We start from the raw sequence: 337582 nt of genomic DNA on the forward strand, positions 1-337582 counted from the left end.
TTTCATAGGAAGATGAAGCTGATTCAAAGACGTGCTTATGGATTTAGAAATTTTGAAAATTATAGGTTAAGGGTTAAAGTTTTGTGTTCTTGATTAGTGCCCCCTGATTTGGGGAAGAGCCAAAAATCCGCCAAAATCTTTCAGATTGGCAGCATTCGGAAATGCCTATTCAATACCGCGATACGAAGCAGAAGCTTATACGTGAGATAGAAAAACGCGTTAATGAATTGGAAGTGCCGATATCAGATAAAAGTAGTGATCATATTCATCAGTCGCTTTTAGATGTGCATAAAAATACTAACAAAGCCCAATTGCTCAGTAAAGCTGTAATTATGACTTATAATCAAACTAAAGATGAAAAGATTGATCCTAAAGCAGTACTAAACACAGCTACAGATTCCATTAGAATAGCATGGAATTTGGCTACTGGATTTGCTTTTGATGACTCCAAGTCGTTGAAAGAAAAAGCAATAGGCTTTGCAAAGGCATGCATTCAAGGAACTATGGGCATGTGTCAAGGAGCATTAAAGGGATATGAAGAAGGCAAAGGTTTTTTTGACACGGTCACCAAAATGGTAGCAGGAAGCTTTGACCAAGGTATGAAGGGATATAACCGATCACTTGCCACGAGTAGTTTGGATGATAGGAATAGAGCTGAGCAAATTATATCGGATATTAGAGCAGAACATGCAAAAGTTCGGAATGATCCCGATCAGAGTTCTATAACAGAAGCGCGAAAAATGATCAACGAGGAAGAAGAAAACTATATAAAAGAACTGGAGGGAAAATTAACACCCACCATCTCTAAAGAAGAACTTTCAAAAACAGTACGTTCCTTAGAATTACTACAATTGAGTAATGCTGCTACTTCCTTACAAAGCACCGGTTTATCATTCATGCATCGCGCACTTCTTGGAGAACAAAAAAATGTTTCCTCTCAAGTTTTAGAACAATTAGGAAAAGATACTTTAAATGTCACCAAAAATTTGAATCAACTACTTGATGATGACAAACAAAATCTACCATCAAAATTATGGACCATGACCAAAGCTTATGCTGATGCGGCACAAGAAGGTATAAAATCATTCTTTCAAGGCTTCAAAGGGGGTGATTTAAAAGAAAAAACGGTCAATGCTTTGGTCAGTGGCTTTTCCAGTTTTATGAGTAAATTTTCTGAAGCTCTTGAGAATAGTAATGCCAAAAAAGAATCACTTGAGAAAAGTAATACAGAAACGAAATCGTTCCCATTGGAGGATGATGAAAATATAGCGTTGACTACCCTGTCTCCGACCAATGGAAGTCAGCTCCAAAAGATACCAGAATTTTCAAGTGACCCAAAACCTTCATCGGGTGAAAATGGTGTAAAAGAAGATAATCTAAGTCCGAGTACCCCTCATAACTAGAACCATCCTATGACTTAGGGAGTTACTGAGCGCATGATGGGATTTTGTAATGAGATCAATGTCTCTGTTGATTGTATTTCCTCAATAAGCTGAATTTTATTGACTAATAGTTGCTGTAATGTGTCTATTGATTGACACATTACTTTAATAAAGATATTAAAATGATGGCCAATAGTATAATAAGCTTCAATCACTTCTTCTAAGTTTTCCAGTTTTTTTAAGACTGCCTGATAATCTTTTGCATGATTCAGCGTAATTCCAATGAAACAACAGACATCATATCCTAATCGTTTCGGGTTAATATGCACATGCACCCCTTCAATAATCCCTGCCTGGCGCATCTTTTCTACACGTACATGAATCGTAGCAGGACTTACAGCATACGTTTTAGCTAATTCTGCATAAGCGGTACGTGCATTTTTTATTAAAGAATTAAGTATTTTTTTGTCAAGATCATCGATTTGATAATTTTCAAGGTCTTTCATTGATTTTATTTAAATATAATCTAATAAGAATTATATTTTACTGAATATAATTTATCTTATCTATTTTTATTTTAAATTTGTGATAAAAATATTCAAAAAAAGAAATATAATGTCAACTTAAATTATTTTTGAGGTAAAATTATGAAGCAGGCATTCATTGAAAAACAAAAGCAAATAAGTTCTGTCAAGGCTTTTTTTTCGCGCGAATTGGAACAAAAATTAAGTCTTATTGAGGTGCAAGGGCCATTATTGACTAGTGTAGGGGATGGCGTACAAGATAACTTGTCAGGTACCGAACAAGCGGTCTCGGTTAAGGTTAAAGCCATACCAGAACGTACTTTTGAGATTGTTCATTCTTTAGCGAAATGGAAAAGAAAGTTACTCGCAGAATTTGCTTTTCAAGCAGAAGAAGGTATTTATACTCATATGAGTGCTTTAAGACCTGATGAGGAAGTTTTAAGTGCCACTCATTCAGTTTTTGTAGATCAATGGGATTGGGAGCGGGTCATCGATGATAAAGATCGCTCTTTAAGCTATTTGAAAAAAACAGTTATTGAACTTTATGACGCAATAAAGAAAACGGAAAAAATGGTTAGTGATCTATATAGTTTAAAACCATTTCTACCAGAGTATATTCATTTTATTTATTCTGAAGAATTACTTGCCCTATATCCTCATCTATCGCCAAAAGACCGAGAGCGGGCTATTACCAAAAAATATGGAGCCGTTTTTTTAATTGGAATTGGTGGCGCACTATCCGATGGAAAACCTCATGATTTGCGCGCCCCTGATTATGACGATTGGAGCACCGTCAATGAAGTGGGATTAACCGGGCTAAATGGTGATATTTTGGTTTGGAACCCGGTACTTTCTGATGTTTTTGAAATTTCTTCGATGGGTATTCGAGTAAATGAAGCCATATTAAAATACCAACTGGCATTGACAGGTTGCCAGCATCGTTTGAATTTTGATTGGCACCAGAAATTAATATCCGGATTTTTACCGCAAACGATTGGGGGCGGAATTGGCCAGTCTCGTTTAGCAATGCTTTTGTTACAGAAAAAACATATTGGGCAAGTTCAATGTGGTGTTTGGCCCGAAGCTACAGAAATTTGATAACAATGAAGAGCAATCACCATAATCCAAGGTACTACGGTACACTTGGATTACGATATAAGTCTTATCAGGGAAACACAATTTATTTCGCAAAATATACTTATTTGTGATGTTGGCGTTCGTTTAATCAACTATAATTTTTAATCATAAAGCTCGCATTTTAATGGATAAGCAAATGCAAAAAGAATGGATTTCATTTTCATTCGGCAGTGTTGGCAGGATTATATTCATACTTCTTAATCTTGCTCAGACATCATTTGCACAAGAACCCTCAACGAGCAGTCAACCATCCATTAAGATCGGAAGTAGTACGGCCTTAGAGGGACCAGCACAAACTCTGGGACAACGTATGACCCTGGGTGAACAGATATATTTTGATAAAATAAACGCTTCCGGGGGTATCAATGGTAAAAAAGTAACATTGATTGTACATAATGATTCATATGAACCTTCGCTTACTGCGCCTAACATGCGCAAATTAATTACGCAGGAGCAGGTACTTGCTGTCATAGGTAATGTAGGATCTCCTACTGCTGCAGTTTCAGTCCCAATTGCCCAAGAATTGAAGACATTGCTCTACGGTTGCTATGCTGGGGCACAAGTACTCCATAAAAAGCCACCTGATCGATACATTTTTAATTTTCGTGCAAGCTATGCAGAGGAAACGGCTGCTATGGTAAAAGGTTTGTTGAGGGCGGGAGTTAAACCTGATGAGATAGCCTTTTTTACCCAAAATGATTTATTTGGAGACTCTGGGTATATGGGGGCTATAGCCGCATTAAAAAAAGCAGGTTATCAAGATCCAGAAAAATTAGCTCATGGTCGATTCACCAGAAATACATTAAATGTTGAAGAAGGGCTGTCAGAAATTCTGGATGCAAAAAAATTACCAAAAGCAATCATTATCGTTGCTCCTTATCAGCCCGCTGCTCAATTCATTAAGTTGGCAACTAAAGAGTTGCCTAATACCTTGTTTCTCAATGTTTCTTTTGTAGGAAGTGAAACCTTAGCAAAGGAACTTGAGTCAGTAGGAGAAAATCATGTGATAGTGACTCAGGTTGTTCCGAGTTATGATTCGGAGCTCCCCGCTGTTAAGGAGTATCGGGAAAGTCTAAAAAAATATGCAAAGGATGCCCAGCCTGGCTACGTTTCATTAGAAGGTTATCTCGCGACGAAGTTATTTACTCTGGGATTACAACGGGCTGCAGACGCGAAAAAATTGACCCGAGAAGGGATTGTTCAGGTCATGGAAAACATGCACGATGTGGATATCGGTATCGGCATTCCTATCAGTTATGATAAAAACAATCACCAGGCACTGCATATGGTTTGGCCTACTATATTAAGAAATGGGAAATTTACCTCTTTTGATTGGACTGAATTGAGTCCATTAGTCAAGGATAAATGGAAGGATCATTAATGTACAGGAAACTAAAATTATCATTGGTAAATGTGTTTCTGTTATTTTTTATTCTTACTATCATTTTTACGCTGATTCTTAGCTCGGCGGCGCTTTATTTTAACCATCAACTAATCCAAAATCAGAATCTCTTATTAACTGTTTTTTCAATCGAAAACGCGCGATTTAAAATGAGTAATGCACGAGCTTTATTTTTAGTGAGGCAACAAAGCATTTTAACAGCTCGAGAAGAAGATGAATTATCCAAATTGGAGTCTCGTGTACCTATAGAGTCGCGTTTTATTGAAGGCCAGGAAAAATTAGCCTCTGTTACCAGTGAAGTTCCCCCTGTCTCGCAAGCACTTCAAAAACTTAAAGTGACCTATCAGGACTTTTTAAAAATTGATGACAGATTATTGAGATTGACCCAAGCTTTTTTGAAAACGAAAAAAGAATTGGCCGATCAAAAACAGCTCATTGATAAAGAAGTTAAAACAATTCACAACCAGTCAGAAAATATCAGTGGTGTTTTAACTTATCAATATAAAAAAAACATACGCCAACTACGTGGTTATCTCCATGAGGGGAAACTTACGCAAAGCGACCAGCTTAAAACAACTTTAGATGATCTGATTTTTAATAATATTTCTGATGCATTCCGCGTTGATGAAAAAATTAATACTGAGCTGGCATTTCTCATGGGATTAATCGAGCAACTCGCGGAAGAAGAGAATTCAGATGAATTGAATAATTTAGAGAAGAATCAACTTCTACCGCTCATACCGTTAACACACTCTAAATTGCAACAACTAAACAATTTATTACAGGATAACCCACAACTGCATCAATCTGCACTGGATTTGAGTCGTCAATTTGATTTGGTTGCTAACCAATTAACTAAAGGCTCAGGAAGTATCATTTCTCTACGTAAAGAACTCAATAATCTCAAATTGCAATTACAAAAAAATCATATCGAGGTACAAAACAATCTAGTGAGTCTCTCGAAACAATTTGACAACTTGGATGCAATAACAAGAAAACTAAAGGGGCAATCATTACTGACTTTTCAACAACTTATTTCAACCAATCGTATGATTATGATCAGTTTGCCTATTGGGATACTGTCGTTAACTATCATTGTAGCGTACATTTTTTTACATGCTATTTCCAAATCATTGAATGCATTAACTATGGCAATGCAAAGGATTACCAAAAATAAGGTCAGCTTAAAACATCGTTTAGAGATGACTCCCTACAATGATTTGAACGAGGTCGTGACAAGTTTTAATACCATGTCTCAAAGTCTGCACTATACACAAGAGCATTTACACGAATTGGTTGAATCAAGAACCATGGAGCTGAAAAATGTAAATCAAAATCTGGAAAAGCTGGTGGTTCAATTAAACGAAGCCAAGAAAGATTCTGAAGTGGCAAATAAAGCCAAATCTGAATTTATTGCTAATACCAGCCACGAATTACGTACCCCACTTAATGCCATCATAGGGTACTGCGAATTATTGGAAGAAGAAATGGAAGATGCCGGCCATGAGAGTTATCTGGATGATCTCAAAAAAATAGAGTCTTCAGCAAAACATTTGTTGTCTCTTATCAACGATATATTGGATTTATCGAAGATGGAAGCGGGCAAGATGGATATTTTTCTGGAAGATGTCAATGTCCCCAATATGATTAAGGATCTGGAGGCTATAATTGTTCCCTTGGTAAATAAGAATATGAATTCATTCAAATACGAGATCGACCCCCAAGTGAGTATCATGCACACAGATCTCGTAAAAGTAAGGCAATGCCTGTTAAATTTAATCAGCAATGCGGCTAAATTTACTAAAGAAGGTACGATTATTTTATCTGTGAAGCCGATAATGAGTAACGATAAATCGTACATACAATTTGCAGTGAGTGATACAGGGATCGGCCTAACACGTGAGCAATTAGGTACATTGTTCAAAGCGTTTTCTCAGGCGGAGTCGTCAACAACACGTCGATTCGGTGGTACTGGATTGGGTCTTTATTTGACCAAAAGCTTTTCTAAAATACTGGGAGGAGATGTCACTATTGAGAGTGAATATGGTAAAGGTTCCACGTTCACCATCATGTTACCAATGATTAGCACCGTGGGTGTTGAGAAAATATCTCCGGAAAAACTACCACAACTGAATGCCAAAGAAAAAGCAGCAGTTAAAACAGTTCTCGTGGTTGATGATGATCCTGAAATTCATAAAATAATGGAGAAAAGCCTGAATGAATCAGGTATCCGAGTATTGCACGCGTTCCATGGGGAAGAATGCCTTTCTTTGGCAAGAAAATACCAACCTGACTTGATTACTCTTGATGTTATTATGCCCATGATGGATGGATGGGCCACTTTGTCGGCATTAAAAGCTGATGCCAATCTTGTGAATATTCCCGTGATTTTAGTTTCGATGCTGCTGGAAAAAGACCTGGGTTTTGCTTTAGGTGCTGTTGATTATCTCAATAAACCGATTGAGCCTAGGGCACTAATGGATAAAATTGAGCACATATTACCTAAGGATGCACTCAAGTCTGTATTAATTGTGGATGATGAAGCGGATTCACGGCAGATCATGGGAAGAGCCATCAAAAAATCCAAGTGGAACGTGCTGGAAGCTAAAAATGGCCGTGATGCGTTAGCTGTTTTAGCGGAGCAAACCCCTTCTCTTATCCTCCTGGATTTATTAATGCCAGAGATGGATGGTTTTGATGTTATACGCGAATTACAAAAGCATGAGAAGTGGGCTCAAATTCCCGTAATTATTGTAACTGCAAAAGAATTGACTCAGGAAGAACGCGATTTTCTAATGAATTCGAGCAAAGTTGTTTTACAAAAAAATTCTTATAATCGCCAACAACTTATTGCAACGATAACGGATCAGATTGGACAAATAATTAAAAATCGTTAGGAGATACTGCTATGGCGGTAAAAATCTTGATTGTGGAAGATAATGAATTGAATCTTGATATGTTATCAAGACGTTTGCAACGTAAAGGATATGGAGTGAGCTGCGCAGTGGATGGAGAAAAAGGAGTTATCATGGCAAGAGATGAACATCCTGATCTTATTTTAATGGACTTAAGCCTGCCTGTTTTAGATGGCTATGAAGCGACGCGACAACTCAAATCAGATCCAAATACCCAATCCATCCCTATTATTGCTTTAACAGCACATGCGATGGTGGGCGATCGGGAAAAAGCGGTAGCAGCAGGTTGCGATGAATACGAAGTGAAGCCTATTGAGCTTCCCCGCCTTCTTGAGAAGATCGAACGGTTAGTAAAAAAAGCTGCAGAGTAAAAGAGTATTTCACTCGATAAGGGAACAGAATTAATGAATCTCAATAAAAAAGCAAAGCCGAATCGTAACGTAACTCTAACACGTGAACGAGAAGCTTTATTTGCCAGCTTACGGAGTGAGTTTTCCACACCTCTTGATGTAATTGTTGGCTATGCTGAGATTTTACTTGATGAGCTTGCATTCTATCACCTTGACAGGTACGAGGATGATCTTGAAAAGATTTTACAATCAGGAAAACTCTTGCAACGCCGTGTCGATGAAGTTTTAAGCTTTGGCTCGATTGAGAGAAAACCAAAAGCGTTTAATTTGAAAACATTTAGTAGTGATTTGCAATTTAATTTACTTACACCACTCAATTCAGTGATTGGCTATTGTGAGTTGCTTTTGGATGAAGAATTCTCAATGGAGCAAGAACAGTTTATTTATGATATTGAAAAGATTCTTTTGGCTGCAAAATTGTTTATTGGATACATTGACGAAATCAATAAATTGGCCCAAGTGCAATGGAAGGGCTCTGATTTATTAGCGCAATTTAAAAAGTCGAACCTGGTAATTCGTGATGTGATTATCTCCATTCCTCCGCTTGACAAGAAAATTATATTTCAACCTAAAGCGTACAGAGGTTCTATTCTCGTTGTTGAAGATAATGAAATGGCAAGAGATTTAGTAATACGTCGACTCAAGCATTATGGGTTTAATGCAACACCTTGCGGAGATGCTTCCAAAGTGCTTGACGAAATAGACAGAGGCAATTTCGATTTAATACTTTTATCAATTATCACATCAGGGATAAGTGGTTTTGACGTTTTAAAAAGAATTAGGGGCCACAGCCTTTATTATTACCTTCCTGTGATTGTCATTTCTCCGCTCAAAGAAATTGATGCAGTTGTACGTTGTCTCGAAATGGGGGCTGATGATTATCTTCTTAAACCATTTAATCCTGTTATTTTTAAAGCACGCATCGAATCTTCCATAGAGAAAAAAATGCTGAGGGATAAAGAAAAACTCTATCTTGCCCAATTAAAAGAAGCAAAGAAAAAATCGGATGATCTATTGTTGAGTATTGTGCCAAGTGCTATTGCAGAACGTTTGAAACAGGGCGAACAAACAATTGTTGAGCGATTTTCTTCTGTCACAGCCATATTTATCGATATTGTCAATTTTTCGAAATTAGCAGACAAACTGACTCCAAGTGAGTTAATTGAGATGTTGAATATCATATTTTCGGCTATGGATGAACTTACAGATCAATTCGGTCTTGAAAAAATTAAAACGATAGGTGATTGCTATATGGCGGTGGCTGGTGCACCAATCAAAAATCGATCTCACGCTGAATGTGTTGCTGACTTTGCATGTAGTGTCCTTGAAAAGATAAAGATGGTGAATGAACAGTTTCTTTTTCCCATTCATCTTCGCATAGGGATTCATACTGGAGCTGTAGTGGGTGGTGTCATAGGAAAGAAAAAATTTGCTTATGATCTGTGGGGAAAAACGATCAATATCGCGAGCCGTATGGAGTCTCACGGTGAGCCGGATCGAATTCATGTGAGTGAAGAAACTTATCAACTGCTGAAAGCTCTTTTTGTATTTGAAAAAAGAGGGACTATTTTGGTTAAAGGAATAGGCAACATGCCAACCTATTTTTTAGTAAAGCGACTGGTTAAGTCCTGAATCCGTTATTTTTATAATTTCATGTAATTATAAATTAAAGTACTAAAATTAATTTATGCATATAAAATACTACTAATTATATGGACATAAATTACAAGCTCGCAAGAAGTTCAATTATTTTAAAAGAGTATGTGAACAAGTATGCTTATATAGGATTAAGCATTGCGATTTGTAGTATATTAATCGCTTCACTGGTTGTGTCTTATCAAATAACCGGTTTTGTCAATCTGAATGGCTTTATTAAAGCACAAACAACAAATCCCGCTATTTGGATTCTCGATCTAACCCCTTTTCTCTTTGCTTATTGGGGACAATCATTTTTTCATGGATTGGTGAATACTGCAGAATCACTGGTTGCAGATAAAACCGAGGCACTTCGATACAAAAGTAGCGATCTCGAATCAAAACTAAAATATAAAAGTGAGCATGATTATTTTACACAGCTGCCCAATGCTTTTCTGTTTAGCGAACAAATCAAACAAGCCATTAATAAAATTGAGGAATCGAATGAATTGGCGGTCATTATATTAAAGTTAAATGATTTTAAAGTCATTCACGACAATTTCGGTAATTTTAATGCCAACAGTGTTTTAATTCAGTTTGTTAAAAAATTAAAAGATATGTTAGTTAATCCTTTTATGTTACAGGCTACCATGGGAATAAATACTATTGCTCGCGTTGAAAGCGATGAATTTGCTTTATTATTACCAAGATTGAATGAACAAATTAATTACAATACCTTGTTGGAGGCCATTATTGATGCAACTAATCTTGATCTTATAGTAGATGGAATTCATGTAAATATCGGTACCACTGCTGGGGCTGTGATTTATCCTCGTGATGGAGAGGATGATGTTTCATTAATAAGTCATGCACGAACGGCAGTCTTTCATGCAAGGAAGAACAAAATACCTTTTGCTATTTATAATTCAAACATGGAAGAGGACTTTACTACCAATCGAATTGTGATGAATGCATTAAAGAAATCCATAGAAAATCAGGAGATGAAGCTCTATTATCAACCTTGTGTGGAGCTGAAAACCGGTAGAATTATTGGGGCTGAGGTCATGGTTCGTTTTGTACATGAACAGTATGGATTAATCAGTCTGGAAAAATTTATGCCGCTTATCGAGAGATCAAGTTTAACCCAGCAATTAACATCGTTCATGTTAATAAATGTTACAAAACAATTAGCGCTTTGGCACCAGGCTGGACATAAGATTTTTGCATCAGTCAATTTATCGGTTCAGGATGCAATTGATAAAAAATTACCTGAATTTGTAGAGAAATTACTTAATGAACATAAAATTGCCCCCGAGTATTTAACATTGGAATTCAATGAGCGCGCTTGTTTATCGGATCAGGAAAAATCAATAGAGGTGTTAAATCAATTGAGCCGTTTAGGTGTAAAGATATCAATACATGATTTTTGCAGTGGCTATTCTTCTTTTCTGTATTTGGAAAATCTCCCAATCAATGAAATAAAAATTGAGAAATCTCTTATTTTGAACATGACTAAAGACAAGAAGAAATCGAAAATGGTTGAAGCTATTGTTAAATTGGCACAAACCTTGGATTTAGAGGTTTTGGCTGATGGAGTAAAAAATAAGGAAATTAAAGATCAACTCAAACAATATGGTTGTAAATATGGACAAGGAACGTATTTCTCAAACCAACTAAGTCCTTATGAATTTATGGCTTTGTTGGATTCAGGTATAAGATGATAAGCGATTTGAACAGGACTTGCGAAAAACTCTAAGGTTGAGGCAAAAAATGTTTTTACTGAGGGAGTTAAGATATACTAAATGACCGAATTAAAAACATTTTTTAACGAAGAGATTGGAGTTTTTCGTAAGTTCTGTTGAAATGAAAGAGGAGGCTCTTTTACTCCTCCTCTAAGAGTTTTCATTCATTTAATTTAGTCGTAAATCCTGGCTTCTGGGGCTCATTTGTTGACGTTGTACTGGGTTCAGTACTTGGAGTATTAAAAATTCCAACTTTCCCTATGGCATTGCTTAAAGTATGAACGTCTTCATTAATACTGAGTTGAGCAAGTGCACTTGTTTCTGGTATTGGAACCGATACCTCTGCCTTGCTATTATTGTCATCTGAGGGTGGGTAAGTTTTAGATAGTGTTTCTTTGATTCCTGATTTGGTTTGCAAAATGACACCGGTCATTTCTATTTTATCTGCGAACTTTATCGCACTTTCTACATATTCGACATTGCCCGACTCTAAAATTAGCTGAACTTCTTTTCCAGCGAAAAATTTATTTAACGTCCCATCAAATAAAAAGGGCGCTAAATCATCCTTTTTGTGAGTGCATAGATTTAAATCGCCTCTATAGGTTACTTTATCAAAATCCCCACTATTCTTAATGGTTGTTAATAATTCAATGAGTTTCTTTTTTACATCGTTATTATCGTATTGTTCAGGAAGATCTCCTTCTAGTTTTTTTAAATCTCCTTGTTTTAAGCCGTCCTTTTTAATTAACGTAAAACCATTAAACGTGGATTGGAATTTCTCATGATAACTTGAAATCACGAGTTCTTTGTTTGGTGTGATTGCGTAAGAGATATAAATTTTTGGGGACATAATCATAACCTTCCGTATTGAATTAAATAAGGCTCACTATAATTATTTATAATATAGACTATTTGTTCTATTATGGTGCTAAAATTAGTCTGGCTGAGTCGGAATCCAGGGATGCTGCAATTGGCTGAGGTCATAGCTCGTTTTGTACATGCCCTAAGATTTCTCATTCATTTATTTTAGTGGTAAATCCTGCTCTCGGGGTCTCATTTGTCGACGTTGTACTGGGTTCAGTACTTGGAGTATTAAAAATTCCCACTTTACTCAAGGCATCACTTAAAGCGAGAGGGTCATTAATATTCACAGTAGATTGAGCAAGTTCACCAGTCTCTGGTGCTGGAACAGGTGTCTCAGACGAACTCTTATTGGCATTTGATGGTGGGTAAGTTTTAGATAGTACATCTTGGGATCCTGATTTGGTTTGCAAAATGACACCAGTCATTTCAATGTTATCCGCGAACTTTATAGCACCTTCTACATATTCGGTATTCGCTGACTCTAAAATTAACTGAACTTCTTTTCCAGCGAAAAATTTATTTAACGTCCCATCAAATAAAAAAGGTGCTAAATCATCCTTTTTGTGAGTGCATAAATTTAAATCGCCTCTATAAGTTACTTTATCAAAATCCCCACTATTCTTAATGGTTGTTAATAATTCAATCAGCTTCTTTTTTACATCGTCATTGTCGTATTGTTCAGGAAGCTCCCCCTCTAGTTTTTTTAAGTCTCCTGGTTTTAAACCATCTTTTTTAATTAAAGCAAAACCATTAATCATGGATTGGACTTTTTCATGATAACTTGAGATCACGAGTTCTTTGTTTGGGGTGATTGCGTAAGAGATATAAATTTTGGGGGACATAATCATAACCTCTCATATTTAATAAAATAAGGCTCAATGTAATTATTTATAATATAGACTATTTGTTCCATTAAAGTACGGAAATCAGTCTGGAGGAGTTGGAATCTTGGGGTGCTGGAATTGATTTCTTATAATATGCAATAAAAAAATCTTTAGCCTGCGATGGTGCTTCAAACCCCTTAGAATTACTACATTTAAGACCCACTCCGATACTTGCATTTTGTATGCTGTATTTGCTTTCGTTTAAAATTAATTCTGCGTAATCTAATGATTCTAAAACATGCTTATATTCAGCCTGGGCTTCTTCAAATTTGAAATTATTGAGTAACCACAAACAATAATGAGATAGCGCATCGGCCAAAACCATATAACCATAACTGCCATAATACGGAAGCATAAGTTTGCTATTGGCGATAAGTTCTTGGTAAAGGCTATAGGAATCTTCAGCACTAGCTTGTTGTAATTTATAGTAAATGTATTCGTTATAACGTTGAATCGCATGAACGGAACCGTGTCGAATTGCAATTTTGATTGATTCCATTTCAGAAAATCCAAAATCAGTTTTTATGTTTTTTCTTATTTCTTGCGAGAGATGAAAAAAATAAGCTCCTCGTACTAAATCAAATTGATTTAATTGTGGTTGTGAAAAAAACATTATTAAAGGTAGATTTTTTTGCTGGGCTAAAGCGACACCATAGGCACACCATATTTTCCCCCAATATTCTTTCAATTCTGAATGATTACAAAATATTTCAATGGATGGGTCGTGATAAGCAATTCGAGCAATTGTTTCAATTTTCAGGTTTTTAATTAGTTCAAGTTTTTTTTTATGATTTGCTTGATTAAATATATAGATAAATATCCTATCTTGTATTGTTAATTTTAACGACGTATTCAATGTCTTAAAATCAAAAAAACCATGCATATTTATTACCTTATTATCTACTTGCTAAGTTTTAGGGAATCGAAAATGCGTTCATCTCATGTCCCGTTTCCTCTATTGGACTCAATGGAGATAATATCATTTAAACTACATGGATCAAAACGGCGTTTTAATATGGCCATCTTATGACGCCATAAACACATTTTGGTATGAGATACGATGATGGGTGTAATTAGAGTCTCGAGATTATTTTTTTATATTATAAACCGGTAAATCAAACGGGGATTCAAAGATATTTTTACACGGCTCATAAACTCTTTGAAAATTATAATTTGCTGGGGCTCGGAGCATTTGCTCCGAGCAAACAATACTATTTTGCGGCAATTTCTTTCCACCAATTTGTTTTGGTTTCTGTTGCCCAGTGTCCTTCACGCATACGAGCAACAAAAGCCTCTGCTTTTTCAGGAGTTGATGATTTTTGATCTAATTTGATGCACCAATCCCATTCGCCTGTTGTAGTCCACATTTTTTCTACGCCATCCCATTTTGCCATTGCATTCATATCAGATATTGATTTGTTACTTTTTACAAAAATTACACTATTCCATGTATTCATTATTACGATCCTTATAAAAATTTGTTTAAGTAATCTACCAGAGTCGATGACTCAAGCTTATTAAGAATAGAATAATTCTAAAGTTCTTTCCAGGAATCCAGAAAATTTTTATTGCTTGATTTTTGTAGTTATTTTTCAAAACTTTTATAGATGTAAAAAAATCTGTATCGTGGGTACAGTAAAGAGAAATTCGCTATACTGCACCCAGATTGCATATTGAACATTTAAGTCAATTATATCCATCGTTTGTACAATTGGTTTTTTTTGTATCCATGCGCATTCTTTGTTATCATTCAGTCAAATTTTAATTTTGTCTAAAAAAGAATGCCTGATAAAAAATCTGAAATCCTCTCTTGTACCATCGAACAAGATCAAGTTGCTGTTGCTCAGCAATGGGCAAATACCTTTATCTATAATTCGAAGGATGATATAGCGGTTAATATGACGCAGTTATTGCTGTCCTGTTTAGCTTCTTGTGACTTCAAAGTGCGTCCTTATTTATCCAAATCGCCTGAATTACAAGCTCCTTCGGATCAATTAAGTATTGCTGATTATTTATCCCATGCCAGCCGTATTATTCTTGACTATCAAGGGTTAAGCGGAGACAGTAGAGAAGAATTATTAAGTTATTTTCCTGATCCGGATGAAAAAAAGAATAAGGTTTTTTCCCGCTCAGCCACTCATAATGTACGTCGCGATATGGAAGGGAACGTTGTCGAAGGGAAGGGATTTCTGTTGGGTTTAATAGGGCAATTACCCGGACTTATTAAGACTCCTCAAGATTTTGGTATTAATATCGCTATGGGGGGGGATGGGCAAGATAATTTTTATGGGAAAAAAATATCAGCCAATGGTTGCAGTGGCCATTTTTACTTTCACCGCAATGACAGTGATTGCTTGCTCATGCTTGGGCTTGAGCAAACAGCGCCAGCGGCTTCTGCATTTGAATTTTTGATGGGAGCCCAAAGGGATGCCAATAATGTACAACAAGATCATGATCAATTCGGTCAAGGGCATTCATTAAAAGGGGCTTCTGACACATATACAGCTGCCGGGTCTTTATATTTTAGTGATCCAGTGTATCAAGCAAAACTTTTATTGGAAAAAGGAGTTTTTCCACCGGATAAATATGGAGCAATGCAAGTCACGATTACCGATAAAAATTGGCCATATGTCAAAGAAACTTTAGAAAAACTGAGATCGCTCGCTGATGAAGAGCATAAAGAGGATCTATTAGCATTGCTGCTCACCAAACCAGCAACTGCTGTAGCGTTTAAAGATACTCCCTTAAGTTATATTGCACTTGATTTCGATAGTTATTTGAAACGTATCTATCAAGTGTTTATTATTGAGAGTCAAGTGGATGTTGAGAGTCAACGCCACCTCTCCAATTTACAGACTAATCTATTAATAACTATCAAAAAATTACAACAAGGCCACATTGATAGTTATGGGATGTTGGAACATCAAATTGCAGAAATTATTCAATTAAAAAATATTCCAGTTGCGTACCAGAAAGCTATTGTTCGTATTCAAGAGTTGTTTAAGTTACAGCTTGAGATTGATCCGAAATTGAATCAAACTCATCAGGAGCTTTTGCTAAAAAATCAATACGATGATTTACAGGAAGAAAGTAAAGTTATCCTGGAAAAATTATTGAGTATTCAAAAGCATTTTCAACATCAGTCTGTTACCAACGAGCAAGAAACGCTGCAATTCTTTCTTCAGCAGCTCGAGATCCAAATTCGAGCCCTGCAAAATCCATTCTCATCCTCTTTAGAAGAGAAGGCTGATTTAGGTACAAGCTGGGTATTGTGCGATTATCCGCTTTCAATCAGTATGGATTCTGTCGACAAGTTAAGACAAACAATAGAGCGGGCTAAAGTATTTACTCAGACTATCTCTTTGACACAGAGTGATGAAATCTCATTCCCTGAATTCATATTAGGATTACAAAAAAATTTCTTACCCTTTGCTCAAATCAATCTTATTGATTATACGAAACTAGACTTAAACGATCTGGCTAAGCAATTTAATCAGTATGTGGATATTTTAGCGCAAAACGCAGAAACTCTTAATCTTTGGGAACACACTTCTTCACAGATAACAAATATTCTCGTTGACTGCTCGAATAATAATGCCGAGCTTAGTCTTGGACATGCTTTTGTACCGCAGTATCGTGAAAGTACAATCCTAAGACGTTTGTTTACTGTTGATCTTAACGATCTTGGTACTTTGCGTTTTAAACCCTATGAAGGGCCTGCTGAGAAATATGCAAATAAGCATCCTGATTCTTATTGGTGCAACATCAGTAGACTTCTTACAGCGGGTTCTGATGTGATTTCCATGCTCCGAACTTTAAAAAAGCAACAGAATAATAACGCCTCATGGGAAGATTTGAGTGGTACAGTAAGTTTGTTTCAAGATGCTGTAGAACGATTTAAAGACGCGAGTGCAGTAATAACAAAAAAGCATCTTGATGCTATAGAAAAACCTTCTGATGAAGTTTTTGAAAGTCCTTTTTTCTATTTCATCAGTGATAAAGCACTAAAAGACATGAATGGCGTACAACTTGCTACTGTATGTTTGGAAGAGTTAAATGCAGAAAAGCCTAGTGCTTTGGTAAAACGCATCACGAATAGCAAAGAATTATGGCAACGTATGGATGAAGCACTTCATATTGAAGAGACTGAGTTCAAAAGGCGTAAAGATAATGTTGAGCAGAAAATTATTCAATTACGCACAATCCACCATTTTGGAGAGTTAGTCCGCCAGTTTAAAGAACATGCCGATCTGATAGACAAAGAGAAGTTTTTTTCCGAACTGCAAAAGTTATCGCAAGAATTTCCCTTCATTTTTGAAGCCAGTAAAGCCGTTGAAAATGCTCAGATTGAGCTCACAAAACTACGTGAGTTCCTAGGGCTTCTGCATGATTTTGCAAACACGAAAGATCAAGCTGTCACACTTAAGCTATTTAAGCTATTGGAACAAAAATATCTAATGCTTCCAGAACAAGAACAAATACACTATGCCTCTCAAATGAGAGAGTCCACAGCTCTTGTTTATAAGACGTATCTTGAAAAAATCAATGAATCGCAAATAATTGAAGAGAGAAGAATAAATTTTTGTGTTTTAAATCAATTAATTGGAACATTACCAGAAGAATCATTTCAGGTTGAACATAAAGTTAAACAAACAGAGGATAGTTTGTATCAATTATATTTTGACGTAAAAAATGCAACTTCTGTAAATGCCAAAAAGCGTATATTTGATAATCCATTATTTGCTTCGACGATAAAGAATTATGAGCAATTAAGTAGCGAGCTTACCTCTGAGTGCGCCAAAAAAATTCATAAGCAATTAACACGGACCAAAGTTATTTATGAAAAGCTTCTTCAGGCCAAAGTTATTTCACTTGAGTCTTCAAACAAATCCATAGATGCACTTTTAAATCAACTAGCACCAATACTTGATAGTATTAAAGAGCCTCTGCAAAGCCAATTAACAAAGGCAGTGTTACAGGATGAAGTTCTTAAGCGAACAATTCTAAGAAAAGGAACTGATAAAAAGTTCACCTCAGTTTTGCTCGAGGATCTGTTAACTCTAAAAGAGTTTCGAGAGCAAAAAATTGCTCTAAGCAAAGAGAAAAACTATGGCAGCGAATACGATCAATCAATCGATCGATTTTATGAAAGAGCCTTGGATATCCGTTTGTCAGATCTTCCCATAAAACAACAGGCTGATGACATAATTAGTGCTGCCCGCACTGAGTTTAAACATCGTCACGATGCTCGCCGCTTAATTGCCGATATAGCCATGATAGTTAGTGTCACTTTTTTTGGCTTAGGAATTTTTATAGGAATAGGGCGTTTAGCTGCAGGAAAAACTCTATTTTTCAGCCGGTTTCTCAATGAGGTTGAAACTGATAGAGAGGCAGATTTAAAAAATCATTGGCTTGCTAAGGAATTACCGAAAGAAGGAAGTGAAACTCGTTTACTGAACGCTCCTGCAGCTTGAGAAGCGGTCAGAGTAAACAAGGCAAGCACATTATAAATAGTAATTAAGTGCAAGAGCACCAGTTACGAATTTAGCTGCGTGTGGTCCTGTTACAGAAAACCAAACACCACCGATAATGCCGAAATTGGAGTTAAAATTATATTCGATGGCAGGAGCTAGCGATACTTGTTCGTTTGCTCTTCCCCCTATACCTGCAGTCCCGCCTGGAGTAAATCCTGGATTACCTTCAAAATTACTGCTAGGGTTATGCACATACAAAACTTCAAAAACAGGAACCCATTTTTGTGTTAACGTATATTCGAATGCCAAGTCAACGGAATAACTGTTATCAAGTTTTACCCTGCCTTCAGTCGTTGAAGTACCGCCAAAAACGTTTACTCCTTGTACTTTGACATCACTAAATTTGGCTCCAACCAGGCTCAAACGTGTACGTAAATAATGGTCATTCTTCAACTCGAACAATCTTTGGAAGTTAAAGCCAAGATATGTTTGATAAGAGCCTAAGCCCGTTTGATCGGTGCCCAATTTTTTTGGGTCCAGGTTATCAAAGCGTCCTGTAGGAAAGACCTCTTGTACTACCACGCGAAGATCAGGGAGCCATGAATCTTCTGTTTGTCGCAATACTTGAAATCCTGCAGCCAAGCTGTAATCTCCAACCCCATTTCCATGCTGCCCTTTATCCCAACTGTAATCATAAGGAAGAGAGGTTTGTAAATCTAAAAAACTAAAAACTCCAATGCTTAGGATGGGAACAACTTCGAAGTTTCTAAATCCCTGTGGATAACTGCTATAAAATGCATATGGTTCAAAATTTAGATGGCCTCTCGCTATTGTTTTTCCAGCCGGAGCAAGTAATGGTCCTGTGAACCATGGACTTGCAATCGCGGCATTAGCAAAGAAAAATAAAAATAGTAGTCTTAAACGCATGGTGAAGTAGTTCTTAATATTATTAGATGAAAGGTAGAATTTAAAACTTTTTTCATCTTAATGGAATCTATTTTTACTTACTTTCGCTACTTTTTCGTGAAAACCCTGTTGGCACTGACTTAGTCGTTAAAAATATTTCACAATTTGCATTTTTGAGTTCAGAGCATTCATTTCAGAAGATGGCAAATCAGCGGAAAAAGTAACACATTTAAGAGACCCGCTAAAATCATAACCAAGCAAGCAATTGCTCCTTCAGCATGTCCTATTTTATGAGCTTGTGCAGTCCCTGCTGCATGTGCTGCAGCACCGAATAGTGCGCCCCGAGCCAGGGTCGAGCGAAATGATAAATGTTTGAGAATGAGGTCGCCAATAATAGCGCCTGATATGCCTGTAATAATTACGAATATGGCCGTCAATTCAGGGATACCCCCAATGCCATGTGATGCTTCAAGCGCGAATGGCGTGCTGATAGACCGAGGTAGAAGACTTAACAGGATACTTTTATCAAGGCCAACAAGCATCGCTAATGCCCAGCTCGATGATATTGCGGTAAAACTGCCGACAAATACACCAATTAAAAGTACCAGCCAATGTTGACGAATAAGTGCGCGTTTCTCATAAATGGGAATTGCAAAAGCAACAGTCACCGGGCCTATTAATTGAATTAGCCATTTTGTTCCACGAAAATAATCTTGATAGCTCTGATGGAGTAAAAAAACAAAGCCGGCAATAAGTAAAGGTGTTAAAACCAGTGGCATTAACCACCAAAATGCCCACCGCCTATGTAATTTTTTGGCAATAAAATACATGCCAATCGTTATAAGTGACCAGAATAGTGTTTGCGTTATTGGATCAGAGGGAATGTGACTTGCCACGGTCACTTCTCCAATGATAACAAAAATCCACAACAGTTGCAGTGACTAACATCACACATAGCGTACTAAGTAAAATAACAAAAAGAATTTTAAGACCTAAGATGCCAATAAACTCATGATGCTTAAGTAGTGAAAGCACAGCTGGAATAAAAAAAAGGAGCATATCTGCAAGGATTAATTCAGCTCCATGTTTAATAAGGTTGAGCGTTAAGCGTTTTGTAGCTAAAAGCAATAAAACAACCCCCAGGCCAAAGATTCCGCCCGAAAAAGGGAGTTTGAAAAAGTGAACAATAAGTTCGCTAGCAAGCCAAAATAGGCATACTAGGCCAACTTGGAGCAGGGAGCATTGCTGAATTTTTGATGTTATATATCTGATCATTGTGACTATTCCTCTTTCAATGGATTTTACACTTTTATTCAATATGAATAAAATGAATTTATCGAATATAAATCATTCTAAAATGGAATAATTATGGAATTAAAACTGCTTCGTGCTTTCATTGAGGTAGTTCGTCAAGGTAGTTTTTCTAACGCTGCACAAACTCTTTTTGCTACTCAGTCGACAGTGAGTAAAGCAATAAAGCAGCTTGAGGAAGAGCTTGGTATTCCACTTATTGAACGATTTAAGAAGCGTAGTGTGCCAACTGCAGCGGGTGAAATTGTTTATCGCCGAGGTATTAAGCTCCTCGCAGATCGCGATGATCTCTTTAAGGAACTGGATGACATTCGTGGTTTGAAACAAGGACGATTACGTCTTGGAATAGCTCCAGTGGGTGCCAGCACTCTATTTGCTCCTCTTTTTGCTCGTTATAATCAACGCTATCCTGGTATTGAAGTAGAACTTATGGAACATGGAGGGGTTAAACTTGCGGAATGTTTACGAGCAGGTGAAATCGATTTTGCTGGAACATTATTAACTATTTCAGAAGAGTTCGATAGTCAATTAATCCGTAGTGAACCGTTAGTTGCTCTTTTGGCATCGAGTCATCCTTTGGCAAAACGACCTTCAATTTCTTTATTAGAGCTTAAAGATACACCATTTATTTTATTTGGCAGTGGTTTTGCCTTGCATCGAATAATACTGGATGCGAGTCATCGGGCAGGTTTCGAGCCCAAGGTAGTTGCCCAAAGCAGTCAGATTGATTTTATGTTGGAACTTGTTGCTGCGGGCCTGGGTGTTGCTTTTTTGCCAAGAATGATTGCTCGTGAAAAATCAAATCCTCAGATTTTCTTTCCTTTACTGGAAGGAGATGAGTTTCAGTGGAATATGGCGATGACCTGGAGACGTGATTCTTATCTCTCTGATGCTGCAAAGGCATGGTTAGCTCTAATACGCGAAGTAGATAGTACCCATTAGTTTTCTGCAAATTTTGTAATTAGTTAGTTCCATCTACATTAAAATAAATTTTAGGCGCCTAAAATTCTTATTCGTAAATAAATCCAGGTTGAATCTGAAATGACCCAACCTCATTGTTGGATTATTATGGAGTATACGCATGTGACAGTTCTGATAAAGATTGATCGAGTGTTTCAAGTATGAAATTGACTTGCTCTCGATTAATTGTCAAAGGTGGTGCTATTCGGAAGACATTACCATACTGTCCTCCTTTTCCAACTAATAGTCCTTTGTCCTTGCACAGATCCATTAATTGAAGTGCCTCATCTGATGCAGGTACTTTTGTTTGAGGATCTTTGACTAATTCAATTCCCAAAAGCAAACCGCGACCACGAACATCTCCAATGAGAGGGTGCTTCTTTTGTAATTCACAGAAACCGTCTTTTAGCAGGTCCCCCATGGCACGAGCATTTTCAACAAGCTGTTCTTCTTTAATAATTTCCAATGTAAGCTTGGATTGGATCATTTGAAGTGGGTCACCTGCAAACGTATTAAAATATGTTTTGCCAGTCATTGTTTCAGCAACGTCACTTTTCATAAGTATAGCGCCAACTGGAGCGCCATTTCCCAAGCCTTTAGCCATGGTTATCATATCTGCATCAATATCCAAGGTTTTTGTAAGTAAGAGATCACCGCCACCGCGGCCTGCTCCGGTCTGTACCTCATCACTGATGTATTTACCACCATAATTATGAACAATATGGGCAACCTCTCTAAAATAGTCATCGGGAGGGGTAATAAATCCACCTACACCCATCACCGGTTCAAGTATAAAAGCGGCTATCTTTCCATGCGTTGAATTCTGGATGGTTGTTTCAACATTTTTTGCACATGATAGATCGCAACTATCTGGTTTTTGTTTAAACGGACAGCGATAGCAGTAGGGCTCAAGCGCAGAGGTTACACCAGTGACTGGCTGCCCTTTGAATCGCCATATTGAATGACCACATGAAGCAAGTGCAGCAGAAGTTCCACCATGATATGAATGACGGACATTCACTACCATAGTTTCTCCCGTCGCATGGCGTGCTGCCATAATTGCCAATTCATTGGCTTCTGAACCGGAATTAGTAAACGATACTCTGTCCATGCCATAAGGTGCTTCTTCAAGCAAGCGCTCTGCAGTTTCGATGGGGGCCTGATTTAAGTACAAAAGGCTTGTGTGTTGAATCGCATCACTTTCAATTGCTTCAATCAGTGCTTTTTTGATTTTAGGATGATTATGTCCGGCTGAGATACAAACAATTCCGCCTATGGCATCAAGATAACGTTTTCCTTCAGAGTCCCATACATAAGTATCTTGTGCTTTGACGAGCTGAATTGGTTCTTTATGGTAAAATCCTGCAGTAGGTAAAAAATGTTTTTTTCTAAAATTAGTTAATTCTTCATTTGAGCGTAGTTGTATTGAATCGTTATGTCCATTCATGAGGGTTGCTTCCTTTTATGTTTATAAAGACTTGAACTTGTAAATAAAGAATTTTTGCAGACTCCTTTAACTTCAAATTCCTGTTGAGTTATTTTGAGATTTACATCTTTTCCCAATGTTTTTTGAACACTATATTCTCCTAAATCCATATCTTTATCCTTCTCCTAGGTCAATTTTCGCTTTAAAAAAATGAATATAAATTGGCTTGATTTATCTAAGAGATAGCGCAAAGCCGTTGGTTTTTAACTTGCATAAATGTCAAACAGTTGATAAGCGTTTGATATCATCTTGAATATGTAAGATAAATAGATGACATATTTCTTCAGGAATTAAAAGTGGTTTTGAGCAATTTAATTTTGGTTGTCCGAAAAGTGAGGTAATAAAGTAAAAATGAATAAAAAATATGCCCTATTTAATAAATGAAAAAAAAGGTGGTAGACATTAAGATTTCTTTGTCAAAAAGATGAAGATATTTCAGAAGATTAACCCAGAGAGAACTATCATCATAGTTGGATTATATTGGAATTCAATTTTTAGTTATCTTGCGATTTATACAGTAGAAAATCCACCGTCAGCTAAAATTATTTCTCCATTGATGTAATTTGACTTAATGATTGCTAGAACCAGTTCAGCAATATCTTCTGGTTTACCTACTCGTTTTATTGGTGTGTGGTTTTTAAATTTATTAACCGCTTCGCTAAAGTTTTCTGCACGAGGAGTCATGATTAACCCAGGGGCTATTGCATTGGCTCTTATTTCAGGGCCACAGTGTTTTGCTAAAAACTTGGTTAAATGATTAATTGCAGCTTTAGCAATGGAGTAGGGGATAGCGCTCGATGCTGATGCAGGATCAATTCCGGCACAAGAAGTTATATTAATAATATTTCCATCACCGGACTCTTTAAGATAGGGTAGGGCTTCACGGATGAGGCACCAGGTACCGACGACGTTGGTATTCAGGATTTGACTAAAATCATCATTGCTTATATCGAGTATGTCTCCATTATTACGCAGGGATTGTCCTGCATTATTGATTAATATATCAATTTGACCAAAATGACATGCTGTTTCAGTGATAATCCGCTTGCAATCTTCTTCGAGGGCTATATTCCCTTGAATGTATCGTGCATTACCTAATTCTTGTGCTAGTTTTTCCCCTTTTTCAATTGAGTTAACAGAGTTAATCACTGTTTTTGCGCCTGCAGCAGAGAGCATTTTAGCAATACCCTCTCCTATTCCGCTGGTAGAGCCAGTTATAATAGCAACTTTGTTTTTTAAATTGGACATGGAATTTTTTGCATGTGAAAAATTAGAAAGAGTACAAAACAAAATTTGTAAAATCAATTGGAGATGAGTTTTGTGTAAATTCAGGTTTTTAAAATTCATGCATTGATTTAATATTATTTTATTCTCTTTATGTAACCTTTGAGTTTCCAGAACTACATAATGCTTCTTCTGCAGAGGTGGGTTCATCGTGCTTATCAAAAAAAGTATGCTTTAAAAACGAAAGCATCGTGTTTGACGATGTCCTTGTTGTAGAGACCCGCGCAGGGGATGCATCAGAAGTGAATTGATGGGACGTTTTTAAACTATAAGATGCCAGCACATTCAGTGCTGCCTGATTATCGTGATTTTCTGCAATCTCATAAGCGGTTTCTCCATTGAGGTTCGTGAGCGCGATATTGGCTCCAGCGTCTAAAAGCAACCTAAATAGTGCAGGATTTTTTTGGGTATAATAAGATTTACAGGCCAGCATTAAGGGTGTCATTTCTTTGGTGTCCTTGATATTCACCTTAATATTTTTATCGCGTAGCAATAATTGCACCACGCTTTCATTTCCATACTCACAGGCAATACCAAGAGGCGAGCGACCCTTATTACAAGGAATGTTGATATCTATTTTTGGAATATTTCTCAGTTGATTCATAATATTCGAACGATTGCATGCTGCGGCATAAAAGAATGCATGCTCTAATTCGGATTGGCTGATTACAGGGGATTTATTATGTAATCTCAGTATTTTGGAGACCGTATTCCAGTCATCATTTTGAACTCCAATGGACAGTGCACCATAACCACGACAATTACTAATTTGAGTACACTCTAAATTGACCGGGTACAATTCATCAAGAGATTGTATTTTCTGGGTTAATTTTCTTTGCCCAGGTTTTGCAATGAAGGCGCAGTGAATTACTAATTGTTTACTGGTCTCAAAAAGAGAGTGATATAGAGCTGGGCAAAGTTCTTCGCTTGTTAAAAGTTGATAAGGATACTCCTCACTTTGTTCATATAATTGGTTGATATTCATGAATAGCCATACATTGTTTTTATGCTTTTTAAAGCCTACTGTATGCTCTTCGCTACTACATACTATTACGACATCATTTTTAATGAGGAGGATTTCATTGAGATTATTCAAAAATTTGTTGACGCCTTCAGGGGATGCAAAACTCATTGTTTTGCCAAATAATTTTTTAACTACATTTTGAGTTCTACAAAAATGAAGTTGGATCATTTTGTAGATCGCATCGATATTAGATTGTTGGAGTGATTGAGCATAGAATTCATAATAATCATCAGGAGACTGAGCCAGGCATATGGCTTCAAAAAAAGGTCTTATTTCATTTCGTTTTTGTTCCTTTTTAGAGAGAGTTTGACTTGATTTTATTTTTTCAGTAATGGCGTACAGGCTATTGGGTAAAGTCTGTTTTTCCCTTTTAATCAGATTTAGGCGATTATAAAATTGATGGTCTAATCCTAGCGCTGCTTCTTGAGCCCAGGTTAATGTAAAACCATGACATACACCATCATCGTGTTGATAATTAAATTTATCAAAAAGAGCCAACAAATCTTCGTGCTCCAAAGCATTATGTTTTGATGCATAAGAAGATAAAATCGGGATTATTCGATTCAATGATATAAAATGCTGATCCACTACAATTAGTAGAAAGATTAAAATAAGCACAGCGAGGGCGTAAATCATTTTACTAATTAGTTAATTCCTTTCTCAAATCAAATCATATTCTCTAAATGAAAGCAACTTGGATATAGGGGCATAAAAGCCTCAAAATGTATTCATAAGTTCTATAAAAATAAAAAAATATGGACAAAATGGAACATGGAACTACACTTAATGTATCTAAAGTCTCATGTTTAAATGGCGGAATAATGATGGAAGGACTCATTTCTTCCTTATAAAGAAAATTCCAAATAAGCTAAAAGTCACGGAGGACACTATGAGAATTTGGCAATCAAGTGTAGTTGGAATTTTACTGCTGCTTTCCTTAAGTCAGGCCGACGCTCAAACGAACACTATTCCTCTTACCCCTACTAACAATATCACTGATTTTCCGCAATTGGTGGCCGCGGTTGAGAGTGGTAATGATGTCCGAGCTATTGTTCATTTCGATAACTGTCAAGTGACAGGCTCCAAACTTCAGGAGCAATTAAGAAGTAAATTAGATGGAGCCACAACACGATTTAATTTTACCCAGTATTTTCATGGCAAAGAGAATGTTAATGATCGTTTAATCGATACTGTAACCACCTCCATGAAAATTTTTATAGAGAGTTCTTCGGGGGAGGTCTTAACGCTTTCTGGTCGATTAAGTGTTTTTGAGGACAATACTGCGATACTACATGTGGATTTCTTCGATCCCATTCTCCATCAACAAAAATTAGTGGTTGATTGGTCTTGCACTATCAGTAATGGTGAAGACAATAATGGCTTGGTGTTATTCAATTTCTCTTAGTGCATGAACACGTCAGACTCCATAAATGAATAGGTGATTGATAGAATTTTAAGATGGAAAACCTTCCTTTAAAAGAAGCACTCCATGAGGTTTGCAGTATGGCCTTAAGCAAATACTGCAAATTTTCTGCTGAATTAAACCTTATAAGCAATACGCCCATCCTCTTCGTCAAGCTGATATACCTCGGCCTTTTTTGCAAAACGTGTAATCTCTTTAATTAGTGTCTGGGTACGACTGGTCCCAATACTTGCAAAAATATCTTCGGAAGAATATTTTTGCATAATCATGTTGAGCTGTTCTTTATCAAAATAATTTTCGTTGAACAAATTTAATATATCTTTTAACACCCCCAATTTTTGCATCCGGGCATGAGCACGATAAAAACGAAATGGGCTATGCAAATCGCGGTCTAATTTAGCAATATGTTTTGTGATTAGCTGTTTTAGTTTACCTAGCTCTTGCGGTAGAATTATTTTTAGATGCCCTTGTTTTTTTCGAATAATCTCTTCTCTTGAGTGAATAGCCTCTTGCCCTTCTTTTAACCAGGATAAGTCATTACATTTACCTATAGTACCCTCATTTTGAAGCGCATTTACAGTTTTTAAACTTGATGCAAATGGAATGTAGTTTTTAGAAATAAAACGCTTCTCCAAACCGTAATGAGAAAAAGCAAAAGTATTTATTTTATCCTGTTTAATTGTATTACTATCAGAAAGTAAATATTGACTGAGCAACCCGTTTAATAATGCACCTGGTCCTGTGGTATAAACAACGCTACTTTTTAAAAGTTGCAGGCGTTGATTTTGACGTACTTTAGAGACTAATTCTTCATCATTTTTAATAGCGGCTAATTTTTTTAACTCCTGATAAATAGCCTTAGGGGTAATAAGCCAAACCAGCCAACTTGCCGCACTTTTTCTAATTTCCTGAGCACAGTCCACAACGTTGGTGCTTTTTTTCCTACAGAATGATTGATTATCCTTATATTGCTGTTCAATTTTAAATCTAAGCTCAGGCATGGAGTTAGTTGATGCTCTTAATTGGTCAAGTTCTTCACTTATCTGCAATTCATTTCCGGCTGACAGACTTAAGAACAGGCCCCCTACCTCATCACCCAATACACTATTGTAAAGCCTTCTTACTTGATCAAAATAGCTAGAAAATAAACGATGCTTGGTGGTTAAATTTTTAAGAATAGTGTCCTGGACCTTTTTTACATAAGGTAGGGCATCATTTGGGTCAACCACAGCAATAATATCATTATTGATTACCAGGCTTTCTGAAGAGGCGATTTTTATGCTACCCATGCTTAATAATAAAGGGTGCTCGACTTCGATTAGAGCCGGAAGACCTCGCGTATCTATCCGTGTATCAAAATCCGCATAAGTTCCAAGCTTATAAATATCCTCTATCCATCGCAAAATATCACTTGCAACTGCCAAATTTCCCCCCCGCCCCAAGCACTTAATTTCGTTTGAATAATGCTCCAACAATTGGTGCTCAGTTTCATTGTTCCCCTTTAAAGTGGCAACATCCATAGGAGTAATATGATGTTTATTACAAAACTGCTTTAGGTCTTCCTGAGCCTTGGGATTTAGCAAACGGGAGTCATATACAAAATGAATTTCATCATCAGGATTTAAATAACGCATTTTAATGAGGCGTTTTTGATTTTCTAAGTTTAAAAAACTATTTCTATCTTGACTAAGCCAAATTTTGACATGGCGATGGGGGTTAAATTGATATCGCATTAACTTCTCTCATTCAAATGAAAAATCACGGGATTTTATCTGAGAATGCTTAAGAAATTATTAATATGCTCATTTATTGATTTTTCCAAGCACAAATTTTTTTTTGTAAAAAATTTATTTGTTAATCAAGCCTTAAGCTTAAGTGTTTTACACTGATAAAAAGTCAAGAGGAGATTAACATGTCAAACAAAAAACTCACTGAACGTTTGAACTATGAGCTTGATGAGCTAGGTGTTCCAGCCTTAATGACCGAACGTGTTCAAGTATGTTCTAAACTATTTGAATTACCTAAATTTAAAATAGAGGCACTATTATATGGTGTTGCTCTGGATGCTCCTTCTATGCAGAAAATTGCTGATGAGCTTGAGGTGAGTTTTGATTGGCTATTAGGTCAAGCAATGGAAAAAACACGACACTAATCCCAGAACTCCCGTGTTAACAAAACTAATACGGGAGTTATTTCTTTCTCAATATTTTTATTAAAATTGGCTGTCTAAGTGAGCCTCTGGGCAGTTCCTGTTTGACCGATATGTTTTGTCATACTAATCTGTAATTATCTATTTTATTCAAGGGATACCATGGCATGGAATCGTTTCTTTAGCAGAGCGTGTTACTCTAGCAATGAATCATTCTTTAGCTCTGGAGTTTCTCGAAATAAATGTGTTCTAATTGTTCTTATCGGACTCTTGTTAACTTATACCACCATGGCGAGTGCCCTGAATGTAGAACTGAGCGAGACAAGCCCTGCATCACCTGCAGTATTGCATCAAGACGAATCGCTATATGTTCTTATTCATTATCAAAGCGAGGAGCCATTACGTTTCCAGGCAATAGGAAAATATCTTGGACAGGAAATCAAGACTAATATCCGTATGAATCCCTCCCAAGCCTACCCTGTAGGTGACGGTCAAGCTATTGCTTGGGTGTCTTATTTCAGGGAAACAAAGATCGATTCAATAATGGTCACTGTTTATAATGCCAATTGGCAGCCTCTGGAAACTCAGTCCATCTCGATTTCGGCTAAATGGGAGGAGGATAAGGATACAATATCGAATCCCAAGGCTTCTTGGGTCAATGAGTTGAATCAACAGCAGCAAGCTAGTGTGAAAATACCTCAAGAACCTCTTTCAACTTGGGATATTCTATTCGTGCAATTACTTTATTTTTCTATCCCCATATACTGGATTTTACAGCTTAGATTGTTATGGAAATGGTCGGGTAGCTGGCGGAAGCTTGCTTGCATTCCTTTATTAATTAGTCTTCCTTTACTGGTTTATACTGTTTTCGCATTGTTTGCAGGATCTAATTTGTGGCCATTGATGATGCTCTTTATTACACCTGTTACTTTATTAATGTTGTTAATCATTATGGGGTATAAAAAAATGAGGGCAAATAGTTGATGGTAGCATCTGCCCATTTACCTTAATTTTTATAAGTAAAACCCGCAATTGTATAAATAACATCTGAAAATTAAAATTACCCTTGATTTATAGTCGTTGGAATGTGCTATTTTTCAACAAAAAAGCTTTGCTTTGAATTGTTAATAATAAAGGAATATGACAATGTCAGAAAAAATAAAAGGAACAGTGAAATGGTTCAATGAACGCAAAGGTTTTGGATTTATTCAAAGCAATGGCCAGGAGTATTTTGTACATTTTAGCTCCATTCTAGGGAATGGTTTTAAAACACTTCGGGAAGGTGATGCGGTTTTTTTTAAACAAGGCAAAGGACAGAAAGGTCTTTTAGCGGAGGAAGTGCAAGTAGTTTAGTTTTTTTATGGCCATCTAAATATTGGCGAGCCAATTGATAATTGTTAGGACGTTGTAGATTTAAATAAGTTAATGAAACCCAATATTGAATTTCGCGGGCCCTGGCCCGCAATCCTTCCAGTAAAATCCATATTAATTCTGTTTCGATATTAATACATTGAAACAGAACAATGTATTATCACATGAATTGGTGCTTACGCCTCAATTTCTTCTGGCAAATCAGCATCAATCTTTGATGAGAATTCATTTTTCATTGCATATTTTTTCAAAAGATAAACCACGATTCCATCGATTTGATTGTCTATTTCTTCAAACGTCTCTATGTTTTTATTGTCCATAATGACTCCATTCTTTAGGTTACTCTAATGTATTAATCGAGCTACAGCGCAACTAAGCTTTTACATATGAAACATTGATATTAATACTGGCAAATCAGTAAGCCTGTTTGATGCTTGAATCGCCAAATAAAATTCGATTGAAAATCATTCTAGTCTATTCGTTTTCTGGAATAAAGTGTTTGTGAACTTCTTAATCAGCAATTGCTGCTATTTTAATTTCCATATACTTTTTTTAACAATCGTGGATCGTGCTTATAAAATTAAGGGAAACAGGTATGCATTGCATTCCTCTGGAAGGCAGCGTTGACTTGGTTACGATTAAGTTCAACGCTACAACGGCAGAATAATTTATCTTAAGCTTTTGTGACGTTCGTTTTCATATACATACCGGCTTCAAAATGACCCGGGATATTACAGGCGATGACAACGTCATGTTTCGAATTGGCTTTAAATTTCCAGGTCAATCTTTTGGTTTCGCCAGGGTTAACAGTAATTGTATTGCCATCTTCATGAACCATTCCTGGCATAGCACGCATCATTTTTTGGTGTGCTTTTTGTTCGTCTTCATCACCTATAGAAAACTCATGTGCTACCTTTCCCATATTTGTAACTTCAAATGTGATAATTTCGCCATCATGAAATTCGGGTTTTTGTGAAAAAGTAAAGCGCATATCATCCGATGCGGTCACTTTTATTATTTTGGTAGTTTTTGTTGCATGCGCGGGACTTCCAATTGAGCTTGTTTCATGGTGAGAATGGGCAAATGATGAATTAATAGAAATTCCTGAAAAGAAACCAGCTAAAATAATTATTCTTGAAAATGCTGTAGTCATATTTGAAATCCTGTAAACAATATTATGAATGATTCTAAAACCTCTTAGTGTATCATTTTCTTTCAAAAATAGATGCTCTATTATCCGAGCCCTTAAGGCTTTGGCAAAAATTGATTCCTATGCGACTATTTAGTATTTAGGGGATTTTGTAATTGAAAGCTAGGGTAAACCCTTAAGTCACCGAATGTATTTCATAATGGTTTCATTTTAAAAGAACTCATACAGTTTAATTTGAAAAAAGCAGTTGCAGTTATCAATAATGTACTGAATTGACAGTTTTTTTCAGATTTATACTTAGCCTTTACCTCGTTATCAATTACTCTATAAAACTTTATGCGACTTGTTTGTGCACTTGAAAAAAATCAAACAAGCCGCTAAAGCCCTCAAGAAAATGGAACAATAAGGGATGAATTTTGTCTAATAAAAATTTTGCTACAGGTGCTGTGGTGCCAAATAATATTATAGATTGCATGCCTTGAATCGAGTTTGGGTTTATTGAGTCAGTTATGGTAATTAAATGGTATAAAACTTAAGTAAATCAGGTTACACTGAAATAGTATTAGGGAATAAATAATTAAAGGTAAGGAATGCGCTACATTGGTTTTACCGTTATTTTAGTGATGAGCTTCACATGTTTTGAAGCGTTAGCGGTGGCTCCCCTTACATTCAAAGAAGCTTTAGAGATTGCCTATCGTAATAATCCTGAATTGCAAGCAGAAATGGATAAAGCACAGGCGATGCGAGGTTATTTTATCCAAAGCGGCCTTTATCCCAATCCTCAACTGACGTTAACTGCAGAAAATTTTGGTGGTTCAGGCAGCTATTCGGGTTATGAAGCAGCAGAAACTACGGCATCTGTGACCCAGCCCATTCCTTTGGGGCATCGCCTTGATTATCTTAAAAAAGCAACTTATGCAGATTATCTCGCATCTTTGGCTCAGATTAAGGTTCAGAAAGCGGCACTTTATATCCTTGTCGGCGTGACCTATGTTGACGCTTTGTATGCAGGACAATGGCATCAAGTAACTAAAAAGCTAATTCACTTGAATGAGCGGATTGTGGCTGCAATTGAGCGACGCGTTCAAGCTGGAGTAGGTACCGAATTGGATTTGCGATTAGCGCAAAGACGTTTAGGTGAGGCCCGCATCCAGGAAAAAAAAGCGATGCGTGATGCACTTTCTCAACGAGCAAAGCTTGCTCGTTTATTAGGGGATGGATTAAAAATTGACAAACCCTTGGTGGATAAAGGCTTGCCTGACGTAGTATTAGATTGGGCAGCTCTCTTAAAAAAATTGCCTCAAAGTCCGCAATTAATCCAAATGCAACTGCAACTTCGCGCTAAACGCGCAACCATTACCGCAGTTAAAAAATCAGTTTGGCCTAATTTAAATATACAATTAGGAGGTCGTCATTTTTCTGATGATGGGAGTAATGCCGCAGTAATTTCCGCGTTTGCAGAAGTGCCCGTTTTTGATCGAAATCAAGGAAAAATTCTGACGGCAGAAGCGCAATATACGCAAACTGCACATGCCTATCAAGGAACACGACTTGATGTGCGACAAAATATTTATAATGTTTTTTTGCAAGCGCAGCAGAGTCAGTACGAAGTGAATTTGGTCACTGAATCTCTATTGCCATTAGCTCATAAATCGATCAAACTGGCCAGAGATGGGTATCAAATGGGACGATATACCTATATCGAATTATCTACTGCATTAAATACGTTATACGAAGAGGAACGACATTATCAACAAGCCCATGCCGATTATCATAAAACATTAATTCAGCTTACGGGACTTTTAGGGCTCAATCCGACTAAGGAGAGTAAATGAAATTTCCAAAATCAGGAGGTTCTTATCTGTTATTGCTTGTTCTTTTACTAGGGTTAAGTTTGATTTTGTGGGGAGGTAAGAATACTCATGCAACGGATGAAGGAAGTCAACAAGAAACCTGGGAAAGGGGGCCACAGGGCGGTCGCTTATTTAAAGCAGGTGATTTGGCGTTGGAGCTTTTAATATTTGAACGCGGGATGCCGCCCCATTTTCGAGCATACATTTATAAGAATGGGAAAGTTATTGCCCCGGATAAAGTGCATTTAACTCTTTTATTAACCCGATTTAATGGTAAAAAAGGGAAGGTTTCCTTTATTCAGGCAAATCATTTTTTAGAAAGTAACGAAGTGATTCGCGAACCCCACTCTTTTGATGTCACGGTTCAATTAGAGTATTTAGGAACTAAGATGAATTGGAGTTATGCATCTTATGAAGGACGTGTAGCGATAGGAGCCGTAGTTCTTAAGGCAGCCGAGATCCAGACTGCGGTAGCGCAAAGTCATGAAATCAAAACTCAATTGAATGTAGTAGGAAAAATTCTCCCCAATCGTGATACATTGGCACCGATATATGCGCGCTATCCAGGGATTATTAAATCAATGGCTAAAAATCTTGGTGAGGAGGTCACAAAAGGGGACGTATTAGCCACTGTTGAAAGTAATGAAAGTTTACAAAACTACACTATTACAGCACCAATTACCGGTACTGTTGTGCAAAAAAATGCTACAAATGGGGAGTTAACTCAAAATACCAAACCGATTTATGAGGTAGCGAATTTAGCGAATGTATGGGCTGATTTCACTTTATATCGTAAAGATGCTCCTCTTGTGAAGCAAGGAATGGATGTTATTGTCACTGGAGATGAAGGAAAACCTAAAGCCTTGAGCACAATTTCCTATATCTCACCTTTAGGAATTGAAGACAGTCAAACGAATTTAGCGCGTGCTATTCTTCCCAATGAGGAGCGTGTCTGGTTGCCAGGAATGTACATTAATGGTGCGATTATCATCAATAAAAAAACAGTTCCAGTGGCTGTTCCTCTCTCTGCAATCCAGAAAATGAATGAAAAAGATGTGGTTTTTGTTCAGCAAGGAGATTATTTTGAGGCAACTCCTGTTCTTTTAGGAGAGGAAGATGGGCAATGGGCAGAGGTTCTTTCAGGTCTTGATGCTGGTCAACGCTATGTCAGTAAAAACAGTTTCTATATTAAAGCGGAATTAGGCAAGGAAGGTGCCAGTCATGAAGATTAAGGATACAAGATGCTTGAAAAAATTATACACTTCTCACTAAGACATCGTTGGTTCGTCCTTTTATTTACAATAATTATTGCGATTCTTGGTGTCTATAATTTCCAACGCCTTCCAATTGATGCCGTACCTGATATTACTAACGTCCAAGTACAAATTAATACCCAAGCCTCGGGTTATTCCCCGTTTGAAGTAGAGCAACGCATCACATTTCCTATTGAATTGGCGATGAGTGGTCTGCCTAATTTAGATTACACGCGTTCTTTATCGCGTTATGGGTTATCCCAAGTTACTGTGGTATTTAAAGATGGGACGAATATTTATTTTGCACGTCAGTTGATCAATGAACGTTTGCAAGAGGTTAAAGATAAACTTCCCGCAGAAGCAGAAACGACATTAGGTCCTATCTCTACAGGTTTGGGTGAGATATTTATGTACATTGTGAGGAATAAGTCTAATGTGCCTGAAGCCCAACGTTATAATTCTACAGAGCTTCGTACGATTCAAGATTGGCTCATTAAACCGCAGTTACGTAATGTGGAAGGCGTTGCAGAGGTTAATACAATTGGAGGTTATGAAAAGCAATTTCACATTACACCTGAACCGAGCAAACTGGTTCGTTATGGTTTGAGTTTAAATAGTGTGGTTGATGCGTTACAGCGTAATAATGCGAATGTAGGGGCAGGATATTTTGAGCGCAACGGTGAGCAGAATCTCATTCGAATTCCAGGGCAGGTGAAAAATATAGCTGATATTGAAAATATTGTAATCGCCAGTTTTGAGGGAACTCCTGTCCGCATCCGCGATGTGGCAAATGTCATTTTAGGGAAAGAGCTACGCACAGGTGCTGCAACCGAAAACAGCAAGGAAGTGGTGTTAGGCACGGTATTTATGTTGATGGGTGAAAACAGCCGCACAGTGTCGGAACGCGTGGCTGCCAAGATGAAGGAAATTAATAAATCACTTCCCGATGGAGTTGAGGCAGTTACTGTTTATAACCGAACCTCACTGGTTAACGCGACAATTAACACGGTCAAGAAAAATTTACTTGAAGGCGCTTTGCTGGTTTGTGTCATTTTATTTTTATTTTTGGGAAATATTCGCGCCGCATTGATCACTGCTATGGTTATTCCCTTATCGATGCTACTGACGATTACGGGGATGGTAAGCAATCAAATTAGTGCCAATCTGATGAGTTTAGGAGCCCTTGATTTTGGACTAATCGTTGATGGTGCCGTAATTATTGTTGAAAATTGCATGAAACATTTGGGGGAACAACAGCATCGACTTCAGCGTACTTTAAACCTTGAAGAGCGCCTAAAAGTGATCGCCTATGCGACTACTGAAGTCATCAGGCCCAGTATTTTTGGTGTATTTATTATTACTGTAGTTTATCTTCCTATCTTAACCCTAACGGGCGTTGAGGGAAAAATGTTTTTGCCTATGGCGGAAACAGTGATTATCGCATTAATGGCGTCGATGTTATTCGCCTTAACCTTTGTGCCAGCCGCGGTGGCTGTATTTCTAAAGGGACGCATTCAAGAGAAAGAAAATTGGTTGGTACACCGCATTTCATTAGGGTATGCACGAGTTTTGCGATATTGTTTTCATGCACGATATTGGCTAATTAGCGCGGCTGTCGTTTTGGTTGCCATTAGTCTTCTGATTGCTTTTCGCTTAGGTGGTGAATTTATTCCAAGCCTTGATGAAGGGGATATTGCCATGCATGCGATGCGTATTCCAGGTACGAGTTTAACCCAAGCTATTGCGATGCAAGATTTAGTCGAACAAAGGATCAAGCAGTTTCCCGAAGTACAGATTGTTTTTTCCAAATTGGGTACAGCCGAAGTCGCTACAGATCCAATGCCGCCTAACGTGGCTGATACGTTTATTATGCTAAAACCTCGTAAAGAATGGCCTGATCCAAAAAAAGCAAAACAAGATTTAGTGCAAGAAATTGAAGAGGCTCTGCAACGAATTCCAGGGAATAATTATGAATTTACCCAGCCGATTCAAATGCGCTTTAACGAACTAATTTCAGGTGTGCGAAGTGATGTAGCGGTGAAAGTATTTGGAGATGATATGAGTACTTTACGCGAAATTGCTGAATCAATTAGTTCGCAGCTTAAGAAAATACCCGGCGCTGCTGATGTGAAAGTAGAGCAGGTAAGTGGTTTACCGCTTCTCACTATTGAAATAAATCGAGATATACTGGCTCGTTATGGATTGCAGGCAGGTACAGTTCAAGATGCTATTGTCATTGCAACAGGTGGTAAGAAAGGGGGCGAGCTTTTTGAAGGAGATAAACGTTTTGATTTAATCGTACGCTTACCAGAACCCTTGCGTACAAGTTCTGAGGTATTAAGGCAAATTTTTGTTCCATTGCCACCAGCAAAAGATGGCGAGCTTCATTTTATACCTTTGAGTGAATTAGCTAAAACAGTACGTAGTGAAAGCCCTAATCAAATTAGCCGGGAGAGTGGTAAGCGGCGAGTGGTGGTTACGGCGAATGTCAGAAATCGCGATTTAAGTTCGTTTGTAAATGAAGCCAAACAACGTATTGAACGTAATGTCCAATTACCTAGTGGCTATTGGATTAATTGGGGAGGGCAGTTTGAACAATTGCAATCCGCGTCTCAACGTTTAAAGCTTGTGGTACCCGTTACATTATTAGGTATTTTTTTATTACTGTTTATGAGTTTCGGTAATGTCCGGAATGCACTATTAGTTTTTTCTGGTATTCCCCTTGCTCTAACTGGTGGAGTATTTGCTTTGTGTTTACGAGGTATTCCTTTGTCCATTTCTGCAGGGGTAGGGTTTATTGCCTTATCTGGGGTGGCTGTTTTAAATGGTCTTGTGATGATTACTTTTATTAACAAGTTGCGTGAGCAGAACAAATTCTATTTAAAAGATGCGGTATTGCAGGGTTCATTGGCAAGGCTTAGGCCAGTACTGATGACAGCACTGGTTGCTTCTTTGGGATTTGTACCCATGGCATTAGCAACAGGTACCGGTTCAGAAGTACAAAGGCCTTTAGCGACCGTGGTTATTGGCGGAATTATTTCTTCTACCTTTTTAACACTACTGGTTTTGCCTGGTTTATATTATGTGTTTCATCAACGCCATAAAAAGAATAAATGAATTTCGCTATTAAAAGTCAATCGCATTCTTTTTAGCGTGAATTGTGTTTGCAGTTCCTTTAAGGTAATTTATATTTATATACAAAATATTACCCATGGAAGGTACTATGGCCAATATGATTATTTTGGCAGCACGCAATCCTACATTGACTTTTTTTATTTTAGGTTTGTTATTTTCTCTTGCAGAATGGTTGATCCAATTCAAACTTATGGAAAAAGCCAAAATTATTGAAATTATATTTTCCTGGTTTTTGCTGTTTAATATTGGTCTGGCTTTTGTATTCAACTTTATAATGCATGTCTTCTTTGGCGATTTTACCGCACAGTTTATTGGCTGGCCACAAAGCCCGTTTCAAATGGAATTGGGATTTGTTAGTTTGGGAATTGGTGTAAATGGGATAATCAGCTTTAGAAGTAAAGTTGCGTTTCGTGCTGCAACAATTATAGTTCCTGCCGTATTCTTATGGGGAGCTGCTGGTGTGCATCTTTTTCAAATGTTTACTGCCCATAATTTCGAACCAGGTAATGCGGGTACTGTATTTTGGACTGATATTATAATGCCAGCTCTCGCTTTTCTATTACTCGGGCTGCAATATCGAAATCCGCTTATTCGATAAGCGGAGCCTCGAGCCTGAATCTTCTTCACATTGCTGAAAAACTAATTCTTCTCTGCATATGCTCTATTTTTAGTGTATTAGGTGCATTTGACAAAACTGATATATGTACCAGAATTTTATAAATGTCATAGATAATATGGAGGTGTGTCATGAGCAAGGTAACACAATTTAAAAAAGGGACCCCAAGCAAAGGTTCATCCAGCAAAGGATCCTCCATTCAAATTAATCGTTCACAAAATCCATTTTTAAGTCTTCAAAATGAAGTAGATCGATTATTTAGCGATTTTAACGATTTTTTTTCCCCATCTAGATTTAATTGGGGCCAATTTGAAAAAATGGATCTCGCTCCTTCAATGGACATTGTTGAAGATAAAGAGCATTTTTGTGTTCAATTAGAAATGCCTGGTATGGATGAAAAAGATATTAAAGTAGCTATATCTGATAATCTACTCACTATTAGTGGCGAAAAATCCAGTTCGAAAAAAAATGAGGGTAAAAAATATATTTCCCGAGAAATTAGCTATGGAAGATATGAGCGCTCTATCTCTTTACCTTCAAGCATTGATGTAGCTAAAGCGAAAGCAACCTTTAAAAAGGGAATGCTTTGGGTTGATTTACCTAAAAAATTAGAATCTAAAACAGGTTCTCGAGATATAAAGATTGAACAAGCCGAATAGTTTAATAATGCCCTATGGCTTAGCTATAGGGCGATACCTTAATTATTAAGATCCTCAGGCTTTTATCCAAAAAATACGAACTAAAACGTACAAGATCGTCATGCCTAGAATAGGGATAACGAGAAAGGCAAGGAAATTATAAAATCCTATTCTATTTTCCGCTGAGGCATTATAAAACTCTTTAAATTTTTTCCATAAAGACATTACAAAGTAGCTCCAATTCTTGATTAAATCTTATTTTCAGGACTTACGAAAAAAAACAATCTCACCGTTAAAAAATGTTTTTAATTCGCTCATTTAGTATATCTAAAATCCCTCATTAAAAGCATTTCGAAAGTCCTGATTTTATAAGATTATAGCTCCAGCATAAACCAATGACACTAAGTTAAGCTTATTCTCTCAGAGCCTACGTTGCGCTTAACCCAGGTTAGAATGATTAAAAATTATCATTTAACAAGTTGTGATTGACAGTTCAAAAAGTCAAAATCACCGAGGGCAGCGCCAAATTTTGCACTTGCTTGAACCAGAGTATCTGTAATCACTGCTTCAATAATGTCTGTAAGCGGTGTTTCTTTATAGCGTCTCATGGATTTAAGGCGTTTTTCCAAATTTTGTCCAGCAATTGTCTGCGGGTTGGTATGATTCAATTGAAATTGTCCTAGACCAATTTCACTGGTTATCTTATTCAATGCATCTTGATATGAAGCAGTCATACTGGATTTAATCGTTTGTACTAAAGATACAACAGTAGAACCTTGTTTTAGTAACTGAGCACATATATTTGCTAATTCATTGATCTCATTGAGATAACCTTGTTGGTTGCGTAACATTAATATCTTCATGGAAGAAATTGCTTTAGAACCAACCAGGTGTATATCTACAGTTTCTGCAGTTACCTCAAAAAGTTTTTCTAACGAGAATATGGATTGATTTGCTTCAGTTTTTCCTTGCACAGTAGACTCCAAAAAATAGGATTAAGATAAATGGATTGTTCGGTTGAAATAATAATGGGAAAACAAATAATTGCACATTATGTGGTGTATTTTGCGCATCTGCAAAGAATTTTTTTAAAGTCTAAATGCGCTATAATATGTATCTTTATTTTGACCTGTTTTTCATAGCGAGTAATTAAATTGATTACCAATCGTATGGAGCTTCGTTCCTATCATACTGAAAGTTGTAGTCATTCCCATGATTTTGCTCAATGGGTTCTACCTCTTTCTGGCTCTATGGAGTTAGAAGCAGGTTATTATTCGGGGGTTGTAGATAATCATGTTGGTGTATTTATTGCGCCTAATGAACGACATTGTTTTGCTGGGAGTCAGGAAAATCTTTTTTTAGTGATTGATGTGACTTCTCACCATCAGCTTTTTGAGGAGCGCAGGTCGCATGCGTTTAATTTAACAGCGAGCATTAAAAAACTTCTCTATTTTACACATCATTATTTGGCCGCTCATGAAGGAGATTTTTTTGCTGACTCTCTGATTAATCAATTACTCATTCATTTTGCTGCCAAATCTTTTTCACCTGAGTTGGACCAAATGGCGATCAAGGCAAAAAACTGGATTGATTTTCATTTCGTAGAGCCAGTTGATGTAAGTAAAGTGGCGCAGCACTGTCATCTGAGCGTAAGCCAATTGCAACGCCGATTCAAACTCGCTCTAGGTTGTAGTATGGCAGAGTATTGGCGATTTAAAAAATTGCACCATGCTCAGAAATTACTATCTTCTAAATGTTGTTCTATTGAAGCCATAGCATTTGCAGTAGGTTATGAAAATTTGTCTGCGTTTAGTCGACGATTCAGTAAAGTATTCGGTGAATCTCCTTCTCAATGGAGAATAAAGGCGTTATCAGCAAATAAAACGCGTGAAATGGATAATTCAAACTAAGTTTAAAATTGATAAGCTATGAATTCGTTTTCATGCTTTATTCAATCATCTAATTATTATGAACAAATCCAATGCTTCTTTTTTCCAGGGTATGCTTTTTCTTATCTTGGCTCAAATTATGGTAGGCATAAATATTGTATTTTCCAAATACGTGCTCTCTTCGATTCCAGTCTTGGTTATATTAACACTTCGTTTTACTTTGGCGGCCATCATTTTATTGCCTTTGCACTGGTTTACAGCGGCTAAAAATAAACCGATTAGTTATTATTTTTCACGTTTGAAGCACAGAGACTGGTTTTTTATTGGCGCTCAGGCCGTCTCTGCAGGAGTGTTGTTTAATTTCCTTATTTTATCGGGATTAAATTACACGGATGCTAATGTGGCCGGTATTATTACCAGCGTCTTGCCTGCAATCATTGCGATTATGTCTTGGATCATTCTTGGTGAAAAAATTTCAGGTAAGAACGCCATTTGTGTAGGGTTTGCCACACTTGGATTAATTGTTATTGCATGTGATAAGCTTGCTGGAATCCAAGTGAACCATTCTTTTTTGGGGGATGCACTTGTTTTAATTTCTCTCTTGCCCGAAGCAACCTATTATATTTTAAGTAAAATGCATGCTAATTCGCTGCCAGTATTTCTAATTTCTTCGTTACTCAATGCAATCAATGCTATTTTATTATTGCTTTGCTTGAGTTTTAGTTCTTGGGGCGATTTAACTATTCATCCATTAGATTGGCTTATTTTGATCATTTTAGGTTTAAGCTCAGGTCTTTTTTATGTTTTTTGGAATTTTGGGTGTCAGAAAGTAGATGGAGTAATGGCTTCATTATCTACTGCGGTGATGCCATTAGCTACAGTACTTATTGCCTGGATGCTGCTTGGTGAACGTTTGACTTTTGGACAGTCTATAGGAATGGGAATGGTTATTCTGTCTATTGCTGTATATGCAAAACGCTAAGGCAGATAATAGCGCTCTAATGGTGCAAAGAGTGGCTTTTAGGCAAGAGTAAGTCGATTTTATTTTGCAACATCTCCTCAAGCCACGTTATGATTTACAATGCCCTAAATTTTTTAGTTTTGATTACTATGCCTCATTTGATTTTGGAATTAAGCAATAATATTGATTCTCAGCATTTAAATCAGTTATTTGATAAGTTACACCAGATGCTTGCAGAAAAACTTCCTACTCAATTATCAAATTGCAGGAGCAGATGTGTCGTTCATCCCTTGTTTTATATCGGGGATCAGAGTCCAGCAAATGCTTTTGTACATTTAACTCTGAAAATGCTTCCTGGAAGAGATGATGCGAAGAAAAAAAGCATAGGTAAGGAGCTTTTTGATTTATTGGATAATTTTTTCAGAACAGGCCAAAATGAATTAAATATCATGTTATCTGTAGAAGTTTTAGATTTGGATAATCATTATTTTAAAGGCTAAAGTATTGTTTTCCTGAACTGGATTTCTAATTCAGGCTATTCTCAAATGATAAGAGCGGGATTCTAATGATTGCGCAAAAAAAATGGGAGCATTTCTCTCATGAATCAGATATAGGGGTGAGGGGGTATGGCTCTACTTTATCTGAAGCCTTTGCCATGGGGGCTTTAGCTCTGACCAATGTTATTACTAATTCACAATCAGTCCAACCTTCCAAGACATTGCATGTAAGGTGTGAGGCACCGAATCAGGAGATTTTATTTGTCGATTGGTTAAATGCCATTATTTATAACATGGCAGTTCACAACATGCTCTTTAGTCAGTTCGATGTTTCCATTAAAGATTTGCGGTTAACTGCTATAATTGCAGGAGAGCAAGTAGATATAAAGCGGCATCAACCCGCCGTAGAAGTCAAAGGTGCTACGTTCACAGAATTAAAGGTGTATCACAGCAATAACATTTGGGTGGCACAATGTGTTGTAGACGTGTAAGGCGTAAATTCATTCAATATGCTCTTGGGACTTAAGGTAGAAAATCAATGGACTTGAACCTGTTGGAAAAAATAAGTGACTTTGAATGGCGAATTCCCAAACATGGGAAAATGCGTGTGCCTGGGATTATTTTTGCCTCAGAAGAATTGATCCTCAATATGGATATGAAAGTCTATGAACAAGTCACTAATGTAGCAACTTTGCCAGGTATTGTTCAGGGATCCTATGCGATGCCTGATGCACATTGGGGATATGGATTCCCTATCGGTGGTGTTGCGGCATTTGATCCAGACAATGAAGGTGTTGTCTCTGCTGGTGGTGTTGGTTTTGATATTTCTTGTGGAGTAAGACTATTATCTACTGGGCTTAAACGTGAAGAATTTGAACCTTATAAGGAACAACTGGCAGACGCGCTTTTTGCGCATATTCCTGCGGGTGTAGGAAGTAAAAGTCGCATTAATCTAACGATGAAACAAATGGATGATATGTTGCATGGCGGTGCTGTTTGGGCTGTCAAGCAAGGATATGGTGAATGGGACGATTTGGAGCGAATTGAAGATAATGGTCGAGTAGAAGGCGCATTACCTGAGCATGTTTCTGAACATGCCAAAAAGCGACAAAAAAATGAAATGGGTACTTTAGGCTCTGGCAATCATTATTTGGAAATTCAAGAAGTACATACAGTATATTGTGAAAAAACCGCTGCCGCATTTGGTTTGGCTCAGGGGGATGTGGTTGTAAGTATCCATTGTGGTTCTCGGGGTTTAGGCCATCAAATAGGAACTGATTTCCTGCGTTCGATGTTAATTTATGCACAGCAGCATGGTATTCAACTTATTGATCGCGAATTAGCATGTGCGCCAATTCGCTCACCAATGGGGGAGCGTTATTTAGGTGCGATGCGTTCAGGAATTAATTGTGCTCTGGCAAATCGAGAAATCATTACTCATTTTATGCGTGACGTTTTTCAAAATGAGATGCCAGGAACCCAAATAAAACTCATCTATGATGTATCCCATAATACCTGCAAGGAAGAAACACATCAGGTAGAGGGCAAGACGATGCGTTTATATGTTCATCGCAAAGGAGCAACTCGAGCTTTTGGCCCGGGGCACCCTCAATTAACAAAAGCTTTTAGCCATGTAGGTCAACCGGTCATTATTGGCGGCAGCATGGGAACAGCGTCTTATGTTCTTGTAGGAGCAGCAAGTGCTGAAGATAAATCTTTTGGTTCTGCTTGTCATGGTGCAGGACGTGCGATGAGTCGACATCAAGCAACTAAACTATGGCGAGGTAGCGAAATCGTTGAGCGATTAGCACAACAAGGCATTTTAATTCGCAGTAGCTCCTATCGTGGTGTTGCAGAAGAAGCTCCCGAGGCCTATAAGAATGTTGATTTCGTTGTTGACTCGGCGCAAGCATCCGGGTTAACCCAAAAAGTCGCAAAGCTTAAGCCCATTGTATGTGTCAAAGGATAATCTAGCTATCCCATGGCAATTTGCATCGTGTATTAAAAGGATTAAGTACTATTTTCAATGAAAGAGCAGGTTAATGTGACATGAGCACCTCTGTTATCTTACATCCGGTTGCGCCATTTAAGTTGGATTATACTGTTTTTGCTTTGCGCAGGAGAAGTAAAAATAATGTTGATCTTTGGGATGGGCAACATTACACAAGACTATTGGTTATAGACAATGTGCCTGTCAAAGTGGTTCTTGAACAAAAAAAAGGAATTGATGAGCCCGAACTTTTGCTCTCTATAGAAAGCGAGCCTCATGAGTTATCTGCAACCCGAATCATTGATGAACTGGAGATGCTCCTGGGATTAAAGCGCAATCTGCATGATTTTTATCAAATCACACAACAAGACCCTCAACTAAATCCCCTTGTTTGCCAATTTATGGGCCTTAAACCACCACGATTTCCCTCTATTTTTGAAGCACTGGTTAATGCGATTTCCTGTCAGCAAATATCGCTGGATGCTGGATTGCAAATTCAAAATCGCTTGACTGAATTTCTAAGCATAAGACTAAAGGAAAAAGAGCAAGTGTTCTATGCATTTCCGCAAGCGGATGCAGTTGCCAATTGCACTGTTTCTGAATTGAAAAAAATAGGCTATAGCACCCATAAAAGTGAAACGCTGATCCGACTTGCGGCAGCGATCGTTGATGATAAATCAAGTTTTAGTTCTTTGGAAAATAAATCAAATGAGGAGGTAATTAGCTTTTTATGTCGCTTTAAAGGAATAGGGCGTTGGACTGCGGAGTATGTTTTATTACGCGGCTTGGGGCGAATCGATATTTTTCCAGGCGATGATATTGGCGCACAGAACAATTTACATCAATTACTCCATCTTGATAAGAAACCCGATTATAAAAAAATAGGGGAAATTACTGCAAAATGGCACCCCTATGCAGGACTAGTTTATTTCCATTTATTATTAAAAAAGTTACATGAAAAAAGAGCACTAAAATAATTGTTCAAGCTCAAAAATCAATTCGATAAAAGGCTTTGTTTTGTGATAATTCTTGTATAAAATTATGAGCTTAGTTTGTGAAACCTTTCACATAAGGAATGTGTCGAATGGATCATCTATCCTCAAATTCAAGTGCTGAACCTATAGCCTCGGATAAAGTCTCTAATGTATTAAAATGGATTCTGTTAATTACTGCAATCATCTGTTTTATGATCTTAATTTGGGGGACCTATAAAACCTATCAGCTTGTTCCTCCTTTACCGCAGCAATTTCAATCTGCTTCGGGACAGATCGTGATGACCGCCGATGATATAGTCGCAGGCAAAGCAGGGTTTCAACGTGCAGACCTCATGGATTATGGAAGTCTTTATGGTATGGGTTCTTATTTTGGAGAGGATTATACGGCAAAATATTTAGTAAGCCTTGGTCGAATTATAGAGGATAAAATAGCACAACAACGTTTCGGCAAAACTTTCCTGAATCTGGCAGAAGGAGAGCAATACGTTGTGCGCCAGGCAATGCAGCGAGATCTACAACAAACGGATCTGAGTCAACAAACCAGTATGTTGTCGCAACCAGTTGCTGATGCAATATTGCAACTGCGGAATCAAATTTCACAAACCCTGCTTAATCATGATGCCGAAGCAGGTTGGACCAAAGCGTACAGTTTGAATGAGCAAACTGCCTTACAAACCGCTGACTTTCTTATTTATTCTTCGCTCACTACGATTGCTCATAGACCAGGACAAAATAGTTCATATACCAATAATTGGCCCTATGAACCTACTATGGGTAATACGCCTACAGCGCATACTTTTTATTGGACTTGGGTATCGTTTTGTTTTGTATTTTTGGGTTTTGGCGCGGTACTTTATATTTATCATCGATATTTGAGTACTCCTGATGATTCATTTAAAACACCAGTGTTTTTGGGGTTTGAGCCACTGACACCAAGTCAGCGCAAGGTAGGGCAATATTTTGTTGTCGTTGCACTGGTTTTGCTAATTCAAATCGCTGTAGGTGCCATTATGGCGCATTATTACACAGAGCGTACTGGTTTTTATGGAATAAATATTAATGATTATTTACCCTTTAATTTCTTACGTGATGTACACATCCAAACACCTATAGTCTGGATCGCTCTTTCATGGGTGAGTGCTGCTGTTTTTATGGCACCGCTTATTAGTAAAAAAGAAGCGAAACGACAAGGTTTTTTTGTCGATCTGCTGTTTTGGGTCACTTTATTTATTGTTGGTGGAGCCATTGTCGGTAATTATTTGGGGATTATGGGGTATGTGAATGAATCCTGGTTTTGGATTGGCAATCAAGGTTTGTCTTACCTACAGCTTGGCCGATTATGGCAAATTGGATTTTGTGTAGGCCTTTTCCTTTGGAGCTTTATTGTTTTTCGTGGTATGTGGCCTACCTGGAGTGGCTTAAAAACGGCAACCATTGAGTTTTGGACTGGACGTATTCGTTTAGAGCATCTTTTTTGGGCAAGTACAATAAACGTTGCTGTACTGTATTGCTTTGGAATGATCCCATTAACCGGGATTGAAAAATCGTTCACAATCACAGATTTTTGGCGGTGGTGGGTAGTTCATCTTTGGGTAGAGCAGTCATTTGAGTTTTTTGCTGCATGCGCCACTGCTTATCTCTTAATGGGAACAGGATTAATTTCGCGTTCTTTGGCAGAACGAACCATGTATTTTGAAACAATTCTGGTATTTTTGGGAGGTATCATCGGTACAGGTCATCACTGGTATTGGACAGGCACTCCGGATTTATGGGTGCCCTTAGGATCTATGTTTTCATTTATTGAAGTATTGCCTTTAGTGCTCCTCATTATTGATGCTATTGAACATCATCAATTGATTAAGCGACAACGGGCGTTTACTTATAATCTGGCTTATCTCTATATCTTGGGCGCCTCCTTTTGGAATTTTGTTGGTGCAGGAGTTTTCGGTGGAGGCACACTCAATGCGCCACTTGTAAATTATTATGAGCATGGGACATTTCTTACTTTAAACCATGCACATACGGCATTATTTGGTGCATTTGGTTTGCTTGGCCTTGGTTTGATTTATTTTTGCCTACGCTATGCCGCCGGAGATCGTCACCCATGGAGTGATCGTTTAGGAATTTGGGCCTTTTGGTTATATAACCTGGGGCTTGTCTTATGGATCGTGTTGAATTTCTTTCCTGTTGGTTGGGCGCAGTTGATGGATGTGTATGAGCATGGTTTTGCTCATTCAAGAAGCCTTGAATTTTATAATACAACAGTACTCTGGCAATGGTTACGATTACCTGGAGATGTAATATTTGCTCTAGGTGCATTATTTATGGCCTATGATTTTATTAAAAAACTAGGTCCTTTTTTTCCACGTTGGGCTGGCGCGAAGAATTTAGAACAACAGCCTGTTCGTGATATTTAAGGAGTAATTTAATTTAGGGGGATGCCTGAGTTTTTACAATTGGTCATTCAACTTATCCTTTGCACGAGTTTCTTGAAATAGTTCAGGCACATCAAATGACTCATGATTTTGATGTGCGAACAATATCCTTTTGTGATGCGTCTTGATATCAAGTATTAAATGAGCTGGTAATACACTCCTTGCTCAAGTGACTCTCTAAGTCCAGCAAGGGCATTTGTTTTTTCTCCACATAATTTTTCAAGACGGTCCGGCAAGCAGCCCACCACCGGGTACCCCCGCGCGATCGCCCTCGCTGGGCGCGCTTCCCCGCCCACGCCATAATAACTATAACAAGCAAAATCGAAACCAAGACCAGAATCAATTTGTAAGGGGAACAATTTCTTTTCATTTAACAACTCAAACGTCCTGCTGAATGAACTCTCGTTATCTAATACGCTCTCTACACCCGAACAATGAATTTGGGCGTCATAACCGGTCATCTGCCGCTGCACATAACCAATCACTTTTTGCCAAAATAAGTCACGGTTGTCCCAATTATCCAAAGTATCAAAGTTATCGATGTAGGCCTGATACGCTGCGATTAAGTGCTGCAGATTAAAATGCTTGCCTTGCGTAATTTCCTTTTGGCAGGTTATTTCTTTTCTAAATCCTTCAATCACGGAGACACCATGGTCTTCATCATTGATAATGGCTAATGCAATGGCATTGTAATAGGCTTGTAGCTCTTCTGCAGAAACTTCATCCTCAATTCCCTTGGGAAACTGCTCATTAAACTGTCTTAAGGCTTCTCCTTGTTTTAAGTTCTCACAATAAGGAAGTATCATCTCCCACATGGGTTTGTCTCCGGCACCAAGTGCCGCTCGAAATGCTGTTCCTATAATGGTTCTTCCGGAGTAATCTACGGCTTTTGATTGAATCAAGAGCAATGATGGATTCGCTTTTATCATGACTTCTGCTTTATTTTGCTCACCCATAAGCACATAAGTTAAGAGTTGTTTTGCTGCTCGCTGAGTCAGCTCAGCTGATGCTACTTCGTTGAGTGTTTTTGAAGTTAATGAAAGAGTTGATAAATCTTTTTCCGTAAAAAAGGCGGGTTTAAATCCTTCTGAATAGATTTGCAAGCGAGCAAATACTTGTTCTGCTACAGAAAGCTCATTAATGCTTTCAATATCATCGACATAATCCTTGTTCGAATCGTTTTTTACTATTTGCTCTTCTTTTGAATGCATCATTTCACCTTGCGTGACTATTAAAGGTGGCATAGCATATCACAAAAGAATCGAAGTGGGCATTAATTGTACTTGGAAATGGCTATTTCGCGCCAGCGACTAAATAAAGGAATTGCAATTCCTTCATAACAAATAGACAACATAAACACGTTGATCTTAGCTATATCATATAGGCTCCTTTTTAGTCGAAGCAGATCATATAAAATATATTGTAAATCAGTGAGTTATCTCTAATTATTCTTGTTTGCATTCGTTTTTTGTCCGGCACAAAGTAATGAAAATTACAAAATCACTTATTTAATAAAATATTAAGGTTGATTATTTATAATTGATTTCAATTTTATTAAGCGGTTGTTAAAATGAACATTGCAAAAATATTTCAGTATATAAAGAATAATCTCGATAATCGTTTAAAAATTCCATATGTCTCACAAAGTTACACTGATGCTGCGAAAGAAGAGCTCTTTGCTGGAATCCTAATTGCTTTGCAAAATGCTGAAAAGGTACTAACAACAGCCCAAATTATTGATGTTTTCAATGCGATGAATCCAGCAAAACGCGCCAATATGAAATTCCCTACTCGAAAAGGTTCAGTCGCATTTCTTACAGATGATAGTAATATTAGTGAGCAGGGAATACTTGAGCTGCTTGAATGGGCTGAAAAAAACCATTCGGGTTATGGACCTCGATTTGAATTGGTTGATGTTAATACCCCTCCTAGACATTTCAAAACAGTTCAGGAAATGAGAGATAGTTTTAAATGTCAATCAAATAGTGATATGGCCAGGAGACTGTTTAATGAATTAAAAAATGCAAGATATAGACTTAGATATATTCCACCTTTTGATAGTATTAATCCATTTATTGATGCAGTAAAGCTTACTGAAAATGAACTTTCGGAACTTATTAGAATACAATACATCCTTGCTAGATATGAAGATTTTGATGCTATTCAGCCAAAATTCGAACACTTGGTGGCTGAATTTAATCAAATAAAGTCCCCCTCATTAGTCGATATTGCACGTTTTATCAAGTCAATGATTTTATTACATCCCTTTCCCGATGGTAATGGGAGAACCTTTACTTTAGGTATTCTTAATCAGCTGCTCTTGAAGAATAAATTGGGCATTTGTTTGGATTTAGATCCGCGGATTACTCTGTTGTCCTGTGAAGAGATCGCCAAAAAGATAAAAACGAATTTAATCAAGCTGAAACAATTTGAGCTGGAAGAATCATTAGACCCTAACAATGCAGAACTGAAGTCAGACATAGTAATAGATAACTTTAATCCACAGGAATTTGAAGATAAATTACTCAAGGAACGAGGTAGCAACAATCAAAAAGAGTGGCAAGCACTTCAAAAGTCCCTGGTGAACTATGTCAAAGAAAGTGAATCATTGTCAGACTTTCTAGCACGAGTAAAGCAATTAAAAAAAACGTTACAACTTCATTTTTATGTAACAACCAACTCCATAGGAGAAGAGATTTATGGCTCAGAAATGTATCGCTTCTTCCACTATTTTGATTCTTATAAATTTCCAAATTCCTGGGAAACACTCAGAAAATTTGGGCAAGATACTTATGGCATAGACATTAATACACAAGACGAGCAAAACGATGCGCTTCAACTTGTATAGGTAATAGGCTTTGTTGATTCAATATTAAGGATGTTGGGAGCCCTGAGTTCAATACTTTAAGCAAACTACTTAGTGACTTAAATATCAAGACTCCCCGGTACAAAAAGACAGGAAAAACCTTTAGTGGGTGTGCATGTACTAACCATGGATTTTACTGGAATCAATTTATTAAGACTAGGCTATACAGTGGATTCGTGAGTTATAAGCCAATATCACAATTCTAGCTTCCGCTGCGCTGCATCCTAAAGCTAAAATCTTATAATATTTGCGGACTCAATCATGTTATTATTGATTATATTATTAACTGAATCACGAACCAGCTTAGGAACATTGTCACTATAGACCGGATGTATGTCCTCTTTATTTTCTCCTGATACAGCTAATTGAATCATTTGTGGGGTACTGCCTAAAATATTTTTTTGATAGAGATATGAAGGACACCCTTCCACTTCTCCAAATCCTACTCCTTCATGAGTAAGCTGAAACCCTGCTTTTTTAAGAAAATATTCAATTTTTTCAAATTTCATTATTGGTACTCTTGTTAAAGTAAAGAGCAACATTATGGGTAATAACTATAAAAATTTCAATTTAATCATATTATTAGCATCATAATTTAAAGCTATAGCATAGCCCATTATGTTTTAGACAAAGCGCAAGCGAATGAGGCGAAGGAGTGTACATAATAGTACATACCAAACTATAAAAGGAGATTACCATCCACCTTGATAAGGTCTATGTTTCTTCATTTGGCTTTCATTTTCACCACGATGATAATGCAATTTCCAAACAGATTGATTGGTTTTTTTATCCCAAAAAGGATGATAGTCAATGGCAAAACAGCGTTTTAATTTGCCATTTTCCTGTTCCTTATAAATATTGAAACCAACGCCACCGCTTTTCTGATACAAAAGAAAAGCAGCTCTGTAATTGCCTTTGCGAAGCAAAGCATAAAGTGCTAAAGAACTGGTTACAAATCCCACCGTTTTATTTATTGTCTTTTGATTTTCCGGGGGTATTTTTTCATTTTTATTCATCATTTCGTATATTGTGCTCCAGTTGCAGAGACATTATTGGCTTGATTTTATACTATTTTCGACGCCCTTGCTCAAAATTTTAAAAAAACAAAAAAAATCAATAGGTTAGTTTAAATATTTCACAGGTCTAATGTTTTGGTATACTTTTTAATTAACCCCATATTAAATTGTTTCAAAATGTACATTAAATCCAGTCAATTAGTTTTTTCGCCATCGGATCTCACTCAGTTTATGGAAAGTCCTTTTGTATCCTGGATAGAACATCTTGCAGTGGTTCGCCCTGATTTATTACCCCCATCTGATAAAAAAGATGAATTAAATGATGTATTGCAGCATTTGGGCCATCAACATGAATTAGAACTTTTAGAATTTTTTGAAAAACAAGGATTATCCGTTGCAAATTTGCATCAACAAGCCAATTCATACGAGGCAACGTTAACGGCTATGAATAATGGCGTCGATGTGATTTATCAGGCTCATTTGCAATCGCCTCCATTTCAGGGGTATGCCGATTTTTTAATAAAAACAGCAGGCCAAAGTCGATTTGGTGAATACATTTATGAGGTTTGGGATACCAAACTTGCTCGTTCTGTGAAACCTGGTTTTCTGCTGCAATTATGTTGCTACGCGGAAATGCTCGAAGACATGCAGGGCTGTAGAACAGAATACATCACCGTCGTTTTAGGAAATAAGGAGCAAAGACGTTTTCGCACTGCAGATTATTTTTATTTTTATCAGAATTTGAAACAACAGTTTTTATTGGCGCAACAGAATTTTGATCCTGCTGCATGCCCTGATCCTGCGGCATCTAAAAGCTGGGGAAGATGGAGTACTTATGCTGAGGAGTTATTAGTCAATGCAGATCATTTGATTCAGGTTGCAACCATTACGACAGGACAAATCAAAAAGCTGTATCAGGCAGGTATTAAGACAATGACTGCATTAGCTCATGCAGATTGTTCCTGGGTCAAAGGAATTAAACCGGAGCGTTTTGCGCGTTTGCAAGCACAAGCTAAAATTCAAAAAAAAAGTAGCGGCAAGGATATTCCTTTATATCAAATGACAGCTCACGTCCCAGGACAAAAGCACGGTTTGGCGCTTTTACCTGCCGGATCATCACAGGATGTATTTTTTGATATTGAAGGTTTTCCCCTTGAAGAAGGGGGGTTGGAGTATCTTTGGGGGATTGCTTATTTTGATGAAAAAGGTCAACGCCAGTATAAAGATTTTTGGGCTCATAATTCGGCGCAAGAGAAAGAAAGTTTTCAAGCTTTTATAAAGTGGGTTTATCAGCGTTGGCAAGAAGATCCGAAAATGCATATTTATCATTATGCCAACTATGAAGTTTCTGCATGTCGACGACTCATGGGGCGATACGGCGTGTGCGAAGATGAGGTGGATCAGCTTTTACGTAATGAAGTATTTGTTGATTTATATAAAATCGTTAAAGCCTCTTTAATTATTGGCGAGCCGCGTTACTCCATTAAAAATATAGAGCATTTATATAGAGCTAAACGTGATACTGAAGTAGGATCTGGAGGTGATTCAGTCGTCGTTTACGAACATTGGCGAGAAAATCCAGACGGAGAAAATTGGCAAATGTCAAAAATATTAAATGATATTCGCGCTTATAATATTGATGATTGTAATTCCACTCAGGAACTGGTTGATTGGTTGAGAGTGCGGCAAAAAGAACAAGGTATTAGTTATTTAGGTAAAAAGGAACCTGTTGAACTTGAGGTAAAGGAAGAATTAAGTGAGCGTATTCAATTACGAGATCGATTACTGGCAAACGCCGAATGTTTAAAAGCAGAAGGTAACTTACAATTAGCCAAAATAAATTTGATTTTGGCATGGTCAATTGAGTTCCATAGACGTGAAGCCAAACCGGTGTTTTGGCGTATGTTTGAACGTCTGGGTTTAACTGGAGAAGAACTACTTGATGATATTGATTGTTTGGCCTATTGCCGACGAACCCCTAAGCCACCATATAAGCTTTCACCCAAGTCACGTAATATGGCTTATGAGTATTTTTTTGATCCGGAGCAGGAATTTAAAGGAGGAGCCAAGCAATATTTCATTTTAGGTCAGGAAACAGAAGAGGGTAAGACGCTCACCGCCAATTATTATGAAAAAGACAGTAATCTGGAACATGGGATTATTGTCTTGCAAATGAAAAATGAACCCGATGAGCCTATTACTTTGATTCCTAATGAATATGTCGATCCTCATTCGATTCCTGATGCAATTGCCAAGCAAGCTGCTTTATTTGAGCAAGGCTTACTAGAACATACTGCGATATTGGATTTTCTAAACAAGTCTTATCCGCGAATTAAAGATCATCCTCAAGGATTAGCTATAGCACCAAGTCATAATCCCCAAGAGCGATTAACTGAAATTATTCGTGCTGTTATCAATTTAAATAATAGTTATCTAACACTTCAAGGTCCTCCTGGTGCTGGAAAAACCTACACTGGGAAACATCTGATCGCCGAGCTCATTCAAAGAGGAAAAAAAATAGGCATCTCATCAAATAGTCATAAAGCAATCAATAACTTGTTATTGAGTACTGCGGATTACTGCCTTGAAAAAGGAATAAAAGGGCATTTTGCTTGCACACGTAATACAGATGAGGAAGTTGACACTTTAAATATTGCGGTTCTGGAGAATAAAGAAATTGTTGATTTTATTCAACCTGGGTGTGTTGTCGGTACTACGGCTTGGGGGTTTAGCAGAGAAGAATTAGCCGATGCTTTTGATTATCTTTTTATTGATGAGGCAGGACAGGTTAGTGTTGCAAATTTAATTGCCATGAGTCATGCAACTCACAATATTATATTAATGGGCGATCAAATGCAGTTGGGACAACCTTCCCAGGGAAGCCATCCTGAAGAAAGTGGTTTATCCATATTAGAGTACTTGTTACACACAACCCCAACAATTCCAGATTCTATGGGAGTTTTTCTGGGTACTACCTATAGAATGCATCCTGCGGTAAATCAATTTATCAGTGAAGCTATTTATGAGGGAAAATTGGAAACTGCCTCTGAAAATGAGCATCGATTAATAAGCATTCCCCAAGGATATCAGGGCGTGCTAAATAAGGAGGCGGGAATTATTCCTGTACCTGTCATTCATGAGGGAAATACCCAAGCCAGTGATGAGGAGGTCCAGCAGATTGTATTATTGACCAAGGAACTTTTGGGCAGAACATTTAAGGAAAAAAATGGTTCGCAAAAAGTAATCAGTTGGGAGGATATCCTGTTTGTTGCTCCATACAATCATCAGGTGAATAAATTGAAGATAGCACTCGGTGAACAGGCTAAAGTAGGAAGCGTTGATAAATTTCAAGGGCAGGAAGCACCAATTGTTTTTTTGAGCATGTGTGCGAGTAATGCGGATGAATCTCCTCGAGGACTTAATTTTCTTTTTGATAAAAACAGAATAAACGTTGCCATCTCGCGGGCTCAGTGTTTGGCAATTGTTGTCTATTCGCCTTTCTTGCTTGATGCGATTCCAACGAACATCGAGCAAATTGCGATGATGAATGTATTTTGTCAATTGGTAAGAAAATAGTAGGCGGTGGGAATGAATTGTAAACACGCCCTAATCAAATACAACTTCCGTCAATATTGCGACAAAGAAGTATACTTGTTCTGTTTTTTTGTTCTATTGAAACTTTTGTGCTATTAAATAAGTATGAATCAGGACTTCTAAATAACTTCAACTACCAAAAATCAATGGGTTAGGTTGAAGTTATTTAGAAGTCCTGTGAGCGTTATGATGCTCATTTTAAAGGCACTCTGTGAATAAATTTTTGAGCCAGGACGTTATTGTTTTCAGATGAAATAAAGATAGTGGGGATATGTTGAATCAGCATATAAAAGAAACTGATATTCATTAATAAACAAAATCAAAGTGTGTTTATCCTATCATGCAAAAATTCAGTGTCTTGTTATAAGTCCTTATTATTGCTATTTTTTATTTTTATTTTGTGTACTGCCCCTGGTGGTCATTGCCATTAAACTTAATGGTATTGTCTCTGGTGGTATGGGAGTATTTTAAAGTGGTGAAAAATAACCAGGAACATAATCTAATAGACATTCTTAATGAACCTCTTGCAATCATTGGAATGAATTGCCAATTTCCTGGTGTTGATTCGGATGTAGAAGATGTTGAGGCATTTTATGCGATGCTGCTCAAGGGGCTTTCGCCTATTAAAGAAATGCCAAGAGATCGTTGGGATGTTGATGAGTATTATGATCCTGATCGTGAGAAAGCCGATAAAATAATTGGTCGTAAAGGAGGTTTTCTTAATAATCCTCAGTTATTCGATGCATCTTTTTTTAAAATATCTGCAATCGAAGCCAAACAAATGGATCCCCAACATCGACTTTTTTTAGAAGTAGCGATTCGTGCTTTAAATCATGCCAACATTCCACTGGATTCATTAAATAATTCAAATGCAGCTGTATTCTGTGGTTGTTCAACTCAGGATTACAGCCAACTCAATTATAAAGACAATATTGAATTTAATGCGTATACCCAGATTGGTGCAGCCAGCAGTGCTGCAGCAGGAAGACTTTCGCACTTTCTCAATTTGAAAGGACCCAGCATCGCAGTGGATACAGCCTGTTCTTCTTCATTTTCTGCTCTTTACCTCGCGGCAAACTCATTGAGAATGAAGCAATGTTCTATAGCAATTGTCGGTGGAGTTCATCTTAATCTTTGCCCTGAAAATTTTATAGGTTTGACTAAAGCAAATATGTTATCTGCGCAGGATCAATGCCGCAGTTTTGATAAGAATGCGGATGGGTTTGTCCGAAGCGAAGGGTGTGGCGTTGTTATTGTAAAACGCTTAAGTGATGCGCGCAAAGATCAAGATACAATCCATGCGGTACTCAAAAGTATTGTCATGAATCAGGATGGTGATGATGGGACGATTCTGGTTGCTCCAAATATTAAGTCACAAATTGCCCTTCACCACGAAGTGATGGCACAAGCTCATTTAACTCCAAGTGATATTGATTATATTGAAGCGCATGGAACCGGTACAATCGTTGGTGATTCAGTTGAGTTTAATGCAATCCAACAGATCCATAAAGGGCATCATACTCAAGATAATCCTCTGATTGTTGGTGCAGTAAAAAGTAATATAGGTCACAGTATTGCATCATCAGGGGTTGCATCACTGATTAAGGCAATTGGCGCATTAAACCATGAAACAATTCCAGCCAATTTACATTACACGAAACCGAACAAAACCATAGATCCTGAGGGTATACCTGCACTTTTACCCGTAGAACCAATTGCTTTTAAGAAGCAAAAAAATAAAAAGAGGCATGTGCAGATCTCTAACTTCGGATTTAGTGGAACCAATGTCAGTGCCATCATTGAAGAAGCAACTCATGATTCCTTGCCATCCGCATCATTAGATGATGGGCAAGCAAAATGTTTTGTTGTGTCAGCAAAGAGTGAGTATTCATTAAGGCAAATGTTGGCACGTTATGCATTATATCTTCGAGAGACGCCGACGAGTTTGCACGATATTTGTTTTACACTCATCAACTGTCGCGATCATTTTAAATATCGTTGTGCCATTGTTACTCGAGATAAAGAAACCTTGATCCAAAAGATTGAGTCTGACAATTATGAATTACACAAGATCACTGTAAAAAAAGAGATACAAAAAATAGCTTCTGATGCATTTCAGATTCATGAGGCGTTTCTTGCAGGATTTAATATAAAAATCGATCCAGATAATGTTCCATTTAATAAAGCAGATTTACCGCTTTATTATTTTGATAGAAAGCCCTATTGGCATGAGCCCAGAAACAAGAATGGGTTAAATACTTTATGCCTGCAACCCAAAGAACTACAAATAGAAACGATTAAAGAGAAACTTGCCGCTCAAATACAATCTCTTTTAAAAAAAGAACACATTGAGGAACATCAGGATTTCGGCTTTTTAGGGTTCAACCAGGAGTCATTAACCGAACTCGAGCAGAGTGTTTATGAGCTTTTCTCCTATAAAATGTCAATTCCCGCTTTTCTAACTTTGGATAAGTTGGCCAGACACATACAACAAATCCGGATGCCAGAGCCAGTTTATCGACAACCCACTGTCAATGTACTCAGTAATGAACCTATTGCGATCATTGGAATGAGTTGCCGTTTTCCCAAAGCAGAAACTATCGATGCATTTTTAACCTTATTAGAGCGCGGCGAAAGTGGTATGGCTGATATTCCTTTAGAGCGATGGGATAATGAGAAATATTATGATCCGGATGTTAATGCTTTAGGTCGACTCTATATCAAACAACTGGGCTTAATTGAAAATATAAAAAATTTTGATGCGGATTTCTTTAATATCAGCCCACGTGAAGCCAAGCTCATGTCACCACAATTACGGGTGTTTCTGGAGACGAGCTATCATGCTTTGGAAGATGCAAACTTATCTCTAGCTGCGATTAAAGACAGTAAAACCGGAGTTTTTGTTGGTTGTGGTACGAATGAGTATCCACGATTATTAGCCGGTCTTGGTGTAGGTTTGGACGATCTAAACATTTATTTTGCAACTGGAAATGTTTTAAATGCGATACCTGGCCGGGTGGCTTATGCATTTGATTTCCATGGACCAATACAGGCAATTGATACCGCCTGTTCTTCATCGATGACCGCCATTCATGATGCATGTTTGAGTTTGCAAAATGGTGATTGTGATATGGCGCTTGCAGGTGGAGTGAATATCTTACTGGCTCCCGATTCCAATATTACCCTTTCAAAGGCCAGAATGTTATCCCCCGAAAGCCGCTGCAAGACATTCAGTGAGGATGCGGATGGTTATGCGCGTAGTGAGGGATGCGGTGTCATCGTTTTAAAACGGTTAAGCAACGCTCTTAAAGACAATGATAATATTCTTGCGGTAATCAAAGGAACTTCCATTAATAGTGATGGTAAGAGCGGGGGATTTACTGTTCCTAATGGTATTGCTCAAGAAGAGGTAATTCGCAGCGCCCTTGCGAAATCACAATTATCACCAAAAGATATTGATTACATTGAAGCACATGGTACGGGTACGCCATTGGCCGATCCAATCGAAGTGAATACCCTGACTAAAATTTTTAGTGAATTCCATAGCACAGAAAATCCCCTTTATATCAGCTCGGTAAAAACGAATATAGGCCATTCTGAAAGCGCTTCTGGAGTAGCTGGAGTGATTAAGGCTGTTTTAAGTCTACACGCTCATAAAATATTCAAACACCTCAACTTTAAAAAATTAAATCCTGAAATTGAGTTAAAAAATACTGTCATTCCATTGAATACAATGGATTGGGTTAAGGAAGATGGGTTGCGATGTGCCGGCGTGAGTTCATTTGGATTTAGCGGTGCGAACGCACATATCGTACTGCAAGAACCGCCTGTAAAAATAATAGAGGCACGTACACTGCCGCAAGAGTCCTTATTAGTGATTTCTGCTAAAAGTAAAACCGCGCTTGAATTACTTTTAGCAAGCTATCAAAAGTATTTGGCAAATACGCAAGAAGAGTTTGCGGATATATGCTTTACCGCAGCAATGTGTCGAAGTCATTTCTTATTTCGAGTCGCTATTAAAGCACGCACGGCGAAAGAAGCGGCTGCAATTATTGGAAAGAATGAATACACACTCTCTCAAATAAAAAAAGAAAAAAGCAATCCAGTATCCTTGCAACATCCAATCTCATTGGCGCAATTACAGGCTGCTTATCAAGCAGGTTATATTATTCATTGGGCCGATTTTTATCGGTCACTAAATATGCAGTTTATAAAAGTTAAACTCCCTTTATACGAATTTGCTCGAGAAGAACATTGGTTTGAAACAAAAGATAAACTAAAAGATACGCTTTTGCCTCAAGACTGGTGTTTTCAACTGCAATGGCAGCCTCAACCCTGTGCTCGGACTAATCGTAAAATGCAGGGGAATAATTGGCTTCTAATTGGCGCACAACAGCTGGCTCCACGTCTCATTGCTCAGGGTTTAGATATTCTGCTGGAGGAGGAGAATCCTCCATTGGAACAATTGGATGGGATTATTTTTGCCGTAGGTCTGGACGCTCCTTCAACAGCAGATATCGAGTCCAGTATCGATTTTCAAAAAAATACCATCAAAAAGCTCTTGGCGCTCGTTAAAGAGCTTGATAAAAAAGCCCTTAAATTGCAATTAATTGTGCTTACTACGAATGCAATTACCGAACTCGCAGCAGGCCCGCTGAATCTGGGGGATAGCCCACTGATTGGATTTTGCCGAACACTGGTGTTAGAGCTGCCACAATTAAATACTGTTTTGATTGATACGGAAAAAACAGAAGATGAAAATTACGCTGGGCAAATTGTAGATGAAATCAAGCATAATTTTGAAGAATGCTATGAACATATTGTCGCTTATCGCGAAGGGAAACGTTTTATAGCGCGATTGCAAAAAGCCAAATTGTTGGATAAGAAAAGATCGCTCTATGGAAAGGGGCGTTATCTAATTACCGGAGGTTGTGGCGGTTTAGGTCTGGTCACAGCGCAAGCTTTGCTTTCAGCAGGTGCAAGAGAGGTTATCCTTACTTCGCGAAATGTCGATAAACCTGCAGTAAAAGAAGCAATTAAAAAAATTCAATATAATTATACCAGTCGAATTATTCGTCCTGTAAGTTTGGATGTTAGTGACAAAGAACAAGTACGTCATTTACTTCTTGAGTTGAATGCAGATGGATTGTTAAAAGGTATTATTCATGCAGCAGGCGTAGCGGTTAAAGCTCCCTTATTGGAACATAATAGTGAGGATGTAGATTATTTATTTTCTGCCAAGGTGCAAGGCGGATGGTATTTGCATGAGTTAACTAAAAACTTCGATCTGGATTTCTTTGTTGTCTATTCTTCGATTTCCTCAGTATTTGGCAGCAATAAAGAGTCAGTTTACAGTGGTACTAATAGTTTCGTAGATGCTTTGATTGCAGAACGTCGGCGTTTGGGATTGGTAGGAACTGCAATTGATTGGGGGCCTTGGGGCGAGGTCGGTATGGCCCAAAAACGATCTCAAGACCAAGGGTTAAAACAGTCTTTGATAAGTAATGAGCAAGGACATACCTTTATTAAAACTTTGATTAATGATCAGTTAAGCCATGCAGTAATTATATCCCCTGATTATCTCAAATTTATGCTTGAGTTTGTTCCTAAGCCTGCGCCTGTTTTCCACAAACATTTAGCTGATACTCTGCATGCGGCAGAGCAATTTGCCAATAAGAATTTATCTTTATGGCTTAATGATTATTTGAAAATTAATGCAGAGAATCGATTCAAGACCTGTAAAGATTTGGTGTGTTCTATTTGTAAAGAAATCCTTGAGCTAACCGAAGTGGACGAGTTGGATGAAGATGAGGGATATTTTGAACTTGGTTTTGACTCATTGATGATTACTGAACTGGCAACCAAGCTTAAAGAAAAGCTAGCTCCTACCCTTAAAATAACTGCGACAATAGGTTTTGATTATCCATCAATTAATAAGCTGGCTCAGTTTATAGAGTCGGAATTGGGGAAACAATTAGTTATTAAACAAGCTCCCCAACCAGTGGTAGAAAAAACCGATGATGCAATTGCTATTATAGGCATGAGTTGTACCTTTCCTAGTGCTCCTGATCTTGATGCCTTTGAAACGTTACTTGAAGAAGGTAAAAGTGGGATAAATGATATACCCATGGAGCGTTGGGATAACCGAAAATATTATGATCCTGATATGGATGCACCAGGGAAATCTTATGTCAATAAACTAGGGTTAATTGAAAACATTAAATGTTTTGACGCAAATTTCTTTGGTATTAGTCCTCGTGAGGCAAAATTGATGGAGCCTCAACAACGAATCTTTTTAGAGTGCTCCTATAAGGCTATAGAAAATGCAAATTATTTGCCTGGGGCATTACGTGGCAGTTTAACGGGGGTTTTTGCAGGTGTCGGTCCAAATGAATACTATGCGCAACTGGAGAAGTCGGGTTTTTCTAACGAGGAACTTAGTGTTTATTCGATAACGGGCAATGTATCGAATCTGATTCCAGGACGCGTAGCATATACGTTTGATTTGAAAGGCCCATCAATCAGTGTGGATACGGCCTGTTCTTCATCATTAGTAGCGATTCATTATGCATGTCAAAGTTTAAAAAACAGGGAAATTGATTATGCGCTTGCTGGTGGTGTCAATGTGTTGCTATTGCCTGAAGCAAACATTACTTTATGCAAAGCCAAAGCTTTAGCTCCTGATGGTCAATGTAAAACTTTTGATGAACGTGCAGATGGATATGCAAGAGCAGAAGGCTGTGGCGTACTGTTATTGAAAAGGTTACCTGATGCGTTACGCGATAAAGATACCATTTTAGCGGTTATTAAAGCTTCAGCAGTAAATAGTGACGGACGCTCTGCCGGATTGACTGTTCCTAATGGCAAAAGCCAGGAAGAAGTCATGATAAAAGCTTTAAGTCAAACGGATTTATCCAGTGGTGACATCAGTTATATTGAAGCACATGGGACGGGCACCCCATTAGGAGATCCCATAGAAGTACATGCAATCAACCAGGTTTATGGAAAAGGACATACTCAGAATAATCCCTTATACCTTGGTGCAGTTAAAACGAATATTGGTCACCTTGAAAGTGCTGCTGGCGTGGCGAGTGTTATTAAAACAGTGATCAGTTTGCAAAAGAAGAAAATTTATAAGTTGCTTCATTTTAAAAAATTAAATCCACATATTCATCTTGGGGATATTCGTCTCCCTTTGCAACACATCGAATGGGAGGCGGACTCAAAGTTAAGAAGCGCAGGGGTCAGTGCATTTGGTTTTAGTGGAACTAATGCTCATCTTATTTTACAAGAGTTTCCTAAAACTGCAGAGCAGGGAGTACCTCAATCTGTTAAAACCGCTAAAGCCCAATTACTGGTCTTCTCGGCGAATTCGCAAACTGCTCTAAAGCATTTAGCCCGAAGTTATCAACGGTATTTAGCAAAAACATCAGATGATTTTAGCGATATTTGTTTTACAGCTGCGACCTGTCGTGAGCATTATACTTATCGATTGGCTTTAGTTGCTCATACAACTCAAGAGGCGAGCCAATTGTTGGAATTAGGTCAGTATGTTATGTCTCATGAAACAAGTAATGTTCTTGATGTGCAAAATGAGGCTGCACTCAATTCTGTTGTGACCAGTTACATGCAAGGGAAACAACTCGACTGGAATCTATACTATAAAAACAGTGGTCATGAGTTTAACAAAGTTAATTTACCTCATTATGTATTTGATGCGACTGAATTTTGGGTTGATAAAAAAATCTCGACTCAATCCCCCGCGGATGTTGTGCATCCTCTTTTAGGTCAAATGTTTTCGCTGCCTGGTAATGAGTTTTTATTTAGTAATAAGCTGGACTTAGAACATTTGACATACATCAATCAGAATTTTATTTTTGATAAAGTTGTTTTTCCCGCAACCGCTTTTATTGAGTCAGGTTTGGCAGCCGCCAAACTAGTATTGCAACGCAATGCTTTTTCTATTGAACAATTTCATATTGAACGTCCATTATACCCAAAGCAGGCTCAAGAGTTTCAGTTGCAAGTCAAGCCAAAAAGCGACGAACAATACAAAATCAATATTTTTGCGAAGCAAGATGATAATTGGCAACTGTTTTCTGAAATGGAAATCAATTCGCGAGCGCCGTCGCTTTCTGAATCGGTTGATATCAATGAGTTAAAATCATCTTTTGAGCGTCGCTTAGATTTATCGCAAATTTATGAGAATTTTAAAAAACATGCTTTGTCTTATCGAGATGAATTCCAGGTTCTGCACGAGAGTTACCTGCATCATGACAGCATTTTTTCCAAAATACTCCTGACCAAAAGCAGCCAAGGCTTTAACTATTATTATCCACCTATTTTGCTTGATGGGGTGATGCAAAGTATTTTATTACTCAGAATGAATGAATTTGAGCATTCCACTTATGTGCCTTATACGTTTGCGCGAATGACTACAACTCAGGAAGTACCTCGAAGTGTGTGGACCCGATTAACGCAAAGAGCTGCTGAGCATGATAATGAGCTTTGTTTTGATGTCAAATTTTATGATAATTCAGGTTTTCTGATTGGTGAAATTGAGAAGTTTAAACTAAGAAGAGTGACGCAAAGTCATTTTATTCCTTATGATTCTTATCTTCAGAATCTGTATCAAACTCGATGGAGTCCCTTCAAGTTCAATTTGCCGACCCAAAAGCAGACTTCCAGGTTGTTTGTGATATCAAATGAGCCGGAGAAGGCAAAAAAGCTATTGGGTGATCTGGATTATCAATTAATACATGGTCTAAATGAATTGGGGCCTATTGAGAATAAAGATATAGTGTTCTTATATAATCAAAGCCAATTCAATGATCTATTTCATTGTTGTCAAAAAATGTTTAAGTTGCGGCCTCATCGCTTCATATTGGTCACAGAAAATGCATATGCGATTCATGATACAGATAAGGTAAATCCCTACCATACTATGGCATGTGCTTTTTGGAAAACCTTTAGTAACGAACTTGAGCTTGTTAAAAATTATTCAATCGACTTGGATACCAAGAGTACCTTGCCAGAGATATTAAAGTATCTATTAGCTACCAACAGCGTTGAAAATCAGTTTGCAATCCGAGATACATTTTATATTCCCAGATTAAAGAAAGCGCAGATCTCAGCAAATCTTGTCCAACAAGAGTTTAAAAGTGATGCAACCTATCTGATTACGGGTGGGACTGGAGGCTTGGCAAAAACATTAATTGAGTACCTTATTCGCAGAGGGGCGCATTATATTGTCATTACCAGTAGATCGGAGTGTTCTGAGGATACCAAAACGCTGATCGAGCGTGCGCGCAAAAAGCAAGTATTTATTAAGCATTATCAGGCAGATGCCAGTAATTATCAGCAAATGGAACAGATCATTACTGATATTGAACAAAGTTCCAAACCCCTGCAAGGCGTATTTCATCTCGCCGGCATTGTGCAAGATGGCTTATTGGTTAATTTAAGTGACGATGAGATGCAAAATGTATTAAGTGCGAAAATGGATAGTGCGTTGATATTGCATCAGTTAACCAAAGATATTCCATTGGATCTATTTGTTTTGTTTTCCTCCTTAGCCTCTGTATTAGGTGCCAGAGGACAAGCAAATTATGTAGCGGCTAATGGATTTCTCGATGGATTGGCTTATTTACGGCAACAACAAGGATTACCTGCACTCTCGATTAATTGGGGGCCTTTTCACGCAACCGGAATGACTGCAAACCTGAGCCAGGCTATCCAACAACGTGGCTTTACCCTTATGGATAAGGACAGTATCGATGTTCTTGATGTTTTATTAAGTGCTCAATTGGCGCAAATTGCTGTATGTCCTATCAACTGGGATATTTATTTTAAATATTCACCGAAACAAGCATGGTTGGCTGAGCTTATGAAACATACTCATCCAGCCGATCGAAATTTCTTAAATTCTCTTCGCCAACATACCAAGGAAGAGTCGATTGCCATACTGAGTCAAGTTTTGCGCGAAATTACGGTGGATGTGTTAGGGTTAGACAATATCGAACAAATTGAAGTAGATGATGGTTTGTTCTCATTAGGTTTAGACTCGCTAATGGCTATAGAAATTCGCAATCGTATTCATGACAAATTGCAAAGTCCAACCCTGAACTTATCTATTGAATACTTTATTAATGAGCCAAGTATTAGCAAGATTGCTAAAAATATTGCGAATGAATTACAAAGTTTATTTAACTTTGATAATAGAGCGGCAGACCATACCGCTATAAACATCATTGGCGAAGAAGTACCGTTATGTGATTTTCAATACGTTTTTTGGGTACTTAACAGGCAAGGCTATTCTTATAATGTTGGAACGCAATTACAGATTCAAGGCAGGCTGAATAAGGATTATGTCGCTCAAGCATTTGATGCTGTTGTGAAACAAAATAGTAGTTTTTGGCTGAATTTCAATACTGAAGTGCCAATCCAGGTGTTAAATAAGAAAGGACAATTTGAATTAATCTACAAAGACATCTCTCTAGACAATGAGGAGACGTTACTCGATCAAGAATTCCAAAATAATATGAGGAGTGATATTCCGCTAACCCATCAACCGCTGATTCGAGTATTTCTTTATAAGATAAATAGTGATCTGCATGAATTACACATGGTGATCCCTCATATCATCGTTGATGGTCCTTCATGTGATCTTGTATTGGGTCAATTTAAAAAATACTATGAAATGTTGGTACAAGGACAGACGTTGATTCTGGAACCAGAAAAGGAGTCGTTTCTTAATTTCGTCAAAAAAAATAATCATCTTTATGAGACGAATTTAAAACATAAAATTAATTTTTGGCAGAATTATAATAAAGGGTTCAAAATGCTGTATCTTGGACATAAATACTTTATGCCTATAAGCAGCCAGAAAAAGTATTTATTCCATTATCCTATTGATTCGCATCAGGCAGAACAATTTATAGAGTGGCACCGAACTAAAAATATGAATGTCAGCACGGGATTAATTGCTGCATGCCATCTTGTTTTTTACAAGTTAAGTCGGCAAAAGAAAATTCCATTTATCCAGATTCATAGCGGCAGGGAAGGCAGTCAATATAATTCTGTTGTCGGTTTGTTTTCAGAATATAAACGATTAAATATCGCGGTACACGATCAATATACGTTCATTGATTTTATTAAGTCGATTGAGGATCAACAATTAAAAACTGCTTCTTTTCAAAAATGCTCGCATGTGATTAAAAACAGTGAATTTAAAGATTCTGGGTTAACAATAAGCCATTATTTATTTTATAGATGGAACAAACTCTGGTTAACCAAGCAATTTAAGAACAGTAAACTTCATTCGATGATTGTTGATTTTTATCTTAAGTATTTAAGTTGGGCCGAAGTAATTGGTTTTAATGCATCACTTAAAAGAAAAGTTAATAAATTATTTAAATTAAATATAACCCTGCAAAAACCAGAGCGATTAAGGATCCTGGTGAATATTACTCCTTCGTTTTTTAGCAAAGCAGCTCCAGAATCGAGTCATACAATTCTTAAATATCAATATGCGAACCATTTTGGAAGTGAGGATCGCCCTGTAACTAATCGGTCTTTGTGGGTTTTATTCTCAAAAAATCAGGAAGGTGAGTACTTAATTTCACTTAATGGGCCCATAACTACTCAATGTAAAGAGTTAATTGCCCATGAATTTAATCAGGTGATTGCTAAGGTAGTAGAAAGTGATGGGTATACAGTTGACGATTTAATTCGATGATACAGTAGTTGAAACCAATGCAATCAATCTGTATAATAATTATACATAAGATCTTTGTTTGAGTTAATTATTATGCCTAATTTTCTTATCAAAACAGCCGATACTTTATTACTTGATGTTCCTCGAGGTAAACGTTATGTAGGTGAGCCTGATATACTTAGAGCTCAACCTGCTCAAAAAGGAGGTACTTGTGCGCTCTATGCACTAAATCCGTTGCGCTTTCGTTTTGGGAAAAATGATAGGGATCCAGAGCATGGAAAAGAACGATTTATTGAGTTAGTTTTCTCAGAATATCGTCGGGGATTAAATAAAATTGAATTCGATAAAAACACTGCCAAATTGTTATCAGAAGAATTTGATGACTTTATTGCAGAACAAAAAGATAAGAATATTACCCAAGAGGTGATAAAAAACTTCATTAAAAAGTTGGAAGCGGATATGGAGGACCTTAAGTTCCTATCTATGGATACTTCTAAAATAAAACAACAGATAGAAACCTATATTGAATTTTGTAATGATTATATCAAAAAGTATAATCAATATGATGATTTTGAAGAATACCTCAATAAACGGGAATACGTTGATTGTGTCGCATTAGCAGAAAAAACGCTTGACCGTTTAAAACATATAACGGGTTTTGATGCCGAAATTGCAATACAAAATCATTTAGAGTTATGTATTAAATCAGTGGTAAAATCTCATGAAAATTATTGTGATAATATACAATTAAATAAAGATAACCCTGAGCTCATGGCTCCTTTCTACCATCAGGCAGTGGTTCGTCTGGCTGCATCATGCTATCAATTAGAGGGTTCAGAGTGGGATCCTTCAAAACCGATTGATGGACTCATGGAGATACTTCAAGAGTACGGTCCTATGGTAATTTATACAGCCCCTAGTGTCGTATTTATTCCTGGAATATGTACCATTGAGAGCAGTACTGATAAATATCAAATTCATACTAAGAAACAAGGCCCTCAAAAAACAATTGAAGGCAGCCATTCGCTTTTAATTGTTGGGGCAGAGCGCGGAAAAGAAACGGATTATGTCTATTTGATGGACCCTAATGTTCCAGCTCCATTAACTGGCCCATGCCAATTCTATAAAATTACTTACAAGGAACTTTTAGATAATCTTGTTAATATTTATGGGGTATCTATCAAAGAAGATGCTGATAAAATTATAGGACCTTTCGCTTTTCAAGCGAAGAAAGGGAATTTTGATAGAATATTTCAGTTTGTCGAGGGTTCAGTAAAGTATGAAAAATTAGCCAACACCAAGAAAACCTCTATTGATCTTTTTTTAGAGGAGATTGTTCAGCAAACGGAAGAAAAATTGGCTAAAAAAACATGATTGATTGAAGTGATGTATTGAGTTTCACCTAACAAAAATAGGGATAAGTCAATGATGCAACATGGACATTGTGATCACACACATCATCAAAAAAAAACATCAGAACCAATGAATGCACATCAGGGCTGTCACCGACATCATCAGATGCAAAGACAGCCAGATTATCCGGATAGTTATCGGACTGTGACCGGAATTTACACTTGTCCTATGCATCCAGAAATTCGTCAATCCGCGCCCGGAAATTGTCCCATTTGTGGCATGGCCCTAGAACCGGAAAGCGTTTCCGCAGAACAAGAAAATCCAGAATACAAGAGCATGAAGCATCGGTTTTGGTTAGCACTTATTCTGAGTATACCTGTATTTGTATTAGAAATGGGTGGACATGTGTTTCATGATTTTATCTTGGCAAATAGTTCTGCCTGGATTCAATTTGTATTCGCAACCCCCGTAGTTTTATGGTGTGGTTTTCCTTTTATCCAACGCGCGTTCATTTCACTGAAAACACGTCAACTGAACATGTTCACCCTTATTGCTATGGGGATAGGTGTTGCATGGGTTTACAGTACCATCGCCTTAGTATTACCCGGTTTATTTCCTGCTGCCTTACAGAATCAAGGTATGATCAACGTTTATTTTGAAGCAGCTGCAGTCATCACCACTTTGGTTCTGCTAGGTCAAGTGCTGGAATTAAAAGCACGAGAACAAACAGGAGGTGCTATTCGCGCTTTATTGAACCTGGTTCCTGAAAGTGCGCGTCGAATTGATCCAAAAGGTAATGAGGAGGAAGTAACCTTGGATCAAGTCCAGGTTGGGGATAAGCTCCGTGTTCGACCTGGAGAAAAAATACCCGTAGATGGTGAGGTGTTTGAAGGACGCAGCACTGTCGATGAGTCTATGGTTACTGGGGAATCGATGCCAATCAGTAAAAATGTGGGCTCAAAAGTGATTGGAGCCACAATAAACCAGAATGGCAGTTTTATAATGAAGGCAGAGCATGTTGGCAGCGATACCATGCTAGCACACATTGTACATATGGTCAGTGAAGCGCAACGCAGCCGAGCTCCTATTCAACGACTGGCCGATACAGTTTCTGGTTGGTTTGTGCCTGCGGTAATTTTGATTGCTGTAGTTGCTTTCATCGCTTGGTTCTTCCTGGGCCCGCAACCTGCGTTCAGCTATGGTTTACTTGCAGCGGTTTCAGTGCTGATTATTGCCTGTCCTTGTGCTCTAGGATTAGCCACCCCCATGTCCATTATGGTTGCTGTCGGCAAAGGTGCGCAGAATGGTGTATTAGTTAAAAATGCAGTGGCATTGGAACAAATGGAGCAAGTGAAAATTCTTGTTGTTGATAAAACGGGTACTCTGACCCTTGGTCACCCTAAATTAACCCAAATTATCACAGAAAAAGAGTTTGAAGCTGATGAAATACTCGCTCTAGCGGCTGCACTAGAACAGCAAAGTGAACATCCTCTTGCCAATGCAATTATGACTGCAGCAAAAGAGAAACAATTATCACTTGCAGCAGTATCAGATTTTGAAGCAGTTTCGGGAAAAGGAGTTATTGGCAAGATCGATGGTTTAAAAATTGCGCTTGGGAATCTGCAATTGATGCGAGAATATGGGACAAATAATCCCTCACTTATTGAGCGTGCAGATGAGTTACGTGCCGAAGGAGCAACCGTGATGTTTCTGGCTATCGCAGGTGAAACGGTGGCGCTTCTGTCAGTTGAGGATCCTATTAAATCGAGCACACCTGAAGCCATACTTGAGTTGCAAAAAAATGGGATTGAGGTCTATATGCTCACTGGAGACAGTCAAAAAACCGCAGAGTCAGTGGCGAGTCGGTTGGGTATCAATAATGTGATTGCTGAAATTATGCCCGAGGATAAGCGTCGCGTAGTTAGTGAGCTCAAAGAGAAAGGCTTTATTGTGGCAATGGCAGGGGATGGGGTGAATGATGCTCCAGCTTTGGCAATAGCGGATATTGGTATTGCAATGGGTACAGGTACTGATGTAGCAATTGAGAGTGCGGGTATTACTCTACTCCATGGTGATTTGAATGGAATCGTTAAAGCCTACCACCTGTCTCGGGCAACAATGAGTAACATACGCCAGAATTTATTCTTTGCCTTTATTTATAACGGATTAGGAGTTCCGCTGGCTGCAGGAGTATTGTATCCAGTAACCGGATTGCTGCTCAATCCTATTATCGCTGCAACTGCAATGGCATTAAGCTCTGTTTCGGTGATTATTAATGCCCTCAGATTACGAAGAGCCATGCTTTAAAATAGCCTTGTTTCAATACATTCTATAAACTATAGTCTGGTTATTGATGTGATTTAATTGATACAAAAATTTTTATGCCTAAAGTACTCATGAGCGCTTGTCTTCTTGGTCAAAAAGTTCGTTATGATGGGGGAGATTGCTTGCAAAGCCATCCACTTTTGCAGCAATGGTTTAAGGAAGGAAACATAATTACCATTTGTCCGGAAATGGCTGGTGGGCTACCTACACCAAGACCTCCTGCTGAGATTCAGGGTAAAAAATCGGGTGCTGATGTATTAAAGAAAAATGCTTTAGTCAAAACAAATAGCAATCAGGATGTGACTGATTTTTTTCTTCAAGGGGCGCAAAAAGCACTTGAGCTTGTAAAAAAATATCACATACGTGTTGCTATTTTAAAGGCGAGAAGCCCTTCTTGTGGGTTAAGTGAGATTTATGATGGAACTTTTACTCGCACATTAATAAAAGGTGCAGGTGTTACTGCCGCGCTATTAATGGAACACGGTGTTCAGGTATTTGATGAAAATCATATTGATGAGGCATTTCGTGTCGCAACTGCATTAGGGTAAACCTCAGGAATACAAGTTCATAATTTGTGTCTATATTGAAAGAAATTTATTTTCAAGGAGGAGTTGTAATGGAATACAAATGTCATAAATGTGGAATGGGCGTGAAAAACTTAACGTGCAGCAAATGTAATTCACCATTGGTTAACGATGTTGTCAAGACGAACGATGGTATGGTTCAAGTAGCGAAATGTCCTAATAGATGTGGGCAAATTAAATCACCAACATGTTGTGGTCACGATATGGTATGTTCTGATTAATTATTGGCTATGAATTGTGGCTGGGTGGGGCGTAGCAAAAACCGGGTTTATTCATACTTATATAGAAAATTTCTGAGTTCTGCTACCTTCTATTAAGTTATTAATCTTAGCCTACGCCCCGTGTTCTGACCCTGAGAGGGAGGCGCTTTTGGTGACCATCTCTCAGACCTAAAGCGCAATACGTAGAACATCTATTATTAAATAATAAGCTGCCTTTTATAGTTCAGGACTTACGAAAAACCCAATCTCTTCGTTAAAAACATTTTTTGCCTCGACCTTGGGGTTTTCGTAAGTCCTGTAGTTGTGTTATCTCAGTGATAACACAAGCAAGAAGGTATGGGATGTAGCAAGACACATGTTCATTAACTTATTTACGGCAAGCTTGCAAATAGATGGATTTGTAAATTAAGAATAAATCCATATTTCATACAATATTCTGCTGCATATTCGTGATTACGTTGATTTTTTTCCAGATCTAAAAGACCTGGCTCCCAAAAGCTGACCACTTCATTGATTTCAGAACGTTCTGCCAAAGTCAAATCCTGTCCTTTATCTCGAATGGCGCGAACACGTTGCGGTTCTTTTTGGTATCTATTCATGGGACTCACAAACACCTGTTTATTCGTTTTTTCAGCCCATTCATGTGCCCATGCCGGTACTTCGCTATAGGGTTTGTATTGATCTTCTTCGGGGGCTGACATGACAAACTTCAAATAATCAGCTCGTTCCAACATTTTTGCATTGGGTTCCAAGTATCGAATCGTTCGCCCATTTTTTTCCAGGCATTTGGGACTAACTACTAATATCGTGCTTTTTGGAAGGTCAGATAAAATAGAAATACCGTTCGATTCAATTTGAGTATATTGGAAATACGGTTGGGCTTCCTCTAAAAAGGCAGATAAATTTTGTTGTAATGAGGGTTCCCCACCAGTAATGACTAAAATTATTTTTTTTGCCAGACCCTGGGCCCAGGAGGGGGTAGAGAGACTCCGATTCTGAAAAAAAGCATCAATTAGGTTATCTGCTTCCTCCAATAAAGAGGAAAAACTTCTCCATTCACCAACGTCAAAGTAAGTATCACAAAAAGAACATGCTAAATTACATTTGGCTAGACGAATAAAATAGGCAGGATGACCACGAAAAGGCCCTTCTCCCTGTATGGTAAAAAAACGACTGGTAACAAAAAGTTCACCTGGATTTGCTGTTTTAAAAAAGGATTTTCCTACTTTTTCGTTCAGGCCGAACATTGATTTACCCTGGCGTGTATAAAATTTTTACATATTATACTCCATTGCATTTAAAATGTTAGCACTTGCTATTTATTTTTATTTTATAGTTGTATTGCGTGGTTACTTTTGGCTAGCTACTGATTGGATCAAGGAAAATCGTTTGATTAAATTGATGTTTTCTGAGGCCAATTGATAAATTCTTTCAATTGTTTGCTGGCTTATTTGATTGAAAGTGAGTCTTATTTCATTTTGTTGGGACTGTGGTATTGGTAAATATTCATGCGAGTGAAGAATTTTTTTCATTGAATTCAAATCAATAGCATCAAAAGCATAAAAATTATTGCGAGTATAAATTTCAAGGGGAAATGATGCCTTCTTTATTTCAGGATTAAAATTCAATTTACTAAAAGGTAGTTTATTATAGTTGGAGCAATTCAGATCTTTATATCGTTTTATGAAGTTTATTCGATTTAAATAGAAAAAATCTTGCGAAATGCCGCTTAGTTTTCTGTTTATAAAAGAGCAGTTAATTAAGGGGAGGCCCAGGCCTACATAATTGATAAAAAGCAATTCAAATACTCGTTCAATGTAGATTTCTATTTTATGTTCATGATGATTTATTAATGCTTCGTGAATAAATTGAAAGTCGAGTCCTTTCCATGGTGTTGTATCGAAATGTAAATACCAAAGAAGGTAGTAAACTCCATCCCATGGTTGTGCGTAATACTGCTCTGCTATTTTATTTTGCAACTTACGAATCTCATGAACGAGAGATGGGGTAATAATATAAGGAATTTTGGGCTTTAAACAAACCGCCATGCCATTTGTTTTATGATCACGAATGGCGAGTAACTCGATATTATGCACAGCAATCCTGATTAAAATAAAAAAAACAATATAAATAAGGGAAGAACATATAGAAGTGTAGTAAAGAAATCTGGATTTTTCAAAAAAACGCTTTTTTTATTGTTTATGGGCGTTAGAAACCAGTCGTACATCTATTATACTTGAAATGTGTCTTAATTGTTCACAAAGTTGGGTTAATGATTCTTTAGGTCCCGATATATCAATCAGGTTCACAGCAATTGCCCCACGTGATTTATTTTCCATTTGTTCAATGTTGTAGTTTAGTTTTGATATATTTTGGGTGATTTTCCCCATCGCTCCTGGGGCATTTTTGTTGATAATTAATATACGGTAACAATTCGGTACTTGAGTTGCTGAGAGGGATATATTAGGAAAATTAACAGAATATTCGATGATGCCATGTTCTAAATAATTACAAATATTGCGAATGACCATTTCTGCAGCGCTTTGTTCTGCTTCCTGAGTACTTGCTCCCAAATGGGGGAAGGACAAAACATTGGGATGACCGGCCAAATTAACTGTTGGGAAATCTGTAATATATCCCATGATTTGCTGGTTATTTAATTGTTGCAAAATCGCAGCTTCACTGACTATTTGTTCGCGCGAAAAATTGAGTAACAGCATATGGGGTTTAACCAAGGTAATATTTTCTTCATTAATTAAATGAGTTGTAGCTGAATTTAAAGGGATATGTAGGGTAATAATATCTGCATGAGCAAGTAATACATTCATTTCCATAACTTTTTCAACTCCAGGCATCAAAGCCAGAGCATTAGTCAAAGTCATATTCGTATCAAAACCCAATACCTTCATTCCTAAAGCCAGCCCAGCATTAGCTACTTTGACGCCTATATTACCTAAGCCTATGACCCCCAAAGTTTTACCTGAAATTTCATGGCCAATAAATTTCTTTTTTTTAGTTTCGATTTCTTGATTGAATAAATGCTCCTCCTCTTTTGACAGTTCAGTAATAAAGGAGCGGGTTTCATCTAAATGTCTATAACCCATTATCATGGCAGCCATCACCAATTCTTTTACTGCATTGGCATTTGCTCCGGGAGCATAAAATACCGGAATACCCATATTCGTAAGTACATCAACAGGGATATTATCAATACCGGTTCCGGCTCGTGCTACCGCCTTTAATCTTTTTGAAAATTGATGATTATGTAATTTATGGGAGCGCACAAGAATGGCATCAGGCTCAACTGGGTTAAGGCCTAGTTGATAAATGTCAGGATGAAACAAACTCAAGCCCTGTGGCGATATATTATCAAGAACTTGAATGATAAACATGGTCATCTCCCTTGATCAGAACAACAGAGTTATAAATTTCAGCAAGCCCCTGTTCATAATAAGCATAATATTGTGAAGGCAATTTTTTCAACTCATTCTGAGTTAGCCCTAAAGGGATTATCGGGTAAAAACTTGAATTGCTGATATAAAAATCAGAGTGATTTTTCACCCATTCCTTAGGATTTAGGCCTGCAAAACCAATAAATCGTGTTACTATTTCTCGAGCTTCCCAGTCACTTACGCCATCACCTATCAATAAAGAGCGTTCATCGGGTTTGAGTACTGAGGCAATTTCTATCGTTTTACCATTGCCTTGGGTCATATTGCTTTGTTCATCAAATCCTTGATAATTACCTTGCTCATCAAAATACACATCTACTGCGAGCACATTAGTTGCAGGAATTCCTAAAGTTTGGGCAAACTGAACCACTGCCAGTTTAATCCCAGCAGAAATAATATAGATTTTTTTATTCAAACTGTGTAATAGCTGAATGAGTTCTTGTGCTCCGGGAGCAATATGTTGTCTGTAGCATTCCGATAACTCTTCTATTTGTTTTCGAGTGGGTTGGACATAATCCAAGCGCTGGCGATAATCACTGGTAGTCATACCCGTTTTGCCCATACAGCGTGCAGTAATCTGATGTACTTGCTCTGCGACCCCGTTTATCGTTGCTAATTCATTAATGCCCTCAATAAGGGATAGGGTACCATCACAATCAAAGAAAAAAGTATTAATGGGGGTATTTATAGCCCAGGGATTCTGATGATGCATGTAATTGCCCCTATTTTTAAATTGAGATTCACAGAACTGGTGTTTCTGAGCTATGGTTATACGCCTCTTTGGCCATTAACCGGTGCAATTGTTCGGCAATTGTGTGCCAATAGTTTTTATCATAAATTATTCCTTGCCGTGGTTTATATTCATGGCGTTCTAACAGACGATTGAATTGTTCAAATAAATAAGTGGCAAAAGAGTGGTTTTCATAGCGGGTAGAAGGGTCCTCAAAAAATTGCTCCATCTGCTTCATAATTATATCAGTATTATCGCTAGCTTCTGCTTCATTGTTGATCTTTTCCGCTCTTATTTGTCCATCCTCGGTATGGCGCCACCAACTAAACCATCCATTAGGTTGGCGGGTGTTGATACCCAGTTTATAGTAATTACTATAAGCAATCCATGCACCCGATATGGTATTTTTCAACTCTTTAAGCCAGTCTACAGTTAAGTTTATATCTGTTGCACAACCTGTTATTTGCTCATTTTTTTTTAAAAAATCGTGCGATGATGCATTGAGTTTGCGCCGTGTCCGTGAAGGATTTTTATGCTTTATTTGGGGTCTTGATTTGGTAAGATGACTAAGTGGTTTCGTATGAGTATTATTTGTATCCGGATCAATGAATGTCACTGATGTTAATCTAGATTGTTCTCTGGCGGCAATTAATTGCGCCCTTCTTTGAGCAACTAATCCTGGAGGAATATCAAAATTGTTTTTTCCTGCAAATGAAGTTGACTGCTTATTCTTTTTGCCCATTATAATTCCTTATCCCTAAGTTATTCATTAGAGCTTCTGCATGTGCATTTTTTCATTTATTGCTGCGTTATCTCTGTTTCTGCACTGCTCATTTACTTCATGTAAAATCGGCTCCTCGAAACAAAAATGCCTTGTACTGAGGCAAAACCTACAGTTATGCAAGATCTCTATTTATTACATCAAATTGATATGATTCTAAGGCAACTTAATCATATAGGCTCTTTTTTTACTATGCAATAATCCTGATCCTAAATTCATCTTGCTTCAATTGTTAGAATAAGTTAAGGCTTAACGTCGTACCTCAAGAATAGGTCTATACTTGGAATATAATCGGTTCAGGAAAAGGAATGCCTATGAACGCTTATACTGTAGATATCCAACATCCAGTAACCATTCCCAGTAAAAATGTTTATCTCAACGGGTTTTTATTCATCCCTGAGGAGGCGAAGGGTATGGTGATTTTTGTACATGGAAGTGGAAGCAGTCGATTCAGCAATCGCAACCAATATGTAGCAAGCACCTTGAATGAAGGAAAATATGCAACGTTGCTTTTTGATCTACTTACCTCACAAGAAGATGTCATTGATAATGTCACTCGTGAATTTCGTTTTGATATTCATTTATTGGCCTCTCGACTTCTTGATGTAATTCATTGGTGTACCAAAGAATTTGCAGCATATCATTTTCCAATTGGTTTGTTTGGGGCTAGCACAGGAGGTGGTGCGGCACTTGTAGCAGCAGCACAGGGCCCTGATTTAGTCAAAGCGATTGTATCACGTGGTGGTAGACCAGATTTAGCCCGAAACTATTTACCTCAAGTCAAGAGCCCTACGTTACTTATTGTTGGTGGAGATGATGAGGTAGTTATTGGGCTTAATCAGCAGGCGATGTCTCAAATGAGCTGCATCACACAATTGGAACTGGTTCCCGGAGCAACTCATTTGTTTGAGGAGCCTGGAAAATTGGAGGAGGTTTCAAACTTAGCCAAAAAATGGTTTGACCAATATTGTATTGGATAAAGTTTGTGTCCGAGGAGGCTTTTATGAATAAGGATGCTTTGCAAAAGCTGGTCGATGAACTGAATGATACAATTGTCCCTTTGGGCGCCCAAGATGAAGATTATGATGCAGTGCTTGAGCAAATAGGCGATGCTCGTTTTGTAATGATTGGTGAAGCGTCCCATGGAACCCATGAGTTCTATCAGGCTCGTATTCAAATATCCCAACGTCTTATTAAAGAGTGCGGATTTATGGCAATTGCAATTGAAGGAGATTGGCCTGATGCTTATCGTGTCCATCGTTATTTACAGGGAGAAGGAACTATAGCTCATAGTGAGCAATCTTTGGATGCTTTTGAGCGATTTCCAACTTGGATGTGGCGTAATACGACGCTTCCTCCATTTCTTAATTGGTTACGTCTATATAATGACAGTTTGCCTGCAGCAAAAAAAATTGGATTTTATGGTCTTGATTTATATAGCTTAAATTCATCGATGCAAGCAGTAATTGATTTTCTAAATAAAATCGATCCTGAAGCGGCACTACGTGCCAAACAGCGATATGCGTGTTTTGATCATCTTAATCAAGATCCTCAAATGTACGGCTATCTAATTAGTGCCGGAATTAAAAAATCCTGTATTAATGAAGCAGTGGCTCAATTAGTTGAATTGCAACACCGTGCTTTTGAATACCTGCATCGTGATGGAATTGCTGTTGAAGATGAATATTTCTTTGCAACTCAAAATGCTCGATTGGTAAAAAATGCAGAAAATTATTATCGCTCCATGCTGGAAGGCAGGGTTTCAACATGGAATATCCGAGATACTCATATGGCAGAAACACTTAATGTCTTGGCTGATCATTTGGAAACACGCTTCAATAAGCCGGCTAAAATCATTATTTGGGCGCATAATTCACATGTTGGGGATTCGCGTGCGACTGAAATGGGTGAACGTGATGAATTTAATCTGGGGCAGTTGGTACGCGAGCAATATGGCATAAATTCTTATTCTCTTGGTTTCTCAACTTATGAGGGCACTGTTATGGCTGCATCTGATTGGGGAAGAGCAGGAGAGAAAAAGCACATAAGACCTGGTTTGCCAGGAAGCTATGAAGAACTCTTTCATCAGCTAAAATACAAGAATTTTTTCTTAAATTTACTCAATAATGAGAAATTGGAATACTATTTAAATATTCCTCGCTTGCAGCGGGCTATAGGAGTGGTCTATCTTCCAGAAAGCGAACGCTTCAGCCATTATTTTTTTACGCGACTTCCTTATCAATTCGATGGGTTAATTCATTTTGATAAAACGAGCGCTTTAAAGCCATTAAGTCAAAAACAGCTTATGACCAATCAATGATAACAAAAAAGGATACCTTTTGATGTATGTAAACTGGATGTAGCAGAGTGGAACTCGCGATTCTGGAATACTTCAATTACCCGGGTTTTGCTGTGAGTCCCCAGGCTACGATTATTATTTGATATGTAATGTGGCTAAATCTTCTTCATTCAGAGTTTCTTTTTTCAATAATAAAGTCGCGCCTTTTTCTAAAATTTTAATATGCTTTTTTATAATATTTACGGCATCATCAAATGCGGTTTGGATAATTTTGCGGACTGCTGCATCAATCTCACAAGCAGTTTCTTCACTAAACTCACGATCGTGAGGCGTCATAGGAGACTCCAGGAATGGTGAGTGTTCTTTCTGGTAGGTTACAGGTCCGAGTTCTTTGTCCATGCCGTAACGCATGACCATACTTCGTGCAATATCTGTTGCCTTGGCAAGATCATCGGCTGCTCCCGTTGAAAATCGACCAAATACAACAAATTCTGCTGCTCTTCCTCCGAGCAATACCATCATTTTATTTTTTAATTCTTCCTCAGTCATCAGATAGCGGTCTTCAGTGGGGCGTTGAATGGTATACCCCAAACTCCCTATGCCGCGTGGAATAATAGAAACTTTGTGCACCTGATCTACATTAGGTAAAGAAAGCGCGATCAAAGTGTGCCCCATTTCGTGATATGCCACTGCTTTTCGCTCTTCAGGATTGAGTAAGCGATTCTTTTTCTCCAAACCCGCTACAATTCGTTCAACAGCGTTGGTAAAGTCATCCATGCTTACAGATTCAGCATCATGACGCGTGGCAAGCAAAGCTGCCTCGTTGACGAGATTTGCCAAATCTGCACCAGAAAAACCCGGCGTTAAGGCTGCAATTGTTTCAGGATCAATATCGGAGGCTTTTTTTATTTTTTTCAGATGAACATTTAGAATTTCTACTCGGCCTTTTTTATCAGGTCGATCGACGAGTACATGGCGATCAAAACGTCCAGCACGCAATAATGCCGGATCAAGAATTTCTGGTCGATTCGTCGCGGCGAGTAAGATTAATCCCTCACTGGGGTCAAAGCCATCCATTTCAGAAAGTAACTGATTTAAAGTCTGTTCCTTCTCATCATGTCCACCGCCAAGAGGATATGCACCACGTGCTCTCCCCAAAGCATCAAGCTCATCAATAAAAATAATTGCCGGAGCTGTTTCCCGTGCATGGATAAAGAGATCTCGTACGCGTGCAGCCCCAACACCAACAAACATTTCTACGAATTCTGAACCATTAATTGAAAAAAATGGTACTCCTGCCTCTCCTGCCACCGCTCGTGCGAGTAATGTTTTACCTGTTCCAGGAGGACCAACTAAAAGTACTCCTTTAGGTATATGGGCTCCGATACGAGTATAATGCTGCGGATTCTTGAGGAACTCGACGACTTCCATAAGCTCAGCTTTTGCTTCATCTACTCCTGCAACATCTTGAAATGATACATGTGTTTCTTTTTCCATGTAGATTTTAGCTTTACTTTTCCCAACATCCAAAACTCCGCCAGCAGCTGAACCCATGCGCCTTATCAAAAAACTCCACAAAGCAAAAAAAAGTAATGCAGGAATAATCCAAGACAGTATCATGGTTAGCCATTTGTTTTCAGCTTGTCCATTAAATTGTACTTTTGCTGCTTCCAGAGTGGATACAAGAGAGGGATCATTAATACGGACTGTAGTAATCTGGGGTTCTTTGCCACCGTATTCTTTTATTTCTTTGAGTTTATCTTCTGGGAGTAATTCTGTTAAACCTTCAGGTTTTAAGTTTGCGGTAATATAGTCTTGAGTAAGTAAGACGTTATCTAACTTATCTGCTTTCAAAAGTTTTATAAAATCGCTATAAGCAATATCTACAGGATGTGATGCGAAAAAATAGTTCTGGAATAAGAGGATAATCCAGAAAATCATCAAAATATACCAGAGCGAAAACTGCCATTGTTTATTTTCCACCACTCCCCCTGATTTAAGATTTTTATCTTACTTAGTAGAGAAAACGAACTGGTTTTATACAGTATATACCAAACGATGAATGATCATGTCATCAGTATTAGCCAAATTTGATATTTTTTACGTGTAGATGTCATGCCATGATGCCTAATTGAGCAATACTAGCGCTCATTTTTTAAGTCGCAAATCGATAAATTTGGGTGTGCTAACTATTCCAGAAGATAATAAGAAAAGAAAAAGTGAGATATCTGAATCTGAATTATTTGAGGGGGGCGCAATATACCGCCAAAAAATCATCTTTGAATTAATATAGGGAACGAATATAAAAAATCATCAAAATACCAGCAAACTGCTGTTGGTTTCTACTACACTTTCAATTTAAGACTATTATTTTTTTAGTAGAAAAAATGAGCTGATTTTATCACTCCATGTTATAGGATAAATCATCATGTCCTCAGCCTTACTTCCATTCCATATTTTTTTATGCGGCGATGTCATGACTGGGAGAGGAATTGATCAAATTTTAACGCATCCTTGTGAACCACAACTCTATGAATCTTATGTTACAGATGCCCGTATTTATGTTTCCCTTGCCGAAAGAGCTAATGGTACGATTCCTCTTGGCAACAAAGGAGCATATGTGTGGGGGGATGGCTTAAATGAATTAAAGCTAAGGAAACCAGATTTTCGTTTAATTAATTTGGAAACAAGCATTACCAGCAGCAATACTCCATGGCCATCGAAGGGGATCAATTATCGCATGCATCCTGAGAATATAGATGCTATTACTTCAGCACATATTGATGTTTGTGCTTTGGCAAATAATCATGTATTGGATTGGGGTAGAGAAGGTTTTTTAGAAACACTATTGACTCTGGATAAGGCACGAATAGGTTATACTGGTGCTGGAAAAAACATTCAGGAAGCAACTGCACCAGCAATTCATTTTATTCCGGGTTTCAAGGGTAGAGTTCTCGTGTTCTCTATGGGGCTTAGTTCCAGTGGTATTTTCAAAGAATGGGGTGCTACCCAGGAACAGCCAGGAGTATGGTTGCTACCTGATCTGCAAGAAGATTCCATCAAGCAAATAAAGAACATAATTGAGAATTATAGAAAGTCAGAAGATTTATGTATTGTTAGCATTCATTGGGGGGGGAATTGGGGGTATGAGATCCCAGCCCAACATCAGCAATTTGCTCATAGACTTATTGATGAAGCAGGCGTTAACGTGATTCATGGTCACTCATCACATCATCCCATTGGTATTGAATGGTACCATCAAGGTTTAATTTTTTATGGTTGTGGCGATTTGATTAATGATTATGAGGGCATAAGTGGCTGGGAAGAGTTCAAAAGTGATTTGTCGGTGATGTATTTTCTCTCTTTTGATGCCCATTTACAGTTGTCACAATTGGAGTTGGTTCCAATGCTAAGAAAAAATTTCAAATTGCAGTATCCAAGTAACGATGCCTGTCAATGGATGGTGAAAAATCTTGCGAAATCTTCACAAGATTTTCAGACATCCTTTGAATTGAAAGACCATATCATTTATTGTTATAAATAGATTAGGGCAATTACTTAGGTTTCTAGTAATGATAAAACCAAATCACTGCAACCAGCTTCTTTAGGACTTTTTGCCTCGAATTAGAAGAATCGGCATCGACGCGTTGCGAATAACACCTTCTGCGACACTACCAAGCAATAAATGCTGATAGCCACGACGACCATGAGTTCCTAGGACAATCAAATCAGCAGGCCAATTTTTTGCTGCTTCAATGATTTTTTCAGCAACTTTTTCGGTAGAGGGATTCATTTCAAGAAGTTGTGCTTCACAGTCGGCATGCTGTTGAAGTGCTATGGTTTGCATCTTATTCAAAAATTGTTGACCATATTCTTTGAATGAAGCCTCAAGCTTCTCATAATCAACCCCGGTTCCAAGATAAGGAGCATAAAACTCATTTGTAATGTGCACAATTCGTAATTTTGCCTGATGCACTTTACTGAGCTTAATCGCTTCCTGGAAGGCTTGCATTGATGTATCGCTATCATCAATCGCAACTAAAATATTCTGATACATTTCTATTTCCTTATGAAAGTAATGGGTTCCACTGTTCAGCAATATCTTACCCTATAATCTAGAATGAAACATAGATAGAATGTTTTAATTAATTTTAGAAGAAATAAATGAATTAATTTTGAGTATGAATAACTGCATGAGGCAACTATGACTACGAACCATGAAATTTTATTTAGTCCTTTTAATTTAAGAGAGCTCACGCTAAAAAATCGCATTGTCATGGCTCCATTAACGCGAAATCGTTCAATCCATGGAATTGATACTCCTTCAGAACTTAACGCAGAATATTATGCGCAACGCGCGGATGCAGGCTTAATTATCGCCGAAGCAACGCAAATTTCGCCGACCGGAAAAGGATATGCTTGGACCCCCGGAATCTATTCCTCAGAACAAATTGCTGGATGGAAATTGGTAACGGATGCTGTTCACGCAAAAGGAGGGGCTATATATTTGCAACTTTGGCATGTAGGGCGAATTTCACATCCTTCTCTGCAACCAGGAGGCATTGCTCCTGTTGCTCCCTCAGCCATTGCGGCATCAGGACAGCGCACATTTATTGAAAATGGTACTTTTGTCGAAGTTGGAGTGCCACGTGCATTAAAGCTCAGTGAAATTCCCCGCCTTATTGAAGATTATCGAATTGCTGCAAGAAATGCTATTTTAGCGGGGTTTGATGGCGTTGAAATTCATGCAGCCAATGGATATCTCATTCATCAATTTTTGTGTGATGGGACAAATCATCGAACGGATCAATATGGCGGTTCAATTGCAAACCGATTACGTTTTGCACTGGAAGTGACTGCTACCATTGTTGATGAAATTGGCGCACATCGAACAGGAATCCGTCTCGCTCCAGTAAGTCATGCCAATGGAGTCACAGATACTGCACCTGCTGCTGTTTTTTTTCCACTTGTACGAGAACTGAGTCGATTTGAGTTGGCTTATGTTCATGTTATTGAAGGAGAAACTCAAGGGGCACGCGAATATTATGGTTTTGATTTCAACGCATTACGCAAAGAATTTAATGGCCCCTGGATGGTAAATAACGGTTATACATTGGAAATGGCCGACGAAGCAGTCACCAGTGGTTATGCCGATCTCGTGGCTTTTGGACGATATTTTATTTCCAACCCCGATCTGGTCATGCGGTTTAGAAAAAACGCGCCATTGAATGAATTAGATCGTGCAACTTTATACGGGGGCAGTGCAAAAGGATATACAGATTACCCATTTTTACAATCAAAACAATGGATGTAGATGAAATAAAATGATGCAAAAGCAATGGTTACTGGTTCTCTTTCTTTTTATTTTATTTGCTACCGTGGCGTATTTTTGGCAACGTTATTTCATTTATTTCCCATCTTCTGAACAACCTAATTTGCAAGATTTTCAGGCTGAAGACATGCAAATTATTAAAATCCCTGTTGCGAATGGATTGACTTTAAGTTCTTGGTATAAACCCTCCGTGGATAAGAAACCAGTAATTCTCTATTTGCATGGAAATGCAGGGCATATTGGCTATCGTATGCCTCTTGTTCGTCAACTTCTCTCAGAAGGGTTTGGTGTGTTATTACTGGAATATCGTGGGTATGGAGGAAATCCGGGAAGGCCAACTGAATCAGGATTATATCAGGATGCGCGAGCGGCAATACAATTTTTACAACAACAGGGGGTTGAAGAAAATCATATCGTGCTCTATGGAGAATCATTAGGAACTGGAGTTGCAACACAAATGGCGACAGAATTTCCTGTGTGCGCTTTAGTGCTGCAATCGCCATATACCTCATTAACGGCTCTGGCACGTTTTCATTATTCCTGGTTACCAATGCCCATGATTGATAAGTATGATTCTTTATCACGCATTCAAAAAATTCATGTTCCCATCTTGATGTTGCATGGGAAACTGGATGATGTTGTTCCTTACAATCAAGGTTTGGTTCTGTTTAATCAAGCCAACCAGCCTAAGGAATGGATTGAGTTTTCTGATAAAGGGCATCAGAACTTATGGAATGCTCATTTTGCGCAAGCAGTTATTGATTTTATTAATGTATATTGTGGCACTCACTCCAAGCAACTATTTGATAAATAATCCTCATTTAGCCTGCCGAGCCGAAAAGGTACATCTGCAGATTAATTGATAATAAATCTGATAAATTTTGAACCAATGGTCTTGCAGTAGAAAAAAATATTAACATAGAATGGTTTATGTTTCTTGTTAAGGGGTTATGGATGACCTATTTGAAGCACATTACCGTTATTTCTAATGCTCTCTTGTTAGTTCAGGGATTAAGTTTCGCAAAAACAAATACAGAAACAAGGATATGCGATGCCAGTATCCATAATCCCTGTATTGTGCAAGACAGTGAGCGTTCATCTTCTCCATTAAAATGGTTACGTGATGCCTCTATGATTGCCAATGCGTATGAAGGGAATACATTGGGCATTAACGAATTGACCATGTCTGGCAGTGAAGAGCCGAGTGAAAAGGGATGGAAAGATATTTCTGATTATATTGCCATGCATGGATATTTACGTGATAAGCCAGTACTGGTGTTGGATTTACGCCAGGAAAGCCATGGCTATCTTAATGGCAGAGCGATTACATTAGTAAGTGAATATGATTGGATAAATCGCGGAAAAACAAATGCCCAAAGTCTTGCAGATCAGGAAAATTGGCTCGGTTCATTAAAAACTCAGAAAAAAATAAGCGGAATTCTATCTTCGCAACAGTTCGCTGCCAAGGAGTTTTCCAGCGGCAAAAGCATCCCGGTAAAAAAGATAAAAAATGAAGCGGACATAGTTTCAAGATTAGGTTTTGAATATCATCGATTATACGTTACCGATCATTGTGCACCGTCTGATTCAGAAGTCGATGCCTTTTTAGCCATAATAAAAAATGCGCCTAAAGATACTTGGTTTCACATACATTGTAGAGGAGGAAAAGGGCGGACAACGAGTTTTTTTGTGATGTACGACATGTTAAAAAATGCAGATAAAGTGAGTTTTGAAGAAATTATTGCACGACACGCATCAATACCTCCCTATTATAATTTGTTTGAAGTCAATCGAGCAGAGCCTTACCTAACTCCTTATTATGAGCAGAGAATTTTGTTCCTTGCCCATTTTTATCAGTTTGCGCAACAGCGTTTAAAGGGATATCAAGGAACGTGGGGGCAATGGAATATGAGTAATTCTGAAAGGTTTGATAAGGTCAGGACTTGCGAAAAATCTCAAGGTCGAGGCAAAAAATGTTTTTAATGAGGGAGTTTAGATAGACTAAATGACCGAATTAAAAACATTTTTTAACAAAGAGATTGGGGTTTTTCGTAAGTCCTGAAGGTTTGATTGCGAGGATAATCTTGAACAATAATGCTGAAATAAAACTCGGTCGTAAATTGATAAGATATGGCGTTTTTTTATTTTTATTAGGCTTAATAACGGGGTTTATATTACCTTTAATGCATAATCCCAGAATGGGGCTTTCCAGTCATCTTGAGGGAATACTCAATGGTATTTTCCTAATTCTATTAGGATTAATATGGCCGCAATTAAATTTATCAACACGTGTACAGAGTTGTGGATTCGTTCTTTCTCTATTTGGCACCTATACCAATTGGGCAACCACTTTTTTAGCCGGAATGTGGGGCGCTGGTGCAGAAATGATGCCTATTGCTGGAGGTAATTTCTATGGGTTAGGCTGGCAAGAAGTGCTCATTAAATTGGGATTAATTTCCTTGTCATTGGCAATGGTTCTCGTCTGCTGCATAGTACTTTGGGGCCTGAGGGGAGCTACTCACAAAAAAAGTGAAAAAGAGATCTAATACGATACTCTTCTACTGTAAGTTTTATAGTTTGTACTATAGCGAGCAGCTTCAGCTCTGTATGCATTCCTTAACATATTTTTTGTGTGGCGGCAGTTGTATACCACTTTTCTCCAAGAAGGATTTGCTCCCACCAGCTCAGCATTTTTGACGCATTCATTTCTTGCCATTCCACCGGCTGTAACACTAACGCATCAGCCATTCGTTTTGACAAATCATACATCGCAACTCGTTTAGGAAGAGAGTCTTTCTCCCATTCATTAATTGCTTGCTGAACATCTTCATATTTCTTGAGATGCTCACTGAGGCTTAATGCATCCTGAATGGCTAAGGAAGCACCATTTCCTACATGGGGGCGTAATACTGTGCTCGCATCACCTAATAAAAGCGCTCCATCAGTCACAAGACGATAAGCACAGAAATCCACAATTTTCTGCATAAAAGGAGATTGAGTATCGAGGATTATTTGAGCTGCAGCCTGGGGTAACTTGTCATGTGCTAATTGATAGAGATGTTCTTTAGCTTTTACAGAAAAGTCGATAAAAGATGTTGGACCCAAATCTTCTAGATCCTCAAGAGCAATTTTTTCATAAAAAACCCAGTTCAATTTATTTTTTTTGTGATGATATACCGGATAAGTTAATAAATGTCCTTTATTAAAACAGTAATAAAGTCCTTGCTCATTAAAAAGAGTTTTATTTTGTATTCGTTCAAATTCCAAGGTCCCGCGCCATGCAACATAACCTGAATATTCTGGTTGCGCATTGGATATCAACTGTCTTCCAAAGGATTGAACACCATCGGCAAAAACAATTAAATCAAATTGCAGTGTTTTTCCAGATTCTAAAGTAATTTGGCCGGGGCCTTTATCCTTGAGTTTTACGTCTATAACCTTAACACCTTGAAGGTATATTGGGTCTGGTATTCTTTTCCTTAAATTGGTAAATAAAGTATCCCAGTGCAGGCTTGCCATGGAAATTCCCTGTTGCCATAAAAATTTCCCATAAACTGGTTCATTATCTGCCTGGCAATAAAAACTACGTGCAGTGCAAGTATGGGATAATGTGTCTTGATCAATAAGATTTTTGGCGAATAAAGCGTTTAGTAATTCAAGCGAAATCGTAATACCCGCTCCGCGCGACTTTAAATCATCTGCTCGCTCAAAAACTGTAACTTGGAATTGGTCTTTTAATAATAAGGCTAGGGCGCATCCGGCTATAGAGCCACCAATAATACCGATTTTCAATGTAATTTCTTCCTGAAAATTGAATAAATACAGTGGATTATATAAAGTAATCAAACAAAATCAATTAAGAGCAACTATAAGCACCGGGGTTTGTGTTAAACCAAAAATTTTCATAGGCAAAACCATGCTAGAGGCACTCGATGCGGTTTTCAAGCATGATTTGGTGAACGATATAGTCATTTTCCCACCAAACAACCTTAGATATGAGCCACAAAACGCAGGATTCCATTTGTACCTTGGGGACGATTTCTGGCATCTTGTTCAGAGTATACGTTTAAAAAAATAAAGTGGTTTTTGCTAAGACTATAGACCATCCCTGGACCAATTGCCCAAACACTTTCCTTCCGACCCGGGAATCCAACTCCATTAACCAAAGTGTCAGTAATCTGATTGAAAAAGTAGCCATTTACCCCCACAGTGAACTTTTCTAGTACCGCGTAACCTACAGCAATGTCTGCAAAAATAGCCTGTCCTGCTTGAATGGAGTTAACATTGGGTCCAAAGGCAACATTTGGACTATGATTGACACCATTCCACAGATAATGCAATCGCGCGGACGTAGACAATTTAGGCGTCATCCAAAACGTAAAAGCCCAATACGGATTTAAAGACCAAAAACGGCTGCTGGCATTAATTGCATTAATGCTGCTGTATCGTCCTATTGGGGCCACAACATCCAGTTCGATTCGTGAAACAAATAAAGGTCCTTTTCCATCTTTTCGCATAATTGGATCGAATTGCAGCGCAGGCCCAATCCACAAATCACCTGGTCCATTTTCTGCTTTTAACACGCTATTTCCCAATCCATCATCTACACGATCATTAACAACCCAAGGTAAAAGCGCAGAAAAACCTAAATTAGCTCCGAAAATTTTTTTTGTTGTAAGATAAATAAACTGAGTTATATTCGCTACAACATCAAGCTCTGTACGGGGCAGAGAGAGTCTATTGCCCTTGTTGTCGTTAAAGCGATTGGATGTGTAGTACTGAAAATAATCCTGGAAATAAAAGCCTGGGCCAGAAGGAGGCATTCCATCATAAAAACTGGTATACCCCAGATTCACAACCGGTTCATCGTAAGCCAGTGTTGGTGATGCGACCAATACGATTACTAAACTAAAAAAAGAATGCAGTATCCCTTTCCATTGCATAAAAAATTGTCCTTTCTAAATCTGTCTCTTTTTTGGAGTTACTCAATTGATATGTTCTATTATCTTGAACTAAATTATTGTTACTTTGAATGCTACTGCAGAAATATAAGCTTTTTCATGGCTCGGCGTTTTGTTTTGGAAGTTCCCAATCATTCCCTTTTGTATATCCATTAGCCATAATTAAATCATTATTCTTTGATAATTCATGAAATTATGTCTGATTTATGCAAGAAGGACAATATGAAAAAAATTGATTTTTTTATATGAGTCAATGATTAAACGTTAATGAGAGAAATTTAATAAAATGTTTCCCATAGATTTTAGATAAAATCCAAGTAAAGAAAATCACGCTACCTAGGGTCTATTGACGATTGCTTGATTAGCCTACGTTTCGCGCTTTATGCCGGCATCCAGTAAAGGCCGCTTTAAAAATAGGTACATTTTAGTGTGTCTCTTTATAGATCCAGCGCATAAAGCGCGAGAAGTAGGGGGAATTAAATGAAATGTCAATAGACTCTAGTATTTGAATGGAATTAAAAATAAAAAGAATGTAATTTCTTTAATGATATTCAGGAGTATTTGATGGAGGTAAATACAATGCGTACCGCATTTATAGGTCTGGACTATATTATTGATATTATGCATCCGCAAGGCAAGATAGCGCGCTCAGCCGCGCACTCTCAGGAGCGTGATATAATTAAAAAAGTAAATAAAGTTCTTAAAATTGCAAAATTAAAAAATTGGTTAACCATTTTGGTGAAAGTGGGCTTTAGTGCACATTATTCGGAACAACCAAAGCATTCGCCTATCTTTGGTAAGGTTCATGAATTGGATGCTCTGAAGCTTGGCTCTAAAGGAACAGAATTTCATCCTGAATTGCTGATTGGCGAAAGTTTAGTAATGGTGAAACCAAGAATTAGCGCATTTTATGGGACTGCACTTGATGCGGCGCTACGAGCAAACCAAATAGAACGAGTGATACTAGGAGGAGTCAGTACTTCCTGGGCAGTGCAAAGCACTGCTCGCGATGCTCATGATCGTGATTATAAAGTGTGCGTTGTTGAAGATATTTGTGCAGCGGCTAATCAGGAAGAACATCAATTTTCCATCCAATTAATGGAAAAAATAGCGCAAATTGTCACTGTAAATGAATTAAAAGGTATCTAATGTACGTTATTTCCAAGACGATACAAACATTAAAAGATGAAATTCTGATAGGGTCTTTGCTGCGAGGCATCATTGTATTGTGTCCCTTGGCTCTTCTTTATTTGAGTACCAATAACCCTATTTGGCTTCAATCTTCTGTTTTAACTATATCAACTCTTATTGTAGAGGAACGTCTTGAGCTTACTGCATTAGGAGTATTACTTCATGGGTGCATGATCGTTGTAATGTTTTATTTGCTATTTATCACCCAACTTATGCCTGTGCTGTATATTGTCTCATGCACCCTCGCTGCTACGACAGTAATTTTGGTTACAATAAAGGGGGAGAAGTTGCGCCCTTTAGGGAGTTGGACTTTTATTCCTGCCATTATTCTCGCTACAGAGTTTGCTGCAGAGACTAATCCTACGGCAATGTTACATCAGGCTCATCAATTTTTACCTTATTTGTTGATTGCATTGGTCCCTACTATATTGCTTGCCCAATTTGATGAAATAAGCGCATATTACAAAAAACGTGATATTCATTACCACCCATTGCGATTAGGAGGTTTAAATGATTTTGGAGAGCAAAATCCTTATGTTGAAAGCATGATCGCTATGGCAATCGCCGTTTGTATTTCAGCATTTTTGGTCGAATATTTTCAGATGCAAAACGGGCAGTGGATGATTTGGGGGACTGCCAGTGTCGTTACTGGCAATGTAACTACATCACCACAAAAATTGAGTCAACGTATTATTGGTGTATCATTAGGTGTTCCCTTAGGTATTTTATTCGGATTTATTCTTCCCAGCACACCTTTTGATTTGACCTTTGCCATTTGTGGCATTTTTTTAACTTTAGTTTCCTTTCGTCGTTATGTCATTGCATATTCTTTTCGGTGTTTCTTTGTTGCAACAACTGTGATGTTAGTCACTCATTCAGTCAGCGTTGCATCAGAGCGCTTGACGCATGTTATATTGGGCGGGATCATAGGGTTCGGTTCAGTTATATTCTGTCATTTTGCTAACCGTGCACACTCACATTGGATGAAAAAATAAAATTTAAAATGCAAACTTAGCTGAGTTTTTGCGATCATTGTCTTTCTATCTTCTCTGTATTTTAGCAAATTTCTTCTGTATTATTTTAAAGATCATCTGCAATATACCTTACAGGAGGTAAGCATGCGTAGTATTGTTTCTTCAAATTCTCTTAGTGCTATTTTATTGACTTTAATTATTATTCCGACCCGCTCATTGGCAGCACAAAAATCTCATCTTTGATAAGTAAAGGCAAAAAAATAAGATGTCGTAAATTATATTCTAAAAATAAAAAGGCTTGAAAAATGCTTGCTATCGTTGAATCCTATCGTGCTGGTTTACTAACATCAAAATATTGGATACAAAATCTAATTGCTGGATTGATTGTTGGAGTTGTTGCATTGCCCTTAGCGATGGCATTTGCTATTGCTTCTGGTGTCAAACCAGAGCAAGGTCTTTATACCGCAATTATTGCGGCATTAATCGTAGGTATTTTTGGTGGTAGCCGGGTACAAATTGCAGGTCCTACTGGTGCATTCGTTATTATTCTTGCAAATATCACAGCGCGATATGGCATTGATGGTTTGCAAATAGCAACCTTATTTGCGGGCTTTATTTTAGTTTTTATGGGCTTTCTCAAATTGGGGGCAGTGATTAAATTTATACCAGATCCAGTTATTGTCGGGTTTACTGGTGGTATCGGTGTTATTATTTTTGTAGGTGAATGGAACGATTTTTTTGGATTGTCCGTACACATCCCTCTTAATGCACCTTTCTATTTAAAGTTATTATCATTAATTAGAGCATTCCCTCATCTTGATTGGCCAACAGTAGGATTGGCTTCTTTGAGTCTTTTATTGATAATCATTACCCCAAAATTTTTAAAGCGCATTCCTGGTCCTTTAATTGCAATGGTTGTAGCTACGGTGTTACAAACACTTTTCCACTTCAAAAGTGTTGCAACTATCGGCAGCACGTTTGGTGGCATCACGCAAACTTTACCACAGTTTCATTTACCCCAAATCCAATTAGAATATGCTTTTAATTTAATCGGTCCAGCGTTTACTATTGCTTTGCTCGGTGCGATTGAATCACTTTTGTCTGCAACAGCGGCAGATGGCATGTCAGCCACACGCCATAATTCTAATCAAGAGTTGATTGGACAAGGTTTAGCTAATATTTTTTCACCGTTATTTGGTGGATTTGCTGCAACAGGTGCTATTGCGCGAACAGCCACAAATATTCGCAATGGCGGCAATAGTCCTCTCGCTGCGATTGTCCATTCTATATTTTTAATCTTGGTTATTGTGTTACTAGCGCCTTATGCATCTGATATCCCACTGTGTACGCTTGCGGCGATTCTATTTGTTGTTGCATACAATATGAGCGACATACCTCATTTTATACATATGATAAAGCATGCACCAAGTTATGATCTACTCGTATTAATTACGACTTTTTTACTTACTATATTTACTGATTTAGTCGTCGCAGTTAATGTTGGTGTTATTCTTGCAATGCTACTTTTTGTACGTCGCATGGGGCAATTTGTCGCTATTGAGCAGCAGGATCATGAAACACTTAAAAATGAACTATCTGATATTATTTTGCCAAAGGATACGGTTGTATATACTATACAAGGGCCTTTCTTTTTCGCTGCAGCAGAAAAATTAGAACGGGCTTTTATGATCACACATTCCGATCCAAAAAATATTGTCTTTCGATTAAAAGATGTACCTTTTATGGATATTACCGGTTTACAAACATTTATCGAAATAATCGAGGAGTTTCATAAACGTCATATTAATGTTTACCTTTGTGAAGCTAATTCTAAAGTTAAAAAGAAGTTAATGAATATAGGAGTGAGGCATTGGATAAAAGGAGGGCGCATATTTCTCACATTAAAAGACACAATTAAAAAGCTACAAAACTAAAAAACTGGTTGAATCGGCCAAGAGCACTCAATGCAGGGGAGGGCCAGAGACCTTTATTTCCATGCCAGAATTTCTGGTGCTTTACGAGCCACTACAGGGGGTTCACCAGCCGGAATACCTACAATAATTGGTGCAATTGCTGTGATGTCAGAGGGAAGATTTAGTTTTGTTTTCCACTCTGGGGTATTTAATGCTGAAACAGCAAGACCAATGACACAAGTACCAAGTCCTTGAGCACAAGCAGTCAGCATTAAGTTTTCAGCTGCCAACCAACAATCAGCTGCTACAAAAGGACCTTGATATTTACTGTAGATCACAATGAGGGTACTTGCATTATAAAATGCATGAAAATCAGGATTATTAACCAGTTCTTGCAGCGATTTCATTTGCACTTTGGAAAAATTATGGGCTTCAGTATAAATCAGAGCTTTCACACTGTCTGATAAGCGATTTAATGTATCCTGATCTTGAATGATTACAAAGGACCAAGGTTCTTCATGCATCGCTGTAGGGGCTTGAACTGCAGCATCTAGCAATGAATGAATGAGCGAGCGATCCAGCTTTTGCGGTTTATAATTACGTACGGCGCGACGCTTATAAATTGCTTCAATTTCACTCATTAGGGCCTTTTCTTCCTTAATTTTTTTTGAAGTAGCCATAATTTTCTCCATATAAAACTCGTGACTTGTGCAGTTTTTCTATAACATCAATAATTCCTTTTATGGTCCTTAAATTCTGGTTCATCTTCCTACTTTGTCAAGCTCTTTTGCATTCAGAGCAGTGCATAGTGAATATTTCATGAATAATCTCTTATCATATAAATCATTTGATTGTATAATAAATGAATATTTTGGTTATTAATAAGATTAAAAATGGCTTTTAAAGAGTTAATGGAAATTGAACGATTAAAACTGAATAATATCAAAGAACCGAAACAACATAGTGAACTTTTTAGAAGAGTCCAAGAAGAATATATAAAAGAAGTTCAGAGTCTCATAGAACAGTTAAATAAAAGCCAAGATGCTCAACGTAGCGATGTATTAAAACAAATCAAAGAAACGGACCAACTCTATCTTGAAATAAAAGGGATTCGAATTACAGGTCATGTCTTATTCAGTCGTCATGGAAAATGCAGAAGTTGGGAACAAAAGAAATTTGGTTTAAGCCCAAATGCTGCTCTTTCTGAAGAAGCTGAAAAAAACATGGGAGGAACTAGTCAATCCACTGGTGATTTATTATTTTACTCTCCAAGCGAGCATCCTCCCTCAATCGCTGTTTCACCAATGAATCGAGCACTACAAACAGCTGGATTGGTGATTCCAAAGGAAATTAAAAATGCAACAATTGCTGTTCTGCCTTTTTTGGCGGAAAACAGTAATGCACCTTCGGGTTATGATGTTCGTTCTATGGCAGATATGCAGAAGTTATCTGATCAGATTTCCTTTTGGATGTCGCCTATCAAAAAACTTCTTTTAAAGCTATCGTTATGGATTTATAGTGATCAAGACTTCGCTTTGCTTAATAAAAAGAGAAAGAATGCTGCTGAAAAAATACAGGAGCATGGTAATAAGATTCTTCTCGAGGGACTTGATGATGTCTGCCAAGATTTGGATTACGATGGCGACAAAATAGAGGATACTCAAATTTTTATTGGAAATGTAGAACAGCGAGATTGTTGGTTGTTTGGACATGGAAAAAATTTCAAAGCCTTTTTTCAAACAGTTTTAGGAATTACGTTAGATTTTGATTATGGCGAAACACGCCGTGTTTATAAGGTAGAAGATGAGAATCATAAATCCTCATTATTTGTTCCTCCATATGTGATGCTCATTGATCAAGAAACTGGAAAAATTAAAGGAGAATTTACGGGCGTCATCGGCTCTTCTTTGCAAAAGGAATCTGAAACTCTATCTAAGAAAGAGTTATGTCCAAAGATATCAAAGGCGATAAGCAGTTTAGGAGGTTCAGTTGTAACGCAAGAAATCCAGCAAGAAAATGCTTTGCACGATCCAACAAATATTGGGTTGCAACCCGATTCAAAAATTCAGTATCTGGAGAGCGAGCCTTTGATAGCGAAAAAGCCCTGAATTTGGCGCTCATGACTCTAGCGCATTGTTCTTATCAGATTTATGTAATTATAAAAAAATGATAAAGTCTCTATAAGACACAGCTGCATAAAGGTGGATGGATACCATGTACGATGCAATTATTTTTGATTTTGACGGGGTTATTTTAGATAGCGAACCCATTCATTATGAAGCATGTTGTTATGTTCTTAAGTCACTAGGAATAAGTATAGATTATTCCGAGTATATGGAAAAATACTTAGGTTTAGCTGATAAAGATATGTTCCCCAAGCTATTGCACAATGAGGGTATTAAGATTTCTGATGTGGAAACTAAACGTTTGATTCAGCAAAAAGCGGAGGTTTACATCAAAATTATTAATACCCGAAACACCCTCCCTCTGATTGTAGACTTTGAGCAATTTATTTTTAAAATTGCTTCCAAAATAAATAAAATTGCCATTTGCAGCGGATCCAACCGTGACGAAATATCTGCGGTACTTTCACGAGTAAGAGAGGGTAAATTGCATGAATATTTTGATGCAATTGTGACAATTGAGGACGTACAGAGTGGGAAGCCTTCTCCTGAAGGTTATTTATTAGCAGCTAAACGTTTAAATGTTATTCCTAGCCGGTGTTTAGTAATCGAAGACACACTGCATGGAATAAAGGCAGCAAAAGCCGCCGGAATGCAGGTAATTGGGTTGACTACAACCTATGACCGACATCAGTTTTTAATTGCAGATCAAGTTATTACAGGTTATCGACAATTATTAAGCAGGGTTTGGTAAGGTGCGTATTTTTTGCAGCATTCTATGAGTCTATTGATTTGCCAACCAATCTTCATAGGTTAGAGCAAAGCGTAAATGATCACACCATATACCATTAATTTTTAAGTATCTTGGTGAGAACCCCTCCTTGAGAAAACCATTTTGGGTGATTAAGTGGATGGATGCAGCATTCGTTGGTTGAATGTTTGCTTCAATGCGGTGCAGTTTGAGTCCTAAGAATATTTCTTTTAAAACCAGTTTTAATGCGTGACTCATTAAGCCTTGGCTTGCATAAGTTACTGATGCAAAATATCCCATATAGGCGCTTTGAAATACGCCTCGAATCATTTCACTAATGTTGAATACCCCGATAATGTGATCGTTTTGATTTAATGCCAAAAAACATCGTTGATTTTCTTGCTGGAATTTTTTTAGGTAGATTTGGAATTCCTCATGAGTTTGGGGGGCTGTAATAAAAGGGTAGTGAAAATCCCGGCTTTTCTGCATGGTTAAGAGAAAATTCGCTTCATCATGTTGATCTAATTGGCGCAGATATATCTTATTTTTAGTGTGCATAGGGATCGACATTTTGGGAAATATGAAATTTTATCATAGATCTTATGCCGGGTTTATCCTTTAACACTCCTGCCTGGAATTCGCTGATAAATTAACGGTAATACATAATTTGAATCACTCTATTTTTTGGGATAAAATCGCGCGAAAAATAACAGGTTACCAGCTCTAAATGATTATTTTGAGATTCAAACAACAAACTTGAAGAAAATGAATTAAGGCAATATGAACAAATTATGCTTGGGAATTGTGTTATTTTTTTTCTTAATCGGGAATTCAATGAGTATGGCTATGGACATAGTAACTGTGGAACAACCTGAATACCGTCAGGTTCTAAAGAGTAAAGCCCAAGAAGTGCAGTTTCCTTTAAGTCAGGATGATAAAGATTTAATCACAGCCATGAAAAGTAAGTTGCATGAGTTAGGTGGGGTTGGTTTGGCGGCACCTCAGGTTAATTTTCCGAGAAGAATCATTACAGTGTACATTCCTGAAGAGGCGACTTTATTAAGGGATAATGTTAAAAAATTCTATCCTATGCATGTGATGATTAATCCAAGCTATGAACCCGTATCAGGTTCTGTAATACAGCAAGATATAGAAGGGTGTTACTCTGTTTCCAGCAAATCCGGGAAGGTCCCGCGATATGAACAAATCACCGTGAGCTATTATGATGAGTCAGGCCAGTTTCATCAGCACATTGAAGAAGGATTTTATGCTCGTGTTTTGCAGCATGAAATTGATCATTTAAACGGCTTTTTAATTACCGATCGCCTTACTCCAGATTGCATCCAAGGTTCTCTTGAAGAAATGATGGCTTTACGGCGAGAATCCTTGCCCCCTGAAAAAAGAGCTCTCTATGATCAGGTTATGGCTCGCAAGGCAAAAAAATAGGTTTGTATCTAAAAGATTAAATTATATCGCATTGTTAGTATGAAGCTGAGAGTTGCTTTTTAATAATTCCGCTAAATTTTGAGCGGTAAGTTGGGCTTTTGCTTGTTCATATCCTGCTTCAGTAATTTCTTTGTATTTTTTAAAATCCAAAATACCGAACTGGTCTACTTTTAAAGTGATGCCATAATCAGCCATAGCCATCATTTTCGCAGTATTTTGATGGGAGCTAATGGTTAATAACCGCAACACCAACTCACCTAAATTAATGGGCAATATTGATTCTTTCCCCATGAATTTGTTGTAAAGCAACTTCCAACCTGAAAGAGAATAAGGTATTGGAGTTAATTTGAAGAGGCTACTGTTATTATTCACATTTGAGGCAATAATTTTACTACTATGAGAATACTGCCTCATGACATCAGTAGGTATATTATTCAATACACCGCCATCAATAAGCAGTCTGTCATTAAACGATACCGGTGGGTAGATAAAGGGTAGGGATATACTGGAGCGAATTGATTCCCATAATCGTCCTCTATCATGAATGTATAAATTTTTGCTGATTAAGTCTGTTGAGACACAAAAATAGTTCAGCCACAAATCTTCGATTTGACTGTCCTCACCATAGAGTTCAATTAGGCTGTCTGTGGCTCTTCTGCCTGTAGCAATAGCAATATAAGGGAAGGTAAAATCAATTTTTGCTCCTTTGATTAAATATTCTTCAACAAGTTTTAAGAGCTCACTTGAAGAATATCCCATCGCCAAAACAGCAGCAAGCATTGCTCCCATACTTGTACCGGCAATATAGTCCACCGGTATTCCACGCTCTTCTAATAGCCGATAAACACCTATGTGCGCAAGACCGCGTGCTCCACCACCGCTGAGTACTAAGGAAATGGTATTGTCGGTAAAGATTCGCATCATGCGAGATATACCTTCATCTGTATTGCTTCGAACATGAAAATGACTGTTGACGGTGCGTTTTTCTAACCAGCTTTTAGTATTTCGAGGTGGGTTTGCAGTTTGATGCAGAAGTACTAATACGTTTCGTTTAATAAAATTATGCTGCATGTGTAATATATAATGTTCTACTTCAGATAAATCAGCATCATGTTCTTCTGCAAGCGCTAAATAGGCGAGCGAATCTGCTTGACGGGCACAAAATTTAGTCCAATTAGTTATCGTTTCATCCGCTAAATAAAAAATAAAAGAGTATTCTTTTTCGATTTGGTTAATCCATAAAATTCCCTCATTACTCATATTTCCATTATCATCCAGGAGGCCAGGTTTATTTTCTAGGAAACTGCTAGTTAATAAAAGAATTTTTTCCCCATAAGAATAACGAAAAATCATTTCTTGTAATTGAAATTCGAGATCTTTTATGGGTCTTATTGGAATTAAAGCAATTGATTTATTACGTGAAGAGGCAGCATGAATTCCCTGTAGTGAATCGGTTAATCGCTTAATTGTGAATTGAGTTATTTTATTGAGTAGTTCAGGATATGATCTGCATAATTTTAGGAAATTTTTCTTCGATAATTTTAAGATGATACTATCGCGCAATGTATAGACATTAGCAGAGCGGGGTAAATCAGATAAAAGGGCCATTTCACCGATGATTGCCCCTTCATGTAATTCGCCTTGAAATGTCACATTTCCTTCGGTATCTGTTACCTGATAGTAGAGACGTCCTTTAATCAGGATGTAAAGATCATTCATGTTTTCCCCTTTTTGAATCAAAAGGGAATCAGCAGTTCGAGATTCTATCTCCAAAACACGGGAAAGTTTTGAAAGACATGCGTCGCTCATGCAACTAAATGGTTCATGCTGCTTAATGAATTCAAAAATTTCTTTTGGTGTGAATAGAGGTTGATTCATATCTTATTATTAATAGTGCGTTAATTATTCTTAATTATAGACAGTGTTTTTAATTAAGGTTGCTTTGCAAGGCTAAGTCCTGTAAGTAATAAACCTTATTAATGTATTGAGTAATAATTTATTCTTTTACCAAGGAAAGAAGAGAAAGGTTCAGTGCTACATCATTACAGTGAGTTTGATGTTGATGAACGAACTGGAACTGATTTGCGTATCGCAGTTCTATCGAGCGGCCTGCTTGATTTTTACAGGACTTACGAAAACCCCCAATCTCTTTGTTAAAAAATGTTTTTAATTCGGTCATTTAGTCTATCTAAACTCCCTCATTAAAAACATTTTTTGCCTCGACCTTGAGATTTTTCGTAAGTCCTGTTTTATTTGCCGGATTCACTTTAAGGAAAACCATTAATTTCCATAGGCGAACTTGACAAAATTAAATTTTACTTCCTAAAATGCAAGTGGCTAAATTATATTTTGCCTATAGCATATTTAACTAACTCTAAAAGGAATTAAGTAAATGAATAAATTACAATTAACAGGCGTTGCTTTAGCAATTGGTGCTGCTTCTATGTTCGCTATTGCTCCTGCTTTTGCAGCAGATGAAGCTTCTACTGGTATGGTAAAATGCCAAGGTGGTAACGCTTGTAAAGGACAAGGCGCTTGCAAAACTGCTGACAATGCTTGCAAAGGCCAAAACGCTTGCAAAGGCAAGGGAATGACTGAAATGACTAAAGAAGACTGCCAAAAAGCTGGTGGCACTGTTGTTCAATAATTTCAATTGAAATTCGCATTGCTCCAGGCATGAATTGCATGCCTGGTTTCTCTTCATCCCCGGATTTAATACATGGATAGCCCAAAATATAAAGTGACTCAAAAAATGCCCTTTTTAGGGTTTGGACTGGGATTACGACCCGATTATTATGAAGAAATCTTGGCGCAAAAGCCTGATTTAGATTGGTTTGAGATACTTACCGAAAATTATATGGTTCCGGGGGGAAAGCCACTTTATTACCTTGACCAAATACGAGCTCATTATCCAATAGTAATGCATGGTGTTTCTCTTTCATTAGGAAGTACGGATCCTCTGGATAATGACTATTTAAAGCAGCTAAAGGAACTCGTTACTCGAGTCGAACCAGTATGGGTTTCTGACCATTTATGCTGGACAGGCGTTAACGGAATAAATGCACATGATTTGTTGCCTGTTCCCTATACTCGTGAAGCGGTAAATCATATTGTATCGCGAATTCAGCAAGTACAAGATATTTTAGGACGCCCGATTTTAATTGAAAATGTTTCTAGTTATCTAACTTACAAACAATCTGAAATGTCAGAATGGGAATTTATCCTAGAAATTGTAAAACAGGCGGATTGTTATATTCTATTAGATGTAAATAACGTTTATGTTAGTTCTGTAAATCATCAGTTTAACCCAATGGATTATATTTTTGCTATGCCTCCCGAGCGTGTTGCCCAAATCCATTTAGCAGGCCACTCGAATCATGGTGATTACATTATCGATACGCATGATGCACCAGTAATTCAACCCGTCTGGGATCTTTATGCTGCAACATTACAGCGCTTGGGGCCGATATCGTCGATGATTGAACGGGATGATAATATGCCTCCTTTTGCAGAGTTACTAGCCGAAATCAATCATGCAAGACGGATTGCAGAATCAATTTTGGTTGAAGAGGTGCTTGTATGAATGAGCTTTTTCACTTAGAAGATCAATTTCAAAAGTTTCTATTATCAGGTCGGGCAGAGATTTATGATTCAATTGTCCAAACTGAATTAGTTTCGGTGGATACTCGCTTAGGTATTTATCGTGACGCGTACAAACTTCGACTTATTGAGAGTTTAAGTATTAATTTTCCTGCATTGTATGCTTATTTAGGGACTGAGGAATTTAACAAGCTATCAACTTATTATATTGACGCCCATCCTTCTTCTTATCGTTCGATTCGCTGGTATGGTGATTTATTATCCGATTTTATTAAGCACAATTACTCACAATATCCTTATTTAGCAGAGCTTGCTGATTTTGAATGGAAAATGAACTGGGCTTTTGATGCTGCTGATGAACAGGTTGTACGGGTTGAGGATATGGCCGCAATTCCTCCTGAAGCGTGGGCAGATTTACAATTTATGCTTCATCCATCACTACAAAGAATCAATTATTTATGGAACATAATTCCTCTTTGGCAGGCTTTAATTCATGATAGAGAGCTTCCTGAATTGCAACATAGTCCGGAGCCTACAGCCTGGGTCATATGGCGCGCACCGGAATATAAGATTCAATTTTACAGCTTATCTCAAGAAGAGGCTTGGGCTTTGGATAGCTTATCACAAGGACTATCTTTCGGGGCTCTTTGTGAAGGACTATGTCAATGGATACAACCCGAAGAAGTAGGTATGAACGCTGCTTCTTACCTAAAGGGCTGGATTCAAAAGGGTATGATATCGCAATTACTCATTGCAGATTAGCTACTTGGTTTCCAAGAAGTTACTTTCTATTGCGAGTTAATCTCTCTCGTAGCATAATATGTGAACATCTTGTGTTCTATAGATGGGAAATCGGGGGAGAAAAATTCAATGTCTATGAGTAAAATAATAATTAGCAAGGAACAATCCACGGCTAATCCCAGCTTCAAAGATGATCCCACTATAGAGTTGCAAGAAAGAATTATTGATAATCCTGCCAAAGGTAATTGTGGTTATTATGCCTTCGCAATTGGCTTAATTAATATTATTCAGCAAGAAGGAACTGGAATAACTTTTGACAAATGGGTCCAATTGGATCCCTCTATAAAGAATTATTATGATGCCATTTGTAAATTTGATTTTGATAACCCTGATAACAAGTTACTCGAAGTATTACAAAGAACATTAAGATTAATTACTTACAATTTACAGATCGACGAATTACGCTGGGCATGCACTTCAGCGAAAAAAGAAGATGAATATAGAGCATTGGTTGCAATTAGTACTTATAGAAAATTTGCTGAAATGTATCATGGTACTGATTTAGATCCTCGTTTCAACCAGTTTGTTTCATCCGTTGACATTAAAAATGCGCTCAAAAAAATTGATCATTCAAGAATTGTAGCGGAGCATGAATCATTAGTGTTAGCGCCATTATTTATATCATTAATTTATGGTGAAGAGGTCGCTCCAGAAACTATTACAGTATCGACCGAACCCAAATTTAACTCTCCCATAATTCTGGCATTACACAGCATCACTCAAGATTTTGTATGGGCAACTCATTTAGAACTGGATTATTTAGCTAATGCATTTGAGGTAAATCTGCATACGCTGGAAAATGGGGTGCAGCAATATGAGTACAAGGACTTGCCTTCTCAACATACAATTACGCTAAATAATCAGCATAATATGCATTGGACTACAAAAGTAACAATGGCTAAATCACGAAAATCTTCAGCTCAACCTGGCGATTCTTCTGGAGGCTCTGCCCTTGGTTTAAGCAGCAAAAAAATAAAAGCTATAGACTCAGAACCTCATGTCAAGAAACAAACTAGGGAAGAAAAAGATGCCATAGCATTAACAATTCAAGATGAAGATTTGCAGAAAACGAAAACAGGTACTCAAAAGAAAACTGAGCCTGTAAGAGCGGATGTTGAAATAAAACAAAATAAAAAGCGGGGTAAACTCCAAGAATTTTCCAGTAAACCTTCTCTTTTCAGGCAACGTGAAGAAATATCGTTGGCGTTAATTACTTCAAATGCGGAGCAAAAAGAATTGAATCGGTTAATCCGCATAGTCAATAGAGCGGTGGTGGATTATTGTTCTTACAGCGATGGAATTCTTTTTTCAATTTTCCATAGACACGGTGAATCTGGCAGGAGAAGAGCTCGGAAGTTTAATGGAGAGTTTTCTCTGCTTAACAAAGAGTTTTCTAAAATTAATGGTGAGTTTTCTTCCATTACCGCTCTTATTCAAGCCAAGGAAATGTTAATTGATTATCTAAAAGATGGTAAAAACGGTAGGACTCACCCTCATTCATTCAGGACTATGTTATTGCAGGGATTATTAACAAACAAATTGGAGAGGGAAATGGATTTAAAATATGTTTCTAAAAATTATTCCAATCTCTTAGCCGAATTTGAAGAACTATTAATTCCTCATAGAGGGCATCAATATATTAATTAGGCTAATTTCATTGATCTCAACATTCATTAAAATTGTAGCCTGGATAGGATCAATCCAGGTTACGCTTCTATTTTTCCATGGTTCGTTTTCGACTCATTAAAGTAAGAATAGGTGGGAGTAAAGAAATAAAAATAATGCTGTAAATTACTATCGAGAAATTTTCTTTTATTAATGGAATTGATCCCAGAAAATAACCTAAGCTCAACAGACTGAAGATCCATATTAAGGCACTAACCAAATTGTATAGCGAAAAATGAAGAATGTGCATCGATCCTATACCCGCAACAAATGGAGCAAAAGTACGTATGATAGGAAGAAAACGTGCAAAAATTATCGTTTTTCCTCCATGTTTTTCATAAAATGCATGAGTTTCTTGTAAGTGTTTTTTATTGAGTAACCAGGATCTATCGGTGAAAAAAATACGTGGCCCGAGCAAACGACCAATCATAAAATTGATTTGATTTCCTAAAACTGAGGCAAAGAAAAGCAGGATAAATAAAATCGATATATTTAATGGGTTTCCTGCTTGGGCTGCTATACTCCCTGCAGCAAAAAGCAAGGAATCTCCAGGTAAAAAAGGTGTCACTACAAGCCCTGTTTCACAGAAAATTACTGCAAATAAAAGCAAATAGGTCCAAAATCCATAAGTTGTGACAATGGTATTTAAATATACATCAATGTGAATTATGTAATCAAAAATAGAGTTTAAAAGCATTTTATGTTTAAATTGGATTAAATAAAGTAAATATTCTTACACACTTATTTCTTAATTAATATAAATTTTATATCTACAGCTTAATATGTTGTTACTATTCTTTATATAATAAACCATTATAAGGATTATGATGAAAACTTTATTTCATCTTGCGTTTCCAGTGCATGACCTCGCTTTGGCGAAACAGTTTTATCATCATCAGTTGGGTTTTTCATTAGGACGTGAATCCGAGCATGCATTGATTTTAGAGTTTGGCAATCATCAAATAGTAGCACATAAAATTGACACCATTCTTCCTCCACAAGAAGGCATCTATCCGAGACATTTTGGCTTAATTTTTCTTGAGCGATATGAGTATGATGCTTTTCTAGAACAAGTTAAGAAGGAGCACATTTCCTTTGAGATTCCATTGAAAACACGATTTAAAAATACTCGAATTGAACATCAATCTTTTTTCTTGAAAGATCCCAGCAATAATTTACTCGAATTTAAATATTATGAATTTGGTTCAGCTATATTTGGTGAAAAAGATTATAAAAAAATTGGCGAGTCATTTTCTCAGAAATGAATTAAGAGCAATGACATAAAAATCGTCCCCCGGGGTTTCATTTCGCTGCACCCGATCTACAGGGTAGTTATAATGAAATGCAACTTCTCGACTTGCATTATCAAAACAAAACGAATCATTCCTATTCGTGTAGTGATTTTAAGAATTTCCTCTGTATCATAAGGATAACCAAACAAATCTCCTGCTTGTTTCGATTAATTTGCCACAGAGCTCGTACGAAAATCTTGATAAGGAGCAAGCCATTAACCCTCCAGGATGGTCTTGCTCCTTTTGAAAGGTTAAAAATAATCATATAAAACAGATATGTTGAATAACAGTTTTCGTAACCTTACAATGTCTATTATGAGAGGAGTTTTCAAGTCAAGGATGCTTGGTGCGTTTTTTATTCCCTATCAGCTTATTCTTAAGCGCCATTCTTTTATTTAGCATTCAACCCATGGTCGCGAAATCTTTGTTGCCTGTTTATGGGGGAACACCGGCAGTTTGGACTATTTGCATGTTCTTTTTTCAGGTGATATTACTGTTTGCTTATGGATATGCCGTAGTACTTGGTTTTTTTGATAAACCGATTGCATGGCGACTAACGCACAGCGTTCTCATTTTTTTAAGCTTCCTTGCTGTGCCTATTTTATTTCGACCTTTAATTAATAGTGAAAGTCCTGAATGGGGTATTTTATCTAATTTGTTAATCGAACTGGGATTGCCCTTACTAGTTATTGGAGCCTCAGCCCCTTTACTACAATTTGCTTACAGCCAAACTAAGGAAAAAGGTGCTGCTGATCCTTATTTTTTATACGCTGCTTCTAATCTGGGAAGTCTCTTATCTTTATTACTCTATCCCTGGGTAATCGAGCGTTTTATAGGGCTCAAGGAGCAATTTTATTTATGGAGCATAGGCTATGTAGTTTATGTAGTTCTATTGTTTATTATTCTCTATGCCAATCGTTATCAATCATTGAAAAAACAAAATGAAGTCATTGCCACCTGGCCTTGGCAGAACATGCTGTATTGGATTTTTTTAAGTTTTGTCCCATGCAGTTTAATGCTTGGAGTGACTCTATATATTACTACGGATATTGCAGCAACTCCTTTATTTTGGGTACTACCCCTGGCTCTATATCTACTCACTTTTGTGCTTGCATTCACCAATAATTCCTTGATTTCATTTAAATGGATAGCACGAAATAGTATTTTTTTTCTTATTTTTCCAATTGTTGGATTTATTTTAAATGCGGGGCAAGTAAATATTGGGCAAAGTATTTTATTTCATTTGTTGAATTTTTTCATTTTGGCGTTACTTTGTCATCGCCAGTTATTTTTAGATAGGCCTATGCCCGAATTGCTGACGTTATTTTATTTTTGTTTGGCCCTTGGTGGGGTATTAGCTGGAGTATTTAATGGAGTTTTGGCCCCACATTGGTTCAATGGGATTTATGAATATCCTTTAGCAATTTTACTGAGTCTTTTTGCTTTGCCCCAATTGCCAATGAAGAATGGCTGGTGGGTTCCTGTGGTGGTTCTGATTGTTTTGTTGTTTCATTACTGCATCATTGGTGTTCATTGGCCTGGTGGTTTTTCCTCATTTCAAGTGTGTGCCTTTTTGGCGTTAATTATTATAGTTATCTGGCAAAAAAGTAAAATTAGTTTGATTTTATCTTTATTGATTTTATTTGGGTTTATTTTTTCACCATTATCACAAGATGATACAGTTTTAATGCAGGTACGCGATTTTTATGGAGTAAAAAAAGTAATAGATAAACAAGGAGTCCATGTCTTAATCAACCAGTCTACAGTGCATGGGTTACAAGTTGTTGGAGAGAAAAAACCTAAAGGACTGACTTCTTATTATGGAGCGACTAAACCTATAGTTGATGCAATGCAACAAAAAAGGAGCTCTTTATCAGTAACAATCATTGGATTAGGGGTTGGTACCATGCTCTGTCAATTTCGCAAAGAGGATAAGGTTAAAGTAATTGAAATTGATTATCAGGTCATTGACCTTGCAAGTAATCCCCAATTGTTTACTTACTTACGAGATTGTTCACCAAATGTGACTATTATGAAAAGCGATGGACGATTAGCCGTAGAACAATTACCGGATCACTCTCAAAACTTATTAGTTATAGATGCGTTTAGTTCAGACTCAATTCCAGTGCATTTATTAACCCTTGAAGCATTTATTTTATATCAACAGAAAATTACTGAAGACGGCGGTATATTGATTCATTTAAGTAATCGACATTTGCAATTATTACCAGTGATTAATGCTGCGGGTAGGTCTTTGAGCCTTCTTAGTATATTTTATGTAAATTATAAAAGTATTTTGGCGTTAGGTCAGTTTAATTCGGAGTGGGTTTTTTTGACCTCGAAAGAAGATCTGGCTTTTCAACTTATGAAAGGGAGCAATTGGCGGTTTAATGCAAGCGACGAACAGTTTTTATGGACTGATGATTATTCTAATTTAATTCCATTATTCAAGTGAAAGGAAGTGGAACCTGCATCAAATAGAGTTAAGCCCTGCCTCGTTAAAAAAGGAGGCAAGCAATCCGCATATAATTAAACGTCAGCTAAGTTTCCCTTGGTCTCTAACCAGACTTTTCTATCGCTTGCCCGTTTTTTATTTAGCATCATATCCATAATTGCTTCGGCTCCTACCTCATCATCCATGGTGAGTTGAACCAATCGCCTGGTATTGGGATCCATAGTCGTTTCACGTAGTTGTATGGGATTCATTTCACCTAAACCTTTAAACCTTTGGACATTGGGTTTAGCTCGAGTTGTTTGTGCCAAATGGTTGAGAATACGATTTTTTTCTTCATCATCCAGTGCATAATAAACATCTTTACCTGCATCAATTCGATAAAGTGGTGGCATAGCAACAAATACATGCCCAGCTTGGACCAGAGGCTTAAAGTGGCGTAAAAACAAAGCACAAATCAAAGTAGCAATATGTGCACCATCTGAGTCTGCATCTGCGAGAATGCATAATTTGCCATAGCGAAGACCGCTTAGGTCCGAAGAGCCAGGATCTACTCCTATCGCTACGGAGATATCATGAATTTCCTGAGATGCCAGGACTTGTGACGAATCCACTTCCCAAGAGTTAAGAATTTTTCCGCGCAACGGTAAAATGGCCTGGAAATCTTTATTACGTGCTTGTTTTGCTGATCCACCTGCGGAATCACCTTCTACTAAAAATAATTCGGCCTGACTGAGATCAGTAAGCAAGCAATCAGCCAATTTACCAGGGAGAGCGGGGCCTTGACTTACTCGTTTGCGTGCTACTTGTTTTGCTTGTCTTAAACGTTTTTGTGCGCGCTCGATTGCCAAAGAAGCAATCGTCTCACCTTGATTTCGATGTTGATTGAGCCAAAGTGCAAAAGCGTCTTTAACTACATTACTGACAAAAGCAGAAATTTGACGAGAGCTTAAGCGTTCTTTGGTTTGTCCTGCAAATTGTGGTTCTTTCATTTTCACCGATAATACATACTGACAGGGCTCCCAAAGATCATCTGCTGTAAGTTTTATTCCTCTAGGTAGTAAATTTCTTAGCTCACAAAATTCTGCCATAGCATCAAATAAGCCGGAGCGTAAGCCATTAACATGGGTACCGCCTTGAATTGTTGGAATTAAATTTACATAACTTTCACTAAAACCACTGCTTGATCCATTAGACCAAACCAATGCCCAATCAACTGTTGCTTCATCGCTTTTGAATTCACCTGTAAAGGGTTCTTCAGGTAAATAATCTCCATCGGGCAATGATTGATTTAAATAATCAATAAGACCCTGTTCATAGCACCAATGCATTTCCTCATTAGTTGCTTTATTAATAAACGTCATAGACAAACCCGTGCAGAGTACAGCTTTTGCTCTCAGCACATGGGTTAAATGTTTTACGGAGATACGTGTGGTATCAAAATACTTTGGATTGGGCCAAAAGCGGATAATTGTGCCGGTGTCTCTTTTTTTAGTGAGTCCTGTTTCATTGAGTTCGCATAATTTATCGCCATTGGCAAAAGACATTTGGTACACAATTCCATTGCGCTTGATGGTCACATCAAGACGGTCAGAAAGAGCATTGACTACAGAAACCCCCACTCCATGCAATCCACCTGAAAAGCTGTAATTTTTATCAGAAAATTTACCTCCAGCATGTAATCGAGTCATAATGACTTCAACGCCACTTAAGCCTAATTGTGGATGTAAATCTACAGGCATGCCGCGACCATCATCCTCTACTTCAATAGAACCATCTTCATGAAGCGTGACACGGATATGACTTGCAAAGCCAGCCAGTACCTCATCCACACTGTTATCAATCACTTCTTGAGCCAAGTGGTTGGGACGCGTTGTATCGGTATACATGCCAGGGCGTCGTTGAACAGGTTCAAGTCCACTTAAGACTTCAATAGCTTGGGCAGTATAGTTTTCTGACATGGGTTTTTCTCAAATCAAAGTTAGGTTTATTTTACCATATATTATGATACAGTAGACGAAAGACGAAAAGTTACTTTGTAAATCTATTATAAAGATCCCCTGTTCTGCAAGCAGGATGTTGTTATTGAAGCCTGGATTGGGCGAGCCTTAATCCGGGAAATGAGTAAAGATGATTTCCTGGGGCATACTTTGACTCCTGGCCATCAAGTTAAGGGAAAAACTTTCGTTCCCGTGAAGGTGGGAACGATTTCTAATAAGGCACAGTGCCAATCGAAGAATAGATTCCAGCTTTCGCGGGAATGACAAAAATCCTTAACTCAATGGCAGTTATGCTTTGACCAGGCCAGGCTAAATAGAAAACATATGCAAAAAAACAGTGCTGAAATTCACCAATTATCTGTAGCATTTCAACATCGCCATAAGATGGTGTCTGCTTTGGATAAAGTCAGCTTTAATTTATATCCTGGTGAAACCTTGGTTTTATTAGGTGAATCAGGTTGCGGCAAATCCCTCACTTCTCTGGCGTTAATGCGCTTGTTACCTAAATCCGGTGTTTATGGTATTGATAGTTTAATCCATGTCGATGGACAAGACATTTTGGATTTACCAGAACAAATGATGCGGCAATTGAGAGGTCGCAAGATGGCTATGATTTTTCAAGAGCCAATGACCGCACTTAATCCAGTAATGACAATAGGAGAACAGTTAACAGAAGCCTTGGTAAAATGTAACTCGTTTACTGCCAAAGAATTGCAAGAAGCATTATTATCTTTGCTTTATGAGGTCGAAATGCCTCAACCAGAAATTAAAATTCATCAATATCCGCATCAATTGTCCGGTGGTCAGAAACAGCGGGTTGTTATTGCCATGGCCCTGGCTTGTAAACCTGATATTTTAATTGCTGATGAACCAACAACCGCTTTGGATGTTACAATCCAGGCTCAAATCCTTTCTTTATTAAAAAAAGTACAAAAAACCCATCAAATGAGTTTACTCCTGATTACTCATGATCTAGGAGTAGTGAGGGCCATGGCATCACGTGTCTGTGTGATGTATGCAGGACAAGTGGTAGCTCAATCCTCTGTAGAAGATTTTTTTTCGCGAGTTAAACAACATCCATATGTACAGCAATTGTTGGCGTCTATACCTTCTTTGGCAAAACGTGAGGAGCGTTTATCAGTAATTCGTGGATTAGTACCTGCTTTGGATGAAATGCCTTCGGGTTGCCGTTTTCATCCTCGTTGCATTTATGCATTTGAACGTTGTTCGGTGGATGAGCCGCAATTACAAGAACAAAATGGACGATTGGTACGATGTCATCTATATCCTGACTCCCAAGAGTTACCCCCTTTGCAAAAAGATAAAATAGTTTGGGACGTTGCGACTACGGAGGAAAAAACAATACTCACGGTGAATGATTTATCCGTTGGCTTTATCCAGAAAAAAGGTTTATTCAGTCGTCATAGAGTTTCATTTAAAGCAGTAGATGGTCTGTCATTTCGTTTATTGCAAGGAAAAACATTGGCTTTAGTGGGTGAATCAGGATGTGGTAAAACCACGGCCAGTCGTGCCTTATTGCGTTTATTACCCATTTGTGGGGGGGAGATACACTATAAAGAACAGGATGTGCGGGCATTAAAAGGGCGCTCATTAAGAGAATACCGAAAAAAAGTACAAATTATTTTCCAGGATCCTTTTTCTTCTATGAATCCGCGCATGACGGTAAGTGAAATAATCGCTGAAGGAATGCATGCCCAAGGAATGAAGCATTCGGTAATAAGTACACGGCTAAAAGAACTACTGAACCAGGTTAATTTGCCTAGCAATTGCTTACAGCGTTACCCACATCAATTTTCTGGTGGGCAAAGACAGCGAATTTGTATTGCTCGAGCTTTAGCTACAGGACCAGATATCTTGATTTGTGATGAACCAACCAGTGCTTTGGATGTTTCTGTGCAGGCACAAATCCTCAATTTATTAAAGGAGTTACAACAAGAAACAGGCATTTCTTATTTATTTATTACCCATAATATGGGTGTGGTTTCTTATATCGCTGATGAAGTCTTAGTTATGAAAAATGGAGTCGGCGTCGAGTTTGGGAGTTGTGAATCCCTTTTTAAATGTCCTAAAGAAGCGTATACGCAACAGCTTTTGAATGCTGTGCTGGATGTTATTTAGCCATATTGGTAAATCGAAACTCTTCTTCTTTCATATTTTATTGGTTAAAAATGTGATATATTTGCGCACTATATGGATAATAATGTCTTAGTATCTATTATTTGGGGGACATGGTTGCATGAGTATCACTGTAGGCGAACATAGCTTTAATACTATCGAGAATTTTACTGCCTATTTAGAAACCACTTACGAACAAGATAAATCGGTTTTGGGCGAAGTCAATTTACCTTTGACGTGTGATCAATTTACCCAAGAAGACTTTAATAAATTGGTTGATTTTCTTTCAAAACCAGAGCGAACGAGACGTTACAAATTTGAAATTACTCCTAAGAAGTATCAATTAGCCTTTGATAATGTATATCTAATCAATAAACGACAAAAGTTTTCTTTCGAATTCCAACAACAAGTAGCCGAGCTCTCTAAGACAGCAATTTTTTTTCATCCTCATGCCGCTAGAATACGAAAAACTAAAAAGAATTGGGTTGAGAATATAAAAAGTCCCAGTATGGGTTTACAGCTTCAATATCAAATTCCAACGAAACATGAAGCGCATCATCAACAAATTAAAGCAACTCAGCGAAAGCGCAAAAACAATGTAGAACCACCATATCAACACCCGCAACAAGGCACTCCTTTGACGCAAATTCCTGAGCTTGCTGAAGAAAATGCGCGCAATATTGTTGGTTCTTACCGCCAATTCAGTCTCTTAAACAATGGTTCTAAAAACAGAGATCGTTACAGGAAAGAGTTTAAAAATTTATGGAGTGAAAATAGCTCGCCGGAACAACGCCAAGCGGCTTTTATTTTATTCTTGTCTGTCGTAACAGAAGATAATGCACCAAAATTGGAGAGGATAAATAGATTACTCCAGGCGATACCTTTAGGTGATCTTAATTATAAAGGTCTGGCTCGAGTGTTAATTCATACTGGAGCTGATGGTGTTTTACTCTTATTGCAACAACTGAAGGTATTACATGATAAGGAATTTTTTAAAGACTTTAATGAGTTATTTCTGGATAAACCTGAAAACTATCTTGCGTTAATGTCACGCCAAGGTTTGGCCAATCTTCAAAAGTTGAGTGAATTAAGCAGCGAACAAAAAATATGGTGGGTTAATTTAGTTTCTCAACATAAAGCAACAGGTGCTCGTACTGAATTTAATGATTTATTTGAAGCTTATGATTATTTTCTAAATAGGCTGGAGGAAAAAGACCTGAAGTTACCTTTTTCCTGTACTTTAGAAAATATAGGCTCTATGAAACCCACATTAGATCGCTTACTGTTCATCATAAATAACAGCAGTGATCCTGAGGAGCAACTTACTTGTTTAGATGGGTTAGATCTTAATGGAGCCTACCATGCCAGTCGTAATAACAATTATAAGCTGGTATCAAGGCAAATGAATTTAAGATCCAATATCGATGAAGATGTCCTTGATTATTCAACCCCTGCAATGCCGAAGGATGTAAGTGCCTGGTTAAGCCGTTTGGACCGCCCATATGAGGAGATTGTAACTTGTTTTTATCGTTTTATTGGTGTGCAGGAGTGGGCATTTAGTCTGGATGTTTATCAAAAGATTGAACAGGAAATTAGTAACAATCAAAATCTGAGTGTTCAGAATAAAGTATTATTACTTAGTATCGCTGCATTGATGACTACGGGGCAGCGGGCGTGTACTAAAACAATAGACCCTTATACTAGCTTTAAAAGTTTGCTTGACAAATTTACGGCAATAGCCAATCACTTTAATGAGGATATGAGTGGTCAATTATCAATGGTACTTCCTGTTTTTTTAGGGGAACTAGAGAATTACAGTTGGGAGTCAATGCCTGCCGCTGATGAGTTGAATAGGCTCATTGATATCTTATCACTCACGTTAAAAACTGAAGACTTAATATCAGAACAAGCACGGCATGATTTTTATGAAGCAAGTGTCCTTGCTTTGAAGCTTATGAAGGAATATGGTGACGCAGCCTCATCTGTTGTCAATAATTATGAACGGCGTTTGAGTATAGAACAGGCTCATAATGCCCCAATCCAAAAATTTTCTTTTTCTGCTCTGCTTCAGCATTTAACTACCCCTTCTAAATTAAATATATTTTTATCTGAGCTTTTTCACGATCAACCTGACTCATTGCCTCAGTTTGTCATACTCTTCTCTTTATTAAGTGATGAAGTACCGGAAATGACACAAGATGGCGAAGAAGATAGTGAGTTTGAAGCAAAAATAAAAATATTGGCAAAAGATCTGCACGATATGCAGGCTGAGCGTAGAGGGCAGTTATTTGCAATTCTCACTGACATTAATATAGAAGCTTCTTTTCGTTTGCCTTCCCTTGAGCAGCTGATAAAAATCGTTAACTCAGTGACCGAACGTCAAAGTGCTGATGTTTTTGCAATTGTTCGTACTGAATTGCCTGAGATAAAAATAGGAAAAGATGCAGTTAACGAGCCAGTAATTAACCTTTTTAGCTTGATAGAACAGATATATGAGGATTGGCAACTCCAAACTGAATTTGAAGGTTTGCCAGAAAAACTAACAGGATATTTGGAGTCCTGGATAACTTCTCATCAAGTTGTAATGTGGCATTTGAGGCAACGCCCCGTTGATGCTCAAAGAGCTTTCGAGGTTTTGGCCGAGGAAGAACAAGAAGCAAAGAATTTGTTAAACAGTAGGTGGTTTTTTTGGGCTTTATCTGGATTTCCAGAAGAGAGAAAACAAATGGATCGCGTTTTGGGTAGTGAATTTTTTACCCAGAAATCCTTCAGTGCAGTACTAAGACCCAGAATAGATGCCGCTTGCAAATCTAATTTAAGGGCCGCTATCAATGCATTACAAACATCAAACAAAGATTTTGACCGTTTTCTATTAAAGCAAATTAAGGAACTAGACACCGCTCTACCTATCGATGAAGCCCTATTGAAATTGGAGCAACAATTAAGTGCATTGAATGGATTAATCAGTTCATTAATTCGTATTAAAAACCAAAACAACATTGAGTTTCTCCGTTCTATTTCATTATTAACAGATGTAATTAAGTCCACAGTATTTGGAAAAAATTCTGATACAGTAGCCCAGATAAGGAATTTACTGGATGTATTAAGCGAAGGAAAAACTTCTGCAGTTGCATCTCCCTTAGCAATTTTATGCAAGATACTAAAAGAAACACCACATCACTCAACAGGGCAGCTAAAAATTGCTTTGAGCGAGGTTATTTATCTAACAAAATACCGAGAAATCCTTGGGGAAGAAGCATATGAAATCCTGTTGCGTTGTTCATTCAGTCATAATTTAACTCAGGAATCCTTATTCCCATTAAAAAACCTGATGGAATTGAAATCATTAGCAGACGTGGATGACCAGCATTCTGAAGATTTGTTTGATGCTCTAATCAATGGAATAAAAAAAGCAGGTTCGAATGTTGATGAGAAATTAATTATCAATGTGGTTAATAAAACCCTATCGGTTATTCAGGCGAAAGTAGAAGTAGATTCACTGGTGCCGTTGCTTACTTTATTAATGAAAGCATGTACAAAATGCGATAAAGATGAGTTAAATCGTTATTATAACTTAGTCTGTAGATTAGAAAATACAGCGGATTTTGATTTAAATAATTGGGCAAAAATATTAATTGTGCTTGGTGAGCATGCAACTGATGCAAATATTCATCGCTTGTTGGATGTTCAAGCAGGTCTTGAATTTGATCCACTGAGTCTACCGGATCTTGCACAATTATTTGATTATCCACCTTATCCTGAGATGGAACCGTTTATCAATGTGTTAAATGGAGATGTTAAAGATCTAAGAGCTTATGCTGATGAATTTGACAGGGATCCTAAATCAGGACGTGCACCACAAAAAAATGGATTTGGTTTTATTTTAAAAGATACAGAGCAAGTTCTTGATGAGCAATTTGATACCTCTAAAGTTGCGCGAGTTATTGCTGATATTAGAAATATTGTAGAAGGAACCGCGTTAAGTAGACAGGAGCAACATGATTTAGCGCAACAAATTATCTACATCAATGCGATAGGAAGAGACAAACCTTTAACTTTGGTTGTAGGAAATAACTCAACAACGTATCAAATTAAAGCATACCAGGATTTGACAAAAGTCAGTCGCACAGAGTTACGTGAATTATCAGATACACTGATTGCTGTAATAAGAACACCGCATTTAGAGGCTCATGAGAAACTAAAAGCTCAGTTGAGATTGCTTGCTGTGTTACGTGAACAGTACTTTCGGTCTACTGGAATATTTGTTGATACCCCGCAGCTTATTGCCATTTTAATGGCATTAAAAAACCAGCAAAACAATATGCTGATGGAACTAGATACTGAAGAGGGCAATTGTGTTGCTAATGCATTACTTTCTGTAATGCAGTGGGTTGAAGCGGATGGAGGGACTATTGATGCGTGTGCCGTCAACCGAGGCTTGATGGTTCAGAATTATAAAAATGACAAAGATTTTTTTGCTTCTTTAGGTATCGCTTTCGGTCGTGTTGAGGTGAGTTCTCCCAAAGGAACGTATCAGGTTGGTGGGATAAATTACTCTACTATAGGTGATCTGGCTTCATATCGTGCTCGGGCTGTAGTCGAAAATGAAGACATGTCGTGTTATAAGGATGGTCATCCTGTAGCGAGTCATTTAATTCTTTTTGGTTCTGATTTCTCTGAATTAGATGAAAAGACTATATTTAATCTTGCTCTTAAGAGCGAGGGGAATGAAGAAGATTATTCTTATACATGGGTTTATCCTTTAATTAATGAATTTATTAATCAGAAACAATTTAAAATTCTCGATAAAGGCTGGAGCGAGGATCAAGATATAATCCAGTTAAGAGAATTCCTCGACAGACATGCACCTACTAGTCGGCATAAAGCGTCGTTAAACTCATTACCTGATAAAAAATTTAATTTATGGATCAATGCTGCTATTGAAGCACAGCGTTTTGTTGAGGGGGAAGATTTTATTATTCCACCTTCTAAAACGGCACGACATGTTGCTATTCCCTTAAATCAAAAAGCTTCTCAAGATGATTTAACTTTTATGACGCATCAATTTCTGCATGCTCGGCTGCAAAAGAAATACCCTGATTGGGAATTCGTTATTGAGCCTGAAATGCGTTGTATTGATTCTGTATCAACCAAGGACTTGATTGATCACTATAAAAAACAGGGACGCATTATTAGCATCTCGAACACTTTAGGTCGAAAAGAGAGAATAGTCGAACAATGTAACAAGTTCGGTATGGATATCGCGTGTAAAATACCATCTCATCAAAAAAATAGATGTGTCAAACTGGCTACACGAGTGATAGCAAATCAAACAGCTTATGTACGCGCTGTAAAAGAAGCCATTAATCAAGCACAAGCAGGACAACCTATTGTCCTATTTGCGAAAGATGTTAACGAGGTAAAGCTTCTTGCAGATAAACTAAAAACACAGTTCCGTAAAAGCAATATAACTGCATTTACAGGCACTGAATCTGTGGCAGAACGAAAAAAATGGATTAACAATCAGTCTGGTAAGCAAAATACAATAACGATTACTACTACAGCACTTGCACAAAACGCTGATTTTGCGACACAACATCCGAAGGGATTTTTAGCGATTCAAACTTATTTGGATGCCCGGGCTGCGCGGCGAGTAACAAGCTGTGTTGGCAAGGAAGGTAGGCCTGCTAAGTACGTTGCTATCTATGAAACTCAAGGAGCATTCGTTTTACAATCCGGGTTCTATCAGACCCAAAGTAAACAGAAGAAAATACTTGCTTCTTTGGCAGAACTGCAAAGTCAACAAAATGAAGAAGCTGCTGTTATGCGTCATTACATGCAAAAAGTATCCAATATACAACAAGTTGTTCTGGAACAATTCCAAGAGTGGAAAGAATTGTTACATCTTGTTTATCCAAAATCAGAATGGAATACACTGGATGCAGCGTTGTTAATACAAAGAGAGGATTTGAGTCGTTCTTTGAGTGAACATTGGGACGAATGCCTTGAATATAATGCGCCACAAAAAGAACATCCTAATCCTTATATACGCCGTACTGAAAATAAGAAGTTTCAAACTATCGCATTGAATAAAGCAATAACCGCTTATGAAATTGCTGTAGGCTCAGTTTGGGATCAACACCGGGCGCTGCTTAAAGAAAAAGTTGAGGATTTCATAGAAGAAGGTTCAGTTAATGCGTTACGTTGTCATTATCTGGATGAAGTATCTTTAAATGAGCAATTAAAATTTAATCAGTTGGCTGCGCGTACAAGCAAGAAAGAACAGCTTGCTGAGAAGAAAAAAACGCGTCGATATGTTGAATCCGGATTAGAAGTAAACGGAGCGATGCTACGATTTGCTGACGGCGATGTAGAAAGCTATCGTGAAGCTTTTGCTAAAAGCCAAGTAAAATTATTAGCAAAGGACATTAGCTGCATTATAGAAAATAATCCTCATTTAAAGAAAATTGTGCGATCCATATTGGTTCAACAAGTTATGGCTGCAACAAATTTAGATAATCTCATTGATTTTTTACTTGATTATGCCAATAAAGATTTGCCCGAAGATCGATATACTGAAAAATATGCCATGCAACCTGTAATTCAAGAGTTGTTGCGGGTATATAAAGAAGTAGGCCTTGTAGAAACAAGCGATCTAAAAGAATTAAAAGCAGTTTATTTTGATAGAGTAATTACAGAGCTTGTAGATGAATTGGAAACCAGCCTATCCTGGGCTAAACAAGAACATCGTGGCTTAGGTTATTTGCTCGAACGAACAGCTGTTACTGATGCGGCTAGAGACATATTGAATGCTGTGCATGTATTAGGAGAGGCCGACAAACTAAAAGGAGCTGATAAACTTTCTGCACAACAAAGTGCTATTAGGAGTTTATATCGAGTATTGGCAGAGCATGAAGCGCAACTGGAAGGTTTATGGATATTCTCTTTGGGACACAAGAATACGCGTACCTTAATTAAAGAAACTTTGGCTACACTTGATGGATTAACGGCTATTGGTTCAAATAAAAATAAACTGGATGCTGATTTTATCCATGATTGTAAAGAAGAATCTCTTTGTGCAGTAACGAAAAGAAAACTGGATTCTGCGATCCATACTATGGAAGAGACGGAAATAGGTTTACAGAAAAACAGAGAATGGAATGCGATTAAGTATACATTAAATGTAATACAAACCGAGAGCAACTCTGTTTATGCTTTTCATGAAATGTACGATGTTCTCTCGAATAAAATGGAAGAACTTGCACGAAAAAATTCTAAATTACAAGGACCTGTAGCTCGACTACGAGGAGAGGTGCGACGTATTTGTGAATCATTGAGCCAAGAACATAAAGAGTTATTTAATACAAGTAAATATCTGAGATCTAAGGCTGAAAATCTCAAGGAAAAACTTAATGGACTAAACGGATTTAAAGTCAAAGAGGTTCAGCTCAAGGAGGGCAATAATGGCTTTAGCAATTATTTTGATTTAGTGATTGAAGGCACTGGCTCTCATCCCTTATTGCAACATTTTATGCACTATAATTCACGCACCCAGGATTTAATAAACCAAAGATCTGCTCTAGAAGAAAGCCTAAGGCAAGCCATAGAACAGATAAATACTTTAGATCAATTGATAGGAGAAGAAGTACCTCTACTTAAATTGGAAGAAAAAAGGAAGGCGAATGTGTCAAAATTTCCTGAACAATTTCAGGATCAGGTTAATGAAATTCTGGGTTTAAAAGAATTAATCGCCGATCAAGTACCTGATAATTTAGATTCATTTCCAGAATCAGTTCGCAAGCATTTTCTTGACCGAGAGTTGCTCAAAACATTTGATTTTCCTAATTTAGAGGCAGAAGAAATTGAACAAATTCAAGATATAGTGTTAAAAATCGATTTTAGGGACTTGCAGGAGCGGATCGTTGAGGGAACGAAGCCCAAAAATTTATGGGGTAATTTTACTTCCTATATGTCAAGCTACGTATTTACCCCCGAAAATATGGAAGATTGGCGCCAGGAATTTCAGGACTTAACTAAAAGACCTACGAGAAATTTAAACAATGCGTTTCGTTCTGATATTCAAAAAAAGCAGAATATATTAGCTGGCCAACTTGAGCAATTACATCAACAAATAGTAGGGCAGGCCGAATCGATGCAACAACAAATTGCATTCCTCAATGAGAAAATTGATGAAGAAGAGAAAAAAGAAGGGATTTATGCCATGAGAATTAGCAATGTGGCTGAGCTTTCTAAATTTGAAAAAGAGATAATGAAGGTTAAATCGCAACAAAAAGCGAATCCATCTCTCGATGAGAATCGAAAATCTACTAAAGCATCAGGGGTATCTATTGATAGCACTGAAACAGTAATTCAATCAGCACTGATTTTGTAATCATATGTAGCGCTGGGTACCAGCGCTACCTAGTTATAAAGATGTTCAATCATGCATTAAGTATCATCAATCTTCCAAACGACCCCCCCCCCTTTTTTTGTTTAAATATTGAACTATAATCAAATTTAGACGATGTTGAAATTTGGAATCGCAATGTTATCTCCTGATGTAGTCAAAGTTATTGATACTATTAGTGAAAAAATTGGAACTAGTAATTTTGAGTCATTAACTTTTGAAGATATAAAAAATGCATGTTTTATGGTGATGGGAAAAATGGAACATATAAAAACCAGCAACCAATTTCCTACACTAGATTATTCTAAAGAAAAAGAACTAATTGCATATAAGCGTATCGTGATGCTCTTGGTAGAATGGCAAGCTCGATTTATAGAAATGAAGAAAGATCATGTGTTGGGAAATTATATTGCTGATTTAAATTTCTTGCGTGATATGGTTCATTCAATTCCTGACGTGTTAGGTGATGTGTATAAAGAAAAAATAGGAAAAATTAATTTTTACATTTCCAACATACTTGCCAATATATACAAGCTGAACACTAAATTGCTTGAAGCGAATTGTTTTGATGTTGCGCTTATGGCGCACACACAATGTGCTGATGAAGTCACTTTTTTATATTCCAAACTACTCGAAATGCACTATACAGAGAAAATGCGTTATTCGGTTGTCATTAAAGGTTATTTTGAAGCAATTCAGGAGACATTTGATTTTTATTTAAAGGAAATAACCTATTTTCGTGATCTTGAGATTACTAACGCAAAATGTTTGAGTTACTGCGTAATGAATTATCTCCCTAAAAATGTACGGCATTGAACGCAGTACATTGCTTGCAATCACTCGACTCATTCCTGTTGTTACATTAAAAACGACTCATTCACTGTTCATTATTAAATCGCATGGAATAAAAAATACTATACTTAAGGAAAATGTGAGCAATAAATGGGTAATGAGTGATGGGAATTCTTCATATATCACCAGATGAGCATTTAAAACGGGTAATGGGTGATCCCAGTGATGCAATCTTAAAACAACGTGAGTTATCTGAAGCAACCTATCCTCTTTTGGTTTCCTATTTAGGATGGCTTAGAAGGCTCAATTCTATCCAAAATAAAAATGACGTGATTCATCAAAATGAACAATTTCTTAGTGAATTTATTCATTTGTGCGAGCACAATTTGCTCTTTTTTCTAACGGTTACTGGTCAGTTTGATGTAATTCGATCTCTTTTTGAAGATAAAGATCTATTGGCAAAAGAAATTGCATTGCTTGAAGAAATCGAAAAAGAGCAAGCTCAGGCTGCAGCCGCCAATTTACAGGATTTTGTGTTTGTTCCCAGAAAAAAAGAGCCATCATTACAACAACCTGAAGAACATAAATCGTTAGCCGCGCCTGCATCTGAATGGGAAAAATCGCTTTATGGCTTAACTAATATGGATTTATTTCGATATTATGAAGATGAAATGCAACGAATTACTCATCTCTACCATATGAAGCAAATAAAACAAATCGACACAACTTATGTGCAACATCTTACCCTAATGCGAGAGACATTAGATGTCATTAACCAAGACGATAACATTCGCGAAGAAACAAAACAAAAAGCGATAATACTTTATAAAAAATTAGTAGTAATAAAAGAGGAAATGGATGCGAGAAGTACAGAGATAACTCCAGTGGTTGGAGAAACTCCATTAGAGATAGAAGCCATTGAAAAACACCACCAAATTAAAAAAGAAAAATTTAAAGAAGCCCAAGGAGCTCTGGAAGCATTTTTTGAAGAAGTTCGTCATGAGTCACCACAATTACAAAAAGCTTATGAAAAACATCAAGCAATTACTATGAGTTTTCAAAAGGAAATCCAAGCGATTCAAAGCGAATGGAAAAAGGAGATGGAGGCGATTTCTGTTCATTATGAGAAAGCACGTGCTCATGCTTTAGAAGATGTAGACAGTAGTTTGAGTATTATTATAGATGAATTAATAAAATGTCCTGCTGATGAATTGGATAAAGAACAAATCAATAAACTGGATATGGCACTGATGCAATTAAAAAAATATAAAGAAGAGTTAAAAACAGTTGAGAAATATGATGCCACTCAAATTTTATTAAATAAATGTAATAAAGAATTGGAAAACATAGTGAGTATTGTTCAACCAATATTGTCAGAAGAATCAAAAAAACGTTTTGATATCAGTGTAAACCTGATAAAAAAAGTGTTTATTCTGCCTCAACCTCGCGTAGAGCAGTTATTGCAAACTCCAAAAAGTTCTTCTCTAATACAAGAAGTGCTTGATGTGGATTCTAAAACCCTTGCTCCAAGGCTTGCTGATCTTATACCTGAAGAGCAAAATGTTGGTTTTAAATCAAGCACACTTGTTGTTGAGGCAGAGAATAAGGAACAGCATGACTCTAAAGTACTTAATGACAATGCCCCCATTCCCGCGGTGCCTGCAATGCATAGCGTTGAATTGAACTCAAGTACTTCTGATGTTAATGCTGCGGACGAAGAACAGCTTGATTCTAAAGTACTTAGTGAAAATATTTCCATTCCCGCGGGGTCTGCAAAACATGACGTTGAGTTGAACCCAAATATTTCTGTTGTTGAGGCTGAGAGCGAAGAACACCATGATTCTACAGTTCTTAATGGAAATACTTCCATTTCCTCTGTGTCGGTGGAGCGAGGCGTTGACCTGAAATTTAGTAGCTCTGCTGATGAGCTGATGAGCGGAGAACAGTATCAGTCTAAAGTTACTCATGATGAAAAAGCTCAAATTGCTCCTGTTGCTGAAGAGCGCATTATTGATGCGGAACCAATTGACCCTGTGATTGAATTTTCAAGGCCTAAAGAAGAAGAATCTGAAGTTGCACCTAGTGAAGAACCTCAAAACTCATTGTCTGCTCAACGATATCGATTTTATATGAGTTCTATGAGGGATAGGACTGAGTTTATTGAGTTTGATCCTGAAAAACAGCACCATTATGAATCAATGATCGAAGAATTATCCACTGTTTTAAGTGAATTAAATGAAGATGCCGAACCAGAAATTGCAGAAAAAATAGCAAAAATCGAAAATCTTATTGAAGATGTAAAATCAATTGGCTTTGATAAAGCAAGCCCGTCTCACATTCAAAAAATTTGTGAAGCATGTAATTTGGGCATTGATTATGATCCTTTAAATCATGTAAAAGATAGCCTTGCCTCTATGTTTCAGTTCAATGATAAGCCACAAAATAGTGTGGGGATGTAAATGATTTTTGTATTATAATTGAAATTTTATACCACATCATGCCTCTTTTTTGTTATAATATGTCCAATTTTTTATAAAAGGGAGAAAATAATGACGCCACAAGAAGAAGCATTATGGCAAGCTATAACTAAAAAAGAATACGAAAAAGTTAAAACGCTGATTACTGATTATCCTGAATTAGTCAATGCAGTAAACACAAATGGAAGAACCCTTCTGATGCGAGTCGTTCTTCTCTTAACACCACCATTAGATTTGATTGAGTTTATTGCAAAACAACCTGATCTCAGCTTTGAAAGCGCTAAGGCGACTAAAACGACCATGAGTGTCATTTTATCCACTGGTCGTCCAGAAATTTTAGAACTATTTGCAAACGATCCACGCATTATTTTTGATGGTGAGAACTTGGCTTATGCAACAGCAAAGAAATACGTAGGAAGTGTGGCAAGCGAGAAGATTGAAAAATACACAAAAATGCTGACAATCGTTCGCGATGCGACCATACGCCAAGCAATTATGACGGATGATCCTTCTTTACTGGAGCGATTAGAAAAAGAAGGGGACAACCTGGCTCAACCATTAAGTGATGGCAAGTTTCCTGCGCGTCTTATTACTAAAGAATGTCCTGCTCCTAATGTGAAATTATGGTTTCAATCTCAAGTTGGAAAAAATGGGGCAAGCATTGCAAATCATGTCGATTCGTTCTTTTCTCATACTTATAAAATGCAGGAAATAGAAAAGGAGATGGAGGAAGTAAATCGACGCATGTTGGAGAGTAATATCAAATTATTTGATAAAACTTATGACAGTACCATGACACAAATGGAACACGTAGTATCTTCTCTTAGTCTTACTAACTAAATCAATTGGATCATCTGGGTGAATGCGCAGCTGTAGCCCAGGATCTGATCTTCTTTACTCTGATTTATCTTGTAACTCATTAATAAATGATTTAATTTGGTTTTAAAAACTCCAGGGGTGATGGTATCAATGTGGTATCAACGTGATGCTGAAGGATTAACCCTTCGTTTATATGTTCAGCCGGGTGCAAAAAAAACAGAGATTGTAGGTCTTCATGAGGGGGAGCTTAAAATACGCTTAAATACCCCACCACTTGAAGGTCGCGCTAATAAAGCACTTTTGAAGTATATTGCACAGATATTTAAAGTACCAGCAAGACAAATTACCTTGCAACGAGGAGATAAGTCCAGACATAAAGTACTGACAATTATTGGTTCTATGGTAGAGCCCGATGATTTACTTTGAATCGTGACGTAATTTTGCGATAGTACAAATGAACCAATAACCGAATCATTAATCTTATGAAAATTGAACAATTCTCCATCACGTTTAACACTTCTGGTCGAGGTACGCAGGATATTACTGCTGATGTGAAAGCGCTCTTATCAAAAACCACGATACAACAAGGCTTATGTCATTTATTTCTCAAACATACTAGTGCTTCTTTGATGCTTTGTGAAAATTATGATCCTCAGGTTCGCAAGGATCTAGAACATTTTTTGGTTCGATTAATTCCGGATGGGGATCCACTTTTTAAACATTTAATTGAAGGCCCGGATGATATGCCTGCACATATTCGTACTGTATTAACTCAAATCAGTTTAACCATTCCTATACAAAATGGAACATTGGTTTTAGGTACGTGGCAAGGTATCTATCTCTATGAGCATCGTTATCAATCACAAGAACGTCATCTGCTTATTAGTGTTGTAGGAGACTAATTGAGTTTTTGCTATACTATGAATCTCTTTTTTAACTGGAAAAAAATATGTCTTCTTTACCCCAATGCCCTAAATGTAATTCAGAATATACTTATGAAGATGGTAATCAACTAATTTGCCCGGAATGTTCCTATGAATGGGCAAAAGATGGTGTCGAAGAACAGAGCCATGACGATCAACGCATTATTAAAGATGCCCACGGTCAAATTCTGCAAGATGGGGATACGGTTACTGTAATTAAAGATCTCAAAATAAAAGGATCATCGCAAGTAGTAAAAGTTGGTACCAAAGTAAAAAATATTCGCTTGGTAGATGGAGATCATGACATTGATTGTAAAATTGAGGGAATTGGTGCCATGAAATTAAAATCTCAGTTTGTTAAAAAGGGTTAGAAAAGCATGTCTAAACCACTGCACGTTACTTTTTTATTTTATGAAGGAATGACGGCTCTCGACGCAATTGGTCCCTATGAGGTACTGAGTCGTTTGCCAGAAGTTATCGTGCAGCGGGTTGCATTAAATAAGGGACAGGTACGTACTTGTTCCGGACTCACATTAATTGCTGAGCATGCATTAAATGAAATTTCTCAAACTGATATTGTGTTGATTCCAGGTGCTGGTAATGCAACTGCATTACGTGAATGTCCTGAAATTCTTACATGGATTCAAACAATTCATGAACATACTTTATGGACTACTTCAGTCTGTACTGGAAGTTTGATCCTGGGAGCAGCAGGAATTTTATCTGGAGTTAAAGCAACAACTCATTGGGCAGTAATGAATCGATTGGAAAAATGGGGAGCCATACCGACACATAAACGATTTGTAACGGATGGTAAAATTATTACTGCAGCTGGAGTTTCTGCTGGTATTGATATGGCCTTATATCTTGCTGCAAAACTTATTAATGAAAATGTGGCGCAAAGTTTACAACTTGGTTTGGAATATGATCCCGAACCACCGTTTGACTCAGGATCACCAGATAAGGCACCACCGATATTAGTTCAATCGCTTCGTGAACGATTGAAACACAGGTTTGAACCCGAATAATCAGGGTAATACATAGATTACTAAAGCAATTAATCCGGCAAGGGCAATTATTGGATGAACAAGTACTGCCTTTTTGGGAAGTGCTTTACCTTTCTTAGCAAGTGCAACCATGCTCAATCCACCTAATGCAGCAACGATCAAAAAGATTAAACTTACGGCAAGAAGTGTCGATTTACCTGTCGCAAATGCAAGCATATGAGCGATGATTATGAGCAACCCCAATGCTGCAAAAACTGCATGAAGATTTCTCACCGTTATATTAATCGGCCTGTCTTGTAGTATTGCTGTCAAAAGAAAGAGACCACAAACTACTGCAGCAAGAAATAAAAGAATAGCAAGTATTAACATTTAACCTCCAGTACTGATTTGTTTAATCACATTGTAACCTGGGTGCAGCGAAGCGGAACCCGGGAGTTGATATAGAACTATCTGGGTTCCGCTTCGCCGCACCCAGGTTGAAAAGACGATTGAAATTTACTCAGGTGTTACATAATTTTCTTTTGACTTGGGAATATTGATGAATTCATTTTTCAATTGTGCTCCTAAAGTATCCTTTTTCATAGCAGGAGAAAAATTAATGATTGGGGCAGGATTTTTCAGTGCCTCAGTCAAACTAATAAATTTATATCCATTTTTTTGATACATTTCCAAAATATCCCCTAATACATAGCTATTAAGAAGGTTCGCATGAATTAATAATATTTGCTTGGTATTTCCGCCCTTAGAGTTTTTCTCGGCTCTTAGTGTTTGCTTCCATATATAAGCCAAATAACGTGGTTTTAACTTTTGAATATAATTTACTCGTGAACGATATGGAACTTTATAAAGCATTTCATTAAAGTCAAAATCTTTACTATCAATGGTTACAGGGGCAATAGTGTAATTATGTTTCTTTAGATAAGCATATACTTCTTGTTTTTTGGCTTTATTTCCTTCCGCTAGATAGGGATAGCGAAAATATTTGGGTTGAGTCATTATTGGCGTAAGAATTTTATCGGCACGATCTACATCTGCAATATATTTTTCAGTGTTGATCTGATTCAGATTATAATGTGAGTAAGTATGATTACCTAACATAAAGCCTGCCTGACGAAATTGCTCAAGGAAATCCCATTGACCTTTTTCTATCGCTCCTGCAATCACAAAACCCGTGACTGGAACTTTATATTTTTGGAATGTTTGTACAATTTGGGTAAAGCGTTCGGTTGATCGTTGTCGATTTCCGGGGGTATCCATTCTTGAGGCAACAAGAGGCAAATCATCCATAGTAATTGCTATTTCTTTTTCATCAGCAAAACATATTGAAGAAAATAATGTAATAAAGAGAAAGAGTAATTTAAGCATCGATGGTCCTTATCAAAATCTAATAAAGTGGATGGTAACATAATTCGATGAATACGTTAAAAAAAGATTGGCCAGCTATCAAGCTGGCCTGTCACTAACGCTATATTTTATGGATATTTTCATGATGAGTTCTTAAAAATTTCGGCATTTATACACATTCAGTGCATATTCCTTATGTCTAAATGGATGTACATGAGTAGGTATTTTTTGACATTGATCAAAATATTGTTTCAAGCAACTCTGGCGGTCATGCCGATCAATATACAATATTTCTTTCAAAGTCTTATCTGCAATTTTTTGATTGATGTCAACATTCCATAAAGCATATTGGTTTTGAGCAGTGCCACAACCTAAAGTATAAATAATCGGCTTGTTTTTGAGGAAAAAGAGCATGCGTGCTGTAAACCAGCCTGAAGTAAAGACTGTATCGGGTAACTCTGTATGACTCGCATTAAATTTTTGGATTAAATGATAGGAGATAAGTTTTTTTGATTTGATAAAATTAAATTTGGAGGTGTTATCTATTAGAATGCAGAGACTAATTATTGCATAAAGTATGAGCAATAAAATGGCGAATTTACGATAATTAAATGTTGTAAACCAATATCCAAATAAAATCGCACTGCTAATTATGTACGGAGTCAGCCAAAACTCCCTAATCCCTGCTTGGCTTGCGGTATATAAGTAAAAACAAAGAAAAGTAATACAAATGGTACGGCACAATGTCACAACCGATGCACTTTTTTCATCCAGTTTTTGGTTTCGTACTAAAAATGGAGGAAGAAGCATAATATTTAGTGACGGGATGAATGAGGTAAACAATGTTTTTACAGCATGATAAAAAGGGTTTACTCCAGGATTAAGTTTATGAGTGGTTAACTGATAGATAAATGATTGCCAATGATTTTGATAATTCCAGAAAATTACTGGACTAAAAATAATAATGGCTAGAATCGTAGCAAAATAAAAATGTCTTGATTTGAAAATTGAACGATAGGTACTAAAAATTAAAAAAATCAGCAGGGAAAGGATTAAAACGATGCCACTATATTTGGATAACATCATCAATCCGGAGCTTATACCAATTAAGTACAGGTCTCTTATTCTATTGGTTTGAATAAATTTTATAGTGTAATACAGGGTTAATGACCAAAATAATGCAAGGGGCGTATCATAGGTCGTTTGTTTTAAAATATCTAAGGTGACTAGTGGGGAAAATAGCCAGGATAACATAGTAATACAGCTTGCTTCAGGGGATAAAAAAAATCGAGCACTTTTATAAATAATCCCACTCGAGATGGCAATGCAGGTGATGCCTATAAAACTCAAGGCAAATAGGTTATCTCCGAACAATAAAGTTGCAAGCCTAATAAAATATGCAATCATTGGGGAGCCGTCATAATAGGATAATGCCAGGTGTCGGCTCCAATCCCAATAATAGTACGTATCAAGAGATAATATATTTATAGGTGCTAAGAAGAGTAAAATGATAAAATACAGAGTTAAAAACAGGTAAACACTTCGCGAGCTTAAAAAAGCCCACAAAATAATCCCATTATTTGCTTGTTTCTCTGATGGATATCCATTTCCCGGTAGAATATTCATGGGTGAAATTATTTTTTGTCGCTCCATTTTTATGACAATAGTTATCTTTAATTACTAAGTACATATTTATCTGCCCATATATGACGAGAATAAGTGTAGTAATTTAAAAGAGACATTAATCCAATGCCGATACCCATGATTATATTTTCACGTAAAGGTCCGACGCCAAAACAAAAAATTCCTAAGCGTAACCAATAACTTTGTAAGTTAATAATAAATACTGAATAAATAGTAAAAATCAACAGCCGCTTTATTTTTAAGGACCAGGGTAATTTATTCTTGGCGCTAAATGTAATTTTGCTATTTAAAAAGAAATTATTAATGATCGCTGCACATACTGCAATTTGTGAGGCCTCAAAAGGCGAGAATTGAAAGTATTCACGCAATACATTGTAGGTAATAAACTGTACAAAAATACCCAAGGAGCCAACAAGACACATTTTCAAATAGCGCTTGATTTCATGATATCGTAAAGTAAAAACGACTCGCAGTGAATCAACAACACTGTTTTTAGGTAATTTGCTGTACCCTTGATTTCGATCGATAAAATCAATGGGATACTCACGAATTTTTGCTTTATTTTTATGTAAAAGCCACAACAACTGCATTTTATATGCATAATGATTTGTAAGAAATTGATGAGGCAGAATTTTTATAAGTTGTTGCCTGCGAGTAGCACGAAAACCACTGGTAAAATCCTTATATTTTGGTGTGAGTACTGCTCGAGCAATGTAATTGCCTAAAATGGAGAATAATTTTCGATGTAATTCCCAATTACTCGGAATACTTCCACCTTCTACATAACGGCTTCCCAGCACACAATCACAATTTTGCAACATATCTAAGATAGGGCGAATATACTTGGGTTGGTGAGATAGATCCGCATCAAATTCAAAAATAATATCTGCATTTAGAGCAGTTAACGCATAATTCATGGCTTGCAAATAAGCAGAACCAAGTCCGGATTTAGTGGGCTCATTTTGTAAATGTAATTTTGGATAATTGCTCTGTAATGAAGTAACAATTTGTTTTGTGTTATCTGTAGAGGCGCTATCAAAAATTAAAATATGAATATCATATTGCTCAATTTGTTCTACTGATGCAAATACTTGTTCTATTGTTGATTGAATGACCAGCGCTTCATTGTGCGTTGGAATAATAATAACCACTTTCTCTTTTTCTAAAGAATTTTCTTCAATAGAATCAGAGGAATTATTTGCATCAAGAGTCAACTTTATATCTCGGGATTATGGATTATTTGGGGAGAGAGTTTATCAATTAGTTTTTAGAAAAAAAAGAGGGTGCTTTTGTACTTAAATCATTCTCTTAATTTTGATTTTGATCATTTACTTTTTTTTTAACTATTTTTTTGCAGAAAATTAACACTATTGTTTTAATCTGTTTCTAAATACCCATAGTACAATTGAGCAATTCTTCACAATTCATCTCAAAGAGTTCTTTTATGGGAAAATCAAAAATTGGTCTCATAAAGCATGCTTTTTTTAATAATTCATTGAAAAAAAATAATCTTTCCTTTAAAGAGGATGAGTTTCATTTAGATCGATTAAATGATGAATTTTTATCGTTTCATCAAGTATTTATATCGAATAAATCATGTTGGACACAAGAAAGCGTTACTGTGCATTATTTGTATTTCTTGTGTGATTCGCTAATTTCTTATTATCAACTTGATTTTGTTGATTCTGATTTGAAAAAATTAAAACAATTTCGCAAAAAATTAGAGGCATTTTATAAAATAGACCTTGCACAAGAAAAGCGAAAATCAATTGATAATTTCTCGGAGTTCATGATAGAGGGATTGCAAACAAGCATTCTAGATCATCTGACATCATTTATTAGTATTTCCAAATTACGCCAAAATGTCGGTGCTTTAAACACCTGGCGTTCTCAATTCACCCACAGCCGCAGTCTAGCAAATTATGTAATTATTTATCTTCAGAAGAGTTCTGTTTCTGAATTGATTCAAGAAGTTAATACGGTTCTTGGTAATCAATACAGTTTTATCGATGGCATTAATTTTCTGAATAACTCACGCAAAGCCATTACTGATCTGGGTATTTTCCTCTATACATTCCGTTTTGTGATTAATTTAATCTTAGTGCTCAAACATATTCTCCAGTCCGCAATAAGTGAAGAATTATCGTCAAAGAAAGTACTGAAACAAGAAATGGAAAAACGTGGTTTTATCATGGCTAGTGATTTGGTTTGGGCTGGAGTAGGTTTGTTAACTACTTATAATAATTTTTTTCATATTGCTGGCTCTGCTGTTCCACTAATTATTGTTGCTAGCCTTACTTTCGACACATTATTGTTGTTAGCACAGTGGCTTTTTGAAGCCGGCCAATATCAGGATCATGTCCAGGAATTACAGACACAATTAAATGATGCAACAACCTTCGAACAAGCCGTCATTCAGCGCCAGATTGATGTACTAAATGATGAATGGGAAGCTCAATGCACCTATTTTGCAATTAACATAGTAGGAGCAAACCTAATTGCCACCTGTTTTGCAATCAGTATGGTATGTACCGGTCCACTTGCTTTAGCCGGAATTGCATTATTTAGTATGCTTGGTAATGCATTGTATAACACCGCGGAAGAATATAAAAAATACCAAAAATCATCTATTGCGGTACGACGTGAATTGGCAAATGGTAAAATCCTGGACGATGATCATCATCGCCAACTCTTAAAAAATCTCAACGATGAATGCAGCAAAAATTACCTCGAATTTTGGAACAACATGGCCTTTAATGTGGGGGGAATTGCATTTCTTATTACTGCGGCCGTTGCTTCTTGGCCAATTGCCTTGGGTGTAACGCTAATCTATGTGGGGTATCGATTAAATGATACCTATCAAAAACAACTTAATCCTAAAGAGGAAGCTGTTCAAGATATCTATCGTCTTTTAGAACTCGATTCGGAGCAATCAGAGGGAGTCTGTTTACAGTTTGCCTATAATTAATTCGACTCCTTCAGTTTCTTATCATGCATCCTGACTAATTTTAGATAGCTTTTTTGCTTAATCTCTTATTTATAAATTTATAGACAAAATTACTAAAAATTCACTCAAATATTTAATAATTGCTTAATGTGTGCGATTTATAATCATATGATGCTGGGGGTAAACCAATAAGAGTATCTTATATGAAAGATGGCAAAATAAAGCATAAGCAAAAGCAAGGAAGAGACCGGGTTGCTATAATCGAAGCGTTTTCACCTAATGCCGATCATGAAAGAGAAAAATTTTTAAGGGAGGAAGGTTACGCATTGGCTGACACGGCAAAAACTCAGAAAAAAATCTATCGCTGTGTGGCAATCAATAATGATGCAAAAGCTTTATTAAAAAAACGCGATGCCATCACCGCTCATTTACAGGAACAAATTCAGGCGATAGAGGAACGTCTACAAGAGCCCATGCCCAGAAGCGCGTGCATTCTCTTACTTGAGAATCGCAATAAACTGCTGAAGACTGCCATTGCAAACATAGGGCAGATTGAAACCGATCTTTCCGTTATTGAAGAGGATTTATACCCTAAACTTGACCCCAAAGAACATGGCGAAGTTTTTTCGAGAAATAAAAACGCGGTTGCCCAACTTTATGCCCGATTAAAACAACATACTTTCAATATTCAATTTAAATTGGGGCGAATTGATCCCATATTACGTGACTCAATTCAGTCCGATCTGGAGCTGTTGAAAAAATTTCTTGATGAAATCGAGTCAATTACACAGAAAACAGGCGAAATCTATGAACGTTTAAAAGGAGGACGAATTCCACCCGATTTATATGCCGCGATGGCCAATGAGGTCTATGAGATTAATAAGAAAAAATTTGATTTCGAACAAGTTTGTAAATTAATTGAAGACAAACTTGAAATATCAAAACTGGATGCGGAAATTAAGCAACAGGTCGAAGAGCTTGAGGCTCTCCATGAGAGGTTGTCTACTGTAAAGGGTATTATAGATACGGCCTATTATAGGACGAATAGAGGTCCGGTTGATTTAGCAACACAATTAAAATCAGTTGATTTTAGTTTTAATACAACTGATTATGAGGCAAAACTACTTATATCCTCCATGCAATGGGACGATGATCTGACTACTAGACAGGAAATTATAAAAGAGCGAAAAAATTTACTTGCTCAACTAGGTGAGAAAAAAAAATATATTGCTCAAGTTATAAGTGTCATTGTTAGTCATCAGCAAGTCATTAAAGGTTTAATTGGAAAAGATTTAGATTTTTGTGTCAAAAGAGCTTGCCTCTATGAGGCATTTACAAATGCCCCTCATGATTTTTACCAAAATTTTAATAATTATCAAAAAGCACTGGAATATGACTTTGACAAAGGAATAGATAATCAGCAGGCACAATGGTATTTACATAGACTCTTAACTTATACTTTGGGTTTCTCAACCGATGTTCCTGATAACTGTGTTATTGTTCGCCATGTGAGAAATGTAGGCAGTGATCTCAAGAAATTAAAAGTGCAATTTGAAAAAGATTTTCCTCTGTTAACAGTTAAAAGCGAATTTTTTAATTACAATGGTAAATCTTATTTTATCTCTGATTCCATTAGAAAAAATTTAGAGAATTATACTTCAGCACGAGCAAAAATAAGTGATGCGTTTAAGGATGACAATAAGTCGAGCGAGTATGTTGATTTTCATCATGAATTACAACTTATTAGAGAAAGTAAAACTGAAATTGAGCAGTATATTATTGCATATGAAGAAGAGCTAAAAATCAATAGACTGGATCTTTTAGATATAAAAAGGAAAACTTTCAAAATCACTTCTGAAATTTAATTTGCAGAATGATTCTTTAGAATATCAAGGAGAAACATATGTCTTGGATTTTCCAACTCAAATATTGGTTGAGCAATATAATCTCGCTCATAAACAATTATTTGAGGCATTGAGTGATAACGAATTTCCAGTAGATCCTATTTTATTTAAGAATAAAAAAGAACAGTTTGCTGCATTACAAAGAAATCAAATACAGATTATTGCTTTTCTTGAAGAGCAAAGAAAAAATAGGAAAGAGTTTTTAGATTTCAAAGAAAAGTTTAAAAATCACACTCCGTTTGTCTTAACGAACACTACTTCAAAGGAAAAAGCTCTATCTTTTGAGGGAGCTAATTATACTCTGAATTATTCTACCCAACATATGGTTGAGAGATATAATTACTTATATGAACGTTTAACTAAGTTCTTTAAAAACTATTCTTCGACTTCAAACCCGTTAATGATAAATGCAGAACTCTTACAGAAGATAACAAAACAGTTCATCCAACTAATAGAAAGTCAAAACGAAATTAAGAGTTTTGTTGAAAAGCAAAGAGAGCTAGACGATTTAAGAAACAGGTTTGCAGCCTTTTCCCCTCTTACTTTAACTTACGAAGGGAATTCTCTGGTGTATAAAGAGAAAACCTATCCTCTAAATGCTGCGATTGCAAAGCAAATTCAAGAATATAATCAAGCTTATGGAGAACTGGAGCAGGCTTTTAAGGGTGAGAATAGTACTCTGGACATAGAATCTATTAAAAAATTATTTAATAAGTTGCAACAAAAAGTAAAACCTTTTGACCAAATTGAGGAATTTGGCAAATTAACGAAGTTGCTTGAAAAACAAAGTGATCTTGTGAATAAGAGAAAAAGAATAGTACAGGAAATTATCGATAAAATTAAACTTGAAAGCTTGGGGGACGTTTCAAAGGATTCAGAAGAAGTTACTATCTTGAAAGGGTTATTGCAAGCATTTACACGGCATGATGCCGAAGTGACGCAATTAGTAGCAAAAATTGGCACTGCTAGAAATGATTTATGCCTGGATAACCTGAGTGATTCAAAAGAACAATTAAAAAAATTTGCAACTGCTAATCACGATAAAGCAGGTGATTTAATTAAAGATCTCCGTGAGGAGTTTAATGAAAACCTCCCTAAATTTTCTTCAAATAAGCGCCTTAACCAATTTATGGCGTGGATAGATAAACACATTCTTGCTCCTCTGTATGAGGCATATTATAAAGAAGAAAAACCGTATAAACCCGGATTTTTTGCTTCATCAATAGAAAGAAACCTTTTTGAATTTCGCAAGAATCTTTTTCCTGATCTGGAGAAATTCCAGAATGAGTTAAGCGAAGCCGCTAAAGCTGCTTCGGCAGCTTGATAAGAATAGTCTTATTTCCAGACCATGTTTTTTAACATCTTTTGCAATTATGGACTATCATTCAAACACTGCTAATAAAATAAGGAAATGAATATGTCACAAAATTCTATGGGTCAATTCTGCTGGAATGAATTAGCTACTGCGGATGTGAGCAAAGCGAAAGAGTTTTATAGCAAAGTACTAGGGTGGCAATTTAAAGAAATACACTCTGGTGAAATGACATACACTCTTATTCAAGCCAACGATAAAGAATTTGCAGGTATCTGGCAGATTCCTGCAAATCAACAAAATGAAATTTCACCTCATTGGATGGCTTATATTTTGGTGAGTCATGTTGCAGATACATTAGCAAAAGCCAAACAAAATGGAGCTGAAGAAATTAAAGGAGTTACTCCTGCTGGAGATATGGGACTTTTTGCGATTATTAAAGATCCTACTGGAGCTCATATTGCATTCTGGGAACCAAAATAAACGATTTCATTGATGCGTAGCCTGGGGTGGACAGCGCAGCGAAAGTCAGGGGATGTTATATATCATCAAGCCCAGTTCTGCTGCGCCGCACCTAGGCTACATTTTTTAAAATTGAGTCCAATCTTGCTCAGGTAAGTTATTTGCAGGCAATAGTTCATAAGTTTTGAAGACATCTCCGTCTTGAGATAAAAGAATGGCTATAGGTCTTGTTTTTTCAAAATGGGCAAAGATAATCATCATCATGACGGTGATGGGTACGGAGAGGAACATCCCTAATACTCCCCATATTGCACCCCAAACTGCTAAGGCAATTAAGATAACTAATGGGCTTAAATTCAATGAATTACTTAAGAAACGTGGTTCAATCAAATTTCCTACTATAAATTGTATGATTCCTAAACCCAGAATGATTTCAGTAAAAGGAATCCAACTGGCAAATTGAACCAAGGCCAAAGTGGCTGGAAAAGCAATCGCAATAATGGCGCCAATATTGGGAATAAAATTGAGAAAAAAGATAAGAAGTGCCCAAAATTCTGCAAAATCCAATTTCACCCATTTCATAATTATCCAGCTGGAAAGAGCAGTAATAATACTTAAAATGGATTTAATTCCCAGATAAGTCTGCATATTGTTTGCGATATGACTAATGATGTTGTTAACTAAAAGACGGCTTTCCAAAGAGGGAAAAAGCGCATCAATTTTTTTTAGAAAAAAATGTTGTTCGACAAATAAAAAGGCAACATACAATAAAATAAGTACAGTTGAACTAGTAAGCGTTGTGAATACCCCATAAACGCTCGTGAAAATCGTTTGAAAATTGAGACCTTTGAGCATGTTATTCATACTCGCTAATATTTGAATGTGAAATTTTTGATCAATATTGCTAAAAATTGTTAATAAGTTTTCTTGATAGCGATTGGATGCAGCGATGACATTAGTGACATTATTGGTAATGATATTTATAAAAATTAAAAGAGATACTCCAAGTATTGCAAAGGCACAAATCATGCTGAGCCAATTAGGTATCGCTGGTATGCGTTGAATAATGTTACTTATCGTATTAAGAAGAAACCAAATAAAAACCGCAATCACCAAAGGAATCAACACATGGCTTCCTATTACCAGAAAGTAACCAACTATCCATATGATAATTAATCCGGATGTAAATAGAATGGTGCGATTCATAGGCTAACTCCTAAGCAATGAGTTGGCTGAGCAGATAAGCCTTGGAGCATAATACACTTCCTTTTGAACTTTTTGATTCATATCAATAATATTAGCATTGATTGATTAGGAGAAGAATTGAAAAACTAACAGGATAGAATTTATTTTTTGGAAATGAATTTGGAGTTTATTTGTGAGTAAGCTACATGGAATATAACCTGGGATGGGTTCTCCCAGGTTATAAGAAATTCCTTATTTTAGCAACTTAGGATACAGCCGCATGGAAGATCTTCAGGACTTTGAATAACTTCTTCGGTGAGAGCACCTTTTGTGTTAACCCAATTGGAACTCATACCCTGTTTCAAGCCAAGTTCGTTTTTCTCTATTGTAAAATATGACTCAATCCCAAAATACTCTTCCAGAAACGCGTTAATGTATGCTTTGAGCTTATTGAATGCTCCAGTTTGTGCCATTAAGGTTGGTTCCCAACTATAGATAGCTGAGCGACATTCCTCGGCCATTTCTTTAACCCGATTTTTATATGCTAGAATTCGTATCCCTTTCTCAAGATCACTGTCAAATTTATCTAGTGTTGACTGTAATTGAGCTTTAAGTTGTTGAACCGCATTGAGAACATCGTTAGGAAGCGTTTTTTTACCTTCTTTTGCTTCATAGTCTAACTGATTAATTAACTTTTTAACTGAAGTATAAATTGGGGGTCTTTGTTTAACCACCTCTCCAAGATCAGCTGCTGTATCTTTAAAAAACTTCACAAACGCCATTTTATTTCAACCTCGCTCTCATTATAAAAATTCAAGCTTTCTCTAAAAAGTAGAGAAGGCAAGCGCATCTTAGCACAACTAGATCATAAAATAATAGCGAAGATCATAAATAGATCATATTGGTATTATTTTGTCTATGTAAAATATTTAATCGATCGCCTCTGGCTTCCTCATTTTGCTCGATTAGTGTTCAGAAGCATAACGATAAACAAATAAAATTCCATACTGTTCTAATTCTTCTTTGTAGCGATTAAATTCATCCATGGTTGTAATAAACGAATCAACAACAATATTGATGCCTTGCTCTGCGAGTTTTAATTTTTACGCAAACAATGCTAAAGTTCGTTTGTCATTTAATAAACAGAGTGGTCTTAATGTTAAAAGAATATTTACGAAAGGGGATTAATTTTCAAAGGACTCAAGAGACATTAAATGCAGCAGCAGAATTGGTAGAACAGGCAGATGCAGAGGGAAAACATTCTGCTCCTGATGTAGCGCAACAAATGAAAAAAAAGGTTCAGAACATTATTTCTGAGTACACAGGAATTCATAAAGCATCTTCATTATGGGCTGACAAGCAAACAAAATTAATGCAGGATTTAAGGCAATCTACGGTCGTAGAACAATCTAAATCAGATGAAATTGAAATGCCGCGCTTAATTTGAATTTTTGATAAAAATGATGGGTTATCATCATATATAAGGAGAACGATATGTCAAATAATAGCTCAATTCGACCTGAAAATATATTACCTGATGGCGTTGATAATGCATCCATCAATGGCAAAATCGTAAGAAAAGGTACAATTGCTGCTTTTTTAGCAAATGCAGAGATTCTTGAAAAACAAAACAGTACAGATATACAAAAACAAGAAGCAGTTAGGACAATGAAAGAGTTAGCCCCAGCAGTAGTTGCTACAGGGTTACACCAATATGTAGTTTTTAAAAATAAAGAAATTGAGCAAATTCTTATAGATGCTGAATAATAAGTATCAATCGATAGAAAAGTAAAATTTGAGGAAGTCTTATATTCCAGTAATATCGCCTATACTATGTATTGAATTTGTTCATTTACCATTAATCTTATGAACTTACCAAACTATCAGAGCCTTGTTTGGGCCCATCAGCTCGTTCAGGATTGGTTTATCCAGAAAGTGGGAAAGCCCACTGAACCACAAGAGCAAGGATGGCCATTCATTTTGGCAGGAAATGATACCCTCATTTCCTCGCCGACTGGCTCAGGAAAAACCCTTGCTGCATTTTTAGCGTGTTTGGATGGTTTGGTGCGGAAAGCCATATCGGGAAATTTACAGGATATGACTGAAGTCTTGTATGTTTCACCGCTCAAAGCACTCAGCAATGATGTGCAAAAAAATTTACTCATACCATTGCTGGAAATTACTGAATTAGCTAAAGAACGCGGTATATACCTGCCAGAAATTCGCATCGCGGTGAGAACAGGGGACACACCCGCCAGTGAGCGACAAAAGATGCTCAAGCAACCACCACATATTCTAATCACCACTCCTGAGTCTTTTTATATTTTATTAACTGCTGGAAAAAGCCGTATCAATTTAGCAAGAATCCATACAGTGATTGTTGATGAAATTCATGCCCTGGCAAACAACAAACGAGGTTCGCATCTGGCTTTATCTTTGGAACGTTTAGAAGCACTCACTCTAAAACCATTTATTCGCATTGGATTATCTGCGACACAAAAACCTTTGGAAAAGGTAGCGCATTTTTTAACGGGTGCTAAGAAAACCAGAGTGAAATTGGTCAATATAGGACATGAACGCCAATTGGATTTGCAGGTTGTGGTGCCAGAAAGTGAATTATCTGCCGTTGCTTCCAATGAGATGTGGGATGAAATCTACGAAAAAATTGCTATTTATGCCCGAGAGCATCGTTCTACTTTGGTATTTGTTAATACCCGAAAATTGGCGGAACGGGTTGCCCATCATTTAGAGCAACGTTTAGGGGAGCATAAAGTTTTAGCTCATCATGGCAGTTTATCGCGAAAATTAAGACTCGAAGCAGAAACAAAATTAAAAAATGGCGCGCTACAAGTATTAGTCGCTACAGCTTCTTTGGAGTTAGGTATCGATATAGGAAGTATTGATCTGGTTTGCCAAATTGGTTCGCCACGCGCTATTGCCACCGCATTACAACGAATAGGGAGAGCTGGGCACTGGCATGCTGCGATTTCCAAGGGACGTATTTTTGCAACTACCCGCGATGAGTTATTAGAGTGTGCGGCACTGGTCTATGCAATACGCCAAGGGGATTTGGATCAGTTAATTATTCCCCATGAGCCGCTTGATATTTTGGCACAACAAATTGTGGCTGCATGTGCTACTCAGGATTGGGAAGAGAAATCGCTCTTTAACTATTTTAAAAACGCTTATCCTTATCATCATTTAACATGGGACAAGTTTGATGAAATTCTTAGGATGTTATCCGAAGGAATCGCCGGTACACGAGGACGCTACGGTGCCTATATTCATAGAGATCAGGTAAATCATATGATCAAAGCACGGCGTGGCAGCCGTCTTGCAGCAATTACCAGTGGTGGCGCTATTCCAGACAATGGATTATTTACCGTTATTGCGATGCCCGATAATGCCATGGTAGGAACTTTGGATGAAGATTTTGCGGTAGAAAGCAATCGAGGTGACATTTTTTTACTAGGAACCAACTCCTGGAAAATACTTCGCATTGAAAATGGACGCGTACTTGTGGAAGATGCACATGGTGCGCCGCCAAGCGTACCTTTTTGGCTAGGAGAAGCACCGGCACGTAGCATTGAGTTATCACTACAGGTTTCGCTGATGCGCGAAAAAATAAGTGAATTGTTGCCAGAAAAAAGTCCACAACTTGTTGATATAAAACACTATCCTGAAATAAAGGCCGCGATTGAATGGTTAATCAATCATTGTGGACTGGATGGTTCTGCTGCAGAGCAGTTGCTGGAATATGTTCGATTAGGTCGACAAATTTTGGGAGCCGTCCCGACGCAAAAAACAGTGATTGCAGAGCGTTTCTTTGATGAAAGTGGCGGGATGCAACTGATTATTCATGCACCTTTTGGTGCGCGTATCAATAAAGCATGGGGATTGGCTCTTCGCAAGAAGTTTTGTCGATCATTTAATTTTGAATTACAAGCTGCAGCAACCGATAATGGGTTAAATATTTCTTTGGCAGAACAACATAGTTTTCCTTTATCTGATGTGTTTCACTTTTTGCATACCAACACACTAAAAGAGGTTGTGACGCAAGCAGTATTGCAATCCCCTTTACTCGGTGTGCGATTTCGCGCAGTAGCCTCACGCTCCTTATCCTTATTACGTTTTCGTGGCGGTAAAAAAATTCCTCCCAATATTCAGCGTATGTTGGCAGATGATTTATTGGCTGCGGTTTTTCCAGATGCGGCGGCATGTCAGGATAATTTGGGTGGACGTGATGTCATCTTGCCCGAACATCCACTCATTGAAGAGACTATGAAAGATATTCTAATGGAGGCTCTAGATATTGAGGGATTTGCCCAAGTGATCCAGGCAATTGAATCCAAGAATATTACATGTCTTGCAGTCGATACTCCGGTTCCTTCCGTATTTTCCCATGAAATTTTAAATGCTAATCCCTATGCATTTTTAGATGATGCTCCTTTAGAGGAGCGACGCTCTCGCGCAGTTGAAATGCGGCGTGTACTCCCGGAAGCACTTTTGGAGGAGGTGGGTAAACTGGATCCTAAAGCAATTACAGAGGTGCAAGAACACGCTTGGCCAGATATTCGCTCTGCAGATGAATTACACGATGTTTTGCAAACGGTGATTGTTTTTCCGGAAACAATTCAATTGTCTGAGTATCAATCTACTTTGCCTGCATGGAAACACTATTTTGTTGAGTTACAGCAGGAAGGAAGGGCCACATTAGCTTCAGTTGTAGGCAAAAATTATTATGTGCCAGCTGAAAAGAAGAAGACATTTCATTGCATTTTCCCGCAAGCAACATTTGCCAACGAACTTGCTGATATTGAGGATGAACCAGGATCACAAGATGAGAGCATCCTGAACGCCCTACGTGGTTGGCTTTTACATACAGGTCCAATCACCCAAAAAGTACTCAGTGACTGTTTACAACTTTCCTCTTTGGATGTGACGCATGCTTTATTAAAATTGGAAGCCAGTGGGTATGTATTGCGCGGGAGTTTTCGTGCAGAGCATACCGGTGAAGTCGAGTGGTGTGAACGTCGTTTACTGGCACGTATCCATCGCTATACTACAGAATCCTTGCGCAAACAGATCAAACCGGTTACCCGGGCGCAATTTATGGCCTGGTTACTTAAATGGCAACATGTGGCAAAAGGGAATCAGCTGCGCGGTGAGAGTGGGCTTCTGGAGGTTATTAGACAACTACAGGGTTTTGAGCTCGCTGCAAATGCATGGGAGTCTGAGATCTTCCCTGCACGCGTACACGACTATGATCTGTTGATGCTCGATAAGCTGTGTATGAGTGGCCTTGTAGGTTGGGGACGTATGTCTCCTCATCCTTCTGTAGCTGTTAGTGAAGAAGAAACAACAAAATCAAGGCGTTTAGCACCCACGCGAAATGCACCAATTACATTTTTTGTCCGAGAAGAAGCCGATTGGATTCCACCTCATGAACTTGTGGATAATATTGAAGAGGTGGATAGTTTAAGTCATCCTGCTCGTAATATTTATCAATTCCTAAAAAAATATGGTGCCTCATTCTATGCAGACATTGTTCGCGGTACGGGGAATCTAAAAGTTGAAGTAGAAAATGGCCTATGGGAGTTAGTTGCAGTAGGTATGGTCACGGCGGATAGTTTTGATAATGTACGTACTCTTATTAGTACAAAACGCAAATATAGTGGCCGACATCGACGAAGACCACTATTTCCACTTAGTACTGGGCGTTGGTCTTTGTTGCATGTTCATGCACAAGCTGATTATGAAAAGCGTGTGGAAGCAGCATGTTGGATGCTGTTGAAACGCTATGGCGTAGTATTCCGTGATTTGCTCGTGCGCGAGAAAAATATTCCTCGTTGGCGCGATTTATTGATTTTTTTTCGACGCCTTGAATTACGTGGTGAGGTGCGCGGAGGTCGTTTTGTTGACGGATTTTTAGGTGAACAATTTGCATTACCTTATGCTGTGGATTCCTTACGGGCTATGCGAAATGAGGAACTTGATGAGGTACCACAAACTATCTCATCTGTGGATCCTCTGAATTTAATAGGAATTGTGTTGCCAGGTGAGCGGGTTTCTGCAGCGATAAAATCAGAGATACAGTTAGTTTCGGGTCAAGTTTCTTCACCGGTGTAGATATCCCCCTAACCGGCAGCTTCTCCCCTTGGGGGAGAAGGGATATAAAAATTTTCCTTCTTTAGGGAGAGGAGCAGGGGTGAGGGTTTACAGAAACGTTTCAAGACTTAATATTACTGCTGCGTACGAATTCGACGCCATGTTCCAAGAGTTCCTCTTTGATTTTTTTAAAAGCCTTTTCATTTAGGGGTAGGGTAGCATCTTCAATTAAATAACATTTGAATCCTTCTTGAAGTGCATCTTTTATAGAGAAATACACACAAATATCGGCACATAAACCACAGAAATAGAGTTCTTTGGCCCCTTTTGCCTGGAGATAACCCGCTAAGCCGATGTTTGTTTTATGAGCGCTATCATAAAAGGCGCTATAACTGTCGATGTCAGGATCCATCGCCTTGCGAAAAATAGCTGCTATAGGCCTTGTTTCAAGCTGGGGATAAAATTCTGCGCCCCAGGTTCCCTGAACACAATGGTCTGGCCATAGTATTTGTTCTATTCCATGCAGCATAATTTTTTCAAAAGGCTTTTTTCCAGGATGGTTGGATGCAAAACTTTTATGTTTTTTTGGATGCCAATCTTGAGTAGCAACAATTAAATCAAATTTGGGGGTAATTTGATTAATGATGGGGACAATAGAATCTCCTTGAGGCACCGCTAAGGAGCCTCCTGGCATAAAATCATTTTGTACATCGATAATAATTAATGTCTTCATCAGATAGGATTTGTTTTTATATCATTAATTAATGCGTTGCGTTTTGTCTTAAGCTGGTTGCTTAATCCAACCTGATAGATATTGGGCTTATCAAGCCGCTTGTATTCATCAGGAAGTTGACTTAAGCGCATTCTACTGAATTCTGCAATTTCGTTCAGTGTTTTCGATGGGATTAATTGTTTGCCATGCTCCATGACTTTTTGCAGCAATGGTTCTTGCTGATCTGGAGTGATAGGCAATAGTTTTTCAGATGCAAAAGGAGCATAAACCCCATCTAAATTCTTCTCATCCATAAGCCCGATAACATCGGCGCCTAAAAAAGTATTTTGGTGTAACAATCTGAACACTTGTTTTTTATAAGGCAGGGTGATTTTACTTGTTGACTCAGAAAGTTTAAGTCTCGGTTTTCCCTCTGCAAAAGCCAGTTTATATACTCCATCTAAAGCAGCATCAGGGGCGCCAATAACTAAATTGGTTCCCACACCAAAAATGTCAATTGGCGCTTTTTGTTCACGTAGCATTTTTATTCTGATTTCATCTAATTGATTGGAGGCAATAATCTTCACGTAATGCAGACCAGCGTCATCCAGCATTTGACGTGATTTTTTTGCCAACTCGCCTAAATCCCCACTATCCAAGCGGATTGCTTGCAACCGATGGCCGCGTTGCTCCATCTCTTTACCTATGCGAATTGCATTGGGTACCCCACTTTCCAATGTACTGTATGTATCTACGAGAAGGGTACAGTTATCAGGCCATATTTCGGCAAAATCACGAAAAGCCGTTAATTCATTGTCATAACTTTGGATAAATGAATGAGCCATAGTTCCCGAAATAGGGATATGATAATCACGTCCGGCACATACATTGCTTGTGGCATCAAATCCTCCAACAATCGCTGCACGGCTAGCATAATATCCCCCTGGCCCTTGGGCTCTGCGTAATCCAAAATCCACAAGGGTACAATCACCAGCGACATGGCGGATTCTGCTCGCTTTTGTGGCAATAAGTGTTTGAAAATTAAGTAAGTTCAATAGAATGGTTTCAATCAGTTGTGCTTCAATCATATTGGCTTCAATGGTGACTACAGGACAAGTAGGGAACACCAAATCACCTTCAGAGGGAGCATAAACAGTTCCATTGAAACGAAAATTGTTCAAATACTCAAGAAACTTCGGATGCATTCCTTTATTTCGTAAAAAATCGATATCTTGTTCACTGAAATGATAGTTTTCTAATATTTCCAATAAATCTGCTAGGCCTGCGAAGATGGCATATCCCGAGCCGAAAGGAAGTTTTCTGAAAAAATAATCAAAGATGGTCGTATTATTTTTGTGACCTTTTAAAAAATAAACTTGAGCCATGGTCAGTTGATATAGATCGGTATAACTTCCGGTAAAATCAAACATTTTGAATAAGTATCCTTCTTGCCGCAATAAAGTCTATGTAATGGTAGAAGCTGATTATATTGCCATAATAATATCCTTCCAGGAATTATTGATTGAGAATAATTAGCAATTTGTCGCAATAAGTTTAGGGAATTATTGACAAGACTTAGGAATAAGCTGAATTTTTTTGAAGTATATCCTTAAAAAGCTCTGTAATAAAAAACGTCATATTGCTATAGATCTAAAATAAATATTTTGTTATATATTTAATTAAAATGTCAATAATTTGAGATACTTGTTGGTTTAGTACAGCTTTTTTCTACACTTATTAAGTAGTCTCTTAATCATTACTCAATAAAAGACATGGAGTAAAAGAATGAAAGTCTGCGAGTTAAAACTACGGATTGGCGAACTTAAAAGTAATATTGAATTATTAAAATATCCCAAAGAAATTATTGAATTCGTCTCAAGACGAACTGAGATGGTCGCGTTACTCGAGGATGAGGGAGATGTTCATCCTGGCATAATGCTTCCTGTAAAAGAACTCATTAATCAATTTTGGCACTGGGTTGTTGGTAATGTACCTTATGACGAATGGAACAATGGTGCTGATGTTAGGCCTTGGCTTTTTTTTCAACAGTCATTGGTGAAAGCAAATGTGTTAGAAGCTGATTTCCATCATTCTATTTTGTATGAAGAATTAAAAAATAATTTTGATCATTTGGCTGGAAATCGATTAATGATAACCGAGCTTATGCCTTTATTTATTCGTGCGAGTCGAATGTTAGGTTATAAAGAGCGCTCAGAAAATGACTATCCTCTCCTAAGACTGAATGCAGGGACAACTTCAGAAAAACCACAAGTGATCGTAAAAATGAAAGATGTACTGTTTTTGCTGAGAACACTTTATTATTTAATTTATAAATATTGCACTGTGGAGCAACTTACTTTAATCCCGTTTCTGATTCATTTTCGCTCCCATACAACAGATGAAGAGCGACGTTCTGAGTTGGCAATTTTTAATTGGTTAACCCAAAATACAGATGAATGCATCAAATTTTTCAATACACATAATCAATACATTGATACCCGCTCAATTAAGTTCCTTGAGGATTTGCGGAAGGTAACTCATTTAATTCCTACTCTACGCGTCGATTTTCTAAGCGCTACGGACCAAAGTCGTTGGATTTATCCCTTTATTCAGCAAGTCAGGTTTAATCCTGGCGATACAGAAGATGAGCTAATAGAAAAGACATTTCATTTATTAGAACTGGATTTTGCAACTCGAAAAGAGAAATCCCTTGCAGCGGGTTTAAGTTTTGCTTCCGAAGTAAACAGACAAGCACGAATATTAACAAGCCAGGAAGCAAGCGTAGTTTATTTAGCAACTTGTTTATTTTGTTTGGAGGAATATAAAAAAAATCGTCAAAAGGATTCTCGTGACAAATATTCTTTATGGTCGTTTTCCGCAGAGACAAGATGTCAAGCAGCTGAAAAAAGAAAGTTAGCGATTCTTGGCAAACCCGTTAAGTTCGGTTTTTTTGAAAGCCTGGCCATAAATCAAGGGCAGTTGAAAAAAGTAGTTGATTTTCTTGACGACAATCAAGCTTTAGATTCGGAAGAATATACTTCTTACCTATCTAAATAACTTCCATGTTCATTTAATACATCTGTTTTATATAAAAATTATTCCAGTTGAAATTTGCTTTTCCAAATTGCGTAACATATATTTAGTATTAGCTTAGGTATCTTAAAATCAATTTTAAGTTATTAAGAAAAGGAGTTCTTATGCGTGTCATCAATAAATTTTCCCTAGCAACAATGCTAGGTATTTTAGCCGTGTCACCCAGTATCTACTCTGCAGATACACCCGATATTTCTGGCTCATATAAATGCTCGTACCATGATCCGTTCACTACTCCCAATGACGGTACTGAAACCGTAGTGTTCAAAAAAAATGGAGATGTGTATAAAATTTCAGGAATCCCTACAGGAAGTGTATTTCCATATTACATTGGTAAAGGCATATTTAATAAAAATGTCAATAATGCGATTGGCTACATATTTTGGCAACCAAAATCACCAACTGTAACCACAATTCAAATTTTCACAATTAAGCCTGATGGTTCTTTGGATGGTGTTTTTGCAGAAAGTAATAAGGATAAAGGTGGTACTGAAACATGTACTAAATCAGTCCAATAGTAGATTTATTCGCATAAAGGTGAGAAAAGGAATTTATTATGAAAACTGTAATTAAAAGTATTTATTTAGTCGCCGCATTATCCCTACCTACTCTAACAGCTTATGCAGATGACTCGAGTACAAGTGCTGCTGGTACTTCAACTTCTCCTGCTTCGAACAGTAGTGATACTTCAACAAGTAAGGCTAGTACTTCTTCTTTTATAGGGGATTATCAATGCCAACGTGTTGATTCTGCCAATAATACTGTTGCTTATCCTCTTACAGTATCCAAAACTGGCGATACCTATACTTTAGAATGGGATAATAGTAATGGAGAGCCAGTTCTTTACGGTACAGGCGTTATGCATCCAAATCAAACTAATGTTGTTGCTTCCTCATTTTGGGATCCAAGAAAACCGGAAGTGATTGGTATTCAAATGATAGAAATTAAACCAGATGGTTCGTTACAATCCAACTGGGTTTTACAATCAGACAATCAACTTGGATCAGAGACTTGTACTAAAAGTAAATAATTAATAATCTAAAAGCATAAAGGGCTACCTTGAGTGTAGCCCTTTTCATTAATAAATTTCTCAATTAATTCTGCTCATAACTGATTTCTCATTTTGTAAAAAATTATAGCAAGCGGTTCTTTGAGAAAGTAACGCGATAGATATTTATTTTTTTTCCAGCATGCGCTTTCTACTGCAGGGGAACAGAATACCTTAAGCCCCAATTTTTGAGCCACTAGAATGGCTCTGGGTGCATGAAAAGGTTCAGTTACTAAAATAATGGATTTTAATTGCTTCGCTTGCAATAACCTTTTAGAAAAAAGAAGATTTTCATAAGTGGAAGTTGATTCGGGCTCAAGCAGGATGTCTTCGGTAGGTACACCTAAAGATAAAGCAATTTTTTTCATAGTTCGCGCTTCATTTGCGCCATCTTCAATATCTGTACCACCTGAGAAAAGAAGTTTTGGGGCAAGGTTAGCCTTATATAAATCAACTGCATGTTTTACGCGAGCCACGAGGCAAAGGTTGTACGAATTATTGCGATAGGCTTTGGCTCCAAGTACTAAAATAACATCGGCCTGCCTTTTTTCGTCTTTTTCGGCATTTTTTGTAACATACATCGCCACAAAAGAATAAAGAGCAATAGCTGTGATCAAGAAAAAAAAACATGTTCGCCTGAAAAATTTCATGAAGTTCTCTAAATAATTGATGTTATTTTTATGCGAGAAAATTTTATCAGATCATTTTATGAAGGCGGAACAAAATGAACATGCTGTAGGTGAAAATTGTATAGCACAATTCTGTAAATGGGCCAATTTTGGCCCAATCTTAAGAAAATTATTTAATAATCAATAGTGTTGATGGTATCGTGGGTAGGGTGCACCGTTTTCCACTACAATATAATCTCTTGGCGGCGTCCAACGATGAGTATTTCTCCATCTTGAATGATGATGGTGATGGCGGAAATTCTTGAATCGTGGATAATAATCATGTGTATGATAAAAAGCGAAGGACGTAGTGGAAAATAAAGTAGCCGCGCCTAACATCCCGCACAGCAATAATTTTTTGATCATCATTTCTTATATTCCCCTCTTTAATTGTTATCTGATGACTAGTCTAAATAATAAATGTAACAGGGATATAACAAGATGTTCTGTAATTGTAACAAAGTTGTTACAAAAGGAGCATAAGTAAAATAGCCTGGTGCAGAGCGGTATAGCCAGTATAGTTGCAGGGTTCCGCTGCGCTGCCTGTAAGCTACTTTGGTTATAAATCTTTTCAGACAGTTAGATGGCTTTTGTTTTTTTGTGATTCAATATCTTCAACTACTTCAGTTAAATCAACTACCTCACTCGGAATATCAGGCACGGTACCTCGTGCTATTAATTTTGATAGTAAAATAGAGGCGCAAGGACTAAAACATCCCATGACTATCACAGTGACTGGTATTGTAGCAAGAAACGTTAGAGTTGTTGAATGGGGTACTCCACTTGCCCGTAGAATGAAATAAATACCAAAATGTACTCCAGTGCCTAAAGCCACCATCGCGAGAGTGATGGCTTTTTTATAACAACAATCCTCTTCAATGGCGGAGGAGCGTTCATCAATCAGCTTTTTTCGTTTTTTTATGTTGGCCAAATAAATTTTCCCATGTTTATTCACGAGATCCTGTACTAAGGGATTAATATACTGATTTTCTAGATCTAGGGGTAACGTTGTATTTTTATATAAAGTAAAAAAAAGATGAGGATTTGATTTCTCAATTTCCTTTGCTGCCAGGGTGGCTAGTTTGGGTATTTGTTGCACTATTCTTGGCATTATTAAACCTTATTTTCAGAAAATATAATTATATATTAATAAGTTATTCTATCATTTCTTTGTACAAAGATATTAAAAGATATGATGTTTTTTGACAAAATTACTTAACCTAATACGATTAATGTGTATTATTAGATTTTGTATATTGCAACGCGCATGATGTGGATTGAGGGATAAATGAGGGATTTTTTTCATGGTATGGGTTATATGCTACGAGGTATTCGTCATCTTTCTACTCATGGATTAAGACGTTTTATCCTATTGCCTTTAGCAATTAATTTTATTATGTTTTCCGGCTTGTTTTATCTTATCTACCACTATTTGTTGCCCTATGTTTACCATTATCTTGATAAGTTACCTTCCTGGTTAAGTTTTTTTAGCAGTATTTTTTTTGTTATATTTATTCTCAGTTTTTTCTTAATGTTTCTATCTTTATTTACGGTTTTTTTCAATTTAATTGCAGCACCTCTAAATGGCCTGCTAGCAGAAAAAACACAAAATCTGCTTTTTGGAAGCATCATTCCCCCTTCAACATTTTATGAAGTCATAGTTCGTAGTGTAAAACGTCAATGTGAATTTCTTGGCTATTTCTTACCACGCTTTTTAATTATAGGTATTTTATTTTTTGTACCATTTCTACAGCCTGTTTATCCTTTTTTGTGGTTTATTTTTAATGCTTGGATTCTAAGTATTCAATACCAAGATTTTGCTATGGACAATAACCTTGTTAGCTTCAAAGAAATGCGTAGAAAAATTGCTCGTAATAAAATGTGTTCACTTGGATTGGGTTTTTCTATAAATCTAGCCAGTTTTATCCCCATCTTAAATATATTGGCCATGCCTGCAGCGGTGATAGCAAGCACCATTCTCTACTGTGAACGCAATAAAACAGGACTTACGAAAAAAACTCAATCTCTTCGTTAAAAAATGTTTTTAATTCGATCATTTAGTTTATCTAAACTCTCTCATTAAAAACATTTTTTGCTTCGATTTTTTTAGGGGCGTAAGTCCTGTAAAAATTTGCTTCAACCTCCAAAATCCTAGCCTGGGCGTAGCACAGCGAAACCCGGGTGTAATCAGTTGGATTCCCGGGTTATGGCGTTAATAAGACAGAATTAATAAGCCTGAACTACAATTTTTCCTACCGCTTTTCCTGATTCTAATAATGTATGAGCTTTATCAATGTTCTCGAAATAAAAAAGATGCGGGTCAATGAGCGGTTTTAAATAACCTTCATCTGCTAGCATCGCGATCTCTTTTAGAATCTTGCCATGCCGTTCACGTTGTATGTTACGTAATAATGGCAATAGCATAAACACTGCATGTAAACTGGCCGATTTAGTATGTAAAGGTGAAAGATCATGGTTGGAGGCTGCCTGAATGCTGATTACGTTTCCATACATGGCAACAGCAGCTAATGATTTGTCGAGATTTTCTCCACCGATGGTATCAAATACTATGTCAAAACCCTTACCATTGGTTAGTCGGTTGACATAATCTTCAACTGATTCAACCCGATAATTAATTGTCTCTTTGGCTCCAAGTGATTTCGCTATATCTGCTTTATCTGAAGAAGATACAGTGGTGTATACTTCAGCGCCAGCCCATTTGGCGAGCTGAATCGCAATATGTCCAACTCCTCCTGTACCAGCATGAATTAATACTTTTTGTCCAGAATTAATTTTAACTTTTTCAAATAATGCTTCCCAGGCTGTGATTGATACTAGAGGTAAGGCAGCGGCTTCAACCATACTCAAGGTATGGGGTTTTTTCGCAATTAACTGGGCATCAGCAAGCATAAATTCAGCTAACGCACCTGATTCATTAAGAAAACCACCAGCACATCCATAGACTTCATCACCGACAGCAAACTCAGTAACGTCTTCACCAACTTGTTCAACGATACCAGCTACATCACTATGTAAAATTGCAGGAAAAGGAGGGGAAATATGGCTGTTTTTTCCAGAGCGAACTTTACAGTCTACAGGATTTACGCTAGTTGCCACAACTCGAATCAGCACATAGCCGGGTTTAATTTGGGGATTGGGGTGCTCAATCATTTCAAAGACTGAAGGGTCACCAAAAGATGATATAGCTTGTGCTTTCATAGCGTCCTCCTAACTTGATGCACCAGGCGTTTTATTAAAAATTGAAGAGAGCAAAAATCTATCTTCATTAATCCAAAATAACATTCTAAGAAAATCACAGAACATTTTCCAGCAACAGATAGCCATTTGATAAGTTTTTCGGGTATTAACTCTGATTTTATGTCAATGTGGCAGGACAATCTGTTCCATTGTGCAGGAGCACTAGTGTTAAAGAATTAATTAGGGCTTTGGTGCATGAAGCAGAGGTATTGAACTGAGGAAAATATTAGAGGCTGTTGACAATTCTCTTTGCCCGCTTAGGTGCCGCGGTGGATTGTCAACAGCCCCTCGTTATTTTTCTTTTTTATTTTTTCTAAGAGGAAATTGTAAAATGTGGGCAGTGCTGCTTCCAATACGGGTTGGTAGGGGCCTGATTGGTCTTCTCCTTGCTCATGAAGTCCTTTGCGACCTTGATGAATTTTGAGGCATATTTCTTCATCTTCTTGCGCAGTTTCTAAATAAGCCGCTTGTGCTGCTGCGCACAAGCTTGGATTAGAAAGCCAAATATCTTTCGGATGAAAAAACTCTACAATATTGATGCATTGTTCAATACTTATTGGAGAAACAGTACTTATGACTAACATATAGGGATAATATTCAATCATGATGTTTGGGTAATAGGCCATCCATACAGCTCCATACCTGGGTAGCTCGTTTTTTGCTTGCGCCAATAATTCGTATTGGTAGGTTTTAAAATTGGCAGAACCTGATTTGGTTAAATCAGATTGGATACCTACATACTGGATGGAGTAGGTATCATCAAGCGTCCATTCAAGTTCTCGTACGTCGACTAATTTTCTCAATCCATTATGGAAAAAAGGTATATGGTAATCATCTAAAAATACTTCCATGAATATTTTCCAGTTAAAGGAATGGCATTGATGTCTTGATTGAGCGAATACATAATCAGAGAAATCCAATACGGTATATGCTTTAGTGTCGATTGTATCTCCTTCTATTTTATTGTTTCCTCTAAACAGAAGTCCATTCCACTCACTTACGTAGTCTTTTTTTAAATTAAGACAGGGTATTTGTTCAAATTGTGGTGCATGAATTAATTCACCCTGGATATTGTATGACCAACTATGAATTGGGCAGCGAATTCTTTTTATATTTCCTGAATCGGATAACAGAAGCGCCTGTCGATGCCGACAAATATTAGAGAGCAGGCTAATCCCATCTTGGTGATGAATCAGCATCTCAGTATTATTACTTCGTTTCAAAACATAATAATCATTTAAGTTAGGAACCATAAGCTGATGTCCAACATATTGGGGGCTTTGCTTAAAAATATATTCTTTTTCAAGTTGATAGATCGATGGATCAAAAAACCAATGAACTGGAATAGGCTGATACTGATTCATAATAGAATAGCTCCTATACCTGATTTGTTGAGATACCTTTAGTTTCTAACTAAATTGTTTTTATAGTATTTTGTACTCTTAAAATTATAGACTGATCTAAAATGGATTTTTTAGATTTATCCTAAATTTAAATGATTTTTATGCTTGATAACAATCTATAAAAAGTCATTTTAAATTAGGAACTCCCATAACACTGTTTTGGGAGTTCTGTAGGAAATTTAGAATATCCATAAGTTGCAAAAGATTGGACCTCCTTCAACTGATGAGGCATAAGCACACAGAATAACAAAACGTTAAGGTAGCATTCTCTTTACATACTCATTCTGTTGTTATCCATTTCAACATCTTGATCATAACTCTCAAAACATTCTTCTTTTGTTTCTTGAGGTAACGATTGATAAAAAAAACTTGCCCCAGACTGGCTTACCAAAATAGAACTTTGATTCTCTTGAGGTATAGAGGGGGAAGTTGCAGGGAATTGTGTTTTTGTGGTAATGGGTTTCTTCGATAAATAGTGTATTTGTTCTTCCAAATGTTGAATTATTTGATGATCACTTTGTTGGGGGGCTTTGATCATTTGTAATGTTTTAATGGCTTGTTTATATGTTGCAATGGTATCTCTTACACGTTGATTTTGAACCTGGGATTTAGCGAGTGCTAAAAGCTGCATTGCCATATTACGATAAGCACCATCACCAGGTGTTTCATTGATTAAAACTGGGCTAAATGGGTGTTTATCAGCTGATAAGGAGAGTTGGCTTAACATGCTTTCTATACTGTGATCAATTTGTTGAACTTCATGAATTGATATTGTTTCAAACTGTTCGAAAAGGGCTTGTTCTTGTTTTGCAAATTGTCCTTCACCCAGTAGATGTTCATGATTAGCAAATCTGGATGAAGCAATATATGAAGCAGTTGAGAGTTTCTTTTCATAATGACTATGAAATTGCTTGAAATTAACAACTGGGTCACCGATATTTTGTTCCTCAAAGGTTTTTTCTTTAATACAGCCGAATGCTTTTATGGCATTAGCCATTGCCTCATCCCCTGCGGGTTGATTTAACGATTCATAACACGCATCGGCTAAATCAATATACAACTCGGTTAATTTTCTATAACTTTTATCATTGAGAGGAGTTTGCAGAAGTTGTTTAATAGCATCCAGATAACATTGAGCTGATTTTTCATATTCGGAGCTATTAAAATAAACGATAGCCAGATCATGATAAGCATCGGAAAGTTCATGAAAATCGTTTAATGTTTTATTAACAATGAGTAAAAATAAATTAATCCCTTGTAGGTATTTATCAATTACAGTTTTTTTTGTAATAACTTCACGATCCAGATATTTGGCATTTGTAATTTTTAACTTAGCTTGTTTTCTATATTCTTCATCCATAAAGACCTCCTGAAAGCATTAACATTAAATTAATTCACAAACAAAGTATCATCAACGGATACAAAAATACAATGGGAATCACCTTCCATGCGAAAAAGGGGGGAGCAGTGTGGATTGGGCTTTCTTGCAAAAGATTCCTGGACTTAACTATACGCTACTGCCATTAAATTAAGGATTTAGACCATTCCCGCGAAGGCGAGAATCTAATTTTTACAGTGGAATTACAGTTTTTCTTAACTCAATGCAGTGATGCTTCGCATATTCAAGCGATGATTTCTGTAACGATTTTATATTACTCTACTGCAATTAGGGTTGATAATTCGCGTAGTGCAACAAAGAAAATCGTGTAATCAATGCTTGAACTGCCGAGTAACATTTCCAGCAATTTTTCCCATCGCTGTTGAATAAAAGGGTTTTTTGAGAACCAATAAGTAATCAGTTCCTCCGAATTAAGTCCTTTTTGATTGTTCATCACAATGACAATGGTAAGGCGACGTTGCAAATTGTCCAATTCATCACGCAAAGATAAGCGTGCCAGACTATTCCAATGGCCTTCACGAGAATCATTACCAATTTGATCACGGAACCAAACCAGACTAAACTTGCTGCCTACTTTAAAATAAACTTCGGCAGTTCTTCCCAAGTCAAATTTATTTTGTGTCGCAACTTCCACTACGTTTAACACGGTGTACATAGCACGTGTAGCAGCGATCTTTTTTGCAGCCTCTTTGGGTAAACCGATGTCTACAAACTGAATAACGGTTTTATCAAGATATTCTTTCGTAACCCCTGCCATCAAATTAGGAATTGATTCTTCAAGTTTGGCTATAGATTGACTGTAATGGGCAATATTATTGCTAATTCCGCCTGCAAGACGTTTATGGTGCAAGAACCATCGAGATGCCAAATTCATTAATTGTCTTACGTGGTGAAGTAATTCATATTGAGTTTGTACTGTTACTTTATAATTAAGCGAATCAATTAATTGGTGTAATTCATCTATCCCATAAGCCTTGGAAGCAATAATATAAGCACGGGCAATGTCTGCTACTGATTGTCCAGTTTCCATTTGTAAGCGGTACATAAAGGTAATACCCATGCTATTAACAATTTGATTACTGAGTTGCGTAGCAATAATTTCACGACGCAAACGATGGGTTTGCATTGATTTGGCATAGGATTTCATCAACATTGAAGGGAAGCCTGTTTCCAGTATGGTTGCAAAATAGGGGTCATCGGGTAAATCAGATTTTAATAATTCACCCGTAATATAAATTTTTGTATAAGCCATAAGAATTGACAATTCAGGGCGCGTTAGGCCTTGGCCAGCGGCTTTACGTTCCAAAAGATGTTTATCATCAGGAAGAAATTCCACGTTTCTATCTAAATGCACCAATCCTTCCAATTCTTTAATGTATGCTTGATATAAACCGCTATAAGCGAGTGCATTAATCGCAGAAAAACTTAAAACCAACGCTTGATTGTAATTATCTTGTAAAACGAGTCGGGCTACTTGCTCCGTCATTTTGGTAAGCAATTGGTTGCGTTTTTTCTCAGTAAGTTTTCCTTGATTCATTTCCTTATTGAGTAGAATTTTAATATTCACCTCATGGTCTGAGCAATTTACTCCTGCTGAATTATCAATTGAATCGGTATTGATCAAACCACCTGTAAGTGCAAATTCGACTCTTCCAAGTTGAGTAAAGCCAAGATTACCGCCTTCGCCCGCAATTTTGCAGCGCAACTCATTACCATTAACACGGCAAAATTCATTTGTTTTGTCACCTACATCGGCATTCGATTCAGTTGATGCTTTTACATAAGTACCAATACCGCCATTGAACAACAGATCAACAGGGGCTTTTAAGATTTCTCGAATCAATTCATTGGGCGTTAATGAATCTGCATTAATATCAAGTACTTTTTTTACTTCGGGGGTAATGGTAATGGACTTGCTTGAACGTTTGTAAATACCACCACCTTTGGAAATTAATCGAGGATTGAAATCTTCCCATGATGAAGTGGGTAAATTAAATAAGCGTTGGCGCTCTTCAAAAGATTTACACCCGTCAGGATTGGGATCAAGAAATATATGGCGATGATCAAAGGCTGCAATCAAAAGAGAATGGTGGGTATAGGTTAGACCATTACCAAATACGTCCCCACTCATGTCTCCAATGCCAACAACCGTAAAATCTTGTTTCTCAATGTTAATATCGATTTCACGAAAATGCCGTTTAATGGACTCCCATGCGCCACGCGCTGTAATCCCCATTTTTTTATGGTCATAGCCCGCAGAGCCACCTGAAGCAAAGGCATCTCCAAGCCAGAATTTGTATTCTTTGGCAATGTCATTTGCAATATCTGAAAATGTGGCAGTTCCTTTATCTGCTGCGACAACAAGGTAGGGGTCGGCATCATCATAGCAAATGGTATTCAGGGGTGAAACAACATGGTCATTTTCAAAATTGTCTGTAAGATCAAGCAACCCTCTGATGAATGATTGATAACACGCAATTACCTCATGTTTTATCTGCTCTCGATCAAGCATATTAGTTGCTTTTTTTAAGATAAAACCTCCTTTGGCTCCAGAAGGTACAATCACTGAGTTTTTTACTTTTTGAGCTTTCATAAGACCAAGAACTTCTGTACGAAAGTCCTCGGGGCGATCGGACCACCGAATACCACCACGAGCAACTTTTGCGCTGCGCAAATGTATGCCCTCAAATCGCGTGGAATAGACAAAAATTTCATACATGGGTTGTCCGGGCGGTAAATCAGGTACTTTGGCTGAATTGAGTTTAAATGATAAATAGTCTTTGGGGTTACCATCAGCGTCTAGCTGGTAAAAATTTGTACGAAGTGTTGCTGTGATTAGAGACCAGAAAAAACGGATGATATGATCTTCATCCAGGATGGTAATGGCATCAATATCGGCTCGAATTTCTTGCTCCAATTCAACCCGTTTATTTTTATTTTTAGCATTCTGTTTCAGGCTAAATTTTAAACAAAAGAGTTCAATTAATTTTTTGACAATGGGTGCATAGTTGGAAATGGTTTTCTCAATATACTGTTGGCTAAAGCGAAATCCAATTTGTTGCATATATTTGGCATAAGCACGAATGATCACTATTTCACGCCAGGATAATCCCGCACCTAAAACCAATCTGTTAAACCCATCATTCTCACAAAGCCCCACATTTATTTTTATCAAGGCTTCGTTAAAATTGTTTTTTACTTGATCCAGGGTGAGTAAATTGGGGGAGGAATAAGATACATTAAAATCACCAATCCATATAAACTGGTTGGGTTCTATCGAAATTTTATAGGGTCTTTCAGTATAAGTTCGTAATCCCATATTCTCAATCATGGGTAAGATATCCGATAACGGAATAGAACTGCCATATCGATAGACTTTAATGTGTAATGGATGTTCGCCACGTGGTGATTCAAAAAAAACAATCGTTAATGGGTTTTGTAGTGACAGATTATCAATTTGCGAGAGATCTTCTATTGCCTCTTCAATGGTGTGTTGTTCACAATAACTCATTGATAATGCCGGAAGATATTTTTCAGCAAATTTTTTCCCCTTTTTCATACCTAATTGTTTTATTAGCTTTTGATGCAACTGATCTTTCCATGAGCGTTCCATTTTTAAATCTCACACAGGTTGGCTGGTGTTATTCAATAAGTATAGGACATGAAATAAATCGCATGTAATGGGTAAAGCTGCTTCGGATAAATTTCGAGTTTCCATTGCATTTCACCTAATTCACTCTCAGAAATGAAAGATGTCTATTGACTCATTAGAGTTTTATTGTGACCAACAAGCCTGTGGCGCTCTGGTGGTATTGAGTCCATTAACAGTCAAGGTTAAAGTGCTACATGAAACGCCATTCTGTGTATCATTTGCCTGGGAGCCTTGGGCGGTTGCAGTAAGGGTATAACCTGTTGCTGTATTATTAGTGGCTGATAAGGTGTAATATCCATTTTCTGTGGTAGTCACTCCCCCCCAAACATCTGCCAAGGTACCATAAGCCGTATTTTGACCACGGTATTTTTCTTCTTCAAGTTGGATGCTGTTTAGGGCGTTAATCCCTTCTGTTCGTCTAGAATGCATAACATAATTAAAGTAACTTGGCATACTTATCAAAACAAGAATAGCAATAATAGCCAGGGCGATTACTAATTCAATCAATGAAAATCCCTCTTTTTTATTCTTGAAATTATCCATTTTAAGAATTCTCCATAATTACTCTCTTTAATCTTAGACTAAACTAATAATATACATTACTCATTTTGAGATTGCTTAAGAAAAGGGAATTCCTTATGGCCGTTCAAAGGATTGGCACAAATAAACTGAGGGGCTTTAGCTTTCTCGAGATAATGATCACCATCGCGATACTCGTAATCCTTATGGGGATTGCTTTTCCTTCCTACACAAATTTTATGAATCAAAAGCGCGTAAGGACAGGGACGGAGGAATTGTATAATTATATTAAAATCGCACAATCAGAGGCTCTTACTACAAAGAATACTCTTTATCTTAGTTTCAGGCCAACAACCTGGTGTTATGGACTTAGTGATACCGCTCCGTGTGATTGCACCGTAGTAAACAGTTGTTTGGTTAATGGCATTCAAACCATAGTACAAAGCAGTGACTACTCAGGTAATCCTGTTGCCCTTTCTATAACTGGATTTTCAGGCTCAGCTTCTGCCCCTTACATTATTTTTGACGGATTTCATGGAACAATTACATCTGGAGGTTCTATAAATGTTAGTCTGTCAGATAAATCAGCAACGATTAATGCCAACAGCATGGGGCTAGTTACTGTTTGTTCCAATACTGTTTCAGGATATCAGACATGTCCTTAATAACGATTAAAAAACACAGGGGTTATACCCTGCTCGAGATACTAATAGGAATTGCCATTGGCTTATTCTTGTTAGCAGGCAGTATTGCGATTTATATTTCCTTAATGCGTTCTTTTTACAGTGTCATGGCAGTTAACAGATTGGATCAACAATTACGTTCCGCAATGAATATGATGGTCATCGAAATACGACGAGCGGGCTATTCCGCAAACGCTGCTAATGATATAGGTTCTGGGACTATTACTAATCCCTTTATGGCATCTGCTAATGATATTACTGTTCCTGTTAGCAGCTGTATCTTATTCACCTATGACACAGATTCAAATGGCACTATGCCTTCATTAAATTCCGCGGGTTATGACAAACGCTTTGGATTTAGGCTCTCGAATAATGTCTTACAAGCAAGAGCAGCAACAGACTCATTTTTTGATTGTAACAACGGCAATTGGATCAATTTAACTGATCCCAATCAGATCCAGGTGACTAATTTATCTTTTAATCTGACACCTACGGTTATCACATTAAGTAATGGAATAAGCACGCTTACGATACGAAATGTTACTGTTAATTTAACAGGTAGTTTGATTTCAGATAATTCAGTGAGCCGCACTTTTACCCAAGTAATACGAGTACGTAACGATAAATTTCAGCCCTGAATTATAGGAGGAGGGTTATTGCTATGAAACATCAACGCGGCTATGTTTTGCTTGCTACATCAATGATGATTCTACTGGGAATTGCAATAACTGCACTATTAACCATTAAAACAGTCGATTTTGATCAAAAAATAGAAAATAATTTTTATCGAACATCGCAATCTTTTATGGCGGCTGAAGCCGGTTTGGAGTATGGATTGGCCTATCTGGAAGCCAATAAAACAGCCATTCTTGTTGATACGAACAATGATGGTTTTATAGATACCTACACCAACGCGCAAATAACCAATGTACCTTTTAGTAATAATACCACCTATACCATCACTTATAGCAACCCGGTTTTCACTAATTTCAACCGCATTACAGTAACTTCAAAGGGAACGGCTGATAATAACAGCTCTTCAACCACTATAGTTCAAATTATGCAGATTTATCCCTTTGTACCTGCACCTACACCAGTGCCTCTTCTTGTAAAAAATAATGTGAACTTGAGTGGTTCCCTGACTATTACCAATACGACAACTGGGACAACCATTTGGAGTGGGGGGGATACGATTTTAAGCGGTTCAGCAAGCACAGCCTCAAATACAAGTTCTGGCTCCAATAGTGCTGGTCTTCAGACTGATGTGGTACACAACGATTCAAGTATAAGTAGTTTGAGCTCGGATCAATTTTTTAGTGACTTTTTTGCTACTACAAAAACTTTAGCACAACAATCGGCGGATATTACCTATACTAATAATAGTACTACAAATTACAGTGGTCTTTTAAATGGAGTTGTTGGTCAATCGATTTGGATTAACCAAACAGGAGGAAGTTCTGCCAGCTTCTCGGGTAGTGCCACGATAGGTTCTCCTACGAATCCGGTTGTCTTGGTAGTTAATGGTTCTTTGCAAGCTAATGGCAGCACTACGATTTATGGTATGGTTTATATAATAGGAGATTGGAATAATAGCGGGGGAGGAACATTGGATATAATCGGTGGTGCCGTAGTAGAAGGTTCTATAACATCTACTGGTTCACCCAATATTACTTATAGCACAACGGTCCTGAATCAATTGAACAAAGTAGGGTCTTTTGTCAAGGTCCCAGGATCTTGGCGAGATTTTTAAGGATTTATAGTTGAGGAGAGAGACGATGAGCACTCATCAATTCAACTCAACCCCTAGCAAACAGAACGGCTTGGGATTGGTTGAAGCCATGGTTGTTACCTCGTTATTAATTTTTGGGATGGTTGCTGGCAGCAAGACGGAAGTGCACCTTATCAAAGCCAAAGCAAATACCAATCAAGATTATCTGTCCACGCAATTGTTTAATCAAAAAATGGAGCAGTTGCGTAATTATTCCACGATTGCTGGGTATAATGCGATTACAACGGGTTCTGATATTACTACCGAGTTCGATTCCACCTTTTACCGCACCTGGACGATTACCAATAATTCTAAATATAAAAAAGTAGATCATCTGGTGACCTGGATCAATTCTAATAATGAAAATTTATCTTTGGTATCCGCAAGTTATATTAGCCAAAATGATCCAGCCCTCAGTGGCCAATTGTTTAATTCTACTTTCACCAGTACTAGCTTACCAGCTATAGGTTCAGGAGTTCCTAATGCAAATCCAAACCCCAATCCTCCTTCTGTCCCATCCGGAACTACCTATACCGTCACAGTTCCTAATACGAATATTGTGCTCACCTATGATTCAAGTAATAATGTCACATTAATCAATAATGAGCATGCTGTAACTCTTTCAGGAACGATTGCTCTGGGTACAGGAGGTAACGCACCTCCTAAAACGGTTGATCTGTCTAATGTCACTATATCCGTTGATTCGTCCAACTCTCAAGTGGCAACCTGTTTTTACGTTGGATCTTCAGCAGCCTTTAATTGCATAATGGCTTCCAGTTGGAGTGGCCGTGTTTTGTTGGGAGGAGTGAGTGATGTCAACGTGTGTACCAGTAATCAGCAACCTTATATCAATCTGCTTACTTCATTGAATAATCAAGATTACCTGATTATTAAATCAAATAGAAACTGTCCTTCCAGTAATCCCTTCTTATTGCAGTCTCTCTAAAAATATCAGGACTTACGAAAAACTCCAATCTCTTCGTTAAAAAATGTTTTTAATTCGGTTATTTAGTCTATCTAAACTCCCGCATTAAAAACATTTTTTGCTTCGACCTTGGGGTTTTTCGTAAGTCCTGAATATATTATCTTCGCACACTTCAAAATCTTAGGGGCGGGAAAACCAAGAAATAAATTGATTATTTCCTATAATTAAAAGATTTATAATGCCATGAGTTTAAAGACCTTGAACGACTTACTGAATTTTTAAAATCGTTTGCAAAGTTTCGCTGAGCACATTAAATGTGTTCTCGAAAAGTAAAAAATTTATGTCCCAGATACGTAGTAAAAGTGGGGAAAACAAGCCCAATTGCGTGTGCTATTTCTAAAGTGAATGATTTAATACCCAAAGCAGGCAAGATATGATAGGCAAGAAATAAACTAACAAGCCAGGTTTGCAGCATACCAATTAAATTAATGAGGATAAAAAACAGAATTGATCGTAAAAAGGTTTGCTGACTGTTCTTGAATACAAATAATTTACCCAGAATAAACGATGCAATCATGCCTGTAATATAGGCTAAGATAATTGATAGTGAAAAACTGAACTCATAGCTATAGAAAATTCTGCTGCAGAAATTTACCGTAACTGCAATTGCTCCTGCCACTATGAAGGTAATGAACTGTTTTGACTTAAAATGACGTAACACAAAATACTCCCGTCAGTTTTATTTCATGTATTTAGAATAAAAGCCCAATCAATATAGACAGATTTTCTTAAAACAGTTTCTATTTCGTGAGATTAACTCTTTTTGAATTTATTCCAAATTTTTTTCCCTATCCAAAAAATAATCAAAAAGATACAAATCCATAATAATAGTAATGGTAAAACGTACACAAAAAATGTGATCAAACCATAGGTAAAATGATGTAATTGATCGATCAATGCATGATAGGAGTCAATAAATGTTTCAGTTATTTTCCACTGTTTTTGTTGTTCCGTTTGAATAATTGGGTTCATGCTTAAGTTAATATTTATCAATGAATAAGCTACTGACTCTTTGAAATATTTAATTTGTCCCTGGATTACATCAATTTGTCCTTGGGTGTCGCTTAGTTGCTTAAATACACTAAGAACATCGGATGTATTATTCGCGCTAGCCATAATTTTGGATAGCTGTTCTTTTGCTTTTTGTAAATTACTGAGCTGGCTTTGTAAATCGACAAATTGTTGTGTGATGTCTTCACCAGTTATTGATTCTTGCATGACTTGGGTTGCGAGTGACTTCAAGGCAGTTAGCGCATTATTTAAGCCTTGGGCAGGTACTCTTATGCTCATATTTGCAGTAGTATTATTGGCTTCATCATTATCTTGAGTTAAGTTGGAGCTTACAACATAACCCCCTGAGTTTTCCGCTAATTGAAAGATTTTTTCCATTGCTGAATTAATGTTATTAACTTGCAAGGAAATATTCGCATTACGAATAATCATACCCCGCTTCACATTTTCTGAGGGTTGATTTCCAGAAGACTGGCTTGTAATACGCATTGCTACAGAGCTAACGGCGTAATCAGGTTTTCCAACTGCCGCTTGCATTGGCAAAGGACTTCCCCTATACATTGTCGTTCCAGCTCTACCAAACCATTGGGAGATAAAAAATAATATAGCCAGAGTCCCAATGAAGGCTAAAAAATAAAGGATAATTTTCTTCATTATTATTTCCACTCTTTACAATGGATCAACTAAAGTGTGGCAAAGGTTTCTTGAATTGTAAAATAATCAGGACTTACGAAAACCCAATCTCTTCGTTAAAAAATGTTTTTAATTCGGTCATTTAGTATATCTAAACTCCCTCATTAAAAACATTTTTTGCCTCGATCTTGGGGGGGTTCGTAAGTTCTGATAATTTGACTATTAGTAGGCTGATAAAAGTAAAAAAAGAAAAACCAGCAATTTGATACAATAAATTGCTGGTTTGCTTTGATTATATGTCAAAAAGGTAAAAAATTTTTATCTTATTATGGCTGTTTGTCACAAAAAGCGACGCATACTTTATGCTCTCTGACCTCGCCGCCGCAGGCTGAATAACAGGACCTATAGGTCGACTCACAATGACAGGAGTTGCTACAACTGCTGCTTCGATCAAAATCAGTCACAGATTTACTAATTGGTAGCCCCATTCTTTTTTGGTCCTCTTTATATTGCTTGTATTCAAACATCGCATTTTGTTGGGCTCTCATGCGGCAATTTTCATTGTCTACCCGACAACTCTGTTCGCAATCATTTTTACCTTGAATACACTGGGCAGTACACATTTTTGCTATATCTGATTTCGGCGGAACAAAACTGTACTCGGTATTATAGATAGGACCACAGGCAGTCAACATGCCAGCTAAAACCAAAATAGAAAAGATGAAGAATTTTTTAAGCATATTATCCTCTTTTGATGAGTTATGTGAAGCAAATAGTTTGGTATTGTGGCCATATAAAATGCAGATGAGTTTCAAACAGAACAAGCCAGCCGTAGTTTAGTAATGCCTAGTTGAAAAAGCAAGCAGGTATCTTACCTAAAAAGACTCAAGATCTTAAAATAAAGTATCGTTACTTTTATTGATACTTTGATATATAATTAGCCAACTTTTAATCGTGCAATGATCATGCTACGCATTATCAACATCTTAATTTAAAACAACATGGATACTTCATTTATATTTGGCTTTTTAAGCGGTTGTTTGACTACAGCCCTAGGTGGATGGCAAGTACAAAAATTCGTGAATAATAGAAAAAATTCGGAAAATATAAAGAAGAAGAAAATATTAGATTTCGATAGGCTTTTTAATGATTATCCTCATTTTATGAGTGTCATTAAAAATGATGTTACTAATCCTGGTTGCAAGCATATAAAAGAGTTTTTTGTAGTCGATAAGGAAGCAATATTGAATTCTTCAATACCTCGATTTCGATATGAATTGTCTCCAGATATCCTCCCGGCTTTAAATAGATTGGAGGAATTAGGTTATATTGAAAAAATACAAAATAATTGCCTGCATTATAAAATCGACGAAGAGTTTATAATGCAGCTTAAATCAATAAATTGATACTTATTAATTCAATGAAGCTTTAAGAAGTTGTAGTCTGTTCAACAGATGCCGTAGGTACTTGATTCTTGGCATTTTTGTGAACCCAATAAACCAATACTGTTCCCAAAAGAGCTCCCAAAGGTATAACTACTAATGCATGATGATAGGATTGAATACTGTATTGCCTCATACCATCTGCAGTGAAACTTCCCTCCCAGTAATAATCCATTAAGTTGCCAATTAAAGTATGAAAAAATGAGCCACCAAACATATTGATACAATTTAAAAAAGCTATGGTTATTCCTAAATGTTTTGGGGAAACCAGTCTGGATCCTGCCGCAAAGACAATGACTTGATAGCAGCACATGAGCCCAATTGCGAAGAATAGAATACTAAGCATCCACCAATTACTCACGCGATCTGAGAGAAGCACGAGAAATGCTAAGGTCAACCCAATTCCGCAAATGCCTATTACTGTATAATTCCCTAATTTTTTGCTCAAAAATGCAAGTATTGGTCCACCAAATAACATACCAACAAAGATAAATGATACGAGCAGGGCGGCATCAGATTTTGCAAAACCATAGGCAGTAGTTAAATAGGATACCCCCCAAACATCCGCAAAACCTTCTAGTGCGCCAACCATGAGTAAATTTGCCAGGGCCAGAGTCCATAATATTCTTGAGGTGAATAAAACAGATAAATAAGATAGATTTATTTCATTCGATTTTGTGGTTTCAATATTCTTTGGAGTACGTAGGACTAAATATGCCAAAAGTCCTATGGTGATAGAACAGAGTGCAAGTACCTGTCCTACATGTTGACCACCGTAAGTTGCGATCAATTGCGTTACTGGCTTACCTCCATAGACTGCTCCTAATAACCCAACACTAAAAGAAAATCCAACCATTTGAGAGTATTGATTGCTATTGAACCATTCAGAAATAACTTTGGATACTCCTAAAAAACCAACAGCAGAACTGGCTCCGATTAAAAATCTACTCAATAAGGCTAGATAAAAATTATTGGTTGAGGTAAAGAGTAAGGCACCTAATCCACAAAGTAGAGTAAAGATAAAAACCACTCTTTTGGCACCAAATTTTTCGAGCAATATCGCCATGGGAATTTGCATTCCGGCATACCCATAATAATAAAAAGCAGCTAAGAGACCAAAACTGGCTGCATCTATTGAAAATTGGTTCATTATTTGGTGCATCATCAATCCTGGCCAAAGACGCAAAATAAATTGAAGTGCAAAAAATGAAAGTGGAAAAAACCACATGATAAAGGGCAAGTAATTGTTTTTTAAATTTAAATAGTTAGTTTGAGTCACGATACCCTCCAGTATTAATAAAGCAATAATTCCAATTACCCGAAAGTTCCTCCCTAGAGAGGTTCGGGAATAAGAAATAGCCAACCGCTCTAGGGTAAAGAGGGCAAAATAATAATAATGTCTACTGAAGAGATTGTTGTTGGTAATGAATCATGGCATGGCGATACCTTTGCAGTGAACACTGCAGGGTACTTATTGCTTTTGTTCGTATCGCGGTGATTCATATTGATAGCAGTTTGGTAAAATTTTATCTATTATTGGGTTAACATAGCAAATTGGCCTTCGCTGTGTCAATTTAATTTTTATAGAACGCTATTTTCAATTTGTCGAAGATTGTCTTTGAGCAAAAGAAATAAAATGAAATGTCAACAGACATTAGAAGGAAGTGTATTTTTTGTTCGCATTCTCTCTTTACTAGGGGCTAAAGCTTCAGCCGCTTTTTATGGCATTTTTAAATCACATTGACATCAAATAAGTCCGGTTGATAGTATGCGCGACTATTTATTCTTAAATAGGAGTTTGCATGCCTAATCCCTACAATCATTTTCTGAAATTAGAATTAAATGATGCTGACATTAAGCAACTGAAAGATGCTTTTTATGGCAAAAAGCCACAAGAAATGGATAATCACCTTCTTGAATTAGAATTAAATAACGAAGATCTTAGTGAATTGGAGCAAGCTTTTTATAGTAAAAAGTCACAAGATGCGGTGCCAGCGGAACCTTTAAACAAAAATAAATCCTTGCAAATACCAGAAGACGGTAGTAAACCCTCTTTGAAAAAGAGAAAAAATTTCTTTGGGTCTGAACAAAATAAGCAGATGAAAAAATATATGTTTAAAATTGACCTTGATATAAAGACGAATCAGGATGATATTGAGGAAAAAAATAAAGAAGATAACACAGTTTCCACAGATCAAAATATGTTTCGTCTGGATGTTAAAACAGGAAATGTAACCCAATATCATCAACGTACAAAATCAAGAGGCCCCCAACATCGTTATATATTTAAATTTAACTCAAACACTGGAAAACTTACCAACCCCCAAGAGGAACAGGAAGACTCTTCTTTTTCAGTAAGCAAACCTTCAAAATGAAGCAATTTATTAATCGGCAAACAGGCTCGATTTAAGTCGAGTCTGTCTTGTTGGTGAAGCACTATTTCAGGACTTACGAAAAACCCCAAGGCTTAGGTAAAAAATGTTTTTAATGAGGGAGTTTAGATAGACTAAATGACCGAATTAAAAAAATTTTTTAACGAAGAGATTGGGTTTTTTCATAAGTCCTCTATTTTTGAAAATTAAGTCAAATAGATTACGTTTATCAAGATGGCATTAATAATTATAAAGCAGGTACTATAGTTTTGAGATCAGTGATCATAAAATTTGTGGTAGTGAGTGCCGGTTGGGGTAGGTCCAATATATACGACCTGCACTCACTATTAAGATACATCATTTAGTTACAATAACTGATTCTGGCATATTGACTCTAAGACCGATTAATACAGTATTTACATTCGGCCTGTAACGTCCTCGTAATGTTTCATCAGATAACGGTTCAATTTGAGTTCGTTCCGTACTGTTGTACTGAGTGAACTGATACGTTAAGAGTAGATCCAGGTTATGATTGAGTTTGGTGATTGCTCCTGCTTTTAAACCACCGCCGATTAACCATTTCTTGAAATTCGCGCTGACTCCAACATTCCCAGCCGTATTGTCCATGTTAACTGCAAAACGGCTGCCTGAAATTCCTGGTCCTACAAAAAAACGAGCTGACTCATTATATTGGTATGCGGGCAGTAAAAAGAGGGAGAATCCATATTCTAATTTCTCTTCTGCATCAACGTCTTCATTAAAGAACCATTCGTTAATTTTATACCGTGATTTTCCAATAAACAGATCCGCATCTGCTTCTAAAGCAGTAGAGAATTTTGTGCTCAATGGCAATTCATATCCTGCTAAAATTTGTCCGTGAAAATTAGTATATGCGTTGTTAAAACTGGAAGAAGTGGGCAAACCTTCTTCAAGAGGATAGCTCAAATCTTTGTGAACAGTAACTGTATTAATACCTAAATTAAGACCGGAATATACGCCTGTATATGCATTACATGAGAGGATACAAGCGATGATTGTTGATATTGAATGTTTATTCATATTAAGCCTTTTCTATAAAATACTGGGAATAGTAATTGGGTTTGAGGTTTGACTCATGCGGCTTTCATTCGTCGCAGTTATCGTGACCTTAGGGATTCTTTTTGGCGTCAGGATGTTTTCAATGACGAAGCGATGATTCTTGATATCCAATTTCACGGTTGCTCCAGGTAAACCATTCACTGTATAGACATCATTGGATATGGGAATACACTCAGCATATGAGACAAATGCTTTACTGGTGTTCATTGGATTACGCTCGGCTGCTGTCAATACCGGTGCTTTAGCTGGAGCTGCAATGATTGAGAAATTATTTTTTGAAATATTAAAGAAGGTTCCATTGCTCGCCTGCACCATAATACGGGCTGTAGTTGTGTTTAAATTAGGGGCGCAGATTTCTTCGTGCCCATTATTTGTTATGTTGGATAAAAGGGTATAGGGAAATGTTTTTCCGCCATCAGTAGATAAAAGGATGTTTACATTTTGGGCATTAACCGGAGTAAAATTGGTATTGGCAACATCCCAAGTAATTGTTTGTGGCGATAAACCTATCCAGTTGATGCCTTTGCTAGTAGGGGAGGTCACGATAAAAGGACCCGCATTAGTGGTTGTTGTTACAGTTGTATCAGTATATGCATTGCAAGAGCCTCCCGGAGTATTCCGACGTACTGAAACTCTGAATTTCATAATACGAGAAACTGAAGGTAAAACTTCCCATGTAAAAGGACCTCCGTTACTGAGCGCGTTGAGATTAGGGACGAAACGTGTGCCTGTCGGTTGTGGTGAGAAACTTCTAAAATTGGGTCCCCCTGTTGCTGTGCTGACTGGAGGCTGGGGAGAGACTTCATTATTCATTTGTTCCCAGGTATAGGTTAATACTTCAGTGCCGCCACTTTTAGTCGCTGATGCAGTCAAAGCAAAAGGGGTTTGCGCAGGAATTGTAACTCCTGCATTAACACTAGTAATTACAGGAGCATCAGGAATGTCTGTTGTAACAGGGCAGGTATGCGAGGGACTGGAGACAAAAGTGCCCATTTCTTGAAGATTAATGCCATTAAAATAAGCATCTGAATTTTTTTGAACATTAGGGGCGCAAATTCCAGCATAGCCCATAATGGAGCTACCACTTCCAGGTTCTACGGCTGTGGGTCCATTCCTTTGACAGCTATTGTTTTGTACGTGATTTGCGCCAAATTGATGTCCCATTTCGTGTGCTACATAGTCAATGTCGAAAGGGTCTCCTACAGGCTTGGCTTGACCAGTAACCCCTCTTGCTTTACGTTCATCATTACAAACACAGGCTAGCCCGGCATAACCGCTTCCTGCTGAATCTACAACATGGCCTATATCATAATTAGGTGCACCAATAACTTGATTCACATTCTCTTGATTCTCATTGATCATCTTTTCGGGAACACCGTGTGTATAGGGCTGATTATTAGGATCTGTATAGATAATAAGATTATTATTAGCAATAATTTGCATTGTAATGGCCATATCAATTTCATAAACACCATTCACTCTGTTTATCGTGGTTGCCTCTGCCCCCAATGCATCGTTTACTGTTCCGCCTTGAAATTGAGTGTATTCTGCTGTTGCTGCCATGGCTAGGCGGTATTTTTTGAGTTGGCAAGGATTAAAACGAGCGAAATGTTTTGAACTAACAGGCGAGGTTGCAAATTGATTTTGACTTTGGACGCCGCATTTCAAGTGCTTGGAGGTTATAAAGTCCTTTTTATTATAAACAATATAATATTGAGTATTTTTTTTTCTTAAGGGATCAATAAAAACCGGACTTTTTCCTGGTCTGAGAATCATCGCATGGAATCCCTGCGGAGTAAGATCCAGTTTGACGAAATCGCCTGGATCAGTAACCCCATAAGCATCATAGGTTTTAATTGTGGGGAATTTTGCACTGAGTTCCGGATGTAATGTACTGTTTTCGACAACTTGATACAGCTTAGTAGTTCCATCGGGCAAAGGAAGGGCAATTTGTGATGCAGTTCCTGATTTTAACTCATCTCGATGGGGTACGTTTTCCAGTTCCGCATACAGTTGGCTGAGGTCAATTTCAACAAGGCGAAAATGACTCGCTTGTATATTATTTTCCGTCTTGGTGGATATTGCTGATGGATTCACATCTTTAAAAAAATCCTCAATCACTTGATCTTGTGCAAAAGCAATGGAACAAAACAGTATGAGTGCTGAAGAAAAAAGCGTCCTTGTCATTATTTATCTCTAAGTAGTTGAGAGACAAAATGTATCATTAGAATGAACAGTATTCAAATTAGGAATGAATTTTGAGGGCTTTTTGGCACCCCCCTGCAGTGGTAATCCAATACTTATCGGTTTGCTCATCACTCCACACCTCAATATTGTCAGCGCATTGTTTTAACGCTGTGAGTAAAGGGGCAAAATCAAAATGTGCCCCATGTTCCGTGCAATTTTTCTCAAGTTCTGCCAGTTGTTGAGCTGCCATAATCTTCATATTTTGATCACAATCAGCCAATAACAATTTTAACATACCGGTATCTAATACCCAGGCCCCGCCCTGACCAATTCACGATAGTTCCTCTATTACTGAGGAGCAGTATCCTATTGTATAAACTATATTTTTCTTAAGACGGCTTTCTTCTTTCGATTCCTTGCTTTAAAATCCTTCTATTCATTACTGAGATGATAACAATGATTTACCAATTGAGAAGGTAAGCTTTGTCCATTATATTGAAACTCAAAAATGAGGGTGCTGTATGTGGCGTATATTCAAAAGATCTTATCTGGCGATAATTTTACTTACTGTAAGTCCTGTTCTTTCGGCAAGAGCCATTATCGATGCTGATGTCCTCCAAACTTTAAAACATTCCAGATCCTCTTCACATGCTCCTTTATCACTCCTGGTTTTTTTACATAATGCCTCGGAGAAAGAACCATTTATTGAACAGTTAAAAAAAACTCCCAATGTAAATGTAAAAGACCTCGGTTTTATGCCTGCAGTAGCAATACAAATTCCCAGAGATCGTACCTTGCTCTATCACATTGCTAATTTAAATGCAGCAGCACAAATTTCTTCACATCCAGCAGCTATGCCAGAGTTGGATGTTACGGCCCAAGTTTTAAAACTGACACCCTCATCCTTTTACCCTAATGTGAGTAATTGGTGGGCCCATGGTTATACTGGTCAAAAAGGAATTATTGGCATAATCGATACAGGAGTAGATCCTTTGCATTCTGCTTTATCCGGTAAAAGATTAGTAGTGCGCCAAGATGTAGGTTCTGGATATTCTAATCTGATTAATGGTGTAAAAGAGCCTCATGCAACAGGCGTCGCCTGTATTTATGCCAGTAATCATGAGAAATATAAAGGGATTGCTTATGGCGCTTCAGCCATCGTATCTGGATTAGCTGGAGAGGAAACTGCTGATCCTGCAAGTATTATGCGTACGATGGAAACTTTGGATTGGATGTTGAATCGTGCTGAACTGAAACCTACCATTATTAATTACAGTATGGGAAATGGTCGGCTCGATTTAAATTGTCCTGCTTGTCCTGAATGGAGTGGGCTAGCAAAAGTGATGGATTATGTAGTAAATACTCAAAAAATCCTTTGGGTAAAATCAGCAGGGAATGCTGGATACATAGAGCCAGCGCATCAATTTACCTTTGCCTCCACATTAACAGTCCCTGGTGATAATTATAATGCGCTTACTATTGCCAATATGAATACGCTGGTCACTGAAAATGAATCTACGGTAAAAACTGTAGATAGAGCCAAACATCATATAAAGAATACCAGTAGCCGAGGTCCTACACCTTTTGGTAGACGTAAACCTGATTTAACTGCCCCTGGCCATGATACGATGACGTGTGCTCCTGACCCTAAAATTTATGGTTTTGTCTATTCTAATGCGATGAACTATAAAGATGGTTATCGTCTCATGGGGGGAACAAGCTCAGCTGCCCCTCATGTAGGTGCGGCAGCATTGTTATTGCAAGATGCAGGGATTCAGAATCCTATGGCCATCAAGGCGTTACTTATTAACAGTGCGGATACTTGGACCGATGCGGGTTCAATGAATTCGGGACATACTAAAATTATGGGCTCAGCATGGAATCGAACGTATGGTTGGGGTTACCTCAATATGGAAAAAGCATTTCAACAAAGAAATAATATTGTGGAAAGCGAGTTGACCGTAGAACAGCCAGTGTGGGAATACCAAACTACATTGAAAAGAGGGCAAAAAGTTACCCTGGTTCATGAACGGCGCGTGGGATATACTGCAGAAGGGAGCGAATGGAAGCTTAGTCACCTGCAGATAGCCCTTATTGATGTGGAACATCAAAAAGTGATTGATATCGATACCAGTCCTATAGATACAGTGCACCAGGTTGCAAACTGTAAGCGTGAGCCGAATGAAACAAAATGTTCTGCAGAAAGTAAAACAATGAACGTTTTAGTAAGAGTTACATTATTAAATAAAGTCATAGACGGCAGCTCTAGCGAACCTTTTGCTATTGTGGTTCCTCCACAGGAAGGAGAAAATAGTTAAAGAGTCCCTTTTATTTAAAAATTTTTGCTAAAGACATATACTTTGTTATTTTCAAATACATGGATTTTTTATGCAAAGGACTTTAGCAAAACAATTTTTAGAGCGTGTAACGAAATATCTTAAGAAACAATCCAATCCAGCCATTATCAAAAATACTCTCCATGATTTTAGTTTAAATTCACTTGAAATTCGTGATCAAGGGTTCAAAAACTTCTTGGCTAAACTCACAGAAGAACCTATTGATTTGGAGCGACTCATTGAGTCTGTAAAAGAAGGTTTGCTAAACAATCCACCAATATGCGAGTTACTGGCTTTTATAGAGCACGAAGAATTAATTGCAGATCTAGAGTTAAATGAAATGTCAGAACAGCTGCAAATCCAGCTGAATTTATTATGTTTATTCGAGGCATTCGCAGTGACTATGGTAAACAGTTTCACATTGAATGAAGATATCTATAGTTTTACTACAAAACAAAGAAACACTTATTATCCTGGAAATCCCATCAATAATTTCTTTTTTTGTTCGAATAGAAATAACTTTTCTCTTTTTAAAAGCCTAAAATTAGTTTCTGTTGACCCCGTGATTACTGAAGGTGCATTTATTCGTGCATTAGGAGATGAGGAACTTAGTCAGGAAGAAATTGTTAAAAAATCAAAAGTGTTTATTAAGCAGCATGGATTAGCGCTGTGGAATGCCAAGATTTGTCCTCCTCCATTAGGTGAAATGCATGATGATTCAGTCAAAAATGTGAGTTTAAATATCTTGGAAGCAACTTGGGAAGAAAAGTATGAGGAGGATGGTCAACCGGCTGACAATGCTTTTGCAGGGGCTACGCTTATTCGTTTGTTAGAATGCCTTAGACCCTCTCACGGTTATTCTTTTAAAAATTTAGTTTTGCCTGAGGAAAGCTCAATAACAGAGGAGGGCGAATACAGCTTGTTACCTAACTTAATCATTAATCGACTTCCTAAAAGAGTCAGTCAATTTTATGTGTATAAAGAATGGATGCATTTGTACACTAGCTGGAATTTACTGTTTGTAATTCGCAATTTGGATAATAGCAAATTCCTGATGCTTAAACTTCTTATTCCCTCGGTATTGAATGCTATTCCTATGCAATATATGGAAACGCGGGTTTTTGCCCTTTATCTCATGGGTAATTTATACCATTTCAATAAATTAAGTATTTTTAAAGATGAAATTCATCTTGCTAATGGCAAAGCCATATTGGACAAATGGGGAGAAATAAATAAAAAATATGCAGATATTCTGCTAAAAACTTGTACCGCTGAATTAGATGAAACGCCTAGAGGTGTTTATCATGATATTTTCGGAGAGCATACTAATTTTTCATTAGCATATCATATAGCAAACTTCATTCGAGATTATGATAGTTTTCGGATTACCAATGACGAATCCCCTTCATATGCAATCGATGCGACATAATCCACGAGAATTATTCTTTTGTATCCATTTATAGAGGGATCTCATACGTTGATGTGTTGGTTTTTATTTATCTTCATGATAAAACTCAATAATTTTTATTAGGATCAGGACTTCGAAAAATCCCAATCTCTTCGTTAAAAAATGTTTTTAATTCGGTCATTTAGTCTATCTAAACTCCCTCATTAAAAACATTTTTTTGCCTCGATCTTGGGGTTTTTCGTAAGTCCTGAGGATATCAGAATTTAACAAAAGGATTAGGTTTTATAATGAGAAAAGCAGCTTTAAGTCTTTGGCTTGTCTTGAGCGTACTGATTTCACCACTATTTGCGAAAGATAAAATAAAAAATTTTGATTCCCAATCTAATGAATGTGTTGAAAATATAGAATTACGTGCCAGTAATGGTGGTTTATTTCTCGATCAGTGTCATATACACGATCGTGATATTCCACAAATTTTATCCTTTCTCAATAAGCACCCGGAAATCAATCGTTTAAGCATTTCGGACAATCAGATTGGCTATCAAGGTGCCGAATTACTTTCTACTAATACCCATATTCGATATCTTTTCCTGACTGGAAACCGTATTGGTTCACTTGGAGCTGAGGCATTAGCTAAAAATACTTCTTTGGTTTACCTTCTTTTGGGGGATAATCATATTGGCTCCTATGGAGCGGAGGCCTTAGCGAATAATACTACTTTGATATTTCTTTCACTTGATGGTAATCCTATAGGCTCTTTGGGGGCGAAATCATTAGCAAAAAATAAATCACTAACTCATCTTTCTCTAAAAAGAAGTCAAATCGGAGCAGAAGGTGCGAAAGCATTGTTTTCGAATCAAACATTGAAAAGTTTATATTTAGGTAACAACCGCTTAGGGAATGAGGGTGTAGAGTCTCTTGATAGAAATCAATCCCTCAACTTTATTGACTTGGAAAACAATAATATTGATAAAGATGGCGTTGAGATTATAGCAAGAAATCCCAATTTACTTTATCTCATTCTTGATAACAATCCATTACAAAATGAGGGGGCAGCTTTTTTGGCCCAGGCCAGTTCTCTCGAATGGCTTTCAACTGCTGGTTGTAGCATAGGTCGCGAAGGGGCTCAGTTTTTATCTGAATTGAGTCATCTTACCTTGCTTAATATCGACAATAATTTAATTGGTGATGAGGGTATCGCAGCTCTAGCAAAAATGAGTTCTCTGACTAATTTATATGCGGATAATAATCTTATTGGGGATGAAGGTGCAAAAATTTTAACCAAAGCGATACAACTGCAAAATTTAAGTTTGAGTCATAATTATATTGGAGATGAAGGCGCTTTAACTTTAGCTGAAACTGCAACTTTATATACCTTAGATGTAAGCTTTAATCAAATTACTGCAATCGGAATAAAAGCATTAAAAAGTAATGAAGTGTTGTCTTATTTGAATACTGAAGGTAACCCTGGAGATAAGCGGTAAGTTCATGCCCTATTGGCACATCTTGCGCGAAAAATAACACTTCGGAAGCCTCACATACTGATGATGTATGCTACGTTTTTTCAGTATCATATTCGCGCAACCTGCGCTCAAATCCAACCATTCCCCCATGAACGGTTACGATAAACGTAATATCCTCTAAATTTTCCTGGAGGAACACAGTGGAACCCGGGTTTCAGCCTACTTGTTTGAGGCCAGTCGAACTATTGTATCAATTGCTTTATCCAAACTTAGTTGTTGTGTTTCTCCAGTAGCTCGGTTTTTATATTCCACACAGTTTTGTTCCATATTTCGTTCACTTACGATGATACGATGTGGAATACCAATCAAATCGTGATCTGCAAACAACACGCCAGCTCTTTCATTCCGATCATCAATTAATACATCGATGTCTAATTCTTTTAAACGCTCATATAGTGCATCTGCTTGTTTTTGAACTACTTGTGAACGATGCCCATTTAAAGGAATTATGACTACTTGGAATGGTGCAATATTTTGAGGCCAGATAATTCCATTTTCATCATGATGCTGTTCGATTGCTGCTGCAACTACACGAGTGATACCTAAGCCATAACATCCCATTAACATAGTCTCTAATTGACCCTGTTCATTAATTACTGCAGCATTCATGGCTTTAGCGTATTTATCTCCCAGCTGAAAGACATGACCAACTTCAATGCCGCGGCAAGAGTGCAGTATTCCTTTCCCATCTGGACTGATATCGCCCTCTTTTACATTACGTAATTCATAAACAAGATATTCACTCACATCTTTATCCCAAGCAGCATGTTGATAATGTTTGTCTGCTTGATTGGCACCACAAATAAAAGAATCCATAGCAAGAGCATGATGATCCACGATTACAGGAATTGGTAAATTGACTGGTCCAAGAGAGCCAATGGGGGTCTTCAAGGTTTTTAAGACAGTTTCTTCATCAATAAATTGTAGGGGAGAATGCACCAAAGGATGTTTTATTGCTTTGACCTCATTGAGCTCATCATCGCCTCTTAAAACTAAAGCCACCATAGGGTGTTCTTTTCCTTTTACAATCAATGTCTTGATGGTTTGACTGCTTGCTACACCAAAGAATTTTGACACTTCAGCTATAGTTTTTTGGTTTGGAGTATCAACCAGAATCATTTTTTGAGTGGTGGGTGTTGCTTTTTCGGGTTTTAAACTGGTTGCTTGTTCAATATTTGCGGCATAATCTCCTTTATCACTATAGAAAATTAAATCTTCACCAGAGTCAGCCAATACTTGGAACTCATGTGATGCAGAGCCTCCAATAGCACCCGTATCGGCTTCAACTGCGCGATATTTAAGTCCCATGCGATCAAAAATACGACAATAAGCCTGATACATATCTTTGTAGGTCATTTGCAGGCTTTCTAGATTTAAATGGAATGAATATGCATCTTTCATAATAAATTCTCGTGCACGCATCACACCAAAACGAGGTCTGATTTCGTCGCGGAATTTAGTTTGGATCTGATAAAAGCTTGTGGGTAATTGTTTATAGGATTGTAACTCATTACGCATAATATCTGTGATTACTTCTTCATGAGTAGGGCCATAGCAATATTCTCTACCATTAGAATCTTTCATGGTGAGAAGCTGCCCGCCAAAGGTATCCCAACGCCCAGTTTCTTGCCATAGTTCAGCAGGTTGTACTGCGGGCATGAGCAACTCCATTGCGTTGATGCGATTCATTTCTTCACGGACTATCTGTTCTATTTTACGTAATACTTTTAAACCCAAAGGCATCCAGGTATAAAGGCCTGAACCCAGTTTACGAATCATTCCAGTTCTCAGCATTAATTGATGTGAAACAATCTCTGCATCGTTTGGAGTTTCTTTGAGAGTTGCTAAAAACCATTGAGACGCACGCATTTCTGCTCCTGAAAATAGTATTGTTCTTGAGTGCAAAGCATTATACAGAAGTTTCTGTTCAATAACAGATTAATTGGCGTGAGGCATCTAGCCTGCGAGGCGGAGCCCATTGTTATTAAATCATTTTTATCTTGGGCTCTGCTTCGCAGCAGCTATCTAGAGATGTTAAATCTTAATCTTGGCTTCTTCTAATAATGTATTTAGTTTGGAAGCCAGGTGTTCGTAATTTTTTCCTCCAAGTTGGCTTAATTCATACTCATAATTTTTATAATGAACTTTACCTGTCTGAACATTATAAACCCCACCAACTAGGGCAATATCATTTTGCTCGATCATGTCATGCAAAATAGAGCTGCGATCATAAATTTCCTGCATGGTATGGGCTACGTTTAACTCAGTAACATTGTCCACATAAGTTTTATTTTTACTGTGACGATTTGTTTCAGTTTCGCTCTCCGCATTGATCGCTGGTTTAATTTTGTCCAACAATTCTGTTATATGGCCTGTTTCAACTCCGTCGCACGCAGATTGAATGGCGCCACAACGCGTATGGCCCAGAACGACAATGAGTTTAACGCCAACAACATGACAAGCATATTCAATGCTGGCCAGAACGTCATTGTTCACCACGTTTCCAGCAACCCGCACACAAAAAACATCACCAAAGCTCATATCAAAAATTGTTTCTACTGGAACTCGTGAATCAATACAACCAAGAACAATGGCAATAGGATGTTGCCCTTTCGCTGTGAGTTTAATGTCCAATTGATTCGAACGGTGGATTGGGGTGTCATTGAGGAAGCGTTGGTTTCCTTCATGTAAAATATTTAATACCTGTGCTGGAGACAGGTGCGATTGCACGTCGTATGTGGTTACATTGATAAAATCAATATAATTATGAATCTTATAATGTTCTTTGAAGCCAATCAGATTCAATGCAATTTTTTTATTGGGCGCTTGTTCCTCTTTAAATTCTTTTAGAAGCTCAGAAATTTCTTTATCAATATACTGAGTATAACGCGCATCAATAATTAACTGTGATTCCCTGGGTATGGAATCAAGCTCGGCAACTAAAGCGGCTTTATTAAGAAAAGTCATTTGCTGGGGGAGTACTAAACGATTAATTTCTCCAGTAGGATGAATTTCTTTAAGGATATTAATTCGTGCCTGACTGTTTGATTTTAATATATAGAACAAACTTACTCCCAGCCCGATTAAAATGCCTGTTAGGAGGTTAAATACAATGATGCTGATCACTGTAGCGATAAATGGGATAAATCGATCACTACCTTGAGCATAAATAGAGCGATAAATTGAAGGTTTATTTAATTTATATCCGGTATAGATCAAAATTGCAGCCAAAGAAGATAAGGGAATTTTATTTAACGTGCCCGGGATTAACATCACCGCAAGGAAAATAAAAACACCATGCAAAATTGCTGACACTTTGCTTGTCGAACCTGCTTGAATATTGATTGAGGTTCTTACGATTACAGAGGTAATGGGAATCCCACCAATTAAACCAGCGGTCATGTTTCCCACTCCCTGAGCAACCAATTCTCGGTTTGAGGAGGGATGGCGTCGTTTTTTATCCAGTTTTTCCCCTGCTTTAAGATTCAATAAGCTTTCAAGAGAAGCCACAATGCCAATGATAAAAGCATAAAGATAGACTTTTGGATTCGCTAAAGTAGACCAGTTGGGATATTCCAATTGGCTAAATAGCTCACGATAATTATCTGTTTGGGGAATGTTAACTAACTGCGGCGAATTTTGAATCATGCTTGAATTGGTCCACAAAAACAACTCATTAAGCAACACGCCCAAAATAACGACGAGGATTGGTGCCGGTATTTCTTTTAGTATTTTATTTTTCGTCACATCAAAATAAATTAATGTGCTGAGAGAAAGAATCGTAATCAGCATCGCCCCAGTATTTATATGCTTATACACAGCAAGAATGGGACTTAATGAGATTTCTTCAGCGGTTTCTAACAAATGCATTTTGAGTTCGTTGAAATCTGCAGAAAGAGTAAATGCAAGTGGCAATTGCTTGATTATTAATAAAATACCGATGGCACAGAGTAGACCTTGTACGACATTGGAAGGGACGTAATCGGCGACAAATCCAGCTCGCAAACTTCCTATAACCACTTGAAGTAAACCGGCAAGAAATAGAGCAACTAAAAATGAATTGAAATCTCCTAGTTGAGTAAGGGCAGCTACTACCACCGCCGCCATACCAGCTGCAGGTCCACTGACACTAACGTGCGAGCCACTTAAGCAACCTACGACAACTCCACCAATAACGCCACTTAAAATTCCAGAGAAAAGTGGTGCACCAGAAGCCAAGGCAATACCTAGACATAATGGTATGGCGACGAGAAATACGACTATGGCTGCTACAAAATCAAATTTAAAGTAACGCTTGGCATAAATTCGAAATATACGTGAGTCAACCGATGTATTTGTAAACATGGGGATAGATCCTCTATTAACAAAATAAAGTGAAAAGGTTAAGCGAAAGTATTCTAATTTTAGACTAAAGTGCCATCTAATAAAACATTATTGTAACAAAAATGTTATTAAAATGTTACGGTTTAGTTAAGGATGTGTGCTTAACTAGGGCTATTTGGTTTGTTGGTGCTCATTGTGTTTGTGGTTTATAAGATTCGACTGATGCAAATAATTCAAAAAAACGAAAAGGAAAAGCCTAGACTAAAAGCAAGAAAGAGTGTTTTGTTAATTAAAACCCGGGATTGGCTACGTTGTTCACTACACTCTTATGCACATCTCACTGAAAAGCCATATTTGTACTCAAATCTGACTTTTCCCCAAAGATTTTCAACTTGTGACTAAGAGACAGGTCTTTCACCGGGCTTTAAAACAATTTTATACTTCTACTGAGTCGAATTCTTCTGTGCTAAAGAGTTCGCTGGTATTGATTGTTTGATTGGTGGCTAATTCATTTTCAAGATTTCTAAAATTCCACATATTTTGATCCATAAGTTGGCTGGGTTTGATGCTTTGCAGCGCATGCAGGATATTACTTGGAACTTTAGGATTTTCTTCGGCAAGTTGATTAATTAAATGTGTTACTTTTTTGCGCATTAAATTTTCCTGAGAACCACAAAGTGTACAGGGAATGATAGGGTAGGATTGCTCGTTGGCGAACGTGATAATGTCTTTTTCTTGAACATAGCATAATGGACGAATTACTATGTGCTTTTTATTATCGCTGAGCAATTTGGGTGGCATTGAGCGAATGTCACCATTATATAGGATGGACATCATTAAGGTACGAACCAGATCATCTCGATGATGGCCAAGAGCGATTTTATTGAAGCCATGTTCTTCGGCATAACGATAGATAATCCCGCGACGTAAGCGTGAGCATAAAGAACAGTATGTTTTACCTTCGGGAATTTTTTCTTTTACGATACTGTAAGTATCTCGAGTTAGGATTTCATGAGGAATTGAACGCTCGGCGAGCCATTGCCGCACTGCAGTATCATCCCAACCAGGTTGAGCCTGATCTAGGGTAAAGGAAAAGAGTTCAAATTTATTACCAGAACGCCGGCGTAATTGATCCAAAATAGTTAAAAGCGTAAAAGAGTCTTTGCCACCAGACAAACAGACCATAACACGATCACCACGCTGGATCATATTAAAATCTGCAATTGCTTTACCTGTATAATGAAGTAATTTTTTTTCAACTTGGGAGGGATTGGACATTATAAAAACCTGAATAAAAAATTGTTATTTAGTGGTAGTGCTTCCAGCAGAAACTAATCCGTTAACACGAGTTGTTTCTAACCATGAATTAATCAGCTCAAGATCATTTACGTTTAATGTTCCGGCAAGATATTTTAGAGTTAGAACGGCATTAATCAAACTGTATTGGTCATTAGCAAGTTGGTTCTGAGCTTCAAAAAGACGCTGTTGGGCATTCACTACATCCACCATGGTACGAGTGCCTACTTCAAATTGAGCCTCTGTACTTTCCAATGAATTCTGTTGGGAAATAACAGTTTGCCTGTCTGCCTTAACTTTGCTAATTCCATCAGTAATTGTGTTAAAAGCAATCCGGCTGTTTACTACCACATCTCGATAAGTTTGTTCGACTCGTTCGCTGGTAGCCCGAAAATTATGCTTTGCTTGCCGAGTTTGGGAGAGTACTAGTCCTCCTTGAAATGCAGGAAAGTTCAACGCCAAACTAACACTAGATTGTTTTTGATTTTCCGGTAAGAAAGGGCTGGATGTGTTGACTTCATTTGTTGTTTCTGCTGAGCTGCCTTGGATAGCAACAGTAGGCCAGTTGCCAGCAGACAGCGCTTTCATATTTTGACGTGCTACTTCAAGATTGCATTTGGCAGACAACAATTTGTAGTTTTGTTTAAGACCAGTATCTATCCACTCATCTACATCATTAGGTTCTGGCTTAATGAGAGGAATTTTTCCATCCCGCAGAGGCGCAATGAGTTCATAAACATGATTCGTTAATTTTCTTAAATTTTCACTTTGATTGATTTGGTTGTTACGGGAGGCAATAACCGTAGCTACCGATTGATCATAAGCTGCTTTTGCTTCATAAACAGAAGTAATTGGATCAAGACCCACCTCAAAGCGTTGTTTGGCTTGCTCGTACTGGCGCATGTTTGCGCGTTTTTTTGCCTCAGCGAAATTTAAAGTATCTTGGGCAAACAATATATCAAAGTAGGCTTTAGCTGTTCTAAGAATTAAATCCTGAGCTGCATCGTTAAAAGTAGCTTGTGCTGCTTTAACAGATGCCCTTGCTTGTTTTACTTTGGCCCAGGCTTGATAATTGAAAATAGCCTGAGATGCAGAAACTTGCCACATCTTGGATTTGTAATAGTCGTCTTGAACGCTGAAAAAGCCATCATTCACATGCAGAAAGTTTCGGCTTGTTTGCGCTGTAAGACCTGCTTGGGGTAGCAATGCTGCCCAGGCTTGAGGAACAGCTTCTTTATTAGCCATATACGTTTCATAGGCATTTTTGAATATAGGATCATTTTCAAGAGCTTGATGATAGATATCCATTAAGTCTGTTGCGGCAAATGCTTGCGACAACAGACCAAAAGCCATGAGATAGCAAATCAACAATTTTTTCATTTAAACTAAATCCTAAAATACAAATTCTTTTTGCATTGATTTATCGATCAATAAAGGAATGTTTGTTTCAAAAAGCAGTGCTTCATGCCAATTTTCACTATGATCTAGTTCATACAATCGGCCTTGCATGACAGGAGAAGCTCCTTCAATAACAAATAATTTTCCACCAGGAAGTATCTGTAATTTTTGAGTCTCATTTATTTGTTCTTTGGCACCAGTAAATACAACGACATCATAAGGAGCACTTTCTAACCAACCTTGACTGGCATCACCAGTAATTAATTCTACATTGTCACAGTGGTGTTTTTTTAATAGATGTGCCGCATTGGTAGTGAAATCGGCATAGTAGTCTATGCTGATTACTTTTTTACATAGCTTGCTGAGCAACGCGGTAAAAAATCCACTGCCAGTTCCTACTTCCAAAACGGTTTCATGACCTTGCAAATCCAATGCTTGTAGAATTTTTCCTTCTTCCAAAGGAGTAAGCATGCGTTGATCGTGATTAAGGGGTATTTGCATGTCTGAATAAGCAAAATGGATAAATTGTTCGGGAACGAATTCGTGTCTTAGTACAACATCATACAAATTAAGGATGGATTCGTTTAAAACATCGCCAGTTCGAAGTTGTTGTTTGACCATGTTAATGCGTGCGCTTTGATAACTCATTTGTTCTACCGTGTTGATTGTTTTAGGTTAAGATTGATTATTCATTTGCCAACGTTTTTGTTATTCGCAGTGATCCACTTTTGGTGATTTTAGAATTCCGCAAATAGCTGTGAAACAAGATGGCAGAAGTGAATTGTCAATACACTTTCAAAACTTTGGCACAATCTTAGCAAAAAAATAGCCCATGTGCTAAGAAATAATGTTTGAATCCCAAATTTCGTGGTGACTCTGTTTAAAGTTTGTTATGATCTGCAATTTTTAAGAGTTTTCTTAACCGATTTATAATTACCCATACATCATTCACGATGTTGAATGACAGGGAAATAAATATAATCTAACGACTGGGAGAATGCAGTGCTTGAGCAATTTACTGATTATTTGCAAACTGAAATAGCGACACTTAAGAGTGAAGGCTTATACAAAGGAGAGCGTGTTATTTCTAGCCAGCAACAAGCTGCTGTCACAGTAAATCATAAAGAAGTAATCAATCTTTGCGCTAATAATTATTTAGGTTTGGCTAATGACCCTCAACTTATTGCTGAAGGGCAAAAAGCACTGGCTCAGTATGGTTATGGTATGGCTTCTGTGCGTTTTATTTGTGGTACCCAAACTCCTCACAAACAGCTTGAACAGAAAATCAGTCAATTTTTAAGCAAAGAGGATACTATATTATATTCATCATGCTTTGATGCGAATACGGGTCTTTTTGAAACGTTATTAGGTGAGGAAGATGCGATTATTAGTGATGCATTAAATCACGCCAGTATCATTGATGGGATTCGTCTGTGTAAGGCTGCGCGGTATCGATATGCTAATAACGACATGAAAGCATTGGAAGAACAATTGATTGCTGCTAAAAATGCACGATTTCGTTTGATTGCCACAGATGGTGTTTTTTCGATGGACGGAATTTTAGCAAATCTTCCAGCAATTTGTGAGTTGGCAGATAAGTATGATGCCATGGTTATGGTTGATGACTCACATGCAGTTGGTTTTATGGGGGAAACTGGTCGGGGAACTCCAGAACATTTTGGCGTTAGCGATCGTATTGATATTATTACGGGTACCTTGGGTAAGGCCTTAGGGGGCGCTTCTGGCGGTTATACTGCATCAAACAAGACTGTCGTTGAATGGTTACGTCAGCGTTCCAGACCCTACTTATTCTCAAATACTTTGGCTCCAGTTATTGCGCATACTTCTTGTGTGGTTTTAGATAATTTAATGAAAAATAACCACTGGGCTGAAAAATTAAAACGAAACAGCCTTTATTTTCGTGAAGGGATGACGAAATTGGGATTCAAGCTAATCCCAGGAGAACATCCAATTATCCCCGTTATGTTGGGTGATGCGAGTCTGGCTGGGCGCATGGCAAATCGTTTGTTGGAGTTAGGTATTTATGTGGTTGGTTTCTCATATCCTGTAGTACCTAAAGGGTTGGCTCGAATTCGAACCCAAATGTCTGCAGCACATGAGCTACATCATTTGGATAAAGCGATCGCAGCCTTTGAAACAGTAGGTAAGGAATTTTCTGTTATTTAAAGCAAAACGCTCTTCTCTTAATTCTATAGGGACGAGCTAATTTTTGAGGTACTTTTATGAAATCATTAGTCAAGGCGAAAAAGGAACCTGGAATTTGGATGGAAGAAGTTGCAATGCCTGAATACGGCGTCAACGATGTATTAATTAAGATTAAAAAAACAGCGATTTGTGGTACTGATATCCATATATATTCCTGGGATGAATGGGCTCAAGCGACTATCCCCGTACCGATGACTGTAGGCCATGAGTTTTCTGGTGAAATTGTTGCAATAGGCCAGGAAGTGCAAGGACTACATGTAGGACAACGAGTTTCTGGTGAAGGACATTTAACATGTGGTTTCTGCCGAAATTGCCGCGCAGGTAAACGTCATCTTTGCCGTAATACTTTAGGTGTGGGCGTCAATAGACCAGGATGCTTCGCAGAATATCTATCTATTCCTGCCACCAATGTTATCGTTCTTCCAGATAACATTACCGACGAACAGGCCTCAATTCTTGATCCCTTTGGCAATGCAACTCACTGTGCCTTGGCTTTTGATGTAGTTGGAGAAGATGTATTGATTACTGGTGCTGGACCTATTGGGGTTATGGCAGCAGCAATAGTAAGACATATAGGTGCTCGTCATGTAGTCATTACGGATGTGAATGATTACCGTTTGGATTTAGCCCGTAAAATGGGTGTAACTCGTGCAGTAAATGTTAAATATGAAAAGCTGGCTGATGTTACTGCAGAGCTGGGCATGCTGGAGGGGTTCGACGTAGGCTTGGAGATGTCAGGAAATCCTATGGCGCTTAATGATATGATGAAAGCAATGAACCATGGCGGACATGTGGCCATGTTAGGTATTCCTCCTCAGGAAACAGCTATTGATTGGAACCAAGTTATTTTTAAAGGATTGGTAATTAAAGGTATCTACGGGCGTGAAATGTTTGAAACCTGGTACAAAATGATTGCTATGTTACAAAGCGGACTGGATATTTCACCAGTTGTAACGCATCGTTTCCCAGTGGATGATTACCAACAGGCATTTCAAATTATGGCATCAGGTCAATCAGGTAAAGTAATTCTTGATTGGTAGAAGACCATGAATTTTGAATAGCAATAGTAAAGATATTGTTGTAACCGGGTGAGGGCTTGACCGTAATACCCGGAAATATCGAGTATTATTTCCCCGGGTTATGGCGGTGCCTCACCCAGGCTACAAAGACAGTTTAAAGAAGACGGAGTAGTTATGTCACAATATATTTTTACCATGAATCGTGTCAGCAAAATTGTTGAAAATCAGCGATTTATTTTAAAAGATATTTCATTGAGTTTTTTTCCTGGCGCTAAAATCGGTGTTTTAGGATTGAATGGTTCTGGTAAATCAACTTTATTACGTATTATGGCAGGTGTTGATACTCAATTTGAAGGAGAGGCAAGGCCACAACCAGGAATTAAAATCGGTTATCTAGAACAAGAACCTAAATTGGATCCGGATAAAACCGTACGGGAAGTTGTTGAAGAGGGCGTGAAGGAAATGAAAGAAAAACTTGCACGCTTCGACGAAATTAGTATGCGCTTTGCAGAACCAATGAGTGACGATGAAATGAATACGTTGCTTGCTGAGCAAGGTGAGTTGCAAAATGCTATTGAAGCAGGTGGCGGTTGGGATTTAGATAGGAAGTTGGATGTTGCTGCTGATGCGCTGCGATTACCTGATTGGAATGCTGTTGTGGGTAAATTATCAGGAGGTGAGCGTCGCCGAGTTGCATTATGTCGGTTATTGCTTTCTAACCCCGATATGTTGTTGCTTGATGAACCAACCAACCATTTAGATGCAGAATCTGTAGCATGGTTAGAACATTATCTTGAAAGTTTTCCTGGTACTGTAGTTGCAATTACCCACGATCGATATTTCTTGGATAATGCGGCAGAGTGGATATTAGAATTGGATCGTGGTGAAGGGATACCTTATAAAGGTAACTACTCTTCCTGGCTTGAGCAAAAAGAAGCACGTCTAGAGATGGAGCAGAAGCAAGAAGATGCACATATGCGTGCAATGAAAGCAGAGTTAGAGTGGGTTCGCACCTCACCTAAAGGACGTCATGCTAAAAATAAAGCTCGCCTTGCTCGATTTGAAGAAATGAATTCGAAGGAATTTCAAAAACGTAATGAAACAAATGAAATATACATTCCACCTGGAGAGCGTTTGGGTGATCTGGTTCTTGAAGGAGAAAAAATCACCAAATCATTTGGAGATCGAATCTTAATTGACAATTTAGATTTTAAACTCCCTAAAGGGGGTATTTTAGGGATTATTGGTCCTAACGGAGCAGGTAAGTCTACATTTTTGAAAATGATTACTGGTCAAGAAGAGCCGGATGATGGGGTTATCCGTATTGGGGAAACGGTACAATTGGCTTACGTAGACCAATTACGTGATGAATTAAATCCCAATAAAACAGTATGGGAAGAGATTTCTGATGGTCATGACATAATGCAAGTAGGTAGTTTTCAAATGCCTTCACGTGCTTATGTAGGCCGCTTTAACTTTAAAGGTAGCGATCAACAAAAGAAAATGTCCCAACTTTCCGGGGGTGAACGTAATCGCGTTCATTTAGCAAAATTATTGAAAAGTGGTGGGAATGTATTACTACTTGACGAACCTAGTAATGATTTGGATGTTGAAACTCTACGTGCTTTGGAAGACGCGATTCTCAATTTCCCTGGTTGTGTTGTTGTGATCTCACATGATAGATGGTTCTTAGATAGAATTTGTACTCACTTGATGGCTTTTGAAGGTGATTCACAAATTACCTTTATCGAAGGAAATTACAGTGATTATGAAGCGGATAGAAGACGCCGTTTGGGTGATGAAGCGGATAGGCCGTCACGTATTAAATACAGAAAATTGGAATCATAAGTTTTAATTGAACGTATCAAAATTGAAATATCAAATGAAGATAAGTAGTAAACGTAACTACTTATCTCTCACTGCAGGTCTAGAGAGCCTATGCTGACCAATTTCTAGATCTCGCGGTAATTTGTAACTATTCGAAGGGAAATGCGATCTAGGGAAAAGAAAGAGAATTTCAAGAAAGTTTTAATCAAGTGGAGATAAAATTTAAATGAATAAGTTGTTTTGGGCAGGTTTGTTACTGTGTATTGGGGGGTTAACATCCTGTGTTGAGAATGATCCGTCTACTTTAATTACAGATGACGCAGGTTATGTGCATCGAACAGTTCACTATACAAAGGATAAACGAGGTCGTGATTATTTTCCGCAGAAGATTCAGGCAACAGGTGAAAAACGCTTTATTTTTGATCCAAAAGTTTCTGCATGGGCTGCTTACGATGAGGATGGTAATCGATTATTGACTGGTGGTGGATCAGCAGGTATTGATTTCTGTGAAGAAAATTCAAACCAATCGTGCCGAACTGTTACTGGAACTTTTAAAGTTTATAATCGAAGGGGAGCCGATTGCAAATCTGGGGAATATCCTGTAGATACTAAAGGCGGCGCTAAAATGCCTTATTGCACTTACTTTTATCAAGGATATACCGTCCACGCAGCATACGATGTTCCTGAACACCCATCCAGCCATGGCTGCATACGTATTTTCCCAAGTGCTGCCAAATGGTTAAGTGAAAACTTTTTCAAAATAGGTACAAAAGTTATTGTTTTAGAATATCCAAATGAAGCGGGTGCCAATCAACCTGCTGTACATGCATAATGAGCGGAGATGAATTATTCATCTCCCCTAAGTTTAATTTCACTATAGCCTGGGTGACGCGAATGCGGAACCCAGGCTATAAATTTTCAGGTAGGAACGGCAATATTCCGAATTAAGAACTACTGGGGTGGGAGCGAAGGTTGTGTCGAGCTCTTTTCTGGCAAAGTAGGTTGTCCAGTAGTAGCTGGTGACTGAGTCGCTGAGGGATTTGCAGTAGTTGGTTGTGTGGTTGTCATTGGAGTTGACGGTGTAGCTGGATTTGGTGCAGTTGAGCTAGTTGGAGTTGTAGTATTTTCAGTGTTTGGATTCATGACAGTGGCAGGATTAGGGTTAAAATCTGGTGGTAGTTTTTGAGTTACTGTCCCTCTTGGAGCAGCAATCATCTGAGTAATTCCCAAGTCCCCAGTTATCTTACGGCCTATAGTCACATCAACACTGAGTAATTGTGTTACTTTTTCTTTGTCATTCTGATAAACAACTTGCAAAGGCAAATTAATTTTCCATTGATTGTCTTTCGCTTCTGTTAAGATAACTTGTCCATCCACTTGACTGCTCACAGTTAGTTTTTGAGATTTAATGGCTTCCAGATTACCTGATTTTTGCAAAGCAGTATTAAATCCAGTCCATCCTTGCTCAGTGAAACAAGGTTGCAATTTTTGCAGTTGAGCGTCTAAATTATTTGGGTCAAAGTCAAAAGATTGAGTCACTGCTTTTGCAGCCCATTTCAGAACCAATGATTGATCAATAGTTTTGGTTTCTGCAGGTATTTTATACTCACAATTGATTGGTGCTGCGGGTGCCTGTGCTGGATTTATTGATGGTATATTTTGACCTGGAGGCGTTGGCGTAGCGGAGGGTTGTTGTACAGTGCCTTGAGTTTGAGGCTGGGGCGTAGAAGGGGGCTGTTGTACCGTGGCTGGAGTTTGCGGCGGAGGTGTTACTGGCTGAGTAACATCAGCATGTACTTGAGTACCAAGTAGCGCAAACAGAGTACTCCCTAGTAATGTGTTCTTCATGAAATTGACTCCTTAAATAGTATGTAGCAATTCTGCGATAATAAGAGCAGCCAGTCTAGCAGTTTTTTGTTCTTGATCCAAAGGCGGTGATAGTTCAGCGACATCAAAACTAACTACTTTGCCACTTTGAATAATGTATTTCAAGAGTGGTACAATTTGCCAGGGAGTGAGTCCTAAAGGTTGGGGTGCACTCACGCCAGGAGCAAATGACTCAGCTAGAACATCTAAACAGAGTGTCAGATAAATATGATCCAGATTGAGCATGAAATCATCGAGAAATGCCAAATGCCACGCTAAGCTGTTCGAATATAACTCTTCAGCAGTCAAATAATTAACATTAAGCTCGTCAGCTCGTTCAAAAAGGGAAGAGGTATTTCCCATTTTTTGGATTCCAATACAGCAATAATTAAAGGGTTGGCTATTTTCTTTACAGTACGCTGCAATTTGTGAAAAGGGAGTTCCTGATGTACCTGGCTGATTTTTTTGGTGGGGTCTTAAATCAAAATGTGCATCAAAATTAATAATTCCTAATTTAGTATAATGGGGCGCCAAACCTTGATAATGTCCCCAGGCAATTTCATGGCCTCCACCTAAGGCAACTGTTTGATGACCTTGTTGATGACAAAAACTGATTAAATTGGCAAATTGAGTTTGCGCAGTTTCCAGCTCATCTTCTTCACAAAAAATAGTACCTAAATCAAAAATTGGCTTATCGATAGAACATGGGAGCTTTGCTAATTGTGTTTTGATTTGATCCGGCCCTAATTTTGCTCCTGGTCTTCCCATATTACGACGAATACCTGCATCGCTGGCAAAACCAAGTAAAACCGTTTTTTTCTCTTTCGTGATTAGATCGGTTTGTTTTACAGGAAAAATAATTTTTTGAAAGAACCGTTCAGCATTAATCGTATCTTTTCTACCTTGCCAGAGTGCAGGATTGGCACGTTGGTAATTGGAAAGATGTTCAAACATTAAATTCTCCCTCTGCTCAAATGATGATGTTACAATTTATCTAAGATGCGTTTTATAAAAATCTGCATTTATCCTTATCCATTAAATCCTACTAATATTTATTCTTAAGCTATCTTAACTCTGAGCTTAAATGCAATTGATAGCAACTACTTTAGAAAAATCTGCATTATAAGTTACAGTACAGCTTTTTGTTTCTGCAGGAATCATTTGAATCAATTGAATTTTGGTATTTGTATATTCACAGGCAATCCAAGTTTCTTGTTCACCAAATGTCCATGTTAATTTTTTATTTTTTGAAGACTCGGTATCAGGTGCAAGGCTTGCATGTTCTTTAGGATGTCCTGAATAAAATGTGATACGTTCAAAATGATTGGCGTCATTTAATTTATCCGAGAATTCATTCCATTTTGTGATTTCGTGGTGTAACGATTGATTCGTTTGAATAACCTGAGGGCACTGTATCGTTGTTGCAGACGCTAAGTTGCATAACACGATATGTCCTAGAAAGAAGCTGATGCAAACAGGAGTTCTCATTTTGATTGGCCTTCGATTATTTTATTATTGAATTCATTATAACATGATGGTGTCGTGTCAAAAGATTTGATTCCTGTCCAATCTATAACAGAATTTACTTATCCAGCAATGCACGCGCATAAAATTATGCCAACTTTATTCAATGTCTGGTATTATTTATCGCACGTTAAATAAAAAAGAGTAAGAGGATATTGTGATTGTTATTACCGGTGGAGGAAGTGGGATAGGAAGATCATTAGCTTTTTCTTTGGCAAAACGAGAGCAATCAATCTTAGTTGTAGGGCGAACAGAGAAGGCTTTGCAAGAAACAGCAGCTTTTTCTGAAAACATCCAATACATTTGCGCCGATGTATCAACATGTGAAGGGTTGGCGTCAATTAAAAATCGTTTGCACGATGTCAATCAAATTAGCGCTCTTGTTAACAATGCAGGAACTTTAAATCCATTGGTTCCCATGAAGGAAATTGATCCTAAAGACTGGAATCAAACATTAAATACAAATTTGAATGCGGCCCTTTTTCTTCCACAATTAATCTATGATAAATTGACTGATGGCCGTGTTTTAAATATCGGTTCTGGAGCTGCCTATTTCGCGATTAGAGGCTGGGCTGCATATTGTGTATCTAAAGCCGCCTTATCGATGTTAACCAAGTGCTGGCAGCTGGAATCTGATTCAATTGCTTTTGCTAGTGTTATGCCTGGGATAATTGATACAAATATGCAAGCAATCGCTCGAAGTAAAGAAAATCCTGATTATGAGAAAATTAGCTTTTATAAGCGCTTGAAAGATGAAAATCGATTGGTTTCACCCGAGACAGTCGCTGAATTTTTGACTTGGCTTTTGTTGGATGTAGACAAGGACACTTATATGTCTAAAGAATGGGATATATATGATACGAAGCACCATAAAGCCTGGCTTAAGCCTCCTCATCAAGTTCAACATTGGGATTTTTAATGCCTGTCTGCGACAAATTATTATTAAATGCGACGACCATCGATGCTCAAGGAAATCAATTAACGCAACAAGCTGTTGCGATTAAAGAGGGTCTTATTGTCTGGTGTGGGGCGCAAGCACAATTGCCAAAACAATTTTATGAAGCCCCGCATCAAGAAGAATGTCAGGGGCAATTAATTACCCCAGGTCTTATCGATTGCCATACTCATTTGGTTTACGGGGGTAATCGGTCGACTGAATTTCAAATGAAACTGGCTGGTGTCAGTTATGCCCAAATTGCTAAAACGGGTGGTGGAATTTTATCTACTGTCCGGCACACTCGAGCCGCTTCTGAAGAGGAGTTGATCAAACAATCTTTGCCAAGAATTCTTGCTTTACGAGCTGACGGTGTAACTACAGTGGAAATTAAGTCAGGTTATGGCTTGGATTTGGCTAATGAATTGAAAATGCTTAGAGTAGCTAAACGTTTAGGCGAATTAGCGGGCTTAAGGGTTAGAAAAACCTTCCTTGGAGCCCATGCAATAGGCCCTGAATTTCAAGGAAACAGCCAAGCGTATATTGATGTACTTTGTCAAGAAATGCTGCCTGCATTATGTGAAGAGAATTTGGTAGATGCAGTGGATGTATTTTGTGAGTCCATTGCTTTTTCATTGAAACAAACTGAGCAAGTTTTCGCAGCCGCTCAGGAATTAAAGCTCCCCATAAAATGTCACGCCGAGCAATTATCCAATATCGGAGCAAGCAAGCTTGCAGCTGAGTTTGGTGCTTTATCTTGTGATCATTTGGAGTTTTTAGATGAAAAAGGCGCATCTGCTATGGCAATGGCAAACACAGTTGCTGTTTTGCTTCCTGGTGCTTATTACTTTTTGCGTGAAAAGCAAAAACCTCCGGTAGAATTACTGCGGCGAGCTGGGGTAGGTATGGCTGTTGCTACCGATTGTAATCCTGGTTCATCACCAACTACGTCATTACGTTTGATGATGAGTATGGCTTGCCAATTCTTTTCATTAACGGTTCCCGAAGCTTTAGCTGCAGTCACCAGCCAAGCGGCAAGAGCATTAGGTTTGCAAAAGGAGGTAGGGACTATTGCTGAAGGTATGAACGCTGATTTGATATGGTGGTCTGTTAATGACAGTGCTGCTCTTTGTTATTACTTTGCATATCCTTTACCACATCGTATGATGATTGCAGGGGAATGGGTTTCTAAACCAGATACTTACTAGGAAAAAAATGTATGTTAAAACCACTTAAAACAATTCTATCTTTAAGTATTATCGTAGGCTCGTTTGCTACTTGGGCCGTAAATCCGATATCAATAAAAAAAGAAACCCCCATATATATTATTGATGTGAAATATCCACAAGGATTTAGTGATCCACGTATTAATGCAGTAGTACAAGACTTCATGGAAAAAACCAAAAGAAGTTTTTTTAAAGAAATTGCTGCTGATACGGACATTCCTGCAGATGCACCTGGAAAATCCGGTTTAAATGTCACGTACTCTTTGCCATACAAAACAAAAAATGCATTGAGCGTTTCTTTTAATATTTCTATTTACCACCGAGGAGCTGCACATCCTTCAAATACGGTGGCAGTATTGAATTTTATCCATGGAAGCCAGGTTGAGTTAGCTGACTTATTCCGACCTGAAACGAATTATTTAAAACCTATAGCCAGTTTTTGCAGTAAAAAAATTACCGAGAAAAATCTTTCAGATAAAAAATGGATCGAAGAGGGTACTAAGCCTGTAGAAAAAAATTATAAAATCTGGTCTTTTTCAGCAAATGGAATAAATATTATCTTTGATACGTATCAGGTAGCAGCATATGTTTATGGTCCGCAAACAGTAAAAATACCTTTGTCACAGATTTCTTCTTTATTAAATCCTGAAGTAAAACATAGTGTTTGGGGTCGTTAATGGCTGATACTCCTTTTATAGCTGCCGATAAAAAGGTAGCCGAACTTACTTTTCGAGTGGTGTTTCTTGCTATAATACTGACCGTATTGTTGGCAATGTCCAATGCGTTCCTTGCCTTGAAACTAGGGATTTTAACTTCAGCATCTATACCTGCTGCAATTATTTCCATGGGTATCTTACGTTTCTTTAAAAACTCTACCATTCTTGAAAATAATGCAGTGCAAACTGCGGCTTCTGCTGGTGAGGCCGTTGCTGGTGGGATTGTTTATACCATTCCAGCATTGATAATTATTGGTTTTTGGAATCATTTTGATTACATGACAAATTTTTTCATTGCAGTTAGTGGTGGAGTTCTGGGTGTCTTATTCTCCATTCCCTTACGACGTATTTTGGTTCATGATCCATCGTTAAAATTTCCGGAAGGGAGGGCAATTGCCGAGGTATTAAAATCATCCGCTGAAAAAACAGGTATCAAAGACATATTAATCGGGGGGGGAATAGGCGCACTTACTGAATTACTCCAAACTGGATTTAAAGTAATTGCAAATAGTTGGAATTATTGGTTTGTGGTAAAACGCTCTCTATTTGGTCTAGGCGCAGGCTTTTCTGCTACAATGATTGGTGCTGGTTATCTTGTTGGCCATGATATGGCAATCAGTATCTTTTTAGGCGCAGTGTTATCCTGGTTAGTTGCATTACCTGTTGTAAGTCAATTTTATCCTGAGTTTCTAAATCAGCACCCTGCAGAGCAAGCTGCATCCCTTTTATGGAATAGTGAAATGCGTTATCTGGGAATAGGTGCTATGTTGTTTGCTGGAGTGTGGACTTTTTTAAAATTAGTTAAACCACTTTCCAGAAGTATCCGAACTTCTCTGAAAACATATACGTCTAAAGGTGTTGATGCTCAGGTGCCACGAACCGATAAGGATATTCCATTGCCTTATATCTTGATAGGTACAGGCGCATTAGCTGCAATCCTGTTTCTCTTTTTTCAACTTGTTCTTCCTTTACATCCAGTCGGTTTGGATAATGAATATTCTCCAACCCTAATTTTTATTGCTGTTCTTTATGTCTTAATTATAGGGTTTATTTTTTCAGTTATTACTGCCTATTTTTCAGGTATGGTTGGTGTTACAGCTAGTCCCGGAAGTTCTGTTGTTATTTCAGGGATGCTTTTTGCTGCCTGGTTGTTATTAGTCGCGGTTGATCACTTATTGCCATTACCTCTAAAACCCGAGCAAATTCAGGCTGCTGAGGCAATTACGATTATGATTGGCGCAGTAGTAACTGGTATTGCGGCGATTGCCAATGATAATACCCAAGATCTGAAAGTAGGTCAGTTGGTTGGTGCAACCCCATGGAAACAACAATTGATGCTGTTGCTGGGCGTGGTGATCTCCTCTTTAGTTATTCCGCCAGTAATGCAACTATTATTCAATGTATATGGGATTGCAGGTGTAATGCCTCATGCAGGCATGGATATAAGTCAATCTTTACCTGCGCCCACAGCCGCTTTAATGGCAGCCATCACCGAAGCGGTGTTTAGAAATTCATTACCATGGAACATGATGTTTATTGGTTCGGCAATTATTTTGATTATTATATTTCTTAATCATTTTTTTCAATTACGACGCTATTTAAATTTATCCATTCTAGGTGTTGCTATAGGAATGTATTTGCCACTTTCTTCTTCATTTCCATTATTTATTGGGGGAATGATTGCCTTGTTTGTTAAAAGACGTTTAAAACGCGCAATACCTGTTAAAGAAGAAGCGTTGATTCGTAAACAAAAGGGGACGCTCATTGCCTGTGGTTTGGTTGCTGGTTCTGCTATTATGGATGTATTGCTTGCAATCCCGTTTTCAATTTTTCAAAGTCCTGATGCTTTGCAATTGGTAGGACCCAGTTGGAATAATATAGGCGTTTATTTGGGAATTATATCCACCTTGTTTCTTGCTTGGTGGATCAATCATAGAGTTGTTGGAAACGGAAACGGCTCAATTTCATAATTTTTAGCCTGGGTGGAGCGAAGCGGCACTGCCATTAAGCTAAGGAAAAAACTGTCGTTCCCGCGTAGGCGGGACCCATTTCTAGCGAGGCACAGTGCCACTTTAAGAAATAGATTCCCGCCTACGCGGGAATGACAAAAACCCTTAACTTAATGGCAGTGTAGCGAAAGCGAAACCCGGGTTCCAGTCTTTCGGACCTGAACCCGGGCTACAATAAACTCGCTGGAGTTTATTTCTTACAATGACTCAACTCTAATTTTATGTTGTAAGAGCTTTTCTTTAGTTTGTTGTGCTTGCGATAATTTTTCACGTTCTTTAGCAATAATTTCCGCAGGCGCTTTATCAGTAAATTTAGGATTATTTAATTTACCCTCAGCAAGACTAATGTCTTTATCTAACTTGGTAAGCTCTCTTGTTAAGCGAGTCAGTTCCGCCTCTTTATCAATTAAATCAGCCATTGGAATGAGTAATTCAATTTCACCAAGGACAGCAGTTGCAGAGACGGGTATCTTTTCATCTGCTTCCAGATAATGGATCTGGCTTAATTTACTCAATGCTTTTAACGTGTGTTGATATTTCTCCACTCGCTCTTTAAGCATCGGTGTAATATTCCGAATATAAAGCGGAATAAGCTTGGCAGGTGATATAGACATTTCACTACGGATGGTACGTACTGCTTGAATCGCTGCTTTTAACCATTCTAATTCTTCTTCAATTACATCATTAATGAACTCATGGTTCACTTGGGGGTAAGCACTGATCATAATGCTTGCACCATTATCACTGGTTAACTTTGTAGTCCGTTGCCAAATTTCTTCTGTAATGAATGGCATTAAAGGATGCAACATTTTAAGAATCTGATCGAGGACGTGAATTAATGTCTTACGAGTACCGCGTTTCAATGCGCTCAGTGCATGTTCATCTTGCAAGATGGGTTTGGATAATTCGAGATACCAGTCACAATACTCATGCCAGACAAATTCGTAAATCGTGTTTGATAACAAGTCAAATCGATAGGTTTCGAAATAATGATGTACTTTACTTATGGTGTGTTGCAGGCGTGATAAAATCCACTGATCTGCAGGGGTATATTGGAATGCTCCATCATCGAAATCTATTTGCTCTTCATCTGTATTGAGTAAAACATAACGTGCTGCATTCCACAATTTGTTACAAAAATTACGATAACCTTCAACTCGTCCTATATCAAAGCGTACATTTCGACCGGTAGATGCAAGAGAGCAATAGGTAAAACGAAGGGCATCTGTTCCATAGGCGCTAATACCTTCAGGAAATTCTTTACGGGTGTTTTTAATGATGTTGTCCCGAACAGATTGCAACATTAAATTAGAGGTTCGTTTTGTAATGAGCGACTCGAGATCAATACCATCAACAATGTCCAGTGGATCTAGCACATTCCCTTTAGATTTGGACATTTTATGTCCTTCACTGTCTCGAATTAAGCCGGTAATAAACACTTCTTTGAAAGGAATTTTTCCGGTAAATTTTAGCCCCATCATGATCATCCGAGCTACCCAGAAAAAAATAATATCAAAACCAGTAACCAGAACCGAAGTTGGATAGAACTGATCTAATTCTTGAGTACGTTCCGGCCAACCCAAAGTTGAAAAGGGCCAAAGCGCCGAAGAAAACCAGGTATCTAAGACATCCTCATCTTGTTTTAATACCGTTGAATCTTTAATTTTATATTTAAAGCGAACATCATTTTCACTATATCCTACATAGACATTACCATTACTGTCATACCATGCGGGTATACGGTGTCCCCACCATAATTGGCGACTAATACACCAATCTTCAATGTTGTCCATCCATTGAAAATAGGTTTTGCTCCAGGTTTCCGGAATAAAGCGAATTTCACCATTTTTCACAGCAGCGATTGCGGGTTCAGCGAGAGGTTGAGTTTTGACATACCATTGATCGGTTAACAGGGGTTCTATAATGACATTCGATTTTTCACCACGGGGCACTTTTAATTTATGTGGTTCTGTTTTAACTAATAAGCCTTCTGCATCCAGATCTTTAATAATTTGTTCTCGGGCTACAAATCGATCCATTCCTTGATATTTTAAAGGAGCATTTTTATTAATAGATGCTTTTTTAGTTAAGATGCTTATAACAGGAAGTTGATGACGTTTACCCACTTCATGATCATTAAAATCATGGGCGGGTGTAATTTTAACGCAACCGCTGCCAAATTCTTTATCGACATATTCATCCGCAATAATAGGTATCGTCCGCTCACAAAGTGGAAGATAAACCTCTTGCCCAATAAGATGTTTAAAACGTGGATCTTCAGGATGTACGGCAACCGCAGTGTCTCCCAACATCGTTTCAGGTCGGGTGGTAGCAACAATAAGAGACTCGGTTGAGTTCACAACTGGGTAGCGAATATGCCAGAGGAAACCATCTTCTTCTTCAGAGAGCACTTCGAGATCCGATACTGCAGTACCTAATTTAGGATCCCAATTCACTAAACGAGTTCCACGATAAATCAAACCTTCATCATAGAGTTGTACGAACACTTTTTGCACTGCGGCTGATAATCCTTCATCCATAGTAAATCGTTCGCGACTCCAGTCTACTGAAGCACCCAAACGTCGCATTTGTTGCGTTATAGTATTACCAGATTTATTTTTCCATTGCCAAACGCGTTCTAAAAATTGTTCGCGGGTAAGATCTTTTCTAGAGGTTCCCGTGGCTTCAAGTTGACGTTCAACAACGAGTTGCGTTGAAATACCAGCATGGTCAGTACCCGGTTGCCATAGAGTTTTATCGCCTAACATCCGATGATAACGGGTCAATGCATCCATAATCGTATGCTGAAAACCGTGCCCCATATGCAGGCTACCTGTAACATTGGGAGGAGGGAGCATAATGCAATATCTTTTGCCGTCACCATGAGGCTGGAAATAATGATGATTTTCCCAATTTTTATAGCATGATTTTTCAATTGCTTCAGGGGAATAGATTTTATCCATGATTAAACCTGTACTGATAAAAAGACGAAATGTTACCACAAATTCAACCATAAGTTGAGCCAATAAGCTTACAATAATATGGGGTTGGAAAATTACAGGTTTAGCTTTTGCAGTCGGGCTGCAGAGCGGCGGAACTCGGGAAAATTGTGATATTTTAAACCCGGGTTCCTCTGCGTGGCACCCGGGCATTTTATATTAGGGATGTTGTTCTTTTGGGTTAGGCACTTGAACATCAGGAATTTTTGCTTCATCAAACTGAGGTTCAGCCTTTTTCAAGCGATGGTCTTCTGCAATGTATGTATATAAGGTAGGAACCACAAATAAAGTAAATCCTGTTCCGATTAACAAGCCCGTTGCAATAACCAGACCTATATCAAAGCGACTTACTGCTCCTGCGCCACTAGCAATCAAAAGCGGCAATACACCAAATACCATGGCTGCAGTGGTCATGAGAATGGGTCTTAATCTAATACCTGCAGCTTCCTCTACGGCAGCTCGTTTATCCAAATTCTTTTCTCGTTGTAGATGGTTGGCAAAATCTACGATCAAAATCCCATGTTTGGAGATTAATCCGATAAGAGTAATCAAGCCAACCTGAGTGTAAATATTGATACTCGCCAGACCCAAATTCAAGGGAATTAAGGCGCCACAGATGGACATGGGGACACTGATTAAGACGATTAAAGGATCGCGAAAACTTTCATATTGAGCGGAAAGTACCAAAAAGATAATTATGATTGCAAAGATAAATGCAAATATCAGGGCACTTCCTTCTTGTATAAATTGCCTTGATTCACCACCATAGTCATATGAGAACCCCTTAGGTAATGTATCGTTGGCTGCATTTTGTAAGAACTCAAGACCCTCGCCAAGTGTTTTTCCAGGCATCATGACTGCTTGAATGGTTGCTGAGTTCATTTGTTGAAAATGTGTGGCGGCATTAGGAGCTGTTTTTTCCACAGCAGTAACTACAGTTGAAAGAGGAACCATAGTTCCGTTGATGGTTTTCACATATATTTGCCCTAATTGTTCCGGGGTCATGCGGAACGAGCGACTTAACTGCGGAATAACCTGATAACTACGTCCTTCCAAATTAAAATAGTTGATGTAATTACCTGATAAAGCACTGGTTAAGCTGCTCCCAACTGCTTGCATATCTAATCCCATTTCAGAAGCTTTGGAGCGATTGATATCCAGTATAATTTGGGGCTTGTTAAATTTAAGAGAATTATCGACATAAATAAATAAACCACTTTTTTGAGCTTTTTCGGTGAGTTTTTGTGACACATCCAATAAGCTTTGGAAGTCGTTAGTGGTTTTAATAACAAATTGAACTGGTGTTCCGCCTCCACCACCTGGAAGAGGGGGGGGGACAATTGCAAAAGCGTTTAAACCCGCAACTTGTGATAATTTATCTTGCAGTGGTTGTTTTAAAGCAAACTGGCTTTTACTACGTTGATTCCATGGTTTTAATACCATTCCCGAGATGGTTTGGCTGCTATTGTTTACGGTAAAATAATTTTCTGTTTCAGGAAAGCTTTTATAAATTTCATCAAATGGCTTAGTAAATGACTCGATGTAATTAAGTGTGGCAAATTGAGGTATCATTGCCATGACGAAAAAGAAACCCTGGTCTTCATCAGGTGCTGTTTCTGCTGCGGTATGAGTATAGAGATAAGGTAGCATCAGGATAACAACTGCTGCAAAGAACAACATAATCTCGCGGGTATTTAGCAAGCTATGCAACGCATTTTGATATCTCAATTTAAGCTTATTGAAAAAATTATCGAGAAATTGCACGAATTTGCCGCTGCTTATATTTTTAGATAATACCCTTGAGCACATCATAGGAGAAAGAGTTAAGGCGATAACTCCTGAAATGATTACTGCGCTGGCTAAAGTAAATGCAAACTCTTTGAACAAAGCACCGGTTAATCCTCCCATAAATCCAATTGGTGCGTATACAGCGGCAAGGGTAATAGTCATTGCAATTACTGGAGTGGCTATTTCTCGAGCGCCAATCAATGCAGCATCAAAAGGAGTTTTTCCTTCCTCTATATGTCGATGGACGTTTTCTACAACCACAATGGCATCATCGACTACCAAACCAATGGCTAGAACAAAAGCGAGCAAGGTAAGTAAGTTGATACTGTATCCTAGAATAAGCATCAAGGTACATACGCCAACTAATGAAAGTGGAATGGTTACCACAGGAATGAGTACCGAACGAATAGAGCCTAAGAATAAAAAAATCACTACGATAACAATTAGGCCTGCTTCTATAATAGTATGAGTTACTTCATCCAGAGATGCTCTAATAAATGCTGTCGCGTCATAAACTATTGTTCCTGTTAAGGAGGGTGGAAACTCTCTAATAACGGAGGGAAGTATTTTTCGTACATCACTAATTACGGTCAGAGGGTTGGCTGTTGGTGTGGGGGTAATGGATATAAATACCGCTTTTTTACCATTAAATGTAACCGATGTATCATAATCTTGTGAACCTAATTCAATTCTGCCAATATCGCGTAAGCGAACAATAGAACCTTTATCACTTTTAACAATCAGGTTACTAAATTGTGTTGTGTCATTAAGATCCGTTTTTGCAGTGATACTGATTGCAACGTATTCACCTTTGGTATTTCCTGCTGCAGTGAGGAAATTATTTTTGGCAAGAACAACAGATACATCTGAGGGGGAAACTCCCAGAGCAGCCATTTTAACCGGATCAAGAAAAATTCGCATGGAATAGGTGGCACCACCTAAAATCTCTGCTTTAGCAACACCGTCTACAGTTTGCAGTTGTGGTTGAACAACACGGGTTGCGTAGTCAGTGATTTGCTGGGGTGTCATTTCGGTACTGTCTAAACTGATGTACATCAATGCTGTTGAGCTATCAGATGTTTTCAATATAACTGGTTGTTGAGACTCTTTGGGCAATTGATTTAGCGTTTGTTGCACTTTACTCATCACATCAGTAAAAGCCACTTGAGGATCAAAGTTTAATTTAATATTTAGAGTAATAGTGCTTAAGCCTTGAGTACTGGAAGAGGTCATATAATCAATCCCTTCTGCACTGGCAACCGCTTTTTCTAAAGGTGAAGTAATGAAGCCTGCAATAAGATCGGCATCCGCACCAGGATATCCAGTCATAATGGTAATCACTGTATTGTCCATACGCGGGTATTGGCGAATTTGCATCTTATAGATGGAGTTAATACCAAAAAGCAGAATGAGCAAACTAATTACCATGGCAAGTACGGGCCGCTTGATAAAAAGATCGGTAAACTTCATAACGTGTTCCTGATTAAAAAATTTTGTAATAGGTGTGCTATGCCTATATTAAAATTAACCTGGGTTTCGCTTTGCTTCACCCAGGCTACTATGATTCAATTTAGTTTATTGTCCTAACAAATCCGGATTACTGACTTCATTCAGTTTGACATCATTATTGATTACAACGGGCGTGCCATTTTGTAATTTTATTTCTCCGGCGCTTACAACCAATTGTCCTGCCTTAATTCCTTTTTTGATTACGGTATAATTTCCACGTTGCTCGCCTGTGGTAACAAAAACGCGTTTGACGGTGAGTAGATCAGAACCATCTGAGTTTTTCTTACCCTCCGCATTTTTTTCTATTATGTAAACAGCGTTACCATATAAGCTATAAGATATAGCAGTTGAAGGAACAATGACTGTATTAGGCTCGGGAGCTTGGCTTATTTCAATTGAAGCAAACATACCTGGTACGAAGGTAAAACTATGAATTTTGTTTTTGCTGTTTAAATCAGAATTGCAAGTAACAATTCGTTTATTACCCATTGGCTCTTTTCGGGTTTGCACTAATGGAGAATTTTCAGGGGCTTTAATTGCAGCTGTAGGGCAATTCGCAAGAGTAGCCTGAACCAACATGTTGTGTGTATTCAGATCCACTTTAGAGTTAATCGCAGTTACTTTGGCTTCAAAAAGCGCATTGGGAAATCCTTCTACGGAAAACGTAATAGCTTGATTGGGTCGAATACGTTTATACAATTGTTCTGGGAGATAAAATTCTAAATACAATGGGTCAAGTGATTGTAATGAAACGATTGTTGTCTGCCCCGGGCTGATAAACTGGCCCAGGTTTACTTGTCGTATACCTAATTTACCAGCAAAGGGCGCTGTAATGTGCTTTTGATTGATCTGGGCTTGAGTTTGATCTAATTTTGCCTGGGCTTGATCGAGATTTGCTTTAGCTTCATCCACATTGGAAATAGGAGCAGCGCCTCGTTTAAACAAGTCATCTTGGCGTTTATAGCTAAGCGTTTTCAGAGTTAATTCTGCTTGATTAAATTTTAATATGGCTTGATCTACACTATCATCAATAGTAATTAATGGGGCATCTTTATCGACATACTGTCCTGATTCAAAGTCAATTTTTACCACGTTTCCTGAAGCTTGGGCGCTTACATCAACTCCATTAAATGCAACGAAATTACCGACAGCATGAATGGTTGGCTGCCAGTCTACTGCTTTGGCAACGGATGATGCGACAGAAACAGCAGGTGGTTGGTAGCTTGCAAAAAAACGCTTAATCAAAAATGCTTTGATCAGGTTAAAAGCAATGATCCCACCGAAAACGATCAGTAAGGCTACTCCCATGATGATCATTCGCTTTTTCATTAATATTCCCCTAAATGCTTAAAAAAAACGATAATTTTGAAACTCGCCAAATATAACATGAAAGCTGAATATTATTACCCTTATTGTGTTTATAAGTTTCAATTTTATTTATTTCATGGTTATAAAAATATCCTATTGACTAAATACAACACTTTGTTACTATGCTGCTTTCATTAAACGAAGGAGAAACCATGAAGTTGAAGTCCTTATTATTTGCTCTTTGTTTTAGCTTGATTGGTCAAGCTTTTGCTGCAAATGCACACTTGCATCCAAAAGCTACAGAGGCTGACAAAAATCATAAACCTGCTGGTAAATCAATGATGTACCCAGGCTATTGCGAAATTGAAATCATCAATAACAGTGTTGATAATATTCGTGTATATGGTTCTTTTGATGATGGTGTTCCTTTAGATCCATTCACTATATTTTACTATGATGCACCTCATTACATCAATTTGTACTACTATGGTTACTGCCACTCTGGTATGAACCTTTTAATCCAATCTCCATATGGTACTATTTACTCAGGTTGGACTAATGTAAATAGCACTGTACGTATCGTTAATTACCTGAACAAAGGTATTAAAGGCGATAAAGTTGAGATTACAGCAAAAAAATAAGTAATTTCTAAAAATAAGTAATAGCTTATTTGACGATAGGGAAGTTGCATGCAAGTGCACCTTCCCTTTTTTATTTGTGTTTCAGGAGTTGTTCATGAAGCGTTTAATCCCTTGCCTTTTGTTATTACCCTTTTTGACTTCATGTGAGATCACCGCGCCAGAATATTATGATGCTGGTTATTATCACTCTGTTCCTCCGCGAGCAGAAATCTATGGTTTCGATGAGCGTCCTCATGACTACCGTCATCCTTCTCCTTATCATCGAGGTCATAAAAAAACAAATGGTGCACCTGTCCAGGCTAAAATACATGGCCATAATCAACAGACACATGGACATACTCCCAATCAAAAACAAGTTGTGGTAAACAATACAAATCAGAAAGATGTTCATGGACATGATGAGAAAAAAAATCAGGTGGTGAAACATCATCCTTCAGAATCTGGTTCCAAGGTTGTAGTTACTAAATAATGAAAATAACTTTTGAATGGAATCGATGTTTGATATTCCTGGGTTATGCATGATCATAGCTCAGGATATGTGCTTTTTTAAATCAAAATTCCAGTAATAATTCCGATTTATATTCACAATTCGTAACCAGGTAAATTTTGTGGTAGTCTTATGAGGTTTTTCTTTAGGGGGTTTGGGGATGCGTAACTCACTTAAAATGCTGTTTGTGGGACTTTTATCTATAATTATTATAGCGTGTGTTGCTTCTCCTGGAAGTGAAAGCACAGGAGAGTTTTTGGATAGTTCGACTACCACTACTAAAGTAAAAGCAACCCTAGTGAATCAATTGGGGCGTACGGGTTTCGCAGTACAAGTTAAAACTTTTAAAGATGAAGTGCAACTCAGTGGTTTTGTTGCTACCCCAAGATTGAAGCAAAGAGCAGGGATTATTGCTGCAAGCGTGGATGGTGTTAGAAAGGTACGTAATGACATCATCGTTAGACCTTAACCATTTTCCCAAGGATTACTCATGTTTGACCAAAGCTATACTATAGAAAATTTTGATGATGAATTATTTCAAGCGATTGTTGATGAACAACGCCGGCAAGAAGAGCATGTAGAGCTTATTGCATCGGAAAATTATGTAAGTCCACGTGTTTTGCAGGCACAAGGTTCTGTATTAACTAACAAATATGCTGAAGGGTACCCGGGCAAACGTTATTATGGCGGATGTGAGTATGTTGATGTCGCTGAAGAGTTAGCAATTGCCCGCGCTAAAAAACTATTTTCAGCAGATTATGTAAATGTTCAACCTCATTCTGGATCGCAAGCTAATGCGGCCGTAATGATGGCTCTATTAGCTCCTGGTGACGTCATTTTAGGTATGTCATTACCTCACGGCGGTCATTTAACCCATGGCTCCAAAGTTAATTTTTCTGGAAAGCTTTATGATGCAATTCCTTATGGAGTTGATGCAAATACCGGTTTAATTGATTACGATTTATTAGAACGTTTAGCCGTAGAACATAAACCTAAACTAATCATTGCCGGATTTTCTGCTTACTCACGTGTCCTTGATTGGCCACGGTTTAGAGCTATAGCAGATAAGGTCGGTGCCTACTTAATGGCTGATATTGCGCATGTTGCCGGATTGATTGCTGTAGGTCTTTATCCTTCTCCAGTACCTTATGCTGATGTAGTAACCACAACTACCCATAAAACACTCAGAGGACCAAGAGGTGGAATGATTTTATGTCGTGCTAACGAGGAAATAGAGAAAAAATTGAATTCATCTGTTTTTCCTGGTAACCAAGGCGGACCATTAATGCATGTGATCGCTGCCAAAGCAGTTTCTTTTGCTGAGGCCTTACTACCTGAATTTAAAACTTATCAACAGCAAGTATTGTTGAATGCCAAGACTATGGCCTCAGTGCTTATGAGTCGTGGTTATAAAATTGTTTCAGGCGGCACAGACAATCATTTATTATTGGTTGATTTAATAGACAAGAATATCACGGGTAAAGATGCCGACTCAGCTTTAGATAAAGCAAATATTACCGTGAACAAAAACACAGTCCCTAATGATCCTCGCTCTCCTTTTGTAACCAGTGGCTTACGTTTGGGAACTCCTGCGGTTACAACAAGAGGATTTAAAGAAAAAGAAATGACGCTTTTATCCAATTGGATAGCAGATATTCTTGATGATATTAACAATGAGGCGACCATAGCAAAAGTTAAAGAACAAGTACTGCTTTTGTGTCGTGAGTTTCCGGTTTATGGATAATTATGTTTTGCCCGTTTTGCCATGCAGAAGAAACTAAAGTAGTAGACTCACGCCTGGTCGCTGAAGGTGCCCAGGTGCGAAGAAGACGAGAATGTCTTGTATGTCATGAACGTTTTACTACTTTTGAAACAGCTGAATTAATTATGCCGTTAATTGTAAAACGTGATGGCAGGCGTGAACCTTTTAATATTGATAATTTACGCTCAGGTATGTTGCGTGCTTTGGAAAAACGGCCTGTCAGTGTTGATGCATTAGAGGCATCGATTATTGCGATTACACAGGAAATTCGCCGTCGCGGAGAACGAGAGATTGACTCTCAGATCATTGGTGAATTGGTCATGAAGGAATTATATAGTTTGGATCATGTAGCTTACGTGCGTTTTGCTTCTGTTTATAAACGCTTTAAGGACGTAAGTGACTTCAGACAAACTATAGACCAGATGAATAAAGACTAGGGTAAAAATTTACTTGTTGATGTAACGCAATATGTTCGCGGAACATAACTCCAATAAGGCGAATTATTAATACCCTGGTGTTCGCTATTTTTATGCCCCTCTCAATGAGAGGGGAGTTTTATAGATGTTTATAAAGAATTCATGAGGTTAAGGTGGAAAAGCAGTCAATAAGCGGTAAAAGAAAAGCCAGAAAATTAGCACTTCAGGCTCTTTATCAATGGTTAATGTCTGGAAGTGATTTACATGAAATCGAAGCACAATTTCGAATCGTTAACAATATGGATAAAGTGGATGTAGATTATTTTTGCCGTATTTTGCATGGCGTTCCAGCCCATGTTGAAACATTGGAAACAAACATTACTCCTTTTCTTGATAGAGAAATTACTGGCTTAAATCCAATTGAACTGACTGTATTACGTATTGGTTCTTTTGAATTATTATATTGCCCTGAAATTCCTTATAAAGTCGTGCTTGATGAATCAATATCATTGACTAAAGAATTTGGTTCCCAAGATGGGCATCGCTATGTCAATGGTGTATTACATAGTTTGGCCCAACAAGTACGCTCCGTCGAAATCAGTCATAACTATGGATGAGTTCTCACTTATTGAGCATTTTTTTAAACCACTAGATTATGAACGTGATGATGTACTGTTAGGTATTGGAGATGATGCTGCCTGTATATGTGTTCCCCATGAAATGAATTTACTGGTGAGCATGGATACTCTGGTTTCAGGAGTACATTTTCTCCCACATTGGAATGCCTATGATATTGCATGCAGATCAGTCATGGTTAATGTGAGCGATATGGCCGCTATGGCGGCAAAGCCTTCTTGGATTACTCTTGCTCTAACCTTACCAGAACTCAATCAGCGGTGGCTTGCTTTATTTGCTCAAGGATTAAAAGATTCGCTCAACCAATTTGATATGACTTTAATAGGTGGCGATACAACCCATGGTCCTTTATCGATTACACTTACTATTTTTGGGACTGCACCCAAAAGTAAAGTGATATCACGTGGTGGAGCTAAACCTGGTGACATTATTGTAGTTTCAGGTGAGTTGGGTGCTGCTGCTTTGGCAGTTAAATTTCTTGAAAATCAAGACATTTCTGCGCAAGATAAAGGGGAGTTAATGGATAAATTATTATACCCTAAGCCTCGAGTTGATTTAATTGAATTTTTAAGATGTCATGCAACTGCAGCTATAGATATTTCGGATGGGCTTAGTGCAGATTTAAACCATATCTGTGTTGCGAGTGGAGTTGGCGCCTGTCTTAATAAAGAGGCAATTCCAGTACATCCCTTGCTTTATAAGTATTGGACTGATAATGCACTAGATTTGGCTTTGACTGGCGGCGATGACTATGAATTATGTTTTACTGTACCTGAACATCATTTGTCCTCATTATTGAGCGATTTTAATAGTGCTAATTTGCATTGTTATCCCATCGGAGTAGTTGAGGAGAGAGCTGGTTTAAGAATGAAAGATGCAAACAATCACTACCATGAGTTAAAACCAACAGGATACTCCCATTTTTAGCCTAGGGACGCAAAAAGAACTCAGAGGGTAGTGACTATTGTAAGTTAATGCATTTTGATCCAACCTTTAAGATTAGCTAAGTAAGAGAATAAGAAATGAAACAAATAAATTTAGCAAAAAAAGTTTTTCAGGATCCTACTTATTTCATTGCCTTTGGTTTTGGTAGTGGTTTAATGCCGACAGCGCCAGGAACATGGGGCACATTAGCTGCAATACCTGTGTATTTACTGCTTATGGGTACCAATTGGCTGGTTTATCTTTTTTTTACGCTTATTGCATTTTTATTGGGTGTGTGGGTATGTGAGAAAGTTTCACAAGATTTGGGTGTGCATGATTATAAAGGAATCGTTTGGGATGAGGTTGTAGGCTATTTGTTAACTATGTTTATGGCACCCCAGGGAGTCAAATGGATGATCTGTGGTTTTATTTTGTTTCGAATTTTTGATATTTGGAAACCACAACCTATTGATTACGTCGATCAAAGAGTACGTGGTGGTTTTGGAATTATGTTTGATGATGTATTGGCTGCAGTGCCTTCCTGGATATTGATGCAACTTTTAGCATGGAGTTTTGCCTAATGAATGAGAACCATAAAGAGCTCATTAGCATGGGCTTAACTGTTGGAATTGTAATTCTTAGTCTATTTATTATTCATCGTTTTATCCCATCATTAATATGGGCTTCCATAATTGTTATCGCTACTTATCCCTTATATGAAAAATGGCGTATTTTTTTTGGGAACAAAAATAACTTATCCGCTTTACTATTTACGACTTTAATTGGTTTGTTGTTTTTACTTCCTTTAAGCTGGTTATTGGGACTGTTGATTAAGGAATTACAGATATTTATTAATTTTCTTCAAGAGATTAATCAACAAGGTGGTGCTGCCCCAGGATTTTTAAGAGACTTTCCATTATTCGGAAATGATTTAGTTAATTATTGGGATGAGCATATTGGTAAGCCAGGAATGATTAAGAGTTTATTGTCTAATGTTCACTTATCGCTGACACCTACGAGCTATTATGTGAAACAAATAGGGGCAAGTTTAGCTCATCGTAGCGTCCAATTAGGCTTCACTTTGTTAAGCTTATTTTTCTTTTATCGTGATGGCGATCAATTATTATCGCAGATTTACCATGTAGGGGAATATTGCTTGGGAAAAAGATGGTTTCGTTATGCAGATAGATTACCCAGAGCATTGAGGGCTACAGTTAATGGAACCATAGTAGTAGGACTTGGAGTAGGTATCTTAATGGGAGTCTGTTATGGTTTGGTTGGTTTCCCTGCACCTACCTTAGTCGGATTTATAACTGCACTCGCAGCAATGATCCCATTTGTTGTTCCTATAGTTTTTATTACGGTAGCAATGGTTCTGTTTTCATTAGGCAGTATGATTGGTGCAATCGTAGTCTTGGTTTGGGGAACCCTTGTGATGTTTGTTGCAGATCACTTTGTTAAACCTGCTTTGATTGGTGGTGCAATTGAATTACCCTTTTTAGCGGTATTATTTGGAATTCTGGGTGGAGTCGAAACTTTAGGTTTGCTTGGTTTATTTGTTGGTCCTTTGGTTATGGTTTTATTTATGACTTTATGGCAAGAGCCGCAGATTTTGAGTCCTAAAAAAACACTTCAGTATTAACAAAAGAATTAATGTATGGACTAATCGTTTACGACCCGTCGCCTCAGATGTTGAAGACGATGGGTCAATTGATTTTGACATTGATTATAAAACCGTGTCTCATAGAGCCCTCAGTGTGCTCGGGATGAGCTGACGAATCAAGATAAAATTACTTATAATTACATTGATCAAAGCGATAAACGACACCGACATTACCCATCTGAACTTGGAGCGTCTTTCCAAAATCGTCGTTACTGGCTGTTGCCAAATAACGATAGGAGGCATTCAATGCCCAATTTTCTGCAAAATTAAAAGTTAGTCCAGCAGTTCCCTGATAGGCAAAGGCACCTTCTGTGACGCCAAAGGAGGCTGCTCCAAAGGGACCTGTACTGTTCAAAGAAGTCTTAATATAAGCATATCCAATACCTAATCCTAAGAAAGGAGAAATTGTCGGCATGATAACATCAGCAAAATCATAATAAATATTCGCCATACCTACGTTAGCATTAGTGTTACCTGATACCCCAGTTTGATCAATTAAGTCAACATCAAAGTCTTTGGTATTAGCTCGTAAGTAGGTGTACTCTAATTCATAACGGATAGGATTACTTTGATAGCCTAAACGTACCCCGGCGTTATAGCCATTTTCATAAGCGACATCATCAAACAGAAATCCCAAATGATATTTTGATACATTTCCAGATATGTGAGTATATCCACCAAATACGCTGGAATACCATCCATTGACTGGTACTGCAGCTACAGCAATACCACTAGATAATAAAGTAGCTGAAAAAAAAGCAAATTTCATAACATCCCTTTGTTATTATTTTTTTGTCGAATCATGTTAACGTGTTACTTTAAATTTGCAAGTATTAGACACGCATATTTTTTGGAAATAAGAATGATGGATATACTTTTTGATTATAAAAAAAATTGTAATTTCCGTACCATTTGCCAGCGATATTCTAGGGTCTGTTGACAATTTCTTCATTAGCCTATGTACCACGCTTTATACAGGGAATCCAGTAAAGACTGCATTAAAAATAGGTAGTTTCCTCGATATAAACAGAAACAATTAAACTGCTATGAATTTAAAAGATGGAATGTCCTTATGGCAAAATTTGGAACAATGTCTATACTTCCAATTGGCATTTCTTATTTAAGAATACCTTATATGAGGAGATGCCGACGCCAACAAGGATTAAAGCGAACGCTCGATATATTTATTAGAGCAAAAGTTTTAAAGCTAAAGTGACTCAATTTTTATCTTTCGGAAGATGCAAGTCTAGGCCATCGGCTAATGGAATGATGTTTAGGAAAAAGCAATTGTTAGAACTTAGCGCGATGTAGAAAAATTAACATGACTATACGCATGCGATCAATTTAGCATAATAATTTTCTACTTGTATAAAATAAACATTAATGTAATGATGAATTTTGCATCATGAAAAGGAGTTTCAAAATGCCAAAAAAAAAATCATTGAAAATACCTAAAGAATTTGTTGAACAAGTAGTAGCTATAATTGCAAATGAATCAGAGGAAGGACGCAAAAAAATAGTCGCTATTGCTCAAAGAGCAGAAAAAAATTATCAGCGTCCCGTAAAATCATGGCTAACAGGTTGGGTTTATCAGTACACCAGAACTCGTGGTGAAAAAATTGAACAATCAATTAATGTGATGAAAGATTTTCCTGATGCTTTTACTCGATTGCAAGAGTTAAAGCTCATGATTAGCGATGGTGAGTGGAATGTAAATAGCTCTTATAATTATTTCCTCTTTCTTGAATTAATCGATGCGGTACCCGACTATCAAGTCGTTGAAGACGCTCAGCTTCCTAAATTCATTATGGAGCTTAAAGAGGAAGTATTAATAGAGATTAATAGCTTTATGGCCCAATATAAGGCGACATTGGAAGATAAGAAAAATCGAGAAATTGAACGTCAAGCAGCACTGCAAAAAGCACTGCAAGCATCCGAAAACGTGCTAGTCTTTAATAATCTTGCTGCAGCAAAAGAGCAATCCTCCGCACAACAAGATAAAGTTGTTTTTACTTTAAGTTATAAAAATTCTCAATGGCAACTTTCTTGGGTTGATGCAACGGGAGAGGTATATCCTCTGACTCCGAGCGAAGAGCTGTCACAGAAGCTGGCGACATTTGAAAACCGAGACGTAGAAAAATTAAACTCTGTGCATTTAAAACAAATTAAACGAGAGTGCCTCAAAGCAAGAGAAGAATACCTTGCTAAAATTCAATTACTCATCAATCCAGAGAATCCCAAAACAAACCTTGCATTAACTAACGAAGATCTTGCTGTAAAAGGTATTACTTCAACTTTTGTATTACGACATACAGAAAAAGAAGGGACGAGCCTCTGGTGGATTAACAGCATGGGTAGTGCAAATAAAATTTCATTAACAGATTATCCTAAGCTGGATTCCTGGTTGGCCAATCAGAAAGGAGCATTTAAAGACGCAGATGTTTTGCAATTAAAAGCATATTTATTGCAATTGAACACCGCTCAATCAATTGCTTCATCGAAACTAGATAAAATGAATAGTATGTTTTCTCAGATATTGCAAAATAAAAATAAGCAGAATCAACAAGCAGTTGATGAGATGAAGAAAACAGCTCCTGGCCAAGGCAGGATAAACATGAAGAAATTTGCGCTTATCGAGAAACATCTGAAGTCTCGAATAGAAAATGTAACTACCAACAAACCTATTTTATCTAAGGAAGAGGTTGTTGATGAGACTGATACAGAAGAGAAATCTACTTTCTCTAAACAAGAAGTTGTTAAAGAGACCACGGTAGAACATTCTAAAAAATTAGATAAAAATAGATATGAAGCTCTTTCACAGTTACCGACTTTTTGGCAACAACGTAAAATTGCTGCAGAACAATCGGCAATTGAGGAAATGAAATCTTTAACTAATGGTTAGTTTTTATGCTCTCCCCGGTGTGCCAACAAAACCGGGGTAAATTATTTTCGACTATGTCAATCTTGAGGAGTATACGCTAAAGGCCCTCCTGATTTCAGCATTATAGTTTTATAATGCCCATGTTCTCTTCTTGGTTGGTCTTGCCTCAACTTCATAAAGCAATAAAAAATTGATGGTAGTTCCCGATGGATTTTGTGTATTAACTTGAAATCTTATCGTAGTTATATTTAGACTTGTGAGATGAGTATTTGATTAATTTGTTAATTAGCCGATCCCTGTATATACTCAATTTGGTAAATAAACGTTTCCCCACTCTTCCTATGAGGAGAGGGATGATCGTTTTGTACCACAATATTCAAACCTATCAATTTCCACGTATACGGAAAAGAAAATAGCTTAAATCTTCATAGCTGGTATGTCAGGTCTCTGACAAAGTGAATTGTTTCATGTTTTGCACATTTTAATGATGTCTTTAAGGTCATATTAGCGCTCTTACATGACCCGAAGGTTGACAACACTAAAGGCTCGAGGCTCAAAGTTTATATGGAACAGGACTTACGAAAAAAGCCAATCTCTTTGTTAAAAAATGTTTTTAATTCGGTCATTTAGTATATCTAAACTCCCTCATTAAAAACATTTTTTGCCTCGACCTTAGAATTTTTCGTAAGTCCTGTGGAATAAATGAAGACCGGGGAACACGTTGCATCGTGCTGATATAGTAAAAAATGTAGGTTGTACAAAAAATCTACTCTAATACAAGGATGAACATCATGACACAATCCAAAATTTCACATGTAGTAATGATGGGTGATAGTTTAAGCGATAGAGGGACTGCAAACGAAGCCTATATCTTAGGTTGTATTCCGATGCGTTATTTTGCTGGGTTATCAGGAACCTCAGCAAAAGGCCGATTTACTAATGGGTATGTTTGGGCTGATATGATTGGAGCATTTTTTGCCAGTGATTTTATGATCAAACAAGTTAAAAAGAAGTATCAGTATTCTAACGACGACATCGCCGACGCAATTATAAGCAAAGACCGAAAAATAATTGATGAAATTATGTACGATTATAATTTGGATAATGATCTATTTATCAAGTTTGAAGGTAAAGATTTTATCCGTTCCTATGATCAAGGCGGATTAAGTTCGTATGATTATGCCTGGACCCCAAGTTCAAGTTTGATTCGTTTTTTTAGCCGAATTATTCTTCCTACTTTAAAGGGAATGCGTGACAAGTTGTTTGCTTATGATAAAGAGCATCAACTATCTTCAAAACATAAAAGTCAGTCTCTGGTAATAGAATGGTCTGGAGCCAATGATTTAATTACAGTAAATGCGGAACCTTCAATCCAAGAAGTAGACAGAGCAATTAAGGAGCGAACAAAAAATCTCGAACTCTTAATACAAAGTGGGTATCGAAATTTTATTTGGTTCAATTTACCTGATCTCTCTTTGACACCGCGTTTTCAAAATATGAAAGGTGAGAAAGGGGAAAAGGCGCGCAAAAATGCATCTGACTGTGTCAATTACTTTAATCAAGAGCTTGCCAAAGCAAGTGAGCAGCTTAAAGTAATGTACCCTTTTTGCTCATTTGATATATTTGACATTAATAGTACTTTTGTGAATGCTTACCAAAACCCACAAGATTATGGATTTGATCCGAAAAAGTTAACGCAACCCTATACAACCTCTGACGATTTTGTCATCTTACCCAATGGTACATCTCCTGCGCAAGGTTATGCATTCTGGGATGATATTCATCCAACAGCCGATCTTCATATGATCTTGGCTAATATGTTTTATGAACAATACAAATCAAAGTTTAATTTTATTGAGCCAGGGACTGGTGATGAAGAACCCCATAACATCACTGCGACTCAATTAAAAAAAGCATTTTGTGCTCGATATGAAGTGAGCTTAGCAAAAGATAGAAGTAGCTTTTTTGGCTCGTTCACTAAAGCAAGAATCGATCAACATAAAGCATCTCTGGAAGATATTTTAAGCTATGCGCTTCATAAAAACGATAAACGTACGTTGCAAACACTTATTGACTTACAATGGATTGATCAGCAAGGAAACATCAAGCTAAATATTCCTGAATTACATAATGCCATGAATCATGTAACTCAGCATCAAAATATCAGCATCGTATAGTTTTTTGACTTCTTTGGGGGGTGTTGACAATTAGTCTCAGAGTCTACACCTCCCAGACCCAATGCGAGTCGGATAAGCGATGATTGTTACCAGTCATTGCTCTCCTAAGAACCGTGCGTTAAAAACCATTGGTGATCGGATAACGCCAGTCTTTTCCAAAAGCAGTTGGGCTAATTTTAATTCCTGGTGCAGATTGACGGCGTTTATATTCATTGCGCTTGATCAATTGAATCACTTTAGTTACTGTTTCCGCAGAAAAACCCTGTTGAATGATTTCTTCGGGAGTTAAGTAGTGTTCCATGTAGGCAACAATGATTGCATCTAATATCTCATAGTCAGGCAAGCTATCCTGATCTGTCTGATCTGCTCTTAATTCAGCGGATGGAGCACGGGTTAGAACGCGTTCAGGAATGATTTCAGAAAGACTATTGCGGTAACGAGCAAGCGCATAAACTTGGGTTTTAAGTACATCTTTTAATACCGCAAATCCTCCGGCCATGTCTCCATATAATGTAGCGTAGCCTACAGCGGACTCACTTTTATTCGATGTTGTGAGTACCATTTTTCCTGTTTTGTTAGACAATGCCATAATTAACAAACCACGAATGCGTGCCTGAATATTTTCTTCAGTTGTATCAGAAGCTAGTCCTGCAAATTCTGGTTCTAAGGTGGTCATCAATGCATTATAAGCGGGTTCAATCGATAGGATGGAATGCGATACGTTCAATCTTTCTATTTGAGCTAATGCATCTTCATTACTCATTTGTGCGGTATAACGCGAAGGCATAAGCACGGCATGAACTCGATCTGCTCCCAAAGCATCTACTGCTACAGTCAATGTTAATGCTGAATCAATTCCTCCAGAGAGTCCAACCAAAACTCCAGGAAAATGATTTTTATTTACATAATCGCGAGTACCACAAACTAATGCGTCATAGATTAATGGTTCAAACTTATGAAGAGGAGACACTGCCCCCTTAATTAAGTTTCCTTGGATCTCAACGGTGCATAAATCTTCTTTAAATGCAGGGGCACGTGCACAAACTGTGCCTTGTGGGTCAATGGCTAATGATTGGCCATCAAATAACAGTTCATCCTGGCCACCAATTTGGTTCACATAGATTATGGATATACCTCGTTTCGCATAAAATTTTAAAAGCGATTCTCTTTTGTGATATTTGCCGCAGTCAAATGGAGAAGCATTCAAAATAAGCAGGACAGAAATTCCATTCTCTATCAAATCTTCGGTGGGGCCTGGATGCCATAAATCTTCACAAATCAACACGCCCACTTTGTAGTGATTTATATCCAGAATACATGGATTTTTTTTGCCTGGAGTAAAATAACGTGCCTCGTCAAAAATTTCATAGTTGGGTAAATTTTGCTTGTGATATTCAGCAACTTTTTGCCCCTTATGAAAAATACTTACACTATTGTACAGCTGTTTTTGGTTATGACCAGGATGTCCTACCAAAACATAACAATCCTTTGTTACAGCTTGTATTTGTTTTAAATGTTCGTTAACTGCTTCTTGAAATTCTTTGCGAAAAAGTAAATCTTCTGGGGGATAACCTGTTAAAGCCAGTTCAGGAAAGAGAATTACATTGTGCTCTTCTTGGTTGCCTTTTATAATCTCTATAATTTTATCTCTGTTGGACGTTAAGGCACCTACTGTAGGATTGATTTGTGCCATAAGTACAGCAAGCTTATTCTGCATTATATATACTCTAAAAAGACCCAAGGTTCGCTAAAGCAGGGCCTGTTGACAACGTTACCATCTAAATCAAAATGATGAGGTTTCACCCGCTCCGACTCTCACAGATTTCGTGCATTTCGGTTGCTCTAAATTCTCATCATTTTGTATTAATCTGGCGAATTGTCAACAGAGCCTTATATAAAGAACATTTAATTTAAAGATAAAATTGTTAATTAATTTAAAAATTGACTAAAATAGTTCCTTTGCCCAGTAAAAAACACACTTATGTTAAATGAAGCACTCTCAAAAATGCCAGAAGTCTTTGAAGACAAAATATTATTGCGTGGTCAAGAGTATTTTGAAAATGGACATGTGCTCAATATTCGTTTCAGTGATGGATTGTTAAAAGGACGAGTCAAAGGCAGTTCAAGCCAGATTTATGATATACATATGGATTTGAAGGCTTGGCCAAAGAAATTAGCGCATTGTACTTGTGCGTATCAATATAATTGTAAACATGCTGCTGCTTGTTTGTTTGCTTTGCGTGATAGAGAAATAGGAAGTTCTCAATCGAGCTCTGGTGCTAAGTTAAACAGAAGACTTGACAGCTGGTTGAAAAATTTGCGAGCCCAAGAAGCTGCTGTAGTGAAAGCACCTGAAGTGACTCATCATTTAGTTTATCTCATAGAGCTAAGACTTGATGGCTATGAGCATCGTGTTGCGATTAAATTAGCTTTAGCCAAGTTATTAAAACGTGGCGGTTATGGAAAAATGATTCCTTTCAATAGTCTTTCGGATTCCAAAAAGCAACATTTTATTGATGATGATAATGAGCTGGTAGCGCTGCTGCTGTTTAAATGTGGTGTTTCAGGTTGGTTTGATACATTAACTATTCGCAATAGCGAATTATTAGAGAGGGTTGTTGCCACTGGGAGGGCTTTTTTTATACAGAATCAGGATGAACCAATTCACTTAAGCGAGCCTATTCAAGGTACCTGTGAATGGGTGTTATCTCATAATGGCAGTCAAAATTTGTTATTAATGCATGAAGGAAAAGCATTGAAACCATTATTGTTGGATGACAGTTGGTATTTTAATTGTTTGGAAAGCAAAATGGGGCGTTTAATTACCCCATATCCAATAAAGCAATTAGGCTATTTATTGGAAGCACCACCAATCCCAATGGATCAGACCGAATTATTAGCAAAGAAAATGGCCCAAACCTGTCCTGAATTTCCCATGCCACAAGTTTTTAAAGAGCGTGAAGTTCGAAAAGTTATGCCAATACCGGTACTTATCCTGGATGCCGTTAGTGAACATGGTGAAGAATCCTCTTGGCTTTATGATACCGAAGAAGAATTGCATGCCTTATTTACAGCACAGATTGTTTTTGATTATGCGGGTTTAAAGATAGCAGCTTCTGAAGAGTGTGACACAGTTGTTTGCCATCAGGATGGGGTTTTAATTGAATATAAGCGTGATAGGGATTTTGAGAAATCGAAATGGAATGAAGTACAGAACATACTTGAGTTAAGAGTACCAAGAGCTTGGGAACGTGAACAATGGGAAAAAGTAAAACAAGCTGATTTTATTTTGCAGAATATTAACGTCTTGGCAGATTTGGAATTTCTTTACAGTCAATTAGTACCTGAGTTAAAAAGCCATGACTGGCGAGTTGAGTGTATTAGCTCTTTGTATCAAGAAGTGGTTCATGCTGATGATGTTGAGTGGTATTCGGATCTGTATGAAAATACAACTGATTTTTTCTCATATCAATTGGGAATTTTGGTTGAGGGTAAACCAGTCAGTATCGTACCTTTGGTAGCTGACTTGATTCACCGTTACAGTGGTAATGATTTGGATAATCTTCCGGATACACAATTAGTCAAATTGCCATTGCACGATGGGAGAGCCCTGCAGTTAGAAATGGGACGAATTAAGCCTTTAGTCCGTTTGTTGCTGCAGTTTGGTTTGCGTCATATAGATGAAAACCAACAGGTGCAAATTAATAAATATCAACTTATTCTAATGCGAGAGGCTGAGTTAGCTATTGCAGCAACTAAAACACGTTGGCAAGGCGCTGAAACCCTAAGAGAGCAAATCAGACAACTCTCTCAATTAACTCAAATTCCTGAAGTTCAACCTCCCGCCGGATTAGAAGCCCATTTGCGAGATTATCAACGCTATGGATTGAATTGGTTGCAATTTTTGCGAACAAGTCATTTTAGTGGAATTCTTGCCGACGATATGGGATTGGGTAAAACAATACAAACTTTGGCTCATTTGCAATATGAAAAAGAACAAGGTCGTATAAACGCAGCGACTTTAATTGTTGCCCCAACAAGTCTTGTTGGAAATTGGCAGGCTGAAGCAAAACGTTTTACTCCCCAATTAAAGGTTTTAATTTATCATGGTTCGGAACGTCATCAGGATAATTTTGATGACTATGATATTGTTGTTTCTACTTATGGATTAATTCAACGTGATAAAGATAAATTTATAGCTTATTCTTTCTATTATCTTATATTGGATGAAGCACAATTTATAAAAAACGCGCGTACCAAAACGACGCAAATTATTCAGCAGCTCCACGCTACCCATCGTTTATGTCTGACCGGTACACCTTTGGAAAATCATTTGGGTGAATTATGGTCTTTATTTCATTTTCTAATGCCTGGGCTACTAGGTGATGCAAAACAATTTAGGCTTTGGTTCAGAACTCCTATTGAGAAATATGCAGATTTGGGTAGACGAGAAGTGCTGACTAAGAGAGTACAACCGTTCATATTGAGAAGAACCAAAAATCAGGTGGCTCGTGAATTGCCTCCAAAAACGGAAATGACTCGTACAATAGAGATTGTTGGCCCACAGCGGGATCTCTATGAAGCGATTCGTATGAGTATGGAGAAAAAAGTTCGTGATGCTATTGCCAAACAAGGATTAGGGAAAAGCCATATTCTTCTTCTAGATGCACTGCTGAAGTTACGTCAAGTTTGTTGTGATCCCAGATTATTGTCATTACCGGAAGCAGAAATCGCCTATGGAACCTCTGCCAAGCTCGAGGCTCTAATGGATTTATTAGATAATTTGGTGGGTGAGGGAAGACGCGTTTTGGTTTTTTCACAATTTACTTCGATGTTGCAATTGATTGAAGCAGAGCTGCATACAAGAAATTATGATTACTTAAAGTTAACAGGTCAGACGCTAAATCGGCAGGCAATGGTGGAAAAATTTCAAGAAGGAAAAACGCCTGTTTTTCTTATCAGTTTGAAAGCAGGAGGTACTGGACTTAACTTAACGCGTGCTGATACAGTAATTCATTATGATCCCTGGTGGAACCCAGCAGTAGAGGACCAAGCGACCGATCGAATACATCGTATAGGCCAAGAAAATCCTGTGTTTGTCTATAAGTTGATTACATCGGGTACGGTAGAGGAAGCCATTTTAGGGATGCAAGAGAAAAAGAGACTATTAGTAGAAGGTATTTTATCTGCTGATCCTGCTAAAGCAATGACTTTAAGTGAAGAGGATGTAGAACAATTTTTTATGCCCCTAACCTAATGTGAGTTGATGTTACTCCTCTTGAGCTTTGGGATAGTGCAGATGAATTTGGGATTAAGAAGATTATTCATGTTAAAAAATGGGCAGGACTTACGAAAAACCCCAAGGTTGAGGCAAAAAATGTTTTTAACGAAGAGATTGGGGTTTTTCTTAAGTCCTGTGGGTTCTCCTGTGTTGCACTCAGGCTACAATGCCTTATTTTATCCAAGATAAACACTCAATTTAGAAATATATTTTATTTAGAACTGGCATAGTTTTCGATCATGGCATAAGCTATAAATGATTGTAAACATGGAGAAAATTATGAACTTATGGAAGCTAGCTTGTGGTTTTTTTGTTGCTGTAATCTATTTGCCTGCAGCACTTGCCGCATCTCAAGCACCGGTAGGTACGTGGGTAACAATTGATGATAAAACAGGTCAGAAAAGAGCAGTTGTTACCATTAGTGAATCTGGAGGTACTTTAAGCGCGGTTATTAATAAGGTATTTCCACAGCCTGGTGATACTGGTATTTGTGAGAAATGTCCTGGTGCATTTAAAGGTAAGAAAATCCAAGGACTGCAGTTTATGTGGGGATTGAAAAATGAAGGTGATAATCAATGGGGCGGTGGGTCAATATTAGATCCTAAGTCAGGTAAAGTCTATCGCGCCAAGCTCACTGTCCAAGGCAATAAACTCTTGGTTCGAGGATATGTAGGTATTTCTTTATTAGGCCGTACTCAAGTTTGGCAAAAGCAATAATTGACAAACAAAATTAATTTTTTGTCATTCCCATCTCCCTGGGAATGACAAAAAAGATGTAATTCAATGAAGGTATGATTTTTGTCCGGTTGTTCAGGGTGACATCCTTTTAAAAGATCATTACAATAGACACCGTTCCAAACTCTCATTATGTCACTACCATGTATGATCTGCAAAATTCCAAAAAGACAGTTGATCCTTTAAAGCGCCCACCTCATTCAGTGGAAGCAGAACAATCCATCCTTGGTGGATTAATGTTAGATAATGAGGTTTGGGATAAAGTCAGCAATAAATTATGTGAAGCAGATTTTTATCGCACTGAGCATCGAATTTTATTTCGAGCAATTTCTTCGTTGGTAAAGAAAGATCAACCTTTTGATGTCGTGACTCTGCTAGATGCATTAAAGTCTTACAACGAATTAGATGATGCAGGTGGTGAAGCCTATTTATTTGAACTGGCTAATAATACCCCCAGCGTTGCTAACATATCTGCTTATGCTGATATAGTTCGAGAAAAATCAGTGCAAAGACAGCTTATTGCTGTGGCCACTGAGATTGCTGATTCGGCATATAATCCTGGGGGCAGACAAGTCCCTGAGTTACTTGATATGGCAGAAACCAGAGTTTTTGCTATCGGCGAACAAACAGCGGGTGATGGCGGACCTGAAAATATAAAATCAGTTTTGGTTCGTGCAGTGGAAAAAATTGATGCACTTTACCATAATGGCGATGCCATTACTGGACTTGCTACGGGCTTGTCTGATTTGGATGAAATGACCTCTGGATTACAGCCTTCTGATCTAGTTATTGTTGCAGGTCGTCCTTCCATGGGTAAAACGACTTTAGTTATGAATATGGCAGAACATGCTGCAATTAAATCTGGAAAACCCGTACTTGTTTTTTCTATGGAAATGCCATCGGATTCTTTGGCAATGAGGATGATGTCTTCTTTAGGCCGTATTGATCAGCATAAAATTAGAACGGGTAAATTGGATGATGATGATTGGCCTCGTGTCACCTCTGCCGTGCATATGCTTTCGGAAGCTCCTTTGTTTATCGATGATACTCCAGCTTTAAGTCCTGGTGAAATGCGTGCGCGAGCCCGGCGGTTGGCCAAAGATCATGGAAATCTTGGTCTAATTGTGGTGGATTATTTACAATTAATGAAAGTACCAGGCTTTGGTGCTGATAATAGAACGGCAGAAATCTCTGAAATTTCACGCAGCCTTAAATCGCTGGCAAAAGAGTTACAAGTGCCAGTGATTGCTTTATCTCAGTTGAACCGAAGTTTGGAGCAACGCGCAGATAAACGTCCTGTAATGTCGGATTTACGTGAATCTGGAGCGATTGAGCAAGATGCCGATTTAATTTGTTTTATTTATCGAGATGAAGTCTATCATGAAGACAGTCCAGATAAAGGAACAGCAGAGATAATTGTAGCAAAACAAAGAAATGGCCCTATTGGTAAGGTACGTGTAGCCTTTATTGGTAAGTACACTCGTTTTGAAGATTTAGCTTACAATGGTTATCAAGGGGTAGATTAAGATGTCCAGACCAACCCGGTTGGTGATAGAACCCAATGCATTACACCATAATTTAGCGCGGATAAGACGCTTGGCTCCTGGCAAGAAAATAATTGCTATGGTTAAAGCCAATGCCTATGGCTGTGGTGTACATGTTGTCGCACCAATATTGGAAGGACACGTCGATGCTTTTGGTGTCGCGTGTATTGAAGAAGCTCTGGTTCTTCGCAAAATAGGAATTCGAACTCATTGCATTCTTTTTCAAGGTGTATTTAGTCCTGATGAGTTTAAGGTGGTGGCTCAGCATCAATTTGGTTGTGTTATTCATCAACCGCACCAAGTACAATGGCTATTAAATACCCCTTTAGATAGACCCATTAAACTTTGGGTTAAAGTGAATACGGGTATGCATCGCTTAGGTTTTAAAACGCATGAGCTGCAAGGAGTCATGGATGCATTACAATCATGTCCGTGGGTGGATAAAGAGATTGGCTTGATGACTCATTTAGCTTGCGCTGATGAGCCAGAGCGCATTGAAAATTCCCAACAAATTGCTTTATTTGAAAGTATTTCAGTCGCTGGATTTAGTCAACGCAGTATCGCCAATTCGGCCGCTATTATTTCGTTTCCACAGACTCACGCCGATGTTGTCAGGCCTGGTATTATGCTTTATGGTGTATCTCCTTTCACTAATCAGACCGCGATTGATTTGGGTTTGCTCCCCGTAATGCGTTTTGTTTCAGCAATTAGTGCTGTTTATCATAATCCTCCTTTAGCCCAAGTTGGGTATGGTGGGATTTGGAAAAGCGAAAAGCCTTCGATTATTGGTATTGTTGCTGCTGGTTATGGTGATGGTTATCCACGGCATATAGCGGCAAACACACCCGTTTGGGTCCAAGGCAAAGAAGTGCCTATAGTAGGACGAGTCTCAATGGATATGCTTGCTGTGGATTTAACCGATCATTCAGAAGTAAAACCTGGGGCACCTGTTGAGCTTTGGGGGACGCATATTTTGGTTGAGCGAGTCGCAAAAGCTGCAGGTACTTCGGGATATGAGTTATTGTGTCAAATCTCTGAGCGAGTTCGCCACGATTAATAATAATGTAGCCTGAGTGCAATCCGAAGGACCGTAACCCGGTCTCCACCGCGGTTCACCCAGACCCATTTAGCTATGGATAATAACTGAACGTGATGATAGAATTACAACCGATTTTTATAACCTTTAAATTGGGTGATATGTTATGAAAAAAATAGCTGTTGCATCTTTGTCTTTATTATTAGTTGGTTGTGCATCAATGAATCATCAAGATGTCGGTACTATCTCAGGTGGAGTTATTGGCGGGTTAATTGGAAGTCAATTTGGAGGTGGCCCAGCAGCTAGATTGGCAGCAACAGCAGGTGGAGCTATTGCTGGTGCTTATTTGGGTGGTCAAATTGGTAAATATATGGATAAAGTGGATAGAATGGAAATGCAACGCGCCTTAGAAACTGCACCCACCGGCAGATCAGTGCATTGGTCAAATCCAGACACTGGAAATAGCTATACAGTACAACCCACTCGTACTTATTATCGTGAGCATTTGCCTTGCCGTGAATATCTAACTAAGGCAATTATTGATGGAAAACCACAAACATTACGTGGTAGTGCATGTCGTCAGCCAGATGGCACATGGCATGTTGTAAACTAAATTATTATATCTAGCCTGGGGGAAGCGCAGCGGAACCCGGGTTTTTTGCCTTACTTTTTTGCACCGCTTCTATCGGTTTACGGGTCGCATCTTTGCTCAGGCTAGACTATCTAGCGTTATTTAACTTCTTCATGCTTTTTCTTGTCGCAGCACACACATTTGCAGCAACAAAATACATTGTACAACCAGGCGATGATAAAACCTGTGATGAATGCGTCAATAAAACCTATAACACCGCCTAGTAAACTTCCTTGGATTGAAGGCGCATATCCAGGATATAAAGTCCCTAATGCAATTACAAAACCATGACCATAGGTATAATAGTAAGCCAGTAATCCCATGACTAGAATAGATACACCCCAGAGAACTCCAAATGCAAGACCTAGAGCTACAGGGCTTAATTTGCAACCGTTCATGCTCGTCTCTCCTTATAGTGCCATTTTAATTGCAGCCTGGGTTCACTACGCCTCACCCAGGTTATGAAAACAATGAAACTACAATAAATTCAATTGCTTTTCTCAAAGTATAGACCACTTTAGCTCAAGCTAGTGTAATGAAACAGAGCCTAATTGATTAACAATTTTTCAGAAATTGAAAAGTATAAATTTTCTAATTGATGCAGCTCATTTAAGGAGACACATTCATTCACTTGATGAATCGTGGCATTAACAGGGCCAAGTTCTACTACTTCAACGCCATAGGGTGCGATAAAGCGGCCATCAGATGTTCCGCCACTGGTAGAAAGCTCAGGTGTATTTCCAGTTAGCTCGATGATTGCTTGCTTACAACTTTCTAATAAAGCGCCCTGAGCTGTCAAGAAGGGCTCTCCACTTAGACGCCATTCAATGACAGGATTGAGATCATGTTCCTGAAAAGCAGCAAGAACTTTTTCTTTTAATGCGCCGTGTGTTTGTTCTGTTGAGTACCTAAAATTGAGATGTAAAACCAGATCTCCAGGAATAATATTTGCTGCATGCCCTCCTGATTGAAGGTGAGTAATTTGCATGGATGTTGGTGGGAAATGATTATTACCCTGATCCCAAAGTGTAGTGGTCAGTTTCGCTAATGTGGGGCTAATTTTATGGATTGGATTGTCAGCCAAATGCGGGTAAGCAACATGACCTTGTTTTCCATGTAACCTAATTTTGGCGCTTAATGAACCGCGTCGACCAATTTTAATCACATCACCTACTTTTTGACTACTTGAAGGTTCACCAACAATGCAATAATCAATTTGAATGCCTTGATTTTGCAAGAGCTGCATGACATAAGGGGTGCCCATATCATAATCATCACCTTCCTCACCACTAGTAATTAGAAAACCTAATCTTCCTTGAAATTTGGGATAGGTTTTAATAAATCGTTTCGCCATCAGCAACATGCAAGCCAGGCTTCCTTTCATGTCGGCAACACCACGTCCGTAGAGCATTCCGTTTTTATTCTGTGTCACAAACGGATCAGACAACCATTTTGTGATATCACCAACAGGAACGACATCCGTATGGCCCGCAAATACTAGGAAAGGTCCAGATTCTCCATAAGATGCAAAAAAGTTGGATACAGAATCTTTATTCATCCGTTGACAAGTAAATCCCGCTTGCTCCAAAAATTGGATCATAAATTCTTGGCAACCTGCATCCTCGGGGCTAATCGAGGGAAAGCTAACGAGCTTCGCCACGATTTCTTCTAAACCTTCTACCATTTTTTTCGGCTCAATCATATGCTAGTTAGCTCTCAATAGTTCATTAATGCTTACTTTCGCTCTGGTCTTTTCATCCACTTGTTTCACAATGACCGCGCAATACAAACTATAACTTTTGTCTTCACTAGGCAAACTACCAGCTACTACCACAGATCCTTCCGGGATACGACCATACGTAATTTGCCCAGTGAGACGATTGTATATTTTGGTACTTTGTCCTAAATAAACGCCCATAGATAAGACAGAATTTCGCTCCACGATGACCCCTTCAACTACTTCTGAGCGGGCACCGATAAAACAATTGTCTTCGATAATTGTCGGATTAGCTTGCAAAGGCTCTAGCACGCCACCTATGCCTACTCCGCCCGAAAGATGCACGTTTTTACCGATTTGGGCACAGGAACCTACTGTAGCCCAGGTATCTACCATGACTCCTTCATCAATATATGCACCCACATTGACGTAAGAGGGCATTAAAACACAGTTTTTTGCAATGTATGCTCCTTTGCGAACCATGGCATGCGGTACCACGCGTACCCCCGTTTGTTTAAATTGTTCTTCAGTATAGTTATTGTATTTAAGCGGTACTTTGTCATAAAACTGACAAAAACCTGAATCTATTACTTGATTGGGGTAAAGTCTAAAAGATAAAAGAACAGCCTTTTTTATCCATTGATGTACAACCCATTCATTATTTATTTTTTCAGCAACTCGATATTGACCGCTGTCCAAACAAGAAAGCACTTCATTTACTGCTGTGATGAGTTCCGGAGGAGCTGTATCAATTGATAACGTTTGGCGTTGTTCAAAACCTTGCTCTATTATAGTTTGTAAAGTCTGCATTTATTTTTCCTATATTAACTTTTGCACTCAGGATACCAATCAAAATTTAATATGCCAGTGCATATTCCAAATCAGCTTGTAAATCTTCCACATGTTCTATGCCCACTGAGAGCCGAATAAATCCATCTTCGATTCCTAACACTTTACGTTTTTCTGGGGGGATAGATGCATGTGTCATAATTGCTGGATGCTCGATTAAGCTTTCTACACCGCCAAGACTTTCGGCCAGAGTAAATAATTCACAGCGAGCAAGAAAGCGTTTGGCGGCATCAATGCCACCATCAATTACTATGGATATCATGCCGCCAAACCCATGCATTTGTTCTTTAGCTAACAGATGTTGAGGATGGCTTGCAAGGCCTGGATAAATGACTTTTTTAACTCTGGACTGATTACTCAGCCAATTTGCTAAATGATGGGCATTTTCGCAATGTCGTTCCATACGTAATGACAGGGTTTTTAAACTTCTTAAAACCAGAAAACTGTCAAATGGACCTGCAATTCCGCCACAGGAATTATGGAGAAAAGCGATTTTGTCCGCTAAATCTGGATTGTCACCAACAACCACGGCGCCACTGACTACGTCTGAATGACCATTGAGGTATTTAGTTGCCGAATGCAATACAATGTCAAATCCTAATTCAATGGGCCTCTGAATCCAAGGAGTTGCAAAAGTATTGTCGGCAACCGCGATGAGATTATGGCGTTTGGCTATGGTTGCTATTTCCCGCAAATTGGCCAGTTTTAGCATGGGATTTGAAGGTGTTTCTACCCAAAGCATGCGTGTTTTTGGTGTAATCGCAGCTTCTATATTGCGTGCATCAGTCATGTCTACAAAAGAAAAGGATAATCCGGATGTACGGGTTTTGACTTTGTCAAATAATCGAAAAGTACCTCCATAAAGATCATCCATGGCAACAACATGATCTCCGGCATTCAATAAATCAACAACCGTATTAATTGCAGCCATTCCAGAAGCGAAAGCAAAACCCCGCTCCCCAGACTCTAAACTGGCAATACATCCTTCATAGGCCCCCCGAGTGGGGTTATGCGTGCGGGAATATTCGTAGCCAAGATGTTCGCCCGGGGCAATTTGTTTGTAGGTTGATGTTGCATATATAGGCGTCATGACTGCTCCAGTACTTGGGCAAGGTTTCTGACCTGCATGAATGGCTCGAGTTTCAAAGTGATTCTTTTTCATTGGACTATCCTTAGGGCTGTAAATTTTTTTATATCGATACCTTCTTCATTAGACCTCTGTTCAAACTTGACAGAGGAGAATGTTTCGTCGATGCAGTGCTCGAATTCTCATGTACTGGTACGTACATCCCGATTCTTCCCTCTGCGTCTCCTAATACTTCACTCTTCACAGCGAATTTGGAAAAAGGGTTATTTATGGGCGGACGATCTTTTCAGAGCGGTTTATGTAGGATATTCTAGTGGGGGTTCTATATATAGGCAAGTTCTACTTCTCCAAAGCACTGCAAGGAGTCTAGGTCTAGGCAAGTTTATACTTCAGGGGCGTTTTGACAATGAAATTTGATATTCAAGCTTTATTTTCAGCAAAATACGCACAATGGATTATTATCGCCTTAATTTCGCTTCTTTCCATACTGATTATTACTGAGTACGCTACCTTGCTATTTTCCCCTGTACCGATCCAGGCAGAGCCTGAAACCACAAATGAGATGCCTGTGATATCAAAGCAAAATTCTTTTGATGCTATTTTACATTCTTCTTTATTTGGTGTTTATGTTTCTGATAATTTATCCACTATTAAGAAATCAATGCTGAATGTTACTTTAGTAGGCATTTTATTTGCCAATCAGATAAATGATTCTCAAGTAATCATTCGTTCTGCTGATGGGGAAGAAAATACGTATAAATTGGGTGATACCATTCCTGGCGGTGCAGTGATTAAGCGCATTATGGCGTCTGGAATTTTGGTCGAACGCAATGGTACTTTAGAGAGTTTAAGTTTACCTAAAAATGAATTAATCTTTGAACCAGTAGCAAAGCCTTTGGAAGGGGAATAAAAATTTATGAGACGTTTATTTAACCTATTACTCGTTGTAATTTTTATTTCTATTCTTGCCGGGTGTACTATGACTAATGCGATCAATTTACGAGAAGGAATTGAAAATTTCAGACTTGAAGAGTATCGCAAGGCGTTTATTCGCTTAAAACCATTAGCTCAAAAAGGTCAGCCTGATGCACAGTATGCTGTAGGTTATATGTACTACTATGGTAAAGGAGTGGTAGAAGACCGAAAGAAAGCCTGGTTTTGGATCAATGCCGCTGCCAATCTAGGACAACCTGATGCAAAAGAAGCAATTCGAATACTCGCTAGTGGAGGTTCGTTAAGTTAAAAAAGCTAGCCCGGATTTCGCTGAGCTGCACCCAGGCCAAGTATTTAAAAATACATAGTTCTAGGTCCACATATATAGTCATTTGACTGTTTAGACGATTGAGAAGAATAATTTGAGCTAGATAAATCGAAAAATAGTAATCCATTTTTATTTCTGGAATATTCGTCATCTAACTGTAATTGTGGAGCCATGGAAGCGGATGAGTTCCCTTGCTGGTACTTCTTTTGAATGGATTGAATGAAATCTTGAGGATGTATTGGTTTACAGGTGATAATAATTTTGTTTTGTAACTTCAATAAATAACTATCTACCTTTGCAATATATTGACGGTCTTTTAATAAGGAGCACTGTTCACGTAAGCACTTTATCGAAGCAAAAAGCACAATTAAGTTTTTATACATGATGGGTGAATCAACAGAAATGCGGTCAATTATATTATTGAGCAGGGCGAGTGAAATAATTTGCTCGTCGAATGATAAGGAATCGGATTTTCGAGCATTCTGAATGAGGATTTCTAACAATTCGTCATTTGTATAAAAATTTGATAAATATAATTGTGATATTTGGATTAAGGTATCAATGGTATCTGAAGCATCAGCACTAATTCGGGTTTGCATTATTTCTTCAGAGTTTATGAAATCACTTATTACGGATTGGGTTGTGCAAAAATGTCCGAAACTATCTCTTGATTCAATGTGTTCTTGAGCTGATTCTTCAAGTGACTTGGATTTTTGGGGAGCAAAATTTACAAAATATAGCTCATCGGGGTTGGAGAGCATATCTGGATTTTTGATTACTTCGGTATCTATTAATTGAGCTTGTGCGAGCATATTTCTTAAAAGCGCACCATTAGCAAAATGCTGGTGTTTTACTTCTTCTAAAGTTTGGCTGCAATTCATACTTATATAAGCACCTATGCGCAGATCGACGTGATGATTAAAATCATTCTGGGCATTTTTCTGTAATTCTATAAGTAGTTCCTCTGCATAGCTTTCTTTTGAGCATAGTCCATATACTTTTCCACATTGAGCCTGGTCTGTATGAAAGAGACCAAATTTTTGGAGGCTTTCATGGATGATTATTGATAGTTTTCCTTCTATAACAAGAGATTGAAGAGCGGGGTCTAAATGCAAATTTTTATGCAATGCAGTAGTTGCATCAATAATAACTGTGATGGGTTTTTCACGTTTTCTATCAATAAATTCGTGTTTTATTAATTGATTAATATCAATGCCTGGAATAATGCCCTCTTCGTTGACAATCGGACCCGCGGAGATTATGAACACATCTGCATCAGAAGATTTGGTATCTTTCGTAATCAGTTCAAATTCATAATATCCGGTTCCGTATACTTTAATTGTCGGTAATTTATTGTCTTTAGTTTTCATTTTCTGGGCCAAATGCATGGCAATGACATATGCATTGGTTCCGGACATTGCAAGTGAAGCAAAAAAAGTTGTCTTTGCTAATTGTTCTTTTTCTAGTCCTAATGTATTGAGTAATACATTTTTTGATTCGTGTATGAATCTGGAATAATCATTTTCTAAACATCTCATGTCCTTTTGTTGTAATAAACCCAGACTGATTTCATGAATGATTGTATAAAGTAAGAAAGCAAATTTTGGATAGTTATTTTCATAAAAAAGACAGGTCATATTGAGTATAAGTGCAATACGTTGAATCGCATTTTCATTTAATTCAGGGAGATTGATTAATAATTGTTTTAGTCCTTTGGCCAATTTGTTGGTTGTATGTTGTGAACTATTAGCAATTAAATCAAGTTTATTACATGATTTACTTTTTAATAATGCTTCTTTCGTTGTAACCAGATTGAGTGCCGGGTTGATTTTCTCTGGCTTTATAAGAGGATAGGGAAGTTTTTTCATATTGATTGCAATTTCCCAAGGACTTGCTACTAAGCCACAAATACTGAGAATCCCCTTTATTTCATGGGAATTAGGATTGTCATTGGGTACAGCAACCAACGCAATAGAATGCATTGCATCTTTAATAATTTGAGGTTGTGGTTCTTCTTGGGGAAAATAACGTCTGGCAATGTCTTCAACAGGAGCATTGCCAAGCAAGGTTACAGGTATATAGTCATTTGCTTCACGTGATGTTTTACTAATATTGAATGAGGCAATTAAATTGTCCAATAAGACTCCAGATAAATCATCGTCTCGATGATATCTTGCTTCGGAGTAAATATAAGGATTATTTATTCGATGTACTGAATCAGATCTCATTTCGGCTATATGACTTCCAAATAGGATATGGGCGGGGATGCGTTGTTTTTCCTCTTCATTCATCATGGATAAATAAAAATTATAAGGATTCTCCCCTATTTTTTGTTTCATTTTATAGCTGCGATATGCATGCTGAATTATTCTTGCTGCTCGATTTTGTTTGAATTTTTGCTGTTCTATAGTAAGTGGGTCTTCGCTCTGTTTAGCAACTGTTTTCTTTTGGGGTGAAGAATTTTTTAATGAAACTCCATTTTTTTGAATATACAGGACCAAATTATTTAAAACAGCACTAGATTGAATAAATTCTTTCATTAAAAAAAGTCATCCAACAAAAAAATGACTTCGTTATACCATAAAGATCATTAAATGGGCATATTGTAATGAAAATATAATATTTTACTGGTGGGCTGAGCTAACCCTAATGAGTTTATTTCTTCTTTTGCAAACCACTTTCCTTGCTTTTCAGATAGGATCTTACCTAAGACTTTAGTTTTTATGCTGAATGCATTGATTTCCAAATGAAAATGGCTGAAACGGTGTTTAAAAGCAATCAGCTTCCGGGGTGTTTCTCCAGATAAATCATAGTTCAAACGAATAAAATCAAGGGGAGAATCTCCTTCATCTAAATTGGGCAAACACCATAATCCTCCCCACAATCCGACAGGAGGTCTTCTTTCTAAATAGATATGGCCTTGTTCATTGTATAAGACAAGTAATTGTTGGTATTGGGTGGGTAATGGTTTTTTTATTTTTTTTGTTGGGTATAGATGTTGTTCCTTATGTTTAAATGCCAGACAGCTATTCTGTAAAGGGCAATTTAGGCAGTTTGGATTTTTAGGGGTACAACACATTGCACCTAAATCCATAATCGCTTGAGTGTAATCAGCACATTGCTCTTGAGGCATACACAAGTTAGCCAGCTCCCATAAAGTTTTTTTTATTTGTGCTTGTTCAGGATAACCCTTAATGCCGAAAAAGCGCGTCAGTACTCGTTTTACATTTCCATCAAGAATAGCAACAGGTTGATTAAAGGCTTGTGACACAATGGCTGCTGCAGTTGAGGGACCAATCCCTGGTAATTCTTTTAATAACTGATAATTATCAGGTAAAACACCGCCATGGTTTTGCATCACGCTTTTTGCTGTTTGATGAAGGTTTCTAGCGCGGCTGTAATAACCAAGTCCTGACCATAAAGAGAGTACTTCATCTTCACTTGCTTGAGCCAAATCTCTAATATTAGGAAATCGTTGCATAAAACGTTCGAAGTAAGGGATAACAGTTTGAACTTGTGTTTGCTGGAGCATAATTTCGGAAATCCATACCCTGTATGGTGTACGAGGCAATTGCCATGGCAGGTTTTTACGTCCATAAAGAGCAAACCAGTTCAGTAATGGTTTACTAAATTGTTCATATAAATTTTGTTTATCCACGTTTGTTGTACTTTAAGGTTTTATGGTGAGGTACTGTAAAAAAAGAAGGAGTTAAGGTCAATATTAAGAAAAAATTAAAGGTGACTCGCTAAGTGCCGATATATGGTCTATCGTTTTAAATAGGGTGCCTGTTGTATTCAGGATGAGTTAAATCAAGCTGAATCATTTTGCTAAAGATTGTAGCGACGGCTTATTATATTGAAGCAGTGGGTTTTTAAGATTTTTTCGTAAAACACTAAATGTTTAAAAACAAAAAGATCTTAAGTGAATGCGCAGGTTCAATGGATTAAGCGTGTGCTGTGAATCTGTTGGTGAGAGATTTAGGTACAAATCAAGGAGAGATTATGCGCCATAGCCAACATGAAATAGTAATATTAAAACCTACGGCTGTTTTTTTATCATTTCTTGCCTCACAACTACCCGATACAAAATTACCTGATCTTAGATTATTGCAAATTGATAATACTGCTTATGTATTGCAAAAACAAAATTCAGATGATGCAACCCTGGATGAAATAGAACAACATTTTTCAAAAATGTTTCGCCATGAAATTTGTCGTTGGTTAGGTGATAAAGCACGTAATGAAATAGAAACCAATTTTCTTGATTTTCTTTGTTGTTTTAAATTTGAATTACACAACCATATCGTGTTGATGGAGCCCTCAATAGAAACAAGTCATCAATTATTGCTCATTAGGCCTCGTGTTGCTTTACTCGATTGGATTAAAGAATCCCTAGAGGGTCAAGACGATTTGTCTGATGTTATTGAAAAAGTAGAATTATCGCATTTGGAAGAAAATGCTACTGCTTTGGTGAGGAACTTCTCCAATCTGACAGAAATAAAACCTTTTATTAAAGACAACTATATTCCAATTTTTTCGGCGGCGATGAGCCGTATGTCGAGTATACCTGCTCAATGGCCATCGATTGATTCATATCAAACTTTTAGCCAGTATTTTGCTATTGAAATTCATACTCAATTAATTCATTTGTCTCATTCTAGGAGTTGATTATGGAGCCAGTCAGTATAGCGCTTATTTGTGCTGCAGTATTGGGAACAGTTGTTGTTTTGGCCGCATTCATTAGACAAATTTTGTTGAGCAGAGATAAGCAATTAAATGATACGGCACAAAGTAGGGCTTTATCTCAGGAAGTTAAAGAATTGGAAAAAATGCGTACCCAAATGCAAAGTGAGAAACGGTTTGATTCTCATTACCAAGTTCTAGGTACGAATAAAGATGCAATTAGGTATATAGATACTAAAATAGAGGAGATTTTAAGCAAAAAAAAGGAATTGGTTGAGCGTTATGCCAAAGCTATTATAAAAGAGTCGGGCTCAATAGTGTGTGGGGAGATTTCATCTGAGCGCAAAACTGCATGCGATCGCTTAAGAGAGGAAATTGATCGTGAGATCGCATTTTATGATACTGAACTCAAGCAATTACAAGAAAGAAGAGGTACCCTATGGGATGCGCATACTGATTTTCAAAAGTTTCTTTTGAATCAAGAAAAAGCTCGAAATGACAGTTTGGATAATGTGTATAAACAGCATTCAGCGCTATTGGAAAAAGTATATCTGCGTCATATCGATAATACAGAAACTATAGCTGTCAAAACCATGGAAGCCTCATCTATGACTTTTAAAGATATGCTGATGATACCAATACAATTTTTGATGCAATACTTTGGAGTAAGTCCCGGAATTTCTTTGATTCAAACGCGAGTAGAGCATGTGGCACGTACTGAGGTAGATAAAATACAACAAGAAATAAATAATCCATCACCTAAGGAACAAGAAAATCAGGTAATTAAAGATGCCAAGGCACCTACAACCCACCTGGATGAACGGCACGATGGCAATGAAGAAAAAGAGAAAGGAGAGGAGAGAAATCAGTCCATGATATTTGCTTGAAAATTATTCTCATAATTCATTTAGTGACATTTATGGTTGTTTATATTACAATTCATTTTGCATTTTTTGCAGGAATGCAAGATTTTAAGCTAATTGATGGAGATATATTGATGGCAAAACATCGTTATTTATGGTTTATGACATTCATGTTATGTTCAATTCTGGCTTTGCCAGGACATAGTACAAGTGTAAACTCTCTTCTTCCTGATGAACAAAATACAGTGCAAGTATTTCATGACGCCGCACCTAAGGTAGTTTATGTTCACAGGCTAGCAACAATCACAAACAGATCGTTACAGAAAAAACAAGTGTCAGATGGCGCAGGCTCTGGAATTGTCTGGAATAACAGTGGGTATATAGTCACTAATTATCATGTCATCAAAGGGGCTGATAAGTTGGCTATTACTTTAGGTAATTTGACAGTACCGGCTAAGGTTGTTGGTGCAGAACCACGTAAAGACATCGCTGTATTAAAGATTGAATCGCCGCAAGCTTTGGCTCTACTTAAAGAATTTAAACCGTTTGAAGTGGTACATCTGCATGAGCTCATGGTGGGGCAAAAGGCTATTGCGATCGGTAATCCTTTTGGTCTGGATCATAGCTTGTCTAAGGGGGTGATTTCTGCCCTGGGTAGAAAGGTTCCTGGAATTGGCGGAGTTACAATTCGCAATATGATTCAAACAGATACACCAATTAATCCCGGTAACTCAGGTGGTCCGTTATTGAATAGTGCTGGGCAGTTAATTGGTATGAACACGATGATTTATTCTAATTCTGGTTCGTCTGCCGGAATTGGTTTTGCTGTCCCTGCTGATGATATTGATCGCATCGTGTCGCAAATTATTAAAAATGGTCGAGTTGTATTATCTGGTATAGGTATTCAAAGTGTGCCTCCTAATGTTGCTCGTCAATTAGGTATACGTAAAGGGATATTAATTGCGGATGTGCTACACAATACACCCGCGGATAAAGCTCATTTGCGAGGTACTCACAGAGATGCTTGGGGACGTATCGAGTTAGGTGATATTATTGTTGCACTTAACGGGCATGCTGTTCCTAACTACGATGTCTTATATAACATGCTTACCGAAATAAAAGTAGGCGAGCAAATAACTGTATCCATTCAGCGTGGTAATAAGCAGATGGATGTAAAAATGAGAACAATTGATATAGCAGGAATTTAGGTTTTTACTCGGTTTTTTCTGCTAATACGTACCGCCTGGATTGCAGTTTCAAATCCAGGCTGTATGCTGTTATAAGTCTTTAAATTGATTCGCCAAGGAGAATAAGGATGTTACTTAATAAAGAGGATTCACTTTTATTATTGGTTGATGTGCAAGAAAAATTAACACCAGCCGTATTAAATAGTGAAGCATTTATTGCGCGCTGTGAATGGCTTTTAAAATTGGCCAGACAAATCGGCGTACCGGTTCTGGTTAGCGAACAATATCCGCAAGGTCTCGGTTCAACTCTAAAGCAATTTCAATCGTATTTTGATCAACAACACTGTATTGATAAAGTAAGTTTTTCGTGCATGGCTGAGCCTAAATATGTGGAGCGATTAAAACAGCTTCATAAGAAGCAATTAATCCTTATTGGCATTGAAGCACATGTTTGTGTTTTGCAGACAGCATTGGAAATGAGAGAAGCAGGATTTGATGTTTTTGTTGTTGTCGATGCAGTAAGTTGTCGTGGTGAGCAAAATATGAAATATGGACTGAAGCGAATGAAAAATGAAGGGATTCATTTGGTTACTTCTGAAATGGTTTTTTTTGAATGGTTAAGAAAAGCTGGGACTTCTGAATTCAAACAATTGAGTAAAGAGTTTTTTTAGGACCTGTTTACATCGCTACTAACTTGACTATTTTGGCTCAAGCTTGCGAAATATAACAGACGCCAGTTCATTGCAGCCTGGGCGTAGCGTAGCGGAACCCGGTTAAAAATTATGGAGAATAATAGTGAATTTTACGAATCAAATCGCATTGATAACAGGCGGTGCTTCAGGTATGGGAAAAGAAAGTGTTCATTACCTGAGAAAGCGTGGAATGCGAGTTGTGGCATGGGATAAGCAAATAGACGACCAGAGCGAAGCTGATTTATTTATCAGTTGTGACGTAACCAGTGATGAATCGGTCGAAAAGGCAATGCAACAGACTATAGAGCAATTGGGAGTCCCGAGAGTTTGTGTTAATTGTGCAGGAATTGCTCCAGCAAAGCGTATTGTTGGAAAAGAGGGCGCGATGCCTTTAGCCGCCTTTAAACAGGTTATTGATGTCAATTTAATTGGTACTTTTAATGTAATGAGGGTTGCAGCACACGCAATGAGCGGTTTGGAGTTGGAAAGTAATTCACAGGAGAGGGGGGTTATCATAAACACGGCTTCAATTGCGGCTTTTGAAGGGCAAATTGGCCAGGCCGCATACAGTGCCTCCAAGGGCGGAGTCGTTGCGATGACTCTTCCTGCTGCACGCGAGTTAGCTCAGCTTGCCATTCGCGTGAATACCATAGCCCCCGGTCTAATCGCTACACCAATGCTGTTGAATATGCCACAAGAGGTACAAGACAATTTGATAGCAACTATGACTTTTCCCAAGCGATTTGGAAAGCCTGAGGAATTTGCTTCATTAGTAGCGCATATCATTGAAAATGGGATGATAAATGGTGAGGTGATTCGCTTGGATGGGGCTCTTCGTATGCGATAATGCTACGATTTTTAATCTAGTTCGTGAGCCTGGGTGACGCAAAGCGAAACCCAGAAATTCCAAACTTGTCCTATTTAATTTAAATTTTAAAAAAACTTTTGATATGAAGTTTTATCTAAACTTCCTTTCGAAGCCAGAGAGGGTGCTGCGGAATTAATTGCTTCTTTAAATAGGGTTAAATTCCTTTTTTTCGACATATTTTCTAAATCATCTACTTGAGTGGGGATTAGTTCAGCATCCTCATAATCCTCTTCAGATAGCTCATCTACGTAATGGGGGTTAATCTCATTCGTATCCACCAAAACAACCTGTTTTGGTGGAGTACCCAAAGAGCCATGTTCCCAGCCCATTACAATCTTTTGTTTTCCTGCTTCGACCAATCCATCTTTTTCACCTAAATCAACCCAACGATGTCCTGAGCTGTCAATAACCAAATAGGCTTTATAAGCGGCTATCTCAGTATAAATACCTTCATGAGCTAATTTTAATTGGAGTTCCTCTATGAATGCTTTCGTCTCTCCAAGATAGCATGCAATGAACGTAATTCGTTTCACTGCTTTTAAGGAACAATCTTCTACCAAGCGTTCTACCAGCATATCTACGTCACAACTGGAAAATTTTTGTTTTCCTGGAGCACTGTGACCAATCAAGCATAAACGAGATTGAGAAGTTAATTGACTCAGATCAGGATAACTTTCAAGTAGAGATGAGTAAAATAATCGATTTTCTTCTTTAAAAAGAACTCCTAACAAATTTTTAGAGTTCTCCTTTATTACGTTCTCTGTGGTTGACTTATCAGAGAAAAATTCAACTACAACAGTTCTGTCGTAATTTCTCGTAAAAAATTTCATATGAATAAAAAATAAAAATTGTATCCTATTATACATTTTTTTGATTTCTGAGCAAAAATAACTCTATTTATATTTGGTTTTGCTTATTGGCAAGTAGGCGGTAGGTGAATTGTCAACACACCTTAGATTTGTTGATGTATCTTCTGGGTTCAGCTTTGCTTTCACCCAGAATGTAGTGCTTTGTATTTTTAAGCTTCTTGATGATGTGAATTATCTTTTGTTGATTCTATGTTCCCATGGGACGTATAAACACTGATCGCATTTGTTTGATTTCCTGACAGTGTATTGACAATTTCTTGACGGATATAAAGATTATTGGCTATTACTTGTCCATTTACTGCGTTTAATTCGCGACAGCGTGAGAGAAGTTCAGCAAGCTTAATATTAAGTTGATTGATCTGATTTACCTCTTCAATACTACAATCCTTAAGAAATTCTGTTAAAACCTGATTCATAGTTTGATTGGGATCGGTATGATTAATAATTTGCATCCGTTGTTTGGCGCTTTCTTCTAATTTATTCGATAATTCCTGTTTCTTATTCGCAAACTCTTCAAGTCTGTTAAATTCTCGAGACATCAATATTTCTTTTTCTTCAACTAACAAAGAATTGAGCGTTTCTATCCAATTAATTTCTTGTGCCAAACAGCTACTCAATACTTTCTCTTTATTATCCATATAATTGCCCTTAGAAATTAAGCTGGTTCTACATTTAACATTTTCATGGCAATTTTGTCACTATCAATCTGATAATTTCCCAGCGCTATTTCTGTTTTGAAATATAAAACTCGAGCCTCATTGATTTCAGATGTTTCCTTAAGGGAGTTTTTTATTGCCTCTAATTGCTTGGAGGTGTCACTGATGCTGACAAGTGAAGAGGGATCTTCAATCAAACTTTTGATTTTTTCTTGATGTGTTGTTTTTAAACGATTGTCTGCATCTAAAGTTTTTACAGGAACTGCATCGCTGATTTGATTAAACATAATTTATCCTCAATCACGTTTGACTTCTAAATTTATCGGCCGCATTTTAAAAATCTTTAGTAAATTTTAATTAGTTATTGATTTTTTTAGATAATAACATTCACTTTCTTTGCATCAGTAATCTGAGCTTCAATAACTTTTTTGGAAGAAAGATTACGCACTTTAATGGTTTCACCTAATGTACCATCTTCCAGAGCCACACCATCCATACTAACAGTTAAATTATTATCATTGACTACAATAGAAACATGTTCTCCTTTATTAATCAATTTTGCTGCCTCAATATTATGAGGATTCAGCGGGCTATTAGGTGAAATATTTTGTTTACAAATTTGTCCTACTAATAAGTCCTTTTCAGTGAAATAGCCTTTATTTAATCGTTGTACATCCATTTCTGTTTGATAGATATCATCTTGAGTAAGTCGACTGCCTTTTATTAGAGCACGTTTTGCGACATAGATCGTTTTTAAAACGGTTATTTTAACAGGAACATACAAGGACCAGTGATTGTCATTTTCTTGGCATTTAATACCCATTGTACTGGTACTTAAGATAGGGGATTGGTAGGGGTTAAAAACAAGGAGCTTATCTTCAGCACATGCTTTGAGATTTAAACGAGAATCAATTTTATCCGCCGTAACCCGAATTGTTCCCTCTTTATATGAAGAAAGTTCATTGCGTATATGTTGTTCTATTTTGTTCGTTAATACTTCAAGTGATTGTATTGTATCAGCATGTAATCCTGTACTTGCAAAAAATAGTAAAACACTTAGTATGCACTTGTTCACAAATAATCCCTCTTTGAGTAACTTGTTGTAAATAGCAAATATTATGCCAATTTCAGGAGAATTACATGATGATTCGTTTCAGTATTTATGCAGCGATTTTATGGATATGCCAATTACCGGTTCATGCAGAAACTCATCATCCTCAAGAGTTCTTGCAATCAATTAGTGGTACCAAAAATGAAGGCGAACAAATTTATCATCATTTTTGTGCAAATTGTCATGAAAAAAAACCATTAATTCCTCTCGGTGCGCCCAGAATTGGCGAAGAATCCGATTGGAAAATGCGTTTAAAACAAGGGATGGAGGTACTCTTTAAGCATACTGACGAGGGTCTAAATGCAATGCCTGCAAGAGGGGGGTGCTTTGAGTGTACTGATAAACAGTTAATGCGCGCCATCCAATTTATGCTTCCAAAACAACCCCAAAAGTAATCATTTAATAGTCTTAGAGCGCATAAAAAAAACACAGTGTAAAAAATATTTATAAAAAAACCTAAACCTATTTTTAAATCTCCCGATAAATAAGAAAAAAAGAGGGAGAAATAAAGTGAAAAAATATCTAGTGTTGGTACCAGTGTGTGCTTTAGCAACATCCTGTGCTTCCATGGATAGGTCAGTCCCTGTAGTTGATGATGCAGGCTATACTCATTATACGATGAGCATGCAATCAGACCATAAGGGCTCAAATTACTTTCCCATGAAAAGACCGGCAACAGGGAAAAAAGTGATTGTATTTGACCCTAAAGCAACAGCATGGGCAGCTTACGATAGAGACGGTAATAGGGTAAATACTGGTAGTGCTTCCGGGGGAAAGGATTTCTGTGAAGATGCTGGTAAACCATGTCGTACTGTAACCGGAACATTCAGTGTTTATTCTAAAAAAGGCGAAGATTGTACCTCCAGTATTTATCCATTAGAAACACATGGTGGTGCAAAAATGCCATACTGTATGCATTTCCATGGGGGCTATTCCATTCATGCAGCATATGAAGTACCTAATTACAATGCAAGCCATGGTTGCATCCGTGTTTTACCCAGTGCAGCAAAATGGTTAAACGAAGATTTTGCTGATATTGGTACGACAGTGATTGTTAAACCCTACTAATCAGTTTGGCATCAGTGATGTTTTGGTGTCCTATTAGCGAAGAATCAGCATGATAATCTCCACTTCTGCCCTGCGTTATGCAGGGCTTTTTCATTTGATTTTTTCAGAAACTCTACTTTAGAAGATGATTGCTTCGTCGATATGGTACTCGAATCATTATGTATTTGCGTACACACCCTGGTTGGGCACTGCATGTCTCCTCGCACTCCTCTCTCTGTAGTGTGTTTCCGAAGAAATCTATTATATACATTCATTTTTGCTGACTAATAACTTGCTAATAAGAGAATCGCAATTTACTATCGTGTTTTTTAAATCTGGATGCATGACATTATGATTCTTTGTATTGATGTTGGAAACTCTCATATCTATGGTGGTGTTTTTGATGGAGAAGAGATAAAGCTTCGTTTTCGTCATACCTCTAAAGTAAGTACATCTGATGAACTGGGCATCTTTTTAAAAAGTGTTTTAAGAGAAAATAATTGTTCTCCGGAATCAATTAAACAGATTGGTATTTGTTCTGTGGTACCCCAAATTGATTACTCCTTGCGTTCAGCCTGTGTTAAATACTTTTCTCTAGAACCTTTTTTGTTGCAGGCTGGAGTTAAAACGGGTCTTAATATCAAATATCGCAACCCCATTGAAGTCGGGGCTGACCGAATAGCCAATGCAATTGCAGCAACTCATAGTCATCCAAACCAAAATGTGATTGTTATTGATTTCGGCACTGCAACTACCTTTTGTGTTATTAGTGCTCAAAAAGCATATATGGGCGGTGCAATTTTACCTGGAGTTAGGCTCTCTGTTGATGCTTTATCAAAAAATACAGCAAAATTACCTGCTGTAGAAATCATAAAAACTGAAAATGCAGTGGGGCGCTCGACAATAGAAAGCATTCAATCCGGTGTTTATTATGGTGCAATTGGTGCTTGCCGTGAATTGATTCAACGTCTGAATCAGGAGGCTTTTGGCGCTGAAAAAGCATTGGTATTGGCAACAGGTGGTTTTGCCTCCTTATTTGAAAAACAAGGCTTGTATGATCATCTGGTTCCTGATTTGGTTCTGCAAGGAATAAGACTCGCTGCGTTGATGAATTGAATAAGCCAAATGTAGATAAAAATACCAAGCTTTTTTGGTTCTTCTGGGCAGTATTTTAATGCATAGTCTTTAGTTAGAGGTAAAACCTTGTGCGAACCAGACTTAAAGTCATATGTCTGTAATCCAAATTCATTGTGCATCACTTCATAAATCTTATGTTTTAAATAGCTCCTTTTTAAATAAAGCATTTCCTAATTTCCTGCATGATTGGATGAAATCCATAAAGCAGGTCTCAATTTTTTAATTCAATGCATGGTCGCAATTTTTTCATGCAAATCAATTTTTAATCATTCGTTTCATAATCCATCAATAAATTAACTAAAAAGTGGTTTTTTATCTTGACGCATGGAGAAATGTGTTTCTATAGTGTAGAAAAGTGGGGTAAAATATTAAAAAAGTGGAGAATTGTGGAAGAAAAAAACTTCCACATAAAAAAACATGTTTCGCGGAATAAATGCCATCACCATTGATACTAAAGGGCGCTTAGCAATCCCTACGCGTTATCGATCCGCGCTGGGTGCTGAAGATAAAACGCCTTTGGTGGTGACTATTGATACTGAGGAAACATGCTTATTGCTCTATACCGCGGCTCAATGGCAGATAATTGAAGATAATTTGCAGAAATTACCCAGTTTTAATGCTGCCGCACGAAGAATACAGCGTTTATTGATTGGACATGCGACTGATGTCGAATTAGACGCGAATGGGCGGGTGTTACTACCCACTGTTTTAAGAAATTATGCACAGTTGGAAAAAGATGTAGTGATGATAGGCCAAGGAAATAAATTTGAAGTTTGGAATAAGGATCTTTGGGAAACCCGACGTGAACAATGGTTGGCTGAGGAAAGTTCCGGAACTAGTGGCTTACCCGATGAAATGAAAACGTTTTCTTTGTAATGGAAACAAAAATGGCAATGCATCAATCAGTATTACTTCATGAATCAATAGAAGCCCTGGCGATTAAAAGTGGAGGCATCTATTTTGACGGTACTTTTGGCCGTGGAGGTCATAGTAGGGAAATTTTGCGTCATTTAAACGATCAAGGTCGTTTATATGCCATCGATAAAGATCTGGAAGCAATCGCATATGCCAGGGAACATTTTGGCCAAGATAAGCGTTTTCATATATTTCAAGGTTCATTTGCACGAATTGAGGAGTTTGCCACCGAAGCAGGAGTGTTGGGAAAAGTAGATGGTATTTTGTTGGATTTAGGCGTGTCTTCACCACAATTGGATAATCCAGAAAGAGGTTTTAGCTTTATGCAGCAAGGACCATTGGATATGCGCATGGATTTATCTCAACCAATGAGTGCTGCGCGATTTGTTAATGAAGCCGAAGCAGAAGAAATGGCTTCTGTTTTCAGATTGTATGGTGAGGAACGTTTTGCAGGCCGAATCGCAAAGGCAATTGTTGCTGCAAGAAATATAGCTCCTATTTCCACAACCTTGCAATTGGCAGAAATTGTGAAAGAAGCAAATCCTAAATGGGAAAAACACAAGCATCCTGCAACACGTGTGTTTCAAGCAATACGAATTTACATCAATCAGGAATTAAATGATTTAAAGAGTTGTCTGGAGCAATGTCTAAATGTTCTAGCGCCGCAAGGAAGGCTGGCAGTGATTAGTTTTCACTCCCTGGAGGATCGCATAGTCAAACAATTTATGCGTAATAAAGAAGAAGGGGCCAAGCCTCCCCCGGAAGTGCCCATTCGTTATGAGGCATTAAAAACAAATTTTAAAAGAATAGGTAAGGCGATTATGCCACAAGAAGTTGAAGTAAAAGAGAATGTTAGATCTCGAAGTGCTGTACTAAGAATAGGGGAGAAATTAGCATGAACGCTGCGGCGAAAGTAATCAATCAAGGTACCTTATTTAATGGTCAACTGGCAGATATGCATATGTCAAAATCATTATATATGCTGATTATATTATTAGTTGCAGTGTTAGTGAGTGCTTTGGCTGTTGTATATAGTACCAATTCATACCGAGTGACTTTAAGTAAAGTAGAACAACAGGAGCAGTTAACTCACTATTTACAGCTGCAATGGGGGCAATTACTCTTAGAACAAGCAAGTTTAGCTACACCCGCACGAGTAGAGGAGTTGGCTGCTGAAAAATTACAAATGGTTTTACCAACATCCACAAATACTTATTGGTTACAAGCACAGCAGTAGAAGTTTTTGTTTTAAACGAGTACCATTGCCGTTTGGTTTTAGTGTAACGTAGCCTGGGTGGAGTATGATGGTAACCTGGGAGTTTTTGTGCAATCAAACCCAGGTTATGGCATGGCCTTTACCCTGGCTACAGATGGATTATATCCATGAAAAACTCAACTCATTTAAACAGACTGATTGTAGTATCTACTTTTTTTGCATTGATTTTACTCATTTTGATTTGGCGTATGGTTGATCTCACTGTACTGCATCGCCAATTTTTACAAGGGCAAGGAAATGCCCGCAGTTTGCGGGTTGTAGATATTCCTGCACATCGAGGGATGATCATGGACAGGAATGGTACTCCTTTAGCAATTAGTACTCCTGTAGAATCGGTATGGGTGAATCCGAAAGAGTTTTCACCCGACAAAGAACAATTTATGTCCTTAGCTGAATATCTCAATTTAACTCCCCAGCAATTAAGTAGAAAAATAGTAGATGCAGAAAAAAAAGAATTGGAATTTCTCTATCTACAAAGACAATTGCCACCGCCCTTGGCTAAAAAAATAAAAACGTTAAAAATCCCTGGTGTTAATTTTCAAAAGGAATTCAAACGTTATTATCCTGATTCGGACAGCATTTCCCAATTAATCGGATTTACCAACGTAGATGATCAAGGTCTGGAGGGAATTGAACTTGCTTATCAAGACTGGCTGAAGGGGGTTGTTGGTAAAAAAAGAGTGATAAAAGATCGTTTAGGACGAATTATTGAAGAACTAGGTGTGATAAAAGAACCACGTCCGGGACGTGACATGGCTTTAAGTATTGATAGGCGTTTACAATATTTAGCATACAGTGAATTAAATAAAACGGTTGATGAATTTGCTGCAAAATCGGGTTCTGTTGTGGTAGTTGATACAGAAAACGGTGAGATTTTGGCTATGGCTAATGTTCCTTCGTATAATCCCAATTCTCGGGGACGCTACGATAAAGATACTTACAGGAACCGAGCTGTTACCGATACATTTGAGCCTGGTTCAGTCATTAAAACGTTTAGTATTGCCAGTGCCTTGGAAACCGGTCTATTTAAGCCCTCAACGATTATTGATACGAATCCAAGTTGGATGAGTGTTCAAGGCCGTACGGTTCGCGATATTCATAATTATGGTGTCCTTGATGTAACGGGTGTATTGCAACACTCAAGTAACGTAGGGGTCACAAAGATGGTTTTAGCCAGCCCTCCAGAACAATTAATTGGATTGCTGCAGCGTTGCGGTTTTGGACAACGAACAGAAAGTACTTATCCTGGGGAAAGTGAGGGAGGAATTGTTAGTGTTAAAGATGCAAAACCGTTTGTATTGGCAACATTAAGCTTCGGTTATGGCTTGTCGGTTACAGCATTGCAATTAGCTAAGGCTAATATGGTTTTTGCGAATAAAGGTAAATTGATTCCAGTAACTTTACTGCATAATGATCCACCAACAGCAGGTGTGCAGGTAATGAAATCTGAGACAGCTCAACAGGTTTTATCTATGATGGAAGCAGTTTTAGGGAAAGATGGTACTGGAAAAGCAGCAAGAGTACCTGGTTATCGAGTAGCAGGAAAGACAGGGACAGCACGTGTAGCTGGAAAGGATGGCTATAAGGACAGAAAATATACTGCAAGTTTTATAGGTATTGCACCGGTTTCAAAACCCAAGTTTGTTGTAGTAGTAATAATTCATGAACCTTCACGTAAAGGTTATTATGCTGCAGCAGTTGCAGCTCCCCTTTTTGCTAAAGTGATGTCGGGGGCTTTGCGATTGTTTAATATACCTACTGATGAGCTGGTAGGGTAAAGCGCGGCCCGTAAACGATCTTTATAAATGTAGCCTAGGTAGCATAGCGGAACTGGGATGCAGTATTTCATAAACTGGGTTTCTCTGCGCTGCATCCAGGCTATTTTTTAGAACTATTAGGAACCTAGTGATGAAACTTTCACAATTATTAAAACCTTGGATGCATCACGTAAAATCGGATTGTACCGTGACAGGTCTGGAAAATGACAGTCGTCGCATTCAACCAGGGGATTTGTTTGTAGCTTATGCAGGTGCAGCAGCTGATGGCCGTTTATTTATAAATAAAGCTGTTTCCGCCGGTGCTGTTGCGATTGCTTATGATCCCTCTCATTTCCCCAAGGACTACATATTACCTGAGTCGATTCCTTGTATTCCTGTTCCAGAGTTAGCGACGCAGCTGGCCGCAATTGCAAAGCAGTTTTATGACGATCCTGGTCGCCATTTAACGATAACCGGAGTAACTGGAACCAACGGCAAAACAACAATTGCCTATCAATTAGCTCAGGCCCATCGTTTACTGGGACAAGGAGCAGCATATATTGGTACAATTGGACAAGGTAATGTAGATAACCTCCAATTATTGGATAATACAACTCCTGATGCGCTGTGTTTACAGAGGTTATTACATCAATATAAAAATCAAGGTATCAGGCAAGTATGCATGGAAGTATCTTCTCATGCTCTTGCCCAGCATCGAGTTGATGCGATTGAATTCAAGCAGGCAATATTTACCAATCTAACACTGGATCATCTGGATTATCATATAAATATGGAAAATTATGCAGCTGCAAAGGCCATGTTGTTTGCCAGAGAATCATTACAATGGGCGATTATTAATCAAGATGATCCTTATCAAAGAATAATGGCGGAGGCAGTTAAGCCTCATGTAAAGAAATTAGCTTATGGAATACACCAGAATTGTGATGTAAAAGTCGTAGATTGGTCCATGGATATAAAGGGTACAGAAATTGAAGTGCGCTCACCATGGGGACAGCATCAATTAAGAATAAAAGCCCTAGGACAATTTAATATTTATAATAGCTTAGCTGTATTTAGTAGTTTATTGGCTTCTGATTATGCACCTACGCAAGTTGTAGAGGTGATGACAGAATTAAGAGCAGCTCCCGGAAGGATGGAAATTATTGCCAATGCTCCTTATGTACTTGTAGATTATGCACATACTCCCGATGCATTGGAAAATGCGCTGCTTACTTTAAATCAATTAAAAAAAGGTCGTTTGTGGGTGGTGTTTGGTTGTGGGGGTGACAGGGATAAAAGCAAGAGACCGGTGATGGGACGTGTTGCAAGTAAGCTTGCGGATCAAATCATAATTACCAGTGATAACCCACGCACAGAAGATCCACAAATTATTGTCAATGAGATAGCACAAGGTATACCAAAATCTTCCAATGTCATTCAACTTGTTGAGCGTGAAGAAGCAATTGCCTATGCATTAAATGAAGCCGCTGAAAATGATGTGATATTAATTGCAGGTAAAGGACATGAGGCCTATCAACAGATTGGCTCAGTAAAATATGCTTTTTCAGATCAAGAGGTAGTAAAAAGATTAATCCATAAATAATTTGGTTAGATGATTTGTAAAACAGAGGGTTGTAATTTTTTGTAGCCTGGGTTTCATGAAACGTCACCCAAGCTACAGTTTTTCTTAACGAGCTTTATGTATGTATTGCTTGAACTTCATAGGTGACATTTCTTCATAGTCTTTAATTGCCACTGCAAAAAGGTCAGGGTTATTTGTTTCATAAATACAAACTAATTCATCGCCTTGACCAGACTCAGGAATACCTGGAGCAGTCAAACCTGCTAAAATATCATTAGTGATATCTATTGTATCTTCTTCAGATTCTGCCTCTACAGGCCCAATCGCAAATCCCCAGCTAGAAGAAGTATTGTAGTGATTTACTGAATAACCAATATAATAATTGTAACCAAGCTGCGAAGCCATTGTAATTCCTACAGATTGAATATCACTCAATTTAGGACATACAGCTTCCTCTGCAAAAGCCGAACCAGCGAGAACTAATGCTGCTGCAAAAGTTGATAATTTTACTCCTAAAGACATAACACATACTCCTTTGTTTTTTAAAATCGGAAAAAGAGTATCATTTGATTTCCTAATTTACAATGGACCAGTTTGGATTTAATAATGAGCATCAAGCTATCAATTTGAGCTCTAGTTGATCTTGTTTTTATATACCTAGTAATAATTTGGTTTTATAGTTCAAAATTGAGTCCGCAAAGTATTGAGAAAAGTCATGGCGCGTTTGATGATTTTTACGCAAATTTAAGAATGCAGCTTTTTTGTCCGTAGCCTGTTTTAATGAAGAAGTTTCTTCAATGGGGTTGTAAATTTCTAAAATAGTTTCGTACCATAATTTATCCTTTTCATAGCTTAAAAATTGAGGCAACGAAGGAACTGCAAATTGTGGTGGAGCAAGACCTGCAATTTGGTGCAAAGCGGAGCTTACCAAAGCAATAGCAGCATATTTCGCCTCAAGACTATGACCGGCAATATGGGGGGTACAGATAGTGGCTTTATCGATGATTCGTGGGTTAATCTCAGGTTCATTAAGATATACATCGGTGCAATAGATTAGTGGTTTTGATGAGTGGAGAAGTTCTTCTTCATTAACAATTCCACCTCGTGCTGCATTGATAATAATGCAACCGGGTTTTAAGCGATCGAGAAAATTTTGATTAATTAAATTGGCAGTAGGATAGGGATGATTACTATGTAACTCTGCATGGATACATAGCAGATCAACTTGATACAATTCCTCTAAAGTACAACTTTGAAAAGCAGCAGGTTCACGTTTTGCTTTGAGAGGATCATAAGTGACAATTTCAAAATCGGCTGCTTGTAACCGTGCAGCAACCCTGGTTCCCACTTTTCCAAGACCAATGATGCCTGCTTTATTCCCATGGATAAGATGTTGTTGTTCCAGAAAAGAAAGACACGCAACCACATAATCAGCAACTGCTTGCGCATTAGAGCCTTTTGCGTCGATTACCTGAATATTCTGAGAGTCTAGCCAGAAGTGATCCAGATGATCAGTACCACTACTTGCAGTAGCAACATACTGCAAACGATGATTTTTTAATAAAGATTGATTTACTTTTAGCGTAGAACGACAAAGGAGAATATCTTGTCCGGGAAGTAACTGAGCTATTTCGTCGGGACGATTATATTCGGTTAAGTGAAAAGGCTTTGGAAAAGCCTGCTTCAATCCTGGAAGTGAGGCATCAGCAAGAATATTCATAGCGAATACTTATTCCATATCAAAAGAATGTACCATCTAAAATTTTTGTATTGAGCTCTCAAATCGTCAGCATTCATATCTTAAAAATGGAGCTTAGTGCGATAAGTCCTAGATTGATTAATGGGGTCAGTATCATGCCCAAAACACCTGTAAACACTAAAAGAATTAGAATAAAAAATCCATAGGGTTCTATTTTGGAGTAGGTCATAGCTTGTTTAGGAGGTAAAAGGCTACTAACTACTCGACTCCCATCTAGAGGTGGAATTGGCAGTAAATTTAATGCGGCCAAAATCAAATTAATAAATACACCTGCTTGAGCTGTAGCGTAAAGAAAAAGCACTGCCATCGAGGTGTTTGGATTTAAGATAAGGGCGATTTTGTCACAGGCAGCCCATAAAAATGCCATAAGAATATTCGCAAATGGTCCCGCAAGAGTTACCAGAATCATATCACGTCTAGGGTGACGCAATTGGTTCCAGTTAATTGGGACCGGTTTTGCATAACCAATGACAAAATTAAATTGAGTTAAAATACCAACCAGTAAGGGTATGAAGACAGTACCTATCGGGTCAATATGACGAAGAGGATTTAAACTTAATCGACCAAACATTTTTGCTGTAGTATCTCCACAACGATATGCAACGTACGCATGAGCTGCTTCATGTAAGGTGATGGCAAGTAAAATGGGAATGGCCCAAATACATATTTTTTGGATCAAAGTAAATTCTATCATTAAAAAAAACTGACCAGTAATCAATGTATTCTGATTCTATCGAATAGTTGCTTCCAATAACAAGTAAAATGGATCTAAAGTCTCCTTTTCTCTCGATGTCTTTCATTTTTAACGCGATTTCTTAGTTCTACTTGATGCAAGATGATTTTTTTAAATTGTTGATTAAAATGCAGTCATAAAGTTGATTGCTTGATCTGTGCGTGATAACATTCTGGCCGAAATTTAACTAGTCTAGGAGACAAAATGCCAGTATTGAATAAATTGCAGCCGGAACTTGTTAAGGCATTAGGTAAAGCGAGAAATTTTGAAGAGCAATATGAAGCCTTACGTAAAAAGAGCAACAGTGAATCGCTTAGAGATAATCAAGATGCAATTACATACGTTGATAACGTAATTAAAAGATATAAATTAATCAAAGGAACATCTCCCAGCTCTTCAGATTTAACAATACTAAGAGACTCTTATCTTAAACTGTTGAAAGAACATGCAGCTGAAGTCAGTGTGCTCTCATTTTCTAAACCAGAAGATGTTGCTTCCCGACTTAAAGAACTCGATTTTGACTCCGATACAATTGACAAAATGACTAAAGGCTTAGAGCAGGCAGGAGGTGATGAAGATACAGGCATCGCTCTTTTATTATCATTGATCATCTGCGAGCAAACACTTGAAAGTTGTTCTAGAAACGAACATGGGCATCCTAGTCGTCGTTTTTAATAAATTTAGACATTAGGAAGAGTAATTATGTTAGTGATGAAAGATTGTGCTATTGAGCCAGGTGATATTTTGTTTGTTGTCTCCAATAGCAATAAGCCTTGGGGGCGCTTAAAACAGGCGGCCCAATCACTAACTACTGCCGGCAACAAACATGGACATAAAGAAGTAATTACGGTGTTTGTTTGTACAGGTAAAAATAAATATGGCGTCATCTGTCATAATTATGAACGACAAATGAGCGTATCAACAGAAGCATTCATTCAGAATCTCCAAGAAAGCACTATAGAAGAATTGACAACGTTACTTCTGAGCTATTGCAATACGGAATTCAATGCAACCCAAATAAAAAACGCGCTAGCAGGCGGTTCTCTGTGGATGAAGCGATTGGCTGCTGAAATGACTGGAAATGAGGATTCAGATGAATTAATCAAGCGATTCCTTACTGCTACTCAAGAACGAAAAGCAAAACTAATTCAGTTACTGGTTACCTTCTGGCGTGCTTCAGGAGAAGCAGAAGTTCTGCCTGCGGTTCATTCAAGCTTATTAGTGTTTAAACATACTGATAGTGAACAAAGACAGAAATTTCTTACTGCATATCAAGAACAAGTTAAGGTTACTGAACGACTTCATAAACAAGGAAAAAGCCGAACCAGTTTCTGGGCTGTGATTAAATCTCTTTTTCAATGGTCAAATCAGCAGGATAAAAAAGACAGAGAAGGTATTACTCCCTCTGATGCAACGTTCTGTTCACAAAATGTGATGCAAGTTTTAAATCAGGTCGATCCTAATCTTGTACACAGAGGAAGACATGTGCTACCCAAAACCCTGGAGGCTGGACTTCGTGAAGCAACAAAATGTAGAAAAAAATCAGATGAAACTGTAAATCAGGGGCAGATTGATGATTTCGAAACGATGATTGCAGCGCAAGAACAATTTCTCCCTCCATTTAGCTTGCAAATTTTACCTGCAACCGGTAAAGAATTGATGAGCACATTATTGGCGGTGGTCGATAATGAAATTAAGCGGATTGAAACCAAACGATGGGCTAATCAAGAGGATAGAAAGAAAGCATCCGATTTGAAACAACTCCTTTTACCCTTTCGTGCTGAAAAATATCAAAAATATCCCATTAATTTGCAGGTTGATGTTGCATTAAAGCTTATTGCAACGTTACTCCCGACGCTACAGAGAAAAACAGGTTGGTTAGGTGAATGGTTCCCAGCAACTTCCTATGCCAATGTGCGGGCATTTGCCCGAACCCAAGGTATTTTTGACGGGGATATTCGTGACACATTGGAGAAATTAAAGAGTAATCCTTCACCCACTATTGAAGAGGAGGAGATGAACGAAGAAGAGGGTGATGATCTTGAGTCATTATCTACTGGTCAAATTTATATTTTCTCTGACTGGTCGTTTTCCAGTTGGCCAACAAGTAAACGTGAGTTGATGCTAAAGCATATGCTTGGTTTGCTTGCTGAAGGACATGAGCTATATACCTGGGAGAACGGACAACTGATCAAAAGAGATAAAGAGTCCTTAAAAAGTGCGATTAATGGTGCGGATTTTGATGATTTACTGGCTTCCAAATTAAAACCAGCAAACCAGGCTACAGTGCTTGCACAAGCACAACACCAACAATTAGATACAACACAAATTCATTTTCTTGATTATAAATTTTGTCGAGAATTGACAGATGATCGTGAGTCTATTGAGACACATCTTAATCAGGTTGCAGCAATATTTTCATCTAAATTAGATGAACAGCATTTAAACCAAACCAAGCAAAGAATTATTGATATAGAGCTTGCAAATTCTACATACGATCAAAAAGAGCAATTAGAAATGCAGACCTTGAAAAAGCGGATTGCAACTCAGAATGGAATAAAACAAAAAACATATCGAAGTGGTATCGATACCAGGGCTTTCGTGTCTCAACCATCACATCGAGAACCAATATTTAGATCAATTGATTTACTGAGTTTGACACCATCCGCAAAGTATTACCGTAATGAAGTGTATTCCGATCTGGTGATTCATGAAAATCCATCATCGCCATTTGAATATTTTGAATTAGTGGGAATGAATGCGACCGAAAATCTGGTGGGCTGTAAATATCAGTTTCATCCTGAAGGGTTAACAGAAAAACTAATCAATAATAGAAAAAAAGAATCAAATCTAGTTCTATTAGAAGGAAAAAAAAGATTAAGTTTGACAGAAGATTGGCAGGCTTTGCCATCTTTGCATCCAGGTGAAACATTACTGGATATCGCAATTAAAGGATTAAAAAAGGACGATTTTGAAATAAAGTACTCTAAGGAAAATCGTTTACATTACATTCGATTACTTAAACCAACAGCCGAGCCACGAGAAGCTTTTACTAATTTATTGCTACGTATGCACAAGAATTATCGAGCAAATCCTGTTTTTAATACGTTGAGTGCACTTTCTTCAGAGCACCAACAGATTCATCGCTTATTAATGAAATACCTCAAGTTTGGTAAAGATCGTGGAAAACTACGTAATGCCACTGGGGTCACGGTACATAACGGTAATGAATATCTTCAGGAAGCGAGAAAATTAAGTGTTGCAAGTTGTCGTATAAGAGCTATTGCTTTTAAAGAGGAAATGCAACAATTGTATCCTGAAGTTCCTGTCTCTATTGTTGTTAACTCAGATCATTGCTTTGTTGAGATGGAGTTGGATGGTCAATGGCAGAGATATTGTCTGGGTGGATATAGAGATACTCCAAGTTTAGTGGAATCAGTTAGGGAAGACACTTTAACGTCTACATACTCAAATTCTAAAAAGCAACAGTTTTTTACCGATAAACCGAAACAGCAGCCACAGGGTGATTTTCTTGTTGAAGAAGATATGTTCATCAACAATTTTGCTTAAAAAATACAAATGTTAGGGTGAATATTTTTAAGTTACTATGTAGCTTGGGTGAAACGCAGCGAAACCATGATGTTCCTGCGAGTATGTTGGATTTTGTGTCATGTGCCACCACAACCGAATTTTAATTGTTTGGTTTTATTAATAGCCCCCTTGGTTACAAATGTAATGACAACAAGTACTTGCATTAGTTTTTTAGAAAATCTTGTTAAATCCAAGTTAATGTATTTCCTTGCTTAATAAATGGATTTTGAATTGTTATTCTTCTTGATTTTTATGTAAACAAATCACTTGCTCGACTTTATGCTTTTATGAATAAGACCTTCTTTAATTACTTGTAGTAAGATGACTTTATTAAGATTCATTGAATGATTACAATGATTAAAAATTTTTAGGTTATAGGGAAATGCCAATATTAGATAAAATTTTGGGAAAACCTCTTTCTTCAAAGTCAAGGAAAAAGCAAGAATTATCAGTATTAACTGGAGTTCCTGCACTGGGATTAGACTCATTATCTTCGACAGCTTATGGTCCCGAAGCTGCACTCACAGTGTTATTATCAGCGGGGATAATAGGATTACATTATTTTTTTACTATTTCTCTATTAGTTGTTCTTGTTCTTGTGTCTTTATATTTTTCTTATAGACAAACAGCCGCAGCCTATCCACAAGGAGGAGGGTCATATATTGTTGCCAGTGATAATCTTGGGCGGAATTATGGTTTGGGGGCAGCAATTTCATTAATATTGGATTATTTGTTAAATGTTACGGTCGGAATATCGGCAGGTGTTGGTGCCATAGTATCGGCAATTCCGTCATTACATCCTTATACGCTTATATTATGTCTTGCTATCTTATTAAAGCAATTCAATTTGGAATGTTGCTTTCGGATGATGTGACAGCTGTTTTTATTGATGCAGGCTCTGGAGACGTTGATCGCTTGAAGCAGCTTTGGTCTGAAAAAATTGAATTGCCAGCCCAAAAGGCAGATAAAGGAATCCCTAAATTAGAAATTATTGAATCACCTTATCGCCGCATTTATAAGCCTTTATTAAATTTTGTGAGAAAAGTAAGAAAAGAGAGGCAAAATAGACTTATTGCCCTTATTATACCTGAGTTAGTAGAACCTAAATGGTATGAGTACTTATTACATAATATCCATGCGCCAGGATTACGTGCATTGCTTTTTTTAGAGAGAGATCCACGTATGATTGTTATTACAATCCCTTGGTATTTACGTGAGAACTAAAAAGAAGGATTTGAATTATGACGCAATTTGAAAAGTTGTTTAACTTTATGAAAAAACCTTGGGTTATTATTTTTTATGCAATTTTTGTTATTTTAGCCTATTATTTTTTAGATCGGTTGTTGGCAATTTATTTTCATCAGTTGAATCTTGAGGCCAAATTACCCTTTTTGGGTGTATTGACTGCCTTGGGCAAATGGATTGCTTATATTGTTTTGTTTTTTATTGCAGGATTGTATTTCCGATACATACAAGTTAATACTGTTTACGAAAATCGATCTTGGTATTTACTTGGTTGTGTGCTTTTAGCCAATTTGGTGTGTTTGATTTTGAAAGTTGCTTTGAGTCGTGCTCGTCCTGAGTTATTGTTCGCAAGTAATGAGTTTGGATTTTATTGGTTTAAATTGAGTTCAAATTATTGGTCTTTGCCTTCAGGGCATACAACAACAGTCATGAGTTTGGCTGCAGGATTGGGAATTCTTTTTCCTCGTTATTTTTATGTTTTACTTGTTGTTGCCCTGTTAGTTGCGGCATCAAGAATCTTGTTATGCTTTCATTATTTAAGTGATGTGATGAGTGCATTTTATATTAGTCTGTTGGTTGTTGGCTTTTTTACTGAATATGTTAAACGGAAGAATTGGTTCCATAAAATGGATTGTACTGTAAGATAACTAAGACTCTGGAGGGCCACCAGAGTTTTAACAGTATCGATCCTGATAGCCAATCTAGGGAGAGGTTATGACTATAGAGACTGAATTAAAAACTCTGGTTAGTATCTATGCCAGTTATGATGAAGAAAAAAAATGTTATAACAGTGAATTGAATCAAGAAGCTCTTTTACGCCTGGATGCTGATTTTATTAAATTAATTAATAAGTTGTTGCTTAAGGACGGTCCAGATAAAGCAAGAATTAAAAAAAATTATAAGAAATTGTCTTTAAATTTTCATCCAGACCTTATCGAAAGGTTTAGCCCAGAAGTCAAATGGATTGAGAAAAATTTATCTGAAGCTCGCAATGACGGGGCTTGTTTTAAAACATTAAGCCTCTGTTACGGAAAACTTACCTCACCCCAGGATTTTAAATCCATTAAATTTGATGAAATTACTACTCGGGAAGATCTTAAAAAGTGGATAGAACATTTAAGGAATACTTCTAGAACATTTACCGAGCGTAATTTTTATGCAAGCCTTCTAGGATTGCTTGACCAGTCAACAGGATATTTTGACGAAGTCGGAAAAATAAAACCGAAGGGTATACGTGCTTTAATTTCATTTCTTCCAATGGTTTTCATTAGTTTTGGTACTTTTGTTTTTGTAGAAGAATTATTTGCTGTTTATGCACTTTATTTCGCTTTGTTAAAAGGTGGACAGTATATTGGGTCTACCAACTCACAAGAATTGCAAAAACTTGGAACTACTTTGCAAAAAATTACTATGGTTTCTGCTACAACCACTACTACTTTATTAGTTCGTTTACTTGAAATGACTTTTTGGGCATCCAGACAATGCTATGAGATGAGTCTGCAAATAGGCTCCTCTCTTTTAACGCCATTAATTTGTGCTTCTCCTGAAATGAAATTTGATGCATCAATGGTCGATGAAAATTTATGCCGCGAATTAATTCTTGCAAGTCAAAATCAAAGTGTTAGTGAGAACTTCAAAACCCCCCAATTAAAAATGATTGCGGCGCCAATTGAATCGTACCTTGGATTATTAGAACTGCAATTTTTTAGAAATTGGCGAGCAGGAGGCGGGAAATATCGCGCATTAGATGCATTTTTATTGAGAATGCGTGTTATAGATAAAGACGATGAATTGAAGATTGAAGAGAAAATTGCTCAAACCTATGAAGCGTTGCAAATTGTGAAAGAAAATCCCAGTGTTTATACTGAGGGAGGAAAAACCGCCTTAGCAGTTGATCGGGCTGAACGTGTAATTAATCTCCTAAAAGAAGACTCTCAGATACAACTTTCTTTATTGGGTATGACTTAGTTCTTTGGCGATAGAAAAGCAATTTTGCGACTAGTTATCTTGTTTCATACTAAATTTTATGCATTATATCTGATGACGATATCGTTATCGAATTCGGTTAAATAAAAATAACCCCTTGAATTTAGCACGGTATCTCTGGCAAGATGCATTTGTTTTGATTATCCAGTGAGGAATTATGAAAATTCTCGTGGCAGTGAAGCGTGTAATCGACCCCTATGTCAAAATTCGGGTCAAATCGGACCATTCCGGAGTTGAAACACAAAATATTAAAATGGCAATGAATCCCTTTGATGAAATTGCTGTAGAAGAAGCATTACGCTTACGTGAAAATAATTGGGCTACCGAAGTGATTGCAGTAAGTATTGGCGGAGATAGTTCGCAAGAAACATTGCGGCATGCTTTGGCATTAGGTGCTGATAGAGCCGTTTTGGTTCATACTGAAGACTCATTGGAAAGCCTTAATATCGCTAAAATATTAAAAAAGATTGTTGATGATGAAAAACCAGATTTAGTATTGATGGGTAAGCAAGCTATTGATGGTGATAATAATCAAACGCCACAAATGTTGGCTGCTCTATTAAATTGGCCACAGGCTACATATGCTTCTAAAATAGAAGCAACAAGCGATCATCTGCAAGTCACTCGTGAAATTGACGGAGGTCTTGAAACAATAAGTGTGCATTTGCCCGCAGTAGTGAGTACCGATTTACGCTTAAATGAGCCACGATACGCCAGCCTCCCCAATATTATGAAAGCCAAAAAGAAACCGTTGGATATTAGGAAACTGGATAGTCTGGGATTGTCACTTAAAAAACATATTGAAGTATTAAATGTTACTGCTCCACCGACTCGTAGTGGTGGAGTTAAAGTTGACTCAGTGACCGAATTATTGGATAAATTACAGCATGAAGCCAAAGTGCTTTGATAAGGGGGAGTGATGAGCACTTTAGTACTCGTTGAACATGATAATCAAACATTACACCCATCTACTCGTAATGCTTTAGCTGCGGCATTGGAGTTGGATAAAGAACCGACCTTACTTATTGTAGGACATCAATGCAAGGCAGTAGCAGAGCAGGCTGCAACTCTTGCAGGAGTAAATGCCGTTTGGTACGTTGATAAACCTTGTTATGAACATGCTTTAGCAGAGCAATTAAGCGATTTGATTCTTTCCTTTGCGCATTCATTTAATGCCATAATCGTATCTGCCAGCACTTTTGGTAAAAATATTGCTCCACGTATCGCAGCTCGACTGGATGTAGCTCAAGTTTCTGATGTTAGTAAAATTATTGATAAAGATACCTTTGAACATCCAATATATGCAGGTAATGCAATAGAAACAGTACGCGTTCTTGATTCCATAAAAGTTTTAACCATTAGAGCAACAGCATTTAATCCAGTAACCGCAAGTCAGGGAAGTTGTTTGGTTGAACAAATTGATAAAGAATTTATCGCCAAAGAAAGCCAATTTGTTAAGCATGAGTTAAGCACGTCTGAGCGACCTGATTTAGGCAGTGCCAAAATTGTTGTCTCTGGTGGAAGAGGGTTGCAAAGTGCTGAGAAGTTTCAGTTGATCGAAGAATTAGCTGATGAGCTTGGTGCTGCTGTGGGAGCATCCCGTGCTGCTGTAGATGCAGGGTTTGTTCCTAATGATTATCAAGTGGGGCAAACCGGAAGGATAGTTGCACCAATGCTTTATATTGCTGTGGGAATTTCTGGCGCTGTACAGCATTTGGCAGGGATGAAAGACTCTAAGATTATTGTTGCAATCAATAAGGATGAAGATGCCCCTATTTTTCAAATCGCTGACTATGGTTTGGTTGGTGATTTATTCGAGCTCGTGCCGCAGTTAATAGCACAATTAAAAAACCGTTAGAGGGGAAAATGTATGTTAGTAGGTGTTCCAAAAGAAATTAAACCTCAAGAAAATCGCGTGGGTCTTGTTCCTTCTAGTATTGGGGAAATTATAAGAGTAGGGAGCTCTGTTATAGTTGAGAAGGGTGCTGGATTAGGAATCGGTATTTCTGATGATGATTATCGACATGCTGGTGCTGAGGTTGTGGATAGCGCAGATGAAGTGTTTTCCAGAGCTGAACTCATTGTAAAAGTAAAAGAGCCACAACCTATTGAGTGCAAGCGTCTTCGTGAAGGTCAAACTTTATTTACCTATTTGCATTTGGCCCCAGATCCTCACCAAGCGCGTATGCTGAAAGAGTCTGGAGTTACTGCTATTGCTTATGAAACAGTAACTGAGGAAGGTGGTGGTTTGCCATTATTGGCTCCTATGTCACAAGTTGCCGGACGTATGTCTATTCAGGCAGGTGCTCATTGCTTGGAAATGGCTCAAGGTGGTAGTGGTATTTTATTAGGTGGTGTTCCTGGAGTAGCTGCGGCAAACGTAGTAGTTATTGGTGGTGGTGTGGTTGGTACCAATGCAGTACGTATGGCTATGGGTATGGAAGCACGAGTGACTGTTCTGGATCGTTCTTTGCAACGTTTAAATGAATTGGATTTCCAATTTGGTTCTAAGATCAATACGATTTATTCCACTGCTGATGCTATAGAGCGATATGTTGCCAGTGCTGATTTGGTAATTGGTGCAGTATTAGTCCCCGGTGCAGCAGCTCCAAAATTAGTCACTCGAGCTATGCTTAAATCAATGCGCCCTGGTTCAGTATTAGTTGATGTGGCTATTGACCAAGGTGGATGTTTTGAAACAAGCCGTCCCACAACACATCAAGAGCCTACATATGTTGTTGATAATGTGGTGCATTATTGCGTTGCGAATATGCCCGGCGCGGTGCCAAGAACATCAACGTTTGCTTTGAATAATGCAACATTACCTTTTGTTTTAAGTATTGTAACTAAAGGTGTGAAGCTGGCTTTATTGAATGATAAGCATTTACTCAATGGATTAAACGTTCATCAGGGTAAGATTACGTTTGATGCAGTTGCTCGTGATTTAGGTTATGAGTATACACCTGCAGCTATAGCATTGGCTGGACGATAATACTCAATTAACAGAGTAAACATTCTCCTGGATTATGTTGGGTCGTAATTCAGGAGAAATGCATCGTCTCTAAAACGAACACAACCAGAATTAAATCTTTGAATCCGCATTAAAGAGTTGGAACGGACTTATTTTTAGCATTTAAATTTTCTTCATCGCGCCCAATTCTTTTTGTTACTTTGCCAAATTCTTCTAGTTCATGAGCTATTTTGGGATTATTCAACGTTCCATAACCTCTATGCATATCATCTCCGATTATTGTATAGCAGCCAATAATAAATTTATCTGCCTTTTCCCTGGTTGGTGCATCTTCTTTTGCAGATTTAGCCCATTCATCAACACTTTGTGCTAATTTTAATAAAACGTATGATTTTGTTGTTATACAATTATCCCATGCAAATGTCATTACAGGGTTCAAATCGTCTTCGGCTGCCTTAATCGCCTGTTCGACAAATTCAATCGGGATTGCTAAATCATGAATTACCGTGGCATCAAAAGAAGTTCCTTTAGCAATATGTGGAGATTCATTTGCAATGGTAGTCTTTAATTTTTCTGTCATCACAGAAGTAATTGTCAATCCTGGTGCTGGATTAACATATTGTTTCCATCCAGCTTCAATTGCTGACTTTAGGGTTGGTAATGGGCCCATCGGACTTTGGCGTCCAATAATTAATGGACGACTTTCTTTATCACCATCGACAGGTTCAATAACAATACCAACATGGCAAACATCAGATACATCTAATGGTTTGGAACGAACTTTCTCGGACGGTTGTAACCATGTCAACCATGCAGGGAAGGGGATTATGCCTCTAAATCCTTCCTTTTTTCCTCCTCCAATTTTTACCATGGCTCCTTGACCATATCTTTGGACAAGGCTATTTTCCTTACTATAGTCCCAAGTATCTAAGTCCTTGGGAGTGAGAGCAGTTGCTCTTTCCAAAGTGGCATGTCCTTTGGGTTTTGTTGAGTCAAAAATAACCCGGGTTTTATGTTGCTCGTACTGATCCCATCCATAGAGTACTGTGCATCCAACTAAAGTACCTACAAAACCAACTTTGGATAATTTAGCAAGTGTTCTCAGTTGAAAGGTTGCGTTACTGCTTGGCCCCTGACGAAATGTATTCCAAAAATTATGTTTAACTGTCTCTGATTTATCGGAAAAAAAATCATATTTCGTTTTCATAATGACCTCTTGATTATCTGATTGTGCACCAAATATCTATTCAAATAGGGCTTGGGATTCATGAAAAAACACTCTGCCTATGGTTATATCATATTGTATTAATATTAAGTGAATATTAAGTGTCACAATTTTTAAACTTTATGAATGTAACCTGACAGAGTGAGAACTTTTTTTGTAGTGATGATGTTGGTATTGGCTCGTAACAGAGCAATATTATTGCTTTAACAGAGGCGCGTTCTGACACGATTATTAGATGGAAATAGCATCACTTGAGTGTTTTGTAGTCTGAGTGAAGGACGTGTGCCGTAACTTGGGAGTTTTTATTAGGATACCCGGGGGCGCTTCGCTGCTCCCGGGCTGCATTGATTTTAAAATAGACTATCTTCGCTCATTGGAAGTGGTTGCTGATCATTATTCGCATTATAGATAGGTGTTGGATCTTCTTCCGATGGAACTTCCTTATTACGAAAATACTCGATAATACCATTTGCCTGATTTGGATGTGCTAATAAGCCGCTGTGTGGATCAATACGAACTGCGACTACATCCTCAGGTTGTTTTATTTCACTTTCAGGTTTTCCTTTCAAAGCAACTTTCATAAAGTCGATCCATAAGGGCAGGGCGAGTCCTGCTGCATATTCGTGTAAGGATTTAGGATTATCAAAACCAACCCAGGTTGTTACCACGAGATCAGAGTTAAACCCAGCAAACCATGCGTCCACTTGATCATTAGTTGTTCCGGTTTTGCCTGCTATATCCTGACGATTAAGCACTCTGGCTGCGCGGGCAGTGCCATGCTGAATTACATCTTTTAAAGCGGTATACATTAAAAAGTTAATATCTTCAGGAATAACTCGTGGTGCCAACGTTGAATGATCTACATTGCCGTCACAATTGTTACAAACAACAGTTGGTTTGGCTTGTAATAAAATTTTACCATCTTTATCAGTAATGTGGTCGATGAGATAAGGTTCAATTTTATAACCGCCATTAGCGAACACTGCATAAGCAGCAGTAAGATCCATAGGACTGACTGACAAACTACCTAAAGCCAAAGATAAGCCTCTAGGAAGAGTTTTCTTATTAAATCCAAAACGAGCCAGGAAATCAATCGTGTAATTAATACCGATATCATCAAGGATACGTATGGACACGAGATTTTTTGATTGAACCAGAGCTTGTTTTAAACGTGTTGGTCCATTGAATTTAAGATTCACATTATGAGGACGCCATAAGTTCGGTTGGCTTGGATCATCAACGACAATAGGTGCATCATTAATTAATGTTGCTAAGGTATAACCATTATTTAATGCTGCGGCATAGACAAAAGGTTTAAAACTGGATCCAGGTTGTCTACTTGATTGAGTTGCACGGTTAAATTTACTTTTTTGGAAGTTGAACCCTCCAACCAGGACCTCTATAGCACCATTTTTAGGATCGAGTGCTACCATTGCTGACTCAGCTTCAGGAATTTGTGCTAACTCCCAATGCTCCTTTGTTGAATGAACATAAATAATATCTCCCACAGCAACAACTTGCATGGCTTTAGATGGCGATTTTCCAACCCAGCCATTTTTAAGTGCTGGTCTAGCCCAAGATAAACCGGCCCAAGGAATAATAATAGCGCGCCCACTTTGTAAGGTGGCTGTTGCCTCTTTATCACCGACTTCGGTAACGACTGCTGGCGTAAGATGATTCAGTTCTGGATATTTTTCTAGAATTTTTTGAATTGAGTTTAAGGATTTGCTGTCATTCTCACCAATAGTGGCAACAGGTCCTCGATAACCATGCCGATGGTCATAGGCTATCAAATTTTTTTCGACGACATCATTGGCTGTGTTTTGTAATTTCCCATCAATAGTCGTATAAACTTTGTAGCCTTTAGTGTAAGCATCAGGGCCGAAATTGTCGTATAAAGATTGACGAATCATTTCAGCAACGTAAGGAGCTTTTACGTCAATAGGACTGCCATGATACTTAGCAGTAATTGGTTGATTTATGGCATTTTGATACTGTTCTTCGTTGATATAATGTTCTTCAAGCAAGCGTTCTAAGACGTGATCTCGACGTTTTTTCGCAGCAAGTGGATTTGCGATGGGGTTTTGTGTTGAAGGGGCTTGCGGAAGCCCTGCAATCATTGCTAGTTCTGCTAGATTTAATTCTTTGAGCGGCTTTCCAAAATAAACCATTGCTGCTGCGCCAACGCCATAAGCACGATTACCTAAATAGATCCTGTTAAGATATAGTTCGAGAATTTTTTCCTTGCTCAACTCTCGGTCTATTTTTATGGCCAGCATAATTTCATTAAATTTGCGCAAAAAGGTTTTTTTACGGCTTAAGAAAAAATTACGCGCAACCTGCATGGTAATGGTACTGCCACCTTGAGATTTTGTACCCGTTTTCACCATACGAACTGCCGCACGGCCAAGACCTAGAACATCCACACCAGGGTGTTCAAAAAAACGTTGATCTTCAGTGGCAATCAAAGCATTGATCAACATAGGTGGTATTTCATCGTAAGTAACTGGGATTCGTTTTTTCTCGCCATATTCCTGAATTAGCAGACCTTCCTTACTGAAAATTTGTAACGGTACTTGTAATTGTACTGTTTTCAACGAATCTACATTGGGAAGTTGACTTTCAAGATAGAGGTACAACAGACAGCCTGCTACAATTAAAACAAAAGACAGGCTCATCAGCGCCCATAGACCTTTACGCCAGAAGTATGCCATTTTCATAGAGTCATGTGATTTTAATGAAATTTGGGGGATATTATACAGTGATTCTCTATAAGATTGCGAGTTTTGTGCAAAAAAGAGGGTAATTTTACACTGGTTTCTAATGTTTCATTGAATTTTGTAGTAAAAATCCAATGAAACATAGGGAGTTGCCTAAATATATCGATGCTTTACTCCATTGTCACCTTTGAAACATTATCATCAAGCTCCTCTATTGTTGATCCAATTTGAGATGAGGAAGGCAGATTTTGGATTGATGGTGAAAAAAATCGAGAATTAATTCCTCCATGTCTTTGTAATGCGGGTATTCCAGCAAGACCAAAAATGGGAGGGTATGCTGAGAAACGTCTGAAGGGTGCTTCGCCTTCGCTTTGTCTTTTGATGTTCTCGAGCTCTGACTGTAGTTTTTGTAATTCCGCTTTTCTTTTTTCCAGTTCACTAGCTAATGCATCAATAGTCGTAAGCTGTTCTTTATTTTTTTCATTTAACGCCTCTATCCGGGTTTCAAACTCAGATTTTTGTGTCTTCACTAACAATTTTAGTTGTTCTAACTCTATTTTTTCAGATTCTTTGTCTGATTCTTTAGCTGATTTGTTCACTTTTTCGCTTTGCAACTCGAGAAGAGTTTGTTGTTCTGAACAGATGTTTGCTGCAATATCTTTGAGTTCTTCATTAGAATCTTCGGGCGTCATATGAAGTACAAAAAGAACTTCATCAATCAGTAGTTGACCTGAGTTACAGTATTTACTTCCTATATATCGATCATTCAATAAACCAGATAACTCTTTAACTTTAGAATCTTGGAGCATTACTGGATGCTTAAACCCTTTTTTTATGTTTAATAACTTTCTAAAATCAATGAATAATTGAGTTAATTGTTCTTGAAATACTTTTAATTCGTGTTCCTTGAACGGAGTTTTAATATCGAGTTGTTCCTTTAGAAAAGAGATCTTATTTAAAAGGAAAAAAAGGAATTCTTCTCGACCATGATAACCCTTTGTACACGCAGCGATCCTTCCTTCTAGGTACGGAACAAAATTTTCGTTTTGAATTATTTCTACTGCACGATCATGAGATTTTTTTCTGTGTATTATAGGGTCAACTGCAGTAACTAGTTTATCTTTAGCCTCGATATTGTCTTGGCTGTCATGATAACGAACTATAACGGTTGCCAATGCATAAATTAACTCTTCTAACCTAGTCATGAAAATCTCCTTTTCAAAGCATAAATGCGAAATCCCCTTACAAGTTGGTCTTTCACTATATTAAATGTTTTTGAGTAGTGCAAGTTGTTTTAACTGAATGGCGAAAATGACAACATGTAATCATTTTAATAAGTTTAACTAGGTAGAAAACATTGTAATTTTTTAATAGGTTACGTTAACATCAACATATGATCTTAGAGGAGTATTTTTTGAATGCATGGAAGACTCAAGGGAATAAGAGACATGCTCAAATTGTTTCAGCCCAAGCATCGTTCAATTCTCGGAATAGACATTACATCAACAGCAGTTAAAATCTTGGAGCTTTCAGGTCAAGGCTATGAACTTATTATTGAAAACTATGGTCGAGAAGTATTGCCTGCAAATGCAATGGATGGAAACACCATTAAAGATATTGATGCAGTCTCCCAGTGTATCAAGAAAATAATTGACCGCTTACATACCTCATGTAAACAAGCCGTTCTAGCTGTGCCTGATTCCTCAATAATCAGTAAAGTAATACAAATCAATGAGGGTTTAAATGACGCAGAGATGGAAGAATTGATTGTTACAGAGGCAGATAAATATATTCCTTATCCAATTGATGAAATCAACCTTGACTTTGAAATTTTAGGTCCTTCCGAAAAAAACCAGAATATGCTCGACGTGCTTATTGTTGCCTCAAGAGCAGAAAATGTGAATCAACGTGTTGATATTGCAGTTCATTCAGGTTTGGATGCTGTAGTGATCGACGTAGAATCTTATGCCGTGGAACGAGCAGCGCAACAAATTGCTAAAGATTTACCTGCATCTGGACAAGATAAAACAATTGCCATCATTGATATTGGTGCAATCTACACCCATTTATTTGTATTACAAGGAATGAAATTAGTTTACTCAAGAGAAGAAAAATTTGGAGGAAAACAATTAATAGACTCGATTGCCGAACACTACAAAATGACCTCGGAGCAAGCTGCGTTGGCTAAGGATAATGGAGAGTTACCTGCGGATTATGAAAAGGAAGTGTTAGAACCTTTTAAAGAAGACATTTTGTTGCAAATCAAACGTACCTTGCAGTTTTTTTATTCCACAAGTCAGGATGGAGATGTAGATCATGTTTTATTAGCTGGAGGATTAGCTAATTTACCAGGTTTAGTGGCTTTGGTTCAAGAGCGTTTGGGGATGAGCACCACGATCGCCAATCCATTTGCACACATGACTCCAGGTAAAATGGTACATTTAGATTCTATAAATAATGATGCACCAGGGCTTATGGTAGTTTGTGGTTTGGCTCTAAGGGAAATTAAGTGAGACCATATGACGCAAATTAATCTTCTTCCTTGGCGAGAACTCAAGCGTGATCAGGAGAAAAAGCTGTTTATGACCATGCTGCTTTTGTGCATCGTATTCGCTGCGTTTATTGTATTTTTAATTAATTCTTATGCCACGGGTTTGGTAAGCAATCAAATTATACGGAATCAAATGCTTCAGAAAGAAATTAATGAAATGGATGCGCAAATAAGCGAAATAAAAAATTTACAAAAAACTAGAGAAATGCTTATTTCCAGAATGTCTATAGTTCAGCATTTACAGTCTACGCGAACATTAATGGTTCATTTATTTGATGAATTGATTCATGTAATCCCGGCAGGTATCTATTTTACTCAGATAGAGGGAAAAAGAGATGTTATTTCAGTCACTGGTTATGCTGAATCAAATACTTTTGTTTCCATATTAATGAAAAACATTGAAAATAATGAATGGATTCATGATCCTGTTCTAAGTGAAATCAAAAGAGAAGATACAGATAAAGAAAAAGCTATAAAGGAGTCAGCAGAGAATGAGTTTAAGTTAACTTTTGTGCTTGCTCCTCAATTCCAGATTGGGTTAAAACTATGAACAGTATTAACCTGAATGAATTAACTCTGGAAAATGTGGGACAATGGCCATTAGTAGTGAAGAGCTGTGTTCTTGTTGGTGTTAGTATTTTGATTGTTGCTCTAGGGTATTGGTTGATCATAAAAGATAATTTTACTCAGTTTGATCAATTACAAGCTCAAGAGGTCACTTTGAAGGCTGATTTTGAAAGGAAGCAACGCCAATTAATTAATTTGCCAGCTTATCGCCAACAATTGCAGATTATGATGGGGCGATTTGCCGAAATGCTTAAACAGCTCCCAGAAAAAAATCAGATGCCTGGCTTGTTGGAAACAATTTCCAAAACAGGAGTCGCATCAGGTTTAAGATTTGAGTTATTTGCGCCACAGCCTGAGGTAATGCACGATTTTTATATTGAGTTACCTATAAAAATTTCAGTAGTAGGAACTTATTTTCAATTGGCTATGTTTATTAGTCGTGTAGCCGAAATGGATCGTATTGTAACGTTACATGACTTTAGTATTGAAAGGGTGTCTTCCAAAGATGATAAAGCAGTTTCGGGGGATGAGTTGATAATGAGCATCACTGCCAAAATATATCGATATCGCACACAATGATGAGACGAAAACTAGGGATTAGTTCTATCTGTTCATTATCTTTACTATTGGTTGCTTGTTCCAGTAGTAATGATGATTTGGTGCGATACATCCATGAAGTAAAATTTAGAAAAACACGAGATATTGAACCAATCCCTTCATTTACACCTTTACCTACTTTTAAATTTCCTGATAATAGTAACAGGCGAAATCCATTTAAGCCTACGGCTCAAAAAAGGACGGAAGTTGATGTTAATGCTCCAGATAAAAATAGGCCAAAGGAACCTTTGGAGGCATATCCTTTAGACGCATTAAAATTTGTAGGTACTTTAACGCAAGGAAACGAAACATGGGCATTGATTAAATTACCTGACAAGAATATTACTCATGTCCGAATAGGTAATTATATGGGACAAAATTATGGTCGTATTGTTTCAATTAAGAATAATTCAATTCAATTAATAGAAACAACACAATCTTCAGGAAAGTGGGGTAATTCCTTTACCGGAGGAAAAGTTGCGTATGGATTTCGAGTTTACCCAGCCGATAAAGCAAGAGCCTGCAAGTTTTGTCACCCAAAGCCCGGCACGTATTGTTCTTGATTTTATTGACTCGAATCTGCAGATAGCTCCCCAACAGAGAGCAAAAGAAATTAAATTGGGATCGCTTAATAAGTACTCTGTTGTTGCGGTGGGTTCGCGTGTTCGGGCTGTATTGGAGTTAAATTATTCAGTGCCTTTTTCAGGTACAATTTCTGGGAAAGTTTATACTCTTATTTTGAATGGCAAAAGCAATGAGTTATTCCAACCGCCCCAAGAACTTATAATTACTCATCGCCCAGCCAAGACAAATTATGTGATTAATCATTTTGATTTTCGAGGAATTGAACGGCAGGGCGGTCGGGCCATAGTCAATGTTTCCAGCACGAGTGTTCCGACCCAGGTTGAAGAGCATGGTAAAGAAATTCTAGTTAAATTTTTAAATACTAAAGTTCCTCCGAACTTAAGAAAGAGATTCGATGTTTCAGATTTCCACAGCCCTGTACAAATAGTTACTTTTCAGCAAGTTGGTAAAAATGCACATATGACTTTATTCAATAAAGGGGGCTTTGGCCAATCTGTATATCAGGTTAATAAACAATTTATGATTGATGTAATTCCTTTAACTCCAGAAGAGGTGCAACAGGGCAAATTGAAAAAGAAAGTGTTCTCTGGGAGAAGACTTTCCTTAAATTTCCAAAGCATCAGCATACGAGCCGTATTACAGTTGCTGGCTGATTTTACAGGAATTAATATCGTAGTGAGTGATCAGGTTCAAGGTGATATTACTCTGAGATTGAATAATGTTCCATGGGATCAAGCATTGGATATTATTTTAACTACCCAAGGTTTAGAAAAGCGGCAAACAGGTAATGTAATTCTGATTGATAAAAAAGGGGTTTTTGAGAAAATGGAGGCAGAACAACTCAAGGCCCAACAAAACATCCGAAAAATTGAGCCTGTACGTTCTGAGCTAATACAAATTAATTATGCTAAAGCAACCGATCTTGCCGTTTTGATTAAAGACAAACAAAATTCTCTTTTATCTGAGAAGGGTACCGTGAGTGTCGATACACGTACAAATACCATCTGGATTCAAGATATTGGTTCTAAAATTGATGAAGTTAGAGATTTGATTAAGCAGTTAGATATACCTGTCAAACAAGTGCTTATTGAGGCTCGTATCGTCGAAGTAACGAAAGATTTTGCTCAGGACCTTGGAATTCGTTGGGGGGTATCTAAACCAACCCATCTCAGTGGTACTCTAGAAGGGGCAAATCAATTAGCGCAGGGCGTCGCTCCTGCAAATGTCAAACCCTTTACAGACAGATTAAACCTGGATTTAGTCGCTGCCCCAATAACCGGTGCTACCCCAGCTTCTGTAGGTATTGCATTAGCACAGCTTGGCGATAATATTCTGCTTGATCTTGAACTTTCCGCTTTGGAAAGTGAGGGACTAGCTGAATTGATATCCAGTCCAAGGCTCATTACAGCAAATCAACAGCCTGCTGTAATTGATTCAGGACAGGAAATTCCTTATCAAGAAGCGACTTCAAGTGGTGCTACGGCAGTGGCCTTTAAAAAGGCTGTATTAAGCCTAAAGGTAACACCACAAATTACCCCGGACAACAAGATACTTATGGAGTTGAAGATTAATCAGGATAGGGCATTGCCCAACCTGACATTTAATGGGGTGCCAGCAATTGCAACTAAAGAAATTCAGACGAATGTTCTGGTCAGTAATGGACAAACCATAGTGCTTGGTGGGATTTATCAGCAAGATAAGAGTAAGACCATTACGAGGGTACCATTTTTTGGTCAGTTGCCGGTAGTTGGAAATTTATTCAAAAACACGCAAATTGGTATTCAAAATGATGAGTTACTTATTTTTATAACCCCCAAAATAATAACAAATTCATTATCAATTACGGCAATTGAGGGGAGAAAAGCAGTTCGATTTGATGAAAAATAAAATTTATTAAGTGATTAGGGGCTGTTGACAATTGCTTCATTTATCTACGCACTGCACTTTATGCGCGAAATCCAGTAAAGGCGGCATTGAAAATAGGTAGATTTTAGTGTGTCTCCGTATAGAGCCCGTGCATAAGCCGCAGAAACTAGGTGGAATTAAATGAAATGCCAACAGACCCTAGAGAAATTGCTATGAATTCAGCAATTAAGGTTTGTTTTATTTATAATTTGCTTTTAACAGGGCATTTTTTTATTAATGAAGTGATATAATATAAATGAATAAGAGTAAATAGTTATAAAATATGCTCATTTGTTGTAGAATAATGGGCGGGAATTTCTAACTGCGAAAAATACAGTTAGGGTTGAGCCCCAAATATCCCCCACTTTTGGCTACTGAATCATATTTTAGTCCAATGCTAAAATGGGAAGTTATTTCGGACTCGATCTTTAATTAATGACATTTCAGTTAAAGAGGTATGTGATAAAAAATGAGCATAGTTAAAGTACGAAATATTTTTCTCATCGGACCCATGGGTGCAGGTAAAAGCACTATAGGTCGTGCTTTGGCAAAGGAGCTCAAATTAGAATTTTTTGATTCGGATGAAGTTATTGAAGAGCGTGCTGGCGCCGATATATCTTGGATTTTTGATATTGAAGGAGAAGAGGGCTTTAGACGTCGCGAACAAAAAGTTATAGAAGAATTAACTCAAAAAACCAATATTGTTTTGGCAACGGGTGGTGGTGTTGTAATTACTCCTGAAAACAGAAATGCATTAGCAGGACGTGGCACCGTAATCTATCTTAAAACCTCATTGCAACAACAATTTGAAAGAACTAAGCGAGATACCAAGCGTCCTTTGCTACAAACAACAGATCTTGAAGGAAGATTGGAATTATTGAGAGATGAGCGAGAGCCATTCTACAATGAGTTAGCTGATGTTAGTTTTGAAACAGATAAATTAACAGTCAAGGCTGTTGCAAACAATATAATAAAATATATTTATGGCGAACTTTGAGATTTATGATCGGGTTGATGTTTCTTTAACGGAACATCAATATCCTATTGTTATTTGTCGCAATGGTTTGCAAAATCCGGATTTTTTGCAAACTCTTGTAACTTCTTCGCAAATTTTAATTGTTACCAACCAAACAATAGCTCCTTTTTATTTGCACTACGTGCAGTCCGCTTTTACCAAAGCTCAGTGTGACGTGTTGATTTTAGAAGATGGTGAACAATATAAAAATCAACAAAGTCTTTTCGCTATTTATGATGCATTAATCCAGAAAAAACACCATAGGGATACGACTCTTATAGCCTTAGGTGGAGGAGTAATTGGTGATATGACTGGATTTGCAGCATCAACATATCAGCGTGGAGTAAAGCTGATACAAATTCCTACAACTTTATTATCGCAAATTGATGCTTCCGTGGGTGGAAAAACAGGAATTAATCATGCTTTGGGTAAAAATATGATTGGCAGTTTTTACCAACCACAAGCAGTAGTTATTGATTTAAATACATTAAACACTCTTCCTGAAAGAGAGTTTCGTGCTGGTTTGGCGGAAATGATAAAATATGCTCTGCTTGCTGGCGATGAATTTTTCAAACTGCTTAGTGAAGCGCTCCGACAGGGATTAACTACCAAGAACCCGCAGTTACCTCAATTAATAGCTGAGTGCTGCCGTATTAAAGCTCAATTTGTTGTAACGGATGAAAAGGAAACTGGGCAACGAGCCTTATTGAATCTTGGCCATACTTTTGCTCATGCACTGGAAACTTATACCCATTATCAACAATGGTTACATGGTGAAGCAGTAGCAATTGGCTTATATTGTGCAGCAGTTCTGTCGTATAAAATGCATTTAGTTGATGAACAATTGGTCGAACAAGTAGAGCAAATTCTGCAACTGGCAGGTCTACCACATAAAATTCCACGAAATATCAATTTAGAAAAACTCAAAGAGTTGATGCAATCGGATAAAAAAATTAAAAATAACCGTTTACGCTTTGTGCTGATTAGAAAGCCTGGTGATTGTTATCTCGACTCTGAAGTAACAGAAGATTGTTTGGGTAATGCACTTGTTGCAGCTGTAAGAGGAGAATAAAAATGAAAGAGGGAATGATTCAGTCTGATTTAGCGGCTGTTATTCAACCAAGAGTATTATTTAAACCAGGATCTTGGCTCGCTAAGATTGATTTCATTAACCATTTGATTCTTTTTAATAACGTGCTCGTTACGGTTTTATCTGAAAAAGAAGGAGGTAAATCTTCTTTTGGTACTTTGTTGCAAGGCAACTTAGATCAACAGATCAAATCAATTTTTATTACCGTGAAGCCTCCTTGCAATCGAGAAAACATCATTGAGGATATTGCAACTCAGCTGCATCTTAATTGCGATGAACATACTGATATTAGTTCTTTAGTGGCACAAATAAACGAACGTAAAGCACATGTGTTGATACTGATTGATGATGCGCAACATTTGCCAGAGTCTTTTATCAAGGAAGCAATGCTAGCAATAAAGAGCCAGGAGAATTTCAGTTTTTTCCATCTTTGTTTAATATCTGACTATTCAATCGTTGCAACGCTTAATAATTTAGTCGCTTCTTTTTTTGAGAATTTAGTCCACACTATTGAATTGGGCTCATTGAATGAAAGCGAAACAAGGACTTATGTATTACAACGTGCTATGGCTACACATTTGATCAGTAAACCATTAACTGATACACAGTTTAAGCAGTTTTATCAATTAACAAAAGGGAATCTAGCAAAGATTAACAGCAATCTAGAGGCATTTGTATTTAAGTGCGCCACCCAAAAGAAAAAAGAACCCTTAAAACTGGTTAAAAAAGCAAGCCTTGCTGCGAGTGTGGCATTTATTGCGGGGCTTGTGGGATTTTATTTTGCTCAAAACTATGATCTTTCATCATTTTATCATTCAATAACTGGTTCTAACCAAAATAGAAATGTAAGAGATCTAGCAATAAAACAACAGGCACAACCTGAAGTACTTGAGAGCCAAATTGCTTCTTGGCAAGATTCTTCAACGCGACAGTTAGTATACTCTTCCTTACCCAAAAAACAGATTTTAGATGATATTAACGATGAGATGCTCAATGATCCTCCTGTAGCAATTATTGATAAGGTCGTTGTGATTCCTAAATTGCAAATGCAGAGCCTTGCAAAACAAGAGGCCAGAATTCCTGAGTCTGAGTTTCAACGTGAAAACCCAGAGTCAGATCTCAAGCGTGAATCAAAATTAGTTGAAATTCCAGCAACAAAACAGAATAAAGATAAGAAAGATCAATCTTCAAGTAATAATACAACTATCAACTTGTATACCATACAAGTCGCTGCGAGCCATAATAAAAAAGATATAGAACGTTTTCAGCAGAATAATAAGTTACTTGCCGAAAATGCTAAAATAAGACATTTTACCAATGCTAAAGGTGTTTGGTATGTGCTGACGGTGGGGGAATATAAAAACAGGGCTGAAGCACAACGTAGCATAGGTAAGTTACCAACAGCTATAACTAAATTAAATCCTTGGGTTAGGCCTGTATCGAGTCTTGGATAAGTTACCTAGGGCTGAACATAAAAAATCATTAGAACTGTAATAAGTGTTTACGCCCTACTCACTGAACGGCTGTATTTGGCACTTCTTCCTCGAAAATCCAACCGTTTCCCAAGATCCAAGCATACTCCCTAAACGGTTACGAATTGTAGCCTGGTTGAAGTACGGGGTAACCCGGGTTACGGCGACTAAAAATTTGCGAGTTATACAGTGCTACAATCTTACTCTCGAATATTCAATGTTTGGGTTATTTGTTCAATACGTTCTTCTGCTGCTTCATAGATTTGTTTAAAGAGATCAAAAAAATCAGTAAAAGACAGTTTCTCTAAGGAGTGGGCTGTTACACCATGAGGAGTACTTACACCTGCTCGTAATTGGGCAAAAGAGCGCCCAGACTTTTTAGCAAGTTCTGCTGCACCAAACACAGATTCCAGGGCGATTTTTTCTGAGAGCTCTTCTGGGATACCTCTACTCATGGCCGCCTTTTGCAACGCTTCGAGAAATAGAAAGACATAAGCCGGAGCACAACCAATCGGGGCTGTAAGTGTGTCAAGCATGGATTCTTGCTCTACCCAAAAAGTGTATCCTACTTCATTAAAAAGAGTTTCAATTAATTGTTTTTTTTCAGATGTTGTGAAGGAGTTAGCAAATAAAGCAGAGGTTCCCTTACAAAATTCAGTTGGAGTATTGGTCATTACACGAATAACCCCCAGATTTTTCTTGTTGAGCCAACGAGTTATATTATCAATGTCTATTACACCTGCCAAAGAAATAATCATAGGTTCTCTTGATTGCATGGCTGGCGCAATTTCCTGACATACTTCCTGCATATATTGAGGTTTTACAGCAAAAATAAGGATCTCCGCGTTTTGAGCCGCTTCAATGTTGGTTTTTGCTGACTGCACGCCCAGTTCCTTAACTAAACGTTCTGATTTACTGGGATCGCGATTACTGAATGTTATTGAACTTGCAGGATATCCACTTTTAATGAGACCACGTGCTAAAGCACTTCCTAAATGACCTGCACCAATGATAGAAATGGTATTAAACTTGAGCATATTGACTTATATTTTAAATTTTATCCAAAAAGTACCAAGATGAAGGGGTGTCTGTCAAGAATAGATTGAGAAAGAGCAAATGAAAAATTACTATTTTACATTGAATATATTGCACATCCTGTTAAACTAAAAAAAGTTAAAAACGCCTATCCTGTCGGTTCTGTCATATCTTTTGTAAAATACTGTTGATAAGGTTAGATAGATAAATTAATTTATCGATTATTATGGATTAAAAATAGAAATGATGGAAACAGTACAGCTACAACAAGAAATCCATTCCAAGTGGCGTGATATAGATGGTTGGAACTATTATTTTTTATTGAAATTTGCTCTTTTATGGGCTGGATATCTAAATTTTCATCCTTTTAATAATCTGGTTTTTTTGGCGTTTTTGTTGTTTCCATTACCTTCAAGACTACTCCATCGTTGTCGTAATTGGATAGCTATTCCAATAGGTCTAGCGGTATTTTACAATGATACCTGGCTACCTGGTTTCAGTACAATTGCGAGTCAGTGGACAAATCTTTTGGCTTTCAACTTCAGCTACCTTATTGACTTATTAAATCGAATTATTAATTGGGAACTGGTGGGAATGGCTTTTGTACTCTTAGTCGCCTACCTGTTTCTTTCTCAGTGGATTCGAATTACTTCGTTTACTGTAATTGCCTTAACTTGGCTAAACATTCTCACACTGACCGCCCCAACCATTAACCTTTCGCCAGTTCAAACCAAGAGCGTTACAAATAACGTTCTAGCTGAGACTGAAGTTAAGACGAGTGGAACAGAGCTCAGCAGTAATTTGCCACCTACCAATGAAAATCTTAATGCGTACTTGAATCAATTTTATGAGCAGCAAAAAAAATTACGTACCTCTTTCCCCAGTTCTCTTGCTACTGATGCACAGACTTTTGACATAATTTTTATTCAGATCTGTTCGTTGGCTTGGGCAGATATAGAGGCCGTGCATTTAAGAGATCATCCTATATGGGGTAAATTTGATATTATGTTTAATGATTTTAATTCGGTTTCATCGTATAGCGGTCCTGCAGCAATACGTTTATTACGTGCAAGCTGCGGCCAGACGCCACATGCGGATCTTTATAAACCAGTTGCTCAAGATTGTTATATTTTAGATAACCTGGCTAAACTTGGTTTTTCTCTGGAGATGGTGCTTGACCATGATGGTTTATTTGATAATTTTCTTAAACAGATACAAGAATATGGTGGCTTAGCTAATGTACCTTTAATGTCACGAGCAGGTATACCCCCTGATGTGCTTTCATTTGATGGAAAACTGCTTTCAGATGATAGTAAATTACAGGAGCGATGGATTAAGCAACGAAATCTCTCAGGTATGAAACGGAATGCTACCTATTTTAATGATATCTCACTCCATGATGGTAATACTTTTGTTGGAGAAAATAAACCGGCACCTTATGAACCGCGAGCAAAAAGATTTTTAGATCAAACGATGAATTTTTTCACTGCATTAGAAAAGTCAGGTCATAAAGTGATGGTAGTTTTTATCCCGGATCAAGGAGATAATCTTGTTGGTGATAAATTACAAATGCCAGGTTTACGTGATATTCCTGGCCCGAGTGTTACTCATGTTCCTGTAGGTATTAAATTTATTGGGATGAAAGCAAAGCCTGCACAAATCCAAATAAATGATCCAAGCAGTTATTTGGCTGTTTCAGAATTAATTGCTCGTTTGATTGATGGAAAAATCTTTAATCAGGATTATGTAAGTTTAGAAACATTAACACAAAACTTGCCAAAGACCCCCTTTGTTTCATCCAATCAAGGCGTAACTGTGATGAAATATCAAGATAAATTTTATATTTTATTGAAAGGTGAAAGTAACTGGGTACCTTATCCTTAGCAATTACTAATTAACCTATTCAAATGAGGAGCAGGGTGAAACGCAACGTAACCTGGGATTGAGCGGTTTCTTCATTTTTAAAACCCGAGTAACATTTCACCAGCTAACAATTAAAGGTATATCATCTAAAGTTGGAGTAGGGTATTAGTGGGACAATAGGCATGTCCATGTCACCTTGCCAACCTTCGAATGAGTAACGAAGAAAGAGAGAGAGATGGCTAGGCGTATAATCTGTTGATTGTTGGATATCTACCAGTCCCCCTATAATAAAATGCGAACCTAGCCGACGTTCTATTAATGCGTGGTATGAGTAACCGTAACCTACGCTAGGCCCACCAGTTTGAATGGAGTTTTGTGTAGTGTCAAAATTTGGAATAAGGTTGGGTAGTGGATATGAAACAAGATCTTGGGTTACCGCACGTGACCAGGTTACTGTGCCTCCTAACTCATAAGACCAGTTTGCGACTCGTCGTCGATAATTAATTGGGACTGTAAATGATAAAAAAAAGTCAGGGCTATAATATCCGCCTTGTCCAATATTAAAGCCGTATAGATTCTTATCATAGTGCCAGACCATATTTGTAAGTCCGATGATAAAACGGCGATTATCTTCATTGATTATTTTATAATAATAACCATCCAATAAAAGAATACGGGTATTAGACTCAACATTTTTCCCAGTTAATTCACTACCAATGATATTTGCCCAGAAACCATTTGCTTCGCCCCGATCATAACTGAGCGATAAAGTAAGTCCCGTAGCAACAACCCCGCCCCATGCAATTCCTGTATTTGGATCAACTGCTCCTGCAAAAGAAAGTAGCGTGTTAGTCATTGGGCGTTGTGATGCCGTAATCGTCCAGCCAATATGTCGTATTTCACCGCTATAATTGATACCCCCAATCCAATTTCCCACAGGAAATCCTATAGGTGTTTCGCCAATATCAAATCCCCAAGTTGGATTTTGCCATCCTCCGTCCCAGCCAATACCCTTAGCTCGTTGTGCGATGCCAGTAGTGCATCCATTAATCGCACAAGTGCCAAAATCATCAAAATAAACTCCATTGACTGTAGTAAAACTTCCTGCACTTAAATTGACTCTATCAGCTCTTAAAAATGCACGACCGTTGGCATAACCCCAATCTGCTTGAGCTATGGTATCTTCGGCACGCAATTCGGAGGTCCCAGCTGTACCTGCCAATCGCCAATAATCTTCGTCTACAGTAATGCGTGTTTCTTGCTGCTGATAAAGTAGGGCTGACTCAGAACGGATGCTGCGTTTTAGCCAATCATCCTCTACATGATTACGGGTCAGCCAAGTATAATAGTCGTTGCTGGCAGGCCATATTGATGTTATCTTGCTTTGGAGCATGGATCTTTTGTAATCTTCTTGTGCTAATTTTGGTATTCTAAGTTGTGTTTCCAAGCGGGCTGCATCACGCATGATCAGCGCACTATCTTGGCTGGGTGCCGCATGAATGCTTTCTTTTTTGATTTGGTTAAACATAGCTAATGCTTTTTGAGGCTCCCCTACAGCATTCCAAGCATTTGCTATTTTTCTTTGCATGTTGGGATTGAACCTTAATTCCATTTCTCGTAAATGTTCTAGCAATTGGCGTGCTTCACTCTTTTTTCCTAGAGCGATTAGTGACTCTATAACCCCGAGATTTGCATCAGCATTAAGTGGTTCATGAATTTTCACATCTTGATAATAGTCTAGTGCTTTTACAAATTTACCATCCAATAAAGCCCAATCTGCTAAAGTGAGTTTAATGGGAGTGATTTGCTTTTGACTCATTAAATAAGCTTCTGCACCTTGTATATTGCCGCTATCTCGCAACTGCTGTGCATGTTGTAAAATCAATTCAGTAGATATCCGTTCTGCCAACTGATGCATGCCTACATTCCATTGTTTTTGTGGAATGGTATGAAGATGAGCCAATGCTTTTTGCAACTGATCAGTGCTCGATAAATAAAGTGCATAAGCATATACTTGAACCGGATTCATTTTTTGTTTTGCTATCAATCGTTGAAACAACTCATCTGCTTTTTTGGATTGACCTATATGGTTCAACGCTAAGGCTAAATGATAAGTTAACCAAACATCATCTGGAGCAATTTTTAGTGCTTGGGTGTACCTCTCTATTGCTTTTATCCATTTGTTTGTTTTTTCAAGTTGTTCTGCTTGTTCTTGGAACGAAGAACTCTCCAAACTGAGCATTGCGTCTTTAAATTTTAATTTTAGATCTTCGGGTAAACTATTTAGGTAATTTAATGCCTTTTGTAATGATTGACGTTTGTAGATGCCAAGTAGCCCATAGATTGCACTACTTTTGCCTGGGCTAACGAGTAAAGCTTGTTTAAATGCTTTTTCTGAATCGACAAAATTCTTTCGGGCAAAACCTACTTCACCTACTCCTACCCAAGCATCATAATTCGTCTTATCAAGTAGGAGTGCTTGCTGATATCTTTTTTCAGCCAAATCCATATTACCCGATTGAAATGCGATTTCTCCACTAGAAACCCATAAATCTGAAAGGGTTTCTTTGAGGGCATAGGACCAATTATCTTGATTGTTACTACTCGAATAAACTTGATGTTCATTCAAATAATTATATATTTCTTGCAGGTGATTGAACGCATTTTGGCGTTGCGCTGGAATTCTGGATAAGATGCGCCAATATTCAGCACTTAATTCAGGAGTGGGAAAAACCCCATGAAATAGCGCATCGTATTGAGTTTTAGCCAAATCGAGATGCCCAGACATCGCCATTACTCTTGCTCGCTGAAGTTTTTGCTTTGTATCTTCTTCAGTTAGAAATAAGCTCATTTGAGCCTGTTTGTAATCCATTGAATTAGGTGCCTTCTGCCTTAATAGTTCAAGCAGCTCTTCTGCGAGAATTAGGTTTTTTTGCCGTATAGCTAGTCTAATTCGCGCTGCAAGAACATCAGGGTCATTAGGGGCGATCAATTGTAAGCGATTTAGCGAATTCTTCACAAAATCATCACGATAATAGGTTTCACCCCAAATCACCTGATTCAATAGAAATTGTTTCGGATTAATATCAACAGCATGCGCTTTTAAAACGATTATGCTAAACAAACATAGAGCGAATCTTGCTATAAGCATTAACTAATCCATTGATTCTGTCTAAATAGTTCTTTAGCGCTTTCAACTCCAGGTTGATCAAATGAATTGATATTCCAAATAACACCCTGGACAAAAATTTTATGTTCATATAAGGCAATTAATGAGCCAAGAGTTCGTGGAGAGCAATCGTTCATGCTGAGAAGATTTACAGGAATTTCCCCTGGAATGTAACTGTGAGGATTCTCACTATGATTTCCACCTTTTATTAAGACTTCCTTGTGAGCATGACATATTTTATTAATTACACTATCATCGAAACTACGAAGATAAATTAAATCAGCCGCTATTTTATTAGTTCCTTGACACAATAGCTGGTAGTAACTGTGTTGTGCATGATTACCCAAGCCTCCCCAGATAATGGGGCCAGTTGCATATTCTACTCTACGACCCTGCTTGTTTATTGATTTTCCATTACTTTCCATATCAAGTTGTTGAAGATAAGGAACAAAATATTGTAAGTCTTGGGAGTAAGTCATAACTAACAAGTTATGAATGTTTAAAAAATTAATGTCCCATATTCCTAATAAAGCCAAAAGAACCGGTAAATTTTTATTAAAATGCTCGGTGCAGAAATGCATATCCATATGGTATGCCCCATCAAGGATTTCTGAAAAATGTTCAAAACCGATGGCAATACAGGAAATTAAATTAATTGCCGAGCAGAAGGAATAGCGTCCTCCAACCCAATCCCATATAGGAAGAATAGTTTCAAACCCCATTTCTTCTGCTTTCTTAACATTTGCAGTGATTGCGATAAAATGTTGATTAAAATGTTGTTTCTGATTGATCCACGATAAGGCATTTTGGAAATGAGATAAGGTTTCCGGTGTAGTAAATGACTTCGAGGAAATAATAAATAGCGTGGTTTCGGGATTTAGTTTTTTAGTCACGCGTGGAAATGCGTTTGGATCTAAATCGGAAATAAAATGAAAGTCTAATTTGTCCGTTACTATATCACTTAATGCATTGATACAAAATAAGGGGCCAAGCATAGAGCCGCCTATTCCTATATTAATTACATCAGTAATAGGCTTACCAGAATAACCAAGCCACTCCCCATTTCGAATTTTTGTGGAAATAAGCTTCATCGAGTTACGAACATTGACTATATCAGTAATAATATTCTTCTCATTTACTAATAAGACTTTATTGTCAGGGGCACGAAGAGCTGTATGTAAGGCTGGCCTATTTTCGGTATTATTAATAGGCTTTCCACTCATCATGGCATTAATGTTCTCATGCAGATTACATTCATTAGCAAGTTCAATAAGTGAATCCATGATCTGGGCATTAACGTGTTGTCCACTGTAGTCCAGAGTAATGTTGTCACTAGATATAGAGAAAATTTTTGCTTCTGGATTTTGACTATTGTATGTTTTGGCCAATTTTTCGAGTTTTTTCCAGGAGTTCATTTTCGTAAGTTGTTCCATATACATTCTCAATCTAAATTATTTAAGTTAAAAGCCACTCGGAAAAATTTTTTCCCTCAGTAGGGTGCTCTTTTCCTAAGTCTACATTCGCTTTAAGAAAACCGAGGACATTTCCACAATCATATCGTTTTCCTTCATAAGGTAATGCTAAAACAGTTTCCTTCTTTACTAACCCATTAATTGCATCAGTTAATTGAATTTCTTTATGGTCCATACGTGGCAACATTCTAATTTGCTCGAAAATACCCGGAGTTAGAACATAACGGCCAACGATTGCAATATTTGATGCAGCAAGGTGGGGTTTAGGTTTTTCCTCCAGATGGTGTATGCTCAAAAGGCCTTGTTCCCAAGGCGCGCCTTGAATAATACCATAGCACTCTGTTAATTCTTGAGGAACATTTTCTACCGCGATAATACTATGCCCATACCGCTCATGCATTTGGGTTAATTGTTGGATAACAGGTGGTGTATTTGTCATTAAGTCATCAGCAAGAATTACAGCAAATGCTTCATTGCAAACGATTTGTTCAACACATAAAACGGCATGTCCCAGACCAAGGGGCCTTGCCTGTCGTACATAAAAACATTCCATGTCATCAGGTGTTACTGATTTAACTATAGATAAAAGTTCATTTTTATGATGAAGTTCTAATTCATTTTCAAGCTGATAGGCAAGATCAAAATGATCTTCAATGGCACGTTTATTATGACATGTGACAAAAATCATTTGGCGTATGCCGGCAGCATAAGCTTCTTCAACCGCATATTGAATCAAAGGTTTGTTGACTACAGTTAACATTTCTTTGGGGGCTGCTTTCGTTGCGGGTAAAAATCGAGTCCCTAAACCAGCTACTGGAAATACCGCTTTACGTATTCGTGGAAATGTTGCATTCATTGCTAATCTATCCATTTAGTAACAATTAATATAAATTGTGCAGCAAATATTTGAGTATGCACTTAAAATTTTTTGATTTATATAGTTTTTTATCAAATTTTTGGTAAAAGGTAGAGTAAATTTCAGCAAGGGTTGTTGTCAATGTATTCTTTAGATTGGTCCTATGTTAATGGACTACCAAAGTCCACTTCGTATTTTAAATGTACCCCAGAAGATTTTCAGGTGAATGAATTTTTTGATAGTCCATTTTCTGGAGAAGGCGAACATATTGTCCTGAAAATAGAAAAAACAGGCTTAACCACTATGGAGGTGGTTAAGTCATTGGCAAAATTAGTACATAAGCCAGAAAAATCTATTGGCTATGCGGGGTTAAAAGACAGACAAGCACTGACTACCCAATGGTTGAGTATTCATGCTCCGGGGGAGCAGATTCCAGAAATTGCACAGCTTGCGGCACCTGGCTGGCGCATTTTAGAATGCACGCGCCATTATAAAAAACTGAAACCGGGTTTTTTGACTGGAAATCAGTTTATTGTACGTTTGCGCGAAATCTCTAATCAAGAAGATTTACTCGAACGCATCGAGCGGATAAAAAAGCATGGCGTTCCAAACTATTTTGGAGAACAGCGATTTGGTCGCAATGCAGGCAATATGTTAAAAGCAGAAGAGATGCTTGTCCGTGGTCGTAAAGTGAAAGACCGTTTTTTACGGGGCATGTATTGTTCTGCCGCACGCTCATGGATTTACAATTTGATTTTATCGCATCGTGTTAGAGAACAATGCTGGAATAAACCCCTGCCTGGTGATGTGATGCAACTTCAAGGATCAAACAGTATTTTTGTTATCGATCACGTTGATAATGAATTACTTCAAAGGATTCAAGACAAAGATATCTCTCCCGCGAGTCCTTTACCTGGAAAAAGTAAATACAAAGTCAAAGATGAAGCATTGCAATTGATTAATAAAATTTATCTTGATTGGCAACCCTGGTTAGCAGCTTTGGAGCATTATGGCTTGGATGAGGATTGGCGGGCTAATATTCTGCATGTAAAGCAATTCACCTGCATAATTAAGGATAATTTAGCTGAGTTATCTTTTAGTTTGCCTGCTGGAGCATATGCCACAGCAATATTACGTGAGTTAACTCTTTATCAGAATGGATAATCCATCTGATGTATGATGTTGAGATTTTTCTTTGATTTGGCTCTTACAGCAGGATTTGCTTATTTACTTTCTCATAGTATTTCATTCAATCGAACTATACTTTGATTAATAGAGTGATAGATAGGATGAATATTTAATGGGAAAAGAGGAATTACTCAAAGCTGCAATTAGACAGGGAAATTTGGTTCAATTCGCAAAGCTCATGTCCAGCGTATATGAAGAAAATTTTCTAATGACAGATGAAAACGGTAATACACTTGCGCATCTGGCTGCAATATATGATCAACCTGAAATTCTGAAAGTGCTTCTGAGTAAAGCAGAAGAATTTAATAGTTCAATACTTGAAATTACCAATGACAATGGATTTACCCCTTTAGAGTGCTGTTACTTGTATTCATCATTAAAGACGCTGTCATTATTAGAATCTAATCCTCAATTAAGTGCCTCTACGAAGCTGGTTATCTCAAAACAGTATGATAGATTGAAGGGCTTGCCCCCAAATGGTTTGCGTAGAGAAGGACTCGAAAAAATTGCCCTGGTTGCGAGTGCCTTAGGTGACGTTACGGCATTGCAGATTATTTTAAATATTACAAGAAATAAAGAAAATTTACTTCATTATCAAACCAAAGATGGCTGGTCTGGAGTTCATTTCGCCGCATTGAATGATCGATTGGATGCAATTAAATTATTTCCAGAAGAATTTGCCGCAAAAGTTAGAGATAATTATGGCAATACTCCCTTAATGGTTGCTGCTGGAAGGGGAAATTTAAAAATTATTGAGTACCTACTTGAAAATGGGGTGGACCTGCATCTAAAAAATAATCAAGGGGAAGCGGCGATTATTTTTGCTGCTGAAAATGGACATTTAAATGCACTTAAGTTTTTAGAAGAAAAAGGTGCAGACCTGACAATAGTGAATGATAATGGTGAAAACGCTTTGCTCGTGGCTGCACGCCAGGGACATGTAGCGTGTGTTTCATATCTGTTGGAGCGTGGTCTATCTGTAGATTTGCAAAACAATCAAGGAAAATCAGCTTTTCAACTTGCTTTAGAGGCGTCTCAACTTGAGATCGCTGATTTATTAGTGGCCCGTAGTACTTCAAATGAAAAAGACTATGCTTTGATTGATGCCGTAAATAGAGGAGATTTAGTAGCGGTACAATGGTTGATGGAACATGGCGCTTCTTTAGCAGCGATGGATAAATTTCAAATGACTCCTCTGCTATTAGCGGCACAATTGGGTAATATAAAATTATTTGATTATTTTCTTAGTTTAGATCCTTCACTTATTCATGATAAGGATGGCGAGGGTGATAACGTATTGTTTGTGGCAATAAAAAACCGACAGGTTTTTGTTGTGGAGCATTTAATTGCTAAAGATCTTTTTCCGCTGGAAGATAGAAATTCACAAGGAAAAACTCCGTTATTAGTAGCCGCAGAAATTAACTCCGAAATACTTGTTGAACTCTTGCATCGAAATGGGGGTTCATTAGAGGTACAAGATCGAGAAGGAAATACCGCGCTTCATTTGTTGTTCGCCAAGGGGTATTGGGGAAATGCTACGGGGTACCTTTATACTCATAGCCCTAATTTGATCTTGAAAAAAAATAATAAAGGAGAACCACCCTTACATACAGCGATTTTAAATAAGCACAATGAAGAAATAGAGCACATCATGGGTTTGGTTCGTGAGGAACCTGAAAAAAAAGCTCAGTTGGTTGAGCTAAGAGACGCTAAGGGCAATACTGCCTTATTGTCGGCTGTCGAATCTCATAATCTGGAGGCTATACCAATATTGAGGAAAGCGGGAGCTAATTTCTTAGCCAAAAACGATAAAGATCAATCGGTTATTACCATAACTGCCTTGAATACCTTTCCCCAGGAAATACTTAAACTTTTGTTTGATGCTCATCAACTTGATTATAGAGAATATTATGCCAGGCGAAGACTTTACTTTATATTCGGTGGAGAAAAGTTGAATGAGGTTCTTAAATTTCCTAACGCGGATGTCAAGTTTGGTTCCGGTTTATTCGATGAAGGGGTTCAGGTACTTGATGAGTATTTAAATGACTTTATTCGGGAAAAACATCCAGAATATGCTTCACAATTCGAACCTTTATTGGCTGCGTTAAATCAACTTCAATCTGATACCACAGTTGAGGATATATTAAGTCGTTTAGATAGAGAAGGTATGGCTTTTCAGGCAACGGGTTTTACTGGTCATGGTGTTCTTGCCACATTGAAAAATATGTCAGATGAACATATGAAACTCTCGCTTGCTGAGCGAGGTGCTCGGGTAGGTGGCGCTCCTTTTTTAAATGATGAAAACAAAAAATTTGCAGCGGTTCGCTCCGTTATTGTTCCTAAAGAAAAACGTCAGCAAGTGATAGAGCTTTTATATCAAGCAAAAAATTCATCTCAGGCAATAGGCGTGGATATCCTGTTTAACCAAATACCAGAATTTGTCGGTGAACCCTATCAGTTCTCATCTATTTATCAAAAAAAATTTATGGATATATGTTTTTATAGTAATCCCAAAACAGGTTTATATGAACAATTCATTGATATTCTAGGCGATGAGAAGGGAAAGGCCTTTTACAAGGAATTTGAACTCTATATGCGAGAACAAGAGTTAGAGCAATATAAAAAACTCCACAAACAAACTCATCCAGGGGAAAGCGTACAAGAAAATCTAATCATTGTTAAAGCAGAGGAGCTCATTGAAAAAAGGAGGGAGTCAATTCATGCTTCATTAACTCACTTAAAGTGATGCCAGTGGGTTGTAGCTTGAGTAAAAATGCATATCGTAACTCGAGAAATCGAACGGTAAATTACTGTTTCGCTTTGCAGAACACAGACTGCAATGAATTGAAATGTAACATCATAGATAAAATTGCTTTTTTTCTCAAAGAGGGCTATGTTTGAGGAGGGATCGGTGTTACCTCGATTGCTGTGGGCCTGACTTGGGTGCACTCTTATTTGGATAGCAAAGCATTAGCCAATTGGTGCATGAGCTATGATTTTGGAAATACAAAATGAGTAATGTCCTGTATTTACTTTTGTCTCATAATACATATAAAAAAGTTGAAAAAACTTACCATCATTTTCGGCGACATCAAACTTCATTTTTTACTACAACATTCATTATTTTATCCCAATTAATAGGCTGGACTTTTTTAAGACTGGAATCACGCAGTTGGCAAATGGTACTTAAGAATCATCACTATTTTTTTCCACATATCTCAAGGAAATATCCTCGTCCCGGAGACATGTTTCGTTATTTAATTCAAAGCCTATGGTTTATTTTGTTCTTTCCTGAATCAAGTAGAAGAACGTTTTATGGTACAAATACTTTTTTGAAAAGAATCCTTGCTTATTACTATTCCTGGATAGAACAATTACCTTCAAAGATTATAGCCAGTAAAGTAGCGAAGCAAACTATAAAACATTTTGGACAAGTAAATAATGTTGTACGCCGTGCAGTGTTTATTATATTAAGTATTTTTTCAGCCATATTGTTATTAATTTGTATTACTCAACCATTTGCGCCGGTAGCACAATTTATTTTCGTAGTGCTCCTCTGGGTAATGGCTATGAGCATTCGTAAAATTCCTGGTCGTGTCAGTACTGTTATGCTAGTGGTTCTTTCTGTGATTGTTTCATGTCGTTATTTGTGGTGGAGATACGCATATACGTTGGTCTGGGATGATACCGCAAGTGTTGTATTTGGGAGCTTACTTATCTTTGCTGAAACATATATTTGGCTAGTGATGGTATTGGGATATTTTCAAAGTCTTTGGCCATTACAGCGTCAGCCTGTACCATTGCCCGTTGATCCTTCTACATGGCCCACGGTAGATATTTTGTTCGCAACTTATAATGAAGATTTAAGTATCCTTAAACCTGGGATATATTCTGCTTTGGGTGTGGATTGGCCAAAAGAAAAACTTAATATATATATTCTGGATGATGGTAATCGTCCCGAATTTAAAGCATTTGCTGAGGAGGTCGGTGTACATTATATAGCGCGTCCTAACCATGAGCATGCAAAAGCTGGAAATATCAACTATGCTCTGAAGCAGACAAATGGTGAGTTAGTGGCAATTTTTGATTGCGACTATGTGATTTCCAATCCTTTTTTGCTATTGACTGTAGGTTGGTTTTTAAAAGACCCTAATCTTGCTATCTTACAAACTCCACATCACTTTTTCTCACCAGATCCTTTTGAGCGCAATTTGAAATCTTTTCGGAAAACACCCAATGAAAGTGCCTTATTCTATGGTGTAGTTCAAGATGGAAATGATACCTGGAATGCAACTTACTTTTGTGGTTCGAGCGGTATTTTGCGCCGTTCTGCATTGGAAAAAATTGGTGGTCTGGCGGTAGAAAGCGTTACCGAAGATGCTCATACCTCATTACGACTGCAACGTCTCGGTTATAATTCTGCTTACATTCGAATTCCATTAGCAGCAGGCCTGGCAACTGAGAGCCTTGCGAGCCATGTGGGTCAACGTATTCGATGGGCCCGTGGTATGATACAGATTTTGCGTATGGATAATCCCTTGTTGGGTAAAGGCTTAACCTTTGGCCAACGACTTTGCTATTTTAATTCAATGTTGCATTTTCTTTCTGGGCTACCTCGCTTAATCTTTTTCATCACCCCTGCGGCATTTTTAATTTTGAATGCTTATGTAGTTTATGCATCTGGAGTGATGATATTACTTTATGCCATACCTCATATTGTTCATGCAGTAGTGACGAATAACCAAATTCAAGGACGGTTCCGTCATTTCCTATGGAATGAAATCTATGAAACAGTGATGGCCTGGTATATTGCGGTCCCTACGACTATGGCTTTAATCAATCCACATAAGGGTCGATTTAACGTCACACCTAAAGGAGATGTTACTCCAGAAACACATGTAGATTGGATGACCGCACGACCTTATATCATATTATTATGCATTAATATTGCTGGCTTAATCGCAGTAGGCTTTCGTTTGACATTTGATCCAGCGGCAACAATTTTAGCTGTTCTTATAACTGCAACCTGGTCTTTATATAATATAGCTATTCTTGGAGGGGCTCTTGGAGTAAGCATTGAAGCAAGGCAAAGACGTAAAGCACCTCGTGTAACTTTTGTTATGCCTGCAGCGATCAGGCGATCGGATGGTCAAGTATTTCAATGCACTTTGAGGGATTATTCTGATAAAGGGGTGGGGATACAAATGGAGCATGAGGATTTGCTGGGTGCAGGAGAGGGGGTAAGCCTTCTACTTAAACACAAAGACGATGAATTTGCTTTCCCTGGAACCATTGCCTACACATTTCATCGCAAGGCAGGCATTCGATTGTATGAGTTATCTCTGAGGCAAAATATTGACTTTATCCAATGTACTTTCGCGCGAGCGGATATTTGGTTATTGTGGCACGAAGGGTTTAGCCAGGATAATCCTCTTAAAAGCATGCAAGATGTAGTTACTCTGGACTTGCGTGGTTATTACGATATCATAGAATATACACCACAAAGAATTCGAAAAATACTCTTATGGTTTACCAATGCTATTATTTGGATGGGGACATTTCTTCCACATAAGCCTCAATTAAAGAGTAATCTGTAATCATGGATTATCTGAATTGAAATAAAATTTAAAAACTAATGGATGAGATAATGATAAGAAGAGTAATCTGGATTATATTGCTGGCCTTGGGGGGCGCGAACGTTGGATTATATGCTGCTCCTTATATTTCAGCAAATCCCGCTCCTACAAAGCCTGTATTATCTACTCCTGCCAATGTTCCAACACGAAAAGTTCAGTTGTATTTTAATGATTTAAATCAGCAGCAGGGGAACTTTACTTTAGGTAGCTTCTCTACAGGCAGAAATATCGACTTCAGTATACGCAAAGATGAACTGGTATTTCAGGCGGTATTGCATCTCCAGTTTACACCATCACCAGCACTGATTCCTTTACTGTCACAACTTAAAATTTATGTAAATGATCAATTGGTTGATGTTATCGCAATTACTGCCGAACAATTAGGTAAATTAAATTCTATAGATGTGTCCATTGATCCTCGTTTTATCAATGATTTCAATCGTCTCCGACTGGAATTCATTGGTCATTACAATGCTATTTGTGAAAATCCGGCACACAACTCAATATGGATTGATATTGATAAACTTAGCTACCTTGAGTTAAATTTTCAGACGTTACTGTTGAAAAATGATCTTTCACATTTTCCTGAGCCTTTCTTCGATCCTCTTGATAATAATCAATTAAATCTACCCATAATATTTGCTGGTCAACCTGATTTAATGCAACAGCGAGCTGCAGCAATTTTAACTTCTTGGTTTGGTAGCAAAGCCTTATGGCGTGGTTCATTCTTTCCTGTTTTAAATAATCAATTACCAGTAAGTCATGCTGTAGTATTTGCTACCAATTCACAAAGACCAGATTTCTTGAAAAATTATAAAACTGTAGAGGCGCCTACAGTCGAAATGATCAGTCATCCTAATAACCCCTATATCAAATTATTGTTGATTTTGGGACGTGATGATCAGGATTTATTGACTGCCGTTTACGGTATCGCACAAGGTAATGTTCTTTTCCGAGGACCAAGTGTCAAAATCGAAAACGTAAAAATGTTAGAGATCCGAAAACCCTATGATGCCCCAAATTGGGTTCCTACAGATAAGCCAGTGCCTTTTGAGAAATTAGTAGAAATTGAGGGGCAACTACAAACAAAAGGATATACTCCTTATCCAGTCTCACTCAGATTTAATGTACCTCCTGATTTGTATTTTAATCAAAGCAGGGGTATTGATTTACGGTTAAAATACCGTTATTCATTACCGCCAGTTGCCAGTATGTCACAACTGGATGTTAGTCTGAATAATTCTTTTGTGAAAAGCTATAAGTTGGAGCCTAAGGGAGAGCACACTCTTACAGAAAATATAGCTGTAACAAGTAAAAATCTATATATTCCAGCAAAATTAGGAGTACATAATCAATTTACTTTTGACTTTGCATATGGAACACAGATTGCTGGAGGAATGCAAAATGAACAGTGCATTACCTATCAGGTAATAAATAATTTGGGAGTTATTGATGGTTCTTCAACTTTAAATTTATCCAATTATTCTCATTTTATTACGATGCCCAATTTAAAAGCATTTATAAGCGCTGGTTTTCCTTTTAGTATTCTGGCTGATCTATCGCAAACAATTGTGTACATTGATCCTCGATCACCAGCTGAAGCGGTGACTACCTTACTTAATGTTGCAGGTAATATTGGTGCAGAAACAGGTTATCCTGTTTTGGCGATGACTTTGACAGATGACTGGTCTCGGGTGAAAAATAAAGATGCGGATCTGTTGATTATTGGTGTACTGCCTAAAGAGCTTGATGATAATAATGATCTCAATCTATTGATCAATAAAACTCAAGATTGGATTAAAAAACCGTTAAATAGAAATGCTTTGCCGGATACACATCGAGTGACTGCTTTCACCGCGGCTGAGAGTAAAACTACTGTTAGTGCAATGGGTTCTGTAGGAGCTATTCTCGGTATTCAATCACCCTATTATGAAAAACGCAGCATTATTGCTTTATTAGCGGAAAACCAACAAGGTTTTAGCCTACTCAATAGAGCATTAACCAATAAAAAAAATGTAGACAAGATCTTTGGTTCGGTAGCGGTGATCCGTGATTCTGGTATTAGCAGCTTACGGGTGGGGAATACTTATCAAATAGGAAATTTACCATTTTGGGAGCGCTTTTGGTACTCGTTGCAAAAGCATCCAATTTCTTTAGCCCTCATATCTCTTTTGGCAGCTTTCATAGTTACATTTTTGGTTTGGAATGGTTTATTACGAATAAGTAAGCGTCGTTTAAATAGTTCACAACAGGATAAAACGTGATTTTAAAATTAAGAAATAAGAAATTCTTGTCTGGTTTTATCTTATTTGCATTAAGTACTGGTAAGGTCGTGGCCAGTACACAATGGCCAATGTGGGAGAAATTTAAGCAGTATTACATCAGTATGGACGGACGAGTCATTGATCCACAGCTTCCGGAAAGAAAGACAACTTCAGAGGGGCAAAGTTATGGATTATTCTTTGCCTTGGTTGCTGATGATCAACCTATGTTTGATAAATTATTACATTGGACTGAAAATAATCTTGCTGAAGGTGATTTGAGGAAACGCTTACCTGCATGGGCATGGGGACAAAATGCCAAAAAAGAATGGGCTGTTTTAGATAGTAATTCTGCAGCGGATGCTGATCTATGGATTGCGTATGATTTACTTGAAGCAGGGCGCTTGTGGAAAAACAAACGCTATGATTCTCTGGGCAAAATGCTTCTTCAGCGTATTCTCAAAGAAGAAATCATTCAAATTCCGAAACTTGGACTTATGTTACTTCCTGGTAAATTCGGGTTTAATTTTAAAAATACCTGGCGCTTTAACCCCAGTTATTTGCCCCCGCAGTTGTTTGCTCGATTTGCCGCACTGAACCGCAAATGGAATATACTAGAGCGCAATAGCAGGCGTTTGCTGTTAGAAACTTCTCCAAAGGGTTTTGCTCCAGATTGGGTGATGTGGAAAAAAAATATGGGTTGGCAGCCTGATTCACAGCGCCCTAACTTAGGCAGTTATGATGCAATTCGCGTGTATCTTTGGATAGGGATGTTAGCCCCTGATGCGCCCCAAGCAGCAGAATTAGTGAAACACTTTCTGCCCATTATTTATCTGACGCAACAATTGGGGTGGGTCCCAGAAAAAATTGATATTGTCAACGGTAAAACACAAGGTAAAGGTCCCATTGGCTTTGCCGCTGCGTTATTGCCTCTATTGGCAAACAATCAATCGGAACTCATAATACAAAGACAACGTATTGATGCAGTGGAATTTACCAATAATGATTATTACGGCTCGGTATTAAGACTTTATGGCGAAGGTTGGGATCAAAATCGATATCGCTTTAACGCTCAAGGGGAGTTGATATTACCATAGACGGGGCCGGAAAGCCGTGGAATATTCATTCACTGTATTCATTCAACACGGTAAGAAACTGACTTCCATAATGAGTCAATTTATGTTGTCCCACACCGGGTACTGCAATTAACTGTTCCAGGTTTTGAGGTCTTATTTCGGTCATTGCATGCAAGGTTGCATCACTGAAGATCATAAAAGGTGGTTTGTTCTCTTCATCTGCTAACCGACGTCTTAATGCTCGAAGTAATTCGAATAAGGGGCTATTTGTGGCTTGAATTGAGCGTCGTTCTTTGCCTTTCTTTTTACTATCCTGAAGATCATTATTGGGTAGAGTCAGTGATATTTTTTCTTCCCCTTTAAGCAAAGGAATGGCCTTGGGCGTCAGTTTAAGAACATGAAACTGATTCATATCTTGTAGGCAATACTCTTTATGGATGAGTTGCCAGGCTAGTTGTTTCCAGTAGTGGGCTGATTTGTCTTTACCAATGCCGAAGGTACTGAGTTGCTCATGGCCATATTGTTTTATTTTATCTGAAGAACTACCTCGCAATACATCTATGGTATACGTTAAACCATAATTTTGCCGCAATCGATAAATACAGGATAAGAATTTTTGCGCATCCTCTGTCGCATCGGCAGTAACGGGTGGATTATCACATACGTCACAATACCGGCATTCAGTATCACAGATCTCATCAAAGTAGCGTAACAAAATTTGACGACGGCAATGAGATGCTTCGGCAAAAGCAAGCATATGGTTGAGCTTGTTGGTTTCAACTCGTCTTTGCTCATCGAGCGGGTTGTTCATGATCCATGAACGTAGTCTGGCACTATCAGCTGCGTCATAGAGTAAGAGTGCTTGAGCTGGTAAACCATCACGCCCGGCACGTCCTGTTTCTTGATAGTAACCTTCAATATTCTTTGGTAAATCATGATGCACAACGAAACGAACATTAGGCTTATCAATTCCCATTCCAAAAGCGATGGTAGCAACAACAATATCGATGCGATCATACCTGAATAAAGTTTGCACTTCTCGGCGTTCTTTATGGGGAAGGCCTGCATGATAGGCACGGGCTTTGAATCCCATTTCTTGTAGTTTTTGCGCCAGATTCTCTACACCTGTACGAGTCCCACAATAAATAATACCTGATTGTTGTTCTACTGTTTGTAAAAACTGATTTAATTGCTTCGAGGCATTGGTCTTAGAAATTACTTTATAATGGATATTAGGTCTGTTAAATGAAGCAATGTATTTTTTGGGTGAATAGTTTAATTTGTCAACAATATCTTGGCGTGTTTGTTTATCTGCAGTCGCAGTTAAAGCAATAATAGGAATATCAGGAAATTCATTTTTTAAAATGCCTAAAGCAGAATATTCGGGACGAAAATCATGTCCCCATTGGGAAATGCAATGGGCCTCATCAATGGCAAAAAGTGCTATATGACACTCTTTCAATCGCTCTAGGAACGATGTGCTAATCAAGCGCTCAGGAGCAATGTACAGCAAATCCAATTCATCCTGATGTAATTGAGTTAATACCTGCTTTGCTTCTTCACTGGTTAAAGCCGAATTATAATAAGCGGCACGAACTCCCTGTAATCTAAGCGCAGTTACCTGATCTTCCATTAAGGCAATTAATGGAGAAACAACAATGCCTACACCTGGCCTTATTAGGGCAGGTATCTGATAACATAGAGACTTACCACCGCCGGTGGGCATCAAAACAAGCACATCATGTCCAGAAATAACATCATTAATAATGTCTTCCTGTGGTGTTCTGAATGAGTCAAAACCAAAGTATTCTTTGAGTACAGCAAGTGAGTTTTTATTGCGAGTTACCGATGCTGCAAGAGTTTCCATTGACTATTCTTATTCTTTTCACGGACGCAGAAAATTTGCAATCATATCACTATCGTTACAAAAGCAGTAGACCTCTTGATGAATGCCTAGGATTAATACCATTAAGTTAAGAATTTGCCATTAAGTTAAGGATTTTTGTCATTCCCGCGAAGGCGGGAATCTATTTTTATAATCCCACTTGGCCTCGTTAGAAATGGGTTCCCGCTTTCGCGGGAACGACAGTCCGCATAGGGGCTACACTTTTTTTAAGGATTATGGTTTGGAAATAAAAGCATTATCCTTTATATAAAAGCGCAGTAATTTTTCTGCCCAATCCTTTGCATAATGAACTCCAACTCTTGGTTTTTCCACAATGCTAATTGGTTGTTGATCCTCTGATTCGGCAATGTAAAAGGTATCACTGGTTAGATCCTGCTGGTTCAGTTGTTTATCTATATGCATTGCTTTAGAAAGCAAACCCGGCCCTTGTGTTCGTCCTTGAATGTTTTTGATGGGCTCGATAGCGCGCAGCAATATTGCCGAACCGGTACCTTCAGTTTCAGTAACGACATTAGTACAGTAATACATCCCGTAAATTAAGTAGATGTAAGCGTAACCAGCAGGCCCAAACATGACTTTTGTTCTTTGAGTAAGGCCTTTAGATGAATGAGACGCTAGATCATGTTGTCCCAGGTACGCTTCAACTTCGACGATTTTTCCTATGTATTCCAATCCGGATTGATTATGAATAATGTATTTGCCTAAAAGTTCTTTGGCAACAATAATAGTATCCCGTTCATAAAATGTTTTGGGTAATTTTCGGAGCATATACTTTCACGGATGATAAAAATTCGCAATAATAATATAATTGAATAAATTTTCTAAGGACAGTTTATGGATTTTGAATTCACAGCGGAGCATTTAGCATTTCGTGAGATGGCGGCTGATTTTGCACGCGATAAATTAGCGCCTATGGCCGATAGTTGGGATGAGCATGATTATTTCCCCATTGAAGTTTTACGTGAAGCCGCTGCATTAGGAATGGCTGGGATGATGGCGCGTGAGGATATTGGTGGATCGCAATTAACGCGTTTGGACTCTGCATTATTGTTTGAGCAATTAGCAACTGGTTGTATCAGTACTAGTGCTTATCTTTCTATCCATAACATGGTTACATCGTTAGTTGATCGGTATGCTGATTCTGAGTTACGAATGAAATGGGGACCTAAATTAACCTCTATGGACGTGATCGGCAGTTATTGCTTGACTGAACCTGAGTCGGGTTCTGATGCGGCCTCCTTAAAAACTCGAGCTATAAAAGATGGGGATTATTACATTCTTAATGGCTCTAAGGCTTTTATTTCAGGAGGTTCAGTAAGTGATGTTTATTTATGCATGGTTCGTACTGGTGATGAATCACATCATGGAATAAGTTGTTTGTTGATCGAAAAAAACACTCCGGGATTGAGTTTTGGCAAATTAGAGAAAAAAATGGGTTGGCATAGTCAACCTACCAGCATGGTATATTTTGAAAATTGTCATGTACCCGTTGCCAACCGTGTTGGTGAAGAAGGAATGGGCTTTAAAATTGCCTTGAATGCTTTAAACGGAGGGCGAATTAATATTGCTTCATGTTCTTTAGGAGGGGCACTCGCTTGTTTACGATTAACTCAAAGCTATATGCATGAGCGTAAACAATTCGGCAAACCGCTTACCGAGATGCAAGCCTTGCGTTTTTATTTTGCTGATATGTTAACAGATTATGAAGCAGCACGCCTAATGGTTTATCGAGCAGCGAGTGCTATGGATAAAAATGATCCTCAAGCCCCGATATACTGTGCTATGGCGAAACGTCTGGCTACGGATGTTGCTTTCCGTATTTGCGATAAAGCAATGCAAATTCATGGTGGCTATGGTTATTTACGTGATTATAAGATTGAGCGAATATTCAGAGATTTAAGAGTGCATCAAATTCTTGAAGGTACTAACGAAATTATGCGGGAAATTGTAGCCAAGGCAACTTTGGATGAGGAGCACTTTTTGTCCTGATTAACCTGGTTGTAGTTTGTAGTCTGATATGTCCTTCAATAGAAAGGGAGTAAATGAATGAATTTAATTGAACAAGATTTGGATGATCATGGAATTTTAACTTTAACTTTAAACAGACCAGAGAAGTTAAATGCTTTAAGTTCCGAGGTATTAGATGCTTTAGAAGAATTATTTCATTATGCAAAAACAAATCCAAAAGTTAATGCAGTGATGATTACGGGAAATGGTAAGGCCTTTTGTGCCGGAGCAGATATAAATCGCTTGGCTGAATGTACTGCACAAACAGGATACGAGTTTGCTTGTCGTGGACAAGAAGTGTTTCGACTTTTGGAAACTTTGGGTAAACCTTCATTGGCAGCCGTGAACGGATTTTCATTTGGTGGTGGTTGTGAATTGGCTATTTCTGCAACATTAAGAATTGCTTCAACAAAAGCTCAGTTTGGTCAGCCTGAAGTAAAACTAGGGGTTATTCCTGGTTATGGCGGCACACAACGATTAGCTCGTTTGATTGGTAAAGGGCGAGCTCTGGATTTATGTTTGACTGGTCGATTTATCAATGCAGATACTGCATTAGATTGGGGATTGGTTAGTGATGTTGTTGAACCAGAAGCATTGTTAGAGCGTGGTAAAGCATTATTGCATGGAATATTGAGTATGGCGCCTCTTGCTGTAACGAGTATTATGGAAGTTATTGATCATGGTTATGATTTATCTTTAACTGATGCATTACATCTGGAAGCAATCCATTTTGCCAAAGTATGTGCTTCTGAAGACAAGAGAGAGGGCGTTGCTGCATTTCTAGAGAAACGAGTTGCTCAGTTCGAAGGAAGATAATCATGACCGATGAAGTACTTTTTAATCAAGAAGGTTCATTAGGAGTCATCACATTAAATAGACCCAGCGCATTGAATGCGTTGACTTTAAATATGATTCTTAGCATCCAAAGACAGTTGAGTCTTTGGAAAGAAGATGCTGCTATTCATGCAGTGGTTGTGCGAGCAGTTCCTGGGAATGCATTTTGTGCCGGGGGTGATATACGTTCGCTTTATTTTTCCGGGCAAGTCAATGATGCGGAACAAATGCAATTTTTTTGGCACGAATATCGGTTAAATCATTTTATTCATCATTTTGGTAAACCTTATATTGCTTTAATTGATGGCATTGTGATGGGAGGGGGGGTAGGAATTTCCATGCACGGGAGTCACCCTATAGCCAGTGAGCGTTTCGTATTCGCTATGCCTGAGACCGGTATTGGTTTCTTTCCTGATATTGGTGCCAGTTATTTGTTAACACGATGCCCAGGATCTTTGGGTGTTTATTTGGGGTTAACAGGTAATCGCTTGAGTTCACATGATGCAATGAAAGCTGGGTTGGTTAAAAAAATAGTCTCTTCGGAACAAATGCCTGCATTGTATGATGCATTAATGAATGAAGATTTATCTACAGATGCTATTCAACGTGTCAATCGATGTGTCCAAGCCTTTAACAGTATATCGTCTACTGATGAGGTAAGCCAAATTAAACCCCTGATTGATGTCTGTTTTGCTCATCCAACAGTCGAAATGATCCGCGAATCGTTACAAAGTGCTAATACAGTATGGGCGGAAGCCGTTGATAATACCTTGGCACAGAAATCTCCTTTGAGTCTTAAAGTCACGTTAGCGCAATTACAAAAAGCCAAAGGTTTATCTTTGGCACAATGTTTGCAAATGGACTATGACATAGTTAGTCATTTTATGCATGGGCATGATTTTTATGAAGGAGTTCGAGCTTTATTAATTGATAAAGATAAGAATCCTCAATGGCATCCGGCACGTTTGGATTTGGTTTCAGAGCAAATGGTTCAGAAGTACTTTGAACGCTTGCATCCTGGTTTGGAATGCATATAGAGATTCCATTTCTTATAAAATTGTTTGGATTGGTGTTGACAATTCTGACAACACCATCATTAGGTTGTTTATTGAAATTAAATGATGATTTTGAATTAAAAACTCATTTTTATGTCACTTGGCATATTGTCTTGTTCTTCAGATTCTGGTTTAGCGTCTTTGGTTTTGTCATTAATAGTTGTGAGTGCATGAATTGTGGAGCCTACTACTGAGGCCGCAATGGAGTAGCCTGTGGTTTCAACAACTGCTTTAACAGGTCCGGAAAAAAGTCGTGACATCATTTTTAATCCTTTTAATAACGTTAAATACTGCAATGTGCCCCAAAATTGGGCATTACAGTATTTATCATACACTATATTTGTGTATAGCAAACCATTTTTTGAAAATTAAATGGTTTGCTATACAATCTTCCTTAATCACTAATTTAATTTGGAACTTTTACTTTGTTCTTTTTCATTGGTTTGCTCTTCAACCACTTCTTCAATTCGAGGAGTTGTTTCCTTGGTTGCAAACATACTATGTCTGGATTTTCCAGGTGAAGGTTGATATTTTTCTGGAACAACTTTTTTCAGTGGTTCAGCACCCATAGTTTCACCAACGCCTGCAACAAGAGCAAATATGACTCCAGTTAACCCCATGCGCATAGGAACTTGTTTCAGAGCCATCTGCCCAAAGGATTTCATTGACGCTTTTGGATCGCCGAGGAAGCAATAAAATAATTCTTTGGTTATTTTAAATGTGTTCGCATTATGCAGGCGTCCATCAGGCGTAACTGTAGATTGCACGAGTAAGTAATCTTTAAATACTGTAGGTGCATATGCAATACCCCCAGCAAGCGCTCCCGCAACTCCCCCGCCTATAAAATGTGCCTTATCCCCTTTAAATGGCAGATTTTTTGCTATCATATCTTCAAGAATGCATAAAGCTCCAAAATTAATCATTCCTGCTGCATATCTTGGTATAAAGCCCCCAGTCATCAAATTCCATGCATTATTAGGAGTTTTCCACACAAAATTTTCAGGAAGAATATTAGCCTTTCTCAGTGTAGATAAAGATTCGGGTATTTGGGTTACCAAAATATCGCCTAATGCCATAGCCATAACATAATGAAAACTTGCTAATGAATATTTTTTTGCCTCTTCTTTAGCTGCTTCATCTCTCAGAATTCCTTCTTCTATAGGCTTACTGCCACCTTTAGCACCAGTAACATAGCCAGTTCGAATTACTGAGCCTGAAATAGAAGCTGAAGTCCCAGCATACATCGCATTGAAGAATCCCATAACTCCGCCTTTGTAAGGAGGAATCATCGTACCGTTCTTGGTCAAGTTAACTAGCATCGTTTTTATAGGACTTTGAACCATTACGATACTCAAACTGGTGAATAATGCAACGGTTGAAAAATTAAGTCCATCCCAAGCTTTTTGGTACACCTGATCCATTTCAGGCATCCATTTTGGAAGATTACCGCCTTTTTTCCCTGGGGGGGGCACAATAGGAGCTGAAGCAACTGGTGTTGAAACAACTGGTGTTGTTACAGGCGTAGGTGTTTTAACCGCTTTGGCGTGCAGATTATGCTTTACTATATCCATTGGTGTTGAAAACCACGCAGTGCTATTGGTATATAGGTTTGAAAACCATCGTGGAGTCATAGGTGCTTGACCAGAGTTTGAAGCTACACTCTGCCTTATTATTTCTGTTGGTGATATAAACCAGGGCATTTTGGTGAGGTCAGGAAAATTCCACATTGGTGGAACCACGGGGCCTTTTCCACTTGAATCTTGCATTCTTTGCTTGATTAAATCCATAGGTGACAATGTGCTCCATATAGATGGAACTATGGTTGTTTGCCCAGATTTTGTATTTGATGTTTCTCTTTTAGTCTGCATAGCTATATCTTATATTAATTGTTGAATATAAAGTCCTAGTATACAGGCCAAAAATTAACTGAACCTTAAGAAATATGACTAATTAGATCAAAATAAATTCTTTGGGGTTATTTTATGGGCACATGAGTATTCTCATTAAATAAACCCTCCAGTAGGTCGATTTTTTATTAAGAGAAAATATTATATTTACATGATGTTACATAAGAAATGCATCTTTAATGCAGCAAACGAATCACAATCTGGAGGGTAGAGGAATCTATTATCTAAATGTTCTAAATTTTTAAAACTCAAATCGGAAAATCAAAGATGTGAATTATTTCAGCCAATCACCAAGAATATCAATAATTTTTTGTGCTTGTTCTGTGCTGGAAATATTAAATTTAGATTTTTGCCAGTATTGATTGTTACGTTTTTGATAACGTCGAATTGAAAATTTAACTGGGCCATAGTCATTTTGGGCATTATCCCAATCTTGATACTTGAACATAATTGTAGTCCATGCTCCACGAGTTAATACTTTCTTATCCAACTCTTTAACGGTTTCTGTTCCATTTTCGCCATATGCAATAGTAATTTCATCTATACTTGCTGTCATTTCGAGCCTTACCTCAATAAATATTTCAAAAAAACAAAGAGCGTATCAATAATAATGTGTCTTTGCGCTAAAATTTCGGGAGTTTATCTTATTTTTGTAACTTACCATAGTGTTGTACTGTGATTTGCCAAAAAATAGAAAACCAACCGAAGTAAACTTGGAGCATTGAATTACTAGTCGTACTATTGAATGGATTGTAGTTTACCGTTAACAAAAGTCATAGACACAGTCGGTTGATACTCTCCAGGCTGATAGATCCATACTATAGGTTTTGTTGCTGTAGGTACGATTTCATTGATAAAAGAATTATTTACCATAGAAGGGCTACCGCAAGCGTAATATACTTTTTGTACTGGGTCACCTGCTTGAATATTTGCTCCCTGGCAAACGGAAATCGCATTGCTAGAAGAACCATTCATTTTAATGGATCGTACTTTTTGATTCACAATATCTATTTCAAGCTGCACTCCACCACTACCTGTAGGTATATTCCATACTCCATAAAAAGCAGTACTCGTTCCCATATTATTATAAATGAGTTGTTGTACGGGAATTTTTTGCATAACAGGTTGATTTGATTCCTGTTGGCTTATTGGTTGACCACAAGCCGCAATCACTTCATCAGGAGTCATACCTACATTAATATATCCATGATTTTGCGGACAATAATAAGATTGGGTATCAGCAAAGAGACTAAAAGGTAAAAGGAGCAATCCTAAGCCAGTACTACTGAGGAGCGTCATTTTCATAATTTAATCCTGATAATCCTCTGCTTAAAATAAAGTATAGTCGCTTTTATAATAATCTCCAGGGTAAGTTTGCGCTAATAAATAAAGTAATAATTTTTAATAAAACCAGGATGATAAATGGTGAAAAGTCAAAACCTGAAATATCTGGAACTATCTTTCTACCAAGCTTTAACAAGGGCTCTGTTAGCAAGCGTAAAAGATCAGCGATGGGGCCTTGCCAATTTGGATTAACAAAACTCATTATAACGCGTACGAGGATGGCATAAAATAGAATATCACAAGGTTGAATGATTAGGTCTGCAATGATGTAAATGAATATGAAGACGATAGGAATTATTCCATGCAAGGCAAGAAGGCTGATGCAGATAATTTTTAATAGCTCTACAAGAACTAAAGTAATTAAAGCGGGGATGTCATATTTTTGTCCCGGTTTATAGGGTTGTTTTGATAGCAGTTGAATGGGATTGACTATGGGGTTAGTCACTTTATAAAGAAGCTGGTTTACTGGATGAAGTGCACTAACACGTAAATAGCGTAGGGCGATGCGAAGCCATAAACTGAAAATGACTAGTGAAAAAAATAAAGAAACAATAAAGATCAGTACTGCGATAATCCCGGACATATATTTTCCCCTATAATGCATTCGTTCAACTGATTTTTCAGGATTATATCGCGTCGCTTTATTTTTGTCGCTCACCAAATAATGCTCGTCCAACACGCACAATAGTAGCTCCCGCTTTAATTGCGGGGACTAAGTCATCGCTCATTCCCATAGATAAGGTATCCATGTTTAGGCCAAGTTCCTGATTGAGCGAATGCATCAATTGATTAAGCTGCATAAATAATTCATATTGAGTTCGCATATCATGTTGTGGGGGAGGAATAGTCATTAACCCTCTTAGTTTGAGATGGGGAAGTTTGTTGACTGCCAAGGCTAACTCAGCAGCATGTTCGGGCGGTATTCCTGATTTGGTTTTTTCCTCTACCAGGCTAATTTGTAAACAAACGTTGAGTGGACCTAAATCGATTGGGCGGTATTCATTGAGATATTGAGCAATTTTAAAGCGGCTAATACTGTGAACCCAGCTAAACGAAGTAGCAATCCCTTTGGTTTTGTTACTTTGAATGGGGCCGATAAAATGCCAACATATGGGCATGCTTTTTAAGGCATTTATTTTTTGTTGTGCTTCTTGGTAATAGCTTTCACCAAAGTGAGTGATTCCAAGATGAAATAATTCACTAATTGCCTCGGTGCTTTGTTGTTTACTGACAGCGAGCAATAGAACACTCCCGGGTTTTCTATCACATTCAAGTTCAGTTTGTGTGATTAATTGTTTAATTTGATTTAGATTTTGACAAAAATTCATGATCTCTAGATATACCTTGGAAAATCTCAACAATAGCAAAAGAAACAATGTTTGCCGAGTACCACTTCGTGAGCTAATCTAATAACATCAGATTTGAGATTGGGCATCAAGGTTCAATCTATTATTGATTCAATCAGGATGAATTAAGCAATGGACATAGCAGAACTACTGGCGTTTTCTGTAAAAAATAAATCATCAGACTTACATCTTTCCGCGGGTTTGCCCCCAATGATTCGCGTTGATGGGGATTTACGTAAAATAAATTTACCCGCCATGCAGCATAAAGAGGTAATGAAAATTATCTACGATGTAATGAATGACAGGCAAAGAAAAGAATTTGAAGAATTTTTAGAAGTCGATTTTTCTTTTGAAATAACAAATCTGGCTCGTTTTAGGGTGAATGTTTTTAATCAATTACGTGGTGCAGCAGCAGTTTTTCGTACTATTCCAGCGGATATTTTAAGCATGAATGATTTAGGATTACCAGCCATTTTTGAAGAAATGGCCAGTTATCCCAAAGGGTTAGTGCTAATTACTGGTCCAACAGGTTCAGGGAAAAGTACGACTTTGGCTGCCATGATCGATTACATCAATGCAAACCGTTATGATCACATTTTAACGGTTGAAGATCCTATAGAGTTTGTACATCAAAGTAAGAAATGTTTGTTGAATCAGCGTGAAGTTCATCGTGATACGCTGAGTTTTAATGCCGCTTTGCGTTCCGCATTACGTGAGGATCCGGATGTAATTCTGGTAGGGGAGTTGCGGGATTTGGAAACAATACGTTTGGCAATGACTGCTGCGGAAACTGGACATTTAGTATTTGGTACGTTACATACCAATTCGGCAACCAAGACTATCAATAGGATTATTGATGTGTTTCCTGCTGAGGAAAAATCGATGGTTCGTTCCATGTTGTCTGAATCTTTGCAAGCTGTAGTAGCACAAACTTTACTGAAAAAAAATGGTGGGGGACGAGTTGCAGCTTTGGAAATTATGATTTGTACCGGCGCGATACGAAACTTGATTCGCGAAGATAAAGTGGCACAAATGTATTCCTCCATTCAAACGGGTCAAGCCAAGGGAATGCAAACTTTGGATCAGCATTTAACTGAACTGGTTAAAAAAAATATTATCTCATCCCATACAGCACATGAAGTGGCTATTGATAAATCGTTGTTTTAAAGTATTGGTCTCACGAAGGCCATCCAGGAGGTACTTCCATTAAATTAAACGTTTTAACTACACTCTTTGCCATCATCTTCGCGAAGACGGAGAGCCATTTTTTAGAGAGGCTTAACGTTTCATGAAGAAATAGATTCCCGCTTTCGCGGGAATGACAAAAATTCTTAACTTAATGGCAGTGAGGTCGTGAGAATTCTAAAAAGCTTTTAGGCGTTTTTCTGTAATTCAATTAATTGAGGAATACCAATTTCAGCTAGTGCCAGCATGTTGTTTAATTCATCGCGATTAAAATGTCTGTCTTCGGCAGTTCCTTGAATTTCTATGAAATGTCCGTCTTCGGTCATTACTACATTCATGTCTGTTTCAGCAAGTACGTCTTCTGCATAATCTAAATCAAGCACGGATTGACCTCGATAGAGTCCCACAGAAACAGCAGCGATATAATTAAATGCGGGCATTCTACGAATTTTTTCTCGCTCGACCATCCAGGTTATTGCATCTCTCATGGCGACACAAGACCCTGTAATGGCTGCTGTTCTTGTCCCTCCATCAGCCTGGATTACATCACAATCTAGAGTTATTGTATTTTCACCCAAGAATTTTAGATCAACACAGGCTCTTAGGGAACGGCCGATTAGACGTTGAATTTCCATCGTTCTGCCGCCTTGTTTTCCCTTGCTTGCTTCGCGTTCAGTACGGCTGTGTGTTGCACGTGGAAGCATACCGTATTCAGCAGTAACCCAACCTTGGTTTTTACCTTTAATAAAACGGGGAACTCCTTCGGTTACCGATGCGTTACACAATACTTTAGTTTGTCCAAATTCAACCAGAACAGATCCTTCAGCATGCTTTGTATAGTTTCTGGTTATTTTAACAGAACGTAGTTGATTGGCTTCTCGGTTACTTGGGCGCATAGGATAATCCTCGTGAAAATTAGGAATTATAACGCTTAACTCCCTGAGTTGCATCCTAAAGTATGTAATAAAACAAATATGGATCCGGTTGAACATAGATGAGGTATCGACAAAATAATTTACACAAGCGCTAATTAAGTTACAAAAATATCTTTATAATCATATTGATTAATATTAATTCGTTGTGTTAATTTGAATTTTCTTTTGTAAAAAAAGCGCCATTATGTACAACCGCAGTCATAAACACAGTGTTGCCTTATCTGCAGATTTATCTGCAAGCTCGCTGTTTGCCTGCGATTTAGTTGATACTCAAAATCTTTCTTCTTTATTAGTGATTCTTTTCTTACCCCTTTTTCCCTAGGGCGGTCTTTTTTCGTTATCCGCGCCTCTCTAGGGAGGAAGCGAGCGGGTAATAAATTCAATTTGACATAAGCTATTGGAGAATATTATGGCTCAAACTAAATTTGAGGCGCATAAAGAAGAGGCGCGCTCTAAAGAAAAGAAAAACAATCTAAGTGTAGTTCAAAGCATTTTCTCGGGAAGTGTTACTGGGGCTTTTGAAGTATTTGTTGATCACCCTTTGTGGTCGATAAAAACTCGAATGCAGAAGAGAGAGCCTTTTACTCTAAATCCACAAGTATTGTATCGAGGTATATTGCCAAATGCTGCCAGCATGGTCCCAATAACTGCAGTACAAGTAGGTTTGAACCGTTTTTTCCAAAAATGGTTTTTTGAGAATAAATATGAATTGTCTGATACTCAAAAATTGATCAGTGCATTTGCTGCAGGAGTGGGTTCTGCTGTAATTAGTTGTCCAACCGAAATGATTATGACCCATCAAAAAACGAGTTTTTGTTCGGCCGGCGCTCAGCTGGTGAAGCAGGGTGGATGGTCTCGTCTTTATACAGGGATGATGGCAACGATGCTGAGAGAGGGTATGTTTTCTACATTTTTTTTGGCTGTGACTCCTGCATTGAAAGACAGAATAAAGGAGCATTGTCCAAATGATTTTGTTGCTTCTTCGCTTGCGGGTGTATTGGCAGGAGTAGGTGCAACATTCGCCTCACAAAAGTTTGATGTGATAAAGACAGTCCAGCAATCATCAACGGCTAAAAATCCTTCAGGTTTTTTCAAAACGACTCAAAAAATTCATGCAGAATATGGCATTTATGGTTTTTTTAATGGTGGGCTGCCACGAGGTCTACGCGTAATGTCTGCAGTAACACTGATGAGTTGGATGAATGAGAAAATGAGTGAGTTGTTGTCCCAAAATCAGCAATCGAAATCAATTACAGGTTCATCGCTAAGTAAATAATTCTTTAATCCCGGGTTAAAAATTATTAATTCGGGATAAATTATATGTAAAGCGTCGAAGGAATTTCATGTCCAGGTCTTTAATTAACTACCAAATTGCTTTATTATTGATCATGGTAATTGCTAAGCCTTGGTAAATATCATGCGGTGTTTCTCTGTCCAATTGCTTTAAATTGGGGTATATTCGCGCAAGGTTTATTCATTGGTACTCTATATGCTTCAAAGTATGACGGCTTTCTCACGAGTGCAAAAGCAAATCGAAGAAGGTCATTTTTGTTGGGAAATCAAGTCAGTTAATCATCGATATCTGGATGTTTCATTTCGTTTACCTGAATCATTCCGATTTATAGAACCTCAGTTGCGTCATGTGTTGCGAGATGTAATCAATCGTGGCAAATTGGAGTGTCAGCTGAAATATCAAGATACAAGTTCTAATAATCAGTCTATGCTTATAAATGTAGGCATGGTTAATGCATTAGTAAATTTAAGTGAAAAGCTTTCTGCATCCCATCATTTGCCGAATGATTTAGGTATTAGTCGCGTCTTATCCTGGCCTGGTGTGGTGCAAGCCAGTGTGCCCGATGCAGATGTTTTAGGAGGGCACGCACTTTCTTTATTTAAGGATGCAATTGACCAACTAAAACAAATGCGTATAACAGAAGGGAGCGCATTAAAAGCACATGTAGAAGGACGATTAAGTGAATTAAGTGAAGAAGTTAAGCGAGCACGCTCTATAGTGTTAATGCAAACAGAACAAGTAAAAGATAAACTGTTGACTCGATTGCACTCAGTGAAACTTGAAGTTCAAGAGTCACGTGTGGAGCAGGAAATTGCTTTAATCTTGACTCGTATTGATGTCAGTGAGGAATTAGATAGACTAGAGACTCATCTTGATGAAGTGAGTCGGACGTTAAATTGCGATAAAATCGCAGGAAGACGTCTTGATTTTTTGATGCAAGAATTAAATAGGGAGGCGAATACGCTAAGCTCCAAATCCGACTCTGTAGAATTGACCAAGAGTGCGGTGGAAATGAAGGTTTTAATTGAGCAAATGCGTGAGCAAATTCAAAATATTGAGTGAGTACTATTGTGGGTGATTATTCGGGTAATTTATTTATTGTTGCAGCACCTTCAGGGGGAGGCAAAACAAGTTTAGTAAAAAGGTTAATCGAAACTATGGACGACATTGAAGTATCCATTTCGCATACAACGCGAACAATGCGACCTGGAGAACGAAACGGAGTGGACTACTTTTTTACTGATGAAAATGAATTTATGCGTATGATTGATGATTGTGCCTTTTTAGAGCACGCCCGAGTCTTCAATCATTTGTATGGAACCTCGATGGAGCAAATTACAAGACGTTTGCAAAATGGCATCGATGTGGTTCTGGATATAGATTGGCAAGGAGCGACTCAGATTAGACGTTCTTTTCCAGAGGCAGTAAGTATTTTTATTGTGCCACCATCTTTGGAAGTCTTAAGACAAAGATTGCTAAATAGACGACAAGATAAAGATGAAGTGGTTAGTGACCGAATGAAAAAGGCTCAAGATGAGCTGAGTCATTATCCTGAATTTGATTATTTAATTGTTAATGATAATTTTGAAAAAGCGGCGATGGAGCTAGGGGCGATTGTGATTGCAAACCGCTTATGTATTAAGCGACAGATAAATAAACAATCAAAATTGCTTTCTTTCCTGTTGTCATCGCAGTAAAATGCAGGGTTTTGCTACCGGAGAATGATTTATGGCACGAGTTACAGTTGAAGATTGTTTAAAGAATGTTGCGAATCGATTTGAGCTGGTTATGGTAGCCACGAAACGTGCACGCCAAATTGCAGTTCGAGGAGATCAGCCCATGGTTGAATGGGAAAATGATAAACCTACAGTAGTTGCTTTACGTGAAATAGCAGAAGGTTTAATTACCCCAGACATTTTGGATAAAGAGTAATTTTTAGGGATACTGGTAAACTATTTATATAGCTTGGGCGAAGCGACGCGAAGCCCAGGTTTTTAAGCAACTAAAAATTCCAGGATTCCACTTTTCACCCCAGCTACGAATGATAGAGAGGATAGTGAATATTCGGGGTCGCCATAACAGGGTGAATTTAGGGGTATAGGGGTATGGTCATGTTAGATACTAGGGAGTACTGCGTGAGCTACTTTAAGGAGCTCGATGAAGAGCTGAAATGCTATCTTGAGCAGTCGCAAATTGAAAAGTGTTATCAAGCCTATTTGGTCGCTGAGAAAGCGCATCAAGGGCAAATGCGTCGTTCTGGCGAACCTTATATTACCCACCCTGTAGCAGCAGCCCTTATTCTCGCTCGAATGCGTCTTGATTATCAAACAATAATGGCAACTTTACTCCACGATGTAGTTGAAGATACTTCGGTGAGTAAAGAAGATTTAACCCGCCAATTTGGTGAAGAAATTACCTCTCTGGTAGATGGTGTTACCAAACTAACTAAAATCAAATTTGAATCAAAGGCAGAAGCCCAGGCGGAAAATTTCCGTAAAATGGTCTTGGCCATGGTCAAAGATATCCGCGTAATAATTGTTAAGCTGGCTGATCGCCTGCACAATATGAGAACTCTTGGTGCAATGCCTTATGCAAAGCGTAGACGCATCGCCATAGAAACTTTAGAAATTTATGCACCCATTGCTAACCGTTTGGGGATGCATTCAATTTATGTAGGCTTGGAGGATTTGGGATTTCAGGCTTTATATCCCATGCGCTATAGGGCAATTAAATCAGCAGTTGAAAAATCTCGTGGCAATCGACGTGAATTGACCCAAACTATTGAGCGTGATTTGCAACTGGCTTTAGCACAATTGAATATCCCTTACGAACAAGTATTCGGTAGACAAAAGCACTTATACAGCATTTATAAGAAAATGCGTCAGAAAAAAGCCTCATTTACCGAGATTACCGATGTTTTTGCTTTTCGTGTTATTACGGAAGATATTGATTCCTGTTACCGTATTTTAGGTGCTTTGCACTGTACTTATAAACCTGTTCCTCAACGCTTTAAAGACTATATTGGCATACCTAAGGCAAATGGATATCAATCGCTGCATACAACCTTGTTCGGACCTTTTGGGGTCCCTCTGGAAGTGCAAATTCGTACTCGCGATATGGATAAAGTAGCTGATAATGGGGTCGCTGCACATTGGATTTATAAATCATCTGGTCTCGAGGTAAACGAAGCACAATTACGTGCAAGAGAGTGGGTGCAAAGTTTATTGGAAATGCAACGCAGCACAGGAAGTTCGTTGGAATTTATCGAAAACGTAAAAATTGATTTATTTCCTGATGAAGTATACGTATTTACCCCTAAAGGCCATATTATGGAATTACCCAAAGGGGCAACTCCTGTTGATTTTGCTTATTCAGTCCATTCTGGAGTAGGTAATAGTTGTGTCGCAGCTAAAGTAAATAGAAAACTGGTGCCACTCAGCATCCCCTTATCTAATGGGCAAACAGTTGAGATTATTACCGCACAAGGGGCTCATCCTAACCCGGCATGGTTAAACTTTGTAGTTACTGGAAAAGCACGATCAAATATTCGTCATTTTCTGAAGAGCCAACAAAATACAGAATCAATTAGTTTAGGTAAACGTCTTCTTGAGCAGTCATTAAATGAACTGTCCAGTGATTATGCTAAAATACCACCAGAGTCCTTACAGGCATTATTAAGCGACTTACATTATAAAATGATGGATGATTTGCTTTATGCGATTGGAATAGGCAATCAAATGGCGATGGTAATTGCTAAAAGATTGGTGGTAACTCAAGATTCTAATGAGTTGGATAAAGGAATTAAGACACGACCATTGGCAATTAAGGGAACAGAAGGAATGGTGGTGCATTTTAGTGAGTGTTGTCAGCCCATTCCTGGTGATAACATTGTTGGAAAATTCCAGCAAGGCCGAGGAATTATCGTTCATAGCAGTGATTGTGCTACATTAAAAAATTCACGAACCAATCCAGAACAATTTGTTGCCTTGCGTTGGGATGAGAAGGTTGAAGGCGAATACTGGGTTGATATTACTGTTGATGTAGTGAATGAGCGCGGAGTATTGGCGGCATTGGCAACTGCTATTGCTGAGGCGGGATCAAACATTGGAAATATCAATGTCGATCCGCGTGATGGTCGACATAATGCCGTTACCTTCTCAATTAGCGTTGTCGATAGAACGCATTTGGCTCGAGTTATGCGTCGATTACGAGCAAATAAAGTAGTGATGCGTCTTTATAGAAAAAAACAAGGGGATAATTAATGCGACCTGTAAATACAAAATTGGCTCCTGAGGCTATTGGAACCTATTCACAAGCCATCCAATGTGGTAATACAGTTTATCTTTCAGGACAAATACCGCTTGATCCAGTAACGATGCAACTATGTAGTGAAGATATTAAACTACAAATTACTCAGGTTTTAGAAAATTTATCAGCAGTTTGTGAAGCCGCTGGTGGCAGTTTGGCGCAAATAGCGAAATTGAATGTGTATCTTACTGATTTGCATCATTTTCCATTAATTAATGAAGCAATGAGTCGTTATTTTGCTGCACCTTACCCAGCAAGAGCTGCGATAGAAGTGTCTGCATTGCCACGTGGTGCGCAAGTTGAGATGGATGGTATAATGGTTTTATCTTCGAAGTAATTCATTTATAAAGTAGCCTCGACGAGGCGCAAGTCGTAACCGGGAAATCCATAATAAGAAAACCGAGCTCTGCTTCGCTTCATACAGGCTAGATATTTTAAAGTCAGAGTTAGTGTATGAGTATAATTTCCCTTCATGGTGTGTCCCTCAATATTGCGGGAAATCAGTTATTGGATAATGCAGATTGGCAGATCCAACCTCAGGATCGTATTGCATTAGTTGGACGAAATGGAGCGGGTAAATCCACTCTACTTAAACTCCTGCAGGGAGACTTGATTCCTGATAGTGGTCAAATCAATCAGCTTTCCGGATTGCGTGTTGCTGGACTCACGCAGGAAGTCCCAGTAGCAGAAGAGGAATCTGTCTATCATTTTCTAGTGAAAAGACTTGGTGAAGTAGGTGAGGTTTTATCTCGTTTTAATGAATTATCCCAATTGGGTAATATGGAAAAATTAGCCATATGCCAGCAACAAATGGATAATTTACATGCTTGGGACAAATTGCCACAAATTGAGACTATGGCCAGTCGTTTAGGCATAGACACTCGTGAGCGTATGAATAACTTGTCAGGAGGCATGAAACGCCGTGTTCTTTTAGGAGCAGCACTCATCGCGACTCCGGATTTATTATTATTGGATGAACCGACAAACCATTTGGATATTGAAGCGATTGAATGGTTAGAGTCATATTTGAAAAGTTTCAAAGGGTCGGTGCTTTTGGTAACTCATGATAGAGAGTTTTTGAGTCAAGTATCCAATCGGATTGTAGAAATTGATAGAGGGAAGTTGTACCAGCATGATTGTGATTATGAAACATATCTGGATAGAAGAGAGTCTATTCGTCAAAGCGAGCAAAAGCAAAATGATTTATTTGATAAAAAGCTGGCTGAGGAAGAGGTATGGATTCGTACTGGAATCAAAGCACGACGAACCCGAAATGAAGGTCGGGTTCGTGCGTTAAAGGCATTGCGTGAAGAATATAAGGCACGTCGTAATCAATTGGGTAAGGTCAAATCATTTTCCTTGGATGTAACTCGTTCAGGTTCGGTGGTCATTGAAGCAAACCATGTTAATTATACCTTGGGAGATAAAACGATTTTACGTGATTTCTCCTTATTGCTAAGTCGGGGGGATAAGCTTGGAATAATTGGTCCTAATGGATGCGGTAAAACGACTTTAGTAAGACTATTGCTTGGAGAATTACAACCAGATTCTGGGCAGATAAAACTTGGTACATCCTTGAGTGTTGCTTATTTTGATCAATTACGCCGGCAACTACATGAAGATCAAACCGTCATGTTTAATGTTGGTGATGGGGCAGATTATGTAACGATTAACGGTAAACAAAAACATGTTGCCAGTTACTTGCGTGAATTTTTATTTTCATCCGAGCGTTTTAATCAACCGGTTTCAGTGCTTTCAGGTGGTGAACGCAACAGATTATTACTCGCAAAACTCTTTGCCAAACCAGTCAATCTGTTGGTGATGGATGAGCCTACTAATGATTTAGATATTGAAACTTTAGAGCTCCTGGAAGGTATGTTAGCTGATTATCCTGGAACTTTAATATTAATTAGTCACGATAGAGCCTTTATTAATCAGGTCGTTACCAGTGTTCTGGTCTATGAGGAAGCAGGACAGTTTAATGAATTTGTTGGTGGTTATGATGAATACAAAATGCATAAGAAACAACAACAGCGTGATCAGGTAACAAAAGCACCGGTTTTAAAACGAACTACGGTAACCAATAAATTAAGTTTTAATGAGCAACGAGAGCTTGCGCAATTACCACAGAAAATTGAGCAATTAGAAGGAAAAATAGCGGAGTTACAATTACAAATGGCTGATCCTAAATTTTACCAACAAGATGCTCAGATGATTGCAAAGATAAATCAAGGATTGGTTGAGGATGAAACGTTATTAACCCAGCTTTATGAGCGCTGGGAGGTGCTAGAAGATGTTGAGAAAAGGAATAGATAAATGTTATTAACCTTAGCTTTGGTTATTCTTTTTAGTGCGATTACAGTTTTCTTTTCAGAAGAATTTATCAAAGCCTTTAATAATCTCTTTGCTATAAAAGGTGCTAAATTATTAATACCAATGTTTGCTGCATCCTGGCTCATTTATACTTATAATTTTTGGTTTCTATGGGGAATATTTTACGCACGTGAACTATTGCATGATGTATTGAATTTTTTAGTGCGTATGATGCCTTTTCAGAAAGAGGCGGTTTCGTTGGTATTGGTATTTATGATAACTGTACTTTCTGTGGTCCCGGTTCTTATTCTTGATGTTCTATCCCGAAGAAAAAATTTTAAGGGATATCAGCATCCTTATGTTGCGAGTGGTTTAATTTGGATACTGTCTGTTTTTCTATTAATCATCCTATGATCTTTATGTATAGAAATGTAATTTTTTTGTAAAGACTCAGTGATTTTATTAATAAAACCTTAAGTTTTCTTTTTTATACTTCTTGCCTCAAGTTTGGAATTTAATAAAAACAAAAGGAGAATAAAAGTGGCGTCTTCTCATAAGCAGCATGCTCATAATCAAGTTACTCGTGGTACTCCTTCGTGGGGGGGGTATGATAATCAGCATCATCATGCTTCCAACGTTTTTAATACCCCCGCTACCCGTCACGCTCATGCCCCAACTCCATCAGTTACGAGAGCGAGTTATAATGCCCACGATTATACATATTATTCTCGCCGAAGCCATTACGCAGGTACTGGGGCACTACTCATAGGTTCTTTTATTATTCTTCCTATTATTATTTTTGCGTTGACAGTTAAGTTCGCTTTTGGTTTAGCTGCATCATCGTTAACTACTGCAGGAGTTGCGGGCGCAGGTGCTGCGGGTGCAATTGCTCTTAGTGCTGCAACTTTTGGGCTCGGTGCTCTTGTTTTATATGGGGCTTTAGGTCTGGTTTCTTTGTATTCTAGTGCTAAAGAATGCTATAGAAGTGATAAAAATGTGTTTGACATGATTAAATCACGAGTTGTTAATGAAGATGGATTAAGTTTTAAAGGAGTTATGAAATCTATAGGCGCTGTACTTTGGTCACCATTTTTACTCATTGGTGGTTTGGCTGGAATGGGAGCTAAAGCAGCGGTGAATGCTCGTGCTTCAAAATCTTCAGGCTCAGAAAAGCAGGATGTAGGTCCTGAAATAAGTGGTTCTTATTCCGAGATGGGTAGTGACTTCCATCCACAAAAGAAAACGACATATGGGAACGATGAAAATCCAATTCATTCTAAGGTATTTGCTGATCCTTCTTCTTCAGAAGTTCCGGATCTTCATCTTTTAAACTCACAGACATCGTTTCCTCACTTGTACCCTCTTGTAAAAAACTAAAGACAAAGTAGATCGCAGGTTTTTGGGTTCTGGTTACAGAACCCAAAAACCAAAAGAGAAATAAATACCATTGAATCCTTAATTATGATTCTTATCCGTCAGGGGTGATGAATGGTTATAATCCGTGTATAATAGCGGCAATTTATTTTCAGGTTGCTCTATGAATAAACAGGATTTTTACTTTGATTTACCTCCAGAACTCATTGCGCAGTATCCGTTAGCGAATCGCAGTGACTCACGTCTTTTAACCTATAATCGTCAGAATGGTGAATACGGTCATTACCAGTTTCGTGAAATAGCTGATTTTTTAAACCCTGGCGATTTATTGGTAATGAATGATTCCAAGGTGATCCCAGCCAGACTTTATGGCCATAAGAATACTGGTGGAAAAGTTGAGTTATTGGTTGAACGTATTACTGGCGAACTTACCTTTCTAGCTCATATTAAGGCCAGTAAAGCGCTGAAAGCTGGCTCAATGATTAAGTTGGAGCAAGATAAAGAAATCAAAGTTCTTGATCGACACGATGATTTATTTCTTTGTCATGCCGATATGGATGTCTTGAACTTATTGAATGGAATAGGGCATATTCCATTGCCACCTTATATTACCCGAATTGATGAAACGCTAGATCAGAATCGTTATCAAACGGTTTATGCAAAATATGAAGGATCTGTTGCTGCTCCCACAGCAGGTTTGCATTTTGATGAGCATGTATTATCCAGCGTACGTTCAAGAGGCGTTACTGTGGCGTATCTTACTTTGCATGTTGGAGCGGGAACATTTAGACCCGTTCGTTGCGATAATATTAAAGATCATAAAATGCATAGTGAGCGATTTACAATTAGTCCTGAATTGTGTGAGACAGTACACGCCACGAAAGCAGCAGGAAATCGAGTAATTGCAGTAGGTACAACCACTTTGCGTAGTCTTGAAAGTGCTGCACAAAATGGAGAACTAACCCCATGTAGCAGAGATACAGACATCTTTATTTACCCGGGATATGAGTTTAAGATTTGCGATGGATTAATGACTAATTTTCACTTGCCTGAGTCCACTTTATTAATGCTGGTTTCAGCTTTTATAGGCCATAAACAAGCAATGATGCTTTACCAGGAAGCAATTGAAAAAAGGTACAGGTTTTTTAGTTATGGCGACACCAGTTTATTGCTGTAAATCAGGAGATCAGGAATGTTGGCTGCAGTACAAAATTTTATACCTGTTTTAACTTCAGAAGCAGGTTTGTGCCTTACAACGGCAAATTGGCAAGAGGCAAAGGTAACTGCCGCATCCTATTCTTTGGAGAGTTTGTTGTATAAGCCTGGTCAGGATGTACTTCAAAAAATACCTGATTTAGCGCATTATCTGGCTTGTCCTGGAATGATGATAATCAATGCTGCGTCACTTGTTGCCAATAAAGAAAAGGTTTATGTTCTTAAGTCTCCTTATGATGGGTCCCGAGTCAAACTTGCTTTGGAAGAGCTCATCGGACTGATCCTGTATCTAAAACCGGATGCAGTACTATTACCCCAACATATCATGCGTGATTTTCCACAAATTTGGGACAATTGGGATGATGCAATTGTTCCATTTATTCATAGTGATGATTTAGAACAGCATGCAGTTATGAAACCTCATGGGGTTTATTTTAAGATTTTGAATGAACCGAATTGGGCTAAATTAGAGCAATTCTCCCATGTCCCACGTTATGTTATGGGATGTTTTGAGTCTGAACTAATTCAACGTTTGCGTCATCAGGGAATAGGATTTATTGAGACGGATGAGCCAGCTCAAGCAGCAATGCAAGGAAGGGTGTACAGCAAGACAGGCACTGTGGATCTAATGGATTCAAAAACACAAATGCAATTTGAAATGATCGATGCGAATTGTGTTTGTCCTACTTGTTCGCAACAATTTACTCGCGCTTATTTACATCATTTATTGCAACATACTCCTTTATTATGTCAGCGATTTCTGATCCAGCATAATGTTTTTTATGTGCAGAATTGTGAGGTTAGTTGATGCTCTTTAAACCTGACCCTAGCACTCACTGCCATTAAGTTAAGGTTTTTTGTCATTCTCGCGAAGTCGAGAATCTATTCTTAAATTGGCACAATGCTTTGTCAGAAATGGGTTCCCGCCTTCGCGGGAACGACAGTTTTTCTTAACTTAATGGTAATACCCTCAGCTCTCTCCCATAAATGGGAGAAGGTGCCCGTTAGGGGCGATGAGGGGCCTCTTATAATATTTGACAGTTTTTTCCATACCAGCTAGCATTACGGTCAATTTGATGGCGCGGGGTGTCGTGATAAACGTCTGAGAAATACCCGTTGAACTTGATCTGGTTCATACCAGCGTAAGAACGCCTTAAATCTGTATCTATTTTTAGAACAGTTAATTTCTTAGAGTACTCTCTACCGTATTGTAGACCGGTCTTTAAGAGTTATTTAACTGTTTTGTTGAATGCAGATTCATTTCTTCTATTAAGTCTTAACGCGATATCTTTAGCCATCCTATTTTATTAATTAAACAAGGAGCTATGGCATGAGTGCGTTATCTATGAGAACTACCCTATTACTTAATTGGTATGCAAACCCTTACCATACCCCCATTTTTGTTGCCCATGCGTTAGGGTATTACCAACAAGAAGGTATAAAACTCGCAATTTTAGAACCTAGCGATCCAAGCGATGTGACCGAAATTGTCGGTATGGGCCATGTTGATTTTGGGGTCAAGGCCATGATTCATACCTTAGCTGCCCGTGCAAAAGGCTATCCTGTTACCTCAATTGGTACATTATTGGATGAACCTCCTACAGGTCTGATTGCACTGAAATCCAGTGGTATAAGCTCATTTCAGGATATTGTTGGCAAACGGGTTGGTTATATTGGCGAGTTTGGCAAAATCATTATCGATAATTTGGCAACATTAGCTGGCATTGATCCCTCAAGTTATGAAACAGTTCGTATTGGCATGAATGTTACTGATGCGATTTGTCGTGATATCGTTGATACAGGGATTGGTTTTATTAATTTTCAAAAAGTTGAATTAGAACATTTACGGGGTGAAACGGTATTTCTGCGTATCGATCAGCTTGCAGGCTTAGGTTGTTGCTGCTTTTGTTCCATTCAATTTATTGTGCCAGAACGCATGTTAAAAAAGCCTGAAACACTTAAAGGATTTCTCAATGCCACACAACGGGGGGCTGCGTTTACTACCGAAAACCCCGAAGAAGCTTATGAACTGTTATGCAGGGTGAAACCTCAATTGCGAACCCCTATGTATCATACAATTTTCATCCGCAGTTTACCCTTTTTCTCGCGTACTCTTTTAAATGTGGAGCGTGATTGGAATAAAGTAGGTCGTTTCGGCAAGCATTTGGGAATTATCGATGAGTCTTTTGCAGTAAATGCTTGTTATACAAACGAGTTGCTCCCTAAGATACCTCATTCGGAGCTGGAACCTATTGCGTGTTGCATTAGTGAATGAAAATACAATTGTAGCCTAGATGCAGCTGCAAACAGGCTACCAATATATTGAGAAAAGTGATTCTAATTAAATGAAAAATGTTGCTGTTGTTGGTGCTGGAATTATGGGGTGTTTATTGGCTTTTCGTTTACAAAATGAAGGCTTGCAAGTGACATTATTTGAGGCAGAACCCTTTTTCAATAATTGCAGTAATGCAGCAGCAGGGCTTTTGGCACCAATGTCTGAACTCGATAAAGCGGAGCAAGTGATTTTTAATCTGGGAGTAGAGTCAGTTGACACCTTATGGAGATCTATTTTGGATCAATTAGCGGACCCCGTATATTTTCGCCAAAATGGATGTCTTGTGGTGCATCATCCTCAAGATAAAGCAGAATGGCAGCAATTTAGTGGCAGAATTGTCAATAAATTAAGTGATTCCTGTTATCAGTTGCTCAACCAAAATGAATTAAGCCAACTGGAACCAGAACTGCATCAGTTGAAAATGGCATATTATTTTCCCAGAGAAGCACAACTTGATAATCAGACGTTATTGCTGGCACTTAAAAAACATCTTTGCCAGCGCGGTGCTATTTGGCGAGATCATACTTTTGTTTCTCGCATGCATCCAGGCGAGATAGAAACAAGAGAGAGGTCTTATTCATTTGATTTTGTATTTGATTGCAGAGGTCTTGGAGCAAAAAACACTTTTCCAAATTTACGTGGGCTTCGAGGCGAACTTCTTTGGCTGTATGCTCCTGATGTTCAATTAAAAAGGCCAATACGCCTCTTGCATCCACGCTATAATATTTATATTGCACCGCGCCCTAATTGTTATTACCTTATCGGCGCCAGTGAATTAGAATCAGAAGATCCCAGCCCCATTTCAGTGCGTACCACACTTGAATTATTAACCGCTGCATACTATGTGCACCGAGGTTTTGCTGAAGCACGGGTAATTAAGACAGTGACGCATTGCCGACCTACCTTAATGCATCATCAGCCACGCATACGATATGCCCAACGAATTATTGCTGTTAACGGACTTTATCGTCATGGATATTTAATCGCTCCGGCATTAGTAGAGGAAATTCTACGTGGATTAAAGAGCAATCAAAAAGACATTTGTTATCCTGAGCTTTGGGAGGCTTATTCATGATCATTTATATAAATGATAAACCATATACTCTTGATTCATCCTGTACCTTGCAGGAAATGCTTGAGCAGAGAGAGGGTATTGCTGCACATGTAGCAATCGCAATTAATAATCAGTTTGTTCCTAAGTCTATGTTTTCCAACACCACATTGTGTGAAGGCGATCGTATTGATTTGATTGTTCCGATGCAGGGAGGGTAGGGCTATGTGGTATTTAGCAGATAAACCCTTAACAAGTCGTTTGCTTTTGGGGACAGCTGGCTATCCATCACTTGAGGTAATGACTGATGCAATTCGAGCTTCCAAAACCAACGTGATTACTGTTTCTTTAAAACGGCAAATGCCTTGTGATATGGGGGGCGATTTATTTTGGCAAACCATACAGTCTTTGGGTTGCAATATACTTCCTAATACTGCGGGCTGCCGTGACGCACAAACTGCGATTACTACAGCCGAAATGGCACGTGAACTATTTCAAACTTCATGGGTTAAATTGGAAGTAATTGGTGATGATTACAGTTTACAACCCGATCCTTTTGAATTGTTACATGCTGCCGCCGAATTAGTAAAACGAGGCTTTGAAGTGTTTCCTTATTGTACGGATGATTTGGTTTTATGTCAGCGTTTAGTGGATTGCGGTTGTCGGATTTTGATGCCTTGGGCCGCACCTATAGGTTCTGGAAAAGGGCTACTTAATCCTTTTGCTTTGGAGACATTACGCCAACGATTACCGGATGTAACCCTGATTGTCGATGCAGGAATTGGAAAGCCATCTCATGCGACACGCATTTTGGAGTTAGGTTTTGATGCGGTCTTGTTGAATAGTGCAGTCGCTTCATCGATTTATCCATTGACTATGGCTGAGGCTTTTTCACATGCTGTCATCGCAGGACGTTCTGCTTTTGAAGCTGGCCTTATGCCTGAACGAATTACGGCACAATCGTGTACTCCTTTAATCGATACACCGTTTTGGCATCAGGAGATCGCATGATGAGTACTGTATGGAGCAACATGGGTAATGAAGCAGATAGACAAACACTTCGAGGATTGGGTCTTGAGATGCAATCGCAGCGATTTCTTAAAACTCCGCCTGCCGCAATTAAAATTGAAACGAGAGTTTCTGCTGACGACATTCAGATTCTCAATCATTATGCGGGACCTGTAGTTTGGGATTTTAGCTTATCCTTATCTCAATATGTTGAGGAAAAGAAGAGTAATTTAGGCGCTGGACTTTCTTTTGCCGATGTTTTGGTACTAAATACGCATGAAGCTGAATTTATTTTAAATTGTCAGGTCAAAACACATCACGCCATGCAAGAAACTGCATATAAACTACTAGCTCTTGGTGCTAAAAGTGTATTTCTCATAGGGCAGCCTATGCACGAGTCTTCATGGCAGCATGATTATTGGACCAATGGAAGCACTTCATTTTGGCTGACTCAAAATCGTATCTATGATGCAAAATATCCGGAACTTCGTTCGATTTTCTCCGCAGCAATTACTGGTGCACTGGCTCTTGGTTATTTGCTTGAAGACGCATTAATCATAGCAAAAATGTACGTACATCAGGCAGTACGTCGAGGACAAACCAGTGTGTATTACGGTGGTTTTCCAGAAGATGAAACTGATTTACCTTATCTTGCATCTAAACCATTGTATGAAGCGCCACAACCATTTAAGCCATGTCACCGATTAGGTCTTTATCCGGTGGTTGATGAATTTTCTTGGGTTGAACGGCTCTTGAATCTTGGAGTAAAAACCATTCAATTACGAATTAAAGAAAAAACAAACACCCTTGAAGAGGAGATGCGGCAAAGCATTGCTTTGGCTAAAAAACATCGGGCCACATTATTTATAAATGACTACTGGGAAATGGCTTTAAAGTTAAATGCAGAAGCAGTGCATTTAGGGCAATCAGATTTGGATACAGCGGATCTTGATGCAATTAGAAAACAAGGGCTTTTGCTGGGAGTAAGTACTCATTGTTACTACGAAGTAGCACGAGCGCATGCGCTGTGCCCTTCATATATTGCAATTGGCCCAATTTTTCCGACAACAAGCAAAGAAATGCCTTTTGCAGCTCAAGGCATTGAATGCTTACAGCGCTGGAAACGTACGTTAAATTATCCTTTAGTTGCAATAGGAGGAATTAATATCGATCGCATGCCTGATGTGGTGGCTACAGGTGTTCAAGGCGTTGCCCTTATTTCTGCAATTACCAAAGCAGCCGATCCTCACCAATCTACTCTGAAGCTTTTGAGTTTAATCGAACAATGAGAGGCTAAACATGTTTTCGTCATCCGAATTAAAACGTTATGCACAGCAAATTAGATTAGAAGAGATAGGCGTTCATGGACAAAAAAAACTCCAAAAATCTCGTGTATTGTGTGTTGGGGCGGGAGGAATCGGGGCAACTTTACTTCCATACCTAGCAGGGGCAGGGGTCGGGACTTTAGGGATAATCGATGATGATTTTATCGAAGAAAGTAATTTACATCGGCAAATACTTTATCAAGAAAAGGATATCTATCACCTAAAAGCGACCACTGCAAAAATGAAATTACAGGGCTTGAATTCAAACATTAACATTCAGGTATATGAGGCTCGTTTAAATAATGAGAATGCTGAAGATATCATCGCGCAATATGATCTTGTTGCCGACTGCTCGGATAATTTTTACACTCGTTACTTGACCCATGGGATTTGCTATCGCTTGGAAAAGCCTTATGTTTATGCCAGTGCTTACCAATTTCAAGGTCATTGCTCGCTGTTCTATGGTAAAGACAATCCATGTTTACACTGTTTGTTTCCCGTGATTCCTGATTCATTTGCAAATTGTCAGAATGGTGGTGTGTTAGGGACTCTCCCGGGTTTACTAGGGATCGTGCAAGCGACAGAAATTATCAAATGGATTACTCAAAGTGGTGTTTCTCTGTTGAATCGCTTGCTTTGTATCGATTTTTTATCAATGGAAATGAAAAATATTCATTTGGTAAAAAATGAGGAATGTTCCTTCTGTGTGTCTGGCCAAACCGTAGAGAAAAATATTTTTACTCAAAGTGTACCATCCGATGAGATGCAATCTTTTGCAGTATTAGCAGATGCTTTACCAAGCTTTTTGCAAAATAATCCCGACGCATTATTGTTGGATGTAAGAACAGTTACAGAACATAATATGAATAACTTGGGCGGGACATTAATTCCACTGTCTGAATTGCCTGACCGCTTTAATGAATTAAATCCGTTACAAACCACCCTTATTTATTGTCAGTCAGGTCAAAGAAGTCAGCGAGCTTTGATATTATTAAGACAAGCTGGGTTTCGTACTGTTTATCATTTGGCTAATGGACTGGATTCAGTGATATCAAATAGGTCATTATAAATAAAGAATAAAGCGCTTAATTTTGTTCATTTGAATTCCCTTTTAAATCCTTCCAGAAAATTATAGTTCTAAATAAAAACTACTATTGTGAAAAACTGTTTTAATTTCCTCGTTGATTCATTTACCTTAAGGGCAATTCGCTATATGATGTCACGCGATTATCAATAGTAGATTATAGGAGACAATATGAGTTTTTTTATTAGCGATGCTCTAGCTGCAGCGGGGACTACAGCAGCGCCTCAAGGAGATGGAACTTTTTCGCTCATTATGATCGCCGCAATTTTTGTGTTGTTCTACTTTATGCTTATAAGACCCCAAAACAAAAGAGCAAAGGAACATCGTGATTTAATAAGCCGTTTAAAGAAAGGTGATGAGATTATTACCTCAGGAGGTATATTAGCTAAAGTAGTTAGTCTGGATGAGCAATACATCAAAATCAGTCTTGCCGAAGGTGTAGAGATTAATATACAAAGAGGTGCAGTGAGCACTGTTTTGCCGAAAGGCACTTTAAAATCGCTTTAAGAAAGTCAGGACACGGAAATGCAAAATAAATATCCTTTATGGAAAAACCTGATGCTGATTATTATTGCAGTGGTTGGGTTTATTTACGCTATACCTAATTTGTATACAGAGAATCCTGTAGTACAGATTTCGTCTGAAACACCTGTGGATTATGATGAATTAAAAAACCAGGTAGAAGGTATCTTAAAGAAAGATAATCTATCTTATAAATCAGTCATCACTCAAAATGAATCTGTTGAAGTCGTTTTTTCATCAACTGATTCACAGTTGTTAGCTCGCGATACCATCAAAAATGCTTTGGGATCTCAATATACTGTGGCCTTGAATTTAGCTCCATCTACACCAAGATGGTTGGATTCTATTCGTGCGGCTCCAATGAAACAAGGTCTTGATTTACGTGGAGGGGTACACTTTCTATTAGAGGTTGATGTGGAAAGTGTGATTAGCCGTCGTTATGAAGGGGTAATGAAAAATATTAGTCAAGAATTACGCGAGCTTGGCATTCGTTATATCGGCATTCGTTATGTAGCAGATAAAGGTGTTGACTTACATTTCCGTGATAGTGAATCAATGAATAATGCCTATTCGGGCTTAAAGGAAAAAATGCCTGATCTCGTTTTTGTAAAAGGCAAAACGGGCAATCAAATAATAGGTTCGATTTCACCAGTCGAGTTAAACAGTACCCGTCAAAATACCATTGAACAAACAATGAGTATTTTACGAAATCGAGTTAATGAGTTAGGAGTTGGTGAAGCTGTTGTGCAACAACAGGGAGCAACCCGTGTTGCCGTAGATTTGCCTGGAATTCAAGATGCAGCACGTGCGAAGCAAATTCTTGGTGGAACTGCAACGTTGCAATTCTATATGGTGGATCAGGATAATGATCCTCAAATTGCGAAACAAACTGGGGCTATTCCTGTCAATGATAAATTACTGGTGATGGATGGACGTCCTATTCTGTTAAAAAGACAAGTGGTATTGAGTGGTGATTCAATTACCTCAGCCGTTTCCAGTTATGATCAGCAATCAGCTACCCCAGCAGTACAAATACAGCTTGGTGGGGGCGGTGAAAGTTTGTTTACCAAAGTAACTCGAGAGAATATTGGTAAACGTATGGCCATTGTTTATGTTGAAACAAAAAATTCCATACAAACTGTAAATGGAGTGGAAAAAAGAGTTACTCATAGAGAAGAGCGTGTTATTAGTGCTCCAGTAATTCAAAATGCTTTGGGTAATAATTTCCAGATTACTGGCCTTACTGACAGTAAAGAAGCAAGTAACCTGGCTTTATTGCTTCGAGCAGGTGCTTTGCCTGCTGCGATCTACCCAATAGAAGAACGCACCGTAGGACCCACTTTAGGTAAGGAAAATATTCGTAGAGGTATTATTTCATTAGAAGTTGGCATGGGCTTAATTCTAGTCTTAATGCTGGTTTATTACCGCCTTTTTGGTCTTATCGCTGATATTGCGCTGATGCTTAACTTGGTTTTACTTTGTGCATTACTGTCTGTGATCGATGCAACTTTAACCCTTCCAGGTATTGCAGGGATTGTATTGACGGTGGGTATGGCGGTGGATGCCAACGTACTGATTTATGAGCGTATTCGTGAAGAGTTACGGCATGGATTATCACCCCAGGCTGCAATTAATGCAGGATATGAGCGTGCATTTTCTACCATTCTTGACGCGAACGTAACTACCCTAATCGTAGCTATTATCTTGTTTGCTGTGGGTACAGGACCTGTGCGTGGATTTGCTGTAACGCTTTCTTTAGGATTGCTGACCTCCATGTTAACCGGCATCACTTACACCCGAGGGATTGTAAATTGGTATTATGGCGGTAGGGCTGTTAAGAAATTATCTATTGGTATTTAAGGCGAGGCTCAGATGGAATTTTTTAATCCAAATTCAAATGTGGACTTTATGGGTGCTCGTCGTTGGACGGCGATATTCTCTATGTTGATCTTTGTGCTTTCTATAGGTGCTTTAGCGATTCATGGTTTGAAGTGGGGACTTGATTTTACGGGTGGAACTCAAATTGAAGTTTCTTATTCTTCAGCTGCAGACTTACCTTCAATCAGGGAAAGTTTGAGTAAGGCAGGATTTAAAGAAGCTCAGGTTGTGAGTTACGGTACTTCCAAAGATGTATTAATTAGTATTGCTCCTCGAGAGGATAAAGAGCAGGCTCGCTTGGTTGATCAGGTTATGAGTGCTCTTCCTGGTGCTGCAAAACAAAGGGTGGATATTGTTGGGCCACAAGTAGGGCAAGAGTTAGCGACTAAAGGAGCCCTGGCTGTTGTTGTTTCTTTGTTAGCAACGATGATTTATATTGCCATGCGCTTTGAATATCGACTTGCAGTGAGCTCTGCTGTTGCTTTAGTCCATGACCCTGTATTGATATTAGGTATTTTTGCCTTTTTTGGTATTGAGTTTGATCTTAAAGCATTGGCAGGCTTATTGGCAGTCATTGGTTACTCTCTAAATGATACCATTGTAGTTTTTGATAGAGTACGCGAGAATTTTGTGAAGATTCGTCGTGCCAGCTCTATAGAAATTATGAATATTTCGATTAACCAAACTTTATCACGTACCATCATGACATCGATGTTGACGCTTTTTGTGGTGGTTGCTCTGTTTATCTATGGAGGTGAGGCCATTCATGGATTTTCTCTGGCATTGATCATTGGTATTCTGATAGGTACTTACTCTTCTATCTATGTTGCAGGAGCTTTAGCAGTGGCAATGGGGCTTGATAGAAAAGATTTTATGCCCAGTCAACGCAAAGAGGTTGATAATCGCCCTTAATATGTACAGCGGAACCCGAAGATAGGCTCGAAATTACTTGCTTTTAAACCTGGGTTCCGCTGCGCTGCACCCAGGCTAAATAGGAAATGCAATTTTATTGAATCAATATGTATGTTTTTCCTACTCTTAACTCAAATTTCCATTTTGTCATCAACGGCAATAGTTTATACCAGAGAGAATGAATCTCCCAGTTCCTCCTCTTCTTCTTTTTTCTGAGTTTTCTTTGCATCATTTTCTTGCTGGACTCCAGTTGATTCGGGCGTTTGAGTGGAGCTGTTTTCCAATTGTTTCTTTAGCTCTTCAATAACTTCACGAGGGATTTGCATGGGGTTTTCACTGTCGTTTACCTCTTCTCCCTCAATGTGAATTTCACCTTCTTCAGTTATTTCAAGAATTTTTTTAGTACAACCTTCCGGTAGAGAGTTCTCAGCAACCCATTGAATAGGAATGCCTGCAATGATTATAGCGCCATCAACAATGCGTATGCCATCAATTGGAGCAAGTTCGGGTTTTTTACTGTAGTGATGATTTATAAGAGAACAAATAGACCAGAGTAAGTTATATGCCGCATCAAAAGGAAATCCTATTCCTATCCCTACACCTTGCCCCAGGTATCTTCCTGCTGTTCCCATAAGATGAGCCAAACTGATTGTACAAAAAGATGTAAAAAGCTTTGTTGCAATTACAGGTGCAAAGAGGGCAACTCCTGTTGTTCCTGCAGGACTGAAAATTAATAAGGTGCTTCCAACCAGAGCCGTTAGTTGAACCCGAGGGGATATGGCTGTGGTCGAATTAGTCGCGCCTTCGGCTAATACGACACCTACAGTGGCTCCAACATAGGCAAAAGCGGCGCCGAATAAAGGTTGTGTAATTGAGATGACGGGGAAGTTTGTGATTTGATCTTGTGCTTCTTTTTTATGACATATCTCATTTAAAAAATCTGCGAATTGTTTCCATTCTTTTTCAGTAAATGGCCTAAGCCCATCCTTTTCGAGAACCAGATTAGCATGCTCCAGAGCATGTGGCGTTTTAATAAGTCGCTCTGCAGTTAAATAACATGTTTCTTTATCTTCCTCATCCAGAAAATTCTCGGCAGTTATTCCTAAATTATCCTCAGTGAGTCGATATAAAGCAGAATTACGTTTGGAATTCCCAATTTGGGATTGCACATATAAACATGCAGCAATCATAAATCGTGCTGCAATGATATATACTTGACGTTGTGCGGGGGTTTTAATGTCTTGTTCATGTAGCAAATGGATTTTAAGAACCGCTTTGATTTTTTCCAAGAATGAAACCTGTTTGTTTCTACTGACAACATCGGTTCCTCCAAAAAAAATAGGTTTTCCTATCATCGAAGGTTTTTCATTTAAATCAACATGTTTTTCTGCTTCATAATCTTTACGTAGATTATCGAATTTTGCGATACATCCTGGTGTAAGAATAAAGTGCATGATGTCCCCCGTCCGTTGGCATTCTTGGTATGTACTATATGCGTGTAATTCCTTTTGTATATTTTATCTTACTTCGTAATTGTATAAATGCAATGTTATTTGATTACTATTTACTAAATTGCTTCAATATGTTGAAAGTTTATATTTTATTTAATGATTAAGCTTTTGAAATGATGCATTTTTTCAGGATTATGATACTTTTACTTATTGACTATAGTTATAGTGTAATTGCTAGGTATGTACGTCGTGTAACTTCAGTACTGAGTTATGCTACTACGTAGTTGCCCCTATGTGTATTTTTACCGGAACAGAGAAGGTGATTGAATTGATAAATGATATAAAAAAAGTGAGTGTCATGGAAAGGCTGAAACATTTATTTTTGCTTCTTCGTGTATCCCATTGGTCCAAAGCAGTCTTTGTGATGTTGGGATTTTGTTATACACCTACTCCTGGATATTTTATACCTGCTTTACTCGCTTCTTTAGCTTTTTGCCTGATTTCGAGTGCCATATACATTTATAACGACATTGAAGACAGAACAGAAGACAGCTTGCATCCTCACAAACGACATAGGCCAATAGCAAGTGGAAGTGTTTCTGTGGTCGAAGCGATTTTTATGTTGTTTTTATTGTTACTCACTGGACTCACTTTAGGTTGGTTAATTTCTAAAAAACTGGCAATTATACTCTGTATTTATTTAGTAATTAATGTTGCCTACAACCATCTTTTCAAATTGATTCCTATTGTTGATGTGCTTTGCATTGCTGCAGGATTTATGCTGCGCGTATTAGCAGGGACGTTGGGTATAGGTTTGCCTATTTCTATTTGGTTAATTGTTACAGCAACCTTGCTTAGCCTCTTTATTGCTTTAAACAAACGAAGGATGGAAATGCAATTAGGTCTAAAGCATGCGACACGAAAAGTATTGAAGAAGTATAATCCTCTAATGCTTCATTGGCTGATTCTTGTAATTGGTGTCAGCAGTTTCCTTACTTACGTTTTCTATATTATATACGCTCGTGATGAATCGTTTTACTTTATGTTGACAGTTCCATTTGCTGCAATTGCATTGTGGCGTTTTGCCTGGCTTGCAACGCAAAATATTGAAAATGATGATCCTGTTATTGTTTTTTTAAGCGATCGATTATCACGAATAAATCTTTGGTGTTTTGTAGTTTTAACCTTTATGGCTTTGGCTCAATGAAATCAGGAGTTCGTTGGTATGACAGTATTCTGATTTTATTGTTTTTTTATTTATTTATTCTGCAGATACAAGCGATTTGGCCATTTACCATTGATGATATGTACATTTCTTTGCGCTATGCCAAGCATTGGGCTGGTGGAGAGGGCTTATTATGGAATTTGCATGCTCCTCCTGTAGAAGGATATTCCAATTTTAGCTTTGTCGCTCTGGGCGCTTTAACCCTCCTGTTAAAAGGTAACCCCATAGTTGTTTTAAAAATAGCTGGATTATTCGGGCTGTTTTTTACCTGTTATTTTATTTACTTAATTAGCAGATTCTGGCTTTCTGTACGTGAATCACTTCTTCCATGTATGGGTTTATTATTTTATAAAGGTCAAATTATATGGGCAACTAGCGGTTTGGAGACTACAGTATATCAATCATTCATATGTGGGGCTGTATATTGTTGTTTTAGAGGAATGGGGTATAACCTTTTTCCTAATGTGCGTGCAGCCACACGAAAACCTTATTTTGTAAGTGCTGGGATTTTGCTTGCGCTGGCTGGAATGACAAGACCTGAGGCTCCTGTATTTATGATTTTGTTTTTTATTTTGATGTGCTGGGATAGGCCTAAAGAAAAAACAGAACAGTACTGGTATGATATCTTACTTTTTTGCTTAACCCTCATATTGTTTTATGGACCTTATTTTTTTTGGCGCCTCATTTATTTTGGATATTTCTTTCCTAATTCAGTTTATTGTAAAGGGCTAACTCAATCACTCACATTTTCTTTGGATTTTCATTACCTCAAACTAATTTGGCCATTAGCTCTTTTATCTTTGCCTGCCTGCATCAAGCCTCAAGATAAACGGTATTTTTTTCTATGGTTACCCAGTCTTGTTTACCTAATTATGCTAGCAGATTCAGATCCCGTGGTGGCATTTGATAATCGACTTTTTTTACCAGCTTTTGCTCTGTTGCTTCCCCTGTTAGTACAAGGTATTCGCAGAATAGTGTTTGCCTGTAGGCAAAAGGAGGATTTCACTTTCGCGTTGCTTTTTTATTTAAGTTTTTTTGTTTTTTTGTTTCTTTTTATCCCGGCCATGAGTTTGGCCGATTACCAGTACTTTAGCCAAAATCCAGTTAAAGGCGAACAATTACGTGGCAAGGTAGTGGATTGGTTACATAGTCATGGCTCTCCCAAGGATTGGGTGGTTTTAGCAGATAGCGGGTTGATTCCTTATGCCAGCCCACTGAATTTTATTGATTCATATTGTTTAAACAATTTGTCGATGGCCCACTATCCGACAAAACAGATGTATGAGCAATTTTGTAAGGAAGTTTTGCATAAAAAACCAGCATTTATCATTTTAACTTCGCTTATTGATCAAGGAAGAGTAATATATACCCCTAGTGATGTTTGTTTAAAAGCAGTTTTACGCAACCGTCACGACTATAAATTAAGTAACACTTATGTGAGCAATAACCCTGATTCAATGTATCGCTATGAAATATATGAAAATTCCACTTTTTTTTCATCAGAAAAGAAATAGATTAGAATTAAGGTTTGCTAGGGCAGTAGTGATTTTTGATGAGATACCTATCAACATAGTGTACTATCTCTCGATAATAAGAAATAAAATGAGTGAAGGATGATTCTTTATGATACACAAAATGCCAATATTTCTGCAAAAACTGCATAAAAAATTTCCGGTTTTTCTGTGTGATATTTTTGCTATTCCAGTAGCATGGTATACAGCATATTGGTTGCGTTATAACATGCATCCCTTACCTAAAATATTTACTTCGACGCATTTCATTATTGCCTTGACTCTATTAACAATGATTCAAGTTTGCTGTTATTTTTATTTTAAGACATACCGCGGCCTGTGGCGCTTTTTTTCATTAAACGATGTAGTACGAATTTTAAAAGCTACCCTCTCGGCTACAGTGTTGGGAATCCCTGTTTTATATCTCGCTTCAATTCTCCATGAGGTTCCTCGTTCTGTATTTCCTTTATATTGTCTGATTTTAACTACACTTCTTTGTAGTTGTAGGATGCTGAGAAGAATTTATTGGGATAAGCGAGCCAAATGGAATAAATCAACTGAAATGAAACGGGTACTCATTATTGGTGCGGGTATGGCGGGAGAAGGACTTGGCCGTGATTTAAGACGTTCCAATCAATATAAACCAGTAGGTTTTATTGATGATAATTTGGCAAAACGTGGTCTTGAGGTTCATGGAATTCCTGTTCTGGGAACGACTTGCCAAATCGCCGATCGAGTCAAGGAGTATGAGATTGATTTGATTTTTATTGCTATTCCATCAGCGAGTTCTTCGTTGATGCGCCGTATTGTAACCTGTTGTGAGGAGAGCCAAATTCCATTCAGTACACTTCCTGGCCTGAATGATTTAGCGTCTGGAAGAGTAGAGGTCAATGCATTAAGACCAGTTAATATAGAAGATTTATTAGGCAGGGATCAGGTCAATTTACAATGGGACCGATTAACAGCGGGTATAGCCGGCAAGCGAGTTTTGGTTACTGGTGGGGGAGGTTCAATTGGTTCAGAACTATGCCGACAAATTTTAGCCCTTAAACCGAAGAGTTTGGCAATAGTTGAAAACAGCGAGTTTAATTTATATCAAATTGAACTTGAGCTGAAGCAAGGTTTCCCAAATATCCCTTTAGAACTTAAGTTGATCAGTGTTACAGATGAAGTAGCGATTAATGATCTCTTTGCTGATTTTTTACCTGAAATAGTATTTCATGCTGCGGCATACAAACATGTACCACTTTTACAAAATCAAATACGTGTTGCAGTGGTTAATAACGTACTTGGAACTCAGACTGTTGCTAAGGCTAGCGTCACCGTTGGTGTCGAAAAATTTATTTTGATTTCTACGGATAAAGCAGTAAATCCAACCAACATAATGGGAACTACCAAGCGAGTCGCTGAGATTTATTGTCAGAACCTGAATGGAAGGGTTAACACCCAATTTATTACAGTTCGTTTTGGAAATGTTTTGGGTTCAGCGGGAAGCGTTGTTCCGTTATTTCAAAAACAATTACAAAGTGGTGGTCCGATAAAAGTAACTCATCCTGATATGCAACGGTATTTTATGACCATACCTGAAGCATGTCAGTTGATTTTACAGGCCATGGTTAATGGAAGAGGTGGAGAAATTTTTGTCCTGGATATGGGGGAGCCGGTTAAAATCAGCTATTTGGCAGAGCAAATGATTCGTTTGGCAGGGAAAGAGCCTGGAAAGGACATTATGATTGAATACACTGGATTACGTCCAGGAGAGAAGTTATTTGAAGAATTGTTCCATGAATCTGAACAATTGGCTTCAACAGAACATGAAAAATTATTCAAGGCAAAATTCCGTGAACTCAATTGGGACGAGTTAATTCAAACAATGCGCTTATTGAATACGGCTTGTCAGGAAAATCAGAGCGATGAGTTGTTTATCTTATTAAAAAGCTTGGTTCCTGAGTTAAATACAAGCACTGTAGCAACGGTAGCTTAATTGGTTTAAGAGTGTTTTATAGTACTCATTTATGAGGAAGAGGTTTTAAATGATTATATCGTTCGATGATTTTGCCAAAGTTGAATTGCGCTCAGGTACCGTTGTTAAGGTGGAAGAATTTCCTCGTGCAAAAAAACCTGCATATAAAGTTTGGGTTGATTTCGGCAAGGATATAGGAGTATTACAAACCTCTGCTCAAGTTACCGCACATTATACGCCAGAAACTTTATTAGGACGTTCCGTAGTAGGGTGTGTCAACTTAGGTGAAAAAAATATCGCAGGTTTTATCTCCCAATTTTTGCTGGTTGGATTTTCTGATGAAAATGGAGCGATATGCCTCGTAACCACCGACCCCAAAGTACCTAATGGACAAAAGTTGCATTAGGGGCTGTTGCTTTATAATTTGAAGGGTAAGCAGCCATAAAAATCGCTTAGAGATAGAGTTAAAACTTTTGGGAACCCATTACTTTAGTCTTAGGTTCGTATCGTTCACTCAAAGGTTGAATATTTTTTTTATGTAAATATTTTTTAATTTCTGGCAAGTCTTCTGCCCATTCAAGATAACTTTTCAAATTAGTATAATTGTCTTCATAACCTTTAAAAATATTATTTTTGTCTTTAAGCCTTTTAGGCCTACGCAAGTCGGCTATTTGTGCATTTGGATGAAGTAGATTTTTATCATGCAAGAGACAAATCAACTTATAAAAAGACAATGAAGTGGGTTTGTAATGACCACTGTTATTATCGATTGCAGTGATTTTTCCATGTTCTACTAACCACATTCCCGCACACCGTACTTTTTTTCCAGAAGTCATCGTTGAGTGATGATAGATACCAGACTCATGAATATGTGTGTAAAAATGGTTCTTATCTTTTGCATCCCAAATAAATGCAGCTGCGCCCAGTGGGCAGCCTACCTTAAAGACAAAATCAGCTAATTTACTTGTATTTAATTCAAATATATTTTTAGAATTTAATTTTTTAGCCATTAATTTATAATCACCATCCACATCTTCAATATGTACTGATACGTTTTCTGGAGATTCATAATTAACTGGACCCATTTTATTTTTATAAGAGCCACGCCAATTCGTACTAATATCTCGGGTTGTTGTGCTGATAGGATGCTTTTCCAGCCACAAGAAAAATGGGACTTTAGTTTTGGTCTCAACCCATTGATAAAAAGCAATATTCATTGGATATTCTGCGGTATTACGTTTACTTTTTAAATCTTCGAGCATAAATTCAATGGGACGATGAACTGGATCTTGCTTTTCCAATAAAGTGCCACTACTTAAACGAAAAAACTTCTGTTTACTATGTTTATTTTCTTCGGTCTTTAGGGTCTTAAGTAGTGATTTCTTATCTACATATTTCGAATGTGCATGCTTATAATACTCGCTTAATTTATTTAGGTAGTTTATTTTCTTGTTTGCTCTCTGCTGTAACCCATGGATCCATGGATCTATAGAGCCTTTAAGGCGGGTATCTTTTCGTGGCTTTGTAGATGTTGAGTCCAAAAATCCAACTGGAAATTTATCCCCAGTTACGTTCTCTTGTTCTTTAGATATAAATTGATCGCCTAAATAATCCTTATACTCTTGAGCAAGTTGTGCTATTTGTGTTAATTTTTTCTGTCGTTTGGGAATATTTTTTAAGGTTACTTTTGAAATATTATGATATTCATCTAATAGATTAGATAATTTGTTAATTAATTCTTTAGCATTTGGATCATCATGTTGTTTACAATTTTTTAAAATCATAAGCCAATCATCAAGGGCGTAAACATCTTGCCATATAGCCATGGATTAAAACCTTTACTATATTAATCTAATTGTGTACAAAAATAGATTATACCATTCAATTATAATACAATATGTTTTAAATGTGAGTTTTTATGCCTAAATACAGAAAAATTAATTTAAATGAAGCAATTTTCTTACTACAAAATAATGTACCAGATTTAGTTTCTTTAGACTTGAGCGATCAAGAGATTAGCGAACAATGTTTGTATGAACTGGTTAACGCCATAAACGCAAATATTCATTTAAAACGAATTAAAATGAATGGCTGTATGATTGATGATGATAAAATTAAAATCTTATCAAGGCTAGGTTCAATTGAAGTGCTTTCATTACGAGCGAATAAAATCTCAGATAAAGGTCTGCGTTTATTGGCTACCATTCCATCACTTAAAAAATTAGATCTAAGTTCTAACAATAATAGATATGACAAAAACATTACTGCAAAAGGTTTGAAGTTTTTTGTTAGGAATTCAACTCTAGAACAACTCATTTTAAGTGATAATGAACTTAATGATGAATGTGCAAAAACTTTAGCAAAAACTAATTTACGTCGGCTCATATTAAGTAATAATCAAATTACTCATAAAGGAGTATCTTATCTGGCTGTACATAAAAAACTTAACTTTCTCGATATAAGCACAAACAAAATTGGTGATGCTGGTGCTATTACTTTAATTAATGAGAATTTAAGAATTAGAGGGTTGGTTCTCAATAATAATAAATTAAGTATAAAAGCAATAGCTAAAATGAACTCTGAAAAGTTAAAAAAATTAGATAGATTAGACATCTGTTTAAATCCATTAGGGCAAGATGGAATTAAGTTATTACAAGATAAACGAGGATCACAGGATGGATTAAGCACTTTCTTTTGTCAAAAGAGAAATAGAAGTTTCATTAAAGGATTATTTAATACGATTCATACACAATTCTTGCCTAACAAGGACAATAAATCAGAACAATCTATTGTGTTTAAATGCACTTTGTAATGAGAACATTAGAGATTTGCTTAAATAAGAACAAGCCCAATTTAGTTTGGGCTTGTTTCGTGTGAATAAATTGATGTAAAAATTAAACAGGTGGGAAGAGATCCTGAAACTTAACACGCGATTTGAGGTGTAGTGCTTTTTTCCTGTTCTTCGACAAGTCAAAAATCTTATAGATTATGATGGGAACGATAAAGCTAACCATACCTATGTAAAAAGCAAGCTTATAGGTAGGATCTTTATTCAGTACCAGGAAAAATAAAGCAATACACATAAGTATTATTGCGAGAATTCCAGTGTAGGGAGAGTAAGGGGTCACATAGCGAAGATTCGCTGTAGTATACCCAGCTTGATATAATCGACTCCTAAAACGAATTTGTGAGGTGCACAAGGATATCCATGCCAGAGTCCCTGTAAATCCAGATACAAGAAGAAGGGCGATATAGAGTTGAGTTTGTCCGAAAAAGTACCCTACACCTAAAAGAATCCAGATGGTGATTAAGGTTGCAATAATCGCATTTTGTGGTACTGAATTATGATTGAATTTGGCAAATGTATGTGGAGCCATACCATCACGAGCTAAAGCATTCAAAGCCCTGACAGTGCCATAAAATCCCGAGTTAGCACACGATAAAGTAGCGCTGAGGGTCACAAAACTGGTTACAGCACCGGCCCATTTGAGATTGTAAAAATTTAGGGCATCTGCAAACACAGAGTTAGATAATCCGGCTTTTTGCCAAGGGAAAATTAATACAAGGCAAAATACGGGAATGATGTAGATGAAAAGAATTCTTAAAGTTACATTGCGAATTGCGTGTGGGATCATCCGTGCAGGGTTTTCTGATTCTCCAGCAGCAAGACCAATGATTTCAGAACCTTGATAGTTAACCAGCAAGAGAACCATCGCGGTTAATAGAGACATGGTCCCGTTAGGAAGAAATCCTCCATCGCCTGAAATATACTTCGAGCCAATAAATCCATCTGAGTCAGGGCCGTGAATTAGGCCTAAGAAAATTAAAATAGCTAAGATAACGAAGCCAAATAAAGCCAAAATCTTAATCAAAGCCAGCCAAAACTCGATTTCACCAAAAGTATCTACTTTGGCCAGGTTAATGTATGTAATCAGTAAGCCGAAGCAAACAGCCCATACATAACCATTTACTCCAGTAAACATTTCCATGATGATTCCCCCCGCAACACATTCGGCGGGGATGTATGCTACCCAACTGATCCAATAAGACCATCCTACGCCACAGGCAACGGATGGAGATATAAAGTCAGCGGTGTATGTGACAAAGGAACCTGAAATAGGAATTGCTACAGCAAGTTCACCCATACAAAGCATGGTGAGAAAAATAATCAAGCCGCCTAGTATGTAAGCTAGAAACACGGCAGGACCGACAAGGTTAATTACTTCACCAGTACCTAAAAAATAGCCTGATCCGATAATTCCCCCCAAGGCTATCAGCTGCACATGACGGTCTTTCAATCTTCGGCTATAACCACTGTCTTTAATGGGTTTATCTGTTTCAATCTTACTCTTTTTCACGGGCTGTTTAGTTCTCACAGGTTGTCATAATTTTGGGTGACGCTATGTTATATTCATCTGCAATAATTTAAAACCATTCTCAATTAAAAAATCAGAAATATTTTTTATATATACTAAAATATCTTTTGAGCAAGATATTATAAATCATTTTTTATCTATTTGAATATTTATTTGCTAGATTAGTGAAAATTATTACAGATAAAATCATAATTTATTGATTCAATTAAGAGATTAAACCTGCAAAAATGATTGTAATCATTAGTATTCATGTAAAAACGTGGTTTTTTGCTTGGTTTCAATACTACGACAATTCACAGCAGTTGCATCATCATTTAACTTGAGTATACTTTTCAATACGCCGCTGTAGCTCAGTTGGTAGAGCAGTTGATTCGTAATCAAAAGGTCGTGTGTTCGATTCACATCAGCGGCATAGTAAAATCAATAAGTTACAAATTTTTATTGAAGTGGTTTGTTTTTGTGTCGCAGCTGTGTCGCAGTTAAAATGGGTTCTTTAACCTAAAAAATATGAATTATGGTTTGGAATATATTACAGGTATGACATTCATTTCTTTTGCGGCATGGACAAATGAGGAAACAATCCATAATAGTTGAGTGATATTTCCCTTTACTTTTTTTCCTTTCTTTATACTATTGAATTGGTTGGTTATTTCATTTTTAGAAATGAATGAACAAACTAATATGCACTTTCTGTATAGTTGTGGATTTCTTTGGATGATACATAAATGGTTCTTGAGCTCTGATCTATTCCCTTGCCTCAATCTAATAATATCAGACTGGTTATACGTCTTTATTAATTTATCTTTTTTCCTGAGCATAAAATCATCAGGTGTAAAGTACATATTTCCCAGATTTTTAATTGCCTGTCCTACAACATCATGAAGGTTTGAGGCAGATGTACTTGTTTCTCCAAATTTGGAATGAATAAAGGAAATACTTGGTTCTTGCATATTGAAGGTAATGTGGTCTGCCCATTCATTTCCAAGATCATCGCAAAATATATAATCTTCTTTTTTAAATTCAGCCTCAACTTCATTGAATATTGATTTCGGTTCGAAATTTAAGGAAGATGAACTGATTTTACCTTTTTCATGCGTATTCCGGAGGACTTGATCACTAATTCCGTTAGTCATTTGATCACCGATTCCGGAGTATTTGATCACTTCAACGCCTCACGCAGTGGATTATCTTTTAAAGGGGTTTAGTCTGTAAA

At 37.8% G+C, this 337582-nt stretch carries 273 protein-coding genes, 1 tRNA gene, 1 pseudogene and 1 riboswitch; of the genes and pseudogenes, 174 read left to right on the forward strand and 101 right to left on the reverse strand.

Features of this window, described 5'->3' with window-relative positions; translation table 11 throughout:
- On the forward strand, positions 1–93 hold a 93-nt coding region (locus tag ELY20_RS00005; RefSeq protein ID WP_148112446.1), incomplete at its 5' end, for a transposase.
- 68 nt (positions 94–161) lie between these two features.
- Positions 162–1403: a hypothetical protein gene (locus tag ELY20_RS00010; RefSeq protein WP_110143298.1), complete on the forward strand. Its 1242-nt coding sequence runs from the start codon at positions 162–164 to the stop codon at positions 1401–1403.
- A 14-nt stretch (positions 1404–1417) separates the two neighbouring features.
- On the opposite strand, the gene asnC is transcribed toward ELY20_RS00010, so the two are convergent.
- Positions 1418–1888 (reverse strand): transcriptional regulator AsnC, encoded by a 471-nt coding sequence (gene asnC / locus ELY20_RS00015; protein ID WP_110143297.1) that lies wholly within the window; start codon positions 1886–1888, stop codon positions 1418–1420.
- Positions 1889–2029: 141 nt separating this feature from the next.
- On the opposite strand from asnC, the gene asnA reads away from it, so the two are divergent.
- The 6 genes from asnA (at position 2030) to ELY20_RS00045 (ending at position 11126) form a co-directional block, all read left to right on the forward strand.
- The gene (gene asnA, locus ELY20_RS00020; RefSeq protein ID WP_110143296.1) at positions 2030–3004 is read left to right on the forward strand and encodes an aspartate--ammonia ligase; all 975 of its coding nucleotides are present in this window, start codon (positions 2030–2032) and stop codon (positions 3002–3004) included.
- A 175-nt stretch (positions 3005–3179) separates the two neighbouring features.
- Positions 3180–4424, forward strand: coding sequence for an ABC transporter substrate-binding protein (locus ELY20_RS00025; RefSeq protein ID WP_110143295.1), 1245 nt, complete (start codon positions 3180–3182; stop codon positions 4422–4424).
- The gene (locus ELY20_RS00030; protein ID WP_158618849.1) at positions 4424–7342 is read left to right on the forward strand and encodes a response regulator; all 2919 of its coding nucleotides are present in this window, start codon (positions 4424–4426) and stop codon (positions 7340–7342) included. Before ELY20_RS00025 ends, ELY20_RS00030 begins: the two co-directional genes overlap by 1 nt.
- An 11-nt stretch (positions 7343–7353) precedes the next feature.
- Entirely contained in the window at positions 7354–7731 is a 378-nt protein-coding gene (locus tag ELY20_RS00035; RefSeq protein WP_110143293.1) for a response regulator, read from the forward strand.
- Between the two features lie 33 nt (positions 7732–7764).
- Entirely contained in the window at positions 7765–9402 is a 1638-nt protein-coding gene (locus tag ELY20_RS00040; RefSeq protein ID WP_110143292.1) for an adenylate/guanylate cyclase domain-containing protein, read from the forward strand.
- Positions 9403–9482: 80 nt separating this feature from the next.
- The gene (locus ELY20_RS00045; RefSeq protein WP_110143291.1) at positions 9483–11126 is read left to right on the forward strand and encodes a putative bifunctional diguanylate cyclase/phosphodiesterase; all 1644 of its coding nucleotides are present in this window, start codon (positions 9483–9485) and stop codon (positions 11124–11126) included.
- Positions 11127–11307: 181 nt separating this feature from the next.
- Here ELY20_RS00045 and ELY20_RS00050 read toward each other — a convergent pair whose 3' ends face one another.
- The 4 genes from ELY20_RS00050 to ELY20_RS00065 all read right to left on the reverse strand — a co-directional run bounded on the left by ELY20_RS00050 (position 11308) and on the right by ELY20_RS00065 (position 14352).
- Positions 11308–11997, reverse strand: coding sequence for a hypothetical protein (locus ELY20_RS00050; protein WP_110143290.1), 690 nt, complete (start codon positions 11995–11997; stop codon positions 11308–11310).
- 163 nt (positions 11998–12160) lie between these two features.
- On the reverse strand, positions 12161–12853 hold the full coding sequence (locus ELY20_RS00055; RefSeq protein ID WP_110143306.1) for a hypothetical protein: 693 nt from the start codon (positions 12851–12853) through the stop codon (positions 12161–12163).
- A gap of 70 nt (positions 12854–12923) precedes the next feature.
- A complete protein-coding gene (locus ELY20_RS00060) occupies positions 12924–13778 on the reverse strand; it encodes a DUF5630 domain-containing protein (protein WP_110143289.1) in 855 nt (284 codons plus the stop codon).
- A gap of 328 nt (positions 13779–14106) precedes the next feature.
- Complete coding sequence (locus ELY20_RS00065) at positions 14107–14352, reverse strand: hypothetical protein (RefSeq protein WP_110143288.1); 246 nt, start codon at positions 14350–14352, stop codon at positions 14107–14109.
- A gap of 324 nt (positions 14353–14676) precedes the next feature.
- On the opposite strand from ELY20_RS00065, the gene ELY20_RS00070 reads away from it, so the two are divergent.
- On the forward strand, positions 14677–18369 hold the full coding sequence (locus ELY20_RS00070) for a LepB GTPase-activating domain-containing protein (RefSeq protein ID WP_110143287.1): 3693 nt from the start codon (positions 14677–14679) through the stop codon (positions 18367–18369).
- Positions 18370–18399: 30 nt separating this feature from the next.
- Here ELY20_RS00070 and ELY20_RS00075 read toward each other — a convergent pair whose 3' ends face one another.
- The 3 genes from ELY20_RS00075 to ELY20_RS00085 form a co-directional block, all read right to left on the reverse strand.
- The gene (locus ELY20_RS00075) at positions 18400–19296 is read right to left on the reverse strand and encodes a hypothetical protein (protein WP_110143286.1); all 897 of its coding nucleotides are present in this window, start codon (positions 19294–19296) and stop codon (positions 18400–18402) included.
- Between the two features lie 167 nt (positions 19297–19463).
- Complete coding sequence (locus tag ELY20_RS00080; RefSeq protein ID WP_110143285.1) at positions 19464–20171, reverse strand: LrgB family protein; 708 nt, start codon at positions 20169–20171, stop codon at positions 19464–19466.
- Positions 20149–20550, reverse strand: a complete 402-nt coding sequence (locus ELY20_RS00085; protein WP_233590446.1) for a CidA/LrgA family protein — start codon at positions 20548–20550, stop codon at positions 20149–20151. Before ELY20_RS00085 ends, ELY20_RS00080 begins: the two co-directional genes overlap by 23 nt.
- 93 nt (positions 20551–20643) lie before the next feature.
- Here ELY20_RS00085 and ELY20_RS00090 point away from each other — a divergent pair, with 93 nt between their 5' ends.
- A complete protein-coding gene (locus ELY20_RS00090) occupies positions 20644–21528 on the forward strand; it encodes a LysR family transcriptional regulator (RefSeq protein ID WP_110143284.1) in 885 nt (294 codons plus the stop codon).
- Positions 21529–21652: 124 nt separating this feature from the next.
- On the opposite strand, the gene ELY20_RS00095 is transcribed toward ELY20_RS00090, so the two are convergent.
- The 3 genes from ELY20_RS00095 to ankG all read right to left on the reverse strand — a co-directional run bounded on the left by ELY20_RS00095 (position 21653) and on the right by ankG (position 25976).
- Positions 21653–22993 (reverse strand): aspartate aminotransferase family protein, encoded by a 1341-nt coding sequence (locus ELY20_RS00095; RefSeq protein WP_110143283.1) that lies wholly within the window; start codon positions 22991–22993, stop codon positions 21653–21655.
- Between the two features lie 549 nt (positions 22994–23542).
- Complete coding sequence (locus ELY20_RS00100; RefSeq protein WP_158618850.1) at positions 23543–24280, reverse strand: SDR family NAD(P)-dependent oxidoreductase; 738 nt, start codon at positions 24278–24280, stop codon at positions 23543–23545.
- A 127-nt stretch (positions 24281–24407) separates the two neighbouring features.
- Complete coding sequence (gene ankG, locus ELY20_RS00105) at positions 24408–25976, reverse strand: Dot/Icm T4SS effector AnkG/AnkZ/LegA7 (RefSeq protein WP_110143281.1); 1569 nt, start codon at positions 25974–25976, stop codon at positions 24408–24410.
- A 253-nt stretch (positions 25977–26229) separates the two neighbouring features.
- Between ankG and ELY20_RS00110 the strand changes: the two genes are divergently transcribed.
- Entirely contained in the window at positions 26230–26745 is a 516-nt protein-coding gene (locus tag ELY20_RS00110) for a hypothetical protein (protein ID WP_110143280.1), read from the forward strand.
- Positions 26746–26879: 134 nt separating this feature from the next.
- On the opposite strand, the gene ELY20_RS00115 is transcribed toward ELY20_RS00110, so the two are convergent.
- Entirely contained in the window at positions 26880–28496 is a 1617-nt protein-coding gene (locus ELY20_RS00115) for a glycosyltransferase family 88 protein (RefSeq protein WP_110143279.1), read from the reverse strand.
- A gap of 179 nt (positions 28497–28675) precedes the next feature.
- On the opposite strand from ELY20_RS00115, the gene ELY20_RS00120 reads away from it, so the two are divergent.
- The 3 genes from ELY20_RS00120 (at position 28676) to ELY20_RS00130 (ending at position 30265) form a co-directional block, all read left to right on the forward strand.
- A complete protein-coding gene (locus ELY20_RS00120; RefSeq protein WP_110143278.1) occupies positions 28676–28915 on the forward strand; it encodes a hypothetical protein in 240 nt (79 codons plus the stop codon).
- A gap of 159 nt (positions 28916–29074) precedes the next feature.
- Complete coding sequence (locus ELY20_RS00125; protein WP_233590448.1) at positions 29075–29896, forward strand: hypothetical protein; 822 nt, start codon at positions 29075–29077, stop codon at positions 29894–29896.
- Between the two features lie 162 nt (positions 29897–30058).
- A complete protein-coding gene (locus ELY20_RS00130) occupies positions 30059–30265 on the forward strand; it encodes a cold-shock protein (RefSeq protein WP_110143277.1) in 207 nt (68 codons plus the stop codon).
- Between the two features lie 194 nt (positions 30266–30459).
- Here ELY20_RS00130 and ELY20_RS16830 read toward each other — a convergent pair whose 3' ends face one another.
- On the reverse strand, positions 30460–30603 hold the full coding sequence (locus ELY20_RS16830; protein ID WP_165831621.1) for a hypothetical protein: 144 nt from the start codon (positions 30601–30603) through the stop codon (positions 30460–30462).
- Between the two features lie 353 nt (positions 30604–30956).
- On the reverse strand, positions 30957–31502 hold the full coding sequence (locus ELY20_RS00135) for a cupredoxin domain-containing protein (protein WP_233590449.1): 546 nt from the start codon (positions 31500–31502) through the stop codon (positions 30957–30959).
- 521 nt (positions 31503–32023) lie between these two features.
- On the opposite strand from ELY20_RS00135, the gene ELY20_RS00140 reads away from it, so the two are divergent.
- The 5 genes from ELY20_RS00140 to ELY20_RS00160 all read left to right on the forward strand — a co-directional run bounded on the left by ELY20_RS00140 (position 32024) and on the right by ELY20_RS00160 (position 38949).
- Complete coding sequence (locus ELY20_RS00140; RefSeq protein ID WP_110143275.1) at positions 32024–33268, forward strand: TolC family protein; 1245 nt, start codon at positions 32024–32026, stop codon at positions 33266–33268.
- Positions 33265–34518, forward strand: coding sequence for an efflux RND transporter periplasmic adaptor subunit (locus ELY20_RS00145; protein WP_110143274.1), 1254 nt, complete (start codon positions 33265–33267; stop codon positions 34516–34518). The genes ELY20_RS00140 and ELY20_RS00145 overlap by 4 nt, the downstream gene beginning before the upstream one ends.
- A 9-nt stretch (positions 34519–34527) precedes the next feature.
- Positions 34528–37656 (forward strand): CusA/CzcA family heavy metal efflux RND transporter, encoded by a 3129-nt coding sequence (locus tag ELY20_RS00150; RefSeq protein ID WP_110143273.1) that lies wholly within the window; start codon positions 34528–34530, stop codon positions 37654–37656.
- A gap of 106 nt (positions 37657–37762) precedes the next feature.
- Positions 37763–38272, forward strand: coding sequence for a DUF6790 family protein (locus ELY20_RS00155; RefSeq protein ID WP_110143272.1), 510 nt, complete (start codon positions 37763–37765; stop codon positions 38270–38272).
- Between the two features lie 149 nt (positions 38273–38421).
- Positions 38422–38949, forward strand: a complete 528-nt coding sequence (locus tag ELY20_RS00160; RefSeq protein WP_110143271.1) for an Hsp20/alpha crystallin family protein — start codon at positions 38422–38424, stop codon at positions 38947–38949.
- Between the two features lie 446 nt (positions 38950–39395).
- Here ELY20_RS00160 and ELY20_RS00165 read toward each other — a convergent pair whose 3' ends face one another.
- Positions 39396–39902, reverse strand: a complete 507-nt coding sequence (locus tag ELY20_RS00165) for a hypothetical protein (protein ID WP_110143270.1) — start codon at positions 39900–39902, stop codon at positions 39396–39398.
- 195 nt (positions 39903–40097) lie between these two features.
- On the opposite strand from ELY20_RS00165, the gene ELY20_RS00170 reads away from it, so the two are divergent.
- The 7 genes from ELY20_RS00170 (at position 40098) to ELY20_RS00200 (ending at position 47677) form a co-directional block, all read left to right on the forward strand.
- On the forward strand, positions 40098–40838 hold the full coding sequence (locus ELY20_RS00170) for an AraC family transcriptional regulator (RefSeq protein WP_110143269.1): 741 nt from the start codon (positions 40098–40100) through the stop codon (positions 40836–40838).
- Positions 40839–40896: 58 nt separating this feature from the next.
- Positions 40897–41799, forward strand: a complete 903-nt coding sequence (locus tag ELY20_RS00175) for a DMT family transporter (RefSeq protein WP_110143268.1) — start codon at positions 40897–40899, stop codon at positions 41797–41799.
- A gap of 128 nt (positions 41800–41927) precedes the next feature.
- Positions 41928–42278 (forward strand): 5-carboxymethyl-2-hydroxymuconate Delta-isomerase, encoded by a 351-nt coding sequence (locus tag ELY20_RS00180; RefSeq protein ID WP_110143303.1) that lies wholly within the window; start codon positions 41928–41930, stop codon positions 42276–42278.
- 65 nt (positions 42279–42343) lie between these two features.
- On the forward strand, positions 42344–42766 hold the full coding sequence (locus tag ELY20_RS00185; protein WP_110143267.1) for an archease: 423 nt from the start codon (positions 42344–42346) through the stop codon (positions 42764–42766).
- 47 nt (positions 42767–42813) lie between these two features.
- Positions 42814–44244, forward strand: a complete 1431-nt coding sequence (locus ELY20_RS00190) for an RtcB family protein (RefSeq protein WP_110143266.1) — start codon at positions 42814–42816, stop codon at positions 44242–44244.
- Between the two features lie 80 nt (positions 44245–44324).
- On the forward strand, positions 44325–45242 hold the full coding sequence (locus ELY20_RS00195) for a DNA-3-methyladenine glycosylase family protein (protein ID WP_110143265.1): 918 nt from the start codon (positions 44325–44327) through the stop codon (positions 45240–45242).
- A 107-nt stretch (positions 45243–45349) separates the two neighbouring features.
- Complete coding sequence (locus tag ELY20_RS00200) at positions 45350–47677, forward strand: nitric-oxide reductase large subunit (protein WP_110143264.1); 2328 nt, start codon at positions 45350–45352, stop codon at positions 47675–47677.
- Positions 47678–47832: 155 nt separating this feature from the next.
- On the opposite strand, the gene ELY20_RS00205 is transcribed toward ELY20_RS00200, so the two are convergent.
- Positions 47833–48909 (reverse strand): hypothetical protein, encoded by a 1077-nt coding sequence (locus ELY20_RS00205; RefSeq protein ID WP_233590450.1) that lies wholly within the window; start codon positions 48907–48909, stop codon positions 47833–47835.
- Positions 48910–49265: 356 nt separating this feature from the next.
- Between ELY20_RS00205 and ELY20_RS00210 the strand changes: the two genes are divergently transcribed.
- A complete protein-coding gene (locus tag ELY20_RS00210; protein ID WP_110143263.1) occupies positions 49266–50543 on the forward strand; it encodes a Fic family protein in 1278 nt (425 codons plus the stop codon).
- A gap of 248 nt (positions 50544–50791) precedes the next feature.
- On the opposite strand, the gene ELY20_RS00215 is transcribed toward ELY20_RS00210, so the two are convergent.
- Together ELY20_RS00215 and ELY20_RS00220 are read right to left on the reverse strand one after the other, a co-directional pair.
- Positions 50792–51070 carry a hypothetical protein gene (locus ELY20_RS00215; RefSeq protein WP_110143262.1) on the reverse strand — a complete coding sequence of 93 codons (279 nt, stop codon included), beginning with the start codon at positions 51068–51070 and terminating at the stop codon, positions 50792–50794.
- A 183-nt stretch (positions 51071–51253) separates the two neighbouring features.
- The gene (locus ELY20_RS00220) at positions 51254–51580 is read right to left on the reverse strand and encodes a hypothetical protein (protein WP_126955401.1); all 327 of its coding nucleotides are present in this window, start codon (positions 51578–51580) and stop codon (positions 51254–51256) included.
- A gap of 174 nt (positions 51581–51754) precedes the next feature.
- On the opposite strand from ELY20_RS00220, the gene ELY20_RS00225 reads away from it, so the two are divergent.
- The 6 genes from ELY20_RS00225 to ELY20_RS00250 all read left to right on the forward strand — a co-directional run bounded on the left by ELY20_RS00225 (position 51755) and on the right by ELY20_RS00250 (position 71370).
- Positions 51755–55153, forward strand: coding sequence for a TM0106 family RecB-like putative nuclease (locus tag ELY20_RS00225; RefSeq protein ID WP_110143260.1), 3399 nt, complete (start codon positions 51755–51757; stop codon positions 55151–55153).
- Between the two features lie 454 nt (positions 55154–55607).
- Positions 55608–66908, forward strand: a complete 11301-nt coding sequence (locus ELY20_RS00230) for an SDR family NAD(P)-dependent oxidoreductase (RefSeq protein ID WP_110143259.1) — start codon at positions 55608–55610, stop codon at positions 66906–66908.
- 72 nt (positions 66909–66980) lie between these two features.
- Entirely contained in the window at positions 66981–68261 is a 1281-nt protein-coding gene (locus ELY20_RS00235) for a hypothetical protein (RefSeq protein WP_110143258.1), read from the forward strand.
- Positions 68262–68315: 54 nt separating this feature from the next.
- Positions 68316–70547 (forward strand): copper-transporting P-type ATPase, encoded by a 2232-nt coding sequence (locus ELY20_RS00240; RefSeq protein WP_110143301.1) that lies wholly within the window; start codon positions 68316–68318, stop codon positions 70545–70547.
- Positions 70548–70621: 74 nt separating this feature from the next.
- Complete coding sequence (locus ELY20_RS00245; RefSeq protein ID WP_110143257.1) at positions 70622–71113, forward strand: DUF523 domain-containing protein; 492 nt, start codon at positions 70622–70624, stop codon at positions 71111–71113.
- A 68-nt stretch (positions 71114–71181) separates the two neighbouring features.
- Complete coding sequence (locus tag ELY20_RS00250) at positions 71182–71370, forward strand: hypothetical protein (protein ID WP_110143256.1); 189 nt, start codon at positions 71182–71184, stop codon at positions 71368–71370.
- Between the two features lie 371 nt (positions 71371–71741).
- Here the strand turns inward: ELY20_RS00250 and ELY20_RS00255 are convergent, their stop codons facing one another.
- The 5 genes from ELY20_RS00255 to ELY20_RS00275 form a co-directional block, all read right to left on the reverse strand.
- A complete protein-coding gene (locus tag ELY20_RS00255; RefSeq protein WP_110143255.1) occupies positions 71742–72617 on the reverse strand; it encodes a 7-carboxy-7-deazaguanine synthase QueE in 876 nt (291 codons plus the stop codon).
- A 102-nt stretch (positions 72618–72719) separates the two neighbouring features.
- Positions 72720–73466: a hypothetical protein gene (locus tag ELY20_RS00260; RefSeq protein WP_110143254.1), complete on the reverse strand. Its 747-nt coding sequence runs from the start codon at positions 73464–73466 to the stop codon at positions 72720–72722.
- 96 nt (positions 73467–73562) lie between these two features.
- Positions 73563–74762 (reverse strand): 3-phosphoglycerate dehydrogenase family protein, encoded by a 1200-nt coding sequence (locus tag ELY20_RS00265; protein ID WP_110143253.1) that lies wholly within the window; start codon positions 74760–74762, stop codon positions 73563–73565.
- Complete coding sequence (locus tag ELY20_RS00270) at positions 74740–75534, reverse strand: HAD-IB family phosphatase (protein WP_110143252.1); 795 nt, start codon at positions 75532–75534, stop codon at positions 74740–74742. Before ELY20_RS00270 ends, ELY20_RS00265 begins: the two co-directional genes overlap by 23 nt.
- Before the next feature lie 28 nt (positions 75535–75562).
- On the reverse strand, positions 75563–76294 hold the full coding sequence (locus ELY20_RS00275; protein ID WP_110143251.1) for a hypothetical protein: 732 nt from the start codon (positions 76292–76294) through the stop codon (positions 75563–75565).
- A gap of 353 nt (positions 76295–76647) precedes the next feature.
- Between ELY20_RS00275 and ELY20_RS00280 the strand changes: the two genes are divergently transcribed.
- Positions 76648–77313 carry a dienelactone hydrolase family protein gene (locus tag ELY20_RS00280; RefSeq protein WP_110143300.1) on the forward strand — a complete coding sequence of 222 codons (666 nt, stop codon included), beginning with the start codon at positions 76648–76650 and terminating at the stop codon, positions 77311–77313.
- A gap of 23 nt (positions 77314–77336) precedes the next feature.
- Positions 77337–78653 (forward strand): erythromycin esterase family protein, encoded by a 1317-nt coding sequence (locus ELY20_RS00285; RefSeq protein ID WP_110143250.1) that lies wholly within the window; start codon positions 77337–77339, stop codon positions 78651–78653.
- Between the two features lie 114 nt (positions 78654–78767).
- Here ELY20_RS00285 and ftsH read toward each other — a convergent pair whose 3' ends face one another.
- Positions 78768–80615: an ATP-dependent zinc metalloprotease FtsH gene (gene ftsH, locus ELY20_RS00290; protein ID WP_110143249.1), complete on the reverse strand. Its 1848-nt coding sequence runs from the start codon at positions 80613–80615 to the stop codon at positions 78768–78770.
- A 445-nt stretch (positions 80616–81060) separates the two neighbouring features.
- Between ftsH and ELY20_RS00295 the strand changes: the two genes are divergently transcribed.
- Positions 81061–82176 carry a CapA family protein gene (locus ELY20_RS00295; protein ID WP_126955404.1) on the forward strand — a complete coding sequence of 372 codons (1116 nt, stop codon included), beginning with the start codon at positions 81061–81063 and terminating at the stop codon, positions 82174–82176.
- 60 nt (positions 82177–82236) lie between these two features.
- Here ELY20_RS00295 and ELY20_RS00300 read toward each other — a convergent pair whose 3' ends face one another.
- Positions 82237–82689 carry a universal stress protein gene (locus ELY20_RS00300; RefSeq protein WP_110143248.1) on the reverse strand — a complete coding sequence of 151 codons (453 nt, stop codon included), beginning with the start codon at positions 82687–82689 and terminating at the stop codon, positions 82237–82239.
- Positions 82690–82836: 147 nt separating this feature from the next.
- Here ELY20_RS00300 and ELY20_RS00305 point away from each other — a divergent pair, with 147 nt between their 5' ends.
- From ELY20_RS00305 to ELY20_RS00320, 4 genes are all read left to right on the forward strand, one after another.
- The gene (locus ELY20_RS00305) at positions 82837–83946 is read left to right on the forward strand and encodes an alkene reductase (protein ID WP_110143247.1); all 1110 of its coding nucleotides are present in this window, start codon (positions 82837–82839) and stop codon (positions 83944–83946) included.
- Positions 83947–83959: 13 nt separating this feature from the next.
- A complete protein-coding gene (locus ELY20_RS00310) occupies positions 83960–84778 on the forward strand; it encodes an alpha/beta hydrolase (RefSeq protein ID WP_110143299.1) in 819 nt (272 codons plus the stop codon).
- Between the two features lie 140 nt (positions 84779–84918).
- Complete coding sequence (locus tag ELY20_RS00315) at positions 84919–85947, forward strand: phosphatase domain-containing protein (RefSeq protein WP_110143246.1); 1029 nt, start codon at positions 84919–84921, stop codon at positions 85945–85947.
- A gap of 101 nt (positions 85948–86048) precedes the next feature.
- Positions 86049–86510: a hypothetical protein gene (locus ELY20_RS00320; RefSeq protein WP_199739203.1), complete on the forward strand. Its 462-nt coding sequence runs from the start codon at positions 86049–86051 to the stop codon at positions 86508–86510.
- Positions 86511–86580: 70 nt separating this feature from the next.
- On the opposite strand, the gene ELY20_RS00325 is transcribed toward ELY20_RS00320, so the two are convergent.
- Complete coding sequence (locus ELY20_RS00325) at positions 86581–87756, reverse strand: FAD binding domain-containing protein (RefSeq protein ID WP_110141629.1); 1176 nt, start codon at positions 87754–87756, stop codon at positions 86581–86583.
- Positions 87757–87953: 197 nt separating this feature from the next.
- Entirely contained in the window at positions 87954–88907 is a 954-nt protein-coding gene (locus ELY20_RS00330; protein WP_110141589.1) for a SphA family protein, read from the reverse strand.
- Between the two features lie 582 nt (positions 88908–89489).
- On the opposite strand from ELY20_RS00330, the gene ELY20_RS00335 reads away from it, so the two are divergent.
- From ELY20_RS00335 to ELY20_RS00345, 3 genes are all read left to right on the forward strand, one after another.
- Positions 89490–90074, forward strand: coding sequence for a cysteine hydrolase family protein (locus tag ELY20_RS00335; protein ID WP_233590451.1), 585 nt, complete (start codon positions 89490–89492; stop codon positions 90072–90074).
- On the forward strand, positions 90074–91111 hold the full coding sequence (locus ELY20_RS00340) for an FUSC family protein (RefSeq protein ID WP_110141588.1): 1038 nt from the start codon (positions 90074–90076) through the stop codon (positions 91109–91111). The genes ELY20_RS00335 and ELY20_RS00340 overlap by 1 nt, the downstream gene beginning before the upstream one ends.
- 284 nt (positions 91112–91395) lie before the next feature.
- Positions 91396–93024, forward strand: a complete 1629-nt coding sequence (locus tag ELY20_RS00345; protein ID WP_110141587.1) for a SulP family inorganic anion transporter — start codon at positions 91396–91398, stop codon at positions 93022–93024.
- A 53-nt stretch (positions 93025–93077) separates the two neighbouring features.
- On the opposite strand, the gene ELY20_RS00350 is transcribed toward ELY20_RS00345, so the two are convergent.
- The gene (locus ELY20_RS00350; protein ID WP_110141586.1) at positions 93078–93683 is read right to left on the reverse strand and encodes a nitroreductase family protein; all 606 of its coding nucleotides are present in this window, start codon (positions 93681–93683) and stop codon (positions 93078–93080) included.
- Positions 93684–93896: 213 nt separating this feature from the next.
- Between ELY20_RS00350 and ELY20_RS00355 the strand changes: the two genes are divergently transcribed.
- Both ELY20_RS00355 and ELY20_RS00360 read left to right on the forward strand, forming a co-directional pair.
- Entirely contained in the window at positions 93897–95111 is a 1215-nt protein-coding gene (locus ELY20_RS00355; RefSeq protein WP_110141585.1) for a histidine phosphatase family protein, read from the forward strand.
- A gap of 106 nt (positions 95112–95217) precedes the next feature.
- A complete protein-coding gene (locus tag ELY20_RS00360; RefSeq protein ID WP_110141584.1) occupies positions 95218–95880 on the forward strand; it encodes an HAD family hydrolase in 663 nt (220 codons plus the stop codon).
- A gap of 30 nt (positions 95881–95910) precedes the next feature.
- Here ELY20_RS00360 and ELY20_RS00365 read toward each other — a convergent pair whose 3' ends face one another.
- On the reverse strand, positions 95911–96435 hold the full coding sequence (locus ELY20_RS00365; protein WP_110141583.1) for a GNAT family N-acetyltransferase: 525 nt from the start codon (positions 96433–96435) through the stop codon (positions 95911–95913).
- Between the two features lie 282 nt (positions 96436–96717).
- Here ELY20_RS00365 and def point away from each other — a divergent pair, with 282 nt between their 5' ends.
- Positions 96718–97323: a peptide deformylase gene (def, locus tag ELY20_RS00370; RefSeq protein WP_110141627.1), complete on the forward strand. Its 606-nt coding sequence runs from the start codon at positions 96718–96720 to the stop codon at positions 97321–97323.
- A gap of 21 nt (positions 97324–97344) precedes the next feature.
- On the opposite strand, the gene ELY20_RS00375 is transcribed toward def, so the two are convergent.
- Entirely contained in the window at positions 97345–99201 is a 1857-nt protein-coding gene (locus ELY20_RS00375; RefSeq protein WP_110141582.1) for a patatin-like phospholipase family protein, read from the reverse strand.
- A 514-nt stretch (positions 99202–99715) separates the two neighbouring features.
- Between ELY20_RS00375 and bufA2 the strand changes: the two genes are divergently transcribed.
- The 4 genes from bufA2 to ELY20_RS00395 all read left to right on the forward strand — a co-directional run bounded on the left by bufA2 (position 99716) and on the right by ELY20_RS00395 (position 103371).
- Complete coding sequence (gene bufA2 / locus ELY20_RS00380) at positions 99716–99970, forward strand: BufA2 family periplasmic bufferin-type metallophore (protein ID WP_110141581.1); 255 nt, start codon at positions 99716–99718, stop codon at positions 99968–99970.
- Between the two features lie 72 nt (positions 99971–100042).
- The gene (gene bufB, locus ELY20_RS00385; RefSeq protein WP_110141580.1) at positions 100043–100906 is read left to right on the forward strand and encodes an MNIO family bufferin maturase; all 864 of its coding nucleotides are present in this window, start codon (positions 100043–100045) and stop codon (positions 100904–100906) included.
- On the forward strand, positions 100903–101685 hold the full coding sequence (locus tag ELY20_RS00390; protein WP_110141579.1) for an HvfC/BufC N-terminal domain-containing protein: 783 nt from the start codon (positions 100903–100905) through the stop codon (positions 101683–101685). Before bufB ends, ELY20_RS00390 begins: the two co-directional genes overlap by 4 nt.
- A gap of 108 nt (positions 101686–101793) precedes the next feature.
- Positions 101794–103371, forward strand: a complete 1578-nt coding sequence (locus ELY20_RS00395) for a hypothetical protein (protein WP_110141578.1) — start codon at positions 101794–101796, stop codon at positions 103369–103371.
- Positions 103372–103438: 67 nt separating this feature from the next.
- Here the strand turns inward: ELY20_RS00395 and ELY20_RS00400 are convergent, their stop codons facing one another.
- The gene (locus tag ELY20_RS00400; RefSeq protein WP_110141577.1) at positions 103439–104086 is read right to left on the reverse strand and encodes a DedA family protein; all 648 of its coding nucleotides are present in this window, start codon (positions 104084–104086) and stop codon (positions 103439–103441) included.
- A gap of 127 nt (positions 104087–104213) precedes the next feature.
- Here ELY20_RS00400 and ELY20_RS00405 point away from each other — a divergent pair, with 127 nt between their 5' ends.
- Entirely contained in the window at positions 104214–104654 is a 441-nt protein-coding gene (locus tag ELY20_RS00405; RefSeq protein WP_233590453.1) for a VOC family protein, read from the forward strand.
- A gap of 370 nt (positions 104655–105024) precedes the next feature.
- Positions 105025–107136 (forward strand): fused MFS/spermidine synthase, encoded by a 2112-nt coding sequence (locus ELY20_RS00410; RefSeq protein WP_165831571.1) that lies wholly within the window; start codon positions 105025–105027, stop codon positions 107134–107136.
- Positions 107137–107210: 74 nt separating this feature from the next.
- Here the strand turns inward: ELY20_RS00410 and parE are convergent, their stop codons facing one another.
- A complete protein-coding gene (parE, locus tag ELY20_RS00415; RefSeq protein WP_110141574.1) occupies positions 107211–109094 on the reverse strand; it encodes a DNA topoisomerase IV subunit B in 1884 nt (627 codons plus the stop codon).
- Between the two features lie 363 nt (positions 109095–109457).
- Here parE and ELY20_RS00420 point away from each other — a divergent pair, with 363 nt between their 5' ends.
- The 9 genes from ELY20_RS00420 (at position 109458) to ELY20_RS00460 (ending at position 125715) form a co-directional block, all read left to right on the forward strand.
- On the forward strand, positions 109458–111272 hold the full coding sequence (locus tag ELY20_RS00420) for an ABC transporter ATP-binding protein (RefSeq protein ID WP_110141573.1): 1815 nt from the start codon (positions 109458–109460) through the stop codon (positions 111270–111272).
- 118 nt (positions 111273–111390) lie between these two features.
- Positions 111391–119661: a hypothetical protein gene (locus ELY20_RS00425; protein ID WP_199742184.1), complete on the forward strand. Its 8271-nt coding sequence runs from the start codon at positions 111391–111393 to the stop codon at positions 119659–119661.
- A gap of 153 nt (positions 119662–119814) precedes the next feature.
- Positions 119815–120492 (forward strand): hypothetical protein, encoded by a 678-nt coding sequence (locus tag ELY20_RS00430; protein ID WP_110141167.1) that lies wholly within the window; start codon positions 119815–119817, stop codon positions 120490–120492.
- Positions 120493–120632: 140 nt separating this feature from the next.
- The gene (locus tag ELY20_RS00435) at positions 120633–122927 is read left to right on the forward strand and encodes an MICOS complex subunit MIC60 (protein ID WP_110141168.1); all 2295 of its coding nucleotides are present in this window, start codon (positions 120633–120635) and stop codon (positions 122925–122927) included.
- A 90-nt stretch (positions 122928–123017) separates the two neighbouring features.
- Positions 123018–123785, forward strand: a complete 768-nt coding sequence (locus tag ELY20_RS00440; RefSeq protein WP_110141169.1) for a hypothetical protein — start codon at positions 123018–123020, stop codon at positions 123783–123785.
- A 129-nt stretch (positions 123786–123914) separates the two neighbouring features.
- Positions 123915–124190, forward strand: coding sequence for a DUF167 domain-containing protein (locus ELY20_RS00445; protein ID WP_110141170.1), 276 nt, complete (start codon positions 123915–123917; stop codon positions 124188–124190).
- Between the two features lie 56 nt (positions 124191–124246).
- The gene (locus tag ELY20_RS00450; RefSeq protein WP_110141171.1) at positions 124247–124666 is read left to right on the forward strand and encodes a secondary thiamine-phosphate synthase enzyme YjbQ; all 420 of its coding nucleotides are present in this window, start codon (positions 124247–124249) and stop codon (positions 124664–124666) included.
- Positions 124667–124713: 47 nt separating this feature from the next.
- Complete coding sequence (locus tag ELY20_RS00455; protein ID WP_110141172.1) at positions 124714–125058, forward strand: zinc ribbon domain-containing protein YjdM; 345 nt, start codon at positions 124714–124716, stop codon at positions 125056–125058.
- A gap of 6 nt (positions 125059–125064) precedes the next feature.
- On the forward strand, positions 125065–125715 hold the full coding sequence (locus ELY20_RS00460) for a DJ-1/PfpI family protein (RefSeq protein ID WP_110141173.1): 651 nt from the start codon (positions 125065–125067) through the stop codon (positions 125713–125715).
- Here the strand turns inward: ELY20_RS00460 and ELY20_RS00465 are convergent, their stop codons facing one another.
- The 4 genes from ELY20_RS00465 to ELY20_RS00480 all read right to left on the reverse strand — a co-directional run bounded on the left by ELY20_RS00465 (position 125716) and on the right by ELY20_RS00480 (position 129896).
- On the reverse strand, positions 125716–126063 hold the full coding sequence (locus tag ELY20_RS00465) for a hypothetical protein (protein ID WP_110141174.1): 348 nt from the start codon (positions 126061–126063) through the stop codon (positions 125716–125718). It lies immediately after the preceding gene.
- Between the two features lie 126 nt (positions 126064–126189).
- Positions 126190–127059, reverse strand: a complete 870-nt coding sequence (locus tag ELY20_RS00470; protein ID WP_110141175.1) for a polysaccharide deacetylase family protein — start codon at positions 127057–127059, stop codon at positions 126190–126192.
- Positions 127060–127191: 132 nt separating this feature from the next.
- On the reverse strand, positions 127192–128664 hold the full coding sequence (locus tag ELY20_RS00475; RefSeq protein ID WP_110141343.1) for a glycosyltransferase family 39 protein: 1473 nt from the start codon (positions 128662–128664) through the stop codon (positions 127192–127194).
- Between the two features lie 47 nt (positions 128665–128711).
- A complete protein-coding gene (locus tag ELY20_RS00480; protein WP_110141176.1) occupies positions 128712–129896 on the reverse strand; it encodes a glycosyltransferase family 2 protein in 1185 nt (394 codons plus the stop codon).
- A 230-nt stretch (positions 129897–130126) separates the two neighbouring features.
- Here ELY20_RS00480 and ELY20_RS00485 point away from each other — a divergent pair, with 230 nt between their 5' ends.
- The 4 genes from ELY20_RS00485 (at position 130127) to ELY20_RS00500 (ending at position 135328) form a co-directional block, all read left to right on the forward strand.
- Positions 130127–131650, forward strand: coding sequence for a hypothetical protein (locus ELY20_RS00485; RefSeq protein ID WP_110141177.1), 1524 nt, complete (start codon positions 130127–130129; stop codon positions 131648–131650).
- 182 nt (positions 131651–131832) lie between these two features.
- Entirely contained in the window at positions 131833–133494 is a 1662-nt protein-coding gene (locus ELY20_RS00490; RefSeq protein WP_110141178.1) for a hypothetical protein, read from the forward strand.
- Positions 133495–133537: 43 nt separating this feature from the next.
- A complete protein-coding gene (locus ELY20_RS00495; protein WP_126955418.1) occupies positions 133538–134857 on the forward strand; it encodes a hypothetical protein in 1320 nt (439 codons plus the stop codon).
- 93 nt (positions 134858–134950) lie between these two features.
- On the forward strand, positions 134951–135328 hold the full coding sequence (locus ELY20_RS00500; protein ID WP_110141180.1) for a VOC family protein: 378 nt from the start codon (positions 134951–134953) through the stop codon (positions 135326–135328).
- Positions 135329–135433: 105 nt separating this feature from the next.
- Here the strand turns inward: ELY20_RS00500 and ELY20_RS00505 are convergent, their stop codons facing one another.
- Both ELY20_RS00505 and ELY20_RS00510 read right to left on the reverse strand, forming a co-directional pair.
- Positions 135434–136513 carry an AI-2E family transporter gene (locus ELY20_RS00505; RefSeq protein ID WP_110141181.1) on the reverse strand — a complete coding sequence of 360 codons (1080 nt, stop codon included), beginning with the start codon at positions 136511–136513 and terminating at the stop codon, positions 135434–135436.
- 236 nt (positions 136514–136749) lie between these two features.
- The gene (locus ELY20_RS00510; RefSeq protein WP_110141182.1) at positions 136750–137274 is read right to left on the reverse strand and encodes a hypothetical protein; all 525 of its coding nucleotides are present in this window, start codon (positions 137272–137274) and stop codon (positions 136750–136752) included.
- A gap of 374 nt (positions 137275–137648) precedes the next feature.
- Here ELY20_RS00510 and ELY20_RS00515 point away from each other — a divergent pair, with 374 nt between their 5' ends.
- From ELY20_RS00515 to ELY20_RS00525, 3 genes are all read left to right on the forward strand, one after another.
- On the forward strand, positions 137649–137939 hold the full coding sequence (locus ELY20_RS00515; protein WP_110141183.1) for a hypothetical protein: 291 nt from the start codon (positions 137649–137651) through the stop codon (positions 137937–137939).
- A 47-nt stretch (positions 137940–137986) separates the two neighbouring features.
- Entirely contained in the window at positions 137987–138259 is a 273-nt protein-coding gene (locus ELY20_RS00520; RefSeq protein WP_110141184.1) for a hypothetical protein, read from the forward strand.
- 99 nt (positions 138260–138358) lie between these two features.
- On the forward strand, positions 138359–142621 hold the full coding sequence (locus ELY20_RS00525) for a DEAD/DEAH box helicase (protein WP_110141185.1): 4263 nt from the start codon (positions 138359–138361) through the stop codon (positions 142619–142621).
- Positions 142622–142721: 100 nt separating this feature from the next.
- Here ELY20_RS00525 and pncA read toward each other — a convergent pair whose 3' ends face one another.
- A complete protein-coding gene (gene pncA / locus ELY20_RS00530; RefSeq protein WP_110141186.1) occupies positions 142722–143333 on the reverse strand; it encodes a bifunctional nicotinamidase/pyrazinamidase in 612 nt (203 codons plus the stop codon).
- Entirely contained in the window at positions 143333–144742 is a 1410-nt protein-coding gene (locus ELY20_RS00535; RefSeq protein ID WP_110141187.1) for a nicotinate phosphoribosyltransferase, read from the reverse strand. Before ELY20_RS00535 ends, pncA begins: the two co-directional genes overlap by 1 nt.
- A 355-nt stretch (positions 144743–145097) precedes the next feature.
- Here ELY20_RS00535 and ELY20_RS00540 point away from each other — a divergent pair, with 355 nt between their 5' ends.
- From ELY20_RS00540 to ELY20_RS00550, 3 genes are all read left to right on the forward strand, one after another.
- Entirely contained in the window at positions 145098–146369 is a 1272-nt protein-coding gene (locus ELY20_RS00540; RefSeq protein ID WP_110141188.1) for a hypothetical protein, read from the forward strand.
- A gap of 140 nt (positions 146370–146509) precedes the next feature.
- On the forward strand, positions 146510–146923 hold the full coding sequence (locus ELY20_RS00545) for a hypothetical protein (RefSeq protein ID WP_110141189.1): 414 nt from the start codon (positions 146510–146512) through the stop codon (positions 146921–146923).
- Positions 146924–146961: 38 nt separating this feature from the next.
- Positions 146962–147435 (forward strand): hypothetical protein, encoded by a 474-nt coding sequence (locus ELY20_RS00550; RefSeq protein WP_110141190.1) that lies wholly within the window; start codon positions 146962–146964, stop codon positions 147433–147435.
- Positions 147436–147509: 74 nt separating this feature from the next.
- On the opposite strand, the gene ELY20_RS00555 is transcribed toward ELY20_RS00550, so the two are convergent.
- The 3 genes from ELY20_RS00555 to ELY20_RS00565 all read right to left on the reverse strand — a co-directional run bounded on the left by ELY20_RS00555 (position 147510) and on the right by ELY20_RS00565 (position 149232).
- Positions 147510–148103 carry a YdcF family protein gene (locus tag ELY20_RS00555; protein ID WP_110141191.1) on the reverse strand — a complete coding sequence of 198 codons (594 nt, stop codon included), beginning with the start codon at positions 148101–148103 and terminating at the stop codon, positions 147510–147512.
- Between the two features lie 159 nt (positions 148104–148262).
- Positions 148263–148490 carry a hypothetical protein gene (locus ELY20_RS00560; protein WP_233590454.1) on the reverse strand — a complete coding sequence of 76 codons (228 nt, stop codon included), beginning with the start codon at positions 148488–148490 and terminating at the stop codon, positions 148263–148265.
- Positions 148491–148692: 202 nt separating this feature from the next.
- Complete coding sequence (locus tag ELY20_RS00565; RefSeq protein WP_110141192.1) at positions 148693–149232, reverse strand: hypothetical protein; 540 nt, start codon at positions 149230–149232, stop codon at positions 148693–148695.
- 177 nt (positions 149233–149409) lie between these two features.
- Here ELY20_RS00565 and cysZ point away from each other — a divergent pair, with 177 nt between their 5' ends.
- A complete protein-coding gene (gene cysZ / locus ELY20_RS00570) occupies positions 149410–150156 on the forward strand; it encodes a sulfate transporter CysZ (protein WP_110141193.1) in 747 nt (248 codons plus the stop codon).
- A gap of 191 nt (positions 150157–150347) precedes the next feature.
- On the opposite strand, the gene ELY20_RS00575 is transcribed toward cysZ, so the two are convergent.
- The 5 genes from ELY20_RS00575 to ELY20_RS00595 all read right to left on the reverse strand — a co-directional run bounded on the left by ELY20_RS00575 (position 150348) and on the right by ELY20_RS00595 (position 158376).
- A complete protein-coding gene (locus ELY20_RS00575) occupies positions 150348–151340 on the reverse strand; it encodes a zinc-dependent alcohol dehydrogenase family protein (protein WP_110141194.1) in 993 nt (330 codons plus the stop codon).
- A 296-nt stretch (positions 151341–151636) separates the two neighbouring features.
- Complete coding sequence (locus ELY20_RS00580; RefSeq protein WP_233590455.1) at positions 151637–152743, reverse strand: aromatic ring-hydroxylating oxygenase subunit alpha; 1107 nt, start codon at positions 152741–152743, stop codon at positions 151637–151639.
- A 310-nt stretch (positions 152744–153053) separates the two neighbouring features.
- Positions 153054–154142 (reverse strand): hypothetical protein, encoded by a 1089-nt coding sequence (locus ELY20_RS00585; RefSeq protein WP_233590456.1) that lies wholly within the window; start codon positions 154140–154142, stop codon positions 153054–153056.
- Positions 154143–154434: 292 nt separating this feature from the next.
- Entirely contained in the window at positions 154435–157794 is a 3360-nt protein-coding gene (locus ELY20_RS00590) for an NAD-glutamate dehydrogenase (RefSeq protein WP_110141196.1), read from the reverse strand.
- A 162-nt stretch (positions 157795–157956) separates the two neighbouring features.
- Entirely contained in the window at positions 157957–158376 is a 420-nt protein-coding gene (locus tag ELY20_RS00595; RefSeq protein WP_110141197.1) for a type IV pilin protein, read from the reverse strand.
- 95 nt (positions 158377–158471) lie between these two features.
- On the opposite strand from ELY20_RS00595, the pseudogene ELY20_RS17125 reads away from it, so the two are divergent.
- The 5 genes and pseudogenes from ELY20_RS17125 to ELY20_RS00615 form a co-directional block, all read left to right on the forward strand.
- Positions 158472–158564, forward strand: a pseudogene (locus ELY20_RS17125) (prepilin-type N-terminal cleavage/methylation domain-containing protein); the annotation flags it as partial.
- A gap of 63 nt (positions 158565–158627) precedes the next feature.
- Complete coding sequence (locus tag ELY20_RS00600) at positions 158628–159017, forward strand: GspH/FimT family pseudopilin (protein WP_233590457.1); 390 nt, start codon at positions 158628–158630, stop codon at positions 159015–159017.
- Complete coding sequence (locus tag ELY20_RS00605; protein ID WP_110141198.1) at positions 159008–159673, forward strand: prepilin-type N-terminal cleavage/methylation domain-containing protein; 666 nt, start codon at positions 159008–159010, stop codon at positions 159671–159673. The genes ELY20_RS00600 and ELY20_RS00605 overlap by 10 nt, the downstream gene beginning before the upstream one ends.
- Positions 159674–159696: 23 nt before the next feature.
- Positions 159697–160785: a pilus assembly PilX family protein gene (locus ELY20_RS00610; protein WP_110141199.1), complete on the forward strand. Its 1089-nt coding sequence runs from the start codon at positions 159697–159699 to the stop codon at positions 160783–160785.
- Between the two features lie 25 nt (positions 160786–160810).
- Positions 160811–161749 (forward strand): type IV pilus modification PilV family protein, encoded by a 939-nt coding sequence (locus ELY20_RS00615; protein ID WP_110141200.1) that lies wholly within the window; start codon positions 160811–160813, stop codon positions 161747–161749.
- Between the two features lie 289 nt (positions 161750–162038).
- On the opposite strand, the gene ELY20_RS00620 is transcribed toward ELY20_RS00615, so the two are convergent.
- The 3 genes from ELY20_RS00620 to ELY20_RS00635 form a co-directional block, all read right to left on the reverse strand.
- The gene (locus ELY20_RS00620; RefSeq protein WP_110141201.1) at positions 162039–162449 is read right to left on the reverse strand and encodes a GtrA family protein; all 411 of its coding nucleotides are present in this window, start codon (positions 162447–162449) and stop codon (positions 162039–162041) included.
- A gap of 92 nt (positions 162450–162541) precedes the next feature.
- Entirely contained in the window at positions 162542–163453 is a 912-nt protein-coding gene (locus tag ELY20_RS00625; protein ID WP_110141202.1) for a DUF4349 domain-containing protein, read from the reverse strand.
- Between the two features lie 305 nt (positions 163454–163758).
- On the reverse strand, positions 163759–164172 hold the full coding sequence (locus ELY20_RS00635; RefSeq protein ID WP_110141203.1) for a hypothetical protein: 414 nt from the start codon (positions 164170–164172) through the stop codon (positions 163759–163761).
- A gap of 261 nt (positions 164173–164433) precedes the next feature.
- Between ELY20_RS00635 and ELY20_RS00640 the strand changes: the two genes are divergently transcribed.
- Entirely contained in the window at positions 164434–164838 is a 405-nt protein-coding gene (locus tag ELY20_RS00640) for a hypothetical protein (protein ID WP_110141204.1), read from the forward strand.
- A gap of 22 nt (positions 164839–164860) precedes the next feature.
- On the opposite strand, the gene ELY20_RS00645 is transcribed toward ELY20_RS00640, so the two are convergent.
- Entirely contained in the window at positions 164861–166153 is a 1293-nt protein-coding gene (locus ELY20_RS00645) for an MFS transporter (RefSeq protein WP_407656301.1), read from the reverse strand.
- A 523-nt stretch (positions 166154–166676) separates the two neighbouring features.
- Here ELY20_RS00645 and ELY20_RS00650 point away from each other — a divergent pair.
- The gene (locus ELY20_RS00650; protein WP_110141205.1) at positions 166677–167249 is read left to right on the forward strand and encodes a hypothetical protein; all 573 of its coding nucleotides are present in this window, start codon (positions 166677–166679) and stop codon (positions 167247–167249) included.
- Between the two features lie 354 nt (positions 167250–167603).
- On the opposite strand, the gene ELY20_RS00660 is transcribed toward ELY20_RS00650, so the two are convergent.
- The 3 genes from ELY20_RS00660 to ELY20_RS00670 are packed head-to-tail and all read right to left on the reverse strand — an operon-like array spanning position 167604 to position 170826.
- Positions 167604–168305: an outer membrane protein gene (locus tag ELY20_RS00660; protein ID WP_110141206.1), complete on the reverse strand. Its 702-nt coding sequence runs from the start codon at positions 168303–168305 to the stop codon at positions 167604–167606.
- Positions 168306–168317: 12 nt separating this feature from the next.
- On the reverse strand, positions 168318–170531 hold the full coding sequence (locus ELY20_RS00665; protein WP_110141207.1) for a reprolysin-like metallopeptidase: 2214 nt from the start codon (positions 170529–170531) through the stop codon (positions 168318–168320).
- Between the two features lie 58 nt (positions 170532–170589).
- A complete protein-coding gene (locus ELY20_RS00670; RefSeq protein ID WP_110141208.1) occupies positions 170590–170826 on the reverse strand; it encodes a hypothetical protein in 237 nt (78 codons plus the stop codon).
- A 226-nt stretch (positions 170827–171052) separates the two neighbouring features.
- Here ELY20_RS00670 and ELY20_RS00675 point away from each other — a divergent pair, with 226 nt between their 5' ends.
- From ELY20_RS00675 to ELY20_RS00685, 3 genes are all read left to right on the forward strand, one after another.
- Positions 171053–172849: a S8 family serine peptidase gene (locus tag ELY20_RS00675; RefSeq protein WP_110141209.1), complete on the forward strand. Its 1797-nt coding sequence runs from the start codon at positions 171053–171055 to the stop codon at positions 172847–172849.
- A 70-nt stretch (positions 172850–172919) separates the two neighbouring features.
- On the forward strand, positions 172920–174296 hold the full coding sequence (locus ELY20_RS00680; RefSeq protein WP_110141210.1) for a hypothetical protein: 1377 nt from the start codon (positions 172920–172922) through the stop codon (positions 174294–174296).
- Between the two features lie 266 nt (positions 174297–174562).
- Positions 174563–175759 (forward strand): hypothetical protein, encoded by a 1197-nt coding sequence (locus ELY20_RS00685; protein WP_233590458.1) that lies wholly within the window; start codon positions 174563–174565, stop codon positions 175757–175759.
- A 198-nt stretch (positions 175760–175957) separates the two neighbouring features.
- On the opposite strand, the gene ELY20_RS00690 is transcribed toward ELY20_RS00685, so the two are convergent.
- The 5 genes from ELY20_RS00690 to ELY20_RS00710 form a co-directional block, all read right to left on the reverse strand.
- Positions 175958–177667: a proline--tRNA ligase gene (locus ELY20_RS00690; protein WP_110141220.1), complete on the reverse strand. Its 1710-nt coding sequence runs from the start codon at positions 177665–177667 to the stop codon at positions 175958–175960.
- 165 nt (positions 177668–177832) lie between these two features.
- Complete coding sequence (locus tag ELY20_RS00695) at positions 177833–180142, reverse strand: bifunctional SulP family inorganic anion transporter/carbonic anhydrase (protein ID WP_110141221.1); 2310 nt, start codon at positions 180140–180142, stop codon at positions 177833–177835.
- Between the two features lie 414 nt (positions 180143–180556).
- Positions 180557–181399, reverse strand: coding sequence for a tRNA 2-thiocytidine(32) synthetase TtcA (gene ttcA, locus ELY20_RS00700; RefSeq protein ID WP_165831559.1), 843 nt, complete (start codon positions 181397–181399; stop codon positions 180557–180559).
- 24 nt (positions 181400–181423) lie between these two features.
- A complete protein-coding gene (locus ELY20_RS00705; protein WP_110141223.1) occupies positions 181424–182797 on the reverse strand; it encodes a TolC family outer membrane protein in 1374 nt (457 codons plus the stop codon).
- 12 nt (positions 182798–182809) lie between these two features.
- Positions 182810–183463, reverse strand: coding sequence for a protein-L-isoaspartate O-methyltransferase family protein (locus ELY20_RS00710; protein WP_110141224.1), 654 nt, complete (start codon positions 183461–183463; stop codon positions 182810–182812).
- A 354-nt stretch (positions 183464–183817) separates the two neighbouring features.
- On the opposite strand from ELY20_RS00710, the gene ELY20_RS00715 reads away from it, so the two are divergent.
- The 4 genes from ELY20_RS00715 to ELY20_RS00730 all read left to right on the forward strand — a co-directional run bounded on the left by ELY20_RS00715 (position 183818) and on the right by ELY20_RS00730 (position 188719).
- Positions 183818–185002 carry a glycine C-acetyltransferase gene (locus tag ELY20_RS00715; RefSeq protein ID WP_110141225.1) on the forward strand — a complete coding sequence of 395 codons (1185 nt, stop codon included), beginning with the start codon at positions 183818–183820 and terminating at the stop codon, positions 185000–185002.
- A 56-nt stretch (positions 185003–185058) separates the two neighbouring features.
- Entirely contained in the window at positions 185059–186081 is a 1023-nt protein-coding gene (gene tdh, locus ELY20_RS00720) for an L-threonine 3-dehydrogenase (RefSeq protein ID WP_110141226.1), read from the forward strand.
- A gap of 153 nt (positions 186082–186234) precedes the next feature.
- Complete coding sequence (gene ettA / locus ELY20_RS00725) at positions 186235–187908, forward strand: energy-dependent translational throttle protein EttA (protein ID WP_110141227.1); 1674 nt, start codon at positions 186235–186237, stop codon at positions 187906–187908.
- A 205-nt stretch (positions 187909–188113) separates the two neighbouring features.
- Positions 188114–188719 (forward strand): L,D-transpeptidase, encoded by a 606-nt coding sequence (locus tag ELY20_RS00730; protein WP_110141228.1) that lies wholly within the window; start codon positions 188114–188116, stop codon positions 188717–188719.
- 119 nt (positions 188720–188838) lie between these two features.
- On the opposite strand, the gene ELY20_RS00735 is transcribed toward ELY20_RS00730, so the two are convergent.
- From ELY20_RS00735 to ELY20_RS00745, 3 genes are all read right to left on the reverse strand, one after another.
- Positions 188839–189735 (reverse strand): DotI/IcmL family type IV secretion protein, encoded by an 897-nt coding sequence (locus ELY20_RS00735; RefSeq protein ID WP_110141229.1) that lies wholly within the window; start codon positions 189733–189735, stop codon positions 188839–188841.
- A 12-nt stretch (positions 189736–189747) separates the two neighbouring features.
- Positions 189748–190707, reverse strand: coding sequence for a formimidoylglutamase (gene hutG, locus ELY20_RS00740; RefSeq protein ID WP_110141230.1), 960 nt, complete (start codon positions 190705–190707; stop codon positions 189748–189750).
- Positions 190708–190833: 126 nt separating this feature from the next.
- Positions 190834–191241 carry an STY0301 family protein gene (locus ELY20_RS00745; protein ID WP_110141231.1) on the reverse strand — a complete coding sequence of 136 codons (408 nt, stop codon included), beginning with the start codon at positions 191239–191241 and terminating at the stop codon, positions 190834–190836.
- Between the two features lie 193 nt (positions 191242–191434).
- Here ELY20_RS00745 and ELY20_RS00750 point away from each other — a divergent pair, with 193 nt between their 5' ends.
- The 4 genes from ELY20_RS00750 to ELY20_RS00765 are packed head-to-tail and all read left to right on the forward strand — an operon-like array spanning position 191435 to position 196123.
- Positions 191435–192196: an SDR family NAD(P)-dependent oxidoreductase gene (locus tag ELY20_RS00750; protein ID WP_110141232.1), complete on the forward strand. Its 762-nt coding sequence runs from the start codon at positions 191435–191437 to the stop codon at positions 192194–192196.
- Entirely contained in the window at positions 192196–193419 is a 1224-nt protein-coding gene (gene hutI, locus ELY20_RS00755; protein WP_110141233.1) for an imidazolonepropionase, read from the forward strand. The genes ELY20_RS00750 and hutI overlap by 1 nt, the downstream gene beginning before the upstream one ends.
- An 11-nt stretch (positions 193420–193430) precedes the next feature.
- Positions 193431–194114 (forward strand): DUF3298 and DUF4163 domain-containing protein, encoded by a 684-nt coding sequence (locus ELY20_RS00760; RefSeq protein ID WP_110141234.1) that lies wholly within the window; start codon positions 193431–193433, stop codon positions 194112–194114.
- Positions 194114–196123, forward strand: coding sequence for an OPT family oligopeptide transporter (locus tag ELY20_RS00765; RefSeq protein ID WP_110141235.1), 2010 nt, complete (start codon positions 194114–194116; stop codon positions 196121–196123). Before ELY20_RS00760 ends, ELY20_RS00765 begins: the two co-directional genes overlap by 1 nt.
- Before the next feature lie 236 nt (positions 196124–196359).
- Here the strand turns inward: ELY20_RS00765 and ELY20_RS00770 are convergent, their stop codons facing one another.
- The 3 genes from ELY20_RS00770 to ELY20_RS00780 form a co-directional block, all read right to left on the reverse strand.
- Positions 196360–199125, reverse strand: coding sequence for a valine--tRNA ligase (locus tag ELY20_RS00770; protein WP_110141348.1), 2766 nt, complete (start codon positions 199123–199125; stop codon positions 196360–196362).
- Between the two features lie 195 nt (positions 199126–199320).
- On the reverse strand, positions 199321–202419 hold the full coding sequence (locus tag ELY20_RS00775; protein ID WP_110141236.1) for an efflux RND transporter permease subunit: 3099 nt from the start codon (positions 202417–202419) through the stop codon (positions 199321–199323).
- Between the two features lie 105 nt (positions 202420–202524).
- Complete coding sequence (locus ELY20_RS00780; protein WP_110141237.1) at positions 202525–203787, reverse strand: efflux RND transporter periplasmic adaptor subunit; 1263 nt, start codon at positions 203785–203787, stop codon at positions 202525–202527.
- A 191-nt stretch (positions 203788–203978) separates the two neighbouring features.
- On the opposite strand from ELY20_RS00780, the gene ELY20_RS00785 reads away from it, so the two are divergent.
- The 9 genes from ELY20_RS00785 (at position 203979) to ELY20_RS00825 (ending at position 210274) form a co-directional block, all read left to right on the forward strand.
- Entirely contained in the window at positions 203979–204407 is a 429-nt protein-coding gene (locus tag ELY20_RS00785) for a hypothetical protein (protein ID WP_110141238.1), read from the forward strand.
- 94 nt (positions 204408–204501) lie between these two features.
- Positions 204502–204876 carry a hypothetical protein gene (locus ELY20_RS00790; RefSeq protein WP_233590459.1) on the forward strand — a complete coding sequence of 125 codons (375 nt, stop codon included), beginning with the start codon at positions 204502–204504 and terminating at the stop codon, positions 204874–204876.
- A gap of 178 nt (positions 204877–205054) precedes the next feature.
- A complete protein-coding gene (locus ELY20_RS00795) occupies positions 205055–205363 on the forward strand; it encodes a BON domain-containing protein (protein WP_110141239.1) in 309 nt (102 codons plus the stop codon).
- Between the two features lie 21 nt (positions 205364–205384).
- Positions 205385–206638, forward strand: a complete 1254-nt coding sequence (gene glyA / locus ELY20_RS00800) for a serine hydroxymethyltransferase (protein ID WP_110141240.1) — start codon at positions 205385–205387, stop codon at positions 206636–206638.
- A 2-nt stretch (positions 206639–206640) separates the two neighbouring features.
- Positions 206641–207093, forward strand: a complete 453-nt coding sequence (gene nrdR / locus ELY20_RS00805; RefSeq protein ID WP_058468406.1) for a transcriptional regulator NrdR — start codon at positions 206641–206643, stop codon at positions 207091–207093.
- A gap of 152 nt (positions 207094–207245) precedes the next feature.
- Positions 207246–207689, forward strand: a complete 444-nt coding sequence (gene nusB, locus ELY20_RS00810) for a transcription antitermination factor NusB (RefSeq protein ID WP_110141241.1) — start codon at positions 207246–207248, stop codon at positions 207687–207689.
- Positions 207682–208635, forward strand: a complete 954-nt coding sequence (gene thiL / locus ELY20_RS00815) for a thiamine-phosphate kinase (RefSeq protein ID WP_110141242.1) — start codon at positions 207682–207684, stop codon at positions 208633–208635. The genes nusB and thiL overlap by 8 nt, the downstream gene beginning before the upstream one ends.
- 95 nt (positions 208636–208730) lie before the next feature.
- Positions 208731–209213 (forward strand): phosphatidylglycerophosphatase A family protein, encoded by a 483-nt coding sequence (locus tag ELY20_RS00820; protein WP_110141243.1) that lies wholly within the window; start codon positions 208731–208733, stop codon positions 209211–209213.
- The gene (locus ELY20_RS00825) at positions 209213–210274 is read left to right on the forward strand and encodes an AI-2E family transporter (protein WP_110141244.1); all 1062 of its coding nucleotides are present in this window, start codon (positions 209213–209215) and stop codon (positions 210272–210274) included. The genes ELY20_RS00820 and ELY20_RS00825 overlap by 1 nt, the downstream gene beginning before the upstream one ends.
- Positions 210275–210422: 148 nt before the next feature.
- Here the strand turns inward: ELY20_RS00825 and ELY20_RS00830 are convergent, their stop codons facing one another.
- Positions 210423–211064 carry an outer membrane protein gene (locus tag ELY20_RS00830; RefSeq protein WP_110141245.1) on the reverse strand — a complete coding sequence of 214 codons (642 nt, stop codon included), beginning with the start codon at positions 211062–211064 and terminating at the stop codon, positions 210423–210425.
- Between the two features lie 654 nt (positions 211065–211718).
- Here ELY20_RS00830 and ELY20_RS00835 point away from each other — a divergent pair.
- Positions 211719–213197, forward strand: a complete 1479-nt coding sequence (locus tag ELY20_RS00835; protein ID WP_110141246.1) for a hypothetical protein — start codon at positions 211719–211721, stop codon at positions 213195–213197.
- Positions 213198–213967: 770 nt separating this feature from the next.
- Positions 213968–215353, forward strand: a complete 1386-nt coding sequence (locus ELY20_RS00840) for an SGNH/GDSL hydrolase family protein (protein WP_110141247.1) — start codon at positions 213968–213970, stop codon at positions 215351–215353.
- A 118-nt stretch (positions 215354–215471) separates the two neighbouring features.
- On the opposite strand, the gene ELY20_RS00845 is transcribed toward ELY20_RS00840, so the two are convergent.
- Positions 215472–217070, reverse strand: a complete 1599-nt coding sequence (locus ELY20_RS00845) for an NAD+ synthase (protein WP_110141248.1) — start codon at positions 217068–217070, stop codon at positions 215472–215474.
- Between the two features lie 264 nt (positions 217071–217334).
- On the opposite strand from ELY20_RS00845, the gene ELY20_RS00850 reads away from it, so the two are divergent.
- The 5 genes from ELY20_RS00850 to ELY20_RS00870 all read left to right on the forward strand — a co-directional run bounded on the left by ELY20_RS00850 (position 217335) and on the right by ELY20_RS00870 (position 224562).
- Positions 217335–220610 (forward strand): DEAD/DEAH box helicase, encoded by a 3276-nt coding sequence (locus tag ELY20_RS00850; RefSeq protein WP_110141249.1) that lies wholly within the window; start codon positions 217335–217337, stop codon positions 220608–220610.
- Between the two features lie 303 nt (positions 220611–220913).
- A complete protein-coding gene (locus ELY20_RS00855) occupies positions 220914–221351 on the forward strand; it encodes a DUF2147 domain-containing protein (protein ID WP_110141250.1) in 438 nt (145 codons plus the stop codon).
- A gap of 161 nt (positions 221352–221512) precedes the next feature.
- Positions 221513–222895 (forward strand): replicative DNA helicase, encoded by a 1383-nt coding sequence (gene dnaB, locus ELY20_RS00860; protein ID WP_110141251.1) that lies wholly within the window; start codon positions 221513–221515, stop codon positions 222893–222895.
- A 1-nt stretch (position 222896) separates the two neighbouring features.
- Complete coding sequence (gene alr, locus ELY20_RS00865; protein WP_110141252.1) at positions 222897–223970, forward strand: alanine racemase; 1074 nt, start codon at positions 222897–222899, stop codon at positions 223968–223970.
- A gap of 145 nt (positions 223971–224115) precedes the next feature.
- Entirely contained in the window at positions 224116–224562 is a 447-nt protein-coding gene (locus tag ELY20_RS00870) for an RT0821/Lpp0805 family surface protein (RefSeq protein WP_110141253.1), read from the forward strand.
- A 116-nt stretch (positions 224563–224678) separates the two neighbouring features.
- Here ELY20_RS00870 and ELY20_RS00875 read toward each other — a convergent pair whose 3' ends face one another.
- The 4 genes from ELY20_RS00875 to ELY20_RS00890 all read right to left on the reverse strand — a co-directional run bounded on the left by ELY20_RS00875 (position 224679) and on the right by ELY20_RS00890 (position 228308).
- Positions 224679–224978 carry a bacteriophage holin gene (locus ELY20_RS00875; protein WP_110141254.1) on the reverse strand — a complete coding sequence of 100 codons (300 nt, stop codon included), beginning with the start codon at positions 224976–224978 and terminating at the stop codon, positions 224679–224681.
- Between the two features lie 149 nt (positions 224979–225127).
- A complete protein-coding gene (gene dapE, locus ELY20_RS00880) occupies positions 225128–226264 on the reverse strand; it encodes a succinyl-diaminopimelate desuccinylase (protein ID WP_165831560.1) in 1137 nt (378 codons plus the stop codon).
- A gap of 21 nt (positions 226265–226285) precedes the next feature.
- Complete coding sequence (gene dapD, locus ELY20_RS00885) at positions 226286–227107, reverse strand: 2,3,4,5-tetrahydropyridine-2,6-dicarboxylate N-succinyltransferase (RefSeq protein WP_110141256.1); 822 nt, start codon at positions 227105–227107, stop codon at positions 226286–226288.
- A 46-nt stretch (positions 227108–227153) separates the two neighbouring features.
- Positions 227154–228308: a trans-sulfuration enzyme family protein gene (locus ELY20_RS00890; protein WP_110141257.1), complete on the reverse strand. Its 1155-nt coding sequence runs from the start codon at positions 228306–228308 to the stop codon at positions 227154–227156.
- A gap of 331 nt (positions 228309–228639) precedes the next feature.
- Here ELY20_RS00890 and ELY20_RS00895 point away from each other — a divergent pair, with 331 nt between their 5' ends.
- Both ELY20_RS00895 and ELY20_RS00900 read left to right on the forward strand, forming a co-directional pair.
- Positions 228640–229143 (forward strand): type II secretion system protein N, encoded by a 504-nt coding sequence (locus tag ELY20_RS00895; RefSeq protein WP_110141259.1) that lies wholly within the window; start codon positions 228640–228642, stop codon positions 229141–229143.
- A 6-nt stretch (positions 229144–229149) separates the two neighbouring features.
- Positions 229150–229476, forward strand: a complete 327-nt coding sequence (locus ELY20_RS00900; RefSeq protein WP_110141260.1) for a tetratricopeptide repeat protein — start codon at positions 229150–229152, stop codon at positions 229474–229476.
- A gap of 44 nt (positions 229477–229520) precedes the next feature.
- Here the strand turns inward: ELY20_RS00900 and ELY20_RS00905 are convergent, their stop codons facing one another.
- Together ELY20_RS00905 and mutY are read right to left on the reverse strand one after the other, a co-directional pair.
- On the reverse strand, positions 229521–232034 hold the full coding sequence (locus tag ELY20_RS00905) for a hypothetical protein (RefSeq protein ID WP_110141261.1): 2514 nt from the start codon (positions 232032–232034) through the stop codon (positions 229521–229523).
- A 50-nt stretch (positions 232035–232084) separates the two neighbouring features.
- Positions 232085–233152: an A/G-specific adenine glycosylase gene (gene mutY / locus ELY20_RS00910; protein WP_110141262.1), complete on the reverse strand. Its 1068-nt coding sequence runs from the start codon at positions 233150–233152 to the stop codon at positions 232085–232087.
- A 344-nt stretch (positions 233153–233496) separates the two neighbouring features.
- Between mutY and ELY20_RS00915 the strand changes: the two genes are divergently transcribed.
- From ELY20_RS00915 to ELY20_RS00935, 5 genes are all read left to right on the forward strand, one after another.
- Positions 233497–234162 (forward strand): hypothetical protein, encoded by a 666-nt coding sequence (locus ELY20_RS00915; protein ID WP_110141263.1) that lies wholly within the window; start codon positions 233497–233499, stop codon positions 234160–234162.
- A gap of 2 nt (positions 234163–234164) precedes the next feature.
- Positions 234165–235064 carry a hypothetical protein gene (locus ELY20_RS00920; protein ID WP_110141264.1) on the forward strand — a complete coding sequence of 300 codons (900 nt, stop codon included), beginning with the start codon at positions 234165–234167 and terminating at the stop codon, positions 235062–235064.
- Between the two features lie 110 nt (positions 235065–235174).
- Positions 235175–236248: a S1C family serine protease gene (locus ELY20_RS00925; RefSeq protein ID WP_110141349.1), complete on the forward strand. Its 1074-nt coding sequence runs from the start codon at positions 235175–235177 to the stop codon at positions 236246–236248.
- A 107-nt stretch (positions 236249–236355) separates the two neighbouring features.
- Positions 236356–236898 (forward strand): isochorismatase family protein, encoded by a 543-nt coding sequence (locus tag ELY20_RS00930; RefSeq protein WP_110141265.1) that lies wholly within the window; start codon positions 236356–236358, stop codon positions 236896–236898.
- Positions 236899–237022: 124 nt separating this feature from the next.
- Positions 237023–237766 (forward strand): SDR family NAD(P)-dependent oxidoreductase, encoded by a 744-nt coding sequence (locus ELY20_RS00935; protein WP_110141266.1) that lies wholly within the window; start codon positions 237023–237025, stop codon positions 237764–237766.
- A gap of 86 nt (positions 237767–237852) precedes the next feature.
- On the opposite strand, the gene ELY20_RS00940 is transcribed toward ELY20_RS00935, so the two are convergent.
- The 4 genes from ELY20_RS00940 to flgA all read right to left on the reverse strand — a co-directional run bounded on the left by ELY20_RS00940 (position 237853) and on the right by flgA (position 240387).
- Positions 237853–238518: a C80 family cysteine peptidase gene (locus ELY20_RS00940; protein WP_233590460.1), complete on the reverse strand. Its 666-nt coding sequence runs from the start codon at positions 238516–238518 to the stop codon at positions 237853–237855.
- Between the two features lie 287 nt (positions 238519–238805).
- Entirely contained in the window at positions 238806–239294 is a 489-nt protein-coding gene (locus ELY20_RS00945; RefSeq protein WP_110141268.1) for a flagella synthesis protein FlgN, read from the reverse strand.
- A 17-nt stretch (positions 239295–239311) separates the two neighbouring features.
- On the reverse strand, positions 239312–239599 hold the full coding sequence (flgM, locus tag ELY20_RS00950) for a flagellar biosynthesis anti-sigma factor FlgM (RefSeq protein ID WP_110141269.1): 288 nt from the start codon (positions 239597–239599) through the stop codon (positions 239312–239314).
- Between the two features lie 86 nt (positions 239600–239685).
- Positions 239686–240387, reverse strand: a complete 702-nt coding sequence (gene flgA / locus ELY20_RS00955) for a flagellar basal body P-ring formation chaperone FlgA (protein WP_110141270.1) — start codon at positions 240385–240387, stop codon at positions 239686–239688.
- Between the two features lie 65 nt (positions 240388–240452).
- On the opposite strand from flgA, the gene ELY20_RS00960 reads away from it, so the two are divergent.
- The 8 genes from ELY20_RS00960 to ELY20_RS00995 all read left to right on the forward strand — a co-directional run bounded on the left by ELY20_RS00960 (position 240453) and on the right by ELY20_RS00995 (position 248158).
- On the forward strand, positions 240453–240818 hold the full coding sequence (locus tag ELY20_RS00960; RefSeq protein ID WP_110141271.1) for a c-type cytochrome: 366 nt from the start codon (positions 240453–240455) through the stop codon (positions 240816–240818).
- 115 nt (positions 240819–240933) lie between these two features.
- The gene (locus ELY20_RS00965) at positions 240934–241491 is read left to right on the forward strand and encodes a L,D-transpeptidase (RefSeq protein ID WP_110141272.1); all 558 of its coding nucleotides are present in this window, start codon (positions 240934–240936) and stop codon (positions 241489–241491) included.
- Between the two features lie 330 nt (positions 241492–241821).
- A complete protein-coding gene (locus ELY20_RS00970; protein WP_110141350.1) occupies positions 241822–242586 on the forward strand; it encodes a type III pantothenate kinase in 765 nt (254 codons plus the stop codon).
- Between the two features lie 438 nt (positions 242587–243024).
- Positions 243025–243483 (forward strand): division/cell wall cluster transcriptional repressor MraZ, encoded by a 459-nt coding sequence (mraZ, locus tag ELY20_RS00975; protein ID WP_110141273.1) that lies wholly within the window; start codon positions 243025–243027, stop codon positions 243481–243483.
- Positions 243484–243494: 11 nt separating this feature from the next.
- Positions 243495–244421, forward strand: coding sequence for a 16S rRNA (cytosine(1402)-N(4))-methyltransferase RsmH (gene rsmH / locus ELY20_RS00980; RefSeq protein WP_110141351.1), 927 nt, complete (start codon positions 243495–243497; stop codon positions 244419–244421).
- On the forward strand, positions 244418–244759 hold the full coding sequence (gene ftsL, locus ELY20_RS00985; protein WP_058468367.1) for a cell division protein FtsL: 342 nt from the start codon (positions 244418–244420) through the stop codon (positions 244757–244759). The genes rsmH and ftsL overlap by 4 nt, the downstream gene beginning before the upstream one ends.
- A gap of 146 nt (positions 244760–244905) precedes the next feature.
- Positions 244906–246576: a peptidoglycan D,D-transpeptidase FtsI family protein gene (locus ELY20_RS00990; protein ID WP_110141274.1), complete on the forward strand. Its 1671-nt coding sequence runs from the start codon at positions 244906–244908 to the stop codon at positions 246574–246576.
- A 130-nt stretch (positions 246577–246706) separates the two neighbouring features.
- Entirely contained in the window at positions 246707–248158 is a 1452-nt protein-coding gene (locus ELY20_RS00995; RefSeq protein ID WP_110141275.1) for a UDP-N-acetylmuramoyl-L-alanyl-D-glutamate--2,6-diaminopimelate ligase, read from the forward strand.
- A gap of 84 nt (positions 248159–248242) precedes the next feature.
- Here ELY20_RS00995 and ELY20_RS01000 read toward each other — a convergent pair whose 3' ends face one another.
- The 3 genes from ELY20_RS01000 to ELY20_RS01010 form a co-directional block, all read right to left on the reverse strand.
- A complete protein-coding gene (locus ELY20_RS01000) occupies positions 248243–248659 on the reverse strand; it encodes a DUF4949 domain-containing protein (RefSeq protein WP_110141276.1) in 417 nt (138 codons plus the stop codon).
- 127 nt (positions 248660–248786) lie between these two features.
- Positions 248787–249857, reverse strand: a complete 1071-nt coding sequence (locus ELY20_RS01005) for a 4-phosphoerythronate dehydrogenase (RefSeq protein ID WP_110141277.1) — start codon at positions 249855–249857, stop codon at positions 248787–248789.
- A 73-nt stretch (positions 249858–249930) separates the two neighbouring features.
- Positions 249931–250590, reverse strand: coding sequence for a site-2 protease family protein (locus ELY20_RS01010; RefSeq protein WP_110141352.1), 660 nt, complete (start codon positions 250588–250590; stop codon positions 249931–249933).
- A 243-nt stretch (positions 250591–250833) separates the two neighbouring features.
- Here ELY20_RS01010 and ELY20_RS01015 point away from each other — a divergent pair, with 243 nt between their 5' ends.
- From ELY20_RS01015 to ald, 9 genes are all read left to right on the forward strand, one after another.
- Positions 250834–251304 (forward strand): coiled coil protein, encoded by a 471-nt coding sequence (locus tag ELY20_RS01015; protein ID WP_110141278.1) that lies wholly within the window; start codon positions 250834–250836, stop codon positions 251302–251304.
- Positions 251305–251331: 27 nt separating this feature from the next.
- Complete coding sequence (locus ELY20_RS01020) at positions 251332–254199, forward strand: hypothetical protein (RefSeq protein ID WP_110141279.1); 2868 nt, start codon at positions 251332–251334, stop codon at positions 254197–254199.
- 403 nt (positions 254200–254602) lie between these two features.
- The gene (locus tag ELY20_RS16935) at positions 254603–255094 is read left to right on the forward strand and encodes an APC family permease (protein WP_233590461.1); all 492 of its coding nucleotides are present in this window, start codon (positions 254603–254605) and stop codon (positions 255092–255094) included.
- Positions 255073–255444: a hypothetical protein gene (locus ELY20_RS16940; protein WP_233590462.1), complete on the forward strand. Its 372-nt coding sequence runs from the start codon at positions 255073–255075 to the stop codon at positions 255442–255444. Before ELY20_RS16935 ends, ELY20_RS16940 begins: the two co-directional genes overlap by 22 nt.
- Positions 255445–255461: 17 nt before the next feature.
- Complete coding sequence (locus tag ELY20_RS01030) at positions 255462–256112, forward strand: phosphatase PAP2 family protein (RefSeq protein WP_110141280.1); 651 nt, start codon at positions 255462–255464, stop codon at positions 256110–256112.
- A 67-nt stretch (positions 256113–256179) separates the two neighbouring features.
- Complete coding sequence (locus tag ELY20_RS01035; protein ID WP_110141281.1) at positions 256180–257433, forward strand: J domain-containing protein; 1254 nt, start codon at positions 256180–256182, stop codon at positions 257431–257433.
- A 175-nt stretch (positions 257434–257608) separates the two neighbouring features.
- Complete coding sequence (locus ELY20_RS01040) at positions 257609–258358, forward strand: electron transfer flavoprotein subunit beta/FixA family protein (protein ID WP_110141282.1); 750 nt, start codon at positions 257609–257611, stop codon at positions 258356–258358.
- Positions 258359–258370: 12 nt separating this feature from the next.
- The gene (locus ELY20_RS01045) at positions 258371–259309 is read left to right on the forward strand and encodes an electron transfer flavoprotein subunit alpha/FixB family protein (protein ID WP_110141283.1); all 939 of its coding nucleotides are present in this window, start codon (positions 258371–258373) and stop codon (positions 259307–259309) included.
- A 12-nt stretch (positions 259310–259321) separates the two neighbouring features.
- Positions 259322–260443 carry an alanine dehydrogenase gene (ald, locus tag ELY20_RS01050; protein ID WP_110141284.1) on the forward strand — a complete coding sequence of 374 codons (1122 nt, stop codon included), beginning with the start codon at positions 259322–259324 and terminating at the stop codon, positions 260441–260443.
- A gap of 109 nt (positions 260444–260552) precedes the next feature.
- On the opposite strand, the gene ELY20_RS01055 is transcribed toward ald, so the two are convergent.
- The 3 genes from ELY20_RS01055 to ELY20_RS01065 all read right to left on the reverse strand — a co-directional run bounded on the left by ELY20_RS01055 (position 260553) and on the right by ELY20_RS01065 (position 265572).
- The gene (locus tag ELY20_RS01055) at positions 260553–261629 is read right to left on the reverse strand and encodes a hypothetical protein (RefSeq protein ID WP_110141285.1); all 1077 of its coding nucleotides are present in this window, start codon (positions 261627–261629) and stop codon (positions 260553–260555) included.
- A gap of 368 nt (positions 261630–261997) precedes the next feature.
- The gene (locus ELY20_RS01060; RefSeq protein WP_110141286.1) at positions 261998–264367 is read right to left on the reverse strand and encodes a penicillin-binding protein 1A; all 2370 of its coding nucleotides are present in this window, start codon (positions 264365–264367) and stop codon (positions 261998–262000) included.
- 170 nt (positions 264368–264537) lie between these two features.
- A complete protein-coding gene (locus ELY20_RS01065; protein ID WP_110141287.1) occupies positions 264538–265572 on the reverse strand; it encodes a hypothetical protein in 1035 nt (344 codons plus the stop codon).
- A 243-nt stretch (positions 265573–265815) separates the two neighbouring features.
- Here ELY20_RS01065 and ELY20_RS01070 point away from each other — a divergent pair, with 243 nt between their 5' ends.
- The 8 genes from ELY20_RS01070 to ELY20_RS01105 all read left to right on the forward strand — a co-directional run bounded on the left by ELY20_RS01070 (position 265816) and on the right by ELY20_RS01105 (position 274131).
- Positions 265816–266880, forward strand: a complete 1065-nt coding sequence (locus tag ELY20_RS01070; protein WP_110141353.1) for a pilus assembly protein PilM — start codon at positions 265816–265818, stop codon at positions 266878–266880.
- Positions 266881–266886: 6 nt separating this feature from the next.
- Positions 266887–267468: a PilN domain-containing protein gene (locus ELY20_RS01075; RefSeq protein ID WP_110141288.1), complete on the forward strand. Its 582-nt coding sequence runs from the start codon at positions 266887–266889 to the stop codon at positions 267466–267468.
- Positions 267465–268064 carry a type IV pilus inner membrane component PilO gene (locus ELY20_RS01080; RefSeq protein ID WP_110141289.1) on the forward strand — a complete coding sequence of 200 codons (600 nt, stop codon included), beginning with the start codon at positions 267465–267467 and terminating at the stop codon, positions 268062–268064. The genes ELY20_RS01075 and ELY20_RS01080 overlap by 4 nt, the downstream gene beginning before the upstream one ends.
- On the forward strand, positions 268061–268645 hold the full coding sequence (locus tag ELY20_RS01085; protein WP_110141290.1) for a pilus assembly protein PilP: 585 nt from the start codon (positions 268061–268063) through the stop codon (positions 268643–268645). Before ELY20_RS01080 ends, ELY20_RS01085 begins: the two co-directional genes overlap by 4 nt.
- A complete protein-coding gene (locus ELY20_RS01090; protein ID WP_110141291.1) occupies positions 268566–270554 on the forward strand; it encodes a type IV pilus secretin PilQ in 1989 nt (662 codons plus the stop codon). Before ELY20_RS01085 ends, ELY20_RS01090 begins: the two co-directional genes overlap by 80 nt.
- Before the next feature lie 487 nt (positions 270555–271041).
- Positions 271042–271569: a shikimate kinase AroK gene (gene aroK / locus ELY20_RS01095; RefSeq protein WP_110141292.1), complete on the forward strand. Its 528-nt coding sequence runs from the start codon at positions 271042–271044 to the stop codon at positions 271567–271569.
- Positions 271556–272659 carry a 3-dehydroquinate synthase gene (gene aroB / locus ELY20_RS01100; RefSeq protein WP_110141293.1) on the forward strand — a complete coding sequence of 368 codons (1104 nt, stop codon included), beginning with the start codon at positions 271556–271558 and terminating at the stop codon, positions 272657–272659. Before aroK ends, aroB begins: the two co-directional genes overlap by 14 nt.
- 2 nt (positions 272660–272661) lie before the next feature.
- The gene (locus ELY20_RS01105) at positions 272662–274131 is read left to right on the forward strand and encodes an SPOR domain-containing protein (RefSeq protein ID WP_110141294.1); all 1470 of its coding nucleotides are present in this window, start codon (positions 272662–272664) and stop codon (positions 274129–274131) included.
- A gap of 218 nt (positions 274132–274349) precedes the next feature.
- Here the strand turns inward: ELY20_RS01105 and proC are convergent, their stop codons facing one another.
- Positions 274350–275186, reverse strand: a complete 837-nt coding sequence (gene proC / locus ELY20_RS01110) for a pyrroline-5-carboxylate reductase (protein WP_110141295.1) — start codon at positions 275184–275186, stop codon at positions 274350–274352.
- Between the two features lie 241 nt (positions 275187–275427).
- Between proC and bcsG the strand changes: the two genes are divergently transcribed.
- Positions 275428–277068: a cellulose biosynthesis protein BcsG gene (bcsG, locus tag ELY20_RS01115; RefSeq protein ID WP_110141296.1), complete on the forward strand. Its 1641-nt coding sequence runs from the start codon at positions 275428–275430 to the stop codon at positions 277066–277068.
- Between the two features lie 121 nt (positions 277069–277189).
- Here the strand turns inward: bcsG and bcsC are convergent, their stop codons facing one another.
- The 3 genes from bcsC to galU are packed head-to-tail and all read right to left on the reverse strand — an operon-like array spanning position 277190 to position 282544.
- Entirely contained in the window at positions 277190–280198 is a 3009-nt protein-coding gene (gene bcsC, locus ELY20_RS01120) for a cellulose synthase complex outer membrane protein BcsC (RefSeq protein ID WP_110141297.1), read from the reverse strand.
- Positions 280198–281649 (reverse strand): glucose-6-phosphate isomerase, encoded by a 1452-nt coding sequence (gene pgi / locus ELY20_RS01125; RefSeq protein ID WP_110141298.1) that lies wholly within the window; start codon positions 281647–281649, stop codon positions 280198–280200. The genes bcsC and pgi overlap by 1 nt, the downstream gene beginning before the upstream one ends.
- A 22-nt stretch (positions 281650–281671) precedes the next feature.
- A complete protein-coding gene (gene galU / locus ELY20_RS01130; RefSeq protein WP_110141299.1) occupies positions 281672–282544 on the reverse strand; it encodes a UTP--glucose-1-phosphate uridylyltransferase GalU in 873 nt (290 codons plus the stop codon).
- Positions 282545–282685: 141 nt separating this feature from the next.
- Here galU and truD point away from each other — a divergent pair, with 141 nt between their 5' ends.
- From truD to bcsZ, 5 genes are all read left to right on the forward strand, one after another.
- Positions 282686–283708, forward strand: a complete 1023-nt coding sequence (truD, locus tag ELY20_RS01135) for a tRNA pseudouridine(13) synthase TruD (RefSeq protein WP_110141300.1) — start codon at positions 282686–282688, stop codon at positions 283706–283708.
- Between the two features lie 136 nt (positions 283709–283844).
- A complete protein-coding gene (locus tag ELY20_RS01140; RefSeq protein WP_110141301.1) occupies positions 283845–286478 on the forward strand; it encodes an ankyrin repeat domain-containing protein in 2634 nt (877 codons plus the stop codon).
- Positions 286479–286743: 265 nt separating this feature from the next.
- Positions 286744–289329: a UDP-forming cellulose synthase catalytic subunit gene (gene bcsA / locus ELY20_RS01145; RefSeq protein WP_110141302.1), complete on the forward strand. Its 2586-nt coding sequence runs from the start codon at positions 286744–286746 to the stop codon at positions 289327–289329.
- 50 nt (positions 289330–289379) lie between these two features.
- On the forward strand, positions 289380–291632 hold the full coding sequence (bcsB, locus tag ELY20_RS01150; protein ID WP_110141303.1) for a cellulose biosynthesis cyclic di-GMP-binding regulatory protein BcsB: 2253 nt from the start codon (positions 289380–289382) through the stop codon (positions 291630–291632).
- Positions 291629–292726 (forward strand): cellulose synthase complex periplasmic endoglucanase BcsZ, encoded by a 1098-nt coding sequence (gene bcsZ, locus ELY20_RS01155; protein ID WP_233590463.1) that lies wholly within the window; start codon positions 291629–291631, stop codon positions 292724–292726. The genes bcsB and bcsZ overlap by 4 nt, the downstream gene beginning before the upstream one ends.
- 25 nt (positions 292727–292751) lie before the next feature.
- On the opposite strand, the gene recQ is transcribed toward bcsZ, so the two are convergent.
- Together recQ and ELY20_RS01165 are read right to left on the reverse strand one after the other, a co-directional pair.
- Entirely contained in the window at positions 292752–294572 is a 1821-nt protein-coding gene (recQ, locus tag ELY20_RS01160) for a DNA helicase RecQ (RefSeq protein WP_110141304.1), read from the reverse strand.
- Between the two features lie 252 nt (positions 294573–294824).
- Positions 294825–295379 carry a DNA-3-methyladenine glycosylase gene (locus tag ELY20_RS01165; RefSeq protein ID WP_110141305.1) on the reverse strand — a complete coding sequence of 185 codons (555 nt, stop codon included), beginning with the start codon at positions 295377–295379 and terminating at the stop codon, positions 294825–294827.
- A 66-nt stretch (positions 295380–295445) separates the two neighbouring features.
- On the opposite strand from ELY20_RS01165, the gene ELY20_RS01170 reads away from it, so the two are divergent.
- Genes ELY20_RS01170 through ELY20_RS01180 form a run of 3 tightly spaced genes read left to right on the forward strand, consistent with a single transcriptional unit; the run spans position 295446 to position 298489 of the window.
- Positions 295446–296600 carry an acyl-CoA dehydrogenase family protein gene (locus ELY20_RS01170; RefSeq protein WP_110141306.1) on the forward strand — a complete coding sequence of 385 codons (1155 nt, stop codon included), beginning with the start codon at positions 295446–295448 and terminating at the stop codon, positions 296598–296600.
- 57 nt (positions 296601–296657) lie between these two features.
- Entirely contained in the window at positions 296658–297434 is a 777-nt protein-coding gene (locus ELY20_RS01175) for an enoyl-CoA hydratase/isomerase family protein (RefSeq protein ID WP_110141307.1), read from the forward strand.
- A gap of 2 nt (positions 297435–297436) precedes the next feature.
- Positions 297437–298489, forward strand: coding sequence for an enoyl-CoA hydratase/isomerase family protein (locus ELY20_RS01180; protein WP_110141308.1), 1053 nt, complete (start codon positions 297437–297439; stop codon positions 298487–298489).
- 95 nt (positions 298490–298584) lie between these two features.
- On the opposite strand, the gene ELY20_RS01185 is transcribed toward ELY20_RS01180, so the two are convergent.
- The 6 genes from ELY20_RS01185 to ELY20_RS01210 all read right to left on the reverse strand — a co-directional run bounded on the left by ELY20_RS01185 (position 298585) and on the right by ELY20_RS01210 (position 303086).
- Positions 298585–298770 carry a hypothetical protein gene (locus ELY20_RS01185; RefSeq protein ID WP_126955654.1) on the reverse strand — a complete coding sequence of 62 codons (186 nt, stop codon included), beginning with the start codon at positions 298768–298770 and terminating at the stop codon, positions 298585–298587.
- Between the two features lie 138 nt (positions 298771–298908).
- Positions 298909–300375 carry a hypothetical protein gene (locus tag ELY20_RS01190; protein WP_110141310.1) on the reverse strand — a complete coding sequence of 489 codons (1467 nt, stop codon included), beginning with the start codon at positions 300373–300375 and terminating at the stop codon, positions 298909–298911.
- Between the two features lie 313 nt (positions 300376–300688).
- Positions 300689–300970: a hypothetical protein gene (locus ELY20_RS01195; RefSeq protein ID WP_058467753.1), complete on the reverse strand. Its 282-nt coding sequence runs from the start codon at positions 300968–300970 to the stop codon at positions 300689–300691.
- Positions 300971–301152: 182 nt separating this feature from the next.
- Positions 301153–301719: a DUF2845 domain-containing protein gene (locus ELY20_RS01200; RefSeq protein ID WP_110141311.1), complete on the reverse strand. Its 567-nt coding sequence runs from the start codon at positions 301717–301719 to the stop codon at positions 301153–301155.
- Between the two features lie 46 nt (positions 301720–301765).
- Positions 301766–302341: a YggT family protein gene (locus tag ELY20_RS01205; protein ID WP_110141312.1), complete on the reverse strand. Its 576-nt coding sequence runs from the start codon at positions 302339–302341 to the stop codon at positions 301766–301768.
- 58 nt (positions 302342–302399) lie between these two features.
- Positions 302400–303086, reverse strand: a complete 687-nt coding sequence (locus ELY20_RS01210) for a YggS family pyridoxal phosphate-dependent enzyme (RefSeq protein WP_110141313.1) — start codon at positions 303084–303086, stop codon at positions 302400–302402.
- 150 nt (positions 303087–303236) lie between these two features.
- Between ELY20_RS01210 and ELY20_RS01215 the strand changes: the two genes are divergently transcribed.
- Positions 303237–304271 carry a type IV pilus twitching motility protein PilT gene (locus ELY20_RS01215; RefSeq protein WP_110141314.1) on the forward strand — a complete coding sequence of 345 codons (1035 nt, stop codon included), beginning with the start codon at positions 303237–303239 and terminating at the stop codon, positions 304269–304271.
- A gap of 206 nt (positions 304272–304477) precedes the next feature.
- Here ELY20_RS01215 and rph read toward each other — a convergent pair whose 3' ends face one another.
- Positions 304478–305185: a ribonuclease PH gene (gene rph, locus ELY20_RS01220; protein WP_110141315.1), complete on the reverse strand. Its 708-nt coding sequence runs from the start codon at positions 305183–305185 to the stop codon at positions 304478–304480.
- A 448-nt stretch (positions 305186–305633) separates the two neighbouring features.
- Between rph and ELY20_RS01225 the strand changes: the two genes are divergently transcribed.
- The 20 genes from ELY20_RS01225 to secF all read left to right on the forward strand — a co-directional run bounded on the left by ELY20_RS01225 (position 305634) and on the right by secF (position 325843).
- Positions 305634–306500 carry an MC/SLC25 family protein gene (locus ELY20_RS01225; RefSeq protein WP_110141316.1) on the forward strand — a complete coding sequence of 289 codons (867 nt, stop codon included), beginning with the start codon at positions 305634–305636 and terminating at the stop codon, positions 306498–306500.
- 213 nt (positions 306501–306713) lie between these two features.
- Positions 306714–307580: a YicC/YloC family endoribonuclease gene (locus tag ELY20_RS01230; RefSeq protein WP_110141317.1), complete on the forward strand. Its 867-nt coding sequence runs from the start codon at positions 306714–306716 to the stop codon at positions 307578–307580.
- Positions 307581–307585: 5 nt separating this feature from the next.
- Complete coding sequence (gmk, locus tag ELY20_RS01235) at positions 307586–308215, forward strand: guanylate kinase (RefSeq protein WP_233590465.1); 630 nt, start codon at positions 307586–307588, stop codon at positions 308213–308215.
- A 31-nt stretch (positions 308216–308246) separates the two neighbouring features.
- Positions 308247–308450, forward strand: coding sequence for a DNA-directed RNA polymerase subunit omega (gene rpoZ, locus ELY20_RS01240; RefSeq protein WP_110141319.1), 204 nt, complete (start codon positions 308247–308249; stop codon positions 308448–308450).
- Between the two features lie 203 nt (positions 308451–308653).
- Positions 308654–310780 carry a bifunctional GTP diphosphokinase/guanosine-3',5'-bis pyrophosphate 3'-pyrophosphohydrolase gene (gene spoT / locus ELY20_RS01245; RefSeq protein ID WP_165831562.1) on the forward strand — a complete coding sequence of 709 codons (2127 nt, stop codon included), beginning with the start codon at positions 308654–308656 and terminating at the stop codon, positions 310778–310780.
- The gene (locus ELY20_RS01250) at positions 310780–311163 is read left to right on the forward strand and encodes a RidA family protein (protein ID WP_110141321.1); all 384 of its coding nucleotides are present in this window, start codon (positions 310780–310782) and stop codon (positions 311161–311163) included. The genes spoT and ELY20_RS01250 overlap by 1 nt, the downstream gene beginning before the upstream one ends.
- A gap of 116 nt (positions 311164–311279) precedes the next feature.
- Complete coding sequence (locus ELY20_RS01255) at positions 311280–313142, forward strand: ATP-binding cassette domain-containing protein (RefSeq protein ID WP_110141322.1); 1863 nt, start codon at positions 311280–311282, stop codon at positions 313140–313142.
- Positions 313143–313553, forward strand: coding sequence for a hypothetical protein (locus ELY20_RS01260; protein ID WP_110141323.1), 411 nt, complete (start codon positions 313143–313145; stop codon positions 313551–313553).
- A gap of 126 nt (positions 313554–313679) precedes the next feature.
- Positions 313680–314516, forward strand: a complete 837-nt coding sequence (locus ELY20_RS01265; RefSeq protein WP_110141324.1) for a hypothetical protein — start codon at positions 313680–313682, stop codon at positions 314514–314516.
- A 160-nt stretch (positions 314517–314676) separates the two neighbouring features.
- Positions 314677–315690 carry a tRNA preQ1(34) S-adenosylmethionine ribosyltransferase-isomerase QueA gene (queA, locus tag ELY20_RS01270; RefSeq protein ID WP_110141325.1) on the forward strand — a complete coding sequence of 338 codons (1014 nt, stop codon included), beginning with the start codon at positions 314677–314679 and terminating at the stop codon, positions 315688–315690.
- A gap of 15 nt (positions 315691–315705) precedes the next feature.
- Complete coding sequence (locus tag ELY20_RS01275) at positions 315706–316536, forward strand: tRNA-guanine transglycosylase (protein ID WP_110141326.1); 831 nt, start codon at positions 315706–315708, stop codon at positions 316534–316536.
- 264 nt (positions 316537–316800) lie between these two features.
- Positions 316801–316894, forward strand: a riboswitch (TPP riboswitch).
- Positions 316895–317058: 164 nt separating this feature from the next.
- Positions 317059–318003: an ABC transporter substrate-binding protein gene (locus tag ELY20_RS01280; protein WP_110141327.1), complete on the forward strand. Its 945-nt coding sequence runs from the start codon at positions 317059–317061 to the stop codon at positions 318001–318003.
- A gap of 70 nt (positions 318004–318073) precedes the next feature.
- Entirely contained in the window at positions 318074–319138 is a 1065-nt protein-coding gene (locus ELY20_RS01285) for an FAD-dependent oxidoreductase (protein ID WP_110141328.1), read from the forward strand.
- Positions 319135–319335, forward strand: a complete 201-nt coding sequence (gene thiS / locus ELY20_RS01290; protein WP_110141329.1) for a sulfur carrier protein ThiS — start codon at positions 319135–319137, stop codon at positions 319333–319335. Before ELY20_RS01285 ends, thiS begins: the two co-directional genes overlap by 4 nt.
- 4 nt (positions 319336–319339) lie before the next feature.
- Positions 319340–320125 (forward strand): thiazole synthase, encoded by a 786-nt coding sequence (locus tag ELY20_RS01295; RefSeq protein ID WP_110141330.1) that lies wholly within the window; start codon positions 319340–319342, stop codon positions 320123–320125.
- Positions 320122–321411 carry a thiamine phosphate synthase gene (gene thiE, locus ELY20_RS01300; protein ID WP_110141331.1) on the forward strand — a complete coding sequence of 430 codons (1290 nt, stop codon included), beginning with the start codon at positions 320122–320124 and terminating at the stop codon, positions 321409–321411. Before ELY20_RS01295 ends, thiE begins: the two co-directional genes overlap by 4 nt.
- 10 nt (positions 321412–321421) lie before the next feature.
- Positions 321422–322516, forward strand: coding sequence for a HesA/MoeB/ThiF family protein (locus tag ELY20_RS01305; RefSeq protein ID WP_110141332.1), 1095 nt, complete (start codon positions 321422–321424; stop codon positions 322514–322516).
- A 186-nt stretch (positions 322517–322702) separates the two neighbouring features.
- Complete coding sequence (yajC, locus tag ELY20_RS01310; RefSeq protein ID WP_058467774.1) at positions 322703–323038, forward strand: preprotein translocase subunit YajC; 336 nt, start codon at positions 322703–322705, stop codon at positions 323036–323038.
- A gap of 18 nt (positions 323039–323056) precedes the next feature.
- Positions 323057–324913 carry a protein translocase subunit SecD gene (gene secD, locus ELY20_RS01315; RefSeq protein WP_110141333.1) on the forward strand — a complete coding sequence of 619 codons (1857 nt, stop codon included), beginning with the start codon at positions 323057–323059 and terminating at the stop codon, positions 324911–324913.
- Between the two features lie 12 nt (positions 324914–324925).
- Positions 324926–325843, forward strand: a complete 918-nt coding sequence (gene secF / locus ELY20_RS01320) for a protein translocase subunit SecF (RefSeq protein ID WP_110141334.1) — start codon at positions 324926–324928, stop codon at positions 325841–325843.
- A gap of 164 nt (positions 325844–326007) precedes the next feature.
- Here the strand turns inward: secF and ELY20_RS01325 are convergent, their stop codons facing one another.
- Positions 326008–327297, reverse strand: coding sequence for a hypothetical protein (locus tag ELY20_RS01325; protein WP_110141335.1), 1290 nt, complete (start codon positions 327295–327297; stop codon positions 326008–326010).
- 316 nt (positions 327298–327613) lie between these two features.
- Between ELY20_RS01325 and ELY20_RS01330 the strand changes: the two genes are divergently transcribed.
- The 4 genes from ELY20_RS01330 to ELY20_RS01345 all read left to right on the forward strand — a co-directional run bounded on the left by ELY20_RS01330 (position 327614) and on the right by ELY20_RS01345 (position 332399).
- Entirely contained in the window at positions 327614–328501 is an 888-nt protein-coding gene (locus ELY20_RS01330; protein WP_110141355.1) for a decaprenyl-phosphate phosphoribosyltransferase, read from the forward strand.
- Positions 328498–330033 (forward strand): protein LphB, encoded by a 1536-nt coding sequence (locus tag ELY20_RS01335; RefSeq protein WP_110141336.1) that lies wholly within the window; start codon positions 328498–328500, stop codon positions 330031–330033. Before ELY20_RS01330 ends, ELY20_RS01335 begins: the two co-directional genes overlap by 4 nt.
- Before the next feature lie 109 nt (positions 330034–330142).
- A complete protein-coding gene (locus ELY20_RS01340) occupies positions 330143–332014 on the forward strand; it encodes a polysaccharide biosynthesis protein (RefSeq protein WP_110141337.1) in 1872 nt (623 codons plus the stop codon).
- 49 nt (positions 332015–332063) lie between these two features.
- Positions 332064–332399 carry a tRNA-binding protein gene (locus ELY20_RS01345; protein WP_110141338.1) on the forward strand — a complete coding sequence of 112 codons (336 nt, stop codon included), beginning with the start codon at positions 332064–332066 and terminating at the stop codon, positions 332397–332399.
- A 58-nt stretch (positions 332400–332457) separates the two neighbouring features.
- Here the strand turns inward: ELY20_RS01345 and ELY20_RS01350 are convergent, their stop codons facing one another.
- The gene (locus ELY20_RS01350) at positions 332458–333777 is read right to left on the reverse strand and encodes a hypothetical protein (protein ID WP_126955653.1); all 1320 of its coding nucleotides are present in this window, start codon (positions 333775–333777) and stop codon (positions 332458–332460) included.
- A gap of 134 nt (positions 333778–333911) precedes the next feature.
- Between ELY20_RS01350 and ELY20_RS01355 the strand changes: the two genes are divergently transcribed.
- On the forward strand, positions 333912–334805 hold the full coding sequence (locus tag ELY20_RS01355; protein ID WP_110141340.1) for a leucine-rich repeat domain-containing protein: 894 nt from the start codon (positions 333912–333914) through the stop codon (positions 334803–334805).
- Positions 334806–334887: 82 nt separating this feature from the next.
- On the opposite strand, the gene ELY20_RS01360 is transcribed toward ELY20_RS01355, so the two are convergent.
- Positions 334888–336369, reverse strand: coding sequence for an amino acid permease (locus ELY20_RS01360; RefSeq protein WP_110141341.1), 1482 nt, complete (start codon positions 336367–336369; stop codon positions 334888–334890).
- 339 nt (positions 336370–336708) lie between these two features.
- On the opposite strand from ELY20_RS01360, the gene ELY20_RS01365 reads away from it, so the two are divergent.
- Positions 336709–336781, forward strand: a tRNA-Thr gene (locus ELY20_RS01365).
- Positions 336782–336881: 100 nt separating this feature from the next.
- On the opposite strand, the gene ELY20_RS01370 is transcribed toward ELY20_RS01365, so the two are convergent.
- The gene (locus tag ELY20_RS01370; protein ID WP_110141342.1) at positions 336882–337502 is read right to left on the reverse strand and encodes a hypothetical protein; all 621 of its coding nucleotides are present in this window, start codon (positions 337500–337502) and stop codon (positions 336882–336884) included.
- Positions 337503–337582: the final 80 nt, after the last annotated feature.

Source organism: Legionella qingyii, from assembly GCF_003990155.1.
Classification (GTDB): Bacteria; Pseudomonadota; Gammaproteobacteria; order Legionellales; family Legionellaceae; genus Legionella; species Legionella qingyii.

What these genes read in the sequence shown, in the direction of transcription:
- ELY20_RS00010 (WP_110143298.1), top strand. Translation starts at nt 162, where the DNA reads ATGCCTATTCAATACCGCGATACGAAGCAGAAGCTTATACGTGAGATA.
- asnC (WP_110143297.1), bottom strand. Translation starts at nt 1,888, where the DNA reads ATGAAAGACCTTGAAAATTATCAAATCGATGATCTTGACAAAAAAATA.
- asnA (WP_110143296.1), top strand. Translation starts at nt 2,030, where the DNA reads ATGAAGCAGGCATTCATTGAAAAACAAAAGCAAATAAGTTCTGTCAAG.
- ELY20_RS00025 (WP_110143295.1), top strand. Translation starts at nt 3,180, where the DNA reads ATGCAAAAAGAATGGATTTCATTTTCATTCGGCAGTGTTGGCAGGATT.
- ELY20_RS00030 (WP_158618849.1), top strand. Translation starts at nt 4,424, where the DNA reads ATGTACAGGAAACTAAAATTATCATTGGTAAATGTGTTTCTGTTATTT.
- ELY20_RS00035 (WP_110143293.1), top strand. Translation starts at nt 7,354, where the DNA reads ATGGCGGTAAAAATCTTGATTGTGGAAGATAATGAATTGAATCTTGAT.
- ELY20_RS00040 (WP_110143292.1), top strand. Translation starts at nt 7,765, where the DNA reads ATGAATCTCAATAAAAAAGCAAAGCCGAATCGTAACGTAACTCTAACA.
- ELY20_RS00045 (WP_110143291.1), top strand. Translation starts at nt 9,483, where the DNA reads ATGGACATAAATTACAAGCTCGCAAGAAGTTCAATTATTTTAAAAGAG.
- ELY20_RS00050 (WP_110143290.1), bottom strand. Translation starts at nt 11,997, where the DNA reads ATGTCCCCAAAAATTTATATCTCTTACGCAATCACACCAAACAAAGAA.
- ELY20_RS00055 (WP_110143306.1), bottom strand. Translation starts at nt 12,853, where the DNA reads ATGTCCCCCAAAATTTATATCTCTTACGCAATCACCCCAAACAAAGAA.
- ELY20_RS00060 (WP_110143289.1), bottom strand. Translation starts at nt 13,778, where the DNA reads ATGCATGGTTTTTTTGATTTTAAGACATTGAATACGTCGTTAAAATTA.
- ELY20_RS00065 (WP_110143288.1), bottom strand. Translation starts at nt 14,352, where the DNA reads ATGAATACATGGAATAGTGTAATTTTTGTAAAAAGTAACAAATCAATA.
- ELY20_RS00070 (WP_110143287.1), top strand. Translation starts at nt 14,677, where the DNA reads ATGCCTGATAAAAAATCTGAAATCCTCTCTTGTACCATCGAACAAGAT.
- ELY20_RS00075 (WP_110143286.1), bottom strand. Translation starts at nt 19,296, where the DNA reads ATGCGTTTAAGACTACTATTTTTATTTTTCTTTGCTAATGCCGCGATT.
- ELY20_RS00085 (WP_233590446.1), bottom strand. Translation starts at nt 20,550, where the DNA reads ATGATCAGATATATAACATCAAAAATTCAGCAATGCTCCCTGCTCCAA.
- ELY20_RS00090 (WP_110143284.1), top strand. Translation starts at nt 20,644, where the DNA reads ATGGAATTAAAACTGCTTCGTGCTTTCATTGAGGTAGTTCGTCAAGGT.
- ELY20_RS00095 (WP_110143283.1), bottom strand. Translation starts at nt 22,993, where the DNA reads ATGAATGGACATAACGATTCAATACAACTACGCTCAAATGAAGAATTA.
- ELY20_RS00100 (WP_158618850.1), bottom strand. Translation starts at nt 24,280, where the DNA reads ATGTCCAATTTAAAAAACAAAGTTGCTATTATAACTGGCTCTACCAGC.
- ankG (WP_110143281.1), bottom strand. Translation starts at nt 25,976, where the DNA reads ATGATTTACGCCCTCGCTGTGCTTATTTTAATCTTTCTACTAATTGTA.
- ELY20_RS00110 (WP_110143280.1), top strand. Translation starts at nt 26,230, where the DNA reads ATGAGAATTTGGCAATCAAGTGTAGTTGGAATTTTACTGCTGCTTTCC.
- ELY20_RS00115 (WP_110143279.1), bottom strand. Translation starts at nt 28,496, where the DNA reads ATGCGATATCAATTTAACCCCCATCGCCATGTCAAAATTTGGCTTAGT.
- ELY20_RS00120 (WP_110143278.1), top strand. Translation starts at nt 28,676, where the DNA reads ATGTCAAACAAAAAACTCACTGAACGTTTGAACTATGAGCTTGATGAG.
- ELY20_RS00125 (WP_233590448.1), top strand. Translation starts at nt 29,075, where the DNA reads ATGGCATGGAATCGTTTCTTTAGCAGAGCGTGTTACTCTAGCAATGAA.
- ELY20_RS00130 (WP_110143277.1), top strand. Translation starts at nt 30,059, where the DNA reads ATGTCAGAAAAAATAAAAGGAACAGTGAAATGGTTCAATGAACGCAAA.
- ELY20_RS16830 (WP_165831621.1), bottom strand. Translation starts at nt 30,603, where the DNA reads ATGGACAATAAAAACATAGAGACGTTTGAAGAAATAGACAATCAAATC.
- ELY20_RS00140 (WP_110143275.1), top strand. Translation starts at nt 32,024, where the DNA reads ATGCGCTACATTGGTTTTACCGTTATTTTAGTGATGAGCTTCACATGT.
- ELY20_RS00145 (WP_110143274.1), top strand. Translation starts at nt 33,265, where the DNA reads ATGAAATTTCCAAAATCAGGAGGTTCTTATCTGTTATTGCTTGTTCTT.
- ELY20_RS00150 (WP_110143273.1), top strand. Translation starts at nt 34,528, where the DNA reads ATGCTTGAAAAAATTATACACTTCTCACTAAGACATCGTTGGTTCGTC.
- ELY20_RS00155 (WP_110143272.1), top strand. Translation starts at nt 37,763, where the DNA reads ATGGCCAATATGATTATTTTGGCAGCACGCAATCCTACATTGACTTTT.
- ELY20_RS00160 (WP_110143271.1), top strand. Translation starts at nt 38,422, where the DNA reads ATGAGCAAGGTAACACAATTTAAAAAAGGGACCCCAAGCAAAGGTTCA.
- ELY20_RS00170 (WP_110143269.1), top strand. Translation starts at nt 40,098, where the DNA reads ATGGAGCTTCGTTCCTATCATACTGAAAGTTGTAGTCATTCCCATGAT.
- ELY20_RS00175 (WP_110143268.1), top strand. Translation starts at nt 40,897, where the DNA reads ATGAACAAATCCAATGCTTCTTTTTTCCAGGGTATGCTTTTTCTTATC.
- ELY20_RS00180 (WP_110143303.1), top strand. Translation starts at nt 41,928, where the DNA reads ATGCCTCATTTGATTTTGGAATTAAGCAATAATATTGATTCTCAGCAT.
- ELY20_RS00185 (WP_110143267.1), top strand. Translation starts at nt 42,344, where the DNA reads ATGATTGCGCAAAAAAAATGGGAGCATTTCTCTCATGAATCAGATATA.
- ELY20_RS00190 (WP_110143266.1), top strand. Translation starts at nt 42,814, where the DNA reads ATGGACTTGAACCTGTTGGAAAAAATAAGTGACTTTGAATGGCGAATT.
- ELY20_RS00195 (WP_110143265.1), top strand. Translation starts at nt 44,325, where the DNA reads ATGAGCACCTCTGTTATCTTACATCCGGTTGCGCCATTTAAGTTGGAT.
- ELY20_RS00200 (WP_110143264.1), top strand. Translation starts at nt 45,350, where the DNA reads ATGGATCATCTATCCTCAAATTCAAGTGCTGAACCTATAGCCTCGGAT.
- ELY20_RS00205 (WP_233590450.1), bottom strand. Translation starts at nt 48,909, where the DNA reads ATGATGCATTCAAAAGAAGAGCAAATAGTAAAAAACGATTCGAACAAG.
- ELY20_RS00210 (WP_110143263.1), top strand. Translation starts at nt 49,266, where the DNA reads ATGAACATTGCAAAAATATTTCAGTATATAAAGAATAATCTCGATAAT.
- ELY20_RS00215 (WP_110143262.1), bottom strand. Translation starts at nt 51,070, where the DNA reads ATGAAATTTGAAAAAATTGAATATTTTCTTAAAAAAGCAGGGTTTCAG.
- ELY20_RS00220 (WP_126955401.1), bottom strand. Translation starts at nt 51,580, where the DNA reads ATGATGAATAAAAATGAAAAAATACCCCCGGAAAATCAAAAGACAATA.
- ELY20_RS00225 (WP_110143260.1), top strand. Translation starts at nt 51,755, where the DNA reads ATGTACATTAAATCCAGTCAATTAGTTTTTTCGCCATCGGATCTCACT.
- ELY20_RS00230 (WP_110143259.1), top strand. Translation starts at nt 55,608, where the DNA reads ATGGTATTGTCTCTGGTGGTATGGGAGTATTTTAAAGTGGTGAAAAAT.
- ELY20_RS00235 (WP_110143258.1), top strand. Translation starts at nt 66,981, where the DNA reads ATGCCTAATTTTCTTATCAAAACAGCCGATACTTTATTACTTGATGTT.
- ELY20_RS00240 (WP_110143301.1), top strand. Translation starts at nt 68,316, where the DNA reads ATGCAACATGGACATTGTGATCACACACATCATCAAAAAAAAACATCA.
- ELY20_RS00245 (WP_110143257.1), top strand. Translation starts at nt 70,622, where the DNA reads ATGCCTAAAGTACTCATGAGCGCTTGTCTTCTTGGTCAAAAAGTTCGT.
- ELY20_RS00250 (WP_110143256.1), top strand. Translation starts at nt 71,182, where the DNA reads ATGGAATACAAATGTCATAAATGTGGAATGGGCGTGAAAAACTTAACG.
- ELY20_RS00255 (WP_110143255.1), bottom strand. Translation starts at nt 72,617, where the DNA reads ATGTTCGGCCTGAACGAAAAAGTAGGAAAATCCTTTTTTAAAACAGCA.
- ELY20_RS00265 (WP_110143253.1), bottom strand. Translation starts at nt 74,762, where the DNA reads ATGTTTATCATTCAAGTTCTTGATAATATATCGCCACAGGGCTTGAGT.
- ELY20_RS00270 (WP_110143252.1), bottom strand. Translation starts at nt 75,534, where the DNA reads ATGCATCATCAGAATCCCTGGGCTATAAATACCCCCATTAATACTTTT.
- ELY20_RS00275 (WP_110143251.1), bottom strand. Translation starts at nt 76,294, where the DNA reads ATGGGCAAAAAGAATAAGCAGTCAACTTCATTTGCAGGAAAAAACAAT.
- ELY20_RS00280 (WP_110143300.1), top strand. Translation starts at nt 76,648, where the DNA reads ATGAACGCTTATACTGTAGATATCCAACATCCAGTAACCATTCCCAGT.
- ELY20_RS00285 (WP_110143250.1), top strand. Translation starts at nt 77,337, where the DNA reads ATGAATAAGGATGCTTTGCAAAAGCTGGTCGATGAACTGAATGATACA.
- ELY20_RS00295 (WP_126955404.1), top strand. Translation starts at nt 81,061, where the DNA reads ATGTCCTCAGCCTTACTTCCATTCCATATTTTTTTATGCGGCGATGTC.
- ELY20_RS00300 (WP_110143248.1), bottom strand. Translation starts at nt 82,689, where the DNA reads ATGTATCAGAATATTTTAGTTGCGATTGATGATAGCGATACATCAATG.
- ELY20_RS00305 (WP_110143247.1), top strand. Translation starts at nt 82,837, where the DNA reads ATGACTACGAACCATGAAATTTTATTTAGTCCTTTTAATTTAAGAGAG.
- ELY20_RS00310 (WP_110143299.1), top strand. Translation starts at nt 83,960, where the DNA reads ATGCAAAAGCAATGGTTACTGGTTCTCTTTCTTTTTATTTTATTTGCT.
- ELY20_RS00315 (WP_110143246.1), top strand. Translation starts at nt 84,919, where the DNA reads ATGACCTATTTGAAGCACATTACCGTTATTTCTAATGCTCTCTTGTTA.
- ELY20_RS00330 (WP_110141589.1), bottom strand. Translation starts at nt 88,907, where the DNA reads ATGCAATGGAAAGGGATACTGCATTCTTTTTTTAGTTTAGTAATCGTA.
- ELY20_RS00335 (WP_233590451.1), top strand. Translation starts at nt 89,490, where the DNA reads ATGGAGGTAAATACAATGCGTACCGCATTTATAGGTCTGGACTATATT.
- ELY20_RS00340 (WP_110141588.1), top strand. Translation starts at nt 90,074, where the DNA reads ATGTACGTTATTTCCAAGACGATACAAACATTAAAAGATGAAATTCTG.
- ELY20_RS00345 (WP_110141587.1), top strand. Translation starts at nt 91,396, where the DNA reads ATGCTTGCTATCGTTGAATCCTATCGTGCTGGTTTACTAACATCAAAA.
- ELY20_RS00350 (WP_110141586.1), bottom strand. Translation starts at nt 93,683, where the DNA reads ATGGCTACTTCAAAAAAAATTAAGGAAGAAAAGGCCCTAATGAGTGAA.
- ELY20_RS00355 (WP_110141585.1), top strand. Translation starts at nt 93,897, where the DNA reads ATGGCTTTTAAAGAGTTAATGGAAATTGAACGATTAAAACTGAATAAT.
- ELY20_RS00360 (WP_110141584.1), top strand. Translation starts at nt 95,218, where the DNA reads ATGTACGATGCAATTATTTTTGATTTTGACGGGGTTATTTTAGATAGC.
- ELY20_RS00365 (WP_110141583.1), bottom strand. Translation starts at nt 96,435, where the DNA reads ATGCACACTAAAAATAAGATATATCTGCGCCAATTAGATCAACATGAT.
- def (WP_110141627.1), top strand. Translation starts at nt 96,718, where the DNA reads ATGGCTATGGACATAGTAACTGTGGAACAACCTGAATACCGTCAGGTT.
- ELY20_RS00375 (WP_110141582.1), bottom strand. Translation starts at nt 99,201, where the DNA reads ATGAATCAACCTCTATTCACACCAAAAGAAATTTTTGAATTCATTAAG.
- bufA2 (WP_110141581.1), top strand. Translation starts at nt 99,716, where the DNA reads ATGAATAAATTACAATTAACAGGCGTTGCTTTAGCAATTGGTGCTGCT.
- bufB (WP_110141580.1), top strand. Translation starts at nt 100,043, where the DNA reads ATGGATAGCCCAAAATATAAAGTGACTCAAAAAATGCCCTTTTTAGGG.
- ELY20_RS00390 (WP_110141579.1), top strand. Translation starts at nt 100,903, where the DNA reads ATGAATGAGCTTTTTCACTTAGAAGATCAATTTCAAAAGTTTCTATTA.
- ELY20_RS00395 (WP_110141578.1), top strand. Translation starts at nt 101,794, where the DNA reads ATGTCTATGAGTAAAATAATAATTAGCAAGGAACAATCCACGGCTAAT.
- ELY20_RS00400 (WP_110141577.1), bottom strand. Translation starts at nt 104,086, where the DNA reads ATGCTTTTAAACTCTATTTTTGATTACATAATTCACATTGATGTATAT.
- ELY20_RS00405 (WP_233590453.1), top strand. Translation starts at nt 104,214, where the DNA reads ATGATGAAAACTTTATTTCATCTTGCGTTTCCAGTGCATGACCTCGCT.
- parE (WP_110141574.1), bottom strand. Translation starts at nt 109,094, where the DNA reads ATGTCAGAAAACTATACTGCCCAAGCTATTGAAGTCTTAAGTGGACTT.
- ELY20_RS00420 (WP_110141573.1), top strand. Translation starts at nt 109,458, where the DNA reads ATGCAAAAAAACAGTGCTGAAATTCACCAATTATCTGTAGCATTTCAA.
- ELY20_RS00425 (WP_199742184.1), top strand. Translation starts at nt 111,391, where the DNA reads ATGAGTATCACTGTAGGCGAACATAGCTTTAATACTATCGAGAATTTT.
- ELY20_RS00430 (WP_110141167.1), top strand. Translation starts at nt 119,815, where the DNA reads ATGTTATCTCCTGATGTAGTCAAAGTTATTGATACTATTAGTGAAAAA.
- ELY20_RS00435 (WP_110141168.1), top strand. Translation starts at nt 120,633, where the DNA reads ATGGGAATTCTTCATATATCACCAGATGAGCATTTAAAACGGGTAATG.
- ELY20_RS00440 (WP_110141169.1), top strand. Translation starts at nt 123,018, where the DNA reads ATGACGCCACAAGAAGAAGCATTATGGCAAGCTATAACTAAAAAAGAA.
- ELY20_RS00445 (WP_110141170.1), top strand. Translation starts at nt 123,915, where the DNA reads ATGTGGTATCAACGTGATGCTGAAGGATTAACCCTTCGTTTATATGTT.
- ELY20_RS00450 (WP_110141171.1), top strand. Translation starts at nt 124,247, where the DNA reads ATGAAAATTGAACAATTCTCCATCACGTTTAACACTTCTGGTCGAGGT.
- ELY20_RS00455 (WP_110141172.1), top strand. Translation starts at nt 124,714, where the DNA reads ATGTCTTCTTTACCCCAATGCCCTAAATGTAATTCAGAATATACTTAT.
- ELY20_RS00460 (WP_110141173.1), top strand. Translation starts at nt 125,065, where the DNA reads ATGTCTAAACCACTGCACGTTACTTTTTTATTTTATGAAGGAATGACG.
- ELY20_RS00465 (WP_110141174.1), bottom strand. Translation starts at nt 126,063, where the DNA reads ATGTTAATACTTGCTATTCTTTTATTTCTTGCTGCAGTAGTTTGTGGT.
- ELY20_RS00470 (WP_110141175.1), bottom strand. Translation starts at nt 127,059, where the DNA reads ATGCTTAAATTACTCTTTCTCTTTATTACATTATTTTCTTCAATATGT.
- ELY20_RS00475 (WP_110141343.1), bottom strand. Translation starts at nt 128,664, where the DNA reads ATGAATATTCTACCGGGAAATGGATATCCATCAGAGAAACAAGCAAAT.
- ELY20_RS00485 (WP_110141177.1), top strand. Translation starts at nt 130,127, where the DNA reads ATGGGAAAATCAAAAATTGGTCTCATAAAGCATGCTTTTTTTAATAAT.
- ELY20_RS00490 (WP_110141178.1), top strand. Translation starts at nt 131,833, where the DNA reads ATGAAAGATGGCAAAATAAAGCATAAGCAAAAGCAAGGAAGAGACCGG.
- ELY20_RS00500 (WP_110141180.1), top strand. Translation starts at nt 134,951, where the DNA reads ATGTCACAAAATTCTATGGGTCAATTCTGCTGGAATGAATTAGCTACT.
- ELY20_RS00505 (WP_110141181.1), bottom strand. Translation starts at nt 136,513, where the DNA reads ATGAATCGCACCATTCTATTTACATCCGGATTAATTATCATATGGATA.
- ELY20_RS00510 (WP_110141182.1), bottom strand. Translation starts at nt 137,274, where the DNA reads ATGGCGTTTGTGAAGTTTTTTAAAGATACAGCAGCTGATCTTGGAGAG.
- ELY20_RS00515 (WP_110141183.1), top strand. Translation starts at nt 137,649, where the DNA reads ATGTTAAAAGAATATTTACGAAAGGGGATTAATTTTCAAAGGACTCAA.
- ELY20_RS00520 (WP_110141184.1), top strand. Translation starts at nt 137,987, where the DNA reads ATGTCAAATAATAGCTCAATTCGACCTGAAAATATATTACCTGATGGC.
- ELY20_RS00525 (WP_110141185.1), top strand. Translation starts at nt 138,359, where the DNA reads ATGAACTTACCAAACTATCAGAGCCTTGTTTGGGCCCATCAGCTCGTT.
- pncA (WP_110141186.1), bottom strand. Translation starts at nt 143,333, where the DNA reads ATGAAGACATTAATTATTATCGATGTACAAAATGATTTTATGCCAGGA.
- ELY20_RS00535 (WP_110141187.1), bottom strand. Translation starts at nt 144,742, where the DNA reads ATGTTTGATTTTACCGGAAGTTATACCGATCTATATCAACTGACCATG.
- ELY20_RS00540 (WP_110141188.1), top strand. Translation starts at nt 145,098, where the DNA reads ATGAAAGTCTGCGAGTTAAAACTACGGATTGGCGAACTTAAAAGTAAT.
- ELY20_RS00545 (WP_110141189.1), top strand. Translation starts at nt 146,510, where the DNA reads ATGCGTGTCATCAATAAATTTTCCCTAGCAACAATGCTAGGTATTTTA.
- ELY20_RS00550 (WP_110141190.1), top strand. Translation starts at nt 146,962, where the DNA reads ATGAAAACTGTAATTAAAAGTATTTATTTAGTCGCCGCATTATCCCTA.
- ELY20_RS00555 (WP_110141191.1), bottom strand. Translation starts at nt 148,103, where the DNA reads ATGAAATTTTTCAGGCGAACATGTTTTTTTTTCTTGATCACAGCTATT.
- ELY20_RS00560 (WP_233590454.1), bottom strand. Translation starts at nt 148,490, where the DNA reads ATGATGATCAAAAAATTATTGCTGTGCGGGATGTTAGGCGCGGCTACT.
- ELY20_RS00565 (WP_110141192.1), bottom strand. Translation starts at nt 149,232, where the DNA reads ATGCCAAGAATAGTGCAACAAATACCCAAACTAGCCACCCTGGCAGCA.
- cysZ (WP_110141193.1), top strand. Translation starts at nt 149,410, where the DNA reads ATGAGGGATTTTTTTCATGGTATGGGTTATATGCTACGAGGTATTCGT.
- ELY20_RS00575 (WP_110141194.1), bottom strand. Translation starts at nt 151,340, where the DNA reads ATGAAAGCACAAGCTATATCATCTTTTGGTGACCCTTCAGTCTTTGAA.
- ELY20_RS00580 (WP_233590455.1), bottom strand. Translation starts at nt 152,743, where the DNA reads ATGAATCAGTATCAGCCTATTCCAGTTCATTGGTTTTTTGATCCATCG.
- ELY20_RS00585 (WP_233590456.1), bottom strand. Translation starts at nt 154,142, where the DNA reads ATGGATGAAGAATATAGAAAACAAGCTAAGTTAAAAATTACAAATGCC.
- ELY20_RS00590 (WP_110141196.1), bottom strand. Translation starts at nt 157,794, where the DNA reads ATGGAACGCTCATGGAAAGATCAGTTGCATCAAAAGCTAATAAAACAA.
- ELY20_RS00595 (WP_110141197.1), bottom strand. Translation starts at nt 158,376, where the DNA reads ATGGATAATTTCAAGAATAAAAAAGAGGGATTTTCATTGATTGAATTA.
- ELY20_RS00605 (WP_110141198.1), top strand. Translation starts at nt 159,008, where the DNA reads ATGTCCTTAATAACGATTAAAAAACACAGGGGTTATACCCTGCTCGAG.
- ELY20_RS00610 (WP_110141199.1), top strand. Translation starts at nt 159,697, where the DNA reads ATGAAACATCAACGCGGCTATGTTTTGCTTGCTACATCAATGATGATT.
- ELY20_RS00615 (WP_110141200.1), top strand. Translation starts at nt 160,811, where the DNA reads ATGAGCACTCATCAATTCAACTCAACCCCTAGCAAACAGAACGGCTTG.
- ELY20_RS00625 (WP_110141202.1), bottom strand. Translation starts at nt 163,453, where the DNA reads ATGAAGAAAATTATCCTTTATTTTTTAGCCTTCATTGGGACTCTGGCT.
- ELY20_RS00635 (WP_110141203.1), bottom strand. Translation starts at nt 164,172, where the DNA reads ATGCTTAAAAAATTCTTCATCTTTTCTATTTTGGTTTTAGCTGGCATG.
- ELY20_RS00640 (WP_110141204.1), top strand. Translation starts at nt 164,434, where the DNA reads ATGGATACTTCATTTATATTTGGCTTTTTAAGCGGTTGTTTGACTACA.
- ELY20_RS00650 (WP_110141205.1), top strand. Translation starts at nt 166,677, where the DNA reads ATGCCTAATCCCTACAATCATTTTCTGAAATTAGAATTAAATGATGCT.
- ELY20_RS00660 (WP_110141206.1), bottom strand. Translation starts at nt 168,305, where the DNA reads ATGAATAAACATTCAATATCAACAATCATCGCTTGTATCCTCTCATGT.
- ELY20_RS00665 (WP_110141207.1), bottom strand. Translation starts at nt 170,531, where the DNA reads ATGACAAGGACGCTTTTTTCTTCAGCACTCATACTGTTTTGTTCCATT.
- ELY20_RS00670 (WP_110141208.1), bottom strand. Translation starts at nt 170,826, where the DNA reads ATGTTAAAATTGTTATTGGCTGATTGTGATCAAAATATGAAGATTATG.
- ELY20_RS00675 (WP_110141209.1), top strand. Translation starts at nt 171,053, where the DNA reads ATGTGGCGTATATTCAAAAGATCTTATCTGGCGATAATTTTACTTACT.
- ELY20_RS00680 (WP_110141210.1), top strand. Translation starts at nt 172,920, where the DNA reads ATGCAAAGGACTTTAGCAAAACAATTTTTAGAGCGTGTAACGAAATAT.
- ELY20_RS00685 (WP_233590458.1), top strand. Translation starts at nt 174,563, where the DNA reads ATGAGAAAAGCAGCTTTAAGTCTTTGGCTTGTCTTGAGCGTACTGATT.
- ELY20_RS00690 (WP_110141220.1), bottom strand. Translation starts at nt 177,667, where the DNA reads ATGCGTGCGTCTCAATGGTTTTTAGCAACTCTCAAAGAAACTCCAAAC.
- ELY20_RS00695 (WP_110141221.1), bottom strand. Translation starts at nt 180,142, where the DNA reads ATGTTTACAAATACATCGGTTGACTCACGTATATTTCGAATTTATGCC.
- ttcA (WP_165831559.1), bottom strand. Translation starts at nt 181,399, where the DNA reads ATGTCCAATCCCTCCCAAGTTGAAAAAAAATTACTTCATTATACAGGT.
- ELY20_RS00705 (WP_110141223.1), bottom strand. Translation starts at nt 182,797, where the DNA reads ATGAAAAAATTGTTGATTTGCTATCTCATGGCTTTTGGTCTGTTGTCG.
- ELY20_RS00710 (WP_110141224.1), bottom strand. Translation starts at nt 183,463, where the DNA reads ATGAGTTATCAAAGCGCACGCATTAACATGGTCAAACAACAACTTCGA.
- tdh (WP_110141226.1), top strand. Translation starts at nt 185,059, where the DNA reads ATGAAATCATTAGTCAAGGCGAAAAAGGAACCTGGAATTTGGATGGAA.
- ettA (WP_110141227.1), top strand. Translation starts at nt 186,235, where the DNA reads ATGTCACAATATATTTTTACCATGAATCGTGTCAGCAAAATTGTTGAA.
- ELY20_RS00730 (WP_110141228.1), top strand. Translation starts at nt 188,114, where the DNA reads ATGAATAAGTTGTTTTGGGCAGGTTTGTTACTGTGTATTGGGGGGTTA.
- ELY20_RS00735 (WP_110141229.1), bottom strand. Translation starts at nt 189,735, where the DNA reads ATGAAGAACACATTACTAGGGAGTACTCTGTTTGCGCTACTTGGTACT.
- hutG (WP_110141230.1), bottom strand. Translation starts at nt 190,707, where the DNA reads ATGTTTGAACATCTTTCCAATTACCAACGTGCCAATCCTGCACTCTGG.
- ELY20_RS00745 (WP_110141231.1), bottom strand. Translation starts at nt 191,241, where the DNA reads ATGAGAACTCCTGTTTGCATCAGCTTCTTTCTAGGACATATCGTGTTA.
- hutI (WP_110141233.1), top strand. Translation starts at nt 192,196, where the DNA reads ATGCCTGTCTGCGACAAATTATTATTAAATGCGACGACCATCGATGCT.
- ELY20_RS00760 (WP_110141234.1), top strand. Translation starts at nt 193,431, where the DNA reads ATGTTAAAACCACTTAAAACAATTCTATCTTTAAGTATTATCGTAGGC.
- ELY20_RS00765 (WP_110141235.1), top strand. Translation starts at nt 194,114, where the DNA reads ATGGCTGATACTCCTTTTATAGCTGCCGATAAAAAGGTAGCCGAACTT.
- ELY20_RS00770 (WP_110141348.1), bottom strand. Translation starts at nt 199,125, where the DNA reads ATGGATAAAATCTATTCCCCTGAAGCAATTGAAAAATCATGCTATAAA.
- ELY20_RS00775 (WP_110141236.1), bottom strand. Translation starts at nt 202,419, where the DNA reads ATGAAGTTTACCGATCTTTTTATCAAGCGGCCCGTACTTGCCATGGTA.
- ELY20_RS00780 (WP_110141237.1), bottom strand. Translation starts at nt 203,787, where the DNA reads ATGAAAAAGCGAATGATCATCATGGGAGTAGCCTTACTGATCGTTTTC.
- ELY20_RS00785 (WP_110141238.1), top strand. Translation starts at nt 203,979, where the DNA reads ATGAAGTTGAAGTCCTTATTATTTGCTCTTTGTTTTAGCTTGATTGGT.
- ELY20_RS00790 (WP_233590459.1), top strand. Translation starts at nt 204,502, where the DNA reads ATGAAGCGTTTAATCCCTTGCCTTTTGTTATTACCCTTTTTGACTTCA.
- ELY20_RS00795 (WP_110141239.1), top strand. Translation starts at nt 205,055, where the DNA reads ATGCGTAACTCACTTAAAATGCTGTTTGTGGGACTTTTATCTATAATT.
- glyA (WP_110141240.1), top strand. Translation starts at nt 205,385, where the DNA reads ATGTTTGACCAAAGCTATACTATAGAAAATTTTGATGATGAATTATTT.
- nrdR (WP_058468406.1), top strand. Translation starts at nt 206,641, where the DNA reads ATGTTTTGCCCGTTTTGCCATGCAGAAGAAACTAAAGTAGTAGACTCA.
- thiL (WP_110141242.1), top strand. Translation starts at nt 207,682, where the DNA reads ATGGATGAGTTCTCACTTATTGAGCATTTTTTTAAACCACTAGATTAT.
- ELY20_RS00820 (WP_110141243.1), top strand. Translation starts at nt 208,731, where the DNA reads ATGAAACAAATAAATTTAGCAAAAAAAGTTTTTCAGGATCCTACTTAT.
- ELY20_RS00825 (WP_110141244.1), top strand. Translation starts at nt 209,213, where the DNA reads ATGAATGAGAACCATAAAGAGCTCATTAGCATGGGCTTAACTGTTGGA.
- ELY20_RS00830 (WP_110141245.1), bottom strand. Translation starts at nt 211,064, where the DNA reads ATGAAATTTGCTTTTTTTTCAGCTACTTTATTATCTAGTGGTATTGCT.
- ELY20_RS00835 (WP_110141246.1), top strand. Translation starts at nt 211,719, where the DNA reads ATGCCAAAAAAAAAATCATTGAAAATACCTAAAGAATTTGTTGAACAA.
- ELY20_RS00840 (WP_110141247.1), top strand. Translation starts at nt 213,968, where the DNA reads ATGACACAATCCAAAATTTCACATGTAGTAATGATGGGTGATAGTTTA.
- ELY20_RS00845 (WP_110141248.1), bottom strand. Translation starts at nt 217,070, where the DNA reads ATGCAGAATAAGCTTGCTGTACTTATGGCACAAATCAATCCTACAGTA.
- ELY20_RS00850 (WP_110141249.1), top strand. Translation starts at nt 217,335, where the DNA reads ATGTTAAATGAAGCACTCTCAAAAATGCCAGAAGTCTTTGAAGACAAA.
- ELY20_RS00855 (WP_110141250.1), top strand. Translation starts at nt 220,914, where the DNA reads ATGAACTTATGGAAGCTAGCTTGTGGTTTTTTTGTTGCTGTAATCTAT.
- dnaB (WP_110141251.1), top strand. Translation starts at nt 221,513, where the DNA reads ATGTATGATCTGCAAAATTCCAAAAAGACAGTTGATCCTTTAAAGCGC.
- alr (WP_110141252.1), top strand. Translation starts at nt 222,897, where the DNA reads ATGTCCAGACCAACCCGGTTGGTGATAGAACCCAATGCATTACACCAT.
- ELY20_RS00870 (WP_110141253.1), top strand. Translation starts at nt 224,116, where the DNA reads ATGAAAAAAATAGCTGTTGCATCTTTGTCTTTATTATTAGTTGGTTGT.
- ELY20_RS00875 (WP_110141254.1), bottom strand. Translation starts at nt 224,978, where the DNA reads ATGAACGGTTGCAAATTAAGCCCTGTAGCTCTAGGTCTTGCATTTGGA.
- dapE (WP_165831560.1), bottom strand. Translation starts at nt 226,264, where the DNA reads ATGGTAGAAGGTTTAGAAGAAATCGTGGCGAAGCTCGTTAGCTTTCCC.
- dapD (WP_110141256.1), bottom strand. Translation starts at nt 227,107, where the DNA reads ATGCAGACTTTACAAACTATAATAGAGCAAGGTTTTGAACAACGCCAA.
- ELY20_RS00890 (WP_110141257.1), bottom strand. Translation starts at nt 228,308, where the DNA reads ATGAAAAAGAATCACTTTGAAACTCGAGCCATTCATGCAGGTCAGAAA.
- ELY20_RS00895 (WP_110141259.1), top strand. Translation starts at nt 228,640, where the DNA reads ATGAAATTTGATATTCAAGCTTTATTTTCAGCAAAATACGCACAATGG.
- ELY20_RS00900 (WP_110141260.1), top strand. Translation starts at nt 229,150, where the DNA reads ATGAGACGTTTATTTAACCTATTACTCGTTGTAATTTTTATTTCTATT.
- ELY20_RS00905 (WP_110141261.1), bottom strand. Translation starts at nt 232,034, where the DNA reads ATGAAAGAATTTATTCAATCTAGTGCTGTTTTAAATAATTTGGTCCTG.
- ELY20_RS00915 (WP_110141263.1), top strand. Translation starts at nt 233,497, where the DNA reads ATGCGCCATAGCCAACATGAAATAGTAATATTAAAACCTACGGCTGTT.
- ELY20_RS00920 (WP_110141264.1), top strand. Translation starts at nt 234,165, where the DNA reads ATGGAGCCAGTCAGTATAGCGCTTATTTGTGCTGCAGTATTGGGAACA.
- ELY20_RS00925 (WP_110141349.1), top strand. Translation starts at nt 235,175, where the DNA reads ATGGCAAAACATCGTTATTTATGGTTTATGACATTCATGTTATGTTCA.
- ELY20_RS00930 (WP_110141265.1), top strand. Translation starts at nt 236,356, where the DNA reads ATGTTACTTAATAAAGAGGATTCACTTTTATTATTGGTTGATGTGCAA.
- ELY20_RS00945 (WP_110141268.1), bottom strand. Translation starts at nt 239,294, where the DNA reads ATGGATAATAAAGAGAAAGTATTGAGTAGCTGTTTGGCACAAGAAATT.
- flgM (WP_110141269.1), bottom strand. Translation starts at nt 239,599, where the DNA reads ATGTTTAATCAAATCAGCGATGCAGTTCCTGTAAAAACTTTAGATGCA.
- ELY20_RS00960 (WP_110141271.1), top strand. Translation starts at nt 240,453, where the DNA reads ATGATGATTCGTTTCAGTATTTATGCAGCGATTTTATGGATATGCCAA.
- ELY20_RS00970 (WP_110141350.1), top strand. Translation starts at nt 241,822, where the DNA reads ATGATTCTTTGTATTGATGTTGGAAACTCTCATATCTATGGTGGTGTT.
- mraZ (WP_110141273.1), top strand. Translation starts at nt 243,025, where the DNA reads ATGTTTCGCGGAATAAATGCCATCACCATTGATACTAAAGGGCGCTTA.
- rsmH (WP_110141351.1), top strand. Translation starts at nt 243,495, where the DNA reads ATGGCAATGCATCAATCAGTATTACTTCATGAATCAATAGAAGCCCTG.
- ftsL (WP_058468367.1), top strand. Translation starts at nt 244,418, where the DNA reads ATGAACGCTGCGGCGAAAGTAATCAATCAAGGTACCTTATTTAATGGT.
- ELY20_RS00990 (WP_110141274.1), top strand. Translation starts at nt 244,906, where the DNA reads ATGAAAAACTCAACTCATTTAAACAGACTGATTGTAGTATCTACTTTT.
- ELY20_RS00995 (WP_110141275.1), top strand. Translation starts at nt 246,707, where the DNA reads ATGAAACTTTCACAATTATTAAAACCTTGGATGCATCACGTAAAATCG.
- ELY20_RS01000 (WP_110141276.1), bottom strand. Translation starts at nt 248,659, where the DNA reads ATGTCTTTAGGAGTAAAATTATCAACTTTTGCAGCAGCATTAGTTCTC.
- ELY20_RS01005 (WP_110141277.1), bottom strand. Translation starts at nt 249,857, where the DNA reads ATGAATATTCTTGCTGATGCCTCACTTCCAGGATTGAAGCAGGCTTTT.
- ELY20_RS01010 (WP_110141352.1), bottom strand. Translation starts at nt 250,590, where the DNA reads ATGATAGAATTTACTTTGATCCAAAAAATATGTATTTGGGCCATTCCC.
- ELY20_RS01015 (WP_110141278.1), top strand. Translation starts at nt 250,834, where the DNA reads ATGCCAGTATTGAATAAATTGCAGCCGGAACTTGTTAAGGCATTAGGT.
- ELY20_RS01020 (WP_110141279.1), top strand. Translation starts at nt 251,332, where the DNA reads ATGTTAGTGATGAAAGATTGTGCTATTGAGCCAGGTGATATTTTGTTT.
- ELY20_RS16935 (WP_233590461.1), top strand. Translation starts at nt 254,603, where the DNA reads ATGCCAATATTAGATAAAATTTTGGGAAAACCTCTTTCTTCAAAGTCA.
- ELY20_RS16940 (WP_233590462.1), top strand. Translation starts at nt 255,073, where the DNA reads ATGTTGCTTTCGGATGATGTGACAGCTGTTTTTATTGATGCAGGCTCT.
- ELY20_RS01030 (WP_110141280.1), top strand. Translation starts at nt 255,462, where the DNA reads ATGACGCAATTTGAAAAGTTGTTTAACTTTATGAAAAAACCTTGGGTT.
- ELY20_RS01035 (WP_110141281.1), top strand. Translation starts at nt 256,180, where the DNA reads ATGACTATAGAGACTGAATTAAAAACTCTGGTTAGTATCTATGCCAGT.
- ELY20_RS01040 (WP_110141282.1), top strand. Translation starts at nt 257,609, where the DNA reads ATGAAAATTCTCGTGGCAGTGAAGCGTGTAATCGACCCCTATGTCAAA.
- ELY20_RS01045 (WP_110141283.1), top strand. Translation starts at nt 258,371, where the DNA reads ATGAGCACTTTAGTACTCGTTGAACATGATAATCAAACATTACACCCA.
- ald (WP_110141284.1), top strand. Translation starts at nt 259,322, where the DNA reads ATGTTAGTAGGTGTTCCAAAAGAAATTAAACCTCAAGAAAATCGCGTG.
- ELY20_RS01055 (WP_110141285.1), bottom strand. Translation starts at nt 261,629, where the DNA reads ATGAAAACGAAATATGATTTTTTTTCCGATAAATCAGAGACAGTTAAA.
- ELY20_RS01060 (WP_110141286.1), bottom strand. Translation starts at nt 264,367, where the DNA reads ATGAAAATGGCATACTTCTGGCGTAAAGGTCTATGGGCGCTGATGAGC.
- ELY20_RS01065 (WP_110141287.1), bottom strand. Translation starts at nt 265,572, where the DNA reads ATGACTAGGTTAGAAGAGTTAATTTATGCATTGGCAACCGTTATAGTT.
- ELY20_RS01070 (WP_110141353.1), top strand. Translation starts at nt 265,816, where the DNA reads ATGCTCAAATTGTTTCAGCCCAAGCATCGTTCAATTCTCGGAATAGAC.
- ELY20_RS01075 (WP_110141288.1), top strand. Translation starts at nt 266,887, where the DNA reads ATGACGCAAATTAATCTTCTTCCTTGGCGAGAACTCAAGCGTGATCAG.
- ELY20_RS01080 (WP_110141289.1), top strand. Translation starts at nt 267,465, where the DNA reads ATGAACAGTATTAACCTGAATGAATTAACTCTGGAAAATGTGGGACAA.
- ELY20_RS01085 (WP_110141290.1), top strand. Translation starts at nt 268,061, where the DNA reads ATGATGAGACGAAAACTAGGGATTAGTTCTATCTGTTCATTATCTTTA.
- ELY20_RS01090 (WP_110141291.1), top strand. Translation starts at nt 268,566, where the DNA reads ATGGATTTCGAGTTTACCCAGCCGATAAAGCAAGAGCCTGCAAGTTTT.
- aroK (WP_110141292.1), top strand. Translation starts at nt 271,042, where the DNA reads ATGAGCATAGTTAAAGTACGAAATATTTTTCTCATCGGACCCATGGGT.
- aroB (WP_110141293.1), top strand. Translation starts at nt 271,556, where the DNA reads ATGGCGAACTTTGAGATTTATGATCGGGTTGATGTTTCTTTAACGGAA.
- ELY20_RS01105 (WP_110141294.1), top strand. Translation starts at nt 272,662, where the DNA reads ATGAAAGAGGGAATGATTCAGTCTGATTTAGCGGCTGTTATTCAACCA.
- proC (WP_110141295.1), bottom strand. Translation starts at nt 275,186, where the DNA reads ATGCTCAAGTTTAATACCATTTCTATCATTGGTGCAGGTCATTTAGGA.
- bcsG (WP_110141296.1), top strand. Translation starts at nt 275,428, where the DNA reads ATGATGGAAACAGTACAGCTACAACAAGAAATCCATTCCAAGTGGCGT.
- bcsC (WP_110141297.1), bottom strand. Translation starts at nt 280,198, where the DNA reads ATGCTTATAGCAAGATTCGCTCTATGTTTGTTTAGCATAATCGTTTTA.
- pgi (WP_110141298.1), bottom strand. Translation starts at nt 281,649, where the DNA reads ATGGAACAACTTACGAAAATGAACTCCTGGAAAAAACTCGAAAAATTG.
- galU (WP_110141299.1), bottom strand. Translation starts at nt 282,544, where the DNA reads ATGAATGCAACATTTCCACGAATACGTAAAGCGGTATTTCCAGTAGCT.
- truD (WP_110141300.1), top strand. Translation starts at nt 282,686, where the DNA reads ATGTATTCTTTAGATTGGTCCTATGTTAATGGACTACCAAAGTCCACT.
- ELY20_RS01140 (WP_110141301.1), top strand. Translation starts at nt 283,845, where the DNA reads ATGGGAAAAGAGGAATTACTCAAAGCTGCAATTAGACAGGGAAATTTG.
- bcsA (WP_110141302.1), top strand. Translation starts at nt 286,744, where the DNA reads ATGAGTAATGTCCTGTATTTACTTTTGTCTCATAATACATATAAAAAA.
- bcsB (WP_110141303.1), top strand. Translation starts at nt 289,380, where the DNA reads ATGATAAGAAGAGTAATCTGGATTATATTGCTGGCCTTGGGGGGCGCG.
- recQ (WP_110141304.1), bottom strand. Translation starts at nt 294,572, where the DNA reads ATGGAAACTCTTGCAGCATCGGTAACTCGCAATAAAAACTCACTTGCT.
- ELY20_RS01165 (WP_110141305.1), bottom strand. Translation starts at nt 295,379, where the DNA reads ATGCTCCGAAAATTACCCAAAACATTTTATGAACGGGATACTATTATT.
- ELY20_RS01170 (WP_110141306.1), top strand. Translation starts at nt 295,446, where the DNA reads ATGGATTTTGAATTCACAGCGGAGCATTTAGCATTTCGTGAGATGGCG.
- ELY20_RS01175 (WP_110141307.1), top strand. Translation starts at nt 296,658, where the DNA reads ATGAATTTAATTGAACAAGATTTGGATGATCATGGAATTTTAACTTTA.
- ELY20_RS01180 (WP_110141308.1), top strand. Translation starts at nt 297,437, where the DNA reads ATGACCGATGAAGTACTTTTTAATCAAGAAGGTTCATTAGGAGTCATC.
- ELY20_RS01185 (WP_126955654.1), bottom strand. Translation starts at nt 298,770, where the DNA reads ATGATGTCACGACTTTTTTCCGGACCTGTTAAAGCAGTTGTTGAAACC.
- ELY20_RS01190 (WP_110141310.1), bottom strand. Translation starts at nt 300,375, where the DNA reads ATGCAGACTAAAAGAGAAACATCAAATACAAAATCTGGGCAAACAACC.
- ELY20_RS01195 (WP_058467753.1), bottom strand. Translation starts at nt 300,970, where the DNA reads ATGACAGCAAGTATAGATGAAATTACTATTGCATATGGCGAAAATGGA.
- ELY20_RS01200 (WP_110141311.1), bottom strand. Translation starts at nt 301,719, where the DNA reads ATGAAAATGACGCTCCTCAGTAGTACTGGCTTAGGATTGCTCCTTTTA.
- ELY20_RS01205 (WP_110141312.1), bottom strand. Translation starts at nt 302,341, where the DNA reads ATGTCCGGGATTATCGCAGTACTGATCTTTATTGTTTCTTTATTTTTT.
- ELY20_RS01210 (WP_110141313.1), bottom strand. Translation starts at nt 303,086, where the DNA reads ATGAATTTTTGTCAAAATCTAAATCAAATTAAACAATTAATCACACAA.
- ELY20_RS01215 (WP_110141314.1), top strand. Translation starts at nt 303,237, where the DNA reads ATGGACATAGCAGAACTACTGGCGTTTTCTGTAAAAAATAAATCATCA.
- rph (WP_110141315.1), bottom strand. Translation starts at nt 305,185, where the DNA reads ATGCGCCCAAGTAACCGAGAAGCCAATCAACTACGTTCTGTTAAAATA.
- ELY20_RS01225 (WP_110141316.1), top strand. Translation starts at nt 305,634, where the DNA reads ATGGCTCAAACTAAATTTGAGGCGCATAAAGAAGAGGCGCGCTCTAAA.
- ELY20_RS01230 (WP_110141317.1), top strand. Translation starts at nt 306,714, where the DNA reads ATGCTTCAAAGTATGACGGCTTTCTCACGAGTGCAAAAGCAAATCGAA.
- rpoZ (WP_110141319.1), top strand. Translation starts at nt 308,247, where the DNA reads ATGGCACGAGTTACAGTTGAAGATTGTTTAAAGAATGTTGCGAATCGA.
- ELY20_RS01250 (WP_110141321.1), top strand. Translation starts at nt 310,780, where the DNA reads ATGCGACCTGTAAATACAAAATTGGCTCCTGAGGCTATTGGAACCTAT.
- ELY20_RS01255 (WP_110141322.1), top strand. Translation starts at nt 311,280, where the DNA reads ATGAGTATAATTTCCCTTCATGGTGTGTCCCTCAATATTGCGGGAAAT.
- ELY20_RS01260 (WP_110141323.1), top strand. Translation starts at nt 313,143, where the DNA reads ATGTTATTAACCTTAGCTTTGGTTATTCTTTTTAGTGCGATTACAGTT.
- queA (WP_110141325.1), top strand. Translation starts at nt 314,677, where the DNA reads ATGAATAAACAGGATTTTTACTTTGATTTACCTCCAGAACTCATTGCG.
- ELY20_RS01275 (WP_110141326.1), top strand. Translation starts at nt 315,706, where the DNA reads ATGTTGGCTGCAGTACAAAATTTTATACCTGTTTTAACTTCAGAAGCA.
- ELY20_RS01280 (WP_110141327.1), top strand. Translation starts at nt 317,059, where the DNA reads ATGAGTGCGTTATCTATGAGAACTACCCTATTACTTAATTGGTATGCA.
- ELY20_RS01285 (WP_110141328.1), top strand. Translation starts at nt 318,074, where the DNA reads ATGAAAAATGTTGCTGTTGTTGGTGCTGGAATTATGGGGTGTTTATTG.
- thiS (WP_110141329.1), top strand. Translation starts at nt 319,135, where the DNA reads ATGATCATTTATATAAATGATAAACCATATACTCTTGATTCATCCTGT.
- ELY20_RS01295 (WP_110141330.1), top strand. Translation starts at nt 319,340, where the DNA reads ATGTGGTATTTAGCAGATAAACCCTTAACAAGTCGTTTGCTTTTGGGG.
- thiE (WP_110141331.1), top strand. Translation starts at nt 320,122, where the DNA reads ATGATGAGTACTGTATGGAGCAACATGGGTAATGAAGCAGATAGACAA.
- ELY20_RS01305 (WP_110141332.1), top strand. Translation starts at nt 321,422, where the DNA reads ATGTTTTCGTCATCCGAATTAAAACGTTATGCACAGCAAATTAGATTA.
- yajC (WP_058467774.1), top strand. Translation starts at nt 322,703, where the DNA reads ATGAGTTTTTTTATTAGCGATGCTCTAGCTGCAGCGGGGACTACAGCA.
- secD (WP_110141333.1), top strand. Translation starts at nt 323,057, where the DNA reads ATGCAAAATAAATATCCTTTATGGAAAAACCTGATGCTGATTATTATT.
- secF (WP_110141334.1), top strand. Translation starts at nt 324,926, where the DNA reads ATGGAATTTTTTAATCCAAATTCAAATGTGGACTTTATGGGTGCTCGT.
- ELY20_RS01325 (WP_110141335.1), bottom strand. Translation starts at nt 327,297, where the DNA reads ATGCACTTTATTCTTACACCAGGATGTATCGCAAAATTCGATAATCTA.
- ELY20_RS01335 (WP_110141336.1), top strand. Translation starts at nt 328,498, where the DNA reads ATGAAATCAGGAGTTCGTTGGTATGACAGTATTCTGATTTTATTGTTT.
- ELY20_RS01340 (WP_110141337.1), top strand. Translation starts at nt 330,143, where the DNA reads ATGATACACAAAATGCCAATATTTCTGCAAAAACTGCATAAAAAATTT.
- ELY20_RS01345 (WP_110141338.1), top strand. Translation starts at nt 332,064, where the DNA reads ATGATTATATCGTTCGATGATTTTGCCAAAGTTGAATTGCGCTCAGGT.
- ELY20_RS01350 (WP_126955653.1), bottom strand. Translation starts at nt 333,777, where the DNA reads ATGATTTTAAAAAATTGTAAACAACATGATGATCCAAATGCTAAAGAA.
- ELY20_RS01355 (WP_110141340.1), top strand. Translation starts at nt 333,912, where the DNA reads ATGCCTAAATACAGAAAAATTAATTTAAATGAAGCAATTTTCTTACTA.
- ELY20_RS01370 (WP_110141342.1), bottom strand. Translation starts at nt 337,502, where the DNA reads ATGACTAACGGAATTAGTGATCAAGTCCTCCGGAATACGCATGAAAAA.